The organism is Roseomonas genomospecies 6, from assembly GCF_008365375.1.
Classification (GTDB): Bacteria; Pseudomonadota; Alphaproteobacteria; order Azospirillales; family Azospirillaceae; genus Azospirillum.
In genome coordinates this window covers 57,132-507,620 of sequence record NZ_QOKW01000001.1, presented here as the reverse complement: position 1 = coordinate 507,620, position 450,489 = coordinate 57,132, and the positions used below count along the sequence as shown (strand labels likewise).

Annotated in this window: 414 protein-coding genes, 4 tRNA genes and 1 riboswitch (2 of these 419 running past the window's edge); of the genes, 222 read left to right on the top strand and 196 right to left on the bottom strand. The window is 68.9% G+C overall.

Translation table 11 applies throughout. The features are described from left to right. The 3 genes from DS843_RS02340 to DS843_RS02330 form a co-directional block, all read right to left on the bottom strand. A protein-coding gene (locus tag DS843_RS02340; RefSeq protein ID WP_286191890.1) for an ATP-binding response regulator crosses the window boundary here: on the bottom strand, positions 1-207 show its 5' end (the start). 1,074 nt of this gene lie to the left of the window's left edge; the window shows 207 of its 1,281 coding nt (coding positions 1-207); the start codon lies at positions 205-207; its stop codon lies off the left edge, out of view. Between the two features lie 168 nt (positions 208-375). Next, positions 376-825 (bottom strand): DNA polymerase III subunit chi, encoded by a 450-nt coding sequence (locus DS843_RS02335; protein ID WP_149467275.1) that lies wholly within the window; start codon positions 823-825, stop codon positions 376-378. Positions 826-892: 67 nt separating this feature from the next. Beyond that, positions 893-2,395, bottom strand: coding sequence for a leucyl aminopeptidase (locus tag DS843_RS02330; RefSeq protein ID WP_149467274.1), 1,503 nt, complete (start codon positions 2,393-2,395; stop codon positions 893-895). A 226-nt stretch (positions 2,396-2,621) separates the two neighbouring features. Between DS843_RS02330 and lptG the strand changes: the two genes are divergently transcribed. The 3 genes from lptG to pdxA all read left to right on the top strand — a co-directional run bounded on the left by lptG (position 2,622) and on the right by pdxA (position 6,303). Next, a complete protein-coding gene (gene lptG, locus DS843_RS02325; RefSeq protein WP_149467273.1) occupies positions 2,622-3,716 on the top strand; it encodes an LPS export ABC transporter permease LptG in 1,095 nt (364 codons plus the stop codon). Between the two features lie 116 nt (positions 3,717-3,832). Then, positions 3,833-5,269, top strand: coding sequence for a peptidylprolyl isomerase (locus DS843_RS02320; RefSeq protein ID WP_149467272.1), 1,437 nt, complete (start codon positions 3,833-3,835; stop codon positions 5,267-5,269). Then, on the top strand, positions 5,269-6,303 hold the full coding sequence (gene pdxA, locus DS843_RS02315) for a 4-hydroxythreonine-4-phosphate dehydrogenase PdxA (protein WP_149467271.1): 1,035 nt from the start codon (positions 5,269-5,271) through the stop codon (positions 6,301-6,303). The genes DS843_RS02320 and pdxA overlap by 1 nt, the downstream gene beginning before the upstream one ends. Before the next feature lie 3 nt (positions 6,304-6,306). Here pdxA and DS843_RS31685 read toward each other — a convergent pair whose 3' ends face one another. From DS843_RS31685 to DS843_RS02305, 3 genes are all read right to left on the bottom strand, one after another. Continuing rightward, positions 6,307-6,429, bottom strand: a complete 123-nt coding sequence (locus DS843_RS31685) for a hypothetical protein (RefSeq protein WP_286191889.1) — start codon at positions 6,427-6,429, stop codon at positions 6,307-6,309. 104 nt (positions 6,430-6,533) lie between these two features. Next, positions 6,534-6,920 carry a c-type cytochrome gene (locus DS843_RS02310; protein ID WP_149467270.1) on the bottom strand — a complete coding sequence of 129 codons (387 nt, stop codon included), beginning with the start codon at positions 6,918-6,920 and terminating at the stop codon, positions 6,534-6,536. Beyond that, on the bottom strand, positions 6,917-7,099 hold the full coding sequence (locus tag DS843_RS02305; protein ID WP_149467269.1) for a DUF3553 domain-containing protein: 183 nt from the start codon (positions 7,097-7,099) through the stop codon (positions 6,917-6,919). Before DS843_RS02305 ends, DS843_RS02310 begins: the two co-directional genes overlap by 4 nt. Before the next feature lie 244 nt (positions 7,100-7,343). Between DS843_RS02305 and DS843_RS02300 the strand changes: the two genes are divergently transcribed. The 6 genes from DS843_RS02300 to DS843_RS02275 all read left to right on the top strand — a co-directional run bounded on the left by DS843_RS02300 (position 7,344) and on the right by DS843_RS02275 (position 14,000). Then, complete coding sequence (locus tag DS843_RS02300; protein WP_149467268.1) at positions 7,344-7,988, top strand: histidine phosphotransferase family protein; 645 nt, start codon at positions 7,344-7,346, stop codon at positions 7,986-7,988. Positions 7,989-8,251: 263 nt separating this feature from the next. Then, complete coding sequence (locus DS843_RS02295) at positions 8,252-11,011, top strand: hybrid sensor histidine kinase/response regulator (RefSeq protein ID WP_149467267.1); 2,760 nt, start codon at positions 8,252-8,254, stop codon at positions 11,009-11,011. Next, complete coding sequence (locus DS843_RS02290; RefSeq protein WP_149467266.1) at positions 11,008-11,508, top strand: chemotaxis protein CheW; 501 nt, start codon at positions 11,008-11,010, stop codon at positions 11,506-11,508. The genes DS843_RS02295 and DS843_RS02290 overlap by 4 nt, the downstream gene beginning before the upstream one ends. Positions 11,509-11,556: 48 nt before the next feature. Next, positions 11,557-11,922 carry a response regulator gene (locus tag DS843_RS02285; RefSeq protein ID WP_149467265.1) on the top strand — a complete coding sequence of 122 codons (366 nt, stop codon included), beginning with the start codon at positions 11,557-11,559 and terminating at the stop codon, positions 11,920-11,922. Positions 11,923-11,976: 54 nt separating this feature from the next. Continuing rightward, positions 11,977-13,161 (top strand): protein-glutamate methylesterase/protein-glutamine glutaminase, encoded by a 1,185-nt coding sequence (locus DS843_RS02280; RefSeq protein ID WP_149467264.1) that lies wholly within the window; start codon positions 11,977-11,979, stop codon positions 13,159-13,161. Next, positions 13,158-14,000: a CheR family methyltransferase gene (locus tag DS843_RS02275; RefSeq protein WP_149467263.1), complete on the top strand. Its 843-nt coding sequence runs from the start codon at positions 13,158-13,160 to the stop codon at positions 13,998-14,000. The genes DS843_RS02280 and DS843_RS02275 overlap by 4 nt, the downstream gene beginning before the upstream one ends. A gap of 48 nt (positions 14,001-14,048) precedes the next feature. Here the strand turns inward: DS843_RS02275 and DS843_RS02270 are convergent, their stop codons facing one another. The 3 genes from DS843_RS02270 to DS843_RS02260 form a co-directional block, all read right to left on the bottom strand. Continuing rightward, entirely contained in the window at positions 14,049-16,547 is a 2,499-nt protein-coding gene (locus tag DS843_RS02270) for a sensor histidine kinase (protein WP_149467262.1), read from the bottom strand. A 7-nt stretch (positions 16,548-16,554) separates the two neighbouring features. Further along, complete coding sequence (locus DS843_RS02265) at positions 16,555-18,075, bottom strand: bifunctional metallophosphatase/5'-nucleotidase (RefSeq protein ID WP_149467261.1); 1,521 nt, start codon at positions 18,073-18,075, stop codon at positions 16,555-16,557. Between the two features lie 419 nt (positions 18,076-18,494). After that, the gene (locus DS843_RS02260) at positions 18,495-19,019 is read right to left on the bottom strand and encodes a TetR/AcrR family transcriptional regulator (RefSeq protein ID WP_286191888.1); all 525 of its coding nucleotides are present in this window, start codon (positions 19,017-19,019) and stop codon (positions 18,495-18,497) included. 148 nt (positions 19,020-19,167) lie between these two features. Here DS843_RS02260 and bdcA point away from each other — a divergent pair, with 148 nt between their 5' ends. Continuing rightward, positions 19,168-19,881 (top strand): SDR family oxidoreductase, encoded by a 714-nt coding sequence (gene bdcA, locus DS843_RS02255; RefSeq protein ID WP_149467259.1) that lies wholly within the window; start codon positions 19,168-19,170, stop codon positions 19,879-19,881. A gap of 9 nt (positions 19,882-19,890) precedes the next feature. On the opposite strand, the gene bluB is transcribed toward bdcA, so the two are convergent. Genes bluB through cobA form a run of 3 tightly spaced genes read right to left on the bottom strand, consistent with a single transcriptional unit; the run spans position 19,891 to position 22,707 of the window. Further along, positions 19,891-20,550 (bottom strand): 5,6-dimethylbenzimidazole synthase, encoded by a 660-nt coding sequence (gene bluB / locus DS843_RS02250; RefSeq protein ID WP_149467258.1) that lies wholly within the window; start codon positions 20,548-20,550, stop codon positions 19,891-19,893. Continuing rightward, complete coding sequence (locus tag DS843_RS02245) at positions 20,547-21,908, bottom strand: cobyrinic acid a,c-diamide synthase CobB (protein ID WP_149467257.1); 1,362 nt, start codon at positions 21,906-21,908, stop codon at positions 20,547-20,549. The genes bluB and DS843_RS02245 overlap by 4 nt, the downstream gene beginning before the upstream one ends. Then, complete coding sequence (gene cobA / locus DS843_RS02240; protein WP_149467256.1) at positions 21,901-22,707, bottom strand: uroporphyrinogen-III C-methyltransferase; 807 nt, start codon at positions 22,705-22,707, stop codon at positions 21,901-21,903. Before cobA ends, DS843_RS02245 begins: the two co-directional genes overlap by 8 nt. Between cobA and DS843_RS02235 the strand changes: the two genes are divergently transcribed. After that, the gene (locus DS843_RS02235) at positions 22,706-23,857 is read left to right on the top strand and encodes a cobalt-precorrin-5B (C(1))-methyltransferase (RefSeq protein WP_286191887.1); all 1,152 of its coding nucleotides are present in this window, start codon (positions 22,706-22,708) and stop codon (positions 23,855-23,857) included. The two genes, cobA and DS843_RS02235, sit on opposite strands and share 2 nt — an antisense overlap. 5 nt (positions 23,858-23,862) lie before the next feature. On the opposite strand, the gene cobM is transcribed toward DS843_RS02235, so the two are convergent. Genes cobM through cbiE form a run of 3 tightly spaced genes read right to left on the bottom strand, consistent with a single transcriptional unit; the run spans position 23,863 to position 26,266 of the window. Next, positions 23,863-24,624, bottom strand: a complete 762-nt coding sequence (cobM, locus tag DS843_RS02230; protein ID WP_149467255.1) for a precorrin-4 C(11)-methyltransferase — start codon at positions 24,622-24,624, stop codon at positions 23,863-23,865. Then, the gene (locus DS843_RS02225) at positions 24,621-25,025 is read right to left on the bottom strand and encodes a cobalamin biosynthesis protein (protein ID WP_149467254.1); all 405 of its coding nucleotides are present in this window, start codon (positions 25,023-25,025) and stop codon (positions 24,621-24,623) included. The genes cobM and DS843_RS02225 overlap by 4 nt, the downstream gene beginning before the upstream one ends. Before the next feature lie 2 nt (positions 25,026-25,027). Further along, positions 25,028-26,266, bottom strand: coding sequence for a precorrin-6y C5,15-methyltransferase (decarboxylating) subunit CbiE (gene cbiE, locus DS843_RS02220; protein ID WP_149467253.1), 1,239 nt, complete (start codon positions 26,264-26,266; stop codon positions 25,028-25,030). A 23-nt stretch (positions 26,267-26,289) separates the two neighbouring features. On the opposite strand from cbiE, the gene DS843_RS02215 reads away from it, so the two are divergent. Further along, complete coding sequence (locus DS843_RS02215; RefSeq protein ID WP_149467252.1) at positions 26,290-27,024, top strand: cobalt-precorrin-6A reductase; 735 nt, start codon at positions 26,290-26,292, stop codon at positions 27,022-27,024. Positions 27,025-27,140: 116 nt separating this feature from the next. Here the strand turns inward: DS843_RS02215 and cobJ are convergent, their stop codons facing one another. The 6 genes from cobJ to cobW all read right to left on the bottom strand — a co-directional run bounded on the left by cobJ (position 27,141) and on the right by cobW (position 35,384). Next, a complete protein-coding gene (gene cobJ, locus DS843_RS02210; RefSeq protein WP_149467251.1) occupies positions 27,141-27,920 on the bottom strand; it encodes a precorrin-3B C(17)-methyltransferase in 780 nt (259 codons plus the stop codon). Next, positions 27,917-28,660: a precorrin-2 C(20)-methyltransferase gene (locus DS843_RS02205; protein WP_149467250.1), complete on the bottom strand. Its 744-nt coding sequence runs from the start codon at positions 28,658-28,660 to the stop codon at positions 27,917-27,919. The genes cobJ and DS843_RS02205 overlap by 4 nt, the downstream gene beginning before the upstream one ends. Then, positions 28,657-29,334: a precorrin-8X methylmutase gene (locus DS843_RS02200; protein ID WP_149467249.1), complete on the bottom strand. Its 678-nt coding sequence runs from the start codon at positions 29,332-29,334 to the stop codon at positions 28,657-28,659. Before DS843_RS02200 ends, DS843_RS02205 begins: the two co-directional genes overlap by 4 nt. Next, the gene (gene cobG / locus DS843_RS02195) at positions 29,288-30,718 is read right to left on the bottom strand and encodes a precorrin-3B synthase (protein WP_149467248.1); all 1,431 of its coding nucleotides are present in this window, start codon (positions 30,716-30,718) and stop codon (positions 29,288-29,290) included. Before cobG ends, DS843_RS02200 begins: the two co-directional genes overlap by 47 nt. Continuing rightward, a complete protein-coding gene (gene cobN / locus DS843_RS02190) occupies positions 30,715-34,101 on the bottom strand; it encodes a cobaltochelatase subunit CobN (protein ID WP_149467247.1) in 3,387 nt (1,128 codons plus the stop codon). The genes cobG and cobN overlap by 4 nt, the downstream gene beginning before the upstream one ends. 224 nt (positions 34,102-34,325) lie before the next feature. Beyond that, a complete protein-coding gene (gene cobW / locus DS843_RS02185) occupies positions 34,326-35,384 on the bottom strand; it encodes a cobalamin biosynthesis protein CobW (protein WP_149467246.1) in 1,059 nt (352 codons plus the stop codon). A gap of 39 nt (positions 35,385-35,423) precedes the next feature. Further along, positions 35,424-35,639: riboswitch (cobalamin riboswitch) on the bottom strand. 454 nt (positions 35,640-36,093) lie between these two features. Between cobW and DS843_RS02180 the strand changes: the two genes are divergently transcribed. The 7 genes from DS843_RS02180 (at position 36,094) to DS843_RS02150 (ending at position 43,731) form a co-directional block, all read left to right on the top strand. Continuing rightward, positions 36,094-36,858, top strand: a complete 765-nt coding sequence (locus DS843_RS02180; protein WP_149467245.1) for an ABC transporter ATP-binding protein — start codon at positions 36,094-36,096, stop codon at positions 36,856-36,858. Continuing rightward, positions 36,851-37,573: an ABC transporter ATP-binding protein gene (locus DS843_RS02175; protein ID WP_149467244.1), complete on the top strand. Its 723-nt coding sequence runs from the start codon at positions 36,851-36,853 to the stop codon at positions 37,571-37,573. The genes DS843_RS02180 and DS843_RS02175 overlap by 8 nt, the downstream gene beginning before the upstream one ends. A gap of 39 nt (positions 37,574-37,612) precedes the next feature. Continuing rightward, the gene (locus DS843_RS02170) at positions 37,613-38,815 is read left to right on the top strand and encodes an ABC transporter substrate-binding protein (RefSeq protein ID WP_149467243.1); all 1,203 of its coding nucleotides are present in this window, start codon (positions 37,613-37,615) and stop codon (positions 38,813-38,815) included. Between the two features lie 153 nt (positions 38,816-38,968). After that, the gene (locus DS843_RS02165) at positions 38,969-39,856 is read left to right on the top strand and encodes a branched-chain amino acid ABC transporter permease (protein ID WP_149467242.1); all 888 of its coding nucleotides are present in this window, start codon (positions 38,969-38,971) and stop codon (positions 39,854-39,856) included. Positions 39,857-39,859: 3 nt separating this feature from the next. Then, positions 39,860-40,861: a branched-chain amino acid ABC transporter permease gene (locus tag DS843_RS02160; protein WP_149467241.1), complete on the top strand. Its 1,002-nt coding sequence runs from the start codon at positions 39,860-39,862 to the stop codon at positions 40,859-40,861. Between the two features lie 37 nt (positions 40,862-40,898). Then, the gene (locus DS843_RS02155; RefSeq protein WP_149467240.1) at positions 40,899-42,878 is read left to right on the top strand and encodes an acetoacetate--CoA ligase; all 1,980 of its coding nucleotides are present in this window, start codon (positions 40,899-40,901) and stop codon (positions 42,876-42,878) included. 67 nt (positions 42,879-42,945) lie between these two features. After that, the gene (locus DS843_RS02150) at positions 42,946-43,731 is read left to right on the top strand and encodes a 3-hydroxybutyrate dehydrogenase (protein WP_149467239.1); all 786 of its coding nucleotides are present in this window, start codon (positions 42,946-42,948) and stop codon (positions 43,729-43,731) included. A 228-nt stretch (positions 43,732-43,959) separates the two neighbouring features. Here DS843_RS02150 and DS843_RS02145 read toward each other — a convergent pair whose 3' ends face one another. After that, on the bottom strand, positions 43,960-44,661 hold the full coding sequence (locus DS843_RS02145) for a glutathione binding-like protein (RefSeq protein ID WP_149467238.1): 702 nt from the start codon (positions 44,659-44,661) through the stop codon (positions 43,960-43,962). 167 nt (positions 44,662-44,828) lie between these two features. Here DS843_RS02145 and DS843_RS31010 point away from each other — a divergent pair, with 167 nt between their 5' ends. After that, on the top strand, positions 44,829-45,002 hold the full coding sequence (locus tag DS843_RS31010; protein WP_167525160.1) for a hypothetical protein: 174 nt from the start codon (positions 44,829-44,831) through the stop codon (positions 45,000-45,002). 25 nt (positions 45,003-45,027) lie between these two features. Here DS843_RS31010 and DS843_RS02140 read toward each other — a convergent pair whose 3' ends face one another. After that, positions 45,028-45,246, bottom strand: a complete 219-nt coding sequence (locus DS843_RS02140) for a hypothetical protein (RefSeq protein ID WP_149467237.1) — start codon at positions 45,244-45,246, stop codon at positions 45,028-45,030. A gap of 215 nt (positions 45,247-45,461) precedes the next feature. Here DS843_RS02140 and DS843_RS02135 point away from each other — a divergent pair, with 215 nt between their 5' ends. Beyond that, complete coding sequence (locus tag DS843_RS02135) at positions 45,462-45,914, top strand: response regulator (protein WP_149467236.1); 453 nt, start codon at positions 45,462-45,464, stop codon at positions 45,912-45,914. 51 nt (positions 45,915-45,965) lie between these two features. Here DS843_RS02135 and DS843_RS31005 read toward each other — a convergent pair whose 3' ends face one another. The 12 genes from DS843_RS31005 to DS843_RS30995 all read right to left on the bottom strand — a co-directional run bounded on the left by DS843_RS31005 (position 45,966) and on the right by DS843_RS30995 (position 61,671). Continuing rightward, on the bottom strand, positions 45,966-46,127 hold the full coding sequence (locus tag DS843_RS31005) for a hypothetical protein (protein ID WP_167525159.1): 162 nt from the start codon (positions 46,125-46,127) through the stop codon (positions 45,966-45,968). Between the two features lie 177 nt (positions 46,128-46,304). Continuing rightward, positions 46,305-46,784 (bottom strand): cupin domain-containing protein, encoded by a 480-nt coding sequence (locus DS843_RS02130; RefSeq protein WP_149467235.1) that lies wholly within the window; start codon positions 46,782-46,784, stop codon positions 46,305-46,307. Between the two features lie 3 nt (positions 46,785-46,787). Beyond that, positions 46,788-49,556, bottom strand: a complete 2,769-nt coding sequence (gene treY, locus DS843_RS02125) for a malto-oligosyltrehalose synthase (RefSeq protein ID WP_149467234.1) — start codon at positions 49,554-49,556, stop codon at positions 46,788-46,790. A 129-nt stretch (positions 49,557-49,685) separates the two neighbouring features. Next, positions 49,686-55,355, bottom strand: a complete 5,670-nt coding sequence (gene treZ / locus DS843_RS02120) for a malto-oligosyltrehalose trehalohydrolase (RefSeq protein ID WP_149467233.1) — start codon at positions 55,353-55,355, stop codon at positions 49,686-49,688. Between the two features lie 80 nt (positions 55,356-55,435). Further along, entirely contained in the window at positions 55,436-55,750 is a 315-nt protein-coding gene (locus DS843_RS02115) for a hypothetical protein (RefSeq protein ID WP_040134427.1), read from the bottom strand. Between the two features lie 269 nt (positions 55,751-56,019). After that, positions 56,020-56,271 (bottom strand): hypothetical protein, encoded by a 252-nt coding sequence (locus tag DS843_RS02110; protein WP_149467232.1) that lies wholly within the window; start codon positions 56,269-56,271, stop codon positions 56,020-56,022. An 87-nt stretch (positions 56,272-56,358) separates the two neighbouring features. After that, a complete protein-coding gene (locus tag DS843_RS31000) occupies positions 56,359-56,514 on the bottom strand; it encodes a hypothetical protein (RefSeq protein ID WP_167525158.1) in 156 nt (51 codons plus the stop codon). Positions 56,515-56,579: 65 nt separating this feature from the next. Beyond that, complete coding sequence (locus DS843_RS02105; protein WP_149467231.1) at positions 56,580-57,758, bottom strand: NAD(P)/FAD-dependent oxidoreductase; 1,179 nt, start codon at positions 57,756-57,758, stop codon at positions 56,580-56,582. Positions 57,759-57,959: 201 nt separating this feature from the next. Continuing rightward, positions 57,960-58,035: transfer RNA gene (locus tag DS843_RS02100), tRNA-Ala, on the bottom strand. Between the two features lie 31 nt (positions 58,036-58,066). After that, positions 58,067-58,153: transfer RNA gene (locus DS843_RS02095), tRNA-Leu, on the bottom strand. A 312-nt stretch (positions 58,154-58,465) separates the two neighbouring features. Next, positions 58,466-61,312: a hybrid sensor histidine kinase/response regulator gene (locus tag DS843_RS02090; RefSeq protein WP_286191886.1), complete on the bottom strand. Its 2,847-nt coding sequence runs from the start codon at positions 61,310-61,312 to the stop codon at positions 58,466-58,468. Positions 61,313-61,530: 218 nt separating this feature from the next. Beyond that, positions 61,531-61,671: a hypothetical protein gene (locus DS843_RS30995; protein ID WP_167525157.1), complete on the bottom strand. Its 141-nt coding sequence runs from the start codon at positions 61,669-61,671 to the stop codon at positions 61,531-61,533. 200 nt (positions 61,672-61,871) lie between these two features. On the opposite strand from DS843_RS30995, the gene DS843_RS02085 reads away from it, so the two are divergent. Further along, positions 61,872-62,060 (top strand): hypothetical protein, encoded by a 189-nt coding sequence (locus DS843_RS02085; protein ID WP_149467229.1) that lies wholly within the window; start codon positions 61,872-61,874, stop codon positions 62,058-62,060. Between the two features lie 117 nt (positions 62,061-62,177). Then, on the top strand, positions 62,178-62,660 hold the full coding sequence (locus tag DS843_RS02080; protein ID WP_149467228.1) for a MarR family winged helix-turn-helix transcriptional regulator: 483 nt from the start codon (positions 62,178-62,180) through the stop codon (positions 62,658-62,660). 318 nt (positions 62,661-62,978) lie between these two features. On the opposite strand, the gene DS843_RS02075 is transcribed toward DS843_RS02080, so the two are convergent. Together DS843_RS02075 and DS843_RS02070 are read right to left on the bottom strand one after the other, a co-directional pair. Next, positions 62,979-63,377: a hypothetical protein gene (locus tag DS843_RS02075; RefSeq protein ID WP_149467227.1), complete on the bottom strand. Its 399-nt coding sequence runs from the start codon at positions 63,375-63,377 to the stop codon at positions 62,979-62,981. 133 nt (positions 63,378-63,510) lie between these two features. Further along, complete coding sequence (locus DS843_RS02070; RefSeq protein WP_149467226.1) at positions 63,511-65,079, bottom strand: L,D-transpeptidase family protein; 1,569 nt, start codon at positions 65,077-65,079, stop codon at positions 63,511-63,513. Between the two features lie 364 nt (positions 65,080-65,443). Here DS843_RS02070 and DS843_RS02060 point away from each other — a divergent pair, with 364 nt between their 5' ends. After that, entirely contained in the window at positions 65,444-66,547 is a 1,104-nt protein-coding gene (locus DS843_RS02060) for a D-alanyl-D-alanine carboxypeptidase family protein (protein WP_149467224.1), read from the top strand. A 10-nt stretch (positions 66,548-66,557) separates the two neighbouring features. Here the strand turns inward: DS843_RS02060 and DS843_RS02055 are convergent, their stop codons facing one another. Continuing rightward, positions 66,558-66,869: an Rdx family protein gene (locus DS843_RS02055; RefSeq protein WP_286191885.1), complete on the bottom strand. Its 312-nt coding sequence runs from the start codon at positions 66,867-66,869 to the stop codon at positions 66,558-66,560. Between the two features lie 196 nt (positions 66,870-67,065). Between DS843_RS02055 and DS843_RS02050 the strand changes: the two genes are divergently transcribed. The 3 genes from DS843_RS02050 (at position 67,066) to DS843_RS02040 (ending at position 70,416) form a co-directional block, all read left to right on the top strand. After that, on the top strand, positions 67,066-67,494 hold the full coding sequence (locus tag DS843_RS02050) for a hypothetical protein (RefSeq protein WP_149467222.1): 429 nt from the start codon (positions 67,066-67,068) through the stop codon (positions 67,492-67,494). Positions 67,495-67,615: 121 nt separating this feature from the next. After that, positions 67,616-68,635: an ABC transporter substrate-binding protein gene (locus DS843_RS02045; protein ID WP_149467221.1), complete on the top strand. Its 1,020-nt coding sequence runs from the start codon at positions 67,616-67,618 to the stop codon at positions 68,633-68,635. A gap of 53 nt (positions 68,636-68,688) precedes the next feature. After that, a complete protein-coding gene (locus DS843_RS02040) occupies positions 68,689-70,416 on the top strand; it encodes an ABC transporter permease (RefSeq protein WP_149467220.1) in 1,728 nt (575 codons plus the stop codon). A 22-nt stretch (positions 70,417-70,438) separates the two neighbouring features. On the opposite strand, the gene DS843_RS02035 is transcribed toward DS843_RS02040, so the two are convergent. Then, the gene (locus DS843_RS02035) at positions 70,439-71,521 is read right to left on the bottom strand and encodes an ABC transporter ATP-binding protein (RefSeq protein WP_149467219.1); all 1,083 of its coding nucleotides are present in this window, start codon (positions 71,519-71,521) and stop codon (positions 70,439-70,441) included. A 95-nt stretch (positions 71,522-71,616) separates the two neighbouring features. Between DS843_RS02035 and DS843_RS02030 the strand changes: the two genes are divergently transcribed. Further along, positions 71,617-72,738, top strand: coding sequence for an MBL fold metallo-hydrolase (locus DS843_RS02030; protein WP_149467218.1), 1,122 nt, complete (start codon positions 71,617-71,619; stop codon positions 72,736-72,738). Positions 72,739-72,875: 137 nt separating this feature from the next. Beyond that, positions 72,876-74,111 (top strand): YeeE/YedE family protein, encoded by a 1,236-nt coding sequence (locus DS843_RS02025; protein ID WP_149467217.1) that lies wholly within the window; start codon positions 72,876-72,878, stop codon positions 74,109-74,111. Between the two features lie 68 nt (positions 74,112-74,179). Here DS843_RS02025 and DS843_RS02020 read toward each other — a convergent pair whose 3' ends face one another. Both DS843_RS02020 and DS843_RS02015 read right to left on the bottom strand, forming a co-directional pair. Beyond that, positions 74,180-75,805: a calcium-binding protein gene (locus tag DS843_RS02020; RefSeq protein ID WP_149467216.1), complete on the bottom strand. Its 1,626-nt coding sequence runs from the start codon at positions 75,803-75,805 to the stop codon at positions 74,180-74,182. A 222-nt stretch (positions 75,806-76,027) separates the two neighbouring features. Then, on the bottom strand, positions 76,028-76,915 hold the full coding sequence (locus DS843_RS02015; protein WP_149467215.1) for a LysR family transcriptional regulator: 888 nt from the start codon (positions 76,913-76,915) through the stop codon (positions 76,028-76,030). 133 nt (positions 76,916-77,048) lie between these two features. Here DS843_RS02015 and DS843_RS02010 point away from each other — a divergent pair, with 133 nt between their 5' ends. From DS843_RS02010 to DS843_RS01985, 6 genes are all read left to right on the top strand, one after another. Then, positions 77,049-78,164 (top strand): S-(hydroxymethyl)glutathione dehydrogenase/class III alcohol dehydrogenase, encoded by a 1,116-nt coding sequence (locus DS843_RS02010; RefSeq protein ID WP_208852170.1) that lies wholly within the window; start codon positions 77,049-77,051, stop codon positions 78,162-78,164. Between the two features lie 7 nt (positions 78,165-78,171). Next, complete coding sequence (gene fghA / locus DS843_RS02005) at positions 78,172-79,035, top strand: S-formylglutathione hydrolase (RefSeq protein ID WP_149467213.1); 864 nt, start codon at positions 78,172-78,174, stop codon at positions 79,033-79,035. Positions 79,036-79,176: 141 nt separating this feature from the next. Next, complete coding sequence (locus DS843_RS02000) at positions 79,177-80,154, top strand: TAXI family TRAP transporter solute-binding subunit (RefSeq protein ID WP_286191884.1); 978 nt, start codon at positions 79,177-79,179, stop codon at positions 80,152-80,154. A gap of 170 nt (positions 80,155-80,324) precedes the next feature. Continuing rightward, entirely contained in the window at positions 80,325-82,400 is a 2,076-nt protein-coding gene (locus DS843_RS01995) for a TRAP transporter permease (RefSeq protein WP_149467211.1), read from the top strand. 51 nt (positions 82,401-82,451) lie between these two features. Beyond that, positions 82,452-83,465, top strand: a complete 1,014-nt coding sequence (dgcN, locus tag DS843_RS01990; RefSeq protein WP_149467210.1) for an N-acetyltransferase DgcN — start codon at positions 82,452-82,454, stop codon at positions 83,463-83,465. Positions 83,466-83,592: 127 nt separating this feature from the next. After that, entirely contained in the window at positions 83,593-84,021 is a 429-nt protein-coding gene (locus DS843_RS01985; protein WP_353618316.1) for an NUDIX hydrolase, read from the top strand. 66 nt (positions 84,022-84,087) lie between these two features. Here the strand turns inward: DS843_RS01985 and DS843_RS01980 are convergent, their stop codons facing one another. Then, positions 84,088-85,098 carry a C-terminal binding protein gene (locus DS843_RS01980; protein WP_149467208.1) on the bottom strand — a complete coding sequence of 337 codons (1,011 nt, stop codon included), beginning with the start codon at positions 85,096-85,098 and terminating at the stop codon, positions 84,088-84,090. A 361-nt stretch (positions 85,099-85,459) separates the two neighbouring features. Between DS843_RS01980 and DS843_RS01975 the strand changes: the two genes are divergently transcribed. After that, a tRNA-Leu gene (locus DS843_RS01975) sits at positions 85,460-85,546 on the top strand. Positions 85,547-85,646: 100 nt separating this feature from the next. On the opposite strand, the gene DS843_RS01970 is transcribed toward DS843_RS01975, so the two are convergent. The 3 genes from DS843_RS01970 to DS843_RS01955 all read right to left on the bottom strand — a co-directional run bounded on the left by DS843_RS01970 (position 85,647) and on the right by DS843_RS01955 (position 88,456). Further along, positions 85,647-87,809: a hypothetical protein gene (locus DS843_RS01970; RefSeq protein ID WP_286191883.1), complete on the bottom strand. Its 2,163-nt coding sequence runs from the start codon at positions 87,807-87,809 to the stop codon at positions 85,647-85,649. Positions 87,810-87,875: 66 nt separating this feature from the next. Then, a complete protein-coding gene (locus DS843_RS01960; protein ID WP_149467207.1) occupies positions 87,876-88,232 on the bottom strand; it encodes a hypothetical protein in 357 nt (118 codons plus the stop codon). Continuing rightward, complete coding sequence (locus tag DS843_RS01955; RefSeq protein ID WP_149467206.1) at positions 88,229-88,456, bottom strand: hypothetical protein; 228 nt, start codon at positions 88,454-88,456, stop codon at positions 88,229-88,231. The genes DS843_RS01960 and DS843_RS01955 overlap by 4 nt, the downstream gene beginning before the upstream one ends. Before the next feature lie 192 nt (positions 88,457-88,648). Between DS843_RS01955 and DS843_RS01950 the strand changes: the two genes are divergently transcribed. Together DS843_RS01950 and DS843_RS01945 are read left to right on the top strand one after the other, a co-directional pair. After that, a complete protein-coding gene (locus DS843_RS01950) occupies positions 88,649-88,867 on the top strand; it encodes a hypothetical protein (protein ID WP_286191882.1) in 219 nt (72 codons plus the stop codon). Between the two features lie 526 nt (positions 88,868-89,393). Continuing rightward, positions 89,394-92,042, top strand: coding sequence for a DUF3772 domain-containing protein (locus DS843_RS01945; RefSeq protein WP_286191894.1), 2,649 nt, complete (start codon positions 89,394-89,396; stop codon positions 92,040-92,042). A gap of 19 nt (positions 92,043-92,061) precedes the next feature. On the opposite strand, the gene DS843_RS01940 is transcribed toward DS843_RS01945, so the two are convergent. Further along, positions 92,062-92,307: a hypothetical protein gene (locus tag DS843_RS01940; RefSeq protein WP_149467204.1), complete on the bottom strand. Its 246-nt coding sequence runs from the start codon at positions 92,305-92,307 to the stop codon at positions 92,062-92,064. 336 nt (positions 92,308-92,643) lie between these two features. Then, positions 92,644-93,795 (bottom strand): MFS transporter, encoded by a 1,152-nt coding sequence (locus tag DS843_RS01935; protein ID WP_149467203.1) that lies wholly within the window; start codon positions 93,793-93,795, stop codon positions 92,644-92,646. Positions 93,796-94,001: 206 nt separating this feature from the next. On the opposite strand from DS843_RS01935, the gene DS843_RS01930 reads away from it, so the two are divergent. Together DS843_RS01930 and DS843_RS01925 are read left to right on the top strand one after the other, a co-directional pair. Continuing rightward, the gene (locus DS843_RS01930) at positions 94,002-94,613 is read left to right on the top strand and encodes a glutathione peroxidase (protein WP_149467202.1); all 612 of its coding nucleotides are present in this window, start codon (positions 94,002-94,004) and stop codon (positions 94,611-94,613) included. A 4-nt stretch (positions 94,614-94,617) separates the two neighbouring features. Further along, the gene (locus DS843_RS01925) at positions 94,618-95,091 is read left to right on the top strand and encodes a DUF3429 domain-containing protein (RefSeq protein ID WP_149467201.1); all 474 of its coding nucleotides are present in this window, start codon (positions 94,618-94,620) and stop codon (positions 95,089-95,091) included. On the opposite strand, the gene dusA is transcribed toward DS843_RS01925, so the two are convergent. Both dusA and hexR read right to left on the bottom strand, forming a co-directional pair. Beyond that, positions 95,072-96,061 (bottom strand): tRNA dihydrouridine(20/20a) synthase DusA, encoded by a 990-nt coding sequence (gene dusA / locus DS843_RS01920; protein WP_149467200.1) that lies wholly within the window; start codon positions 96,059-96,061, stop codon positions 95,072-95,074. The genes DS843_RS01925 and dusA overlap by 20 nt on opposite strands. 227 nt (positions 96,062-96,288) lie before the next feature. Next, entirely contained in the window at positions 96,289-97,173 is an 885-nt protein-coding gene (gene hexR, locus DS843_RS01915; protein ID WP_149467199.1) for a transcriptional regulator HexR, read from the bottom strand. Positions 97,174-97,593: 420 nt separating this feature from the next. Between hexR and DS843_RS01910 the strand changes: the two genes are divergently transcribed. The 3 genes from DS843_RS01910 to DS843_RS01900 are packed head-to-tail and all read left to right on the top strand — an operon-like array spanning position 97,594 to position 100,494. Beyond that, positions 97,594-98,133, top strand: a complete 540-nt coding sequence (locus DS843_RS01910) for a TRAP transporter small permease (RefSeq protein WP_149467198.1) — start codon at positions 97,594-97,596, stop codon at positions 98,131-98,133. A 34-nt stretch (positions 98,134-98,167) separates the two neighbouring features. After that, on the top strand, positions 98,168-99,448 hold the full coding sequence (locus DS843_RS01905) for a TRAP transporter large permease (protein ID WP_149467197.1): 1,281 nt from the start codon (positions 98,168-98,170) through the stop codon (positions 99,446-99,448). A 32-nt stretch (positions 99,449-99,480) separates the two neighbouring features. Beyond that, on the top strand, positions 99,481-100,494 hold the full coding sequence (locus tag DS843_RS01900; protein WP_149467196.1) for a TRAP transporter substrate-binding protein: 1,014 nt from the start codon (positions 99,481-99,483) through the stop codon (positions 100,492-100,494). Between the two features lie 166 nt (positions 100,495-100,660). On the opposite strand, the gene DS843_RS01895 is transcribed toward DS843_RS01900, so the two are convergent. Next, on the bottom strand, positions 100,661-101,920 hold the full coding sequence (locus DS843_RS01895) for a hypothetical protein (RefSeq protein ID WP_149467195.1): 1,260 nt from the start codon (positions 101,918-101,920) through the stop codon (positions 100,661-100,663). Positions 101,921-101,952: 32 nt separating this feature from the next. Then, positions 101,953-102,804 carry a fumarylacetoacetate hydrolase family protein gene (locus DS843_RS01890; RefSeq protein ID WP_149467194.1) on the bottom strand — a complete coding sequence of 284 codons (852 nt, stop codon included), beginning with the start codon at positions 102,802-102,804 and terminating at the stop codon, positions 101,953-101,955. Positions 102,805-102,959: 155 nt separating this feature from the next. Between DS843_RS01890 and DS843_RS01885 the strand changes: the two genes are divergently transcribed. The 5 genes from DS843_RS01885 (at position 102,960) to DS843_RS01865 (ending at position 111,872) form a co-directional block, all read left to right on the top strand. Then, on the top strand, positions 102,960-103,418 hold the full coding sequence (locus DS843_RS01885) for a hypothetical protein (RefSeq protein WP_149467193.1): 459 nt from the start codon (positions 102,960-102,962) through the stop codon (positions 103,416-103,418). Between the two features lie 105 nt (positions 103,419-103,523). Then, the gene (locus DS843_RS01880; protein ID WP_149467192.1) at positions 103,524-103,808 is read left to right on the top strand and encodes a hypothetical protein; all 285 of its coding nucleotides are present in this window, start codon (positions 103,524-103,526) and stop codon (positions 103,806-103,808) included. Positions 103,809-103,942: 134 nt separating this feature from the next. Then, on the top strand, positions 103,943-105,106 hold the full coding sequence (locus DS843_RS01875; RefSeq protein ID WP_149467191.1) for an aminotransferase: 1,164 nt from the start codon (positions 103,943-103,945) through the stop codon (positions 105,104-105,106). 110 nt (positions 105,107-105,216) lie between these two features. Then, a complete protein-coding gene (locus DS843_RS01870; RefSeq protein WP_286191881.1) occupies positions 105,217-106,878 on the top strand; it encodes a sensor histidine kinase in 1,662 nt (553 codons plus the stop codon). A gap of 149 nt (positions 106,879-107,027) precedes the next feature. Beyond that, a complete protein-coding gene (locus DS843_RS01865; RefSeq protein WP_149467190.1) occupies positions 107,028-111,872 on the top strand; it encodes an alpha-2-macroglobulin family protein in 4,845 nt (1,614 codons plus the stop codon). A gap of 85 nt (positions 111,873-111,957) precedes the next feature. Here the strand turns inward: DS843_RS01865 and DS843_RS01860 are convergent, their stop codons facing one another. Continuing rightward, a complete protein-coding gene (locus DS843_RS01860; protein ID WP_149467189.1) occupies positions 111,958-112,140 on the bottom strand; it encodes a hypothetical protein in 183 nt (60 codons plus the stop codon). A gap of 321 nt (positions 112,141-112,461) precedes the next feature. Here DS843_RS01860 and DS843_RS01855 point away from each other — a divergent pair, with 321 nt between their 5' ends. From DS843_RS01855 to DS843_RS01835, 5 genes are all read left to right on the top strand, one after another. Next, positions 112,462-112,947, top strand: coding sequence for a MerR family transcriptional regulator (locus tag DS843_RS01855; RefSeq protein ID WP_149467188.1), 486 nt, complete (start codon positions 112,462-112,464; stop codon positions 112,945-112,947). After that, positions 112,944-114,080: a thiolase family protein gene (locus DS843_RS01850; protein ID WP_149467187.1), complete on the top strand. Its 1,137-nt coding sequence runs from the start codon at positions 112,944-112,946 to the stop codon at positions 114,078-114,080. The genes DS843_RS01855 and DS843_RS01850 overlap by 4 nt, the downstream gene beginning before the upstream one ends. 27 nt (positions 114,081-114,107) lie before the next feature. Further along, positions 114,108-116,441 carry a 3-hydroxyacyl-CoA dehydrogenase/enoyl-CoA hydratase family protein gene (locus DS843_RS01845; protein ID WP_149467186.1) on the top strand — a complete coding sequence of 778 codons (2,334 nt, stop codon included), beginning with the start codon at positions 114,108-114,110 and terminating at the stop codon, positions 116,439-116,441. Between the two features lie 18 nt (positions 116,442-116,459). Then, positions 116,460-118,250 carry an acyl-CoA dehydrogenase C-terminal domain-containing protein gene (locus tag DS843_RS01840; protein ID WP_149467185.1) on the top strand — a complete coding sequence of 597 codons (1,791 nt, stop codon included), beginning with the start codon at positions 116,460-116,462 and terminating at the stop codon, positions 118,248-118,250. 447 nt (positions 118,251-118,697) lie between these two features. After that, positions 118,698-119,342, top strand: coding sequence for a response regulator (locus DS843_RS01835; protein WP_149467184.1), 645 nt, complete (start codon positions 118,698-118,700; stop codon positions 119,340-119,342). 82 nt (positions 119,343-119,424) lie between these two features. On the opposite strand, the gene DS843_RS01830 is transcribed toward DS843_RS01835, so the two are convergent. From DS843_RS01830 to DS843_RS01800, 7 genes are all read right to left on the bottom strand, one after another. Then, positions 119,425-119,859, bottom strand: coding sequence for a CBS domain-containing protein (locus tag DS843_RS01830; protein ID WP_149467183.1), 435 nt, complete (start codon positions 119,857-119,859; stop codon positions 119,425-119,427). Between the two features lie 163 nt (positions 119,860-120,022). Beyond that, positions 120,023-120,721 (bottom strand): OmpW/AlkL family protein, encoded by a 699-nt coding sequence (locus DS843_RS01825; RefSeq protein WP_149467182.1) that lies wholly within the window; start codon positions 120,719-120,721, stop codon positions 120,023-120,025. Positions 120,722-120,881: 160 nt separating this feature from the next. Then, positions 120,882-121,355 carry a hypothetical protein gene (locus tag DS843_RS01820; protein WP_149467181.1) on the bottom strand — a complete coding sequence of 158 codons (474 nt, stop codon included), beginning with the start codon at positions 121,353-121,355 and terminating at the stop codon, positions 120,882-120,884. 14 nt (positions 121,356-121,369) lie between these two features. Continuing rightward, entirely contained in the window at positions 121,370-122,530 is a 1,161-nt protein-coding gene (locus DS843_RS01815; protein ID WP_149467180.1) for an NAD(P)/FAD-dependent oxidoreductase, read from the bottom strand. A gap of 121 nt (positions 122,531-122,651) precedes the next feature. Then, entirely contained in the window at positions 122,652-126,113 is a 3,462-nt protein-coding gene (gene smc, locus DS843_RS01810; protein WP_149467179.1) for a chromosome segregation protein SMC, read from the bottom strand. A 25-nt stretch (positions 126,114-126,138) separates the two neighbouring features. Next, positions 126,139-126,822 carry a DsbA family protein gene (locus DS843_RS01805; RefSeq protein WP_286191880.1) on the bottom strand — a complete coding sequence of 228 codons (684 nt, stop codon included), beginning with the start codon at positions 126,820-126,822 and terminating at the stop codon, positions 126,139-126,141. Positions 126,823-126,945: 123 nt separating this feature from the next. Further along, the gene (locus DS843_RS01800) at positions 126,946-127,425 is read right to left on the bottom strand and encodes a DUF721 domain-containing protein (RefSeq protein ID WP_149467178.1); all 480 of its coding nucleotides are present in this window, start codon (positions 127,423-127,425) and stop codon (positions 126,946-126,948) included. 128 nt (positions 127,426-127,553) lie between these two features. Here DS843_RS01800 and mutY point away from each other — a divergent pair, with 128 nt between their 5' ends. The 3 genes from mutY to DS843_RS01785 all read left to right on the top strand — a co-directional run bounded on the left by mutY (position 127,554) and on the right by DS843_RS01785 (position 132,048). After that, positions 127,554-128,624, top strand: coding sequence for an A/G-specific adenine glycosylase (gene mutY / locus DS843_RS01795; protein WP_149467177.1), 1,071 nt, complete (start codon positions 127,554-127,556; stop codon positions 128,622-128,624). A 20-nt stretch (positions 128,625-128,644) separates the two neighbouring features. Continuing rightward, positions 128,645-129,397, top strand: a complete 753-nt coding sequence (locus DS843_RS01790) for a DUF1194 domain-containing protein (protein ID WP_149467176.1) — start codon at positions 128,645-128,647, stop codon at positions 129,395-129,397. A gap of 158 nt (positions 129,398-129,555) precedes the next feature. Further along, positions 129,556-132,048, top strand: a complete 2,493-nt coding sequence (locus DS843_RS01785) for a sensor histidine kinase (RefSeq protein WP_149467175.1) — start codon at positions 129,556-129,558, stop codon at positions 132,046-132,048. Positions 132,049-132,052: 4 nt separating this feature from the next. Here the strand turns inward: DS843_RS01785 and DS843_RS01780 are convergent, their stop codons facing one another. The 4 genes from DS843_RS01780 to DS843_RS01765 form a co-directional block, all read right to left on the bottom strand. Continuing rightward, positions 132,053-132,436, bottom strand: coding sequence for a dihydroneopterin aldolase (locus tag DS843_RS01780; protein WP_286191879.1), 384 nt, complete (start codon positions 132,434-132,436; stop codon positions 132,053-132,055). A 140-nt stretch (positions 132,437-132,576) separates the two neighbouring features. Then, positions 132,577-133,662, bottom strand: a complete 1,086-nt coding sequence (locus DS843_RS01775; protein WP_149467174.1) for a site-specific DNA-methyltransferase — start codon at positions 133,660-133,662, stop codon at positions 132,577-132,579. Between the two features lie 90 nt (positions 133,663-133,752). Further along, the gene (locus DS843_RS01770) at positions 133,753-134,427 is read right to left on the bottom strand and encodes a ribonuclease HII (protein WP_149467173.1); all 675 of its coding nucleotides are present in this window, start codon (positions 134,425-134,427) and stop codon (positions 133,753-133,755) included. Further along, complete coding sequence (locus DS843_RS01765; protein WP_286191878.1) at positions 134,424-135,203, bottom strand: cyclic nucleotide-binding domain-containing protein; 780 nt, start codon at positions 135,201-135,203, stop codon at positions 134,424-134,426. The genes DS843_RS01770 and DS843_RS01765 overlap by 4 nt, the downstream gene beginning before the upstream one ends. 153 nt (positions 135,204-135,356) lie before the next feature. Between DS843_RS01765 and DS843_RS01760 the strand changes: the two genes are divergently transcribed. Then, entirely contained in the window at positions 135,357-135,854 is a 498-nt protein-coding gene (locus DS843_RS01760) for a YchJ family protein (RefSeq protein ID WP_149467171.1), read from the top strand. 244 nt (positions 135,855-136,098) lie between these two features. Further along, positions 136,099-136,671: a cold-shock protein gene (locus DS843_RS01755; RefSeq protein ID WP_149467170.1), complete on the top strand. Its 573-nt coding sequence runs from the start codon at positions 136,099-136,101 to the stop codon at positions 136,669-136,671. 230 nt (positions 136,672-136,901) lie between these two features. Here DS843_RS01755 and DS843_RS01750 read toward each other — a convergent pair whose 3' ends face one another. The 10 genes from DS843_RS01750 to DS843_RS01705 all read right to left on the bottom strand — a co-directional run bounded on the left by DS843_RS01750 (position 136,902) and on the right by DS843_RS01705 (position 146,506). After that, positions 136,902-138,365, bottom strand: a complete 1,464-nt coding sequence (locus DS843_RS01750; RefSeq protein ID WP_149467169.1) for a S41 family peptidase — start codon at positions 138,363-138,365, stop codon at positions 136,902-136,904. Between the two features lie 318 nt (positions 138,366-138,683). Continuing rightward, positions 138,684-139,406 (bottom strand): sugar transferase, encoded by a 723-nt coding sequence (locus DS843_RS01745; RefSeq protein WP_149467168.1) that lies wholly within the window; start codon positions 139,404-139,406, stop codon positions 138,684-138,686. 173 nt (positions 139,407-139,579) lie between these two features. Beyond that, a complete protein-coding gene (hypE, locus tag DS843_RS01740) occupies positions 139,580-140,626 on the bottom strand; it encodes a hydrogenase expression/formation protein HypE (RefSeq protein WP_149467167.1) in 1,047 nt (348 codons plus the stop codon). Positions 140,627-140,640: 14 nt separating this feature from the next. Further along, positions 140,641-140,877, bottom strand: coding sequence for a HypC/HybG/HupF family hydrogenase formation chaperone (locus DS843_RS01735; RefSeq protein WP_149467166.1), 237 nt, complete (start codon positions 140,875-140,877; stop codon positions 140,641-140,643). After that, positions 140,850-143,123, bottom strand: coding sequence for a carbamoyltransferase HypF (gene hypF / locus DS843_RS01730; protein ID WP_149467165.1), 2,274 nt, complete (start codon positions 143,121-143,123; stop codon positions 140,850-140,852). Before hypF ends, DS843_RS01735 begins: the two co-directional genes overlap by 28 nt. After that, a complete protein-coding gene (hypB, locus tag DS843_RS01725; protein ID WP_149467164.1) occupies positions 143,120-144,028 on the bottom strand; it encodes a hydrogenase nickel incorporation protein HypB in 909 nt (302 codons plus the stop codon). Before hypB ends, hypF begins: the two co-directional genes overlap by 4 nt. Next, entirely contained in the window at positions 144,028-144,369 is a 342-nt protein-coding gene (gene hypA / locus DS843_RS01720) for a hydrogenase maturation nickel metallochaperone HypA (RefSeq protein WP_149467163.1), read from the bottom strand. The genes hypB and hypA overlap by 1 nt, the downstream gene beginning before the upstream one ends. A 3-nt stretch (positions 144,370-144,372) precedes the next feature. After that, positions 144,373-145,536: a nickel-dependent hydrogenase large subunit gene (locus DS843_RS01715; RefSeq protein ID WP_149467162.1), complete on the bottom strand. Its 1,164-nt coding sequence runs from the start codon at positions 145,534-145,536 to the stop codon at positions 144,373-144,375. Next, the gene (gene hybE / locus DS843_RS01710) at positions 145,533-146,237 is read right to left on the bottom strand and encodes a [NiFe]-hydrogenase assembly chaperone HybE (RefSeq protein ID WP_149467161.1); all 705 of its coding nucleotides are present in this window, start codon (positions 146,235-146,237) and stop codon (positions 145,533-145,535) included. The genes DS843_RS01715 and hybE overlap by 4 nt, the downstream gene beginning before the upstream one ends. Continuing rightward, complete coding sequence (locus DS843_RS01705; protein WP_149467160.1) at positions 146,234-146,506, bottom strand: HypC/HybG/HupF family hydrogenase formation chaperone; 273 nt, start codon at positions 146,504-146,506, stop codon at positions 146,234-146,236. Before DS843_RS01705 ends, hybE begins: the two co-directional genes overlap by 4 nt. A gap of 222 nt (positions 146,507-146,728) precedes the next feature. Here DS843_RS01705 and DS843_RS01700 point away from each other — a divergent pair, with 222 nt between their 5' ends. Further along, on the top strand, positions 146,729-147,331 hold the full coding sequence (locus DS843_RS01700) for a HupE/UreJ family protein (protein ID WP_149467159.1): 603 nt from the start codon (positions 146,729-146,731) through the stop codon (positions 147,329-147,331). A 199-nt stretch (positions 147,332-147,530) separates the two neighbouring features. Next, on the top strand, positions 147,531-148,538 hold the full coding sequence (locus tag DS843_RS01695) for an MBL fold metallo-hydrolase (RefSeq protein ID WP_149467158.1): 1,008 nt from the start codon (positions 147,531-147,533) through the stop codon (positions 148,536-148,538). A gap of 22 nt (positions 148,539-148,560) precedes the next feature. On the opposite strand, the gene DS843_RS01690 is transcribed toward DS843_RS01695, so the two are convergent. The 6 genes from DS843_RS01690 to DS843_RS01665 form a co-directional block, all read right to left on the bottom strand. After that, positions 148,561-149,040: a HyaD/HybD family hydrogenase maturation endopeptidase gene (locus DS843_RS01690; RefSeq protein ID WP_149467157.1), complete on the bottom strand. Its 480-nt coding sequence runs from the start codon at positions 149,038-149,040 to the stop codon at positions 148,561-148,563. Positions 149,041-149,147: 107 nt separating this feature from the next. Further along, the gene (locus DS843_RS01685; protein WP_149467156.1) at positions 149,148-150,851 is read right to left on the bottom strand and encodes a nickel-dependent hydrogenase large subunit; all 1,704 of its coding nucleotides are present in this window, start codon (positions 150,849-150,851) and stop codon (positions 149,148-149,150) included. Between the two features lie 18 nt (positions 150,852-150,869). After that, positions 150,870-152,024, bottom strand: a complete 1,155-nt coding sequence (hybB, locus tag DS843_RS01680) for a Ni/Fe-hydrogenase cytochrome b subunit (protein WP_149467155.1) — start codon at positions 152,022-152,024, stop codon at positions 150,870-150,872. A gap of 12 nt (positions 152,025-152,036) precedes the next feature. Beyond that, positions 152,037-153,107 (bottom strand): hydrogenase 2 operon protein HybA, encoded by a 1,071-nt coding sequence (hybA, locus tag DS843_RS01675; RefSeq protein ID WP_149467154.1) that lies wholly within the window; start codon positions 153,105-153,107, stop codon positions 152,037-152,039. Positions 153,108-153,116: 9 nt separating this feature from the next. Next, positions 153,117-154,280 (bottom strand): hydrogenase small subunit, encoded by a 1,164-nt coding sequence (locus DS843_RS01670; RefSeq protein WP_208852164.1) that lies wholly within the window; start codon positions 154,278-154,280, stop codon positions 153,117-153,119. A gap of 303 nt (positions 154,281-154,583) precedes the next feature. Further along, positions 154,584-156,275: a methyl-accepting chemotaxis protein gene (locus DS843_RS01665; protein ID WP_149467153.1), complete on the bottom strand. Its 1,692-nt coding sequence runs from the start codon at positions 156,273-156,275 to the stop codon at positions 154,584-154,586. A gap of 237 nt (positions 156,276-156,512) precedes the next feature. On the opposite strand from DS843_RS01665, the gene DS843_RS01660 reads away from it, so the two are divergent. The 4 genes from DS843_RS01660 (at position 156,513) to yddG (ending at position 160,400) form a co-directional block, all read left to right on the top strand. Then, the gene (locus DS843_RS01660) at positions 156,513-156,773 is read left to right on the top strand and encodes a hypothetical protein (RefSeq protein WP_149467152.1); all 261 of its coding nucleotides are present in this window, start codon (positions 156,513-156,515) and stop codon (positions 156,771-156,773) included. Between the two features lie 69 nt (positions 156,774-156,842). Next, positions 156,843-158,552 (top strand): adenine deaminase, encoded by a 1,710-nt coding sequence (gene ade, locus DS843_RS01655; protein ID WP_149467151.1) that lies wholly within the window; start codon positions 156,843-156,845, stop codon positions 158,550-158,552. 154 nt (positions 158,553-158,706) lie between these two features. After that, positions 158,707-159,420, top strand: a complete 714-nt coding sequence (locus tag DS843_RS01650) for a hypothetical protein (RefSeq protein WP_149467150.1) — start codon at positions 158,707-158,709, stop codon at positions 159,418-159,420. A gap of 62 nt (positions 159,421-159,482) precedes the next feature. Beyond that, complete coding sequence (yddG, locus tag DS843_RS01645; RefSeq protein ID WP_149467149.1) at positions 159,483-160,400, top strand: aromatic amino acid exporter YddG; 918 nt, start codon at positions 159,483-159,485, stop codon at positions 160,398-160,400. Between the two features lie 67 nt (positions 160,401-160,467). Here the strand turns inward: yddG and DS843_RS01640 are convergent, their stop codons facing one another. From DS843_RS01640 to gloB, 3 genes are read right to left on the bottom strand one after another with little or no spacing between them, the layout of a single operon-like run. After that, a complete protein-coding gene (locus tag DS843_RS01640; protein WP_149467148.1) occupies positions 160,468-160,899 on the bottom strand; it encodes a cupin domain-containing protein in 432 nt (143 codons plus the stop codon). Positions 160,900-160,912: 13 nt separating this feature from the next. Continuing rightward, positions 160,913-161,518, bottom strand: coding sequence for a glutathione S-transferase N-terminal domain-containing protein (locus tag DS843_RS01635; RefSeq protein ID WP_149467147.1), 606 nt, complete (start codon positions 161,516-161,518; stop codon positions 160,913-160,915). Between the two features lie 54 nt (positions 161,519-161,572). Continuing rightward, positions 161,573-162,334 (bottom strand): hydroxyacylglutathione hydrolase, encoded by a 762-nt coding sequence (gene gloB, locus DS843_RS01630; RefSeq protein ID WP_149467146.1) that lies wholly within the window; start codon positions 162,332-162,334, stop codon positions 161,573-161,575. Between the two features lie 69 nt (positions 162,335-162,403). Between gloB and DS843_RS01625 the strand changes: the two genes are divergently transcribed. Beyond that, on the top strand, positions 162,404-163,186 hold the full coding sequence (locus DS843_RS01625; RefSeq protein WP_149467145.1) for a class I SAM-dependent methyltransferase: 783 nt from the start codon (positions 162,404-162,406) through the stop codon (positions 163,184-163,186). A gap of 15 nt (positions 163,187-163,201) precedes the next feature. Here DS843_RS01625 and DS843_RS01620 read toward each other — a convergent pair whose 3' ends face one another. From DS843_RS01620 to metX, 3 genes are all read right to left on the bottom strand, one after another. After that, the gene (locus DS843_RS01620) at positions 163,202-163,786 is read right to left on the bottom strand and encodes a PRC-barrel domain-containing protein (protein ID WP_149467144.1); all 585 of its coding nucleotides are present in this window, start codon (positions 163,784-163,786) and stop codon (positions 163,202-163,204) included. Between the two features lie 214 nt (positions 163,787-164,000). Beyond that, the gene (gene metW / locus DS843_RS01615; protein WP_149467143.1) at positions 164,001-164,651 is read right to left on the bottom strand and encodes a methionine biosynthesis protein MetW; all 651 of its coding nucleotides are present in this window, start codon (positions 164,649-164,651) and stop codon (positions 164,001-164,003) included. Then, entirely contained in the window at positions 164,648-165,832 is a 1,185-nt protein-coding gene (gene metX, locus DS843_RS01610) for a homoserine O-acetyltransferase MetX (RefSeq protein WP_149467142.1), read from the bottom strand. Before metX ends, metW begins: the two co-directional genes overlap by 4 nt. A gap of 147 nt (positions 165,833-165,979) precedes the next feature. Here metX and DS843_RS01605 point away from each other — a divergent pair, with 147 nt between their 5' ends. Together DS843_RS01605 and hisC are read left to right on the top strand one after the other, a co-directional pair. After that, the gene (locus DS843_RS01605; protein ID WP_149467141.1) at positions 165,980-166,891 is read left to right on the top strand and encodes a chorismate mutase; all 912 of its coding nucleotides are present in this window, start codon (positions 165,980-165,982) and stop codon (positions 166,889-166,891) included. A 38-nt stretch (positions 166,892-166,929) separates the two neighbouring features. Then, positions 166,930-168,024, top strand: a complete 1,095-nt coding sequence (gene hisC, locus DS843_RS01600; RefSeq protein WP_149467140.1) for a histidinol-phosphate transaminase — start codon at positions 166,930-166,932, stop codon at positions 168,022-168,024. Between the two features lie 9 nt (positions 168,025-168,033). Here hisC and DS843_RS01595 read toward each other — a convergent pair whose 3' ends face one another. Both DS843_RS01595 and DS843_RS32010 read right to left on the bottom strand, forming a co-directional pair. After that, positions 168,034-168,348, bottom strand: coding sequence for a CcdB family protein (locus DS843_RS01595; RefSeq protein WP_149467139.1), 315 nt, complete (start codon positions 168,346-168,348; stop codon positions 168,034-168,036). 15 nt (positions 168,349-168,363) lie between these two features. Next, positions 168,364-168,540, bottom strand: a complete 177-nt coding sequence (locus DS843_RS32010) for a type II toxin-antitoxin system CcdA family antitoxin (RefSeq protein ID WP_149467138.1) — start codon at positions 168,538-168,540, stop codon at positions 168,364-168,366. A 180-nt stretch (positions 168,541-168,720) separates the two neighbouring features. Here DS843_RS32010 and DS843_RS01585 point away from each other — a divergent pair, with 180 nt between their 5' ends. Beyond that, positions 168,721-169,614 (top strand): prephenate/arogenate dehydrogenase family protein, encoded by an 894-nt coding sequence (locus DS843_RS01585; RefSeq protein ID WP_149467137.1) that lies wholly within the window; start codon positions 168,721-168,723, stop codon positions 169,612-169,614. 34 nt (positions 169,615-169,648) lie between these two features. Here DS843_RS01585 and DS843_RS01580 read toward each other — a convergent pair whose 3' ends face one another. Further along, positions 169,649-170,035 (bottom strand): hypothetical protein, encoded by a 387-nt coding sequence (locus DS843_RS01580; protein WP_149467136.1) that lies wholly within the window; start codon positions 170,033-170,035, stop codon positions 169,649-169,651. A 192-nt stretch (positions 170,036-170,227) separates the two neighbouring features. Between DS843_RS01580 and DS843_RS01575 the strand changes: the two genes are divergently transcribed. Next, positions 170,228-171,241: a sulfate ABC transporter substrate-binding protein gene (locus tag DS843_RS01575; RefSeq protein ID WP_149467135.1), complete on the top strand. Its 1,014-nt coding sequence runs from the start codon at positions 170,228-170,230 to the stop codon at positions 171,239-171,241. A gap of 45 nt (positions 171,242-171,286) precedes the next feature. Continuing rightward, positions 171,287-171,883 (top strand): helix-turn-helix domain-containing protein, encoded by a 597-nt coding sequence (locus tag DS843_RS01570; protein WP_149467134.1) that lies wholly within the window; start codon positions 171,287-171,289, stop codon positions 171,881-171,883. A 13-nt stretch (positions 171,884-171,896) separates the two neighbouring features. Here DS843_RS01570 and DS843_RS01565 read toward each other — a convergent pair whose 3' ends face one another. Continuing rightward, positions 171,897-172,856 carry a hydrogen peroxide-inducible genes activator gene (locus DS843_RS01565; protein ID WP_149467133.1) on the bottom strand — a complete coding sequence of 320 codons (960 nt, stop codon included), beginning with the start codon at positions 172,854-172,856 and terminating at the stop codon, positions 171,897-171,899. A gap of 222 nt (positions 172,857-173,078) precedes the next feature. On the opposite strand from DS843_RS01565, the gene ahpC reads away from it, so the two are divergent. Together ahpC and ahpF are read left to right on the top strand one after the other, a co-directional pair. Then, positions 173,079-173,642, top strand: a complete 564-nt coding sequence (gene ahpC / locus DS843_RS01560) for an alkyl hydroperoxide reductase subunit C (RefSeq protein WP_114857393.1) — start codon at positions 173,079-173,081, stop codon at positions 173,640-173,642. A 247-nt stretch (positions 173,643-173,889) separates the two neighbouring features. Beyond that, a complete protein-coding gene (gene ahpF / locus DS843_RS01555; protein ID WP_149467132.1) occupies positions 173,890-175,470 on the top strand; it encodes an alkyl hydroperoxide reductase subunit F in 1,581 nt (526 codons plus the stop codon). A 201-nt stretch (positions 175,471-175,671) separates the two neighbouring features. Here ahpF and DS843_RS01550 read toward each other — a convergent pair whose 3' ends face one another. From DS843_RS01550 to DS843_RS01535, 4 genes are all read right to left on the bottom strand, one after another. Beyond that, on the bottom strand, positions 175,672-177,285 hold the full coding sequence (locus DS843_RS01550) for a hypothetical protein (protein WP_149467131.1): 1,614 nt from the start codon (positions 177,283-177,285) through the stop codon (positions 175,672-175,674). A 215-nt stretch (positions 177,286-177,500) separates the two neighbouring features. After that, positions 177,501-178,154 (bottom strand): metal-dependent hydrolase, encoded by a 654-nt coding sequence (locus tag DS843_RS01545; protein WP_149467130.1) that lies wholly within the window; start codon positions 178,152-178,154, stop codon positions 177,501-177,503. A 214-nt stretch (positions 178,155-178,368) separates the two neighbouring features. Continuing rightward, a complete protein-coding gene (locus DS843_RS01540) occupies positions 178,369-178,788 on the bottom strand; it encodes a hypothetical protein (protein WP_149467129.1) in 420 nt (139 codons plus the stop codon). A gap of 41 nt (positions 178,789-178,829) precedes the next feature. Continuing rightward, positions 178,830-179,129, bottom strand: a complete 300-nt coding sequence (locus tag DS843_RS01535) for a cupin domain-containing protein (RefSeq protein ID WP_014198409.1) — start codon at positions 179,127-179,129, stop codon at positions 178,830-178,832. Positions 179,130-179,395: 266 nt separating this feature from the next. On the opposite strand from DS843_RS01535, the gene DS843_RS01530 reads away from it, so the two are divergent. Next, entirely contained in the window at positions 179,396-181,261 is a 1,866-nt protein-coding gene (locus tag DS843_RS01530; RefSeq protein ID WP_149467128.1) for a DEAD/DEAH box helicase, read from the top strand. A gap of 90 nt (positions 181,262-181,351) precedes the next feature. Then, the gene (locus DS843_RS01525; RefSeq protein ID WP_149467127.1) at positions 181,352-181,735 is read left to right on the top strand and encodes a response regulator; all 384 of its coding nucleotides are present in this window, start codon (positions 181,352-181,354) and stop codon (positions 181,733-181,735) included. 25 nt (positions 181,736-181,760) lie between these two features. Here the strand turns inward: DS843_RS01525 and plsY are convergent, their stop codons facing one another. Genes plsY through DS843_RS01495 form a run of 6 tightly spaced genes read right to left on the bottom strand, consistent with a single transcriptional unit; the run spans position 181,761 to position 186,526 of the window. Further along, the gene (gene plsY, locus DS843_RS01520; protein ID WP_286191877.1) at positions 181,761-182,354 is read right to left on the bottom strand and encodes a glycerol-3-phosphate 1-O-acyltransferase PlsY; all 594 of its coding nucleotides are present in this window, start codon (positions 182,352-182,354) and stop codon (positions 181,761-181,763) included. Positions 182,355-182,358: 4 nt separating this feature from the next. Next, the gene (locus DS843_RS01515) at positions 182,359-183,654 is read right to left on the bottom strand and encodes a dihydroorotase (protein WP_149467125.1); all 1,296 of its coding nucleotides are present in this window, start codon (positions 183,652-183,654) and stop codon (positions 182,359-182,361) included. Further along, positions 183,647-184,609: an aspartate carbamoyltransferase catalytic subunit gene (locus tag DS843_RS01510; protein WP_149467124.1), complete on the bottom strand. Its 963-nt coding sequence runs from the start codon at positions 184,607-184,609 to the stop codon at positions 183,647-183,649. Before DS843_RS01510 ends, DS843_RS01515 begins: the two co-directional genes overlap by 8 nt. A 56-nt stretch (positions 184,610-184,665) precedes the next feature. Beyond that, positions 184,666-185,172, bottom strand: a complete 507-nt coding sequence (locus tag DS843_RS01505) for a DUF6644 family protein (protein ID WP_149467123.1) — start codon at positions 185,170-185,172, stop codon at positions 184,666-184,668. A 13-nt stretch (positions 185,173-185,185) separates the two neighbouring features. Then, entirely contained in the window at positions 185,186-185,542 is a 357-nt protein-coding gene (locus tag DS843_RS01500; protein WP_149467122.1) for a DUF6152 family protein, read from the bottom strand. 18 nt (positions 185,543-185,560) lie between these two features. Next, positions 185,561-186,526 carry a transcriptional regulator GcvA gene (locus tag DS843_RS01495; protein WP_149467121.1) on the bottom strand — a complete coding sequence of 322 codons (966 nt, stop codon included), beginning with the start codon at positions 186,524-186,526 and terminating at the stop codon, positions 185,561-185,563. Positions 186,527-186,693: 167 nt separating this feature from the next. On the opposite strand from DS843_RS01495, the gene DS843_RS01490 reads away from it, so the two are divergent. Together DS843_RS01490 and DS843_RS01485 are read left to right on the top strand one after the other, a co-directional pair. Further along, positions 186,694-186,951 carry a DUF1127 domain-containing protein gene (locus DS843_RS01490; protein ID WP_149467120.1) on the top strand — a complete coding sequence of 86 codons (258 nt, stop codon included), beginning with the start codon at positions 186,694-186,696 and terminating at the stop codon, positions 186,949-186,951. Between the two features lie 36 nt (positions 186,952-186,987). Beyond that, a complete protein-coding gene (locus DS843_RS01485) occupies positions 186,988-187,404 on the top strand; it encodes a GFA family protein (RefSeq protein WP_149467119.1) in 417 nt (138 codons plus the stop codon). A 6-nt stretch (positions 187,405-187,410) separates the two neighbouring features. Here the strand turns inward: DS843_RS01485 and DS843_RS01480 are convergent, their stop codons facing one another. Beyond that, entirely contained in the window at positions 187,411-188,334 is a 924-nt protein-coding gene (locus DS843_RS01480; RefSeq protein WP_149467118.1) for an AEC family transporter, read from the bottom strand. Between the two features lie 10 nt (positions 188,335-188,344). Then, entirely contained in the window at positions 188,345-188,878 is a 534-nt protein-coding gene (ruvX, locus tag DS843_RS01475) for a Holliday junction resolvase RuvX (RefSeq protein ID WP_149467117.1), read from the bottom strand. A gap of 126 nt (positions 188,879-189,004) precedes the next feature. Between ruvX and DS843_RS01470 the strand changes: the two genes are divergently transcribed. From DS843_RS01470 to DS843_RS01450, 5 genes are all read left to right on the top strand, one after another. Then, the gene (locus DS843_RS01470) at positions 189,005-189,532 is read left to right on the top strand and encodes a GNAT family N-acetyltransferase (RefSeq protein ID WP_149467116.1); all 528 of its coding nucleotides are present in this window, start codon (positions 189,005-189,007) and stop codon (positions 189,530-189,532) included. A gap of 138 nt (positions 189,533-189,670) precedes the next feature. Beyond that, entirely contained in the window at positions 189,671-189,958 is a 288-nt protein-coding gene (gene gatC, locus DS843_RS01465) for an Asp-tRNA(Asn)/Glu-tRNA(Gln) amidotransferase subunit GatC (protein WP_149467115.1), read from the top strand. After that, entirely contained in the window at positions 189,958-191,439 is a 1,482-nt protein-coding gene (gene gatA / locus DS843_RS01460; RefSeq protein ID WP_149467114.1) for an Asp-tRNA(Asn)/Glu-tRNA(Gln) amidotransferase subunit GatA, read from the top strand. The genes gatC and gatA overlap by 1 nt, the downstream gene beginning before the upstream one ends. A 21-nt stretch (positions 191,440-191,460) precedes the next feature. Beyond that, positions 191,461-192,912 carry an Asp-tRNA(Asn)/Glu-tRNA(Gln) amidotransferase subunit GatB gene (gene gatB, locus DS843_RS01455; protein ID WP_149467113.1) on the top strand — a complete coding sequence of 484 codons (1,452 nt, stop codon included), beginning with the start codon at positions 191,461-191,463 and terminating at the stop codon, positions 192,910-192,912. A gap of 212 nt (positions 192,913-193,124) precedes the next feature. Further along, the gene (locus DS843_RS01450; RefSeq protein ID WP_149467112.1) at positions 193,125-195,260 is read left to right on the top strand and encodes a PAS domain S-box protein; all 2,136 of its coding nucleotides are present in this window, start codon (positions 193,125-193,127) and stop codon (positions 195,258-195,260) included. Positions 195,261-195,279: 19 nt separating this feature from the next. Here the strand turns inward: DS843_RS01450 and DS843_RS01445 are convergent, their stop codons facing one another. Beyond that, on the bottom strand, positions 195,280-195,513 hold the full coding sequence (locus DS843_RS01445) for a hypothetical protein (RefSeq protein WP_149467111.1): 234 nt from the start codon (positions 195,511-195,513) through the stop codon (positions 195,280-195,282). Between the two features lie 197 nt (positions 195,514-195,710). Between DS843_RS01445 and DS843_RS01440 the strand changes: the two genes are divergently transcribed. After that, positions 195,711-195,804, top strand: a tRNA-Ser gene (locus DS843_RS01440). A gap of 486 nt (positions 195,805-196,290) precedes the next feature. Continuing rightward, positions 196,291-197,709 carry a pyruvate kinase gene (pyk, locus tag DS843_RS01430; protein WP_149467109.1) on the top strand — a complete coding sequence of 473 codons (1,419 nt, stop codon included), beginning with the start codon at positions 196,291-196,293 and terminating at the stop codon, positions 197,707-197,709. A gap of 136 nt (positions 197,710-197,845) precedes the next feature. Here pyk and DS843_RS01425 read toward each other — a convergent pair whose 3' ends face one another. Beyond that, positions 197,846-199,861, bottom strand: coding sequence for an ELWxxDGT repeat protein (locus DS843_RS01425; protein WP_149467108.1), 2,016 nt, complete (start codon positions 199,859-199,861; stop codon positions 197,846-197,848). A 279-nt stretch (positions 199,862-200,140) separates the two neighbouring features. Next, positions 200,141-201,139, bottom strand: a complete 999-nt coding sequence (locus tag DS843_RS01420; RefSeq protein ID WP_149467107.1) for an aldo/keto reductase — start codon at positions 201,137-201,139, stop codon at positions 200,141-200,143. Positions 201,140-201,273: 134 nt separating this feature from the next. Here DS843_RS01420 and DS843_RS01415 point away from each other — a divergent pair, with 134 nt between their 5' ends. Then, on the top strand, positions 201,274-202,179 hold the full coding sequence (locus DS843_RS01415; RefSeq protein WP_149467106.1) for a LysR family transcriptional regulator: 906 nt from the start codon (positions 201,274-201,276) through the stop codon (positions 202,177-202,179). 4 nt (positions 202,180-202,183) lie between these two features. Here the strand turns inward: DS843_RS01415 and DS843_RS01410 are convergent, their stop codons facing one another. After that, on the bottom strand, positions 202,184-202,948 hold the full coding sequence (locus tag DS843_RS01410; protein ID WP_149467105.1) for a metallophosphoesterase family protein: 765 nt from the start codon (positions 202,946-202,948) through the stop codon (positions 202,184-202,186). Between the two features lie 186 nt (positions 202,949-203,134). Continuing rightward, positions 203,135-203,812 (bottom strand): hypothetical protein, encoded by a 678-nt coding sequence (locus tag DS843_RS01405; RefSeq protein WP_149467104.1) that lies wholly within the window; start codon positions 203,810-203,812, stop codon positions 203,135-203,137. A 205-nt stretch (positions 203,813-204,017) separates the two neighbouring features. On the opposite strand from DS843_RS01405, the gene DS843_RS01400 reads away from it, so the two are divergent. Further along, entirely contained in the window at positions 204,018-205,673 is a 1,656-nt protein-coding gene (locus DS843_RS01400) for a CorA family divalent cation transporter (protein ID WP_149467103.1), read from the top strand. Positions 205,674-205,854: 181 nt separating this feature from the next. Further along, the gene (locus DS843_RS01395) at positions 205,855-206,013 is read left to right on the top strand and encodes a DUF3309 family protein (RefSeq protein WP_149467102.1); all 159 of its coding nucleotides are present in this window, start codon (positions 205,855-205,857) and stop codon (positions 206,011-206,013) included. Between the two features lie 66 nt (positions 206,014-206,079). On the opposite strand, the gene DS843_RS01390 is transcribed toward DS843_RS01395, so the two are convergent. Then, positions 206,080-206,316: a hypothetical protein gene (locus DS843_RS01390; RefSeq protein WP_149467101.1), complete on the bottom strand. Its 237-nt coding sequence runs from the start codon at positions 206,314-206,316 to the stop codon at positions 206,080-206,082. Between the two features lie 198 nt (positions 206,317-206,514). On the opposite strand from DS843_RS01390, the gene DS843_RS01385 reads away from it, so the two are divergent. The 3 genes from DS843_RS01385 to DS843_RS01375 all read left to right on the top strand — a co-directional run bounded on the left by DS843_RS01385 (position 206,515) and on the right by DS843_RS01375 (position 208,763). Beyond that, the gene (locus tag DS843_RS01385) at positions 206,515-206,991 is read left to right on the top strand and encodes a CYTH domain-containing protein (protein ID WP_149467100.1); all 477 of its coding nucleotides are present in this window, start codon (positions 206,515-206,517) and stop codon (positions 206,989-206,991) included. Positions 206,992-207,105: 114 nt separating this feature from the next. Continuing rightward, complete coding sequence (locus DS843_RS01380) at positions 207,106-207,888, top strand: 3-hydroxybutyrate dehydrogenase (RefSeq protein WP_149467099.1); 783 nt, start codon at positions 207,106-207,108, stop codon at positions 207,886-207,888. A gap of 230 nt (positions 207,889-208,118) precedes the next feature. Continuing rightward, entirely contained in the window at positions 208,119-208,763 is a 645-nt protein-coding gene (locus DS843_RS01375; RefSeq protein WP_149467098.1) for a BON domain-containing protein, read from the top strand. Between the two features lie 55 nt (positions 208,764-208,818). Here DS843_RS01375 and DS843_RS01370 read toward each other — a convergent pair whose 3' ends face one another. Continuing rightward, positions 208,819-209,238 (bottom strand): bacteriohemerythrin, encoded by a 420-nt coding sequence (locus tag DS843_RS01370; protein ID WP_149467097.1) that lies wholly within the window; start codon positions 209,236-209,238, stop codon positions 208,819-208,821. 221 nt (positions 209,239-209,459) lie between these two features. Here DS843_RS01370 and DS843_RS01365 point away from each other — a divergent pair, with 221 nt between their 5' ends. After that, entirely contained in the window at positions 209,460-210,266 is an 807-nt protein-coding gene (locus DS843_RS01365) for a Fic family protein (protein WP_149467096.1), read from the top strand. A 12-nt stretch (positions 210,267-210,278) separates the two neighbouring features. On the opposite strand, the gene DS843_RS01360 is transcribed toward DS843_RS01365, so the two are convergent. After that, positions 210,279-211,964, bottom strand: coding sequence for a CocE/NonD family hydrolase (locus DS843_RS01360; RefSeq protein ID WP_149467095.1), 1,686 nt, complete (start codon positions 211,962-211,964; stop codon positions 210,279-210,281). A gap of 257 nt (positions 211,965-212,221) precedes the next feature. After that, positions 212,222-212,737: an adenine phosphoribosyltransferase gene (locus tag DS843_RS01355; RefSeq protein ID WP_149467311.1), complete on the bottom strand. Its 516-nt coding sequence runs from the start codon at positions 212,735-212,737 to the stop codon at positions 212,222-212,224. Between the two features lie 215 nt (positions 212,738-212,952). Between DS843_RS01355 and DS843_RS01350 the strand changes: the two genes are divergently transcribed. The 5 genes from DS843_RS01350 (at position 212,953) to DS843_RS01330 (ending at position 217,369) form a co-directional block, all read left to right on the top strand. Continuing rightward, the gene (locus tag DS843_RS01350) at positions 212,953-214,104 is read left to right on the top strand and encodes an MlaE family lipid ABC transporter permease subunit (protein WP_286191876.1); all 1,152 of its coding nucleotides are present in this window, start codon (positions 212,953-212,955) and stop codon (positions 214,102-214,104) included. A 6-nt stretch (positions 214,105-214,110) separates the two neighbouring features. Then, positions 214,111-214,905, top strand: coding sequence for an ABC transporter ATP-binding protein (locus tag DS843_RS01345; RefSeq protein ID WP_149467093.1), 795 nt, complete (start codon positions 214,111-214,113; stop codon positions 214,903-214,905). A 9-nt stretch (positions 214,906-214,914) separates the two neighbouring features. Beyond that, positions 214,915-215,874, top strand: a complete 960-nt coding sequence (locus tag DS843_RS01340; protein WP_149467092.1) for an MlaD family protein — start codon at positions 214,915-214,917, stop codon at positions 215,872-215,874. Continuing rightward, on the top strand, positions 215,871-216,527 hold the full coding sequence (locus tag DS843_RS01335; protein WP_149467091.1) for an ABC-type transport auxiliary lipoprotein family protein: 657 nt from the start codon (positions 215,871-215,873) through the stop codon (positions 216,525-216,527). The genes DS843_RS01340 and DS843_RS01335 overlap by 4 nt, the downstream gene beginning before the upstream one ends. 80 nt (positions 216,528-216,607) lie before the next feature. Then, complete coding sequence (locus DS843_RS01330) at positions 216,608-217,369, top strand: DUF6969 family protein (RefSeq protein WP_149467090.1); 762 nt, start codon at positions 216,608-216,610, stop codon at positions 217,367-217,369. A gap of 37 nt (positions 217,370-217,406) precedes the next feature. Here the strand turns inward: DS843_RS01330 and rpoH (DS843_RS01325) are convergent, their stop codons facing one another. After that, positions 217,407-218,309, bottom strand: a complete 903-nt coding sequence (gene rpoH / locus DS843_RS01325) for an RNA polymerase sigma factor RpoH (RefSeq protein ID WP_149467089.1) — start codon at positions 218,307-218,309, stop codon at positions 217,407-217,409. Positions 218,310-218,610: 301 nt separating this feature from the next. On the opposite strand from rpoH (DS843_RS01325), the gene DS843_RS01320 reads away from it, so the two are divergent. The 4 genes from DS843_RS01320 (at position 218,611) to pseG (ending at position 222,900) form a co-directional block, all read left to right on the top strand. Then, the gene (locus DS843_RS01320) at positions 218,611-220,020 is read left to right on the top strand and encodes a cytochrome ubiquinol oxidase subunit I (protein ID WP_149467088.1); all 1,410 of its coding nucleotides are present in this window, start codon (positions 218,611-218,613) and stop codon (positions 220,018-220,020) included. Positions 220,021-220,025: 5 nt separating this feature from the next. Continuing rightward, on the top strand, positions 220,026-221,033 hold the full coding sequence (cydB, locus tag DS843_RS01315) for a cytochrome d ubiquinol oxidase subunit II (protein WP_149467087.1): 1,008 nt from the start codon (positions 220,026-220,028) through the stop codon (positions 221,031-221,033). Positions 221,034-221,104: 71 nt separating this feature from the next. Then, positions 221,105-221,779: a hypothetical protein gene (locus DS843_RS01310; RefSeq protein ID WP_149467086.1), complete on the top strand. Its 675-nt coding sequence runs from the start codon at positions 221,105-221,107 to the stop codon at positions 221,777-221,779. Between the two features lie 17 nt (positions 221,780-221,796). Beyond that, entirely contained in the window at positions 221,797-222,900 is a 1,104-nt protein-coding gene (gene pseG / locus DS843_RS01305) for a UDP-2,4-diacetamido-2,4,6-trideoxy-beta-L-altropyranose hydrolase (RefSeq protein ID WP_149467085.1), read from the top strand. 99 nt (positions 222,901-222,999) lie between these two features. Here the strand turns inward: pseG and DS843_RS01300 are convergent, their stop codons facing one another. After that, complete coding sequence (locus DS843_RS01300) at positions 223,000-223,770, bottom strand: SDR family NAD(P)-dependent oxidoreductase (RefSeq protein WP_149467084.1); 771 nt, start codon at positions 223,768-223,770, stop codon at positions 223,000-223,002. 13 nt (positions 223,771-223,783) lie between these two features. Continuing rightward, positions 223,784-224,866: a 3-oxoacyl-ACP synthase III family protein gene (locus DS843_RS01295; RefSeq protein WP_149467083.1), complete on the bottom strand. Its 1,083-nt coding sequence runs from the start codon at positions 224,864-224,866 to the stop codon at positions 223,784-223,786. Between the two features lie 110 nt (positions 224,867-224,976). On the opposite strand from DS843_RS01295, the gene DS843_RS01290 reads away from it, so the two are divergent. From DS843_RS01290 to DS843_RS01205, 17 genes are all read left to right on the top strand, one after another. Continuing rightward, the gene (locus DS843_RS01290; protein ID WP_149467082.1) at positions 224,977-226,119 is read left to right on the top strand and encodes an aromatic ring-hydroxylating oxygenase subunit alpha; all 1,143 of its coding nucleotides are present in this window, start codon (positions 224,977-224,979) and stop codon (positions 226,117-226,119) included. Further along, entirely contained in the window at positions 226,116-226,874 is a 759-nt protein-coding gene (locus DS843_RS01285; protein ID WP_149467081.1) for an SDR family NAD(P)-dependent oxidoreductase, read from the top strand. Before DS843_RS01290 ends, DS843_RS01285 begins: the two co-directional genes overlap by 4 nt. Before the next feature lie 29 nt (positions 226,875-226,903). Continuing rightward, entirely contained in the window at positions 226,904-227,455 is a 552-nt protein-coding gene (locus DS843_RS01280) for a GNAT family N-acetyltransferase (protein WP_149467080.1), read from the top strand. Between the two features lie 164 nt (positions 227,456-227,619). Further along, a complete protein-coding gene (locus DS843_RS01275; RefSeq protein WP_247874214.1) occupies positions 227,620-228,327 on the top strand; it encodes a sugar phosphate nucleotidyltransferase in 708 nt (235 codons plus the stop codon). A 14-nt stretch (positions 228,328-228,341) separates the two neighbouring features. Continuing rightward, positions 228,342-230,288, top strand: a complete 1,947-nt coding sequence (locus DS843_RS01270) for a tetratricopeptide repeat protein (protein ID WP_149467079.1) — start codon at positions 228,342-228,344, stop codon at positions 230,286-230,288. Between the two features lie 65 nt (positions 230,289-230,353). Further along, positions 230,354-231,961, top strand: coding sequence for a glycosyltransferase (locus DS843_RS01265; RefSeq protein ID WP_149467078.1), 1,608 nt, complete (start codon positions 230,354-230,356; stop codon positions 231,959-231,961). 30 nt (positions 231,962-231,991) lie between these two features. Then, positions 231,992-233,041, top strand: coding sequence for a pseudaminic acid synthase (gene pseI / locus DS843_RS01260; protein ID WP_149467077.1), 1,050 nt, complete (start codon positions 231,992-231,994; stop codon positions 233,039-233,041). Continuing rightward, positions 233,041-233,817 (top strand): cytidylyltransferase domain-containing protein, encoded by a 777-nt coding sequence (locus DS843_RS01255; RefSeq protein ID WP_149467076.1) that lies wholly within the window; start codon positions 233,041-233,043, stop codon positions 233,815-233,817. Before pseI ends, DS843_RS01255 begins: the two co-directional genes overlap by 1 nt. 15 nt (positions 233,818-233,832) lie before the next feature. Beyond that, a complete protein-coding gene (locus DS843_RS01250; protein WP_149467075.1) occupies positions 233,833-234,066 on the top strand; it encodes an acyl carrier protein in 234 nt (77 codons plus the stop codon). Between the two features lie 7 nt (positions 234,067-234,073). Beyond that, a complete protein-coding gene (locus DS843_RS01245; protein WP_149467074.1) occupies positions 234,074-234,892 on the top strand; it encodes an alpha/beta fold hydrolase in 819 nt (272 codons plus the stop codon). After that, a complete protein-coding gene (locus tag DS843_RS01240; protein ID WP_149467073.1) occupies positions 234,889-235,152 on the top strand; it encodes an acyl carrier protein in 264 nt (87 codons plus the stop codon). The genes DS843_RS01245 and DS843_RS01240 overlap by 4 nt, the downstream gene beginning before the upstream one ends. Next, positions 235,149-236,366 carry an ANL family adenylate-forming protein gene (locus DS843_RS01235; RefSeq protein ID WP_149467072.1) on the top strand — a complete coding sequence of 406 codons (1,218 nt, stop codon included), beginning with the start codon at positions 235,149-235,151 and terminating at the stop codon, positions 236,364-236,366. The genes DS843_RS01240 and DS843_RS01235 overlap by 4 nt, the downstream gene beginning before the upstream one ends. Next, positions 236,363-237,094, top strand: coding sequence for an SDR family NAD(P)-dependent oxidoreductase (locus DS843_RS01230; RefSeq protein ID WP_149467071.1), 732 nt, complete (start codon positions 236,363-236,365; stop codon positions 237,092-237,094). The genes DS843_RS01235 and DS843_RS01230 overlap by 4 nt, the downstream gene beginning before the upstream one ends. 16 nt (positions 237,095-237,110) lie before the next feature. Next, positions 237,111-238,178: a 3-oxoacyl-ACP synthase III family protein gene (locus DS843_RS01225; protein WP_149467070.1), complete on the top strand. Its 1,068-nt coding sequence runs from the start codon at positions 237,111-237,113 to the stop codon at positions 238,176-238,178. 186 nt (positions 238,179-238,364) lie between these two features. Then, positions 238,365-240,230 carry a flagellin N-terminal helical domain-containing protein gene (locus DS843_RS01220; protein WP_149467069.1) on the top strand — a complete coding sequence of 622 codons (1,866 nt, stop codon included), beginning with the start codon at positions 238,365-238,367 and terminating at the stop codon, positions 240,228-240,230. 132 nt (positions 240,231-240,362) lie between these two features. Then, positions 240,363-240,791 carry a flagellar biosynthesis repressor FlbT gene (locus DS843_RS01215; protein WP_149467068.1) on the top strand — a complete coding sequence of 143 codons (429 nt, stop codon included), beginning with the start codon at positions 240,363-240,365 and terminating at the stop codon, positions 240,789-240,791. Further along, a complete protein-coding gene (locus DS843_RS01205) occupies positions 240,788-246,748 on the top strand; it encodes a tetratricopeptide repeat protein (protein WP_286191875.1) in 5,961 nt (1,986 codons plus the stop codon). The genes DS843_RS01215 and DS843_RS01205 overlap by 4 nt, the downstream gene beginning before the upstream one ends. A gap of 81 nt (positions 246,749-246,829) precedes the next feature. On the opposite strand, the gene DS843_RS01200 is transcribed toward DS843_RS01205, so the two are convergent. Further along, complete coding sequence (locus DS843_RS01200) at positions 246,830-247,012, bottom strand: YdcH family protein (RefSeq protein ID WP_149467067.1); 183 nt, start codon at positions 247,010-247,012, stop codon at positions 246,830-246,832. 225 nt (positions 247,013-247,237) lie between these two features. Then, complete coding sequence (locus DS843_RS01195; RefSeq protein ID WP_149467066.1) at positions 247,238-250,810, bottom strand: tetratricopeptide repeat protein; 3,573 nt, start codon at positions 250,808-250,810, stop codon at positions 247,238-247,240. Between the two features lie 132 nt (positions 250,811-250,942). Between DS843_RS01195 and DS843_RS01190 the strand changes: the two genes are divergently transcribed. Further along, positions 250,943-252,232: a tetratricopeptide repeat protein gene (locus DS843_RS01190; RefSeq protein WP_149467065.1), complete on the top strand. Its 1,290-nt coding sequence runs from the start codon at positions 250,943-250,945 to the stop codon at positions 252,230-252,232. 41 nt (positions 252,233-252,273) lie between these two features. Here the strand turns inward: DS843_RS01190 and DS843_RS01185 are convergent, their stop codons facing one another. The 3 genes from DS843_RS01185 to DS843_RS01175 all read right to left on the bottom strand — a co-directional run bounded on the left by DS843_RS01185 (position 252,274) and on the right by DS843_RS01175 (position 255,227). After that, positions 252,274-253,656: a hypothetical protein gene (locus DS843_RS01185; protein WP_149467064.1), complete on the bottom strand. Its 1,383-nt coding sequence runs from the start codon at positions 253,654-253,656 to the stop codon at positions 252,274-252,276. Positions 253,657-253,679: 23 nt separating this feature from the next. Further along, positions 253,680-254,264: a BON domain-containing protein gene (locus DS843_RS01180; protein WP_149467063.1), complete on the bottom strand. Its 585-nt coding sequence runs from the start codon at positions 254,262-254,264 to the stop codon at positions 253,680-253,682. A 165-nt stretch (positions 254,265-254,429) separates the two neighbouring features. After that, on the bottom strand, positions 254,430-255,227 hold the full coding sequence (locus DS843_RS01175; RefSeq protein WP_149467062.1) for an N-acetylmuramoyl-L-alanine amidase family protein: 798 nt from the start codon (positions 255,225-255,227) through the stop codon (positions 254,430-254,432). A 294-nt stretch (positions 255,228-255,521) separates the two neighbouring features. On the opposite strand from DS843_RS01175, the gene DS843_RS30990 reads away from it, so the two are divergent. Continuing rightward, positions 255,522-255,692: a hypothetical protein gene (locus DS843_RS30990; protein ID WP_167525156.1), complete on the top strand. Its 171-nt coding sequence runs from the start codon at positions 255,522-255,524 to the stop codon at positions 255,690-255,692. A 154-nt stretch (positions 255,693-255,846) separates the two neighbouring features. Here DS843_RS30990 and DS843_RS01170 read toward each other — a convergent pair whose 3' ends face one another. Then, complete coding sequence (locus DS843_RS01170; protein WP_149467061.1) at positions 255,847-256,233, bottom strand: hypothetical protein; 387 nt, start codon at positions 256,231-256,233, stop codon at positions 255,847-255,849. A 169-nt stretch (positions 256,234-256,402) separates the two neighbouring features. Here DS843_RS01170 and purU point away from each other — a divergent pair, with 169 nt between their 5' ends. Continuing rightward, complete coding sequence (purU, locus tag DS843_RS01165) at positions 256,403-257,269, top strand: formyltetrahydrofolate deformylase (protein ID WP_149467060.1); 867 nt, start codon at positions 256,403-256,405, stop codon at positions 257,267-257,269. A 36-nt stretch (positions 257,270-257,305) separates the two neighbouring features. Here the strand turns inward: purU and DS843_RS01160 are convergent, their stop codons facing one another. Beyond that, positions 257,306-258,100, bottom strand: coding sequence for a response regulator (locus DS843_RS01160; protein WP_149467059.1), 795 nt, complete (start codon positions 258,098-258,100; stop codon positions 257,306-257,308). 572 nt (positions 258,101-258,672) lie between these two features. Between DS843_RS01160 and DS843_RS01155 the strand changes: the two genes are divergently transcribed. The 4 genes from DS843_RS01155 (at position 258,673) to DS843_RS01140 (ending at position 261,986) form a co-directional block, all read left to right on the top strand. Beyond that, positions 258,673-259,221: a hypothetical protein gene (locus DS843_RS01155; protein ID WP_149467058.1), complete on the top strand. Its 549-nt coding sequence runs from the start codon at positions 258,673-258,675 to the stop codon at positions 259,219-259,221. A 175-nt stretch (positions 259,222-259,396) separates the two neighbouring features. Further along, positions 259,397-259,930 carry a MarR family winged helix-turn-helix transcriptional regulator gene (locus DS843_RS01150; RefSeq protein WP_149467057.1) on the top strand — a complete coding sequence of 178 codons (534 nt, stop codon included), beginning with the start codon at positions 259,397-259,399 and terminating at the stop codon, positions 259,928-259,930. After that, positions 259,927-261,564, top strand: a complete 1,638-nt coding sequence (locus DS843_RS01145) for an AMP-binding protein (RefSeq protein ID WP_149467056.1) — start codon at positions 259,927-259,929, stop codon at positions 261,562-261,564. Before DS843_RS01150 ends, DS843_RS01145 begins: the two co-directional genes overlap by 4 nt. Beyond that, the gene (locus DS843_RS01140) at positions 261,561-261,986 is read left to right on the top strand and encodes a GtrA family protein (RefSeq protein WP_286191874.1); all 426 of its coding nucleotides are present in this window, start codon (positions 261,561-261,563) and stop codon (positions 261,984-261,986) included. The genes DS843_RS01145 and DS843_RS01140 overlap by 4 nt, the downstream gene beginning before the upstream one ends. Before the next feature lie 8 nt (positions 261,987-261,994). Here the strand turns inward: DS843_RS01140 and DS843_RS01135 are convergent, their stop codons facing one another. Both DS843_RS01135 and DS843_RS01130 read right to left on the bottom strand, forming a co-directional pair. After that, the gene (locus DS843_RS01135; RefSeq protein WP_149467054.1) at positions 261,995-262,747 is read right to left on the bottom strand and encodes a class I SAM-dependent methyltransferase; all 753 of its coding nucleotides are present in this window, start codon (positions 262,745-262,747) and stop codon (positions 261,995-261,997) included. Positions 262,748-262,890: 143 nt separating this feature from the next. Then, the gene (locus tag DS843_RS01130) at positions 262,891-263,841 is read right to left on the bottom strand and encodes a ChbG/HpnK family deacetylase (protein ID WP_286191873.1); all 951 of its coding nucleotides are present in this window, start codon (positions 263,839-263,841) and stop codon (positions 262,891-262,893) included. Between DS843_RS01130 and hutI the strand changes: the two genes are divergently transcribed. Genes hutI through hutU form a run of 4 tightly spaced genes read left to right on the top strand, consistent with a single transcriptional unit; the run spans position 263,816 to position 267,474 of the window. Further along, entirely contained in the window at positions 263,816-265,030 is a 1,215-nt protein-coding gene (gene hutI / locus DS843_RS01125; RefSeq protein ID WP_149467053.1) for an imidazolonepropionase, read from the top strand. The two genes, DS843_RS01130 and hutI, sit on opposite strands and share 26 nt — an antisense overlap. Before the next feature lie 38 nt (positions 265,031-265,068). After that, the gene (locus tag DS843_RS01120) at positions 265,069-265,305 is read left to right on the top strand and encodes a FitA-like ribbon-helix-helix domain-containing protein (RefSeq protein ID WP_149467052.1); all 237 of its coding nucleotides are present in this window, start codon (positions 265,069-265,071) and stop codon (positions 265,303-265,305) included. Continuing rightward, on the top strand, positions 265,302-265,730 hold the full coding sequence (locus tag DS843_RS01115) for a type II toxin-antitoxin system VapC family toxin (RefSeq protein ID WP_149467051.1): 429 nt from the start codon (positions 265,302-265,304) through the stop codon (positions 265,728-265,730). Before DS843_RS01120 ends, DS843_RS01115 begins: the two co-directional genes overlap by 4 nt. Before the next feature lie 43 nt (positions 265,731-265,773). After that, a complete protein-coding gene (gene hutU, locus DS843_RS01110; protein WP_149467050.1) occupies positions 265,774-267,474 on the top strand; it encodes a urocanate hydratase in 1,701 nt (566 codons plus the stop codon). Here the strand turns inward: hutU and DS843_RS01105 are convergent. After that, positions 267,452-268,393 (bottom strand): DMT family transporter, encoded by a 942-nt coding sequence (locus DS843_RS01105; RefSeq protein WP_149467049.1) that lies wholly within the window; start codon positions 268,391-268,393, stop codon positions 267,452-267,454. The genes hutU and DS843_RS01105 overlap by 23 nt on opposite strands. Positions 268,394-268,577: 184 nt before the next feature. Between DS843_RS01105 and DS843_RS01095 the strand changes: the two genes are divergently transcribed. The 13 genes from DS843_RS01095 (at position 268,578) to DS843_RS01035 (ending at position 279,485) form a co-directional block, all read left to right on the top strand. Beyond that, on the top strand, positions 268,578-269,342 hold the full coding sequence (locus tag DS843_RS01095; RefSeq protein WP_149467048.1) for a class I SAM-dependent methyltransferase: 765 nt from the start codon (positions 268,578-268,580) through the stop codon (positions 269,340-269,342). Positions 269,343-269,373: 31 nt separating this feature from the next. Continuing rightward, positions 269,374-269,844 (top strand): GNAT family N-acetyltransferase, encoded by a 471-nt coding sequence (locus tag DS843_RS01090; protein ID WP_149467047.1) that lies wholly within the window; start codon positions 269,374-269,376, stop codon positions 269,842-269,844. A 139-nt stretch (positions 269,845-269,983) separates the two neighbouring features. Then, positions 269,984-271,585, top strand: a complete 1,602-nt coding sequence (locus tag DS843_RS01085; protein ID WP_149467046.1) for an ABC transporter substrate-binding protein — start codon at positions 269,984-269,986, stop codon at positions 271,583-271,585. A gap of 128 nt (positions 271,586-271,713) precedes the next feature. After that, positions 271,714-272,724 carry an ABC transporter permease subunit gene (locus DS843_RS01080; protein WP_149467045.1) on the top strand — a complete coding sequence of 337 codons (1,011 nt, stop codon included), beginning with the start codon at positions 271,714-271,716 and terminating at the stop codon, positions 272,722-272,724. A gap of 8 nt (positions 272,725-272,732) precedes the next feature. Beyond that, a complete protein-coding gene (locus DS843_RS01075) occupies positions 272,733-273,659 on the top strand; it encodes an ABC transporter permease subunit (RefSeq protein WP_149467044.1) in 927 nt (308 codons plus the stop codon). Positions 273,660-273,667: 8 nt separating this feature from the next. Then, entirely contained in the window at positions 273,668-274,657 is a 990-nt protein-coding gene (locus DS843_RS01070; protein ID WP_149467043.1) for an ABC transporter ATP-binding protein, read from the top strand. Beyond that, entirely contained in the window at positions 274,657-275,661 is a 1,005-nt protein-coding gene (locus DS843_RS01065; protein WP_149467042.1) for a peptide ABC transporter ATP-binding protein, read from the top strand. The genes DS843_RS01070 and DS843_RS01065 overlap by 1 nt, the downstream gene beginning before the upstream one ends. Before the next feature lie 127 nt (positions 275,662-275,788). Further along, entirely contained in the window at positions 275,789-276,199 is a 411-nt protein-coding gene (locus DS843_RS01060; protein WP_149467041.1) for a bacteriohemerythrin, read from the top strand. 180 nt (positions 276,200-276,379) lie between these two features. Then, on the top strand, positions 276,380-277,072 hold the full coding sequence (locus DS843_RS01055; protein ID WP_149467040.1) for a MotA/TolQ/ExbB proton channel family protein: 693 nt from the start codon (positions 276,380-276,382) through the stop codon (positions 277,070-277,072). Continuing rightward, positions 277,065-277,673: a hypothetical protein gene (locus DS843_RS01050; RefSeq protein ID WP_149467039.1), complete on the top strand. Its 609-nt coding sequence runs from the start codon at positions 277,065-277,067 to the stop codon at positions 277,671-277,673. The genes DS843_RS01055 and DS843_RS01050 overlap by 8 nt, the downstream gene beginning before the upstream one ends. 25 nt (positions 277,674-277,698) lie before the next feature. Continuing rightward, positions 277,699-278,235 (top strand): hypothetical protein, encoded by a 537-nt coding sequence (locus DS843_RS01045; protein ID WP_149467038.1) that lies wholly within the window; start codon positions 277,699-277,701, stop codon positions 278,233-278,235. A 97-nt stretch (positions 278,236-278,332) separates the two neighbouring features. After that, positions 278,333-278,821 carry a YajQ family cyclic di-GMP-binding protein gene (locus DS843_RS01040; RefSeq protein ID WP_149467037.1) on the top strand — a complete coding sequence of 163 codons (489 nt, stop codon included), beginning with the start codon at positions 278,333-278,335 and terminating at the stop codon, positions 278,819-278,821. Between the two features lie 208 nt (positions 278,822-279,029). Continuing rightward, positions 279,030-279,485 carry a hypothetical protein gene (locus DS843_RS01035; RefSeq protein WP_149467036.1) on the top strand — a complete coding sequence of 152 codons (456 nt, stop codon included), beginning with the start codon at positions 279,030-279,032 and terminating at the stop codon, positions 279,483-279,485. A gap of 15 nt (positions 279,486-279,500) precedes the next feature. Here the strand turns inward: DS843_RS01035 and DS843_RS01030 are convergent, their stop codons facing one another. After that, positions 279,501-280,508 (bottom strand): peptidoglycan DD-metalloendopeptidase family protein, encoded by a 1,008-nt coding sequence (locus DS843_RS01030; protein WP_149467035.1) that lies wholly within the window; start codon positions 280,506-280,508, stop codon positions 279,501-279,503. Between the two features lie 222 nt (positions 280,509-280,730). Here DS843_RS01030 and rpoH (DS843_RS01025) point away from each other — a divergent pair, with 222 nt between their 5' ends. Together rpoH (DS843_RS01025) and DS843_RS01020 are read left to right on the top strand one after the other, a co-directional pair. After that, positions 280,731-281,606: an RNA polymerase sigma factor RpoH gene (gene rpoH / locus DS843_RS01025; protein ID WP_149467034.1), complete on the top strand. Its 876-nt coding sequence runs from the start codon at positions 280,731-280,733 to the stop codon at positions 281,604-281,606. A gap of 271 nt (positions 281,607-281,877) precedes the next feature. Further along, positions 281,878-284,016, top strand: a complete 2,139-nt coding sequence (locus DS843_RS01020; protein WP_286191872.1) for a putative bifunctional diguanylate cyclase/phosphodiesterase — start codon at positions 281,878-281,880, stop codon at positions 284,014-284,016. A 24-nt stretch (positions 284,017-284,040) separates the two neighbouring features. Here DS843_RS01020 and DS843_RS01015 read toward each other — a convergent pair whose 3' ends face one another. Next, positions 284,041-285,930 (bottom strand): potassium/proton antiporter, encoded by a 1,890-nt coding sequence (locus DS843_RS01015; protein WP_149467033.1) that lies wholly within the window; start codon positions 285,928-285,930, stop codon positions 284,041-284,043. Between the two features lie 189 nt (positions 285,931-286,119). Here DS843_RS01015 and DS843_RS01010 point away from each other — a divergent pair, with 189 nt between their 5' ends. Both DS843_RS01010 and DS843_RS01005 read left to right on the top strand, forming a co-directional pair. Continuing rightward, the gene (locus DS843_RS01010) at positions 286,120-286,968 is read left to right on the top strand and encodes a porin (protein ID WP_149467032.1); all 849 of its coding nucleotides are present in this window, start codon (positions 286,120-286,122) and stop codon (positions 286,966-286,968) included. A 137-nt stretch (positions 286,969-287,105) separates the two neighbouring features. After that, positions 287,106-287,285 carry a hypothetical protein gene (locus DS843_RS01005; protein ID WP_149467031.1) on the top strand — a complete coding sequence of 60 codons (180 nt, stop codon included), beginning with the start codon at positions 287,106-287,108 and terminating at the stop codon, positions 287,283-287,285. A gap of 44 nt (positions 287,286-287,329) precedes the next feature. Here the strand turns inward: DS843_RS01005 and DS843_RS01000 are convergent, their stop codons facing one another. Further along, positions 287,330-288,355: a patatin-like phospholipase family protein gene (locus DS843_RS01000; RefSeq protein WP_149467030.1), complete on the bottom strand. Its 1,026-nt coding sequence runs from the start codon at positions 288,353-288,355 to the stop codon at positions 287,330-287,332. Positions 288,356-288,543: 188 nt separating this feature from the next. Here DS843_RS01000 and DS843_RS00995 point away from each other — a divergent pair, with 188 nt between their 5' ends. Continuing rightward, positions 288,544-290,337 (top strand): ABC transporter ATP-binding protein, encoded by a 1,794-nt coding sequence (locus tag DS843_RS00995; RefSeq protein WP_149467029.1) that lies wholly within the window; start codon positions 288,544-288,546, stop codon positions 290,335-290,337. A 57-nt stretch (positions 290,338-290,394) separates the two neighbouring features. Then, positions 290,395-292,173: a tetratricopeptide repeat protein gene (locus DS843_RS00990; protein WP_149467028.1), complete on the top strand. Its 1,779-nt coding sequence runs from the start codon at positions 290,395-290,397 to the stop codon at positions 292,171-292,173. A gap of 10 nt (positions 292,174-292,183) precedes the next feature. Here the strand turns inward: DS843_RS00990 and DS843_RS00985 are convergent, their stop codons facing one another. The 5 genes from DS843_RS00985 to DS843_RS00965 form a co-directional block, all read right to left on the bottom strand. After that, positions 292,184-292,909 carry a protein tyrosine phosphatase family protein gene (locus DS843_RS00985; protein ID WP_286191871.1) on the bottom strand — a complete coding sequence of 242 codons (726 nt, stop codon included), beginning with the start codon at positions 292,907-292,909 and terminating at the stop codon, positions 292,184-292,186. Positions 292,910-293,000: 91 nt separating this feature from the next. After that, on the bottom strand, positions 293,001-294,002 hold the full coding sequence (locus DS843_RS00980; protein WP_149467027.1) for a hypothetical protein: 1,002 nt from the start codon (positions 294,000-294,002) through the stop codon (positions 293,001-293,003). Between the two features lie 33 nt (positions 294,003-294,035). Next, positions 294,036-295,031, bottom strand: coding sequence for a hypothetical protein (locus DS843_RS00975; protein ID WP_149467026.1), 996 nt, complete (start codon positions 295,029-295,031; stop codon positions 294,036-294,038). A gap of 109 nt (positions 295,032-295,140) precedes the next feature. After that, positions 295,141-295,980, bottom strand: coding sequence for a 23S rRNA (adenine(2030)-N(6))-methyltransferase RlmJ (locus DS843_RS00970; protein ID WP_149467025.1), 840 nt, complete (start codon positions 295,978-295,980; stop codon positions 295,141-295,143). A 57-nt stretch (positions 295,981-296,037) separates the two neighbouring features. Then, positions 296,038-296,682 (bottom strand): transglycosylase SLT domain-containing protein, encoded by a 645-nt coding sequence (locus DS843_RS00965; RefSeq protein WP_286191870.1) that lies wholly within the window; start codon positions 296,680-296,682, stop codon positions 296,038-296,040. A 523-nt stretch (positions 296,683-297,205) separates the two neighbouring features. Between DS843_RS00965 and DS843_RS00955 the strand changes: the two genes are divergently transcribed. Next, the gene (locus tag DS843_RS00955) at positions 297,206-298,594 is read left to right on the top strand and encodes a tetratricopeptide repeat protein (RefSeq protein WP_149467023.1); all 1,389 of its coding nucleotides are present in this window, start codon (positions 297,206-297,208) and stop codon (positions 298,592-298,594) included. Here DS843_RS00955 and DS843_RS00950 read toward each other — a convergent pair. Then, positions 298,578-299,516: a LysR family transcriptional regulator gene (locus DS843_RS00950; protein WP_149467022.1), complete on the bottom strand. Its 939-nt coding sequence runs from the start codon at positions 299,514-299,516 to the stop codon at positions 298,578-298,580. The two genes, DS843_RS00955 and DS843_RS00950, sit on opposite strands and share 17 nt — an antisense overlap. Positions 299,517-299,648: 132 nt before the next feature. Here DS843_RS00950 and wrbA point away from each other — a divergent pair, with 132 nt between their 5' ends. Both wrbA and DS843_RS00940 read left to right on the top strand, forming a co-directional pair. Continuing rightward, positions 299,649-300,251, top strand: a complete 603-nt coding sequence (gene wrbA, locus DS843_RS00945; RefSeq protein ID WP_149467021.1) for an NAD(P)H:quinone oxidoreductase — start codon at positions 299,649-299,651, stop codon at positions 300,249-300,251. A 92-nt stretch (positions 300,252-300,343) separates the two neighbouring features. Beyond that, positions 300,344-301,291, top strand: a complete 948-nt coding sequence (locus DS843_RS00940) for a glutathione S-transferase family protein (protein WP_149467020.1) — start codon at positions 300,344-300,346, stop codon at positions 301,289-301,291. 7 nt (positions 301,292-301,298) lie between these two features. Here the strand turns inward: DS843_RS00940 and DS843_RS00935 are convergent, their stop codons facing one another. The 3 genes from DS843_RS00935 to DS843_RS00925 all read right to left on the bottom strand — a co-directional run bounded on the left by DS843_RS00935 (position 301,299) and on the right by DS843_RS00925 (position 302,624). Further along, a complete protein-coding gene (locus DS843_RS00935; RefSeq protein WP_149467019.1) occupies positions 301,299-301,679 on the bottom strand; it encodes a hypothetical protein in 381 nt (126 codons plus the stop codon). 98 nt (positions 301,680-301,777) lie between these two features. Then, the gene (locus DS843_RS00930) at positions 301,778-302,149 is read right to left on the bottom strand and encodes a response regulator (protein WP_286191869.1); all 372 of its coding nucleotides are present in this window, start codon (positions 302,147-302,149) and stop codon (positions 301,778-301,780) included. A 61-nt stretch (positions 302,150-302,210) separates the two neighbouring features. After that, positions 302,211-302,624 (bottom strand): Hpt domain-containing protein, encoded by a 414-nt coding sequence (locus DS843_RS00925; RefSeq protein ID WP_286191868.1) that lies wholly within the window; start codon positions 302,622-302,624, stop codon positions 302,211-302,213. 177 nt (positions 302,625-302,801) lie between these two features. Here DS843_RS00925 and DS843_RS00920 point away from each other — a divergent pair, with 177 nt between their 5' ends. Together DS843_RS00920 and DS843_RS00915 are read left to right on the top strand one after the other, a co-directional pair. Continuing rightward, complete coding sequence (locus tag DS843_RS00920; RefSeq protein ID WP_149467016.1) at positions 302,802-303,746, top strand: NAD(P)/FAD-dependent oxidoreductase; 945 nt, start codon at positions 302,802-302,804, stop codon at positions 303,744-303,746. 265 nt (positions 303,747-304,011) lie between these two features. Next, positions 304,012-304,275, top strand: coding sequence for a hypothetical protein (locus tag DS843_RS00915; protein WP_286191867.1), 264 nt, complete (start codon positions 304,012-304,014; stop codon positions 304,273-304,275). A 3-nt stretch (positions 304,276-304,278) separates the two neighbouring features. Here the strand turns inward: DS843_RS00915 and DS843_RS00910 are convergent, their stop codons facing one another. Further along, positions 304,279-304,677: a chaperone modulator CbpM gene (locus DS843_RS00910; RefSeq protein ID WP_286191866.1), complete on the bottom strand. Its 399-nt coding sequence runs from the start codon at positions 304,675-304,677 to the stop codon at positions 304,279-304,281. A gap of 1 nt (position 304,678) precedes the next feature. Next, positions 304,679-305,587, bottom strand: a complete 909-nt coding sequence (locus DS843_RS00905) for a DnaJ C-terminal domain-containing protein (RefSeq protein WP_149467015.1) — start codon at positions 305,585-305,587, stop codon at positions 304,679-304,681. A 250-nt stretch (positions 305,588-305,837) separates the two neighbouring features. Here DS843_RS00905 and DS843_RS00900 point away from each other — a divergent pair, with 250 nt between their 5' ends. From DS843_RS00900 to DS843_RS00845, 12 genes are all read left to right on the top strand, one after another. After that, a complete protein-coding gene (locus DS843_RS00900) occupies positions 305,838-306,842 on the top strand; it encodes a zinc metalloprotease HtpX (RefSeq protein ID WP_149467014.1) in 1,005 nt (334 codons plus the stop codon). Positions 306,843-306,999: 157 nt separating this feature from the next. After that, a complete protein-coding gene (locus DS843_RS00895; RefSeq protein WP_149467013.1) occupies positions 307,000-308,973 on the top strand; it encodes a PP2C family protein-serine/threonine phosphatase in 1,974 nt (657 codons plus the stop codon). Between the two features lie 205 nt (positions 308,974-309,178). Next, positions 309,179-309,754, top strand: a complete 576-nt coding sequence (locus tag DS843_RS00890) for a cytochrome b (protein ID WP_149467012.1) — start codon at positions 309,179-309,181, stop codon at positions 309,752-309,754. 214 nt (positions 309,755-309,968) lie between these two features. Next, a complete protein-coding gene (locus tag DS843_RS00885) occupies positions 309,969-311,804 on the top strand; it encodes an autotransporter domain-containing protein (RefSeq protein WP_167525155.1) in 1,836 nt (611 codons plus the stop codon). Positions 311,805-311,934: 130 nt separating this feature from the next. Then, positions 311,935-312,759, top strand: a complete 825-nt coding sequence (locus DS843_RS00880; protein ID WP_149467010.1) for a universal stress protein — start codon at positions 311,935-311,937, stop codon at positions 312,757-312,759. A 79-nt stretch (positions 312,760-312,838) separates the two neighbouring features. Further along, positions 312,839-313,075, top strand: coding sequence for a hypothetical protein (locus DS843_RS00875; protein WP_149467009.1), 237 nt, complete (start codon positions 312,839-312,841; stop codon positions 313,073-313,075). Between the two features lie 154 nt (positions 313,076-313,229). Further along, on the top strand, positions 313,230-313,424 hold the full coding sequence (locus DS843_RS00870) for a DUF2934 domain-containing protein (protein WP_149467008.1): 195 nt from the start codon (positions 313,230-313,232) through the stop codon (positions 313,422-313,424). 33 nt (positions 313,425-313,457) lie between these two features. Further along, on the top strand, positions 313,458-313,865 hold the full coding sequence (locus DS843_RS00865; protein WP_149467007.1) for an Hsp20/alpha crystallin family protein: 408 nt from the start codon (positions 313,458-313,460) through the stop codon (positions 313,863-313,865). Between the two features lie 11 nt (positions 313,866-313,876). Beyond that, positions 313,877-316,279 (top strand): endopeptidase La, encoded by a 2,403-nt coding sequence (lon, locus tag DS843_RS00860; RefSeq protein WP_167525154.1) that lies wholly within the window; start codon positions 313,877-313,879, stop codon positions 316,277-316,279. Between the two features lie 93 nt (positions 316,280-316,372). Further along, complete coding sequence (locus DS843_RS00855; RefSeq protein ID WP_149467005.1) at positions 316,373-317,221, top strand: DUF2076 domain-containing protein; 849 nt, start codon at positions 316,373-316,375, stop codon at positions 317,219-317,221. A 150-nt stretch (positions 317,222-317,371) separates the two neighbouring features. After that, the gene (locus DS843_RS00850; protein WP_149467004.1) at positions 317,372-317,911 is read left to right on the top strand and encodes a MarR family transcriptional regulator; all 540 of its coding nucleotides are present in this window, start codon (positions 317,372-317,374) and stop codon (positions 317,909-317,911) included. A 94-nt stretch (positions 317,912-318,005) separates the two neighbouring features. Then, positions 318,006-318,410: a NifB/NifX family molybdenum-iron cluster-binding protein gene (locus DS843_RS00845; protein WP_149467003.1), complete on the top strand. Its 405-nt coding sequence runs from the start codon at positions 318,006-318,008 to the stop codon at positions 318,408-318,410. 10 nt (positions 318,411-318,420) lie between these two features. On the opposite strand, the gene DS843_RS00840 is transcribed toward DS843_RS00845, so the two are convergent. Further along, on the bottom strand, positions 318,421-319,113 hold the full coding sequence (locus DS843_RS00840) for a sensor histidine kinase (RefSeq protein ID WP_149467002.1): 693 nt from the start codon (positions 319,111-319,113) through the stop codon (positions 318,421-318,423). Positions 319,114-319,371: 258 nt separating this feature from the next. On the opposite strand from DS843_RS00840, the gene DS843_RS00835 reads away from it, so the two are divergent. Then, positions 319,372-320,379, top strand: a complete 1,008-nt coding sequence (locus DS843_RS00835) for an esterase-like activity of phytase family protein (RefSeq protein WP_286191865.1) — start codon at positions 319,372-319,374, stop codon at positions 320,377-320,379. A gap of 58 nt (positions 320,380-320,437) precedes the next feature. Here DS843_RS00835 and DS843_RS00830 read toward each other — a convergent pair whose 3' ends face one another. Then, the gene (locus DS843_RS00830) at positions 320,438-321,025 is read right to left on the bottom strand and encodes a LabA-like NYN domain-containing protein (RefSeq protein ID WP_149467000.1); all 588 of its coding nucleotides are present in this window, start codon (positions 321,023-321,025) and stop codon (positions 320,438-320,440) included. 298 nt (positions 321,026-321,323) lie between these two features. On the opposite strand from DS843_RS00830, the gene rpoZ reads away from it, so the two are divergent. The 10 genes from rpoZ (at position 321,324) to DS843_RS00780 (ending at position 330,917) form a co-directional block, all read left to right on the top strand. Further along, a complete protein-coding gene (rpoZ, locus tag DS843_RS00825; RefSeq protein WP_149466999.1) occupies positions 321,324-321,770 on the top strand; it encodes a DNA-directed RNA polymerase subunit omega in 447 nt (148 codons plus the stop codon). Positions 321,771-321,881: 111 nt separating this feature from the next. Further along, on the top strand, positions 321,882-324,053 hold the full coding sequence (locus tag DS843_RS00820) for a RelA/SpoT family protein (RefSeq protein ID WP_149466998.1): 2,172 nt from the start codon (positions 321,882-321,884) through the stop codon (positions 324,051-324,053). A gap of 25 nt (positions 324,054-324,078) precedes the next feature. Then, the gene (locus DS843_RS00815) at positions 324,079-324,501 is read left to right on the top strand and encodes an HIT family protein (protein WP_149466997.1); all 423 of its coding nucleotides are present in this window, start codon (positions 324,079-324,081) and stop codon (positions 324,499-324,501) included. Between the two features lie 99 nt (positions 324,502-324,600). Then, positions 324,601-325,368 carry a pyridoxine 5'-phosphate synthase gene (locus DS843_RS00810; protein WP_149466996.1) on the top strand — a complete coding sequence of 256 codons (768 nt, stop codon included), beginning with the start codon at positions 324,601-324,603 and terminating at the stop codon, positions 325,366-325,368. Then, positions 325,365-325,820 carry a holo-ACP synthase gene (acpS, locus tag DS843_RS00805; RefSeq protein WP_149466995.1) on the top strand — a complete coding sequence of 152 codons (456 nt, stop codon included), beginning with the start codon at positions 325,365-325,367 and terminating at the stop codon, positions 325,818-325,820. Before DS843_RS00810 ends, acpS begins: the two co-directional genes overlap by 4 nt. Further along, on the top strand, positions 325,817-326,587 hold the full coding sequence (gene lepB / locus DS843_RS00800) for a signal peptidase I (RefSeq protein ID WP_149466994.1): 771 nt from the start codon (positions 325,817-325,819) through the stop codon (positions 326,585-326,587). Before acpS ends, lepB begins: the two co-directional genes overlap by 4 nt. A gap of 63 nt (positions 326,588-326,650) precedes the next feature. Further along, a complete protein-coding gene (gene rnc, locus DS843_RS00795; RefSeq protein ID WP_149466993.1) occupies positions 326,651-327,400 on the top strand; it encodes a ribonuclease III in 750 nt (249 codons plus the stop codon). 37 nt (positions 327,401-327,437) lie between these two features. Further along, positions 327,438-328,397, top strand: a complete 960-nt coding sequence (gene era, locus DS843_RS00790; protein ID WP_475849031.1) for a GTPase Era — start codon at positions 327,438-327,440, stop codon at positions 328,395-328,397. 79 nt (positions 328,398-328,476) lie between these two features. Continuing rightward, complete coding sequence (locus DS843_RS00785; RefSeq protein WP_149466991.1) at positions 328,477-329,892, top strand: YcjX family GTP-binding protein; 1,416 nt, start codon at positions 328,477-328,479, stop codon at positions 329,890-329,892. After that, a complete protein-coding gene (locus DS843_RS00780) occupies positions 329,889-330,917 on the top strand; it encodes a YcjF family protein (RefSeq protein ID WP_149466990.1) in 1,029 nt (342 codons plus the stop codon). The genes DS843_RS00785 and DS843_RS00780 overlap by 4 nt, the downstream gene beginning before the upstream one ends. 4 nt (positions 330,918-330,921) lie before the next feature. Here DS843_RS00780 and DS843_RS00775 read toward each other — a convergent pair whose 3' ends face one another. Next, the gene (locus tag DS843_RS00775; protein WP_149466989.1) at positions 330,922-332,406 is read right to left on the bottom strand and encodes a tetratricopeptide repeat protein; all 1,485 of its coding nucleotides are present in this window, start codon (positions 332,404-332,406) and stop codon (positions 330,922-330,924) included. A 222-nt stretch (positions 332,407-332,628) separates the two neighbouring features. Between DS843_RS00775 and DS843_RS00770 the strand changes: the two genes are divergently transcribed. Both DS843_RS00770 and DS843_RS30985 read left to right on the top strand, forming a co-directional pair. Beyond that, complete coding sequence (locus tag DS843_RS00770; RefSeq protein WP_149466988.1) at positions 332,629-333,195, top strand: hypothetical protein; 567 nt, start codon at positions 332,629-332,631, stop codon at positions 333,193-333,195. A gap of 40 nt (positions 333,196-333,235) precedes the next feature. Continuing rightward, positions 333,236-333,448, top strand: a complete 213-nt coding sequence (locus DS843_RS30985; RefSeq protein WP_167525153.1) for a hypothetical protein — start codon at positions 333,236-333,238, stop codon at positions 333,446-333,448. Between the two features lie 102 nt (positions 333,449-333,550). Here the strand turns inward: DS843_RS30985 and DS843_RS00760 are convergent, their stop codons facing one another. Then, positions 333,551-334,177 (bottom strand): ATP-dependent Clp protease proteolytic subunit, encoded by a 627-nt coding sequence (locus tag DS843_RS00760; RefSeq protein WP_149466986.1) that lies wholly within the window; start codon positions 334,175-334,177, stop codon positions 333,551-333,553. A gap of 260 nt (positions 334,178-334,437) precedes the next feature. Here DS843_RS00760 and DS843_RS00755 point away from each other — a divergent pair, with 260 nt between their 5' ends. Beyond that, positions 334,438-335,289: a glycosyltransferase family 2 protein gene (locus tag DS843_RS00755; protein ID WP_149466985.1), complete on the top strand. Its 852-nt coding sequence runs from the start codon at positions 334,438-334,440 to the stop codon at positions 335,287-335,289. Here DS843_RS00755 and DS843_RS00750 read toward each other — a convergent pair. Further along, positions 335,247-336,080 carry a phosphodiesterase gene (locus DS843_RS00750; protein ID WP_286191864.1) on the bottom strand — a complete coding sequence of 278 codons (834 nt, stop codon included), beginning with the start codon at positions 336,078-336,080 and terminating at the stop codon, positions 335,247-335,249. The genes DS843_RS00755 and DS843_RS00750 overlap by 43 nt on opposite strands. A 167-nt stretch (positions 336,081-336,247) precedes the next feature. On the opposite strand from DS843_RS00750, the gene DS843_RS31515 reads away from it, so the two are divergent. The 3 genes from DS843_RS31515 (at position 336,248) to DS843_RS00735 (ending at position 341,017) form a co-directional block, all read left to right on the top strand. Continuing rightward, entirely contained in the window at positions 336,248-336,613 is a 366-nt protein-coding gene (locus tag DS843_RS31515; protein ID WP_208852163.1) for a hypothetical protein, read from the top strand. A gap of 143 nt (positions 336,614-336,756) precedes the next feature. After that, positions 336,757-337,890 carry an efflux RND transporter periplasmic adaptor subunit gene (locus DS843_RS00740; protein WP_149466984.1) on the top strand — a complete coding sequence of 378 codons (1,134 nt, stop codon included), beginning with the start codon at positions 336,757-336,759 and terminating at the stop codon, positions 337,888-337,890. 4 nt (positions 337,891-337,894) lie between these two features. Next, entirely contained in the window at positions 337,895-341,017 is a 3,123-nt protein-coding gene (locus DS843_RS00735; protein ID WP_149466983.1) for an efflux RND transporter permease subunit, read from the top strand. A gap of 230 nt (positions 341,018-341,247) precedes the next feature. On the opposite strand, the gene DS843_RS00730 is transcribed toward DS843_RS00735, so the two are convergent. Together DS843_RS00730 and DS843_RS00725 are read right to left on the bottom strand one after the other, a co-directional pair. Then, complete coding sequence (locus DS843_RS00730) at positions 341,248-342,174, bottom strand: transglutaminase family protein (RefSeq protein WP_286191863.1); 927 nt, start codon at positions 342,172-342,174, stop codon at positions 341,248-341,250. Positions 342,175-342,202: 28 nt separating this feature from the next. After that, a complete protein-coding gene (locus tag DS843_RS00725; protein ID WP_286191862.1) occupies positions 342,203-344,797 on the bottom strand; it encodes a circularly permuted type 2 ATP-grasp protein in 2,595 nt (864 codons plus the stop codon). A 223-nt stretch (positions 344,798-345,020) separates the two neighbouring features. Here DS843_RS00725 and DS843_RS00720 point away from each other — a divergent pair, with 223 nt between their 5' ends. Continuing rightward, a complete protein-coding gene (locus DS843_RS00720; protein WP_149466981.1) occupies positions 345,021-346,010 on the top strand; it encodes a small ribosomal subunit Rsm22 family protein in 990 nt (329 codons plus the stop codon). 20 nt (positions 346,011-346,030) lie between these two features. Here the strand turns inward: DS843_RS00720 and DS843_RS00715 are convergent, their stop codons facing one another. Next, the gene (locus DS843_RS00715) at positions 346,031-347,149 is read right to left on the bottom strand and encodes a DNA topoisomerase IB (RefSeq protein WP_149466980.1); all 1,119 of its coding nucleotides are present in this window, start codon (positions 347,147-347,149) and stop codon (positions 346,031-346,033) included. Positions 347,150-347,280: 131 nt separating this feature from the next. Between DS843_RS00715 and DS843_RS00710 the strand changes: the two genes are divergently transcribed. From DS843_RS00710 to DS843_RS00700, 3 genes are all read left to right on the top strand, one after another. Beyond that, positions 347,281-347,586 carry a hypothetical protein gene (locus DS843_RS00710; protein ID WP_149466979.1) on the top strand — a complete coding sequence of 102 codons (306 nt, stop codon included), beginning with the start codon at positions 347,281-347,283 and terminating at the stop codon, positions 347,584-347,586. A 73-nt stretch (positions 347,587-347,659) separates the two neighbouring features. Further along, positions 347,660-349,285 (top strand): alpha-amylase family glycosyl hydrolase, encoded by a 1,626-nt coding sequence (locus tag DS843_RS00705; RefSeq protein ID WP_149466978.1) that lies wholly within the window; start codon positions 347,660-347,662, stop codon positions 349,283-349,285. Positions 349,286-349,452: 167 nt separating this feature from the next. Next, entirely contained in the window at positions 349,453-350,559 is a 1,107-nt protein-coding gene (locus DS843_RS00700; protein ID WP_149466977.1) for a TRAP transporter substrate-binding protein, read from the top strand. Positions 350,560-350,638: 79 nt separating this feature from the next. Here DS843_RS00700 and DS843_RS00695 read toward each other — a convergent pair whose 3' ends face one another. Next, entirely contained in the window at positions 350,639-351,259 is a 621-nt protein-coding gene (locus DS843_RS00695) for a glutathione S-transferase family protein (RefSeq protein WP_149466976.1), read from the bottom strand. A 202-nt stretch (positions 351,260-351,461) separates the two neighbouring features. Here DS843_RS00695 and DS843_RS00690 point away from each other — a divergent pair, with 202 nt between their 5' ends. The 3 genes from DS843_RS00690 (at position 351,462) to DS843_RS00680 (ending at position 354,365) form a co-directional block, all read left to right on the top strand. Next, entirely contained in the window at positions 351,462-353,270 is a 1,809-nt protein-coding gene (locus DS843_RS00690; RefSeq protein WP_149466975.1) for an extracellular solute-binding protein, read from the top strand. Positions 353,271-353,286: 16 nt separating this feature from the next. Next, positions 353,287-353,694 (top strand): response regulator, encoded by a 408-nt coding sequence (locus DS843_RS00685; RefSeq protein WP_149466974.1) that lies wholly within the window; start codon positions 353,287-353,289, stop codon positions 353,692-353,694. 218 nt (positions 353,695-353,912) lie between these two features. Continuing rightward, entirely contained in the window at positions 353,913-354,365 is a 453-nt protein-coding gene (locus tag DS843_RS00680; protein ID WP_149466973.1) for a hypothetical protein, read from the top strand. A gap of 39 nt (positions 354,366-354,404) precedes the next feature. Here the strand turns inward: DS843_RS00680 and DS843_RS00675 are convergent, their stop codons facing one another. The 3 genes from DS843_RS00675 to DS843_RS00665 all read right to left on the bottom strand — a co-directional run bounded on the left by DS843_RS00675 (position 354,405) and on the right by DS843_RS00665 (position 357,010). Next, positions 354,405-355,277, bottom strand: a complete 873-nt coding sequence (locus DS843_RS00675; protein WP_149466972.1) for a hypothetical protein — start codon at positions 355,275-355,277, stop codon at positions 354,405-354,407. 112 nt (positions 355,278-355,389) lie between these two features. Continuing rightward, positions 355,390-356,586 carry an E22 family MetX-like putative esterase gene (locus DS843_RS00670; protein WP_149466971.1) on the bottom strand — a complete coding sequence of 399 codons (1,197 nt, stop codon included), beginning with the start codon at positions 356,584-356,586 and terminating at the stop codon, positions 355,390-355,392. Between the two features lie 103 nt (positions 356,587-356,689). After that, positions 356,690-357,010, bottom strand: a complete 321-nt coding sequence (locus DS843_RS00665) for a heavy metal-binding domain-containing protein (protein WP_149165027.1) — start codon at positions 357,008-357,010, stop codon at positions 356,690-356,692. Between the two features lie 234 nt (positions 357,011-357,244). Here DS843_RS00665 and DS843_RS00660 point away from each other — a divergent pair, with 234 nt between their 5' ends. From DS843_RS00660 to DS843_RS00635, 6 genes are all read left to right on the top strand, one after another. Then, on the top strand, positions 357,245-357,880 hold the full coding sequence (locus tag DS843_RS00660; RefSeq protein ID WP_149466970.1) for an XRE family transcriptional regulator: 636 nt from the start codon (positions 357,245-357,247) through the stop codon (positions 357,878-357,880). A gap of 341 nt (positions 357,881-358,221) precedes the next feature. Then, positions 358,222-359,163: a YqaJ viral recombinase family protein gene (locus tag DS843_RS00655; RefSeq protein ID WP_149466969.1), complete on the top strand. Its 942-nt coding sequence runs from the start codon at positions 358,222-358,224 to the stop codon at positions 359,161-359,163. Between the two features lie 29 nt (positions 359,164-359,192). Next, entirely contained in the window at positions 359,193-359,984 is a 792-nt protein-coding gene (locus DS843_RS00650; protein ID WP_286191861.1) for a hypothetical protein, read from the top strand. A gap of 34 nt (positions 359,985-360,018) precedes the next feature. Then, complete coding sequence (locus DS843_RS00645) at positions 360,019-360,330, top strand: hypothetical protein (protein WP_286191860.1); 312 nt, start codon at positions 360,019-360,021, stop codon at positions 360,328-360,330. A gap of 21 nt (positions 360,331-360,351) precedes the next feature. Then, positions 360,352-360,672 (top strand): hypothetical protein, encoded by a 321-nt coding sequence (locus DS843_RS00640; RefSeq protein ID WP_149466967.1) that lies wholly within the window; start codon positions 360,352-360,354, stop codon positions 360,670-360,672. 103 nt (positions 360,673-360,775) lie between these two features. Further along, on the top strand, positions 360,776-361,411 hold the full coding sequence (locus DS843_RS00635; RefSeq protein WP_149466966.1) for a LysE family translocator: 636 nt from the start codon (positions 360,776-360,778) through the stop codon (positions 361,409-361,411). Positions 361,412-361,426: 15 nt separating this feature from the next. Here the strand turns inward: DS843_RS00635 and DS843_RS00630 are convergent, their stop codons facing one another. Together DS843_RS00630 and DS843_RS00625 are read right to left on the bottom strand one after the other, a co-directional pair. Beyond that, entirely contained in the window at positions 361,427-362,536 is a 1,110-nt protein-coding gene (locus tag DS843_RS00630) for a diguanylate cyclase domain-containing protein (RefSeq protein ID WP_149466965.1), read from the bottom strand. Positions 362,537-362,656: 120 nt separating this feature from the next. Next, the gene (locus DS843_RS00625; RefSeq protein WP_149466964.1) at positions 362,657-365,035 is read right to left on the bottom strand and encodes a Tex family protein; all 2,379 of its coding nucleotides are present in this window, start codon (positions 365,033-365,035) and stop codon (positions 362,657-362,659) included. A gap of 397 nt (positions 365,036-365,432) precedes the next feature. Between DS843_RS00625 and hyfB the strand changes: the two genes are divergently transcribed. Genes hyfB through DS843_RS00590 form a run of 6 tightly spaced genes read left to right on the top strand, consistent with a single transcriptional unit; the run spans position 365,433 to position 372,621 of the window. Next, entirely contained in the window at positions 365,433-367,466 is a 2,034-nt protein-coding gene (hyfB, locus tag DS843_RS00615; protein ID WP_149466962.1) for a hydrogenase 4 subunit B, read from the top strand. Then, positions 367,463-368,419, top strand: a complete 957-nt coding sequence (locus DS843_RS00610; protein ID WP_149466961.1) for a respiratory chain complex I subunit 1 family protein — start codon at positions 367,463-367,465, stop codon at positions 368,417-368,419. Before hyfB ends, DS843_RS00610 begins: the two co-directional genes overlap by 4 nt. 1 nt (position 368,420) lies before the next feature. Next, complete coding sequence (locus DS843_RS00605; protein ID WP_149466960.1) at positions 368,421-369,083, top strand: hydrogenase-4 component E; 663 nt, start codon at positions 368,421-368,423, stop codon at positions 369,081-369,083. Next, positions 369,080-370,537, top strand: coding sequence for a hydrogenase 4 subunit F (locus DS843_RS00600; protein ID WP_149466959.1), 1,458 nt, complete (start codon positions 369,080-369,082; stop codon positions 370,535-370,537). The genes DS843_RS00605 and DS843_RS00600 overlap by 4 nt, the downstream gene beginning before the upstream one ends. A gap of 10 nt (positions 370,538-370,547) precedes the next feature. Further along, the gene (locus DS843_RS00595; protein WP_149466958.1) at positions 370,548-372,089 is read left to right on the top strand and encodes a hydrogenase large subunit; all 1,542 of its coding nucleotides are present in this window, start codon (positions 370,548-370,550) and stop codon (positions 372,087-372,089) included. Positions 372,090-372,099: 10 nt separating this feature from the next. Then, positions 372,100-372,621 (top strand): NADH-quinone oxidoreductase subunit B family protein, encoded by a 522-nt coding sequence (locus DS843_RS00590; RefSeq protein WP_149466957.1) that lies wholly within the window; start codon positions 372,100-372,102, stop codon positions 372,619-372,621. A 218-nt stretch (positions 372,622-372,839) separates the two neighbouring features. On the opposite strand, the gene mazG is transcribed toward DS843_RS00590, so the two are convergent. The 17 genes from mazG to DS843_RS00505 all read right to left on the bottom strand — a co-directional run bounded on the left by mazG (position 372,840) and on the right by DS843_RS00505 (position 389,903). Next, a complete protein-coding gene (gene mazG, locus DS843_RS00585) occupies positions 372,840-373,649 on the bottom strand; it encodes a nucleoside triphosphate pyrophosphohydrolase (protein ID WP_149466956.1) in 810 nt (269 codons plus the stop codon). Between the two features lie 177 nt (positions 373,650-373,826). Next, positions 373,827-374,258 carry a hypothetical protein gene (locus DS843_RS00580; protein WP_286191859.1) on the bottom strand — a complete coding sequence of 144 codons (432 nt, stop codon included), beginning with the start codon at positions 374,256-374,258 and terminating at the stop codon, positions 373,827-373,829. A gap of 88 nt (positions 374,259-374,346) precedes the next feature. Beyond that, positions 374,347-374,697: a hypothetical protein gene (locus DS843_RS00575; RefSeq protein WP_208852162.1), complete on the bottom strand. Its 351-nt coding sequence runs from the start codon at positions 374,695-374,697 to the stop codon at positions 374,347-374,349. A 133-nt stretch (positions 374,698-374,830) separates the two neighbouring features. Next, complete coding sequence (locus DS843_RS00570) at positions 374,831-375,619, bottom strand: inositol monophosphatase family protein (RefSeq protein WP_286191858.1); 789 nt, start codon at positions 375,617-375,619, stop codon at positions 374,831-374,833. Between the two features lie 32 nt (positions 375,620-375,651). Continuing rightward, positions 375,652-376,182, bottom strand: a complete 531-nt coding sequence (locus tag DS843_RS00565; RefSeq protein WP_286191857.1) for a hypothetical protein — start codon at positions 376,180-376,182, stop codon at positions 375,652-375,654. Between the two features lie 102 nt (positions 376,183-376,284). Continuing rightward, the gene (locus DS843_RS00560; protein ID WP_149466954.1) at positions 376,285-376,569 is read right to left on the bottom strand and encodes a hypothetical protein; all 285 of its coding nucleotides are present in this window, start codon (positions 376,567-376,569) and stop codon (positions 376,285-376,287) included. Positions 376,570-376,740: 171 nt separating this feature from the next. Beyond that, the gene (gene hflX, locus DS843_RS00555) at positions 376,741-378,000 is read right to left on the bottom strand and encodes a GTPase HflX (RefSeq protein ID WP_149466953.1); all 1,260 of its coding nucleotides are present in this window, start codon (positions 377,998-378,000) and stop codon (positions 376,741-376,743) included. Positions 378,001-378,052: 52 nt separating this feature from the next. Continuing rightward, a complete protein-coding gene (gene hfq / locus DS843_RS00550; protein WP_035675971.1) occupies positions 378,053-378,301 on the bottom strand; it encodes an RNA chaperone Hfq in 249 nt (82 codons plus the stop codon). 93 nt (positions 378,302-378,394) lie between these two features. After that, positions 378,395-379,093, bottom strand: coding sequence for an HAD family hydrolase (locus DS843_RS00545; RefSeq protein WP_149466952.1), 699 nt, complete (start codon positions 379,091-379,093; stop codon positions 378,395-378,397). Continuing rightward, entirely contained in the window at positions 379,090-379,950 is an 861-nt protein-coding gene (locus tag DS843_RS00540; protein ID WP_149466951.1) for a D-amino-acid transaminase, read from the bottom strand. The genes DS843_RS00545 and DS843_RS00540 overlap by 4 nt, the downstream gene beginning before the upstream one ends. A gap of 42 nt (positions 379,951-379,992) precedes the next feature. Then, on the bottom strand, positions 379,993-381,369 hold the full coding sequence (gene trkA, locus DS843_RS00535; protein WP_149466950.1) for a Trk system potassium transporter TrkA: 1,377 nt from the start codon (positions 381,367-381,369) through the stop codon (positions 379,993-379,995). Positions 381,370-381,434: 65 nt separating this feature from the next. Then, positions 381,435-382,835: a nitrogen assimilation response regulator NtrX gene (ntrX, locus tag DS843_RS00530; protein WP_149466949.1), complete on the bottom strand. Its 1,401-nt coding sequence runs from the start codon at positions 382,833-382,835 to the stop codon at positions 381,435-381,437. Then, positions 382,825-385,146 carry a sensor histidine kinase NtrY-like gene (locus tag DS843_RS00525; protein WP_149466948.1) on the bottom strand — a complete coding sequence of 774 codons (2,322 nt, stop codon included), beginning with the start codon at positions 385,144-385,146 and terminating at the stop codon, positions 382,825-382,827. Before DS843_RS00525 ends, ntrX begins: the two co-directional genes overlap by 11 nt. A gap of 186 nt (positions 385,147-385,332) precedes the next feature. Next, positions 385,333-386,778, bottom strand: coding sequence for a nitrogen regulation protein NR(I) (ntrC, locus tag DS843_RS00520; protein WP_149466947.1), 1,446 nt, complete (start codon positions 386,776-386,778; stop codon positions 385,333-385,335). Continuing rightward, on the bottom strand, positions 386,775-387,977 hold the full coding sequence (locus DS843_RS00515) for a two-component system sensor histidine kinase NtrB (RefSeq protein WP_149466946.1): 1,203 nt from the start codon (positions 387,975-387,977) through the stop codon (positions 386,775-386,777). The genes ntrC and DS843_RS00515 overlap by 4 nt, the downstream gene beginning before the upstream one ends. Beyond that, entirely contained in the window at positions 387,977-388,963 is a 987-nt protein-coding gene (dusB, locus tag DS843_RS00510) for a tRNA dihydrouridine synthase DusB (protein WP_149466945.1), read from the bottom strand. The genes DS843_RS00515 and dusB overlap by 1 nt, the downstream gene beginning before the upstream one ends. Before the next feature lie 124 nt (positions 388,964-389,087). After that, positions 389,088-389,903, bottom strand: coding sequence for a cytochrome C assembly family protein (locus DS843_RS00505; RefSeq protein ID WP_149466944.1), 816 nt, complete (start codon positions 389,901-389,903; stop codon positions 389,088-389,090). Between the two features lie 200 nt (positions 389,904-390,103). On the opposite strand from DS843_RS00505, the gene DS843_RS00500 reads away from it, so the two are divergent. Next, positions 390,104-391,258: a bifunctional 2-C-methyl-D-erythritol 4-phosphate cytidylyltransferase/2-C-methyl-D-erythritol 2,4-cyclodiphosphate synthase gene (locus DS843_RS00500; protein WP_149466943.1), complete on the top strand. Its 1,155-nt coding sequence runs from the start codon at positions 390,104-390,106 to the stop codon at positions 391,256-391,258. A 174-nt stretch (positions 391,259-391,432) separates the two neighbouring features. Next, complete coding sequence (locus DS843_RS00495) at positions 391,433-391,936, top strand: CinA family protein (protein WP_149466942.1); 504 nt, start codon at positions 391,433-391,435, stop codon at positions 391,934-391,936. Here the strand turns inward: DS843_RS00495 and DS843_RS00490 are convergent. The 8 genes from DS843_RS00490 to DS843_RS00455 all read right to left on the bottom strand — a co-directional run bounded on the left by DS843_RS00490 (position 391,933) and on the right by DS843_RS00455 (position 400,014). Continuing rightward, positions 391,933-392,400, bottom strand: coding sequence for a type II toxin-antitoxin system RatA family toxin (locus DS843_RS00490; protein ID WP_149466941.1), 468 nt, complete (start codon positions 392,398-392,400; stop codon positions 391,933-391,935). The two genes, DS843_RS00495 and DS843_RS00490, sit on opposite strands and share 4 nt — an antisense overlap. Before the next feature lie 29 nt (positions 392,401-392,429). Then, positions 392,430-393,386, bottom strand: a complete 957-nt coding sequence (lipA, locus tag DS843_RS00485) for a lipoyl synthase (RefSeq protein WP_149466940.1) — start codon at positions 393,384-393,386, stop codon at positions 392,430-392,432. Between the two features lie 230 nt (positions 393,387-393,616). Next, positions 393,617-395,014, bottom strand: a complete 1,398-nt coding sequence (gene lpdA / locus DS843_RS00480; RefSeq protein WP_149466939.1) for a dihydrolipoyl dehydrogenase — start codon at positions 395,012-395,014, stop codon at positions 393,617-393,619. Positions 395,015-395,027: 13 nt separating this feature from the next. Further along, positions 395,028-396,368, bottom strand: a complete 1,341-nt coding sequence (locus DS843_RS00475; protein ID WP_149466938.1) for a pyruvate dehydrogenase complex dihydrolipoamide acetyltransferase — start codon at positions 396,366-396,368, stop codon at positions 395,028-395,030. A gap of 13 nt (positions 396,369-396,381) precedes the next feature. Continuing rightward, positions 396,382-397,779 carry a pyruvate dehydrogenase complex E1 component subunit beta gene (locus tag DS843_RS00470; protein WP_149466937.1) on the bottom strand — a complete coding sequence of 466 codons (1,398 nt, stop codon included), beginning with the start codon at positions 397,777-397,779 and terminating at the stop codon, positions 396,382-396,384. 78 nt (positions 397,780-397,857) lie between these two features. Next, a complete protein-coding gene (gene pdhA / locus DS843_RS00465; RefSeq protein WP_149467298.1) occupies positions 397,858-398,802 on the bottom strand; it encodes a pyruvate dehydrogenase (acetyl-transferring) E1 component subunit alpha in 945 nt (314 codons plus the stop codon). Between the two features lie 265 nt (positions 398,803-399,067). Beyond that, positions 399,068-399,439 carry an FtsB family cell division protein gene (locus DS843_RS00460; RefSeq protein ID WP_149466936.1) on the bottom strand — a complete coding sequence of 124 codons (372 nt, stop codon included), beginning with the start codon at positions 399,437-399,439 and terminating at the stop codon, positions 399,068-399,070. A 176-nt stretch (positions 399,440-399,615) separates the two neighbouring features. Further along, the gene (locus tag DS843_RS00455) at positions 399,616-400,014 is read right to left on the bottom strand and encodes an acyl-CoA thioesterase (protein WP_167525164.1); all 399 of its coding nucleotides are present in this window, start codon (positions 400,012-400,014) and stop codon (positions 399,616-399,618) included. A 168-nt stretch (positions 400,015-400,182) separates the two neighbouring features. On the opposite strand from DS843_RS00455, the gene parE reads away from it, so the two are divergent. From parE to DS843_RS00440, 3 genes are all read left to right on the top strand, one after another. Next, positions 400,183-402,171 carry a DNA topoisomerase IV subunit B gene (gene parE, locus DS843_RS00450; RefSeq protein ID WP_149466935.1) on the top strand — a complete coding sequence of 663 codons (1,989 nt, stop codon included), beginning with the start codon at positions 400,183-400,185 and terminating at the stop codon, positions 402,169-402,171. Positions 402,172-402,227: 56 nt separating this feature from the next. Further along, a complete protein-coding gene (locus DS843_RS00445; protein WP_149466934.1) occupies positions 402,228-402,992 on the top strand; it encodes a hypothetical protein in 765 nt (254 codons plus the stop codon). Positions 402,993-403,113: 121 nt separating this feature from the next. After that, positions 403,114-403,671 (top strand): hypothetical protein, encoded by a 558-nt coding sequence (locus DS843_RS00440; protein ID WP_149466933.1) that lies wholly within the window; start codon positions 403,114-403,116, stop codon positions 403,669-403,671. Positions 403,672-403,686: 15 nt separating this feature from the next. Here DS843_RS00440 and DS843_RS00435 read toward each other — a convergent pair whose 3' ends face one another. Next, the gene (locus DS843_RS00435) at positions 403,687-404,391 is read right to left on the bottom strand and encodes an alpha/beta fold hydrolase (protein WP_149466932.1); all 705 of its coding nucleotides are present in this window, start codon (positions 404,389-404,391) and stop codon (positions 403,687-403,689) included. 22 nt (positions 404,392-404,413) lie between these two features. Beyond that, positions 404,414-404,956: a hydrolase gene (locus DS843_RS00430; RefSeq protein ID WP_149466931.1), complete on the bottom strand. Its 543-nt coding sequence runs from the start codon at positions 404,954-404,956 to the stop codon at positions 404,414-404,416. Positions 404,957-405,356: 400 nt separating this feature from the next. Here DS843_RS00430 and DS843_RS00425 point away from each other — a divergent pair, with 400 nt between their 5' ends. The 4 genes from DS843_RS00425 to DS843_RS00410 all read left to right on the top strand — a co-directional run bounded on the left by DS843_RS00425 (position 405,357) and on the right by DS843_RS00410 (position 410,433). Further along, positions 405,357-406,793 (top strand): DEAD/DEAH box helicase, encoded by a 1,437-nt coding sequence (locus DS843_RS00425; RefSeq protein WP_475848921.1) that lies wholly within the window; start codon positions 405,357-405,359, stop codon positions 406,791-406,793. A 5-nt stretch (positions 406,794-406,798) separates the two neighbouring features. Next, entirely contained in the window at positions 406,799-407,041 is a 243-nt protein-coding gene (locus DS843_RS00420) for an Lrp/AsnC ligand binding domain-containing protein (RefSeq protein WP_149466929.1), read from the top strand. Between the two features lie 173 nt (positions 407,042-407,214). Continuing rightward, entirely contained in the window at positions 407,215-409,611 is a 2,397-nt protein-coding gene (locus DS843_RS00415; protein ID WP_149466928.1) for an LPS-assembly protein LptD, read from the top strand. A gap of 96 nt (positions 409,612-409,707) precedes the next feature. After that, entirely contained in the window at positions 409,708-410,433 is a 726-nt protein-coding gene (locus DS843_RS00410) for a hypothetical protein (protein WP_149466927.1), read from the top strand. Positions 410,434-410,439: 6 nt separating this feature from the next. On the opposite strand, the gene DS843_RS00405 is transcribed toward DS843_RS00410, so the two are convergent. The 4 genes from DS843_RS00405 to DS843_RS00390 are packed head-to-tail and all read right to left on the bottom strand — an operon-like array spanning position 410,440 to position 414,516. After that, complete coding sequence (locus tag DS843_RS00405) at positions 410,440-412,479, bottom strand: O-linked N-acetylglucosamine transferase, SPINDLY family protein (RefSeq protein ID WP_149466926.1); 2,040 nt, start codon at positions 412,477-412,479, stop codon at positions 410,440-410,442. Positions 412,480-412,493: 14 nt separating this feature from the next. After that, positions 412,494-412,829: a YdbL family probable chaperone protein gene (locus DS843_RS00400; RefSeq protein WP_149466925.1), complete on the bottom strand. Its 336-nt coding sequence runs from the start codon at positions 412,827-412,829 to the stop codon at positions 412,494-412,496. Next, positions 412,826-413,092 (bottom strand): YnbE family lipoprotein, encoded by a 267-nt coding sequence (locus tag DS843_RS00395; RefSeq protein ID WP_149466924.1) that lies wholly within the window; start codon positions 413,090-413,092, stop codon positions 412,826-412,828. Before DS843_RS00395 ends, DS843_RS00400 begins: the two co-directional genes overlap by 4 nt. Then, entirely contained in the window at positions 413,089-414,516 is a 1,428-nt protein-coding gene (locus DS843_RS00390) for an intermembrane phospholipid transport YdbH family protein (RefSeq protein ID WP_286191852.1), read from the bottom strand. Before DS843_RS00390 ends, DS843_RS00395 begins: the two co-directional genes overlap by 4 nt. Before the next feature lie 241 nt (positions 414,517-414,757). Here DS843_RS00390 and DS843_RS00385 point away from each other — a divergent pair, with 241 nt between their 5' ends. After that, entirely contained in the window at positions 414,758-415,285 is a 528-nt protein-coding gene (locus tag DS843_RS00385; protein WP_167525163.1) for a peptidylprolyl isomerase, read from the top strand. 87 nt (positions 415,286-415,372) lie between these two features. Here the strand turns inward: DS843_RS00385 and DS843_RS00380 are convergent, their stop codons facing one another. Continuing rightward, complete coding sequence (locus tag DS843_RS00380; RefSeq protein WP_149466921.1) at positions 415,373-418,030, bottom strand: serine/threonine-protein kinase; 2,658 nt, start codon at positions 418,028-418,030, stop codon at positions 415,373-415,375. A gap of 282 nt (positions 418,031-418,312) precedes the next feature. Here DS843_RS00380 and DS843_RS00375 point away from each other — a divergent pair, with 282 nt between their 5' ends. Then, positions 418,313-419,251, top strand: a complete 939-nt coding sequence (locus DS843_RS00375; RefSeq protein ID WP_149466920.1) for an aldose 1-epimerase — start codon at positions 418,313-418,315, stop codon at positions 419,249-419,251. Positions 419,252-419,259: 8 nt separating this feature from the next. On the opposite strand, the gene DS843_RS00370 is transcribed toward DS843_RS00375, so the two are convergent. Continuing rightward, a complete protein-coding gene (locus tag DS843_RS00370; RefSeq protein WP_149466919.1) occupies positions 419,260-420,057 on the bottom strand; it encodes a lysozyme inhibitor LprI family protein in 798 nt (265 codons plus the stop codon). 13 nt (positions 420,058-420,070) lie between these two features. Continuing rightward, positions 420,071-420,997: a hypothetical protein gene (locus DS843_RS00365; RefSeq protein ID WP_149466918.1), complete on the bottom strand. Its 927-nt coding sequence runs from the start codon at positions 420,995-420,997 to the stop codon at positions 420,071-420,073. A gap of 246 nt (positions 420,998-421,243) precedes the next feature. Here DS843_RS00365 and DS843_RS00360 point away from each other — a divergent pair, with 246 nt between their 5' ends. Then, complete coding sequence (locus tag DS843_RS00360) at positions 421,244-424,585, top strand: transglutaminase family protein (RefSeq protein ID WP_149466917.1); 3,342 nt, start codon at positions 421,244-421,246, stop codon at positions 424,583-424,585. 47 nt (positions 424,586-424,632) lie between these two features. On the opposite strand, the gene DS843_RS00355 is transcribed toward DS843_RS00360, so the two are convergent. Both DS843_RS00355 and DS843_RS00350 read right to left on the bottom strand, forming a co-directional pair. After that, positions 424,633-426,636, bottom strand: a complete 2,004-nt coding sequence (locus DS843_RS00355) for a methyl-accepting chemotaxis protein (RefSeq protein WP_286191851.1) — start codon at positions 426,634-426,636, stop codon at positions 424,633-424,635. A gap of 207 nt (positions 426,637-426,843) precedes the next feature. Further along, the gene (locus DS843_RS00350) at positions 426,844-427,911 is read right to left on the bottom strand and encodes a lytic transglycosylase domain-containing protein (protein WP_149466916.1); all 1,068 of its coding nucleotides are present in this window, start codon (positions 427,909-427,911) and stop codon (positions 426,844-426,846) included. Positions 427,912-428,242: 331 nt separating this feature from the next. On the opposite strand from DS843_RS00350, the gene DS843_RS00345 reads away from it, so the two are divergent. From DS843_RS00345 to DS843_RS00335, 3 genes are read left to right on the top strand one after another with little or no spacing between them, the layout of a single operon-like run. After that, on the top strand, positions 428,243-428,947 hold the full coding sequence (locus DS843_RS00345) for a TetR/AcrR family transcriptional regulator (protein ID WP_149466915.1): 705 nt from the start codon (positions 428,243-428,245) through the stop codon (positions 428,945-428,947). After that, positions 428,944-430,104, top strand: a complete 1,161-nt coding sequence (locus DS843_RS00340; RefSeq protein ID WP_149466914.1) for an efflux RND transporter periplasmic adaptor subunit — start codon at positions 428,944-428,946, stop codon at positions 430,102-430,104. The genes DS843_RS00345 and DS843_RS00340 overlap by 4 nt, the downstream gene beginning before the upstream one ends. Before the next feature lie 16 nt (positions 430,105-430,120). Beyond that, positions 430,121-433,252 (top strand): efflux RND transporter permease subunit, encoded by a 3,132-nt coding sequence (locus DS843_RS00335; RefSeq protein ID WP_149466913.1) that lies wholly within the window; start codon positions 430,121-430,123, stop codon positions 433,250-433,252. A 20-nt stretch (positions 433,253-433,272) separates the two neighbouring features. On the opposite strand, the gene DS843_RS00330 is transcribed toward DS843_RS00335, so the two are convergent. Next, the gene (locus DS843_RS00330) at positions 433,273-436,383 is read right to left on the bottom strand and encodes an efflux RND transporter permease subunit (protein WP_149466912.1); all 3,111 of its coding nucleotides are present in this window, start codon (positions 436,381-436,383) and stop codon (positions 433,273-433,275) included. Continuing rightward, the gene (locus DS843_RS00325; protein ID WP_286191849.1) at positions 436,380-437,564 is read right to left on the bottom strand and encodes an efflux RND transporter periplasmic adaptor subunit; all 1,185 of its coding nucleotides are present in this window, start codon (positions 437,562-437,564) and stop codon (positions 436,380-436,382) included. Before DS843_RS00325 ends, DS843_RS00330 begins: the two co-directional genes overlap by 4 nt. Before the next feature lie 163 nt (positions 437,565-437,727). Between DS843_RS00325 and DS843_RS00320 the strand changes: the two genes are divergently transcribed. The 8 genes from DS843_RS00320 to DS843_RS00285 all read left to right on the top strand — a co-directional run bounded on the left by DS843_RS00320 (position 437,728) and on the right by DS843_RS00285 (position 445,161). After that, positions 437,728-438,690: a LysR family transcriptional regulator gene (locus DS843_RS00320; RefSeq protein WP_149466910.1), complete on the top strand. Its 963-nt coding sequence runs from the start codon at positions 437,728-437,730 to the stop codon at positions 438,688-438,690. A 53-nt stretch (positions 438,691-438,743) separates the two neighbouring features. After that, entirely contained in the window at positions 438,744-439,598 is an 855-nt protein-coding gene (locus DS843_RS00315; RefSeq protein WP_286191848.1) for a putative hydro-lyase, read from the top strand. Positions 439,599-439,600: 2 nt separating this feature from the next. Beyond that, positions 439,601-440,587 (top strand): TRAP transporter substrate-binding protein, encoded by a 987-nt coding sequence (locus DS843_RS00310; RefSeq protein WP_149466908.1) that lies wholly within the window; start codon positions 439,601-439,603, stop codon positions 440,585-440,587. 151 nt (positions 440,588-440,738) lie between these two features. Continuing rightward, the gene (locus DS843_RS00305; RefSeq protein WP_149466907.1) at positions 440,739-441,248 is read left to right on the top strand and encodes a TRAP transporter small permease; all 510 of its coding nucleotides are present in this window, start codon (positions 440,739-440,741) and stop codon (positions 441,246-441,248) included. Positions 441,249-441,252: 4 nt separating this feature from the next. Further along, positions 441,253-442,554, top strand: coding sequence for a TRAP transporter large permease (locus tag DS843_RS00300; protein WP_149466906.1), 1,302 nt, complete (start codon positions 441,253-441,255; stop codon positions 442,552-442,554). A gap of 11 nt (positions 442,555-442,565) precedes the next feature. Next, positions 442,566-443,288 carry a 5-oxoprolinase subunit PxpB gene (pxpB, locus tag DS843_RS00295; RefSeq protein WP_149466905.1) on the top strand — a complete coding sequence of 241 codons (723 nt, stop codon included), beginning with the start codon at positions 442,566-442,568 and terminating at the stop codon, positions 443,286-443,288. Continuing rightward, positions 443,285-444,385, top strand: coding sequence for a 5-oxoprolinase subunit C family protein (locus tag DS843_RS00290; protein WP_149466904.1), 1,101 nt, complete (start codon positions 443,285-443,287; stop codon positions 444,383-444,385). The genes pxpB and DS843_RS00290 overlap by 4 nt, the downstream gene beginning before the upstream one ends. Beyond that, a complete protein-coding gene (locus DS843_RS00285) occupies positions 444,382-445,161 on the top strand; it encodes a LamB/YcsF family protein (RefSeq protein WP_149466903.1) in 780 nt (259 codons plus the stop codon). The genes DS843_RS00290 and DS843_RS00285 overlap by 4 nt, the downstream gene beginning before the upstream one ends. Positions 445,162-445,174: 13 nt before the next feature. Here DS843_RS00285 and DS843_RS00280 read toward each other — a convergent pair whose 3' ends face one another. From DS843_RS00280 to DS843_RS00250, 7 genes are all read right to left on the bottom strand, one after another. After that, complete coding sequence (locus DS843_RS00280) at positions 445,175-445,582, bottom strand: response regulator (protein WP_167525151.1); 408 nt, start codon at positions 445,580-445,582, stop codon at positions 445,175-445,177. Beyond that, complete coding sequence (locus DS843_RS00275) at positions 445,575-447,152, bottom strand: sensor histidine kinase (protein WP_149466902.1); 1,578 nt, start codon at positions 447,150-447,152, stop codon at positions 445,575-445,577. Before DS843_RS00275 ends, DS843_RS00280 begins: the two co-directional genes overlap by 8 nt. Before the next feature lie 202 nt (positions 447,153-447,354). Continuing rightward, positions 447,355-448,962, bottom strand: a complete 1,608-nt coding sequence (locus DS843_RS00270; RefSeq protein WP_094302480.1) for a peptide chain release factor 3 — start codon at positions 448,960-448,962, stop codon at positions 447,355-447,357. A gap of 186 nt (positions 448,963-449,148) precedes the next feature. Next, positions 449,149-449,382 carry a phage tail protein gene (locus tag DS843_RS00265; RefSeq protein WP_208852160.1) on the bottom strand — a complete coding sequence of 78 codons (234 nt, stop codon included), beginning with the start codon at positions 449,380-449,382 and terminating at the stop codon, positions 449,149-449,151. 68 nt (positions 449,383-449,450) lie between these two features. Then, the gene (locus DS843_RS00260; protein ID WP_149466900.1) at positions 449,451-449,708 is read right to left on the bottom strand and encodes a phage tail protein; all 258 of its coding nucleotides are present in this window, start codon (positions 449,706-449,708) and stop codon (positions 449,451-449,453) included. 80 nt (positions 449,709-449,788) lie between these two features. Beyond that, on the bottom strand, positions 449,789-450,058 hold the full coding sequence (locus DS843_RS00255) for a phage tail protein (RefSeq protein WP_167525150.1): 270 nt from the start codon (positions 450,056-450,058) through the stop codon (positions 449,789-449,791). A gap of 138 nt (positions 450,059-450,196) precedes the next feature. Next, a protein-coding gene (locus DS843_RS00250; protein ID WP_149466898.1) for an aspartate-semialdehyde dehydrogenase crosses the window boundary here: on the bottom strand, positions 450,197-450,489 show its final stretch. It continues 721 nt past the right edge of the window; the window shows 293 of its 1,014 coding nt (coding positions 722-1,014); its start codon lies off the right edge, out of view; its stop codon occupies positions 450,197-450,199.

Below are 450,489 nucleotides of genomic sequence, written 5' to 3'. Positions count from 1 at the left end.
CTCGCACAGAGCCGGAACCCGGCGGGGATCGGTCTCGCCCCGGACGGCGGTGTAGCCATCATGGGTCAGGATGTCGCAGAGCAGATCGACGTTCGACTGGTTGTCGTCCACGATCAGAATGGCGGCGTCCTTCACGTCCCGCGCGAGGATCGGATCGAGAGCGCTGCGGGTCATGGGGACGCCGTCAACACCCTTCGAACGCACCATGCCATTCCGACCTCCACCTGTACGCCGCCCAGCGGAATATTACGTGTTTTAGATTAACGCAGTGCACGGGAGCGCCGTCAAGGCCGGTGGAGACAAATGAATGCGGCACTCCGGCTGGTTAGCGGTATCATTTGGAATACTGGCGGAAGACGGTGGAGAGGGACGGGATTACGCGCGCTTTTCCCAGCCGCCGCGGTCGTTCTGCTGCCAATAGGTCAGCGCATGGCCGGCGGTCTTGCAGGCCTTCCAACGCTCCCGCGCGGCCAGAACCGCTTCCCCGTCGTTGCCGTCGAACAGGTCGCAGACGAGATCGAAGGACCCCATCGCCGCGCTGGTCACCCCGTCCACCTGGACCAGGACGGTGGCGCCGTTGGGGTTGTCCTCCTCGGCGGTCAGCCAGACGGGCTGGTCGGCGGCGAATCCGTCGCGGGCGCTGCCGTGCGGCAGGAAGGAGGACGGGTCGTAGGTCCACAAATGCTGATTGAGCGCGTCGACCCGCTCCGGCGAACCGGCCAGGACGACGGCGCGCCAGCCGCGCTCCAGAACCTTCTCCAGGATCTTCGGCAACGCCTGTTCGAGCGTGCGCCGCTGGAGGTGATAGAAACGGACCTCGGTCATGGCCTCTCATGGAATTTTCCCCTCTCCTTGAAGGAGAGGGGAAAAACGGCGCCCGCCGGACGGGGCCTTACTTGCCTTCGTGATAGCTCGCCACGAAGCGGTCGAGCAGGCGCACGCCGAAGGCGGTGCCGCCCTTCGGCACGGTGGCCGTGTCCTTCTTGGACCAGGCGACGCCCGCGATGTCGATGTGCGCCCAGGGCAGGTCGTTGACGAAGCGCTTCAGGAACTGCGCCCCGACGATGCTGCCGGCCCCGCGCCCCGACCCGACGTTCTTCATGTCGGCGATGTCGGAGTTGATGTCCTTGTCGTAGGCGTCGCCCATCGGCAGGCGCCACAGCGGCTCGCCCACCGTCTTGCCGGCGGCCAGCAGGTTCTCGGCCAGCCAGTCGTCGTTGGCGAACAGGCCGGCATGCTCGTGTCCCAGCGCGATGATGACCGCGCCGGTCAGGGTGGCGAGGTCCACCATCAGCCGCGGCTTGAAGGTCTCCTGCGCGTAGGTCAGGCAGTCGGCCAGGACGAGTCGGCCTTCGGCATCGGTGTTGATCACCTCGATGGTCTGGCCGGACAGCGAGGTCACCACGTCGCCGGGCCGCTGCGCGGTGCCGGACGGCATGTTCTCCACCAGACCGACGATGCCGACGGCGTTGACCTTCGCCTTGCGGGCGGCGAGCGCGCGCATGGTGCCGATGACCACCGCGGCCCCGCCCATGTCCCACTTCATGTCCTCCATCCCGGCGGCGGGCTTGATGGAGATGCCGCCGGTGTCGAAGGTCACGCCCTTGCCGATGAAGGCCAGCGGGCGGCGGTCCTCGGCGTCCGGGGCGCCGTCCCAGCGCATCACGACCACGCGCGGCTCGAAGGCGCTGCCCTGGGCCACGCCGATCAGGGCGCCCATGCCCAGCTTCTTCAGCTTCTTGAGATCCAGCACCTCGACCTGGAGGCCGACGTCGGCCAGATCCCGGCAGCGGTCGGCCAGGCTTTCCGGGTTCAGGACGTTGGCCGGCTCCGACACCAGATCGCGGGTGTAGGCCACGGACTCGGCCAGCGGCTCCAGCCGGACGTGGGCGCGCTTGGCGGCGTCGGGGTCGGGGGTCAGGACGATGACCTTCTTGAGGGAGGGCTTGGCCTCCTTCTTCTCGGTCGTCCGGTACTTGTCGAACCGGTAGGAGCGGAGCTGCGCGCCGAAGGCCAGCTCAGCCGCCGCCGCATCGGGCGCCACGGTGCCGCCGTCCGGCAGGTCGAGCAGGACGGAAACCTCCGTCTCGCCGGACTTGTCCAGGGCGGCGACGATGGCGCCGCCGACGGCCTGGAGGGTCGCGTCGGACAGTTCTTCCGCCTTGCCGGTGCCGACCAGAAGGACGCGGTCGAACTCGACCCCCGCGGGGGCGAGGATCGCCAGCGTCTCCTCCTTCTTGCCGGTGAAGCGGCTGGCCTTCATGGCGCGGGACAGCGTGCCGCCCGTCTTCTGGTCCAGATCCCGCCCCGCGGCGCCGAGCGCGCGGTCGGTGGCGACGGTGACGGCGACGGTGCCGGATTTGGGCAGCGCGGGCTTCGCAAAGGCGAACTTCATCGGCTCCTCTCGGGCTCCTCTCGGCAGGGAAAAACCGGCGCGGGGGCGCCGGGGCGGGTGGGATCGAACAGCGACCACTCTGGGATAAAGACCTTCCCGTGCGCCCTGTCAAGGCGCGGACCGGTTGTTTCCCGAGCCCGTCCGCAGTACATAGCCCCGGCACGCCGCGTTGGAAGCCCCCGGGGCGCCGCGTACCGCCCGTCGATCGGCCGGGGAGGCCGGAGCCATGTACTCATCCGCCACGCTGTCGCGCTACATCGGGCGCCAGTTCGTCACCTGGTTTCTGCTGCTGCTCGGCATCCTGCTGTCGATCATCCTGCTGCTCGACGTCGTGGAGCTGCTGCGCCGCGCCGGGACCAAGCCGGACATCACCTTCTGGCTGGTCCTCCGCATGGCGTTGCTGAAGCTGCCGGAGATCGGCCAGCAGATCTTTCCCTTCGTGATCCTGTTCAGCGGCATGTTCACCTTCTGGCGCCTGACCCGCAGTGCGGAGCTGGTGGTTGCCCGCGCGGTCGGCGTGTCGGCGTGGCAGTTCCTGACCCCGGTGCTGATCGCCGCCCTGATGATCGGCGCGGTGAAGGTGACGATGATCAACCCGGTCGGCGCCGTCTTCGTCGCGAAGTACAACCAACTCCAGGACCGCTACCTGAAACTGAAGTCGAGCAGCTTCGACGTGTCGCGCAGCGGCCTCTGGCTGCGCCAGCAGGAGGCGGGGGAGCAGTATTTCATCCACGCCGACGGGGTGAACCCGCTGACCTTCGAGATGTCGCAGGTGATCGTCCTGCGCTTCGACGGCGACATGACCTACATCGGGCGGGTGGACGCCCCCCGCGCCGTCCTGCGCGACCGGAAGTGGGAATTGCAGGATGCGACGATCAACCTCGGCAAGAAGGAATCGGAGACGGTCCCCACCTACGTCATCCCGACGGAGCTGAACCGGACCACCATCGAGGAGAGCTTCGCCTCGCCGGAAACCATTTCCTTCTGGGATCTGCCGCACTTCATCCGCACGCTGGAGACCACCGGTTTCCCCGCGGTGCGGCACCGGCTGCACTACCAGTCGCTGCTGTCGCAGCCGTTGCTCTACGTGTCGATGGTGCTGTTCGCCGCGGCCTTCTCGCTGCGGCTGCCGCGGCGCGGCGGCACCATGACGATGGTGTCCGGCGGCGTTCTGACCGGATTCGTGCTGTTCGTGATGACCGACGTGATCCGCACCTTCGGCATCTCCGAAACCATCCCGCTGGCCATGGCGGCCTGGAGCCCGGCCTGCGTCAGCGTGCTGCTGGGGACCGCGGCGCTGCTCCATCTGGAGGACGGCTGAACCCCGGCGCCCGGTCTTTCGACACAATTCCGTTCCAGGCTGCGGTCCACGATTCCGTTTACACGCGCCCGGGCGGGCCGTATTAAACGGCAACCACCTCTGGAGTCTGGAGCACCATGCAGAGTTTGCGAGCCGTCCGGTCTGCCTTCGCCGTGGCGACCGCCTGCGCCCTTCTTGCCGCCGGAGCGCCCGCCGCTGCCCAGACGCGCGCTCCGAACGCTCCGGCGGCGGGGACCCAAGGCCCGGCGGAACGCATCGCCGCCGTCGTGAACGACGAGGTCATCTCGCTGTCCGATGTGCACGCGCGAATCCGCCTCGCTCTGCTGAACGCCGGTGCCCAGGACAGCGCGGAGACGCGCCAGCGCCTGACCCCGCAGGTGCTCCGCCAGTTGATCGATGAGCGGCTCCAGTTGCAGGAGGCCAAGCGACTCGGTGTCTCGGTGCCGTCGAAGGAGATCGACGACGCCATCGGGCGCATCGCCGAGCAGAACCGCATGGGCCGGCCGCAGCTCGAAGCCCTGCTGAAGACCCAGAATGTTCCGCTCTCCACCCTGCGCGAGCAGGTGCGGGCGCTGCTGTCCTGGCAGCGGGTGATGCAGCGCCGCATCCGGCAGGAGGTGGTGATCGGCGACGAGGAGATCGACGCCGTGATGGAGCGAATCAGGGCCAACATCGGCAAGCCGGAATATCTGGTCGCCGAGATCTTCCTGGCCGTGGACAGCCCCGACCAGGACGAGGAGGTGCGCCGCAACGCCGACCGTCTGGTGGAGGAGGTGCGCCGCGGCGGCAACTTCGCCGCGCTGGCCCGTCAGTTCTCTCAGTCCGCCGGCGCCGCCTCGGGCGGCGACATGGGCTGGGTCCGCACGGGCGAGCTGAACGCGGAGCTGGACAAGACGCTGTCCACCATGCGCGCCGGCCAGCTTTCCGCGCCGGTCCGCACGGCGACGGGCTATCACATCCTGCTGGTGCGCGATCAGCGGCCCTTCGGCAGCACCGCCTCGACCGCGCCGCCGCCGGCCCCGCCGCCGCAGCCGCGGCCCCAGCCGAAGCCGGATCTGGCGAAGGCCAAGGTCAACATGAAGCAGATCGTCATCCCGGCCCCCTCGAAGGAGGAGCTGAAGGCGGTCCAGGCCCAGGCGGAGAAGCTGCGCAAGTCGATCAAGAGCTGCGCCGACTTCGATGAAAAGGCGAAGGCCATGGGCATCCCGGAATCGGGTGACATGGGCACGATGCGGGTGAAGGATCTGGCGCCGGGCCTCCAGCAGCTCGCCGTCGGCATCCCGCTGGGCCAGCCCAGCCCGGTGCTGATGAGCCCCGGCGGTGCCATCATCCTGATCGTCTGCAAGCGCGACGTGCCGATGATCGAGCCGCCCCCGGCGCCCGCGCCGCAGCCCGTGGCCGCTCCGGCCCCGCCGCCGATCGACCCGAAGGACATCAAGATGCCGCCGCGCGAGGAGATCGAGCGCGACCTCATCAACGAGCGCGCGGATCTGCTGGCTCGCCGTTACCTGCGCGACCTGCGCCGCACCGCCTTCGTGGAGATCCGCAACTGATGACCGCGACCGGCCTCCGGCCGCCGCTCGCCCTCACCATGGGCGAGCCGGCGGGGATCGGAGGAGAGATCGCCCTGAAGGCTTGGGCGACGGCTTCGGCGGCTGGCGCGGACGGCGCGGACGGCGCGGTGCCGCCCTTCGTCCTTCTGGACGATCCCGCCCGCCTGGAAGCGCTCGCCTCCCGGCTCGGCCTGCCGGTCCCCGTGAAGGCGGTCGGCAGCGCCGCCGAAGCTGCGGCGGTGTTCGGCACGGCCCTGCCGGTGCTGCCGCAGCCGCTGGCCGCGCCGGTGACGCCGGGCCGCCCCGACCCGGCCAACGGCGCGGCGGTGATCGCCAGCATCGACCGGGCCGTCGATCTGGTCCGCCGGGGGGAGGCGTCGGCGGTCGTCACCAACCCCATCCAGAAATCGGCGCTCTACGCCGCCGGCTTCCGCCATCCCGGACACACCGAATATCTGGCGCATTTGGCCGGTCTGGCGGACGAACCCGTGATGATGCTGGCCGCGCAGGATCTGCGCGTCGTGCCGGTGACCATCCATGTCTCGGTCCGCGACGCGGTGAACCTCGTGACTCGGGAGGCGATCCTGCACGCCGGGCGGGTCACGGCGGCGGCGTTGGTCCGTGACTTCGGCATTGCGCGGCCCCGTCTGGCCGTCGCCGCGCTGAATCCCCACGCGGGGGAGGGCGGCGCCATGGGGCGGGAGGAGATCGACATTATCGCCCCGGCGGTCGCCGACCTGCGGGCGGAGGGAATCGACGCGGTGGGGCCGCGGCCCGCCGACACGCTGTTCCACGCGGCGGCGCGCGGCGGCTATGACGCGGCGCTGTGCATGTACCACGATCAGGCGCTGATCCCGCTGAAGACCATCGACTTCGACACGGGGGTCAACATCACGTTGGGCCTGCCCTTCGTCCGCACTTCGCCGGACCACGGGACGGCGCTGGACATCGCCGGAACGGGCCGGGCCGGAGCGTCCAGCCTGATCGCCGCCCTGAAGACGGCGGAGGCCATGGCCGACCGCCGCCGCGCCTAACCCTCAGAGGCGGACCGAACTGCTGGAGAAGCGGGTGGCCGAGCTGTGGTCGATGGAGGTCAGCGCGACGGACGCGCCGGCGGCGATGACGATGGCGGCGACAAAGCCGAGCAGCATGGCTTTCATGGGGCGGGCGCTCCTGGAATCGATTTGAGGCTTGGCGCAACGGCGCCTTTTTCCAAGACCATAGGCGGGCCGGAGCGCGCTTTCAACCACACTCGCCGTCAGCCTCACGGCGCTGTCGCCTCCTTCAGATAGGCCACCAGATCCCGCCGGTCGGAGTCGCTGGCGATGGTCTGGATCGGCATCTTGCTGCCGGGGGTCATCACGTCCGGGCCGAGTTCGAACAGACGGGCCACCGCCGCCTCGTCCCAGACGATCCCGCTGCTCTTCAGGGCCGGGGAGTAGTGATAGCCCTCCACCGCCCCGGCGGGGCGCCCGAACAGCTTCCACAGCGTCGGGCCGGCGCGGTTGCCGCCGTCCGGAGTCAGCGTGTGGCAGAAGGCGCAGGCGCGGAAGAGGGTCTTCCCCCGCTCCGGATCGGGCGCGTCCCCGCCCAGCGCCGGGCCGCCGGCGGCCAGCACGAGGATGGAGGCCAGCAGCAGGCGTTCCCTCATGGCGCATCGTCCGGGTCGGTGACGGTCAAGGAGACCACCGACGTGTCGATGAGAAGCTTCCCCGCATTCTCGAAATTCACGGTGACGCGGTCGCCGATGGCGGACTGCACCTGCCCCAGACCCCAATCGGGTTGGGCGGGATGGCGCACCCAGGCGCCGGGAACCAGTGAATCGTCCATGCCGCGCCTCCTGCATCCATCGGATGTGGTTATCGCTTTCGCGGGATGACCGCGGAAAAGCGGCGGCATCCCCGTCCACGGAATGATACAAACGGACATCGCCGCCGGCCACTTCCGTGGAACACCGGCCCCTGGAACACCGGCATGCTACAGAATGCCGCCCGGCCAGGGGAAGTTCCCGCCGATGGGCATCGGCCGCCGGCCAGCCTTCTGACGGTCGGCCATCAACGATCTGGAGACCCCCGTGCCGCTGGACATCCGCGTGATCGAGCTTGTCGCTTCCCGCATCTGCCACGACCTCGTGAGCCCGGTGGGAGCGATCCGCAACGGGCTGGAACTGATCGAGGAGATGGAGGACGAGCCCGCCGGGGGCTTCCTCGGCGAGGCGGTGAAGCTGATCGAGCATTCGTCCGGACAGGCCGACCGGCGGCTGCGCGTCTTCCGGCTCGCCTATGGCTTGGCGGGGCGGGAGCAGAAGGGATTCGGCGACACCCGGTCCTCCGCGCAAGGGCTTCTGGAGGGCGGACGCACCACGCTGGACTGGCCGGCGGGGGTGCCGAACGACCAGATCGCCTTCAAGCGGGGCGCGCCGAAGGTGCTGCTGAACGTCATCATCCTGGCCGATGAGGCGCTGACCCACGGCGGAACCATCACCGTCGCTGCGGAGGGGGACGAGCAGACGGGCCGCTTCATCGTCACCGCCGCCGGGCGCCCCGGCGCGTTGAAGGACGACTCCGCGGCGGCGCTCGCCGGCACGGTGTCCGCCGACGACCTGACGCCGCGCAGCATCCACGCCTACATGACCGGGCGTTTCGCCGAGGATGACGGATACCGCGTCGCCGCCACCCCCGCCGGACCGGACCGGCTGGTTTTCACCGTGCAGTGGTGACCCTGTCCCTACGGGGGGGCGAGATCCGCGCATCGACGACGGCCTGTTCCGCCCTGCCTCGGCCATGGGTGCGGCGGTGCGGTGCAGCGGTGCAGTGCGACAACGGGACCTCGGGGGTGGTATCGAAGGAGGTAAGGTTCTCTTAATCAGTGTTTGACAGGCTCCCACCGTAGCTGGAAAGGCCCGTACCGGCGGCGTCGCGCACGCCGCCCTCCGGACGGCCGGCCGGAAACGGACATAATTGCGGGCGTGGGGATCGCGACATGGATGATCTGCTCTCCGAATTCCTGACGGAAACCAACGAGAACCTGTCGGTTCTCGACGTGGAACTTGTCCGTCTGGAGCAGAATCCCAACAATCCGGAACTGCTGTCGAACATCTTCCGTCTGGTGCACACCATCAAGGGCACCTGCGGCTTCCTCGGTCTGCCGCGCCTGGAAAAGGTCGCGCACGCCTCGGAAAACGTGTTGGGCAAGTTCCGCGACGGGGAACTGACCATCAATCCCGAAGCGGTCTCGCTGATCCTTCAGGCCCTGGACACCATCAAGAGCCTGCTGGCCGTTCTGGAGGCGACGGAGGCGGAGCCGCCGGGCGACGACCTGCCGCTGATCGAGCGCCTGAACCTGTGCGCCGAAGGCAAGCTGGGCGCCGCTCCGGCCAAGCCCGCTCCGACTCCGGAACCCCCGCCGGCCCCCGCGGTCGCCGCGGCGGAGGAGACTCCGGCCTCCTCCTCCGGGAACCTCACGCTGGAAGAGCTTGAGGCGATCTGGAACGCCACGCCCGGCCCGACCGGCACCGCGCTCGCCCCGGTCGCTCCGGAGCCGGCGGAGGAGCCCGCCCCCTCGCAGGATCTCGTGGTGCCGGACCCCGATCCGGTGCCCGCCGCCAAGGCGCCCGCTCCCGCCGCGGAGGCCGCCGCCGGCGGCGGTGCTGGCGGAGAGGCCGCGACGAAGGAATCGGCGGTCGCCGCGCAGACCATCCGCGTGAACGTCGATCTGCTCGAAAACCTGATGACCATGGTGTCCGAGCTGGTGCTGACCCGCAACCAGCTCCTCCAGATCCTGCGGTCGCAGAAGGAGAGCGAGTTCGCCGCCCCGCTGCAGCGCCTGAACCATGTGACGTCGGAGCTGCAGGAAGGCGTCATGAAGACGCGCATGCAGCCCATCGGCAACGCCTGGGCCAAGCTGCCGCGTCTGGTGCGCGATCTGGCGCACGAACTGGGCAAGAAGATCGACCTCCAGATGCTCGGCGCCGACACCGAGCTGGACCGTCAGGTGCTGGAGCTGATCAAGGACCCGCTGACGCACATGGTGCGCAACTCCGCCGACCACGGCCTGGAGGTGCCCGCCGACCGTCTGCGCTCGGGCAAGTCGGAGACCGGCCGCATCACGCTGAACGCCTATCACGAGGGCGGCCACATCATCATCGAGATCCAGGACGACGGCAAGGGCCTGGCGATCGACAAGATCAAGCAGAAGGCCATCCAGAACGGCATGGCCTCGGAAGGCGAGCTGGCGGCGATGTCCGACCAGCAGATCATCCAGTTCATCATGAAGCCGGGCTTCTCGACCGCGGCGAAGGTCACCAACGTGTCGGGCCGCGGCGTCGGCATGGACGTGGTGAAGACCAACATCGAGAAGATCGGCGGCACGATCGAGATCAAGTCCCAGCAGGGCAAGGGCTCGACCTTCGTCATCAAGATCCCGCTGACGCTGGCCATCGTCTCCGCCCTGATCGTGGAATGCGCCGGCGAGCGCTTCGCCATCCCGCAGATCAGCGTGGTCGAGCTGGTGCGCGCCGCCGCCGACAGCGAGCACACCATCGAGCGGCTGAAGGGAACGCCGGTCCTGCGCCTGCGCAACCGCCTGCTGCCGCTGGTCTCGCTGCAGGAGCTGCTGCGGCTCGACGACAAGGAAGGCGAGGAGAAGAAGACCGACGAGACCTTCATCGTGGTCACGCAGGTCGGCACCTACACCTTCGGCATCATGGTCGACCGCGTGTTCGACACCGAGGAAATCGTGGTGAAGCCGGTGGCGCCGATCCTGCGCCACATCGAGATGTTCTCGGGCAACACCATCCTCGGCGACGGCTCGGTCATCATGATCCTGGACCCGAACGGCATCGCGTCGGCCACCGGCGAGATGGCCATGGGCGAGACCATGTCCAAGGAGGCGACCTCCGTCCAGGCGACCCGCCAGGAGGACAAGATGGCGCTGCTGCTGTTCCGCGCCGGGGCCGGCGCGCCGAAGGCGGTGCCGCTGTCGCTGGTCGCCCGCCTGGAAGATGTGGACCTCGCCAGCGTCGAATCGTCCAACGGCATGCCGGTGGTCCAGTACCGCGGCAAGCTGATGCCGCTGGTGCCGATCGATCCGGGCTTCATGATGGGCCAGGAAGGCCGTCAGCCGGTGCTGGTCTTCGCCGACGGCGACCGTTCCATGGGCCTGATCGTGGACGAGATCGTGGACATCGTGGAGGAGCGTCTGGTGGTGCAGCTCACCGCCGACCGTCCGGGCCTGATGGGTTCGGCGATCATCGCCGGCAAGGCGACAGACGTGATCGACGCGGGCTTCTTCCTGACCCAGGCCTACAAGGACTGGTTCGGCTCGTCCTCGACCGATGCGTACGAGGAGGAGAAGGCGCTCCAGCGCGTTCTGCTGGTCGATGACAGCCCGTTCTTCCGCAACCTTCTGACCCCGCTGCTGTCGGTCGCCGGCTACGACGTCACCGCGGTGGAGAACGCCAACGAGGCGCTGGCGCTCTGCGAGGCGGGCGAGGACTTCGACGTCATCGTTTCCGACATCGAGATGCCGGGCATGAGCGGCTTCGACTTCGCCGAGGCGGTCCGCCAGGGCGGCACCCGCTGGAGCGCAACGCCGATGGTCGCCCTGTCCAGCCACGCCTCCCCGCGCGACCTCGACCGCGGCCGTCAGGCCGGGTTCACCGACTATGTCGCCAAGTTCGACCGTGACGCTCTGCTGTACGCGCTGCAGCAGACCCTGTCCGAGCAGAAAGGTGCCGCATGAGCAAGGCCAAGCTGCCCGCCACCACCAAGAAGTCCAAGGGCGACGAGATCACTTCCGGTGGCAGCCAGGACTATGTGACCATGACCATCGCCGACCAGTTGTTCGGCATCCCGGTCCTGCAGGTCCAGGACGTGCTGGGGCACCAGCGGATCACCCGCATCCCGCTGGCCCCGCCGGAGGTCGCCGGTTCGCTGAACCTGCGCGGGCGCATCGTCACCGCCATCGACGTGCGGCTGCGCTTGGGCCTGTCGTCGCGCCCGAAGGACAAGCCGGGCATGTCCATCGTGGTGGACCTGCGCGGCGAGCTGTACAGCCTGATGGTCGATTCGGTGGGCGAGGTGCTGAGCCTGTCCAACGACGACTTCGAGCGCAACCCGGCCACCCTCGACCCGCGTTGGCGCGAGGTGTCCACGGGCATCTATCGCCTGAACGGTCAGCTCATGGTGGTCCTGGACGTGCCGCGACTGCTGAATTTCACCAACATGGAAGCGGCCTGAGGCGAATCCCCGGTCGGTGTTCAAAGCGAAGCCTGAGGCCCGTTCACCATGAAATGTTGCCTGGTCGTCGACGACAGCCGCGTGGTCCGCAAGGTCGCGCGGAAGATCCTGGAAGAGCTGAACTTCGCCTGCACGGAGGCGGAGGACGGAAGGCAGGCCATGGAGGCCTGCGCGCAGAAGATGCCGGACGCCATCCTGCTGGACTGGAACATGCCGGTCATGACCGGTATCGAGTTCCTGCGCCGCCTGCGCAAGATGAGTGGGGGTGAGGTGCCCAAGGTGGTGTTCTGCACGACCGAGAACGACCTCGCCCACATCCAGGAGGCGCTGTCCGCCGGGGCGAACGAGTACATCATGAAGCCGTTCGACAGCGACATCATCCAGACCAAGTTCCAGCAGGTCGGTCTGCTGTGACGCGGGGTACTGCCGCGCCGCGCACCGTTGCGACCCTGAAAGGCTGATTGCGTCATGTCCGATCGTTTCGGCAGAAGCCCACCCGCCGCGCCCGCGGCCAATCCGGCCGGCACCGCCGGCGGCGATCCCGTGCGGGTGATGGTGGTCGATGACTCCGCCGTTATCCGCGGCCTTCTGACCCGTGCCCTGGAAGGCGACGCGGAAATCCGCGTGGTCGCTTCGGTCGGTGACGGACAGATGGCCGTCAACGCGCTGCAGCGCAACTCGCTCGACGTCATCGTGCTCGACATCGAGATGCCGGTGATGGACGGGCTGACCGCCATTCCGAAGCTGCTGGCCGTGGCACCGCAGGTGAAGATCATCATGGCCTCGACGCTGACCCTGCGCGGGGCCGACATCTCCATGCGCTGCCTGTCCGCGGGTGCGGCCGACTACATCCCCAAGCCGACCTCCACCCGCGAGATCGGCGGGGCGGACGCCTTCAAGCGCGAACTGGTGTCGAAGGTCAAGGCGCTGGGCGCCGCCGCGCGCCGCGCCGGGTCCCGCACCCGCGGGGAACTGCGCCCGCTGACCCCGGTGCCGTCCGCGCTGCTGAAGCGGGAGCCGCCTCCGGTCACGCTGCGCCCGGCCCCCGCCGTCGGAACCGCCAGCCAGATCAAGCCGGATGTGATCGCCATCGGCAGTTCCACGGGGGGCCCGCAGGCCCTTTTCGAGGTGCTGGCGCATCTTAAGGCCGGTGTCACCCAGCCGATCCTCATCACCCAGCACATGCCGGCGACCTTCACCACCATCCTGGCCGAGCACATCACCCGCCAGTGCGGGCTGAACGCGCAGGAGGCGAAGGACGGCGAGCCGATCGTGTCGGGACGCTGCTACATCGCGCCGGGCGACTTCCACATGCTGGTGACCCAGCGCGCGGGCGCCAACGTGATTTCGCTGACCAAGGACCCGCCGGAGAATTTCTGCCGTCCGGCGGTGGACCCGATGATGCGGTCCATCCTCCGCGCCTTCGGCGGACGCAAGATCCTGGCCTGCATCCTGACCGGCATGGGCCAGGACGGGCTGAAGGGCTGCACCGAGGTGGTGAACGCCGGCGGCACCCTTATCGCGCAGGACGAGGCGTCCAGCGTCGTGTGGGGCATGCCGGGGGCCGTCGCCCAGGCGGGCATCTGCTCCGCGGTGCTGCCTCTCAAGGAAATCGGTCCCTACATCCGCAAGTTCGCGTCGAGGGCAGCATGAGAGTCGAAGATTTCGACATGTTCTCCACGCTGCTCAAGCAGCGTTCCGGTCTGGTCCTGACCCGCGACAAGGCCTACCTGCTCGAATCCCGGCTGATGCCGGTGGCGCGCAAGTGGAACATGAAGGGGCTGGAGGAGTTGGCCGCCACCGTGCGGACGCGCAAGGACGAGGCCCTGCTGCGCGACATCACGGAGGCGATGACCACCAACGAGTCCTCCTTCTTCCGCGACCAGAAGCCCTTCGACCAGTTCAAGCAGATCGTCCTGCCGAAATTGCTGGAGGCGCGGTCGGCCAAGCGGTCCATCCGCATCTGGTCGGCGGCCTGCTCCTCGGGGCAGGAGGCCTACTCGCTCGCCATGCTGCTGAGCGAGGAATCGGCGAAGCTGGCCGGATGGCGGATCGAGATCGTCGGCACCGACATTTCCGCGGAAATGGTGGAGCGCTCCAAGTCCGGCATCTACACCCAGTTCGAGGTGCAGCGCGGCCTGCCCATCCAGATGCTGGTGAAGCATTTCAAACAGCAGGGCGACAAGTGGCAGATCAGCCAGCAGCTTCGCCAGATGGTCTCGTTCCGCGAGTACAACCTTCTGGGCGACCTGTCCGCACTGGGGCAGTTCGACATCGTGTTCTGCCGCAACGTGCTGATCTATTTCGACCAGCCGACCAAGACCAAGGTGCTGGAGGCCATCGCCCGCCAGATGCCGCAGGACGGCGTCCTCTATCTGGGCGGCGCGGAAACCGTGCTGGGCATCACCGACCGGTTCAAGCCGGTGGAAGGGCAGCGCGGCCTCTACAGCCTGGGCGGCTTCTCCACGGCCGGGCTGAGGGCGGCGATCTGACGGGTTCTACGGTTGGAAAATGATGGAACCGATCATTTTCCAACCCTATCACACCGTCTCCTTCCTTCCGATTCCGCCCACCGGAGCCGCCGTCGGCGTGACCCGCGGAAAGCGCAGGATGAAGCGGGTTCCTTCTCCGGGAGTGCTCTCGACCGCGATGGTGCCGCGCAGGGTACCGGTGACGAGGTTGTAGACGATGTGGAGCCCCAGCCCGCTGCCCCCGCTGCCGCGGCGGGTGGTGAAGAAGGGGTCGAAGATTTTCGGCAGGATGTCCGACGGAATGCCCAACCCGTCGTCCGCCACGGTCAGTTCGACCTGCTCCGGCGGCAGCAGGCGCGCGGTGATGGTCAGCCGGCCCGGATGGTGCGGCGTGAAGGCGTGGGTCACCGCGTTGATGATGAGGTTGGTCAGGATCTGCGACAGGGCGCCGGGATAGCCGTCCAGCTCCAGGGTCTCGGGGCTTTCCACGCCGATGTCGAGCCCGGCCATCTCCTTGTAGGCGGGCCGCAGGCTGCGCAGCAATTCGCCGATGTAGGTCTTCAGTTCGAACCGGCGGCGCTCGTCGCTCGACTGGTCCACGGCGACCATCTTGAAGCTCTGCACCAGATCGGCGGCGCGCGTGCTGTTGGACAGGATCAGCCGCGCCATCTCCCCGCCGTCGGCCAGGAAGCGCTGGAACTCCGATTTCTTGATGGAACCGGCGGCGAGCTGCCGGGTCAGATCCTCGAACTGGACGGCAAGCTGCGAGGCGCCGGTGATGGTGATGCCGATGGGCGTGTTGACCTCGTGCGCCACCCCGGCGACGAGCTGGCCGAGCGAGGCCATCTTCTCCGCCTGGATCAGGTTGGCCTGGGTTTCCTTCAGATCGCGCAAAGCCTGTTCCGCCGAATCGCGCGACCGGCGGAGCGCCGCCTCCGCCTCGACCTCGCGGGTCACGTCCACGACGATGGATTGGACGGCGGTTTCCCCCTTCCAGTCGATGCGGCGGCTCGTCAGTTCGACCCAGCGCTCCGCCCCGTCCAGACGGCGGGCGCGCAGGCGCCGCCGGTCGCTGGGCAGGCCGGTGGCGACGATGTGGCGGTAATTGTCCTCCACCAGGGGGCGGCTGTCCTCCGCGACGAAGTCGAGCACCGAACGCACCTGGAGCGTCCGGTCCAAGCTGCCGCCCAGCATCTGGAGAAAGGCGTCGTTGGCGTAGAGCGGCCGGAAGTCGCGGTGGATGATGATGCCTTGGATGGAACCCTCGACGAGGTCGCGGAAGCGCCGCTCGTTGTCGGCCAGATCCATCTGCCGCCGGTCGATCTCGTCGATGAAATAGCGGATGGAGGCGGCGATGTCGGTGATCTCGTCGTTGCCCTCCACCGGAACCGTGGCGTCGCTGCCGGACAGCCGGGCCAGCACCGCGCCGTTCAGCGCCACCAGCCGCGAGGTCAGGAAGCGCCGGAAGAACAGATGGACCAGGATGGCGAGCAGGATGGACGCGCCGCCCAGCACCATCACCATGCGCGAGCGTTCCTGGATCAGCGCCGCCAGATCGCCGGTGCGGTCCAGGGACTGGTCCTGGATGGCGTCGAACAGGGCCAGGGTGAAGCGGTCCACCGTTTCCACCAGGACGCGCGACTGGCCGGACAGCGCCTGGGCGCGGTTGCGCGCCTGAAGCCGTTCGGCGGAGCTGTCGAACAGCCCGTTCGGAGCCACCAGGATCGTGGCGAGGTCGGCCCGGATGCGCTCCATGGCGGAACCTCCGGGTCCGGGCGTGGCGGCGGCGATGCGGCCCAGTTCGGCAAGCGTGTGCTCCGCGTTGCGCCGCTCCATCCGCAGCCGGTTCAAATGGTCCGTCTGCATCGCCCCGGCGGCGCGCGCCATCAGGGCGCCCGTCCGCACCGCCCAGGCGCCCAGCGTTCCCGCCCCGCCGTGGGCCGTCGCGGGCTGCCCGGTGCCGGGCTCCGCCCCCGGCAGCCGCTCCAGCGCGTCGGCGAGCTGGGCCAGGGCGCGGATCGCCTCCGCCTGACGCCCGCCCGCCTCGATCTGCCGCCCGACCTCCGCGTTCAGGTCGGCCACCGTCGCCGCCAGGATCAGCAGGGTGGACTGGGCCTGCTCCAGAAGCCGTCCCTCGTCGCCTTCGCCTCGGTCGCCTTCGCCGCTCCGCTCGCCTTGCCGGTGAAGGTCCTGCATGCGGTCCACCAGCTTCCTCAGGAATTCCAATTCGCTGATGAGTTCGTCGTAGATGGCGCGGCGCTGCGGGGTGGTCGCCGCCCCCGCCAGGACGGGTAGCCGTGCGACCAGCTTTTGGAGCGAGCCGCGCAGTTCCGCGCTGGTGATGACCTTCGGCAGGCTGGTGGTGGACAGGGCCGACACCTCCCCCCGGAAAAGCTGGAAGGAGGACAGCGACACGACGCCGATCAGCAGGACCAGCATCGTCATGACGGTCAGGCCGATGGTGATGCGCTGGACGATGCCGGCGCGCGGGCGATGCCGCCGGGGCAGGGGGGTGGTGCCGGGACCGTCCGTTCGGTCGTTGGGAGGCGGCGTGGCCGTGGCGTCCATCTTGCGGTTACCGCCGGACCGTCAGGCGGCCGTCGAGCCGCGGCGCGAAGACGCCGGTGCGGGCGATCCGGCCGGCCAGGATGGTCGAGACGAAATCGGCGTCCCGGTCGTCCACCAGCCGCGGAGCGGTGGACAGCATCCCATAGCCGTCCCCGCCGTTGGCGAGGTAGCTGCCGGTCGCCAGCCGGAAGCGGGCGGTCGGCTCCACCGGTTTGCCGCCCACCGTCAGCGTCAGCACCCGCTGGCCGGGAGGCCGCGAGGCGTCGACGGCGACGCGGGCGTTCGACAGATGCGGGAAACGGCCCTGCAACTCCTCGATGCCGGAGAAGCCGAACTCCAGCGCGTCGCGCAATTGCTGGCCGGTGACCTCGATCAGGACGGCGGTGTCGTGGAAGGGAAATTCGGTCTGGATGTCCCGGCGTGTCCACACCGTGCCCGCCGCATAGGCGCGGTCGCCGCGGAAGGAGCCGCCGTTGATCAGCGCGACATCGGCCTCCATCGCCTCGCGCAGCGAGTCGGCGACGGTGTTGGCGAAGGCGTTCTCGCCGCCGCGCACCGCTTCGCGCCGGGTGTCGATGGGGGTCTCCAACCGGCCCACCTGCATGCCCAGCATGCTGTCCAGCCGCGCGCGGTACGCCTTGGCCCGCGCGTCCAGCGTGGCGTCGGGCGGAACGGCGGCGGTGTCGATGGCGCGCACGCCGCTGCTCCACACCGTGCTCGCGGCTCCGTCCTTCGTCACCCTCTCGGCGCTGACGTCCAGGGCCAGGACCCAGGCGGCCTGCGGCTCCACCGTCGCGTTCAGCGTCTTGCCGTCGTAATCCACGGCGACCACCCGCCCGCGGTCCTGGTAGAGCACGATGTCGGCGGCGCCGGAGGCGATCACGTCCCGATGGGTGCCGCCGGAATTGCCGGTCAGCGCCACCACCAGATCGGCGCCCGCGGTGCGCAGCTCCTTCGCCTTGCGGGCCAGTTCCGGTCCCGGCGGCAGGAAAGCGGTCCGCGGCGAGCGGGTGATCTCCCCCGTCCGGGCGGGCACGGCGGCCAGCACGCCGACACGCACCGGCCCGGCGTTCAGCATCGCATGATCCTCCAGCCCGTCCAGCGGCTTGCGGGTCTGGCGGTCCACCGCGTTGGTGGTGACGATGGGGAAGTTCGCTTCGAAGGCGCGGGTCATCAGCAGGTCGTCGCCGTGATGGAATTCCCGGTTCAGCGCCGCCATGGCGTCGATGCCGACGCCGTTCAGCAGGTCGATGACATGCGCCCCCTGGTCATAGAAGGACAGGACGGAGGGAGCCAGCGACTGCCCGCCGTGCAGGACCAGCACGGTGCCGCGCGCCGCGCGTTCCTGCCGGACGAGCGTGGCGAGCCGGGCGATGCCGCCGCGTCCCTGGGCGTCCTCCAACTCCGTCGTGCTGTGGGCGTAGAGGATGGTGAAGCGGAAGGGCTCCGCCCGCGCGGCTCCGCAAGCCAGAACCCCGAGCGCCAGCGCGATAACCGGGCGCAGCCAGACGCCCTTGCCGAATCCCATGCCGCCATTTCCCCATCCAGCGCCCCGCCGCGGCCAAGTCCGCCACGGGACGCACCGCGAAATCCGCGCGGGATTATGCGCGTTCATGCGGCGGCGGTGAAGCTGTCCCGAGGATGACAAATCGCCCCGTTTCGCGATAAGGGGCTGCCCCCCGCCGCAATGATCCGGAAAAGCACAAAGGCCTAAAAAAATTACAGGGAAATTGCGGCATATGCGGGTGCTGCACCGCACCTATGTCGCATTGGTAATACCAGTTCGGAAGGAGTGCCCCTATTCTCCGCCTGCCCATTCTCGGGGCGTTTCCTCCCTAGACTCAAGGCCGGAGCAACCGCTTCGGCCTTTTTTTCGCCCAAATCTCTGATCCGCGTTCCGGCCGGCGCCTCCCGGACACCGCAAGGTAAGGCGGCGGCCAGGAACCGTCAGGCGCCCGAAAACTCCCGGCGGAAGGCCCGGTCCACCATGGCGGCCACCGCTTCCAGCGCGGCCCTCTCCGCGCCGTCGCGGGCCGCCGCCGACATCCCCATCATCGTGACCGCCACCAGATCGGCCAGCGCGTCGGCGCGGTCCGGCGCCTCGGAGGCGATGAAGTCGCGGATCGCCTTGCGGCCTTCCCGCTTGAGCGCGTCGGCCAAGGCCCGCGCCTCCGGGTCGGCGCTGTTGCGCGCCCCGTCGAGCACGAGGCAGCCCGCCGTTCCACATTGGCCGGGGTAAAGCTCCGCCGCGAGCGCGAGCGTGCGGCCGATCACCTCGGCCACGCCGCCGCCCTCCGCCCGTGCCCGTTCGAAGACGTTGGCGTCCCCCGCCGCATAGCGCCGCAGCGCCCGTTCGAACAGCCCGGCCTTGCTGCCGAAGGCCGCGTAGAAGCTCGGCGGCTTGATGCCCAGCTCGGCCCCCAGCTCGGCCACGCCGACCGCGTCATAACCGCGGGCGTGGAACAGCCTCATCGCCGTTTCCACCGCTTCGTCCACATCGAAGGAACGCCGCCGACCGCGTGGCTCCGATCTTTTTGTAGCAGTCACTATAAAAATCCCTTGCGCAATGCTCTGCCCTGATTTTATATAGTGACCACTACATTAATTCAAGGAACCGGTCATGACCGACTTTACGGGCAAGAAGATTCTGGTGCTGGGTGGAAGCCGGGGCATCGGCAAGGCCATCGTCCAGCGCTTCGCGGCGGGCGGTGGGCGGGTCGCCTTCACCTACGCCGGATCGGCGGAGGCCGCCGCCGCGCTGGCCGCCGAAACCGGGGCGGAGGCGATCCGCACCGACAGCGCCGACCGCGACGCGCTGGTCGCCACGGTGGCCGGACGGGGCGCGCTGGACGTGCTGGTGGTCAACGCCGGGATCGGAATCATCGGCGATCCGCTGACCCTCGACCCCGACGCGGTGGACCGCATGATCGACGTCAACGTGCGCGCCCCCTATCACGCCGCGGTCGAGGCGGCGCGCCACATGACGGGACCGGGGCGCATCATCGTCATCGGGTCGGTCAACGGCGACCGGATGCCCTTCGCGGGCGGGGCGGCCTACGCGCTCACCAAATCGGCGGTCCAGGGCATGGTGCGCGGGCTGGCGCGCGACTTCGGCGATCGCGGGATTACCGTCAACGCCATCCAGCCGGGGCCGACCGACAGCGACATGAACCCCGCCGACGGCCCGATGGCCGAGGCCATGCGCGGCTTCATGGCCATCAAGCGCTACGCCCACGCCAGCGAAGTCGCCGAACTGACCGCCTTCATCGCCGGTCCGCACGGCGCGATGATCACCGGCTCGTTCCAGACCATCGACGGCGGCTTCGGGGCCTGACGGCGGCGTCTACGCCTTCCCGCCCCAACGGTCGCGGAAGACGAGGTCCTCCAGGGGAAGCCGGTTTCGCCAGCCGGCTTTCTCCAGTTCCGGCGTCTCGTGGAAGTGCGAGACGTAGCCGATGCACAGATAGGCCACGGGGACGATCCGCTCCGGAATGCCCAGCGCGTCGCGCAGCTTGTCCTCGTGCAGGATGCTGACCCAGCCGACGCCCAGCCCCTCCGCCCGCGCCGCCAGCCAGAGGTTCTGCACCGCGCAGACGCAGGAATAGAGGTCCATGGTCGGGATGTGCGTCCGCCCCAGCACCACCGGGCCGGAGCGCTCCCGGTCGCAGGTGATGCACAGGTTGACCGGCGCCTCCCGGATGCCCTCCAGCTTCAGGCGGCTGTAGAGCGCCTTGCGTTCTCCGGTGAAGAGGGCGGCGGCTTCCTTGTTGGCCTGGGAGAAGTCGGCGTGGACCTGCGCCTTCACCGTCGGGTCCTGGACGACGATGAAGTTCCAGGGCTGCATGAAGCCCACGGAGGGCGCGTGGTGCGCGGCGGTCAGAACGCGGGTCAGCACCTCCTCCGGGACCGGGTCGGGAGCGAACTGCCCGCGCACGTCGCGGCGGGAGAAGATCGCCTTGTAGAGCGCGTCCCGCTCCTCCGGCGTGAAGGCGTGATCGCTCATGAGTCCGCCGCGATCACATGGAAGAAGGAGGCGAAGACGCCGCCCCGCCGCCCGCCGAGGGGCCCGAGGTCGGACCCGTCCGCCGCCGTTGCGGTGACCAGAGGCTCGTCCGTTCCCCGGTCCAGGATCGAGGCGTAGTGGAACTCGTGCCCGCGCAGCGCCGTGCCCGCCCGGCCCAGCGGCGTGTCGGCCAGCAGGACGGCGCGGCGGTAGCCCAGATGCAGCTTCCGCTTCGCGAAGGAGGTTTGCACCCCCAGCAGCCCCAGCATCGGGTGGGTCGTGCCCGCCGCATCCTCCAGCGACTCGCCCAGCGCCATGTAACCGCCGCACTCGCCGTAGATCGCGCGCCCGAGGGCGGCGGCCCGGTGCATGCCCTCGCGGAAGCATCCGGCGGCGGCGAGGCGCCCGGCGTGCAGTTCCGGATAGCCGCCGGGCAGATAGACGGCGTCGGCGTCATCCGGCGGCGCCTCGTCCGCCAACGGAGAGAAGTGCATGATCTCCGCGCCCGCCGCGCGCCAGCCCTCCAACAGGTGCGGGTAGACGAATGTGAAGGCGGCGTCCCGCGCGATGGCGATGCGCTGGCCCAGCGGCGGAAGGGCGAGCGGCGGCAAAGCGGGTGCGAAGCGCCCCTCCGGCGCGCGGGACGGTGCGGCGAGCGCCGTCACCCGGTCGAGGTCGACATGCTGCGCGATGAAGCGGCCCAGAGCGGCCAGACGTTCCTGAAGGTCCGCCGTCTCCTCCGCCTGGATCAGGCCGAGATGGCGTTCGGGAAGGATCACGTCGGGGGTGCGGGGCAGGGAGCCGAGGACGGGAATGCCCAGCGCCTCGATGGCGCCGCCGGCCAGGGCGAGGTGGCGCGGGCTGGCGATGTTGTTCAGGATCACCCCGCCGATCCGCACATCCTCCCGGTAGGTGGCGAATCCCTTCACCAGGGCGGCGGCGGATTGCGACTGGCCCTTGGCGTTCACCACCAGGATCACCGGCCAGCCGGTGCGGGCGGCCAGTTCGGAGGTGGCTCCGGTGCCGGTCGCCCCGACGCCGGCCACCCCGTCGAACAGGCCCATCAGGGCCTCGCAGACCAGCAGGTCGGTGCCCTCCCCGGCGCGGCGGGCCAGCGAGTCCAGCAGGTCCGGCCCCATCGCCCAATTGTCGAGGTTGACGCTGGGCCGCCCGGTCGCCGCCTGATGGAAGGCCGGGTCGATGTAGTCCGGCCCCGCCTTCACCGCGCCGACGCGCAGGCCGCGCGCCTTCAGCGCCACCAGCAGCCCCAGCGTGACGGTGGTCTTGCCGGTGCCGGACGCCGGCGCCCCCACGATCAGCCCGCGCGGTGCCGCCTCAGCCGCTTCAGCCTCAGCCATGAATCGCCTCCTTCGGCAGCCATTCCAGAACGGGGCGCAGCCGCACCACCTCGCCGATCACGATGATGGCCGGCGGCTCCAGCCCGCTTGCCTCCAGATCGGCGACGCAGGTGCCGAGCGACGTGACCAGAACGCGCTGCCGCTCGGTCGTCGCGTCGGTCACCACCCCGACCGGCGTGTCGGCGGGCAACCCGCCCTCCATCAGCGCCGCGGCGATTCCGGGCAGACCCTTCCAGGCCATGTAGAGAATCAGCGGCGCGCCGGTCGCGGCCAGCGCCTTCCAGTCCGGCCCGCCCGCGCAAGAATGGCCGGTCGCCAGGATCACCGCCTGGTTGGCCGTGCGGTGGGTGGCCGGGATGCCGGCGTAGGCCGGGCCGGCGATGCCCGCCGTGATGCCGGGAATGATGCGGAAGGGGATGCCCTGCTCGGCCAGCGCCTGCGCCTCCTCCCCGCCGCGCCCGAAGACGAAGGGGTCGCCGCCCTTCAGCCGCAGCACGCGGTACCCCTCGCGCGCCAGCTCGATCAGGCGGTTGGTGATGTCGTCCTGATGCGCGGAGGGCCGCCCGCCGCGCTTTCCCGCGAACTCCAGCCTTGCCGAGGGTGCCGCCAGCGCCATGATCCGTTCACCGACCAGCGCGTCGTGGACGATCACGTCGGCTTGCCTTAGACCTTGCAGGGCCAGCAGGGTCAGCAGGCCGGGATCGCCGGGACCGGCCCCGGCCAGCCACACGCTGCCGGGCCGGAAGTCGGCCAGTTCCAGAGGAAGAGAAAGGGAGTCGGGCGACGGCTCTGCGGTCATGGACGAGCACTCAGCGACGGAAGACAGTGTGGAAGGCGGGGTGGAAGGCGGTGTGGAGCACGGCGACGGCAAGGCGCTGCGGCGGGGCTGGACGACGGGCACCTGCGCCACCGCCGCCGCGCGGGCGGCCTGCGGGGCGCTGTTCTCCGGCGACTTTCCCGACCCGGTTACGGTAACCCTGCCCGGCGGCCAGACGCCAGCCTTCGCGCTCGCCTGGGCGGAGCGCGGCGACGGTTGGGCGGCGGCGGGCGTGGTGAAGGACGCGGGCGACGACCCGGACGTCACCCACGGCGCGCTGATCCGCGCCCGCGTCAGCCGCGCCGAGCCCGGCCAAGGCGTCGTCTTCCGGGCGGGCGAGGGGGTGGGGACGGTGACCCGCCCCGGCCTGCCGGTCCCGGTCGGCGAGCCCGCCATCAACCCGGTGCCCCGCGCCATGATCCGCCGGGCGGTCGAGGAAGCCGCCGCGCTGTCCGGCGAGGCTCCCGATGTGGTGGTCGAAGTCTCCGTGGACAACGGGGAGGCGCTGGCCCGCCGCACCATGAACCCACGGCTGGGCATCCTCGGCGGCCTGTCGATCCTGGGGACGACGGGGATCGTCGTGCCCTATTCCTGCGCGGCCTGGATCGCCTCGATCCAGCGCGGCGTCGATGTGGCGCGGGCGGCGGGGCTGACGCATGTCGCGGCCTGCACCGGCGACACGTCGGAAAAGGCGGTCGTCGCGCGCTACGGCCTGCCCGAGCACGCGCTGCTCGACATGGGCGATTTCGCGGGCGGCACGCTGAAGTACCTGCGGCGCCACCCGATCCCGCGCCTGACCCTGTGCGGCGGCTTCGCCAAGTTCGGCAAGCTGGCGCGTGGTCTGCTCGATCTGCATTCCAAGCGCGGCAGCGTCGATCTCGACTGGCTGGCCGACCGCATGGCCGAGCTGGGCGCCGCCCCGAACCGCGTGGCCGAAGCCCGCACCGCCAACACCGCGGCGCATGTGCTGACCATCGCCAGGGAGTCGGGTCTGCCGCTGGCCGACCGCGTGGCGGTGCTGGCCCAGCGCACGGCGCTGGAGACGCTGGACGGCGCCCCCGTGGCGGTGGAGGTGCTGGTCACCGACCGCCAGGGCAACATCGTGGGCGCGTCCGGGTGGGCTGGACCCTAAACGCTTCACTCCCCCAGCCCCCGGTAGCGGCGCACATGAGACCCATCGTAGAGCGCGCTGCACCGGAAATCCTCCACCCCCAGCGCCGGGCCGACCAGGATCAGGGCGGTGCGCTCCATCGGCGAGTCCGCCACCTTGGCGGCGATGTCGGCCAGCGTGCCGCGCAGCACCCGTTCGTCGGGCCAGGTCGCCCGGTAGACCACCGCCGCCGGGCATTCCGCGCCGTAGAGTGGGGTCAGCCGCTCCGCCACCCGGTCGATGACGTGGATCGACAGGTGGATGGCCAGTGTGGCGCCCGACCGCCCCAGCACCTCCAGCGTCTCGTTGGCCGGCATGGCCGAGGCCCGACCCTCCGTCCGTGTCAGGATCAGCGTCTGGCTGACCTCCGGCAGGGTCAGTTCCCGCCCCAGCGCGGCGGATGCCGCCGCGAAGGCCGGCACGCCCGGCGTGATGTCGTAGGGGATGCCCAGTTCCCGCAGCGCCCGCGTCTGCTCGCCGAGCGCGCTGTAGACCGACAGGTCGCCGGAGTGCAGCCGCGCCACGTCCTGCCCGGCCTCGTGCGCCGCCTTGAACTCGGCGACGATCTGGTCGAGCGTCATGGGGGCGGTGTCCACGATCCTGGCACCCGGCGGAGCGTGGGCAATGATCTCCCTGGGCACCAGCGACCCGGCGTAGAGGCAGACCGGGCAGGACGCGATCAGGTCGCGCCCGCGCAGGGTCAACAAGTCGGGCGCGCCCGGTCCGGCGCCGATGAAATGCACGGTCATGCGGAAATGCCTTCGGAAATCGCAAGCGCGCAGGTGGCGCGCGGGGTGGAACGGCGCGGCAGCAGAAGGGCGGAGCCCGGCCCGGCGGCGGCCAGAGCGGCGGCCTCCGCGACCGAGGCGACGCCCACCGCCGCTTCGACGCGGGCGGAGCGGGTCCGTACCCGGTCCTGAACCGCCGCCAACGCCGAATCGTCAACAAATTGAAGGGGCAGGGCGAGCAGCCGCGCCGCCTCCGCCACGCCGGCCTCGTCCCGCTTGCGCATCGGGGCCGCCAATCGCACGGCGCGGCGCGCGGCCTCGTCCAGCGTGGCTTCCTCGAAGGCGGCGCGGACCAGCCGGGCGATCTCCTCACCGGAACAGCCCACCCGGCAACCGATGCCCGCCGCAATGATGCGATCCACCGTCACAACGGCTTCTCCGCCAGCCACAGCGTGACCGGCATCAGCGGGCGCCAGCCGGTGAAGCCGCCGATGGGGGCGGCGCGGCTGACGGCGATCTGCGACAACTGCCCGCCCAGCCGCTTGTACGTGGCGATCAGCATGGCCTCGCTTTCCAGAGTCACGGCGTTGGCAACGATCCGCCCGCCGGGCTTCAGCGCCGACCAGCAGGCGTCCAGCACGCCGTCGTTGGTCAGCCCGCCGCCGATGAACACGGCATCCGGCGCGGGAAGGCCGTTCAGAGCCTCCGGCGCCTTGCCGCGCACCAGCTCCAGGCCGGGAACGCCGAAGGCGGCGGCGTTGGCGGGGATGCGGGCGGCGCGGTCGGCCTTGTGTTCCACGGCGATGGCGCGGTTGGTCGGGTCGCTCAGCATCCATTCCACGCCGATGGAGCCGGAGCCGGCACCGACGTCCCACAGCAGTTCGCCGCGGCGCGGGGCCAGCCAGGACAGGGTGACGGCGCGGATTTCCCGCTTGGTGATCTGGCCGTCATGCTCGAACCAGTCGTCGGGCAGACCCGGCGTGCGGGGCAGGGCGCGGGCGCCGGGGGCGGCAATGCACTCCACCGCCAGCGTGTTCAGGTCGGCCACGCGCTCTTCGGACCAATCCTCCGCGCTGCCGGCGATGATGCGCTCACGCGGCCCGCCCATGGATTCCAGCGCCGTCATCCGCGACGGGCCGAAGCCGCGCGCCGTCAGCAGCGCCGCCAGCTTGGTCGGCGTCGTTCCGTCCCAGGACAGGATCAGCAGCCGCGCGCCCGGTTGCACATGCGGAATGACCAGCTCCAGCGGGCGGCCATGCACGGTCAGCGGAGTGCAATCCTGCAATGGCCAGCCCATGCGGGCGGCGGCAAGGCTGAAGGATGACGGAGCCGGAAGGATGGCAAATTCCTCGGCCGGAACGAGTTTCGACAGGGTGGCGCCGATGCCGTACCAGGACGGGTCGCCGCTCGCCAGCACGCAGACCCGCTGTCCGCGCCGTTCCAGCAGGGCGGGGTAGGCGTCCGACAGGGGGGAGGGCCAGGGCAGCCGCTCCTGTCCGGCTCTTTCCGGCACCAGCGCCAGATGGCGGGCGCCGCCGGCCAGCAGGGCAGCCCCCTCCACCAGCGCGCGGGCGGCGGGCGACAGACCGTCCCACCCGTCCTCGCCGATGCCGACGACGCTCAGCCAGCGCCCCGCTCCTGTGCTATTGGCTGTGCTGTTCATGGCGCACCCCAGGGAGGACAAGCATGAAGGCGCTGATTCTGGGCGGCACCACCGAGGCCACGGCGCTGGCCCGCCTGGTCGGCGGTCATCCGCGCATCGACGCGGCGGTGTCGCTGGCCGGCCGCACGAAGCAGCCGGTCCTGCCGCCCCTGCCGACCCGCATCGGCGGCTTCGGCGGGGTGGAGGGGCTGGCGGCGCATCTCGTGGTGGGCGGCATCCAGGCGGTGGTGGACGCCACGCATCCCTTCGCGGACCAGATTTCCGCCAACGCCGCGGCGGCCTGCGCGCGGGTGGGGGTGCCGTTGCTGGTGCTGACCCGCAAGCCCTGGGTGCCGGGCGAGGCCGACCGCTGGATTGGCGTGCCGGACATGGAGGCAGCCGCGAAAGCGCTGCGCCCCCTCGGCAAGAGCGTCTTCCTGACCATCGGTCGGCAGGAGGTGACGGCGTTCGAGGCGGTGCCGGACAAGCGCTACCTGATCCGCGCCGTCGATCCGCCGGAACCGGCGCCGAAGCTGCCGGACTACCGTCTGATCCTCGACCGCGGTCCCTTCACGCTGGAGGGGGAATGCGCCCTGCTGGAGGAGCATCGGGTGGACGTCGTCGTCAGCAAGAACAGCGGCGGCACGGCGACGGAAGCGAAGCTGGAGGCCGCACGCTGCCGGGGCATTCCCGTGGTGATGGTGGAGCGCCCGCCCGGCAACGGTGTGGCGGAGGTGCATGACGCGGCGGCGGCGTTGGCGTGGTTGGAGGGGGTGTAGAGGCTGTTGAGTCTGGCCCCCACCCAACCCTCCCCCACCTTCGGCGGGGGAGGGCTTTTCTCCTCCCCCCGCGAAGTGGGGGGAGGTCGGGAGGGGGGCCCGTTTCGACAACGCCCTCACCCCCGCACCGTATAGCTGCGCGGCGTGTAGACCCACGGCTGCGCACCGTCGCGCGGCACCAGCCGGGTGTGGGACGCGCCGATGATGACGCAGGTCCGCATGTCCGCCTGCGCCGCGTCCACGGCGCCCAGGGTCGTGACGGTCAGCGCCTCGTCGGGGCGCCCGACCGCCCGGGCGAGGATCACCGGCGTCTCAGCGGAGCGGAGATCGCGCAGCGCGTCGAAGGCGGCGCCGAGCTGCCAGGGGCGGGCGCGGCTGATCGGGTTGTAGAGCGCGATCACGAAATCCGCCTCCGCCGCCAGACGCAGGCGCTTCAGCACCACCTCCCACGGCTTCAGGTTGTCGGACAGCGAGATGGCGCAGAAATCATGGCCCAACGGGGCGCCGGCCCGCGCCGCCGCCGCCTGCATGGCGGAAATGCCGGGGTCGACCGACAGCGGCACGCGGTGCCACGCCGCGGGCGCTGCCGGATCGTCCAGCGCCTCGAACAGCGCGGCGGCCATGGCGAAAATTCCGGGGTCGCCACCGGACACCACCGCCACCCGGCGGCCCTCCGCCGCCAGTTGCAGGGCGTGGCGGGCGCGGTCCAGTTCCACCCGGTTGTCGGAGGCGTGGCGCACCTGTGGCCCCGGCGGCACGCGGTCCACATAGGGGAAATAGCCGACGAGGTCCGTCGCCTCCGCCAGATCGCGCCGGGCCTCCGGCGTCAGCCAATCCTCGGTGCCGGGGCCGAGACCCACCACCTTCAACCATCCGGCTTGAGGATCGGCGGTCATCGCCGCAGCCCTTCGCCGGGGATGACGATCTGCGAGAAGTAGGGGGCCGTCTCCGGCGCTTCGCGGAAGGGCATCACGCGCTGGTCCGCCATGCTCGCCCGCTCGACGTACCAGGCGCGGTCGGCCAGCCCGGCGGCTTCGACGGCGCGGCGGACCTTCGGCAAATTCTGGCCCAGCTTCATGATGACGGCGGCGTCGGCGTTGCGCAGCGCGCGCAGCAGCGCCTCCTCCCCCAGCGTGCCGGGGATGACCGACAGCACGTCGTCGCGCAGGGTCAGCGGGCGCGGCAGCAGCGAGGCGCTGCACATCATCGAGGTCACGCCCGGCACCACCTCCGTCGGGAAGCGCGAGGCCAGCCGCAGGAACAGATGCATGAAGCTGCCGTAGAAGAAGGCGTCGCCCTCGTTCAGCGCGGCGATGGAGCGCCCGGCGGCGAGATGCTCGGCCAGCCGCTCGGCGGACTCGTCGAAGAAGGCTTCGATCTGGCGGCCATAGTCGGGGTGGCTGGGCGGCAGCTCCACCGTCACCGGATAGACCATCGGCAGCTCGATGTGCTCCGCCGTGATGCAGCCGGCGGCGATGCGCCGGGCCTGACCGGAGGTGCCGCGCTTGCAGAAATAGGCGACCACCGGGCAGGCGCCGATGGTGCGCATGGCGCGGACGGTCATCAGGTCCGGATCGCCGGGGCCGACGCTGACGCCGTAGAGGGTGCCGGCGGGGATTTGGGATTCGTTGTTCATTCCACGTCGCTCGCCAGGGCGTTGACCGCCGCCGCCGCCATCGCGCTGCCGCCGCGCCGGCCCTTGATCGCCAGGAAGGGCATGCCGAAGGGCGCCTCGGCCAGCGCGTCCTTGCTTTCTGCCGCACCCACGAAGCCCACGGGGAAGCCCAGCACCGCCGCCGGCTTCGGCGCTCCGTCGCGGATCATCTCCAGCAGCTTGAACAGGGCGGTCGGCGCGTTGCCGATGGCGACGACGGAGCCGGCCAGCCGGGGCACCCACAGTTCCAACGCGGCGGCGGAGCGGGTGTTCTCGACCTGTTTGGCAAGCTCCGGCACCGCTGGGTCGCGCAGCGTGCAGACGACGGCGTTGTCCGCCGGCAGCCGCGCCCGCGTGATGCCGTGGGCGACCATCTCGCTGTCGCAGAGGATCGCCGCGCCGTTGCGCAGAGCCGCGCGCGCCGCCGTTCCAACGTCGGGGGAGAACATCAGGTCCCGCGCCGCGTCCACCATGCCGCAGGCGTGGATGACGCGCACCGCCACCGGCTTCAGATCGTCGGGGATGGCCGACAGGTCGGCCTCCGCCCGGATGGTGGCGAAGGACTGGCGGTAGATGGCCGCTCCATCGCGGATGTAGTCGTAAAGCGGCTCAGCGGACACGGGACAACTCCTCAGCAGAAAGATCAGCCACGGCATTCACGGCCTCGGACGGCGTCAGGCCGGACCGCCAGGGCGTGCCGCCGGGGGCGGCGTTCAGCGCGACGTCGTAGACGCCCTCCCGCGCGGTGAGCGTGACATCCGCCGCACCGGGATGGGCGCAGCCCTTCGCGCAGCCGGAGACATGCACCATCCGCACCGCCTCCAGCAAGCCTGCCGCGCGCTCCGCGATGGACAGGCCGTCCGCGTGGGTGTCGGTGGTGCCCACGTCGCAGCCGGTGACGCCGCTGCACGCCGTGATCTTCAGGCGGATGTCGTGGTGGTCCAGGATGCCGCCGAGGGCCTTCGCCGTGTCGGCGGCGTCTTCCTGCGGAGCGGCCAGCAGCAGGGCGCGCCAGGGGGTGATGCGGATCTCGTGGGTGAGGGCGGCCAGCGCTTCCAGCCGGTCGCAGTCGAGGCGGCCGAAGGGGAAAGCGACGCCCAGCCAGGAAGGGTGGGGGCAGGAGGGTTGGGGGCCGAGGAAGCGTCGGGTCGGCGGCGTTTGCCCCCACCCTGACCCTCCCCCGCTGGGCGGGGGAGGGAATGAGATTTGCGGGGGAGAAAGCTCCCTCCCCTGCCCAGCGGGGGAGGGAAGGGGCCCATGCGCAGCATGGGAAGGGTGGGGGCCGGTCAGCAGTTCCCCCACCCGCTCCCGCAACACCTCCATCCCCAGCGCCTTGACCAACCCGGCCATGCGCCGCGGCGGCTCGGCCAGCGTCTGGCGAAGCTCCAGAAAGGTCCGCGCCAGTGCCGCCGCAAGCTCCACCAGATCGTCAGGGCGGCAGTGCCCCAACACCACGGCCCTTTCGAAATCGCCCCCCAGCCCGACGCGGAACAGCGGCCCGTCCACCGCCCCTGCCACCGCCCCTGCCACGAAGCGCACGTCGGTGCTGCTGTCGAACAGGGTGGCCTGCCCGCCGCCATCGACCAGCCAGCCGAACTTCGGCGGCAGCCGGTGCAGCGCGCGGTCCGCCGCCAGCCGCGCGTCGAGCGCCAGGGCGTAGGGGCGTACGTCCAGCACCGCCGTCCCGTCCAGCCCGGCGGTGGGGGAGGTCAGCACGTTGCGCACCGCCTCGCTCTCCACATCATCGGAGACGTAGCCGAGCGCCCGAAGCTCCGCGATCAGCGCTTCCATGTCCGCCGCGGCGACGCCGCGCAGTTGCAGGTTGCCGCGGTGGCTGAGGTCCACCAGACCGTTGCCGTAGCGCCGCCCAAGCTCCGCGATCCGCGTCGCCGACGCGGCGGGAAGCACCCCCGCCGGGACGCGCACGCGGACCAGCAGCCCGTCGCCGACTTCCATGGGGGCCAGAACGCCGGGGCACATGCCGCGCCGGCGCGGCAAATTGCGGGGAAGGGCATTGCAGGGCTGGGTGATCGCGCTCATGCGGGCATCTCCTTGCGGCGGCGCAGATCGTCGCCCGTCGAATTGCGGCGTGGGTGCCAGAGGCCGCGCTCCAGCGCCTCGGTCAGCCGGTCCAGAATATGCCGGGCGGCGGCGGGATTGGACTGCGCCAGGAAGTCCCACACCCGCGGGTCGTCCACATAGGCGTCGTACAACTGGTCGAAATGGTGGGGCCGCACCGCCGTGGTGGTCGCGGCGAAGGCGAACAGCGTGTCCACGCTGGCCGCCAGTTCCCCGGCGCCGCGGTAGCCGTGGCGCATCATGCCCTCGATCCAGCGCGGGTTGGCGGCCCGCCCCCGCAGCACGCGGGCGATTTCCTCGCCCAGAGTGCGGATGGTCAGGCTTTCCGGCTCGGAACTGTCGAGGTGGTAGAGCGCCGGGTCGTTGTCGGTGAGCGCGGCGGCGGCGGAGAAGCCGCCCTCATACTGCATGAAGCCGTCGGTGGAGAGCACATCGTGCTCCCGCTGGTCCTGGTGGTGGACCAGCGCGTCGGCCCCGCCGATGCGGCGGCGGAACAGGGTGGGGAGAGGAACGCCCTCCAGCCCCTTGCCGTAGGCGTGGCAGCTTCCCTCCAGATAGGCGGCGCCGAAGTCGGCCCGCGCGGTCCAGTCGCCGCGCGCGATCATGCCGGGAAGCGCCGTTCCGTAGGCGCCGGGGGCCGCTCCGAAGACCCGCGCGCTGGCCCAGCGCTCCGCCTCCGCCGCCGGGGTGCCGCCGGTTTCCAACTCGGTGCGGTCGGCGCGGAATGCGGCGGCGACGGGGTTCACGTCCTCCGGCTCGTCCTCCGCCATCACGGCGCGGACGGCCTGGTCGAATAGGGCGATCTGCTGCGGGAACACGTCGCGGAACAGGCCGGAGATGCGCAGAGTCACGTCCACGCGCGGGCGGCCCAGCACCGACGCGGGCATCACCTCGAAGCCGGTGACCCGCCCGGAGCCGTTTTCCCACAGCGGGCGCACGCCGAGCAGCGCCATGGCCTGGGCCAACTCGTCGCCGCCGGTGCGCATGGCGGGCGTGCCCCAGCAATCCACCACCAGCCGCTTCGGCCAGTCGCCGTGGTCCTGAAGATAGCGGGTGATCAGCGCGTCCGCCGCCTGCCAGCCCAGCGTCCAGGCGGTCGGCGTCGGCACGCCGCGCGGGTCGAGCGCGTAGAGGTTCCGCCCGGTGGGCAGCGTGTCCGCCCGCCCCCGCGCCGGGGACCCGCCGGGGCCGGGCTTCACGAAGCGCCCGTCCAGACCGGCCAGCAGGGCGGTCATCTCCGCCTCGCCGCAAGCGTCCAGCGCCGGGGCGACGTCCTCCGCCGTGCCGAAGCGGGCGACGGCGGCGAGCAGGCGGGCGCGGCGCTCCGGCTCCGGCGTGGTGCCGAAGACGTGCAGCCCGTCGCGGATCTGCATCTCCTTGATGTCGCAGAGATGAGCGTCGAGGCGGCTGAGGATCGCGTCGGGGTCGTCGTCGGGCCGCAGGTTGCAGTCGGCGGCGACGCCGGAGGTCCAGGCCAGATCGAGGATGGTCTGCCGCAGCGTGCCCAGCCGCCGCGGGTCCAGCCCGGTCGCCATGGAATACTCGTCGATGGCCGTTTCGAGCGCGGCGAGGTCGCCGTGCAGCCCGGCCTCCACCGGCGGCGGGGTCAGGTGGCCGATCAGGACCGCGCCCAACCGGCGGCGCGCCTGCACGCCCTCGCCGGGGTTGTTGACGATGAAGGGGTAGAGGCAGGGCAGGGGGCCGGCGACGATCTCCGGCCAGCAGTCGGCGGACAGGGCCACGGCCTTGCCCGGCAGCCATTCCAGCGTCCCGTGCGCCCCCACCTGCACCAGCGCGTGGATGCCCAGGACATGGCGGAGCCAGAGGTGGAAGGCGTAATAGCCGTGGCTGGGCGGCGTCTCCGGGTCGTGGTGCTGCGCGGTGGTCAGCGGGCCATGGCCGCGGCTCGGCTGCACGGCGACGGTGGCGTTGCCGCAGGAGAGGACCGTGAAGCGGAAGACGGTGCTGTGGAACAGAGGGTCGTCCTGCTCGTCGCCCCAGCCTTCCGCGATGCGGGCGCGGACCTCGGCGGGGGCGAGGCGGCGGTAGTCCTCCAGGCTCAGCGCGGCGGTGGCCCCGCCGGTCAGCGCCTCCATCAGGGCGGCGGGGCTGGCGGGAAGCCCGTCCAGCGTGTAGCCCTCGGCGCGCAACCGCTCCAGGATGCTGACGACGCTCCCCGGGGTGTCGAGGCCCACCGCGTGGCCGATGCCGCCGCCCGGCCCCGGGTAGTCGGACAGCACCAGGGCGATTTTCCGTTCCGCCCGTGGGGTGGCGCCCAGCCGCACCCAGGCGGCGGCCAGATCGGCGGCGAAGGCCACCCGGTCGGGCACCGGGCGGATCAGCGTCGGGGCGAACTCCAGGTCGGGGTCCAGCGTCCCTTCCGCCTTGAAGGCGATGGCGCGCGTCAGGATGCGCCCGTCCATCTCCGGCAACACGACGTTCATGGCGAGGTCGGACGGCCCCATCCCTCGGGCGGAGCCGCGCCAGCCCTCTTCCGGCGTGGTGGACAGCACGGCCTGGAGCACGGGAGTGCCGTTGGCCTCCAGCGGGGAGCCGTCCTCGCGCGCTGCCGAGAATCCGGTCAGGTTCAGAACGACGGCGGCGTTCCGCGCGGTCAGGGTGGCGCGCATCCAGGCGGCGCAGTCCGGCTCCTTCAGGCTCGCCACGAACAGCGGCAGCGGGGCGAGGCCGCGCGCGGCCAGCGCATCGCACAGCGCATGCACCGGCTCCAGATCGCCGGCCAGCAGGTGGGAGCGGTAGAAGACGACCGGCGTGCATGGCCCAGCAACTTGGCGGGACCAGCCCTCGTAGACGCCGAAGCGCGGCACCGGCGCCGGCTCGCGCCAAGGGCGGTCCTGCCCGGCCAGCGTGGCGGCGTAAGCCAGCAGGTTGGCCATGTTCTCCGGCCCGCCCTCGGTGAAGCAGCGCCACAGCCGCTGCGCCGCCTCGGGCGGGACGGTGCCGTAGCCGTCCAGAGCGGGGTTCGGCTGCGCGCAACCCGGCAGCACGGCCAGCGCCACCCCGGACTCCCGGCAGGCGGCGGCCACATGGTCCAGACCGTAGCGCCAATAGCCCGCCCCGCCGAGCAGGCGCAGAATCACCAGTTTCGCCTTGCGGATCACGGACTCGACGTGGAGGTCCACCGACAGCGGGTGCCCGAGCCGCGCGAGGTTCGCCAGCCGCAGGGTGGGCAGGCGGTCGCGGTTGCGCGTCCAGCAGGCGGCGAGCGCGGTCAGGTCGCTGTCGGAGAAGGACAGGACGACGAGGTCCGCCGGTGTCTGCCCCAGATCCACGGCCTGGGGCCCGGCGTCGAGGTCTTCCTGGCGGGCGGCGAGAAGGTGCATGGGCTACAGCTTTGCAAACACGCCCTCTCCCGCCCCGGGAGAGGGTGGCGCCGAAGGCGCCTCTCGCGCTGGCAAAGCCAGCGCTGACGGCGGCAGGCGGATGCCTGTAGCATCCGCTGAGAGCCGGGTGAGGGTGCGGGCAAGGATCGGCGCGGCCTCCGCGTGCGACCCTCACCCTCCCGCGCTCCGCGCGGGGCCCTCCCTCTCCCGGGACGGGAGAGGGTTTAATTCAACGCCGCGGTCACGGCGTCGCGGTCCAGGCCGGTTTCGCCGATCACCACCAGACGGCTGCGGCGCGGCTCGTCGGGCTTCCAGAAACGGTCGAAATGGGTCTGGATGCGCGTTCCCACGCCCTGCACCAACAGGCGCATCGGCTTGCCCGGCACGTCGATGAAGCCCTTCAGGCGCAGCACGCCGTGCGCCGCGGCCACGCGCTCCAGCGTCTTCGCCAGGGCCGCCGGATCGGGCTGCGGGCCGAGTTCCACGACGAAACTGGTGAAGTCGTCGTGGTCGTGGCCCTCCTCCTCGTCGTGATGGCTGGGGCGGTTGGCGAGGTCGTCCTCGGCCCCGGCCCCGACGCCCAGAAGCACCACCGGATCGACCTTGCCGTTGCTGGCGCGCAGGATCTTGGCCTCGCGTCCGGTGCCGCCCTCCGCCATGGCGGCGCGGATCAGGTCCTCGACCTTCGCCAGATCGGCGGCCCCCACCAGATCGGTCTTGTTCACCACGATCAGGTCGGCGCAGAGGAGCTGGTCCTCGAACACTTCCTCCACCGGGGTCTCGTGATCGAGCTGCCCGGTGTCGGCGGCCTGGGCGGCCAGCGCAGCCGGGTCGGGGGCGAAGCGGCCCTCCGCCGCGGCGGCGGCGTCCACCACCGCGACCACCCCGTCCACCGTCACCCGCGTCTTGATCGCCGGCCAGTGGAAAGCCTGGACCAGCGGCTTCGGCAGGGCGAGGCCGCTCGTCTCGATGATGATGTGCTCCGGCGGCTGGGGGCGGGCCAGCAGCTTCTCGATGGCCGGGACGAAATCGTCGGCGACGGTGCAGCACAGGCAGCCGTTCGCCAGCTCGATCACGTCGTCCTCGGTGCAGGTCGGGTCGCCGCAGGCGCGCAGGATTTCGCCGTCAATCCCGACGTCCCCGAACTCGTTGATGATCAGCGCCAGACGGCGCCCGGCGGCCTGTTCCAGCAGGCTGCGGATCAGCGTCGTCTTCCCGGCGCCGAGAAAGCCGGTGATGACGGTGGCCGGGGTCTTCCCGGCGGTCAGCGGGCCGGTGGTCATGATGCGGTTTCCTTGTCTCCGCCACACCCGGCGGATTGGATGAATGTCGGTCCGGCGGCAGGTTTCCTGGCTCGCGGGTCGCCATCTCGCCTCCCGCCTTCCCGGCCTGTCGGCCCGTGGCATTTTCGGAGGCGGACTCGCCGCATACAGTTGCGGGGGCAGCCGCGGCGTTGGACCCCATCCGGGCCCGCACCGCATTCCCTATTATCCCCGCGCCTTCACGGCGGACGGGGCACCGTCGGACGCGCAGAATTGCAGGCGGTCTCCCGATTTGCAAGCGGCCATTTGGCGGCGAACGGCGTGAGCGATCCGGGCGGGCGGGGCGGACTTTTACCACAGAGACACAGAGGCACAGAGGGGTGCGGCCCCCTTGACACGGTGTCAGGGGTGGCAGGGCGCCCCGATCAATCTCTCCGTGTCTCCGTGTCTCCGTGTCTCTGTGGTTCGCCCGCTTGATGCGCCGCGCCCTTATCAAACCCGGGACACTCCGCCCATCCCGCCGTTGGTGTGTCGGAAGATCGATACAGCCTGTCTGGAATGCTGACACTCCGGACAGTGTGCGGTGCGTATGACTGCTTCTCATGAATGAAGCGATTTCAATGGCTTGTCCGATTGAGACCCAATTGGCACGCCGCATGCTTATGTCATCGCAATCAAAAACGCGGACCGGCAGACGACGCGGACGAACAGGGAGGGACAAGCGGCACCCATGGCCGACGACATCATTCTGGAAGCGCGCGGACTCTCGAAGGAGTTCAAGGGCTTCATCGCGGTGAAGGAGGTGAACCTCCAGGTCCGCCGCGGCACCATCCATGCGCTGATCGGCCCGAACGGGGCGGGCAAGAGCACGGTCTTCAACCTGCTGACCAAGTTTCTGACGCCGACGCGCGGCCAGATCCTCTACAAGGGGCGCGACATCACCGCCATGAAGCCCGCCGACGTGGCGCTGCTCGGCATGGTGCGGTCCTTCCAGATCTCCGCCGTCTTCCCGCACCTCAGCGTGCTGGAGAATGTCCGCGTCGCGCTCCAGCGCCCGCGCGGCACCAGCTTCCATTTCTGGAAGCCGGAGGCCAGCCTGCACGATCTGCACGACCGCGCCGAGGAACTGATCGAGGCGGTGAACCTCACCCCCTGGGCCGGCCACACCGCCGCGGAACTGCCCTACGGGCGCAAGCGCGCGCTGGAGATCGCCACCACGCTGGCGCTCGATCCGGAGGTGATGCTGCTGGACGAGCCGCTGGCCGGCATGGGCCACGAGGACATCGAGCGCACCGCCGCCCTCATCAAGCGCGTGTCCGCCGACCGCACCATCCTGATGGTGGAGCACAACCTGTCGGTCGTCGCCCATCTGTCGGACACGATCACCGTGCTCCGCCGCGGCGAGATCCTGGCGGAGGGCGCATACGACGTCGTATCGCGCGATCCGCAGGTCATGGAAGCCTACATGGGGACGGGTGAGGTGGGGCATGCCTGACGGTTCGACCGTGAAGACCGCCATGCTGGAGATCCGCGACCTCCAGGCCTTCTATGGCGAGAGCCATGTGCTGCACGGCGTCAACATCGACGTGCGCCAGGGCGAGGTGGTGACCCTGCTGGGCCGCAACGGCGCCGGCAAGACGACCACCATGCGCTCCATCATGGGCATCGTCGGCAAGCGCACCGGCTCGATCCGCTTCCAGGGCAAGGAGCTGATCGGGATGGCGCAGCACAGGATACCGCGGCTCGGCATCGGCTATGTGCCGGAGGAGCGCGGCATCTTCGCCTCGCTCAGCGTGGACGAGAACCTGATGCTGCCCCCGGTGGTGAAGCCCGGCGGCATGACGGTGCCGCAGATCTACGAGCTGTTCCCCAATCTCCATGGCCGCGGCACCACCCAGGGCACGCGCCTGTCGGGCGGCGAGCAGCAGATGCTGGCCATCGCGCGCATCCTGCGCACCGGCGCCGACCTGATCCTTCTCGACGAGCCGACCGAGGGCCTTGCCCCCGTCATCATCGAACAGATCGGCGTGGCCGTGCGCAAGCTGAAGCAGCGCGGCTTCACCATCGTGCTGGTGGAACAGAACTTCCGCTTCGCCGCCACCATCGCCGACCGCCATTACGTGATGGAGGAAGGCCATGTCGTGGACATGATCCCCAACGATCAGCTCGCCCAGAACATGGACAAACTGCACACCTATCTCGGCGTCTGATCCAATCACACCAAGAAATCCAATCGGAGGGAGTTCGAAATGCTCAAGACGTTGCTTTGCGGGACCGCGCTGCTGGCGCTGACCGCCGGCGCCGCGCACGCGCAGGTCTCCAACAACGTGATCAAGATCGGCGTCATGAACGACCGGTCCGGCATCTACGCCGACCTCGCCGGCGAAGGCTCGGCCATCGCCGCGCGTCTGGCGGCGGAGGAGTTCGGCGGCAAGATCGCGGGCGCGCCGATCGAGATCGTCGTCGCCGATCACCAGAACAAGGCCGACATCGCCGCCAACACGGCGCGCGAGTGGATCGACGCCGGCAACGTGGACGTCATCGCCGACGTGCCGAACTCCGCCGCCGCTCTGGCGGTTCAGGGCATCACCAAGGACAAGAAGCGCATCTTCCTGATGTCCGGTCCGGGTTCGACCGACCTCAGCGGCAAGTCCTGCAGCCCCTACGGCTTCCAGTGGACCTACGACAACTACGCCATGGCCGCCGGCACCGCCCGCGCGCTGGTCGAGCAGGGCAAGAAGAACTGGTTCTTCATCACCGCGGACTACGCCTTCGGCCATTCGCTGGAGGATGAAACCACGAAGATGGTCAAGCAGCTCGACGGCAAGGTCGCGGGCAACGTCCGCCATCCGCTGGGCACCGCCGACTTCTCGTCCTACCTGCTCCAGGCCCAGGCGTCGAAGGCCGACGTGATCGGCCTCGCCAACGCGGGCGGTGACGCCACCAACGCCGTCAAGCAGGCGTCGGAGTTCGGCATCACCCAGTCGGGCCAGAGCCTCGCCGGCCTGCTGCTGTTCATCAGCGACGTGAACGCGCTGGGCCTCCAGGCCGCCCAGGGCCTTCTGCTGACCACCGGTTTCTACTGGGACATGGACGAGCAGACCCGCGAGTGGACCAAGAAGTTCGAGGCCAAGGCCGGCCGCAAGCCGACCATGGTCCAGGCCGGCGTCTACTCCGCCGTCCGCCACTATCTGAAGGCGGTCGAGGCCGTGGGTGGCGACGATGCGGACAAGGTCGCCGCCAAGATGCGCGAGACCCCGGTGAACGACATGTTCGCCAAGAACGGCAAGATCGCCGCGAACGGCCGCATGTTCCACGACATGTATCTGGCCCAGGTGAAGACCCCGGCCGAGTCCAAGGCCGCCTGGGACTACTACAAGGTCGTGAAGACGATCCCCGCCGAGCAGGCGTTCCTGGACCCGGCCAAGAGCGGTTGTTCGCTGGTGAAGTAAGGTTCTGAGACGGGTCCCCACCCAACCCTCCCCCACTTCGCGGGGGAGGGCTAAGTCCCCTCCCTCACCGAAGGTGGGGGAGGGTTGGGGAAGGGGCCCACCCCAAGCACCCAAACAAAAAATCAAAAATCCGATACATAGGGAGGGACGGTCATGTTCGACTTGCTGGGGGTGCCGCCCCAGGTCCTGTTCGGCCAGCTTCTGCTCGGCCTTATCAACGGGTCCTTCTACGCGCTGCTCAGCCTTGGGCTGGCGGTCATCTTCGGCATGCTGAACGTCATCAACTTCGCCCACGGCGCGCTCTACATGATCGGCGCCTTCGTGGCGTGGCTGCTGCTGACCAAGCTCGGCCTCGGCTACTGGTGGGCGCTGGGTCTGTCGCCGCTGATCGTCGGGTTGCTGGGCGTGGTGCTGGAAAAGACCATGCTGTCGCGCCTCTACAAGCTCGACCATCTCTACGGCCTGCTGCTGACCTTCGGCCTCGCCCTCATCATGGAAGGCGCCTTCCGCCACTTCTACGGCGTGTCGGGCCAGCCCTACCCCATCCCGGACGCGCTGCGCGGCGGTCAGAATCTGGGCTTCATGTTCCTGCCCAACTACCGCGGCTGGGTCGTCGTCGCCTCGCTGATCGTCTGCTTCGGGACATGGTACGCCATCGAGCGGACGCGGCTCGGCGCCTATCTGCGCGCCGCGACGGAGAATCCGGTGCTGGTCCAGGCCTTCGGCATCAACGTGCCGGTGATGATCACCGCCACCTACGGCTTCGGCGTGGCTCTGGCCGGTCTGGCCGGGGTGCTGGCCGCGCCGATCTATCAGGTGTCGCCGCTGATGGGCACCAACCTGATCATCGTGGTCTTCGCGGTGGTGGTGATCGGCGGCATGGGGTCGATCCTGGGCGCCATCGTCACCGGCCTGGGGCTGGGGCTGCTGGAGGGCCTGACCAAGGTCTTCTACCCGGAGGCCTCCAACATCGTGGTGTTCGTCGTGATGGCGATCGTCCTTCTCATCAAGCCCGCGGGCCTCTTCGGACGGGAGCGCTGAGCCATGGCCACCCAAATCAAGACGGCCAACGTCAATACGGCCGATACCCAGACGACCACCATCGCGCTGCGCCGCCCGGGGCAGGACACCGCCCGGAACGCCGCGATCCTCGGCATCGGCCTGCTCATCGCGCTGGCGGCACCCTTCGTGCTGTACCCCGTCTTCGTGATGAAGGTGCTGTGCTTCGCGCTGTTCGCCTGCGCCTTCAACCTGCTGATCGGCTTCGCCGGACTGCTCAGCTTCGGCCACGCCGCCTTCTTCGGCGGGGCGGCCTACATCACCGCCCATTCCGCCAAGGTCTGGGGGCTGGGGCCGGAGGTCAGCATCCTGCTCGGCGCCGGCTTCTCCGCCCTGCTGGGTCTCGCCTTCGGGGCGCTGGCGATCCGGCGGCAGGGCATCTACTTCGCCATGATCACGCTGGCGCTGTCGCAGATGGTCTTCTTCATGGCGCTGCAGCTCAAGTTCACCGGCGGCGAGGACGGCATCCAGGCGGTGCCGCGCGGGCATCTGTTCGGGGTGATCGACCTCAACAATTCCCTGTCCATGTACTACTTCGTGCTGGCGGTGTTCCTGTTCGGCTTCGCGGTGGTCTGGCGGGCGGTCCATTCGCCCTTCGGCCAGGTGCTGAAGGCGATCCGCGAGAACGAACCGCGCGCCGTGTCGCTGGGCTACCGGACGGAGCGCTACAAGCTGCTGGCCTTCGTCCTGTCGGCGAGCCTCGCCGGGCTGGCGGGCGGAACCAAGGCGCTGGTCTTCCAGCTCGCCTCGCTGACCGACGTGACGTGGCAGATGTCGGGCGAGGTGGTGCTGATGACTCTGCTCGGCGGCATGGGCACGCTGCTCGGCCCGGTGGTGGGCGCGGCGGTCGTCGTCACGCTGGAAAGCTATCTGGCGGCCACCAGCATGCCGGTTCCGGTGGTGATCGGCGCGATCTTCGTGGTCTGCGTGCTGGTCTTCCGCCGCGGCATCGTGGGCGAGCTTCAGGCGCGGTTCAGCCGCCGGTAAGCCTGAACCATAAAAACGAAGAAACAGGATCAGCACGATGGACAAAACGCCCTCTGATCAACCGTCCCTGGAAACGCCACTCTGGACCCCGTCGGAGGCGCGCGTGGCGGCCTCCAACCTGACGGCCTTCCGGCAGGCCGCGAACGCCCGCTTCGGGCTGCGGCTGGACGATTACGACGCGCTCTACGACTGGTCGGTCGCCCGCAAGGAGGACTTCTGGCGCTTCCTGTGGGAGTGGGCCGGGCTGAAGGGCGATCTCGGCGCGGTGGCGCTGGCCGACGGCGACAGGATGCCCGGCGCCCAATGGTTCCCCGAAGCCCGCCTGAACTACGCCGAGAACCTGCTCGCCAACGCCCCCGAGGGCGAGGCCGTCGTCTTCTGGGCCGAGGACAAGGTCAAGCGCCGCTGGTCGGGCGCCGAGCTGACCGCCGAGGTCTCCCGCCTCCAGCAGGCGCTGAAAGCCGCCGGCGTCGGCAAGGGCGACCGCGTCGCCGCCGTCGTGCCCAACATGCCCGAGACGCTGGCCGCCATGCTCGCCACCGCCAGCCTCGGCGCCATCTGGTCCTCCTGCTCCCCCGACTTCGGCGTCCAGGGCATCACCGACCGCTTCGGCCAGATCGAGCCCACCGTCCTCTTCGCCCCCGACGCCTACTGGTACAACGGCAAGAGCCACGACATCCGGGCCAAGATCGCCCAGGTGCTGACCGAGCTGCCCACCGTCAAGGCCGCCGTCATCATCCCCTACGTCGACGAGACGCCCGACGTCTCGACCATCCGCGGCGGCGTCACCTGGACCGACTTCCTCGCCCCCTTCGCGGCGGCGGAGCCGAGCTTCGAGCGGGTGCCCTTCAACCACCCGCTGTTCATCCTCTTCTCCTCGGGCACCACCGGCAAGCCTAAGTGCATCGTCCACGGCACCGGCGGCACGCTGATCCAGCACGTCAAGGAACACCGCCTGCACAGCGACGTGAAGCCGGGCGACCGCGTCTTCTACTACACCACCTGCGGCTGGATGATGTGGAACTGGCTGGTCTCCGGGCTGGCCGCCGGGGCGACGCTGCTCTTGTACGACGGCTCGCCCTTCGCGCCGGACGGCACCATCCTGTTCGACTACGCCGACGCGGAGGGGATGACGCTGTTCGGCACCTCGGCCAAGTTCATCCAGCAGGCCGAGAAGTCGGGGCTGGAGCCGATGCGCACGCACAGCCTGTCCACGCTGCGGGCACTGGCCTCGACCGGCTCGCCGCTGATGCCGGAGAACTTCGAATACGTCTACCGCGCCATCAAGGCGGACGTGCATCTGGCCTCGATCAGCGGCGGCACGGACATCGTGAGCTGCTTCGTGCTGGGCAACCCGACCGCTCCGGTGTGGGCGGGCGAGCTTCAGACGGCGGGGCTCGGCATGGCGGTGGCGGCCTTCGACGACGCCGGCCACGCGGTCAGCGGGGAGAAGGGCGAGCTGGTCTGCACGCGGCCCTTCCCGAGCATGCCCGTGGGCTTCTGGGCCGACCCGGACGGGGCGAAGTACCGGGCGGCCTATTTCGAGCGCTTTCCCAATGTGTGGACGCACGGCGACTTCATCGAGCGGACGGCGCATGGCGGCTGGGTGATCTACGGGCGCTCCGACGCGGTGCTCAATCCCGGCGGGGTGCGCATCGGGACGGCGGAGATCTACCGGCAGGTGGAGCAGTTGCCGGAGATCCTGGAGGCGGTGTGCATCGGCCAGGAGTGGGACGGCGACGTGCGCGTCATCCTGTTCGTGGTGCTGCGCGAGGGGCTGACGCTCGACAAGGCTCTGGAGGACACGATCCGTAAGCGGATCAAGGAGAACTGCTCGCCGCGGCACGTTCCGGCGCGGATCGTGGCGGTCAAGGACATCCCGCGCACGCGCTCGGGCAAGATCACCGAACTGGCGGTGCGCGACGCGGTGCACGGGCGCCCGATCAAGAACACCGAGGCCCTGGCCAACCCCATGGCGCTCGACGAGTTCCGCGAGCGCCCGGAGCTGGAAGGCTGACCAGCGCCCAGCCCTCTCCCCGGAGGGGGGAGGGGACTTGAACCATCAAGACAACAGAGGATAAGCCATGACCTTGACTCAGAAGGTCGCGGTGGTCACCGGCTCGACCAGCGGGATCGGGTTGGGCATCGCGCGGGCTTTGGCTGGGGCCGGGGCGGACGTGGTGCTGAACGGCTTCGGCGAGGTGGGCGCCATCGAAGAGCTGCGTGCCGGTCTGGCCGCGGAGTTCGGGGTGCGCGTCGGCTATCACGGCGCCGACCTGTCGAAGCCCTCGGAGATCGCCGCGCTGATCGCCCACGCGGAGGAGACCTTCGGTTCCGTCGACGTGCTGGTGAACAACGCGGGCATCCAGCACGTCGCCCCGGTCGAGGACTTCCCGGCGGAGCGCTGGGACGCGGTGATCGCGCTCAACCTGTCGGCGGTCTTCCACGGCATCCACCACGCCCTGCCGGGCATGAAGCGGCGCGGCTGGGGGCGCATCCTCAACATCGCCTCGGTGCACGGCCATGTCGCGTCGGTCAACAAGGCGGCCTACGTCGCGGCCAAGCACGGCGTGGTCGGTCTGACCAAGACGGTGGCGCTGGAGACGGCGGGGACGGGCATCACCTGCAACGCCATCTGTCCGGGCTGGGTGCTGACCCCGCTGGTGCAGAAGCAGATCGACGCCATCGCCTCCTCCAAGAACATCCCGGAACCGCAGGCGCGGGCGGAACTTCTGGGCGCCAAGCAGCCCTCCGGCGCCTTCGTGACGCCGGACGAGCTGGGCGGGCTGGCGGTCTTCCTGTGCTCCGACTCGGCGGCGCAGATGACCGGCGCCAGCCTGCTGATGGACGGCGGCTGGACGGCGCAGTGATGGCTTCGTTGCACTCTCCCGCCCCGGGAGAGGGAGGGACCCGCCGCTTTGCGGCGGGAGGGTGAGGGTACAGCCAAGGATCAGCGCTTCAATCCTCGTACGACCCTCACCCGGCTCTCAGCGGATGCCAATGGCATCCGCCTGTCGCCGTCAGCGCTGGCTTTCAGCCAGCGTGAGAGGCGCCTCTGGCGCCACCCTCTCCCGGGGCGGGAGAGGGGACATTCATCATCACTTCTGAACGTTCGCCGCGGTCTGGCCGAACAGGATCTTCTTGCCCTCGTCGGTGACCGACGGGCGCTTGGCCAGTTCCGCGCCCTTCTCATAGGCGCGGACCGTCGCCGGGCGGGCCTGGATCGATTCGAACCAGCGCTTCAGCTCCGGGAAGTCGGCGAGGTTCTGGCGCTGCCGCTCGTGCGGGACGATCCAAGGGTAGCAGGCCATGTCGGCGATGGTGAGATCGTCCCCCGCGATGAAGGCCCGGCCCGCCAGACGCTTGTTCAGGACGCCGTAGAGGCGGTTGGTTTCCTTCACGTAGCGGTCGATGGCGTAGGGGATCTGTTCGGGCGCGTACTGCACGAAATGGTGGTTCTGCCCGGCCATCGGGCCAAGGCCCCCCACCTGCCAGAACAGCCACTCCAGAACGGTCTTGCGGCCCCGCGGGTCGGCGGGCAGGAATTTGCCGGTCTTTTCCGCCAGATAGGTCAGGATCGCGCCCGATTCGAAGACGGACACAGGCTCCCCGCCGTCCGCCGGGGCGTGGTCCACGATGGCCGGCATGCGGTTGTTCGGGGAGATCGCCAGGAAATCCGGCTTGAACTGGTCGCCGGCCGAGATGTCCACGGGATGGATGGTGTAGTCCAGCCCCGCTTCCTCCAGGAAGAGGGTGATCTTGTGCCCGTTGGGGGTCGGCCAGTAATGGAGGTCGATCATGGCGGTCCTTCCGGTTTGTCTCCGCCCCGAAAAGTGATGGAGCGCGCGGCGTCCGGCAACCCGCGCCACGCGCGCATCAGCCTTCCGGAAGGGGAGGGCGCGGGGCGCAACGCCGCGGCCCCCGGAATGTTGAAGACGGTGAACCGAAAACCGGAACGAGGACCGTCATGACCGACGACCGCAAGACCGACCCGCAGCCCGGCAAGGACGAGGGAATCGACGAGGCCCGCGAGGGTACCGTCAAGCCGGACCAGGGCGGCGAGGCCGAACTGACCGAGAAGGAAGAGCGCAAGCGCGGCGGCGCGAACAAGGCCACGCCGGGCCCCATCTACGACGTGTGAGGCCGGGACCTGCGAGGCCCGCCCGTCACGAGACGAGCGCCAGGGTGGGGTCGGGCGGTACCGGCATGGCGTCTTCCAGCGTCCGGGCCACCTCGTCCAGCGGGGCGGCGACCACCAGCGGTTCGGCACGTCCGGCAAAGGTGATCTCGGTCCGCTCCCCCTCGGTGCCGCGAAGGTACAGGACACCCGCGGCGTTGATCAGGACCGGCGCCCCGGCGCGGTCGGTGAATTCGATGAACTTCATGCAGGTCTCCCACGGAGGTTGCATCGGTCTCGGAATGCTCTAAACACGCAAAGCGGGCGGCGGGTTCGCCCCTCCCCAAGGCTCTGCCCGTTCGGTGCCCCGCCGCCTCGCTCCATTGCGCCGATTCCGCCCCTTGATTGATGCACCGCATCGACAAACATGGGCGCTTCGGGCCAAGCCGGCCCACAGCCGTCCGCCAACAAGGAACAGATGCCGTGAAGTTGCTCGTCGTCGAGGACGATCCGTTGATCGGGCCGGCCATCAAGGCCGTGCTGGAAAACGCCGGTTACACGGTCGTCGGCCCCCTGCGCGACGCCGCCAAGGCGACGCGGCTGGGCGTCCGGGAACAGCCGGATCTCGCGCTGGTGGACGTCTATCTGGCCGGTGGCGAGAATGGGCTGACGCTGGCACGCAAATTGTGGGAGGAGCACAACATCCCCTCCCTGCTCATCACCGGCTTCGATCATCGGGGGGAGGAGGCGCGCGATTTCGCGCTCGGTCTTCTGCGCAAGCCGGTGATGCCCGACGCGCTGGTCGACGCCGTCGGGGCGGTCGGCGAAATCCTGGCGGGGATGCGCCCCTCCTCCATCCCCCCGGCCCTGGAACTGTTCGGCCGGCCCGACCGCGCCTCCGCCACGGGACTCCAGGCCATGCGGCGGCAGGGCTGAGGCCCGAGACCCGCCCTGCCGTTTCCGCTTGCCGTCGTTATCGAAAGGCCGTCAGCGGTCCGGGGAGCTGTCCGGACCGCCCGGCACGGGGGTCTCTGCCGGCTGGGCGGAGTTCTGGGTGGCCGTGGTGGCGGCGGACTGGGTGTCCTGCGGCTTGGCGGCTTCGCCGCCGTTGCTGTGGTCCAGTTCGACCCATTGGCGATGATCGCTCATGCTTGTCTCCCGTCCGTCTGTGGTCGCGTCCCGTGGTGCAGAAATGAGTCCGATTGAGCGCCTCTCGTTGCTCCGGTCGGGCGCCTGTACTTCGGAATAACGCGTGGCGAAGGGATTCGATCAATCCCGACGGAAGAAATCGGATATTTTCCGAGGGTAGCCCTCCCGGAACCCGCTTCAGAAGCCGCCCTGAGCAAGGGTCGGCCCGCCCCGCCGCAACAGCCGCCGGGCCAGCGACAGCGGGGCGCGCAACAGCCGCCGGGCCATGGCGCCGGGGCCGACGGGCTTCTCGATCGCGTAGTATTTGCGGATCGTCTCGCGCACGTCCCAGATGCCGGTGAAGCCCCTGGGAATGACGAAGGCATCGCCCTGCCGGTGTTCCTGCGGCGCGCCGCCCTGGGGGGTGATGACCACCCGCCCGGCCAGCAGAACGCAGAATTCCTCATGCGGCCAGTCGGCCATGGCGATGGTTCCCGGCGTGCACTGCCAAAGCCCGCAGGCGAACCGCCCCCCGCCGCCGTCATACAGGTTCAGGAAGCTCTCTTGAGGCTCGCCGGACAGAACGGTCCCGAAGACCGCGGGCTTGGCGGGGGTGCTCCCGATCAGCCGCGGGTCGATGGGAACGAGGAGCCGGTGCTGTGGCGGGCTGCGGTCCATGCGTCACCCCTCCCGCACGAGAAGGGCGACGGGGAAGTCGCGGAAGAGGTCGGCGGCGGTCACCGCGTCCGCGGCCTCCAGCGTCCCGTCGGTCAGCGCGTTGCGCCAGCGCTGCCCGCGCGGCAGGGGGATGGAGGTATCGCCCCACTCCGGAACCTCGCCCAGCGCTCCCACGAGCCGCGGAGCGGCGACCACGACCGTGTCGTCGCCCAGCCGGCGGGCGAAGGCCACCACATGCTCCGCCCGTTCACCCGCCGCCTCCAGCGGGAGATACTCGCCCGTTGCGAACAGATCGGGGATGGCCGCCCGCAGGGCGAGCGCGCGCCTGGTCAGGGCCAGCTTCACCGCGCCGTCCTGCCAGCGGTTCAACAGGTGGCCGATCTCCGCGCTCTCCACCGTGTCCAGCAGGCGGCGGCGGGAGTCGTAATCCACCGGGCGCCGGTTGTCGGGATCGACGAGGCTGAAGTTCCACAGCTCGCAGCCCTGGTAGATGTCCGGAACGCCGGGGCTGGTCAGCTTCAGGAGCGTCTGGCTCAGCCCGTTGACCATGCCGATGCGGGCGATCCGCGCCTGGAAGGGCAGGAAGGCATCGAAGAAGGCCGTGCTGCGCGTCACGTCCAGCGCGTCGTGGACGAAGCTGGTCATGGCGCCTTCGTAGGCATCGTTGGGAGAGGCCCAGGTGGTGTGGACCTTGGCCTCGCGCATCGACTTCGTCATGGCGCCGACGAGGCGCTCCGCGAACTCCGTCATGGCCTGCGGGTCCAGGCTGGCGGAGTCCGCCCCCGTCAGCTCCGCCGGCCAGGCACCGACGAGGAGCTGGTAGAAGAGATATTCGTCGTTGCGGTCGGGCGGGGCGGTCCCCTCCACGTCTCCGCGGCGGGCGCGCAGCAGGCGGCTCCAGGTCTGGATCTGCCGCTCCCACTCCTCCGGCATCTCCGACAGGGCGTAGAGCCGGGCGCGGGTGTCCTCGCCGCGCTTGGTGTCGTGGGTGGTGCTGGCAAGCATGGCGTGCGGCCAGCGTGCGGCGCGCTCCGCGTTGGCGTGGTGGAAGCTGGCGGTGCTGACCCCGAAATGCTCGGGATGCCCGCCCACCTCGTTCAGGGCGGCCAGCCGGTTGTAGCGGTAGAAGGCGGTGTCCTCCAGCCCCTTGGCCATCACCGGGCCGCTGTACTGCTGGAAGCGCATGGCGAAGCGCAGAACCTGCTGCCGGCTGTAGCCGCTGCGCGGCTGGGCCACCAGATCGGTGGTCAGCAGCCTGTGCAGGAAATCATAGGCGGAGCCGTCGGTGTTCGGATCGGCCTTGCGCGCCTGGGTGATCGCCCAATCGATGCTCCGCCGGTCCAGATCGCTGACGCCGCGCCAGTCCACATAGGTGCGGTAGACGGGGAAGCGGGCGATGGTCTCCTTCAACGCCTGATGCAGGATGTTGGCGGTGAAGTCCGCGGTGCGCGGGTTGGCGCGGGCGATGCGCGACGCCTGCCGGGCCAGAACGTGAAGCTCGCTGGACATCTCGCTGTCCATGATGCGGATTTTGCTGGTCCGCACCACCTCGTCGAAGCTCTCGCGCCGCCCGGTGAAGTCGGCGTAGAGGCGGGTGAAATCCTCCTCGGCGCGGGGGTCCACGAACAGGCCGCCCATCAGGTTGGCGAACTCGTAGCCGGTGGTGCCGTCGATCGGCCAGTCCTCGCGCAGCCGCTCGTGGCGGGCCAGGATCTTCTCGACCACCAGATAGAAGGGCCGCTCCGTCGCCTGGACCAGCCGCTCGCAATAGCCCACGGGGTCGTAGAGGCCGTCGATGTGGTCGATGCGCAGCCCGTCCAGAGTGCCGTCGTCGATCAGTTTGAAGGCCAGACGGTGGGCCACGTCGAACAGCTCCCGCTCCTCCATGCGCAGGCCGGCGAGTTCGTTGATGTTGAAGAAGCGGCGGTAGTTGATGTCGTCCGCCGCCACCTTGAAATAGGCGGCGCGCCAGTTCTGGGCGGCGATCAGGTCGGTCAGGCGGCGCCAGCTTTCCGGCTCCCCCTCCTCGCCGCGGAAGCGCTTCAGCCGGCGCTCCATGGCCTCGGCCACGTCGGGCTTCTCGGAGACCAGCGCGGCCAGTTCGGCCTTCAGGGCGTTGGCGCGGCGGATTTGGTGGGGGCGCACCTGATCGAGATGGCGGAAGGCGTCGCCGATGCGCTCCAGGTCGGGGTGGTCGTCGCCCAGGATCGCGCCGTAGTCGGCGGGCCGCACCGGCAGCTTGTGGGTGCCGTAGGCCCAGACGGCGAAGCCGCCCGCCTCCGGGTCGAAGCGCAGCTCCAGCCCGCCGGATTCCAGAACGGCGCCGAACTGGTCGCCCAGCAGGGGCACCAGCACCTTGCCGTGCAGGTAGCGGCGGTCGGGTTCCCATTCGATGTCGAAATAGCCGGCGTAGGGGCTGTCCGGCCCCCATTCCAGAACGTCCAGCCACCAGCCGTTGTCGGACCCGCCGACACCCATGTGGTTCGGCACGAAATCGAGGATCTGGCCAAGCCCGTTGCGCTTCAGCGCCTCCACCATGCCGTGGAAGGACTCCTCGCTGCCCAGCTCCGGGTTCAGGGCGTTGTGGTCCACGATGTCGTAGCCGTGGGTGCTGCCGGGCCGCGCCTTCATGTAGGGCGAGGCGTAGAGGTGGCTTATTCCCAGCCGCGCCATGTAGTCGGCGATTCCGGCGGTGCGGTCGAAGCCGAACTCGGCGCGCAACTGCACGCGGTAGGTGGCCAGGGGTATCGGCTTTTCGGCGTCCGCCGCCATGGATTGGTCTCCTGGATCAGGAACTGCGTGAGGCCCTCTCCCGTCCCGGGAGAGGGAGGGACCCGCCGCGAAGCGGCGGGAGGGTGAGGGTGCCGGTGACGGTCAAAGGGCTGATCCTTGGCTGTACCCTCACCCGGCCGCTCCGCGGCCACCCTCTCCCGGGGCGGGCGAGGGGCGGGAGGCCACCGCCGCCGGGCGGGCGGCGGCCATGATGGCGGCGATGGCGCCGGCCTGCGGGCAGTCGGCCATGTCCTCCAGCCCGAGGCGCAGCTTGCGGCGCCAGTTGGGGTACTGATCCACCGTGCCCGGCAGGTTCACCTGCTCCAGCTCGCCGGTCAGGTCGTCCATCTGGACCATGGCGATGGCGGAGCCGGTGCGGGCCAGGAAGGCGTGCACCGCGTGGCCCAGCGCCTCGCTGTAGGGGCTGTCGGGGCCGAAGCTGGCGGGCAGCGGCAGGAAGGCGGCGGCCAGCGCCTCCAGAAGGCGGGCGCGTTCGGCCTTGCGGCGGTCGCGCTGGCGCTCGGCCTCGCCCGCCTCGGGGTACAGGCCGCGCTCCTCCTTCAGAGTGATGTCATGCCCCTCCCACCAGCCACGGAGCGTGGCGAGGTCGTGGCTACCCACCGTGGCGAGCGCCGCGTAGGGGTAGTCGTCGGGACCGCGGAATCCGCCATCCTCGGTCCATTCGAAGAACATCACCCGGTAACTCAGGACACCCGCCTCCGTCATGCGCTCCCGGAATCCCTCGGGCACCGTGCCCAAATCCTCGCCGACGACGAGGCAACGGTTGCGCTGGCTTTCCAGGGCCAGGATTCCGAGGAGGTCGTCCATCGGGTAGGCGACATAGGCCCCTTCGGAGGGCGGGTGCCCCTCCGGTATCCAATAGACGTGCTGGAGCGCCATGGCGTGGTCGATGCGCAGCGCCCCGGCGTGGCGCATGTTGGCGCGCAGAAGCTCGATGAAGCGGGCATAGCCGCCCTCGCGCAGCGCGTGGGGATGGAAGGGCGGCAGGCCCCAGTCCTGGCCGGCGGGGTTGAACAGGTCGGGCGGGGCGCCGACATGCGCCTTCGCCACCACCACATGCGGGTCGGCCCAGGTCTCCGCCCCGCCGCTGTCGGCCCCGACGGCGAGGTCGCGGAAGAAACCCACGGCCATGCCGCGCTCCCGCGCCCGCTCCGCCGCCGCCTGCAACTGGCCGTCGGCCAGCCATTGCAGCCAGACGAAGAAGTCGATGCGCTCGCGCCGCTCCTCCGCGAAGCGGCGGACGGCGGGGGAGGCGGCGTCCCGGAACTCCTCCGGCCACTGGCGCCAGTCGGGCCTGCCGTCCTTGGCGAAGCGCTCGCGCAGGGCCTGGAAGGTGCAGAAGCGGTCCAGCCCCTCGCCCAGATCGGCCCGGAAGGCGTCCAGCGCCCGCCGCCGCTCCGCGCTGCCGTCCTTCCGGAAATGGGCGAACAGCCGTTCTAGGATCGGCAGCTTCAGCGCCGCCACGGCGGCGTAATCGACCAGCGGGGCGGCCTCCGCCGCCTGAACGGCACGAATGAAATCGTCCGACGCGATCATGCCGCGGGCCTCGGCGCAGCCCATCAGTTCCGGCACCGCAAGAACGTCGATGTAGAGCGGGTTGAGGAACAGGCGGCTGGCCGGGGAATAGGGGCTGGCCTGTTCGGGCCGGTCGAGGAACAGGGCGTGCAGCGGGTTCAGCCCGACGATGCCCGCCCCGCGCGCCGCCGCCATCTCCGCCACGTTGACGAGGTCGCCGAAATCGCCGATCCCCCAATCTCCGGCGCAGCTCAGGGCGTAGAGCTGCACCGACAGGCCCCAGATCCGCTCGCCCATCTGGAGCGGGGCGGGCAGGTGGCAGGTGGCGGGTGCGGCGATCACCGTCGTCTCCAGGCCGGGGTGCTCCGCCCGCAGGCCCTCCACGTCCAGCCGCAGCCGGTGATAGCCGGGGGGCGCCGCCGCGCCGAGGTCGAGGCGCCGCACCTCGAAATTCTGCTCATCGGCACCCGCCTTGCGGACCAGCGGCAGGTCGCCGAAATCGGCCTCGCCGGTCCGGTCGCCCCCGTCTTCCAGCGCCAGGGTCCAGCGCAGGTTCCCGGTGCCTTCCGGCAGGGTGACGGTGACGGCGAAGGGCGGGCGGTCGACGCGCAGCACGGCCACGGGGGGCAGGGGGCGGGACAGTTCGCGCCGGTCCAACGCCTCCAGCGCCGTCGCCGGGTCGTCCGCGTCCACCTCCATGGCCGCCAGAAGCGCGCGGATGGTGCCCTCCGACGCCTGGACGGTCTCCCCCGACGCGCCGGTGTAGTGCGTCTCGATTCCCATCCGCTCGCCGAGCCGGTCGAGCGCCGTCGTCTCCTCGATGGTCCACAGGACGGACAGCGGCGCCAGGGCGTCACCGTCGAGACCGTCGCCTTCCGCCCAGAGGACGCGGCCCTTCGCCTCGCCCATGCCCTCCACGGGCGCGTCGGACAGGTTGGCGAACAGATGCAGCCGGCTGCCGTCGCCCAGCCGCCAGGACACGCGGATGCCCCGCCCGTCGATCACCTCGTGGGAGGCGGCACCGCCGGGCGCGTTCTCCAGCCGGGGCGCGATCTCCTTGCGGCGGACGGCCAGGATGCGGCGGTACCAGGCCAGCCACTCCCCGTGCTCGCCTTTGTCGCGGCCATCACAATCCAGCTTGTCCCAATCCAGCTTGGCCGACCGGAAGGTTTCGGGCGCGGTCGGGTCGGGGATGCGGTCGCGGGTCGCCGGGTCCTGGAATTCGGGGAACTTGGCGAACTCCTCCCGCCGGCCGTTGCGCACGGCCTCCGCCAACTCGTCGGCGAAGTCGCAGAAGAAGGGGAAGGGGCGGTCGGACGCCCATTCCTCGCCCATGAACAGCATCGGGATGCCCGGCCCCAGCAGATAGAGCGCGGTCGCCGCCCGCACCGCCTCCGTCCGGGAGAAGCGGGTGATCCGGTCCCCGAAGGCGCGGTTGCCGATCTGGTCGTGGTTCTGGATGAAGGTGACGAAGGCTGTGGGCGGCAGATGCGCCGACGGCTCCCCGCGCGCCCCGCCCCCGCGGTAGGAGGAGGCGTGCCCCTGGAAGGCGAAGCCCTCCGCCATGGCGCGGGCCAGCTTCACCGCGTCGTCCGCGTAGTCGGCGTAATAGCCGCTGGACTCGCCGGACGCCCAGACATGCAGGCAATGGTGCAGGTCGTCGTTCCACTGCGCGGTGTGCCAGCGCGGGTCGCCCTCCGGATGGCGCTCCAGCAGATGGGCTTCGTTCTCGTCGTTCTCCAGAACGAGATGGACGTGGCGGCGGCCCCGCACGGCGTCGTGAACGCGCTCCGCAAGCTCCTGAAGAAACAGCTTGTCGCTGTCGTCGAGGATGGCGTGGACCGCGTCGAAGCGCAGCCCGTCCATGTGGAACTCCTCGATCCAATAGAGCGTGTTGTGGATGAAGTAGTCGCGCACCGTGGCGTTGCGCGGCCCGTCCACGTTGATGGCGTCGCCCCAGGGCGTCTTGTGCCGGTCGGTGAAGAAGGCTTTGGCGTAGGCGTGGAGGTAGTTCCCGTCCGGGCCGAAATGGTTGTAGACGACGTCGAGGAAGACCATCAGCCCCTTGGCGTGGGCGGCGTCCACCAGCGCCTTCAGATCCTCCGGGCGGCCATAGGCGGCGTCCGGGGCGTAGGGCAGAACCCCGTCGTAGCCCCAGTTGCGCGAACCGGGAAAATCGGCCACCGGCAACAGCTCGATGGCGGTGACGCCCAGTTCCACGAGGTGGTCGAGCTTGTCGATGGCGGCGCGGAAGGTGCCTTCCTCGGTGAAGGTACCGATGTGAAGCTCGTAGAGCACCGTCTCGTGCCAGGGGCGCCCGGTCCAGGCGGCGTCGGACCAGCGGTAGACGGTGGGGTCGATCACCTCGCTCGGCCCGTGCACGTCCTCCGGCTGGTGGCGGGACGCCGGATCGGGCACGCGCAGCCCGTCGGGAAGCTCGAACCGGTAGCGGGTACCCGCCTGGGCCTGGGCGGTGGTCCATTCGAACCAGCCGTCGGCCCGCCGCACCATGGGCAGCAGGGCCTGGGTGTCCTCCAGCCACAGCGAGATCTGCTCGGTCCCCGGCGCCCACAGGGTGAAGCGGACGGAGCCGTCGGGCTGCACCTGCGCGCCGAAGGGCATGGCGTGGGCGCGGGCCTCGCCGAGGCGGGTGGCGCCGGGGGCGGCCAGCCCGACCGGGCCGGACGCGCGGTCGGCCACCTCCGGCCCGGCGTCGGCGCCCAGGATTCCGATGGCGCCGGCCAGCGGGATCGCCAGCCAATCGGGCCGGTTCGCCAACTCGTACCCGATCTCGTAGAACGCCTTTTCCAACAGGAAAAGTTTCAAGAGCTGCGTGGCCGTGGCGGGATCGGCGGGCCAGCCGGGGCAATCCCCGATGGCCTCGCGGTAGCCGGCGACGAAGGCGGACGCCGCCTCCCCCTCCCACCAGTTCAGCCAGGCGGTGCGCGCGCCGCGTGCCGCCTCGTCCAGATCCTCGGGCAACGCGGCCCGCGCCCCGGCGGCGGCGTAGGTGATGGAACGCAGCATCCCCGCCACGTCGCGCATGATGCAATGCTTGGCCCGCCGCTCCGCCAGCGGGCGCATCGGCTCGCCCTCGAAATCGACGATGAACAGGTCGTCCTTGCCGGCCAGCACCTGCCCCAGATGGAAGTCGCCGTGCAGGCGCATGGCGCAGAAGTCGCCGCGCGGCGGAGTCAGCGTGGTGATCTGGCGCATCACCGTGGCCTCGCTGTCGGCCAGGGAGGCGGCGTAGGGCGCGACGTCCGCGTTCAGCCGCGGGGCCGCCTCGCGCAACTGGCCAAGCACGCGGCGGGCGAGGGTGCGCACACCGTCCGCCCAACTCTTCAGCATGGCGGGCGTCACCGGTTCCGGCGTGAAGGCGTCGCCGCCGCCGGGGGTTGCGAGCGCCCGGTGCATCTCCGCCGTGCGGCGGCCCAGACGGCGCATGAAGGTCATCAGGGCGATGTCGTCCGACGTCTCGTCGTCGAAGCGTTCGACGCGCTCTGTGAGTATGGCGGTGACGTGGTTCCAGGCATCGCGTGCGTCGGGAACCAGTTCCTGGAGGATGCACAGGGTGGCGGCGTCCCCGTCGCCCGTGCGCTCCACCCAGCCCAGCAGGGCCGGGGTGTTGCGGAAGTTGGCGACCTCCGTCAGGAAGCGCCCGACCTCCAGCTCCGGATGAGTGCCGGATTCCAGCTTGCGCAGCCCCTTCAGGATCGCGGCGTCGCCGACGCGGACGGAGGTGTTGGATTGCTCCGCGCCCGTCCAGCGCAGCGGGGCGCCGCCGTCCAGCGCGCCCTTGACGGATTCGAACGCACGGCTGCGCCCGAAGCGCAGGCCGCCGCTCTCCCCGCCCTTGCGGATGCCGTCGAGCAGGGCGCGCACCACCTCCTCGTCGCCGTAGCCGTCGCGCAGAGCCCCGGCCCAGGGAAGCGCTCCGGGGCCGGCGATGGCGAAGGGGTCGGAATCGTCAGCCTTGCCGCCGCGGTCGAGCACGAGGGGAAGCTGGTAGAGCTGCGGCTCCCGCCCCGGCGGCTCCACCCGCAGCAGGCAGAGCTGCGCCGAACCGGAGGCGAGGGGAAGGGGCAGGGCATCGACGATGCGCACTTTGGGCGTGCCGGCGTCCTTGGCGGCGTACCAGCGCCGCCCGGTGAGGAAGCCGGGAAGCAGCTTGTCCTGAAGCAGGGACAGGGCCTCGCCCTCGATGGGGCCGGGAAAGGCGTTCGGGCCGAGAAAGGCATTTGGATTGGGCGCGGTCGGCAAGACACATCTCCCCTGTTGGGCGGCACGGCTCGCACAACAACGGGGGCGGTGCGGTGTTCCTCCCACCTAACCTTAGGTGGCTAACCGTCGGACATGCGCGGATGATGGGGCAGGCGGCCCAGCCGGCCGATCCGTTCGGCCAGTTGCAGCGCCTCCACCACATCGTCGAGCCGCCCGCACTGCATCAGCGTGTGCGCATGGGTGTTCAGCGCGGCGACCACCGCGCGTTCGTCGGACACGCCGTCGGCCGGGCGCCCCTCGCGGTCGAGGATGACCGCGCCGAGCGCGGCCAGCGCCTCCGCCGACAGATTCACGGCGTCGAGCATCGCCGCGTCGTCCTTTTCCGCGGCGTTCAGCACGGGTTCCAGCACCTCGGCGAGCAACCGGGGATTCATGAAGGCGGGCTCCTGACGGCGTCTGTGCGGTAAAACACTGCAGATGGCCCGTTGTGCCGCCGCCGCAAGCCGATGCCCCGTCACCTGAACGGGAGGTAGAGGGCGCTTACGTCCTTCAAAATCCCCTCTCCCCTCTGGGGAGAGGGTTAGGGTGAGGGGGTTGCGCGTGGCGGCACGTCCGGCAAAAGCGCATCCCCCTCACCGGCCCTTTGGGCCACCCTCTCCCCAGGGGGGAGAGGGCTAAGACTGAATTGGGAGGTAGAGGGCGCTTACGCCTCCAACACGGATTCGACCTCCGACAGGTCGCTCAGCCGGCGGGCCAGCTTGTCCGTGCATTGGATTTCCAGGATGCCGAAACCGGCGTTGGGGGCGATGGCGTGCAGGTCGCCGGCCATGCCGTTCTGGCTGGCGAAGCGCTTGACCCGATCCACCATGGCGTCGCGCTCGGGCCGGCCCGGACGCAGGCCGGGCAGGGGGCGGATGAACAGGACCTTGTAGCGTTTGAACATGGCATGGGCCATGGGAGGGGCACCCGGCCTGGTTGGAGAAGGACGCGCCTGGGGATGTGGCACGTCCTCCCCCGCCGGTGCAAGCCCCTCCGGCGTCGTTTACTTCTTCGGCGGCTCCACGTTCTCCGCACCCTTGCGGGTGCCGCCGAAGCGGTCGGCGCCCTTGGCGTCGGGGGCATCCGGCTTCTTGTGGTTGCCGGTGTTCTGCTGGTCGTCGGTGTGCTTGACGGTCTCTTCGGTGTGGGGCTGCTTCATCGCGGGGCCTCATGCTCCGTTCGGAAAGGTCACCCCATCAACCCGCCGGGCCGGCGCCCGTTCCCTCAGATCACATTCGTCTCCAGCAGGGGGCGGTTCTCCACCAATCGCTCATAGGCGAAGGCCGACAGGTTCAGACTGCGGTAGGCGCCGGTGGCGATCAGCTCCGCCAGCCCGCGCCCGGCGCCCGGCGCCTGCTGCAGCCCATGGCCGCTGAAGCCGTTGCAGAACAGGAAGTTGCGAAGCTCCGGGTGCGGCCCGATGACGGCGTTCTGGTCGATCTCGTTGTATTCGTAGAAACCGGCCCAGGCGTTGGTGACCTTGATCGCCTCGAAGGCGGGGACGCGCTCGGCCAGCGCCGGCCACATCGTCTCCTCGAACAGGTCGTGGTCCACCGTCAGGTCGTCGGTGTCCGGATCGCGGTCCGCGGGCGGCGGGGCGCCGCAGATGAACTGCTTGCCCTCGGGCCGGAACCACACGCCGGAGGGGTCGATGACCAGCGGGCAGCCGGGAAGCTCCTCGCGGCAGTCGAACACGAAGACGCAGCGCTTGCGCGCCGACACCGGCAGCTCCAGCCCGGCCATGGTCGCGACGCGGCGCGCCTGCGGCCCGGCGGCGTTGACCGCCACTCCGCAGGACAGCCGCCGCCCGTCGGCCAGCCGCACCGCCGCGACCTTGCCGTCGGCGGTCTCGATGCCCGCGACCTCCCCGGCGATCATGGCGACACCCAGCGCCTTGGCCTTGCGGCGGAAGGCCTGCATCAGGCTGTAGCCGTCGAACCACCCCTCACCCGACAGGCCCAGGGAGCCGAGCGCGATCCCCTCCACCGACAGCCAGGGGAAGCGGGCGGCCAGTTCCTCCGGCGCGAGCAGGGCGACATCGGCCCCGCAGGAAAGCTGGATGGCGTTGTTCCGGCGCAGGATATCCGCCCCGGCCCCGGTCGCCAGATAAAGATAGCCCGGCTCCCGCAGGCCCAGATCCACCGCGTCGCCGTCCACGGACAGATGCTCCGTCGCGTTGCGGATGAAGGACAGGCCGAACTGCGACAGGGCGATGTTGGCCGGGGTCGAGAACTGCTGCCGGATGGAGCTGGCCGAAAGCGCGGAGGAGGCGCGCTGGTAGGTCGGGTCCCGCTCCACCACCGCCACGCTTCCACCGAAACCGGGGTCGCTCGCCAGGAAATAGGCAACCGCGCAGCCCATCACACCGCCGCCGACGATCACGACGTCGTACCGATCCGTCATCAAACGCTCCCTGTCCCTTGCATGACCATTCCACCTCCAGGGGTGTGCAGGGGCCTGATCGGGCAAGCCCTTCTCCCCCGGTAGGAGACGGTCAGGATGAGGGGTGCGCGGCGGGGCCGCAAGTGCGAAGCGGTTCCATTCCGGATGCGTGCCGGCGGAAATGGAAAAGCCGGCAACCCGTCGGGGTTGCCGGCTTCATGATGGTGGAGCCAAGGAGGATCGAACTCCTGACCTCTACAATGCCATTGTAGCGCTCTCCCAGCTGAGCTATGGCCCCACTTTATGATCAGACCAACACCGAGAAGTGTTGGTGCGCTTGGAGGGACTCGAACCCCCACGGCCTTTCAGCCACTAGGACCTGAACCTAGCGCGTCTACCAATTCCGCCACAAGCGCATCGTCTGCTCTTTGTCCCGCATCCCTTGGGGTGACGCGGGAGCGCCGATATAGCCGGGCCTCGGGCGTAGCTCAAGCAGAATCGTCAGCGGCCATCATTTTTTCGGAGAGGGGCGCCGTTCCCCTCGGCGCACCCCGGACGCGCCACAGGCTACGACTTTCCCACTTTCGCGCAGGGTGGGCGCCGCTGCTACTCTGACTTTGCCCCAAGGGCGTGTGCCTCCCTGTTTTGCACCTCAAGGGCCCGCCGTTCATCCGGACGGCGGGCCGCTTTCTTTCCGGGTGCCGCGGACGTCCCGCGGGGATCAGACGCTACGCCTCCGTTCCGACGCTCTCCGCCGCCGCCGCCGCGCGCTTCGCCATGGACCGGTCCAGCACGCGCCGGAGCTGGCGTGGAGTCACGGGTTTGCGGACCACCTCCAGCCCGTGGGCGGCGGCGTCCGTCTCGCATTCCGGGCCGGCCTCCCCGGTCAGGATCATGGCCGGCACGTCCCACCCGGCCAGGGCGCGGATGGACAGCACCGCCTCCGTTCCCACGCGCCCCTCGCGCAGGCGGTAATCGACGAGCATCACGTCGGGCATGCGGCCATCCGCCTCGACCTTCGCCACCGCCTCGTCGGTGGAGCCGGCGATCAGCACCTCGTACCCCCATTCGCGGAACATGTCCTGAAGCCCCAGCAGGACGATGGCGTCGTCGTCCACCAGAAGGGCGCGCGGCGCCTCGGTCCCTCCGGTGAAGGGGGATTCGGTCATCGGCGGCGGGGGCGGCGGCGCTTCCACCGCGGCCAGGGGAACGGTGACGCCGAAGACGGAACCGCGGCCCGGCTGGGACCTCACCTCCACCGGATGGTCGAGGATCGACGACAGGCGCTGCACGATGGCGAGCCCCAACCCGAGACCGCGCGCCCGGTCCCGCTCCGGGTTGTTGATCTGGTGGAACTCCGCGAAGATGTTGGTCAACTGGTCCGGCGGGATGCCGATGCCGGTGTCGCTGATCTCGATCCGCGCCCGGTCCTCCTTCGTGCGGACGGCGATCTGCACCGCCCCGCGTTCCGTGTACTTGACGGCGTTCTCCAGAAGGTTGCGCACCATGCGGCCGAGCAGAACGCGGTCGCTGCGCACCGTCACCGACCGGTCCTGCACGATGCGGAAGGCCAGCTTCTTGCTTTCCAGGATCGGCGCGTAGGAGGCGGCGATCTCGTCCAGCAGCCCGTTCAGCGCGAAGGGCTCCACCCGCGGGTCGACGGCCCCGGCGTCCAGCCGCGACACGTCCAGCAGGCTGTCCAACAGCCCCTTCAGCGTGTCCAGGCCACGCTCCAGCATCTCCAGGCTGCGCTGGCCCTGCTCGTCGCGGATGAAGCGGTGCAGGATGCCGGTGAACAGGAACATGGACTGCATCGGCTGGCGCAGATCGTGGCTGGCCGCGGCGAGGAACTTCGACTTGGCGCGGTTGGCCTCGTCGGCCTCCTCCTTCGCCTGCTGGAGCGCGAGTTCCATCGCCTTGCGCTCCCCGACGTCGCGCAGCGTGCAGATCGCCAGGGTCACCCGCCCGTCGGCGTCGCGGACCGGGGTGGCGCTGACCGACAGGGTCATCGCGCTGCCGTCGGGGTGGGTGTAGGGCATGTCCTCCTGCTCCACCGTCTCGCCTTTCAGCAGGGCGCGGGAGAGCGGGCAGCGCCCCGCGCCGAAGCAGGCGCCCCCATCGCAGCCCTTCCGGTTGCCGCATTCGGAGCCGACGATGGGCGGCGGCGGGCCGCCGAGCAGGCGAAGCGCCGTGTCGTTGACCTTGACCACGCGCCCCGTCGGCGCCTCCGCGACCAGCAGGCCGGAGGGGAGATGGTCCAGCACCGCCTCCAGCAGGCTCCGCTCCGCCTCCAACTGCCGGGTGAGGAGCGTTCGCTCGTCCTCCAGCCGCCGGCGCTCCGTGGCGTCCCGGAAATAGAGGGCCAGCCCCTTGCGCGAGGGGAAGGCGCGGACGGCGAACCAGACGCCGCTGCGCGGCCCCCGGGTTTCGAACTCCACCGCCTCCCGGTTCTCCATGGCCTGTTGCAGGGTCCGCCCGGCGTCGCCGGCCATCAGTTCCGCGAAGGCCTCCCGCCCGTTCCGGCCCACGGCGCTTCCCGCGTCGGGCAGGAGCGCGCGCGCCCGTTCGTTGACGAAGACGATCCGCCAGGACCGGTCGAGTTCGGCCACGGCGTCCGTCGTGCTCTCCAGGACCGACGCCTTCTCGACCACGGTTTCCAGCATCCGTTCGCGCACGCGCAGGAACTGCCGCATGCCCCAGGCCGCCCCCAGGCAGGTCAGAAGGAGCACGCCGCCGAACAGGACCAGAGAGAAGCCCATGCTGTCCAGAACCGGGCGCATCGCCGCGTCGCGGTCGATTCCGATGGCGATCATCGACTCGCGGCTGCCGGTGTCCAGGGGGGCCGAGGCCACCATCCGCTCCACCCCGTCGAGGTCGAAGGAGGCCACCGACCGCGAGCCCCGCGCCTCCCGCATGGCCTGGAGCATGGGGGTGGGCAGGGGGCCGCCGATGGCCTCGGGCATCTCCGGCAGGCGCGCCACCGCGTTTCCCTGGCGGTCGGCGATCACCATCTCCATGCCCGCGGGAAGGGAGCGCCCGCCCAAATTCTCCTCCAGCCAGCGGGCGTCCAGGAGCACCGTCACCACGCCTCCCGCCTGGCCGCCGGGTTGGCCTCCCGCCGCGCCGTCCTCGGACGGATAGGCGAGCCGGAAGGGCAGGATCGGGCGGTTGTCGGAATAGCGCAGCCCATACTCGCCCGTGATCAGCGCGCCGGTGGCCAGCGCGTTCTGGAAGGTGCGGATGCCGCCGAGATCGACGCCCAGGGAGACCGGATCGGTCGCGCACCACACCCGGCCCTGCCGGTCGGCCACCTCCACCGACAGATAGGCCGGGTAGCGGGCGCGCAGCCGGTCCATGGTGTCCTGGCAGGCCGGCGACCCCGCCTGCGGCACACCGGATTCGACGATCGTCGCCAGCACCTGCCGCGCCTCCGCGGCGATGCGCTGCTGCTCGGCGTCCAACAGATCGAGAAGGCGAAGCGTTTCGTTCCGTACCTCGTTCTCCCGATCCTGGCGCAGGCTGTTCTGCGTCGTGAACTGAAGAGCGGCGAGCGGCACGACGGCGGCGACGAGCAAGAGAAACAGTCGCAGATAGTGGGGCATCGCCAAGGAAATTTGATGAGGGATGGCGGACTTCGTTGCTTCCGGGCGGGGCGAACCGTCACGGGAGGCGGCAAGCATGGGATCGCAGGCTGTGGATGTTCTTCAAACTCCACAGTTCGTTCATGCCACATGGGTCCCGAGATGCAACGATTAACGACCCGGTTAACTCCAATTCGTTCCGGAGCGGGAACTCAACGTCGCCCCAGGAAGAATCCGGCCAGCGCGCAGCACAGGGCGGTCACCACGACGCGCACCGGCGTCGGATCGTAGGACGCCACCGCCACCAGAAAAGCGAGGGCGGCCATCACCATCAACCCGCCGGTCGTACGCATGCGCGCCGCCTCTCTCAATGCTATTGATCCCGGCAAACAGGCGATCCCCGTTCTGCGTCACGGCGGGCGATGACGTAACCACTCCGGGCAACTCAGGGTCCCGTCTGCAACGGCAAATTTTGATGGCGCCGCTCGCATTCCCGTAATATTTCTCAGTTGTAATCATTGCCCACGCCACCGTCCTTCCGCACGAGCCGACCATGCCGTGGAGCCAAAGTCCTTCCTACCGGGCCATCACCGTGCTGCGCCGGCACAGCCGGGAATGCCGCGGCCTGGAAACGCGCGAGTATCTGGTCGCGGTGGAGCGCCGGATGGTCCAACTCATCGACCTGGAGGGGCGGGAGGGGCGCGTCGGGGCCGTGCCGCCGCTCGGTCGTGCGGCAGAATGACCCGGCTCCCGGTTATGTTTCAAGACCGAAACGTAGTAAGTCGCTCCTGAAACACAACCGACACAGATCGGTGCTAAAGGCCAACGTGTCGTTCATTGACGCGAGGCCGCTGGGTTCATGGTGCTCCCGACCGAAAGGGCCGGCAAAGACGCTGCCGACGGCAGGGAGGATTCCGACATCCCCCTTTGCACCGTACCCGCCGAATTCATCCACAGCCGCATCCGCCGCGTCCATCAGCGCGCCACGGCGATGCTGAGCGACGCCCTGGCCGAGTTCAACCTGACGCCGCCGCAATGGGCGACGCTGGCGGCGCTGCACCAGCACGGGCCGATGTCGCAGATCGACCTCGGCCGCAGCATCGCCATGGACCCGGCCACCATGCAGGGGGTGGTGGTGCGGTTGACCGACCGCGGTTACCTGCTGCGCAGCCCGGACAGCCTGGACCGCCGCCGCAACCTCGTCAGCCTTGCCGACAGCGGGCGCCGGGTGGTGGAGACGGCGGCTCCGGCCATCGCGCGGGCGGAGGCCGAACTGACCGGCGGCTTGTCCGCGGACGAACGGACCCGGCTGGCCGACCTGCTGGCCCGCCTGTGCAACTGAAGCCCGGCGACGCGACCGCGGGGTGTTTGGAACGGTGGGTGGGGCCAATGGTCCGGGTTAGCCCAAGTTATGCACATCGGCGTGAACGGTGGCCTTGACTCTCCGAATGTTGCTTTTTTGTTTTTCCAAACGCGCCGACACCCGTCCAACCCCCCAAAAGCCGTGCAATTTCGGCCTTTCCAAGGTGCCTGAAATTTGGGCAAAACGGTGAAGGCCGTGGATTCACGGCCATGCTCACAGGTTGCTCCCGGATTCGCTCACAGAGTTACCCACAGCTTCTGGGGATATCCCGATATTGCGGGTAGATTGAACCCTCCGTCAGCCGGCCACCCGCCACTGGCCGTCCGGGTCCAGGCAAGCCGTTCCGACGAGCGTCGCCGGGCGCCCTCCGACAATTCCGGGCATCTGGAAGTCGCGGCAATAGCGTCCTCCGGGGCCGAGATAGGTCGGTGAGGTCCGGGTGGCCAGCGGGGCTGCCGGGACGGGTTGGGGAACCGGCACATAGACCACCGGGGGCGGAGGCGGGGCGTAGAAGGGCGGCGGATAGCCGAACGCCAGCGGCAGCGTGACGCTGAAACCGAAGAAGCTTCCCCCATGCCAGCCGCCGGCCAGGGCCGGTGCCGGGACCAGCATCAGGGCCGCAACGAGCAGGGCGCACAGCCTGGCCGGAGCCGGCCAGAGAAATGCCGGGAAAGGGAGTGCCGGGAAGGGGATCATGGCGCACCTCCGCCGCGGCGCGGGAAGGGGCGCCGCCAGAAGAAAGATGGGTACGAAAAAAGGCGCCGTCGAGACGGCGCCTTTTCTGCGTTCGCGGCGACGGTTTCCCCGTGGACCGGCGTCAGGACCGGCGTCACATGGCCGTGCGGACGGCCTCCGCGCCGTTGCGCGTTCCGACGGCGCGGGCCGGGGTGGCCGAGGATTGGGCTGGCGCCGGGGCCTGCTGCGGGGCCGCCGCCGGGGTCGGGGGAACGGGTTTCGGCTCGACACGGCGGGGTGCCGAGACGGTTCCGGCGGCGGACGGCGCGGCCGGGGCCGCGGCGGACGGGGCCGGTGTGGTCGGCACGTCGTCGTAGATGCCCGGATGCACCCGCACGGTGCCGTCCGTCTCCACCGTGGACGTCCAGTAGACGAAGCGGACCGGCACGGCGTTGGGCAGGGAGACGGTCTTGGTCTTGCCGCTCTCCAACTGCCGCTCGATCGCCGCGGAATCGAGCTTGGCGGCGCGCAGCAGCGTTTCCGCCACCATCCGCGCGTCGGCCAGCCGAACGCAGCCGGAACTGGCGGCGCGCAGGTCGCGCTCGAACAGCCGGGGATCGTTGGTGCCGTGCAGGAAGATGCCGTCGCCGTTGGTCAGGTTGAAGCGGAAACGGCCGAGCGCGTTGTCGTCGCCCGGCTTCTGGACGATGCGGATGCGCTCCGGCGACACCTGCCACCAGTTGATGCTCTCCGGCACCACCTCCACCCCGTCCAGATAGACGACGGCGTCCTTGATGCCGGTGTTGCCCTTCTTGCGCAGGACCGGCAGCTTGTCCTCCACCAGAACGGTCGGCGGCACGGTCCAGGTGGGGTTGATCGTCACGCTGGTGACGCGGTCCTGCAGCAGGGGCGTCTGGCGCGACGGGCGGCCCACCACGGCGCGCATGGTGAAGTTCAGCTTGCCGCGTTCGATGTAGCTCACGGTCTGGCTGGGCAGGTTGACCAGCAGCACCGTGTCCGGAACCGACGCCTGGAAGGCGCGCATCGACGCCGTGGCGCCGCGCATCAGCTTGGCGGCTTCCTTCGGCGTGCGGTCCAGCGCCTGGCGCGTGACCTCGCCCACCTTGCCGTCCTGCATCAGCCCTTCGGAAAGCTGGAAGGCGCGGACCGCCGTTTCGAGAGTGTCGTCGAAGCTGTCCGTCCACTGGTCCTGGGACAGGAAGCCCAGTTCGATCAGCCGGGTGGACAGGCGGCCGACACGGTCGGCGGTGCGCGCCCGCACCTGGATGGTCAGGGCCGGCGGCGGGGGGAGAACCTCCACCACCGTGCCGGGCGTCGCGGACGGATCGGCCTGCGGCGCGGGTTCGGCGGGCGGGGTCACGACGATGGTGGGGGCCGTTCCGGCGGCGGGGGCCGTGCCTTCCGGCACATCGGACGGGCGCACCGGGCCGGGCGCCACGACGTCGACCATCCCGCCGTCGCCCTTCTTCAGGACGGAGCCGTACCCCACGCGGGTTTGCTGCACGCGGGGCATGCCCTCCAGTTCGGCGGCGCGCTGGTCGATTCGCGCGATCCAGGTTCCCACGACATCCCGGCCCGTGGACGTGCCCGTGGCGGTGGACGGCGCGGCCTGCACCGGCAGGGCGAGCAGCCCGGCGAGGAGGCACGCGGCCACCTTCGCCCCCAGGGCAGGCCGAGCGCAGGTGCGAATGGTCGTCAGCATAATCGAAGCATCCCACGCGGCGATGAACAGACGGCTAACGAAAGGCTCTGTCCATACGTGAGGTCGCACGGACGTCACGCGGGAACCAGCGCCCTTTCGGCATAAGACATCTGACGCCCGCGGCGGCGCCGCACAAGTGACATCGGGCAGATTGATGCTTCTGTGCCACAATGTGCACAGGGGCGTGGCTGCCGCGACACAGTCAAAAGGAGAGGGGGCACCGGAAGGCCTGAGCGGTCGATTGGTAAATGGCGGCGGGAGCGCGGGAACCGCAAAATCTCTCAAACCGCCGGAGATTCGACACATTTTTTGTTAACCGCTTTCAGGGTAGAGGAGGCGACCACCTCTCCATCCGGTCGCCATCATGCCGCGTTCGCCGTACGGTTTCGTCCTGCCGTTGCTCCTATCCCTGGCCGTCGCCACGCCCGTCGCCGTCAACCCTGCGGATGCCTTCGCCAAGGCCGCCCAGGAGACGGCGCGCAAGGACGCGCCCAAACCCGCCGCCAAGGTGGTCGCCAAGACGGTTGCCAAGCCCGCTCCCAAGGCGGCACCCAAGGTTGCGGCGAAGCCCGCCGCCGTCCACAAGCCCGTGGTCCGCAAGGCTGCCGCCCACCGGACGGCCAAGGCGCGGGGCCGCGCGGGCCGCATCGCCGCCGGGGCCGCCGTCGGCACCGCGGCGGGCGCCACCGTCTTCCGCCCGGTCCACGCCTATGTGCTGATGGACGCGCAGTCGGGCCGGGTCCTCGATTCGGAGAACGCCGACACGCCGACCTATCCGGCGTCGCTGACCAAGATGATGACCCTGCTCCTGACCTTCGAAGCGCTGGAGCGGGGCACGCTGCGGCTGGACCAGGAACTCCCGGTGTCGCGCCACGCCACCAACCAGAAGCCGTCGCGCCTGAACCTCGCCGTCGGCTCCACCATCCGGGTGGAGGACGCGATCCTGGCCCTGACCGTGAAGTCCGCCAACGACGTCGCCGTCGTCCTGGCGGAGGCGCTGGGCGGCAGCGAGGAGCGCTTCGCCGAGATGATGACGGACAAGGCGCAGGCGCTGGGCATGACCAGCACCACCTTCCGCAACGCCTCCGGCCTGCCGCACAAGGAGCAGCGCACCACGGCCCGCGACATGGCCCGCCTGTCGCGCGCCATCGTGGCCCGTCCGGCGCGGGAGTACGCCTATTTCTCGCGCACGCGCTTCGACTGGAACGGCACGGTGGTTCCCGGCCACAACCGGCTGCTGGGCCGGGTGGAGGGTTATGACGGCATCAAGACGGGCTTCATCAACCTCAGCGGCTTCAACCTCGCCGGCAGCGCCAGCCGCAACGGCCAGCGTCTGGTCGCCGTCGTTCTGGGCGGCACCACCGCCGCCGCCCGCGACCGCGAGGTCGCCGAACTGCTGGAGCGGGGCTTCGGCACCGGGCCGGCCAAGCAGACGGTGGCCGTCACCGACGTGAAGGCCGTCCGATAAGGCTTGCCCCTCATGGGTCCGCCGGCCGCTTGCGGTCGGCGTGGCCCAGGGGCTTCTCGGGGGCGATGCGGTCGCGCACCCGTTGCTTCAGTTCCGTGATGTCGGGAAAACGCCCCTCCTCCTTGCGCGACCAGACCACGGCGTCGCCGCTGCGCACGACGAAGATCCCGCCCGTGCCGGGAATCAGGGTGACCCCGCCCAGTTCGTCCTCGAAGGTGGTCAGAAGCTCCTGCGCCATCCAGGCGGCGCGCAGCATCCATCGGCACTGGCGGCAGTACTCGATTTGAAGATTGGGCCGGTCCGGGGCTTCGCTGCGGGTCACGTCCATGCTCCTGTGGAGTTCGGCGGCTGGGGTTCGCAGGCATATGTGCCGCCGTCCGGCGCGGCTTCCAACCCTTCGACGCCTTACTTTCGAAGTGGAAGCGCCGCCGGCATCCCCAGAGAGCGGTATCGCCAATGACGCTTTGCTTTGTGATGCCGTCCAGGGGTTTGCTGGGGACGGATCGTCGAGGTGGAGCATGCCGGCACAAACCGCCAAACGTCTGTGGAACGAGGAGACGGGTTGCGGCTTCTGCATGCGGTCGGACAGCGGCTCGCTGTGGTGCCGCGGGCTGTGCCGGGACATTTCCCTGGCCGAACTGGTCCAACGCGTGCGCGCCGTCCGCGATAATGCCGTGAGGCTGGAGCTTACGTCCTTGCTGGCGGCGTGTCCGGCGCGTCTGTTCGCCGTGCCGGACGATGCCGGCGCCCCTTCGGCCTGCGCCGCGCAACGCCGGAGCATGGCGGTGGAACGCATGGTCCACAGTCTGGGCCGCCTGCGCCGGAGCGCCTGCGCCATGGCCCGGTCCGCCGACCGGTTGGAAGCCACCCGGAACGCGCTGGACGCCACCGAGGACACGCTCGCCGCCGCCCGCCCCCTTTCCCAGGACCGCCCCGATCGGCTATGACGCTCGAAACCGCAGGAGACGCCGCCGTCACGCGGCTGTCATTGTTGTGGCGTAAACAAGGGCCTTCGCATACCGGAGAACTCCGGACCGGCGGAAACGACAAGAGAAGGGATCGGGAGACATGAAGGCCAAGCGCACACGGCTCGCCCTCATCGGCACCACACTCATAAGCGCCGTCGCGGGCGCGCTGCTGCTGGCCCTGCCGGCGCAGGCCGCCCCGGAGAAGCCGGCCGGCAAGCTGGTGCTCTACACTTCGCAGCTCGAAGCCGACGCGAAGCAGACGGTGGACGCCTTCAAGGCCAAGAACCCCGGCGTCGAGGTGGAATGGGTCCGCAGCGGCACGACGGAGCTGATGAACAAGCTCCGCGCGGAGATCGCCGCGGGCAGCCCGCAGGCCGACCTGCTGCTGATCGCCGACGCCGTGACCATGGAGTCGCTGAAGGCGGAGAAGCGCCTGCTGGCCTACAAGGACGCGCCGGTCCAGGGCTACCGCCCCGGCACGCACGATCCGGACGGCATGTGGTTCGGCACCAAGCTGATCACCACCGGCATCGCCTACAACACGGCGGCCCCGATGAAGCCGTCCTCCTGGCTCGATCTGCTGAAGCCGGAGGCCAAGGGCACCACCGTGATGCCCAGCCCGCTCTATTCCGGTGCCGCCGCCATCCATATGGCCGCCGTCAAGGAGCAGCCGGATCTGGGCATGGCCTTCTACGAGAAGCTCCAGGCCAACGGCACCACCGCGGCCAAGGGCAACGGCGGCATCCTGAAGTCGGTGGCCAGCGGCGAGAAGCTGTACGGCGTCATCGTCGACTATCTGCCGATCCGCGAGCAGGCCAAGGGCGCTCCCGTCGCCTTCGTCTTCCCCAAGGAGGGCGTCAGCGCGGTGACCGAGCCGGTCGCCATCCTGAACACCGCCAGGAACCCGGAGGCCGCGAAGGCCTTCATCGCCTTCCTGCTGAGCAAGGACGGGCAGGAGCTTGCCTCCCGCCAGGGCTTCCTTCCGGCGCTGCCGGGCGTGGCGGCGCCCGCCGGCTTCCCCGACCCGTCGCTCGTCACGCTGATGCCTTATGATCCGGCCAAGGCGCTGAAGGACGACGACGCCAACAAGAAGGCCTTCGCCGACCTGTTCGGCGGTTGAGCCCATCAGGCGGTTGAGCCCATCAGGCGGTTGAGCCCATCAGGCGGTTGAGAATGAGTCTTGCCACAGCGTCCGACCGGCGGCCTTTCCGGGCCGCCGGTCGTTTTTCCGTTTCCGGCGCGCCGCTGCTGTTCGCGCTGGCCGGGCTGATCGTCCTGCTGCCGATCCTGCGGCTGGTGTGGGAGGTCGCCGGGCCGATGGCCGCGGGCGACCTGACGGCGCTGACCCGTGTGCTGAATTCCCCCATGACATGGCGCGCCACGGGGAACAGCGTCGCCATCGCGGCGGGGGCGACGCTGGTCGCGGCGGCGCTGGGCGTGCCCTTCGCGCTGCTGTGCGGGCTGACCGACCTGAGGGCCAGGACGGCGCTGGCCTTCTGCCTGATCCTGCCGTTGATGATCCCGCCGCAGATCGTCGCCCTGTCCTGGATACACCTCGCCGGGTCCGGCAGCCCGCTGCTGAAGCCGCTGGGCCTCGCACCGGCGCCTGGCACGCCGAACCCCGTCTATTCCTCCGCCGGGATGATCCTGGTGATGGGGATCGAGCACGCGCCGCTGGTCTTCCTGGCGTTGCGCGCCGCCCTGCGCGCCGTGCCGCGCGATCTGGTGGAGGCGGCGCAGGCGGCAGGTGCCCGGCGCGGGCGGGTGCTGCGCACCATCGTCCTGCCGCTCAGCCTGCCGGGGCTGGCCGCCGGGCTGGCCCTGTCCTTCGTCGCGGCACTGGGCAATTTCGGGGTCCCGGCGCTGCTCGGCATCCCGGCGGGGATTCCGGTGCTGCCGACGCTGATCTACCGCCGTCTGGCGGGATTCGGCCCGTCCGTCCTGCCGGAGGTTGCGGTGCTGGCCGTGCTGATCGGTGCCATCGCGTGCGTCGGCATCGCCGCGCAAATGGCGCTCCAGGCGCGGGTGGACGCGCGGGTGATCGGCGGCTCGTCGCCCGCCGCGGTGCTGCGGCTGGGCCGGGCGCGGCGGCCGATGGAGATCCTCTGCTGGGTGGTGGTGGCGCTGATCCTGGCGGCGCCGCTGGCGGCGCTGGTCTCGACCAGCCTGATCCGGGTCTACGGCCTGCCGCTGGGGCCGGAGACGGCGACGCTGGCGCATTACGCGACGGTTCTGGGGCTGGATCAGGTGGGGCGGGCCTTCGCCAACTCCTTCGCCCTGTCGGGGGTGGCGGCGCTGCTGCTGACGCTGCTGGCGATCCCGCTGGCCCACGCCATGGCCGGGCCGGGGCGGGGCGGGCGGCTGGTCCGCGCGGTCGGCGTGCTGATCGAGCTGCCGCACGCGGTCCCGGGCGTGGTGCTGGCGATCGGCTGCATCCTGGCCTTCCTGAAGCCGTTGCCGCTGCTGGGGGTGAGCCTCTACGGCACGCTGGGCATCATCCTGGCGGCCTATCTGGCGCGCTTCCTGTCGCTGGCCCTGCGCCCCGCCCAGGCCGCCTGCGCCGCGCTGGACCCGGCGATGGAGGAGGCGGCGCGCGCCTGCGGCGCCGGTCCGCTGCGCCGCCTGCGCACCATCGTCGCCCCGCTGGTGGCGCCCGCGGCGGCGGCGGGCGGCGTGCTGGTGTTCCTGACGGCCTTCAACGAGCTGACCGTGTCGATCCTGCTTTGGTCGCAGGGGCGGGAGACGCTGGGCGTCGTCGTCTACGCGCTGGAGGAGGGCGGCAGCCCGACGCTCGCCGCCGCGCTGAGCGTGGTGACCATCGCGGTGGTGGTGGCGGTGCTGCTGGCGGTCGGCTGGCTGGGCCGGCGGCTGCCGGCGGGGATCATTCCGTGGCGGGGGTGAGGGGCCCGGCTCCCGAACGCCCTCACACCCCCTCCGGCACCACCCACCCGTCGCGGACCGCAAGGCGCAGGGCCTCGCCCGGTGCCACCTGGGCGTCACCCGTCACCCGCAGCGACAGCCGCACCCCCGGTGCGGCCAGCGGTTCGGCCTCCACCAGCACGAAGCCGCCCTTGTAGGCGGCGCGGACCACCGTCGCGGCGATGGGGCCGTCCGGGGCCGGCTCCAAATCTTCGGGCCGCAGGCAGACCAGAGCCGGGCCTTCCGGCTGGCCGGGGCGGCAGCGGACCAGGGCCTCCGCCCCGAACAGGCGCACGCGCACGCGCCCTTCGGCAGCCGGTCCGGCCACCATGCCGTCCACCACCGCGCCCTGGCCGACGAAGCCGGCGACCATGCGGGTCGCGGGCTCCCGGTAGAGCGTCCTTGGGGCCGCCACCTGGGCCAGCCGCCCGTGGTCCAGCACGGCGATGCGCGACGCCAGCGCCATCGCCTCCGCCTGATCGTGGGTGACATAGACCATGGTGGCGCCGGTCTTGGCGTGGAAATCCGCGAACTCCTCCTCCATCGCCGCGCGCAGATGCACGTCGAGGTTGGCGAGCGGCTCGTCCAGCAGCATCAGTTCCGGACTCATCACCAGACAGCGGGCCAGCGCCACGCGCTGCCGCTGGCCGCCCGACAACTCGGCGGGGTGGCGCGCGTCGAAACCGGCCAGACCCACCGTGTCGAGCGCGGCGCGAACCCTTTGTTCGCGCTCCATGCGGGGAACGCGGGCGGTTTCCAGCGGGTAGGCGACGTTGCCGGCCACCGTCATGTGCGGCCACAGCGCGTAGGACTGGAAGACGAGGCCGATCCGCCGCTCCTCCGGCGGGACATGGGTGCCGGGGCCGGACAGGGTGCGCCCGCCGACCGTGATGCGCCCGCCATCCAGCCGCTCGAACCCGGCGACCATGCGCAGAAGCGTGCTCTTCCCGCAGCCCGAGGGACCGAGCAGGGCCAGGAACTCCCCCGCCGCCACGTCGATGGTCACGCCGTCCACCGCGGGCGCGGACGTCCCGGCATAGTGGCGGGAAGCATCGTCGATCAGGAGGGCGGGCGTCTGAGTGGTCATGGCACCGGAAGTCGCGCTATTCAGGAAGGCGGCAGGGGATTGGCACAGTGCGGAACGGGGGCGTGATGTCAAGTGACGCTACGATGAAGGGGGCAATGACGGGCTCGATGACGGGGGCTACGGCGGGGGCTACGGTGGGGCGCGGACGCAAGGTCCGGCTGCGCGCCCTGTCGGGGATGGGCGACAAGGGACCGGCCTGCTTCCTGGCGATGGTCGGCGGGGCGCGGCTGCTGCTTGACCTGGGCGAAGGGCCGGACGCCGGGCGCCTGCCGCACCTGGACGCCGCCGGACGGGTGGACGCCATCCTGATCACCCACAGCCACGGCGACCATGCCGGCGCCCTGCGCCTGCGCCACCGGGTCGGCAGCCCGCCGGTCTACGCCACGCCGCTGGCCGCCCGCTTCCTGCCGCCGACGGTGGCGGCGCATCCGCTGCCGGTCCGCGGAACGGTGGAGATCCAGGGCGTGCCGGTGACCACCGGGCGGTCCGGCCACGCGCCGGGCGGCGTGTGGATTCACCTGGGAACGGAGGATGGCGGGCTGCTCTATATGGGCGACCATTCCGACGAATCGGCCCTGTTCCCCTTCGATCCGCCGCCGCCCGCGAGGCGCGTGATCCTGGACGCCTCCTACGGGCTGGACGACACCCCGCAGGCGGAGCGGCTGGGCGCGCTGGAGCCCTTCCTCCATGCAGGCGGCGCGCTGTTCCCGGTGGCGGCGGACGGGCGCGGGCCGGAAATGGCGCTGTGGGCGATGGATCACGGAATCGTCCCGGCCATCGACGAGGCCCACCGCGCCGCCATCGCCCTTCTGCTGGAGGAGGCCGACACCGCCCTGCTTCCCGGCGCGGAGGAACGGCTGCGCCGGCTGCTCGACCGCGCCAAGGAACCGGGCGACCCGCGCGACGTGACCTTCGCCGCCGGCCCCAACGCCACCAGCGGCACCGCCGCCGAGCTGGTGGAGCGTTGGGCCGGGCCGGGCGGGCCGGAAATCGTCTTTACCGGCTATCTCGCCGACGGCACGCCGTCACGGACGCTGGTCGATGCGGGCCGCGCGCGGTACCGGCGCTGGAACGTCCACCCGACGCTGCGCCAATTGACGGCGCTGGTGGCCGCCACGGGCGCTGAACTGGTGTTGCCCGCCTTCGGCGACATCCGGCACAGCGAGGGCTGGCGGGCCGCTTTCGCCCCGGCAAGCCTGGAGGGTCTGGACAACTGAGGTCCGGATCTACATCGCCGCACGCAAGGCAGGGATGCGCGAATCGGGGTTTCCTGTAGAACGCCGATCGTTATCTCATCTCATCCGATGGGAATTATCCTATATAACACTGTTTTTCCGTTAATTGGAGTGCCGGGATGACGGACACGACTCTGGGCCGGGCGGCGGGTTCGGCCACGCTTCTGCCGGGAATCGACTGGCGGGTTGTCGCCGTGGCGCTGCTCGCCCTGGTGGGCGGCGGGCTGTGGATCGGCGACGCCGTGTCGGGGCGGCAGGCGGCGCTCTATCTGGTGGGCGGTGCCATGGGCATCGTGCTGTACCACGCGCTGTTCGGCTTCACCTCCGCCTTCCGCGTCTTCATCGCGGACCGGCGCGGGGCGGGGCTGCGGGCGCAGATGGTCATGCTGGCCGTGGCCTGCGCGCTGTTCTTCCCAGTGCTGGCCGCCGGGACGCTGTTCGGCGCGCCGGTGAAGGGGCTGGTGTCGCCGGTCGGCCTGTCGGTGGTGGCCGGCGCCTTCCTGTTCGGCATCGGCATGCAGTTGGGCGGCGGCTGCGCCTCGGGCACGCTGTTCACGGTGGGCGGCGGCAGCACGCGCATGGTGGTCACGCTGGCCTTCTTCATCGTCGGCTCGGTGCTGGGTGCCTATCACCTGCCCTGGTGGCAGGCGCAATGGACCGCCGCTCCGGTATCGGTGGTCGCGGCCTGGGGCTGGCCGGTGGCTCTGGCCGTCAACCTCGCCATTTTCGCCGCCGTCTATGCCGGCACCCTCGCGCTGGAGAAGCGGCGCCACGGCCGCCTGATCGAGGGCGCCCCGGCGAAGACCGAAGGGCTGCGTCGCTTCCTGCGTGGTCCCTGGCCGCTGGTCTGGGGAGCGGTCGCTCTGGCTGTTCTTAACTTCGCGACGCTGGCGCTGGCCGGGCGCCCGTGGGGCATCACCTCGGCCTTCGCGCTGTGGGGCAGCAAGGGGTTGGCCGCGCTGGGCGTGGACGTCGCCTCCTGGCCCTTCTGGCAGGCGCCGGCCCAGGCCAAGGCGTTGCAGGACAGCGTGCTGGCCGACGTCACCTCGGTCATGGATTTCGGCATCATCCTGGGCGCGCTGCTGGCCGCCGGGCTGGCTGGCAAGTTCGCCCCGGTGCGGAAGCTGCCGTTGCGGTCGCTGGTGGCGGCGGTGGTCGGCGGGCTGCTACTCGGCTATGGGTCGCGCCTCGCCTATGGCTGCAACATCGGCGCCTATTTCAGCGGCATCGCGTCGGGCAGCCTGCACGGCTGGGTGTGGATCGTCGCGGCTCTGGCCGGCAATTGCCTGGGCACCGCCTTGCGCCCGTTCTTCGGCCTGGAGGTCGAGCGCACGCCGCGTCAAACCGCCTGCTGAGTGGGTCGTGGATAAGGAACCGGTGGGCCATCGAACGGACGGCCCACCGGCTTCAGATGCCGGAAACGCTACGATCCGTAGGGCACGACCACGAAGTCCGAGGCGGACAGCGGTGCTCCGTTGTTAACGAAGGCGATCAGGACGGCCGCGCCGGAGCCGTTGCCATCGGCGTCGTAGGACAGAGAGGCACGCATCGGGTCAAAGATGATGCGGTCATCCGCGTCGGTCGCCATGTCCAATGCGAAGATGTTCGGGTCCAGCGCTCCGCCTGGAAGTCCGAAGGTCCAACCTTCCAGTTCGATGCGATCCACCCCGCTTTCAAAGTCATCGAGTGAGTACGTTCCCCACTCGTAAAAGCCCAATCGGAAGGTGTCGGCACCGCTGCCACCGGACATGATGGCGTGGCCTTGCCCTCCGATGAGCGTGTCGTCACCGTCCCCACCGTAAAGAGCGTCATAGCCGCCACGGCCTTCCAACCTGTTGGCCGCCGCGTTTCCGGTCAGGACGTCGCTGTCGCTGGACCCGATGACATTCTCGATGCCGCAGAGACGATCGCCCTCCGCTTCGTTGCCGGTTCCGATTCCGGTGGAAAGATCGACGGTGACGCCACCGAAGATCGAATGGCTGTAATCCACCGTGTCGATGCCAGCCCCGCCGGCAAGCAGGTCGGCTCCATGGCTGCCTTGGAAGGTGTCGTTTCCGGTCCCGCCGCGCATCGTTTCGTTGCCGAACCAACCAATCAGCAGGTCGTCGCCGGACCCACCAACAAGCAAATCAGATCCAAAGCCGCTTTCGATGGTGTCATTTCCGGCTCCGCCGCGCAGCGTTTCGTCGCTGAACCCCCCAATCAGCCAGTCGTTTCCGCCGCCACCGTTGATCTCGGTCGCGCCAAAGGCGTTGCGGGCGTCGAACACGTCATCGCCGCCACCGCCAAAGACACGCTCGACCTGCCACAGCCCGAGGTCGACGTGCATGGCGTGGTCCCCTTGGAAGATGACGGTGTCGAAGCCGCCGCCGCCATCGACCGAATCCTCATTGCCGTTGACATGGAAGAGGTCGTCGCCGTCGTCACCCAGCAGAACGTCGGCGCCGGCCCCGCCGCTGAGCGTGTCGTTGCCGGAGCCACCCTGGAGTGTGTCGTCCCCGTCATCACCGAAAAGAAAGTCGTCTCCGGAGTCGCCCTGAAGAAGGTCGTCACCGGCCTCGCCGGTGAGCGTGTCGTCGCCGTCGTCACCCAGCAGAATGTCGGCGCCGGCCCCGCCGGAAAGCGAGTCGTTGCCGTTGTTGCCCTGAAGGTGATCGTCCCCTTCCTCCCCGCGCAGCGTGTCGTCGCCATGCCCGCCGCCGAGGGTGTCGTTGCCGGCACCACCGTTGATCTCGACGCTCCCGAAGGTCCAGATGGCCGTCAAGGCATCGTTTCCGGCACCGCCGAAGGCACGTTCGATCCCCGCGAAGCCGATATTCGCCGTGACTCCCTCGCTCCCAAGGACCACGACAGTGTCGTAGCCGTCATCTCCAAAGAAATTATGGTCCATCGCGTCGACGTATAGAAGATCGTCCCCTTCGTTTCCATAAATATAGTCGGCGCCATCCCCGCCGATCAACGTGTCGTTTCCCTCGAATCCGGTAATATCATCGTCTCCAGACGTACCTTCCAGAAGTTCGTCTCCGGAGGTTCCAAAGAGAGTCGCCATTATTTTTCTCCTGCTGAACAGCGTTTGGTGTCTGCATCCTCAGACATGCCAAGCCTGCAGCAATGCAGGGTGGAAATATGTGACGGCCATCACGCCGATATCGCGGATAGGCTGTGGCAGGTGGTCGCATATGAGTGGTGGGTGAGAGGTGAAGCGCACTTTAAAGATGCTGTTCCGTCGTCTTCCGGCCGGTGGAACCGCTCCGGCAGGCCATGCCGGGCGTCAGCGGTATTCGGGCCGCCGCGCCAAGCCTTCCTTCAGGTGCCGGATCAGCAACCGCACCTTGGGCGACAGGTGGCGTTGCGGCGGATAGACGGCCCAGACGGCGGTGTTGGGCGGGCGGTGGGCTTCCAGAAGGGAGACCAGCCGCCCCGCCGTCAGATGCTCCATCACATAATAATCGGGCAACTGGCACAGCCCGAACCCGCGTAGCGCCGCGTCCAGAACCGCCGTGCCGCTGTTGCAGCGCCAGCGCCCCTGGGGCCGGAACAGCCATTCCTGCCCACCCTCGTCCAGGGACCATGTGTCCGCCGTGCCGGTCAGGCACTCGTGCTCCGCCAGATCGGCCAGCGTGCGCGGCGTTCCGCGCCGCTCCAGGTAGGAGGGGGCGGCGCACAGATGCATCACCCGCGGTGCGATCCGCGTGGCGACGAGGCTGGAATCCATCAGCCGCCCCAGCCGCACGGCCAGATCCACTCCCTCATGCACCAAATCCAGCCGGCGGTTCGTCAGCTCGATCTCGACGCGGAGCTGGGGATGGCGCTCCAGGAAGCCGTTCACCAGCGGGACCACGAACCGCTCGCCGTAGGCCACGGCGCAGGTCAGGCGCAGCAGGCCCTTGGGCTCCGCCTGGAGGTCGCTGACGGCGAGCAGCGCCTCGTCCCGCTCCTCGATCAGGCGGCGGCAGTGGGCGAGCAGGGAGCGGCCCGCCTCGGTCAACGTCACGCTGCGGGTGGTGCGGTAGAACAGGCGGGCCTGCAGCCGGTCCTCCAGCCGCGCCACCTGCCGGCTGACCTGTGAGGAGGAGATGCGCAGCCGCTCCGCCGCGCGGGAGAAGCCGCCGCAGTCCGCGACCGCCACGAACTCGTCGATGCCATCCCACCGGCTCACCCGTCAAACCCCCGTTCCGGCTCGATTATCCCCATATGGCAACAATCCTCTCCAACATTGCAGCGTTGTCAACGCGCGCGGGATGCTAATTTCGAATCTTAAAGAAACGCGAACGCATGGAGACGGTGGGATGGTGAAGTCACGCGCGGCGGTGGCCTGGGAAGCGAAGCGCCCCCTGGAGATCGAAGAGGTCGAGGTCGCGGCGCCCAAGCAGGGCGAGGTTCTGGTGCGCATCGTCGCCACCGGCGTCTGCCACACCGACGCCTACACCCTGTCCGGCATGGATTCGGAAGGCGTGTTCCCGGCGATCCTGGGCCATGAGGGCGCCGGCATCGTGGAGGAGGTCGGGCCGGGCGTCACCTCCGTCCAGGTGGGCGACCATGTCATCCCGCTCTACACGCCGGAATGCGGGAAGTGCAAATTCTGCCTGTCCGGCAAGACCAACCTCTGCCAGGCGATCCGCGCCACCCAGGGCAAGGGCCTGATGCCGGACGGCACCACCCGCTTCACGGCGAAGGGGCAGCCGGTGTTCCATTACATGGGCACCTCCACCTTCTCCGAATACACGGTGCTTCCGGAAATCGCGGTGGCGAAGATCAACAAGGCCGCCCCGCTGGAGAAGGTCTGCCTGCTCGGCTGCGGCGTGACCACCGGCATGGGCGCGGTGCGCAACACCGCGAAGGTCGAGCCGGGTTCGACGGTCGCCATCTTCGGCTTGGGCGGCATCGGCCTGTCGGCGATCATCGGCGCCGTCATGGCGAAGGCATCGCGAATCATCGGCATCGACATCAACCCCGACAAGTTCGAGATCGCCAAGCAGCTCGGCGCGACGGACGTCGTGAATCCGCAGGACTACGACCGCCCCATCCAGGAAGTGCTGGTCGAGATGACAGACGGCGGCGTCGATTACAGCTTCGAATGCATCGGCAACGTGAAGGTGATGCGCGCGGCGCTGGAATGCTGCCACAAGGGCTGGGGCGAGTCGGTCATCATCGGTGTCGCCGGGGCGGGGGAGGAGATCAGCACCCGTCCGTTCCAGCTCGTCACCGGGCGCGTGTGGCGCGGCTCCGCCTTCGGCGGCGTGCGCGGGCGGTCGGAGCTGCCGGACTACGTGGAGCGCTACCTGAAGGGCGAGTTCGAACTGGACACCTTCATCACCCACACCATGGGGCTGGAGGACATCAACCACGCCTTCGACCTGATGCACGAGGGCAAGAGCATCCGGTCCGTCATCCTCTACAACCCGTGAGGACCGGATGGACCCGCAACTGACCCAGATCGCGGCGAACCGCTGTTTCGGCGGCTGGCACAAGCGCTTCCGGCACCGCTCCGCGGTGCTGGACTGCGACATGGTGTTCGCCGTCTATCTGCCGCCGCAGGCCGAAACGGGCGCCAAATCGGGCAAGGTGCCGGTGCTCTACTGGCTGTCCGGCCTGACCTGCACGGACGAGAACTTCATGCAGAAGGCCGGCGCCATGCGCATGGCGGCGGAACTCGGAATCGCCATCGTGGCGCCGGACACCAGCCCGCGCGGCCCCGACGTGCCCGGCGACCCGGACGGCGCCTGGGACTTCGGGCTGGGCGCCGGCTTCTACGTCAACGCGACGCGGGAGCCCTGGGCCAAGCACTACCGCATGCACGACTATGTGGTGCGGGAACTGCCGGAACTGGTGGAGGCGGAACTGCCGGTGACGGACCGGCGCTCCATCTCCGGCCATTCCATGGGCGGGCATGGCGCGCTCGTTTGCGCTTTGCGCAATCCGGGCCGCTACCGCGCCGTGTCGGCCTTCGCGCCGATCGGCAATCCGGCCAGCGTGCCCTGGGGCGAGAAGGCGTTCGAGCGCTTCTTCGGCACCGACTACGCGGCGTGGCTGGAGTGGGACAGTTGCGCCCTGCTGGGCCGCGCCACGGAGAAGCTGCCGATCCTGGTGGACCAGGGCGACGCCGACAGCTTCCTTGAGACGCAGTTGAAGCCGGAAAACCTGCAACGGGCGGCGGAGGCGGCGGGCCACCCGCTGACGCTGCGGCTTCAGCCGGGCTACGACCACAGCTATTTCTTCATCGCCAGCTTCATCGACGACCACCTGCGCCACCACGCGGCGGCTCTGCTGGAAGGCTGACGCCTCGCCTGCGCATACGGCCCATCCTGTCCCGGAATGGGCCGTATGCCCGGACGAGTCATCCATTCGTATCGACAAGCCTCCTACCCAAAGGCATGATTTCGTTACGACGCGAAATAATGGGAGGTTGTCGTGAATTTCATGTCCAAGACCCGCCGTCTGGCTTTCGCCGCCGTCGCGGGCGCGGTCGCCATCGGCGCCACCGTCGCCGTGGCGCAGACGCCGGCCTTCTTCCGCATCGGCACGGGCGGCACCGCCGGCACCTACTATCCGGTCGGCGGCCTGATCGCCAACGTCATCTCCGGCACCAACGGCGGCGTGCCCGGTCTGGTCGCCACCGCCGTGGCCTCCAACGGGTCCGTCGCGAACATCAACGCGATCAACGGCGGCTCGTCCGAGTCGGGCTTCTCGCAGTCGGACGTCGCCTATTGGGCCCACACCGGCACCGGCCTGTTCGAGGGCAAGGGCAAGGTGGAGGACCTGCGCGTCATCGCCACGCTCTATCCGGAGACGATCCATCTGGTCGCCCGCAAGGACGCCAACATCAAGTCGGTCGCCGACCTGAAGGGCAAGCGGGTGTCGCTGGACGAGCCGGGCTCGGGCACGCTGGTCGACGCGCGCATCGTCCTCGGCGCCTTCGGCCTGACCGAGAAGGACGTGAAGGCGGAGTATCTGAAGCCGGGTCCGGCGGGCGACCGCCTGCGCGACGGCGCGCTGGACGCCTACTTCTTCGTCGGCGGCTACCCGACCGGCGCCATTTCGGAACTCGCCACCTCCTCGGGCATCTCGCTGGTCCCGATCACCGGGCCGGAAATCGACAAGATGCTGGGCCAGTACCAGTTCTTCGCCAAGGACACGGTTCCGGCCAACACCTACAAGGACGTGCCGGAGACCCAGACCATCTCCGTCAACGCCCAGTGGCTGACCAGCGCCAAGCAGCCGGACGACCTCGTCTACAACATCGTCAAGACGCTCTACAACGAGAAGAGCCGCGCCGCGCTCGACGCCGGCCACGCCAAGGGCAAGCTGGTCACGCTGAAGAACGCGACCACGGGCCTGGGCATCCCGCTGCATCCGGGTGCGGAGAAGTTCTACAAGGAACAGGGCGTCCTGAAGTAAGGCGTCCCTGAAACACGATGCACCGGGCGGGGCCGTTCCGGCATGGCGCGGCCCCATCCCACCCCCGTCGTGGGGTCAATCCCTCCTTCCCGTCTCGGGTCGGAGGGTTTTCGGGTTTGAGGGGACGTGAAGCAAGCCCCCGGCCCCGCCCGATTCTATCTGGAGCATCCATGACCGAAATCCATCGCGATCCGCCGCCCGATCCCCGGCTGGACCCCGCGTCCATGGAACTCGACGAGGCCAAGGCGCGGGAACTGGAGGAGAAGTTCGACTCCGAGATCCGCTTCCGCCCACTGTCGCCGCTGGCGGGGCAACTGGTCGGCGGCCTGCTGATCGTGCTGTCGCTGTTCCACTACTACACCGCGGGATTCGGCCTTCTGGGAGAGATGGAGCACCGGGGCATCCATCTGGCCTTCGTGCTGGGCCTCGTCTTCCTCGTCTTCCCCTTCACCAGGAGCGGCTACGGCGAACCTGTGGCGGGCACGCCGCTGCGCCCGCTGGGCATCGGCCTCCAGGATTGGGCACTGGCCATCGGGGCGGTCGTCGCGGTGATGCATGTCCCGCTGATCCCGCTGGACGATCTGGCCTTCCGCGTCGGCAACCCGACCACCACGGACGTGATCCTGGGCGGCATCCTGATCGTCGTTCTGCTGGAGGCGACGCGCCGGTCGGTCGGCTGGCCGCTGCCGATCATCGCGTCGATCTTCATGGGCTACGCGATCTGGGGGCCGCAGATGCCGGGGCTGCTGAAGCATCCCGGCGCCTCGGTGTCGCAGCTCGTCGATCACCTCTACCTGACGACGCAGGGCATCTACGGCATCGCGCTGGGCGTCGTGGCGACCTACGTCTTCCATTTCGTGCTGTTCGGCGTCTTCGCCACGCGCATCGGGCTGGGGCAGCTCTTCCTCGACTGCGCGGCCTGGGTGGCCGGGCGCTACGCGGGCGGTCCCGCGAAGGTCGCCATCTTCGGGTCGGCGCTGTTCGGCATGATCTCCGGCTCCTCGGTCGCCAACACGGTCACGGTGGGCTCGCTGACCATCCCGGCGATGAAGCGGCTGGGCTACAAGCCGCATTTCGCCGCCGCGGTGGAATCCACGGCCTCCACCGGCGGGCAGATCACCCCGCCGATCATGGGCGCCGCGGCCTTCCTGATGATCGAGTTCCTGGGCCTGCCCTACACGACCATCATCCTGGCGGCCATCGTTCCAGCCTTCATGCATTTCTTCGGCGTGCTGGTGCAGGTGCATTTCGAGGCCAAGCGCAACGGCCTGCGCGGCCTGCGTCCGGACGAGATGCCGGACCTGAAGGAGGCCTTCCGCCGCGACTGGCCGACGGTGATCCCGCTGATCGTGCTGATCGGCATCCTGATCGCCGGCTACACGCCTTATCTGGCGGCCTTCTGGGGCATCACGCTGTGCATCGCGGTCGGCCTGCTGAACCCGCGCAAGCGCATGACCATCCGGGAGGTTCTGGACGGGCTGCGCGACGGCGCCAAATACGCGCTGGCGGTCGGCGCCGCCGCGGCGACGGTGGGCATCATCGTGGGCGTGGTCACCCTGACCGGCGTCGGCTTCAAGATCTCCTACATCGTCACCTCCACCGCCGGGGAAATAGCGGGGACGCTCGGCGCCGTCCTGCCGTCCTGGCTGGCCGACGTGAAGGGGCTGACGCTGCTGTTCACCCTCATCATGACCGGTATCGTCTGCATCCTGATGGGTTGCGGCATCCCGACCACGGCCAACTACATCATCATGGCGACCATCGCCGCCCCGGCGCTGGGCCTGCTGGGCGTGGCGCCGATCGTGGCGCATTTCTTCGTCTTCTATTACGGGGTGCTGGCCGACATCACGCCACCGGTGGCGCTGGCCGCCTACGCGGCGGCGGGCATGGCGGGGGCGGACCCGTTCAAGACCGGCAACACGGCCTTCCGGCTGGGTCTGGCGAAGGCGCTGGTGCCGTTCGTCTTCGTCTTCTCGCCGTCGCTGCTGCTGGTGGCGCCGGGCTTCACGTGGCCCGACTTCCTCATCGCCTTTTTCGGCTGCATCGTCGGCATCGTCTGCCTGGGCGCGACCCTGACCGGCTGGCTGCTGACCCACATGCGGACCTGGGAACGGGTGCTGCTGGGGCTGGCCGCCGTCCTTCTGGTCGCGCCGGAGCTGTATTCGTCGCTGCTGGGGCTGGCGCTGATCGTGCCCGTCCTGCTGCGCCAGATGACGGCCCGCCGCCTATCGCCTGAAACCGCCTGACGCCCGAAACCGCCTGACGGCACCAACCGGTCTTTTCGAGAGGACCCGTTCATGGACATTCCCCATCCCTATCTGATGTTCCTCGGCGACGTGCAGGACCAGCTCGGCGCCAAGACGGCGCAGGGCATCGTCGACTGGCGGCCCGAGTGGTGCCTGGGCCAGATCCGGCTGGAGGGCTGCAAGGCCGACCTCGGCATTCCCGACATGACCATCGCGGAAGCCGCGGGCCATGGCGCCCGCACGCTGGTGGTCGGCGTGGTGAACGCCGGAGGCGTCCTGCCGGAACACTGGACCAGCGCCATCGTCCAGGCCATCGAGGCCGGCATGGACGTGGCCAGCGGCCTGCACACCCGGCTGGAGAGCGTTCCCGCCATCGCGGAGGCCGCCGCGCGCCATGGCCGCCGGCTCTTCAACGTGCGCCATTCCGACCAGCGCTTCGCCACCGGCAAGGGGACCAAACGTCCGGGCCTGCGGCTGCTGACCGTCGGCACCGACTGCTCCGTCGGCAAGAAGTACACCGCGCTGGCTCTGGAGAAGGAGATGCGGGCGCGGGGCATGGACGCGGATTTCCGCGCCACCGGCCAGACCGGCGTCTTCATCTCCGGGCGCGGGGTCGCCATCGACGCCGTGGTGGCGGACTTCATCTCGGGTGCCGTGGAATGGATCGCCCCGGCGGCGGACCCGGCCCACTGGGACCTGATCGAAGGGCAGGGCTCGCTCTACCACCCGTCCTTCGCGGGCGTGTCGCTGGGGCTGCTGCACGGCGCCCAGCCCGACGCCTTCGTCGTATGCCACGAGCCGACGCGGACCACCATGCGCGGCGTGCAGCACCCGCTGCCGTCGATCCAGGAGGTGATCGACCTGACGGTCCGCTGCGGCCAACTGACCAACCCCGGCATCCGCCCGGTCGGCATCGCCATCAACACCAAGGCCTATGGCGAGGACGAGGCCCAGGCCTGCCTGGACGCGGCGGCGAAGGCCTACGGCCTTCCGGCCACGGACCCTATCCGGTTCGGCATAGCCAATATTGTTGATCGTTTGACGGAAGAATTTCCCACGGCGTGACGTTAATAGGAGATGATCATTGTAACGATGGGCGGCACGGACCACCGGCGCCCATCGTCACACAAGAGATCATCCCGCCATCCGGTTCAGCCGAGTTGGATCGCGGGCCCGGCTTTCCCACTTGGACATGATGAGCAACCGCACCCCCGCCACCCAATACGCCGCCCTTCCTTTTCGCCTTCGCAATGGCCGGCCGGAAGTCCTGCTGGTCACGTCGCGGGAAACCAGGCGGTGGATCATCCCCAAGGGGTGGGCGGAGGAGGGCGTGAAGCCGTCCGCCATGGCGGCGCGGGAGGCGTACGAGGAGGCCGGCGTGCGGGGCACCGTCGATCACCGGCCCTTCGGCAATTTCCGTTACATGAAGCGGCTGAGCGCCAACAAGTCGGTCCTGTGCGCCGTTACCGTCTTCCTTCTGGAGGTCGACGAGGTGCTGGACGACTGGCCCGAGAAGGGCCAGCGGGAGCGCCGCTGGCTCACCCCGTCCCAGGCCGCCCTGGCGGTGGGAGAAAGCGCGCTGGTCGAAATGCTCCTGCGGCTGGGCATTCCGCCGGATTGACCGGTTGTCCACCCAAACGGGTCAGGGCCAAACGGGTCAGGGCCAAACGGGTCAGGGCCAAACAACTCAGGGAAGAATGCGGTTGCGCAAAATCCCATCCTCCAGGAACAGGCGGGCGGTCTCGGCGGCGTTGCGCCGCATCTCGACGGCGGCCTCGTCGGAATGGAAGGCGTTGTGGGGCGTGACCACGAGACGGCCTTCCAGCCAGCTCTCCCGCTTGCGCCATGCGTCCAGCAAGGAATGCGGGGCCGGCGGTTCGCTCGGCAGGACGTCCGTGCCGACGGCGCCCAGACGCCCGCTGCGCAGCGCCTCCTCCAGCGGGTCCAGCCCGGCGAACATCTCGCCGCGCGCGGTGTTCACCAGAAGGGCGCCAGGCTTCAGCTTCGCCAGGAAATCCCGGTCGATCAGGCCGCGGGTCTCCGGCGTCAGCGGGCAGTGGAAGGTCACGATGTCGGACTCGGCCAGAAGCTCGTCCAGCCGGCGGACCCGGCGATAGCCGACCGCCTTCTCATGACCGGCGGGCTGCTGCGGGTCGTAGCCGAGGATGCGGTAGCCGAAGGGCTTCAGCCGGTTCACCACGGCGGTGCCGATCCGCCCCACGCCGACGACTCCCACCGTCGCCGCGCCGGAGCGCCGCAGCGGGGTCAGCGTGTTGGCCTGCCACGTCGTGCTGTAGGTGCGGGCGCGGGCGTCATGCTCCCACAACCGGCGCTGAAGGGAGAGCAGCAGGGAAACGGCGTGGTCGGCCACCTCCTCCGTCCCGTAATCCGGGTTGTTGCAGAAGGGGATGCCCGCGGCCTCCAGCGCCGCCACGTCGACCTTGTCATAGCCGACCCCGAACCGCACCACGACGCGGCAGCGGGGAAGCTTCGCCACCGTGGCCGGGCCGATGGGGGTGCTCCACACCAGCAGGGCGTCCAGCCGGGCGAGCCGCTCGGGGTCCAGGTCCGCTTCGCGCCGGGTGTCGAGGAAATCCACCTCGGCGAAACCGTCCAGAACCGCCGCCTCCAGATCCGGAGGGGGGATCATGTGGTCGGTGATGCCGACAACGTACGGCGCGCGCTTGCCCGTGGTCATTCTTCGGTCCGGCTCCTGGCGTTGGGGGCTTCATCCACGATGGTGGCGTGTCGTTCCGGTTATCCATTGCACGGGAACCCGCTTGCTGGAAAGCCGGCAGTTGAAGGAGGATTGCCGATGCGGGGCTACCGCGTTCGACAGGGGATCGAGACCGCTTGATTATCCGCGGGGAATGCGATAACAGGGCGCGGCGCGCAGGGATGCGCGCTTGGGCGGGCCGGTGCGGCCTGTTCGCGGCTTGCTCCCGACGGTGAGAAAGTTGTTGCATTCCGATGCGGCGCCGCGTAACGTCCTGCCTAGGAAATGTGAGTATATTCAATGGGTTGGACGTTCGCGCCCGGTCCATTCGGATGATGAAGTCGCGGTCGTGGCGGAATTGGTAGACGCGCAGCGTTGAGGTCGCTGTGGCAGAAATGCTGTGGAAGTTCGAGTCTTCTCGACCGCACCATCTTCCTCCGGCGGAACGCCGGACAGTGTTGAAAGCAGTTTCGAAAAGCGGGGCCTTCTCAGGCCCCTTTTTCATGCCCGCACGCAGCGGGGCCTTTCCCTCACTCCTCCAGCGTCCAATTCCCGGCGGTCCGGCAGGTGCGCAGCGGCGCGCCGGTATCCCGTCCGGCGGGCGTGGTCACGACATGGGTCAGCGCGAAGCACAGGCGCCCGCGCTCCTTCGGGTCGGCGATGCGGCCCGTCACGGTGATCCGCCCGGTGCGCAGCCCGTCGCCCGACGTCCAGTCCTGACCCGCCCTATTCTGACCCGCCCCATTCTGACCTACGGCGGCCCGGTCGGTGCCGAAGGCGGCCAGCGCCCCCAGGAAGGCCCCGGCGACCAAGGGCTGGTCGTCCCGGTTCATGCGCAGCCGGGTGGCGTTGCTCCAGCCCGGTCCGACCAGCAGTTCCGGGGTTCGGATGTCGACGGCCACCCGGTCGGCGGCGATGGCGACCGCGAGATCCAGCGGGTCCTCCGGCGCCACGCCCGGCGGCGTGTCCACCAGCCCGGTCAGACTGGCGAGCCCGGTCCGCGTGCCTTCGCCCATCTTGCCGTCGATGGCGCCGTCGTAGCGCCCCAGCCGGGCCAGCGCCCGCTGCGCGGCCATGACGCGCTCCTCCGGCGTCAGAACGCGCGGGGCGGGCAGGGGGGCGCGGCCCTGGGTGATGGCCTCCACGTCCAGCCGGTGGTTCAGCCGGCTGAAGCCCGGACCGCCGTTCCACAGCGTCAGCAGACCGAGATGGACCACCGCCGCGGCGGAGAGCAGGACGAGCGGCCAGGACCCCTGGTCCGGCGCGCGGACCGGTCCGCCGAATACGGCGCCCAGCGCGCCGCGCACCACCCCGCGGACCAGCGCCCACAGGGCGAGCCCCGCGGCGACGGGAACCCCGATGTCCCAGCCCAGCCGCAGCGGCAACGGCGCGGGCTGCTCCGCCGTCGCTCCGGTCAGCAGCGCCGGAGCGTCCACCCCGGCCACCAGCAGCAGGAGCAGAGCGAGCCCCCCCGCCGCGGCGATCCAGCTCCGCGCCACGGCGGTGCGGCTGGTCTCGGCGAAGCGTTCCGCCAGGACGGCGGCGGTTTCCATCACGAAGGCGCGGCTGACGCAGCCCTCATGGTCGGCCAGGATCGCAGCGGCGTCGGGCTCCCGCCCCTCCAGAACCGCTTCGGCGACCGACCGGGTCAGGCGATAGGCTCCGGCCAGGGCGAAGGCGTCCGCGGGCGGCAAGGCCCGGATGCGCGCCAGCACCGGGGCCAGCACCGTGTCGAGGAAGGGCGGCAGCGCGGCGGCCTCGGCGTCCGGCCCGACCGTTTCGATTTCGAACGGCACGCCGTCGCATTCGCAGGACAGCGCGACCACCGTCAGCGTGCCGCTGCGCTGGTGGAGAAGCTGCGTGCCGGAATGGCGGATCGTGGCGGGTGCGGGGTTGGCCAGCGCCGCGAAGCGGGCGAAGCCGGCCTCCTCCAGCGCCATCCGCACCGCCGCCGGGGCATCCGGGGGAGCGGTCAGGCTGCAGGACGGGTGGGCCGTCAGGCGGGGGTGGTGGATGTGGGTGAACTGCCCGACACCGCCGCAGGTCGTGCAGGCGACCACCCCGGCGCCCACGCAGACCGGGCAGCGGTGCTGGCCGCGCCCGCCGCACTCCGCGCATTCCGGCGCCTCGGCGGTGGGGGTGTGGGTGCATCGGGTCTTGCCGCCGCGGCAGCCCTCGCCGCCGCAGGCGCGCACCCCGCCGCCGTTGCAGTCGGTGCAGACCTCGTGCAGGTAGTAGGGGCCGCGCAGCGACGCCAGGGGCGGCAGGGGCTCCTCCGCCGCGGAGATCGCCTCGGCCCGCTCGTCCAGCGGGCCGAGCAGCGTGGCGAAGCGGTGGGCCGTCTCCAGCGAGGCCGCCTCGGCGTCCAGGTCGCGGGCCAGCGTCGCGTTCAGCTCGGCGGCGTTGCGGCAGTAGATGGCGAAGCGCACCATCTCCGCGCCCAGCCGGACCTCCACCTCCGTCGCCCAATCGATGGTCAGGGTCAGATGGGCGCCGACCATCACGTCGCGCTGCTGGGCCTGGAGAAGAGTCACGCCCTCCGGGGCCGGAACGTTGCCGGACGCGGCGTGGCGCAGCCGCCGGAGCAGGGCCGCCTGCGGAGCCGACGGCGGGGAGGCGGGCCGGCCCGGGCTGTTCCGGTCATACTCGTTCACGTCGAGTTCGGGCCGGTCGAAATCGAGGCTGTCGGGCATGGGGCGTGCGTGTCCGCGATCAGGGGCGCCGGCACAGGAAAAGGCCGCGGACGCCGGAACGGAAGGTCAGGCGGCGACGTCCGGCGCGGGGCCGCCGGCCTTGGGTGCCTTATCGTCATGCGCCGTCTCGTCGGGGGCCGTCTCGTCATGAGCCGTCTCGTCGGGCTCCCGGTCGTCCGGAGTCCCGTCCTCGGGGGTGTCGCCGACGTCCGCGGCCTCCGCCTCGGCGTTCGGGGGCGGCGCGTGGCGGACCCAGCGGCGGCCTTCCATGGCGAAGCCGTGGTCGCGGAACCACAGCCGCTCCGCCTCGTCGGCGGCGCGGAAGAGCACCAGGGTCCAACCGTCGCACACCTGCGTGCCGTCGCCGCCGTCGTCGGGCATCGCGTAGGGCTGGAGCGAATAGGGGAAGTCGTCGCGGGTCACAGCATACCCCCCGTATTGGAGCCGCCGGAGCCGGATGGGCGCGCCGATGCGGACGGGGGCTGGGATTCCTCCCCCTCGACCAGCTCCAGATCGCTTTCGGCGGCGTATTTGATGAGACGGCCATCGGCCAGACGGATGTCGTAGGTCGGCTCACCGGCAAGGGTCCGTGCGACGACGAGAGCGTCCTGCCCCGCATACCTCACCCGTGTTCCCAACCGCAGCATTCCGCCTCCGACCGTGTGTTGATCTTCGTCGCAGGCTAAGGATTCGTCCGGGGGCGTGCTGTGTCAAAAACAGGACGCCAAAGGAGCAGGGCTGTGCTTGCGGGGTTCTCCCCTTGCGGGGCTTGGTGCGCCGGGCCCTTTGCGCTGTTGATGATGCGAAAGGACAGGTGTGGTGCAGCGATGGAGGTGTTCATGCCCGCACAGCGCGACGACGGCAACCGGAAGCCGACCGTCATCGATCTGGTGACCGATCCCGAGAAGTTCGACCAATGGCAGCGCCAGAGGGAGCGGGACGAGGCGTCCTCGGATCGGGCCGGGGGCCAGGGCGGGGGCCGGGGCGGGGATGGGGAGCGTGACCGGAGCGGCGAACCGGATCGGAGCCGCCCGGACTCTCCCGCGGGCCGGGACTGACGGGCCGGAAACGCCCGGCCGGAACCGTTATCCGATCACTCGGCGGCTTCGCGGGGAACCTGCACGTCCAGCGGGATGCCCAGCGGAGCGCTGCAATGGAACTGCATCAACCGGCGTTCGACCCGGATCAGGTAGGCGCGTGCGTCCAGCCCCACGGGGCCGCGGCTGTGTTCGCGGACGAGCCTGATGGCACGACAGGCGTAACCGCATTCCGGGGTCGCAAACTGGCACAAGGGGATCACCCGCCCAACGGTCTCGGTCCCAAAGACTTACCTCTTTCGATAGGGGGAGTCGAGCTTTGGTTGCGACTCGCGCTCAATGTCACAACGTAACGTATGGTTGATTCGCCGGTCCGACTCTGCCCTCCCTCTCTCCCTCCGCCCCCATTTTCCGCCCTCGGCCCCGCTGTCACATCCTGGTGACACGGTGCGTCATACTTTTGCCGCGACGACGAAGAGTATAGGTATCCCTTTTCCCGCACCGCCGGGATCACAGCCTTTCGACAACGAAGAGATTTCGAACGGTGATGCAGATTTCCTCCGCCTTTCGCCGCCGGGTCGGCCAGTTGCTGATGGCCTGGATGCTGTGCAGCGCGCTCGCGGCGGGCGCGGTCGTTCCATCCGCCCTGGCGCAGAACGCCGCCCCGGCGACGGAAGCGGCGGCGGACTTCAAGACCCGGCTGCCGCAATGGCGGAATGCCTTGGAGAAGGCGGCCAACCGCATCGCCGGGGGCGATCTGGCGAACACCGAGTACGAGACGCTGCGCGCCGATCTCGCGAAGATCCAGCAGGAGGCGCGGGAAGCCGGGGCCGGTGCGGTCGCCGCACGGGACACCGCGCAGCGGATGCTGGACGCGCTGGGTCCGCCGCCGGCCCAGGGCGCCCCGCCGGAGGAGGCGGGAATCGCGGCGGAGCGCAAGCGCCTGTCCCAGACCATCGCGGAGGTCGAGGGGCGGACCAAGCAGACCGAGCTGATCGTCACCCGCGCCGACATCCTGCTGCGCACCGCCGCCGACCAGCGCATGACCCAGCTCACCGAGCAGATCGTCCGGCGCGGCCCCGTGCCGCTGCTTCCCGCCACCTGGGCCGCCCTGCCGGAGCAGGTGGCCTATGTGCAGGAGCGCATCGGGCGGGCCTTCGGCATCGTGATGGCGGACGTGGAGTGGCGCGATCGGCTGTATGGGCTGGGCGCGCTCGCCGCCATCCTGTTCCTGGTCGCCTGGCCGGTGCGCCGGGTGCTGCTGCGCCGCTACGGCCACCGGGCGCTGGAGGAGCGCCCCGGCTACCGCCAGCGCGTGGTGGCGATGGCGGTTGAGGCGCTGGCCCGTTGCCTTGTGCCGCTGGTGCCGATCCTGGTGCTGTCCGGCGCCCTGGTGGGGCTGCTGCGCGACGCGGCGGACGCCGGGCCGCTGACCGCGCTGATGGTGGGGGTATCCGGCGGCCTGACGGCCTTCTTCCTGGTGACCGGAGTCGCCCGCGCCACCCTGGCGCCCGACCATCCGTCCTGGCAGCTCGCCAACCTCGACCCGGACAGCGCGCGCCGTCTGGTCCGCCGCGTCCCGCTCGCCATGGTGGGGCTGGCGCTGGCCGGCACGGGCGTCGCCCTGGCGGAGGGCATGTTCACCCCGCCGGAGCTGCGATCGGTCGCCGGATTCGGCGCCATGGCGCTGATCGCCGTGTCGCTGCTGTTCCTGTTCCCCGACCATCTCTGGCTCGCCGCCCCGCCGTCGGAGGCGGATGCGACCGACGACTGCGGATGCCCGGACGATCCCGGGCCGGGCGCCGGACTGGACGTCACGCTGCCCCCGCCCGTCCCGGCATCCCCCGCCGACGAGGTGACGGAGGCGCCGCCGGCCCGACCGCGGGTCGTCGGGCTGCGGCTGCGCCTGCTGATCGGGGCGGTCGCGCTCGCCGCGCTGGCGGCCTCGGGCGCCGGCTATCTCGTGGGGGCGATCTACGCCTCGAAGCTGATGCTGACCACGCTCATCATCGGCGGGGTGCTGCTGGTGGCGCGCGGCGTCCTGCGCGAGCTTCTGTGCGTCCTGCTGGAGCGCGGCAGCGGGCAGGTGGCGGAGGTGCGCGACATCGTGATCGCCACCGACCGGGGCCGCCGGATGCTGGGGCAGGCCGGGCGGACGGTGATCGACGGGCTGCTGCTGACCGTGGCGGCCTTCTTCCTGCTGCCGCTGACCGGCATGACCCTGTCGGAGATGAAGGGGCTGGCCGACGGCTTCCTCAGCGGCGTCACGGTGGGCGGCGTGCGCATCGCGCCGGGCGACATCATGTCGGCTCTGATGGTGCTGGGCGTCGTCATCGCGGTGACGCGCTTCATCCAGCGCCAGCTCGACGAGCGCATCCTGGGCCGCGTCAACATGGACGACGGCGTGCGCAACTCCATCCGCATGGGCGTCGGCTATCTGGGCACCACCATGGCGGTGCTGATGTCGGTCGGCACGCTGGGCCTCGACCTGTCGAGCCTCGCCATGATCGCGTCGGCCCTGTCGGTGGGTATCGGCTTCGGCCTTCAGAACGTCGTCAGCAATTTCATCTCCGGCCTCATCATGCTGGTGGAACGGCCGGTGAAGGTGGGCGACTGGGTGGTCGTCAACGGGCTGGAGGGCACGGTGCGCCGCATCAGCGTGCGCGCGACGGAGATCCAGACCTTCCAGCGCGCCTCCGTCATCATCCCGAACTCGGAGTTCATCTCAAAGGCGGTGGTGAACTGGACGCTGAAGGACAAGACGACCCGCATCGAGATCAAGGTCCGCGTCACCTACGACACCGACGCGCGGCAGGTCTACGCGCTGCTGCTGAGGATCGGTTACGGCCATGCCCAGGTGCTGCGCAACCCGGAGCCGATCGTGATGTTCCGCGACTTCGGCCCGAGCGGCCCGGAGTTCGAGCTGCGCTGCTTCGTCGCCAACACCGAGCACATCATCCCGGTGCGCAACGAACTGCGCATGCGCATCCTGGAGCAGTTCCGCGAGCAGGGCATCCAGATGCCGTTCGACCAGCAGACGGTCCACATGCCGAAGGTGGAGGCGATGCTGGAGTCGCTCCTGGCCGAGCGCCACGCCCAGGGCAACGTGCCGGAGCTTCAGGTGGTGGCCGACGGGGGGAAGGTCGTGCCGCTGGCCGACACGCTCACCGAACGGGGGCCGCGCACGGCCACCTGACACGGGCATCTGACGGGACTCAGGGCTGCGGCTCCGCCGGTTTGCGGCGCCGCAGCGGGGTGACCTTGGGCGGGGCGTCGGACGGGGCATCGGGAGGAACCGGCAGGGGCTGCCACCCCGCGATGGCGCGCACGCAGCGCAGCGCCTCCGGGTTGTTGGCGAAGACCGGGAACAGCCGGCGCAGTTCCACCACGGCGGACCATTCCCCGCGTTCGTGGAACGCCTGGCGGATCGTTTCGGCTTCGGCTTCGCTGACGGTGAACATGGCGCCAGGGTGCCCCGCGGACCGGTGGCGCGCAAGATGTCTCGGCGCCGGGACCGCTGCTCTGCCGTGGCCCGCACGCCCTGTCAAGAAAAGTTGTTCACAGGCCGCTACATCCTTCGCTTGACTCCCGTTCCGTGCCGGGGCAGCCGCCGGACCAGGGCCGATAATGCGCCGACGGCACGGAAAATCCTTGATCGGTGCCGGTTTCCGATGTGCCCAAAATTCGGGCATTTCCGCCGGACCCCTTGAGGGCCCGCCTGTCCCTTCGGTTACCCCTCGATTCGCCAACAGAGTTATCCACAGAATCTGGGGATATCCGAAATATAGGAATATTCGTCAGGCGGGGCGGCGGATCAGGCGCACGGCCCCGACGCCCAGCAGCATCGTCAGGGCGCCGCCGAACAGGAACAGGGCGGGCAGGCCGACCTGATCGGCGACCGCCCCGTACATCACCGGTCCCAGGCCCTGCCCCAGGAAGAAGGACGAGGCGAAGAGGGCCAGCGCCGACCCGCGCGCCGTCACCGACAGCTCCGTCGCCTGGGTCTGCATGGTGTTGTGCAGCATGTAGAAGCCGAACCCGGCGACCAGGAACAGCCCCGACACCACCGGCCAGGGCACCGGCGCCAGCGTCGCCAGATAGGCGCCCCCGGCCAGCAGGCCGCCGGCCCCCATCATCCCCCATTGGCCGAGCGTCCCCAGCAGGCGCCGCACGACGAAACTGTACATGACCCCGCCCACCGCGAAGGCGGCCAGGGTGACGCCGGCCTCGAAGGCGCCCTCGGCCCCGTGGCGGGACAGCATGGGCGCCACGAAGGGGAAGACGCCGAAGATCAGCAGCCCTTCCGCCGCCACCGTCGCGAACACCCAGACCGATACTGGATTCGCCAGGACGGAGGCGTAGCGCGCCCGCGCGTCGGCCATGGACAGGGGGTGGCGCTCCTCCCGCTCGCTCCGCAGGACCAGGATGGCGGTCAGAGCGATAAGGCCGGTCACCGTCGCCGCCAGCGCGAAGACGGCGCGCCAGCCCGCCACCTCCGACAGGGCGCCGGCCACGGCGGAGCCGGACATCTGGCCCAGGATGACGGCCAGCAGGAAACGGCTGATGGCGAACTGCCGCTCCGTATAGACCACCCGGTCGCCGATCAGGGCCATGGAGGCCGGGATGATCCCACCGGCGAAGGCCCCGGCCAGCACCCGGGCGGCCAGCACGCCGGTATAGCCGGGCGCCACCGCCGACAGCGCCACCCCGATGGTCAGGATCACCAGCGACAGCCGCACCAGCCGCGTCTTGCCGATGGCGTCGCCGACCGGCCCCAGGATGAGCTGCATTGCCGCATAGGGCAGCGTGTAGGCGGAGGAGAGCAACGCCGCCTCGGCCACGCCGATGCCCAGGTCCGACGCCATGACGGTCAGCATCGGGTCGGTCGCCCGCAGCGAGAAGGCGCTCGCAAACCCGGCGAGGCCGAGCATCAGGATGAGAAGGCGCATGGGGGGCGTCGGCCGGTCTGTCTTCGGGGGGCGGGGGACACAACCCTAAAGCAGGCGCGCCCGCCCAACGCACGGCAACATGGCCATGGCACCCATGCGCGTGCACGGTCCGACGTCGATACGCGCGGCGGTGCATGATCCGACGCGCCTTGGCCGCCGTATACTTCAGCGCTGTACAGAACCGCGCCGCCGACTGGGAGACCCTCATGCCAACGATCCGCGATGCCGCCCAATCCGCCGCCGTGACACTGTCCGCCGTACTGATGCTGTCCGCAGCCGTGCCCGGTGCGGCGGCGGACAGCATCAGTACGGCGCCCGACACGCTCGACTGGGCTTCGCTGCCCCTGCCGGCCATCGACGGCGGCACGCTCGCGCCCGATGCCTTCCGGGGCAAGGCGGTGCTGGTGGTCAACACGGCGTCGCAATGCGGCTACACCGGCCAGTATGAGGGGCTGCAAAAGCTCTGGGCCGGACGGCGGGACCGCGGGCTGGTCGTCCTGGGGGTGCCGAGCAACGATTTCGGCGGGCAGGAGCCCGGCAGCAACGCCCAGGTCGCGTCCTTCTGCGAACTCAACTACGGCGTGGACTTTCCCCTGATGGAGAAGCAGTCCGTCACCGGACCGCAGGCCCATCCGCTCTACCGCTGGGCGGCGGCGGTCACCGGGCCGCAGGGCGTGCCGCGCTGGAACTTCCACAAGATCCTGATCGGCCGCGACGGGCGGCTGGTGGAATGGTTCGGCAGCCCGGTGACGCCGGAGTCCGCCACCTTGACCGCGGCGGTGGACAAGGCACTGGCCCAACCCGCGCCGGGGCCGTGAGCGCATGGACGCATTCTCCTCCGACGGACGCCGCGCCGCGGTCGTGCGCCTGCTGTCCTACGGCGGGCTGATCCCCTTCGTCGGCGGCACCGCGCTGGCCTGGATGGCGGAGGGCGCCGGGCAGGCCGCTCTGGTGCGGGCGGTGGTCGTCTACGCGGTGTCGATCCTGTCCTTCATCGGCGCCATCCACTGGGGCCGCATCCTCGCTGGGCAGGAGGAGGCGGGGCGGGACGGCGAGACGAGCGGGCCGGCGTGGCTGGTCTGGGGAGTAGCACCGTCGCTGCTGGGGTGGGGTGCCACCCTGCTGCCGTCCGGCCTGACGGTGCCGGCGCTGATCCTGTCCTTCCTCCTGGCCTGGGCGGTGGACCGCAGCGCGGCGGCGGACGGGCACTATCCCCGCTGGTTCGGCACGCTGCGGACCCGCCTGACCATCGTCGTGTGCCTGACGCTCGCCGCGCTCATCCCGCTTGCTGCATGACCGCTTCGCGGTGGGGCACCAGCGCGGCGGCCTTCAGCAGCACCTCCGGCCCGGCGCCGGGGAGATGGGCGTTCTCGCTGATGTGGCGGCGCCACGCGCGGGCGCCGGGTAGGCCCTGGAACAGCCCCAGCATGTGCCGGGTGATCGCCGACAGCGGCGCCCCCTGGCGCATCCGTTCCTCGGCGTAGGCCGCCATCGCCTCGACCACCGCGTAGCGGTCGGGGCCGGGCTCCCCGCCGAACAGGCGGCGGTCGGCGTCGGCCAGGATGTAGGGCGTCTCGTAGGCGGCGCGTCCGATCATCACGCTGTCCACCGCGGCTAGGTGCTCCTCCGCCTCGTCCAGCGTGCGGATGCCGCCGTTGATGGCGATGGTGAGATGCGGGTTCTCCCGCTTCAGCCGGTGCACGAGGTCGTGGCGCAGCGGCGGGATGTCCCGGTTCTCCTTGGGGCTGAGGCCTTTCAGCCAAGCCTTGCGGGCGTGCACGATGAAGTGGGTGCAGCCGGCGGCGGAGACGGTGCGGACGAAACGGTCCAGCGTCGGCCATTCCTCCATCTCGTCGATGGCGATGCGCGACTTCACGGTGACGGGGATGGACACCGCCTCGCGCATGGCGCCGACCAGCCGGGCCACCAGATCGGGTTCCGCCATCAGGCAGGCGCCGAAGCGGCCCGACTGCACGCGGTCGCTCGGGCAGCCGACGTTCAGGTTGACCTCGTCGTAGCCCCATTCCTCGGCGATGCGGGCGCAGGCCGCCAACTCCGCCGGGTCCGACCCGCCGAGTTGGAGCGCCACCGGATGCTCCGCCGCGTCGTAGCCCAGCAGCCGGTCGCGGTCGCCGTGCAGCACGGCGCCGGTGGTGACCATCTCGGTGTAGAGCAGCGTGTTCTTCGACAGCAGACGGTGGAAGGTCCGGCAATGCCGGTCCGTCCAGTCCATCATCGGTGCGACGCTGAGTGCAATGGCGGGCATGGGCGGGAACTGTCTGTGAATCGATAAAAGCGGCGCATCAATTGGACGAAGCGGGCTCGAATGGCAAGAGGGAGGAAAGTTGTTTTGTCGCCTTGGATGAATAACCCTCTCCCCCCTGGGGAGAGGGTGGCCCGAAGGGCCGGTGAGGGGGATGCGCATGACGGTACGTCCGCACAAGCGCAACCCCCTCACCCTAACCCTCTCCCCGGAGGGGAGAGGGGACAGCGTCACGCCCGCTGGCGGCTTCTGGCGGGCTTTCCGTGGGCGGAGCGGGTGCCGGAGAGCACGGCCTTGACCTTCGCCAGATGGTGCCGCGCCTCCGCGCCGAGCTTCAGCGCCACGCCGGTGGACAGCACGTCGATGATCGCCAGATGGACGAGGCGCGAGGCCATGGGCGTGTAGATCTCCGCGTCCTCCACCGGCGTGTGGCCGATGGCCACCGACGACACCGCGGCCAGCGGCGAGCCGGGGGCGGTGATCGCGATGACCGGGATGCCCAGGTCGCGGGCCATCTGGGCCAGCTCCGTCACCATGATGGTGCGCCCGGTGTTGGAGATCGCCAGCAGCACCCCGCGCGCGCCCAGATTGACCGACAGCATGCGGACCATCATCGGGTCGGCGCTGGCCTGGGCCGCCATGCCGAAGCGCATGAACTTGTGCGCCGCGTCCTCCGCCACCACCGCCGAAGCCCCGGTGCCGATGCACAGGATGCTGGAGGCGTCGGCCAGCAGCTCCACCGCGTGGGACACCGCACCCATGTCCAGCGCGCCCGCCGCATCGTTCAGCGCGGCGGCGGCGGATGAAAAGATTTTTCGCGCGACGGTCGGTGTCTCGTCGTCCGGCGCCACATCCTGGCTGACGAAGGGGGTGCCGCGGGCCTGCCCTTCGGCCAGACGCAGCTTGAAGTCCGGGAAACCGCCGCAGCCGATGCTCCGGCAGAAGCGGACGACCGTCGCCTCGCTGACCCCGGCGGCCTGGGCCAGCGTGGTGATGCTCTGCCCCAGGATCTTCTGCGGCTCGGCCAGCACCATCTCGGCGACCTGGGCTTCGGAACGCTTCAGATCCGGCAGGCGGCCGCGGATGTGATCGAGGATGTTCACCGGCTTGAGCATCGAATCGGACCGTCCATCCCTGTAAGCGGCGTCCCGCCTTGCGCGGTTTCCGGCGGCGGACCGTACCACCGCGGATTTGCGGGGGATAGGCTCGCCATGGCCGTTCGGCAAAGCCCGACTGGCCGCTCTGTTCGGTTTCTAAGCTATGCGGCGTGGGAAGGCTTGTGAAGATAATTTTCGTCGCCACGCGCTTTGGCTGGTGCGAATGACGCCGTTATGAAGAAAATCTTCTTCACTCGGTTGCGCGGGTGATCTATTTTCAGCCTCAGCAAGTCAAGGTCCCGGCAAGAGACCGTGTGGGAGGAGCCCCCGAACCGCCGCCCGGCCCCGTTGCCGGCGCGCCGCGCCGCCCGTGCCCCGCCCATGCCAACTCCGTGCCGCTAGCGTGAGCCCCGCCGCGAGGCAGGCCGAGGAGAGTGCATGAAGCGCGTCGTCGAGGCGCTGGAGATGGTCACCGAATGGATCATGGCCCTGATGCTGGCCATGATGGTGGCGCTGGTCTTCGGCAATGTGGTTCTCCGGTACGGTTTCAACAGCGGCATCGTCGCCGCCGAGGAGCTGGCCCGCCTGATGTTCGTCTGGGTGGTGTTCCTGGGCGCCACGCTGGCGCTGCGCCGCAACCAGCATCTCGGGCTGGACATTCTTCAGTCCCGCCTGCCCGCCCGCGTCCGACGGGCCTGCGCCGTGGTCAGCCACCTTCTGATGCTCTACGCGCTGTGGCTGTTCATCGAGGGAAGCTGGTTCCAGCTTCTGATCGGAATGGAAACCCGCTCCACGGTGCTCCGCTTCCCCATGGCCTTCTACGCCGCCGCCGGCTTCTTCCCGGCCATCGCCATGGCCCTGACGATCCTCGCCAACCTCTGGAAGATCCTGTCGGGCGACGCGACGGCGCACATTCCCGGCAACGGCGATATCGACGGCACCACCGCCCCGCAGGGCGGCGCCATCGCCGAGCACTGATTCCGTCCGGCCTTCTGAAAGCGGAGCCCGTTCCATGGCCCTTGCGGTCTTCCTCTCCTCGCTGTTCGGCCTGATGCTGCTCGGCATGCCCATCGCCTTCGCCCTGATGCTGACGGGCGTTGCGCTGATGGTGCATCTCGACTTCTTCGATGCCCAGCTCGTCGCCCAGAACATGCTGAGCGGCGCCGACAACTACCCGCTGATGGCGGTGCCCTTCTTCATCCTGGCCGGCGAGCTGATGAACGCCGGCGGCATCTCGCAGCGGATCATCAACCTCGCGGTCAGCTTCTTCGGGCACATCCGCGGCGGCCTGGGCTACGTGACCATCGGCGCGTCGGTGATGCTGGCCAGCCTGTCCGGCTCGGCCATCGCCGACACCGCCGCGCTGGCCACGCTTCTGATCCCGATGATGCGCGACAACGGCTATCCGGTGCCGCGCTCCGCCGGCCTGATCGCGTCGGGCGGCATCATCGCCCCGATCATCCCGCCCAGCATGCCTTTCATCATCTTCGGCGTGACCACGAACACCTCGATCAGCGGCCTGTTCATGGCCGGCATCGTGCCGGGCCTTCTGATGGGCGCCGGTCTGGTCATCACCTGGATGATCCTGGCCCGCGGCATGACCGTGAAGCTCCAGCCGAAGGCAAGCTGGAGGGAACGCCGGACCGCGCTGGTCGACGGCGCCTGGGCGTTGGCGCTTCCGGTCATCATCATCGGCGGCCTGCGCGGCGGCGTCTTCACCCCGACCGAGGCCGCGGTGGTCGCCGCCGTCTATTCGCTGTTCGTGGCGCTGTTCGTCTACCGGCAGGTGACGCTGAAGGATCTGGTGCCGCTGCTGGTCCAGGCGTCGCGCACCACCAGCGTGGTGATGTTCCTGTGCGCGGCGGCTCTGGTGTCGTCCTACATGGTGACGCTGGCCGACCTGCCGCAGCAAATGAACGAGATGCTGTCGCCGCTGCTCGAACACCCGAAGCTGCTGATGGTCGCCATCACGCTTCTGCTGCTGGCCGTGGGCATGGTGATGGACCTGACGCCGACGATCCTCGTGCTCGGCCCGGTGCTGACCCCGCTGGCCGCGGCGGCGGGCATCGACCCGACCTATTTCGGCGTGATGTTCGTCCTGACCGGCACGCTGGGCCTGATTAATCCGCCGGTCTGCACGGTGCTGAACGTGGTGTGCGGCGTCGCCCGCATCTCGCTGGAAAGCGCCACGCGCGGCATCTGGCCGTTCCTGCTGACCTACCTGCTTCTGCTCGGCCTGCTGATCGCCGTTCCGGAGATCGTCACGGCCCCGCTGAGCCTGCTCCGCCACTAACCACAACACGCTTTACAGGGAAGAACCGATCCATGAAGCTGCTCCGCTCCGTCCTTCTGGCGACCGGCCTCGCCGCCGCCATCCTCGCCCCCGTCGCCGCGTCCGCCCAGGACATCAAGCCGCGGCTGATCCGCTTCGGCTACGGCCTGTCGGAGAACAGCAACCAGGGCCGCGCCGTGAAGTTCTTCGTCGAGGAGATGTCCAAGCGCTCCGGCGGCAAGCTGAAGGTCAAGGGCTTCGCCGACGCCAGCCTGGGCAGCGACATCCAGATGCAGAACGCCCTGATCGGCGGCGCGCAGGAGATGATGGTCGGCTCGACCGCCACGCTGGTCGGCATCGTCAAGGACTTCGCCGTCTTCGATCTGCCCTTCCTGTTCAACAACGAGCAGGAGGCCGACGCCGTGTTCGACGGCCCGTTCGGCCAGAAGCTGGCGGCGAAGCTGAACGAGAAGGGCCTCGTCGGCCTCGTCTACTGGGAGAACGGCTTCCGCAACCTGACCAACAGCAAGCGCCCGGTCGAGAAGGTCGAGGACCTGAAGGGCATCAAGCTGCGCGTCATGCAGAACCCGGTCTACATCGACATGTTCAACAGCTTCGGCGCCAACGCCGTGCCGCTGTCCTTCTCCGAGCTGTTCACCGCCATGGAGACGGGCACCGTGGACGGCCAGGAGAACCCGGTCACCACCATCCAGTCCTCGAAGTTCTACGAGGTCCAGAAGTACCTGACCATTTCCAAGCACGTCTACAGCCCGTGGATCGTGCTGGCCTCCAAGCGCTGGTACGACGGCCTGTCCAACGATGAGCGCACGATCATCAACGAGGCCGCCGCCGCGTCGCGTGACTTCGAGCGCAAGGACAGCCGCGAGGCGTCGAAGCAGAGCATCGCCTATCTGAAGGACAAGGGGATGCAGATCAACGAGCTGAGCAACGCCGAGCTGGGCCGCATGCGCGAGATGGTCAAGCCCGCCATGGACAAGTTCGCCGCCGAGGGCGGCGCCGACCTGCTGAACGAGCTGCAGGCCGAGATCAACAAGGTTCGGAAGTAAGGGCTTTAACCTCCCTCTCCCGGGGCGGGAGAGGGAAGGGGCCCACGCGAAGCGTGGGAAGGGTGAGGGTGCTGCCAACGGATCAGTGCGTTGATCCTTGCCCGACCCTCACCCGCCCGCCTTTGGCGCCACCCTCTCCCGGGGCGGGAGAGGGGCTTTTCTTCCTTCACTTCACCCGCTCACCCGTGAACGGGTTCCAGCCCACGGCGGCCAGCGCCGTCCAGGCCGTCGCCGCCAGATGGGGGCGGCGGTAGTAGCGGAAGTCGTCGGTGGTGCTGTCCGGGCCGATGGCGAGGCCGGTGGTGATGCTGTCCTCGCGCGTCGCCCAGACATGACCGCCGCGGCTGACCTCCTTGCCGACCTCCGCCAGAAGGCGCCGCGCGTCCTCCGGGCGGTTCAGAACGCTGTAGACCAGCGCGGCCTGCGCCGTGCCTTCCACCCACATCCCGTCGCGGTCGTCGTTGAAGTCGAAACCGCCATCCACCCCGTGGGCCTTCTCCGCATAGGCGAGCGCCGCCCGCCATTCCTCCGGCGCGCCGCGCAGCAGAAGCGGCCAGAGTTGGGCGTCCAGCCCCGACGTGGCCCGGTTCACCGTCACCCCGTCCGGCGCCGTACCGGTGGGAAAGTGCCCGCCGCCGTCCACCCACATGCGGTCGAGGAAGCCGCGCGCCGCCTTTTCCGGCCCGGCCCAGTCCCCCGCCGCGCCGCTGCGCTCCAGCCAGCCGAACAGGGCGACGAGGTCGGTGTTGTGCTCCGTCGCCTTCCAGGTCAACGCCTGCGGCTTGTCGTCGAAGCCCTGGACCCCGCCGTTGAAGCCGCCCGGCCCGCGCGGGTCGGCGGTGTTCGCCACCACCCAACGGGCCAGCTCGGCGGCGCCGTTGCGGAACCGCTCCTCGCCCGTCGCCTCGCCCAGCGTCATCAGGGCCAGCCCCGCCCAGGCGACGTTGCCGGTGGCGGAGCCGACCTGATAGGCGTCCTCGAACCAGCGGTTCGCGGTGACGTCCCACCAGCCCATGGGGGGGATCGGCTTCTGGTTCTGGGCGCCCGCGCGGTAGGTGTTGCGCAGCCGCCCCTGGCGCCGCGCGCGGTCCAGCGTGGCTGCGGACAGCAGCGATTCGCCGATGCGCAGCGCCGGCTCCGTCTTGCCGCAGGCGACCAGCGCGATGACCGCCAGCGCGTTGTCGTAGGTGAAGGCGGCGTCGCGCAGCGGCAGTTCCGACGTCTGCCCGACGCCGAAGCTGCTGTCGTAGCTGCGCAGGAACACCGGGCCGGAGCCGGGGATCTCCGCGACCCGCGCCGCCAGCGTGCCGCAGGTCCTTCCGGCCAGCGCTGCGGTCCCGTCGTCGGCCAATGCGCCGCCGCTCGCCGCCAGGGTGCCGATGCCGACGGCGAGCAGCCACGCGGCCAGACGGCTCTTTCGCTTCATCGAGGACACTCCCATTCCGGTCGCGCCGCCGCTCAGTTGTCGAAGGCGCGGACGGACTGGCGCTGCTCGCCCAGCCCCTCGACGCCCAGACGCATGGTCTGGCCGGACTGCAGCCAGGGGTGGTTCGGCCCGCGCCCCAGCGCCACGCCCTGCGGCGTGCCGGTGGCGATGACGTCGCCCGGCAGAAGGGTCATGAAACGGCTGATGTAGGACACGATTTCGGCCACGCCGAAGATCATGTCGGCGGTCGTGCTGTCCTGCATGGGCTGGCCGTCGACCTCCAGCCACAGGCGCAGGGCCTGCGGGTCGGGCACCTCGTCGCGGGTGACCATCCAGGGGCCGATCGGGCAGAAGCTGTCGGCGCTCTTGCCCTTCACCCACTGGCCGGTGCTCTCGATCTGGAAGGCGCGCTCCGACACGTCGTTGAGGACGCAATAGCCGGCGATGTGGTCGAAGGCGTCGGCCTGATCGACGTAGCGGGCGGTGCGCCCGATGACGATGCCGAGTTCGACCTCCCAATCGAGCTTGGTGGCGCCCTTCGGCATCAGCACGGGATCGTTCGGGCCGCAGATGGAGGTCGTCGCCTTCATGAACAGCACCGGCTCCGCCGGTTCCGGCAGGCCGGACTCCGCGGCGTGGGCGCGGTAGTTCAGCCCGACGCAGACCACCTTGGACACGCCCGTCACGCAGGGGCCGAGCCGGGTCCCGTCCGGCACCTGGGCCAGCCGGTCGGTGTCGAGCGTCCGCAGATGCGCCAGCCCGTCCTCCGTCAGGGTGGCCGGACCGATGTCCGACACCACGCCCGACAGGTCGCGGATCACGCCGTTGCGGTCCAGAATGCCCGGACGCTCATGGCCCGGCGGGCCGAATCGAAGAAGTTTCATCAGGCCAAACCCTTCCCGTTCCCGAAGGTTGAGCCGCGCCTCTCCTCCGGTGAGTGCTGTCCGGTTCCGGCCGAAGCCGGAAAGGGGCTGTTCCGTCGCGGTCGGGTCTGGTGTACCCTTTTTACGCCCATGGGGAAACCAGACGGGAGGCGGATATGCCGGTGTGGCGCCGTTACCTCGTGAAGGAACCGACCGGGCGGCTGGTCGAATTGCCGAGCCGCCAGTACGACCGCGCCGACGACGGCACGGCGCCCATTCCCGACTACGCCGGGCGTTGCGTGGAACTGGTGTCGGCGGTGCTGGTCGGCAAGCAGGGCGGTCCCCCGACGGTGACCGAGGTCGCCTTCACCAAGCTGTATTTCGACCAGTCCGGATTCGTGGATTCCGCCAAGCGGGAGCGGATGATCCGCCTGATGCTGGAAAGCTGCGCCGACCGCCGGTGCCGGACGGTGGTCAAACGGCCCGACTGCACCGACTGCACGGCCCTGGCGGAGCGCGCCGACGCCGCCCGCAGCGAGTTGACGCGCGACTTCGAATGGGCCCCGGCTCCGGCGGAGGTCAGGGCGGCGCTGTTCGTGCTGGGGCCGCGCGCCGCGACCGTGCCGTTGCATTAACACCCCCTTTTTCCCGCCGGATCATCCGGAAGGTCACATCATTCGCCCTCTTTCCCCGCGGCCAAGCGCCCCCATATGGCTCCTGGCACAGGAGAAGGAGCCCCGATGCATCGCCGCGCCACCATCCGACGCCCGTCTCTGGCCCGTGCGAAGCAGCTTGCGCTGATCGGCACCGGGTGGAGCCTGATCGGCCTGGGCGCCCTGATGTCGCCTCTGCCGGGGCCGTTCGGCTTTCCGGTGGCTCTGGCCGGCGGAGTGATCCTGCTGCGCAATTCCGCGAGCGCCCGGCGCCTGTTCGTGCGGCTGAAGCGCCGCCATCCCCGGCTGCTGAGCCCCGTCGAGCGCATCCGTGTCAAGCTGCGCCGCCGCCGCAACGCCGCCGCCGTGTGATTGCCGCCGTGTGATTGCCGCCCAGTGATCGCCGCCATGTGGCCGCTGCCGTGTGACGGACCTGCGGACGGGGCGCTGGACAGCGCCTCCCCGCTGCGGCATTCCTGTCCGCATCGGTGGTCAGGAGGCTCAAGGTGAAGTCCGGCAACGCAATCCTGTCGAGCTACGGTACGACGATCTTCGAGGTGATGTCCCGCCTGTCGGAGGAGCACAAGGCGATCAACCTCGGCCAGGGGTTCCCCGACGAGCGCGGCCCCGCCGACGTGCTGGACGTGGCGGCCAAGGCCATTCTGGACGGGTGGAACCAGTACCCGTCGATGATGGGCACGCCGGAACTGCGGCAGGCGCTGGCCGCGCACGGCAAGCGCTTCTATGGGCTGGACATCGATTGGCGGACGGAGGTGATGGTGACCTCCGGCGCCACGGAGGCGCTGACCGCCAGCCTGCTCGGCCTGATCGATCCGGGCGACGAGGTGGTGCTCTTCCTGCCGATGTACGACAGTTACCTTCCCATCGTCCGGCTGGCCGGCGGCGTGCCGCGCTTCGTCAGCCTGAAGGCCCCGGACTGGAGCTTCACGCGGGCGGACCTGGAGGCGGTCTTCACGCCCAAGACCAAGCTCGTCCTCATCAACGATCCGCTGAACCCCGCCGCCAAGGTCTTCACCCGCGCGGAGCTGGAACTGCTGGCGGAGTTCGTCCAGCGCTTCGACGCCTTCGCCGTCTGCGACGAGGTGTATGAGCACATCGTCTTCGACGGGCGCCCGCACATCCCGTTGATGACTCTGCCGGGCATGCGCGACCGTTGCCTGAAGATCGGCTCCGCCGGAAAGACCTTCTCGCTGACCGGCTGGAAGGTCGGCTACGTCACCGGCGCGCCGCACCTGCTCCAGCCCGTCGCCAAGGCGCACCAGTACATCACCTTCACCACCCCGCCGAACCTCCAGGCGGCGGTCGCCTATGGGCTGAACAAGGACGACGCCTACTTCACCGGTCTGGCCGCCGGGCTCCAGGCCAAACGCGACCGGCTGGCCGACGGGCTGCGCGCCGTGGGGTTCGAGGTGCTGCCCTCCGCCGGCACCTATTTCGTGGTTGCCGACGTGTCGCCCTTCGGGTTCGAAGGCGACGACGAGGCTTTCTGCCGGCATCTGACCGCCGAGGCCGGCGTGACGGCCATTCCGGTCGGCGCCTTCTTCGTGCAGGACGCGCCGCGGAGCTTCATCCGCTTCTGCTTCTCCAAGAAGGACGAGATCCTCGACGGGGCGGTTGAGCGGCTGAAGGCCTATTTCGCGCGCCGCTGACTTGAGGCCGGTCGATATCAACGGGCGATGGAAAGGGTTGCCGACCGTTCCGGCCGCGTGGTATTCCATATGGTTTAGGGTCGATACCGGTTGGGCGCGGATGTCCGCGCATGCTCCGGTGGACCGCCGATGGAAAAGCCGGTATGCGCCTGCCGATCTCGTTCCGCTGGGGCGTGTTCGCCTTGTCCGCCGTGGCCGTCACTGTGGTCTGGGGTGTCTATGCGCAGGTCGCGCGCAGCGTCCTGGAGGTCCAGACGCAGGAGTCGGTGGCGAAGGCGGAGGTCATGGTCCGGGCCTTCGCCAAGAGCACCCACCGCGCGGTGCACGAGGTGGACATCACCCTGCGCTCCCTGGCGCTGGAATTCGAGGAGAACGGCCTGCCCGGCATCCGCCGCTTTCTCGACCAGATGCTGTACGACCCGACGCTGATCCATCACTTCACCGTTCTGGACGCGGACGGCACCGTTCTGTTCCGCAGCGAAGGGCCGGGAGGGGCGGCGAACCAGCGGGACGAGACGGCCTTCGCCTTCCATCAGGGCACGGGCCGCGACCTGATGCACATCGGCACCCCGTTCCCGGGGGCGACCAGCGGCGGGCCGCTTCTGCGCCTCAGCCGGCGGCTGTCGGAGGGGGGAGGCGGGTTCGCGGGGATCGTCGTCGCCAACATCGATCCCGACGTTCTGGGCGAGTTCTATCAGCAGGCCAACCTCGGGCCGCTGGGGGTGGCCACCCTGATCGGGCTGGACAAGGTGATCCGCGCACGGGGCGCCCGCCAGGATGCGGAGGCGGTCGGCCTCGCCATTCCCCATTCCCGTCTTTGGGAGGAATTGGGCCGGTCGCTCGGCGGCGTCTACTGGCAGAGGTCGAGAACCGACGGTGTCCTGCGCGCCCACGCCTACCGAATGGTGGAGAGTTACCCGCTGGTCGCGGCGGTCGGCGTCGCCGTGGAGGACATCGAGGCGGCGGTGGCCGACCTGCGGCGCACCCTGTTCGTGCTGGCGGCGATCCTGACCCTGTCCATCCTGCTGGTGACGCTGTTCCTTCTGGTGCAGCACCGCACGGCGGAGCGGCTGCGCGCCGCGCTGGCGCTGAACCGCAACTTCCTGGCCCGGGTCAGCCATGAGCTGCGCACGCCCCTGAACGCCATCATCGGCTTCTCCGAGGTCATCCGGGACCAGATGCTGGGGCCGCAGGCCGGCGGGCGCTACGCCGACTACGCCCGCGACATCCACGAATCGGGACGGCACCTGCTGGGGCTCATCAACGACATCATGGATCTGTCGCGGCTCCAGGCGGGGACGCTGCCCCTGAATCCGGAGCCGTTGGACGTCGCCCTCGTCGTGGAATGGGCGTTCCGCATGGTGTCTCCGCAGGCCGACGCCAAGGCCATCCGGCTGGACCTGAACGTCGAACCGGGAAGCCACAGCGTTTCGGCGGACGAGCGCGCCATGAAGCAGATGCTTCTGAACCTTCTGGCCAACGCCGTCACCTTCACGCCGAACGGGGGGCGCATCCTGGTGACGGTCAGCGTCGGGGCCGAGGGTGGATGCCGCGTGCGGGTGATGGACAACGGGATCGGCATGACGCCGGAACAGATCCATCAGGCCACCGTGCCTTTCGGCCAGCCCGAGGTTCATGTGTCCCAGCCGGGACAGGGCAGCGGGTTGGGGCTGTCCATCGTCAAGTCGCTGATGGAGGCCCACGGCGGGCGCCTGCACATCGACAGCCGTCCGGGCGAGGGCAGCCAGTTCACGCTGGATTTCGCCGCCTGATCCGTATCCGCCAGATTTTCCGGCTGGAGCCGCAAAGCCGTGGCGAAACCATGGGCGGTTCGGCATACTCCGCGCCGGTTTGCCGAAACCACAGTTACTCGCATGTGCCCGCGCGCCCCGCGCCGGGCGGCTGGTCCAGGGAAGATCGAATGTTGCGTGCAGTGGCGCGTGTCTGTGCCGTCCTCGTCGCGTCCTCAGCCCCCGTCATCGCCGCCGACGCGCCGCCCGAGCCGGTGCCCTTCGGCGTGTCCTCCGCCGAGGTGGCGGCGGAGCGCGACGTGCCGCAGGCCTGCTTCACCTTCACCGACCGGCTGGAGAAGTCGCGCGCGGTGAACTACCGCGATTACGTGGAGGTGAAGCCGGCGGGCGAGGGGGTGGTCTTCGACGGGACCGCCGTCGCCCGCGACCGCACGCTGTGCGTGGAGGGGCTGAAGCACGGGCAGAGCTACCGCATCACCCTGCGCGACGGGCTGCCGGGCAGCGACGGAAAGCGCCTGCCGAATCCGGACGCGCGCGACATCGACGTGCCGAACCGCAAGCCGGCTCTGGCCTTCCGCGGCGCGGGCTACATCCTGCCGCGCATCGGCGCGGACGGGCTGCCGCTGCGCTCCATCAACCTCGACCGGGCGAAGCTGCAGGTGTTGCGGATCAGCGACCGCAGTCTGGTGGAGAAAATCTATTTCGGCCGCGTCGGCCAGCAGATGTCCGACCACGAGGTGGGGGAAATCCTCGACCGCTCCGGCCAAGAGGTGTGGCGCGGGGAAATGGCGATCAGCAACAGCCGCAACCAGGCAGTGGTGACGCCCTTTCCGATCGACGCCGTCCTGGGCCGGCTGGAGCCCGGAGTCTACATCGCCGTCGCCAGCACCGAGGAGATCAAGCCCGGCGGCTGGGATCACAAGGCGACCCAGTGGTTCGTCGTCTCCGACCTGGGCCTGAACGCCATCACCGGGGAGGACGCGCTGGTCGTCTTCGCCCGCTCCGTGAAGTCCGCGGCGCCGGAGGCGGGGGTGGAACTGCGCCTGCTCGCCCGCAACAGCGTGGAACTCGGCAAGGCGCTGACCGGTCCGGACGGACTGGCGCGATTCGACCTCGCCGCCCTGCGCGCCGCCGGTCGGGAGCCGGCGCAGGCGCTGTTCGCCTACCGCGGGGCGGGGGATTTCGGCTTCCTCGACCTCGTCACGCCGACGCTCGCCAACGCGGCCCCGGCAGGCGGCCCTCAGGGCGGCCCCGCGGGCGCCGCCGTCGCCCCGGCGCGCCCGGCGCCCGGCCAGCCCGACGCCTTCCTCTACACGGAGCGCGGAATCTACCGCCCCGGCGAGACGGTGCATCTGGCGATGCTGCTGCGTGACGCCGACGCCAAGCCGGTCGCGGGCCGCCCCGTGACGCTGAAGATCCAGCGCCCGGACGGGTTCGAGGTGGACCGGCGCCCGCTGTCCGAATCCGGCGGCGGCAGCTTCGCCGCCCGCGTCGAAATTCCGGCCAACGCTCTGACCGGAACCTGGGCCGTCACCGCCCATGGCGAGCCGGAGGCCGGGGGCCAATCAAATGCAACGGGGCCGGGCGCGATGGGGCCGGTGCTGGGCCGCGCCGAATTCCTGGTCGAGGACTTCGTGCCGCCGCGTCTTGAGGTCGCGCTGGCCGCCGAGGCGGCGGAGCTTCCGGCGGACGGCAAGACGACCCTGACCATCGACGGGCATTTCCTCTACGGCGCTCCGGCGGCGGGCCTGCCGGGCGAGCTGGCGGTGACCCTGCGCGCCGCGGCCAATCCTTATCCGAACCTGCCCGGCTACCGCTTCGGCCTCGCCCAGGAGGAGGTGAAGCCGCAGCGGACGGACCTGTCCGGCTTCACCACCAACCGCAACGGGCAGGCCAAGGTCGACCTCGCCCTGCCCAAGGCGCCGGAGAGCACGAAGCCCGTGGAGGCGGTGGTCCGCGCCACGGTGCTCGACATCGGGGGCCGCTCGGTCAGCCGCGATCTGGTTCTGCCGGTGCGCCACCAGCCCTTCGCCGTCGGCATCCGTCCGCGCTTCGAGGGCGACGGCGTGCCGGAAGGCGCCACCGCCGGATTCGACGTGGTGGCGGTCGGGCCGGACGGCCAGCCGATGGACAAGGAGGACCTCTCCTACGAGCTGTTCGAGGAGGAGTACGACTACGCCTGGTTCGAGGCGAACGGGCGCTGGGACTACAAGGTCACGGTGCGCGACCAGCGGGTGACCGGCGGCACGCTCGCCGTCCAGGCGGCCAAGCCGGGAGCGGTGGAGGCTCCGGTGACCGCCGGGCGCTACCGCCTGGAGGTGTTCGATCCCAAGACCGGCGTGGCGAGCAGCCTGCGCTTCGCCGCCGGCTGGTGGATGACTCCGACGGCGGGCGAGCGTCCCGATCAGGTGGACGTGACGGTCATGCTGCCCGCCTACAAGGGCGGCGAGACGGCCTGGGTCTATGTGAAGCCGCCCTACGACAGCCAGGTGCTGATCGCCGTGGCCGACCGGAAGGTCCGTCAGGCGTCCACCCGGCGCATCGGCCCGGAGGGGGCCTTCCTGGAGATCCCCGTCGATCCGACCTGGACCGGCGGCGTCTATGTGCTGGCGACCGCATTCGGCGCGCCGGACGCCGCGGGCGGTCCGTCGAAGGGCATGGCGCGCCGCGCCGTCGGCCTGTCCTGGCTGGCGGTGGAGGGGGCCGAGCGGGCGCTGGACGTGCGCGTCGCCGCCCCGGCGCAAAGCGAACCCCGCCGCTCCATCACAGCGGAGGTGGTGGTCGAGGGCGTGCCGGAGGGCCAGCCGGCCTATGTGACGGTCGCCGCGGTGGACGACGCCGTGCTTCAGCTCACCGACCAGCATTCGCCGAACCCGATCGACCATTATCTGGGCAAGCGCCGCCTGGGGGTGGAACTGCGCGATTCCTTCGGGCGGCTGATCGACCCGGCGGTGCTGGACGCCACCCGCACGCGCCCCGGCGCCGCCCCGCGTCTGCGTCAGGTCGGAGTCACCGTTCCGCAGAAGTCGGAGCGGGTCGTCTCCCTGTTCTCCGGCGTTCTGACCGTGGGGCCGGACGGCAAGGTTTCCGTTCCGCTGGACATCCCCGACTTCCAGGGCCGGTTGCGCCTGATGGCCGTGGCCTGGAGCGGGGACAAGCTGGGCCACGCCGAGTCCTCCATTTTGGTCGCCGACCCGGTGCTGGCCGATCTGGGCCTGCCGCGCTTCCTGGCACCGGGGGACCGGGCGGTGGTTCCGGTGACCCTCGACAACGTCGCCGGTCCGGCGGGGGCCTACAGCATCTCCCTGATCGCCAGTGGCGCCGTCTCCCTCGGCGAGGGGACCATCGCCGTGCCGGACCTGGGCAAGGGCAAGCGCGCCTCCGCCGGGCGGGTCCTGACCGCCAACGGCGTGGGCATGGGCCACGTCGCGCTGGACGTGACCGGGCCGGACGGCCTGCGCATCACCCGCCGGTGGGACATCCCCGTGCGCCCCGCCGCTCCGCCGGTCATGCGCCGCAACAGCGCCATGCTGCCCCCGGACCGGGCCGTGGAGCTTCCCGCCGACCTGCTGAACGGCCTGCGTCCGGAAACCGCGACGGCGGCCCTGTCGCTGGGCAACCTGCCGGAACTCGACGTGCCCGGGCTGCTGACCGCGCTGGAGCGCGGCGGACCCGGCGGGCTGGAGATGACGGCCAGCCGCGCGCTCCCTCTGCTGTCGCTGGGCGACGTGGCGGTCGGGCTGGGCATCGCCTCGGACGAGCGGGTGAAGGCGCGGGTCCAGCGCGCGGTGGACCGCGTGCTGACCTTCCAGCGGACGGACGGCGCCTTCGCCGGCTGGTCGCCGAAGGGGGAGGCCGATTCCTGGCTGACCGCCTACGCGCTGGACTTCCTGGGCCGCGCCAAGGCCGCCGGCTACCGCGTGCCGGAGGTGCCCTACCGCAAGGGGCTGGACGGGCTGCGCGGTGCGCTCGACAACGCCTGGGTGGAGGCCGACGAGCAGCCGGCCCGCGCCTACGCGCTCTATGTGCTGGCCCGTGCCCGGATGATCGACGCCGGGGCGGTGCGCTACTTCCAGGAGACCTTCTGGGACAAGCTGCAGACCGATTTCGCCCGCGCCCAGGTCGCCACGGCCATCGCCGCTCTGGGCGACCGGGACCGCGCGGCGGAGGCGTTCGGGCGGCTGTCCGGCGCCCGCGTCGTGTCGGCCAGCCTGCGCGACTACGGCTCCTCCCTGCGTGACGAGGCCGGGGTGGTCGCCCTGATGGCCGAAAGCGGCGTGGTGGAGCGGGAGCGTCTGACCCAGGCGGCCGAACGCCTGACCAAGACCTACACCGCCGTCCGCACCACCGGCGTGCAGGAGCAGGCGTGGCTTCTCCAGGCGGCCAAGGCGTTGATCGACCGGGCGCCGCCGATGAAGATCGCGCAAGCGGATCAGGTGACCGAAGGGGCCAAGCCGCTCTTCCAGCGGATCGACCCGGCGGCCCCGCCCACCGTCCGCAACGCCGGGGGCGAGCCGCTGCGCCAGATCCTGTCCGTGTCCGGCATCGCCGACGCGGCGCCGGGGGCGGAGGAGCAGGGCATGACCATCACCCGCAACCTGTTCGACATGACGGGCCGCCCCGCCGATCCGGGCGCCGTGCGCCCCAACGACCGGCTGGTCGTGATCCTGGAGGGCAGCGCGTCCGATCCGGTGGACCGGCAGGTTCTGGTGTCCGACCCGCTGCCGGCGGGCTTCGAGATCGAGGCCGCCCGCTTCGCCGGGGCCGGCGCACCTCTGGGCGATCTGTCCTGGCTGGGCGAATTGACCGCACCGCGCGCCGTGGACTACCGCGACGACCGCTTCGTCGCGGCGCTCGACATGACGAAGCAGGCGCCGCGCTTCCGGCTGGTCTATCTGGTGCGCGCGGTGACGCCGGGCGACTACGCCCAGCCCGGCGCCACGGTGGAGGATCTCTACCGACCGCACCAGTCCGCCCGGACCGCCGCGTCGCGCCTGCGCGTCCTGCCGGAATGAACCATTGGCCGGAATGAGCAAACGGTCCGTCCCATCGCCCGCCGGGCGCGGGGGGACGGGGCGGCCGCCCTGAATTCCGATTCCGTCAGACGATCTTCTTGCCTTCGCCGTCGCGGTGGCGGGTGATGACCATCATGACGGCCACCACGACCGCGAAGAAGGCGGTCAGCGCCACATAGAACAGCAGCGCGACTCCGACCGTCATGGTGCCGATCAGCACCATGGCGAGTATCCATACGCCCAACGATACGATGGCGCGCGACGACATCGGCTGTCCCAACCCTGGTTGACGTAACTCCGGTTGTCCTGCCCTGTAACCGGCTGTTGCGCCCGGCCGTTTCCGGTCCGGCTTCGCCAGCGGTTTCTTTTGTTGAATGACAAGAGCCTGCCATAGCTGGGAGGGCGGACCGCCCGTGGCATCCTGTCACAGCGCGCCCGCGCCGCACCTCCGCCCGCTCCTCCGCCCGCGCCTCCGCCCGCTCTTCCGATGGACATTGGGTGGACCTCGGAGGCCCGCTTGACAGCAAGCAGTCACCGCCTTACCTTTACGTAAACGTCAACCAATGACGATCAAGGGAAGGGTGGGAGGATGCCGCAACCGGCACGGTCGATGGGGTGGGACGCGCGCGCCGACGCCGGGCAGGACTCCGGCCCGGACGGCGCCGGGCGCTGCTTCGCCATCGGCGAACTGGCCGACGAGTTCGGGCTGACCCACCGCACCATCCGCCATTACGAGGACGAGGGGTTGCTGTCGCCGATGCGCGACGGCACGGCCCGCGTCTACAGCCACCGCGACCGCGCGCGCCTCGCGCTGATCTGCCGGGGCAAGCGGCTGGGCTTCAGCCTCGCCGAGATCAAGGAATTCCTCACCCTCTACGATGCGGACGAGGCCCAGAAGGAGCAGATGCGTTTCATGCAGCGCATCGCCCGCCGCCGCATCGCCGACCTGGAACGGCAGCTTCAGGACGTCCAGCAGACGCTGGCCGAGCTGCGGATCATCGACACCCAGATCTCCGACCATTTCCGAGAGAACGGAATCACGGAGACGCAGACCACGGAGGACACGCAACCATGACCCCAGTCGTCATCGCCGGCTACGCCCGCTCTCCCTTCGCCTTCGCCAACAAGGGCGAGCTGGCGAGGGTCCGCCCCGACGACCTGTTGGCCCGCGTCGCCGCGGCGCTGGTCGAGCGCACGGGCGTCGATCCGCAGGACATCGAGGATGTCGTGGTCGGCTGCGCCTTCCCCGAGGGCGAGCAGGGCATGAACATCGCCCGCACCGTGTCCTTCCTGGCGAAGCTGCCGCTGACCGCCGCAGGCACCACGATCAACCGCTATTGCGGCTCCTCCATGCAGGCGATCCATCAGGCGGCGGGCGCCATCCAGATGGGGGCGGGCGAGGTCTTCCTGTGCGGCGGCATCGAATCGATGAGCCGCGTTCCGATGATGGGCTACAACCCGCTGCCCCATCCGGGCCTGAAGGACAGCTATCCGGAAGCCTACTGCTCCATGGGCATCACGGCGGAGAACGTCGCCCGCCGCTACCAGATTTCCCGCGCGGACCAGGAGGCCATGGCCGCGGACTCGCACGCCAAGGCCGCCGCGGCGCAGGAGTCCGGGCGCCTCGCGGATGAGATCGTCGCCATCCAGACCGCCGCCGGCAGCGTGGAGCGCGACGGCTGCATCCGCCCCGGCACCAGCGCGGAGACTCTGAGCGGGCTGAAGCCGGCCTTCATCGCCGAGGGTTCGGTCACCGCCGGCACCTCCTCCCCCCTGACGGACGGTGCCGCCGCGGTGCTGGTCACGACGGAAGCCTATGCGAAGGCCAACGGCCTGCCGATCCTCGCCCGCATCCGCTCCGTCGCGGTCGCCGGCTGCGCGCCGGAGGTGATGGGGCTGGGGCCCGTCCCGGCGGCCCAGAAGGCGCTGAAGCGCGCCGGACTGTCCATCCGGGACATCGACGTGATCGAGCTGAACGAGGCCTTCGCCGCCCAAGCGCTCGCCTGCATGCGCGACCTGGAGATCGACCCGGCCAGGGTGAACCTCGATGGCGGCGCCATCGCGCTGGGCCATCCGCTGGGCGCCACCGGTGCCCGCATCACCGGCAAGGCCGCGGCGTTGCTGAAGCGCGAGGGCAAGCAGTTCGCGCTGGCCACCCAGTGCATCGGCGGCGGCCAGGGCATCGCCACCATCCTGGAAGCGGTCTGACGGCGGCGGGACAGGGAGGCAAAAACCATGCAGATCAAACGCGCCGCCGTGATCGGCTCCGGCGTGATGGGCAGCGGCATCGCCGCCCATTTCGCGAACGCCGGCATCCCCGTCGTCCTGCTCGACATCCCCGCCAAGGATGGTGACGACCGCAGCGCCATAGCCAAGGGGGCCATTCAGAAGCTTCTGAAGGCCGACCCCGCGCCCTTCATGCACCCGAAGAACGCCAAGCTGGTGACTCCGGGCAATCTGGAGGACGACCTGAACCTGCTGGCCGAGGTGGACTGGATCGTCGAGGCCATCGTCGAGAATCCCGCGGTCAAGGCCGACCTCTACCGCCGCATCGACCCGGTGCGCAAGGAAGGCTCGGTGGTGTCGTCCAACACCTCGACCATCCCGCTGGGCGTGCTGGTGGACGGGCAGTCGGACGCCTTCAAGCGCGATTTCCTCATCACCCACTTCTTCAACCCGCCCCGCTACATGCGCCTTCTGGAGATCGTCGGCGGCGAGGCCACCCGGCCCGACGCTCTGGCCGCCGTGGCCGACTTCTGCGACCGCGGGCTAGGCAAGGGCGTGGTGCGCTGCAAGGACACGCCGGGCTTCATCGCCAACCGCATCGGCGTCTACTGGATTCAGACGGCCATCAACGCCGCCGTCGATCTGGGCCTGACGGTGGAGGAGGCCGACGCCATCGTGGGCCGCCCGATGGGCATCCCGAAGACCGGCGTGTTCGGTCTGGTCGATCTGGTCGGGCTCGACCTGATGCCGCACATCGCCAAGAGCCTGCTGGCCACCCTGCCGGACAACGACCCCTACCGCGCCGCCTTCCGCGAGCACCCCGTCATCACGACGATGATCGCGGAGGGATACACGGGCCGCAAGGGCAAGGGCGGCTTCTACCGTCTGAACCGTGACGGCGGCGGCAAGGTCAAGGAAGCCATCGACCTGACGACCGGCGCCTATCGCCGTTCCGACAAGCCGCGTCTGGAGAGCGTCTCCGCCGCCGGGCGCGACCTGCGGGCACTGGCCGAGTTCCCCGACAAGACCGGGCAATACGCCCGCCGGGTGCTGGCCCACACGCTGGCCTACGCCGCGTCGCTGGTGCCGGAGATCGCCGACAGCATCGTCGCGGTCGATGAGGGCATGCGGCTCGGCTACAACTGGAAGCAGGGACCGTTCGAACTGATCGACCGGCTGGGCACCGCTTGGTTCGCGGACCTCTGCCGCAGCGAGGGCATTCCCGTCCCGCCATTGGTCGAACAGGCCGCCGGGCGGCCCTTCTACCGGGTGGAGGATGGCAAGCTCCAGCATCTGACCACCGCCGGCCTCTACGACACGGTGGTGCGGCCCGACGGCGTGCTGCTGCTGTCCGACATCAAGCGGGCGTCGAAGCCGGTGTGGAAGAACGGCTCGGCCAGCCTGTGGGACATCGGCGACGGCGTGCTGTGCGTCGAGTTCACCAGCAAGATGAACGCGCTGGACGGCGACATCATGGCCGCCTACGGCAAGGCCATCAAGCTGATCGGCGATGGGAAGGGAGAGTGGAAAGCTCTCGTCATCCACAACGAGTCCGACAACTTCTCGGTCGGCGCCAACCTGGGCCTCGCCCTGTTCGCCCTGAACGTCGGACTGTGGCCGCAGATCGAGGAGCTGGTGGAGGGCGGGCAACGCGCCTACCGCGCCCTGAAACACGCGCCCTTCCCGGTGGTGTCGGCGCCCAGCGGTCTGGCGCTCGGCGGCGGCTGCGAGATCCTGCTGCATTCCGACCATGTGCAGGCCCATGCCGAGACCTACATGGGGCTGGTCGAGGTCGGCGTCGGGCTGATCCCCGCCTGGGGCGGCTGCACGGAGATGCTGGCCCGCCACGCCGCCAATCCCCGGACTCCGAAGGGGCCGATGCCGCCCATCGCCGGGGCCTTCGAGACCATCAGCCTCGCCAAGGTCGCCAAGTCGGCGGCGGAGGCCAAGGACCTGCTGTATCTGCGCGCGAGCGACGGCATCACCATGAACCGCGACCGCCTGCTGGCCGACGCCAAGGCCAAGGCGCTGGAACTGGCCGCGAACTACACCCCGCCGGAAAAGGCCACCTACACGCTGCCCGGCCCCAACGGGCGTGCCGCGCTGGAGCTGTTCCTGGAAGGCTTCGCGCTTCAGGGCAAGGCGACGCCGCACGACATGGTCGTCTGCGGGAAACTGGCCGAGGTACTGACCGGCGGGCCGAAGGCCGACGTCACCCAGCCGGTGACCGAGGACCAAATGCTGGCGCTGGAACGCCGGGCCTTCATGGAGCTGGTGCGGACCGAAGGCACGATCGACCGGGTGGAGCACATGCTGACCACCGGCAAGCCGCTGCGGAACTGATTGGGGGAGGACCAAAGAATGCCGATCTACAAGGCTCCGCTGGAGGATGTGCGCTTCGTCCTCGACGAGATCGTCGGGGCGGGCAAACTGGCCGAACTGCCGGGTTACGAGGACGCCACCCCCGACCTGATCGCCCAGGTCCTGGAGGAGGGCGCCAAGCTGTGCGAGGAGGTGCTGTTCCCGCTGAACCAGTCCGGCGACGGGGAGGGCTGTACGTTCGAGAATGGCGTCGTGCGCACGCCCAAGGGCTTCAAGGAAGCGTACGCCACCTACATCGAGGCGGGCTGGCAGGGCCTGTCCTGCGATCCGGCGTACGGCGGGCAGGGGCTGCCGAAGCTGGTGAACACGATGTTGGAGGAGTTCATCTGCTCCGCCAATCTCAGCTTCGGCATGTATCCCGGCCTGTCGTTGGGCGCTTACAACGCGCTCTTCACTTATGGGTCGGACGATTTGAAGCAGCGCTTCCTCGGGCGGCTGGTGGACGGCACCTGGGCGGGCACCATGTGCCTGACGGAGCCGCATTGCGGAACCGACCTGGGGCTGATCCGCACCAAGGCCGTCCCGCAGGAGGACGGCAGCCACAAGATCACCGGCACGAAGATCTTCATCTCCGCCGGCGAGCATGACCTGACCGAGAACATCCTGCACCTCGTGCTGGCGCGCCTGCCCGACGCGCCCGCCGGGACGCGCGGCATCAGCCTGTTCCTGGTGCCGAAGTTCCTGCCGAAGGAGGACGGGACGGTCGGCCCGCGCAACGGCGTTGCCTGCGGCTCCATCGAGCACAAGATGGGCATCAAGGCGTCGGCGACCTGCGTCATGAACTTCGAGGACGCCACCGGCTGGCTGGTCGGCGAGCCGCACAAGGGCATGCGGGCCATGTTCGTGATGATGAACGCGGCCCGGCTCGCCGTCGGCATCCAGGGGCTGGGGGTCGCCGAGGTCAGCTACCAGAACGCCGTGGCCTACGCGAGGGAACGGCTTCAGGGCCGTTCGCTGAAGGGGACCGCGCACCCCGACAAGCCCGCCGATCCGATCATCGTGCATCCCGACGTGCGGCGGAACCTGCTGACCGCTCGCGCCTACACGGAGGGCGCCCGCGCGCTCGGCGCGCTGGTCGGCTACAAGCTGGACGTGGCGGAGAAACACGCCGACGAGCGGACGCGCAAGGAAGCGGAGGAGTTCGTCCAACTCATGACGCCGATCGTCAAGGCGCTGTTCACCGACATCGGCTTCGAGTCGGCCAACATCGCGGTGCAGGTGCATGGCGGCCACGGCTTCATCTGGGAAACCGGCGTGGAGCAGTATGTCCGCGACGCCCGGATCTGCCAGATCTACGAAGGCACCAACGGCATCCAGGCGCTCGACCTCGTGGGACGCAAGCTGCCGCAGGACATGGGCCGGCTGTTGCGCCGCTTCTTCCATCCCGTGGGAGCCGAGATCGAGGCCGACATGGAGCGGGAGGATCTGGCCGAGTTCGTGCTGCCGCTCGCCAAGGCCTTCGCGAAGCTCCAGCAGGCGACCGCCGTCATTGCCCAGAAGGGGCTGAAGGACCCGGAGGAGGCCGGGGCGGCGGCCACCGACTATCTGCGGCTGTTCGGGCTGGTCGCGCTCGGCTGGATGTGGCTGAGGATGGTCAAGGCCGCCCAGGCGAAGCTGGCGGCGGGGGAGGGCAACGCCGCCTTCCTGGAGGCCAAGATCAGGACGGCCCGCTTCTACACGGCGAAGCTGTTGCCGCAGACGAACGCCCTGTTCATCACCATCATGGCCGGCGCCGGACCCCTGATGGAGATGGAGGAGGCCGCCTTCTGAGGGTCAGCCTTCCGGGAGCCTATGTCTTTGGGCCGGGGCCGGTGTATGATTCACCGGTTCCGGTCTTTTCGTTTCGAAAGATGCGAAGGATAGAAAGTACGAAAGTGATGTTTCCTTATCGTAAAATTCTTTTCGTCCAACGCGATTGTCTCCTCTTTCGTCATGGGAGCGAACCGGCAAACAGGCTATTGCTGTGCCGCAGCATTGCCATTGCTCAGAGGTGCCAATGTGACAAAGGTTAAATTCGGGTTGTCCGACCCCGCCGAATCGTGGTACATCTGATGTGACATTACCCTGCATAAGGACTTTCTATACCTTTTGGAATTGGGTCATATGATGCTTGAAAATGACCCGCATTTTTTCCGAAACTGAGGGTTGGAACACTGGCCTTGTGTCAGGGCTGTACGTTCGGACCATTGAAAGCACTGAGTACGGGGGCACCACCAGATGAAAATCCTGATCGGAGACGACCATGTGCTTTTCCGGGAGGGATTGCGCAGGCTGCTGGAGCAGCTCAAGGAAGGTGCCAGCTTTGAAGAAGCCAGCAACTTCGATGAGCTTCTGGAAAAGGCTGGCGGGGGCGAGAAATACGATCTCGTCCTGACCGATCTGCGCATGCCCGGTTGGCCGGGCTTCTCCGGCATTCAAGATCTGCGGGAAAAGCAGCCCGACTCCAAGGTCGTCGTCGTGTCCGCGTCCGAGGCGCATCACGATGTTCGTGACGCGCTGGAGCACGGCGCCGCAGGCTATATTCCGAAGTCGTCCAGCGTGAAGATCATGCTGAGCGCGCTGGATCTGATCTTCTCCGGCGGTGTCTATGTGCCGCCCACCGTGCTGCGTGAAACCGGGGAGGCCGAGGTGCGCGTCGGCGCCATCCCGCCCAGCGACCCGCAGCTCGACCACCTGCTGACCCAGCGTCAGCGGGAGGTTCTGGACCGCCTGCGCGAAGGCAAGTCGAACAAGCAGATCGCCCACGAACTCGGCCTGTCCGAGGGCACGGTGAAAATCCACATGACGGCGATCTTCAAGTCTCTGGGCGTGCGCAACCGCACCCAGGCCGCCATGGCCTTCCCGCAATCGCATTCCGCCTGATCGGCGTTTCCCGATCGGCGATCGACTGTTTCTCCGGCGGCGCCCGCGGTTCACCCCGCGGGCGCTGTCGTTTCGGGGACGGTCAGCCCATGCCGGCGACGTAGCCGCGCAGGGACTCGACCTCCAGTTCCGCGTCGTCCAACCGCGCCTTCACGATGTCGCCGATGCTGACCAGCCCGACGAGTTCGCCGTCCTCCAGGATCGGCAGGTGGCGGATTCGGCGTTGGGTCATGACACCCATGATCTGGGACACCGTGTCCGACGGGCGCCCGGTGACGAGGTCGCGGGTCATCAGCTCCGCGGCGGACCGCTCCAGCGCGGCGGCCCCGTCCGCGGCAACGGCGCGGACGATGTCACGCTCCGACAGGATTCCGGCGGGCAGGCCGTCTTCCTTCATCACCAGAACGGCGCCGATTTTGTGATGGGCGAGCTTCCGGGCGACCGAGTCGACCCGGTCGTCCGGATTGGCCGTGATGATGTCCGTGCCTTTTCTTTTCAAGACGGCGGCAATGTGCATGGTTGTGCTTCCTCCCGCGCGGATTCGCGAATGGGAATGCTCCCCCACCGCCGCCGGTCGTGGAAGGCGCGAAAAAGAACAGGCCGGATACCTCTTTCGAGGTACCCGGCCTGATTCCCGCGTCCTCGCAGGGCCTCCCGGCGGGAGGCCCCGGAGAAGCCGATTAGAAGCGGTAGCCGACGCCGATGCCGACCAGCCACGGGTCGATGCGGACATCCGAGGTGACCGGAACGCCGCTGACGTTGGCGGTGACGTCGGTCTTCAGGAAGATCTTCTTGACGTCCAGGTTCAGCGACCAGTTGCCGGTCAGGGCAACGTCGACACCAGCCTGCAGCGCCCAGCCGAAGCGGTTCTTGTAGTCGACGGTGTTGGTCGTGAAGTTGTCCGCGTTGGTCTTCCGGGCGGCGGTTTCGTCGTAGAACCAGGTGTAGTTGATGCCGGCGCCGACGTAGGGGCTGACGCGCTCCTTCGTGAAGAAGTGGTACTGGGCCGTCAGGGTCGGCGGCAGGAGCGACACCTTGCCCACGTCGATGTTGTTGCCGGTGATGAGCGAGCCGGAAACCTTGTGACGGGTGGTGCCGGCGATCAGCTCCAGCGCGATGTTGTCGGTGATGAAGTAGGAGACATCCAACTCGGGGATGTAATCGCTTTCGATGTTCACGCTGCCGATGTTGCTGCCGCCGAACGGACCACCGCCGATCAGGTCACCATCTTCCTGCGGAATGACGGCCAGCGCGCGCGCGCGCACCAGGATGTCGCCGGCGGACTTGCCCTTGAAATCCTGGGCCAGCGACGGGGTGGAAACGGCGGCGAGAGCCGTGGTCGCCAGCAGGGCGGCGGCGGCGCGCTTCAGGAAAGTCATGGGATTCGCTCCAGGGCAGAATTAGCTGATGTCGTTTCTTTGGCTTGATGCCTGGAGATGTATTACCAGAGTTTTTCTAGGGTTGCTATGCCACCTCAACCAAAACGTCATAGTGAGGCGGCTTTGCAACAGCGACGAGTTGTCGCATGGACTGGAACTCTTATTGCGCTGGGGCCATGGGGGTATGCGGGGACTGCGAAGGGATTTGCGTCAGGCAGTTCTGTATGATCGCGTAGCATTGGCCGAGTCGCGTTCCGCCGCTGGACGACCCCCCGTAGACGATGCGCTCCACCACTCCGCCGCGCAGGGTGAAGGTCGCCTCGCAGTCCACGCTTCTCACATCATAGCCGTAACCGCCCCAGGCGCCGTACGGATAGCCCCAATACCCGCCGTAGCCGCCCCAGGACGGGTAGGAATACAGCCGGTTGCTGCGGTAGGTGAAGAATTCCTGATCGCCGGCCGTGGCCTGCCGTTCCGGGACTCCGGCGCAGGACAGCAGGGTCTGTTTCGGCATGCCGATCAACGCGTTCTGCGCGATCATGGCCTGGTCCGCCGCGGGATTGGCGCACCCGCCGAGGATGCCGGCGCCGAGAAGAACCGCGCCGAAACCGAGTCCCTTCACCGTCCCTCTCATCGCCGCTCCTCCCGTCAGGGGCGCCGCAGGCGGGCCGGCGCCAGATCCTCCGCACGCACGCCCAGCGCGGCGACCTCCGCCGGCAGACCTCCGCCGGTCGCCAGAGCCGCCGCGGTGCGGCCCATGGCCGGCGCGGTCTGGATGCCGTAGCCGCCCTGGCCCGCCAGCCAGAAGAAGCCGTCCGCGGACTCGTCGTAACCCGCCACCATCACCTTGTCGGCGACGAAGCTGCGCAGACCCGCCCACTTGTGCGCAATACGACGAACGGAGAAGCGCACCGCCTGTTCCATGCGGTCGATGGCGATGGCAATGTCCAACTCCTCCGGTTGCACGTCGCAGGGCTCCACGGGCGTCTCGTCGGCGGGGGACAGCATCAGCCGGCCCGATTCCGGTTTCATGTAGAACTGTTCGTCCACGTCGATGACCATCGGCCAGCCGGCGATTCCCGCGCCGTCCGCCGGGCCGGGGAAGCCGGAGTCGGTAAAGACGGGATCGAAGGTGATGGCGGTGCGCCGTTTCGGCACCAGCCCGATGGGGCGCACCCCGGCCATCCCCGCCAGAACGTCCGCCCAGGCCCCCGCCGCGTTGACCAGCACCGGCGCGGCGAAGGTGCCCGCCGGGGTTGTGGCGATCCACAGCCCGTCGCGCCGCTCCAGCGCCTCCACCCCCGCGTCGGTCACCAGCCGCCCGCCGCGCGCCTTCAGCCCGCGCAAGTAACCGGTGTGGATGGCGTGGACGTCCATGTCCATGGCTTCCGGCTCCCACACCGCACCGTCCACGTAATCGGTCTTCAGGAAGGGCGCGCGGGCCAGCGCCTGGGCGCGGTCGAGGCGCTCGACCGAGGGAGTCAGGCGGCGGCCCTCGGCGAAATCGCGGTCCAGCGCCGCGGTCTGGTCGGCCCGCCCGATCAGCAACACGCCGCGTGGAGTCAGCAGCGGATGCTCCGAGAAGCCTTCGGGAGGATTGGTGTAGAAATCCCAGCTCGCCACCGTCAAGGCGCGGACCACCGGATGCCCGTAGGTCTGGGTGTAGAGCGCCGCCGACCGGCCCGTGGAGTGATAGCCGGGCTGGCTCTCCCGCTCCAGCACGGCGACGCTGCCGTGCGCCGCCAGTTCATAGGCCGCCGAGGCGCCGGCCATGCCGCCGCCGACGATCAGGAAATCCACCCGTTCCACTCTGCCTCTCCCTTTCCGATGCCTTCGTCGGCCCGGTTCTTCATCCGGGTCATCTTATGCGTTGGGAAGGGCTGAATGAAGCCGGGAAAGAGATGAGCCCGTGGTGCCGGAGCGCCGCCGCTCACGCCGCCCCGCGCAGTTCCTCCGCGCTTTGCAGGTCCACGCTGACCAGTTGCGACACGCCACGCTCGACCATGGTCACGCCGAACAGCCGGTCCACGCGGGCCATGGTAAGGCGGTGGTGGGTGATGATGAGGAAGCGGGTGTTGCCCTCCCGCGCGATGTCCTCCACCAGATCGCAGAAGCGGCCCACATTGGCCTCGTCCAGCGGGGCGTCCACCTCGTCCAGCACGCAGATCGGGGCGGGGTTGGACCGGAAGACGGCGAACAGGAGCGACAGAGCCGTCAAAGCCTGCTCGCCGCCGGACAGCAGGGACAGAACCTGAAGCTTCTTGCCCGGCGGGCTGGCGTAGATCTCGAGTCCGGCCTGGAGCGGGTCCTCGGCGTTGACCAGTTCCAGATGCGCCTTGCCGCCGCCGAACAGGCGAATGAACAGCTCCTGGAAATTGCGGTTCACCGTGTCGAACGAGGCGACCAGACGTTCCCGCGCCTCGCGGTTCAGGCTGGCGATGCCCTGGCGCAGGCGGGCGATGGCGCTGACCAGATCCTCGCGCTCCGTCTGGAGGGTGCCGATCTGCGTTTCCAACTCGGCGGCCTCGATCTCGGCGCGCAGGTTCACCGGCCCCATGTTCTCGCGCTCGCGGGTCAGCTTGTCGAGGCGCGATTCAACCACGGCCACGTCGGGCATCGGCTCATCGTCGGGCAGGTCGGCGGCGGCGCGGGTCTGCTCGGGCCGGCAGTTCAGCCGTTCGGCGATGCGCTCCGTCAGGGTCTGGCCGTTCTGGAGGGCGGCGGAGACGGCGGCCTCGGCGTGGGCGCGGGCCTCGCGGGCGTCGGCCAGACCGGATTCGGCCTGCTTCAGCGCTTTTTCCGTCTCGGCCAGCCGGTTTTCCGCCTCGGCCAGAGTGTCGGCGGCGCGCTTGCGGGCACGTTCGGACTCGCTGATCCGGCTGAGAAGGGCCTGACGGTCCGCCTCGATCGCCGCCGGGCGGCTCTGAAGCTGGGCGAGGTCCGATTCGGCGGCGGCGGCGCGCTGCTTCAACTCGGCCACGCGCCCGCCCGCCCCGGCGGAGCGGGTGCCCCAGGAGGAGACGTCCTGCTGGATCGCGGCCAGACGCTGGCGGCGGGATTGCGCCTCGCGGGTCAGGCGGTCCAGCGCGTTCTGCTTTTCGGACAGGACGGCGCGGTGCTCGGCCAGCGTGGCGCGGCGCTCGTTGACGGCCTCGCGGCCTTCGCGCGGATCGGGCAGGGCATCCAGAAGGTCCCGAGCCTCCTCCAGCGCCGCTTCGGCGTCCTGCCGGTCGGTCTCCAGCCGCGCGATGCCGTCCACCAGAGCCGCCAGCCTCGACGCGGCGGCGTCGGCCTCGCGCGCCAGCTTGGCGTGGCGGTCGCGGGCGGCGGTCACCCCGGCGAAGGCCTCGCGCACGGCGTCGCGGGCGCGGCGGTCGGCCTGGGCGGCTTCCTCAACGGCGCGCTTGGCCTCGTCCAGCGCATCGCGGGCGAGGTCCAGCCGTTCGTCGGCGAGGTCCAGTTCGCCGCGCAGTTCGTTCAGGCGGTTGCGCTGCTTCAGGCGGATGGCGGCGGCGGTCGGCGCGCCGGCCTGAACGGTCAGCCCGTCCCAGCGCCACGCCCCGCCGTCGCGGCTGACCAGGATCTGGCCGGGGGCGAGGCCGGCGGCCAGCGCGCCGCCCGCCGCGTCGTCCTCGACCACGCCGATCTGCGACAGGGCGCGGGCGGCGGCCTCCGGTCCCTGGACACGGTCGGCCAGCGGCTCGGCCCCGGCGGGCAGGGGGGCAGCGGCTGGGTAGGGCGGCAGGTGGCGCCAATGGACCGGGGCGGCCTCGTCCAGCGGGGCGGTCAGCGCGTCGCCCAGAGCCGCGGCCAAGGCGCCCTCATAGCCGGGGGCGACGGTCACCGCGTCCACCAGCGGCGGGAACAGGTCGCCCGCCCCGGCTGACAGAAGCTCGGCCAGGGCCTTTTCCTCCGCCTTCAGCTTGGCGCGGGCGGATTCGGCGGCTTGCAGCGCCTCTCGGGCGCGGGCCTGGGCGGGTTCGGCATCGGATTTGGCGCGTTCGGCCTGCTCGGCGGCCTCGCGGGCCTCCTCCAGCCTCTGCTCGGCCAGTTCGACGGCCAATTCGGATTCCGCCACGTCGGCGCGGGCGGCGATCTCGCGTTCCAGCGCGTCGCGCTGGGCCTGCTGCTCGGCGAGGCGCTTGGCGAGCCCGGATGCCCGCGTTTCGAAATCAGCGACCTGCCGCTGGGTGGCGGCGCGGCGGGCCTCGTCGGCGGCGGTCTGCTCGGTCAGCCGGGTCAACTCCCGGTCGAGCGCGTCCACCGCCTCCCGCGCATCGGCCAGCGCCTCGCGCGCGGCCTCCTCCAACATCTCCTCGTCGGCCTGGGCTTCCAGCAGGCGATCGCGTTCGGCCTCCAGACGGGCCAGCGCGTCCCCGGCGTCGGCGGCCAGAGCCTCCTCGCGGCCAAGGTCCCCGGCGATCTGCTGGAGGCGGGAGAGCAGGGCGCGCTGCTGCTCGGCGACGCGCTTCTCTTCGGCGTCGAGCTGTTCCCGGGCGATGACCAGCCGTTGCAGAGCGGCGGCGGAGGCCGCTTCCGCCTGACGTTTCTCCGGCAATCCCGCCGCGTCGTCGGTGCGGCGCGTGGTCAGTTGGGTGACCGCCAGCATCAGGTCGCGCACCGCGCCCTCGGCCTTGGCGAAGGCGCCGCGGGCGCGGGCCAGTTCGCCTTCATGGGCGATCCAGCGCAGATGCCAGAGCACCGCCTCGGCCTTGCGGATCTGTTCCGACAAGTTGCGGTAGCGGGCGGCCTGACGCGCCTGCTTCTTCAGGCTCTGAAGCTGGGTGTCCATGGCCCCGATCACGTCGTCGAGGCGCATGAGGTTGCTTTCCGCCGCCCTCAACCGCAGTTCCGCCTCGTGCCGGCGGGAGTGCAGGCCGGTGATGCCCGCCGCCTCCTCCAGCAGCATGCGGCGGTCCTGCGGCTTGGCGTTGATGATCTGTCCGACCTTGCCCTGGCTGACCAGCGCCGGGGAGTGGGCGCCAGACGCGTTGTCGGCGAACAGAAGCTGGACGTCGCGGGCGCGCACCAGCTTGCCGTTGATGCGGTAGTCGGACCCGTTCCCACGCTCGATCCGCCGGGTCACCTCCAGCTCGTCGTGCTCGTTGAAGCCGGCGGGGGCGGTGCGCGTACGGTTGTCGATGAGAAGGGCGACCTCGCCCAGATTGCGCGCCGGACGGTTGGCCGTTCCGCCGAAGATGACGTCGTCCATGTCGTCGCCGCGCATCTTCTTGGCGGAGGTTTCCCCCATCACCCAGCGCAGCGCCTCCACCAGATTCGACTTGCCGCAGCCGTTGGGGCCGACGATGCCGGTCATTCCCGGCTCGATCACCAGATCGGTGGCGTCGACGAACGACTTGAAGCCGGACAGGCGGAGGCGCGTGAACTGCACGGGATCGAAGCCTTCCGTCCGGCCCTTACTTCACCAGCTTGTCGATGGCGGCGGCGAAGGTCTCGAACGGCTGGGCGCCGCTGATGGTGGCCGCGCCCTCGTTGAGGACGAAGGTCGGGGTGGCCTCCACCTTGTACTTGTCCTGGCCGACCAGACGGCTTTGCAGGATGCCGTCGGCCAGCGCCTGGTTGTTCAGGCAGGCGTTGATGGTCTGCTCGCTCATGCCCGACAGCTTGCCGTACTGGGCCAGCGCCTTGGCCGGATCGGCGGCGCGGCTCCACTGGGCCTGGCTCTTGAACAGAACGTCCAGCAGCGGGTAGTAGCGCTCCGCCGGGGCGCAGCGGGCCAGCATGGAGGCGCGCAGTGCCGTCTGGTCGAAGGGGAAATCGCGGAAGATCAGCTTCGCCTTGCCGGTGTCGATGTAGGCTTCCTTGATCTTGGGCAGGATTTCCGTGTGGAAGGTGGCGCAGTGCGGGCAGGTCATCGACGAGTAGTCGAGGATCGTCACCGGCGCGTCGGGGTTGCCGAGCACGCGGTCTGCCAGCAGATCGGCGGTCGAGGGAGCCGGAGCCTGCGCGGTCTGAACCGGCCCTGTCTGAACCGGAAGAGTCTGCCCGTTCGAGGGCCGGGAGCCGGCGATGGCGAGCCCGATGATCAGCGTCATTCCGACCCCGATCAGGACGGCGATGCCCAAAAGGTTGCGGTTCACTTTGGCCTCATCCCTACCAGATGTTGATGGTATAACCGAAACGCCCCTTTTACGGCAAGAGTATGGCCCAGCCTGCGCCGGCCCTTCTCCCGAGCCTTGTCCCGAGGGGCGGGCGGACGACGCTCAGCGGCGCCGCGGCGCGGGGCGGGGGCGGGCCAGCAGCGACCGCCCGAATCGCTCCAGCGTGGCCCGCAATTCCTCGTCTTCGACGGTGGCGGCGGTGGTCATCACCGACAGCTCCTCGTCCATGGTCAGGTCGCGCGGGCGCACCGCCGGCTTCGGCATGGAGACGGGAGCGGCGTGGATCAGCTTGATCTTCGCCACAGCGCGGTAACCGAAGAAGCTGTTGATCCGCTCCACGATCTGCGGCTCCAGATGCTGAAGCTCCAGCGCGATGGCGCCCATGGCGCGGATGTGCAGGACGGCGTCCTCCCGCTTGCCGCGCGGGAAGCTCAGCTTGTCGGGGGCGGTGCGTAGGCTCAACTGATGGCCGACGATGGACGGCCAGTCGTTGATGAGCGAGCCGAAGGCCAGCCCGCGCTTGCCCAGCGCCTTGCCGGCCACCTCGGGGACGGTCTGACCGATTCGCCGCGGTCCGTTCATGAAGGGGCTTCCTGGTGATGGTCCGCGCACCCTAGCGCAAGCGGGCGGCCTTCCGCCAGCGCCCCCGGCATGGGGCTGAAACCGGTGCCCCTTTATCGGCCGCCATGTCCGTCCTATGTCTTGCGGCCATGACGACGCCTCTCCGCAATGCCCCCAAGGACGCCGCCCCACGGCTGCTCTCCTGGTACGATCACAACCGCCGCGACCTGCCCTGGCGGGCCAAGCCGGGGGAAGTGGCCGACCCCTACCGGGTCTGGCTGTCGGAGATCATGCTGCAACAGACCACCGTGCCCGCCGCGGCCCCCTATTTCCGCGCCTTCACGGAACGCTGGCCGACGGTGCGGGATCTGGCGGCGGCTCCGCTGGATGACGTGCTGGTGGCCTGGGCGGGGCTCGGCTACTACGCGCGGGCGCGCAACCTTCACAAATGCGCGCAGGCGGTGGTGGCGGAGCGGGGCGGGCGCTTTCCCGACAAGGAGGTGGCCCTGCTGGAGCTGCCGGGAGTCGGCGCCTACACCGCGGCGGCGATCGCGTCCATCGCCTTCGGCCGCAAGGCGACCGTGGTGGACGGCAATGTGGAGCGGGTGGTTTCCCGCGTCTTCGCGGTGGAGGAGCCGCTTCCCGGCGTGAAGCCGAAGCTGCGGGCGCTGGCCGCCATCCTGACGCCCGACGAGCGGCCCGGCGACTACGCCCAGGCGATGATGGACCTGGGCGCCACCGTCTGCACGCCGCGCAAGCCGAAATGCATGCTCTGCCCCTGGTCGGACTGGTGCGCCGCCCGTGCCGCCGGCATCCAGGAGCAGCTTCCCCGCAAGGCCGCCAAGGCGGACAAGCCGACCCGGCGCGGCGTCGCCTTCTGGTTGCTGAACCCGGACGGGGCCGTGCTGCTGCGCCGCCGGGCGGAGGACGGGCTGCTGGGCGGCATGACCGAGGTGCCCTCGACCCCCTGGGCGGGGCACGCCCCGACCGAGACGGAGGTCGCCGCGTCGGCGCCCCTGGATCTTCCCTGGCGCAGCCTGCCGGGCGTGGTCCGCCATACTTTCAGCCATTTTCACCTCGAACTTGGGGTGGTCGCGGCCAAGGCCGGCGACGGCTGGCGGAAGGCCGAGGGGGTGTGGGTTCCGGTGGACCGGCTGGGCGGGCAGGCCCTTCCCTCCGTCATGATGAAGGTGGTGCGCCACGCGCTGGCCCACGCATAGAGAACGATGGACGGAGCATCATGAGGCGGCGGACGATCCTGGCCCTGCCGGCCTTCCTGGCCGGTGCGTGGCTTGCCGGACCCCTGCGGGCGGAGCCGAAAGCGAAGACGAAACCGAGCCCATCCGCGCCCGCCGGACGCCGGGTGGCGCTGGAACTGGTTCTGGCCGTGGATGGATCGGCCTCGATCACCGACGGGGACCTGGAGTTCCAATTGCAGGGGCACGCGGCCGCCTTCCGCGACCCGGACGTGAGCGATGCGGTGACGGCGGGGGGCATGGCGGCGACGCTGGTCGTCTTCTCCGGACCGCGAAACCTGCGCGTCCTGGTGCCCTGGAGCGCCCTGACCAGCGCGGAGGAGGTGGCCGCCTTCGCCGAGCGGATCGACAAGGCGCCGCGCGGCTTCCAGGGGGACTCGACGGCGCTGGGAAACGCCATCGGGGAGTCGGCGAAGCTGTTCGCCGGCAACGGGTTCGACGCGCCGCGCAAGGTCATCGACATCGTGTCGAACGGCTTTTCCAACAGCGGCCCGGACCCGGCGGGCGCCCGGGACCGTGCCGAGCGGCAGGGAATCACCATCAACGCCCTGGCCATCCTGGACGAGTTCCCCTGGCTTGAAGAGTATTACCAGGAAAACGTCGTCGGCGGCGTGAACAGTTTCGTGAAGACGGCAATGGACCGGAGCAGCTTCGTCGAAGCGCTCCGGCAGAAGCTGATCCAGGAAATCGCCGCGCGCCCGGTGCCGCATTCGGTTATCGCAGCCGCCAATCTTTGACCTGCGGTGCTAAGCCGCTCCGGTTTTTGGAAAATCGCCTGGAGCAAGCACGCCGGATCGGGCTACTTTACCCTTGCGTGCGCAGAGAGGCGACCAAGCATCCAAAGGAGTGTCTCCGCGGATGGGGTGTGTCCCGCAAGGTGCGCCGGGACGGTGACATGGACGATCAGGGCCCCGTTGAGCCGGGAGACATCGCGGTAGCGGACATCGTGGCGGCGGCCGGCGCGGCGGTCGCCGTGAAAGCCGTGGCCGACGGCGCGACGTCCCGGCCCGCCGCGCCGGCGGTCTGCGAAGACGGCCGCAGGGGACGAAAGCCCCGTCTTCAGGCGGTGGCGATGATTCTGGCCGCTGTCGTCGTTCTGGTCCTGGGCACCCTGACGGCGGTCGTGGGGTCGGCCTTCGTCGGCATCGTGGACATCGCGGAGGAGGCGCGCAACGTCACCGTGCCGCGCATCGGCGCCCAGCACCGCGACGCCCTGACCGCCGCGCAGTTGAGCCGGTTGGCCGAAGTGATCCTGAACAGCCGCGACCGCACCCGCCGCGCCGCCGCCCTGGACGAGGTGGAGGCGCTGGCCAGCCGGTTCGCCCTGGTGGTCGAGGCCGGCGTTCTGGACAAGCTGGACCGCGCGTTGAACGCGGTGCGGCGCAGCAACCACCGCGCCGATCTGATCGATGCCCTGTCCGGCAGCATCCGCGAGCAGATGGCCGGGGTGGACGACGCGCTTTCGCTCGCCACCGCGCTGCTGGCGGAACCGGACAAGGCGGTGCAGGACTATGCCTTCCTCAGCAACCTGTACCATCTGCGCCGGCTTTACGGGCAGGCCGCGGCCACCGAAACGGCGGAGCAGCTCGCCATGGTGGACATCGAGATCCTCGGGCTGCTGCGCAACCAGCAGGCCCTGCTGGGCGGGCTGTCGGCCATGGGAAGAGGAGCGGGGACAGGTCCGGCCGCTCAGCCAAACCGGCTCGTCGCCATTCTGGACCGCTTCGCGGCGGCGCGGACGGTGACCGATCTGCACCGGGGACGCCTGACCGTGCTGGCCCAGGTGCGGCAGGACAGCGATCTGGCCTATCGCCAGTTGAAGACGCTGGCCGACAGCCTGAGCGGCGACGCCGCCGCCACCACTCTGGGCATGACCGACCGCATCGTCGCCGACGGCTGGCGCGGGCTGTGGACCGGGGTCGCGGGGATCGCCGCGGCCATAGTGCTTCTGGGCATCGTGACGGCCCTGCTGCGCCGCCATGTGGTGGCGCCGGTCCTGCGCGTCAGCGACACGCTGCAGGCCCTGCAGCGGGACCCGCGCCCGGTGACGCTGCCGCCTGCCTCGCTGGAGGAGTTCGACCGCATCGGCGAGGCGGTGGAGCGTTTCGCCGGAGCGTTGAGCGCGCTTCATGTGCAGACCGCGGCCTTGCGGGTGAGCGAGGGGCGGCTGAACACCATCCTGCAATCCTCGCCGTTTCCCATCGTCATCGCCCGGCGAGCCGACGGGCGCATCCTGTTCGCCAACGCCCCCACCGCCGACCTTCTGGAGATTTCCGGCCCCGCCCTGCTGGATCGCGCCGTGCCGGATTTCCTGGAGGATGGGATCGACTGGGGCGGCGTCGCCGGCGACGCGTTCCGCCGCGGGCGGCTGCCCGACCTCGAAACGCGGCTGAAGACCGCGGAAGGCCGTCCCTTCTGGGGTGTCCTGTCGGCCGTGGCGATGGATTACGACGGCGTGGAGTCGATGTTCGTGGCGCTGCACGACATCTCCGCCCGCAAATACGCCGAGAAGGCGCTGGTCGCCGCGAAGGAGGAGGCGGAACGCGCGCTGCGCGATCTTCAGCAGACGCAGAAGAGCCTTGTGCAGGCGGAGAAACTCGCCTCGCTGGGCGCGCTCGTGGCCGGGGTGGCGCACGAGATCAACACACCCGTCGGAATTGGCGTGACCGCCGCCAGCTACCTTTCGGAGCAGGCGCGCCAGTTCCGCGTCGCCGTCTCGGAAGGGGCCTTGCGCCGCCGCGACCTGGAGGAGTTCGTGGAGCGGATCGAGGAGGGATCGTCGATCATCCTCGGCAATCTCGACCGCGCCTGCACGCTGGTGCAGAGCTTCAAGCAGGTGGCCGTGGACCAGACGTCGGAAGCACGGCGCTCCTTCGAGCTGCGCAGCTATCTGGACGGGGTGCTGGGCAGCCTGGCCCCGCAACTGAAACGCACCAGCCACCGGGTGACCCTGGATTGCCCGGACGGGCTGGTCATGGACAGCTACCCGGGCGCGCTGTCCCAGGTCGTGTCGAATCTGGTCATCAACGCGCTGCTGCACGCCTTCCGGCCCGACGCGCCGGGCACCATCGCCATCGCCGTGCGCCCCGCCGGAGCGACCGCCGTCGTTCTGGACTTCACCGACGATGGCCGCGGCATTCCGCCGGAGCACATCGAGCGCATCTTCGAGCCCTTCTTCACCACGCGCCGCGCCGAAGGCGGCAGCGGGCTCGGCCTGCACATCGTCTACAACATCGTCACGGGAACGTTGGGCGGGCGCATCGCCGTGGCGTCGCAGCCGGGGGCCGGCTGCCGCTTCACCATCGATCTGCCGCTGGCCGCGGCGCCCTTGGCGCCGCCCGCCGTCACGGCGGGGCGCGTCGCGGTCCCCGTCGCGGAACCCGCTTGAAAGCTCAGGCCCGGGCGCGCTCGATCTCGACGCCGACGCTGGCGGCGTCCGGGAAGACGTCCAGCTTCTCCACCCGCACCTTGACGGCGGCGATCCGCTCGTCGGCGAGGCAGCGCTCGGCGATGCGCTCCGCCAGCGTCTCGATCAGGGTGACATGGCCCTGGCTGACCAGACCCTTCGCCACCGCCGCCATGTCCTCACCCGTGACGCCGGGGGCGGCGACCTCCAGGTCGAGGTTCAGACGGACGCGCTGCGGCTTGACCCGTTCGTGGGCATAGACGCCGATCAGTGAATCCATGACCAGATCGCGCACGAAACAACGGGTGGAAAGCGCCACCGGGGCCGAACGGGGTGCCGGAGCGGTGACTGTGGCGAAGAGCTTGTTCATGGCGCACACGCCTATCACGCCGCCCTTGTCCTGCCAAGGCATGCAGGTGTCCTGCCAAGACATGCAGGCGGCGGTAAATGGAAGGCTCCGATGCCGAACCCGCGGGTGCGGGGCGGCGCCCAGGGCCGCCCCGCGCCGGGTCAGGCGGTGGCTTCGGAACGGATGCGCTCGCGCAGCACGTCGATGGGGCGCAGGTCGCCGCCATCCTCATAGTGCCAGAAGGTCCAGCCGTTGCAGGCCGGCAGGCCGGCCATGGCCGCACCCACCTGATGGATGGAACCGCGATGCTCGCCACGCGGACCGGCCCCGATCAGCGTGCCGTCGGCGCGCACGCGGGCGACCACCCGGCGGCGCAGGTCGAACAGGGACGTGCCGGGGCGCAGCAGGCCGCGCTCCACCACCCAGCCGAAGGGAATGCGCGGGGCGGACCGCTTCGGCGGGGTGTCCAGAACGGCGGCGTCCGGCGCCTCCTCCACCGCGTCGATGCGGGCGGTGGCGGCCTTGGCGTAGGTCGGGTCGCGCTCCAGCCCGATCCAGTTGCGGCCCAGCCGCTTCGCCACCGCGCCCGTCGTGCCGGTGCCGAAGAAGGGGTCCAGCACCGTGTCGCCGGGGCGGGAAGAAGAGAGGATGACCCGGTAGAGAAGCGATTCCGGCTTCTGCGTGGGGTGGGCCTTGCGGCCGTCCTCGTCGCGCAGGCGCTCCGCGCCGTTGCAGATCGGCAGCAGCCAGTCGCTGCGCATCTGCAGATCGTCGTTCAGCGCCTTCATGGCGTCGTAATTGAAGCGGTAACGGGCGTCCTTCTCGCGCGAGGCCCAGATCATGGTCTCATGCGCGTTGGCGAAGCGCGTGCCGCGGAAATTCGGCATCGGGTTGGTCTTGCGCCACACGATGTCGTTCAGAATCCAGAAGCCCAGATTCTGCAGCGTGGCGCCGACACGGAAGATGTTGTGGTAGCTGCCGATCACCCACAACGATCCCTCGGGTTTCAGGATGCGGCGGGCGGCGGCGAGCCAGTCCCGCGTGAAGCGGTCGTAGGTCTCGAAATCCTCGAACTTGTCCCAGTCCTCTTCCACCCCGTCGACACGAGAATGGTTCGGGCGCAAGAGTTCGCCCCCCAGTTGGAGGTTATAGGGCGGATCGGCAAAGACAAGGTCCACCGATTCAGCCGGCATTTCATTCATGAGGGCGATGCAATCGCCCACGAGAATTTTGTTCAGGGGGAGCATTGACGAAACCAAAACAGCGAATCAGTCATCCGGACAATGATTCGCCGCCGAGTCGCCGTCAACTGATTTCTTGCGCCGGAGTCGCGTCGGTCAGCCGGCCCGTTCTTTTTGGGCGCGGACTGGTGCAAAAGTGACTCGGTGATGGGGGGTCACGCCGTGGCGGCGCAGCGCCTCCAGATGCTCCGGCGTCGGGTAGCCGGCGTTGCGGTCCCAGCCGTACTGCGGGTGGATTTCCGCCAGACGCAGCATCTCCCGGTCGCGCGCCACCTTGGCGACGATGGAGGCCGCGGCGATGGATTGGCTGCGCCCGTCGCCCTTCACAATGGCCTCCATCAGGCAGGCCAGGTCCGGCTTGAACTTCCCGTCGATCAGCGCGACGGCGGGCGGTTCGCCGGGCAGCGCCTCGTAGGCGCGCTTCATGGCCAGCAGGGTGGCCTTGTGGATGTTGATGGCGTCGATCTCCGCCGGGCTGGCCTCGGCCAAGGCGACCGCCAGGGCGTGGGCGCGGATTTCCGGTTCCAGAGCCTCGCGGGTGCGCAGGCTGAGCGCCTTGCTGTCGTTGATGGCGCGGGCCAGCGCGTCCGGCAGGCCGCCCGCCGGCAGAACCACGGCGGCGGCCACGACCGGACCGGCGAGCGGGCCTCGCCCCACCTCGTCGATGCCGCAGACCAGCCGCCCCTGGCCCAGGGCGGTTTCGAAGGACAGGTCGGGCCGGGAGACGGGAGATTTGCGCGGGGATTTGACGCGGGTGGCTCTGACGGTCATGGGAGGGCTTGTCTTGCGGATTCGGAGGAGGAGGGCAGCAGCAGCCGTCCGCCGGAAAGCTGCTCGATGTAGATGCGCGTCAGGGAGCGCAGGATGGGCGGCATCGTCTCGATGGCCTTGGCGAACTGATCCTTGCGGATGATTTCGCAGACCGTGGGCTCCAGCGCAACGACGGTCGCGGCGCGGGGACGGTTGGCGAGCAGGGCGAGTTCCCCGAAGATGCGTCCCGGCCCCAGCACGCCGAGTTCCGCGCCGTCGCGCCGGACGCTGACCGAGCCCGACTGAATCAGATAGGCCGCCGTCCCGGCATCACCCTGGCGGAAGAAACTGTGCCCCAGGCGGAACAGGCGCCGGTCCGTCACCGTGGCGAAGGAGTCGGTGGAGCGGATGCCGGCGCCCCCGTCCTGCCGTTCGGGCTGAGGCAGGCCGTAACTGCGGCGGATCGCGGCGACCAGGCTTTCCAGCAGATAGGCGGCCAAGGGCGGGCAGCGTCCGCGCAGCGCGCGGAAGGTGTCGCGCGACAGCACCACCGCCTCGACCGGCGTCAGGGCGCGCACCGTGGCGCTTCGCAGCCCGTCGTCCAGCAGCGCCATTTCCCCGACGATCGCGTTGGCCCCGACGGTGCCCAGGCGGCGGGGGCCGTCCGGGCCGTCCAGAAGCACCTCCAACTCGCCCGACTGGATCAGCCACGCGCAGTCGCCGGCCTCGCCCTGGCGGACCAGCAGGGTGTCCGCGGGAATGTGCCGCGTGGGGATCTCGGGTCCGCTGCTGGTCATCGCCGCTTCCATCCGTTCGGGCAGGCCGCCCGCGTTCCGCGCAGGGTAGCGCGAATGCAGGCCCCGATCAGGCGATTTATGGTCGCGGTGATGCTTGGCGGACGCCGCCGGCTGCGCTATGCATGGCGCCCTCAAATCGAGAGGCCGGAAGTCATGACCACCGCCACCACCACCGAATGCCCCTGCCGGTCCGGCAAGGCCCTGGACGCCTGCTGCGGCCCCTATCTGGACGGAACCGCGCCGGCCCCGACCGCCGAGGCGCTGATGCGGTCGCGCTACTCGGCTTTCGCCTGCGGGAAGATCGACTATCTCCAGGAGACGCTGCTGCCGGACACCCGCGAGGATTTCGACCGCAAGGAGATCGAGACCTGGGCGGCCAACAGCGTCTGGACCGGCCTCGAGGTCCGCGCCACCGAGGCCGGCGGGGTGGACGACGAGGAGGGCGTGGTGGAGTTCGTCGCCCACTTCACCATGAACGGCAAGCCGCAGAAGCATCACGAGACCAGCCGCTTCGCCAAGCGGGACGGTCGCTGGTTCTATGTGGACGGCACGCTGGGTGCCCGCCCGCGCAGCGGCCCCAAGGTCGGACGGAACGACCCCTGCCCCTGCGGCAGCGGCAAGAAGTACAAGAAGTGCTGCGGGGCGGCCTGAAGTCCCGTTCCTGACGGGCGGGTCCTCACGGACCGTGATTTGATGGGCGTTGCGCCGATTCTCGAGGCAATTGCGATATTTTTGGTCGCCCGGATGCCGCCGGGCGGCCGTCGGCCGGATTTTTGCCGAATCTTTCTTTCCGGCACGCGCGATCTCAATTGAAAAGCGCGGCGGAACGGATCATCTTCGGTAGGCCATGTCCCGCCGGTTGGGGCATGGCCTATCACGACAGATGAGACCACGTATGTTCGACCGTCCGCAGCGCAACAGCTTCCGCGCTCCCGAGATCACCCAGCGCAACATCCGCGCCACCGTCAAGTGGTTCAACGCGACGAAGGGCTTCGGCTTCGTCACGCCCGAAGACGGCTCGCCGGATGCCTTCCTGCATTCCACGGTTCTGCAGTTCTGCGGACACGACAGCCTGCCCGAAGGTGCCACCATCACCTGTGACATGTCCCGCGGCCCGAAGGGCCCGCAGGTCGCCACGATCCACGACGTCGACACCTCGACCGCCAGCGCCTCCCCGCGTCCGGCGGCGGCCCGTGCCCCGCGCGGCGACAGCTACGGCGGTGGCTACGGCGGCGGCGACAGCTACGGCGGCGGTGCCGAGGAGACGGTGGACGGCACCGTGAAGTGGTTCAACGTGTCCAAGGGCTTCGGCTTCATCGCCCCGTCCACGGGCGGCAAGGACATCTTCGTCCACATCCGCGCCCTGGAGCGTTCGGGCCTGGACGTGCTCGCCGACGGCGAGCAGGTGCGGGTGACCGTCCGCCAGGGCGTCAAGGGTCCGGAAGCGCAGCGCGTCGAAGTGGTCTGACGTCGAACAGCCAAGCGTGTGGGGGCGGGGCGGACCCAACCCCATGCGTCTGGCCGCGGAAGTAAGCACCATTTCCCCTACCGTCCCGGCCCGCCCATAGGGTCCGACGACGGTTGGTGGGCACAAAGAAAAAGCCCTCCGTTCACTGCGAACGGAGGGCTTTTTTTGTCCTGCTTCCGATCGGCCGCGCTGCCGTTGTCGTCGGCGCCCTTGTCGCTGTCGTCGGGCCGTCAGGGGCGACCGATCAGCGTTCCCATCAGGCGCGTGCGGATGGCGGCGACGGCGCAGTCCAGCGGGCGGTCGGAATCCGGCTTCGACGGGGCGGCGGCGACGTCCGGGCACAGATCCTCGATCCGCCACGCGCGCGGCGGCGGCGGCGGGGTGGCGTGCGGGTCGCAGGTCGCCGGGTCGGGGTGGGTTTCCTCGCTGTTGTCGTTGGCCGGCTTGATCTCCAGGTTCGGCGACACGCCGAAGCAATCGACCAGCCCGCCCGACGGCCGGAAATAGCGCGCGGTCGTCAGGCGGATGCCGATGTCGCCGGACAGCGAGGAGATGGTCTGGACCGACCCTTTGCCATAGCTGCGCGTTCCGAACAGCAGCGCCCGGCTGTGATCCTGAAGGGCGCCGGCCACGATTTCCGACGCCGAGGCCGAACCGCTGTTGACGAGCATCACGATGGGCAGCCCGGCCAGCAGGTCGCCCGGCGTGCCGGTGTAGCGGCGGTTCTCGTCCGGATCGCGCCCGCGCACCGACACGATGTCCACCGCCTCCAGGAACCGGTCGGCGACGTTCACCGCCTGATCGAGCAGCCCGCCGGGGTTGTTGCGCAGGTCCAGCACCGCCCCGGCCAGCCGCCCGTGCGCTTGCCGCCGCATGTCCTCGATCGCCTCGTCCAGCGCGTGGGAGGTCTGCTGGTTGAAGGCGGCGATGCGGATGTAGGCGACGTCGCCTTCCAACCGATACCGCACGGGCTGGATCTTCACGATGGCGCGGGTCAGCGACACGCGGAAAGGCGCGTCGGGGCCGCCGTTCGCAGCGCCGCCGCCGCCGCCGCCGCCGCCGTTGCGGCGCATGGTCAGGGCCACGGAGGTGCCCACCGGGCCGCGCATGCGGGCCACCGCGTCGCGCAGATTCATGCCCTTCACCTGCGCTTCGTCGATCTTGGCGATCAGGTCGCCGGTGCGCAGGCCGGCGCGGGCGGCGGGGGAGCCGTCGATGGGCGACACCACGCGGATCAGCCCGCTGTCCTCGTCCATCGTCACCTCGATTCCCAGCCCGCCGAACTCGCCCTGGGTCTGCTCCCGCATGTAGCGGAAATGCTCCGAATCGAGGAAGGCCGAATAGGGGTCGAGGGAGGTCAGCATCGCGTCCAGCGCCGCTTCCGTCATGGCGCGGTCGTTGGCCCCCGGCTCCTCCTTTTTCTTCTTCTGAAGCCCCGCGACGGCCTTTTCGACCAGCACCTGGGGGGTACCCGGCTTCACATGCTCCGCCAGGACGCGGCGCAGGACATCGGAGAAGAGCAGATAATTGCGGTCCGCCGGGGAGGGGAGGGTGGCGGTGCCCTTGGCCTTCGCGAATTCTTGCCGGTAATGGTCCAGCGCGATGCTGACGTCGGCGCGGGACGCGGGGGCGACCGCGCAAGCGGGTCCCATCGCGACCATCAGCAGCAACAGCGCCGCCAGCAGTTTCGCCATCCTGCGCCCCTCTCGACAGGCCGGCCCGGCCGGCGGAATCAAAGCCATCAACGCGACTGCAAGCCTTGTTGTACCAGGGGTTTCGCCTGCCGGACGCTCAAGGCCGGTGCGTATGTGCTTTCGAACGGCACGGCATGGCCTTCCGGCCGGTCCCTCCGGTCGTCGTTCCGCAACCTAGCACGTTGCCCAGGCAATCTCAAATCCTGCCCCCCTGGCGGTGCGGACCCTCGCGCTTCGAACAGGATAGGATATGTGTCTCCGTCCCCCGCGCCGCCATTCTCCGGGCGGGGGAGTGTGGCGGCGCGGGGATTCTACGCCTTAATAGGCACCTTTTCCGCTGAGCATCACGCCGACCGTGCGCAGCAGGATGCGGATGTCGCCCCACAGGCTCCAGCCCAGCAGATAGGCGGTGTCGAGCTGGACGCGCCGGCCATAATCCACGTCGTTGCGCCCGCTGACCTGCCACAGCCCGGTCAGCCCGGGGCGGCACCGCGTGTAGAAGGGGAAGCAGGCGTGGTAGCGCGCAACCTCCTCCTGCACGATGGGGCGCGGGCCGACCAGACTCATGTCGCCGGACAGCACGTTGAAGAGCTGCGGCAACTCGTCCAGGCTGGTGCGGCGCAGGAAGCGGCCCACCCAGGTGATGCGGGGATCGTTGCGCAGCTTGCGCGTGGATTCCCATTCGGTGCGGGCCTCCGCGTCGGATTCCATCAGCTTTTCGAAGACCTCGGGCGCGTTGACCACCATGGAGCGGAACTTCAGGCAGGTGAAGTCCCGCCCCTCCGCCCCGATGCGGCGATGCCCGAACACCGCGGGACCGCCGTCCAGCGTGATGAGAAGCCCGACGATCAGCATCAGCGGCCCGAACAACAGGATCAACCCGACCGCCCCCACGAGGTCGAAGGCCCGCTTCACCCGGTTGCGGTGCAGCGGCGCGGTGACCGGCAGACGCGCGACCAGCTCCGCGGCGGAGGCCGTGCCGGCAAGCGCGTCTGGCTCCAGCGGTGCAGTACCCAACTGGATGGACTGCGGAATACCCATTGATCCCCCGTACTGACAAATCGGCTGGCGGGAAAAAGACCGCCTTCCGGGGGAGGCAACGCCTGAGGCGCGTCCGGGGTCCCCCGGCGGGGCTGATCCGCCGCAGAACCATCGCGGTACGCCGGGCGGCGCCGGGCGGGCGAACGGGGTGCTCCGTCGGAAGCGGGCCGGATTCAGCAGATGCGGGGAAGCTGCTCGCCGGACAGCCAATCGACGATCCGCTTGCCGCCGAAGCGCGTCTCCATCTGCACGAAGCGGTGCGGGTCCTCCACAACCGTTCCGACGATGGCGGCGTCGGCGCCCAGCGGGTGGGCGCGCATCGCGGCCAGCAGGCGGTCCGCGTCCTCCGCCGCGCAGATGGCGATCAGCTTGCCTTCGTTGGCGACATAGAGCGGGTCGAGACCCAGAAGCTCGCACGCCGCGGCGACCTCCGCCCGCAGCGGGATGTCGGCCTCGCGCAGCAGCATGCCGACGCCGGACTGGTGGGCGATCTCGTTCAGCGTCGTCGCCAGACCGCCGCGGGTCGGGTCGCGCAGCGCATGCACGTCCGGCACCGCCGCCACCATGCCGGCGACCAGCCCGTGCAGCGCCGCGCTGTCCGACCGGATGTCCGTCTCGAAGCTGAGATTCTCGCGGGTGGACATGATGGCGACGCCGTGGTCGCCCATGGTGCCGCTGACCAGGATCGCGTCGCCGGGCCGCGCCCGCTCGCCGGATGGGGCGACTCCGGGCGGCACGACGCCGATGCCGGTGGTGGTGATGAACACGCCATCGCCCTTGCCGCGTTCCACCACCTTGGTGTCGCCGGTGACGATGGACACGCCGGCCTCCCGCGCCGCGTGGGCCATGCTGTCCACCAGCCGCTTCAGGTCGGCCAGCGGGAAACCTTCCTCCAGGATGAAGCCTGCTGTCAGATAAAGCGGCACCGCGCCGGCCATGGCGACATCGTTCACCGTGCCGTGCACCGCCAGCGACCCGATGTCGCCGCCGGGGAAGAACAGGGGCGAGACGACGAAGCCGTCGGTCGTCACGACCATGCGCCCGGCGGGCGGGTCGAAGGCCGCCTGATCGTTGCCCTGGTCGAGCAGCGGGTTGGCGAAGGCCGCCGCGAACAGCTCCCGCACCAGTTGGGCCATGGCCTTGCCGCCCGACCCGTGGCTCATGTCCACGGTGCCCCGGGCGAGGTCGAGTTTGCGGGTGAAGAGGCGGCGGTCGGTCATGGCGGGGTCCGGATTCAGGCGGCGTCGAAAGCGGGGAGGGTGCCGGTTTCGGCGAGCAGGGCCAGCGTGCGCTCCGCCTCCTCCGGGTCGAGCCTGGACAGGGCGTAGCCGACATGGACGATCACATAGTCGCCCACCGCCACTCCCTCGACCAGAGCCAGGGAACAGGCGACCCTCACCCCGCCCAGGCTGACGGTGGCGCGGTCGTCCTCCAGAAGATCGATCACGCGGGCAGGGACGGCGAGGCACATGGGGTCGGTCCTTCCTGAATCCGATGTTGAACGGCGACCCAGGCCTGCCCCAGGCTCAACCCGCCGTCGTTGGCCGGTGCCCGGCGCGGCAGCAGCGCCGTGACACCGCGCGCCGCGAATCCGGCGCTCAGCCCCTCCGCCAGGACGGCGTTCATCAGGCAGCCGCCCGACAGCGCGACGCGGTCCAGGCCGCGCGCCGCCAGCTCGGGCATCGCCCACTCCACCAGCGCCGCGGCCAGGGTGCCATGGAAACGGTCCGCCCCGTCCTGCGCATTGATCTGCAACAAACTTTCCAGCAGGGGGGTGAGGTCCAGCACGCCGCCGTCGATCCGCCAGCCGCCGTCGAGCACCGTGGGGCTGCGGACCAGCGATTCCAGAGCCATCGGCGCCTCCCCCTCGAAGCAAGAGGCGGCGCGCACGCCCAGCAGCCCACAGGCGGCATCGAACCAGCGCCCGCAGGAGCTGGTGGGCGGCGCGTTGACGCCCGCCTCGATCATCCGCCGCACGCCCTCCGCCGGACCGCAGGCACCAAAGCGCACTGCGATGTCCGCACCGCGCCCCATGCGGGCCAGCGCCGCCGCCCCCATGCGCCAGGGCTGGCGCGCCGCCACGTCGCCGCCCGGCTGGGCCAGCGGCGCCAGATGGCCGAGACGGGTGAAGCGCGCACCCTCCACCAGCAGCATCTCGCCGCCCCAGGACCCGCCGTCCGCCCCCAGCCCGAACCCGTCCAGCGCGAGGCCGAGCGCCGGTCCGTCCATGCCATGTTCGGCCAGGACGGCGGCGACGTGGGCGTGGTGATGCTGCACCGCCACGGTCGGCAGGCCGAGCGAGTCGGCGAAGCGGGTGCTTTGGAAATCGGGGTGCAGGTCGTGGGCGACGGCCACAGGCTCCACCGCCAGGATGCGGCGCAGATGCGCGACGGTCTCTTCCAGGAAATCCAGGGTCGCGGCGTTGTCCAGGTCGCCGATGTGCTGGCTGAGGAAGGCTTCGTCGCCGCGCGTCAGGCAGACCGTGGTCTTCAGATGCCCGCCCACCGCCAGGACCGGCGGACCGGCGCGCGGCAGGCGGATGGGCACCGGCACATGGCCTCGGCCCCGCCGCAGAAAGGCGGGTGCCCCGGCGACCACCCGCATCACGCTGTCGTCGGCGCGGATCAGGATGTCACGGTCGTGGTCCACGATCAGATCGGCGATGCCCGCCAGCCGCCGTTGCGCCTCCGCGTTGCCGATGGCGAGCGGCTCGCCGCCGGGGTTGGCGGAGGTCATGACCAGGGCGAGGTCCTGCGGCTGCTCCAGCCACGCCGTGCCCTCGGGGCGCCCCGCGGCCTCGTGGAACAGCAGATGATGGATCGGCGTGTAGGGCAGCATGACGCCCAGCCAGGCGAGGCCGGGGGCGATGGCGGTGGGGAGGGTTTGGGTGGGGGCCTCGCCCCCCCGCCGCAACAGCACCACTGGCCGTGCCACCCCCTCCAGCAGCGCCCGTTCCGCCGCGTCCACCGCCACGAAGCGCTCGGCGGAGGCCGCATTCGCGACCATCAGGGCGAAAGGCTTGCCGTTGCGCTGCTTACGCGCCCGCAACCGTTCCACCGCCGCCGCGTCGAAGGCGTTGCAGGCGAGATGAAAGCCTCCCAGCCCCTTGATCGCCACGATCCGACCGCCGCACAGCGCGGCCAGCACCTCTTCGATGGAATGGGACAGGCGCGGGCCGCAGGCCGGGCAGGCGGTCGGCTGGGCGTGGAACCGGCGTTCGGTCGGGTTGGCATACTCGGCGGCACAGTCCGGACACAGCGCAAACCCCGCCATGGCGGTCTGGGGCCGGTCGTAGGGCAGGGCGCGCGTGATGGTGAAGCGCGGCCCGCAATGGGTGCAGTTCAGGAAGGGATAGCGGTAGCGCCGGTCCTTGGGATCGAACAGTTCGGCCAGACAGGAGGGGCAGACCGCGGCGTCGGGAGCGATCCCGGTGGTGACCGCTCCGCCCCGCGACGCCAGGATGGAGAAACCGGTCTCGCCGGGGCGGGCGGATTGCTCTTCGGATTCAATCGCGTCGATCCGCGCCAGCGGCGGAGCCTCCGCCGCCAGCGCGGCCAGAAGGCGTGACGGTTCGGCCCCCTGCACCTCCGCCAGCACGCCGTCCCCGTCGTTCAGCACCCAGCCGGTCAGGGCGAAGCGGTGCGCCAGCCCATGGACGAAGGGCCGGAAGCCGACCCCCTGCACCTGCCCACGGACCCGGACTCGCAGCCGCTTCACCGCGCGGCGACCGCCTTCGCAAGCCCCTCTTCGATCCAGCCGTACCAGTCCTCCAGCCCTTGCCCGCCGGTGGCCGAGACCTCGATCACGCGCAGGGTGGGCTTCAATTGGCGGGCGTAGCCGATCATGCGCGCGACGTCGAAGGTCAGATGCGGCAGAAGGTCCACCTTGTTGACCAGCAGCAGATCGGCGCCGGCGAACATGGCCGGGTATTTCAGGGGCTTGTCCTCCCCTTCCGTCACCGACAGGACGACGACCTTGTGCGCCTCGCCCAGGTCGAAGCCGGCGGGGCAGACGAGGTTGCCGACATTCTCGATGAACAGGACGCTGCCATTCTCCACCGGCAGGCGCCCCACCGCCTGGGTGACCATCTGGGCGTCCAGGTGGCAGCCCTTGCCGGTGTTGACCTGGATGGCCGGGGTTCCGGTGGCGCGGATGCGGTCGGCGTCGAAGGAGGTCTGCTGATCACCCTCGATCACCGCCATGGGGAAGCGGCCCTTCAGGTCGGTCAGCGTGCGGGTCAGCAGAGTCGTCTTGCCCGAACCGGGGCTGGACATCAGGTTCAGGACGAACACGCCCTTCGCCGCGAACAATTGGCGGTTCACGGCGGCGAAGCTGTCGTTCTTGGCGAGGATGTCCTGTTCGATGGCGACCAGCCGGGTCTGCGACATCCCCGGCACCTCCGTCCCCGCCGGGCCGCGGCCGAGGTCGATGGTGCCGTGGTCGTGGTCATGCCCGTGGCCATGCGAGTGCCGGTAGACCTTGCCGTCCGGGCCGACATGCTCGTGGCTGTGGTCGTGATGATGATGGTCATGACCATACTGGTGGTGATGATGGTGATGGCCGTGCGCGTGGCCGGCTTCGATGTTCGTTTCGCCTTCGGCGCAACCGCAGACCGTGCACATCACTCCACCTCCAATTCCTTGACGCGCATTTCCTCGCCGCCGGTCACCACGAGCTGGTGGCCGCCGCAGTCGGGGCAGGGGTCCGACCGCTCGGGCAGTGGGACCGGCTTTTCGCAGGACAGGCAGAAGGCCTGCCCCGGCGGGCGTTCGATGTCCAGGACGGCCCCCTCCGCGATGGTGCCGCGGCTGACCGCGTCGAAGCCGAAGGCGATGGCCTCCGGCTCGACATGGGACAGGGCGCCGATGACCAGCCGCACCGTCTTCACCCGCGTGAAGCCTTGGGCCGCGGCCTGATCGCGGATCACGTCGATGATGCCCTGGCTGAGCGCCAGCTCGTGCATGGGTCAGTTCCCTTCCCGGATCGCGATGGAGGACGCCACGCAGGGGTCCAGCGCCATGACCAGCAGGCCAGCACGCTCCGACAGCGCAGCGTCCGCCGCCGCAGCGGCCAAACCCTGGGCCAGCGGCCCGTCGGCGGCGAAGTTCCATTCGGTCGGCGCCACGATGCGGGCATCGGCGATGCGGCCATCCTCCAGCCGCACCCAGTGGGCAAGGCGCCCGCGCGCCGTGTCCACCGCACCGCTTCCCTCGCCGTGGCGGGCGGTGCCCGTATCGGCGTCGGCATTCTCAAGGCGCTCCGCACAGGCCGTCATGCGGTCCGGCAAACCGGCCAACTCGACCAGCCGGGCGGCGACATGCGCGGCGAGACCGGAGCCGTGCGCGGCCAGCAGAGCGGCGACCAGCGGATGAGCGCTCTGGCGGGCCAGCGGGCCGGTGTGGGCCGGGGCACCGTCCTGGCGCGGAGTCTCCGCGAAGCCGGCATCGGCGGACAGCCGCTCGCCGAACCAGCTTGCGGGGTGAGCCTCCAGCGCGGGCACACAGCAGGCTCCGAACCCCGCCATGTCCGGCGCCAGGGCACGGCGCATCAGCCGGGCCGCAGGCGACTCGCCCCGGTCGGCCCAGCGCTCCAATTCCGCGGCATCGGTGGGCGCAGGACCGGCGAAGACGGTGCGCATCACCTCGTGACGCAGCGCCGCGACGGTGGCGGTCAGGGCCGCAGGGTCGGGCCGCAGGGAGCCGCCGCCCGGACGCAGCCCGTCGCGGGCCGGGTAGAGCGCCGGATGGATCGCGGCGGCGGCGGCGCGCAGCCCGGCCAGCGCCTTGGGTTGCGGCGCCTCGCCCAGCCTCGCGGGCCATTCCATCAGGGCTTGCCACGCGTGGTTCGCCGCGGTTTCCGCATCGGCCAGCAAGGCGCGGGCGGCGGCGTGTGGACGTCCGTCCAGCCCGAGCGCGCCCTCCAGGGCCTCCGCCGCGGCCAGCGATTGGGCGGTGCCGCACAGGCTGAACAGCAGCGGCACGAGGCGCATCGCCTCCTCCGGCGTCCGACCGCACAGCGCGCGGGCGGCGGCGGGGCGGCGGACCGCCACCGACACGGCGCGCACCCGCCCGCGCACGGTTTCCAGCCGCACCGAAACGGCCCCCTCCAAGCCGGCGCCCGCCACGCTCATCGGCGCCCACCCCCGAACAGGGAGCGGCGGGACACGGTGGGCCGGGACTGGGCGGGCTTCGGCGGCTCCGCGTCCTCCACGGGCCGATTCTCGGATTGCGGTTCCCGCATCAGGTGGTCGAGCGCCAGGACGGCGGCGGCGCGGGCGTCCTGCTGATCGGTGAAGACGTTCATGGCCGAGGCGAGCGGGATCACCGCCAGCGTACCCAGCACCCCCAGCCGCGCCGCCGTGAAGCGGTAGGCGCCGGAGGGCAGCGCCACCTCCGTCTTGTCGCCGTCGCGCAGGCCCGCCCACAGTGCCGGATCGCGCGGGATCAGGATCGCGTTCAGGAACCAGGGGGCGATGACGCAGCCGATCCAGCCCGGCCCATGGGGGCGGAAGCCGACCGCCTCCACCGACAGGGCGGCGTTGCAAATGGGAACGCCCACCATGTCGCGCTCCGCGATCAGGCGGTAGCTGGCGGTCAGCGCCGCGACGCGCGCCTCCATGGGATCGGCGCCCGGTGCCTCCGGGACGGTGAAGCCATGCTGCGCGCCGCCGCAGCCCGGACAGCGCCAATAGTCCGGCAGGCTGCCGAAGGGCGTGCCCGGCGGGACCTCCCGCCCCGGATCGCCCGCCGCGGGATCGTAGACCGCGCCGCAGGACCCGCAGGCGGGGCGGGCGTCGGCGGCGAAGCCTGCCTCGGGGCCGCCGGGGATCACGCCTCCACCTTTCCCGTCAGGTCGGCGAACAGGTGGTCCACATTCTCCCCCTTCGCGGCCAGAAGGATGGCGTCCAGCGCGCGGTTCAAAGGCTCCACCTCGTCCTCTTCCAGAGCGCGGACGGCGCGGTCGAGATGGACCAGCACCCAGCCGCCTTCCGGCACCTCCTCGATCAACATGACGTTGACGCGCCGTTCCTCCCCGCGGCCGGCGCAGCGCGCCGTGAAGCCGTCGGTCTCCAGAACCTGCATGGGAATGCCGAGACACATGCGCGCGCCCTCACGCGGGGAAGCCGGTCGTTGTGACCGCGGCATCTTGGCCGGGGGTTGAGTGCGCACATTGATATGCGTCAATCATGCGGTCCGGCGTAATTTCGTGACGCTCCGCCATTTTCAATCGAAACGGTTCTGCTAAAGTGGCGGACGCTTCGCGTGCGATGGGGTGGGGTCGGTCGCGCGCCGCTCAACGATACAAGCAGGGGTTCTTCACGGATGAAACGTTTTGCTTTCGCGTCGGCCACCGCGGCGGCGGTTTTGGCCGCGCTTCCCAACGCGGCGCTCGCCCACACCTTCGGCGCCCACGACGCCGGCTTCGTCCATGGTTTCCTGCACCCGGTCGGCGGCTGGGACCACCTGCTCGCGATGGTCGCCGTCGGCCTGTGGGCGGCGCAGCGCGGCGGTGCGGCCCTGTGGGCGCTGCCCGCAGCCTTCGTCGGCGCCATGATCGGCGGCGGCCTGCTGGGCATGGCCGGCATCGGCCTGCCGCAGGTCGAGTTGGGCATCGTTCTGTCCGTGGTCGCTTTGGGCGCCCTGATCGCCTTCCAGTCCCGCCTGCCGCTGCTGGCCTCGGCCGGTGTGGTCGCCCTGTTCGCCGTCTTCCACGGTCACGCCCATGGTGCCGAGATGCCGGAGGCGGCGGAGCCGCTGCTCTACGGCCTGGGCTTCGCCTTGGCAACGGCGCTTCTGCACGGCGCGGGCATCGGCGCGGCCCTGTCGCTGCGCCGTTTCGTCGAGGGCGGCAAGGGCGCGCTGGCGCTGCGCGGCACGGGCGCCGCGTTCGGTCTGGCCGGCGTGGCGCTGCTCGCGCTGGGCTGATCGAGGACACCCGATTCGGTACCGAAGGCCCGGCGGAGCGCTCCGCCGGGCCTTTTCCTTTCTCCGATGTCTGCGAATTCCGGTAATGAATTCAGTTGTTTGACGCGGAGCCCTCGGCACCCTTCCCCCGCGTGGCGCGGACGGCCATGCTGGGCGCCGACCGTCCTGAAGGGGAACCACGCCGATGACACCGCCGCCGATGACGCTGCCAACCTTCGCCACTCTGCGCAAAGCCCTGCTGGCTCTGGCCATTGCCGTTCCAACCGCTGCCGTCCTGGCCCCTGCGGCGCCCGTCCTGGCGGCGGATCTGCCGGGCCAGCAGCGGACCCAGGCGCCCGGCTTCTACCGCATGGCGCTCGGCGATTTCGAAGTCACGGCGCTGTACGACGGCTTCATCGACCTCGACCGCAAGATCCTCGGCGGCGCCAGCGCGGAGGACATCCAGAGCCTGCTGGCCCGCATGTTCCTGGACGAGACGCCGGGGGTGCAGACGGCGGTGAACGCCTATCTGGTGCACACCGGCAAGAATCTGGTTCTGGTGGACACGGGCACGGCCAAGGCGTTCGGCCCGGCGCTGGGCTTCATCGCCGACAACATCCGCGCCGCCGGCTACAACCCGGAGCAGATCGACACCGTCCTGCTGACCCACCTGCACCCGGACCACGCCAACGGCCTGCTCCGCCCGGACGGCGCCATGCTGTTCCCCAACGCCACCGTCCACGTTGCGAAGGCCGACGCCGATTTCTGGCTGAGCGAGGAGGTGGCGGCCAAGGCCCCGGCCGAGAACCAGCCCTTCTTCGCCATGGCCCGCGCCGCGGTCGCCCCGTATGCGGCGGCGGGGAAGCTGAAGCCCTACCAGTCCGGCGACAGCCTCGTGCCCGGTGTGGAAGCGGTGGCGGCCCACGGTCACACGCCGGGTCACAGCGGCTATCTCTTCACCTCGGGTGAGCAAAGCATCCTGGTGTGGGGCGACATCGTGCACAGCCACGCCGTGCAGTTCTCCCGTCCGGAGGTCGTCATCGAGTTCGACGCCGACAAGGCGCAGGCCATCGCCACCCGCAAGAAGATTTTCGCCGACGCCGCGGCGCAGAAGCTGTGGGTGGCCGGCGCGCATCTGCCCTTCCCCGGCATCGGTCATGTCCGGACGGAAGGGAAGGGCTATGCCTGGGTCCCGGTGGAGTTCGGTCCGATCCGCGCCGACCGCTAAGGACTGATGGTCACCGCTACGCTCAGCCCTTGGGCGTGGCGGTGACGCCGTGGCGGGCCAGTTCCTCCACGATCATGGTGACCATGCGCGGGATCACGGCCTCAATTTCCGGCGACATCATCAGGCCGGTGCCCAGCGCCATCGGCACGCAGCCGATCACCGTCACGCTTTCCGGCGCCTCGTCCTGAAGGCGCAGCGAGGCCAACAGGTCGCAGAGGCCGAGCTGGTGCGGCGACAGCTTGCCCTTGAAATAGGCCGGAACCTCGTCCCCGCGCAGCACGGTCAGGGTGGCGGGCGGCGCGCCGGTCTTCACCGCGTCCACCGCGATCAGATGCTTGTGGCTGGCGATCAGGTCCAGCATGTCCATGCCGCAGGTGCCGCCGTCCACCACGCTGACGTGATCGGGAACGCTCCAGGTGGCGTCGAACGCCTCCATGGCGCGCACGCCCACCCCTTCGTCCATCAGAAGGATGTTGCCGAGGCCGAGCACGAGGATGGACATGGGACGGAGACTCCGTTCGAAGGTTTTGAAACAGAAGGATGAAGCGCGACACGAAAAGCCCCTCTCCCGCGGGGAAGAGGGGCTTTCGGTGACGCTGGCTATGGTCGTCAGACGACCTTCACCTGATAATGCGACTTCGTTTCCGTGTCGGTCAGGTGCACGGCGCAGGCCAGACACGGGTCGAAGCTGTGCAGGGTGCGGATGATCTCCAGCGGCTGGTCGGCGACCGCCACCGGGTTGTCGAGCAGAGCCGCCTCGTAGGCCGAGATGTTCCCGTCCTCGTCGCGCGGGCCGGCGTTCCAGGTGGTCGGCACGACGGCCTGATAGTTCTTGATCTTGCCGTTCTCGATCACGACCCAATGCGAGAGCATGCCGCGCGGCGCCTCGTGGAAGCCGAAGCCGCGGATCTCGCCCTTCGGGAACACCGGCTTGTTGAAGGTCTTGGTGTCGCCCTTCGCGATGTTCTCCATCAGCAGCTTCCACTGGTTCTGCAACTCCTCGTGCAGAACCACGCAGCGCACCGCGCGGGCGGCGTGGCGCCCGATGGTGGAGTGCAGCGCGTCGACGCCCACCTTGCTGCCGAGATGGCCCGACACGGCGTCCAGCACCGCGTTGACCCAGAACTGCGTGCGCTGGTGGCCCGATGCGTACATCCCCAGCACGTTGGCCAGCGGGCCGACCTGGGCGCGCTTGTCGTAGAAGGTCGGCGACTTGATCCAGCTGTACTTGCCGTCGTCCTGCCAGTCGGTGAAGTTCGGGATCGTCTCGCCGTCGTAGGGGTGCAGGGGACCCTTGCCGCCCTGGTACCAGGAATGCTTCACGCTCTCCTTCACGCCCTTCTCGAAGTAAGGGTCGTGGAAGTCCTTGATCGGCGTGAACTTGGCGAGGTCGCCCCCGTCGATGTAGCCGGCGGGCAGGGCGAAGGTGGTGCCCTTGGTGTCCAGCGGCATGTCCGGGATGGACAGGTAGTTCACCACGCCGCGGCCATACTGCGTCCAGTCGGCGTAGAAGGCGCCGATGGCCGCCACGTCGGGGATGTAGACCTGGGTGATGAAGTCGCCCACCTCGTCGATCAGCTGCTTGATGTACATCAGCTTTTCAAGCGTCAGTGTGGACTGGCTGTCCATGTTGATCGGGTTGGTGACGCCGCCCACCGCCATGTTCTGGATGTGCGGGGTCTTGGAGCCCAGAATCGCCACCACTTTGTTCATGCGCCGCTGGTAGTCGAGCGCCTGGAGATAGTGAGCCGCCGCCATCAGGTTGGCTTCCGGCGTCAGCTTCATCGCCGGATGGCCCCAATAGCCCGAGCCGAAGATGCCGAGCTGGCCGGAATTGATGAAGGCCTGCAGCTTCTTCTGCGCGGTGGCGAACTCCTGCGTGCTGTTCCGCGGCCAGCCGGAGATCGACTGGGCCAGTTTGGCCGTCGCCGCCGGGTCGGCCTTCAGCGCGGACACGATGTCCACGAAGTCCAGCGCGGACAGGTGATAGAAGTGGACGATGTGATCGTGGACGTTGTGGGCGCCCTGGATCATGTTGCGGATGTATTGGGCGTTGAGCGGCACCTCCAGCTTCAGCGCGTTCTCCACCGCGCGGACGGAGGTGATGGCGTGCACCGTGGTGCAGACCCCGCAGATGCGCTGGGCGAAGACCCAGGCGTCGCGCGGGTCCTTGCCCTGAAGGATCAGTTCGATGCCGCGCCACATCTGGCCCGACGCCCAGGCCTTGGTGACCTTGCCGCCGTCCACTTCGCAATCGACCCGCAGGTGACCCTCGATGCGGGTGACCGGATCAACAACAACTCGCTGAGCCATAACGAAAGTCTCCTAAACTCAGCCGTGCTCGGGATGGACGGCGTGCATGACGGGCAGCTTCTTCACGAAGAGGAGATACAGCGCGATCTCCAGCGCGAAGACGCCGACGGTGACCATGATTTCCTTGACCGAAGGGAAGTAGTGCCAAGGACCGACCGCCGGCGTGAAGCCGATGAGATAGACGTTCAGGCGGTAGAGGATGCCCGCCACCAGAAGAAGCGAGGCCGACAGGAACAGGGCGCGCGAGCGGTTGCGGTTGGCCTTCGGGATCAGCAGCGCGAGACCGGCGATCATCAGCACCATCTCCGCCACGAACCAGCCGGACTGCGGGCCGCCGAAGATCTGGCCGAACTGGCCGCGAACGATCAGATCGACGAAGCGCAGGACTACGAACAGCGAGGCGACCGCAAGCATCAGTCCGGACAGCTTCGACAGCACCGGCGTTTCCATCGGGCGGCGGAAGTTCAGCGAGGCCATGACCGATTCCCACACCACGATGGCGAATCCCATCAGGATGGCGGTCAGCAGGAAGAAGACCGGCAGCATCTGCGACTGCCACAGCGGCGACAGCTTGTGCCCCACGATGACCATCATGGTGCCCAGCGAGGACTGGTGCATCGTCGGCAGCAGGACGCCCAGCGCGATGAAGACCCACAGCACCTTGTTCAGCTTGGCGCGCAGCCCCTCGATGCCGAAGCGCTCCAGGAAGGCCGGGGCGAACTCCACCACCAGAACAAGCGTGTAGGTCGCCACGCACAGGCCGACCTCCAGCATCACGGAGTTCGGCTGCGCGTACCAGGGCAGCATCATGTGGTAGAAGTTCCAGTAGCGGCCCAGATCGACCAGCACCGCCAGACCGGCGAGGCCGTAGCCGAACAGGCTGGCCAGCACCGCCGGACGGACCAGCGGGTGGTACTCGCCTCGGTTCAGGATGTAGCAGAGCAGCGCGATGACGTAGCCGGCGCAGCCGAAGGCCGAGCCGATCACCACGTCGATGGCCACCCAGATGCCCCAGGGATAGCCGTCGTTCAGGTTCGACGCTGCCCCCAGGCCTTGCGTGTAGCGCTGGAACAGGATGACGCCGGCGATGGCGACCAAGGCGGCGCAGATCAGGAAGGGAAGGGTGAGGACCCGGCCGCCGAGCGGCTGATGCTCATGAGCTTGCGAAGACATGGCGCGGCCCCCTCACTCGTCGGTGTGGTTCTTGGTGTTGCGGTGCGCCAGATAGGCGAGACCGGCGAACACCGTGGCGGGGGCGATCATGCCCGCGTAGAGCGTGTGCTGGATGCCTTCCGACAGGGTCGGATAGCCGTTCTCCGGCACGTTGGTGGGCAGGTTCAGCTTGTCGAACGGCACGGCGGACACCGCGAGGCATTGCGTGCCTCCCAGCTCCTTCTCGCCGTAGATGTGCGTCTGGTAGGCGGCCTCCACCAGCTTCTCATGGCCGTCGCGCGGGCCGCCCACCTTGCCGGCGATGTCGCCGCGCGGGAAATGCGCGTGTTCGCCCACCTTCAGCGCGGTGCGGCGCTTGGCCTCCGCCAGCAGGTCCTCCGTGCGGCCGAACAGCGTCGCCCCGGTCGGACAGACGTCGGCGCAGCCGGGAAGCTCGTTCTTGGCGAGCTGCTGCTTGCAGAGCTGGCACTTTTTGATTTCGCCGAAGGCGTCGTTGTAATCGTACTTCGGCACGCCGAACGGGCAGGACAGCACGCAGTAACGGCAGCCGATGCAGGCGCTCGGGTCGTGGTTGACGATGCCGGTCCTGGCGTCCTTGGTCATCGCCGACACCGGGCAGACCGACACGCAGGACGGATCGGCGCAATGCAGGCACTGGCGCTTGATGAAGGCGTGGCCGTTCTCCGCCGCGTCCTTGGTCGCTCCGGTGCCGTGGCTGTAGGCCTTGATGACGTTCAGGGTCTTGGCGGACAGCTCGACCGGGCTGTCGTAGATCGGCCTGTCGCCGCCCCCCGCGTTCCAGCCCTGCTGGGCCGGGCCGACGTCGGGCGGCATGTGGTTGACCTCCTTGCAGGCGGTCACGCAGGCCTTGCAGCCGATGCACAGCGTGCTGTCGTACAGCAGGCCGACCGCGTCCGGCGGCAGCGGCTTGGGCGGGCGCTGGAGGGCGTTGGCCTCCGGCGGGGCGGCGACGACCGTCGTGCAGGTCGCGGCGGCAGCGGCGGCGCTGCCCTTGACCGCGTTCCTCAGGAAGCCGCGCCGTGAGACCGATGTCTTGCTTTTCGACATCATGCTTTTCGACATGGCGTCACCTCACTCGGCGGCCGTGGAGGAGGAGTCGGCCTTCGCGTCCTGCTTGCCGAGCCGGCTGGTGATGACGGCGCCCGCGCCGACCGCCGCACCGGCGATGCCGGCGACCACCGCCGCGGCCCCGGCGGAGACGCCCTCGCCCTTGTCCACGGCGACCGCCGGATAGCTGTTCGGCGGCGCCACCGACTTCAGCGAGGCCAGCTCATGGATGCCCTTGGTGAAGCCGACGCCCTTCTCCGTGCAGCCGAAGCAGGGGTGGCCGGTGCCGACGGGCCAGGTGCCCTGTCCGACATCGTTGAAGCCGACCGACGGACAGTTCGCGTAGGTCTCCGGACCCTTGCAGCCCAGCTTGTAGAGGCAATAGCCCTGGCGGTGGCCGTAGTCGCCGAACTCCATGGCGAAGCGTCCGGCGTCGAAATGCGGGCGGCGTTCGCAGTTCTCGTGGATCAGGCGGCCATAGGCGAACTTCGGGCGCATTTTGTCGTCCAGCTCCGGCAGCTTGCCGAAGGCGACGAAATGCAGGACCAGCGACAGGAAATTGTAGGGGTTCGGCGGGCAACCGGGGACGGAGACGACCGGCTTGTCCTTGATGATCTCGTTCAGGCCGACCGCACCCGTCGGGTTGACGCCGGTGGACGGCCAGCCGCCCCAGGAGGAGCAGGACCCCATGGAGATGACGGCGGCCGCACCCTCGGCGCACTCCAGCACCGCTTCCCTGTAGGTCTTGCCGGCGACCATGCAGTAGACGCCCCCGTCCTTGGTCGGGATGGAGCCGTCGGTGACCATCAGGTACTTGCCCCAATTGTCCTTCATCGCCTGCTGCTTCCAGTTCTCGGCCTGGTGGCCGGAACCGGTCATCAGCGTCTCGTTGTAATCGAGCGAGATGGTGTCGAGGATCAGCGTTTCGAGCGACGGGTGGTGGGTGCGCAGCAGCGATTCGGTGCAGCCGGTGCAGGCCTGTCCGGACAGCCAGATCACCGTCGGGCGCGGGGCGGCCACGGCGGCGTTGGCGATCTTCACGCCGAAGGCGGGGGAGAGGCCCAGCGTGGCGGCCACGCCCGTGCAATAGGTCAGGAACTCCCGGCGGGACAGGCCGGCCAGCGCGCCTTCATACTCATCGAGATTGCCGATGTACTCGGCGTCGAGATCCACATGTCCGTCGGGCATGATTTCCCCCAAAGACCCTTTTGCATTGATCTGCTGGCCGCCCGCTTGCCGGACGCCGGATGCGCAGCACGCCACGACGCGCCGTGGCGGGACCACAGCGCGGCTTAATCCCTATTATTTATAGGGGTATTAGGGCGCGAAGCGCTCGCCGGCATTGCACCAGTTGTGGCGTGGGCGAGGCATTGATCTACATCAAACGGGCCATGAAGCCGGTAAGCATCGAACGCGGCGCGCGCATCAATCGAAAGGATGCGTCGGGAAAAGTCTCCTCCCCCAGGTGGAGGCGGGGGAGGAGGGAGGGGGTCAGACCGCCTTCATCTGGCGGGTGAAATCCTCGACATCGGTTTGCAGCGTGCGTGCGTGGACGGACAGTCCCTTGGCGGCGCCGAGCAGGCCGCCCGCGGCCTCGCCGGTGCGGTCGGCGGCCTGGGACACGCCGGAGATGGTGGAGGAGACCTCCTGCGTGCCGATGGCGGCCTCCTGCACGTTGCGGGCGATTTCCTGGGTGGCGGAGCCCTGCTGCTCCACCGCGGCGGCCACGTTGGTGCTGATGTCGCTGATCCGCTCGATGGTGCCGACGATGCCGCTGATGGCACCGACCGCCTGCTGGGTCTCGCTTTGGATCGCGACGATCTGGGCCGAGATCTCCTCGGTGGCGCGGGCGGTCTGGTTGGCGAGGCTCTTCACCTCCTGCGCCACGACGGCGAAGCCCTTGCCGGCTTCGCCCGCGCGGGCGGCCTCGATCGTCGCGTTCAGCGCAAGCAGATTGGTCTGGCTGGCGATCTCGGTGATGAGGTTGACGACCGCGCCGATCTTCTCCGCGGCTTGGGCGAGGCCCTGGATGGTGCTGTTGGTGCGCTGGGCCTCGTGCTCCGCCTCGCTGGCGATGCGGGCGGCCTCGCCGATGCGCTGGCTGATGGAGCCGATGGAAGCGGACAACTCCTCGGTCGCCGACGCGACGGTCTGGACGTTGCTCGTGGCCTGCTCCGCCGCCGCGGCGACGGTGGAACTGCGCCGCGAGGCGTCGGAGGCGGAATTGGACAGGCTTTCGGCGCTGTTGCGGATGTTGTCCGCCTCCCCGTTCAGGGTGCGGCACAGCCCCTCGATCTTCTGGGTGAAGCCGTGGGTCAGGGCCTCCAGCCGGTCCTGCCGACGACGGCGCACCTCGATCTCCTGGCGCTCCTGCTCCGCCAGATCGTTGGCACGCCGCAGCCCGTCGCGGAAGACCAGAACGGCGTTCGCCATGTCGCCGATCTCGTCGCCCTGGCCGGTGCCCGGCACCTCCGCCGTCGTGTTGCCGGCGGCGATGGTCTTCATCGTCGCGGTCATGCGGGCGATGGGGCGCGCGATCATGTCGCGGGCGACCAGGATGGCCAGCAGGATGCCGAAGGCCACGCCGCCGACGCCGACGCCGATCATCAGGGTGGTCCAGTGGCTGCGCGCCGACACCAGCTCGTCGTGCAATTTGTCGATCAACGCGCCCTGTTCCGTGTTGAGCTTCTGCAGGGCGGTGTTCAGGGCCTGACGGTTGCTGCGGTTGGCGTCGTTGTCGCCGTAGATGCGGCCCTCCGCCGCGCCCTTCTCGCGCGCGATGCGCACCAGCTCCGTGCGGAAGCGGATGAACTCATCCGTCTTCGCCGCCACCGGACCCAGTGAAGCCTGCCCGTCCGCCGGGGTGACGCGCTTCAGCGTGCCGAGCCGCTCGCCCAGAATGTTCAGGTTGTCCAACAGGGGTTTGCCGAATTTGTCGACCTCCGCCCGGTCGCGGGACATGTAGACGCCGCGCGAGTCCATGACGACGGCCAGAACGAGGCCGTTGATCTGCTCGCCCAGCACTTGCCGTTCCGACGCGAACTCAATGGCCTCGGACTTGATGGCCAGATCCTGCATGGCGGCCAGCCCGATCAGGCCGGTCACCGCTGCCACCACCGCCTGAAGCCCCACAAGAAGATAGACTTTCGGCCCGATTCTAAGGTTTTTAAGCGCTTTCAACATGCTTGGACGCCCCCGTTACGGCGGTCTTGTGCCGCCTCTGCGTGCAACGATAATGGGGTAGCCAGTCGTTTCCGAAGCGTTAAATCGCTCCATGACATGTTGCCGCGCGACCTTTGGACTGGGACTGGCCCAAGCGCCTATTGTTTTTTGAACAGATCAATTTCTTCGGGAATAAATGAGGACAAAAACGCGTTTACCGAGATAGAGGTGCAACGCTCCGGGATGGGGTGGTGGATCATGGGGTCCGCAAAAGCCATCGTCCGCAGATTTTTTCAATTCAGCATTGCCGTTGCCCTGCTGTTGCCGACGGCTTGCGGCGACGCCGGTTCGTCCGGGTGGGTGAGCTACGGCGTCGGCTATGGCTGTTGCGGGCCGGTGTACGCGCTGGGAGCGGGGCTTCCGGCCTACCGTCTGGAGCCCCGGTCCTATTGGAGCTACCCGGATTACCACGGCACCGCGCCGAGCGCCGGTCCGATCGCCGTGCCGGAGTCGCGGTGAAGCGGATTGAACGGCTTCGCTCCGCCATCCACCTAGAATGAAGTGGGACGGGCAGGACGAGGCGGAATCATGGCGGTCACCCGGGACGATCTGAAGAAGCGCATCGGTCAGGCCCTGGGCGAGACCAAGGCCGATCTGGTCATCAAGGACACCCGCTTCCTGAACGTCGTCACCGGCGAGATCGCCGCGGGCGACATCGCCCTGTGCGGCGACCGGATCGTCGGCACCTACGACTCCTATGAAGGCACCGAGGAGATCGACGGGCGCGGGCTGACGGTGGTTCCGGGCTTTATCGACACCCACGTCCATTGCGAATCCACCTGCGTCACGCCGCTGGAATTCGACCGCTGCGTCCTGCCGCGCGGCACCACCACGGCCATCTGCGACCCGCACGAGATCTGCAACGTGCTGGGGGAGAAGGGGCTGCGCTATTTCCTGGATTGCGCGGAAGGAACGGTGCTGGACCTGCGGGTGCAGCTCTCCTCCTGCGTTCCGGCGACGGAGCTTGAGACGTCCGGCGCGCGGCTGGAGGCGGCCGACCTGCTGCGCCACAAGGACCACCCGAAGGTGCTGGGGCTGGCGGAGTTCATGAACTTCCCCGGCGTCTTCCATAAGGTGGATGGGGTTCTGGACAAGCTGGCCGCCTTCGACGGGCGCCACATCGACGGCCACGCCCCGCTGCTCAGCGGGCGGGAACTGAACGCCTACCTCTCCTGCGGCATCCGCAACTGCCACGAGACGACCAGCGCGCCGGAGGCGATGGAGAAGCTGCGCAAGGGCATGCAGGTGCTGATCCGCGACGGGTCGGTGTCGAAGGACGTGCACGCGCTGGCCCCGGTGATCCAGCCGGAAACCTCGCCCTTCCTGGGCTTCTGCACCGACGACCGCAACCCCCTCGACATCGCCGAGGAGGGGCACATGGACCATCTGATCCGCAGCGCGATCCGGCTGGGCGCGCCGATGGCGCATGTCTACCGCGCGGCCACATGGTCGGCGGCGCGCGGCTTCGGCCTGTTCGACCGCGGGCTGGTGGCGCCCGGGCAGCGCGCCGACCTCGTGCTGCTGGACGATCTGGAGGATTGCGCGGTCAACCGGGTCATCCGCAACGGGCGGGTGGTGACCCCGGACATCTTCGCCAAACGTCCGGCGGTCAGCCCGGTCGGCCTGCGCTCCGTCAAGCTGCACCCGGTGACGGCGGAGGATTTCGCGGTGCCCGCCGCGGGCTCCGTCCAGTCGGTGATCGGCGTCCTGCCCGGCAAGATCATCACCGCCCATCTGCGGCTGGAGGTGCCGGCCAGGGATGGAAGGCTGGTGGCCGATCCCGACCGCGACATCCTGAAGATCTGCGTCTTCGCCCGTCACGGCACCAACCAGAATGTCGGACGCGGCTTCGCCAGCGGGTTTCATTTCCGGGAAGGCGCGCTGGCCTCCTCGGTCGGGCACGACAGCCACAACATCTGCGTGGTCGGCGCGTCGGACGAGGACATGGCCGTCGCCGTGAACCGCCTGATCGAGCTTCAGGGCGGATTCGTGGCGGTGCGCAACGGCGCGGTGGTGGGCGAACTGGCCCTTCCGCTGGCCGGGCTGATGAGCCTGGAGCCCTTCGAAACGGTGGAGCGCCATCTGCGCAGTCTGCGCGCCTCCGTGCGGGAGATGGGCTGCCCGCTGGCCGAGCCGTTCCTGCAACTGGCCTTCCTGCCGCTGCCGGTCATCCCGCATCTGAAGATCACCGACCGCGGTCTGGTGGACGTGGACAAGTTCGCGCTGGTGGACGCTTAGGACCGGCAGTTTCTGCCGGGCGGAAGGCGGAATTTACCGCCATGCCGGCTGGGTGAGTTCGTCAAGCCGTTGATAGCATTCGACTCCTCATTGGCCCGCCATCTGCATAGGGCTGACCGACAAACGCGAACGACGTCGGCCGGAGGGGCGTGCCATGGTTGGATTGAGCGACATCGGCAGCATGGCGCAGAGCCTTCAGTCGTCCATCGACGCGGCGATGAAGCGCGTCCAGGAACAGGCCAAGCAGGCGACCGACGCCAAGCCCGGCGGCAAGGTCCAGGAGTATGAGCAGACCGTCCGCAAATCGGCCCTGAACGCCGCGCCCTTCGCCACCAATGTCGGAACGCTGGTGAAGGACACCAGCCGCCTGAACGTGCTCAGCTCGCTGGCCCCCAACGATCCGGCGGACTTCTACAAATTCTCGGTCACGGCGCCGGGCGAGGCGACACTGGGCCGGGTCGGCGACGCGGGCGTGCGCGTCCAGCTCATGGACAAGCAGGGCAAGATCGTCGCCGACAGCAACAGCGAGGCCGGCTCCACCTACGACGCCTACAAGAAGTTCGAGGCGGGAACCCTGACGCTGGACCGTGGGGACTACACGCTGCGCGTTTCCCGCGACAAGGGCGTGGCGGCCAAGGAGGAGAAGAACTACGGCCTCCAGCTCCGCATGGGCGACTACAGCAAGGATTACGACACGGTCGCCAAGCAGCCGGTCAAGGGGGAGAACCCGCTTCAGACCACGCCGCAGCTTCAGCGGCTGACCGCCCTGCTGACCGGGGGAGGTTCCTCCGGGTCCGGTGCGCTGGGCATCCTGACGGGGGGCAGTGGCTACAGCGGGCGCGGGTCTTTGCTGAACGGGCTTTTCTGAGGCGCGGCGCCTCCGCCACCATGACGATTGCCCGCGCCCTGCCGGTGCGCTAAGGGTGCGGCATGACGACCGACTCCTTTCCGAATCCGGGCTCTTCGGCCTCCGTTCGCCGCGCCACCGCCATTGGTGGTCTGGCGATCCTGATGTGGTCCACGCTGGCGCTGCTGACGGCGCTGTCGGGGACCATTCCGCCGTTCCAGCTCGTGGCGATGTCCTTCGGGGTCGCCTTCGTCGTCGGGACGGCGGCGGGCGCGGCGCGGGGCAAGGACGTGATCGGCGTGCTGCGCCAGCCCTGGCCGGTCTGGCTGCTCGGGGTGGCGGGGCTGTTCGGTTATCACTTCTTCTACTTCCTGGCCTTCCGCCTCGCCCCCGGCGCGGCGGTGGAGGTCAATCTGCTGAACTATCTCTGGCCGCTGCTGATCGTGCTGTTCTCGGCCCTGCTGCCGGGCGAACGGCTGAAGCGCGGCCATGTGCTGGGCGCGCTGTGCGGACTGGCCGGGACGGTGCTGATCGTGACGGGCGGGGCGCGCGGCCTGTCGCTCGACGCCGGGGACACGCCGGGTTACCTGTCGGCCATGGCCGCGGCGGTGCTCTGGGCATCCTATTCGGTGCTGTCGCGCCGCTTCGGCGACGTGCCGACGGAGGCGGTCGGCGGCTTCTGCCTCGCCACGGCGGTGCTGGCCGGGCTGTCGCACCTGCTGTTCGAGACGACGGTGGCGCCGTCGGGCGGGGAATGGTTGGCGGTGCTCGCCATGGGGATCGGGCCGGTCGGGGCGGCCTTCTTCGTCTGGGACCACGGGGTGAAGCGCGGCGACATCCGGGCGCTGGGCGTGCTGTCCTACGCCACGCCGCTGACCTCCACGCTGCTGCTGATCCTGTTCGGGCAGGCGGCGGGGGGCTGGTCCGTGTGGGCGGCCTGCGCGCTCATCATGGGCGGCGCGGTGCTGGCCAGCCGCGACGTTCTGCGCGGCGACCGGTAGGGCGGTGGCGGGCGAGGGGGAGGGTTGGGTGGGGGCCCGACGCAACCACTCCCGACGCAACCACTTCTCACCCCGGCTCCCACCCCTCCGGCGCCATCTCGAATCCGGCAAATTCGAAAGCGGGAGAGACGGTGCAGCCCACCAGCACCCAGCCGTCCAGGGGCCGCGCCGCCTGCCACGCGTGCGCAGGGACGACTCCCTGTGGGCGCTGACCGCCGGGAAGATCCATGCCCAGAATCACCCGCTCCACCGAGCGACCATCCGTGGAGACGGACAGCTCCAGCGGGCCGCCCGCGTGCCAGTGCCACATCTCGACCGCGTCCACACGGTGCCAGTGCGAACGCTCGCCCGCGCGCAGCAGGAAGTGGATGCCGGTCTTCACCCCGCGCCCGCCGCCCGGCGGAACGTCCCGATAGGTCTCCACATAGTGGCCGCCTTCGGGGTGGGTCTGCATGCCCAGCATCGCGATGATGCGGTCGGGCGTCAGTGACTCGGCCATCGCGCCGTCCCCCTCACGCCGGAGGCGGCGCGGTGCGGCGGAAGCTGTCGAGGTCGGAGGCCGAGGCGAACCACGCCGCAAGCTCCGGACGGCCCACCCGCCAATCCTCGTGCCCGTAACGGAAGTCCAGATACCCCAGCGCCACCAGGATGGACAGCGTGCCGATGGTCAGCGTGTCGTCCAGGCCCGGAGCCTCCGCCTCCAGCACGTCGAGCGCGCGGGCGACGGCGCGGCGCTGCCGCTCCGCCCAGGAATCGGACCGCTCGCCGTCGGGCCGCTGCAATTCCAGGCGTCGCAGGATCGCAGCGTCGCAGATGCCGTCGGCCAGGGCCTGCTGGCGCAGCGCCGTCCAGCGCGCCGGGCCGGAGACCGGGAACAGGCGCGGGCCGTCGTGCAGCGTGTCCAGATACTCGGCGATCACCGGGCTGTCGTAGAGCGCCGTGCCATCGTCCAGGACCAGGGCCGGCACCTTGCCCAGGGGATTGTCCTGCGGCAGGTCGGTGTCCGGCGCCCAGGCGTTGGTCTGCTGCCTCTCGACCGCCGAATCCAGCCCGCATTCGATGACCACCATCGCGACCTTGCGGACATAGGGCGAGGTCGGGCTCCAGCGCAGCTTCATGAAAAACTCTCCTCCCGTTCGGTGGGCGTCAGGGTAATCCGGCGGCACCCATTCTTAAAAGCGATCCTTGCGGCCGCGGATCTCGGCGAAGACCGCGACCGGGTCGGCGCCGGCCATGCCAAGGGCGGCCTGAACCTCCGGCAAGTCGGCACGCAGGAAGGGATTGGTGGCCTTCTCGACGCCGATGGTGGTGGGGATGGTCGGCTCCCCCCGCTCGCGCAGGGCGGCGATCTCCGCCGCGCGGGACTTCAGGGCGGCGTTGTCCGGTTCCACCGTCACGGCGAAGCGGGCGTTGGACAGGGTGTATTCGTGGCCGCAATAGACGCGCGTGTCGTCCGGCAGGCCGCGCAGCGTCACCAGCGACGCCCACATCTGGGCCGGCGTGCCCTCGAACAGCCGCCCGCAGCCGAGAGCGAACAGCGTGTCGCCGCAGAACAGGGCCTTGGCCTCCGGAAACCAGAAGGCGATGTGGCCGGAGGTGTGGCCGGGGACGAAAAGCACATGCGCGGTGAGCGATCCGAACGAAATGGTCTCGCCATCGCCCAGACACGTCTCCATATCGGGTATGCGGGCCACGTCGGCGCGTGCGCCGATCACGTCGGCGCCGGTGCGCGCCTTCAGCGCGTGGTTGCCGCCGATGTGGTCGTTGTGATGGTGGGTGTTGAAGATGTGCGTCAGCGTCCAGTCGCGCCGATCCAGCTCCGCAAGCACCGGCTGCGCGTCGCCGGGGTCCACGACCCCCACGGCGCCGCTGGCCGGATCGCGAAGCAGGTAGATGTAGTTGTCGGCGAAAGCCGGAACCAGGTGGATCTCCATGGCCTGGGGGTCCCTCTCAGGTGAATGGCCCAAGTGAATGGCGGTTGAACCGAATCGTGATAGCCTCGGATGACCATGTACACCGATATCGTCGATCTCCGTGAATTCTACGAGTCCGGACTGGGGCAGGCGGCGCGGCGGATGATCCGCCGGCGAATCCGCACCATCTGGCCCGACCTGCGCGGTCAGATCGTGCTGGGAGTCGGCTACACGACGCCGTACCTCCAGCCCTTCCGCGACGAGGCGGAGCGGGTGTTCTCCATCATGCCGGCGACCCAGGGCGTGACCTTCTGGCCGCCGGGCGGGCCAGGGCTGGTTGCGCTGGGCGACGAGGCGGACCTGCCGCTGGCCGACATGTCGGTGGACCGCGTGCTGCTCGTCCACGGGCTGGAGGGAACGGAGCAGCTCCGCCCGATGATGCGGGAGATCTGGCGCGTCCTGGCGGGCGGCGGGCGGGTGCTGGCGGTCGTGCCGAACCGCCGCGGCCTGTGGGCGCGGGCCGACTGGACTCCCTTCGGGCACGGCTTCCCCTATTCGGCCTCTCAACTGAAGCAGGTTCTGCGCGACACCATGTTCGTGCCGGAGCGCACCGGCCACGCCCTGTTCCTGCCGCCGCTGCGCTCCCGCTTCCTGATGAAGACCGCCCCGGCCTGGGAAGAGGTGGGCGGGCGCTGGTTCAAGGCCTTCGCCGGGGTCACCATGATCGAGGCGTCCAAGCAGATCTTCGCCGGGGTGTCGCGCAAGACCCAGCAGCCTGCCAAGCGCCGCCTGATCGTCCCGCTTCCCGGCGGCGCTGCCCCGGCGCGCCGCCCGGCGGGGTCCGGCGCGTGGCGGGTGTCGGAGGAGCCGTGAGGCGCCTGAACCGCCCTACTGCGGCTGGCCCGTCACCGTCTTCACGCTCTCGTGGTAGGTGAATTCCGGCGCCCGCGAGAGTTCGGAGGCCGGGATGTCCAGAGTCGGAGGCGTGGAACCGCCGGCATCCGGTGAAGCGCCCGCGATGTCGGTGCGCAGCATGCTGACCGGAAGGGACCGCAGCGTTCCGCCCGCCCCGTCACCCTCCGCCGGGGCCAGCACGATCCGCTCCACCGAGGCGGCGCTGCCGTCCAGGGTGAAATCCTTGATGGAGCCGCCGGGCTGGCCGTCGCGGGTCCGCACCTCCTTGCCGATCAGGCTGCGCGCCTCCTCCGGGGTCAGCAGATGGGGAATCGCGGCGACGGAGGGGGCGGCGCGCTGCATCTCGTCGGACGGGGCGGCGCCGCCGAAGCCGCTGGGCACGGCGGCGGGCGGGGTGGTGGGCGTGTCGTCCGGGCGCGGCGCCGTCATCAGCGGGGGGCGGGCGGCGTCCCCGGAAGAGTTCGGCGCCGCCTGCGGAGCCGTCTGCGCCGATGCGGCGGCGGACAGCAGCAGGGCGGCGGCCGATGCGGCCAGGACGGACGAGGGGACGAGGCGCATGGTGCGAAGCTCCCGCTGAACGGTTGTTGAACGGACTTCGCCTATCAACAGCGCCAGCGGGGCAGGGGTTGCATGCCGGGATCGGGCAGGGCCGGCGGTCATGCCAACGGCACCTGAAGGCACCGTTGGCATGACCCTCTCGATCAATGCTAAAGCATTGATCTGCCGGGTTTCACGGCTGGAAAATAATGGAAGTGATCATTTTCCAGCCGTATCAGTCCCGGCGCAGCAGGAAGACGCCCTGCTCGCCCAGCAGGTTGGCGAGGCCGGAATGGGCGTGGCCGGTCACCCGGCCGGCGCGGTTCACGATCATGCAGCGCTCGATGCGGATGCCCATCTCCTCCGCCAGGACGACGAAGTCCTTGATCGTGCAGAGGTGGATGTTCGGGGTTTCCCACCACTGGTAGCCCAGCGTCTCCGTCACCGGCATGCGCCCGGTCATCAGAAGCTGCAGGCGGATTCGCCAGTAGCCGAAATTCGGCACCGACACGATGGCCCGGCGCCCGATGCGGGTCATGGTCTCCAGAACCGTCCGCGGCTCCCGCATGGCCTGGAGGGTCTGGCTGAGGATCACGTAATCGAAGGCGCCCGGCGGATAGTCCTTCAGGTCGGCTTCCGCGTCGCCCTGGATGACCGACAGGCCCTGCGCCACGCATTGGTGCACGCCGTCCATCGACAGCTCGATCCCGCGCCCGTCCACCCCCTTCCGGCGGGACAGGAATCCCAGCAGGGCGCCATCGCCGCAGCCGACGTCCAGCACGCGGCTTCCCGGTTCCACCATCTCCGCGATCAGCTTCAGGTCGGTGCGGATGCCGTTGGCGGAGGCGGTGCGGGCGGAGGGCGGGGTGTCGTCGGGGGGGCTCATGGTCCGGATGTCCGTGTCAGGCCGCGGTGCTCCGCGCAGCCTTCCAGGAAGCCGCGGATCACCTGATGGAATTCCGGCTCGTCCAGAAGGAAGGAGTCGTGGCCCTTGTCGGTCCGGATCTCCACGAAGCTGACGTTGGCGGCCACCGCGTTCAGCGCGTGGACGATGGCCCGCGATTCGGAGGTGGGGAACAGCCAGTCGCTGGAGAAGCTGGCCAGGCAGAAGCGCACCGGCGTGCCCTTGCCGTCCTTGCGGAAGGCGTTGGACAGCGTGCCGCCCCCGTAATCGGCGGCGAGGTCGAAATAGTCCATCGCCCGCGTGATGTAGAGGTACGAGTTGGCGTCGAACCGCTCCACGAAGGTGATGCCCTGGTGGCGCAGGTAGCTTTCCACCTGGAAATCGGCGTCGAAGCCGTAGGTGACGGTTTCCCGGTTCTGCAGGTTGCGCCCGAACTTGCGGTGCAGCGCCGGCTCCGACAGGTAGGTGATGTGCGCGGCCATGCGCGCCACCGCCAAACCGCGGTGCGGGCGCGTGCCCTCCAGCAGGTAGTTGCCGCCGGCCCAGTCCGGGTCGGCCATGATCGCCTGCCGCCCGACCTCGTGGAAGGCGATGTTCTGCGCCGAATGGCGGGCCGCCGTGGCAATGGGAACCGCGGTGAAGACGGATTCGGGATAGGCCACCGCCCATTGCAGCACCTGCATGCCGCCCATGGAGCCGCCGATCACGCAGAAGAGCTGCTCGATCCCCAGATGCCCCACCAGCAGTTTCTGCGCACGCACCATGTCGCCGATGGTGATGACGGGGAAGCCGAGGCCGTAGGGCTTGCCGGTCGCCGGGTCGGTCTCCTTCGGGCCGGTGGAGCCCATGCAGCCGCCGATCACGTTGGAGCAGATGACGAAGTAACGGTCGGTGTCCACCGGCTTGCCCGGCCCGACCAGCATCTCCCACCAGCCGGACTTGCCGGTCACCGGGTGGCGGTCCAGCACGTAATGGTCGCCGGTCAGGGCGTGGCAGATCAGGATGGCGTTCGACCGGTCGGCGTTCAGCCTGCCGTAGGTCTGGTAGGCGACCTGAAAGGGACCCAGCTCCGCACCGCTGTCCAGCCGCATGGGCCGGTCCGCCCCGAGCGTGACGCGGTGACCGGGCGGCGTCGCGGTTTCGGCGGGATACGGCGCGGACATGGCGGGTCGCGGGGCCTCCGGGAAAACGGGAGCGTATAGCTACGGAGCGGCGGTTGGGAGTGTCAACGTTTTCTTTGATTTTGTGGAGCTTGCGGACTACTACTAACCGGCTTTGGATTCGCTCTGGATTTGACGGTTTCCCGCCCCATGCCTCCGCCCAAGTCCCCGCTCGACGATCTGCGCCGCGAGATCGATCACATCGACGATACGATCCACGACCTGCTGATGCGGCGCGCGGCGGTGGTGGAGCGCGTCGGCGTCGTCAAAGGCCAGATGGAAGCCGCGGAGGGGGAGGTCAGCGGGAATCCCCAGTCTCCGATCTATCTGCGCCCGGCGCGCGAGGCCGTGATCCTGCGCCGCCTGATGGCGCGCCACGCCGGTTCCTTCCCGGCCATCGCCGTCGTCCGCATGTGGCGGGAGATGATCACCGCCTTCACCCGGCTCCAGGGTCCCTTCGCGGTCGCCGTCTACGCGCCGGAGGACCGCCGCGGATTCTGGGACGTGGCGCGCGACCATTTCGGCAGCGTCGTCCCGATGACCGCCGTCAACTCCCCCGCCGCCGCCATCCGCGCGGTGTCGGAGGGCACGGCGACCGTCGGCGTCGTTCCCTATCCGGCGGAGGACGACGCGGACCCCTGGTGGCGCTTCCTGGTGTCGTCCGACGCGCGCACGCCGCGCGTGGTCGCCCGCCTGCCCTTCGCCGGGCGCGGCAACGCCCGCGGCGAGGACCGCGACGCGCTGGCCATCGCTCTCGTGCCGCACGAGCCGACCGGCGACGACCGCACCCTCCTGGGGATCGAATTGGGGCACGACCTCAGCCGCGGACGGCTGAAGGACCATCTGGAGACGAGCGGCCTCGCCCCGACCTATTTCTGCACTTGGCACGCGCGCGATCCGGGCGGCCCGTCCATCCATCTGGTCGAGGTCGCCGACTTCGTCGATCACACCGACCCGCGCCTGTCCGCCTTCGCCGCCCGGCTGGGCGAGATTCCGGTGCGGATCAACATCGTGGGCGGCTACGCCGTCCCGCTCCATCTTTCCGCCTCATCTTTCCAATGACGCCCGCCCAATAACGCCCGCAAGGCCTGAGACCTGACATGACCCAGCCGAACGACGGCCCGGCGCCCCGCCCGGGGATTCTCGACATCGCCCCCTATGTAGGCGGTGAGCATGCGGGGCACATCCGCCTCGCCTCCAACGAAGGCGCGCTCGGCCCCAGCCCGCGCGCGATGGAGGCCTACAAGGCCGCCGCGGGCGAACTGCACCGCTATCCGGACGGCGGCTCCGCCAAGCTGCGCAAGGCCATCGCGGAGCGTTTCGGCCTGGACGCCGAGCGCGTGGTCTGCGGCGCCGGCTCCGACGAGCTGATCGCCCTACTGATCCGCGCCTATGCGGGGCCGGGGGACGAGGTGCTGTATTCGCAGCACGGCTTCCTGATGTACCCGATCGGCGCTAAGTCGGTCGGCGCCACGCCGGTCCAGGCGCCGGAGACGAACCTGACCACCGACGTGGATTCGCTGCTGGCCCACGTCACGCCGCGCACCCGTCTAGTCTTCGTCGCCAACCCGAACAACCCGACCGGCACCTACATCACCGCCGACGAGATGGCCCGCCTGCACGCCGGCCTTCCGCCCAACGTCATTCTGGTCATCGACGCGGCCTACGCCGAGTACATGAACCACAACGACTATTCGGCGGGGCAGGAACTGGTGGACCGCTTCCCCAACGTGGTGATGACCCGCACCTTCTCGAAGATCTTCGCGCTGGGCTCGGTCCGGCTGGGCTGGGCCTACTGCCCGGCGGGGATCGCCGACGTGCTGAACCGCGTGCGCGGCCCCTTCAACGTCTCCTCCGCGGCGCAGGTCGCCGGGGTGGCGGCGCTGGAGGACACGGAGTTCCTGGAGCGCTCGCGCAGCCACAACACCGAATGGCGGGAGTGGTTCGTCGAGCAGGTCCAGGGGCTGGGCCTGAAGACGCACCCCAGCGTGACGAACTTCGTGCTGGTGGACTTCGCCGGCCAGACCCCCGGCAAGGACGACGCCGAGGCCGCGCGCCTGTTCCTGAAGGGCCGCGGCATCCTGGTCCGCCAGATGCCGTCCTACGGCCTGCCGAGCTGCCTGCGCGTCACCATCGGCACGGAAGCCGAAATGCGCGAGGTGGTGCGGGCGCTGAAGGACTTCCTCGCGGCGTGATGCACGCGGCTAAACGCTGGTCAGCAGAAAGTCCAGCGCGGCGATGATGTCGTGACGATGCTCGGCGAGGTTGGCGACGACCTCGCCGAGATCGCGTTTGGACACACCGGCGATGGCGTTGGGCATCATCACGACCTCGACGCCGTCAACGGTGAAGGAAGGGTTGAGGCGGCGGATGGGAGGGCCAAGCGTGTCCTTGCGCCGCAATGGAACGACGGCGACCGGTTCCAGGTCTGCGAGCAAATCGCATTGAACGATCAGGACATAAGGCGTGCTCGCGCGGCTGCGCGGTGACGGGTTCCGCCTGATGTCGAACTGAGCCATGCGGTGAAGCGGTTCTTAAAAAGAGCGAAGGTCGTCCCCGAAGGCACCTTCGTCCTCGACCAGCCTGTTCTGATGGGCAATGGCCTTGGCGTTTTCCGCCAGCCATGCCGCATCGTCCGGACGGCGTCCGTGGATCGCGGTTTCCTTGCCGGCTGGGGCCGGGACGGGCTTTCTGGGAGGCAAAGCGCTCATCGGACGGTCCGCACCGAAGGTTGAGGGATGCCGGACGATCGTAGGGCGTGTCCCGGTTGCTGACAAGCATACGATGGTTTCAACGCGGCCCCACGGGCAAAGTTTCACTTGGTCGGCAAGCGGCTTGGTGCTTTATAGCGGGGCGTTCTGCAACCCTTCCGCAGCCGGTGCCTTGATATCATGAGCGAGACCGCCACTCCCCTGTTCGACCGTGTCGCCATCGTCGGCATCGGTCTGATCGGCTCCTCCCTGGCGCGGGCGCTCACGCATTATGGGGTGGCCCGGCAGGTCGTCTGCGCGGACCGCAGCCCCGAGCATTGCGCCAAGGCGATGGAACTGGGCATCGTGGAGCGGGCCACCACCGATCTGGCGGAAGCGCTCGAAGGGGCGGAACTGGTCGTCCTGGCAACCCCGGTCGGCGCCTTCGCCGAGGTGGGGGAGGCGCTCGGCCCGCTGCTGCGCCCCGGTATGATCGTGTCGGACGTCGGGTCGGTGAAGCAGGCGGTGCTGCGCGACGTCGGCCCGCACATTCCCGACGGCGTGCATCTGATCCCCGGCCATCCGGTCGCGGGCACCGAGCATTCTGGGCCGGAGGCCGGCTTCGCCACCCTGTTCCAGGGGCGCTGGTGCATCGTCACCCCGCCCCCCGGCGCCAACGAGGGCGCGGTGGAGAAGGTGGTGGAACTGTGGCGCCGAATCGGCTCGACGGTCGAGTTGATGGACGCCAACCACCATGACCGCGTGCTGGCCATCACCTCGCACCTGCCGCACCTGATCGCCTACACCATCGTCGGCACGGCGTCCGACCTGGAGGACGACACCAAGTCGGAGGTCATCAAGTTCTCCGCCGGCGGTTTCCGCGATTTCACCCGCATCGCCGCCAGCGATCCGGTGATGTGGCGCGACGTCTTCCTGAACAACCGCGAAGCGGTTCTGGAAATCCTCCAGCGCTTCACCGAGGATCTGACCGCGCTCCAGCGGGCCATCCGCTGGGGCGAGGGGCAGCAGTTGCAGGACCATTTCGCCAAGACCCGCGCCATCCGCCGCGGCATCATCGACGCCAAGCAGGCCTGAGACTCCAAACAGAACTGACCGGGATCAGAGGCTTTTACCGGACCCGACGCAACGTCATCAGACCGCCGGTCAGCGGGTCCTTCAGCCGTGCCGTGTCGGCGTCGATCAGTTCGATGGCAAGTGTCGGCCCGAAGCTTTCCGGAAGGACGGTGACGGTGTTGCCTGACACGGAATAACTCACCGGCTGTTCGAAACCCAGGCCGCGCATGCGCATGCTGGACCGGCGGAACTCGTAGGTTCCCAAGGCCATGCCCACACCCCCGACTCCGGCATCGGCGGTGCCCAGACCGATGGGCGCGATCAGCGTCCAGCGCCCGATCAAGGGGTTCCCAGGGTCGTAGGTTTCGCATCCCGCGAGAGCCAGAAGCGCCAAGGCGGTGGTCAGAAGCGGATGAGGTCGTTGGAAAAGCTTTGTCCGCATGGACCAACAACAGCGTGAACCGCGGTTCGGTCCGCATTCCTCTATTTCACATAACAAAATTGATAAATTTTAGCTTCAGTTTTATGAATCACACAACTCATTTCAAAAGGCGACTTGTTCAATAGGGATAGTTGATGTTCAATGCCCCTCACGGCCCACCGCCGCCAAACGCAAGCCTTGGGGAATCCGTTCATGCCGTTGCGCTTCAGCCAGTGCCTTGTCGCCGTGGGCGCGATTCTGGCCGCTTTGGCAACGGCCAGCGCGGCGGTCCGAGACACGGTTCTGAACGTCTCCTACGACCCGACGCGGGAACTGTACGAGGAGTTCAACCCGGCCTTCGCCCGCGCCTGGGCCGAGGTGGCTGGGGAGACGGTGGTCATCCGGCAATCGCACGGCGGGTCGGGGGCACAGGCGCGTTCGGTCATGGATGGGCTGGACGCCGACGTGGTCACCCTCGCGCTGCCCTATGACGTGGACGCCATCGCCGACGCCGGGCTGATCGGGAAGGACTGGCGCACGCGGCTGCCGGACAACAGCTCTCCCTACACCTCCACCGTCGTGTTCCTGGTCCGCAAGGGCAACCCGAAGCGGATCGGGGATTGGGAGGATCTGGTGAAGCCGGGGGTGGTGGTGGTGACCCCGAACCCGAAGACCTCGGGCGGCGCGCGCTGGAACTATCTCGCCGCCTGGGCCTACGGCCTGAAGGCGAACGGCGGCGACGAGGCCAAGGCGAAGGCGTTCGTCGGCGACCTGTTCCGGAACGTCCCGGTGATGGACGACGGCGCCCGCGCGGCTGTGGAGACCTTCACGCGCAAGGGCGTCGGCGACGTTCTTCTGGCTTGGGAAAGCGAAGCCTTCCGGGCGCTTCGGGACCCCGGCGGCGACCGGTTCGAGATCGTCGTGCCGTCCCTGTCCATCCTCACCGAACCGCCGGTCGCCGTGGTGGACAGCGTGGTGGACCGCAAGGGCACCCGCAAGGTGGCGGAGGCCTATGTGCAATATCTCTACACCCGCGAAGGGCAGGAAATCGCCGCCCGGAACTTCTACCGGCCCCGCCATCCCGAGCTGGCGCGGCAGTATGCCGGGCGCTTCTCCCCGGTGGCGCTGGTGACGGTGGACGAGACGTTCGGCGGCTGGCGCAAGGCGCAGGCGGCCCATTTCGCGGACGGCGCCCTGTTCGACCAGATTCGGCGGACGGCGCGCTGACCCCCGGGTGTCGGCAAGGATTCATGAACGGGAGGGCCAAGGACCATGAGCACGACATCGACCCCACGGACGACGGACGGCGAAGCCAACCCGTTGAACGGCGTGATCGCCGGGAACATCCGCAATTTCCGGCTCCGCCAGGGCCTGTCCATCGACGCGCTCGCCAAGCTGTCGGGCAACAGCCGCGCGGATTTGGCGGCCATCGAGGCGGGGCAGGGGCAATCCAGCATCGACATCCTGTGGACCATCGCCCGCGCGCTGGACGTGCCCTTCTCCAGCCTGCTCAGCAGCGGCGGCAGCGGCGGGACCACGGTGATCCGGCGGGATGATAGCCAGCCGCTCGCGTCGCGCGACGGGCGCTTCACCTCGCGGGCGCTGTTTCCCTTCCGCGGGGAACGGCAGGTGGAGTTCTACGAACTGCGCCTCGCCCCCGGCACCGACGAGCGGGCGGACGCCCACACCATCGGCACCGTGGAGAACATCCTGGTCGGGCGCGGCGCGGTGGAGATCGAAACCGGCGACGGCACCCACCGGCTGGAGGAGGGCGACACGATCCAGTTCGACGCCGACGCCCCCCACGCCTACCGCAACGTGGGCGAAGGCGAGGCGGTGCTGTATCTGGTCATGACCTACGTGTTCTAATTCCAAATCCGCGTCAGGCCGCGTCCCGCACGCCGGCGTCGTCCCCGTTGGCCGGCGCCTGCGGGCCGTTGTCGCGAGCCATCTCCGCCTTCAGGGCGGCGGCGAGCTGCCGGAAGGTCTCCTTGCGTCCGGAGGTGCGGCGCCAGACCAGACCGATTCGGCGGTAGGGCCGTTCCCCGCCCAGGGGGCGGACCACAACATCCAGACCGCGAAGAATCCCCGAGTCGAGTGCCATCTGCGGCAGCAGGGTCACCCCAAGCCCATTGGCGACCATCTGGACGAGCGTGTGCAGGCTCGTCCCTTGGAACGTGGCGCTTTGCCGCGCCCCCTCCATGGAGCAGGCGGCCAGCGCGTGGTCGCGCAGGCAATGCCCGTCCTCCAGCAGAAGCAGGTCCTCCAGCGTCACGTCGGACGGGCGGGGGGCCGTGACCCGGCTCAGCCGGTGGTCGGGGGTGCAGACCACCGAAAACCGGTCTTCGGCGAGGTCGATGGACTCGACGTCGCCGGAGGGGTAGGGCAGCGCCAGGATGGCCGCGTCCAGTTCCCCCGAGTCCAGCCGGTCGAGCAGCCGGGCGGTCTGGTCCTCCCGCAGGAACAGCTTCAGCTTGGGGAAGGATTCCCGCAAGGCCGGCATCACGCGGGGGATCAGGAACGGCCCGATGGTCGGGATCACGCCCAGATGGAGCGGCCCTGACATCGGGTCCTCCACGGACCGGGCCATGTCCACCAACTCCTCCGCCCCCTTCAGAACCGTGCGGGCGCGGTCGGCGATCTCCCGTCCCAGCGGGGTCGGCAGAACGGTCCGCCGCGTGCGCTCCAGCAGCGGGGCGCCCAGCAGGTTTTCCAGTTCCTGGATGCCGGCGCTGAGGGTGGATTGGCTGACGAGGCACGCCTCCGCCGCCTTGCCGAAGTGGCAGCGGTCGACGACGGCGACGAGGTAGTGGAGTTGGCGCAGGGTGGGCAGGGGCTTCATGCACCGCACAATAATCGGTTTTATCGATCAAAGCGATTGGTATTTTTCGCTTCCATCGCTGATCCATTGCCCCTACCTTCCCTGGTGTCAAGCGACCAACGAGGGGGGAGCAGACTTCCGGCAGGGATGCCGCGGCACGGGTAGCCCCAACGGGACCCGGCGCCATGCGGGCAGGACACCGGAAAGACGCTTGCTCCAATCATTCAGACTGATGGAGAAATCATGTCCTTGATCAACACCGAGATTAAGCCGTTCAAGGCGACCGCTTTCAAGGGCGGCAAGTTCATCGACGTCAGCGACGCCGACCTGAAGGGCAAGTGGTCGGTGGTGTTCTTCTACCCGGCGGACTTCACCTTCGTGTGCCCGACCGAGCTGGAAGACCTGGCCGATAACTACAGCGAGTTCCAGAAGCTCGGCGTTGAGATCTACAGCGTTTCGACCGACACCCACTTCTGCCACAAGGCCTGGCACGACACCTCGCCGGCCATCGGCAAGATCGCCTACACCATGGTCGGCGACCCGACCGGCACGATCTGCCGCAACTTCGAGATCCTGATCGAGGAGAAGGGCCTCGCCGACCGCGGCACCTTCGTCGTCGACCCGGACGGCAAGATCCAGATCGTCGAGATCACCGCCGGCGGCATCGGCCGCGACGCCCGCGAGCTGCTCCGCAAGGTGAAGGCCGCCCAGTACGTCGCTTCGCACCCGGGCGAGGTCTGCCCGGCCAAGTGGGAAGAGGGTGAGAAGACCCTGGCCCCGTCGCTCGACCTCGTCGGCAAGATCTAAGCCTCTCCGGCAAGATCATCTGGGAACCGCCGGCCGCAACCGCGGCCGGACGGTTCGGCCGCGGTCACGCTGGCCGCGGCGCCACGGCTTCGGGCCCGGATCGATTCCGGGCCCGGATCACGAGTGGCCTTCATCCGTTCACCAAACTCTGCCGTTCACCAAACTCTGCTCAACGAAATTCTGCTGCCCGGACCCGCCCTGGCGCCACCGGGCTCGCTTCGAAAAACCACTTTCGGGAGCCCTCGCCGTGTTGGATAGCAACGTCAAAGGCCAGCTCAAGGCCTATTTCGACAAGATCACGCAGCCCATCGAACTGGCCGCCTCCCTGGACGACGGCGCGAAGTCGCAAGAGATGCTGGCTCTGCTGCAGGACATCGCGTCCCTGTCGGACAAGATCACCCTCGTCCGCACCGACGACGACGCGCGCAAGCCCTCCTTCGCGATCACGCGCACCGGCACCGACATCGGCGTCCGCTTCGCCGGTCTGCCGATGGGCCACGAATTCAATTCCCTCATCCTCGCCCTGCTGCAGGTCGGCGGCCACCCCTCCAAGGAATCGGCGGAGGTCATCGAGCAGGTGAAGGCGCTGGAGGGTGAGTACCGGTTCGAGACCTATTTCTCGCTGTCCTGCCAGAACTGCCCCGACGTGGTGCAGGCCCTGAACCTGATGAGCGTTCTGAACCCGCGGATCAAGCATGTCGCCATCGACGGCGCGCTGTTCCAGCAGGAGGTCGAATCGCGCAAGATCATGGCCGTGCCGTCCATCTTCCTGAACGGCGAGCCGTTCGGCCAGGGCCGCATGGGGCTGGAGCAGATCCTCGCCAAGATCGACACCGGCGCCGCCGCGCGCGATGCGGAGAAGATCAAGGCCAAGGACGCCTTCGACGTGCTGGTGATCGGCGGCGGCCCGGCTGGCGCCGCAGCGGCGATCTACGCGGCGCGCAAGGGCATCCGCACGGGCGTCGCGGCGGAGCGGTTCGGCGGTCAGGTGCTGGACACCATGGCCATCGAGAACTTCATCTCCGTCTCCCACACCGAGGGGCCGAAGCTGGCAGCGGCGCTGGAGCATCACGTCAAGGAGTATGAGGTCGACGTGATGAACCTCCAGCGGGCGGAGAAGCTGATCCCCGCCGAAGGGCCGGGCGGCCTGATCGAGGTCCAACTTGCAAACGGCGCCTCGCTGAAGTCGAAGACGGTGATCCTGTCCACCGGCGCCCGCTGGCGCCAGATGGGCGTCCCCGGCGAGGAGGAGTACCGGAACAAGGGCGTGGCCTATTGCCCCCACTGCGACGGCCCGCTGTTCAAGGGCAAGCGCGTGGCGGTGATCGGCGGCGGCAACTCCGGCGTGGAAGCGGCCATCGACCTCGCCGGCATCGTCGCCGAGGTGACCCTGATCGAGTTCGACAGCCAGCTCCGCGCCGACGAGGTGCTCCAGCGCAAGCTGCGCAGCCTGCCCAACGTGCGCATCATCACCTCCGGCCTGACGACCGAGGTGCATGGCGACGGCACGAAGGTGACCGGTCTCAGCTACAAGAACCGCAACACCGGCGAGGTGCACCGCATCGACCTGGAAGGCATCTTCGTGCAGATCGGCCTCGTCCCCAACACTGAATGGCTGAAGGGTTCGGTGGCGCTGAGCCCGCGTGGCGAGATCGAGGTGGACGCCCGCGGCCAGACCTCCGTCCCCGGCGTGTTCGCGGCGGGCGACGCGACGACGGTGCCCTACAAGCAGATCATCATCGCCATGGGCGAGGGGTCGAAAGCCGCCCTGTCGGCCTTCGATTACCTGATCCGCATGGCGCCGGTGGAGGCCGTGGCCGCGGCGTAAGGCGCCAGGTCGTCGCGTAGGGCCCCCACCCAAACCCTCCCCCGCTTTCGCAGGGGAGGGCTTTTTCTCTTTCCCCTGCGAAGCGGGGGGAGGTCGGGAGGGGGCGTGCCCGACCACTTCTCAAAGCAGACCCGACAGCACCTTGTAGCGTGATCGGGAAATCGCGCACACGCACGCCGGTCGCGTGATGGCGGCGCGCGGTTACTTCTTGGCGGCGCCGGGGATGCCCGACTTCTCCGCGGCGTCCAGCAGGGTGACGACCTCCGGCGCGACCCACCAGCGGCAGCGCTTCCGCTCGTCGCTCGACACGGCGATCACGCGGTCGATCAGGCGGGTCTCGCAGGCGTCAAACGTCCTCTGCTGCCTCAAGGCCGCTTCGATCACCCCGGCCAGGGCGATGTCGAGCGCCGTGATCTCGATGGGGAAGCTCAGCATCTCGGCCAGATCGGCAAGCTGCCCCAGCGTCTTCAGCCCGTCGGCGGACCCCGTGGAGGCGAGGCGGCGGAACACCCCGGCGACGTGCGTGCCCTCATCGGCCCGCCACGGCTTGCCGGACGACACGATGCCGCGCCGCCCCAACTGCGCCTGGAACTCGTTGACGAAGCGCACGCGCTCCATCAGCGGGTCCAGCACGCTGTGCATGGTCAGCGCCTCGATCCGCCGGGCCAGAACGGGGGCGAGATCCTCGTGCACCGCGTTGCTCAGTTCACGGAACGCCTGATGGACCAGATTGCGCTCGCGGTCGGTGGTGTCCAGTTCCTGCGCGTGGACGACGTCGTACCAGGCGAGGAAATGCTGCAACTGGAAGGATGGATGATCCTGGTCGTCCACCGCGTCGGCCACCAGCAGCCCGGGCTTGCTGAGGAAGCTGCCGGTCAGCGTGGTCTTCAGCCTCTCCGCCGCCACCAGAAGGCGCCCGACGATCGCGTCCTTCACCACGGCGATGGGAAAGGTCTCGTACAGGCGGGATGCCAGTTTGGGGTCGTCGCGGCGGTGCAGGCCGGCGACCGCGAACATGGCCGCCCCGTCGCGCGTGCAGTCGCCGCGCCGCGCCATGTCCAGCGCCAGACGCACCGGATCGCCGTGCAGCAGCGACGGCAGGGATTGTCCCGCCCAGGCGGGCGCCGCCTGAAGGACGGTCTCCATCCGCTCCAGATCCGCGCGGGAGACGCCTTCGCGCTGGCGGACGCCGTGGCGTTTCAACACCTGCGCGCGGAAGCCGGACACCTCGGCCAGGAATGCGGTCGCTTCGGCGGGAGCGGCACGCAGGCGGCTCAGAACGGCGAGGCTGCGCTGCCGCAACTCCTCCGCCCAGCTCTGCGCCTCGGCGGAGGCGAAGATCTCGTTCAGCGGCTGTTCCTTGGCGAGCCGGGACACCGTGTCCTGAACGTGGCTGACCTGCGGTTCAAGGCGGGGAGCCAGGGCGAACCACCACGCGCTGACATCCGCCAGATGCAGGGCGCCGGCCAGCCGCACGTCGCTTGTCAGGATGGCGTCGTCGCGCAGGATCAGCGCGTCGAACAGGCCCGTCCAGACCCGGCGCGCGTGCTCGGACCGGCGGCCGTTCAGCATGGTGACCAGCATCCGGGCGACCGGCTCGGACATATCGTCCAGATAGCCGTCGCGGATCATCTTGTAGAGCTGGAGCTTCTGGCCGTGGTCCAGGGGGGCCAGCACGTCGGACACGCGCTTCAGGCTGTTGTCCCGCCCGCCGGGCAGATCGGGCAGGGCCAGATGCACCGGCATCGGCGCCGCCGCATCGGGCGGAATGCCTTCGACAGCCTGCGTCTCTTTCGACATCCGGATCTTTGCCATGGTCGGACCCATCCGCGCGAAGCGTGTGGAAATTCAATCCAAGATCGATTGGATCTGGTCCTCACAATCTCCATAAAAAGCCTAACGAATCGCTAAGCGGTGACAATTGCCTGCTTTTCATCTTGTTTGTGGCGGAACGTGACGGGTTTGACACAGCAAGGACTGAGCCAATCCATTGACCGTAACATTTATCACACAACCCAAAGGTTGACGGATCAGCCTTTCAGCGGGCGGTTCCGTCCGGGTTCGACGGGCTTGCGGGCCGGGATCGGGGGAGCGCTGCGTTCCCGGCCTTCCTCCCCAAGGAAGCCCTGTGCCGCGACGATGGCGGAGCGCCACGGACGGTCCATCGCCATCAGGCTGTCGAAGGGCGGACGCTCGAAGGGAAGGCCCGGCCAGGAACTGGAAAACAGGCCGGAGATCATCCAGCCGGCCAGCAGCGTGACCGCCAACTGTTCCGAGAAGCCGCCGGTCTTCAGGATGGGAAGCGCGAAGTTCCGCCGCCGCTTGATCGGCCAGAGCAGCGGCAGCCCCGCCGGAGTCAGCAAATCCCCCGCCAAGTGGGTGAGGTAACCGACCAGGAAGGGCAGGATCAGGTGCGAGTAGTCCGCGTATTCGTGCAGAACCCACAGGCAACCGGCGATGGCGAGCGTGGAGTGGGTGATGCCGCGATGCCCGAAGATCGCGGAGATCACGTTGGACAGGGGCCGCATCAACTGGCCCAGGGTCGATTTGGGATGGTCGATGTCCGGTGCCAGCGAGCCGATCACCGCCGCGCCGAAGGCCACCGCGTCGAAGGGCAGGCCGAATCGCGCCGATGCGTAGAACCACGCCGCCCCGCCGACGATCATGTGGGAGGACGCCATCATGGGCGGTCACCGCAAAGCAAGCGATGCGGCACAGGGCGTGTGAACGCGCAAAGGCTGTGCCTGGATGACGGCCACTCTGTCGGATGCTCCCGGATTCCTGGTTCCTAACATTAGGACGGAAGTCGCGACCGCACAATCCCGGCGTAATCAAGAGGGATTCCGAAATGACATGGCGCCCATGCGTTCACGCCGGACCCCGGCAGAAGGGGCAGCGTCAGCCCGCCGGACCGCGGGTGCAGGTTGCGCCGATGGCGCGTAGGGCGTTGCGCACGCGCCCCACGCTCTCGCGGTCGGGCAGGCTGTACCATGTGATGGTCAGCGCGACCGGTGCCGCGCGTCGCAGGTGATGGACGTCGCCGGGCGCCGCCTCGACGACGCGGCCCTGGCGCCCGACAAACCAGCGCCAGCGCTGGCCGTCGCCGTCGGCCAGCGACTGCCAGACTTCGCGGGAATCCCGGTAATAGGCCCCGCCCCCCGCATCCGCCGGGTCGGCGTAGAGGTAGAGCGGGTTTTCCGGCGACAGGGACAGCAGAAGATGCTGGACGGACCGCGGTCCGCCGGTGCGGATGACGGCATCGGGAAGCGGCTCGTCGCCGTCCTGGCCATAGTCGAACATGGTGGAACCGCGGTGCATCGCTCGGTTGTGCTGAGCCTTGGCGGGTTGCGCCTTGACGATCAGCCGGGCTGGAGGAACTCGACCTCGACGAAGACGATGTCGCTGTCCCCGTCGTTGATGACGTTGTGGCTGACCCCGGCCTTGCGGAAGTAGGAGCGGCCCGGCTCCAGCGGGAACTGGCGGGCGTTGCCGTCCGGATCGACGATGGTGAAGGCGCCCGCCGTCACCGGCACGATCACATAGTCGTAGCCGTGCACATGGGCGCCGGTCTCGGCCCCCGGCACAAGGCGCCATTCGGTGACGCGGGTGCGCTCGTTCTCGACATGCTGGGTGGAAACCGCCTGCGGACGGGTGCTCATCTCCGTTGCCCTCTTGCCTTTGTTCTTGGAACAATTCGTGTACCACGAAGCCACGCCCGCGCCCAGACGGAAGCGCTACGGGCGGTTTTCCTCCGGGCTCCCGCCGGACTCCTTTGGCGAATGCCCCCCTCTTTCGAGAGTCGTCTACCTCCGATTGAATCCGTGACCCGGCGACTCCCCGCACCTTAGGCTTGCCCGTCCGTAGCGCGGAAACCATCGGGGAGGGGCGACAGGCCGGCATGCCACCGTTGAGGAGACACCAGACCATGGTCGCCGGCATCGCCGGGGCCATCGCGCAACGGCAGACGGACGTCCGGGACGTTCTGGCCGCGGTGACGCCGGGCGGGGGGAAGTCGCTGCTACCGGTCATCATGGGGGCGGCGCTGATGCGCGCCGGGCTGATCGACCGCATCTGCTGGATCGTGCCGCGCGACAGCCTGCGCCGGCAGGCGGAGGAGGCCTTCGCCGATCCGCGCTGGCGGGAAGTTCTGGGGCACGGCATCGCGCTGCGGGCGGCGGAGAACGGGCGCGATCCCTGCCGCGGGCTTCAGGGCTACGTCACCACCTATCAGGCCGTCGCGGCGGCTCCCGACCTGCATCTCCAGGAGTTCCGGCGCCACCGCTATCTGCTGGCGGTGGACGAACTGCACCATCTGCCCGCCGTGTCCGACACCGGCACCGTCACGGCGGCGTCGGACGAAACCGCCTGGAGCCGGTCCATCCTGCCGCTCATGGAATGCGCCGCCGTCCGGCTGCTGATGAGCGGCACGCTGGAGCGGGCGGACGGGCGTCCCATCCTGTGGCTGCCCTACCGCGCCCCGCAAGGCACCCGGCGGGTGCGGGAGATCGACTTCAAGGCGCCGGGCTGGGCCATCGTCGGTTATTCCCGCCGGCAGGCCCTGGCCGAGAAGGCCATCCTGCCGGTGACCTTCGGCGCGATGGACGGCTCCGCCACATGGCTGGACGCGGAGCGGACGACGCGCAGCGTCGAGGCGCTGTCCCGCGCCGGGGAGAACACGCGCGACGCCCTGTTCACGGCGCTGCGCACCGGCTTCGCCCAGGCCATGCTGCGCGAGGCCTACCGCTCCTGCCGCGAGCACCGGGCGAAGCGGCGGGCGGCGGGGAACGGTCCGGATGGCGCGGGGCATGACGGCGCCGGGCTGGGCAAGCTTCTGGTGATCGCTCCGGACCAGGAAACGGCGCGCAACTATCTGGACACGCTGCGCGGCTGGATGCCCGGCGCGCAGGCGGCGCGCATGGCGCAGATCGCCATTTCCGAACGGCGCGACGCGCAGGAGGTGGTGGCCGCCTTCCGCCTGCGCCCGGAGCCCGCCGTGCTGGTGTCCGTCGCCATGGCCTATGAGGGGCTGGACGCGCCGGCCATCTCGCACGTCGCCTGCCTCACGCACATCCGCTCCCGCCCCTGGCTGGAGCAGGCCATCGCGCGGGCCACCCGCGTGGACCCGCATGCCGGCGCCTACGAACAGCAGCGGGCGCTGATCTACCACCCGTCCGACGCGCTGTTCGAACGCTTCCGCCAGATGGTGGAGACCCAGCAGGGCACGCGGGCGATGGTGAAGGCCCGACGCCAGCACGAACTGCCCTTCGACCGGACGGTGGAAGCGGAACCGGAGATCATCCCGCTGGAATCCAACGCGACGGCCCTGCGCTTCGCCGTCGTGGCCCCCGGCCCGGACTTCGGCAGCCCGCCATCGGCCCGCGAGACTCCGTCCCGCGAGACGGCTGGACAGCCGGCGGAGCGCGCACCCCGCACCCCCAGCGTGGTGGAGCACCATCTTCGCCAGCGCATCGGCCAGATCGTGGCCGCCCAGGTGATCGAGGACCAGGACAACAACCTCGTCGCCGAAGGGCCGGTCAGCTACCACACCTACAACGCCGTGCTGAAGCGCTGCATGAACAAGGCGCGGTCGGAGATGACCCTGTCGGAACTGGAGTCCGCCATCGGCTGGCTGGAGCGCAACCGCATCTCCGATCATCTGCACCTGATCGCCGACGACCCGCAATATCGCTGGTCCAGCCGCCGCAAGGCGCGCGGCGCGGGCTCGGTCACCGCCTTCTCAAAGCCGGAACGTCGAGGGCAGCCCCCTGGCACGGTGAAGCCGGCGTCCTAGATAAGGTTGTCCGTCACACTTTTTTGCAGCAGCGAAGAGGCCTGCATTCGTGGAGAGTGGCGGCCCGTCCGCTGCCTGTGGAGGTTCCCGGTGCGTTTCGCGAGGCCGCTCAAGATCCTTCTCGTGGAGGATGATTCGCTGACCGCGATGGCGATGGCCCGCATGCTGGAAATGGCCCGCTGCACGGTCACCACCGTGACGGACGGGGAGGCCGGGCTGAGCGCCCTGGCCGAAGGTTCCTTCGACGCCGTCGTCACCGATCTGGTGATGCCCCGGCTGGGCGGCGAGCAGATGATCCGTCGCCTGCGCCTCGACTGGCCCGATCTGCCCATCGTCGTGCTGTCCGCCTCCCCGCCCGCGGAGGGACGGTTCGGGTTGCAGGATGGGGGCCGTGGACCGCTGGTGATCCTGAAGAAACCCGTCCTGGCCGGGGAGTTGCTGACGGCGATGGAAGAGGTGTTTCCGCAGGCTTGAGGGGAGGGGGAAAAGCGCCGGTTCTTCAGGCCTTCTTCTTGCCGGCGCCGATCTTTGGCTCCTCGCCCTTCAGCAGGCGTCTGATGTTCGCGGCGTGGCGGATGTAGACCAGCCCGGCGATGAACAGGCAGAGCCCCGCCACCAGCGGCCCGCCGAAGAACCAGCCGAAGACCGGGCTGAGGCCCAGGGCGGTCAGGGCGGACAACGACGAAATCTTGAACAGGAAGGCCGTCGCCAGCCACGTCGCGCAGGCGATCACGCCGACCGGCCAGGACACGGCAAGCAGGACGCCGAGCGCGGTCGCGACGCCCTTGCCGCCCTTGAAGCCCAGCCAGACCGGGAAGCTGTGGCCCAGCATGGCGCCGCCCGCGGCGAGGACCGCCGCTTCCGGCCCCGCCCAGGCCTGGGCCAACAGGGCGGCGATGGCGCCCTTGCCGCTGTCCAGGATCAGGGTGGCGGCGGCCAGCGGCTTGTTGCCGGTGCGCAGCACGTTGGTGGCGCCGATGTTGCCGGACCCGATCTGGCGGATGTCGCCCAGACCGGCCAGCCGGGTCAGCACCAGCCCGAAGGGGATCGAGCCCAGCAGATAGCCGAGCAGCGCCGAGACGAGAAGAGTCACCGCGTCAGCCCTCGAACTGCCAGACGGTGCGCCCGTCCACCACGGTGCGCAGCGGGCGGCCCTGGACGGGGCGGTCCTCGAAGGGGCTGTTCTTCGACTTCGACTTGAAGGCCGCGACATCCACCTTCCACGGCACCTCCAGATCGAAGGCGATGAGGTCGGCGGGCGCCCCCTTGGCGATGCGGCCCAGCGGCAAGCCCAGGATCTCCGCCGGCTTCACGGTCACGCAGGCCAGCGCCTTCAGCAGCGGCATGGCGCCCTTGTGCACCAGCTCCAGCGTCAGGGGGAACAGCGTCTCCAGCCCGATCACGCCGCAGGCGGCCTGGGCGAAGGGCAGGCGCTTCTGGTCCTGGTCCTGCGGCGTGTGGTCGGAGGCGATGGCGTCGATGGTGCCGTCGGCCAGACCTTCCACGATGGCGCGCCGGTCCATCTCGCCGCGCAGCGGCGGGGAGACCTTGGCGAAGGTGCGGTAGTCGCCGACGTCCGTCTCGGTCAGGGCGAAGTAGTGCGGGGCGGTGTCGCAGGTGACCTTCAGCCCGCGCGCCTTGGCGCGGCGGATCAGGTCCACCGACTCGCCCGTGGAGATGTGGGCGAAGTGCAGGCGACCGCCGGACAGTTCCAGCAGGCGCAGGTCGCGTTCGATCATGATGATCTCGGCCTCCCGCGGGATGCCGACGAGGCCGAGGCGGGTGGCCCGCTCGCCCGAATTCATCATGCCGCCGCTGGCGAGGCTCGGCTCCTCCGGATGCTGCACGATCAGCTTGTCGAAGGTGCGGGCGTAGCTGAGCGCGCGGCGCATCGCCTTGGCGCTGGCGATGGCCTTGGTGCCGTCGGTGAAGGCCACGGCACCGGCGCGGGACAGCAGGCCCATCTCGGTGATCTCGTTGCCGTCCGTCCCGCGGGTGGCGGCGGCGTAGGCGAAGACCTTGACCAGACGCACCTCGCGCGCACGGCGGGCGATGAACTCCAGACTCGCCACCTCGTCCGTCACCGGGTCGGTGTTGGGCAGAAGGACCACGGCGGTGATGCCGCCGGCCACCGCGGCGCGGGACGCGCTCTTTATGGTGTCCTTTTCCTCCTCGCCCGGCTCGCCGATCAGGACGCGCATGTCGACGAGGCCGGGGGCGAGGCATTGGCCCTGGAGGTCCACCACCTCGATCCCTTCCGGCACGCCGTCGCTGAATAGGGAGGGGCCGAAATCGGCGATCTTCGCGCCTTCGGTCAGCAGGTCGCCCCGCTGGTCCAGGCCGCTGGCGGGGTCGAGCAGGCGGGCGTTGCGGTAGGCGACGCGATTAGACATTGGAACCCCGGCGTTCGCGGGTGAGAAGATCAAGAACGGCCATGCGGACGGCCACGCCCAGTTCCACCTGATCGAGGATCATGGAGCGCTTGAGGTCGTCGGCGACCTCCGAATCGATCTCGACGCCGCGGTTCATCGGGCCGGGGTGCATCACCACCGCGTGCGGCTTCGCCACCGACAGCTTCTCGTAGTCGAGGCCGTAGAAGTAGAAGTATTCGCGGGTCGAGGGGATGTACTGGCCGCTCATCCGCTCCGTCTGGAGGCGCAGCATCATCACCACGTCGGCGTCCTTCAGGCCGGTCGCCATGGAGTGGTGGATCTCCACCCCCAGACGGTCGATCTGCGACGGGATCAGGGTCGGCGGCGCGACGACGCGGACGCGGGCGCCCATGGCGTTCAGCAGATGGATGTTGGAGCGCGCGACGCGGCTGTGCAGGATGTCGCCGCAGATCGCGACGATCAGCCCGTCCAGGCTTCCCAGCCGGCGGCGGATGGCCAGCGCGTCAAGAAGACCCTGCGTCGGGTGCTCGTGGTGGCCGTCGCCCGCGTTGATGACCGAGCAGTTGACCTTGTCGGCCAGCAGCTTCACCGCCCCCGAATCGGCGTGGCGGACGACCAGCGCGTCGAGGTGCATGGCGTTCAGCGTCATCGCCGTGTCGATCAGCGTCTCGCCCTTCTTCACCGAGCTGCCGTCCGACGACATGTTGATGACGTCGGCGCCGAGCCGCTTGCCGGCCAGCTCGAAGCTGGTGCGGGTGCGGGTCGAGTTCTCGAAGAAGAGGTTGACGAGCGTCCGCCCGTCGAGGAGCGACGACTTCTTCGAAGGCTGGCGGTTCTGCTCGACATAGCCGTCGGCGAGGTCGAGGATGGTGGTGATCTCGCCAGCCGTCAGCCCCTCGATGCCAAGGAGGTGGCGGTGCGGGAAAACCGTCGTGGAATGGGGCGATCCGGTCATGGGCCGGGACTATAGGAGCGGCGCGAAACGCCCGCAAGCGCGCCCTATGGCTTTCATCACACGTAGGCGATGAGCCGCCCGCAGGCCAGAACCGCGACCCACAGCGCGAGCGAGGCCGCGCCCGCGAAACGGGCGCCCGCCGGTGGCCGGTCCGACAGGCTCCAGTCCGCCATCCGCCGTCCGGCGAGGCCGTGGAAGGCCAGGATGTTCAGCAAGGCCAGCCCGATCAGGCCCAGCTTCGCCAGGAAGGCCGGGTTGCGGGCCAGCGCCGTCGCTTCCGTGATGAAGAGGAGGACTCCGGTGGGGATCGCCAGCGCGAATCCGGCGACCGCGACCGGCAGGAGCAGCCGCGACAGCGCGTCCGCCGGCAGCAGCGGCGCCCGCACCCCCATCAGCCGCAGGTCGAAGGCCAGGATCGACCCGACCAGAAGCGCGAATCCGAGGATGTGCGCGATCTCGACCAGCGGGTAGAGCCACAGCGACTGGCGCAGCGACTCGCCGAGCCCGGACGTTTCCAGCGCGACGAGCCAGCCGGGGCCGGTTGGGCCGAGATCGTGGTCCATGAAACGGGGGCCGTCAGCGCAGCTCGATGGTCTTGTCAGCGGCGGTGATCCGCTCCGCCCGCATCTCCGTCGGGTCCGCCTTGGCAGGATAGCCGACCACCGTCACCGTCTGGCCGGCCTTGATCGTGTCGGCGGGCAGGCCGCGCGCGTTCATGCGGCTGGGCGGGGCGAGCACGACGTGCCAGACCTTGCCGTCGGCCTGAAGGTTCAGCATGGCGTGCGGGTTGTCTGAGGCGATCTGCTGCACGGTCCCGGTCAGAGTCAGCACCTGCCCGGAGTCATAGCCGCCCCAACCGTGGTGAGCGGCGGCGGGCAGGGCGAAGGTCGCGGAGAAAAGGGCGGCGAGGGCGAATGGGCGTGCGGTGATCATGGCGCAACCTTTCCCCGTTCATGTGTCTGGGCGGGCGTCTGGGGAAGAGGTTGTGACGGACTCGGCCACGGACAAGGCCCGGCTGTGGCCGGCTGCCGGATCGGCGGCGGCCTCCTCGAACAGCCAGTCGCGGAACGCCTTCACCTTCGGGCGCGAGAAGTAATGGGGCGGGGCGGCGACGTAATAGGCGTAGTTGCCGGGCAGATGGACGTCGAACAGCCGCACCAGCCGCCCGGAGGCGACGTCGTCCGCCACCAGCACGCCGCGCGCCAGAGCCACGCCGCCGCCCTCCGCCGCGACCTGGAGCAGCAGCGCCGAATCGTCGAAGCGCGGGCCGCGGGCATGGTCCAGCCCCTCGACGCCCGCGGCCTCGCCCCAGGTGCCCCAGGTGATGAAATAGTCGTCGTGGAGCAGCGTGTGGTGGCGCAGATCCTCCGGGCGGAGCAAGGGGCGGGGACCGTTCAGGAGGGAGGGGCTGCACACCGGGTAGATGTCTTCGGTCATCAGCCGCTCGCAGCGCAGGCCGGGCCAGTTGCCGGCGCCGAAGCGGATGCCGATGTCCACGTCCTGCTGCGTGAAATCCACGAGCTGCGGGGTGGTGTGCAGACGCACCTCCAACTCCGGATGGCGGGATTGGAAGCGGCCCAGCCGCATGACCAGCCACTTCGCGGCGAAGCTGGGCATGGTGGAGATGGTCAGCGTGCCGGACCCGTCCATGCGGAACAGACGCTCCGTCGCGTGTGACAGCGTGTCGAGGGCGTCGCGCACCGGCGGCAGATAGGCTTGCCCGGTCTCGGTCAGGATCAGCGCGCGGTTCATCCGGCGGAACAGCGGCATGCCCAGCCATTCCTCCAACCCCTTGATCTGGTGGCTGACGGCGGCCTGGGTGACGTGAAGCTCCTCCGCCGCCCTGGTGAAGGACAGGTGGCGGGCGGCGGATTCGAAGGCGCGCAGGGCGTTCAGCGGCGGCAGGCGGCGGGACAAGCGAAGCCTCCGGGAAACGGTCTTCGGATTAGTTTTCCTAATCCAAACTATGAGAAAGCGTCGTTTGTGCGCAAGGACCGGGTGGCCCATCCTCCAGCCACGGAACACAGTTCGGAACGTCGGGCGACAGGCCCCGGCGGCAACCGGAAACAAGAGGAGACGCAGTCATGGCCCGGAGCATGAATAGCGGCATGAACGGCAGCATGAACACCGGTACGGACCTGCACGCGCGGTCCGGCCAAGGGATCGCCAGTCATGGGATGGGTGGCGCGCTGGTCGCCCTGTTCGATATGGTGGCGACCTGGAACGAGCGGCGGCGCCAGCGGCGCGCGTTGGAGGCTTTGCCCGATCATCTGTTGCAGGATATCGGCCTGTCCCGCGCCGACGCGGTGAACGAGGCCGACAAGCCCTTCTGGAGGGGCTGACCGAACCCTGGCGGCGAAACGGACGGGAGCGGACCAATGAGCGACGGCGGAATTCTGAAGGGCGGTTGCCTGTGCGGCGCCGTGCGGTACGAGGCGGCCGAGCGGCCCATGGGGGTGGTGAATTGCCACTGCGGCCAATGCCGCCGCTTCCACGGCCATTTCGGCGCCTACATCACCGTGCCCGACGGCACGGCGGCGGTGTCCGATCCGGAGGGAGCGCTGTCCTGGTACCGCTCCTCGGCCAAGGCCCGGCGGGGGTTCTGTTCGCGCTGCGGCTCGTCGCTGTTCTGGAAGGGTGACGAGGCCGACGCGCTGGACATCGCCGCCGGCAGTCTCGACCAGCCGACCGGCCTCGCCACGCTGCGGCACATTCATGTGGCGGACAAGGCGGACTATTACGTCATCGATGACGGGTTGGAGGCGTTCCCCCAGGGCGCTCCGGAACCGCCCTGACCACGCCTATCCCGCCAGCGCCAGGACGAGGGGAAGCGTCAGCGCGGACAGCAGGGTCTGCACCGTGATGATCCCGGCCATCAGCCCGTGGTCGCCCCCCATCTGGCGGGCCAGCGCGTAGGAACTGGCGGAGCAGGGCAGGGCGTTGAACAGGACCGCCACGGTCAGCATCGGCCCGCCGAGCCCCAGAGCCAGCCCCGCCGCGGCGGTCAGGCCGGGGACCAGCAGCAGCTTGAAGGCGGCGGACAGGGCCACCCCCAACCCGGCCCCGCGCGCCGCCCCGATGTCGAGCCCGGCGCCCACCGACAGCAGACCCATCGGCAGGGCGGCCCGCGCCAGGATGGCGACGATGTCGCCCAGCACGGGAACCTGCCCCAGCCCACCCGCGTTCATCGCCGCTCCCAGGGCGACGGCGACGATGATCGGGTTGCGGACGATCCCGCCAACCATCGCGCCGGCACCGGCACCGGTGCTTCCGGCGCCGCGTCCGTAGCGCACCATGGCCGGGACGCAGAGCAGGTTGACCAGCGGCACCACCACGGCGATCCCCACGGCGGTCATGGTCAGCCCCTCCGCGCCGTAGAGGGCGCTGGCGGCTGCCAGGCCGACATAGGTGTTGGGGCGCATCACCCCCTGGAAGACGGAACTGAAGGCCGGTCCATCCAGCCCGATGGGGCGGCGCAGGCCCAGGATCAGGACCGCCGCGGCGAGGACCCCGGCGGCCATCGCCGCGCCCATCGGCAGAGCGGCGATGCGTCCCAGATCGGCGCGGGCCAGTTCGTTCACGATCAGGCAGGGAAAGAACAGGAAATAGGTCATCCGGTCGATGCCCGCCCAGAGCGGATCGGCGACCAGACCGCCGCGCCGCAGACCCTGTCCGAACAGGATCAGCAGGAAGATCGGCGCCAACGCGCCGGCGAAGGCCGCCATGGCGGGACGGTCAATCCTCGTCCGCGTCGCGTTCGTCCCGCTCCGCCCGCTCCCGCTCCATCCGCCGGATGTGGGCCAGAGCGTCCAGCGCGCCCTGCAGGATGTAGGCGGCGGCCATCTTGTCCACGACCTCATCGCGGCGTTTGCGGGTCATGTCGGCCTCGCCGATCATGAAACGCTCCACGGCGGAGGTGGACAGCCGCTCGTCCCAGAAGGCGATCTCGGCGTCCCAGCCCAGCAGGTCGGGCCGCTCCATCAGATTCTTGGCGAAGGCGCGGGTGGAATCGGCGCGCGGCCCCTCCGACCCGTCCATGTTCAGCGGCAGCCCGATCACCAGCCCGCCGATGCCGTAATCGCGCAGCGTCCGCGACAGCTCGCGCGCGTCCTGGGTGAACTTCGTGCGTTTCAGCGTGCCGATGGGCGAGGCGACGACGAGGTTCGGGTCGGACACGGCCATGCCGACGGTCTTGGTGCCGACGTCGAGGCCCAGCAGGCGCTGGCCCCGGCCCAGACGGGCGGCCAGTTCGGGAAGCGTATGGATCATGCCGCGAACCATAGAAGCCGCGAGACCGGACGGCAAGCCCGCCGGGCGGCGGCGATCGGCGCGATGTCGCTTGAGTTGTTTACCGGGATATTTATTCTAGCGCGAATGTTTTTGGAGCCTCCCGCGATGACCTGCCCGTCTCCCGCCTCCCTCAGCCACCGTCTCCTGGTTGATGCGGATATCCCGCTGATCTGCCGTTTTCCCCGCGACCGGGATGAGTTGTACTTCCAGTTCCCGCGCGCGGTCTGGCCGCTGACGGCGGAACAGGTGCGGGATGTCGTGGCCATCCGCCGCGATCCCACGGTGGTGCTGAGCGATGGGGAGGTGGTCGGCTTCGCGACCTTCGCGACCTTCGAGGAAGGGCGCAGCGCCAGCCTCGGCAACGTCAGCGTGGCGCCCTGGGCGCGCCGCACGGGCGTGGCGAAGCATCTGATGCGCGTGATGATGAACCGTGCCTTCGCCCATCACGGCCTGCCGGAATTGCTGCTGCGCTGCTTCAACACCAACACGCCGGCGCTTCTTCTTTATGCCTCGCTGGGCTTCACCCCGGTCGCCATCGAGGAGCGGACGACTCCCTGGGGCGATCGGATCGCCCTGTTCACCCTGCGCATCGACCGCGCGCGCTGGGAGGCGGAGGGCCACGCCGAGGGGTGACGGCGCGCCTGGAGCCCGACATCCGGCGGCCCACATCCGGCGGTGGAAAGGTGCAGAACCCGGAATCATTGCGGTGACGGAATTCGGGTGATAGCTTCCAAGCCGTTTTTCCAGACGTTTCGGAAGAGAGTGGAAGGCATGTCGCTCGACAAGGCCACCGTGGCCAAGATCGCGCATCTGGCCCGCATCAAGGTGCCGGACGATGAACTGGATCACCTGGCGGGTGAGCTGAGCCAAATCCTGACCTTCGTCGAACAGTTGGGCGAGGTGGACACGAAGGACGTGCCGCCGATGACCAGCGTGGCCGCGCAGACGCTGCGCCGCCGCAAGGACGAGGTGACCGACGGCGGTTACCGCGAGGCCGTCCTCTCCAACGGCCCGGAGACGGCCGAAGGCTTCTACGTCGTTCCGAAGGTGGTCGAGTGATGAGCGGTCTTACGCATCTGACCATGGCGGCGGCCCTCGACGGCCTTGCCAAGAAGGAATTCACCGCGGTCGAACTGACCGAGGCCCACGTCAAGGCGGTGGAGACGATCCGCCCCCTGAACGCCTTCATCACCGAGACGCCGGAACAGGCGCTGGCGATGGCCAAGGCGTCGGACGCCCGCCGCGCGAAGGGCGAGGCCGGACCGATGGAGGGCCTGCCCATCGCGGTGAAGGACCTGTTCTGCACCAAGGGCGTGCCGACCACCGCGGCCAGCCACATCCTGGACGGCTTCAAGCCGGAGTATGAGTCCACCGTCACGTCCAACCTGTGGCGCGACGGCGCCGTCATGCTGGGCAAGGTGAACCTGGACGAGTTCGCCATGGGCTCGGCCAACATCACCTCCCACCACGGCAACGTGGTCAGCCCGTGGAGCCCGGGCGAGGTCGGCAACTGGTCGCGCCAGCTCGTCCCCGGCGGCTCGTCGGGCGGTTCCGCCGCGGCGGTGGCCGCTCGCGCCGCGCTGGGCGCCACCGGCACGGACACCGGCGGCTCCATCCGCCAGCCCGCCGCCTTCACCGGCATCGTCGGGATCAAGCCGACCTACGGGCGCTGCTCACGCTGGGGCGTGGTCGCCTTCGCCTCCTCGCTGGATCAGGCTGGGCCGATGACCCGCACGGTCGAGGACGCGGCGATCATGCTGCGCTCGATGTGCGGCTTCGACCCGAAGGACTCGACCTCGGTCGACATGGCGGTGCCGGACTTCCGCGCCGCCCTGACCGGCGACATCCGCGGCCTGAAGGTCGGCATTCCGAAGGAATACCGGGTGGAGGGCATGCCCGCCGAGATCGCCGCGATCTGGGACCAGGGCATCGAATGGCTGAAGGCGGCCGGCGCCGAGCCGGTGGAGATCAGCCTGCCGCACACCAAATACGCGCTGGCCACCTATTACATTGTCGCGCCGGCCGAGGCGTCGTCCAACCTCGCGCGCTACGACGGCCTGCGCTACGGCCTGCGGGTCGAGGGCGCGAGCCTGAAGGACATGTACGAGAACACCCGCGGCGCCGGCTTCGGCAAGGAGGTCCGCCGCCGCATCCTGATCGGCACCTACGTGCTGTCGGCGGGCTACTACGACGCCTACTACAACAAGGCCCGTCAGGTGCGCACGCGCATCAAGTGGGACTTCGACGAGGCGTTCAAGCAGTGCGACGTCATCCTGACGCCGACCGCGCCGAGCACCGCCTTCGCCATCGGCGAGAAGATGGACGACCCGATCCAGATGTACCTGAACGACGTGTTCACGGTCCCGGCCTCGCTGGCCGGCCTGCCGGGCATGTCGGTTCCGGCGGGCGTCGGGTCGGACGGGCTGCCGCTGGGGCTCCAGCTTCTGGGCCGGCCCTTCGATGAGGAGACCGTGCTGCGCGTCGGTCAGGTCATCGAGAAAGCCGCCGCCGTCACCGCCACCCCGCCGTTCATGGCCTGAGCCGGACGAGAGAAGAGACCGATGTCGTACATTCAGGGCGAAACGGGCGATTGGGAAATCGTGATCGGGCTGGAGGTCCACGCCCAGGTCATCTCGAACGCCAAGCTGTTCTCCGGCGCCGCCACCGCCTTCGGCGCGGAGCCGAACAGCCAGGTCAGCTTCGTCGACGCCGCCTTTCCCGGCATGCTGCCCGTCATCAACGAGCATTGCATCGAGCAGGCGGTGCGCACCGGCCTGGGCCTGAAGGCGCAGATCAACCTGCACTCGGTGTTCGACCGCAAGAACTACTTCTACGCCGACCTGCCGCAGGGCTATCAGATCAGCCAGTATCTGCAGCCCATCGTCGGCAAGGGCGAGATCGTTCTGGACCTGCCGGACGGCTCCTCCCGCACGGTCGGCGTCACGCGCCTGCATCTGGAGCAGGACGCCGGCAAGTCGCTGCACGACCAGCATCCCGCCAAGACCTATATCGACCTGAACCGCTCCGGCGTGGCGTTGATGGAGATCGTGTCGGAGCCGGACATGCGGACCGCGGAGGAGGCCGGCGCCTATGTGCGCAAGCTGCGCTCCATCCTGCGCTACCTGGGCACCTGCGACGGCAACATGGAGGAAGGCTCCATGCGCTGCGACGTGAACGTGTCGGTGCGCAAGCCGGGCGCGCCCTTCGGCACGCGCTGCGAGATCAAGAACGTCAACTCGATCCGCTTCGTCATGCAGGCGATCGAGTATGAGGCGCGCCGCCAGATCGAAATCCTGGAGGACGGCGGCAAGATCGACCAGGAGACGCGTCTGTGGGACACGACCAAGTTCGTGACCCGCTCCATGCGCTCCAAGGAGGAGGCGCACGACTACCGCTACTTCCCCGATCCGGACCTGCTCCCGCTGGAGTTGGACCCGGAGTGGGTCGAGGACATCAAGCGCACCCTGCCGGAGCTTCCGGACGACAAGAAGGCCCGCTTCATCGGCGAGTACAAGCTGTCGCCCTACGACGCCAACGTGCTCGTCTCCGAAAAGGCCCGCGCGGACTTCTTCGAGGCGGTCGCCAAGGGCCGCGATCCGAAGCTGGCCGCCAACTGGGTCACCGGCGAGCTGTTCGGCTATCTGAACAAGGCCGGCAAGGAGATCGAGGAGAGCCCGGTGTCCGCCGAGAATCTCGGTGGACTCATCGACCTGATCGCCGACAACACCATCTCCGGCCGAATCGCCAAGGAGGTGTTCGAGGCGATGTTCGAAACCGGCGAGAAAGCCGCGGACATCGTCGAGAAGAAGGGCCTGCGTCAGGTCACCGACACCGGTGCCATCGAGTCCTCCATCGATTCGGTGCTGGCCGCCAACGCCGACAAGGTGGCGGAGTTCCGGTCGGGCAAGGACAAGCTGTTCGGCTTCTTCGTGGGTCAGGTCATGAAGGCGACCCAGGGCAAGGCCAACCCGGCCCTGGTCAACGACATCCTGACCAAGAAGCTGAAGGGCTGATACGGGCGGCGCCTGAAGGCTTCGCCCGCATCACCCTGTCAATCAATGCTGTCGCGTTGATCCGTCGGGTCTGACCGTGGCGGATGATGAAAGTCATCATCCGCCACGGTGTGAGGCGAACCGGTCATGCCGCCGCACCCTGCGGCGGTGCGGCGACATAACCGTTGATTTTGTTCTCCCGCCGGTTTCAAGTGGGGTCGGCGGGAGGCCCTATGATTGCAGATTCGCTGACGGTGGCGCTGCTTGCGCTGTTCGCCGGTCTTCTGGCCGGATTTCTCGCCGGCCTGCTGGCGGCGCGGCGCATGGGGCGGCGGCGTCCTGCGGACGCTGCTTCGCCCGCCACCGGTTTCGGCACCCCTTCTCCCGGTGCGACCGAAGAGCGGCTGCGATCCATTCTGGACACCGCCCCCATCGGCGTGCTCATCAACACGCGCGAAGGGGACAACCTCTACCACAGCCCCAGCGCCGCCACCTGTTTCAAGGTCAGCGGGGAACAGCTTCAGCGCGACGGCATGTGGCCGCTCTATCGTGACCCGCAGGAGCGCCGAGCGGCCATCGACCGCCTTTATGCCGATGGTGTCTTCGCCGGGCAGGAGGTGCTGCTGCGCCGCGGCGACGGCGAGAACTGCATGGGCTCGCTGAGTTCGACGGTCATCGACTTCGAAGGGCGCCGCTGCCACATCAGTTGGTTTTATGATCTGACGGAGCAGAAGAAGGCCGACGCCGTCCGCCGCGATCTGGCCGACCGGCTGGAAATGGCTCTGGACGCCACCGGGGCCGCGGTCTGGGACTCCGACATCCTGCGGGGAACCTGCTGGTGGTCGGACAGCTTTCCGCGGATGCTGGGCTATGCGGAGCCGCCGGACATGCTCGCCGATTTCTGGGAACGGCGCCTGCATCCCGACGACCGCGAGCGCGTGCTGACCACCATCGACGCCCATCTGCGTGGCGAGACGGACGCCTACGCGTACGATTACCGGCTGCGCCGGGCGGATGGCGGCTGGATGTGGATCGCCGCCCAGGGGCGGGCGATCCGCGACGCCGCCGGCCAGGCCGTCCGCTACGTCGGCATCATGACCGACATCACCGAACGCCGCCGACAGGAGGAGGAGGTCCGTGCCGGCAAGGAGCGGCTTCTGCGAATCCTGGAGGCCAGCCCCATCGCCGTGAACATCACACGCCGCGACGGCCTTCTGGTGTTCTGCAACACGCAGTCGGAGATCATCCTCGGCCGGTCGCGCGACGACCTGCTGCCGATGCCCGCCGAGGTGTTGTACGCCGATCCGGCGGACCGTCTCGCCCTGATCGAACGGTTCGAGAGGGAGGGACCCTTTCGCGACGCGGAGGTGCGGTTCCGCAAGCCAGACGGAACGGTGATCTGGGTGCTCTCCAGTTGGGGCGAGATCGAGATGGACGGCGAGCCCGCGCTGTTGACGTGGCTCTACGACATCAACGACCGCAAGGCTGCGGAAGCCGCCATGGCCGCCGCCCGCGACGAAGCGGAGCGGGCGCTGGCCGAACTGCGCGCCGCGCAGGAAAGCCTGATCCAGGCGGAGGCCATGGCCTCGCTGGGCCAACTGGTCGCCGGGGTGGCGCACGAGATCAACACCCCCATCGGCATCGGCCTGACCGCCGCCAGCCACATCGCCGAGCAGGCCCGCGATCTGCGCGCCCGTTTCGATTCCGGCACGCTGAAGAAGACCGTCCTGGCCGAGTATCTGGAGACGGTGACGGAGGCCGCGCGCCTGCTGGTGTCCAACATGAACCGGGCGGCGGCGCTGGTGCAGAGCTTCAAGCAGGTGGCGGTGGACCAGACCTCCGGCGAGCGGCGTTCCTTCGACCTGCGGACTTACATCGACGAGGTGCTGTTCTCGCTCCGGCCGCGGCTGAAGCGCACTCTGGTCTCGGTCGAGGTGGACTGTCCGGATAGGTTGGAAATGGACAGCTTCCCCGGCGCGCTGAGTCAGGTGCTGACCAATCTCGTCATCAACGCGCTGATTCACGCCTATGGCGACGACCAGCGGGGAACCATCCGGATCGCGGCGCGCCCGGACGGCGGGGACCATGTGGTCATCGACTTTTCCGACGACGGGTCCGGCATTCCCGAGGACCATCTGCCGAAGGTGTTCGAGCCCTTTTTCACGACCAAGCGTGGGGAGGGCGGCTCGGGCCTTGGCCTGCACATCGTGCACAGCACGGTGACGGGCGTGCTGGGCGGTACGGTGGCGGTGCGGTCGGTGACCGGGCAGGGCACCGTTTTCACGCTGCGCCTTCCGCGTCGCATCGCGCGGGAGGCGGCTCAGCCGGCGGCGTTGCCGCCGCAGCCGAGTCCGGTGGCGGCGGTCTGACGGGCGGCGGAGCCCGGCGTCAGGCGTGCAGGTCCTGGAACTGCAAATGCTTGGGCCGGCGCCCACGGCGCTTGGGCGCCGCGAAGGCGGCCATCGCCCCGTTCTCGCCACGAAGTTCGGCGTTCAGTTCCTGAACGCAGCGCAGCAGCAGTTCCTTCTCCCGCATGTCTTCGCGGTCGGTGACCTCCAGGCAGCTCAGCTTGATCTCGACCAGATCGATCAGCGTTTCGGCGCAGCGACGTGACAGGCTCATGGCGTCCCCCCGACCAAAGATTGCTATCGCGTTCCGTTGACAAGCTAACCCCAATTCTCTAAAAAATACCTAAAATTTTATATAGATTTCATTGTTTTCGAGTTCCCTCACATTTTTGATGAGTAAGCGTTGACAGGCCCCATCCGGACCGTTAGAACGCACCCACGCCAGCGGCGCCACAGAGCGCCGACCCGGCAGGAGGGGTGGCCGAGAGGCTGAAGGCGGCGGTTTGCTAAACCGTTATAGGGGCTCAAACCCCTATCGTGGGTTCGAATCCCATCCCCTCCGCCACTTCCCCTCGCAGCTCCCAAAGCGTTGACTTTCCTCATTTTATGACCGCACCCAACGGCCTCGGTCGTGCACGTTGGTGATACATGGCATCACACGCGAGTGCAGCGCGTGGTCGCCAAGAGCCCTTGGCGGGTCGGCATGGTCATGCGCCCTGCGATGTCGGATTTTATGGTGAGACACGGCCCAAGTCCGCGTCCGGAGGCCGAATCCGCCGCGGCCAGTCGCCCGGTGCACATGATAGCCGCCTTGCATGACCGTTCGATGACGATTCGATGATGAGTGATTGGGCGGGCGCGCCGGGGGCTTCGGACCGGTAGGGTCGGTAAAGCCACAGTCTCTTCAATAATGTATCCGCCGCGGTTGTCAGCGGGCCGGTGCTCACCAATGTGTTCGGCATCCTGGCGGTTTCACGGCCGCCCGGTTCCCAACCGGCATGCCTGCCGTCCGACACTCCACAAAGGAGGCGGCCCGAGAGGCCGAAATTATATGCGTCGTCACCGCCGCGCGAAGATCGTTGCCACGGTCGGCCCCGCCAGCAACACGCCCGAGATGCTGAAGCGGCTGTTCCTGGCCGGCGTCGATACCTTCCGCCTGAATTTCAGCCATGGAACGCACGAGGACCATGCCAAGGTCCATGCCGCCATCCGCGCCCTGGAGGCCGAGATGGGCCGTCCCATCGGCATTCTTCAGGACCTTCAGGGACCGAAGATCCGCGTCGGCACCATCCGTGACGGCAAACTCACCGTCGCCTCCGGCGAGACGATCCGGTTCGTCCTGTCCGGCGCCGATGGCGACCGGAACGCGATCCCGCTGCCTCATCCGGAAATCTTCGCCGCGGTGTTGCCGGGCCACAATCTGCTGATCGACGACGGGCGCGTGCGCGTCACCGTCACCGGGATGGGCGACGACTTCATCGACGCCAAGGTGGTGATCGGAGGAACCATCTCCAACCGCAAGGGCGTCAACCTGCCCGAAACGGTGTTGGAACTGTCGCCGCTGACCGCGAAGGACCGCATCGACCTCGCCTTCGGTCTGGAACTGGGCGTCGATTGGGTGGCCATGTCCTTCGTGCAGAAGCCGGCGGACCTGCTGGAAGCCCGCGGGCTGATCGGCGACCGGGCCGGGCTGATGGCGAAGATCGAGAAGCCGGCGGCGCTGGAGCGGATCGACGACATCATCCGCCTGTCGGATTCCATCATGGTCGCCCGCGGCGATCTGGGCGTGGAAATTCCGCATGAGGAGGTTCCGGGCCGCCAGAAGGAGCTGGTCCGGGCTTGCCGTCTGGCCGTGAAGCCGGTGATCGTGGCGACGCAGATGCTGGATTCCATGGTCAACGCCCCGACCCCGACGCGGGCCGAGGCGTCGGACGTGGCGACCGCCATCTACGACGGCGCAGACGCCGTGATGCTGTCGGCGGAATCGGCCAGCGGCGCCTTCCCGGTGGAAGCGGTGGAGATGATGGACCGCATCATCCGCAGCACGGAGCAGCACAAGCTCTACCGCTCCATCATCGACGCCTCCGACCCCGGCGAGGAGCAGACCGCCCCGCACGCGGTCGCCGCCGCCGCCGCCGATCTGGCGGAGGTGATCCACGCTTCCGCCATCGTCGCCTACACCTCCAGCGGCACGACGGCGGCGCGCATCGCCCGGCGGCGCCCGGCGGTGCCGATCCTGGCGATCACCCCGCACCCCGCGGTGTCGCGCCGCCTGTCGCTTCTGTGGGGCGCCCACAGCGTCCTGTCCGCCGACGTCCACACCTATGAGGAGATGGTGGAGCGGGCGCTGGGCTTCGCCCGGGAAGAAGGTTTCGCGAAGCCGAACGATCAGATGGTCGTGGTGGCCGGCATTCCGTTCGCCCAGGCGGGAACCACCAACAACCTGCGCGTGGTGCAGGTGGAAGGGTAAGGGGCCGCACCAGATCGATGGAGGGGTGGCGCGGAGCCCGGCGGGAGCCATCCTCCTCGGGGTGGTCCTGGACGCCACCCCGCAGCGGTGATGGTCGCCGTCGCCGGTCGCCATGGTCAGTCTTGAAGGCCGCCCCTCATGGCATCGGGTCGATGACCGTAAAGCGGAGGTCCTGCGCCATCGCGTCAAGGACGAGGATGCTGTCTCCGCTTCCAAGGTCGATGTGCACGCTGCTCCCCCGTTCGCTGACGTGTTCCGTCCGCCATGCCGCGGTGCCGATGTCCCGCTCGAACCCCTTCAGGATGATGACGTCCAGCAGCGGGTCGAAGGCCGTCAGCACGTCGGCTCCGCTGCCGGGGGCAAAGAAGAACTGGTCGCTCTCGCCGTCCCGCTCGGCAATCAGCACGTCATCGCCGGCGCCGCCATCGACGATGTCGCGCCCCTTTCCCGGGATAAGGATGTCACGCCCGGACATGCCGTAGAGACGATCGTCGCCGTCCGCCCCATCGATGACGTCCGCGCCGGCACCGCCATTCAACCGATCGTCCCCGGCTCCGGCCAGGATGCGGTCGTCGCCGGCCAAGCCGTGAATCCGGTCCGCGCCATCCCCGCCCAACAGCGTGTCGTCGCCTTCAGACCCCCGGTGGATGCCGTCCGGCGCTGCGATGACGCCGAGCAGCTTGGCCGTATGGTCCCAGTAATCGTTCCCCATTCCAGGGGGTAGCTCGGCGAGCACGACGGTGCCGTCCGCGGTGCCGTCGGACAGGAAGAACCGATCGGTGTTGGCGAAGTGGTCGCGATCGAATCCCAGCATGCGGCCATCGAGGTCCCCAAGCAGTTTGTCGCCGAACGCTCCCCCCGCTGTATCCCGCACCTGCCGGGTGCCTTCCGGCGTGCCGTCGGTCACCCACAGCCCGCCGGGATCGGTTCCGTTTCCGTCCGTCAGAAAGAAGGCCCGGTCACCGGCGATCTCGATGTCCTGGTACATCCAATCGTTTCGGTGGAGTTCGGCGGTTCCCTCCGGTGTGCCGTCGGTCGCCATGAGGCGCTGGGAGCCCGACCAGTGGTTCTCGTCCAGGAAAAGCAGGCGGCTTCCTTCATCGGACGCCCCCTGATCGAGCCATCCGAGCGGGTTGGCGAGTTCCTGGCCGGGGAGAAAGCTTACCGTGCCGGTGGCCTCGTCCAGAACGCCGATCCGCGAGGCGGAACCTTGTTCGACCCGATAGGTGTCCATATCGCTTGAGAACACCACCTGGCCGTCGCGCACGCCGACGATCCGCACGAGGTCCCATCCCTGGGTCGTCAGGTCGCCAAGATACCGCGTGCCATCGGGCGTGCCGTCGGTGACCCAGAAGGTCGAATGCCGGACGGCGGTCGGCCACTCCATGCTTCCGGTCCAGTCGATCACATTGGTGACCGACGCCACGATCCCCTCGGGCGTGGCGGCATAGCGGACAGCCCCGCCGCCGGGGACGAGGTCCGTGAAGGCCGTCGCGGTGCCGTCGGGGTTGGCGACCGTGAGTTTGGAGGGCCATGACGCCGAACCCTCGTGGAAAGCCAGCCTTCCGTCACTCATGCCGACCAGCGTGATGCCGTAGGACCAAGGGGGAAGCGGTTCCATCTCATGGAAGAGGCGGGTTCCTGCGGCGGTGCCGTCGGAACTCCAAATCCCGTCCTGGGCGGCGCCGTCCGCGTGCAGGTAAATCCGGCCATGGGCGGCGGTCAGCGCCGAGGGGGAGGAGCCCTGGCTTCCCGGCATCAGATCGGCGACCATCCGGGTGCCCGCCGCGGTCCCGTCGCTCACCCACAATTCACGGCCATGAACGCCGTCCTCCGCGGTGAAGAACAAGCGGTCGCCGACCACGGTCAGATCGTCCGGAGCGCCGGATACGGCGCCGACCGCGACGTCGAACAGCCGGGTTCCGCCACTGGTGCCGTCCGTGACCCAGAGTTCGCGGCCGTGCAGGCCGTCGTCCGCGGTGAAGAAGATTTTGCCGCCCGCGACGACCGCGTCCTGGGGAGCGCTTCCCTGCTCGCCCGGCCGGATGTCGGCGAGGAGGTGCGTCCCCGATGCGGTGCCGTCGGTGATCCAGGGTTCCGTACCCGTGCCCTGCATCGTGGCTGTGAAAACTGCGATCTTCGTCTGTGCCATGCCCCCTCCAATCGGATGAAGCATTGACCTGAAGATTGAAAGCTATGGAATGACAATTCTGCGTCAAATCTCTCTCTGGAAAGTCAAATAATTCCAGATGTACTGGATTGTGATTTTATTTCTATTTTCAACGCTTAAATCTGTTGTGTCGTTTTGAAGTCGGAATGGCGCGCGCTGGTGTGGAGTGTCTCGTGTTGTGCATTGTGTTTTCTCCCATAGCCCTCGCCCCGGAGGCTATGGGAGCAAACGCAAGTCCGCGTCATTCTCCCGCGGGCGGGATCACTTCCTGTGGTTTTCGCTGTCCATATGGGCGAGCTGGGCCGCCGGGTAGCGCTCGCCCGCCGCGGCGCCCGGCGGCAGGGCTTCGGCCAACTGCGCCAGATCCTCCGCCGACAGGGCGAGGTCCAGCGCACCCAGCGCCTCGGCAAGGCGGTCACGACGGCGGGCGCCGACCAGCGGGACGATGTCCCGGCCCTGCGCCGCCACCCAGGCGATGGCGACCTGAGCGACCGAACCGCCGATGCGCCCGGCGATCTCCCGCAGACGCTCCACCAGCGCCAGATTCGCGTCCAGATTGGCTCCCTGGAAGCGCGGGCTGTGGCTGCGGAAATCCTGCCCCGTCCGGTCCTTGCTCCAATGGCCGCTGATCAGGCCGCGCGACAGCACGCCATAGGCTGTGACTCCGATGCCAAGCTCCCGGCAGGTGGGAAGGATGGCGTCTTCTATCCCGCGGGAGATCAGCGAGTACTCGATTTGAAGGTCGCTGACCGGATGCACCGCGGCGGCGCGGCGGATCGTCTCGGGGCCGACCTCCGACAGGCCGATGTGGCGGATGTGGCCGGCCTTCACCATGTCGGCCATGGCCCCGACCGTGTCCTCGATGGGAACGCTCGGGTCGAGCCGCGCCGGGCGGTAGATGTCGATGTGGTCCACCCCCAGCCGGCGCAGCGAGTAGGTCAGGAAGTTCTTCACCGCCGCCGGGCGGGAGTCGTAGCCGTTCCAGCCCATTTCGGGGTCGCGCAGGGCGCCGAACTTCACGCTGATCAGCAGATTGTCCCGGTCGCGCCCGCGCAGGGCGTCGCGGATCAGCAACTCGTTGTGTCCCATGCCGTAGAAGTCGCCCGTGTCGAGCAGCGTGATTCCGGCGTCGAGCGCTGCGTGGATCGTGGCGATGCTCTCCTCCCGGTCGGCGGGGCCGTAGAAGTCCGACATGCCCATGCAGCCGAGACCGATGGCCGAGCTGACGGGGCCGGTGGCCCCGAGCGTGCGCTGTTTCATGCTTTCCATCCTCTCCGTCTCTCGCGGCGCCGTCTCAGCGCCGCCTTGTCCCGGATGATGACCCGGCTTCATTGATCCGATAAGCTGGACAATGCCGAACGGACTGTTCGCCCACATGAACAATGGGGCCGGGAATGGACGACACCGACCTGCGCGACCTGCAAGCCTTCGCCGCCGTCGCCCGCCACCGCAGCTTCCGCCGCGCCGCGCTGGAGCAGCGGGTGTCCGTCTCCAGCCTCAGCCAGCGGATGCGGGAGCTGGAGGAGCATCTCGGCGTCCGCCTGCTGAACCGCACGACCCGCAGCGTTGCCCCGACGGAGGCCGGGGAGCAGCTTCTTCGCCGGCTGGAACCGGCGCTCGGCGAGGTGGCCGGCGCCCTGTCGGACCTGCGGGAGCGGCAGGGACGCCCGGCGGGGCGGCTGCGCATCAACGCGCCGGCCCCGGCGGTCGATCTGGTGCTGGCCCCGATGGTCGCGCCCTTCCTGACGCGCTTCCCGGACGTGGAGCTGGAAATCACCGTGGACATCGCCCTGATCGACATCGTGGCGCAGGGCTACGACGCGGGCGTGCGCTATGAGGAACATCTGGCTCAGGACATGATCGCGGTGCCGCTCGGCCCGCCGCAGCGCTTCGTGCTGTGCGCGGCGCCCTCCGTGCTGGAGCGCTTCGGCGTGCCGGAGCGGCCCGAGGACCTGCTGGGCAAGCCGACCGTCTCCACCGTCTACGCCAGCGGCGCGCATCCGCCCTGGGAGTTCGAGAAGGATGGGCGCATCGTGCGAATCCAGCCCGGCGGCCCCTTCCACGCGGGTCATACCGGCATCCAGCTTCGGGCGGCGCTGGACGGGCTGGGATTTCTGATGACCTTCGACGGGTATGTGCGGGACCACATCGCCGCCGGCCGCCTCGTCGCGGTTCTGGAGGAGTGGAGCCAGAGCTTTCCCGGCCCCTTCCTCTACTATCCATCGCGCCGCCAGCCCCCGGCATCCCTGCGGGCCTTCCTGGAGTTCCTGAAGGACTGGCGCCGGCAGTCCATGCCGTAGAAGGTCACACGGTGCAGAGGAAGCGGCGGTCCCCGCCCTCCAGCACCAGGGCGGTCAGGCGGTTGGAGGCGTAGGCGCCGGTGTCGATGCCGATGCGGTTGAAGCGGATTTCCGGCTGCTCGGCGATGGTGTGACCGTGCACCACGACCTTCCCATGGTCCAGATGGGAGGTCAGGAATTCCCGGCGTATCCACATCAGATCCTCGTCCCGCTGGCGGTGCAGCGGCAGGCCGGGGCGGATGCCGGCATGGACGAACAGGTAGTCGCCGATGGCGATGCTGGAACGCAGCCCCGCCAGGAAGGACCGGTGATGCGCGGGAAGCGCCGCGGCGAAGCGCTGGCGCGCCTCGGCCACATGCTCCGGCGGAGCATCCTCGGCGGGGGCCGGAACGCCGTAGCTGGCCAGCGTCGCCCGCCCGCCATACTCCAGCCAGTCCGCTCCGGCCTCCGGCTTGTCGATGAAGTCCAGCATCGCGGCTTCGTGGTTGCCGCGCAGATGGATGGCGCCGAAGCCGGGGAGGGGGGTTCCGGACAGCCGTTCGATCACCATCGCGGAATCCGGACCGCGGTCCACGTAATCGCCCAGGAAGACCAGATATTTGACGAGATCGGCACCGCTGGCCGCGTCGCGTTCGATCTGCCACAGCATCTGATCCAGCAGATCGAGGCGCCCGTGGATGTCGCCCACCGCGTAGACGCGCACGCCCCGCGGCACATGGCTCGCGGCGGGTTCCGGGTCCGACCACAGTTTGCGCGCAAAGCCGAACACGCTCCGCTCTCCTCCATCCTCGGTGGGTGGGTCCTGCGTTGACAGGATGGGGATGACGGCGCGCGCTCTCAAGCCGGACTCCCGCTTTGCCCGGACCGCCTCCACCGTTTCATCCGCAGGGGCTTACTTCCGCCGGTAAGGCGGGCTGTCGTCAAGCGGGCGGAGTGGTTAATCCGGATGGCGCCGTCAGGAGCCGGGCATGGCCCGGTCGAGCGCCTCCAGAAGGCTCCCCAAGTGGAGATCCACGGTCCGCCGGTCCAATCGCGGCCAGTGATAGACCTGGGTCGCGCTGTTCGCCTGCCTCTGGAACTCCAGCCGCACAGGCCGGCCCGAACGCATCAGCGGCAGCAGACGCTCCATGGGACCGCAGGTCAGGCCGATGCGCCGCGGCTCCTTGATCGTGGCGAAGCGTTTCAGCATCTCCGGCCCGGAGTCGTCTTCGGCGATGGCGCCCTCGGCCACCAGGGTCAGGAAGCGGGTGAATTCCGGCGGACCGGCCTCCGGAACGGCGCCGGGCTGCGGTCCCTCGTCCAGCGCGCCGGCAAGGTCGGAAAGCTGCCGCGGCGTGTAGAAGCGTTGCGGCGGCATTCCTTCCACCGTCAGGGTCACGGGGCGGGCAACCGCGATGGGTTCGTCGAAGACGATGTGCAGCGTGGTGCAGGAGGCGTCGCGCACCGCGCTGACGCTCAACTCGGCCAAGCCGCCCCGGTTGTCGGCGAAGGGCTGGACGGCGGACACGGTGCAGCGCTGCCCGGCGCCCTCCCCGGAGCAGACCACGTCGGAGAAGGGGGCTTCCATGGCCGGAACCGGGGCTGCGGCCCCCAGCCCGGCCAACATCAGGAGCAGCCCGATCCGGCGCGTCATCGGCACGTTCCCTCCTCCGGCGAGTGGTCTGAACAGAGGGGGACGCTACCAGGGCCGGGCTTTCGTCCTGGTTAATGGCAGGAACGACGGGGACGGCGAAAAAGCCCGGCAATCGTACCCCGGCAATCGTACCTTGGTGAAGCGTCTGCGCCGATCCGGTCTCTGCTACCATGTGGGAAAAGAAGGACAAGGGGAGAGAGGCGCCATGGCCGAGAGCCCGATCCGCGTGCGGCGGTTCCGCGAAATCCTGCTGTGGCCGGTGCAGTTGATGCCCTTGAAAGCGGGCGCGCAGGTCCAGAACCATTGGGAATGGCTGGGCGGTCCGGACTGTCCCTGGCAGGAGGTGGCGGACGAATTCACCCAGGACCCCAACGAGTTCAGCGAGCGCCATTACAGCGAGTTCGTGTCCTTCCTGCCCTATGTGCAGCGCTTCCTCTATGGCGAGGGCGAGTCGCGCGACCAGAGGCCCGGCTATGGCGGTTCCCCCATCCGCGTCTTCCGGCGGCGCGACGTGGCGGCGCTGACGGTGACCCTGCGGCGGGGGCAGGAACCGCTGCGCTTCGCGATCGCCCATGTCGATCTGCATTTCTTTCACGACGTGGATGTGGCGATCCTCGTGGTGGAGATGTTCGCCGCGGACCTGCCGCTGGACCGCGTGCAGGACACGCTGTTCCGGCTGGGCCGCACCTATCCGCCCGCCTGGGAACCGGACGGCAGCGCTGCGCAATGCCCGCACCGGGTGGAATGGCTCGGTGCCGACGGCGCCGTGCTCGCCGTCTCCGACTACGAGCGGAAGGCGGAGTATCTGTCCTTCGTGGGCCGCCACCGGGCGCCGCGCATCGCCGCCCATTGGTCGTTCCTTCTGCGTCCCCTGGTGCATCATCACTCGGAGGAAACCGGGCTGCTGCGCTACCGGCAGCTCGAGTATCAGCGGATGCCGGCCATGGCTTATCTCGCGCTGGACGAGCCGGAACGGCTGGAGCGAACGGACTGGGTGCGGCTGGGCTTCGCCACGTCACCGGGGCCGGGCGACGCCATGCCATTCGCGCCCGCCTTTCTGGAAGGGTTCGAACGGCGCTACTGCTACGACCGCTATTGGGACCCGCAGGCGCCGGGCGCCTGGACGCGCAGCCGCATCCTGTGCTGCGGCCATTCGCTGGTCATGGTGGGGCCGGAGGGCGACGCCTTCTACACCGGCGCGGAGACCGGTCTGCTGGGCCAGTTCCGGCACCAGTATTTCCTGCTCGGGCTGGTGGTGCATTTCCACCGGGCCGCGCTGGTGATGCTGTCGGACCGGTTGGTGCTGGCGGTCAGCCAGCTCGACATCGGGAATGTGGAGTCGGTCAAGCGGTTCAAGCGTGACATCCGGCAGGTGTTCGAGATCTTCCTGCGCTTCACCCACCGCTACTGGTTCCACGAACTGTCGATCCAGGGGCCGCTGCGCGACCTGTTCCGCCTGTGGGCCGGGCATCTGGGCACCGACCGCCTCTATGCCGAGGTGCGGGACGAGGTTCAGGACATGTCCGACTATCTGGACAGCGACGGGTTGCGGCGGCAGGCCAACACGGTGCTTCGCCTGACCGTGGTGACGGTGGTCAGCACCATCGGGACGCTGGTGACCGGCTTCCTGGGCATGAACCTGCTCGGCATGGCGGAGGACCCCCTGCCGGTGCGGTTTCTGTTCTTCCTGGCCGTTCTGCTGGCGACGGTCGGGCTGATCGCCTTCAGCGTGATGCGGTCCAAGCGTCTGGCCGATTTCCTGGAGGCCCTGTCGGACGAACGGCTGCCGGGACGGAGCAAGCTGGCGCTGCTGGCGAAGGTGTGGGAGCGCCCGTCCCGCCGTGCCGGCCCGCCGTCGTGATCGGGCGGGCGGCAGAAGAATCCGCGTCTGGAAAGAATCCGCGTCTGGAAAACAACCGGAAGGGTAGGGCGCCCTTTCCCCGAACGGTGGTCCCGGGGCGCCAAAGAACAGGCGCTGAACAGGAACAAGGCGGTCAAGCTCGCGTTCTGTTCAGCGAAAGCTCCACATTTGGGAGGGCGCCATGAGCCTCGGCACCATTCTGCTCATCATTTTGATTCTCGTTCTAATCGGCGCGGTTCCGGCATGGCCGCACAGCCGCGGTTGGGGTTACGGCCCCAGCGGTATCCTGGGCGTCCTGCTGCTGATCCTGATCGTTCTTCTGCTGATGGGCCGCATCTGACGGGCCGTCCATCGCGGGACGCCGGTGCGCGGGCGCCGTTCCCGTTCCGCCACCGGCCCTTGGGCATCATGCCCGGGTGCCGCGGCCGGGACGGGAACGGCGCCCGTTCCGCATGACGAACATCAGCCAGCCCACCGGCCCGAGAATCAGCACCATCACCACCCATCCGGCCCGCGGGCCGAAGGGGCAGCGCGTGCCGGGCGGGGGACGCCATGGGCCGCCACGCCGCGACAGCATCACATGCAGCAGGGGCGCGCCGTAGAGCGCGAACAGGATCAGCCAGGGTGTCAGTTCTTGTGCCATGGCGGCATCCTACCCCAGAACGGGTGGCCGCTCCCACCACGGAGCCGCGGAGGTGACGTTGCGCACCCTTGTCCGACGACCGGTTCAAATGGTAATACCGCAAAGCAGGAATGGACTTCATGCGTATGACGCATGATTGCGGCGCAGCATGAGGGCGAATATCCTCACCGGCGTCCGATATGCCGAAAGGCCGGTATCATGGCGGTTGAGATCGAGCGGCGGTTTCTGGTCAGGAAGGACATCCGTTCCCTGTGCCGAAACGGCGTTTCCATCGTCCAGGGCTACATGCCCTCCGACGACGGAGAAACGGTTCGGGTCCGGGTCGCCGGTCCGGACGCCACTCTGACCGTGAAGGGACCCCGGCGCGGCCTTTGCCGGGAGGAGGTCGAACACCCGCTTCCCCTCGGTCTCGCCTTGGACCTGCTGCGTCACAGTTGCCGGAGCGGGCTGATCGAGAAGACCCGCTATCTCGTCCATCATCACGGTCTCTGCTGGGAGATCGACGTGTTCGGAGGTGAGAACGCCGGTCTGGTGATCGCCGAGGTCGAACTGTCCCATCCCGAGCAGCTCGTTCCGCTTCCCGACTGGGTGGGGGCGGAAGTCACACACCGGGCGGCCTACAGCAATTCAGCCCTGTCCCGAACCCCGATCCGCCGCTGGGTCAGCGCCGCCTAATTATATTCTTGCGCTGCTTCTCGTGATTCCGCAATAAATGGCAATGCCGATGCATCCCCCGCGGGTGCGCGTGCAGGGATATGCCACGGGATTTCGAAGGGGAGCGGAGCGATCATGCTGAAGGGCAAAACCGCCATCGTCACCGGCTCGACCAGCGGGATCGGGCTCGGCATCGCGCGGGCTCTGGCCGGGGCCGGGGCGGATGTGATGCTGAACGGATTCGGCGAGGCGTCGGCCATCGAAACGCTGCGCGCCGGTCTGGCCGAAGAGTTCGGCGTGCGCGCCGGCTATCACGGTGCCGACCTGTCCAAGCCCGCGGAAATCGCCGATCTGGTCGCGACGACCGCGGACCGCCTCGGCGCGGTCGACATTCTGGTGAACAACGCCGGCATCCAGCACGTCGCCCCGGTCGAGGAGTTTCCGGCGGAGCGCTGGGACGCGGTGATCGCCGTCAACCTCTCCGCCGTTTTCCACGGCATTCATCATGCGCTCCCCGAGATGAAGCGGCGGGGCTGGGGGCGCATTCTGAACGTCGCCTCGGCGCATGGGCTGGTCGCCTCGGTCAACAAGTCGGCCTATGTGGCGGCCAAGCACGGAGTCGTCGGGCTGACCAAGGCGGTGGCGCTGGAAACCGCGGGGACGGGCGTCACCTGCAACGCCATCTGTCCGGGCTGGGTGCTGACCCCGCTGGTGCAGAAGCAGATCGACGCGCTGTCCGCCGACAGGAACATCCCGGAACCGCAGGCCAAGGCCGAACTGCTGGGCGCCAAGCAGCCCTCCGGTGAATTCGTGACGCCGGAGCAGTTGGGCGGGCTGGCGGTCTTCCTGTGCTCCGACTCGGCGGCGCAGATGACCGGCGCCAGCCTGACGATGGATGGCGGTTGGACGGCGCAGTAGGGCACCGGTTCCGTTCGGAAGGCAAGACCGCGGCAAAAAAAGCGGCCCCGGTCCGAAGAGGAACCGGGGCCGAGTGTGCGTGGATGACTGCGGGCGGTGCAGCAATCCGCATGCCAGACGCTGTGGAGTCTCCGGCGCTTCGCCGAATGGGGAACGCCGCCCGACGCCGTGCTGTTGAAAAAGGGCCGTCCGGAGGGGCGGCGGGCAACGGCGAACGGGAGTCTGGCACGATGGCTCAGCACGAGAACCGCTGGAAGGACGAGACCCGCAATGTGGACGGGGACGAGCGTCGGGAGGCCCGCGACCGCGGCGACTTTGGGCGCGGCGCCTACGGCGCAGGCGGTTATCCCGGAAGTGACTACGAAAGCGGCGGCTACGGCGACCGCGATCCGAGCCGCCGTTGGGGGAGCGACTGGGGCCATGCCGAGCGCGGCCGGCACGGCAACGACCATTTGCAGGGCGACCGCATGCGTGCCGAGCACCATCGCGACGAGCCCATCGGCTTGGCGAGCGAGCGCAACTTCTGGGAGCAGGCGGGCGACGAGATCGCATCCTGGTTCGGCAACGACGACGCCGAACGCCGCCGGGAGGACGATGAAATGCGCGCCCGGCACCGGGGCCGCGGCCCGCGGGGCTACACCCGGTCGGACGACCGAATCCGTGACGACCTCAACGACCGGCTGACCGAAGACCCCTATGTCGACGCCACCGACATCACGGTCTCCGTGGCCGGTGGGGAGGTCACCCTGGACGGCACGGTGGACCACCGCAAGGCGAAGCGCCGCGCCGAAGATCTGGCTGAATCCGTTTCCGGCGTCCGCCACGTCCAGAACAACCTGCGCGTTCGCCAGCAAAGCGGCTCGATGGCTTATTGAGGGGAACGGCGCAACGGCCCTCGCCCCGGTGGGGTGGGGGCTTCCGCGCGCCCGCTCAGTGTGCGGTCGCGCCGCCGTCTTCCGCCATGAAGGGGCTGTATTGCTTGTCCACCGACTGGATGTGCTCGATGAACCATTCCTTCAGAAGCAGGATCAGGTCGATGCGCAGCATCATCTCGTTGCTGTCGTCGTCGTCGAGGCACAGCTTCTGCACTTCGTCGATGAAATAGCGGTGCGCGGCCCGGTGGGCGTCGAGGGCGGGATAGCCCTGCTGCTCCATCAGCGCTTCCTCCCGCGCGAAATGCACGGTTGTGTATTCCCGCAAGCCCCCCAGCAGACCGGACAGGCTGGCGCGGTCCTTCTCCGCGATTCCGGCCTCCAGAAGCCCGTTGAACATGTCGAGCAATTTCCTGTGGTCGTCGTCGAGAACTTCGACGCCGACGCTCATCGATTTATCCCAGGCAACATGTTGCATCGGATCAATCCTTCCAGAGGGCCGGATCACGCGAATATAACGGGCGCGGAAATCTTGTATTGCGATGTTAAAACCGGCAACCCTGGAGGCACAAGCGGCAAAAAACCGCAGGCCATAGGTTGCAGTGCACCACGCTGAGCTTGCGGACCGGGCAAGGATGTGCTTTCCCGCGCGCCGTACAGGCATTATGAAAATGCAAGGGATCTGCGGAGTTCGGGACAATGGCGCTGCTGGACGATATTCTGGAAAAAAAGCGGGTTCTGGACGACGCCCGTCCCCTGCCGATGACGGTGGTCCGTGATCTGGCGGACCGCTTCGAACGCGGCCTGACCGGCGCCTGCCTCATGGTCGAAGGGGCGGACCTGTCGCCGGAGGACGTGCGCATGGTGCTGGACCGCGGCACGGTGCTGCGCAGCCGCCCGGCGGAGCCGCAGCGCCTCGTGCTCAACCACCGCGCGGCGCTGGAACTGATGGCCCGCCTATCCTTCCAGGGCGGCGGCGTGGTGACGGAGCGCACCATCGCGGCCTTCCACGGCGTGCTCTACCAGGGGATCGACACGAACGCCGGGCGCTACCGCGAGGGCGCGCTGAAGGACGATGCCGGCGCCTCGCCCGACCCGGCCAAGGTGCGGGTGTCCATGTCGGCCCTGTCGGGCTGGCTGCGCCGGACGGAGCCGGGGCCGGAGGCCGCCTTCGAGGCGCATCACCGGCTGATGAGCGTCCGGCCCTTCTTCCAGGGCAACGCCGCGACCGCGCTGTTGCTGTGCAATCTGATCCTGAACCGCGCCGGCTTCCCGCCGGTGGTGGTGACGGAGGAGGACCGCGACATGTACGCCGCGATGGTGGAGCGCGCCTGGTCGCTGGGCGACAAGACGCCCTTCCGCGACCTGATGATGCGCCTGCTCGACCGCAGCCTGAACCTGTGCCTGCGCAGCACCGCCCGCGCCGTCCGCGATTTCGAGCATGCGGACGAGGACGAGCACGGCCATGACGGCGACCACGACGAAGGCTACGTCATCCGCCCGTGAGCGGGGCCGGGATCAGCCTCCGCCCGGCAGCAGAAGGCGCGACGGGCGGGCGCCGCCGCCGTGGATCAGCAAGGTGATCGGCTGCGCGTCCACCAGCCGGGTCTCGCCCGGCTCCGCCCCCGTTCCCGGATTGATGGGATAGGCCGGGAAACAGGACCCGGCGAGGCTGAGCCGAAGCGCGCTTCCGGTGGGCAGCGTCGCGCAGAGGGCGCGCAAGGCCACAGGCAGGGGACGTTGCTCGCCGCCCGGCTCCACCCGCGCATGGCCCTGGGTCAGCGGCAGGACGCGCCCGTCCGGCAGAACGGCGGACAGGACGGCGCTGATGTCGAAGGATGGGGCATCCGCCTCCACCCAGACCTCCAAGACGGCCGGTCCGGACAGCGTCAGCGGCGCCGTGAGCGGAGCCGTGTCGTAGACCGCCACGTCGGGGCGGGCGTCAACGGCGGCGCGATCGCGGGGGCCGGCATCCGGCACGGCGTGACCTCCCACCGTGGGAACAGGGTTGCGCGGGTCATGGACCAGAACGTCGAGGAACTCCTCCTCCGGCGCGCCGTCGCGCAGGCTGCCGCCGCCACGCCGCTTGGCGAGGCCGTCGCTGGACAGATGCAGGGGATGCGCCGGGGGCGGCAGGGCCGGCAGGTCGCGCCAGCGATGTTCCAGAACGTCGAACAGCCGAATCGGGCCGCCACGCTCCGCCCCGTTCATCTCCCCCTTCAAAAAGCGCTCGAACCAGCCGAGCTGCAGGGCATCGAAGGAGGGAACGTCGTACGGTGCCGGGCCGCCCGTCCCCAACAAAGTCCCCGCAGGGGCCACCGCGCCATGACGGTCCCAGGGGCCGACCAGCAGGCGGACGGTGCCGCCGTCGCCGGACAGGGCCTCGTGGGCCTCCAGCGTGCCGGTCAGGCGCGGGTCGTACCAGCCGCCGATATGAAGGACCGCGACGTCCCCCGCGCCGCCTGACAGGGCGCGGCGCGGCGACAGGTCGTCCCAGCTTCCGCCCGGACCGGGCGTGGTCAGCCAGTCGTCGTAATGGCAATGGCGGGCGTAGTCGCGCAGCACCCGCGGGCGCGAGGGAATCTCGTCGTCCAGAGGCAGGACGCGCGTCGCCTCCAGAAGCGCGCGGTAGGCCGCACCATCCTCCAACCGGCGGGCGGACTCCGCCGCGCAGTGCAGAGCCCAGCCCATGGCGTCGGCCAGCCGGAACGCGCCGCCCTCCGTCGCCCAGTCGGTGAAGACGTCCCATCCGGCCAGCGCCGGAACCACGGCGCGCAGCGCGGCGGGTCGCTCGGCCAAAGCCAGAAGCTGCGCCATCCCGGCGTAGCCGCTGCCGTACATACCGACCGTGCCGTTGGAGCCGGGCAGGGAGGCTGCCCAGGCCACCGCGTCGGCACCGTCCTCCCGCTCCGCCTCGAAGGGACGGAAACGGCCTTCCGACGTGCCGCGCCCGCGCACGTCCTGCACCACGACCACATAGCCGCGGGCCGCGTACCAGCGCGGGTGCGCGTAATGGCTGGTCATCGCCGTGCGCCGCCCGCAGGCGAGCCGCAGCAGCAGGACGGGCCAGGGACCGACCGCATCGGGACGGTACACGTCCGCATCCAGCCGCAAGCCGTCGCGCGTCCGCATGGACACGGTTTCGGGAGGCCGGACGGACAGAAGGGGCGCCTGTTCGAGAATCACCGGGGCCATATGGGTCATGGAACACCGTGCCGAGCAACAGTGACCGGAGACTCACGCAAACCCTATGCCACGCCGTGCGGAAGCTTCCGGCATTTCCCTCTCCCGCCCCGGGAGAGGGAAGGGGCCCGCGCAAAGCGCGGGAAGGGTGAGGGTGCCGGCAAGGATCAGCGTATGATCCTCGATCGACCCTCACCCGGCGCCTGCGGCGCCACCCTCTCCCGGGGCGGGAGAGGGAAGCTCAAATGATGGGCATTCGCCCTTTCAAAAGGCGCTCTTTACGAATCGTACGCCATCAGCGAGACGCTGGGCACGTCCAGCTTGTCCCGGCCGTTGAGGAAGGTCAGTTCCACGAGGAAGGCGGCGGCGCGGACGTCGGCGCCGACGCGGCGCAACAGGTTGATCGCCGCGACCATGGTGCCGCCGGTCGCCAGCAGGTCGTCCAGGACCACCACGCGCTGGCCGGGCTTCACGGCGTCGGCCTGAACCTCGATCGTGTCGGTGCCATATTCCAGGTCGTAGGAGTGGGCCACCTTGTCGCCCGGCAGCTTGCCGTGCTTGCGCACCATGATGAAGCCGGTGCCGAGCGCCAGGGCCAGCGGCGCGGCGATCAGGAAGCCGCGGGACTCGATGCCCACCAGAAGGTCGGGCTTGTGCGGGCGCAGCGCCTCGGCCAACTGGTCCACCGCTTCCTTCCACGCCTCGGCGTGAGCCAGCAGGGGGGAGATGTCGTAGAAGAGGATGCCGGGCTTGGGGAAGTCGGCGATGCCGCGGATGTGGTTCTTCAGATCGATGGCGTTCGGCATGGTGAAAAGGTTCCTGTGCAACGGCGGCGCCATACTATCGGGCCGGCTGGCCGGGTGCAAACCACCCGGGCGGCAAACCACCGTTGTGCGGCTGATTTTCCCTGGCTTGAGGTTGACCATCGGGGTGGCTTGCGGCCAAGTTCCTCTGAACAAGCACGAACATCGCCGCAAGGCGGAACGGTATGGGAAGGGCAGGACGGGGCATGGCGCGCGAAAGGGCGTGGTTGGAATCGTCGCGCGCCGGCGACGGGGAATGGAGGCTGACGGCCCTGGGACACTGGGACCTGAAGGCCGCCGGCTCCCTGTCGGGCGCTCTGGACCGCTTCACTCTGGACGGGGGCGCCCTGGACGGGGACGGCGCGGTCAGCCTCGACCTGTCGCGGCTGGACGCCATGGACACGGTGGGCGCCTATCTGCTGTCCGCCCTGTCCGACCGGCTGAAGGCGGCGGGCCACGCGGTCGATCTGGCCGCCGTCCGACCCGAGCACGCGGCCCTGTTCGACGCCGTGCGCGAGGTCGGCCCAGCGCCGGTGGAGCGGGAGGAAAAGCCCCATCCCATCCTCGACATGCTGGAGCGCACCGGGCGCACCGCCGTGGAGGGCTTGCGCGAGGGACGGGACCTTCTGTCCTTCCTCGGCCTCATCACCATCACCTTCGGGCGGCTTCTGCTGAACCCGCGGCGGCTGCGCTTCCGCGCGGTGATGTTCCACATCGAGCAGACGGGTCTGAACGCCCTGCCGATCCTGGGGCTGCTGTCCTTCCTGATCGGCGTGGTGCTGGCCTTCCAGGGGGCGGACCAGCTCCGGCGCTTCGGGGCGGAGCTGTTCGTGGTCAACCTGCTGGGCGTGTCCATCCTGCGCGAGATCGGCATCCTGATGACCGCCATCATCGTGGCGGGGCGCTCCGGCTCCGCCTTCACGGCGCAGATCGGCACCATGAAGGTGAACCAGGAGGTGGACGCCATCAGCACGCTGGGTCTGGACGTGGTGGAGCTTCTGGTGGTGCCGCGCGCACTGGCCCTGATGATCACCCTGCCGTTGCTGGCCTTCTACGCCGACATCATGGGGCTGTTCGGCGGTGCCGTGATGAGCTACGCGACGCTGGACATCACCTTCGGGCAGTTCATCCGGCAGCTTCACGGCGCCGTCACCCTGCCGCATTTCCTGGTCGGGCTGGTGAAGGCGCCGGTCTTCGCGCTGGTGATCGCCCTGGTCGGCTGCTACGAGGGGCTGAAGGTCTCCGGCAGCGCCGAGAGCGTGGGCACGCTCACGACGAAATCGGTCGTGGAGTCCATCTTCCTGGTGATCGTGCTGGACGCGGTGTTCTCCGTCCTGTTCTCCTTCCTCAGGCTGTGAGGGGCCGTGGCGCCATTTGACGACATTTCGACGGATGCGCAGGACGCGGTGATCCGCGTGCGCGGGCTGGTCACGCGCTTCGGCCCGCAGGTGGTCCATGACGGTCTCGATCTCGACGTGCGGCGGGGGGAGGTGCTGGGCGTGGTCGGCGGGTCCGGCACCGGCAAGTCGGTCCTGCTGAAGGAGATTCTGGGCCTGATCCGCCCCGCCGATGGCCGGATCGAGCTTCTGGGCCGCGACACCGCCGATCTTCCGGAGGCGGAGCGGGTGGCGCTCCAGGCGCGCACCGGCGTGCTGTTCCAGAACGGCGCGCTGTTCAGCTCCATGACCGTGGCGCAGAACGTCATGGTGCCGCTGCGGGAGCACACCGACCTGTCCGCGGCGCTGGCGGCGGAGATCGCGCGGGTGAAGATCGCCATGTCCGGCCTGCCGCCCAACGCCGGGGCGAAGTTCCCGTCGGAGTTGTCGGGCGGCATGATCAAGCGCGCCGGGCTCGCCCGCGCGCTGGCGCTCGACCCCGACATCCTGTTCCTGGACGAACCGACCGCCGGTCTGGACCCCATCGGCGCCGCCGCCTTCGACCAGTTGATCCGCAACCTTCAGCGCAGCCTGGGGTTGACCGTCTTCATGGTCACCCACGATCTGGACAGCCTGACATCCATCTGCGACCGCATCGCCGTCCTGGTGGACAAGAAGATCAAAGTCGGCACGCTGGAGGAGCATCTCCGGGACCCGCATCCCTGGATTCACGACTATTTCCACGGACCGCGCGGCCGCGCCGCGCGCCATGCAGAAAGCTGACCGGACGCCATGGAAACCCGCACCAGCTACATCCTCGTGGGCAGCTTCGTGTTGGCCTTGCTGGCCGGACTGTTCGTCTTCACCGTCTGGGTCGCCAAGATCCAGTTGGAGGAGACGCGCCAGCCCTATTACATCTACTTCACGGGCTCGGTGACCGGCCTTCAGGAGGGCAGCCCGGTCCGCTACCGCGGCATCCCCGTGGGAACGGCGACCGACATCCGCCTGGACCCCAACGACGTCAGCCGCGTGCGCGTGCGGATCGAGGTGCAGGAAGGCACGCCGATCAAGACCGACTCCATCGCCTCGCTGGAGGTGCAGGGAATCACCGGCGGCGCCTATGTCCAGATTTCCGGCGGCACGGAGATGAGCGAGCTTCTGCGCACGGCGCATGACGGCGGCATCCCGGTCATCCCCTCGCGCCCCTCCTCCCTGACGGTGTTCGTGGACGCCGCCCCGCAACTCCTGAACCGCACGCTGGACCTGACCAACCGGGTGGCGGACCTGCTGACCCCGCAGAACCAGGCAGCCATCGCGGAGATCCTGGCCAACACCCGCACGCTGACCGCCGAACTGGCCAGCGCCAGCCAGGGGCTGGATGGCACGCTCGCCCAGGCCAACCGGACGCTCCAGGGGTTCGAGACGGTCGGGCCGCAACTCGGCGAAACCATGGAGCAGGCGCAGCGCACGCTGGCCGCGGTGGAAAGCGGCACCAAGACCCTGACGGGCGACCTGCACACGCTGGCCGGATCGCTGAACAAGACCGCCAACCAGCTCAACACCATGATCGGGGAGAACCGCGGCCCGCTGCGCGACTTCACCGGCACCGGGCTGTATGACCTGACCTTGCTGATCTCGCAGTTGCGCGACCTGTCGGGGCAATTGTCCCGCGTCGTCACGCGGATCGAGAACGACCCGTCGAACTTCCTGTTCGGCGGAACCCGCCAGGGCGTGGAGGTGCGTGGACGATGAGAAGCCGTTGGAAGACGACGACAGGAGCGGCGCTGCTGGCGCTCGGCCTGAGCGGATTGACCGCCTGCGCGGCGCTGAACCCCACCGCACCCAGCCTCTACACGCTGACCCCGGGAAGGGTGGCGGAATCCGGACTGCCGCGCGTGACCTGGCAATTGCTGGTGGAGCCTCCGGCGGCCAGCGCCGGGATCGACACGCCGCGCATCGCGGTCACCCGCTCCGCCACCGCGCTCGACTATTTCGCCGGGGTGTCCTGGGCCGACCGGGCGCCGGCCATGGTGCAGGGGCTGATCGTCCAGTCCTTCGAGGACAGCCGGCGGATCGTCTCGGTCGGGCGGGATTCCGCGGGCCTGCGCTCCGACTTCGTTCTGAAGACGGAACTGCGCGATTTCCAGGCGGAGTTCACCGGGAACAACGAGGCCGTGCCGGATCAGGTGCGGGTGCGGCTGTCCGCCAAGCTGGTCGCCATGCCCAGCCGGGCCATCGAGGCGAGCGAGACCTTCGACGCCGTGGTTCCGGTGCGCGGGTCCGACTTCACCGACGTGATCGCCGCCTTCAACACGGCGCTGGGGCAGGTGCAGGGCGCGCTGGTGGACTGGACGCTGGTCCGCGGCAACGCCGTGTTCCGGTCCGGTGCGGGCCGTTCCGGCTGAGGAAAGCGCTTGCCATGCGGTCAAAGCCTCATACGTAATAGGGATCAAGGACCGGCAGGGGCAACGGGGCAGAGCATCCGATGATGGAGCTTTCGGAGCTTTCGCGCGACGAATTGCAGGCGATGTCCGAGGCCGCGCGGGAGGTCCGGCTGTGCCAGCGCGTGCTCGCCAAGACCGGCGACACGGTCGTGGGGGAGCTTCTGCGCGGGCACGGCACGCTCTACGAATGGCGGCACTACCCGCCGGGCGACGTCTACGACGCCGAATACCACGCCCAGTACTACTACCACTGCCACCCCGAGGACGAGCGCCCGGACGGCGAGCACGGGCATTTCCATACCTTCCTGCGCCCGCTGGGCATGCCGCCGGGAATGGCGCCGGTTCCGCTGAGGGATTACGAGGAGCCGGACAACCCCAACGACGCCCTGTCCCATCTGGTGGGGATCGCCATGGACGTGGCGGGCCAGCCGGTGCGCCTGTTCACGACGAACCGCTGGGTGACGGGGGAGACGTGGTACGCGGCGGAGGACGTGATCCGCATGCTCGACGGCTTCACCGTCGATCACGCCCGCCCGTCCTGGCCGGCGAACCGCTGGATCAGCGCGATGGTGCGGCTGTTCCGGCCCCAGATCCACAGCCTGCTGCAGGAGCGCGACCGGACGGTCGCCGCCTGGGCCGACCGTCATCCGGATGGCTGGGTCTACGAGGACCGGTCGCTGGAGGTGACATCGCAGGTTCTGATTTCGGTCGAGGATCAGATCGCCGCCGTGGATCAGGCGCTGCGCGGGGTGCGGCGGCGGTCTTCCGTGCTGCCGGAACCGCCCCGCTTCGCCACGCCTTAGAAATCAACCCTCTCCCGCCCCGGGAGAGGGTTTTTCCTCACATCGGCAGCAGCGCCTTGCCCGAGGTTCCCGGAATCTGCCGGGCCTGGGCCATCACGGCCTTCTGGACCTTTTCGAAGGCGCGCACCTCAAGCTGGCGCACGCGTTCGCGCGAGACGCGGAAGTGCTGGCTCAACTCCTCCAGCGTCAGCGGTTCCTCGCGCAGGCGGCGGGCCACCAGGATCTGGCGCTCGCGGTCGTCCAGCACACCCAGCCCCAGCTTCAGGAACTGCTGGCGGCGCTTGCGCTCCTCCGCACCGGCCAGGACGGTTTCCTGGTCGGGACGCTCGTCGGCCAACAGGTCCAGCCATTCACTGTCGCCATCCTCGGCCAGGGTGGCGTTCAGCGAACGGTCGGTGCCCAGCCGACGGTTCATCTCGATCACGTCGGCCTTGGAAACGTCCAGCTCCGTCGCGATGCTCTCCACCGCCTCCGGCGACAGGTCGCCGCCAAGGGTGGTGCCGTTCTCGGCGTCGTGCAACTGGGCCTTCAGGCGGCGCAGGCTGAAGAACAGCTTCTTCTGGGCCGCGGTGGTGCCGATCTTCACCAGCGACCAGTTGTGCAGCACATATTCCTGGATCGCCGCCCTGATCCACCAGGAGGCGTAGGTGGCGAAGCGGAAGCCCTTGTCGGGGTCGAACTTCTGCGCCGCCTGCATGACGCCGACGTTGCCTTCGGCGATCAGGTCCGACAGCGGCAGCCCGTAGCCCTGATAGCCGCGGGCCATCTTGAAAACCAGCCGCAGGTGACTGCCGATCAGCTTGTCCAGGGCGCGGCGGTCCTGCCGCTCCCGCCAGCGGATGGCGAGGTCGCGTTCCTGATCGGGGGTGAGGTAGTCGTACTTGCGGGATTCTTTCAGAAAGAGGGTGAGGGGTTCGCCAGAAACTGCCAGTTCCGTCAAAGAGCTTCTCCTGATTCCGGCATCCTCGGGAAACACCCTGCAAAGGGCCGATGAGCCCCGGCCCGGCTGGCCGGCGGGGCCATCGGAGCGGGGTGGGATCGGCTGTGGCCCAGGGCCGGCCGTAAATGTGCGGATGTCGGCAAGAGCTTAGAAATAAGCGACCGCGGGCGCGGTTCAAGGGGGTGGGGGAAAGAAAGTATCCGCAGCCGGAAAATGGGAACTCCCCGGAACGGCCTGCGTTGGGGGTCGGGTCGGGTCGGTCCAGTCCGGCCCGGGTGACCGCCAACGGAGGACCGCGGCCATGGACCTCGATCCGCTGCTTCTGTCGCGAATACAGTTCGCCTTCGTCATTTCCTTTCACATTCTTTTTCCCTCCTTCACGGTCGGGCTGGCCTGCTGGATCGCGGTTCTGGAAGCGCGGTGGCTGATGACCGGCAGGGCGCTGTACCGCAGCCTGTCGGAATTCTGGACGCGGATCTTCGCCATCTCCTTCGGTATGGGCGTGGTGTCCGGCATCGTCATGACCTACCAGTTCGGCACGAACTGGAGCCGCTGGTCCGACATCGTGGGCAATGTGCTGGGTCCGCTGATCCAGTACGAGGTGGTGACCGCCTTCTTCCTGGAGGCCGCCTTCCTCGGCATCCTGCTGTTCGGGCGGGACCGCGTGCCGCGGGGCATCCATTTCATGGCGGCGGTTCTGGTGGCGTTCGGGACGGTGCTGTCCTCCTTCTGGATTTTGTCGGCGAACAGTTGGATGCACACCCCGGCGGGGGCGGAACTGCGGGACGGGCGGTTCTTCGTCACCGACTGGTGGGCGGTGGTGTTCAACCCCTCCTTCCCCTACCGGCTGGCCCACATGCTGACGGCGATGTTCCTGACCACCGGGTTCGTGGTGGCGGGCATCAGCGCCTTCTATCTGCTCCGCAACCGCTTTCTGGAGCACGCGCGGGTGGGGCTCAGCATGTCGCTGGCGCTCATCACCGTCCTGGCGCCTTTGCAGATCTTCCTCGGCGACCTGCACGGGCTGAACACGCTGGAGCACCAGCCGGCCAAGATCGCCGCCATGGAGGGCCATTGGGAAGGTGGGGCGCGGGCGCCGCTGATCCTGTTCGCCATCCCCGACAACGAGGCCGAGACCAACCACGCGGAAATCGCCATCCCTGCATTGTCCAGCCTGATCCTGACGCACGAGTGGGACGGCGTGGTTCCCGGCCTGAAGCAATTCCCCGTCGACGAGCGCCCCAATCCGGAAATCCTGTTCTGGACCTTCCGAATCATGGTGGCGATCGGCATGGTCATGCTGACGGTGGCGCTGATCCATCTGGTGCAGCGGGTGCGGGGCAGGCTCTACAGCCCGAACTGGTTCCACAGGGTGCTGATCGCCTGCATGCCGATGGGCTTCGTCGCCATCCTGGCCGGTTGGTTCACCACGGAAATCGGACGCCAGCCCTGGGTGGTCCAGGGTCTGATCCGCACGGCGGACGCGGTCACGCCGGCCCTGACCGGCGAGGCGGCGCTGACATCGCTGCTCGTCTTCGTCGTGGTCTACACGGTCATCTACGGGGCGGGGACCTACTACCTGTTCCGGCTGCTGACCATCGGCCCGGCGCCGCTTCTGGACGAGGATCTGGAAATCCCGGTGGTTGCGCAGGGCCACCAGCCGAAGCGGCCCATGTCGGTGCCCGGCGAATCCATCGAACCCGCGGAGTGACATCCATGGAAGGCAGTCTGCTCACCCTCGCCTGGGTCGCCATCGTCGGCTTCGCGGTGTTCATGTATGTGCTGATGGACGGCTTCGACCTGGGAATCGGCATCCTCTACCCCTTCGCTCCCAGCGAGGAGGCGCGGGATGTCATGATGAGTTCCGTGGCGCCGATCTGGGACTTCAACGAGACGTGGCTGATCCTGGGCGGGGCGGGGCTGTTCGCGGCCTTTCCCATCGCCTACGCCATCGTTCTTCCGGCCATGTACCTGCCGCTGCTGCTGATGCTGATCGCGCTGATCTTCCGCGGCGTGGCTTTCGAGTTCCGGTTCAAGGCGCGGAGCAGCCGCCATCTTTGGAACAAGGCGTTCTTCATGGGATCGCTGCTCGCCACCTTCGCACAGGGGGTGGTTCTGGGCTCCTTCATCCAGGGGATCAAGGTGGAGGGGCGGAACTTCGCCGGGACCATGCTGGATTGGCTGACCCCCTTCAGCTTGTTCTGCGGGTTGGCGCTGATCGCCGGCTACGCGCTGCTGGGAAGCACATGGCTGATCTGGCGGACCATCGGCATCCTGCAGGACTGGTGCTTCCGCGTGGCGCGCCGGCTGCTGATCCTCGTGCTGGTGATGGTCGCCGTGGTCAGCCTGTGGACGCCCTTCCTGGATGCGGACATCGCCGCGCGCTGGTTCTCGGTCCCCAACATCCTGCTGCTGTCGCCGGTGCCGCTGATGCTGGGCTTCCTGGCCTTCGGCCTGTGGCGCGCGCTGGACGAGGGGCGGGAGGTGCTGCCCTTCGTCTTCGCGATGGGGCTGTTCGCCCTGTCCTATCTGGGGCTGGCCATCAGCCTGTGGCCGGTGCTGATCCCGCCGGGGATCACGGTGTGGCAGGCGGCGGCCCCGCCGGAGACGCAGGTGTTCCTGCTGATCGGCATGGCCTTCCTGATTCCGACGATCCTGTTCTACACGGCCTACAGTTACTGGGTCTTCCGCGGCAAGGTGACGGGAGCCTTCGGTTATCATTGATTGCGGCTGCCATTGAGCGCCCGCCCATCCCTGGCGTACAACAGCCGACCTCATTCGATGGAGACCGCGCCATGACCCCAGCCACCGCCCCGGACATCAGCTTCGCCGAAGTGATGCTGCGCAAGGGCGCGGAGCTGTTGCAGGGCACCGTTCCGGACGACTCGGCGGAGGAGGCGGTGAACATCATGGCCCGTCGGCTCGCCATCGCCGCGACGGTGGACGCGCCTTTGGTCGTCCACGCCGAGGGCGGCGGGCGGCCCGAGATGTTCGAGGAGGCCATGCGGCTCGCCGGAGTCTCCGCCGGGGAGCGCGCCGCCGCCCTGGCCGAGGCCCGGCAGGCGGAACGCGCCGTGGTGTTCGAGTTTGACGGCACCGGCCCGCTGACCGGCAACCGCGTGGTCGCCGCCGTCCTGCGCCCGGAGGACCGGCCGGACCTTCTGGAAGCCTACATCGCCATCGGCCGTCTGCGCGACGGGGCCGCCCAGATGACCGTCGCCCCGGCGACCCTGCGCCTCGACGCCCGCGCGCTGGGGGAAACCCTGGCGCTGATCGGCCCGGCGGCGCAGCAGAGTGTGAACGCCGCCAACGCCGCCATGGCCCACGCGGCGGGCATCTCCGCCCTGCCGGGGCACGAGCTGGACAGCCTGCCGGGGGCTTTGGTCGCTTTGTATTGGCACGCCTTCTGCCTGTCCTCCGCCCGCACGCGGCTGCGGCCCACCGGGCCGGACGCGCCGACCCTGCATTGAGCGCGGAGATCAAACCCGTGAGGGTGCTGTTCCGCGCCGATGCCGGTGCGTTCATCGGAGCCGGGCACGTCATGCGCTGCCTTGCGCTGGCCGAAGCGGTGCAGGAACTGGGCGGCGAAGCCAGTTTTGCCGCGGCGAGCCTGCCGCCGGCCCTGGAGGAGCGCCTGCGCTCGGCGGGCATCGCCGTTTACCGGATCGGCGCGGACCCCGGCAGCGCCGCCGATCTCGCCGCGACCCGCGCCGTTGCGGAGGAGGCCGCCGTGTCCGCCGTCGTGCTGGACGGCTATGGTTTCGGTGAGCGCTGGCGGGCCGGGCTGGCGGAGACGGGGTTGCCGGTGCTCGCCTTCGACGACGTCGGGACGGGGGAACCGATTCACGCCGGGCTGATCGTCAACGCCGCGCCGGATGCCGGGCGATTGCCCTACAGGATCGGGAATCCGGACGCCCGGCTGCTGCTCGGCCCCGCCTACGCCCCGCTGCGGCGGGAGGTGCGGGAGGCCGCGGCGGCGCCCAAGCCGCCGCTTGAGGAGCGCCGCAGCCTGCTGGTGACCTTCGGCGGCTCCGACCCGCTGGGGCTGACGGCCCCGGTGATCGAATGCCTCGCTCCGAAGCTGCCGCCCGGTGTCCGGCTGGACGTGGCGGTCGGCGGCGCGGTCCAGGACGCGGGAGCGGTGGAGGCCGTGGCAGGGCGTTTCAAGGACAGCGTGCGGATGCATCGCGACACGCCGCGCATGGGGCATTTGATGGCGCAGGCCGGGCTGGCCGTCTCGGCGGCGGGCACCACGACCGGCGAGCTGGCCGCCGTCGGCACGCCCGCCGTCCTCGTCACCATCGCCGACAACCAGTTGGAAGCCGCCCGCCAGTCGGAGGCTCTGGGTTGGTGCGCCCTGGTGGCGGGGCAGACGGATGGCGCGGCTGAGCGGATCGCGGCCATGGCACTTGACCTCTGGGCCGATCCGGCGCGGCGGCGGGTCATGGCGGGCAAGCTCGCCGGGATTGTCGATGGCCAGGGCGCCGTGCGCATCGCGCGGGCGCTGTTGGAGGCGGCAACAATCGCAGATGAATACCCCTCTCCCGCCCCGGGAGAGGGAAGGGGCCCGCGCCATGCGCGGGAAGGGTGAGGGTGCCCGCAAGGATCAGGCTGTGATCCTCGCACGACCCTCACCCGGCGCCTGCGGCGCCACCCTCTCCCGGGGCGGGAGAGGGGAAGCAGGCCACGGTCATCCCGCGGTGAAGCCGCCGTCCACCGGAAGCACGGTCCCGGTCACCCAGCGCCCGCTGTCGGCCAGCAGATAGGCCACCGCGTCGGCCACGTCCTGCGGCGCGCCGTAGCCCAGCGGGTGGGCGGCGGCGAGTGCGGCGTTCTGTTCCGCCGGCAGCATGGCGAACTGCTTCTCCGCCTTGGCGCCAAGAACCACCGCCGGGGCCACCACGTTTACGCGGATTCGCCTGTCCGCCAGTTCCAGCGCCAGCGACTGCGCCACCGATACCAGCGCCGCCTTGCTCGCGGCGTAGAGCGAGCGGCCCTTCTGCCCCTTCAGCCCGGCGACCGAGCCGACATAGACGATGGACCCGCCGCCGGAGGCGAAGACACCCTTCTGGTGGAAGCCGCGCGCCAGCATCAGCGACGCCCCGACGTTCAGCGTGAAATAGCGGTCGAACTGCGCCCGGTTGATCTGCCGCAGCACCGAATAGCCCTGCTCCGACGCGGAATGGACCAGCCCGGCGAAGGGGCCGCTGGATTCCGTGAGCCCCTTCATCCAGCCGGGGATGGCGTCCAGGTCGGTCAGGTCGAAGGGGGCAACGGCGTGGCGGTCCGGTCCGTCCAGCAGCGCGCGGGTGGCCTCCAGCGCGTCGGCGCGGCGGCCCACCAGAGTCAGGGAGGCGCCCAGCCCGGCCAGGGTCCGGCAGATCTCCCGTCCGATGTCGCTGTCGGCGGAGGCCCCGGTCACCAGCAGGCGCCGTCCCGTGAGGTCGAGCGGGTTGCGCACGGTCCGGCGGCCCCTACAGGGTCAGCAAGGGAAAATCGTCGGGAATCTCCTGCACCTCCGGGGCCGGGATCGGCCCGACGTCGGCGACCACGGCGCCCCAGGACCAGCCGACGCCGAAGCCGGCCAGCAGCATCTTGCGCGTTCCGGTGGACAGCGCCTCGCCCAGCCGGTGGCTGACCGCCAGCGGGATGGAGGCCGAACTGGTGTTGCCGAAATCGTGCATGTCCACGACGAACTTTTCCGGCGGGAATTTGGTCTTCTTGCGCAGATGCTCCAGCATGAAGGCGTTGGCCTGGTGCATCACGCAGAGGTCGATGTCCTCCACCCCCACGCCCGCGAACTCCAGCGTCTCGCGGACCAGCGGCGGCACGGCGCGCAGCGTGAAGGCGAAGATTTCCGCCCCGTTCAGCGACAGGCGCGAGTCGGTGAACATCTGCTCCTGCTTTTCCGCCGGCCAGGGCTCGCGGTCCGGCACCAGCGAGTTGCGGCGCCCGCCGGCCTTGACCCAGATGTTCCTGGCCCCGCCGCCGTCCGTGCCGACGACGACATGGATCGGCGTTGCCCCCTCCGCGACCTCCAGCGCCACGGCGCCGCCCGCGTCGCCGAACAGCGGCAGGGTTGAACGGTCCCCCGGCACGAGATGGCGCGAGCTGGTGTCGCCGCACAGCACGATCGCCCGCCGCCCCGTCGATCCGCCGAGCAGCCGCCCGGCCATCCACAGCCCGTAGACGAAGCCGGAGCAGCCCAGATTGACGTCGAAACAGGCGGCGCCCGTCGCCAGCCCCAGCCGCTTCTGCATGACGCAGGAGGTCGCCGGCACGTTGTAGTCCGCGTCCTGCGACACGAAGACCAGCACATCCACGCTGGCCGGGTCCCAGCCGAGCTGCGCCAGCAGCCCTTCCGCCGCCGCCACGCACATGTCCGACGCGCAGATGTGGGGCGGGGCGATGCGGCGCTCGTACACGCCGGTGGTGGCGAACAGCTTCTCCGCCTCCTCCGCCGTGAAGAGGGAATGGTCTTCCATGAAGGAATGACGATGCGGCGGCACGGCGGCACGGAACCCCGCGATGCGCACGCCCTCGATGATGGCCTTCACCGGATGCTTCCTCCCACCGACGCCCGTCCTGGACTTGGACGAATTCGGAGACTATTAACCGAAGGAACGTTAGGGTCGAGTGATTAACGAACCGATAAATGGGATCAGCCATGGATGACCGGGTTCCGCAAAGCCGGCTTTCACCCCCGCCCGACATGGTGATCCCGCCGCAGCGTTATTCCGGTGACGCCAATCACGCCGAAGAGGCGGCGCGGGTCTTCCGCCGCTGTTGGATGTTCGTTGGATTTACGGATGACCTGCGCAACGACAACGATTTCATCACCGCGGACATCGCCGGCACCTCGGTTCTGGTGCAGAACTTCGGCGGCGACTTGCGGGCCTTTCACAACGTCTGCACGCACCGCTATTCGCTGATCCATCTGCGGCCCTGCGGCAACGGCAAGCCGGTCTGCCCCTATCACGGCTGGGTCTTCAACCGCGACGGCGTTCCGGTGGGCATTCCCGGCAACCGCGAGCATTTCGGCTTGGACGAGGCCGCCAAGAAGCGCCTCGCCCTGCCGCGCTTCGAGGTGGCGGTGCGGGGCCGCTTCGTCTTCGTCCGGCTGGAACCGGTTGGGGCTGGGCTGGCCGGGCTGGGGCTTGACGAGCAGTTGGGCGCCTATGGCGCCGTCCTCGACCATCTGTCGGAGATGTTCACCGACCGCATCGACGAGGGCGTGCTGCCCTGGAACGCCAACTGGAAGGCGGCGTTGGAAACCGCCCTGGAGGTCTACCACGTCGATGCCACCCACCCGGAAACCTTCAAGAGCTACGTCAAGAAGGTGTGGATCTGCTCCTACGAGGGCGAGCATTCGCGGGGCGTGAGCCAGCTTTCCGACGGTTCGGCGCGCTGGTGGGACGGGGTGATCCAGAAGATGGGGCTGCCGCGCAGCGACCGGCTGGAGAGCTACGACCACTATCTGATCTTCCCCAACCTCGCCATCGGCGTCTCCCACGGCGCGCTGATGAGCGTGCAGACCTACGACCCCGTCGGTCCCGACCGCTGCGAGCTGCATTACCGCCTGTTCCTGGGCGAAACCACCAAGCCGCAGACCAAGGGCGGGGCCGCCCGCAAGGCGGTGGAGGCCAACGTCTCCGGCTTCAACCGCACCATTCTGGGCGAGGACCAGCGCGTGGCCGAAGCGGCGCACAAAGGGCTGAAGCAGGTGCAGGCCCCGGCCATCCTCGGCTCCTGCGAGGAGCGGATCGCCGCCTTCCACCGGGCGTGGCTCGCCCGCATGGCCGCCGAATGAGTCCGCTGGTCGATCTCACCGGACGGCACGTTCTGGTCACCGGCGCGTCCGCCGGGATCGGGCGGGCGACGGCGCTGCTGGCCGCACAACTCGGCGCGCGGGTGACGCTCAACGGGCGCGACGCGGGGCGGCTGGGCGAGACGCTGGCGTCGTTGCCGGGGCAGGGGCACCGGGTGGCCGCCTTCGACCTGTCGGAGTGCGACGCCATACCCGGCTGGGTCAAGGCGCAGGCGGAGGCCGGCGGCCCCATCGCCGGGCTGGCCCACTGCGCCGGGGTGCAGATCGGCAAGCCGGTGCGCGGCGTGGACCGGGCCTTCTTCGACGGTATCCTGCACGCCAATCTGCTGAGCGCGCTCGCCCTGGCCCGCGGCCTTCGGCAGAAGGGCTGCCACGCAGAACCCGCCGCCCTGGTGCTGGTGTCCTCCGTCGCGGCGGAGATCGGGCAGCCGGGCAACGTGGTCTATTCGGCGGCCAAGGGCGGACTGGTCTCGGCCACCCGCGGTCTGGCCATGGAGTTCCTGCGCGACGGCATCCGCGTCAATTGCGTCGCCCCGGCGATGGTCGAGACGGAAATGATGGAGCGCTTCCGCCGCACCACCACGGCGGACCAGTTCGAGGCCATCCGCGCCGCCCACCCCATGGGGTTCGGCAGGCCGGAGGATGTGGCCTCGGCCATCGCCTTCCTGCTGTCGGATGCCAGCGGCTGGATCAACGGGGTGATGCTGCCGGTGGACGGCGGCTATCTGGCCAAATGACGCCGCGTTTGCTCGAAGGGTAAGGGGTCATGTTCCGCTTCCGCCGTCCGACGACCGACGATGCCGAGATGCTGCTGCGCTGGCGCACCGAGCCGTCGATCACCCGTTTCATGTTTACCGATCTGGAAAACCCGGACGTGGAGCGGCAGCGCGCGTGGCTGGCCGCGATGAACGCCCGCACGGACTTCCGCCATTTCATCATCGAGCATGAGGGGCGCCCGATCGGCTATCTCTCCTATTACGACATCGACCGGGTGCATCGGCGCTGCTCCTCCGGTTCCTACATCGTGGAGGAGAAGGACCGGCGGAAGCTCGCCGGGTTCCTGCACTGCTTCATCATGGATTACTGCTTCTACGGCTTGGGGATGAACAAGCTCTTCAACTATTTCATGGAGGGCAACGATGGGGTCATCCGCATTCAGAAGGTTGTGAAGGCGCGGGAGGTCGGGGTGCTGCGGCAACATGTCCACAAATATGGCCGTTTCCACGACGTCTTTGTGTTCGAGACGCTGCGAAGCGATTGGGAGGGGCACCCCCACATCTTTTCGCGCGAAACCACGCTGGCGGCCTTCGCGGAATAGGCCATGCGGCAGGGGACTTACGTTGGGCGGTCGGCCAGGAAAGTTCGCCGTCACCCCCACCGAATGTTTGACCAATCCACCGCCGACGCGGTATGCGGCGGGTGTTGGGACGGCGCCTATGCGCCGAGAGCATGAGGGGAAGCACGGTGCGGCCTGAGGAAGCCTTGACGGACATCGACGTCACGCTGCTTGCCGGCGGTCTCGGCTCGCGCATGCGGGGCGTCTCGGGCGATACGCCCAAGGTGCTGGCGCCCATCGCGGGCCGCGCCTTTCTCGGACATCTGCTGGACCATCTGGCGGCCTACGGCGCGCGCCGGGTGGTGCTGTGCCTGGGCCATCTCGCCGACCGGGTGACGGCATGGCTGGCGCAGGGCGACACCAACCGGTCGCTGGACGTCGTCTGCCAGATCGAGCCGAGCCAGATGGGCTCCGCCGCGGCGCTCGCCTACATCCGCAAGGACCTGAAGGCCGGCACCGTCCTGGTGATGAGCGGCGACACCTTCCTGGACGCCGACCTGCGCGCCTTCGTCGCCTCGCACCGCCTGTCGGGGGCGGAGGCGTCGGTCCTGTGCGTGGAGGTGGAGGACGCCGCCCGCTTCGGTCGGGTGGAGGTCGGGCCGGACAGCCGGGTCCGCCAATTCCTGGACAAGGCGCCGGGGCGGGGCGTCATCAACGCTGGGGTCTATCTCTTCTCCGCCGCCTTCCTCGACCGCATCGCGGCCTCCGGCGCCAGTTCGTTGACCCGCGACGTGCTTCACAAAATGCCGCCGGGCACGCTGCACGGCCACATCGCCAAGGCCCGCTTCATCGACATGGGCACGCCGGAAAGCCTGGCGGTCGCCGCCAGCGTGATCGGCGGCCGCGAGACCTGAGCGGAGCGGGCGCCGTGGCGACGCTGGACGAGGCGCTGGCCATCGCGCTCGATCTCCACACCGCCGGGCGGACGGAGGAGGCCGAGACCCTGTACGGGCGCATCCTCGACGCCGTGCCGGACGAGCCGAACGCCCTTCACCTCTACGGCCTTCTCTGCGCCCAGAGCGGGCGGCTGGAGCAGGCCGCCGGACTGCTGGTCAAGGCGGTGGCGCTGCGCCCCGGTCTGGCCGAATACCGCGCCAACCTCGCCATGCTGCATCAGGCCCGCGGCAACCCCGCGGCGGCGGCGGACGAATACCGGGCCGCCCTGGCGCTCTGCCCCGATTCGGCGGCGCTGGCCTTCCCGCTGGCCGGAACGGCGCGGCAGGCGGGAGACGGCGGGCTTGCCATGGCGGCCTATCGCCGCACCACCCTCATCCAGCCCGACCTCGCCGAACCCCTGGCCCAGGCCGGAATCCTGCTGCGCCGCGAGGGGCGGACGGAGGAGGCGGTCGCCGCCTTGCGCCGCGCCGTCCGTCTGCGCCCCGATCATGGGGAGGCGTGGCACCATCTCGGTGTCGCGCTTCAACGGCTGAAGGAACCGGAGGCGGTGGCGGCGCTGGACCACGCCGCGGCCCTGCTGCCCGAGGATGCGACCGTCCGGCTGAATCTGGGCCGCGCCCGCTTCGAGGCGGACCGCCGGGACAGTGCCGTCCTGGCCCTGCGGAGCGCGCTGGCGCTCGACCCGGCGAACGACGGCGCGCTTGAGCTTTTGGCCGCCGCCCTGCGCGACGCGGGCCGGGAGGGCGAGGCCGTGACGGTTCTTCGCCGTTTCCTCAGGCTGCGCCCGGATTCGCCGAACGGCTGGCACGCCCTGTCCCTGTCCGAACCGGGCGCCTTGCGCTCGCTTCAGCGTGCGTTGGCCCTCCGGCCGGATCACCGCAACGCGCTCGGCGCTCTGGCGAACCGGCTGCGCGACCGGCGGGAGGTTGCCGCGTCGTTGCGCCTGCACGACCGGGCCGTCGGCCTCCAGCCGGCCAACGCCGAAGCACGCTGGAACCGCTCCCTGACGCGGCTGCTGGCCGGCGACCTGCCCGGCGGCTGGGAGGATTACGAGGCGCGCTGGGGCGTGGCCGACTTCCCGACGAAGCCGCGCGGCCTGCCGCAGCCGCTGTGGTCCGGTCAGGACATCACCGGGCAAACCATTCTTCTGCACGAGGAGCAGGGGCGCGGCGACGCCATCCAGTTCGTCCGCTACGCACCGCTGGTCGCTGCCCGCGGTGCCCGCGTTCTGCTGGAGGTGGGGGCGGATCTGGTTTCCCTGTTCCGTAGCCTGCCGGGAGTGGAAAGGGTCGTCGCGCGCGGCGAGCCATTGCCCGCCTTCGATTGGCAATGCCCGTTGCTGAGCCTTCCGCGGGCCTTCGGCACCCGGTTGGAGAGCATTCCCTCCGCCCCCTACCTGTCCGCGGGCCCGGCGCGCGCCGCGGCGTGGCGGGACCGGCTGGCCGGCGACGGCCTCAGGGTCGGCTTGGTCTGGGCCGGCAACCCGCATTTCGCCGGCGACCGGGAGCGGTCTCCGGGGCTGGCGGCGCTGGCCCCGCTTCTGGACGTGCCGGGCTGCCGCTTCTTCGGCCTGCAACTCGGCCCTGGTCATGACGAGTTGGCGCGGCGGGCGATGCCCCCGTCCTTCACCGATCTGGCGCCGGAAATCCGGGACTTCGCCGACACCGCGGCGGTCATGGCGTCGCTGGATCTGGTGGTGTCCTCCTGCACGGCGCCCGCCCATCTGGCCGGAGCGCTGGGTGTCCCGCTGTGGGTGCTGCTGTCCCACGTTCCGGACTGGCGCTGGCTGCTCGACCGCCCCGACAGCCCCTGGTACCCGTCCGCCCGCCTGTTCCGCCAGCCCCGCCCCGGCGACTGGGCCGCGGTGGCGGCGGAGGCCGCGGCGGCGCTGACGGCGCGTGTGGCGGTGCATTCGTGAAACCTTAACCACGCCGGGGCTATCAGGAGGCGATGCGCGCATCGGGCGCCGGTTGGGGGAACAGCATGTCCGACATCGCCGGGGAACAGGCCGCCACGCTGAAAGCCCTTCTGGCCGAGCGCCAGTTCAACGCCGACCGGCTCAACGCCCTGACCGCCCACTGCGAGCGTTTGCGCCGCGACCTGGACCTGGACGCCCGCCTGACCATTGCCGAGGACCTGCGCCGCAACCCGCCGACCGGAGATACGGTGCTGTTCCAGTCGGTCCTGTTCCAGTTGACCGGCGATCTCTACCACTACGAGCGGATTCTGCATTATCTGCTGCTGGGAGGGGAGCGGGTCGGGCCGGAGCTGATGCACTACACCTACTGGTGCATGGCGCGGCAGCTCTTCCTGGCCGCGTCGGCGCCGGAGAAGCTGGGTGCCTTCGGCCCCTGCGACCTGTTCCGCTTCTATGAGGAGCTGGTGCGGGCGGTGGCGGGGCGCTGGGGAGTCGTTCCGCCGCGGCGGGCGCCGCATGACGGGCCGATCCGCCGGGTGGCCGTGCTGACCAACCAATTCACCAACGACCAGCACCAGCCCTCGCGCGACTGCTTCGACTACGCCAGCCGGCTTCAGGACGACTTCGGGCTCGATGTCGCGATCATCAATTGCAACACCATGCCGTTGCGGGCCGAGAACCTGTTCGTCCCGCCGATGATCGCGGAACTGGTCGCGGATTACGAGGGCGTCTTCGCGCTGAAGATGTTCGGGCGGCAGGTGAAGATGGCGTCCTTCACCAGCCGCGCCTTCTCGAAGGACAAGCTCTCCACCATCGTCGGCGCCATCGACGGGTACGACCCGGACCTGCTGGTGACCTTCGGCGGGGCCAATGTGGTGGGCGACCTGTTCGCGGTGACCGACGCGCGGCCCGTGGTCTGCCTGCCGACCACCTCCGGCATGACCGTCTCGCTGGCCCATCTGGTGCTGGGCTACGAGGAGGGGAACCACACCGACACCATGCCGGCGCTCTACCGCGGCCCCTTCGCGCGGCGCTTCCGGCCCTTCACGCTGGGCTTCTCGCCGCCGCCCACGGCGGGGGACGCGGGCGATTTCGGGCTGGGCGACGCGGCCTTCGTCTTCGCCGTGGTCGGCACCCGCCTGGATTTCGAGGTGACGGCGGAGTTCCTCGCGCTGGCCGATTCGATCCTCGACCGCTGCCCCGGCGCGGCGATCGTCTTCGCGGGGCAGGTGGACCAATTGCCAGCCCGCCTGAAGGCGACGCGCAACGGCGCGCGCATGCGCAGCCTGGGCCATCTGACGGACATCCGCGCTTTCTACCGGCGCTGCCACGCCTACCTCAACCCGTCCCGCCAGGGCGGCGGCGGCAGCGCCGCCTACGCCATCGCGGAAGGGCTGCCGGTGGTCACGCTGGCCTGGGGCGACGTGGCGAGCGTGGCGGGGGCGGGAATCCCCGTGCCGGACGCCGCCGCCTATGTGGAGCGCGCCGCCGGCCTCTTCGCCGACCCCGCGCTGCGGGAGCGGCAGGCGGAGCTGTCGCGCCTCCGCTTCCGCACCGTTGGCGACCGCCACCGCTGCACCGAACGGCTGCTGGCCTATGGCGAGGAGGCGCGGGACCTTCTGCGGGCTGCGTCACAAAAGCAAGACCCGTCAGCGGCTTCCGTGGCAGAGTGACCCCGACCATCACAGCGAGACCGCCATCCCGTGCCGCGCGACGTCATCATCAACGGCCGCCCCATCGGCCCCGGCCACCCGCCCTATATCATCGCCGAGATGTCGGGCAATCACAGGGGCGACCTGAACCGGGCGCTGGCCCTGGTGGACGCCGCCAGGGAGGCCGGCGCCGACGCGGTGAAGCTCCAGACCTACACCGCCGACACGCTCACCATCGACCATGACGGGCCGGGTTTCCTGCTGGAGGGCGGGCTGTGGAAGGGCCGCACCCTGCACGACCTCTACCGCGAGGCGCACACCCCCTGGGAGTGGCACGGGCCGCTGTTCGAGCGCGCCCGCGCCATCGGGCTGACCGTCTTCAGCTCCCCCTTCGACGACACGGCGGTGGAACTGCTGGAGCGGCTGGACGCGCCGGCCTTCAAGATCGCCTCCTTCGAGTTGAACGACCTGCCGCTGATCCGCCGGGCCGCCCGGTCGGGCAAGCCGCTGATCCTCTCCACCGGCCTCGCCACGCTGGGCGAAATCGCGGAAGCGGTGGAGGCTGCGGGCGACGCGCCGCTCGTCCTGCTCCATTGCGTCAGCGGCTACCCGACGCCGCCCGAAGACTGCAACCTGCACACCATTCCCCATCTGGCGCAGGCGTTCGGCGTCGATGTCGGCCTGTCCGACCACACCCACGGCGTGGCGGTGCCGGTCGCGGCGGCGGCGCTGGGGGCGGTGGTGATCGAGAAGCACTTCACCCTGTCCCGCGCCGACGGCGGGGTGGACAGCGCCTTTTCCCTGGAGCCGGCGGAATTCAAGGCGATGGCCGAGTCCGTCCGCACCGCCTGGGCGGCTCTGGGCCGCGTCCATTACGGGGTGAAGCCGAGCGAGGCGGGCGGGCGCGACTACCGCCGTTCCCTCTACGTCACCGCCGACGTGGCGGCGGGCGAGGCGCTGAGCACCGCCAACGTCCGCTCCATCCGCCCCGGCTTCGGCCTGGAACCGAAGCGGCTGCCTGCCGTGCTGGGCCGCCGCGCCGCCCGCGCGCTGCGGCGCGGGGAACCGCTGCGCTGGGACATGCTGGCCCCGGAGGACTGATGAAGACCGCTCCCAACACCAAGCCGCGCGTCGTCTGCATCTCGCAGGCCCGCATGACCTCCACCCGCCTGCCCGGCAAGGTGCTGATGGCGGCGGCGGGCCAACCGCTGCTGGCGCATCATCTGGGCCGTCTGGCGCGCTGCCGGACGCTGGACGGGCTGGTGCTGGCGACCACGGTGAACGGGACCGACGATCCGGTGGCGGAATTGGCCGCGGCGATGGGCGTGACGGTCTTCCGGGGCGGCGAGCACGATGTTCTGGCGCGCTTCGCCGGGGCCGCCGCCATGGCCGAGGCGGATGTGGTGGTGCGGGTCACCGCCGACTGCCCGCTGATCGACCCGGCGCTGGTGGACCGGCTGGTGGCGGAATTCCTGGGGGCGGCGCCCGCGCTGGACTATCTCAGCCTCGACGTCACCCGCTTTCCGCGCGGGCTGGACGCGGAGATATTCACCCGCGCCGCCCTGGACGAGGCCGCCGCGAACGCCGCCGACCCGGCAGAGCGCGAGCATGTGACCGCCCACCTCTACCGCCGCCCGGAGCGGTTCCGCATCGGCGCCCCGCTGGCTCCGCCCCCCCCGGCGCCGGAGGACGGCACCGTCCTGGGGCAGCGCTGGTGCGTGGACGAGGCCGCCGACCTGGAGCTGGTCCGCCGCATGCTGGGCGCCCTTCTTCCCGAAAATCCGGGCTTCGGCTGGCAGGATTGTTGCAAAGTCCTGCGCCAGCACCCTGAATGGGCCGACTTGAACGGCAGCGTGCGTCAGAACACGCTCCACTGAATTGGAGACACCACCATGGACCGCAAGGAATTCCTGCTCGCGCTCGACGAAATGCTGGAGCTGGACGACGGCACCCTGACCGGGGCGGAAGAACTCGAATCGATCGACGCCTGGGATTCGCTGGCCGTCATCAGCTTCATCGCCCTGGTCGACGAGAGGCTGGGCCACGTCGTGGAGGGCGAGAAGCTCGTCAAGGCGAAGACGGTCGAGGATCTTCTGGGTCTGGCCGGCATCGCCGTCGCCGCCTGACCGTCCGGTGAGCGCGAGCGCCGCCCGGTCGCCGCGGCGTGGACAGGCCGACATCGAGGGCGGTCCCGCCGCCTATCTCTCGCTGGGGCAGGGCGGCGTTCCGGCGCTGCTGCTGCATGGCTTCGCCGGAGATTCGCTGACCTGGCAGTTCAACGCCGCTCCGCTGGCCGTCGGGCGCCGGGTGCTGGCGGTCGATCTGCCGGGGCACGGCGCCTCGACCCTGGAAGTCGGGGACGGGAAGGTCGGGGCTTTCGCGCCGTGGCTTCTGCGCCTGCTGGACGCGCTGGAGATTCCGCGGGTCCACGCGGTCGGCCATTCCATGGGCGGCTGCGTCGCGCTGGAACTGGCGCGGCTGGCGCCGGAACGGGTGGCGAGCCTGTCGCTGATCGCCAGCGCCGGCCTCGGCCCCGACTTCGACCTGGAGTTCCTGCGGCGGGTCACGGCTCTGGAGACGGCGGAGGAGGGGCGGGACTGCGCCGCACGCCTGTTCGCCCGGCCCTTCCTGCTGGCGGGCCGCGTGGGCGAGGTGATGCACGCACAGGCCGCCGACCCCAAACGCCGCGCGGCCCTGGAGCGGATCGTCGCCGGCTCCTTCGCGGAGGCGCACCGGTCGCCCGCTCCGGTGGACTGGTCGGCCTTCCGCATGCCGATCCAGCTTCTGTGGGGGCGGGAGGACCGCATCATCCCCGTGCCGGCCGCCGACCGGCTGCCGCCGGGGGCGCCGCTTCATCTCTTCGACAAGGCTGGGCACTTGCCGCATAGTGAGGCGGCAACCCCCGTCACGGCCATCCTCCGCGACTTCCTTTCCGCATGCGATTCCCCATGACCGATTCCATTCTCGCGCTGATCGCCGAAGAGCTTGCCCGCATCGCCGCCGACAAGGGGGAGACCCTGCCGGCGCTGGGACCCGACACGCGCTTCCTGGGCGGGGATCTGCCGATCGACTCCCTCGACCTCGCCACCCTGCTGGTGGTGCTGGAGCAGCGCACCGGCCAGGACCCCTTCCGCGCCGGGTTCGTCCAGTTCAACACGGTCGGGGAGCTTGCGGCGCTCTATCGCCCCGGCGTGACCGCCGCGTCCGCATGAGCCTGCCGCCGCCGCCCCCCTGGCTGCATCCCGGCACCCGCCTGATCGAGGCGGAGCGCACGTTCCGCTGGCCGGACATCGCCGCGCAGGCCGATGCCTTCGCGGCATCGTTCCGGGAATCGGGCGGGCGGGCGGTGTTGCCGCCACAGGGCGTGCCGGCGGTGGTCGCGGCCCTGGTCGCCGCGGAGCGAGCCGGGATCGAACTGCTGCTGTCGCGCCGTGGGGCTGTCCCGGTCGAGACGGCACCGAAGGCGGGCTTCGCGGTTCTTCTGGAAACCTCCGGCACCACGGGCGCGCCGAAGCTGATACGGCACGATTTTCAGAGGCTGCGCGGGCGGCTGCGCGGCGCCGACGATCCGGACGCGCTCTGGCTGCTGGCTTATGAGCCGGCGGCCTTCGCCGGGCTTCAGGTGATCCTGACGGCGCTGGCGGCGGGGGCGACCCTGCTGTCCGCTCCCGGCGCCGGGGCGGCGGAACTGGCGCGCCTCGCCCTGCGGCACGGGATCACCCACATCAGCGCGACTCCCAGCTTCTGGCGCGCATTCCTGCTGGCGCTGGACGGGGAGGCGCCGCCACTGGCCGCCGTCACGCTGGGCGGGGAGGTGGCGGACCAGCCGCTTCTCGACCGGCTGGCGGAGCGCTTCCCGGACGCGAAGCGGCGGCACATCTACGCCTCGACGGAGGCCGGCGCCCTGTTCGCGGTGGGCGACGGGCGGGCCGGCTTTCCCGCCGCATGGCTGGACGGCGGCGTCGATGGGGTGGGGCTGCGTGTCCGTGACGGCGTGCTGGAGGTGAACAGCCCCCGCGCGATGCTCGGCCATCAGATCGGGCATGAGATCGCCCATGAGGGCGGCTGGCTGTCCACCGGCGACGTGGTGGAGGTGCGTGGCGACCGCGTGCTGTTCGCCGGGCGGCTCGACGGGCGGGTGAATGTCGGCGGGGTCAAGGTCTCTCCGGAGGCGGTGGAGCAGGTTCTGCTGGATGTGCCGGGCGTGCGGGATGCGCTGGTTCAGGCGGCGGCGAACCCCGTCACTGGCCACATCCTGACCGCCCTGGTGGTCCCGGCGCCGGGGGTGGAGGAGACCGCCCTGCGCGCCGCGATCCGCGCCGCCGTGGCGGACCTGCCGCCCGCCGCGCGCCCCCGTCTGGTGACCATGACCGATAGCATCGCCCTGGGGGCGGCGGGCAAGAAGACGCGGAAGGGAACGGCATGAACGGCAAGCGGCACGTCATCGTCACCGGCGGCAGCCGCGGGCTGGGATTGGGCATCGTGGAGTCGCTGCTGGCCGACGGCTACCGCGTGTCCACCTGCAGCCGCCATCCGGGCGAGGCGCTGGAGCGGCTGGCCGGGCCGGATCTGTTCTGGCGGCCCTGCCGGATCGGCGACGGGGAGGAGGTGCGGGCCTTCGTGGACGCCGCGCTGGACTGGGGCGGCGCGTCGCCGTTGTGGGGGCTGGTGAACAACGCCGGCATCGCGCGCGAAGGGGTGCTGGCGACCTTCCCGGAGATCGACGTGGAGGAGGTCGTCCAGGTCAACCTGACCGGCGCCATCCAAGTGGCCCGCGCCTTCCTGCGCGCGAAGCTGGTGAAGCGGGGGCCGGGGCGGATCGTCAACATCTCCTCGATCATTGGGCAGCGGGGCTACACCGGGCTGTCCGCCTATTCGGCGTCGAAGGCCGGGCTGGACGGGCTGACCCGCGCGCTGGCGCGCGAGGTCGGGCGGCTCCAGGTCACCGTCAACTCGGTCGCACCCGGCTACCTCGCCACCGAGATGTCCGGCACTCTGGCCGAGGGGCAGCGCGACCAGATCGTGCGGCGCACGCCGCTCGGCCGGCTGGGCGAGGTGGCCGACGTGGTGCCGGTGGTCCGTTTCCTGCTGGGCGACGGGGCGGGCTTCGTGACCGGCCAGACCATCGTCGTGGACGGCGGCATCACCGGCTGACGGAAGGAGACGCCCCATGGTGGCCAGCGTGATCGAGGGCGTCGGCCTGTCGGGAATCGTCGCCTGCGTGCCGGAACGGCGCGAGACGGTGGAGGATCTGGCCGCCCGCTTCGGCGAGGACGCCGCCCGCCGGATCGCCAAGGCGACCGGCATCGAGGCGCGCCACCTCGTCTCCCCTCACCAATGCACGTCCGATTTGGGGGAGGCGGCGGCGCGGCGCCTGCTGGACCGGCTGGGTTGGGCGGCGGACAGCGTCGATCTGCTGGTCATGGTCACGCAGACCCACGACCACATATTACCGGCGTCGGGCTATCTGCTGCACCGCCGGCTGGGGCTGGGCAAGGGAGCGGCGGTGCTGGACCTGACGCTCGGCTGCTCCGGCTACGTCCACGGCCTGTGGACAGCATCGGCGATGCTCAAGGCGGCGGGCGGCAAGCGGGCGCTGCTGATCGCCGGGGACACCACCTCCCGCGTGCTCGACCCCGACGACCGCGCCGTGGCGCCCCTGTTCGGCGACGCCGCCACGGCCACGGCGCTGGTGGCGGAGGAGGGGGCGGCCCCCATGGCCTTCGCGCTGGGCAGCGACGGCGCCGGCGCTCCCTACCTCGCCGTGCCCGGCGGCGGCCTGCGGCGGCCCGGCGAGCCGGCGCACCTGTTCATGGACGGCACCCAGGTCTTCGCCTTCACCCTGCGCGAGGTGCCGGGCAACATCCGCGCCGCGCTGGAGCTTGCCGGCTGGACGATGGAGGCGGTGGACCGCCTCGTCCTGCATCAGGCGAACGCCCAGATGATCCGGCATCTGGCCCAGAAACTCGGCGCCGCGCCCGATCGGACGGTGGTCGGGCTGGCCGGATTCGGCAACACCAGTTCGGCCTCCATCCCCCTGGCGCTGGCCTCGGAACTGGAAGGGCCGTTGCGCGACGGTCCGCTGCGCCTTCTGCTTTCGGGTTTCGGCGTCGGGTGGTCCTGGGGCAGCGTGGCGCTGACCGCCGGTCCACTCGCCGTCTGCGAGGTGATGACGCTTTCCGCAAGCCCGGCAGAATCTGCCGGTCCGGATGCGCAACCGGCAAAGGGTGCCGGGTGACCGGCAATTTCTGCCGACCGACCGGCAAGAATTGCCGGGTCTTGTTTTCCCCGGGGCAGGAATTTCCCCGCCCCACGGCAATTTCGATCTGGCCCGTTTTTTGCCTACCGGTAGCCCGAGGGAATTAGTCCCTCTCCGTGCGCGCAAGGCCGCACGGAATGACATCCTCCAAAAGGAGTGACTTCCATGGCTGCCAGCGACATCTCCCTCTCTTCGTCGATGCGTACGAACCTGCTCCAGTTGCAGGGCGTCCAGGACTCGATCGCGAAGAAGCAGAACATTCTTGCCACCGGCAACAAGATCAACACGGCCCTCGACGGCCCGACCTCGTTCTTCGCGGCGAAGGGTCTGACCCAGCGTGCGGGCGACCTGACCGCGCTGAAGGACACGATGGGTCAGGCCATCAGCACCATCAAGGCCGCCGACAAGGGCTTGACCTCGATCGACGACATGATCGAGCAGGCTCGCGGTCTGACCACCGCCGCCTATTCCGCTCTGGGCACCGACGCCGGCTCCGTCGCCACGCGCAAGTCGCTGGCCTCGCAGTTCAACGCGCTGAAGGATCAGATCGACAAGCTGGCCGGCGACTCCAACTACGGCGGCAAGAACCTGCTGGCCGGCAACGGCCTGCGCATGGACTCCACCAGCGCGTCGCGTCAGGCCGTCAACACCATCCAGGGCATCGAGAACGCCCGCGTCACCAACGTGGTGTCCCCGGACACCTACACGGTGCGCGTCAAGGGCGACGGCTCCATCGAGGGTGCGGCCGGCGACATCAACAGCGCCGAAATGGCCCACGGCCTGGTCGGCCTGAAGCTGTCCGGCACGATGGCGACCTCGTCCGGCAGCTTCTCCGACGTGCAGATCGAAGTCCGCGGCGCCGCGGGCCGCGAGCGGTCCTTCATCGTCACCGACGGCAACGAGTCGCGCACCGTCACCTACTTCGACAACAGCCAGACCATCGCCGCCAACACCACGACGGCAGCGAAGACGGGCTCGGCGCAGGTCACCCAGGTGGCTCTGGGCGGCACGGTCGAAGCCGGCGACAGCTTCACCATCACGGTCGAAGACCAGACCTTCACCTACACCGCCACCTCCGGTGACGTCGCGGTCGGTCAGAACGCCCGCGCCAACGTCGCCTCGCAGCTCCAGGCCTCGATCTCCAACGCCCTGAACAGCGGTGGCCGCCTCAGCGGCAAGGACGTCCAGACGGTGTCGGTCAACGCCACCGGCACGATCACCCTGTCCGGTGCGACAACGACCAACGCCGCCCGCGAGATGACCGTCAAGGCCAGCGCCGAGAACGCCCTGACCAAGCGCATCTCCGAGAGCTTCGCGTCGGGCACGGTCGTGTCCTTCACGGTGGACCGCAAGCTGCTGGAGCAGGCCTCCAACGGCGGCAACGGCATCTCGACCATCGAGAAGAAGGTCGACATCCAGATCCAGGTCAGCAACCTGAGCGGCTCCACGACGACCCGCGACGGCATGGCCAACCGTGGTGAGGGCAAGCTTTCGAACGGCGAGAACGCCTTCGCGTTCGACACCGGCACGGTGCGCTTCAACGTCGACCAGAAGACCATCAAGCAGGCGGCCTCGGCCAACTCGGCGGCCAACCTGGTGACGGTGCAGGTGACCGACGCCAACACCTCGAACGATCTGTCGGTGCAGCTCAACGAGCGCAACACCAACTCGATCACGGTGAAGGCCCAGAACCTGACCACCAGCGGCCAGGGCCTGCGTCTGGACTACGCGCAGAACGACTGGACCGACCGCGCCGACATCGACAAGGCGGTGGCCAGCATCGACTACGCCAAGCAGACGCTGCGGTCGTCGTCGCAGACGCTGTCCACCAACCTGAACGTCATCACCACCCGTGAGAACTTCACCAAGGAGTTCAGCGACGTGCTGACGGAAGGCGCGAGCAAGCTGACGCTGGCCGACCAGAACGAGGAAGGCGCCAACCTGCTGATGCTGCAGACCCGTCAGCAGCTCGGCACCATCGCCCTCTCGCTGGCCAACCAGTCGCAGCAGTCGATCCTGCGTCTGTTCTAAGCCTGAGACTTCGGGTAGGATCACGCCCGGCGGGCGGCGGCGCGAGCCGCCGCCCGTTCTATTTGGTGCGGCGCCTACCGGACTGCGCTTTCCGCTTCCGCGCGCTGCCGAGACAAGGACCGGGTCCGTTTCATGCCTCTGAAGTTCGTTCTCCGCCCCAACGAAAAGGTCATCATCAACGGTGCGGTCATCGGGGCCGGCGACCGTCCCGGCTCGTTCTTTCTGTACAACACCGCCAACTTCCTCCGCGGTCGTGAAGTGCTGAAGGAAGAGCAGATCGATTGCATCGAGAAGAAGCTCTATTTCGTCATTCAGCTCGTCTATATCTTCCCCGAAGATTCGGTGCTCAACCTGCAGCGCTTCGCCTCGATCATGGCCGAAACGCGCGAGGCCCGTCCCGATTGCCGCGACGACCTTGAAGAGATCGAACGGCTGGTGGAAGCGCGCAACTACTATCGTGCGTTGAAAATCTGCCGGAAGATGTTCAAGGGCGGCTCCGATGCTTCGTCCGGCGCCGGCGAAGGCGCGGCAGACGGTCCGGCAACCGATCCGGCACCGTGACCGACACGGAGTTTCGGGACCGCGAAGGCCGTTCCACGGACGCGCTTCTGACCGACGCCGTCGCCCTCCACCGGGCGGGAAATCCGGACGAGGCGCAACGGCTCTATCGGCGCATCCTGGCCGCCGACCCGGCCCACGCCGATGCCCGTCACCTGTCCGGCATCGCCGCCTACCAGACCGGACATGCCGATCTGGCGATGGCGCGTTTCCGGGCGACCCTGGCCGCCGATCCATCCTTCGCCCCGGCCTACAACAGCTTGGGCAATCTCCTGGCCGACCGGAACCGTCCGGACGACGCGGCCCGCGCCTACCGCCGCGCCATCGCCCTTCAGGACGGCTATGCGGAGGCCTTCGGCAATCTCGGCCTTCTCCTTCAGGCGCAGGAGCGGATCGACGAGGCCATGACGGCCTATGGCGAGGCTCTGCGCTTCGATCCCGGACGCACCGCGATCCGCTTCAATCTGGCCGTTCTGCATCGGCGCCGGGGGCATCTGGACGAAGCCGCGCTCGGTTTTTACCGGGTGGTGCAGGCGCAGCCGGGTCATGCCGAGGCATGGCGCAGTCTGGCGCTCGTGCTGCGCGCCTTGAACCACTCCGACGCGGAGCCGTGCCTGCGCCGCGCGCTGTCCGACGACCCGACCGATTGCGAGGTGGCGCGCGAACTGGGCGCGCTTCTGAACGAGCGGGGTGAGTTCGGCGAGGCGGTGGCGGTTCTCACCCCGGCGGCGGATGCCGGGCCGGCGCGGGACGCGCGGCTTCTGTTCCATCTGGGCAGCGCGCTGCAAGGGGATGGACGGCTTGAGGACGCGGTTCCCCGCTACCGGCAGGCGCTGTCCCTGGACCCTCTGGTGGCAGGGGCGTGGAACAATCTGGGCGTGGCGCTGCTCGATCTCGGCGACCACGCCGCCGCCGTGGCCGCGCTGCGGATGTGCCTCGCGCTGCGCCCGGCCGACGCGGTGGCCTTCAACAATATGGGCACCGGCCATGACGGCGTGAATCAGCCGGAGGTGGCCGCCTGCGTCTTCCGGCGTGCCCTGACCATCCGGCCCGATTACGGCAAGGCGCTGAACAACCTCGGCAATTCCCGCAAGGCCGCGCGCCGGACGGATGCCGCTGCCGCGCTGTACCGCCGGGCGCTGATCGCCCAGCCCGACTATCCCGACAGCTACACCAACCTCGGCAACGTCCTTCAGGAACGGGACGACTGGCCGGGGGCGCTGCGCCTGCACGAGCGCGCGGTTCGTTTGGCGCCGCGCAGCCCCATCGCTCTCACCGCCGTCGGGCTGGCCCTTCATATGCTGGGACGGACCGGAGAGGCCGAGGCCATGCATCGGCGCGCGCTGTCCGTCGACGCCCGCCATGCGGAAGCCCATGCCAATCTCGGCATGCTGCACTGGCAGTCGATGCGCGTGGACGAGGCGGAGGAAGCCCTGCGCCGCGCCTTGGACATCGATCCGTCGCTGGCCGCGGCGCGGCTGAACTTCGCCCTGGTCAGCCTTGCCAAAGGCAATCTGCGGGAGGGTTGGGACGCCTATCGGGACCGGTTCCGCGCCAAGGATTATCGGGAACGCAGCATCGCGGCGCCGCTCTGGCGGGACTCTTCCGAACCCGTCGGACGCTTGCTGGTCTGGCGGGAGCAGGGGGTGGGGGACGAGCTGATGTTCGCCTCCTGCTATCCCGCTCTGGAGGAGCGGGTGGCGGCGGGTCGGATCGGGCAGGTGATCCTGGAGTGCGACCGCCGGCTGGTCGGCCTGTTCGCCCGGTCCTTCCCCTGGGCCACCGTCCGGGCGGAAAGTGCCGCTCCCGACGGGACCGAAACGCTGGTTCCGCCGGATTGCGACGCCCAGATCGCAGCCGGCGCTCTTCCGCGCCTGCTGCGTGCGGACCTGGCAAGCTTTCCGGCGCAGCCCTGGCTGGTGCCCGATCCCGCCCGCCTCACTCTCTGGCGGGACCGGCTGGCCGCTCTGGGACCGGGGCTGAAGGTCGGAATCGCGTGGCGCAGCCAATTGATGACGACCGAACGCCGGGGCGCCTACATCACGCTGGACGCCTTCGCTCCTCTCTTCGCTCTGCCGGGTGTGGTCTTCGTCAATCTGCAATACGGCGAATGCGCGGCGGAGATCGCAGCGGCGGAGGCACGCTTCGGCGTGACCATCCACGGTTGGGACGATCTGAACCTGAAGGACGATTTCGAAGGGGCCACCGCGTTGACCGCCTCACTCGACCTCGTCATCGCGCCCGCCGTCTCGTCCGGCGAACTGGCCGGGGCCGTGGGTGTGCCGGCTTGGCGGATCGGCAGCCGCGACTGGACCCAGCTCGGCACCGCTGTGCGCCCCTGGTTTCCGACGATGCGCCTGTTCCAGCCGCGGCCCGGCGAGACGTTGGACGGCGTCATGACGCGCCTTGCCCGCAGCTTGCGTCAGTTGCTTCCATCGGCGGAGGCCGCGACGCACGGCCCGCCAAAGGACGTCGCGCCGCTGTTGGCCGACGCCATTGCCCGTTACCGCTCCGGGGAGATGGGGGAGGCGGAGGCGCTCTGCCGGTCGGTCCTGGACGCCGTGCCCGAACATTCCGTGGCCCTGCACCTCCTGGGCGTCCTTCGGCTTCGCGCGGGCGATGCCGTGAAGGCGGAGGCCGTCCTGATGCGTGCGGTGAAGGCCGATCCCGGCAACGCCGCCGCCCACGCGGCCCTGGCCGATGCCTGTCAGGCGATGGAGCGGCATGACGCCGCCCTGGCGGCGCAGCGCAACGCCGTGCTGCTCTGCCCGGACATGGCGGAGCATTGGCTCAACCGCACCGCGCTTCTGCGGGCACGGGGCGACGGCGGCGAGGCGGAAGCCTGTGCGCGGCGCGCCCTGCGGATTCGTCCGTCGCTCGGGCTGGCGCACACCCATCTGGGGCATCTGCTCGCCGACCGCGAGGATCGGGCGGGGGCGGAGCGGAGCCACCGGCGGGCGCTCGCCCTGGCGCCATCGGGGGTGGATGCGCTGGTGAGTCTCGGTGCGCTCCGCCTGACGGCCGACCGGCCCGCGGAGGCGGAGCGGCTTCTTCGGCGCGCCACCGCGACCGCGCCGGACGAGGCCGCCGCCTGGAGCCACCTTGGCAGCGCTCTCGACCGGCTGGGCCGTATTGACGAAGCACTCGCCTGCCACCGGCGCGCTGTCGACCGGGCGCCGGACGGGGCGGAGGCGCAGGCGAACCTTGCCATGCATTGGGCGCGGCGGCAGCGCCCGGCCGAGGCCATCGCCGCATATCGCCAAGCCATCCAGGCCGATCCGGCGCTTCCGACGGCCCATTACAACCTGTCGCTTCTGCTTCTGGAGCAGGGGGATCTGCGGTCCGGATGGGCGGAACACGAATGGCGGTTCGGCACGCCCCAGTTCCGTGGGCAGGAGCGTCGCCTTGCCGCGAGGGCGTGGCGCGGTGAGAACATCGCCGCCGCTCGCCTGCTGGTCTGGCGGGAGCAGGGTGTTGGCGATGAAATCCTCTTCGCGTCCTGCTATCCCGACCTGCTGCGCCGCGCCGGGCATGTGGTGATCGAATGCGACCGCCGCCTGGTCTCGCTCTTCGCGCGCTCCTTTCCCGGCGCCACGGTGCGCGCGCCAACGGTGGAGACGCGCGACGTGGACGTGCAGATCGCCGCCGCGTCCCTTCCACGGCTTCTGCGGACGGATCTGCGGCGGTTTCCCGACCGGCCCTGGCTGGTGCCCGACCCCGCCCGGCTGGACCGCTGGCGGGATCGGGTGGCCGCGCTCGGGCCGGGGTTGAAGGTCGGGATCGCGTGGCGCAGCCAATCGATGGAGGGGGAGCGCAAGGCCGCCTACGTCACGCTGGACGCCTTCGCTCCGCTCTTCGCGCTGCCGGGTGTGACCTTCGTCAACCTGCAATACGGGGAGTGCGCGGCGGAGATCGCGGGGGCGGAAAAACGCTTCGGCGTGGCCATCCACCGCTGGGACGATCTGGACCTGAAGGACGATTTCGAGGCCGCGGCGGCGCTGACGGCAAACCTGGACCTCGTCATCACGCCTGCGGTCTCGTCGGGCGAACTGGCAGGGGCGCTGGGCGTGCCGGTGTGGAAGTGCGGCCACCGCGACTGGACGCAACTCGGAACCGGCGCCCGTCCCTGGTTCCCGACGATGCGCCTGTTCCAGCCGCGCCCCGGCGAGGAACTGGACGCCGCCGTGGGGCGGATGGCCGCGGCCCTTCGCCGGCTCATGCCCGTGGACGGCGGTCCGCCACCCGCCACACCGGACAATCCCGACACCTTGCTGGAGACCGCCGCCGCCCATCACCGCGAAGGGCGGCTGACCGAAGCGGCTCCCCTTTACGAGCGTGCGTTGAAGGCGCAGGCGGACCACCCGGTCGCGCTCCATCTGTCGGGGCTTCTGGCGCACCAGACCGGCGATTCCGCCGGGGGCGCGCAACGCATCGCCCGCGCCCTGGACAGGATGCCCGCCTACGGCGCCGCCCAGTCGAGTCTGGGGACCGTCCTGCTGGCGCTGGGGCGGGCAGCGGAGGCGGTGCGCTGGTTCCGGCTGGCGCTCGCCCTGCAACCCGCGGCGGCGGGGACCCTGACCAATCTTGGAAACGCGCTGGAGGAGGTGCAGGACCTGCCCGCCGCCGCCGCCGCGCACCGCCGGGCGACCCTGGCCGAGCCGTCGCTGGCCGTGGCGCACGACAACTGGGGCGCCGTGCTGACTCGGCTGGGCGCGCTGGATGCGGCGGAGGCGTGCCATCGCCATGCCCTGCGGCTGGCCCCGGACCGGGAAGACGGCTGGCTGAATCTGGGGGTGGCGTTGCGCCGGGCCGGACGGCTGGACGGGGCGCGGCAGGCGCTGGCCCGCGCGCTCGCTCTTGCGCCGGGACTGGGAGACGCGTCGGCCAATCTGGGCCGCCTGCTGCGCGACCGGGGCGAGGATGTCGCGGCGGAGCGCTGGTGCCGGCGCGCCCTGGTTGTCGAGCCGGATCACGCGGCCGCAGCCTTCAACCTGGGGCTTCTGCAATTGGCCCGCGGCGATCTGGCGGCGGGCTGGGCCGGCTACGACGCCCGCTTCCGCGCGCGGGAGCTGTCCGGCGCCGCCCGGTCCCTGCCGGTTCCCGCCTGGGAGGGGGAGGACCCGTCCGGCCTGCGCCTGCTGGTTTGGGCGGAGCAGGGGATCGGCGACGAGATCCTGTTCGCCGGTTGCCTGGACGAACTGATCGACCGGGCCGGCGCCGTGGTGGTGGAGTGCGACCGGCGGCTGGTGCCCCTGTTCGCCCGGTCCTTTCCGCGCGCGGAGTGCCGCCCGGCCCCGCCGGACCCGGCGGCGCCCTGCACCGGCATCGACCGGCACGTCGCCATGGGATCGCTGCCGCGCCGGCTGAGGCCGCGTCTGGACGCCTTTCCACCTCACCCGTCCTTCCTGGTTCCGGACCCGCAACGGGCCGCCCTGTGGCGCGGGCGGGTGGACGCGCTCGGTTCCGGCCTCAAGGTAGGGATCGCGTGGCGCAGCGGGCTGATGACGGCGGAGCGCCGCGGCGCCTATGCGCCGCTCGCCGATTGGGGACCGGTGTTCGCGGTGCCGGGGGTTCGCATCGTCACCCTTCAGTATGGGGATTGCGCCGCCGAGATCGCGGAGGCGGAGCGCCGGTTCGGCGTGCCCATCCACCGTTGGGACGATCTGGACCTGAAGGACGATCTGGAGGGCGTGGCGGCCCTGATGTCGGCGCTCGACCTCGTCGTCACGCCGGCCAGCTCGGTCGGGGAACTGGCGGCGGCGCTGGGGGTGCCGGTCTGGCGGTTCGGACCGCGCGGGGATTGGACGGCGCTCGGCACCGGGACGCGGCCCTGGTTTCCGGCGATGGCGCTCATCCCGGCCCCGCCGGGTCAGCCTGCGTCCGGCGCCCTGCCGACGATCGCTCGCCGTCTGCGCGCTCTTCGGTCGGGCTCAGCTCCGGTCGCCGTGGGGACGGAATAACGGCGAGGGCCGAATAAAGAAAGCCGGAGGCGAACCGTCGCCGCCCCCGGCTTTTCGAATTGGGATCGATCCGGAAGGGTGTTAATTCACCCTGCGACTGGTTCTGGCCAAGCGATCAATTTCTTCCTTGAGATGCAATTTCTCAAGCTTCATGCGCTTGATGGCACTTTCGTCGGGCCACGAACGCTTCTCCTCGTCGAGGATGGCGCGGTCGAGACGCAGGTGCTTTTCCTGCAAGGAAGATAGGCGAGCATCAGTGTGCATGGGCTGCTCTCCGTCAGATCGAACCGGCTCCTGCCAAGTCCGGCAGGCCGGAAACCATAGTGTTCACCCATCCGTGCCGCCAAACAACCCTAAACTTTTGTCCTAGTACTCCAAAGACGGGGTGTGACCGCCCCTTATGATAGCGGATAGGACAATACGCCGCATAGGTCCGCTTCATGCCGTTCGTTGCAGGAATAGGCCGCAGGGTTGCGCTTTCTTGCGAGGTCATACCCGTTCGGGCATAGGGGCTTTCCCTCCCGTCCGGGACAGAATCCTTGCGACTCGGCGGAGAATGTCGGCGGAGGTTTCCCCTGCGCGGAGCGGTATCAGACGTTGGGACGGGAACCAAGGACGTGTCCCAGTGCCCATCCAGGTCCAGTCCCGCCCGCCGAGACGCCAGACCGGCACCCCCAGCGCGCCGGCCAGTTCCCCGGCGGCGGTGGCCGGCAGGATGACGAGGTCCAACGCCGACATCAGGGCCGCCACGCCCTCAAGATCGTTCTTCAGGTCCAGATCGTCCCAGCGGTGGACCCGGCGGACGCCGCCCCGCTCGATGGAGGCCAATTCGGCGGCGCAGTCGCCGTATTGCAGGTTGACGGCGTGAATGCCCGGCACATCCAGCAGCGGCAGCCAGTCCGTGATGCGGGTGTAGGCGCCTTCGCGATGCGCCGTGACGATCTGGCTGCGCCAGCCGATGCCCACCTTCAGGCCAGGGCCAAGCGCGTCCACCCGCGCGCGCCACAGGGCGGCCCGTTGCGGGTCGGGGGTCAGGAAGGCCGGGCGGGCGGGAAAGCGGTCCAGCCGGTCGCGCCGCAGGGCCGGAAGGGAGCCGGCGGCGATCTGCACATCGCAATCCGGCGGATCGAAGCGCTCCCGCCCCTCGGCGGTGACGGATTCCGCCCGCACCGTCGCCCAGGGGAAGGCGCGGGCGTAGAGGGGCACCAGGCGCGGGTCGCATTCCAGCACCACCGGACCGCCGCAGCCCTCCAGGTCGCCGAAGACGGACGCGAACATGATCTCGTCGCCCAGCCCCTGTTCCGGCCAGACCAGCAGGCGGCGCCCCTCCAGAGGCTCGCCGTTCCAGACGGGCAAGGGGATGCGGCGCGCCCGCTGAAGCTGGCGCGCGGAGAAACGCCGCTCGTAGCCGGCCCAGCCGGTGGCGAGGTCGCCGTCCGCCAGCGCCAGCAACCCGACGTTCCAGGCGGCGAGCGCCAGACCGGGGTCCACCCGCAACGCGCGTTCGAGGAAGCGCCGGCTGAGGCCCGGCCGGTCGTCCATCTTGGCGAGGGTGCCCAGATTGTTCAGCGTGTCGGCGGTGTCCGGGCGCAGGGTCAAGGCGCGCCGGTAATGGGCCGCGGCCTCCGCGAAGCGTCCCTCCACCTCGCAAGCGTGGCCGAGGTTGGTGTGGGATGCCGGGTTGGCCGGGGCGAGACGGATGGAGCGGCGATGCCACCGCTTCGCCACCGCCACGCGGTCGGGCTGGTGCATGCCCAGCCCCATATGGGTCATCGCCTCCGGAAAATCCGGGCGAAGGACCATGGCGCGGCGGAAGCAGGCCAGCGCCCGGTCCGGACGGTCCAGCGCCTGCTGCACGAGGCCCAGATGATTCCAGGCCGTCGGGAAGTCCGGGTCGAGCCGCAGCGCCTCCGTGATGTGGCGTTCCGCCTCCGCGTGCCGGCCCGTCTGATGCTGGACCAGCCCCAGAAGGTGCAGCGCGTCGCTGTGGCGCGGCGCAAGGTCGAGGACCACGCGGTAGGCCGACACGGCGTCGTCCAGCCGGCCCGTTCGGTGAAGGGCGATGGCTTCGGTCAGCAACGCTTCCGGATCGCTGGCGGGCGGCGGCGGTGAAGGAGGGGAGGTGGGCGCGGGGGCGGGCCGCATCGCGGTGAGGCAGCGGGCGATGCGCGTCAGGACGTTGTCGAAGGTTTCGCCGGAGAATGGCTGGAAGAGGCGCATCGACGGGAACCAGGGGCGCACGCCGGTTCCGAGTTGCGTCCAGTCGCGGTGCCCGAACCGCCAGACCGGCACCCCCAGCGCTCCCGCCAGTTCGCCCGCCGACATGGCTGGGGTGATGACGAGGTCCAGGTTGGCGGTCAGGGCCGCCGCGGCCTCGAAATCGTCCTTCAGGTCCAGATCGTCCCAGCGGTGGATGGTCACGCCGAAGCGCGCCTCCGCCGCCGCGATCTCCGCTTCGCACGCGCCGTATTGCAGGTTGACGAAGACCACACCCGGCAGCGCGAACAGGGCTCCCCACTGGTCCAGGGTGGTGTAGGCGGCCTTGCGCTCCGGCGTCATGAGCTGGCTGCGCCAACCGATCCCGACCTTCAGCCCCGGCCCCAGAGCGGCCAGCCGGTCCCGCCACAGGGCGGCGCGGGTCGGGTCGGGCTTCAGCCAGGGTTCGAACTGGTCGAAACCGTCCAGCGTCCCGCGCAGCAGGTGGGGCAGGGTGCCCGCCGGCGCTTGGACGTCGAAATCCGGCGGCTCCACCGTTTCCCGCCCTTCGGCGTCGATGGTCTCCGCCCGCACCGTCGCGCGCGGGAAGGAACGGGCGAAGAGCCCGACCAGCCGCGGATCGGTCTCGATGATCACCGGCCCGCCGCCCCAGGCGATCACGTCGCCGTAACAGGAGGCGAACATGATCTCGTCCCCGATGCCCTGCTCCCGCCAGATCATCAGCCGGCGCTTGCGCAGCCCTTCGCCCTGCCACAGGGGGGCGCCGATCCGGCGGTTCGGCAGGACCTGTCCCGCGGCGAAGCGCTGTTGGTAGCCCTTCCAGCCGCGCTCCGTCTGGCCGTGCAGAAGGGCGATGAGGGCGAGGTTGTAGCTGGCGGTGGCAAGGTCCGGGCTGTGGGCCAGCGCCTCCTCGTAGCAGGCCTCCGCCTTGGCGAGCTGCCCCTGCGCCTGAAGCGCGTTGCCGAGGTTGTAGATGGCCTCGACGGAGTGTGGGTTTTGGCTCAACACCTTGCGGAAGCACTGCTCGGCCTGGGCGGCGCGGCCCAGCTTCTGCAGCACGCTGCCCAGATTGTTCAGCGTCATCGGGTTGTCGGGCGCGCGCTTCAGCGCTTCGCGGTAGGCGATCTCCGCGCTCTCGTAGGCTTCCTTCCGTTGCAGGACGGCGCCCAGATTGTAATGGGCCTTGGGGTCGTCGGGCCGCAGCCGCAGCACGGCGCGGGCCTGGGCCAACGCCTCGTCCAGCCGTCCGGCGGCGGTCAGCGCGTCGCTGAGGTTGGTGTGGGCCTCGACCATCGCGGGGGCGAGGCGCGCGGCACGGGCGAAGGCCGTCACGGAATCGGCGAGGCGGTTCTGGGCGCGCAGGGCGTTGCCCAGATTGTACCAGGCCTTGGCGTAGCCCGGCTGAAGCTCCACCGCCGCGGTGAAGGCCAGCGCGGCGAGCCCCGGCAGATCCTGCGCCTGAAAGGCGTTGCCCAGATTGTAGCGCGGCTGGGCCGACAGCGGGTTCAGGGCGGCGGCCATGCGGTGGGCCTCCGCCGCTTCGGCGTGGCGATCCAGGGCGGCGAGCGCGCTACCCAGATTGTCGTGGTAATCGGCGACTCCGCCGGCAAGCCGGATGGCCTCCCGGATCAGCTCCACGGCGGGGCCGGGATGGTCGACCTGGAGCGCCAGCACGCCCAGAAGATGCAGCGCGTCGGGATGCTCCGGGTCCGCCGCCAGAACGGCACGGTAATCCTTCTCCGCCTCCGCCAGCCGGCCCGCCCGATGGTGGGCGACGGCGTGGCCAAGCCGGTCGGCGATGTCTTCCGGCGTCATCGGCGATTCCTGTTCCGGGTGGTGTGCCATGGGTTTCGCCTTGTCCGTTTGCCGGGGCCGTTTGCCGGGGCCGTGTATCGGTCCGTCGCCGGAAGGGAGTGCCATGTTCTCCCGTTCCCGGTAAAGATGCTGTTAGTTCATTTTCCTATCAGGAGCCGTTCCGTGACCGAGCCGAGCGATCCGCCCCGTTCCCCGTCGCCGCGTCCGGGCCTTCTCGCCCGCGGCGGTGGGCGGCTGGGCGGCTTTGCCGCTCAGGCGGTGCGCCTGTACGCGGAGGCCAACACCTTGGCGACGGACGGGCTGGCCATGGAGGCGGAGGCCGCGTACCGCCGCACGCTGGCGTTGAACCCGCGCTTCGCGGAAGCGCACAACAACCTCGGCAACGTGCTGCGCGCCCAGGGCCGCGCGGAGGAGGCGGTGGCCGCCTATCGGGAAGCGCTGGCCTGCGGGCTGGACCATCCGCTGGTCCATTACAATCTGGCCTCGGCCCTGAAGGCGGCGGGCGATGCGGTGCCGGCGGAGCGGCACTTCCACCGGGCGCTGGCGGAGGAGCCGGCCTATGCGGAGGCGTTCAACAACCTCGCCAACCTGCTGCGCGACGGGGAGCGGCTGACCGAGTCCGCGACGGCCTACCGCCGCGCGCTGGCCCTGCGCCCTGATTGGGACGAGGCGCATGACAACCTGTCCGGCGCCCTTTACCTGCTGCACGAGGAAGGCCGGCGTGAGGAGGCCGCGCGCTTCGCCCGGTTGTGGCTGCGCGATCATCCGGACCATCCCGTGGCCCGCCACATCGGCGCCGCCATCGCCGGGCTGGCGACCGGGGACCGGGCCTCCGACGCCTATATCCGGCAGGTGTTCGACCTGTTCGCCGGGGAGTTCGACGACAAGCTGGTGGGCGAACTGGGCTACCGGGCGCCCGCCCTGCTCGCCGAGGCGGTCGCCGGGGCGGGGATCGCGGCGGACGGAAGCCTGGAGGTGCTGGACGCCGGCTGCGGCACCGGTCTTTGCGGTCCCCTGCTGCGCGGCTTCGCCTGCCGGCTGGAGGGGGTGGATTTGTCCCCCGGCATGCTGGAGCGCGCCGCCGCCCGCGGCCTCTACGACGCGCTGGAGGCGGCGGAGTTGGGGGCCTTCCTGACGGGCCGCCCGGGGGCCTTCGACCTGATCGTGGCCGCCGATGTGCTCTGCTATTTCGGCGCGCTGAACGGGGTGCTGGGGCAGGCCGCCGCGGCGCTGCGCCCGGGCGGGCGGCTGGCCTTCACGGTGGAGCGGCTGGAGGAGGGTGGGGCGCCCTGCCGGGTCGGCCCGCACGGACGCTACGCCCACGCGGAACGTCATGTGCGGGATTGCCTGACCGCGGCGGGACTGACCGTTCTGCGCATCGCCCACGACACCCTGCGCCACGAAAGCGGGGAGCCGGTGGCGGGGCTGGTGGTGCTGGCGGCGCGTTCCTGAGCGACGCGCCCGATCAGCCGGGCCCGATCAATCAAGCCCGATCAATCAAGCATCGGCAGGCCGGTCTCGATCCGCACGAGGGCGGCGAGCAGCGGGGCGCCGATGTCGCGCCGGACGAAATTGCTCGCCCGGTCCGCGGCATTGAGCGAACCCTGGAAGCTCTTGCGCCAGCGGTCGTCGCCGTACATCACCTTCTCCGCCTTGGCCTTCTGGGCGAGCAGGCCGGGGCGGCGGCCGGCGGATTCATCCACCAGACGGGTCAACCGCTTCATCAGCTCGTTGGCGCTGGTCGGGTCGCCGCGCTTCAGCGCCGCCTCGATCAGCTCGGCCAGGGCTTCGCCCCGGATGTCCAGGTCCTGCACCTGCTCGGCGTAGGACAGCGCCACGGAGGCGTCGGAGCGGCGGGCGATCCGGCCCAGAACCGCCGGGATGGTCCAGGGATTCTCGTCCTGCACGGTGCGCAGCAGGCCGAGCGCCAGATTGGTGTCGCCCAGATCCGCCGCGGCGACGGCCAGTTCCGGCGGGCAGCAGTCGGTCTTGGTCTCGCGGAACTTGGAGAACTGCGTCTCCACCGTGTTCAGGAACAGGGTGCGGGCCGCTCCCTCCTTGCCGGCGCGCAGCAGCGTCTGGGCGACCAGCCCCAGTTCCCAACCGCAGTTGCGGGCGGTGGCGTAGGCCTTGGCCTCCTCGGCGAGTTGGCCGGCCAGCGCCATGTCGCCGCGCCACGACGCCGCCTTCGCGATGTCGGCGAGGTTGTAGATGCGGGTCGAGCATTCCGGGATCTGCCGGGTGATGTCGAGCGCGAGCTGGCTCTGCCCCATCAGGGCGAGCGCGCGGGCGACGAACAGGTCCTGCCCGGCCCCGTCGGACGCGGCGCCGCGCCGCACCGCGCTGACGAAGGGGGCGATGATCTCCTTCGCCCGCGCGCCGTCGCCGATGGTGTTGTAGGCCACGGCCAGCGACAGCCAGTCCCAGCGGGCGGCGGTGATCGGCGTCTCCACCGGGGGCAGCATCTCCGCCACCCGGTGCAGGAAGCAGAGCGAGGTCATCGGCTCGTTGCAGACCAGCGAGCGGATGCGCGAGCGGAACTCGAAGAAGTCGAAATCGCCGACGAACTGGTTGGTGACCAGTTGGACGGCCAGCGCGCTGTCCGGATACTTCACGACGATTTCGTTCAGCAGCCGGTCGGCTTCCTTCAGGAAGCGGCTTTCCTCGGCGATGTCGTAGGTGTTGTCCGCCTGCCGGATCGCCTGCATCGCCTGGACGAACAGGCGGTTGGCCGGCCCCTGGTCGGGCTGGGGCTGCTGCGCCGCCGCCGGGGTGCCGGTCCCTCCCGCCGCCACGGTGAAGACCGCCAGCGCCATGAGCAGACTCATGGCGGCGGAGGCGGCAAGGCGGCGGACGAAGGCGGGCAGGATGGCCATGGCGGTGCGGAGACCCTGGTGCGCTAGAGGACGCGGGCGTAGTTGACGACGCGCTGGACGTTGGGAAGCGTGCGGGCGTGCTCGATCACGCGGTCGAGCTCGCCCTGGTGGGTGGCCAGACCCATGAGATAGACGACGCCGTTGACGGTATCGATGCTGAAATTCTGGCTGTGGATCTGAGAATCGAAGGTCAGCTTCGTGCGAAGTTGCGTCGTGATCCAGGTGTCGCGGGCGCTGTCCATGATGCCCGAGTCCGTGTCCACCTGGATCTCGTTGATCACTTCCTTGACGCCCTCCACCTGCCAGCACAGGCGCACGGCGTCCAGCCGCATCTGGGCGTCGGCGGCGCGCCCCGTCAGCAGCACCCGGCCCTGATCCACCGTCAGGCCGATGCGGCTGTGAAGGTCCATCGAATGCTGGAACCACAGATGGTTGATCTGGGCCTTGATCTGGGTGTCCGACGCGAAGCCCGACAGGCCGCGGTGCTCGCTGGCGGCGATGGCGGCGGTGCCCCCGGCGGCGCCCAGCACCACCGGCGCGCAGCCAGACGCGAGGCCCGCGACAGCGGCCATTCCGACCAGCGCCAAAAGGCGGCCAAACCCCGACACGCTCTGCCTCCGATCCCCGGCCCGCCGAAGGAACGGGCGGGCGGAAAAAGTCATGCCGCAGGTGCGTTGGCAATGGGTAATCTTGGGAGTGCTGTGCTTCATCGTCGTTTTGTTCCGGGGTGATGCACGAATGTTTCACTCGCTGCAGGCGCGAAGGAAACCGGCTCAGGCAAATGGCGCGCGCGTCACCAATCCGGCGATTTCGCGCGCCAGAACGCGCGCGATCTTCTGCCGCGCCTTGGGGTCGCGCAGGAGGGCCTCGTCCTTCGGATTCGACAGGAAGCCGGTTTCCAGCAGGACGGACGGAACGTCCGGCGCCTTCAGCACCGCGAAGTTGGCCGACCGCATCGGGTTGTCCAGCAGAAGCATGTCCTTCCCCGCACCCTTCACGATGGAATGCCGGGCCACCAGGGCGGCGTGCCGGGTGTGGCGCGCCGTCAGATCCAGCAGGATTTCCTTCACCGCCTTCTTGGCGTCCTTCAGGTCGGGGCCGCCGAGGCGGTCCACGGCGTTCTCCTTGCGGGCCAGCGCCGCGGCGAAGGAGTCGGAACTTTTTTCGGACAATGTGTAGGCGGACAGGCCGCGGGCCTCGCGGTTGGGCGCGCTGTCGGCGTGGATGGACACGAACAGGTCGGCACGCGCCTCCCGCGCGGCGTCCACGCGCTCGCCCAGCGACAGGAAGCGGTCGCCGTCGCGGGTCAGCCGCACGCCCAGCCGGTGCTGCCGGGTGAGCAGCCGCGCCAACTCCTGCGCGATGTGCAGGGTGATGTCCTTCTCCAGCGTGCCGCGCGCGCCGACGGCACCGGGGTCGATGCCGCCATGGCCGGGATCGACCACCACCATGCGCGGCCGAGGCGCCGGGCGGGTCTTGGTCTGTGCCCCGGCTTCAGCCGGGAACAGCATGGCGCCGGCCCCGGCGAGGGGGACGGTCAGCGCCAGTTGAAGGAGACGTCTGCGTTCCATTCGCCCCTGATTCCGCAAGGGTTTGGGGCCGCCGAAACCAAAAGTCCTAAGCGCGATCGGAAAGGCGGCGTCCGGCCCCGAGGAGGCCTGAGGTTCGAGCCCAAAGGGTGAGCGTTAACCAATGGGGACGCGCAAAAGGGTTGTCAAGGTTGGTCGGGCCAGCTCCGCCAATTGTCGCCGGGGGACCCTCCTGGGGGTGCGTTTCGACCTATGAGGAATCGACCCTTTTCAAGAATTCCTTGATGATGGAGGCCGAAAGCGCTAAAATTTTAGAAATAAGCTCGGGAGGTGGCGATGTTGAGGAACGCCTTGTTCAACATCATCCGGCAGGAGCAGCGCGAAGTCGAAGACGAACTCGAAAAGGAAGAGCGCAGCACGACTCCCAACGTCGGCCGTCTGGTCGCGCTGAAGCGCGAGGTTACCGACTTGCGGCGTGAGCTGGAGCATTTCCGCGACGTCAGATAATACGAATACGAACTGTTCCGCGCATCCGGCCCCTTTCCCACAATGGCGGGAAAGGGGTTTTCTGTACGCGCTGTTCCGTTACCCCGTGAACGAGCCGGCCGGAGGCAGCCGATGATTCCGTGAGGGGGGAGCTTCCCTCTATCCCAGCTTCCCTCTATCCCAACTTCACGTATCCCCGCTCGATCACCCGCTCCGCCGCTTCGAAGACAGCCAGCATCTCCTCGTAGGCGTGGCGGACGCGGGCCAGTTCCTCGATGGCGGCGGCGTTGGGGTGCCGCTGTTCCGATATCTTGAGTCCGGCGCGCAGATAGTCGGCGCGCAGTTCCGCCACCCGGACGGCCATGCGCAGGAAGGAGGTCTGGTCGAGGTTGGGAAGCTCGCGTCCCATCACCTCGCAATTCGCCTCCAGGATCGCCGCCTCCATGTTCTCCAGGAAGTGCATGATCCGGTGCCGCGAGGTGCTTTCCGCCGCTTCCGGCGTCAGCAGCTTGTCAACCTTGCCCTTGGCGTATTCGCCGACGATCTTCCCGCTTCTGCCCATGGCTTGCCCCTCCGATCGGCCCAATGCCGAAACGGCTCATTGTCGCATGGGAATCCTTACCAATTGCTGCCGGAAGGGCGATCCCGCATTCCCACATTTCACGATGCATTCCGCGGATGACCGTGCTAGGGAATTCGCCCTCGATTCCAGGCCGCAACGGTAGGCGCGCATGTCCGGCAACGGTTCCGAATACATCCTCACCATCTCGTGTCCCGATACGGTGGGCATCGTCTACGCCGTTTCGGGTTTCCTGGCCGAGCGGTCGTGCAACATCATCGACAGCGCGCAGTTCGGCGATCGAGGGACCAATCTGTTCTTCCTGCGCGTCCATTTCTCCGCCGCGCCGTCCGGACCCTCGCAGACGGAGCTTGAGGCGGCCTTCGCCGAGCAGGTGGCCGAACGGTTCGGCATGACCTGGAAACTGCACGACGCCGGACGGCGCCAGCGGGTGCTGATCATGGTGTCGAAGTTCGGGCATTGCCTGAACGACCTGCTGTACCGCTACCGCACCGGCTATCTGCCGATCGAGATCCCGGCCATCGTCTCCAACCACCGCGACTTCTACCAGCTCGCGGCGTGGCACAACATTCCCTTCCACCATCTGCCGTTGACCAGCGACACCAAGGCCCAGCAGGAGGCCCGTCTGCTGGAGATCGCGGAGCAGGAGAAGGTCGATCTGGTCGTGCTCGCCCGTTACATGCAGGTGCTGTCCCCGGCCCTGTGCGAGCGGATGGCGGGGCGGATCATCAACATCCACCACTCCTTCCTTCCCAGCTTCAAGGGCGCCAAGCCCTACCACCAGGCCCACGCCCGCGGCGTGAAGCTGATCGGCGCGACGGCCCACTACGTCACCTCGAACCTGGACGAGGGGCCGATCATCGAGCAGGAGGCGGAGCGCGTCGACCACACGATGACGCCCGACGACCTGGTGGCCATCGGGCGGGACATCGAGAACATCGTTCTGGCTCGGGCGGTCCGCTATCACGTCGAACACCGCGTCCTTCTGAACGGCGGGCGCACGGTCGTGTTCAAGTAGCGGGGGCTTTCCCCCGCCAGGGTCAGTGCCCCCGGGTCAGTGCTTCAGGGCGAGCGAGACTTCCTCGGGGTGGGGGGTGAAGACGGCGCGGGTGATCGCCTGTTCGATCTGTTCGCGGGTGAAGGGCTTGGGGATCACCGGCCCCAGATGCTCCAACCCCTGCTTGGCCAGTTCGTTGGGGAAGGCGGTGACGAAGATCACCGGCAGGAAGCGCTGGCGGCGAAGCTCCCGCGCCACTTCGATCCCGTTGTCGCCCTCGGCCAGACGGATGTCCATCAGCGCCAGCGTCGGGGAGTGGCGGGAGGCCAGCGTCAGCGCCTGGTCCATCGTGGCGGCGTTGCCGCAGACGGTGTGGCCCATGCCGCGGACCGTCTCCGCCAGATCGAAGGCGATGATGGCGTCGTCCTCGACGATCAGGATCGTCGCCGTCAGCTTGGAGCGCACCCGTTCGCGGGCGTAGTTCAGCCGTTCCACGGCGTCTTCCGGCGCGATGCCCAGCACGGCGGCGGCGTCGGCCAGCGGCAGATCCTCGAGATTGACGAGAAGGTAGAGCCGGCGGTCCATCTCCTCCAAGCTGTGCAGGGCCGCCTCCACCGGGTGGGCGCCGGGTTCTCCGGCGCGGGCACCGGAGCTGTCCTGCAATTGATTCAGGTGCCGGTACAGCGAACCCCGTGACAGGTCAATGGACGCCGACCCGCCCGGTCCGTCCAGATACCATTCCAGTGTGCGCGTCACCAGGGCATCCCCCTGCGTCGGCGTGCCGGTCAAAGCCCGGGCGTATCGCCGCAGATAAGGCAGATGTTCCATCAGGTGGCGGGTGTTCTGATCCATGTCTTTCCCCGTACTCCCAGCCAGAGCGGACCGCCGGGGCGCTGGCTTGCCCGCCGCGTTTCCCGGTTTTGCCGAAAGTTCCCGTCCGATCCCTTACAAAGTTAATTTCATATGGCGCAGTTCGCGCCGTTTCGGGAGAGACGACGAAAGGCTTATTCGGGATAGCTTGAACGGATTAAGTTCCATCGCCGGTCGGGTGGGGCCGCAACCCCCCCGTTCGCGCCGCCGTTCGGTCTGCTGCATATGCGAGGGATGGTGGAACAATCGGTATCGGCGAGATGTTGGGAGTGCCAATGGTGTGATTCCTCCCTGAACCGCCAGTCACTGCCGCCGCAGCGCCTGTTCCCACCGGGAACGCGCCGGCGGCGTTTTTTTTGCCCGGCGGTGTATTTTTGCAATGCATCGGAGAAAAAAAGTGCTCGTGGGCTTGCGCGGGGATTAGTGCGATATTACTGACTGTCCCCGGCGTCGCGCACCGGTGGCGGATCGGTCTCGCGGCCGTCCGGCACCGCCTTGCCAGACCCGTGCACGTCGAACCGCGTATGCCAGAGTCGCGCATGCCAGAGCCGCGTATGACCGAACCCGACTTCGACCCGCCGGACTTCGATTCCGCGGTGACCGACGGCATTCCGCCGGACGAACTGGCGGACTTCCACGCGTGGCGGCAGCGCGTGGTCGGCACCAACATCTCCGACAAGACCTTGCTGGCGACCGATTATCTCAATCACTTCAACGAAATCGTGATGCTGATCGAGATGATCCCCGACATGCCGGACATGCTGGAGGAATGCCTGATCTGGCAGCCCAAGAGCTATCCGGAGCATTTCAGCGACAGCGGCTTCTCCGACAAGGAACTGGCCATCGAGGCGTATGGCCACGTCCCGGCCAAGTTCAAGCGCCCCTTCGAAGACACCATTTCCCAGGCGCATCAGGTGGTTCGCCACACGTTGGAACGCGTTTCCGCCGACATCCATGACGGAGCGACCGACAAGCTGCGGCAGGATTGCCAGACCTCCGTCGCCATGATCCACCGCATCATCCAGGTCGCCAACGGCATCATCCACGGCACCGCCCACGTCATGGAACAGGCGGAAATCGACCTTTATCTGAGCGCCGGGTAGGCCGCGCGCGTCCACGCGCGGAAGCGCCCGGTCCCTGCGCAAATGACTATTGCTTGTGCACCAAGCATTCCTTCCTTGCATGGCTCAAAGGCCGAGCGTCACACTACAGTAAGTCTTCGAACGAAGAGGAGGCGGCGCTGCGGCGGATGCCTCCCACCGGGAGTGGAGACAGACCGTGAAGGGACCCGCCACCGCATCGGCCGATTCATCGGTCGAGGCGCAGGGGGACGTGTCGGTCGATGTGGAGGCAGCGGCCGACCTTGCCGCCTCCCCGGAGATGCGCCTCTGGTTGCGTCTTTCGGCGTGCGCCGTTCTGATCGGCGCCCGGATGCGCAGCCGTTTGCGCGATGAGTTCAGCACCACCCAGCCGCGTTTCGACCTGTTGTGCCTGCTCGACCGCCAGCCGGAGGGGCTGACCATGGGCGAGTTGTCGAAGCGCATGATGGTCACCAACGGAAACATCACCGGCATTGTAGAACGGCTGACGAAGGACGGGCTGGTCACGCGCGCGGCGGCGTCGAACGACCGGCGCATGCAGTTCGTCCGGATCACTCCCGAAGGCAGCGCCCTGGCGCAGGCCATCACGGCGGCGCAACGCCGCTGGCTGGCCGAACTGACGGCGGAGATGCCTCACGGCGACGTGGTTCAACTGATGGGGCTTTTGGGAAAGCTCAAGAAAACGGTGCGTGGCGGAGGCGTCAGGGGATGATTCGGTCCGGTCATATCGACAGCTTCACCCGCGACCGGCTGCCGCCGCCGGAGCAGATGCCCGATTTCTCCTACGACCGGCCCGAACTCACTTATCCCGAACGGCTGAACGCCGCCGCGGCCCTGCTGGACGTCTGGCGGGAGCGCGGCTGGGACGAGCGGCCATGCGTCATCGGAAACGACGACGTGTGGAGTTATGGCCGGTTCCGCGACACGGTGGACCGCATCGCGCGGGTCCTGACGGAGCGGTTCGGGATCGTGCCGGGCAACCGGGTGCTGGTGCGCGGGACCAACACGCCGATGCTGGCCGCCTGCTGGCTGGCGGTGCTGAAGGCCGGGGCCGTGGTGGTGCCGACCATGCCCCTGCTGCGCGCGGCGGAACTGGACAGCATCATCGAGCGCGCCGCCGTCTCGCTGGCCCTGTGCGACGCGCGATTCGTGAAGGATTTGGGCGCGGCGGCGGAAGCAAAGGGCGGGCGGATGCCCGTCGCGACCTTCAACGGCGGCGATCTGGAGGCGTGGCTGGAGGGGACGCCGCCGGGCTTCGACGCGGCGGACACCGCTGCCGACGATGTGGCGCTGATCGCCTTCACCTCCGGCACCACGGGCAAGCCGAAGGCGACCGCGCATTTCCACCGCGACCTTCTGGCCGTGGCCGACCTGTCGCCGCAATCTCTGCTGAAGACCAGCGGCGACGACGTGTTCTGCGGCACCCCCTCGCTCGCCTTCGCCTACGGGCAGGGGGGGATGCTGCTGTTCCCGCTGCGGGTCGGAGCCGCGGTGGTGCTGCTGGACCGGGCCACGCCGGAACGGCTTCTGGAGGTGACGGCCCGGCACAAGGCGACGGTGATGTTCACCGTGCCGACCGTCTACCGCGCCATGACCGCGCGCATCGAGGAGAACCCGGCGCTGGCGGAAGGGCTGCGCACGCTGCGCGCCTGCGTCTCGGCGGGGGAGCCGCTGCCGGCCACCACGCTGGAAGGTTGGCAGGCGGTGACGGGGATGGAGATCCTGGACAGCTTCGGCACCACGGAGATGCTGAACGCCGTCCTGCATTCCCCGCCCGGCGCCGTCCGGCCCGGCGCCACGGGCAAGGTGGTTCCGGGTTACGAGGCCCGTGTGGTGGACGACAGCCTGACCCCGCTGCCGCCCGGCCAGATCGGGCGGCTGGCCGTGCGCGGCCCGACCGGCTGCATCTATCTGGACGACCCGCGCCAGGAGAATTACGTGCAGGGCGGCTGGAACCTGACCGGTGACGCCTTCCGCATGGATGAGGACGGCTATTTCTGGTATCACGCCCGGACCGACGACCTGATCGTCTCCGCCGGCTACAAGATTTCCGGCCTGGAGGTGGAGGACGTCCTGCTTCGCCACGAGGCGGTGGAGGAATGCGCGGTCATCGCCGCACCCGACCCGTTGCGCGGCTCCATCCCCAAGGCCTTCATCGTCACCCGCGACGGCGTGCGGCCCAGCGACGATCTGGCGGAACGGCTGCAATGCTACGTCAAGGACCGGATCGCCCCCTACAAGTACCCGCGCGCGGTGGAGTTCCTGGACCAGTTGCCGCGGACGGAAACGGGCAAGATCCAGCGCTACAAGCTCCGGCAGAGGGAATGGGTGGACGGCGAGGATTGACGCCGGAACCGGCGGACCGCCGAACGGCGCATGCCCCCCTGGTGCAGTTCCTGCTGTTCGTCGTGGTCGGCTGCGCGGCGGCGGTCGGCCACTACGGCGTTCTGATCGCCCTGTCGGAACTGGCGTCGGCTCCGCCGGTGCTGGCCTCGGCGGCGGGGTTCATCGTTGGCGGCGTCATCAGCTACCTGCTGAACTACGGCCACGTCTTCCGCAGCGAGCAGGAGCACCTGCCCACCGCCACCAAGTTCGTGGCCGTCGCGGCGGTCGGGCTGTGCCTGAACAGCGCGATCATGTGGGGGCTGGCGCAGCGGCTGGGCCTGCATTACCTGCCGGCCCAGCTCACCGCGACGGCGCTGGTGATGCTGTGGAGCTTCGGCGCGAACCGCTTTTGGACCTTCAACGCCGGATCACCCGCCCGCTGAGCGCTCTCCTACTGAGCGTGGGAACGGGCGATGAAGGAGTGGCGGTGCGGGGTCGGTCCGATGTTCTTCGGCAGCCGTTCGGCCCGCAGCCCGGCGGCGGACAGCCGCGATTCCAGGTCCGCGGGCGTGTAGGTGGAAAACCCGGACTCGCGCCGGATGCGGCGGTAGTCGGACAGCGCCATCCGCCCCAGCCCCATCAGGGCGGCCATCAGGAAACCATGCCGCCGCGCCATGCCGAGCTGGCTGGCGATGTCGCGCAGCATCGGCGTGTCGGGGTCGACCACATCGGCGATCAGGACGCGCCCCTCCGCACCGACCAGACCGCGCCAGAGCCGGAGGACGCCGTCCAGCTCCTCCCGCGGGATGTACTGGAGGACGGAGACGGCCAGCACCAGATCGATGCTGCCCGCTGGAAGGGCGGCGAGGTCGTCGTCGTCCAGAACCCGGATTCCCGGATGGCCGGACAGCCGCTCGCGCAGGCGTTGCCGCACGGCCGGGGCGGCGTCGTAGAGCCAGACGTTCCGGCAGCGCTTCGCCATGGCCTCCGCCGCCAGCGCGTCGCCGCACCCGAAATCCAGGACGGTCCCCCCCTCCGGAAGATGGGCTTCGATGTCACTTTGCAGGCAGGCGAAGTGTGCCTCGAGATTGCGCTGATTCGCGTAGATGGCGTTGGGCCGGTTCCAGAAATCCACCCAGCCGCCAGCCCCCTGACCGCCCGGCGGCCCGGACGGCATCCCGCCCGAAATCCCGTTGTCGTGCATTCCCGCATCCCCTCATGTGGGTCGATTCTTGTCGAGGGGATGTTGTTCGTCGTCCCTCCGGATGGAAGAGCCCCCTCGTTCCGACCCTATGTGTACCATCGTAGGGACGAACCGTCGGAAGGGTCAAGAATGACCGCTGGAACTCATGCCGCCGGAAAGTCGGCGAAGCGGGCGAGGCGGATGTTCCGCTCGGCGAGCAGGGCGGCGAAGGCCGGACTTTTCAGATAATCGTGTTCCACCTTGCGCTGGTCCACCAGAGGGTCGGCGCGGCGCAGGGCCTCGTCAGGGATGCCGGGATGCACCATCACCAGCAGGCGCCCGGTGGGGCGGTCCAGGAAGCGCGCCATCAGATCGGGGAAGGGCCGGCGTCCGGAGAAATCGTAGACCCCGGCGAAGCGGTCGTTGGCCGGAATGCCTCGCGCCCGCGCCAGCCGCGCCAGACCGCCGCCCAGCCCGCCGATCAGCAGGGTCTTCGGAACGGCCACGCCACGCCGCAGGACCGCGGCGACCGGCTCCGCGCACAGGCGGACATAGGCGCCGGGCAGGGCCGCCAGGGCGTCCGCCACCGCCTCGCGCACGGTGGGAAGCTGGTGGACGTGCTGGTGCCCGTCGATGTAGGCCGGCGGGCCGCCCCAGGCGGCGGCGAAGGCGTCGATCTGACGGGCCAGTTCCTCCCGGATCTCCTGGGGGGCGAGCCCCCCGGTGTAGGCCAGCTTCATCAGCGTGCCCAGCGGCGGCAGCTTTCCGCCGGGGGCCAGCTTCGGCAGGGAACCCAGCGGCGTCTGGTCGGTCAGGGTGAAATGCAGCCCGACGTCGGCCTTTTCGGACAGCGCCTTCAACGGCGCCGCTCCCTCCGCCCAATAAGGGCAGAGCGTCATGGCCGAGATCGCCGTCAGGCGCCCGGCGGCGATGAGATCGCGGATGGCCTCGTTGACGCCCGGCGACAGACCGTAGTCATCGGCGCAGAGCAGGACCGGATGCGCCGAGCGCAGGGATGGGGAGGTGTCGGTGATTGGCATGGCGATGTAAGGTGGGGCGGACAGCGGCGCGAAGCCGGGGAGGGGGATGATGGAGTGGGACAGCCTGTGGTTCAACGGTCATGCGGCCACCATGGCGCCGATGGGCAATGTTCGGGATGCGGTGATCGCCGTGAAGGACGGCCGGATCGCCTGGATCGGCGCCGCCAGGGACAGGCCCGCGGGATGCGCCGCGGAAGAGCATGATCTGGGCGGACGCTGGGTCACCCCCGGCCTGATCGACTGCCACACCCATCTGGTCTTCGGCGGCAACCGCGCCCGCGAGTTCGAGATGCGGCTGGAGGGTGCGACCTACGAGGAGATCGCCCGCGCCGGCGGCGGCATCGCCTCGACCGTCGCCGCCACCCGTGCCGCCGACGAGGACAGCCTGATCGCGAGCGCCGCCGTCCGCCTGCGCCGGCTGCTGGACGAGGGCGTGACGGTGGTGGAGGTGAAGTCCGGCTACGGCCTCGACCTCGCCACGGAGCGGCGGATGCTGCGCGCGGCGCGGGCGCTTGGCGAGCGCTTCCCCGTGACGGTGCGGACGACCGGTCTCGCCGCCCACGCCCTGCCGCCGGAATTCGCCGGACGGGCCGACGACTACATCGCGCTGGTCTGCGAGGAGATGCTGCCCGCCCTGGCGGCGGACGGGCTGCTGGACGCCGTGGATGCCTTCTGCGAGCGGATCGCCTTCTCGCCGGAGCAGACGGCCCGCGTGTTCGACACCGCGCAACGGCTGGGTCTGCCGGTGAAGCTGCACGCCGACCAACTCTCGGACGGCGGCGGGGCGGCGCTGGCCGCCCGCTACAAGGCGCTGTCCGCCGACCATGTGGAGCACACGGGCGAGGAGGGCGCGCGGGCGATGGCCGCGGCGGGGACGGTCGCCGTGCTGCTGCCCGGCGCCTTCTACATGCTGCGCGAGACCAAGCTGCCGCCCATCGAGCTGTTCCGGCGCCACGGCGTGCCGATGGCGGTGTCCACCGACTGCAACCCCGGAACCTCGCCCGCCGTGTCGCTTCTGTTGATGCTGAACATGGCCTGCACCCTGTTCCGCCTGACCCCGCAGGAAGCGCTGGCCGGAGTCACCCGCAACGCTGCCCAGGCTTTGGGCATGGCCGGCACCCACGGCACGCTGGAACCCGGCAAGGCCGCCGATCTGGCCGTGTGGGACGTCGGCGACCCGGCGGAGCTGTGCTACTGGCTCGGAGCCAACCCCTGCGCGGTGATGGTGCGGAGCGGGCGGCTGGTGAAAAGGCTCCAAGGGTAGACTATCATCGGGACGACGCGGACGGAGGTGACTTGGCCATGGGCGAGATCACGCTGAAGATCGAAGAGGACGTGCTCGACCGCTTGAAGATGCGGGCGAGCATCGCTGGGCGGTCCATTGAGGAAGAAATCGGAAAGATCGTCGAGGATGCCGCGGCGGAAGCCCCGCCCGACCGCCGGGCGCTCGCGGAGGAATTCCGGCGCATCCGTGCAATGACCCCACCCGATGCTTCGATCGACATCGCCGCCATCATCCGTGAGGACCGGGAGCGATGACGTTCGTGGTGGATGCCAGCGTCGCGGTGCTGTGGGGCATTCGAGACCCGATGGCGGAAACGGCGGAAGCCCTTCTTCTCTCACCCAGATTCTTGATCGCCCCGGATTTCATTCTGATCGAGGTCGCCAACGCTGTCTGGAAAATGGCACGGCGTGGTGACATTCCAGGGGATCAGGCCGAGAGCTTCGTTAACAGGCTTCCCCATGCCCTGTCCGAACTGGTGCCGCCAACCGTCCTGTGGTCACAGGCGTTCGGCATCGCCCGTCGCCTTGATCACCCGGTGTATGATTGCGCCTATCTCGCACTTGCCGAATTGCGAGGCGCGCCGCTCGTCACACTGGACAAGCGCCTGCACGCCCGCACGCGCTCCACCCCTTGGGAGACGTTGACCGTCCTCCTGGGCAGCGGCACTGTTCCCGCCTGAAAACAACAAGCCCACCAAGCAAAATACGAGAGGGACGAGTCACATGACCGACACCAACGCGCCGGTCGGGCAGCCGGCCAACCGCCGAGTCATCCGGGCGCCGCACGGCACGGAGCTGTCCGCCAAATCGTGGCTGACCGAGGCGCCGCTGCGCATGCTGATGAACAACCTCGACCCCGACGTCGCGGAGAATCCGGACGAGCTTGTGGTGTATGGCGGCATCGGGCGGGCGGCGCGGAATTGGGACTGCTTCGACGCCATCGTGGCGACGCTGAAGACCCTGAACGAGGACGAAACGCTGCTGGTCCAGTCGGGAAAGCCGGTCGGCGTCTTCCGCACCCACGCCGACGCGCCGCGCGTGCTGATCGCCAACTCCAACCTCGTGCCGCACTGGGCGACCTGGGACCATTTCTGGGAGTTGGATGCCAAGGGCCTCATGATGTACGGCCAGATGACCGCCGGGTCCTGGATCTACATCGGCAGCCAGGGCATCGTGCAGGGCACCTACGAGACCTTCGTCGAGGTCGGGCGGCGGCATTACGGCGGAGACCTCAAGGGGCGTTGGATTCTGACCGGCGGGTTGGGCGGCATGGGCGGTGCGCAGCCCCTGGCCGCCACCATGGCCGGGGCGTCCATGCTGGCCGTGGAATGCTCCGCCCGCAGCATCGAACGGCGGCTTGAGACCAAGTATCTCGACCGCTCCGCCACCAGCCTGGACGAGGCCATGGCGATCCTCTGGGAGGCCAAGGCCGCCGGCAAGGCGGTGTCGGTCGGCCTGCTCGGCAACGCGGCGGAGGTGTTCCCGGAACTGGTGCGCCGCGCCAAGGCCGACCCGCGCTTCCGCCCCGACGCGGTCACCGACCAGACCAGCGCCCACGACCCGCTGAACGGCTATCTCCCCGCCGGCTGGACGATGGAGGAGGCGGAGACGAAGCGCCGCACCGACCCGGCGGCGGTGGTCGCGGCGGCCAAGGCGTCGATGGCGACGCACGTCCGCGCCATGCTGGACTTCCACGCCATGGGCGTGCCGACGCTGGATTACGGCAACAACATCCGGCAGGTCGCCAAGGACGAGGGGGTGGCGGACGCCTTCGCCTTCCCCGGCTTCGTTCCGGCCTACATCCGCCCGCTGTTCTGCCGTGGCATCGGCCCCTTCCGCTGGGCCGCCCTGTCCGGCGATCCGGAGGACATCTTCCGCACCGACGTCAAGGTGAAGGAGCTGATCCCCGACAACCCGCACCTGCACAATTGGCTGGACATGGCGCGGGAGCGCATCCGCTTCCAGGGACTGCCGGCGCGCATCTGCTGGGTGGGGCTGGGCGACCGGGCGCGGCTCGGCCTCGCCTTCAACGAGATGGTGGCGAAGGGCGAACTGAAGGCCCCCATCGTCATCGGGCGTGACCATCTGGACAGCGGCTCCGTCGCCAGCCCGAACCGCGAGACGGAGGGGATGATCGACGGGTCGGACGCGGTATCCGACTGGCCGCTGCTGAACGCGCTGCTGAACTGCGCATCGGGGGCGACCTGGGTGTCGCTGCACCATGGCGGCGGCGTCGGCATGGGCTTCAGCCAGCACGCCGGCATGGTCATCGTCGCCGACGGGACGGACGCCGCGGCGAAGCGGCTGGAGCGGGTGCTGACCAATGACCCGGGCACCGGCGTGATGCGCCACGCCGACGCCGGCTACGACATCGCCAAGGACTGCGCGAAGGAGCAGGGGCTCAGGCTTCCGATGATCGGCTGACCGGCTTGGCGGGGGCGGCGCGCGGCGGCAGGGTCGCCAGCGCCACCCCCGGCAGCACCAGCAGCACGCCCAGCAGGTGGAACATCTGCAACCGCTCGCCCAGCAGCGCCCAGGCCGCCACCGCCGCCCACAGCGGCATGACATAGAGCGAGGTGCCGGCCCGCGCCGGACCCATCAGGTTGATCGTCTTCTGGTAGGTTAGAAAGGCCAGGACGGAGGCGAACAGCGCCACCCCGGCGATGCGGATGGCGGCCTCTCCGCTCAGCGGGACGGGGCGCAGGGCCAGCGTCTCCCACGCGTAGAAGGGAGCCAGGACGATGGCCCCGGCCAAGGCGTTCGCCGCGAACATGGTCACCACCGGCAGCGAACTGCGCGTCTGGCGCAGCAGCACCGTGTAGACCGCCCAGGCCGCCGACCCCACCAGGATCAGAAGATCGCCCGCGTTGAAGGACAGATGCAGCAGCGCCTGCGCGTCGCCGCGGGTCAGGATCACCAGCACGCCAGCCATCGCGACGGCGATTCCCACAGCCTGCCGCGGCGTGACCTTCTCGCGCAGCCACAGGGCGGCGATCATCAGGATGATGACCGGGCTGGTGGCGTAGATCAGCGCGGCGTTGGTCGCGCTGGTGCGCTCCAGTCCCATGTAGACGACGGCGCCGCAGATTCCCTGCGCCAGCGCGCCCAGCAGAAGGAAGCGCTTCCAGGACGCGCGCAGAACGTGGCGGTGCTGGATCAGACCGGGCAGGGCCAGCGGCAGGATGATGAGGAAGGCCAGCACCCAGCGCCAGAAGGCCAGCCCGACCGGCGGCACGATGGAGGCCGCGGCCCGCCCGATCACCACGTTGGACGCGAAGAAGGCCGAGGAGAGAAGGTAAAGGCCGTAGGCCATCAGGGCGGCGTTGCGCGGCTGGTTGTCCATGGGGCGTCCGGGCGTGTCGGTGGGCGTCTTACGGAGCCTGCGGCCCCAGCAGCGTCTTCAGCTTGTAGTCGGATCGTCCGGCGGGGCACAACGTCACTTGTTCGTAGATCAGCGTCCCACCCTGGGGATGGGTGAGCGGCGGGCGCCCCGTGCCATAATGCGGGGCAGAAGGAGAGCCATCGCCATGACCAACAGCCACCACGGCGTCGTCGCCGAACAGTACGGCCAGCGTGCCGACGCCTATGTGACCAGCGCGGTCCACGCCTCCGGCGCCGATTTGGACCAGATCGAGGACACGCTGCGTGGGAAGAACGCTGCCCGCGTGCTGGATCTCGGCTGCGGCGGCGGTCATGTCGCCTACCGCGCCGCCCCTCACGCCGCCGAGGTGGTCGCCGTGGACGTCACCGCCCAGATGCTGGAGGCGGTGGCCCGCAACGCAGCGGAGCGCGGCCTGACCAACATCGTCACCACCCAGACCCCCGCCGAGCGGCTGCCCTTCGCGGACGGTCATTTCGACGTGGTGCTGAGCCGCTTCAGCGCGCATCACTGGCTGAACGCCGAGGCCGGCCTGCGCGAGGCGCGGCGGGTGCTGGCCCCCGGCGGGCGGGCGGTGTTCGTGGACATCGTGGCGCCGGGGCATCCGCTGCTCGACACCCATCTCCAGGCGGTGGAATTGCTGCGCGACACCTCGCACGTCCGCGATTACAGCGCGGCGGAGTGGCTGGCCGCCCTGTCCCGCTCCGGCTTCGCCGTGACCGGCCTGACGCCGCGCCGCCTGCGCATGGACTTCGCCGTCTGGACCGCCCGCACCTCCACCCCCGACCTGCGCTCCCAGGCCATCCGTGCTTTGCAGGATCTGGCTTCCGACGAGGTGCGCCGCCACTTCGCCATTGAGGAGGACGGCAGCTTTCTCCTGGACAGCCTGACCATCGAGGCGGAGGCTTGTTGACCATAAGATGGGGTAATGGGGAGGACCGGTCATGACCGACGTTCGTGTGCGCAGGGCCGGACTCGCCGACGCGGGGACGGTCGCCACGCTCGTGGCGGCGCTGCTGTCCGAACTCTCCGCCGGGCAGAACGACACGCCGCGGGCCGTCATGCTGGCCGTCGCGGAGTCGCTGCTGAGCGGCGACGGCGTGTCCTGCACCGTCTTCCTGGCCGAGGATCGGGCGGGCCGCGCGGCCGGCGTGGCGACCTTGTCGGAGGGGGCCTGCATCTCCGCCCTCGGCCGGTTCGGGACCATCCGGGAACTGTACGTGACGCCGGAGTCGCGCTCCGCCGGGGTGGGGCGGGCGCTGATCCGGGCCGTTCTGGACCATGGCCGCCGCCACGGCTGGACGCGGGTGGAGGTCGGCGCGCCGTCTGCCACGGAATGGCCGGATTCCTTGCGTTTCTATAAGCGCGAGGGCTTCACGGAGATCGGGCCGCGCCTGAAGTTCCGGCTGGGCTGACGCTTGCCATAGACCTTGCGTGATGCCATCCGGTTGCGTGTTGACAGACGATTCGGCCACGAGCCAAATGAACGGCACATCACAGGCCGACCGGAGAGAACCGGCGGCCCTTTCGACCGAACACGGGAGGTTGTTAGGAATGAAGCGCATCCTGCTGGGTGCCGGGCTTGGCGTTGCCGCCACCTTGGCGCTTGCTGCGCCGGCCCAGGCCGCCAAGACCCTCGTCTATTGCTCCGAGGGCAGCCCCGAAAACTTCAACCCGATGGTCAACACGACCGGAACGAGCTTCGACGTCTCGCTGCCCGTGTACAACAATCTCGTGCAGTTCGAGCGCGGCGGCACCAAGGTCGTCCCCGGCCTCGCCGAGAAGTGGGAGGTGTCGGAAGACGGGCTGACCTACACGTTCCACCTCCGCAAGGGCGCGAAGTGGCACAGCAACAACGACTTCAAGCCGACCCGCGACGCCAACGCGGACGACGTTCTGTGGTCGTTCAACCGTCAGTGGAAGAAGGATCATCCCTTCCACAAGGTGTCCGGCGGCGCCTACGACTACTTCAACGACATGGCGATGCCGGACCTGCTGAAGTCGATCGAGAAGGTCGACGACCACACGGTCAAGTTCACGCTGAACAAGGTCGAGGCGCCCTTCATCGCCAACCTCGCGATGCCCTTCGCGGCCATCCAGTCCGCCGAGTATGCCGACGCTCTTCAGAAGAAGAACCAGATCGACAAGATCGATCAGGCCCCGATCGGCACCGGCCCGTTCCAGTTCGTCGCCTATCAGAAGGACGCGGTCATCCGCTACAAGGCGTTCGACCAGTATTGGGGCGGCAAGGCGCCGCTCGACAACCTCGTCTTCGCCATCACCCCCGACGCCGCGGTCCGCTACGCCAAGCTGAAGGCGGGCGAGTGCCACGTCGTGCCGTACCCGAACCCGGCCGATCTGGAGGCGATGAAGAAGGACACTTCCATCACGCTGATGGAGCAGGAGGGCCTGAACGTCGGCTATCTGGCCTTCAACGTCACCAAGAAGCCCTTCGACGACGTGCGCGTCCGCCGCGCGCTGAACATGGCCATCGACAAGAAGGCCGTGGTCGATGCGGTGTACCAGGGCGCCGGCGTGCCGGCGAAGAACCCGATCCCGCCGACCATGTGGTCGTACAACAAGGAGATCGAGGACTACCCCTACGATCCGGAGCGCGCGAAGAAGCTGCTGGCCGAGGCCGGCTTCCCGAACGGCTTCGAGACCGACCTGTGGGCCATGCCGGTGCAGCGCCCCTACAACCCCAACGCCAAGCGCATGGCCGAGATGATGCAGGCGGACCTCGCCAAGGTCGGCATCAAGGCCAAGGTCGTGCAGTACGAGTGGGGCGAGTACCGCAAGCGCCTCCAGGCCGGCGAGCACCAGATGGGCATGCTGGGCTGGACGGGCGACAACGGCGACCCGGACAACTTCCTGCACGTCCTGCTGGGCTGCGAGGCCGCGCGTCCGGGCGGGTCGAACATCGCCAAGTGGTGCTACAAGGAGTTCGACGACCTCGTCCTCCAGGCCAAGCGCACCACCGACACCGCCGCCCGCACCAAGTTGTACGAGCAGGCGCAGGTCATCTTCAAGGAAGAGGCCCCGTGGCTGACCGTCGCGCACTCGGTCGTGCACATGGCGCTGAGCAAGAATGTGGTCGATTACAAGATGGACCCGTTCGGCATCCATCGTTTCTACGGCGTCGATTTGAAACAATAATATCGGCGTAGTAAACGGCTTTACAAAGTGGTGGCCGGGGCATTAAACCCCCGGCTTCCCTTTGCGGACGCAGAGGAAAAGGGGGGCGCATGCCCCCTGCTTTCGTTTCGAGCCCCGGTGACGATCCGATGCTACGCTTCATCCTGACGCGGGTGAGCCTGGTGATTCCGACCTTTCTCGGCGTCACCTTCCTGACCTTTCTTCTGATCCGCCTTGTCCCCGGCGACCCCATCGAGGTCCGCGTGGGCGAGCGCGGCATCCCCCCCGAACGGCTTCTCGAACTGCGGCGCGAGCTGGGGCTGGACCAGCCCCTGTGGCAGCAGTTCTTCGACTACATCGGCGGGGTCCTCCAGGGCGACCTCGGCACGTCGCTGGTGACGCGCAACTCGGTCCTCAGCGAATTCCTGACGCTGTTCCCGGCGACGCTGGAACTGGCCGCGCTCGCCATGCTGTTCGCGACGGTGGTCGGCCTGCCCGCGGGCATCATCGCGGCGGTCCGGCGCGGCTCGATCTTCGACCACGGCGTGATGGGCATCAGCCTGACCGGCTATTCGATGCCGATCTTCTGGTGGGGCCTGCTTCTGATCCTGTTCTTCTCGGTCGGGCTCGGCTGGACGCCGGTGTCCGGACGGCTGGACCTGCTCTATTACGTGGAGCCGGTGACCGGCTTCATGCTGATCGACACGCTGATGGCCGGCGAATACGGGGCCTTCTGGTCGGCGCTGCACCACCTCGTTCTGCCGATGATCGTCCTGGGCACCGTTCCGCTGGCCGTCGTGGCGCGCATGACGCGCTCCGCCATGCTGGAGGTGCTGGGCGAGGACTACATCCGCACCGCGAAGGCCAAGGGTCTGGCGGGCAAACGGGTGATCGGCATGCACGCCCTGCGCAACGCGCTGATCCCCGTGGTGACCGTGATCGGGCTTCAGGTGGGCACGCTGCTGGGCGGCGCGATCCTGACCGAAACCATCTTCTCCTGGCCCGGCGTGGGCAAGTGGCTGATCGAGAGCATCAACCGCCGCGACTATCCGGCGCTCCAGGGCGGGGTGCTGCTGATCGCGACGACGGTGATGACCGTGAATCTGCTGGTGGACGTTCTCTACGGCGTCCTGAACCCCCGCATCCGCCATTCGCGGTGAGGTGAGCCATGACGACTCCTACGACGACGGGCCTTCCGGAAACCCTTCCGGCCGCTTCTCCGCCGGTTTCCCAGCCGCCGCACCCGCTGGTCGAGTTCTGGTACCATTTCCGGCAGAACAAGGGGGCCATGGCCGGGCTGGCCGTGATCCTGGTGATCGCCCTGGTGGCGTTGTTCGCCGACGTGGTGGCGCCGCACGATCCCAACATCCAGTACCGCGACGCCATCCTGGTGCCGCCGGTCTGGCAGGAGGGCGGGCGCTGGGCCTTCCTTCTGGGCACCGACGACATCGGGCGCGACATGCTGTCCCGCCTGATCTTCGGGGCGCGGCTGTCGATGATGATCGGTCTGATCGTCGTGACGCTGTCGCTGGCGGTCGGGCTGGCGCTGGGCATGATCGCCGGCTTCTTCGGCGGCGTCACCGACGCGCTGGTGATGCGCTTCATGGACATCCTGCTGTCGCTGCCCAGCCTTCTGCTGGCCGTGGTGGTGGCGGCGATCCTGGGGCCGGGGCTGGTGAACGCCATGCTGGCCGTGTCCATCGTGGTGATCCCGCACTACGCCCGCCTGACCCGCGCCGCCGTGATGGCGGAGACGAACAAGGACTACGTGATCGCGTCGCGCGTCGCCGGGGCCGGGCCGCTGCGGCTGATGCTGGTGGTGATCCTGCCCAACTGCGTGGCGCCGCTGATCGTCCAGGCGACGCTCGGCTTCTCCACGGCGATCCTGGACGCGGCGGCCCTGGGCTTCCTCGGCCTGGGCGCGCAGCCGCCGACTCCGGAGTGGGGCACCATGCTGGCCTCCTCCCTCCAGTTCCTCCAGCGCGCCCCCTGGGTCGTCACCTGGCCCGGCGTGGCCATCCTGGTGACGGTGCTGGCCTTCAACCTGCTGGGCGACGGGCTGCGCGACGCGCTCGACCCCAAGCTGAAACGCTGATGCCTGCCATGCCTCTTCTCGACATCAAGAACCTGTCCGTCGAGTTCACCACCCGCGCCGGCACCTTCCGCGCGGTGGACGGGATCGACCTCACCGTGGACGAGGGCGAGGTGGTGGGCATCGTCGGCGAGTCCGGGTCCGGCAAGTCCGTGACCTCGCTCGCCGTGATGGGCCTGCTCGGCTCCAACGGCACGGTGGTCGCCGACCGCATGACCTTCGGCGGCAAGGACCTGCTGGCGATGAGCCCGTCGCAGCGCCGGAAGATCACCGGCAAGGACGTGGCCATGGTCTTCCAGGAGCCGATGACCAGCCTGAATCCCTGCTTCACCGTCGGCTTCCAGATCATGGAGACGCTGAAGGTGCATGAGGGGCTGTCCGGCAAGGCGCTGCGCAACCGCGCCATCGAACTGCTGGAGCAGGTCGGCATCCCGGCCCCGGAAAGCCGCCTGTCGGCCTTCCCGCACCAGCTTTCCGGCGGCATGAACCAGCGCGTGATGATCGCCATCGCCATCGCCTGCAACCCGCGCCTGCTGGTGGCGGACGAGCCGACGACGGCGCTGGACGTGACCATCCAGAAGCAGATTCTCGACCTGCTGGTCCGCCTCCAGAAGGAGCGGGGCATGGCGCTGATCCTCATCACCCACGACATGGGCGTGGTGGCGGAGACGGCGCAGCGGGTGGTCGTCATGTACGCCGGGCAGGTGGCCGAGACTCGCCCGGTGGACGCCCTGTTCAAGGCGCCGCGCCACCCCTACACCGGCGCGCTGCTCGACGCGCTTCCCGAACGGGCGCTGGGCAAGCGCCGGCTGCCGACCATTCCCGGCGTGGTGCCGGGCATCGGCGACCGTCCGGAGGGTTGCCTGTTCAACCCGCGCTGCCGCTTCGCCACCGACCGCTGCCGCATCGAGCGGCCCGCCCTGTTCGACGTGGACGCCGGCAAGGCGCGCTGCTTCTACCCGCTCGCCGATGCTCCGGTGGGCGCCGGGGAGGTTCTGTGATGTCCGATATCCTCACCGAGGTCATGCCGGCCACCGGGCCGGTGGTTCTGGAAGCCATCCATCTGCGCAAGCACTACGCGGTGAAGCGCAGCGCCTTCAAGCCGGCGGCCACCGTCAAGGCGCTCGACGGCGTGTCCTTCCAGCTCGAAGCCGGTAAGACGCTGGCCGTGGTCGGCGAGTCCGGCTGCGGCAAGTCCACGCTGGCCCGCTCCGTCACCATGATCGAGCCGCCCTCGTCCGGCCAGCTTCTCTACGACGGGCGCGACGTGGTCGGGCGCACCGCGTCGGAGATGAAGGAACTGCGGCGCACCGTCCAGATGGTGTTCCAGAACCCCTACGGATCGCTGAACCCGCGCAAGACGGTGGGCTCCATCCTGTCGGAACCGTTGGTCATCAACACCCCGATGGGCAAGCAGGAGCGGCGGGAACGGGCCGTCGCCATGATGGCGAAGGTCGGCCTGCGCCCCGATCAGGTGGACCGCTACCCGCACATGTTCTCCGGCGGCCAGCGCCAGCGCATCGCCATCGCGCGCGCGCTGATGCTGAACCCGCGGGTGGTCGTGGCGGATGAGCCGGTGTCGGCGCTCGACGTGTCCATCCAGGCGCAGGTGCTCAACCTGATGATGGATCTTCAGGAGGAACTGAACCTCGCCTACCTGTTCATCTCCCATGACCTTAGCGTGGTGCGGCACATCGCCGACGCGGTCATGGTGATGTATCTGGGCCGTCCGGTGGAGCACGGTCCGAAGGACACGGTCTTCACCCGCCCGCGCCACCCCTACACCCGCATCCTTCTGGCGGCCACGCCGCGGGTGAACCCGGCGCTGCGGGCGGAGCGGGTCGTGCCGAAGGGCGAATTGCCTTCGCCCCTGAACCCGCCGCCGGGTTGCCCCTTCCACAAGCGCTGCCCCTACGCCACCGAACGCTGCGCGGCGGAGGTGCCCGCGCTTCGCCCGGTGGACGGGCGGCTGGTGGCCTGCCACTTCGCCGAGGAGATGGCGTAACGCGGCCATTTGGCCGCGGACTGCCGGACGTTGAACCGTTGGGAGGAAAGGGATACCCTTGCGCCGGCCGTGGTTATTGCCCACGCCGCTGGGGGAACCGAAGTCCGGCAGAAGGGGAAATGGCGCTATGCCGCTGATGGTGTGGAACGACAAGCTGAGCGTCGGAATCGCGCAGTTCGACGAGGAGCACAAGCAACTGGTCGCCCTGGTCAACGACCTGTTCGACGCCGTCCAGGCGGGGCGCAGCAAGGAGGCGCTGGGCGGCATCCTCGACAGTCTCGTGGCCTACACCAAATCGCATTTCACCAACGAGGAGGAGCATTTCGCCCGCCTCGGCTATCCGGACCTCGACGCCCACAAGGCGGAGCACGACGCCCTGGCCAGCCAAGTGCTGGAGGTGCAGCGGAAATACCATGCCGGCGCCACCGCCACGCTCAGCATGGAGGTCATGAACTTCCTGAAGAACTGGCTTATCAAGCACATCCAGGGCACCGACCGGAAATACGGCCCCTTCCTGAGGAGCCACGGGCTGGCCTGACCGGCTTCCATTCACCTTCCGGGAGAAGCCGGAGGAGGGGATTGCCTGTCCGAAAGTTCCGGGATGACCGCCTCGACCCGTCGTCAGGCCGCGGGAACTCTTGGCCCAGGTCGGGGTTCATTGGCAGACGGATGAATCCTTTTTGCCTCCGTCATCGCGCAAATCCCGGAAGGTGCGCCGATGAACCAGTGGCTTTTGTGGAGCCGTTTCGCCGCCATCAATCTGTTCGGGGCGGCGGGCCTCGCGCTGGCATGGCTGAACGGTTGGGTGGACACCATCGTTCAGGCCGACAGCAGCCGGATCTGCATCCTGATCTTTCTGCTGTTCCTGGCCGGCCTCGCCGCCGTCGCGTGGCGGATCGAAAAGGTCACGTCGGAGCTGGATCACGTCGAGCGCGGTCAGGGCGGGCGGCTGGACGCCTTCCGTCAGGCCATCGTCCGGTCCGGCAGCGCGAACGCCACGCGGGCGCTGGAACTGCGCCTGTTCGGGCGGATCATCTTCATCCGTCAGATCGGCAACGCCCTGGTGATGCTGGGGCTGATCGGCACGGTGGTCGGATTCGTGGAGGCTCTGAAGGGCGTGGACCCCGCGCAGGCGTCGGACGCCGGGGCCATCGGCGGCATGGTCGGCGGGATGATCCACGGCATGGGAATCGCGCTCTACACCACCCTGGTGGGGTCGGTGCTCAGCCTGTGGCTGACGGCCAACTACCAGCTTCTGGCGACGGGCACGGCGAATCTGGCCGCCGCCCTGATCGACGCCGCCCACGGAGTCGATCCCGAAGGCGGAACCGGCGCACCGAACCGCTCCACGCTTCCGATGACAGGGGAGGCCGGCCTGAGCCGCCCAGCCCCGGGAAGCGCTCATGTATGATCCCTGGCACGAAGGCGACGACACCGGGACGGTGTTCCGCGACATGATCACGCTGGCGCTTGCCGGCTTCATCTGCATGGTCCTGCTGCTGCTGCCCCATGTGAATCCGAAGGGGAAGGAGGGAACCGGGAAATCGTCGGAAGACCCGCCGGGGAACGTCATCATCGAAGCCCGCTGGGACGACAAGCTGCGCAGCGACGTGGATCTGTGGGTCCAGGCGCCGGGCGACGTGCCGGTGGGCTATTCGAACAAGTCCGGGCTGATCTTCAACCTTCTGCGCGACGATCTGGGCGCCTACGCCGATCCGACCGAAGTGAATTTCGAGACCTCCTATTCCCGCGGGATTCCGCCGGGGGAATACACGGTCAATGTGCATATGTTCCGCAATCTTGAGAACGTCTTCCCAATCTGGGTCAGGGTGGTCGCCCGCGTCAAGGCGGAGCATGAATCGGGGGCCGCCACCATCGCCGCCACACGCGTCCGGCTGGACCACGAAGGTCAGGAGATCACCGCCTTCCGCTTCACCCTGACGGAACGGGGGGAGTTGGTGCAGGGTTCCCTGAACGCCGTGTTCAAGCCGTTGCGCGCCGCCAAGAACTGACCCGCCGGATCGAGAGAGCGCCATCATGGAAAGCCTGACCGTCCTTTTCGGCTTCTTTGCGATCGTCACGCTGCTGCTCGTCCTGTCGGCCCTGCGCTGGGCGCGCCACCGGATGGCGCGCGCGCTGATCCTGCTGCTGTTCGCGCTGATGCTGCCGGCCGCCTATGCGGCGCCGGCGACCCTGCTGGGGAGGGCGAAGCCGGTCACGCTGGAATGGATGGGCGCCAACGTCCCCGAGGCGAAGGTGCTGAGCGCCACCATGATCGAGAACGAGGCGATCTACCTGACCCTGATGTGGGATCAGGCGCCGAACCTCTACCGCCTGCCGTGGGACCGCCGCATGGCGGAGCAGCTCCAGGAAGCCCAGAGGGAGGCCCAGCGCAACGGCACCAACCCGATGATGCGCCTTCCCTTCGAACGGTCCTGGGACGACCGGGAGCCGCGGTTCTACGCGCAGCCGCAGCCCAAGATGCCGGAAAAGCCCTATGAGAACGCGCCGGGCAACGGCGGGCCGGGCGGCAACCCGGGAATCGAGTTCCAGCATCCCGGCCAGCCGACCTGACGCTCTTGATGACGAATTCGGCGCACCCCCCTTGAAGGCGGGGTGCGGCCTCGTCTACGGTTCCGGCACTTCCGTCCGCCTGAGCAAAGAGGGCTTCATGCCGTCCTTCGACATTGTGTCCAAGACCGACATCCACGAAATCGACAACGCGCTGAATGGCATGCGCCGCGAGATCGAGACCCGTTTCGACTTCAAGGGGTCGCGCTGCACCGTGGAGCGCACCGAGAACGACATCGTCCTGCTGGCCGACGATGCCCCCAAGCTCGAACAGATGCAGGAGTTGCTGCGGGTCTATGTGACGCGCCGCAAGCTCGACGCGGGCGCCCTGGATTATTCCAACAAGCCGGAACGCGCCGCGGGCGACGCGCTGCGCCAGGTCGTCACCGTCAAGCAGGGCATCGCCCAGGATCTCGGCAAGACCATCGTCAAGGCGATCAAGGACAGCAAGATGAAGGTCCAGGTCTCCATCCAGGGCGATGAACTGCGCGTCACCGGCAAGAAGCGCGACGACCTGCAGGACGCCATCGCCGTGGTGCGCGGGCTGAAGATCGAGCAGCCCCTGCAGTATGTGAACTTCCGCGATTGAGAGAGCCGCACCGGTCGGTTTTTGCCGGGCGGCGGGTTATTTTTGCCGGGTGAGGGGAAAAATCTGCCGGGTGCGCGGAACGCCATCACGCGCCGCATCCCGGCTTTCCCATTCATCCGGTCCCTTCATCCGGCGGTGGCCCGGCCCTTGCTTGCCATGATGCGGTAGCCGAACGCCCCAGGGTTAACGCCGCAAGGGTCCACGCGCCATGTCGATACCGGCCAACGCCGACGCTTCCCAACTGATGCGCATCCGGGCCGAAGAGCTTCTGGAGCGCAAAGGCACGGGCGCGCCCAGGCAGGCGGGGGAACTCGCCGGCCAGTTCGCCGCGATGCTGGAGCAGTTGAACGGAGTCGGCGGCGGCGAGGGCGGCGATGGGCTGATGGCCTCCGCCGCGGTTGGGCCGGTCACGGGAAGCTCCGCCATCGCCCATCGGCTCGGAATCGGTGCCGTCAGCGTCTTCGCGCAGAGCGGGGCGGACGAGGCGTCCGGCGGCCATGCCTATGAAGGGCAGCCCCCCGACCTGCCGGCGCCCGACGCGCAGGAGGCCATGCAGGTGGTGCAGAGCGCGCTCCGGGCCGAAAGCGCGCCGAACTTCCGCTGGCTGACCACGCTGCTGACCCAAGGGGTTCCCGACGGCATGACGCCGGGGGCGACGTCGTAACCGGCATCCGCGGCCTCAGCGGACCTCCAGCCGGCGTTCGAGCGTGACGACCGTCTCGCCGCCGCGGGTCAGAGTCACGATCCCCCGATAAGGTCCTGGGGGCCAGCCTGCCGCCGGGCGCTTCAGCCCCTGATAGGCGAACCAGGCGGCCTTGTCCCCCGCAATCGCCTTGCTGTTGTCGAACAGGGTCCGGCCCTGGCCGTCCAGGATGCGGATGCGCTGGGTGTCCCCGTCGCGGACGCCCATGATGTCCGACCACAGAACCAGCAGGGGCGAGGCCGCGGTCAGCGCTTCCTTGGCGAAGTCGCCGCGGCGGGCCGGCTCGGCCTCCGGAACGCGGGTGGCGAAGCCGGCGCCGAGGCCCGCGGTCGGGCGGTAGGCCAGCGCCTTTGCCGTGGCGGCGTTCCACAGGGGCGTCACGGACTGGCCGCAGGCGGTGACGGGCTGCTGGCCGACGAAGGGGTCCACCGCCGTGCCGTTGTGGCGCACGCCGAAATGCAGATGGGGGAATTCGGTCAGCCCCGACAGGCCGATCTCGCCCAGCCGCTGCCCGGCCTCGACCCGCTGGCCGGGGGTGACCGCGACGCTGCCGCGCTTCATGTGCAGGTAGGCGGTCTGCCAGCCGTCGCCGTGGTCGATGATGACGGCGTTGCCGCCGCCGACCTTGTCCACCGTGTCGCGCCCGATGACGTTGACGTTCACGTCCTCCATGCCGTCGCGCACCCGCAGAACGGTGCCGGCGGCGGCGGCCAGAACGGCGACGCCCTTGTCCATGGCCGTGTAATCGGGCAGGCGGAAGTCCGTGCCGTCGTGGCCGTCGTAGCTCAACCGCCCGCAGGCGTGGTCCCGCCAGCCGGGACCGGGGTCCTCATCGACGTAGTTCTGCACGAAGCAGGTCTCCCCAACCCGGCAATCCACCGGCAGGCCAAAGGCGGGCGCCTCCGCCGCCGCGGAGCGGGAGCCTGCCGGCAGACCCGTGGTGGCGATTGCGAACAGAAGTGTTGCGAAGGCGGCGCGGATCATGCGGGCGACCGTCTGATGGGGGTTCGGGTGCGCCGGAACAGGGTGCGGCAAGGCCGGCCCCGATGCAACCGCTCCAATCCAAACCGAAAGCCTGTCATCGTCCACACGGCGTTGACTTGCCGCAGCCCCCGCGTAAACTATGGATGCCTTCACGGTGAAGGTACCGGTCGCCCAAGACGGGGGCCGGTGGATTGGGTCATATCGCTTGCCTGAGGATGTGACATGAGCACCGCAGTTGCGCTGAGCGCGCCGTTTTCCGGCGAGTCGCTGTCCCGTTACGTCGAGCAGGTCCACCGCTTCCCCGTGCTGGGCGCGGAGGAGGAGTATGTGCTCGCCACCGCCTGGCGCCAGCATGGCGACATGGACGCCGCCCGCAAACTGGTGACCAGCCATTTGCGTCTGGTCGTCAAGATCGCCACCGGCTTCCGCGGCTACGGCCTGCCGATGACCGACCTGATCGGCGAGGGGAACATCGGCCTGATGACCGCCGTCCGCAAATTCGAGCCGGACCGCGGCTTCCGCCTGTCCACCTACGCGATGTGGTGGATCAAGGCCTCCATCCAGGAATACATCCTGCGCTCCTGGAGCCTCGTGAAGCTGGGCACCACCGGCGCGCAGAAGAAGCTGTTCTTCGGCCTGTCCCGCCTGAAGCGCAAGCTGGGCGAGTTCGGCAACGGCGACCTGAAGCCGGAAAGCGTCACCCGGATCGCCCGGGAACTGGAGGTGCCGGAGAGCGACGTGGTGGCCGTGAACCGCCGCTTCGTCCAGCCGGTCGCCTCGCTGAACGCGCCGCTCTCCGCCGGGGAGGGCACCGCCGAGATGCAGGACTTCCTGCCCGACGAGCGCCCGAACGCCGAGGACGCCCTTCTGGAGCGCGACGAGGCGGCGCACCGCAGCGCCATGCTGCGGGAGGCGATGGAGGTGCTGAAGGACCGCGAGCGCGAGATCCTGACCGCCCGCCGCCTGAATCCGTCGCCGAAGACGCTGGAGGATCTGGCCGCCGTCTACGGCGTCAGCCGCGAACGCGTCCGCCAGATCGAGGAGCGCGCCTTCCAGAAGCTTTCCCAGCGCGCGCGGGAACTGGCCGCGGCGGCGTGAGCCGGGGGCGTCTTGCCTCCGGTTGCGCCAGGGTGTATATCGAAAGGTGTAGACCCTGGTCGAGCGCGCTCTCCGCCGACAACGTTTCGTTCAGGGGAAACAAGACGGCGCATCCCAGCTTCAGATTGTGAAGTCGGGGTGAGGGGACCGCGACAAATGTTGTGAATTCGCCGCAATTTGTTGGAAAACGGGCCGCGAGCCGTCATAATGACAACTTAATTCAGTGCTCCCCGGAACTGCGCTTCGGGGGCCATGGTGGACGGGTGCGGTGTTGTCCAACGAGTCTTCGGCAGAGAATCAGGGCTACGGCGGCCTGTCCGCACCGGAAATGCCGCGCACACCGGCGTTCCTCGCGTCGCTGGCCGAAAGCCTTCTGAACCGGGCCTCCCTTGCGCTGGTCTATGCCGACGCCGGGGGGCGCTGCCTCTTCGCCAACGCGACCTTCGCCGCCGCCCTGAACACAACGCCCGAAGCCCTGGCGGGGCGGACGCTCGACGCGTTCGATCATCCCCTGGCGCGCGCCGTGGCGCAGGCGCTGGAGCGGGCGGCGCAGACCGGCGAGTCCGCCCCCGTCGATGGCGAGTTCGAACGGTCGGGTGGCGGGCGCGGCGTGCTGACCGGCTGCGTCCTGCCCCATCGCACGGGCGACTCCGCCGCCGAGGGCTTCCTCGGCCTGTTCCAGGACGTGACCGACCCCGCCCGTGTCGCCGACTTCGTCCTGCGCCGCGACCCCTTCGTGACGACCCTGCTCGACGCGGCGGTGGACGGCGTGGTGGTGGCGGACCGCAAGGGCATCATCCGCACGGTCAACCGTTCCTGCCGCGACCTGTTCGGCTATGACGAGGAGGAACTGATCGGGCGGAACGTCTCCGTCCTGATGCCGCCTCCCTTCTCCCGCGACCATGACAAGTACATCAGCTCCTATCTGGAGACGGACCGCGCCAAGATCATCGGCATCGGGCGCGACGCGCTGGGCCGGCGCAAGGACGGCGCGGTGTTCCCGATCCACCTCAGCGTGGGCGAGGCCCGGCTGGCGCGCGAGGTCGTGTTCGTCGGCATCATCCGCGACATCTCGGAACGTCTGGCGGCGGAGCAGCGGGCGACCTACCTTGCCCGGCACGACCCGCTGACCGGAGTTCTGACCCGCACCGCCTTCCTGGAGGAGTGCGAGGCCGTGCTCGCGGCCCCCTTCCCCGGCCAGGAGGGCGGGCTGTTCGCCCTCTACGCGCTCGATGTGGACCAGTTCAGCGACATCAACGAGGCGTTCGGCTTCCATGTGGGCGACGCGGCGCTGAAGGCGATGGTCAGCCGGGTGACGGAGGTGCTTCCGCAGCAGACCTACGTCTGCCGCATCGCCGCCGACGAGTTCGCCGCCCTGTCCCGCGTGGAAAGCGCGGAGCAGGCGGAGACGCTGGCCGACCTTCTGCACGACCGGCTGACCGCCTCCATCTACGCCGACCGCCATTGGGTCCGGCTGCGGCTGTCCATCGGCGCCGCGGTGCAGGACACTGACATCCGGACGCTGGAGGAACTGAACGCCAAGGCCAAGCTGGCGCTTCAGGCGGCACAGCACAACGGCGGCAATTCGGTCTGCTTCTACACCCCGGAAATGGCCGCGGCGGCGACCCGGCGCATGTTCCTGACCATGCATCTCGCCCACGCCATCGAGCGGAACGAGCTGCACATGGCCTACCAGCCCATCGTCGAGGCCCGGTCCGGGCGGATCGTGGGGGCGGAGGCGCTGCTGCGCTGGAACCAGCACACGCTGGGGCCGGTCTCCCCCGGCGAATTCATTCCGGTGGCGGAGGAAAGCGGCCTGATCGTTCCCATCACCGATTGGGTGCTGAGCACGGTCGTGGAGCAGATGGCCGTATGGGAGCGGGCGGGCACCCTGCCGGATCAGGTCTTCATCAACATCTCCGGCCCCCAGTTCCTGCGCGGCAATCTCAGCGCCCGCCTGGAGGAACTGCTGGGCCAGCACCCGGCGCTGCGGGGGCGGCTGGGGCTGGAGATCACCGAGCAGGCGGCGGTGCGCGACCTGAAGACCGCCGTGCAGACCCTGACGGAACTGGAAGCCATCAGCGTGCAGGTGGCCATCGACGATTTCGGGTCGGGCTATTCCTCGCTCAGCTACGTGCAGCAGCTTCCGGTGTCGAAGCTGAAGATCGACCGCGCCTTCATGGTGGACATCCCCGACAATCTGAAGAACGGGGCGCTGGTCCGCGCGGCGGTCGGCATGGCGCACGGCCTCGGCCTCGTCACGGTGGCCGAAGGGGTGGAGACGGTGGAGCAGCGGGATTTCCTGGTTTCCATCGGCTGCGACCTGCTCCAGGGCTACCTGTTCGGCCGCCCGGTGGCCCCCGACGCCTTCGCGGCGATGGTCCGCGACCAGCAGCCCGCCATGGCTTGACGGTCCGGAGTGGCCGGAGGGGAGTTATCCCTCCAGCCGTTCCGGCTCCCTTCCGGACACCAGCGGCGCGTCCGCCGTGTGGACGGGCAGGCGTTCCCGGCGGGTTTCCCGGCGCTGCCAGCGGCGGAAGGACCGCTTCGACCACCAGGACACGATCTTCTGCCACAGCCGCGTCGGACGCTGGAACAGGGGCACGCGGGCCTTGTCCATCGCCGACGGCTCCAGCGCCAGACCGACGGAGGTGATCTGGCCGTCCTGCATGTCGCGGACGATCAACTCCACGCCGCCCATGCGCATCCGGTCGCCCAACTCGCAAGAACTGCCGAACTCGTTGCGCAGCAGGTCGCGCAGGGACCGCTTGGCGTTGGCCAGCGAAAGCGGCAGGCCGTACATCTCCGCGATCTGCTCCACCGTCGCGTCGGGGCTCAGCACGAGGTCGCCGTAGAACTCGCGGTCGTCCTGGTCCAGCGGGCGGCTCTCGGCGAACAGCTTGTCGATCAGCGGCAACTGGGCGGGCGGGGTGAAGAGATAGACCATGTCCCCGGCCTGGAGCGTCCGCGCCTTGTGCAGAGGCACCACGCCCCCCTCCCGGATGACCAGCGATGGCCGGGCGAAGCGCGGCATGCGCTGCCCGCGGGCGGCGGGGCTCTTGGGGTGGACGGTGTAGGCGACCATCTCCTGGTCGGCCTCGCCGGGCAGTTCCAGCTCGAACCGTTCGACCGGGCCGCGCCGCGGCGGCACGATCAGCTTCAGCCAGCGCGCCATGGGGCCGATGGTCCAGCCCTGCACCACCAGCGACACGATCACCACCAGGAAGGCGGTGTTGAAGATCACCTGTCCGCCCGGCAGCCCGCCCAGGATCGGGACCAGCGCCAGCAGCATCGACACCGCCCCGCGCAGCCCGACCCAGGCCATGAAGGTCGTCTCGTTGGCCGAGAAGCGGAAGGGCAGCAGGCACAGCCACACCGCCAGCGGGCGCGCCAGCAGGATCAGCAGGGCGGCCAGCGCCAGGGCGGGCAGGGCGATCGACCCGAAATCGTGCGGGGTGGCGAACAGGCCCAGCATCACGAACATCACGATCTGGCTGAGCCAGGTCAGGCCCGAATGGAACTGCCGCAGGCCCAGCGCCCCGCGCAGCTTCACGTTGCCGGCCACCAGACCGGCGGCGTAGACGGCCAGGAAGCCGCTGCCCCCAAGCTCGTTGGTGCCGGCGAAGAGAAACAGCGCGAAGGCCAGAGTCACCACCGGGTTCAATCCGGGGTCGAGGCGGGCCTTGTTGATGAAGGCGGCCAACCCCGCACCGCCCAGGATGCCCAGAACGGTTCCGCCCACGATCTGCATCAGGAGGAAGCCGGCAAGCTCCAGCGGCGTCCCCCAGCCGTGCAGCGCCGCCTCCACCAGCATGACGGTCAGAAGGATCGCCATGGGATCGTTGCTGCCGGATTCGATCTCCAGCGCCGAGCGCACGCGGTCGCGGATGGTGATGCCGCCGACCCGCAGCAGGAAGAAGACCGCCGCGGCGTCGGTCGAACTGACCACCGCCCCGACCAGCAGGGATTCGATCCAGGGCAGCCCCAGCAGGAAATGCGCGGCAACCCCGATGACGCCGGACGTGACGGCGACGCCGAAGGTCGCGAGGCTGAGCGCCGGCCACGCCGCGGCGCGGTAGCTGGACAGCTTGGTGTCCAGTCCGCTTTCGAAGAGAATCACGGCAAGCGCGATGGAGCCGATCAGGAACGCGCTGTCCGCGTCGTTGAAGCTGATCCCGCCAACCCCGTCCACACCGGCCACCAACCCGACGCCCAGAAAGATCAACAGCAGCGGCGTGCCGATCCTCAGCGCCAGATAGCTGGTCAGGATGCTGACGATCAGCAGGGACGATCCGATCAGGATGATGGTGCTCGCCGTCTCCATTGTCCTCGCCAAGGTAGGGAAATGCCGCGTCCGGGCTTCATCCGATTTTGGCAATTCTTGGGCGCCAGTGCAACGCAGCAGCCATAATTGTCCAATGTTCATAAAATAATACAGAAATGTCTCCCGCAATGCAGCATTGCGGCGGGCTACAATCCTTTCGGGTTAATGCAATGGGCGAGGGGACATTTCATGGTTCGTGCACGGCGTATTCCGGCGATTCCCCTCGCGGCGCTGACGCTTGTCCTGTCGTCCGCGGCGGCGGCCGGGTCCCTGCCCGATTATGACCGGCCCGATCTCGACCGCACGGCGGCGGGCGGCGGTGCGGCGTCCATCCGGTTCGACAAGAAGGCGATCGACCTCGGCGGCTGGGGTGCCCTGGAGGTCGGGCAGACGGAAAGCGCGTCGCGCCGGATGGTGGCGACCACGCCGGTGCGGGACCAATGGTTCTCCGATCCCGTCTTCATGAACGACGGCGCCTTCGGTGGACCGGACGCGCGGGCAACCTATTATTCGCCGAGGCTGCACGGATTCAACATCGGCCTGGGCTATACCCCTGTCCGCACGGAGTTGGGGGCCGCCGATCCGCTCGCCCGCCATGTGGTGGAAGGCGTGGTCCGGCACGACGGCCGGATGGGCAAGGCCCGGCTGCGCATCACCGCGGGGGCGGGCAGGGCCGCCACCGCCAAGGATCGCGGCACGCCCCGCAAGTCCTGGGTGGTCGGCGGCCAGGTGGCTCTTCCCGGCGTGACGGTCGGCGCCGGCTACCGGGAGCAGATTCCCGACGACGGCTCGGCCCGCCGGACGCTCAACCTCGGCTTCACCCTCGACCAGGGAACGCCGGTGCGGGGGTGGAGCGTCATGGGCCGTCTGGCCCACACCCAGGTCGGCGGCGAGGCTTTGCAGGAGGTCTGGTCCACGGGGTTGCGTTTTCGCATGACGCCGAAGATCAGTCTCTCCGCCGATCTCGGCACCATGACCTACGGCGGCGACCCATCCGACAGCACCATGCTGCGCGTCGGCACCCGCGTGCTGTTCTAGAAGGGCTTATCAGGGGCGCGGCAGCCGATCCAAGACCTATCCAGAGGTGGTTTCCCGACGGAATCGCGGTGTCGTGGAAGCAATTTGCAGTTTCGCGTGTTTACAGAAGCGAGAAACACCACAAGGAGGGTTTGGACATGTCTCGTTTGCGCCTGATCGGGTCCGCCATTGCGCTGTTGACGCTCGCGGCCTGTTCGACCGGCGGCGTGGTGGGTGGCACGGCTGGCGCCGCGGGCGGTTACGCGGTGGACGGCAAGCGCGGTGCCATCATCGGTGGCCTGGGCGGCGCCGCCCTGGGCACGGCTCTGGACAACTGACCCCTTGGACAACTGACCAGAAGGGGCGGACCCGCCGCGGTGGCCTAGAAGCCCCGCGGCGGTTCGCGCGATCCGTTGCCGAAGACGGCGAGCGCGTCGTGCAGATCGGGCAGGGCGCGCTCGACCGCCGCTTCCCCCTCGCGGATGCAATCGTCCGCCCGGTCGAACTCCGACAGGCCGATGTGGCCGAGCCGGGGCGTGATGTGCACGTCGGGCGGCTCGCCCGCCAGACGGGACCGCGCGATGCGGTCGGTGACGATGCCCAGCGAGGAGACCATGACGCCGAACAGGCTCGGCCCCTCGTAATCGCGCCGGAAGATGCGGCGGCTCAAGGCCCCGATGGGCACCCGGAACCCCGCACGCGGCTTGGCCTCCTCCTCCGGCGGTCCGTCCTCGATCAGCTTCAGAAGATCGAACCCCGCCGCGGTCGGCACGGCGGCGCCGGGGCGCCGCGCCTTCCCCAGAATGTCGGCGGAGAGATTCACGGCGATCACCATCTGGGCGCCCAAGGCCCGGCAGGCCGACACCGGCACCGGATTGACCAGGGCGCCATCGACCATCCAGCGCCCCTCGAACCGGACCGGCGGGAAGACCCCCGGCAGGGAGAAGGAAGCGCGCAGGGCGTCGACCAGCGGGCCATTGCGTATCCACACCTCGTGCCCGGTGACCAGATCGGTGGCGATGGCGGCGAAGGGGGCGGGAAGCTCCTCGACCAGGACGTCGCCCAGATGGTGGCGCATTTCCGCGACCAGCCGTTCCCCGCCGATCAGCCCGCCGCCCTGGCGCAGCCGCAGGTCCAGATAGCCGACGATCTTCATCCGGGTCAGGCTGCGCGTCCATTCCTCCAGCGCGTCGAGCCGTCCGGCGAGATGGACCCCGCCGACCAGAGCCCCCACCGAGCTTCCGCAGACGATGTCCGCCTCGATCCCATAGCGCTTCAGCGCCCGCAGCACGCCGATGTGCGCCCAGCCGCGCGCCACCCCGGCGCCGAGCGCCAGACCGATGCGGGGCCTGTGATGCCGGCCCTGTCCGTTCCCGTGGTCCTGGCCGTTTCCGCCGTCCGCCGCCATGGCGCCTCCTTTGCACATGGTGAAGCGCGTTCCTGCCCATACTGTGCCGCCCCACCGGTTAAGGAAGCTTGATCGGGCCGGGCCCCATCGACAAGGTTGGTCGGCAAGGTTGGTTGAACAGGGCCGGGTGGACAAGCACCGGCGCCATCGGCTAAGCCATCGCGATTGCGCTACAGGAAGATCGGCACGTGAGCAAGAAGAGCGGAGAACGGCTGCGCCTGGACGCGGCGACGGAGCGGCTGGTGTTGCGCATGCTGCGGGAATGGGTCCGCCCCTACACCGGCAAGCTGATGCTGTCCTTCCTGCTGATGGCCGTGGTGGCGGCGGCGACCGGCGCCTATCCGCTGCTGATCGACCGGGCCTACTCGATGTTCTCCGAGCAGGACCGGACCATGCTGCTGGTCATCCCGGTCCTGATCGTCGCGGTCACGGCGATCAAGGCGCTGTCCATGTATTCGCAGACGGTGGTGACCACCGACATCGTGCAGCGGATCATCAGCGACGTGCGCCTGTCGATGTTCGACCATCTGCTGAAATCCGACACGGCGCAGCTTCACGCGGCCCCCACGGGGACGATGACCTCCCGCTTCATCAGCGACGTGGACCTGATCCGCAACGCCCTGTCGCGGACCCTGACCGGGCTGGTGCGCGACATCCTGACGGTGATCGCCCTGGTCGGGTCGATGTTCTATCTGGATTGGGTTCTGTCGCTGATCGTCTTCCTGATCTACCCCATCGCCGCCATTCCCATCGTGAACATCGGCAAGCGGCTGCGCCGCGTGTCACGCGACACCCAGGCGCAGATGGGCGACATGACCGCGCTGCTGACGGAAAGTCTGGCCGGCGCCCGCATGGTGAAGACCTATTGCCTGGAGGATTACGAGCGCGCCCGCGCCGCCCGCGCCTTCGAGGACAATTTCGCCCTGACCATGAAGGCGACCCGCGCCCGCTCGCGCATCGACCCGATGATGGAGGTGCTGGGCGGCGCCGCCGTGGCCGGGGTGATCGCCTTCGCGGGCTACCGCATGGCGTCGGGCGAGGGCTCGGTCGGCGCCTTTTCCGGCTTCGTCGGCGCGCTTCTGATGGCGGCGCAGCCGGTGCGGGCCATCGGCACGCTGAACGCCGTGCTTCAGGAGGGTCTGGCCGCCGCCCAGCGCATTTTCGAGCTGGTGGACGAGAAGCCGACCATCACCGAGCAGCCCGGAGCCAAGCCCCTGGCGGTGGAGCGCGCCGCCGTCAGCCTGCGCGGTGTCCGCTTCGCCTACGAAGAGGGGACGGAGACGCTGAAGGGCATCGACCTGGAGGTTCCGGCGGGGACCACGGTGGCTCTCGTCGGGCGCAGCGGGGCCGGCAAGTCCACCGTGTTCAACCTGATTCCGCGCCTTTACGACGCGACGGGCGGGCAGGTGCTGATCGACGGGCAGGACGTGCGGTCGGTGACGCTGGGCAGCCTGCGCGGCGTGATCTCGCTGGTCAGCCAGGACACGGTGCTGTTCAACGACACGGTGCGCGCCAACATCGCCTTCGGGCGGCTGGACGCACCCTTCGACGACATCGTGGCCGCCGCGAAGGCCGCCGCCGCGCACGACTTCGTCGCGCGGCTTCCGGAAGGCTACGACACGGTGATCGGCGACCGCGGCGTGAAGCTGTCGGGCGGCGAGCGCCAGCGCCTCGCGCTCGCCCGCGCCTTCCTGAAGGACGCGCCGATCCTGCTGCTGGACGAGGCGACGAGCGCGCTGGACAGCGAATCCGAGCGGCTGGTGCAGGGCGCCTTGGAGCGGCTGACGAAGGGCCGCACGACTCTGGTCATCGCCCACCGGCTCGCCACCGTGCGCAACGCCGACCGGATCGTGGTCATGGACGGCGGGCGCATCGTGGAACAGGGTGCGCACGACGCCCTGATCGCGCAGAACGGCACCTACGCCCGCCTGTGCAAGCTCCAGTTCGGGGAGGACGGGGAGGCGGCGCTGCTGGCTCCCTAGCCCAAATTCGAGTCCCGCGGTTGGCTGCCCGCGCAATCCGCGTTATGGTCGCGCATCATGGACAATCCCCTCGACGCCGCCATACGCCTGCACAAATCCGGCAACCACGCGGACGCCGAACCGCTCTATCGAGCTGTCCTGGATCGCGAACCGCAGAATCGCGGCGCGCTTCAGATGCTCGCGATGCTTCTGGTGCAGACCGGCCGCGCCGGCGAGGCGGTTTCCCATTTCCGACTGGTCGCCCGGCTCGATCCCAACGGGGTCGGCGGCTACAGCAACCTCGCCGCAGCCCTGCGCATGGCGGGACAGGGGGAGGCCGCCGCCGCTTGCCTGCAGCGCGCCTTGTCCCTCGACCCGGCGCATGCGGCCTCCTGGTTCAATCTCGGCAATGGGCTGAAGCAGCAGGAGAAGGCCGCGGGGGCGGCGCGAAGTTACGGGCGCGCCCTGAGGCTGGAACCCGGCCATGGCGGGGCGGCGGCCAATCTGGACAGCCTGCGGGGCCAGTGGGGAAAGCGGCTGGACGAGGCGGAGCGGCTGTCCGCGGCGGCGCGCCATCCGGCGGCGGACGCCTCGGCCCACGCGGCCGCGGCGGAGGCATTGGAGGCGGTTGGGGACAGCGCGGCGGCGGAATCGGCAGCCCGCGCCGCTCTGGACCGTGACGACCGCAATTACCGGGCCAACCGGTCGTTGGCGCGCCTGCTGCTGGATCGCAGCGGGGCGATGGATGTCCAGAATGGAAAGCCCTTCGAGGTCGATCCGTTGCTGGTGGAGGAAGCGATCCGCGCGTTGCGCCGGGCCGTCACCATCCGCCCGGACGATGACGAAGCCGACTGGCTGCGCGTCGCCGCGGTGGCGACGCTGGTGCAGGTTGGCGTGGCGTCCGACGCGGTGCTGTGCGATGGGGCGAAGGCCGCCTGGATACGCCTGCGGCGCCACCCCAAGGACACGGTGGCGGCCTCCGTCATCGGCTTCCACGTCTACCGCCGGGACCGGCTCGTCCTCGCGTCCTGGCTGAGCCGACGCTTCCGGCGGCGCTTCACCGCGGCGGAGGTTGCGCGCGAGCACGAGTTGGGCCTCTGGAGCATGCTGCGCGCCGATGACGCCTTCCTCCGTGCCCTGCCGCCGGTCGAAGCGGTGCTGGAGCGCATGGCGCCCTTGGAGCCGCGTTTCGAGCCGCAGGAGAGCGCCTCCGGCAAGGCGGCGGTCTTCCTCTGCTGCGACGACGTCTATTTCCGCCGTTTCGCCCCGGCGCTGCTGGAGTCGCTGGCGGAGCGGATGACGGGCGCCACGGTCGTCGTCCATGTGGTCGCGCCATCGGCGGAGACGGAGCAGGCATTGGCCCGCTGGCGGGAAGACGGGCGGTTGGCGGTGGGATACTCCGTCGAATGGCCGGACATGACCGGGTGGACCGACATCAAGCGCATCACCTACTACGCCTCCGCCCGCTTCATCCGCGCTTTGCAATGGATGCGCCGTCTGGACCGCCCGCTCATGGTGATCGACACCGACGCCTGGATCACCGGAGATTTGCAGGCTCTCCAGGCGGAGATGGCCGGGTACGACGTGGGCCTTCTGCTCGACGGGCGGCGCCGCGGCCCGTCCCGGGAGATTCCGGTCGGCTTCACCTTCTACGCGAACACGCCCGGCGGCGACCGCTTCCTGTCGCTGGTCGGCTCCTACATCGGGCATTTCCTGGCGGGGGCGGAGGTCTATTGGATGCTGGACCAGATGGCCCATTACGCGGTGCTCGACTGGCTGAACCGGAACGAGCCGATCCGGGTGCGCCGCTTCGACTTCGTGACCTTCCCCTATTGCCACTTCGTCGGGGCGAAGTGACACGCTGCGGTCACTCCCGCCCCAGCACCCGGTCGACCACCGTGTCGGCCCATTCGCGGGAGCGGAAGCTGGCCTTGGCCTCCACCGGGTCGTAGACGCGCTCCACCCACTCCCAGAAGGGGGTGGGGCGCTTCTCGTTGTAGGCGGCGTAGAGGTCGAAGAAATAGTCGAGGATGCCGGTCTTCGCCTGTTTGAAGTGGCCGTATTTCCAGTGGAGCTGCCTGGTCGCACGCTCCAGCGGCGCGCCCTCGTGGATGAAGAGGTAGAGGGCCGACATGAAGCCGGCGCGGTCCGCCCCTGACTTGCAGTGCATCAGCGCCGGATACTGCATGGTGGCGAACAGGTCGCGCGCCTTCAGCAGCGTCTCCTTCTTCGGCATGTCGCGGGAGTTGACGGGGAAGTCCACCAGCGTCAGCCCCGCCGCCCGGCAGGCCTCGGCCTCCAGGATGTAGGAGGCGCAGTCGCGGCTGCCGCGCAGGTTCAGGATGGTCTTCACCCCGCGCCGCGCCGCCTCCCGGATGTGCGAGGGGGAGGGCTGGCTCGCCCGGAACATGTTGGGGGAGATGCGATAGGTGTTCGAATAGATCAGCCGGAAGCAGGCGTGGTCGATGAACACGCTCTCGAAATGGCCCAGCGCCCGTTGCAGCGGGGAGATCATGCGCCCGCGCGCCCGCTTGATGCCATCGGCCAGCGCGGTGGTCGTGTAACGGCGCAACATCTTCCTGGTGGTGGCCACGCAGAACTCTCCCATTCGACAAGGCCGCCAACATAGGCACACTTCCCGTGGCGTCAAGACCGCCGCGACGCGGGGCAGTGCGGCGGTTTGGTCAGCCGGCGCGCTCGACGCGCTCGTAGATGCCGTAACGCGCGGCCACCGACAGCACGATTTCCATGTACAGGTTGATCAGGCCGTTGGCGTAGAAGGCCGGACAGCCGGTGTAATGGCGCTCTCCCGGCTGGGCGGTCGGCTCGATCAGGTCGGGGTTCAGGACGATCATGCCGCCCGGCGCCTCCGCGTCGTAGACGAAGGCCGTCTGGTGCCGGGGCAGGGGATGGATGGCCTGATGGTCGTCGGCCTCGATGTGCCCGGCACCCATGAACTGGCACAGCATGCCCAGGCTGCCCATGGCGAGCGGAAGCACCTGCTTCAGGCTGCGGCGGGACAGGTCGTCGTACTCCGCCGGCGTCAGGCCGGGTTTCAGCATCGGCGCGGATTCGCACAGGTTCCAGCAGACGTGGAGCGCCGTGTGGCTGCCGGTCTTGGTGATCGACAGCATGTCGTAGCCGGACGGCGCGTGCAGGACCGACGCCTCCAGCGTGCCGGCGAGCACGAAGCCGGCGGCGGCCAGCGGGGTGATGGCGCCCTCCGCCCGGCAGCGCTCCTCCTCCAGCGTCACCTTGATCGCCCAATCCTTGATGATGGCGTCCAGCAGGTGGCACACGCTGTCGCGCAGGAAGCCGATCAGCGTCTCCGCCGGGGCGGCGTCCAGCCCGGCGGTGTCGGCGATGTCCAGCCCGTGCGGGGAATCCGGCGGGTTGCACAGCAGCAGATGGCCCTCGGCGTCCAGCGGCATCCGGTTGGTGATGTGGTTGCGCAGGTCTTCATAGAGAAAGGCCAGCAGCGTGTTGATCGCCACCTTCTCGTAATCCTCCTTGCGCGTGTCCGCATGGGCCGGGCAGTGGCCGGCGAGGGACTGAAGCTCCTCCGCGAAGAGGTAGTTCGGGTCCTCCGCGATGCGGTGCAGGATCGGCGCGAGGTTGATCCGGGTCATCCCGGCTTTCTCATGCGCGGCGAGATAGGTCAGGGCGAAATCGTTGGAGCGAGCCATGGCGGGGAAACGTCTGTCTGTGGAAAAGGACGGTCAGCGGTCGCGAAGCCGGTCGTAGACGCCGTAATCCATGGCGATGCTGGCCACGATGTCGAGATACAGCTTGATGAAGCCCGGCGTGTAGAAGGCCGGACAGCCGGTGTAGTGCCGCTCCTCCGGCTTGGCGAAGCGGGTGATCGGCTCCGGGTTCAGGCACATCAGCCCGGCCTCGTCCAGGACGAAGGCCGTCTGGTCCTTGGGCAGCAGATGGATGGCGAGCCCGTCGTGGGGCTCGATCCCCGATGTTTCCATGTAATGGACCAGCATGCCCAGACTGGCCATGGACAGCGGCACCACCTGCTTCAGGCTGCGCCGCACGAGGTCGTCGTAAGCCGCCGCCTCCAGCGCCGGCTTCAGCAGGGGGGCGGCCTCCACCATGGCCCAGCAGATGTGGATGGCGGTGTGGCTGCCGGTCTTGGTGATCGACAGCATGTCGTAGCCGGCACGCTGGTAGAGGGGCGAGTCCTCCAGCGTCATGCGCAATATGAAGGTGGCGGCGGCGGCGGCGGAGATCTCGCCGGAGCCCTGGGCGCGGTAATGCTCCTCCTCCGTCAGCAGGTCGGCGGCCCACCCGGTGATGAGGCCGTCCAGCAGATGGCAGGTGGCGTCGCGCAGGACCGAGCCCATGACGTCCAGCGGAGCCGCCGCCATGGCCGCGCGGTCGGCGGGGTCGAGGCCGTGGGGGGAGCGCGGCGGAATCGGCAGCATGACCTGCCCGCGCTCGTCCAGCGGCAGCTTCGACGCCACATGGTCGCGCAGCCGTTCGAACAGATAGGCCAGCAGCGTGTTGACCGTCACCTTGTCCGCGTCGTCGGCGTTGGGCGCCGCGTGCATGGGGCACTGGCCGCCGCCCCGCCGCAGATCCTCGCTGAACAGGAAGGCGGGGTCCTTCTGGATGGTCTGGAGGATGTGCGCGACCGACACGCGCTCCAGCCCCGCGTCGGCGTGGGCCTTGGCGAACGCGCTGGCGAAATCGTTGGAACGGGACATCGTGGCCTTGCCGGAACGGGTTAGTCCCAATCACCCTATGGCGAGTGGAAGGCCCGTGCAACGGCAACCTCTGTGACCGCTTGCCGCTTTCCCGTTGAAATGTGCGGTTTTAAGCCTCCGGAACCAGCCAGTCGACCGTCCAGCCGCCCCCGGTTGAGGGCAGGGCGGCGTGCAGCGCCGGCAGCATGGCGCGCAGCGTGTCGTCCAGCATCCAAGGCGGGTTGACGATCAGAAGCCCGGACCCGTTCAACCGCGTGTGCGTGTCCTCCGGGTGCCAGGTCAGCTCGACGGTCAGGATCTTGCGGATGCCGGTGTTCTCCACCGCCTCCTGAAAGCGCCAGACGGCGGGGCGTTCCTTGATCGGGTACCACAGGGCGTAGATGCCGGTGGACCAGCGCCGGTGCGCGGCCTTCAGCCCCTCGGCCATGCGGGCGAACTCGTCCGGCTGCTCGAAGGGCGGGTCGATCAGGACGAGGCCGCGCTTCTCTCGCGGCGGCAGATGGGCCTTCATCGCCTGATAGGCGTCGGATTTATAGGTGGAGACCTGCCGGTCCCCGGCGAATTCCGCCTTCAGGGTCTGCCAGTCGTCGGGGTGAAGCTCGTTGAGGAGCAGCCGGTCATGGTCGCGCAGCAGCGCCCGCGCCAGCCGCGGCGATCCCGGATACCAGCGCAGTAGCCCATCGGGGTTGAGGGCGGCCACCGCGTCCAGATAGGGCTGAAGCGCCGGGTGCGGCGCCGGTCGGCCGAACAGCCGCCCGATTCCCTCCTGGAACTCCAGAGTCTTGCGCGCCGGTTCGGAGTCCAGGTCGTAGCGCCCGATGCCGGCGTGGGCGTCGAGCACGCAGAAGGGCGCCGGCTTGGCGCGCAGGTGATCGAGGATCAGCGCCAGCACGGCGTGCTTCATCACATCGGCGGGGTTGCCGGCGTGGAAAATGTGACGGTAGTTCATGGTGCAGGGATTTAGCCCAACATCGCGGGCGGCGCCATCCCCTGCGAGCGCCCCTGGTCAGTCGAGAGACGCAACCTGCTGGGCGTTGCGGAAGGTGCGGCGGGTGCTGGGCGCGATGCTGGCGGGTTCGGAGTCGCCGCAGCGGGCGGATTCCAGCAGCTTGGCGCTCTTCGCGTCGAGTTCGTTCAGGTGCTGCCAGATCTTGCAGATGTAGTTCTGCGCCTGACGGGTGGAGCCGCCATTGTAGCGGGCGACGGCGGTCTTCCAGCTTCCCTGTTCGCCATGGAGGCGGAGCAGAAGGCGGCCGGCGTAGTGGACGTTCTCGCGGGGATCGACGATGCGCTCCACCGGCTGGAACTCGCCGCGGTGGGTGGCGAGGGAAATCTGCATGCAGCCGACATAGACGTTCTGCCGAAGCTGACCGCGCTTGTCGCGCAGATGCCGGGCGGCGTCGTTGGCGTTGCGGGCGTAGACCGGGCGACCCTCGACGCTCATCGCGAAGGGGGTCGGGGCGCCGTCCTGGCCGCTCTCCACCAGGGCGATGGCGACCAGAAGGCCGGAGGGGATGTTGAACTTGCGCTCCGCCTCGACGGCGTGGGAGACGCAACTGCTGTCCTGGGCGGCGGCGGGCTTGGCGACGAGGATCGGGGCGGCGGCTAATCCCAGTGCAAGAGCGATCCAGCCGCCAAGCGTGCGTCGCACGCGCTGAGTTCGATCCTGCATATCCTCGGTCCCCTCGTTCGTTGCCGGTGTTCATCCGGCTTCGTTTTGGCCCCCCGCGCGGGGCCGTCATCACCGGTCACCGAGTCGCTTACGGTGACCGCCTCCTACCCAGAAGTTCAGCGCCCACCATCGGGCGCCGAAGCCACACTTCCAAAAATTTTATACAGCGTCAATCAATTTGCTGCCCGGTAATACCACGCCTTTCGATCGTCCGATGTCACAGGGCAGGGGGCGGAGCCCTCTCCATGTCATGACCGTGGCCATTAAGGCGCTGATTCCGAAGAGATTTGAAAAACCGAAAGGGGAGGGTTGCGCATAGGGTGCGCCGGGCCTCCCATTCAGCCTAATGCGACGGTCTGACGCTCGTTTAGGGCGCGCATGACCTTTTTCGGAAGCCACTTGCGCGCGCCCCAAAGCTGGTGCAGTAGACGATGTCGTCTCATGTCGCCCGGAGTCCCGGGGCGGGGTTGGCGGCAGCGCATCTTCCCATAGCGAAGTGATCGTGGATCGCGATTCAACGGCTTACGCCGACCGTGAAGGGGCGGAACCCCTCGTCCAACCCGGAGACGTTCCGGGCATCTTCTTCCAGACCGGCTACGACCGCCTCTACGCCGCCGACGCGGCGGGGGCCAGACGTGCCTTCCGTCTCGCCTGCGCCGCCGACCCGGCGTCGGCGGAGGCCTGGGGCGCCCTGGCCGACAGCGCGCGGGAGACGGGGGAACCAGCCGAATCCCTGTCCGCCTGCGGGCGCGCGGTGGCGCTGGACCCCGGCGCGTGGTCCTGGCGCACGGTCCTGGCCGAGGCGCTGCGGGCCGCGGGCCGGTTGGACGAGGCGGTGGCCGCCGGGCGGACCCTGGTGGCGGAGCGTCCGGATTCCGCCGCGGCCCGGCTTGGCCTCGCCCGTGCTCTGGCCGCGGCGGGCCAGCGGGACGCCGCGCTGGAGGAATACCACGAGGCCGTGGCCCTGCGCCCCGGCGACCTGGAGGCCGTGCTCGAACTGGCCGCCCTGCTCGTGGAGACGGGCGACGCCCTGGGCGCGGTCGAACGGCTCCAGCCGCTGACCCGCCGGGACCCGGAGGACGCGGACCTGCACGCCGCCATCGGGCGGGCCTGGATCGCCTTGCAGGAGCCGGAGAAGGCCCTGACGGCGCTGCGCCGCGCCAACGGGCTGGACCCGGACGGGCGGCTCGGCTGCGCGGCGCTGATCGCGGCGCTGGAAAGCGGTGCGGGGGAGGAGTTGTCGGCGGCCCCATTGTCGGCAGCCTATGTGCGCGCCCTGTTCGATCGCTACGCCGACCGCTTCGACCAGGATCTGGTGGGCAAGCTGGGCTATTCCGCGCCGGGCCTGCTGCGCGGGGCGATGGACCGGCTGGGTCCGGCGTCGGGGTTGCGGGTGCTGGACCTCGGCTGCGGGACGGGGCTGGCCGGGGAGGTGTTCCGCCCGCTGGCCGTGCATCTCGCCGGGGTCGATCTGGCCCCGCGCATGGTCGAGAAGGCCCGTGCCCGCAACCTGTACGACACGCTGTCGGTGGGTGACGTGGTCGCGGCGGTGGCGGCGGCGCCCGGCGCCTGGGACCTGCTGGTCGCCGCGGACGTGCTGGTCTACATCGGCAACCTCACCGCCCTGTTCGAGGGGGCCGCGAGCGCCCTGCGGCCGGGCGGGCGGTTCGCCGCGACGGTGGAGCGGCTGGACGGCGAGGCGGCGGGCGGCGGCTACGCGCTCGGCCCGTCGCGGCGCTATGCCCACGCCGAGTCCTATCTGCGTGCGACGGCGGCGGCGGCCGGGCTGGAGGTGTTGCTTTTGGAACCCTGCTCTCCTCGCCGGGAGAAGGGCGTGGGCGTGCCGGGCCTGCTCTTCATTCTGGAGAAGCCCGTCACGCCTCCGTCTTGAACGGCTTCAGGCTCAGAAGGGCGCAGTCCCAATAGGGGCGCGGGCCGAAACGCTCGGCCAGGAAATCCACGAAGACGCGGACCTTCGGGGACAGGTGCCGGTTCTGCGGATAGACCGCGAAAACGTTCGATTCTCCCGTGTAATAGTCCAACAGCAGGCACTGGAGCTGCCCCTTCGACAGCGCCTCCCCGCACAGGAAGGTGGGCAGCACGATGATGCCGACGCCCGCAATGGCGGCCTCGCGCAGCAGGTCGCCGTTGTTGGTGCGCAGCGAGCCGGAGACGCGGACCGACCGCATGGCCTCCCCGATGCGGAACTGCCACTGCTCGGCGGTCGGAATGTTGGTGTAGATCAGGCAGTTGTGGTTGGACAGCTCATCCGGAGTCCGGGGCGTTCCGTGCTTCTCCAGATAGGCGGGGCTGGCGCAGACCACCTGACGGTTCGGCGCCAGCCGCTTGGCGATCAGCGAGCTGTCGCGCAGCCGCCCGATGCGCACCGCCAGATCGTAGCCCTCGTCGATCAGGTCCACGTAGCGGTCGTTCAGGTCCATCTCGATCTCGATGGACGGGTAGCGTTCCAGGAACTCCGCCACCGCCTTCGCCAGATGCAGCAGCCCGAAGGAGACCGGAGCGTTGACCTTCAGCCGCCCGCGCGGGGCCGCGTGCAGATCGGCGACGGCCTGCTCCGCCTCCTCCAGGTCCGCGATGATCCGGGTGCAGCGCTCGTAATAGGCCTGCCCGACCTCGGTCAGGCTCAGCTTGCGCGTGGTTCGGTTCAGCAGCCGAGCGCCCAGCCGGTTCTCCAGCTCCGCGATGCGGCGGGAAACCACGGACTTGGACAGGTTCAGGCGCTCCGCCGCGCTGGTGAAGCTCTTGGTGTCCACGACCTTGATAAAGGCCATCATATCGTCGAGGCGATCCATTTCATTGTTCTACACCCGGGAACAATGAAGTTCCAGCGCCCTGGATTTGCTGGCGCGCGGCAACGCGCTATCTCAGTGGGACACCGACGCCATCGGGGGCGCGGCCACAACCACAGCGAGGGGAGTCGAGACATGGCGAAAGTCCTGGTGCTCTACTACAGCAGCTACGGTCACATCTCCACCATGGCCCAGGCGATGGCGGAGGGCGCGCGCTCCGTTCCGGGCACCGAGGTGACGGTCAAGCGCGTGCCGGAGCTGGTCCCGGAAGAGGTTCGGAAGAAGGGGAACTTCAAGGAAGAGCCGCACATCCCCATCGCCCAGCCGAACGAACTCGCCGAATACGACGCCATCATCCTGGGCGTGCCGACCCGCTACGGCAACATGCCGGGCCAGATGAAGAACTTCCTCGATCAGACGGGTGGCCTGTGGGTGAAGGGCGCCCTGGTCGGCAAGGTGGGCGCCGCCTTCACCTCGTCCGGGACGCAGCATGGCGGGCAGGAGAGTACCATCCTCAGCACCCACATCGTGCTTCTGCACCACGGCATGGTGATCGTCGGGCTGCCCTACAGCTTCCAGGGCCAATCGGGCGTGGACGAGGTGATGGGCAACAGCCCCTACGGCGCCAGCACCATCGCGGGCGGCGACGGCTCCCGTCAGCCGAGCGCCGTGGAACTGGACGGCGCCCGCTACCAGGGGCGGCACGTCGCGGAGATCGCCAAGAAGCTGCATGGCTAAGCTGCACGGTTGACGGTGACGCGCTCCTCTCCCGCCGTCCGGGCGGGAGAGGGCGCCGGGAAGAGGGCAGCGGTAAGAGGGGAGTTCAGGATATGGGTCTGCTGATCGACGGCCGCTGGCAGGACCAGTGGTACGACACCAAGAACACCGGCGGTGCTTTCGTCCGTCCGGAAACCCGGTTCCGGAATTGGGTGAAGGCCGACGGTTCCACCCCCTTCCAGCCGGAGGCCGGACGCTACCACCTGTTCGTGTCGCTGGCCTGCCCCTGGGCGCACCGCACCCTGATCGTCCGCAAGCTGAAGGGGCTTGAGGACGCCATCGGAGTCACGGTGGTCGATCCCCTGATGCGGGAGGAGGGCTGGACCTTCCCCGAACCCGATCCGGTCACCGGCTCCACGCGCCTGTACGAGGTCTACACCAAGGCCGATCCCGCCTACACGGGCCGTGTCACCGTCCCGGTCCTGTGGGACCGGAAGACCGGGACCATCGTGAACAACGAGTCCGCGGAGATCATCCGCATGCTGAACCGGGAGTTCGACGCCATCGGCGACGCCTCGCTGGATTTCTACCCGGCGGAACTGGCGGAGGAGATCGACCGAATCAACGCCTTCGTCTACGACCGCGTCAACAACGGGGTCTACAAGGCCGGTTTCGCGACCAGCCAGGAGAAATACGAGCAGGCGTTCGACGCCCTCTTCGCGGCGCTGGACGAGTTGGATGAGCGGCTGGCCGGGCAACGCTATCTGCTTGGGGACAAGCCAACCGAGGCCGATTGGCGCCTGTTCACCACTCTGGTGCGCTTCGACGCCGTCTATGTCGGCCACTTCAAGTGCAACCTGCGCCGAATCGCCGACTATCCGAACCTGTCCGGCTATCTGCGGGACCTCTATCAGGTTCCCGGCGTGGCGGAGACGGTCGATTTCCACCACATCAAGCGGCACTATTACGCCAGCCACACCATGATCAACCCGACGGGCATCGTGCCGAAGGGGCCGGCGCTGGATCTGGACGCGCCGCACGGGCGGGAAAGGCTGGCGTAACGGGGCCTCAGGGCTTGAAGCAGCGGGCCAAGTCCTGCTCCTGCCCGATCATCTCGCACAGGAAACCGTTGGAGAACTTGAAGCGGAACGGCCCGGTCTTGCGCACGCTGACCATGGTCTGGCCGGAGGGATTCTTGAAAGCCACCCAGGCCGAGGAATCGAAATGGGTGGTGATCCCGTTGCTCAGCCGCACGCGGCCCTGGTTGTCCTTGAGAACCTGCACGCCGGTGTTGAAGGCCATCACTCCGTTCGGCGACTCGGACGCCACGGCGAGGCCGTTCGTGCAATTCACCCCCTCCGGCTGCACCGCCACGCATTCATAGGGGCGCGGCTGCGACGCGGTGAGCACCATGGCGTAGATCGCCACTTCCAGAACGTTCATCGGCATGCGGAAACTCCCGGCGGTCCGCACAAGGGTGCCGTCAAGCACCGTGTACAGGGTAATTCCGCCGTGGTTACGAAAAGTATAATGTCGCGGTCAAGGTTCTAATCTTTGGCGGACAGCGCTTTTTCCAACTTCTCGCGCAGGCCGAACGGCGTCAGCGGCTTCACCAGATAGCCGGTGGCCCCGGACCGCAGGGCCGACAGCACCACGTCCGATCCGTCGTGCTTGGTCAGCATGATGACCGGCGCCCGCCCGCCCAGCGCCTCCAGAAAGGCGAGGCCGCCCATCGGCGCCATGTCCACGTCGCAGAAGATCGCGTCGAAATCGACCCGGTCGCAGCGGGCCAGCGCCTCCGCCCCGTCGGCGGCCTCGATCACCGTGCCGACGCCGAGTTGCCGCAGCAGGCGCACCGATGCGCTGCGGGTCACCACCTCGTCCTCGACGACCATCACCGTGCAGGAACCGAGCGACACGGCCACTCCCGCGCTTCGCCAATTGGATTACCTCAGCATGGTATATCAGTGCGAAGAAAACTCAAATGCGTGCGATGAGAATTTTCACGTCCGCGAGCGCGCGGTCCAGCGCCGCGGCGTCCCGGCGCGCCACCGCCATGTCGCCGCGCAACGCCGCCTCCTCCACCGAGGCGAAGAGACCGGCGACCCGCCCGGCCCCGGCGGTGCGGGCAGCCCCCGCCGCCGAATGGGCGGCCATCCGCGCGCCGTCCAGGTCCCCGGCGGCCAGACGCTCCTTCAGACGCCGGGACAACTCGTCGGCGTTCTCCAGGAACAGGGCGTAGAGCATGGAGACGGTGGGGCCGAAGCCGCCGAAATTGCGCAGCATCGGCTCCACGTCGAGGATGTCCCGGTCGAAAAGAACGGATTCGGGCGGACGCGGCTCGGCACGGTTGGCCAGAGGCTTGAACTGGGGCTGCAACTGGGGCTGGGGCACGGCACGGCTCCCGGCAGGACACGGCATGGCCGTACTGTGCGTATGGTAATTCAACCCGGTCAATCATCGTAGGGCGCGACGAATGGACGCTTCGGCGCCGCAACATCCGGCGACGGAACCGGGTGGCGCGCCGTCTGTTCCTCCAACTCCGTCAAAGACGCGTGGAACGCCCGACCGATGACCGACGCACCCGAACCGCAGGGCGACGCTCTTCAACCCCTGGACACCCTGATCGTCGGCGGTGGTCCCGCGGGGCTGACCGCGGCCATCTATCTGGCGCGCTTCCGGCGCCGATTCGTGGTGGTGGATGCTGGGAAAAGCCGGGCATCCTGGATACCCCTGTCCCACAATCACGCCGGTTTCCCGGACGGGGTGACCGGCGACGACCTGCTGGCCCGCATGCGTGCCCAGGCGGAGCGTTACGGCACCCGGATCGTCCCCGGAACGGTGTCGTCGGTGGAGCGGACCGAGGGGGGATACCGCGTGCGGACGGACGATGGGCGGGAGTTCCGCGCCCGCACCGTGTTGGCCGCGACCGGCGTGATCGACCGGGAACCGCAACTTCCCAACCTCTATCAAGCCGTGCAGCGGGGGCTGATCCGCCATTGCCCGGTCTGCGACGGGTTCGAGGTGACCGGCCACCGCATCGGAGTCATCGGCCATGGCACCGGCGCGCTGGGGGAGGCGCTGTTCCTGCGCACATGGTCCCGCGACATCACCCTTCTGACCCTGGGCGAGCCGATGAAGCTGGAGGAGGCGGAGGAGCGCCGCATGGCCGACGCCGGCATCCGCGCGGTGGAGGACCCGGTGGTGGAGGTCCACACCGAATCCGGGCGGATCGCCGCCCTGACCACGGCGTCGGGCGAGCGACTGACCTTCGACACGCTCTACTCCGCCCTGGGCTGCCATCCCCGCACGGAGCCGGTGAAGGGGCTGGGGGTGCGCATCGGGCCGGACGGGCGGCTGGTCACCGACGGGCACCAGCAGACGGGGATCGAGGGACTCTACGCCGCCGGCGACATCGTGGAAGGGCTGAACCAGATCTCGGTCGCCATGGGACAGGCCGCGATCGCCGCCTCCGCCATCCACCGCCGGCTCCTGCTGGAGGACGGGGACCTGTAGCGCCCCTGTCCGGTGCTGTTGGGGCTATGCCGCCGGTCAAAATGTCGCATTTGATGTTAATCAGCGGTAATACCAGGCGAAGGGCTTGAGCTACGCCGTTGGTTTGATGGGATTCCCGGAAAGGTCATAAAGGGTTATGCCTTTCGGGATCGGCCGGGCGTTTACACCTGATTAAGATTTTGGGCCGTAGGAGTCTCGCCATCGCGAAAGGCGGTCGTGCGGCGGGGTGTGGCCCGGTGCACAGCGGGAAGGGCGGAGGAACGGCATGATGCCGCCATCGGACAACCCGGCCAGCCGCCAGCCCGGTCAGCTTGCCAGAACGAACGGAACCTGCTTCATGGCCCAATCCGTGACCCGTGCGCTTCAAGCCATCAAACGCCACAACGCCAAGCCGGAACAGATCGACCACGCCATTCTCAGCGCCATCAACGTGACGCTGTGTCTCCTGTCCGGCGGCAACGACCGCGTGGCGGAAGGTTTCAACCAGGATGTGGCGCTGAGCGGACGGGGTTTCGGCGTCCAGGGCTGACCGTCACTCGTCCCGTTCCTCCCGCCTTCTCAATTCGTCCTGAAGGAGATAGCGGGCTTCCGGCGGCAGATCGCCGATGGCTTCGGCCAGAACCCGCAGGCGCCGCCGCAGCGCGTAGACGGTGTCCAGCAGGGACAGCACGACCGGCATCGCCTCGTCGTCGAGCGCCAGATCCTCCCGCAGATCGCAGATCAGTTCCAGCCGGGCCACGTCGGCCTCGCTGAAGACGAAGCTGTTTCCCTCGTGCCGCGGCCTCAGCCAGTGCCGCTCCACCCACACCGTCAGTTCGGCGGAAGAGACGCGCCGGCAGGCGGCCAGCACCTCCTCGATCCTTCGTCCGCCGTCCTGCTGGCCCACGTTCCGCTGGCCCATGTCCTGCTGGCCCATGTCCTGCTGGCCCATATCACGCGGCCTCCATGTCCCGCCTGGGGTTGTGGTCGGTCTTCCACTCCCGGACGAACGCTTCCAACGCCGGGTCGGGCGCGTCGGGCAGGGCGATACGCAGAGTCACATACTGGTCGCCGCGCGCCCCGTTCGCTCCGGGAAGACCCTTGCCCTTCAACCGCAGGCGCGTGCCGTTGTTCGCCCCCTTCGGAACGGTCAGCATCACCGGCCCGTCGATGGTCGGGACGCGCACCTTGCCGCCCAGCACCGCTTCGGCCAGCGTCACCGGCAGGTCGAGCTGCACGTCGTCCCCGTCGCGCCGGAACCAGGGGTGGGGGGAGACCGTCACGGTGACGAGCGCGTCGCCGGGCGGCCCGCCGTTGGTTCCGGGCAGGCCCTGGCCCTTCAGGCGGATGGTGCCGCCGTCCTCCAGTCCCGCGGGCAGGTCGATGTCCAGCGTCCGCCCGTCCGGCATGGTGACGCGGCGCTTGCCGCCCTTCGCCGCGGCCAGGAAATCCACGGTGAGCGCCATGCCGAGGTTGCCGCCCTTCATGGGCACGGCACCGCCACGGGCGAATCCGCGTCCGCCGAACAGGTCGGCGAAGATGTGCTCCAGATCGTCTGAGGCGAACCCTTCCGCATGGGCGTAGCGGGCGCCCGCCGGGCCTTCGGCGAAGTCGCGGTAATATTGGCGCTGCGGCCGCTCCTGGCCGGAGGCGTCGATTTCGCCGCGGTCGAAACGGGCGCGCTTGTCCGGGTCGGACAGCAGGCTGTAGGCCGCGCTGATGTCCTTGAAGCGCTGTTCCGCCTCCGCCTTTCCGGGGTTGAGGTCGGGGTGATGCTTCTTGGCCAGCTTCCGGTAGGCCTTCCGGATCTCGTCGTCGGAAGCGGTAGGGGAAACGCCTAAAATCTCGTAAGGATTGCTCATGGCGATGACCGTAATCGGAAATCGGGGGCCAGCGGCAAAGGGTTGAGCACGTTCGACGTGTATGTGTTCAACGCCCGCCGGCAAATCAAGAGGGCCTCCCTTCTGCTCCGCGCACGGCGCCTGTGCTTGCGGTCGGGGTGACGAGGGGGGAGGCTGCACCAATATATCGCCGTGCCGGACTTGGTTCCGCCGGAATCGATTCCGGTCGAGTGTTTCCGAAGGGAGAGGATGAGGGAGGAAGCGCCCCGTGATGCCCCACACGCATCGGTCCCTTATGCCCACAGACCGGGCGGTCGCCGAGTTGCGGCGGCGCCACAAGACCGCGAACGTCCTGCATTCCCTGCTCCTGCTCGGCGGCATGGTGCTTCTTCTGGCCTTGTGCGGCTTCATCCTGGCGGGGGTGGAGGGGGTGCTGTGGGCGCTGCTGGGCGGCGGCATCAGCCTGCTGTTCAGCCCGCGCCTGTCGCCGCGGATGGTGCTGGGCATGTTCGGCGCCCGCCGCCTGTCCCATGCGGAGGCCCCGGTCCTGTTCGACGCGCTGGCCGCCATCGCCCGGCGGGCGGAGTTGCCCGCGGTGCCGGAGCTGTGGTACGTGACCAGCCCGGCGCTGAACGCCTTTGCCGTGGGCAACCGCCGCCAGTCGGCCATCGCGGTCACCGACGGGCTTTTGCGCGCTCTCAGCCTGCGCGAACTGGCCGGCGTTCTGGCGCACGAGATCAGCCATGTGCGCAACAACGACCTGACCGTGATGGGGCTGGCCGACACGGTGACCAGCCTGACGCGGCTGATGTCCGTCTTCGGCATGGCCTTGCTGATTCTCAACCTGCCCCTGCTGATGATGCGGCAGGAGGGGGTTCCCTGGCTTCTGGTGCTGCTGCTTATCGCCGCACCCTGGATCGGCGTGCTGCTGCAACTCGCCCTGTCGCGGACGCGGGAGTTCGACGCCGATCTGGACGCCGCCCACCTGACCGGCGATCCGGAGGGCGTGGCGTCGGCGCTCGCCCGGATCGAGCGGCTTCAGCACGGCCCCTGGGAGGGGCTGCGCTTTCCGGGCCGCCGCCGCGCCCAGAACATCCCGTCCCTGCTGCGCACCCACCCGGAAACGGAGGAGCGGGTGCGCCGCCTGATGCAGCTTCGCACCCCGCCGCCGGTCCTGCCGGGGCTGGACGCCTACGCCCTGCACGCTCCGCCGCACCTCGCCATGCCGGCGGCGCTGCGGCGCCCGCGCTACCGGATCGGCGGCTACTGGTACTGAAGGTCACGGGCCGGGCGTCCGCCTCTCCTGGACTCAGGGTGCGCGGCTGGGTAGAACCGGCTGGCGCCATCGGGCACCTCCTCCACATCCCAAGCTGATTTTGGGCAGGAGGCGAGGCCCGCGGCGGTCGGTTGGCTACAGAAGGCGGGTCCCCTCCATGACCTTTCAAGGGCGTTTGATCCTGCTGATCTCCGGGCTGGTGACGCTGGCGGTGGCGGCGGTCACGGTGCTGCTGGCCTGGACGACCCATTCGGCGATCCAGTCGCGGGTGGAGGCGGACGGCCGCATGGCGGCGACCCTGCTGGCCCGCAACGCGACCCTGGCGCGCGAGGTCCCGCGCGACGTGGAAGCGCTGCTGGGCGACCGGTTGCTGTCGGAGGCGACGCTCGCCGCCCACCTCGTCGCGGTGATGGAAGCGGGCAAGGCGCCGATCAGGACGGTGACCGACCGGCTGAAGTCCGTGGCGGAGAGCGGCGGTCCGGACGAAATCTGGGTCACCGACAACCGCGGACGCGCCTATCTGCACAACATTCCCGGTCCCGACATCACCTTCGGCCCCGACCCCAAGGCGCAGCCGCGCCAGGCTCCCTATTACGGGCTGCTGAACCGCGCGCCGGAGAAGGTGGTGACCGACGCCGCCACCGAAGGCGGAAAGCTGATGAAATTCGCCGGCGTGGCCGGCGTGGACAAGCCGCGCATCGTCCAGGTCGGCGCCGACGTGCGCAGGCTGGGCGACATCGCCCGCAAGGCCGGCGTGGACGGGCTGATGGCCGCCCTGCTGGCCGGCGGCACGGTGGAGGGCGCGTGGCTGCTGGAGCGCGACGGGCGTCTTGCCGCCCACGCCACCGGCCCCAGCGCCGGACCCCTGTCGGAGCAGGCCGTGGAAGCGGCGAAGGCCGCCGCGGCGGCAGGCGAGACGGGCGTCCTGCACGAGGGCGGCCGCTTGACTGCCTTCGCCCCGGTGCCGGCGGTGGCCGGGCAAGGGGCGGGCATCGCGGTGGTGCGCCTGCCGGCGGAGGACCTGTCGTCGGTGGTCGGGCGCCATGTGAAGATCGGTGTGCTGATCGGGGCGCTGGTCCTGGCGCTGGGCGTTTACGGCGCGGTCCGCTTCGCCCGCAGCCAGATGGCGCCGATCGAGCGGCTGGGCGAGGCCGTGGCCGCGGTGGAGGCCGGACGCTTCAACCCCTTCACCCTGAACGAGGCGATGGAGCGCAACGACGAGATGGGCCGCCTCGCCCGCGTCTTCCGCAGCATGGCGCTGGAGGCGTCGTACCGCGAGGAGACTCTCGACGCCCAGCTCCTGATGCGCACGGCGGAGCTGGAGACCAGCACCGAAAAGCTGACCGCCGCCGAGAACCTGATCGAGGAGGAGCAGCGCGCCGCCCGCGATGTGCAGGCGAACCTCCTGCCGCAGCAGCTTCCCGCCGGGCGCGACAGCCAGTTCTTCGGCCTTCTGGTCCCCGGCCCGGCGGTCAGCGGCGACTTCTACGACGTGATCGAGCTGGACGAGCGCTATTGCCTGCTGGTGGTGGCCGGTGTGTCCGGCTGCGGCGTGCCGGCGGCCTTCCTGATGCTTCTGGTGCGCGGCGCGATCCGCGAGGCGGCCGCCCGCTCCGGCATCACCCCCGCCGCCATCCTGGCCGCGGCGAACGACCGGCTGTGCGGGCAGAGCCCCTTCGACGGCTTCGCCACCGCCTTCGTCGCGCTCTACGACCGGGAGACCGGGATGCTCAGCCATTCCAGCGCCGGCAACCGCGCCCCCTGCCGCATCCAGGCCGACGGCACCGTTCTGGCGCTGGCCGACGCGGGCGGCCCGGCGCTGGGCGTGCGCAAGGGCGTTCCCTATGGCGAGGCGGTGACCCGGCTGGAGCAGGACGACACGCTGTTCCTGTGCACCGAGGGTGTTTTGCGGGCGGTGAACGCCGCGCGCGAACCTTTCGGGGAGGAGCGTTTGGCGGCCATGCTGCACCAGGGCCGCGGCCTGTCGGCGCGCGACCGCTCCGAACTGCTCCTGCGCGCGGTGGAGGCCCATGTGGGGCCGGGCGGGCAGACCGGCGACATCGTGTGCCTGACCGTCCGCCGCCTGCTGCCCGCCGCCGAACTGGCCCCGGAGTCCGAAGCGGCGGTGTGATGCCCCGCGGCGGGTTCGGTCATCGGTAACGTTCCAGCCTGATGGAGGTGACCCGGCTGCCACGCCGGGGCCTCCTTGCGGCCATGACGCGGACCCGCCCCGCGCGCACCATCTGTGTGCCGGGTCCCGCCGTTCAGCTTCGGTTCAGTCGCCCCCGGACAGGATCGGCAGGACTTGCCCGTTTCGCCGATGAGGGGGACTTCCGATGTCCAACACCTTGACCGAGGTTGCCGCGCCGCCGCCCGTGAAGACCCGCCACGACGGGGTCACGATGTTCCTGCATTGGAGCGTCGCCCTGCTGATCCTCGTGGCCTTCGCCATCGCCCAGGGGCGCGGGCTGGTGCCCCGCGGGCCGGAGCGGACCGCGCTGATGGACCTTCACCGGTCGATCGGCGTCCTGGTGCTGGCTCTGGTCGCGCTGCGCATGGTCTGGCGCGCCGTCAGCCCGCCGCCGCCCATGCCCGCCGGCACCGCGCCGCTGCTTCTGCTGGCCGCGAAGGCCGGGCATCTGGCGCTCTACGCCCTGATGGCCGCCGTTCCGCTGGCCGGCGTGCTGATGACCCAGGCCCACGGCCATCCCGTGACCGTTTTCGGCCTGTTCGCCGTGCCGACGCTGATCGGGGAAAGCCATGCCGTCGGCGATGTCCTGGAGAAGCTGCACGAGCTTCTCGGCACCGCGATCATCCTGCTCGCCGGGCTGCACGCCGTGGCGGCGCTGGTCCACCAATATGTTCTGAAGGACGGCACCCTCAGCCGCATGTTGCCTTGGGTAAAACGCTGAGAGGAAAGGAGCGGGCGGCGTCCGCATCGGAAAGCCAAGGGGCGCCGCCCGCCGAGTGATGAGGTCCTGCCTCCTCCATGGGACAGACCCATGCCTGGGTCCCCCATGGTCGGATGAACCCGTACAAGCGGCATCCCTTCCCGGCGCAATGGCGGTAACGCCCCCCGATCGGCGCCCCATCCCTGTTTTCCCGATGCGCATCGGGGGAGGGATCATGGCAGCGGTCAGAGCGATGAAGGGATTGGCGGTGGGGGCCGTGCTGATGGCCTCCGCACCCGCCGGGGCGGTGCCGTTCGACCGGGTGTTCGTCTTCGGCGACAGCCTGTCCGACACGGGCCGCGTCTACGAGCTGACGCGCGGCGGCATCCCGCAGAGCCCGCCCTATTACGACGGACGCTTCTCCAACGGCCCCGTCTGGGTGGAGCGGCTGGCCCCGCTGATCGGCGGCCAGCCCGACCAGAAGACCAACTTCGCCTACGGCGGCGCCGAGACCGGTACCCTGTCCCAGACCGGCGTTCCCGGCATCCAGGGGCAGGTGGGGCAATTCCTGATCAGCCGTCCCGGCGGAGCGGGCGGCGGGCTGTTCGCGGTCTGGGCGGGCGGCAACGACTACTTCAACCGCGTCTCCGCCGGGTCGGACCCCTCCGGCCTCGTCAACCAGACGGTCGGCAACATCGTCACAACGGTGGAGCGGCTGGCGGCGCTGGGCGGGAAGACCTTCCTGGTGCCGAACCTGCCGGACCTCGGCACGGTCCCGGACACCCGGAATTCCGACCGCGCCGCCCTGCTGAACGCGGTCACCGCCTCCCACAACACGCTGTTGGCGCAGGCCATGGCCGACGTGGAGCAGCGGTTGGGGGTCACGGTCGTGGTGGCGGACGTGAACGCGCTGTACCGCGCGGTGGCGGCCAACCCGACGGCCTACGGCTTCACCAACACCCTGACGCCCTGCCTGTCGGACAACAGCCCGACCGGCGCCTGCGCGACCGAGGCGCAGGCCGACCAGAGCGTCTATTGGGACGAGATCCACCCGACCCGCGCCGCCCATCTGCTGATCGCGCAATACATGCAGGGCGCCCTGCTGGCCCTGAACGACGCGGCGGAGACGGTGGCGATGCAGCCGGAACTGGCCTTCGAGGCGACGCGGAGCTGGCACCGCGCCCTGCTCGGCTCCATCGCCGGCCCCGCCGCCACGCGGGTGGAGGCGCCGCTTGGCTCCGGGGAACTGACCGCCTTCCTGATCGGCGACGCCTCCTGGGGCCGTCTGGGCGGCACGGCGGAGCGGCAGGGCTTCCGTTTCAACACCCAGTCGGGCGGCGTGGGCGCGGAGCTGCCGGTCGGTCCGGCTTCCCGCGTCGGACTGTCGGTCGGCGGATCGCGCGGCCACGCGAAGCTGGACGAGGGGGCGGGCTCGCTGGACATGACCAGCACCATCATCGGCCTGCACGCGGTGACCGAGGCGCGGGGCTTCCTGCTGGCCGTGGCGGGCAGCGTGTCCTTCGACCGCTACGGCGACATCGACCGGACGACGGGATTCGCCCCGTTCCCCACCGCGTCCGCCGAGACGGACGGGCGCACCTACGCCTTCTCGGTGGCCGGAGGCTACACGGCGCTGCTCGGGCCGGTGGCGCTGGGGCCGCGGCTGGGCCTGCGCTACATCCACACGCGCATCGACGGCTATCAGGAGAGCGGCGCCGGGCTGCTGTCGCTGGGGGTCGAGCGGCAGAGCGCCGAGTCGCTGGAGAGCAGCGTGGGTGCGGAAGCCTTCACCATCGTGGAGATCGGGCGGGCGGTGCTTCAGCCCAGCCTGGGCATCGCCTGGGAACACCAGTTCGCCGAGGATTCACGCACCGTCACCGTCCGCCTGCCCGGCGGGGGCGCCAACAGCGTCAGCCCCGGGGGCGACGCGCGCGATTCGCTGGTGATCGGCGCCGGATTGTCCGCCCAGCTCTGGCAGTCGGTCAGCGGCGCGGTCGGCTACCGCGGCGAACTCTCCGGCGCGGACGGCCACAACCACGCCTTCACCGCCCGCTTGCGGATGCGCTTCTGACGGAGCGCCGCCACCATCCTTCCGGACGGCTTTTTCCTGCTGGCGTTGCGCCGCCGCAAGAGGAACAATCAGAGCCGGAGCGGAGCCCTGGCGGCACGCCCGTCCGAAGAAGAAGAACGGGAGGAACTCTATGGCCTACAAGCACATCCTCGTGCATCTCGATTCCGGCCCCCAGGTGGAAGCCCGCCTTGACGCGGCCATCGCGCTGGCGAAGGGCAGCGGCGCCTTCCTGCGCGGCCTGTTCGCCCAGCCGGACCGCAGCGCCACCAGCATCATCGCCCGCCGTTCCAGCGACCATCTGGAGCAGGCCGCCGCCCGCAGCGAGGCGATGTTCCGCGACAAGCTCCAGGCATCCGGCCTGCAGGGCCAGTGGCACGGCCTGACCCACGGCGAGCACAACCACGTCATCCGCGAGGTCATCATCTGGTCGCGCTTCGCCGACCTGACGGTGCTGGGCCAGTTCGACCGGACCGCCGGAGACGGCGTGGCGCCGGAGGAGCTGAACGAGCAGGTGGTGCTGAATTCGGGCCGCCCGGTGCTGGTGCTGCCCTTCGCCGGCAGCGTTCCGGTGATCGGCAGGCGAGTCGCCGTCGCCTGGAACGCCGAGCGCGAGGCCGCCCGCGCCCTGGCCGACGCCATGCCCTTCCTTCAGACCGCCGATGAGGTGACCGTCATCACCGTGCTGACCCACGCTGCCGGGTCCGGCGGGGCGGAGCCGCAACGCATCGGGGTGCTGGACCATCTGGCGCTTCACGGCGTGAAAGCGGAGCAGACGCACTTCACCGTCTCGGACATCGGCGCCATGGACGCCCTTCTGGCCCGCAGCGCGGACGCCGGGGCCGACCTTCTGGTGATGGGCGCGCACGGCCATTACGGCTTCCCCTTCCTGCACCGGGGCGGCGGGACGCGCCATGTCCTGCGCACCTGCCCGGTGCCGCTGCTGCTGTCGCACTGACGGCGGGAGCGGCGGGCTTTCCGCGGCGCTGCCGGGCGGCCATGTAGAGAGGCTGACCCGGCCCCGCTGGAGAGCGCGCATGCCCTGGCTCCGCCTGTTCCTGATCGCCTGCCCCGTCCTCGTCCTCGTGGCGCTTCTCGCCGCCTGGGCGGCGACGGGGTTCGACCTGTTCGGCCTCAGCCTGCCGGGCCTGCTCGCCCTCGTCGGCGGGGCCGTGCTGACCAGCGCCGTCGCCATCGGCTTGATGGCGCTGGTCTTCCTCAGCAACCGCAGCGGCCATGACGAGGATGTCGGCCGCCCGGACCCGCCGGAGTGATCAAAACCACCGGCCAGAACTTCCGATGAATGTCCGCAAGGTCGGCGGAACGCCTGCGACTCCCCACCGTTGCTAAGGCGACGAATGAGCCCCGGCTCTTGCGGCCAGATGGACTGTGTCCGCTGTCGGGGCGGAAAGGAGGGGGAACGCCGCGATGGATGAGCACCGCATCCGCCACCGAGCCTACGAGATCTGGGAGCGGGAAGGGCGCCCGGAAGGCCGCCGCGCCGAGCATTGGGATCGCGCTTGCCGCGAACTTGAGGAGGAGGAGGAGCGGGCCAAGCAAAACGCCCCCGAGACCGGCGGCACACCTGCCCACGCGCCCGCGGATTCCGGCGCCGGCATCTGACGTTCACCACGCCCGTTGCTCCAAGGAGATCCCATGCCGCCCCGCCGCGATCCCGCTTCCTTCATGTGGTCGGAAGCCGTCGAACTTCTGGACCGCGCCGAGCGGCTGCACCGCCAGTTCTTCCGCCCGGCCCCGCCCGGCCCCCGCCGCGCCTGCTGGACTCCGCCCATCGACGTCTACGAGACGGAGGACGCCGTGACCATGGTGGTGGCCCTTCCCGGCGTCGGCGCCGACCAGCTTCACGTCGCCATCGAGGACGGCGTTCTGGTGGTCGCCGGGGAGCGGACGCTGCCGCTGGGCTGCGACGGGATCATCCACCGGCTTGAGATTCCCCATGGCCGCTTCGAGCGGCGGATCGAGCTGCCCGCCGGGGCTTTCCGCATGGGACGGCGCGAGCTGTCCGCGGGCTGCCTCGTGCTGACGCTCGACAAGATGGGATGAAGGACACCCGAATGACTGACGAGCACGCCGCCGAAGCCACGCCCAATCCCCGGACGCCGCCGGACTCCGGGCTGCCGGAGGATGTGATCCCGGTGATCCCCGTGCGGAATCTGGTGCAGTTTCCGGGGGTGGTGCTGCCGGTGACGGTCGGTCGGGCGCGCTCGGTCGCCGCCGCTCAGGAGGCGGCCCGCACCGAGCGCCCGGTCGGCATCCTGCTCCAGCGTGACGAGGCGGTGGAGGAGCCGACCGGCGCCGACATGCACCGCGTCGGGACCACCGCCAGCATTCTCCGCTACGTCACCACGCCCGATGGTTCGCACCATCTGGTGTGCCAGGGCCAGCAGAGATTCCGCATCGTCGAATGGGTGCCGGGCCATCCCTTCATGGCCGCCCGCGTGGAGATGGTGGAGGAGAGCGACACCGCCACGCCGGAGGTCATGGCCCGCTTCCTCAACCTTCGGAACGAGGCGGTGGAGGCGCTGCAACTGCTGCCCCAGGCGCCGCAGGAGCTTCTGGCCGCCGTGCAGGCCATCGAAAGCCCCGGCGAACTGGCCGACATGACCGCCAGCTACATGGACCTGAAGCCCGCCGAGAAGCAGGAGGTGCTGGAGACCGTCGAGCTTCCGGAGCGGCTGGACAAGGTGGGCGGCCTGCTGGCTCGGCGGATCGAGGTGCTGCGCCTGTCCCGCGACCTCCGCGAGCGCACCCGCGAGGCGATGGACGAGCGCCAGCGGGAGTATCTGCTGCGCGAGCAGCTCCGCGCCATCCAGAAGGAATTGGGGGAGGCCGACGAGGGCCGTCAGGCCGAGATCGGGGAGCTTCAGGACGCCATCGCCAAGGCCGGCATGCCGCCGGACGTGCGGGAGCACGCCGAGAAGGAGCTGCGCCGGCTGGAACGCATGCCGGAGGCGGCGGCGGAATACTCGATGGTCCGCAGCTATCTGGACTGGCTGATCGAGATGCCGTGGGACCGCCGGTCTGAATCGCGCATCGACATCGCCGAGGCGCGCCGCATCCTGGACGAGGACCATTACGGGCTGGAGAAGGTCAAGCGCCGCATCCTGGAATTCCTGGCGGTGCGCAAGCTGAACCCGGAAGGGCGCAGCCCCATCCTGTGCTTCGTCGGGCCGCCGGGGGTTGGCAAGACCTCGCTCGGCCAGAGCATCGCGCGGGCGACCGGGCGGGCCTTCGCCCGCGTCTCGCTGGGCGGCGTCCATGACGAGAGCGAGATCCGCGGCCACCGCCGCACCTATGTCGGGGCGCTGCCCGGCAACATCGTGCAGGCCATCCGCAAGGCCGGAACGCGTGACTGCGTGCTGATGCTGGACGAGATGGACAAGCTGGGCCAGGGCTTCCACGGCGACCCGTCCGCCGCCCTGCTGGAGGTTCTGGACCCGGAGCAGAACGCGACCTTCCGCGACCATTACCTGGGCGTGCCCTTCGACCTGTCGAAGGTGATGTTCATCGCCACCGCCAACATGCTGGACACCATCCCCGGCCCGTTGCGCGACCGCATGGAGGTGATCGAGCTGTCCGGCTACACCGAGGACGAGAAGCTGGAGATCGCCAAGCGCTACCTGATGGCGCGCCAGCGCGTGGCCAACGGGCTGAAGCCGGACCAGTTGGACCTTCCCGACGACACGCTGCGGACGATCATCCGCGACTACACGCGGGAGGCCGGGAACCGCAATCTGGAACGGCTGATCGGCGCGGTCGGGCGCCACGCCGCCGTGCGCATCGCCGAGGGCGAGGTGGAGCGGCTGCGGGTGGAGCCGGCGGACCTGACGGCGATCCTGGGGCCTCCGCGGTTCGAGAACGACGTGGCGATGCGCACCAGCGTGCCGGGCGTGGCGACCGGCCTCGCCTGGACGCCGGTCGGCGGCGACATCCTGTTCATCGAGGCCAGCCGCTTCCCCGGCTCGGGCCGGCTGATCCTGACCGGCCAGTTGGGCGAGGTGATGAAGGAAAGCGCGCAGGCGGCGCTGAGCCTCGTCAAATCGCGGGTGAAGGACCTCGGCCTCGACCCGGAGGGGCTGGACCGGTTCGACATCCACATCCACGTTCCGGCGGGCGCCATTCCGAAGGACGGGCCGTCCGCCGGGGTGGCGATCTTCACCGCTCTGGTGTCGCTCCTGTCCGGGCGCTGCATCCGCTCCGACACGGCGATGACCGGGGAGATCAGCCTGCGCGGGCTGGTTCTGCCGGTCGGTGGCATCCGGGAGAAGGTGGTGGCGGCCCAGCGCGCCGGGTTGAAGACGGTCATGCTGCCCGCCCGCAACCGCAAGGATTTCGACGACATCCCCGCGGCGGTGCGCGAGCGGCTGAGCTTCGTCTGGCTGGAGCGGGTGGACGACGCCGTCCGTGCCGCCCTGGTCCCGGAGGCCGCCCCGGCGGCGGAGCGCAAGGCCGGATGATGGATTCGAAGGAGCGCGCCTCTTGCGCAGCGGGGGTGGGGTGAGCCACATGTTGGGCGCGCCCGCAGGGAGCGCGCACAGGAGACGACCACCATGATGCCCGAGGAACGCACCCTCCTTTCCGATCTCTTCACGCATCTGCGCGAGGCGGAATCCCAGCCCCGCGACCCGGAGGCCGAGCGCTTCATCCAGCAGATGATCCAGGGCCAGCCCGCCGCCCCCTACTACATGGCGCAGGCCGTTCTGGTGCAGCAGCAGGCGCTGACCGCCGCCCAGCAGCGCATCGAGGATCTGGAGCGGCAGGTGAAGGAGGCGCAGGCCCGCGCCCAGCAGACCCAGCAGCAGCCCTCCGGCGGGGGCGGCAGCTTCCTGTCCAACGCGCTGGGGCGCAGCCCTTGGATCGGCGGAGGGAACCGCCCGGCGGAGCAGCCTCCCGCTCCGGTTCCCCAGGGAAGCCCTCAGGGTCCGGCGTACAACCCGATGCAGCCGCCCGCCGGCCCGTCGCGCAGCCCGTGGGGGGCCGCGCCGCAACCCGGACTTGGCCGGCCCGGAGTCGGGCAACCCGGAGTCGGGCAACCCGGAGTTGGTCAGCCCGGCTATCCGCCGCAACCCGGCTTCGGGCCGCAGGCCAACGCGCCGCGCGGCGGCGGGTTTTTGAGGGGTGCTGCCCAGACCGCGGCCGGCGTGGCCGGCGGCGTGCTGGCCGCCAGCGCCATCTCCTCGCTGCTCGGCAATTCGTCGGGGCCGTTCGGCGGCGGCGACGCTGCGCAGACGGCCAGCCACGAGGATGCCGGGGCCGGGGCCGGGGCCGGGGCCGGGGCCGACCACGCCGCCGCGGACCAGGGTTTCCCGCCGGAGGACAGCAACCTCCAGACCGTCGATTACCAGAGCGACGATTCGTTCTTCGATGACGGCGGCGGCAGCGACGAAAGCTGGATCTGACCGATCGCCGAGGGCGCGCGAAGCCGTCGAACCGGCCCGGCGCGCCCTCGGCCCGTCATCACAGTTAATATAAATTAAACAGTTAGGTCCCTACGGTGCGTCGGGTAAGGAAGGCTACGACTCCCCCGCCCCCACGCAGAACCGAGGCCCATGACGACGCTCGTCCAGCCCCAGCCGACCGAAGACGCCGCGCCCAAGGACAGCGAGCGCAAGGACAAGGCGTCCGCCACCCAGATGTATCATGAGGTGGCGCGCATCATCGAACGGATGCACCGCCGCTTCCTCGACGTTCTGCGAATCGAACTGGCCCGCATCAGCATCGACGACATCAGCCCGGTGCAGGTCATGATGCTGCTGAACATCTCCAACGGGGAAATCAGCGTGCGCGACCTGATCGAGCGTGGCTATTACCTCGGCTCCAACGCCTCCTACAACCTGAAGCAACTGGTGGACAGCGGCTATGTCGACCGCTCCGCCTCGCCGCGGGACAAGCGGGCGGCCCGGCTGAAGCTGTCGGCGAAAGGGCTGGAGCTGTGCGAGCGGCTGCGCCACATGGCGTCGGTCCATTCCGAAGGGCTGATCCGCACCGACGGCGACAGCCAGGATTTCGAGGTCACCTACCGCACGCTGCGCCGGCTGGAGCGCAAGTGGACGGACGTCATCCGCTCCGACGAAACGGAAATCCTGTAACGCGCATTGACCTCCCTCAGTGTGCGCGGCGGTAGTCCGTGCCACCCTGGCTCCGCTGAACCGTCAGGGGCTGAGCCTTCAGGGAGTGTGTGGGATGAAGTTCGCCGTCGGCACCCAGGATTTCCGCAGCATCGCCACCCACGGCGGCCGCACCCGCCGGTTCCTGGTCTTCGAGGCCGACGCGGGCAGCGACCCCGTCGAGGTGAAGCGGATCGAGCTGGCGGAGGACGAGGTGCTCCATCTCGCCGGCGACGGGCGCCCGCATCCCATCGACGAGGTGCGGGTGGTCATCACCGGTGCCTCCGGCCAGGGCTTCATCAACCACATGAAGCGTCGCGGCATCGAACCGGTGACCACGCTCGAGACCGACCCGGTGCAGGCGATCCGCGACTGGTTCGCCGGCACCGTCAAGGCGGCCCCGCTGCCCGAGCACCCGCACGAGCACCACGACCAGGGACCGGACGAGGCGCCTCACGAGTGCCACAAGGCCCCGGCCTGAGGCGGCGCGTCTAGACCGGAAAGGACACGCTGGCCGTCGTGCCGGCGGCGTCGCTGTCCGTGTTCAGCGTGTCGCCCAACTGGGCGGCCAGAGCTTCCGCCAGCATCAGCCCGTCCTCCGCCGTCGTGTCGAAGCCGGCGGGCAGGGCGCGCCCGTTGTCCTCCACGATCAGGCGGGCGCGCCCATTGTTCTCCTGCGTCACCGACACGCGAATCCAGCCCTGCTCCGGATAGGCGTGGTGCAGGCTGTTGGTGATGAGTTCGGCGGTGATGAGGCCCAGCGGCATCGCCTCGTACAGGCCGATCTGGATGGGATCGCTCTTCACCTCGATGGGCACGTTGGCGAGACCGCCGGGCGTGCCGTGCTTCACCGCGTCGGCCAGGGCCTCGATGTAGCGGCCCAGATTCACATGGGTGCCGGTGCCCGATTCGTGGAGCTGGCGGTAGAGGATCGCCAGAGCCTCGATGCGGACCAGGGTCTGTTCGTAGGCGGCGCGGGCGTCCGGGTCGCGAATGCGGCCCGTCTGCAGCTTCAGCAGGCTGATGACGAGCTGAAGGCTGTTCTTGGCCCGGTGCTGAAGCTCGCGCAGTTCGGCCTCCAGTTCCCGGATGCGTTCCGAGACTGGGTCCTCCGGCGCCCCCGGACCGGTGGCGGGGCGATCAGCAGGCAGGGCGACCGGCTGGAACCGGAGGGGATTGAGCATCACGCGATTCTCGGCTGAGGCGGGGCAATGTTTTACTTAGGTACAGAACAATTTATGCGCTTGAACCCACTCCCGGATTGGTTCTGAGGAAGTAACCCGCTGCGCATATCCACTTCGTTCGTTCACGTTCGGACGGAGGGGCAGGGCCTATGAGCCCTCAGTGGGAAGAGGCAGGATGCGGGGCAGGAGGGGCACGCCGGAAAAAGCGTTCCCCTGGGAGCCCCGCCGTGCTTGATTGGCGCCATGCGTTTGAGATCCTTGGCAATTCCCCTTTGCGCCCTGCTGGCGGTGGCCGGCGGCTGCGCCGCGGTGGCCGGCAATGACGGGCCGTCCGCCTCCTCCATTCCGGTCGCGCTGACCCCGGATCGCCCCGCCCCGGCGGAGGTCGGTGCCCTGCGGTTCCGCGGTGCGCTGCATCTGCCCGACGGGGCCGGTGTCGGGGGCTTGTCCGGCCTCTGGGTCAGCGACTCGGGCGACCGCTTCGTCGCCGTCGCCGACAACGGCAAGAGCGTGACGGGACGGCTGACCTATGACGCGCAAGGGCAACTGGCCGGCGCGGGGGACTACGCCGTCCGCCCCCTTCCCATCGACAAGGACCCGGATTACCGGGGACGGCGCAACGACTCGGAAGACCTCGCCCGCCTGCCCGACGGCGGCTGGCTGGTCCCGTTCGAGCGCAACCACCGCATCCTGCGCTATGGCGGCACCAACCGGCCGGAGGGAACGCCGCAGCGGCTTCCCACTCCGCCGGGGTTGGAGAACGCCTCGTCAAACGGCGGAGTCGAGGCGCTGGCCGTGCTGCCGGACGGGCGCATCCTGGCCATCGAGGAGGGAGACGACGACGGCGTGCGGGAACGCCGCGTCTGGATCGCTTCCGCCGACCTGAAGACCCGTGCCGATTGGCAGCCCCTGACCTATCGGTCGGCGCCGCGCTTCCGCCCCACGGCGGCGGCGGCCCTACCGGACGGCGGCGTTCTGGTGCTGGAACGGCGGGTGACGCTGTTGGGCGGCTGGGGTGCGCGCATCGTTCATGTGCCGGCGGAGTCTCTGCGCGGCGGCGCCACGATGGACGGTGTCGAACTGGCGCGGCTGGAACCGCCGCTGCGGGTCGACAATTTCGAGGGAATGGCGGTGCGTCCCGGGGCGGACGGTGACACGCTGGTCTACATCGTTTCCGACGACAACCGCAGCCCGCTCCAGCGGACCTATCTGATGATGTTCGCGATTCCGGCCGGGGCGCTGAAGGCGACCGTCGCGGGGCGCTGACCGGACGCGCGCCCCGCGGTAGGAAGACGGCCGGAAGAAGGCGGCCAGAAGAAGGCGGTCAGAAATTGCTGCCGTACATCCCGCCCTGACTGGGCATCTCCGTCGTACCGGCGGGACCGCCGGTGTTCGCCATCGGGTCGCGGTGATGATGGACGCGCGCGATGCTGGGGGCGAGGTCCTGAAGCTCGATGAAGTTGTCGGCCTGACGGCGCAGCTCGTCCGCGACCATCGGCGGCTGGGAGCGCACGGTGCTTATGACGCTGACGCGCACGCCCTTGCGCTGCACCGCCTCCACCAGCCGGCGGAAGTCGCCGTCGCCGGAGAACAGCAGGATGTGGTCCACCCGCTCCGCCATCTCCATCACGTCGATGGCCAGCTCTATGTCCATGTTGCCCTTGATCTTGCGCCGGCCCGAGGCGTCCGTGAACTCCTTGGTCGGCTTGGTCACCATGGTGTAACCGTTGTAGTCCAGCCAGTCGACCAGCGGACGGATCGGCGAATATTCCTGATCCTCGACCAGCGCGGTGTAATAGAAGGCGCGCACCAGCCGTCCTTCGGAGGCGAAACCGTCGCGAAGACGCTTGTAGTCGATATCGAAGCCCAGCGACCGGGCGGCTGCGTACAAATTGGCGCCGTCGATGAACATCGCCAGCCGCTCTTCCTTGTAAAACAGCTTTGTAACATCTTTGGGCAAAGTCGTATTCCGATCCAACTCCGTAATCCTTCCACGATGGATTGAATTATATGTCAGGCATACGCGAAATTGCGATTCACCAGATAAGTAAAGTAGGGATTCATCTACGCGCGAGCAAGGGGGAGCGCAGGTGCCGGGCGGCCGCGGGCGGGGTAAGGCGGGCGCGTCCGGCCCAGGCTCGAAGCGCTTGCGCAGGCGCGAACGCATCAATATATTCGGTTGCCTTCGTAGATCCCGGAGTTGGTTTGGTATGGCCCGCGTAACCGTCGAAGATTGCGTCCTCAAGGTTCCGAACCGGTTTGAACTGGTGATGATGGCGGCCCAGCGCGCGCGTGAGATCGCGTCCGGTGCCCCGCTGTCGATCGACCGCGACAACGACAAGAATCCCGTCGTTGCCCTGCGCGAGATCGCCGATGAGACGGTGCTGCTGGAGCATCTGAAGAACGCCCTGATCAAGGGCCACCAGAAGCATGTCGAACCGGACGAGCCGGAAGAGGAGATCGTCGAGCTGATGGCCGGCGAGCACGACTGGGCCGCCCGCGGCGACACGTCGCTGGAGGACGAGGACGGGATGAGCGAGGCGGAGGAGGTCGGCGAAGGCGACGACCTGCTGTCCGACATGGAGAGCGACCCGGCCGCTGCCTTCGGCATGACCGAAGACGACGTCGTCGGTCGCGATGCCGACGGGGATCTCTGACGCTGACCTTCCGCGACCGGGGTCGGGGTCGGGGGCCGGCAGGCCCCCTTTCCGTCTACGAAACAACCGTTTTCGAAACTTCATGGCGCACGCTGCGCCGGGTCGGGTGGCATGATCCGGCAATATGAGCTTGTCGAGCGCGTCAAGGCGTACGACCCCTCGGCGGACGAGGAGTTGCTCAACCGCGCCTACGTCTTTTCCATGAAGGCGCACGGCTCGCAGACGCGCGCCTCGGGCGATCCCTATTTCCTCCACCCGCTGGAAGTCGCCGGCATCCTGACCCAGCTCAAGTTGGACGCCGGGACCATCGCGACGGCGCTGCTTCACGACACGGTCGAAGACACGGTCGCGACGCTGGAGGACATCGAAAAACATTTCGGCAAGGAGATCGCCCGGCTGGTCGACGGCGTGACCAAGCTGTCGCGCCTGGAACTGCACAGCGAGCAGGCCAAGCAGGCCGAGAATTTCCGCAAGCTGGTGCTGGCCATGTCGGAGGACATCCGCGTCCTTCTGGTCAAGCTGGCCGACCGGCTGCACAACATGCGCACGCTGTTCCACCTGAAGAATCCGGACAAGCGCAAGCGCATCGCCCGCGAAACGATCGAGATCTACGCGCCGCTCGCCGAACGCATCGGCATGCATCAGGTCAAGGACGAGCTGGAGGATCTCTCCTTCGCGGAGCTGAATCCGGACGCCCGCGACAGCATCCTGGCCCAGCTTTCCCGCCTGCGTTCCGAAGGGGAGAACCGCGTCCAGCGGATCATCCAGGAACTGCGCAGCACGCTGGCGGAGGAGGGGCTTCCCGACGCCGCGGTCACCGGGCGCGAGAAGACCGCCTATTCGATCTGGCGCAAGCTCCAGCGCAAGAACGTCAGCTTCGAGCAGCTCTCCGACATCATGGCCTTCCGGATCATGGTGGAGACGGTGCCCGAATGCTATCAGGCGCTGGGCGTGATCCATGCCCATTACCCGGTCGTGCCGGGGCGCTTCAAGGACTACATCTCGACCCCCAAGCCCAACGGCTACCGGTCGCTGCACACCGGCGTCATCGGCCCGGAGCGCAACCGGATCGAGGTGCAGATCCGCACCCGCGACATGCACGAGATCTGCGAACTCGGCGTCGCCGCCCACTGGGCCTACAAGCAGGGGGAACAGCGAACCCAGCAGGGGCGCGAGTACCGCTGGCTGCGCGAGCTTCTGGACATCCTGGAACACGCCCAGAAGCCCGAGGAGTTCCTGGAGCACACCAAGCTGGAGCTGTTCCAGGATCAGGTGTTCTGCTTCACGCCGAAGGGCGACCTGATCGCGCTGCCGCGCGGGGCGACTCCGGTGGACTTCGCCTACGCCGTCCATTCGGAGGTCGGCGACCATTGCGTCGGCGCCAAGATCAACGGGCGGATGCTGCCGCTGCGCACGCAGCTCCAGAACGGCGATCAGGTCGACATCATCACCTCGAAAGCCCAGTCCCCGGTACCGGGCTGGGAGCGCTTCGTCGTCACCGGCAAGGCGCGGGCGCGCATCCGCAAGTTCCTGCGCACGCAGCAGCGCACCCAATACATCGAACTGGGCCGCGCCATCCTGCAGCGCCAGTTCAAGTCGGAAGGTTACGAGTTCTCCGAAAAGGCGCTGGAAGGCGTCATCAAGATCTTCCAGCAGCCGAGCGCCGACGACCTGCTGGCCAGCGTCGGCTCCGGCCTGCATTCGGGCCGCGAGGTCTTCCACGCCGTCTTCCCCGGCCATAAGCCGCAGGTGGCGACTCCGAAGGAAGGCGACGACAAGAACCTCATCACGGTGCCGAAGCCCAAGCCGAAGGCGAAGGGCAACAACGCGCCGCTGCCGATCCGCGGCCTGATCCCCGGCATGGCGGTCCATTACGCCCGTTGCTGCCACCCGCTGCCGGGCGACCGCATCGTCGGCATCGTCACCACCGGCAAGGGCGTGACCATCCACACCATCGACTGCGAGACGCTGGAGAGCTTCCACGAGTCGCCGGAACGCTGGATCGACGTCGCCTGGGACATCGGGCCGGACAGCCCGGAGGAGCATGTCGGGCGCATTTCGCTGGTGGTCAACAACGAGCCGGGATCGCTCGGCACGCTGTCCACGGTCATCGGCAAGAACGGCGGCAACATCACGAACCTGAAGATCACCAGCCGCAACACCGACTTCTTCGAGCTGCTGATCGACATCGACGTGAAGGACGCCAAGCATCTGACCAACATCATGGCGGCCCTGCGCGCCACCCCCGCCATCAACGCGGTGGAGCGGGCGCGGGGGCGGTGACGCCCGCTGGGAGAGCGAGGGAAGCATGTCCACCCCCACCATCTTCAGCCGCCTGATCGCCGGGGAACTGCCCTGTGCCAAGGTCTATGAGGACTCTCAGACCTTCGCCTTCATGGACGCCGGGCAGGTCAACCCCGGCCATGTGCTGGTCGCGTTGAAGCGCCCGGCGCCGACCATCCTGGACGTGACGGAGGACGAGGCGGCGGCCCTGTTCCGCACCGTCCACAAGGTCGCCCGCGCCGTCCAGGCGGCCTTCTCGCCGGAGGGAATCACGCTGCTCCAGGCCAACAAGCCGGCGGGCTGGCAGACCGTTCCGCACATCCACATCCATGTGGTGCCGCGCTACGAGAAGGATGGCGCCGATCTCGTCTGGCCGCGCCACAACCCGCCCATCGAGGAGTTGAAGGCGCTCGCCGCGCGGATCGCCGCGCATCACGTCGTCGAATGACGGCGTGACGCGACGCCGCACCGCCGCTATATAGCAGGGATCGCCGGTGCCCGCCGGAAGCGTGATGCGGGACCGGCGCGACACCGGAGTTTCGAGCCTATGCCCCGTCCTTTGCGCCTTGGCGTGAACATCGACCATGTGGCGACCGTCCGCAACGCGCGGGGCGGGCGTCACCCCGATCCCGTGCGCGCGGCGAAGCTCGCCGCCGAGGCCGGGGCCGACGGCATCACCGCTCACCTGCGCGAAGACCGCCGCCACATCGTCGATTCCGACATCGACCGGCTGATGGCGGAGATCCGGCTGCCGCTGAATCTGGAAATGGCGGCGACGGACGAGATGCTGGGAATCGCGCTGCGCCACAAGCCGCACGCCTGCTGCCTCGTCCCGGAAAAGCGGACGGAGGTCACCACCGAAGGCGGGCTGGACGTCACCGGACAGATGGAAAATCTGAAGCGCTTCGTGGGCGGCCTCGGCGCGGCGGGCATCCGCGTCTCCCTGTTCATCGATCCGGACCCTGTGCAGCTCGACGCGGCGAAGGCGCTGGGCGCTCCTGTGGTGGAACTGCACACCGGCGCCTATTGCGACGCGCCCGCCGGGGCGGAGCGCGCGGCGGAGCTGGAGCGGATCGTCCGGGCGGCTGCCCACGCCGAGGCCATCGGCCTGGAATGCCACGCCGGCCATGGGCTGAATTACGAGACGGTCGGAGCGGTCGCCGCGATCCCGACCATCGTGGAGCTGAACATCGGCCATTTCCTGATCGGTGAGGCGATCTTCGTCGGGCTGGGCAACACGATCCAGCGCATGCGCGCCGTGATGAAGGACGCCCGCGCCGCTGTTGAAGATCGTGGGGCTGGGGGCGCTTCATGATCCTCGGCATCGGGAACGACCTGATCGACATCCGCCGCATCGAACAGTCGCTGGACCGTTTCGGGGACCGCTTCATCGCCCGCGTCTTCACCGACGTGGAGCGCGCCAAGTCGGAACGCCGCGCCGGGGCCGCCGGAAAGCACAGCGCGCGGGCCGCCACCTACGCCAAGCGCTTCGCCGCCAAGGAGGCCTGCTCCAAGGCGCTGGGCACCGGCTTCCGCGACGGCGTGTTCTGGCGCGACATGGGGGTGGTGAACCTGCCCTCCGGCCAGCCGACCATGCGCCTGACCGGCGGGGCTCTGGACCGGCTGAAGGCCATCACCCCGGCGGGCATGCAGGCGCGCATCCATGTGACGCTGACCGACGAGTATCCGATGGCCGAAGCCTTCGTCATCATCAGCGCCGAACCTGCCGATACCTCCATCACCAGCTCCACGGCTTCCCCCGCATGACCATGAACAAAGAGACCGCCTTGACCGGCAAAACCAAAGAGACAGGCGGCTTTGCCGAGACGGTGAAGACGGTCTTCTACGCGGTCATCATCGCCTTCGGCGTGCGGACCTTCGCGTTCGAGCCCTTCAACATCCCGTCCGGGTCGATGATCCCGACGCTGCTGATCGGCGATTATCTGTTCGTGTCCAAGTTCTCCTACGGATACAGCAAATACACGGTCGGTTTCGGCCTGCCGCTGTTCGAGGGCCGCATCCTGGGCCACACGCCGGAACGCGGCGACGTCGCCGTCTTCAAGCTGCCGCGCGACAACAAGACCGACTACATCAAGCGCGTGGTCGGCCTGCCGGGCGACACCATCCAGGTGACCGGCGGCGTCCTGCACATCAACGGCCAGCCGGTCAAGCGCGAGCGGATCGAGGATTACGTGTCCCGCGACGCGCTGGGCCGCGAGGTGCGCATCGCTCAGTATGTCGAAACGCTTCCGGGCGGGCGCAGCCACCGCATCATCGAGGAGACGGACAACGGTCCGCTCGACAACACCCCCGCTTTCAAGGTGCCGGCCAACCACCTGTTCATGATGGGCGACAACCGCGACAACTCGCTGGACAGCCGCGTCCCGTCGCAGGTGGGTTATGTCCCGATGGAAAATCTGGTCGGACGCGCCGAATTCCTGTTCTTCTCGCTGGAGGACGGAACGCGCTTCTTCGAGGTGTGGCGCTGGCCGGTTGACCTGCGGTTCAGCCGCCTGTTCAGCGCGGTGAAGTGAGCCTTGTAAAGCCTATTGGGGCGCGGAGAGTTTATTGTGAGCGCTGAAGAACGGGGGACCCCCATGGCGTCCGATTCGGACGTGAGCGCCGATTCCGCCGACCTCGCGGAACTGGCCGCGGCGATCGGCCATCGCTTTTCCGATCCGCAGCGGTTGGCCGACGCGGTGACCCATCCCAGCCTGATGGGGCTGGAGCGCAACGCCCGCGGCGGGCGGCCCGAGCAGGGGCCGGGGCTGGCCTACGAGCGGCTGGAGTTCCTGGGTGACCGGGTGCTCGGCCTCGTCGTCGCGGAATGGCTGCTGGAACGCTTTCCCGACGAGCGCGAAGGCGCTCTCGCCAAGCGGCACGTCTCGCTGGTCCGGCGGGAAGCGCTGAGCCGAGTCGCGGACACGCTCCGGCTGGGGCGCTACCTGCGCCTGTCTCCGTCGGAAGCGCAGGGCGGCGGTCGCAACAACCGCACCATCCTGGCCGACGCCTGCGAGGCGGTGATCGGGGCGCTCTACCTGGACGGCGGGATGGACAAGGCGCGGGCCTTCATCCGCTCCGGCTGGGCCGGGCTGATCGACCGGGCGGAACCGCCGCCGCTGGATTCCAAGACGGCGTTGCAGGAATGGGCGCAGGGCAACGGGCGGCCCCTTCCCACCTATGAACTGATCGAACAGAGCGGCCCGGCGCACGAGCCGGAGTTCCGCATCGCGGTCCGGCTGAAGGGCATGGAGCCGGTGACGGCCACCGGCCCGTCCAAGCGGGTCGCCGAACGGAAAGCGGCCAGCGCCTTGCTGCGCCAATTGGGAGTGCAGGTCGATGACTGACGGCCGCGACAAGATCGAAGACGAAGAGTTCGAAGCGATGGAAGACGGTACGGAAGACGGCCCGGAAGACGGTGTGGAGGAGGGCGGCTACGTTCCCGAGAACCCCCGCTGCGGCTTCGTCGCCCTGGTCGGTGCGCCGAACGCCGGAAAATCCACCCTGCTGAACGCGATGGTCGGCTCCAAGGTGTCGATCGTCAGTTCCAAGGTGCAGACGACCCGCACGCGCGTCCTGGGCATCACCATCGCCGGCGACAGCCAGATCATCTTCGTGGACACCCCCGGCATCTTCAAGCCGAAGCGCCGGCTGGACCGCGCCATGGTGGCGGCGGCCTGGCAGGGGGCGGAGGACGCGGATCTGGTCGGCCTGCTGTTCGACGTGTCGCGCCGCGGCATCGACGAGGACACGCGCCGCATCATCGCCCGCCTGAAGGAGCAGGGGCGCAAGGCCATCCTGATCCTGAACAAGATCGACCTCGTGCCGCGGGAAAAGCTGCTGGGCCTTGCCGACAGCTTCAACCAGGAAGGCATCTTCTCCGACATCTTCATGCTGTCCGCCTCCACCGGCGACGGGGTGGAGCATCTGCGCGGCTTCCTGGCCGCCCGCATGCCGGAAGGCCCCTGGCACTATCCGGAGGACCAGATCTCCGACATGCCGATGCGACTCCTGGCGGCGGAGATCACCCGCGAGAAGCTGTTCCAGCAGCTTCACCAGGAACTCCCCTACGCCGCGACGGTCGAGACGGAGCAGTGGGAGGAGTTCGAGAACGGGTCGGTCAAGATCTCCCAGGTCGTGTTCGTCCAGCGCGACAGCCAGAAGGCCATCGTGCTCGGCAAGCAGGGCAGCCGCATCAAGGCGCTGGGGCAGGCCGCCCGGACGGAATTGGAAGAGATGCTGGAACGCCGCGTCCATTTGCTGCTGTTCGTGAAGGTGCGCGAGGACTGGGAAAACGATCCGGAGCGCTACGAGGCCTGGAACCTCGACTTCGGCGCGTCCTAAAGCGCCGGTCAGGGTATAGGCGTGGGCATGCGGTCTCCCATATAGAAGGGCGATCGTTCCTTCCACTGACCGGCTGACCGTGCGCGTTCCCATCATCAACGACCTGTACGACGCCGGCTCGCGCCTGTTGGGGCGGGCCGGCGATCTCGTTTCCGGTGGCATCCTGGAACAGGACGTCCGTCTCGGCGTCACCGGGCTGCGGCGGGCCGGCAAGACCGTCTTCGTCACCTCGCTGGTGGACAACCTGCTGAAGGCCGGACGGCTGCCCTTCCTGGACGTCGTGTCCTCCGGGCGCTTCCAGGCGTCGCGCCTGCGTCCCCAGCCCGACGCCCAGGTCCCCCGATTCGAGGTGGAGCAGCGGCTGGCCGAGCTGACCGGTCCGGCGCCACATTGGCCGACGGAAACGCGGGGCATCAGCCAGCTCCGCCTGTCCATGCGCTACCGCCCGAACGCGGTGCTGAAGCGCACGGTGCAGCCGGTCGCCACGCTGAATCTCGACATCGTGGACTATCCCGGCGAATGGCTGCTCGACCTGCCGCTGCTCCACCAGTCCTTCGCGGAATGGAGCGCGCTGACCCTGGAACTGGCCGGGCGGGCGCCGCGCGACGAATTGTCCGTGTCCTGGCGCGGCTGGCTCGCCACCATCGACACGGCGGCCCCGGCGGAGGAGGAGCAGGCGCGGCGCGGGGCGGCACTGTTCACCGATTATCTGCACGCCTGCCGCCGCTCCGACAATCTGCTGAGCCTGATCCAGCCGGGCCGCTTCGTCGAGCCGGGCGACATGGCGAACGCGCCGCTGCTGACCTTCTGCCCGCTGCCGGGGGAGCGCCCGCGCGTCCGCGGCAGCCTGTGGGCGCTGATGGAGGACCGGTACGAAGCGTACAAGTCCAAAGTCGTCCGCCGTTTCTTTGCCGAGCATTTCGCCCGGCTCGACCGCCAGATCGTCCTGATCGACGTGCTGGGGGCGCTGAACTCCGGCCCGGCGGGCATGGCGGACATGAAGCGCGCCCTGGAATTGAGCCTGGAGCCCTTCCGCCACGGGTCCAGCAGTTGGCTGGACTGGCTGCTGGGCCGGAAGATCGACCGCGTGCTGTTCGCCGCGACCAAGGCCGACCATGTGGCCTCGCACCAGCACAACAGCCTGCGCCATCTGCTGGACCGGCTGGTCTCCGACGCCCGCGCCGGCATCCGGTTCGAAGGGGCGCAGGTGGAGACCATGGCCATCGCCGCCCTGAAGTCCACGGAAACGGTGGTCACCGAGCATGAGGGGCGACAACTGCGCTGCGTGCGCGGCGTTCCTCTCGGGCGCGACCGCCCGACCGTGCTGTTCCCCGGCGAGATTCCGGAGGATGCCGACTTCCCGCCGGGGCAAGAGCGGCCTTACAACTTCATGGCCTTCCAGCCGCCCGCCGACCTCGCCCGCGAGGCGCGCGGCCTGCCACACATCCGGCTGGATCAGGCCATGCAGTTCCTGCTGGGGGATTATCTGGAATGAGCGAGCGCACGCGCGACCGCCAGTGGGTCCCGCCGATGGAGTTGGACCCCGCCCGCGCCGCCCCCGTCCCCGCGGCGGAGGAGGAGGCGATCATCGCCGGCCCCCTGGCGGGTTCGGCGGCGGAGCGCCTGCCCGCCCTGCTGGCGGAGGACCGTCCGAGACGCCGTTGGGGGCGCTGGCTTGCCGGGTCGGTCGCGGCCCTGGTGCTGATCGCGCTGGGCTTCGACACCTGGGACCTGTTCAGCCGCGCCTTCGCCACCAGCGCCGCGCTGGGCGTTCTGGTGGCCGCCGCCGTGACGGTGGCGGGCGGGGCGGCTCTGGCGATGCTTCTGCGCGAGTTCCGCGCGCTGCGCCGCCTGCGCAAGATCGAGGAGTTGCGCGGCGAGGCCGGGCGCCTGTCCGCGGAGATCGTGACGGAGGCCGGGGAGCCGGGCCACGCCGAGCGCTTCGCCGGATCGCTGACCCGCCTCTATGACGGGCGCGCCGATCTGGCGCCCGCGCTGGAGCGGGTGCGCGACCATGTGACCGACGCCCACGACGACGCCGAAATCCTGCGGCTTCTGGACCGCGAAGTGATGGCGCCGCTCGACCGGCGTGCCTACCAGACCGTCCTGCGCGCGTCGCGCGACACGGCGGTGGCGACGGCGCTCAGCCCGGCGGCGGTCGTGGACCTCGCCGTCGTGCTGTGGCGGAACCTGAAGCTGGTGCGGGAGATCGCGGCGCTCTACGGGGCGCGGCCCGGCTATGTGGGATCGCTGCGGCTGCTGCGGCGGATGCTCGCCAACCTCGCGGTGGCCGGGGTGGCGGAGAGCGCCCACCATGTGGCGGTGGAGGCGCTGGGCGGCTCCATCGCCGCAGCCATCTCCACCCGCATGGGGCAGGGCGTCATCAACGGTCTGCTGACCGCGCGGATCGGGCTGACGGCCATGCATCTGTGCCGCCCCATCGCCTTCGGTCCGGACAACCGCCCCAGCATGGGCCAGATCCGCAAGGAGCTGCTGTCCCTGCCGAAGCAGGTGCTTTAGCCGCTCACACCTTCGGGAAGGGCCGACCGTGCCGGGGATGGGCGCGGTCGTGGATCAGGGCGCGGTCACGGATCATCGGCCAGACGATGCGGCGCAGGAACCGGTGGTCCCTCAGCCGGTCCGTCTCGGCGGCGGCGTGGCGCTCGGCAAGGGGCAGCAGGTCGGGGAGCAGCCCGGCGACGCCGCCCCAATGGCCGCCCGCCATCACCTCCGTGTGCAGCACCCCATCGCGCATGACGTGGAAGGGCAGGCCGGAGGCGATCCAGGCATCGACCGCCGCCTTCCCGTCCGCGGTCGGCGGACCGTCCCAGTCGCGGCAGAGGAAGCGCAGCACCTCCGGATCGTCCGCGGCGGCCAGGCGCCAGTAGGGACCGCCCGCCGACACGTCGCCCCCAACCGCCACGAGGGCCGCCCCGGCTGCCGCCAGTTCGGCCAGCCGCTCCGCCGGGACGGAAGCATCGTGATGCACCCGGAGAACCCAACCCGGATAGAGCGCCGCCGTCTGCCGAAGCACGTCCGCCAGATCCTGGGCACCGGTCGGCAGGCCGCTCCACAGGCTGAAGGCAATGACGTTGCGGTGACGCCGCCCGGCTTCGCGCGGTTGGCCGGGCAGCGGAGGCAGCGCCGGAGCGGTCTCCACCGCCGTGCGGTCCTTCAGGTCCAACGCCTGCTCGCCCCAGAAGGCCGCCTCCGTCTCGCGCCCCAAAAGGGCCAGAGCGACGACCAGCCGGTCGATGGCGTCGAGATGCCGGGGGTCCAGCCGGGCGGCCTGTTCCAGCGCGCGGACGGACTCCGCCAGCCGATCCACCACACCCAGCGCGACGCCCAGATTGAAGGCGGCGGACGGAAAGTCCGGCGTGATGGCCAGCGCGTTGCGGTAGGCGGCGGTGGAATCCTCCCGCAGCCCCATCGCGAACAGGGCGTTTCCGTACAGAAAGGCGATGTCGGCATCCAACGGCAGCAGTTCCGCCGCACGGGCCAGAGGGGGGAGGGATTCGACGCCGCGCCCCTGTTCCACAAGGATGCGACCCTGCTCGTGAAGCAAGGCCCCCAGCCGTTCGACCGCAATGGCGAGGGTGGGCGTGGAGGCGACGGCGCGCTCCAGGGCGGCGATGGCCCCGTCCGACTTGCCCAGACCGCGCAGCGCGTTCGCCATGTCGGTCCAGGCTTCCGCGAAATCGGGCTGCAACGCCACGGCGCGGCGATAGTCCGCCACCGCCGCCGACGGATCGCCGGCGGACCGGCGGATGTTGCCGCTGTTGGCGTGCATGTCCGCCGCCTCGGGCCGCTGGGCGATGGCGCGGGCGATCAACTGCAGGCCCAACGCCTGCTCCCCCACCTGCCCGGCGAGAACTCCCAGGAAATGCAGCGCGTCCGGCTGGTCCGGTTCCACATCCAGGATGCGGTGGTAGAGCTGCTGGGCCTCGGCCAGACGGCCGGCCAGATGGTGGTCAAGGGCGAGCGTCAACGCTTCCGCGATCGTAGCCATGCGCACAGGCTTAAGCACACCGGCGTCTCTCCGCAAGCGCCGCGGCTGTGAGAAGGGTGGGGATCGGCACCGACGGTCCTTCGATGCGAACCTTTGGTGCCGGAATCAGCCTATGAGGTTTCGTCCTTTGGCATAGCCGGAAAAAGGGTGAACAAACCCTTTACAATGCACGAGAGCGGCTGCAGTATGACTGCGGGATTGTCCAGTCATCGGTGTAATGTCATGAACGTGGCCACAGCCACCGCAGCGGCCGTGAAGCCGTTGACCGTCATGACGGCCCGCAACAGCGACGCTGTTGAGCCAGGGGCCGGCACCGGGACTTCGTCCGCAAAGGACCCGGCCACCGCGCAGACCGACCCTCTCTCCGGACGCTACACCAAGACCGCTTACCGCTTCGACGCGGAAGCCTCGCGGCTGGTGCTTCTGTTCCGCAATCCGGAGGACGGGGCGACCCTCGACCAGATTCCGACCGAAGCGGCGTTGCGGCAGTACCGCGAGGCGCAGAAGGACCGGAAGAGCGGCAAGGCATCGCTGGAACTGGTGGTTGGCGGTTCGGACGGGCAGGACCAGCAGAAGGGCGCCGGCCAGAGCGGCGCTCATCCGGGAGCCGCCGCCACGCATCGCGGAACGTCGGGCCAGACGGGGACCGTGACGGGCCGCACCGGCGTGTCCCAAGGCTCTTCCGCGCCTCCCCCTTCGGTGGTAGTCTCGACCCCGATGACGACCCGGGCCGCACCCGCCGCCTCGCCGGGCGCCGCGTCGGGGGCCGGGATCAACATGGTCATCTGATCCGCGCGCACAGCGGTCCGATTTCTGAAGGCATTCTCCGATGGCCCTCGATATTTCCTCCTCGACTCTCGGTGCCGCGATCGGGCTGCGGCAGGCGCAGGGGCAGGTCGATTTCGGCGTGAAAGCGCTCAGCCAAACCGCGCAGCAGCAGGATCAGGCCGTCGCCACGCTGCTTCAGGGCGGTTCCATCGGGTCCTCGCCCGGCGGCAACGTCACGGCCACCCGCGGGCAGAATCTCAACATCGTCGTGTAAGCCGCCGATCCGTTCGGTCGGCCGCGGCGGCGCAAGCCGTGTGGCAAGCATAAAAAAAGCCCCTCTCGGTTGAGAGGGGCTTTGTGCGTTCCGACGGTCCGCTTACTTCAGCTCGTCGAAGGACTCGATGATGTGGCTGACGATCCCGTATTCGCGGGCTTCATCGGCCAGCATCCAATAGTTCCGGTCGGTGTCCTTGGCCACCTTCTCGACCGACTGGCCGGTCTCGCGCGCGATGATGCGGTTCAGGCGCTCGCGCATGCGGATGATTTCCTTCGCCTCGATGGCGATGTCCGTCGCCCGCCCGCCGGTGCCGCCCAGCGGCTGGTGGATCAGGAAACGGGTGTTCGGAAGGCAGAAACGGTCTTCCTTCTTCGCGGCCAGGAAGATGTGGCAGCCGGCGCTGGCGACCCAGCCGGTGCCCAGCATCTTCACGCGCGGCTTCACGAAGCGGATCATGTCGTGGATGGTGTCGCCCGCCTCGACGTGGCCGCCGGGGGAGTTCACCACGACGGTGATGTCGTCGTCGCTCTCATGGGCCAGCGCCAGCAGTTGAGCCGATACGGCCTGGGCCAGTTTCATGTCGATCTGGCCGAAGATCAGCACGGTGCGCGCCTTGAACAGGTTCGTCTGCACGGCAGCGAACGGCGGCGGGGCGCTTTCCTTCGACTTCTCGTCCGGCTCCTGCTCGGGTTCGTCGTCGAAGCGGGTGTATCCGTCTTGCGCCATCGTTTTTGAACTCCCTGACGTCGGCGTGTCTACCGGGGGGCTTTTGGCTTGCGGGGCTTGGGATGTCGGATGGGGACCGAACCACGCCACTCGGTTCTCCACATAGCCCGTATCGGTTCCATGTTCAACGGGCCGCGACGCCAAAACCCTCCCCGAGCCTTCATAGCGACGCTCTGGCTAACCGCAAAGGCGTGGCTGGGCGCTTGCGTACCCTCGTGGAGGAGCGGCACACTGGACCCGGCACAATCGGGAGGTGGTCCATGGAGGGGCGCGGCGTCTCGGTCATCATTCCGGCCTACCGGGCGCAGGACACCGTCGCCCGCGCCGTGTCCAGCCTTCTGGCGCAGAGCTTTCCCCATTGGGAGGCGGTGGTGGTCAGCGACGACGGCGCCGATTACCGCGCGGTTCTGGAGGCCCAGGGCATCGCCGATCCGCGCCTGACCTTCACCGGAACGGGCCGCGTCGGCTCCGGCGCTCCGGCGGCGCGGAACGCCGGGCTGCGGGCGGCGCGCATGCCGCTGATCGCCCCGCTCGACGCCGACGACCGGTTCGAGCCCGACCGGCTGGCCCGGCTCGCCCCGCTGGCGGCGGAGCAGGGGGCGGCGGCGGACAATGTGGCGGTGGTGCGCGACGGCGACGGGTCTCCGCTTTCCACCCTCTTCCCGCCCGGCGCCGGAGTCGCCGTGCTGGACGCCGCGGCCTTTTTGGAAACCTCCATCCCGATGTTCTTCGTGGTCCGCCGCGATGCCGTTCCGGGATGGGAGGAGTGTGTCGATTTCTGCGACGACGTGGTCTTCAACGTCCAGGTCCTGGACCGGGTGGGGCGCCTGCCGCTGGTGCTGGAGCCGCTCTACGAATACCGGCAGCGCGAGGGATCGATCACCTGTTCCGCCGACAGCGGGACCCGGGCGGACCATTGTTACCGTCATGTGCTGGGGCGGCTGGCCGGCGACGGGCTGAGGATCGCCGACGACTCGCTGCGGCTCCGCTTCGCCGCGGCCCTGGAGGCCAAGCGCGCCCTGAACGCCGCCTACATGGCCGCGCACGCGGCCGGGCGCTGCACCAATTTTCAGGAGTTCCTGGCCTTGCGGGAAAACTCCCTGGCCGGATAGCCGCCGATCACGCTCAGATGCGTCACCACCGCGCCGTCCGGGCGGAACAGGTGCAGGGCGAGCGCAGAGGGTTCCTCCGTCCAGCGGTAGGGCGGCTCCGGCGCCAGATCCAGCGCGATCTGATAGGCGATGGAGGGAGCGACATAGCCGTGCGCACCGTTCCAGGCGACCGCCGTCTGGCGGTGGGTGTGGCCGCACAGGACGGCCTTTACGTTCGGATTGCTGCGCACCAGCCGTCCCAGTTCCTCCGCCCCCTCCCGGCAGCGCAGCGTGTCCAGGAAGGCCAACCCGGTGTCGAAGGGCGGGTGGTGCAACGCCAGAACCGTGGGCCGTCCCGGCTGCTCGGCCAGACGCTCCGCCAGCCAGGACAGACGGTCGGCGCACAGGCCGCCCACCGCCTGTCCGGGAACCACCGAGTCGAGCACCAGGATGCGGACCGGGAACTCCTCCACCGCGTAATGGATGAAGGCGCCCTCCGTGGGCATCCAGCCGGTTCCGGAGAAGCAGCGGCGCAGCTCTTCACGGTCGTCGTGGTTTCCCGCCACCACGCGGAAGGGAACGGCGAGCGGCTCCAGCAGGGCGGACAGCGCCTCGTACTCGCCGGGCTTCGGCCCGTTGACGAGGTCGCCAGTGATGAGCAGGAGGTCGGGGCGCGGAGTCATCGCGTTCAGATGAGCCACGGCGGCGGCCAGCCGGGCGTTCGTGTCGTAATCGGTCGCGGGGGCGGTGCCGGGGGCCGTCACATGCAGGTCGGACATCTGGGCGATCAGCATCGGGTGGGCGATCAGCATCGGGCACCCCTTTGGGAACGAGGGTCGGCGGGCCAAGGATTGTCACATCGCCGATTTTCCCGACTTCTTCAAGATTCCAAGCGGTGCAAAACTTCCTTTACGCTTCTGTGACAGCCTGGATTCACCCGCAGAACCATACCCTTGCCACCAATGCATCGGATCAGGGAATGAGCGCGTCCACCTCCTGCCTGCTCGCACGGCTGACGGCGTCCGGGAAGTTCTGGCTGAAGCGCGCCCGCATCGAATCCTCCGATCTGGGGGACGGCATGCCGCATCCCGGCGCGGATGGCACGCTGCTCGCCGATCTTCGCATCGAAGGCGATCGGATTCGCGCGGTTCTACCTGCGGGTGAGGCGCCTTGCTGCGCGCCGGGCCTTTGCCTGGACGGCGGGCCGGTTCGCCCGCGCGGCGCCTGCCGTGGCGTGGCCGCTGGGCAACCCGCTGATTTGACTGTGTTTCTTCCCGATGGCCTTCGGCTGGACATTGAAAAGGGGCGGGTGATGCCGCCCGATCCGCCGCCCTCCGGCGCCTGATTTCGTGCAACCGTCTCGACTCCGGAACTGAACTGAACGATATAGTTCAGTTTACCGACCGACGATTGAGGCGGGCCGGTTGACACGAAACGCCCCGCGCGCGCCTCCTGCGCGCCGACGGGCCTGTGCGGGTTTCCGTATCCATGCGCCACACGCTTCGCATCGTCGCCCTTCTGGTCCTGGTCGCTCTCGGCGGCGGCGCCTATTGGTACTTCGTCAAGCAGGGCGGAACCATCAACACGCTGCTCGCCGGCAAGGTTCCGGCCCCCGGCGGAGCCTCCGCCGCCGGCCCGGCGGCGGGCGGACCGCCGGGCGGTGCGCCGCCGATGCCGGTGGAAGCCTCGCCGGTCAAGACCGGCACCGTGTCGCGTCAGGTCACCGCGGTCGGCTCGCTGCTGTCGAGCGAATCGGTGGTGATCCGGCCCGAGGTGGCCGGCAAGGTGTCGGAGATCGCCTTCCAGGAAGGGCAGGCGGTGAAGAAGGGATCGGTGCTGATCCGCCTGGACGACTCCATCGCCCGCGCCACGCTGGCCCAGGCGCAGGCGAGCATCGCCTTCTCCCGCGCCGAACTGTCCCGTGCGGAGGAGCTGTACCGCCAGCGCACCGGCCCGGCCCGCAACCGCGAGCAGGCGCTCGCCAAGCTCCAGGCCGACGAGGCGGCGGTGCAGCTCGCCAAGGCGCAGTTGGAGAAGCTGACCCTGACGGCCCCCTTCGACGGCGTTCTGGGCCTGCGCAAGGTGTCGATCGGCGACGTGGTGGCCGCCGGCAAGGACATCGTGAACCTGGAGGCCATCGACACCCTGAAGCTCGATTTCCGGGTGCCGGAGCTGTATCTGCCGACCGTCCGCACCGGGCAGACCCTGAAGGTCGCCGTGGACTCCTTCGGCGGGCGGACCTTCGACGGCACGGTCTACGCCATCGATCCGCTGGTGGACGTGAACGGGCGCGCGGTGGTGATCCGCGCCCGCGTGCCCAACAGCGACGGCACGCTGCGCCCCGGCCTGTTCGCGCGCGTGACCCTGACGCTGGACCAGACCCCGAACGCCGTTCTGGTGCCGGAACAGGCGGTCAGCGCCTTCGGCAATCGCCAGTTCGTCTTCAAGGTGGTCGAGGGCAAGGCGGTTCAGACCACCGTCACTCTGGGCGAGCGCCGCAACGCCGAGGTGGAGATCACCGCGGGCCTTCAGCCCGGCGACGTGGTGGTGACCGCCGGACAGTTGAAGATCCGCGACGGTGCCCCGGTGACGGTCATCAACAACAAGCCGGCGGGGAGCTGAACACATGGTCCTCTCCGACATCTCCATCCGCCGGCCCGTCCTGGCGACGGTGATGAGCCTCGCGATCATGCTGATCGGCATCGTGTCGTACCAGCGCCTGTCGGTGCGCGAGTACCCGAAGATCGACGAGCCCGTGGTCACGGTGGAAACCACCTACAAGGGCGCGTCCGCCGAGATCATCGAAAGCCAGGTCACCCAGATTCTGGAGGACTCGCTGTCGGGCATCGAGGGCATCGACGTGATGTCCTCCATCAGCCGCGCGGAGAAGAGCCAGATCACCCTGCGCTTCCGGCTGGACCGCAACGTGGACACGGCGGCCAGCGACGTGCGCGACCGCGTGGGCCGCGTGCGCGCCCAGCTTCCCAACGAGATCGACGAGCCGGTCATCGCGAAGGTGGAGGCCGACGCGCAGCCGATCATCTATCTGGCCTTCTCCTCCGACCGCCATTCGCCGCTGGACGTGACGGACTTCGCCGACCGCTACGTCAAGGACCGTCTGCAGAACCTGCCCGGCGTGGCCCAGGTGCGAATCTTCGGTGAGCGGCGCTTCGCCATGCGCCTGTGGCTGGACCCGCAGCGCATGGCCGCCTACCGCGTCACCCCGCAGGACGTGGAGAACGCGCTGCGCAAGCAGAACGTCGAAATCCCGGCGGGCCGCGTGGAAAGCAAGGCGCGGGAGTTCACCGTCGTCTCCGAAACCGACTTGCGCACGCCGGAGGAGTTCGACCGCATCATCCTGCGCGACGAGGGCGGCTATCTCGTCCGTCTGAAGGACGTGGGCCGGGCCGAACTGGGCGCGCGGGACGAGCGCGTCAGCGCCCGCTTCAACGGGCGCGGCGCCGTCGCCATCGGCGTGGTGAAACAGTCCACCGCCAACCCGCTCGACGTGTCCAAGGCGGTGAACGACGCGCTGCCGAAGATCCGCGGCGCCCTGCCGGAGGGCATGGGGGTGGATGTCGGCTACGACAGTTCCGTCTTCATCGCCAAGTCCATCGACGCGGTGTTCAGCACGATCTTCGAGGCCATCGTGCTGGTGGTCCTGGTCATCTTCGTGTTCCTGCGCAGCTTCCGCGCCACGCTGGTGCCGCTGGTGACCATCCCGGTGTCGCTGGTCGGCAGCTTCGCGCTGATGTACGCCTTCGGCTTCTCGGTCAACACACTGACACTACTGTCCATGGTGCTGGCCATCGGCCTCGTCGTGGACGACGCCATCGTGATGCTGGAGAACATCTACCGCCACATCGAGGAAGGCGTTCCACCCTTCCAGGCGGCCTTGCAGGGATCGCGGGAGATCGGCTTCGCGGTCATCGCGATGACCATCACCCTGGCCGCGGTCTACGCGCCCATCGGCTTCATGACCGGGCGCACGGGCCGCCTTTTCTCCGAATTCGCCCTGACGCTGGCGGGGGCGGTGATCGTGTCGGGATTCGTCGCCCTGACCCTGTCGCCGATGATGTGCTCCAAGCTGCTGAAGCACCAGACGAAGCACAACGCGCTCTACAACGCCATCGAACGGCTGCTGAACGGGCTGACCAACGGCTACCGGTCGCTGCTGCGCCTGTCGCTGAAGGCGCGTCCGCTGGTGCTGCTGGTCGGCGCGGTGGTGGCGGGGCTCAGCTACACGCTGTTCGCCGGGCTGAAGTCGGAGCTGGCGCCGGTGGAGGACCGCGGCACCATCGTCGGCATCGCCATCGCGCCGGAAGGCTCGACGCTCGACTACACGGAAAGCTACGCCAAGCGGATGGAGGACCTGTTCCGCCAGATCCCCATCGTCGAGAAGTTCTTCGTCGTGGTCGGCTTCCCCGTCGTGAACCAGGGCATCTCCTTCGTCCGCCTGATCGACTGGGACGAGCGCGACGTGAAGCAGCAGGCGATCACCGCCCAGCTCTTCCCCAAGATGTTCGGCATCCCCGGCATCCTGGCCTTCGTCACCAACCCGCCGTCGCTGGGCCAGAGCCCGGTGGACAAGCCGATCAATTTCGTCATCCAAAGCTCGCTGCCCTACAACGAGCTTCAGACGATGGTGGACCGGCTGATGGCGGAGGCGCGGAAGTTCCCCGGCCTGACCAACCTCGACACCGACCTGAAGCTGAACAAGCCGGAACTGCGCATCACCATCGACCGCGACAAGGCCGCGGATCTGGGCGTGGATGTGGAAACGGTGGGCCGTACGCTGGAAACGCTGCTGGGCGGGCGGCAGGTCACCCGCTTCAAGAAGGAAGGCAAGCAGTACGACGTGGTGGTGCAGGTGGGCGACGTGGACCGCCGCAACCCGGACGACATCGCCTCCATCTACGTCCGCGGCACCCCGACCGCGGCGGCGGAAGCCGGCGTCGCCACCAGCACCGGGGCGATGATCTCGCTCGCCAACCTCGTCCACATCGAGGAGCGGGTGGCGCCCAAGGAGCTGAACCACTTCAACAAGCTGCGCTCCGTCACCATCACCGCCACGCTGGCGCCGGGCACCTCGCTGGGCGAGGCGCTGGGCTATCTCCAGGAGGCGGCGAACCGGGTGCTTCCGCCCACCGCCCAGACCGACTATGCGGGGCAGAGCCGCGAATTCCGGGAATCGGCGACGGGGCTGTACTTCGTCTTCGTGCTGGCGCTGGCCTTCATCTATCTGGTGCTGGCCGCCCAATTCGAGAGCTTCATCGACCCCTTCGTCATCATGCTGACGGTGCCGCTGTCGATGACCGGCGCGCTGGCGGCCCTGCACTTCACGGGCGCGACGATGAACGTCTACAGCCAGATCGGTCTGGTGACGCTCGTCGGCCTTATCACCAAGCACGGCATCCTGATCGTGGAGTTCGCCAACCAGCTCCAGCGCGAGGGGGTGAACATCCGCAAGGCGGTGGAGGACGCCGCCGTGCTGCGCCTGCGCCCGATCCTGATGACGACGGGCGCCATGGTGCTGGGCGCCGTTCCGCTCGCCAACGCCCATGGGGCGGGCGCGGAGAGCCGTCAGGCCATCGGTGCGGTGATCGTCGGCGGCATGCTGCTGGGCACCTTCCTGACGCTGTTCGTCGTGCCGACGGTCTACAGCTACATCGCCAAGAAGAAGCCCCTTCCGACGGTGGATGACTCTGCCAGCCACCCCACGGGCGCGCACCCGCAGCCGGCGGAGTGACCGGCGGGGCGTGAAAAGCAACGTGATTGGAGGGTGGTTGCGTTGGGCCCCCTCCCTAACCCTCCCCCGCTAACGCAGGGGAGGGGACTGCCGCCGCTTCGCTGAGGGCACCCTCCCCTGCGAAAGCTCTCGCGCAAACCAAAGGTTTGCGCTGACGCGGCAGGCGGACCTTCGGTCCGCCGAGAGCGGGGAAGGGCCGGGGTGGGGGCAATGCGAGGGGCTGTTTCCTGTCAGGGGAGGGAGGGCGCCCCGTTTTCCTCCAGGGGCTCCACATCGACGCTGACGGACAAAGCATGGCCCGCAGCGCCCATCAGCACGCCGCGGGCGGGGCTGACGTCGTCGTAATCGCGGCCCCAGGCGATGGTGATGAAGTCCTGGTCGGCGCGGCGCGCGTTGGTCGGGCAGACATCCACCCAGCCGGTCTCGGCGCCGCACCAGACAGAGGCCCAGGCGTGGCTGACGTCGGCGCCGATCAGGCGCGGGCGGCCCGGCGGGGGCAGGGTGCGCAGATAGCCGGAGACGTAGCGGGCGGGCAGTCCCATCGCCCGCACGCAGCCCACCACGATGTGGGCGAAGTCCTGGCAGACGCCACGGCGGTGCCGCATCACCTCGGCCAGAGGGGTCGCGATCGTCGTGGCGGTGGGGTCGAAGATGAAATCCCGGTGGATGCGGTGCATCAGGTCCAGTGCCGCCTCCGCCGCCGGGCGGCCGGGCGTGAAGGATTGCGCGGCGTAGTCCTGGAGCGTCGGGCTGGCCGACACCAGCGTGCTGTCGAAGCGGTACTGGACCACCTCCGCCCCGTCCTCCGGCCCGGTCAGGCTGCCCAGCGAGTCCCGCACGCTCTCCCAGGACGGGGTGGCGGCGGCGTCGAGCGGCGGCGGGGGACCGACCTCCACCTCGCTCTCCGCCGTGATGTCCAATTGCCGGTGCGGCTCCTGCATCTCGACGTAGGTGACGGTGTTGCCGAAATAATCGGTGTGGGCGGCCTGCACCGCGGGGTTCGGCAGGATGGTCAGGGTGCTGTGGTGGACACGCTGGCGCGGGTGGGGGCGGGCCGTCAGGTGCAGAAGATGGTGCGACACCGACACGTCCTCGCCATAGTCGTAGCGGGTCGTGTGGCGCACGCGGAAACGCACGCCGAAACGGTCACGATTCACGGCCTCGCCGGCCACGGTCGGGAGGAGGTCAGGCCGGTCGGGCAAAGGCATGGCTGAAATAGGCGTGGGTCAGGAGGTTGGAGATCTCGGGCAGCGACAAGGCGAGCGAGTCGAGCAGAGTGTGCAGGGCGGTGCCCGATCCCAGCGCGTCCGGCGCGCGCAGGGAGGAGCGGGCGGCGCGGAGGATCGACCGGGCCGAGGCCGCCGTGTCGCCCGGCAGCGCCTGCGATCCGCCGGGCAGGGCGGCGACGTGCCGTTCCAGCGCCGCCAACTGGAAATCCAGCGCGCGCGGATTCGATTCGTCGGCCAGAAGCAGTTCCAGCACGGGCCGACGCCGCACGCTGGTCAGGTAGCGGGACCGGTAGGTCATCACGCTTTCCCCAAGCTCCAGCAGGACGCTCAGCGTCGCCACCTGCACCGGCTCGTCTTGCCGTTCGAGCGCGTGGACCTGGATGCCGCGCATCACCGAAATGATGTGGAGCGCCCGCTCGATCCGCCGCCCGATGTCGAGGAAGCGCCAGCCCTGGCCGCGCGTCATGCTTTCCTGCTCCAGCCCGGCGATGGCGGCCAGACAGGTCATCAGGTCGTCCAGCCGCAGCAGCATGGCCGCGGCGTCCAGCTTGTGCACCGGGGGCTGGCTCTGCCGCTCCAGCATGGTGACCACCCGCCACATGTCGAGCGACAGGCGGTCGCGCACCGAATAGGCGGTGCGGTGCACCCGCTGCACCTGGGCGCGCAGGCTGTTGGGATGGTCCGGGTCCACGACGGAGGTGTAGAGCGCCGCCCGCAGCGCCCGCCCGCCGCCGAGCGCCGTGACGCGCGTCAGGTCCCAGGGGATCATGCCCTCCCAGGCCATCAGGTGGAGCAGCGGGCGAAGCTGCAACGACGCGCCCGGCACGTTGCCGTCGGTCAGGCGGGAATGGGTCGAGCGGAGAAGCCGGACCGTTCCCTCCGACCGTTCCGCGTAGCGGCCCAGCCAGTAAAGGCTGTCGGCCACCCGGCTGGGCAGGTCGGCGGAGGCCGCCTTCGGCACCGGCTGCGGCTCCTGGACCGGCTGCGGGCGCGCCGGGGTCGGGGTGGCCTCCGCCCGGCGCCCGGACAAGATCCAGGTGTCCTTGCTGCCGCCACCCCGCTGCATGGAGACGACCAGCTTGCCGGATTCGGTGGACACGCGGGTCAGGCCGCCGGGCATGACGGTGTAGCTTCCGTCCGGACGGGCGCAGAGGAAGACGCGCAGCACCAGCGGGCGCGGCTGGAGCCGCCCGCCCTGCCAGACCGGCGCGGTGGACAGCGCCAGCCGCTCCTGCGCGACGTAGCACCAGGGGCGGGCGTTGATCCGCTCCACCAGGGCGGCGCGCTCCGCCGCGGACAGGTCGGCGCCGAAGATCGGCTCGAAGGACAGGGAGGGGAAGGCCGGCTTCACCACCAGCCCGTCGAGATGCTCGATGACGTAGGCGCGCTCGTCGTCGTTGCCGCACCACCACACGGCCACGCCGGGCATCTTCAGCTCCTCGCCCAGCATATGGCGGCAGAGCATGGGCAGCGACGGCTTGACCGCCATGGACTCCAGGAAGCCGGAGCCGAGCGAGTTGGCCACGACCACGTTCCCGGCGCGCACCGCCTCGATCAGCCCAGCGACGCCCAGCGAACTGTCGGCGCGCAACTCCAGCGGGTCCGCGAAGTCGGCGTCCAGGCGGCGCAGGATCACGTCCACCGGCTCCAGCCCCGACAGGGTCTTCAGAAAGACCTGCCGGTCGCGCACGGTCAGGTCGCCGCCTTCCACCAGCGTGATGCCGAGGTAGCGGGCCAGATAGACGTGCTCGAAATAGGTCTCGTTGTAGGGGCCGGGGGTCAGCAGAACGATGCGCGGCTGGTCGCGGCGCGGGCTCAGCGACAGAAGCGTTTCCTTGTACGCCTCGAAGAAGGGCGACAGATGCTCGACCTGGCAATGGCGGAAACTGTCCGGCAGGACCTTCGCCAGCACCGCCCGGTTCTCCAGCGCGTAGCCGCTGCCGCTCGGCGCCTGGGTACGGTCGGACAGCACCCACCAGCGCCCGTCCGGCGCGCGGGCGAGGTCCGCGGCGTAGAAATGCAGGTGGATGCCGTTCGGCACCGGGATGCCGTGCACGGCGCGGCGGAAACCGGGATCGGCGTGGATGACCGCAGGCGACAGCCGCCCGCTGCGCGTCAGGGTCTGCGGGCCGTAGATGTCGGCGAGAACGGCGTTCAGCAGAGTGGCGCGCTGGATCAGGCCGGATTCGACCGCCTTCCACTCGTGGGCGGGAATCAACAGCGGCACCATGTCGAGCGGCCAGGGCCGCTCCATCCCCTTGGGATCGCCGTAGATGTTGTAGGTGACGCCGTTCTGGTGCAGCAGGCGCCGCGCCTCTTCCCACCGCTCGGCCATCAGCTCCGGGTCGAGGGGACCCAGCGTTCCCATGAAGGTCTGCCAGTGCGGGCGCAGGCGGCCCTGCCCGGTGACCATCTCGTCATAGACCTGACCGCGGCCATAGCCGATGGCGTCGGCCTCGCCGAACAGCGATCCCTGGAGGAACGGCACCGGACGCAGCCCCGGCTGGGCCGGCGTGCTCGGGTCAAGAAAGGGGGAGTCGCGCTCGGACAAGGTCTGGATCGTATGTTCACGGCTGTGCAATGCGCTGGGAGTGTGAACGCCCGGTCCCGCCGATGCAAGCGGCGCATCGGCGCCCTCGTCCCGACTTTCCCGCGGGAGGGGAAAGGAACGGGGATTGCGTGCCTCGAAACCCATTCATTGTCCATTCCTGCGAAGGGGGGCGGCGTGCTAACAGGCGTGGAGACGACGACCACCCCTGCTCCTTTCCGGACCCATGGAACTTCCCCCTTCGCTCCGCCATGCGGTGGATCGTGCGCTGGACGGCATCGCCCTGTCCGACCTCAAGCGCGCGGCGGACCGCCTGTCCAAACGCTACCGGGCGGAGGTGCGGGACGGGCGCTTTCACCTGTCGGACGATCTGGCGGCGCGGGCCTATCTCGCCACCCGCCTGCCGGCCACCTTCGCCGCCGTCCGCTCCGGCATGGAGGCGGTGGCGGAAGCGCTTCCCGGCTTCGCCCCGGTCACCGCGCTGGACGTCGGTGCGGGGCCGGGAACGGCGCTGTGGGCGGCCTCCGATTGCTGGGCCAGCCTGGACGACGCCCTGCTGATCGAGGGCAGCCCGGCCATCCGCGCCGTGGGGGAAACACTGTCGCGCGAGGCCGCACCGGCGCGGATCGAATGGCGGGCCGGGGACGCGGCGGGCGACCTGCCGGGTCTGGCCCCGCGCGATCTGGTGACTCTGGCCTATGTGCTGGACGAACTGGCGGAACCGGCGCGCGACCGGCTGGTGGACCGGCTGTGGGACCTCACCGCCGGGGCGCTGCTGATCGTGGAGCCCGGCACACCCGCCGGCTGGGCGCGGATCGTCCGGGCACGGGACCGTCTGGTTGCCGCGGGCGCCCATCTGATCGCCCCCTGCGTCCACAGCCTGACCTGCCCGCTGGCCGCGCCGGACTGGTGCCATTTCTCCCGCCGGGTCGCCCGGTCCCGCCTGCACCGTCAGGCCAAGGGGGCGGAGGTGCCGTGGGAGGACGAGAAATTCGTCTACATCGCCGCCTCCCGCCAGCCCGGCGCGCATCCCGACGCCCGCATCATCGCGCCGCCCTGGAACGCCGGGAACGGGCGCATCGGCTTCAAGCTGTGCAGCGGCGACGGCACGCGGACGGAACGGATTCTGGGCAAGCGGGACGGCGCCGCCTTCAAGACCGCCCGGCGGCTGGATTGGGGCGACGGCCTGGCCCTTCCGGCCCCGCCAAACGCCTGAGGCCCGCTGCCTGACCGTCCCTACGCCGCGCGCCTCCGCCGGTTCTCGCCGGCGCGCGACCGGCGTTCGCGCTCCAGTCGCTCGCGCAGGAAGGCCAGAACGGCGACCTCCTCCGCCTCCAGTTCGGGAAGCTCTTCGCGCAACTCGGTCTCGACCTCCCGCTTCAGCGAGTCCAGCAGGTTGCCCTCCAGATAGGCGCCCAGGATCTCGGGATGGACGTAGCTCTTGCGGCAGACGCTGGCGGTGTTGCCGAGGCGGGCGGCCACCTGCTCGATGGCTTGGGTGACGTTGCGCTTGGCCTTGGTGGCGCTGTCGAAACTCTCGAACTCCCGCAGCGCCATCGCCGCCAGGACGGTTCCGGCCCAGGTGCGGAAGTCCTTGGCCGTGAAGTCCTGCCCGGTGACGGCGCGAAGATACTCGTTCACGTCGCCGGAACTCACGGCGTGGCGCTGCCCGTCGCGGTCCATGTACTGGAACAGCTCGTCCCCCGGCACGTCGCGGCAGGCGCGGACGACGCGGGCGAGGCGGCGGTCCTTCAGCGCGACGTTCCATTCCTTCCCCGACTTGCCCTTGAAGGTGAAGCGGATGTCCGCCCCCTCGACGTCGGCGTGGTCGTCGCGCAGGGTGGTCAGGCCGTAGCTGCGGTTCTCCCGCGCGTAGGTTTCGTTGCCGACGCGGATCAGCGTGGTTTCCAGCAGGCGGACCACCGCGGCCAGCACCTTTTCCCGCGGCAGGCCGCGGCGCGCCAGATCCGCGTCCACCTGACGGCGGATGGCGGGCAGCGCGCGGCAGAAGTCCAGCATCCGCCCGAACTTCGTGCCCTCCCGCATCTCGGTCCAGCGGGGGTGGTAGCGGTACTGCTTGCGCCCGCGCGTGTCGCGGCCCGTGGCCTGCAAATGGCCGTCCGGGTCCGGGCAGATCCAGACGCCCCGATAGGCCGGAGGAATCGCCAGCCTGCGGATGCGCTCCAGCGTGTCGTCTTCGGTCACCCGCGCGCCGTCGGGCCACAGATAGTAGAAGCCCTTGCCGGCGCGGCGGCGGCGGATGCCCGGCTCGTCGTCGCAAACATAGAGCAGGCCGGCGCAGGCCGCGGCTTCCTCCGCCTCCGTGCGGGGATCGGTGACGGTCGGTCCATCCATGGCTGCATCCCCATAGGTTGCCTGCGGAGAAACATCGGCCCGGCGTTTTGGTTGCATGGTTGCGGCGGGCCTGCCATTCGGCGACCATGGCCCCGACCTCGAATCCCGCCGGCACCGAAGGGAAAAGGACGATGGAAGAGACCAAGCTGACCGCCGCCCTGCCGAATCTGGACATCCAGGTCCTGCACCGGGACGACCCGGAGCGCGGGGCCGAGACGATCGCCATACAGATCACCGCCACCCCTTCCTTCGACGCGCTGCGCGGCATGATGGGACCGGCGCTGCTGGCCTCGGCCAACCCGATGCTCAACTCGGCCTTCGCCGGCGCGAACCCGATGCTGGCCCTGTGGGCGGCGCCGATGCGGATGTGGACGGACGCCGTGCGGCAGGCCTGGGCGCCCTGGCTGCGGCTGACTCCGCCGAGGCGGGAGCCGTGACCAAGTTCGGGCGGTAACCGATCGTTAGGGGTATGGGCTGACCCTTTCCACGAGTCTCTTGTGGAGGGTCCTCATGTCCCAGGCGTCTTCCTGGCTGCGCGGTGCGGCGCTGTACCAGATCTACCCGCTCAGCTTCCTCGACCGGAACGGCGACGGATGGGGCGACCTGGACGGCGTTCTGGAAGGGATCGGCCATGTGGCGTCGCTTGGCGTCCAGGGGGTGTGGATCAGCCCCTTCTACCCGTCGCCGCAGAAGGATTTCGGCTACGACATCAGCGATCACCGGGCGGTCGATCCGCGGATGGGCCGGCTGGAGACGGTGGACCGCATCATCGAGGCGGCGCACGGCCACGGGCTGAAGGTGATCCTCGATCTGGTCTGCGGCCACACGTCGGACGCTCATCCCTGGTTCACGGCCAGCCGCCGGTCGCGCGCCGGGGAGTTCGCGGACCGGTATGTGTGGGCCGACCCGCGGCCGGACGGCACGCCGCCCAACAATTGGCTGTCGGTGTTCGGCGGCCCCGCCTGGACCTGGGAGCCGCGGCGGCGCCAGTATTATCTGCACCATTTCCTGTCCAGCCAGCCCGCGCTGAACCTGCACGACGAGGCGGCGTTGCAGGCCCTGGAGGACACGGCGGCCTTCTGGCTGGAGCGCGGCGTGGACGGATTCCGCATCGACGCGGTGGATTTCTTCGCCCACGATCCGCAACTCCGCTCCAATCCCGCGGCGGCCTGGACCGCGGCGGAACCGCCGGCCAAGCTGTTCGCCCTGCAACAGCATCTGTACGACATGATGCACCCCGCCATTCACACCGTGCTGGGCCGGTTGCGCGCGGTGGTGGACCGCTATCCGGACCGGGTGCTTCTGGGCGAGTTGTCGAGCCAGCCGGGGGCGGGCCGGCGCATCGCCTCCTACTGCGGGCCGCACGGGCTGCACGCCGCCTACACCCTGTCGTTGGCGAAGCACCCCTTCACCGCCGGGAACTTCGCCGGGGCGCTGACCGGCACGCCGTGGCCCGAGGCGATCTGCTGGAGCTTCTCCAACCACGACGTGGAGCGCGCCGCCAGCCGCTGGCTGCCGCCCGGTGCCGATCCGGAGCGCTTCAACGCCCTGCTGGCCGCCCTGTTCGCCGCCCTGCCGGGCACCGTCTGCCTCTATCAGGGAGAGGAACTGGCGCTGCCCAACGCGGTGCTGGCGCAGGAGGATCTGCGCGATCCCTTCGGCATCGCCTATTGGCCGGACTTCCAGGGGCGCGACGGCAGCCGCACGCCGATGCCCTGGCGGGCCGGCGCCGCCAACGCCGGCTTCTCCAGCGCCGCCGAGACGTGGCTGCCGCTGGCCCCGCCGCACCACGCCATGGCCGTGGACCAGCAGGAGCGGCGCCCCGGCAGCCCGCTGCACGTCTGGCGGGAGGCCATGCGCCTGCGCAGCCGCCATCCGGCCCTGAGGCTGGGCAGGGTCGACGCCGTGGAGGACAGCGGCAGCGTGCTGGCCTTCGAGCGGGCGGCGGACGGCGAAGAGTTGCTGGCCGTCTTCAACCTTGCCGACCAGCCGGCGGAATACGCGCTGAAACGCAAGCCTCCGATGGTGGCGCTGGACCTGCCGTGCCCGCCGGGAGCGCCGGTTCCCGAGGTCACCGCGGACGGGCGGACGCTGGTCCTGCCGCCGCTCTCCGCCTTTCTGGGACGGCGCGGCTGACGCGCAAGCCTAATCCTTAGGGCCAGGGTAGACCTGTCATGCGCATTTGTGCGATGAATCGGAACGAAAACGCTGCTTTGTTACGCTCGTGAAAATTCCCTCGCAACAAGTGGTCCGGTGGGCTGCTTGAATCGAAAAGGGAAGGCCGAGTCCATGGGAGAAGAATCGTGAAAAGACGTGCGTTTCTGAAGTCGGCGGGTGCGGGCGCTGCGGCCGCGGGTGCGGGGCTGGCGGTGTCCGGTGTGGCCGCGCCGGCCATTGCGCAGTCGCAGCCGGACATCCAGTGGCGCTTGGCGTCGAGCTTCCCGAAGAGCACCGACATCCTGTTCGGCGCCTCGGAACTGATCGCCCGCCGCGTCGCCGAGAGCACGGACGGCAAGTTCCAGATCCGCGCCTTCCCGGGCGGCGAGCTGGTGCCCGGCCTCCAGGTGCTCGACGCCGTGCAGAACGGTTCGGTCCAGTGCGGCCACACCTGCGGCTACTACTATGTCGGCAAGGACCCGACCTTCGCCTTCGACACGGCCATTCCGTTCGGCCCGAACGCGCGCCAGACCACCGCCTGGTTCCAGGCCGGCGGCCTGGACCTGATGCGCGCCTTCATGAAGAACCACAACGTCATCCAGTTCCCGGCGGGCAACACCGGCGCCCAGATGGGCGGCTGGTACCGCAAGGAAATCAAGACCGCCGCCGATTTCCAAGGGCTGAAGATCCGCATCGCCGGCATCACCGGCCAGATCATGGCGAAGATGGGCGCCACCCCGACCCAGATCGCCGGCGCGGACGTCTATCCGGCGCTGGAGAAGGGCACCATTGACGCGACCGAGTTCGTCGGCCCCTACGACGACGAGCGGCTGGGCTTCCATCAGGTCGCCAAGTACTACTACTATCCGGGCTGGTGGGAAGGCGGGCCGAACGTCTCGCTCTACGTCAACCTGCAGGAATGGGAGAAGCTGCCCAAGTCCTACCAGTCGATCCTGACGGCGGCCTGCGCCGAGGCGAACACCTACATGATCGCCCGCTATGACGCCGAAAACGCCAAGGCGCTGAAGCGTCTGGTCGCCAAGGGCACCATCCTGCGCGCCTACCCGCGCGACCTGATGGAGCAGGCCCACAAGATCGCCTTCGACCTGTACGACGAACTGGCGAAGACCAACCCGAACTTCAAGACCATCTACGAGAGCTGGAAGCCGTTCGTGGACGAGGCCCAGCTCTGGTTCCGCGTCGCCGAGCTGCCCTACGACAGCTTCATGGCGTCCGCCGGCAGCAAGAAGTAAGCGTTTCGGGAAGTAAGCGTTCCGGTTCGAAGAAAGGCCCCCATCCGTTCCGCGGGTGGGGGCCTTTTCCTTTCGGACGTCAGCCGACGTCCCGCTGCGGCATCAGCTCCATCTGGCGCTTGGCGCCGGGCTGGGCCAGCATGCGGGCGTGCCACGCCTGGACATTGGGGTAGGTGGCGATGTCGATGTTCGACTCGTCCACCAGGTCGATCCAGGGGAAGGCGAAGATGTCGGCGATGGTGACCCGCTCGCCCTCGATGAAGGTCCGGCCCGCCAGATGACGGTCGAACTGGGCGAGCCCGCTGGCCGCCGCCGCGTCGATCCAGGGCAGGGCGTTGGGATCGCCGTTGAACTTGCGCACCGCGCGGGCGCGCTGGACCGGCAGCAGGACGTCCGCCAGCCAGGACAGCCACTCGGCCAGCTTCACCGTCTCGCGCTCGTCCCGTCCGCCGAACTGGCCGGTCTTCTCGGCGAGGTAGGTCAGGATCACTCCCGATTCGGAAATGCTCAGGTCGCCGTGGACCAGGGTCGGCACCCGCCCGAAGCGGTTGATGGCGAGATAGTCGGCCGACTTCTGCTGGCCGCCGCGCAGGTCGACATGGCGGTAGGCGAAGGGCACCCCGGCCATCGACAGGAACAGCACCACGCGGGTGGCGGGTTGCGAATTGAAATTGCCGTAAACGGTGAATTCGGCGGACACGGTTGAAACTCCCTCCTCGTTGATCGCGCTCAATGGCGCGGATTGCCGAAAACCATGACGGCAAGCCCGCCGGGACACCAGAGCAAATCGCGGGTCGGCAAGGGGGTTTCGTACCCCTGCCACCATCCCACATGTTATCAGACGCAGCTTATCAGACGCAGGCCGGGGCCGGAGGCGTCGGGGACAACGAAGGGGGCGGGGCATGCGCCGTGTGGCCGTTGGAGTGTTGATCGGGCTGATGGCCGCCATGACCGGACCGGCGGGAGCGCAGCCGCGCCACGGCATGGCCCTCTACGGCGAGCCGAAATACGGGCCGGATTTCCGGCATTTCGATTACGTCAATCCGAACGCGCCGAAGGGCGGGAAGGTGACGCTCCAGGCCATCGGGTCGTTCGACACGTTGAACCCCTTCACGCTGCGCGGCGTTCCGGCGGCGGGGGCCACGCTGATCTACGACACGCTGATGAGCGGCTCGGCGGACGAGCCCTTCACCGAATACGGCCTGCTCGCCGAAAGCGTGGAGATGCCGGAGGACCGTTCCGCGATCACCTTCACCCTGCGCACCGGCGCCCGGTGGCACGACGGCAAGCCGGTCACCGCCGAGGACGTGGTCTTCTCCTTCAACATTTTGACGGAAAGCCATCCCTTTTATCGCAGCTATTACGGCGCCGTGGACAAGGTGGAGGCGGAGGGGGAGCGCCGCGTCCGCTTCACCTTCAAACCGGGCGACAACCGTGAGCTTCCGATGATCGTCGGACAGTTACCGGTGCTTCCCAAACATTACTGGGAGGGCAAGGACTTCCAGGCGACCACGCTGGACCCGCCGTTGGGCAGCGGTCCCTACCGCATCGCCGCCTTCGATCCGGGCCGCAGCATCACCTATGAACGGGTCGCGGACTATTGGGGCACGGATCTGCCGGTGAATGTCGGGCGGAACAATTTCGGCACGATGGTCTACGAGTATTACCGGGACACCAGCGTCGCCCTTCAGGCCTTCCGTGGCGGGCTCTACGATTTCCGCCAGGAGAACGTGGCCAAGACCTGGGCCACCGGCTACGACTTCGACGCCGTGCGCGACGGCAGGGTGGTGAAGGAGGAGATCCCGAACGAGGTGCCGGCGGGCATGCAGGGCTTCGTCTTCAACACGCGCCGCCCCGTCTTCGCGAACCCACAGGTGCGCTGGGCCATCGCCCACGCCTTCGACTTCGAATGGACCAACCAGACTCTGTTCTACGGCGCCTACAAGCGCACCGAGAGCTACTTCGAGAACTCGCCGCTCCAGTCCCGCGATTTGCCGAAGGGGCGCGAACTGGAAATTCTGGAGCCGCTGCGCGGAAAAATCCCGGCCGAGGTGTTCGAGAAGCCCTATCACCCGCCCAGCACCGACGGCCAGAACGGGCTGCGCCGCAACCTTCTGGAAGCCAAGCGGCTGCTGGACGAGGCCGGGACGGAGGTGCGCAACGGGGTGCGGGTCGATAACGCGACCGGCAAGCCGCTGGAGTTCGAAATTCTCCTGGACAGCCCGACCTTCGAACGGGTGACCCTACCCTTCATCGAGAATCTGAAGCGTCTGGGCATCCGGGCCGGCATCCGCACGGTGGACACGACCCAGTACGAGAACCGCACCCGCGACTTCGATTTCGACATGGTGGTCCATGTCTGGCCGCAGTCCCTGTCGCCGGGGAACGAACAGACCGGCTATTGGGGTTCGGCCTTCGCCGACCGCCCGGGCAGCCAGAATCTGGCCGGCGTCCGCAGCGAGGCGGTGGATCATCTGATCGGGGAGATCGTCCGCGCCAACAGCCAGGAGGATCTGAAGGCCGCCGTCTCCGCGCTCGACCGCGTGCTGCTGTGGAGCCATTACGTGGTGCCGCATTGGTACTCCGGCGTCTACCGCGTCGCCTATTGGAACCGGTTGAAGCGTCCGGAAACCCTGCCGCCCTATTCCCTCTCCTTCGATTCCTGGTGGCTGTCGGACGCCTCGTCCGCCGGGGCCGGCAAGGCGCCGTGACGGGAAGGACGGACCCATGACCACGCACCCGCCGGACAAGGCGCGGACCATTCTCGTCGTCGATGACAACGCGCTGATGCGCAAGCTGCTCGTCCGTTGCCTGGAGGAAGGCGGTCATCGCGTCGTGGAGACGGACAACCCGCGGGGCGTGCCGGATCTGATGCGCGGGCTGAGGCCCGATCTGGTCATCATGGACGTGGTCATGCCAAGCCTGTCCGGCGTCGAACTGGTCCGGCTGATCCGCGCCGACCGCGACTTGGCGCGAACCCTGGTGGTCGCGGTGACCAACCTGTCGACCCCCACGGACATGCGGCGCTTTTCCGACGCCGGCTTCGACGGGCATGTGCCGAAGCCCATCCGTCCGAAGGACTTCCTGTCGACGATCACCCGCTATCTGGAGGGCGAGGGGGAGAGGATACGGTAATGCTTTGGGTACAGCGCCTTATGATGGTTTCATGAGTTTCCACATGAAGGTTATGACCGGTCTATCGGCTGATAAGGCGCTTTAGAAAAGCCGTTCAGAGATTTGATTTTAAAGAAGTGATTGCGCCTTTCTGGAGCCATTGAGGGGTTAAGCGCTCCTCCCCGACAGGCAGTCCGTGCTATGCTTCCGGCACCGTTGCCGTTTCAGCCGCCCGCGCCATGAGAGCCCTCGCCGCCGTTCCGCTGGTCATGATCCTGCTTGCCGTGCCCGCGGCGGCGGACCCGATGCGGGTGGAGCGGACCGAACCCGACCATCTGCGCGCCCTGAACCGTCCCTCCATCCCCAAGGAGGTCATACCGCCCCGCGCCCGCTTCGTGCGGAGCCAGGCGGTCTACAACCTGCCGAACGGGCTGAGCGGGCTGGCACGATACGACGCGGCGTTGTCGCGCCTCTGCCAGCGCGGCGCCTTCGGGCAGGAGTTGGATGGCTTCTATTGGGCGCGGACGCCGGACAAACGCTATGGCGTCGCCTTCTCCGGCGGGGCGAACCTGTCGGACCCTCAGAACCGGCGCAAGACCGGTCAGGTGTATTTCTTCGACGGCCAGGACAGCCGTTGCGAGGTCCATGTCGGCGATCAGGCGAGGCTGATGCCGCATTATGTGGGGCCGTGAGCGGGTCCCGCCCGGCGCTCACCGGGCGGGACGGAACGGTCAGGGCGACGTCGCCGGCTGCTGCGCGTAGGGAACGTTCGCGTTCACCCGTGCGACCGCGAAATAGGCGCCGTTGCCCGCGGTCGAGATGACCGGGTCCTTCACGTTGAACTGGAAGCTGTTGATGGCACCGGTGCTGTCGGCGCCGAACAGGATGAAGCCCGGACCGACGCCGCTGGTCGCCGTCTTCGTCCCTGTGGCGGTGGTGGTCGTCGTCGTCCGCGCGTTGGGAAACTGCGAGTAGAGGCTGATCTGGGCCTGGGCGTTGGCGGCCACGGCGGTGGGCAGATCCGACGGGCTGTAGTGCGTCACGGTCGAGGAGTCGAGCACGAGGACGAAGGCGCCGCCGTTGCCGTCGCTGACCGGCGCTCCCATCACGACCATGGCGTGTCCGGTATCGCCGGTCGCGGTCGCGCTGTAGTTGGCCGCGCAATAGCCGTCCAGGCACCAGGCCAGAATGTCGCCCGGCTGGATGTCCGTCAGCTTCGTGACCGGGGTGAAGTAGGCGTTGGGAGCGGTCAGGCTGGCGAAATAGCGCTGATAGACGTCGGCGCGGGGAAAGGGCTTGTTCGCCTCGCCCGGAACGTTGGTCTGGTAGCCCTGGACGGCGGCGTACGCCTCCGGGAAGTTACGCAGGTTGTAGGACACCCAGCCGGAACAGTCGGTCGTGATGTCGAGCTTGCCGCTGCTCAGCGTGGACACCACCGCGCCGGTCGTGCTGTCCACATAGGCGTAGCTGGTCTGGCCGACCGTCATGGCCGTGTTGCTGGTCTGCCAAGCCAGCGTCTGCGAGGGAAAGCTCTGCGCGGACGCCGGAAGGGCAGTGACGGCCAGAACGGCCAAAATCGATGCGGCGAATGCGAACTTCTTCATGTCGGAACCCATGTCTTGGCCCGCCGTGCGGGACGATAGGGCGACAGGGTTGCCGAGATAATCGCGCCGATCAACGTTGCGATGCAATTGACTGCATACGCAACCACTTCTGTTACTTGGCCATGAACGCGGAAATGGTGTCCCCGGCCTTGGCGATGTTGGCGATGCCGTCCAGGTGGCCGAGGCTGGTGGTGATCGCGTCGGTTGCGGTCACGGCGACACCTTGCTTCTCCAGCCGCTCCTTCAGCGGGCGCATGGCCCGTTCCGGCGGGAAGACGAGGTCGTCGGCGGACGGGATGAGCAGGACCGGCGCCTTGATCTTCGCCAGACCCTCGTCCAGCGACCCGCCGCCGCCGACTAGGAAGGTCTGGTTGGCCTTCACCAGATACAGGAAGTGATTGGCGTCGCTGACCGCGGCGCGGGCCGCCGCCGCCTTGTCCAGCCAGGACTCGATGGCGTACTGGTTGGTCATGCTGGCGGCGGGGTCCTTGCCTTCTTCCGCCCAGCCGCGCCCGAAGGTGGCGTCGGCCCACTTCCAGTGGCGGGCGTGCAGGGTGACCAGTTTCAGCGCCTCGGTCAGCCCGGCCTTCGGCTCCGCCTTGCCGTAATAGTCGCCGCCCTGCCAATTCGGATCGACGCGGATGGGGGCGGCCCACAGGTTCAGCCAACCGATCAGGAAGGGATCGGCCTCGGCCCCGCCGATCACCGCGACGACGCGCTTGACCATCTCCGGATAGGAGGCGCCCCATTCCAGCGCCTGGAGCGATCCCATGGAACCGCCCATCACCGCGTGCAGGGATTTTACATTAAGACTGTCCAGCAACGCCTTCTGGACATTGACGAAATCGCGGATGGTGACGACCGGGAAGCTCATGCCGTAGGGCTTGCCGGTGTCGGGGTTGACGCTGGCCGGGCCAGTGGTGACGACGGTCGGGTCCTTCGGCGACAGGTTCACAAGCGTGTCGGAGCTGATGATGAAATACTTGTCGGTGTCCAACGGCTTGCCCGGCCCGATGATGGAATCCCAATAGCCGGGGGCCGGGTCCTCCATCTTGTACCGTCCGGCGGCGTGGCTGTTGCCGCTGAAGAAATGGGTGACGAGGATGACGTTGTCCTTGGCGTCGTTCAGCGTGCCGTAGCTTTCCCAGCCGATTCGGACGTTCTTGATCGTGCCGCCGCCCACCGTGGTGTAGGACGGCATCTCGAACACCTTCTTCTCCACCAAGCCGTCGAAGGCCAGGGTCGGCGCCGTGCAGAGCAGCCCGGCGGCCAGCATCAGGCCGCCGAGCCGTTTCGCCAGAGAACGCATGTCGTCCCTCCCGATCCTATTGTCCTTTTCGATCCGGGGAGGGAGTGTAAGGGGGTGCACCCGCCCGTCCAGGCGGGCAATCGGCCTAAACGATTGGTGGAACTCAGCCCAGCCGGACGGCGGTTCCGTTGATGGACACCATGAGCATGCCGTTCTCCTTGCCCAGCACCTCGTAATCGATGTCCACCCCCACGATGGCATCCGCCCCCAGGGCCCGCGCCGATTCCTGAAGGTCGGCGAAGGCGGCCTCGCGGGCGTCGCGCAGCGCGTTCTGGTAGCCACCGGCCCGCCCGCCGACGATGTCGCGGATTCCGGAGAACAGGTCGCGGAACATGTTCACGCCCAGGATCGCCTCGCCCGCGACCATGCCCAGATACTGGGTGATACGGCGGCCTTCGACGGTATCGGTGCTGGTGACGATCATTGCTTCCTCCGGATGTGGTTTGGCGCCCTCCAGATGGCGGCGCGTCCTACCGGTCACAATAGGGCCGGTCGCATTAGGGGAGGAAAGGGCAAAGGCGGGGAGGAGGGGAGTCCGACAAGATACTGCGAAATCGCAGCGCATCCTCGGCGAAATTGCGACGTAAGCGAAGAAACCTTGCACGTTCCTTCAACGTTCTCTCTTATAGGGCGCGCTTTCGGGGGGGAGGACGGCGGCATGGATGACACGCGGCGGGCGATCCTGCGCTGGATGACCGGCGTGATGGAGGCCCGGGGCTGGAGCGCCGGGGCCTGGGCGCGGCTGGCCGAGGTCACGCCGACCAACATCACGCGCTTCCTGCGCGATCCGGCGCGGGGCAGCGTTCCCAGCGCGGAAACCCTGGGACGGCTGGCGCGCGTTGCCGGGGCCGAGCCGCGCTTTCTGGACGAAACCGCCTACCCGCCCGTGGCACGGGTGCCGCTGCTGTCGGTGGAGCAGGTCCGCGCCTTTCTGGAACTGGGCCGGCGGGCGGGCGAAGCCTTCATCGCCGGCGCCTTGCGCGGCGGGGCGCGTGGAATCGCGCTGGACCGCCCGGCCTCGCGCCGCGCCTTCGCGCTGACCATCGCCTCCACCAGCCTGAACGCCGCGGGCGTCCTGCCGGACGATTGCGTGGTGCTGGAACCGCTCGACGTTCTGGCGCCGCAGGCGGGGGATGTGGTTGTGACGGTCGGGGATGGAACGGTCTGCGGCTACCGCTTCTTCCCGCCGCATCTGCTGCCGGTCAGCACCGACCCCGGTTGCCGCCCCACACCCATCGAGCGCGCCAATGTCGCCGGAGTGGCGGTCCACATCACGCGCTGCCTGCGCGCCTGATCGCGCGTATTTGGCGGGAATCCGCAAGAAAAGAAGCGGATTTCCACGGCGAAATTCTTTTCCGCCGCCCCCTTTGACCATGCGAATCGATGACCATCTGTTCCGAGTCGGCGCGATTCGGTCACAGCGCAACCGCGGCCGCGCGCGATTCTGCTTAGTTTTTTGAAAAGCTTCGAAGATTCGATCTTACGGCCAAGCCGTAGGTTCTCTTTTTGTTCTTGAATCCTGCATGTTCGCAGCCCATATTCACGCTACGGATTATGGTTAACGCCCGAGTTGCTGCGAAGACGCATCGGGCATGGTCCGAAGACGCACGGAAACGGCTGGGGGCCGGCAGGGGAATGGCGATTACGGACGCGCAGCGCGCCGCGCGGGCAGGGCGCATCGGGTCTTCCGACGCCACCCGCATCATGGCGGGCGACTGGCTGTCTCTGTGGCGCGAGAAGACCGGGCGTGCGGCACCCGCCGACCTGGATCTCGTCGCCGCGGTGCAAATCGGCATCGCGACCGAGCATCTGCACCCCCGCTTCGTGGAAAAGGCCACCGGCCTGCCCTGCGTGCCGGCGGAGCGGACCTGGGTCCATCCGGAGCATGGCTGGATGGTCGCCCATCCCGATTTCCTGGCCTGGGAGGACGCGGCGTCCGGCGGCGCACCGGACACTCTGGTGGAGGCGAAATTCACCGGCGGGTTCCAGAGCGATGCGGAACTGGCCCAGCGCTACCACTGGCAGCTCCAGCACCAGCTCGTGGTCACCGGTCTGGACCGCGCCATGCTGTCCATCCTCCGCCCCACCGGCCACGCGCTTCTGCGGGTCCAGCGACGAGAGGAGGACTGCGGACGGTTGATGGAGACGCTGGAGGCCTTCTGGTGGCACGTCGCCAACGATGTGGAACCCGGCGACCCTCTGCCCGCGGAGGCGCCGGCCTACGAGACGCGCCGGGTGGTGGACATGGCCCGGCACAACCGCTTCGCCGCCCTGGCGGCGGAACTGGTGGACCGCCGCGCCGCCGCGCTCGCCGTTCGCGAGGCGGAGGCCGCGTTGAAGGCGCTGATGCCCGCCGACGCGCGGATCGCCTTCGTGACGGGGGAGGAGCCGGGCCGCGGCCTGTACCTCGCCCGCGACCGCGAGGGGCGGTTGTCGCTTCGCTACGGCGCGCCGCCCCGGCGGGCGCTGGATGCCGCCGAACCGTGGGAACCGGCCACGGCCTATCCGTCCCCTGACCCGAGCCTGGACGCTGTTCTCAGCGGCGGCTGGGGTGAGGGGAGAGACGAACGCTACTGACCAAGGGGAATCCGACGACCATGGGACGCATGAGCAAGACCGACACCGTCGCCGAAACCGAGAAGACCGTCAGCACGGCCGATCCGACGATCGCGGCTTCGCAGGCGAACGGGAAGGCGGGCGCCCTGGACCACATGCATCTGTGGAACCAGTTGAAGCGGACGGACCCGAAGGCGACCAAGCCCTTCACCCGCTCCGGCGGCTTCCGCGGCACGCAGATCGACCCGACCTGGCGCCTGATGATGATGACCGAGGTCTTCGGCCCGGTCGGCAAGGGCTGGGGCTACGAGCAGATGGATTGGACCATCGCGGAACGCATGGTCTTCATCTGCGCCCGCGTCTGGTACATCGACCCGGAAACCGGTGAGAAGTGCTGGACCGGCCCGCAGTGGGGCGGCACGGAGATGGTTCGCCGCCGCAACGGCATCGAGGCGCCCGACGACGAGTGCTTCAAGATGTCGATGACGGACGCCGTGGGCAAATGCCTCGTCCAGCTCGGCCTCGCCGCCGACGTCCACATGGGCCAGTTCGACGACAGCAAGTACCGGGAGGAGTCGGAAGCGTTCTACGCCGCCAAGGCCAACCCGGACCTGCAACCGGCATCCATCGCCGCCTTCGAGGAGGAGATCCGCAAGCGCCTGGGGGCCTGCCTGGATCTCGACGATCTGGAGGAACTGTGGCGGACCGGCGCCGGTACGCGCATGCGCGAGATCGGCACGGTGGACCGCACGGCCCAGCACCGCATCACCAGCCTGTTCGCCCAGAAGAAGGCTGAAATCCTGAAACGCGACGAAGAGGGCGGCGATCTGGAGGCCGCCTGAGCCACGCCCGCGGCGTGGGAAGGGAGACGCCCCGATGACACCAGCTAGCACCGCCACCGAACGCTCCCCCAGCGGCCTGTTCCGCATGAGCGCCTGGGAAGGCGAGATGGAGCGCAGCTACCCCCAGCTTCCGCGCTGGTATTGGAACGAGGCGGAACGCCGGAAGCAGTACGCCCGTTGGGTCGAGGCGGAAGCGGAATCGCTGGCCATGCGGCTGGCGGGGCTGCTCCGCCCCGACACCCCGGCGGACGCCGCGGGTCCGGCCCGCGCTCTGGTGGAATCGCTGGCCCGCGACATCGAATGGGCCCGGAGCCTGGAAGAACGCCTGCTTCGCAACGCCGCCTGATTGGAAAAGGAAAACCACGCCATGACGATCGAAGAGGTCCAGACCCGGCTGCGCGCGGCTCACGCCCGTATCGGGCATGAGGGCCGCTTCGCCCTGACCCTGACCCTGAACGGGACCGAGGACGGCTACATCACCCACTGGTTCCGCCCCGATCCGCACGCGTTCGAGGATTGCCGGGCGGTCGGCTCCGGCACCATCGCCGAATGCCTCGCGGCCCTCGACCGCTATGTGGAAACCTACCGGCGCCAGCCGACGCCGGAGGAGGTCGGGCGGACACTCGGGTTGCCGGAGATTCCTCCGCGCGCCCATCGCGGCGCCAGCTTTCTGATGGCCGCGGAATAGCGCGGATCAGACAGTATGACCGGGCCCTGCGGCCATCTGGCCCGCTGACAGTTGGTTCCTCCACCCCTAAGCTGCGGCTTTCCCAACCGGCGGAGCCGCGGCCATGGATGGGTCCCTACTCGCCTTCTTGAGCATCCTCGGCGCCCTGGCCATCGGCGCGGCCAGTCCCGGACCGAGTTTCGTCCTGGTGGCGCGCACCTCCATCGCCGTGTCGCGCCGGGCCGGGCTTGCCACCGCCCTCGGCATGGGTGTGGGGGGCGTGGCCTTCGCCGCCCTCGCCCTGCTCGGGCTTCATGCGCTGTTGGCACAGGTCGGATGGCTCTATCTCGCGCTGAAGATCGCGGGCGGGCTCTACCTTGTCCATCTGGCGGTGCGCATCTGGCGGGGAGCGTCGGAGCCGATCCACGTTCCGGACGGAGCGGTTGCGACCGACGGCGCGCTGCGCTCCTTCTGGATCGGTCTGGCGACGCAGATCAGCAACCCGAAGACGGCCATCGTCTACGGCAGCATCTTCGCCGCCCTTCTGCCGGACTCCCCGCCGGCCTGGACTCTGCTGGCCCTGCCGCCTGCCGTGTTCCTCATCGAAACGGGCTGGTACGCCATCGTCGCCGTGGCCTTCTCCGCGGGCCGCCCGCGCGCAGCCTATCTGCGGTCGAAGCTGTGGATCGACCGGCTGGCGGCTTCCGTCATCGGGGCGCTGGGGATTCGTCTGGTGATCGAGGCGGCGAAGCCGTCCTGATTCCACTGCCGCCGGTCAGGCGGTGCCCAGCTCCAACCGGTTCTTGCCCAGGCGCTTGGCGCGGTACATGGCCTGATCGGCAACGCGCAGCAGCATGTCGGCGTCGGTGCCGTCACCCGGATAGAGCGCCACGCCGACGCTGGCCGACACCGACAGGTCGAGGCCGGGCAGGGGATGGTCGATGGCGGCGACGATCTTCTCGGCCACGCCGCGGGCGCTTCCCGGGGAGATCTCGCCTTCCAGCAGAACGGCGAATTCGTCGCCGCCCATGCGGGCGGTGGTGTCGCTGTTGCGCAGGATTCCCGACAGGCGCTGGGCGATGGTCACCAGCACCTCGTCCCCCCTGTGGTGGCCGTGGGTGTCGTTGACCTCCTTGAACCCGTCGAGGTCGAGAAAGAGCAGGGCGAAGCTTCTGTTCTCCCGCTTGGCGCGGGCGATGGCCTGCTCCAGCCGGTCCTCGAAACGGATGCGGTTGCACAGGCCGGTCAGCGCGTCGTGCCCGGCGAGGTAGCGCAGCCGCTCCTCCATATGGTGCTGGACCGTGGTGTTGCGGGCGATTCCCTCCACCCCGATGGGACGCCCGGCCGGGTCGCGGCGGATGTAGGCGTTGGCGGAAATCCAGAAGGTGCTGCCGTCCTGCCGCCGCATCAGCACGCGGTAGTCGCGCACCTCCCCGCCCGCTTCCTCCAGCGCCGCGATGAACTTGGCGCGCCCGTCCTCCTCCACGTAATGGTCGGCGATGCGGGTGCCGATCACGGTCTGCGGCGTCAGCCCGAACTCCCGCGCGAACTGGGGGGAGGCCATGCTGATCCGCCCGTCCAGGTTGGTGCGGAAGAAGGCGTCGGGCAGCTTCTCGATGATCGAGCGGAGGTCGGCCTCCGATTGGGCCAGCCGCTCCAGCGTGGAGCGCAAGGCGTCTTCCGACCGGGCGCGGCGCTGGAATTCCCGGCGCAGGAAGAACAGCAGGACCAGAGCGGTGAAAAGGACGAAGACCACGCCCTTCACGTTCTGGACCAGCACCGCCTCACCCAGCCCGGCGGCCTCCAGAACGCGGTCGGACCCCACCACCCACGCGATGGCGAGGCCCGAGTAAAGGCCGACGATTCGGGTTGCCGAAGAGAGCATGAGGGGCGTGTGCGGTTAGGGTCGATCCACACTAACCTCTGGCTCGTTAACCGTCCACGGCGCAGGGGGCGGGAAGTGGGGCAATCTCATGTCAATTGCCCCTCCTGTGCCGGACAGCGTTCAGCGCTTCTTGCCGGCCTGCGCCCGCGCAAAGGCTTCGGCGAAGGCGTTGTTGATGGGTTCCGGCGCCTTGGCAGGCTTAGGGGCGGGCTTCGGAGCCGCCGCCTTCCCGGGACCGGCGGTCTTGCCGGGCGGCGGACCGCGGCGATCATCCCCACGCGGGCCATCCCCACGCTGGCCATCGCCGCGTCCCTGGCCCCTCTCCGGGCGCGGTGCGGCGTCGGTCAGGCGCATGGTCAGGCCGATGCGCTTGCGGGGGATGTCCACCTCCAGCACCTTGACCTTCACGATGTCGCCGGCCTTCACGACCGTGTGCGGGTCCTTCACGAAGCTGGTGGAGAGCTGCGAGATGTGGACCAGACCGTCCTGGTGCACGCCGATGTCCACGAAGGCGCCGAACGCGGTGACGTTGGTGACCACCCCTTCCAGAACCATGCCGGGCTGGAGATCCTTCAATTCCTCCACGCCCTCCTGGAAGGTGGCGGTCTTGAATTCGGGGCGGGGGTCGCGGCCCGGCTTCTCAAGCTCCTTCAGGATGTCCTCCACGGTCGGCACGCCGAACCGCTCGTCGGTGAAGTCCTCGGCGTTCAGGCCGCGCAGGAAACGGGCGTCGCCGATGACGCTTCCGAGGTCCTTGCCGGTCTTCTTGAGGATGCGCTCGACCAGCGGATAGGCTTCGGGGTGGACGGCGGAGGTGTCCAGCGGGTTGTCGCCCTCGCGGATGCGCAGGAAGCCGGCGGCCTGCTCGAAGGTCTTCGGGCCGAGGCGCGCCACGTCGAGCAACTGCTTGCGCGAGCGGAAGGCGCCGTTGCGGTCGCGATGCTCCACGATGTTGCGGGCGATGGTCTCGTTCAGGCCGGAGACGCGGGTCAGCAGCGGGACGGACGCCGTGTTCAGGTCCACGCCCACGGCGTTCACGCAGTCCTCCACCACCGCGTCCAGCGAGCGGGCGAGCTTTCCGGAGGAAACATCGTGCTGGTACTGGCCGACGCCGATGGACTTCGGCTCGATCTTCACCAGCTCGGCCAGCGGGTCCTGAAGGCGGCGGGCGATGGAGACGGCGCCGCGCAGGCTGACGTCCAGCTTCGGGAATTCCGCCGCGGCGGTTTCCGAGGCGGAATAGACCGACGCGCCGGCCTCGCTGACCACCAGCTTGGTCAGTTTCAGCTCCGGGTGCCGCTTGAACAGGTCGGCGACCAGCTTGTCCGTCTCGCGGCTGGCCGTGCCGTTGCCGATGGAGATCAGCTCCGCCTTGTGGCGCACCGCCAGGGCGGCGATGGTGGCGATGGAGCCGTCCCAGTCGTTCTTCGGCTGGTGCGGGTAGACGGTGGCGGTGTCCACCAGCTTGCCCGTGGCGTCCACCACGGCGACCTTCACGCCGGTGCGGATGCCGGGGTCGAGGCCGATCGTCGTGCGCGGGCCGGCGGGGGCGGCCAGCAGCAGGTCGTGCAGGTTGCGGGCGAAGACGCGGATGGCCTCGTCCTCCGCGCGCTCCCGCAGGTCGCCCATCAGGTCGGTTTCGACATGGGGGCCGATCTTCAGCTTCCAGGTCCAGCGCACCACGTCGGACAGCCACTTGTCGGCGGCGCGGCCTTGGTCGCGGATGCCGGTATGCGCGGCGATGGTGCGCTCCGCCGGGTGGGGCTGGCCTTCCTCGACCGGCAGATCCAGGCGGATGTCCAGAACGCCTTGCGCCCGGCCGCGGAACAGCGCCAGCGCCCGGTGCGAGGGCACCTTCGCCCAGGGTTCGTCGAACTCGAAGTAATCGGAGAACTTGGCGCCCTCCGCCCGCTTCTCCTCGATCACCTTGGAGGTCACCACGCCCTTGTCGGCCATGGAGGCGCGCAGCCGGCCGACCAGTTCGGCATCCTCGCCGAAGCGCTCCACCAGGATGTGGCGGGCGCCGTCGAGCGCGGCCTTGACGTCGGCGACGCCCTTGTCGGCGCCGACGAAGGCGGCGGCTTCCGCGTCGGGCTGGCGGGACGGATCGGCCAGCAACCGGTCGGCCAGAGGCTCCAGCCCCGCCTCGCGGGCGATCTGCGCCTTGGTGCGGCGCTTCGGCTTGAAGGGCAGGTAGAGGTCTTCCAGGCGCGTCTTGGTGTCGGCCTGACGGATCTGAAGCTCAAGCTCCGGCGTTAGCTTGTCCTGCTCCCGGACGGAGGAGAGGATGGCCTCCCGCCGGTCTTCGAGTTCCCGCAGGTAGGACAGCCGCTCTTCCAGCGTGCGCAACTGCGTGTCGTCGAGCCCGCCCGTGGCCTCCTTGCGGTAACGGGCGATGAAGGGAACGGTCGATCCTTCGTCGAGCAGCTTGATGGCCGAGGCGACCTGGGATTCGCGGACCGAAAGCTCGTCGGCGATGCGTTGGCTGATGGACGGCATGGAGAACCGGTGACTGGTGGAAGGGAAGGGGGCTTCGTATAACGCGAAGCGGGCCTTTCGGGCCAGTGCCGATCTGGGAGAGGGATGCGTGCGGAGTCGGGGCGAAGGGGTGCGAGTCGCGCGCTCCACCGCTGCAAAAAAGTATAGTTAAAGAGAAAGGCGGCGTCATTTACGCCGCGTTAACCATAATGGGGCTACATCTTCCCCTGCAACTTGGTTGCGTTTCCTCCCGAACAGACTTCGGCGGCTCCCGATTTCAGGAGCCGCCTTTTTTCTGTGCGCGTGGCGCCCAAAGCACGCGCACCCCCGAGATGAACACGACAGAGTTTTTCCCCTTGCGTTCGTTGGGGGAAACATCCTTACTGATTGTGGGTCTAATCCAGACGGATTCGCAACCTTGGGACTGGTCGTTTCGGCAATCGCCTTTTTGTTCGCGGTGGCCGTCGCGGGGGCCGCGGCGAAGCGGCTGCCGCAGGCGTCCACGGTCGTCTACGGCGGAACGGCCGGAGCCTGCGCGCTGGTGGCGCTGTGGGCGGCGGTCCGGCTCGCCGAAGGCGGGCCCGACGCGTCTCTGGTCCTGCCGGTCGGGCTGCCCTGGATTCAGGCCCATCTGCGCGCCGACGCCCTGTCCGCCGTCTTCCTGATCGTCGTCAATCTGGGCGGCATCACCGCCAGCCTGTTCGGCTGGGGGTACGAGCGGGCGCATCACGATTCCCATGCCGGGTCGCAGGATGGTCCGGTCCTGCCGCTCTACCCGCTGTTCCTGGCGGGCATGAACATGGTTCTGATCGCCGCCGACGCCTTCACCTTCCTTCTGTCCTGGGAGTTCATGTCGCTGGCCTCCTGGCTGCTGGTGCTGTCCACCCACCGGGAGGCGGAGACGCCGAAAGCCGCACGCCTCTACATCGTCATGGCCAGCTTCGGGACGGCCTGCCTGCTGCTGGCCTTCGGGGTTTTGGCGACGGTGCACGGCGACTACAGCTTCGCCGCCATCCGCGCCCAGGCGCCGGGGGCCGGGGCCGCGGCGCTGGTCGTGGTGCTGATCCTGTTGGGGGCGGGGTCGAAGGCCGGGCTGGTGCCGCTGCATGTCTGGCTGCCGCTGGCCCATCCGGCCGCACCCAGCCATGTGTCGGCCCTGATGTCCGGCGTGATGACCAAGGTCGCCGTCTACGCGATGATCCGCGTCCTGTTCGACCTGCTGGGCGAGCCGGAATGGTGGTGGGGCGGGGTGACCATGGGCTTCGGCGCGCTGACCGCCGTGATGGGCGTGCTCTACGCGCTGATGCAGGACGACGTGAAGCGGCTGCTGGCCTATTCGACGGTGGAGAACATCGGGGCCATCGTCATCGCTCTGGGGCTGGCGCTGGTCTTCAAGGCCGCGCACACGCCGGTGATCGCGGCGCTCGCCCTGGCGGCGGCGCTGCTGCATGTGGTCAACCATTCCCTGTTCAAGAGCCTGCTGTTCTTCGCGGCGGGCGCCATGCTGACCGCCACGGGGTCGCGCGACCTGAACCGGCTGGGCGGGCTGATCCACCGGATGCCGACCACCGCCGTTCTGGCCCTGATCGGCGCCGCGGCGATCTCGGCGCTGCCGCCGCTGAATGGCTTCGTCGGGGAATGGCTGCTGTTCCAGGCCATCCTGAACGCTCCGGCCCTGTCGGAATGGTCGCTGAAGATCGAGATCGCCGTGGTCGGGGCGGCACTGGCGCTCGCCACCGCTCTGGCCGCCGCCTGTTTCGTGCGTCTCTACGGCATCGCCTTCCTCGGGCGCCCGCGCTCCCGCGCCGCCGGAGAGGCGGTGGAGGTCGGGCGGGCGATGCGGCTGGGCATGGCGGTTCCCGCGGTGCTCTGCGTCGTTCTCGGCGTGCTTCCGACCCCGCTGATCCGCCTGTTCGAGCCGGCGCTGCGCCTGCTGGTGGAGGCCGGGCCGTTCGACGGGCGCGCCTACCAGCCCTGGTTCTGGCTGGCCCCGACCTCGGCCATCGGCAATTCCTACAACGGTCTCATCATGCTGGTGGTGATCGGGTTGCTGTCGGTGGTTCTGGTTCTGGGCATCCACCGCAAGGCGAGCGACCGGGTGCGCTGGTCGATTCCCTGGGGCTGCGGCTTCGACGGGCCGGACCCGGCGGCGGTCACGCAATACACGGCCTCCAGCTTCGGCCAGCCGATCCGCCGCGCCTTCGGCAGCACGGTGTTCCGCGCCCGCGACCATGTGGACATGCCGGCGCCGGGCGACACGCGCCCCGCCCGCCTGTCGGTGAGTTGGACCGATCCGGCCTGGGTCGCCGTCGTCGTGCCGCTGTCCCGCGTCGTGGACTGGCTGGCCGACCGGGCCAACCGGCTGCAGTTCATGACCATCCGCCGCTATTTGACGCTGATGTTCCTGGCGCTGGTCGTCCTGCTGGTGATGGTGGCGGTGTCGCAACGATGACCATCCTGCTCGCCACCCTCTATCAGATCCTCCAGATGCTGCTGGTGCTGGCCCTGGCGCCGCTGCTGACCGGCTGGGTGCGGCTGGTGAAGGCGCGGCTGGTCGGGCGGCGGGGGCCGTCCGTGGTCCAGCCTTACCGCGACCTGCTGCGGCTTCTGCGCAAGGAGGTGGTTCTGGCCCGCAACGCCTCCTGGCTGTTCCGCACCGTGCCCTACATCATGTTCACGGCGATCTGGCTGGCGGCGGGGCTGGTCCCGGTCTTCACCACGCAACTGGCGCTCGCCCCCACGGCGGACCTGATCGCGCTGATCGCTCTGCTGGGCTCCGCGCGCTTCTTCCTGGCGCTCGCCGGGATGGACACGGGCACGAGCTTCGGCGGGATCGGGTCCTCGCGCGAGATGATGATCGCGGCGCTCGCCGAGCCGGCGATGCTGATGATCGTCTTTTCGGTGGCGATCCTGGTGCGCAGCACCTCGCTGGCCGAGATCGCCGATTTCATGGTGTCGGGCGGGGTGGGGCTTCGCATCTCCCTGGCCCTGGCGCTGATCGCGCTGGTGATGGTGGCGATCGCCGAGAACGCCCGCATCCCCGTCGACAACCCGGCCACGCATCTGGAGCTGACCATGGTGCACGAGGCCATGGTGCTGGAATATTCCGGCCGCCATCTCGCCCTGGTCGAGGCGGCGAGCATGCTCAAGCTGCTGCTCTACATGGCGCTGATCGCCTGCGTCTTCGCGCCCTGGGGCATGGCGACCGCCGGGTCCGGCGTGGGCGCGGCGCTGGGGGGGCTGCTGGTCTTCGTGGCGAAGCTGGCCGTCGGCGGGACGCTGCTGGCGCTGTTCGAGACCTCCATCGCCAAGATGCGGGTCTTCCGGGTCGGCGAATTCCTGGGCGGCGCCCTGCTGCTGAGCCTGCTGGGCGCCATCTTCCTCTACGTGTCGCGGGGGGTGTGAGGTGAGCGACCTGGGTTATGACGCCGCGCACATGCTGGGGGCCGTGGTCCTGCTGATGAGCTTCGCTCTGCTCTACCAGCGGCGGCTGTTCTCCCTCCTGAACGTCTTCGCGCTCCAGGCCCTGGCGCTGACCGCGACGGCGGCGTGGCAGGCCTATGCGCACGGGGAGCCGCACCTCTACATCACCGCCCTGCTGACCCTGGTCCTGAAGGCCATCCTGATCCCGGTGGCGCTGCACCGCATCGTCGTGAAGATGAAGATCCACCGCACCATCGAGCCGGCGCTGGGCATCGGGCTGACCATGGTGGCGGGCGTGTCGCTGGTCACCCTGTCGATCCTGCTGGTGCTGCCGGTGACGGAGGACGCGAGCGCCCTGACCCGCGAGAATCTGGCGCTGTCCCTGTCGGTCGTCCTGCTCGGCCTGCTGATGATGATCTCCCGGCGCAACGCGGTCAGTCAGGTGGTCGGCTTCATGTCCATCGAGAACGGCCTGATCCTGGCGGCGGTCGGGGTGGCCGGCATGCCGCTGGTGGTGGAGATGTCGGTGGCTTTCTCCGTCATGGTGGCCTTCATCATCTTCGGCATCTTCCTGTTCCACATCCGCGAGCGGTTCGACACGCTCGACATGCAGAAGATCGAGAGTTTCCGGGGGGAAAGCGATTGAGCGCCATCGCCGTCATCGTCGCCACCCCCCTGATCGGCGCCGCCGTCCTCGCCCTGGTGCCCGGCCACCGGCTGGGGGCACGGCTGAACATCGGCTTCTCCGCCGTCACGCTGCTGGCGTCCCTGGTCCTGTTCGGGCTGGAGCCGTCGAGCAACGCGCTGTTCGTGGTGGACGCCTTCAACATCTATCTGATCGCGCTCACCGCCTTCGTCGGCCTGACCACCAGCGTCTTTTCCGCCGGCTACATCGCGCACGAGATCGCGGCGCGGAAGCTGGACGAGCGGAACCTGCGATTCTACCACGCCATGTATCAGGCCTTCATGTTCACCATGCTGCTGGCCTTGTCGGCCAACAACCTGGGTGTCATGTGGGTGGCGGTGGAGGGGGCGACCCTGACCACCGTCCTGATGGTCAGCCTGTACCGCACCGCGGCCAGCATCGAGGCGGCGTGGAAGTACTTCATCCTGTGCGGTGTCGGAATCGCGCTCGCCCTGTTCGGCACCATCCTGATGTACATGGCCGCCCAGCCGGTGATGGGGCCGGGCATGGCGGCGATGACCTGGACGGAGCTGATGGGCCATGTCGCGAAGATCAGCCCGGCGATCCTGAACCTGGCCTTCGTGTTCCTTCTGATCGGCTACGGCACCAAGGTCGGGCTGGCGCCGCTGCACGCCTGGCTGCCGGACGCCCATGCGGAGGGGCCGACGCCGATTTCCGCCGTGCTGTCGGGGCTGCTGCTGAACGTGGCGCTCTACGCCGTGCTGCGCTTCAAGATGCTGTTGGCGGCGAACGGCGAGGCCATCGCGCCGGGGCCGCTGATGATCGCCATGGGGCTGGCCTCGCTGCTGCTGGCCGGGCTGATGCTTTACCGGCGGCGCGACGTGAAGCGCTTCTTCGCCTACAGCTCCATCGAGCATATGGGCATCATCACCTTCGCCTTCGGCATGGGCGGGCCGCTCGCCAATTTCGCCGGGCTGCTGCACATGGCGATGCACAGCCTGACCAAGTCGGCCATCTTCTACGCGGTCGGCCACGCGGTGCAGGTGACAGGGACGCAGCGGATCGACCGGATCACCGGCCTGACGGTCAGCCATCCGGCGCTCGGCTGGGGCCTGCTGGCCGGGGTGGTGGCCATCGCCGGACTGCCGCCGTTCGGCGTCTTCATGAGCGAATTCCTTCTGGTCACCAGCACCTTCGCGCGGGAACCGCTGCTGGCCCTGCCGCTGGTGCTGGGCATCCTGGTCGCGTTCGGAGCGCTGGTGCTGCGGGTCCAGCAATTGTGCTTCGGGGCGCCCGGAACGGTGGAGGGCAGCGGCGCTCCGGTGGCGTCGGTGCCGGTAAAAGGCACCTTGGTTCCGCTCTACGCGCATCTGGCGCTGGTGCTGGTGGCGGGCGTCTGGCTGCCGGGGCCGCTGGTCGCGTGGTTCCAGACCGTCGCGGCGCTGCTGGGGTAGGGGAGACGGCATGTACGGGGAAGAACCGCTGTTCGGCCTGTTGAACCGCATCGGCACGCCGGTCGAGGGCCACCGCCCATGGCCGCGCTACCGCCTGGGGCGGGATGGCTGGCTGCGCCTGATCGAGGAATTGAAGGGCAACGGCTGGAGTCTGCTCGGCCTGTGGGGGGAGCCGAAGGCGGTTCACGCCGCCTTCCGCGAGGATCTGTCCGGCGACGTCGCGGTGGTCAGCCTCGACTGCCCGCAAGGCCGTTTTCCCAGCCTGAGCGCCGTGCGTCCCGCCGCCAACCGGCTGGAGCGCGCCGCCCACGACCTCCATGGCCTGACGGCGGAGCGGACGACCGACCCGCGCCCCTGGCTGGATCACGACGCCTGGGGAATCCGCCGCCCCCTGTCGGAGCAGCCGGCGGCCCCCGCGCCCAACCCCGGCCCTTACACCTTCCTGCCGGTGGAGGGCGACGGGCTGCACCAGATTCCGGTCGGCCCCGTGCATGCCGGCATCATCGAGCCCGGCCATTTCCGCTTCACCGCCAACGGCGAGACGGTCGTCCGGCTGGAGGAGCGGCTCGGTTACGTCCACCGTGGCGTGGAAGAACTGATGCAGGGCAAACCGGTGGCGGAGGCGGCGAAGCTGGCCGCCCGCATCTCCGGCGACGCGACGGTGGCGCACAGCCTCGCCTTCGCCCGCGCTGTGGAGGCGGCGCTGGGCATCGAGGTGCCCGCGCGGGCGGTGTGGCTGCGCGCCCTGATGGCGGAGCTTGAGCGGATCGCCAACCATCTGGGCGACGTCGGGGCCATCTGCAACGACGCCGCCTTCGCCTTCATGCTCGCCCAGACCAGCCAGTTGCGGGAGCGGGTGCTGCGCACGGCGGACTCCTGTTTCGGGCACCGGCTGATGATGGACCGTGTGATCCCCGGCGGCGTCTCGACCGACCTGCCGGAGCGTGGCGCGGGCCTGCTGCTGGAACTGGTGGCGGAACTGCGGCGGCGCTTCCCCCCGCTGGTCGCCATCTACGACGAGAAGGCATCCTTGCAGGACCGCACGGTCGGCACGGGGTTCGTGTCCGCCGAACTGGTTGCCCGCTTCGGCGCCGGGGGGCATGTCGGACGCGCCTCCGGCCGCGGTCAGGACGCCCGCCGCAGCCCTGGCTACGCCCCCTACGACGCGTTGGCCTTCGTGGTGCCGGTGCTGACCGAGGGCGACGTGAACGCCCGCGTCTGGGTCCGCATCCGCGAGGTAGAGCAGTCATTGTCCCTGATCGAGCAGATCGTCGCCCGCCTGCCGGCCATTTCGCGCGGCCTGGACCATCCCTCGGTCCCGGTCGAAAGCGGGCGGGGCGGGGAGGGCATGGCCCTGGTGGAGTCCTTCCGGGGCGAGATCATGACCTGGGTGCGGGTGGACGGGGAGGGCATCGTCACCCGCTGCCATCCCCGCGATCCATCCTGGTTCCAGTGGCCGTTGCTGGAGGCGGCCATCGAGGGCAACATCGTGGCCGACTTCCCGCTGTGCAACAAGTCGTTCAACTGTTCCTACGCAGGGCACGACCTGTAGGAGGCCGCCGATGCTGAAGCATATCCTGACCTCCCTGACCGGCGGTCCGGTCACCGAACCGGCCCCGGCGCCTTCCGACCGCGCCCTGGCCGAACTGGCCGGAAAGCTGGATATGGCCGCGAAGGCGCGGCTGGGGCGCAGCCTGTCGATCCGCGAGGTCGATGCCGGGTCCTGCAACGGGTGCGAGCTGGAAATCCACGCGCTGAACAACCCGATCTACGACCTGGAACGGTTCGGCATCCGCTTCGTCGCCTCGCCGCGGCACGCCGACGTGCTTCTGGTCACCGGCCCGGTCGCCCGCAACATGCGCGAGGCCCTGGTCCGCACCTGGGACGCCACGCCCGACCCGAAATGGGTGGTCGCCTGCGGGGACTGCGCCGTCGGCGGCGGCCTGTTCACGGGCGGCTATGCTTGCGTCGGGCCGGTGGAGGAGGTGCTGCCGGTGGACCTGCGCATTCCCGGCTGTCCGCCCCGCCCGGCGGACCTTTTGGCCGGCCTTTTGGCCCTGCTGGAAACCAGCGCCGGGCGGTAACAAGCCGTTCGAAGCCTGCCTGGACCGCGGCGCAGATCACAGCCTGCAATGAATGCAGATAATTTCTCCCAGGGAGACTGTTGCTCCGTGTGAAACAATGCAGCAGCGATCAACGCCAAGTCCACGCAACTCAAGAGGATGCAGGAGGGCGAGCGTCAAATGGATGTTTAGAATCTTTAACGAACTCGTGCAAAGCGCCCCAAAACGCCGCTCCCTCTTCAGGACTCGCCTCGTTCCTCGCGCTTGGCCTGCTGCCAGAAGGCTTCCATTTCCTCCAGCGTCGCGTCCTTGGGCGTGCGCCCCTGGTCGGCCAAAAGGGCCTCGATGCGGTGGAAACGGCGCTCGAACTTGGCATTGGCGCCGCGAAGAGCCGATTCCGGCTCTACCTTCAGGCGGCGGGCAAGGTTGACGAGCGCGAAGAGAAGGTCACCCATCTCGTCGGCCACACGCTCCGGGGCGGAACCGTTGTCCATCTCGTGCCGGAGTTCGCGAACCTCTTCCTCGATCTTGTCCAGGATGTCCCGCGCATCGGTCCAGTCGAAACCGACGCGGGCGGCGCGGTTCTGGAGCTTCAGGGCGCGGGTGAGGGCGGGCAGGCCGGCGATCACGCCTTCCAGGGCGGACGGGGCGCGGCCTTCCTCGGCGGCCTTCGCCGCGCGTTCGGCGGCCTTGTGTTCCTCCCAGCGCGAGGTCTGCAGATCGGCGCTGTTCACTTCGTCGGTACCGAAGACATGCGGATGCCTGCGGATCATCTTGTCGGCAATGACGCCCGCGACCTCGTCGAAGTCGAACAGATTCTCCTCGCGGGCCATCTGGCTGTAATAGACCACCTGGAAGAGCAGGTCGCCCAGTTCCTCGCGCAGCGCCGGCATGTCGCCTTTCTCGATGGCGTCGGCCACCTCGTAGGCTTCCTCGATCGTGTGCGGCGCGATGGTGGCGTAAGTCTGCTCCAGATCCCAAGGGCAACCGCCGTTCGGGTCGCGCAGGCGGGCCATGACGTCGATCAGGCGGTCAATGTTGCGGGCCATGTGAATTTCATCTTCGGCTGCGGACGGATCAGGGAGGGGACCTTAGCCGACCCATCCGGCGGAAGAAAGGACGCATGCGACAGCCAGTTCGCGTAAATCATATAAGCAAGATTATGGAAAATGTATGCTGTGGGACGGAGGAGGGGCCGGCCCCTCTCTCCACCGTTCCTCGGTCCCTCAACCTCCACGGAATCCCGTCAGAAGCTCCGCGGGCGGTTCTGGAGGAAAATCGGCGCTGCGTGCCGCCTGCAACACCTTCGCCACGAAGGACCGGTAAGGATCGCTCGGCTCCTTCGGAGCGTTTACCGCTTCCATCGGACCGCCGTAGGCCGTGTCGTTTTGAACGAACGCTCCATACTCGGCGCTGTCCAGCAAAGGCGACAGAAAAATCGAATGAGTGGTCTTGTCCGGCTCTCCGACATGGCGTTTGGACGGCATCAGGGAGAAGTTTCCGTCGGCATCCGGCATCGACAGGATCATCACCCCGTGCGCCACAGCCTCCTTGTCCCTTGCGTTCTGCCGCGCATCGTTGTCGAAGGCGCTTCGCGGGTACACGCTCTCGATGCTCGAAGGATCATGGACGTTGGCCGTTTGCATCAGGTCATCCACCGTTGTTGCACCGATCCAACAGGCTCCGGCAAAGGTGGGTTCCAACGGCAGGGTCCGAACATTCGCAAGAGATCGAAAAAAACTGAAGTCAGTAACGCTGCCCCGACTCCCCCTTCGCCATGGTTTCGACAGTCGCTGACAAGGATCGGGGGGACTGAGGGCCAGGTTGTGAACCGGTTTGTGCTTGCATGGCCGGCCTTGCCTTGCGGCGCTGCGGCGGCGCCACGCTGAGGACCGGTTCGGGTTCGCCCTCCAACCCGCGGTCCAATCCATGGTCCAGCGCGACTTCCGGCGCCGCGGCATCGGTAGCGCACCGCGCCGATCCGGTGGACATCTCCCGCTCACCCGACGGCGGACACTCGGCAAACCTGTCCGCGCAGGCCGTTGGCACCAGCAATGACGCCGCCAACAGCACGCGCTTCAGGGCAATGGCCTTCATGGTCGGACGCTCCGCAAGGCTCACGGCGGCCGTTTCCGGCACCTTCGGCACTATAAGGCCGCCGTGCTCTGGGAGTTCCCGCCGAATCCGGTCCCCGCCGGGGACGTGCGCGGTAGTCCGGTGCGTCCCCGCCTTAACCGAACAGATGCCGGTGCATCGCCTCCCAACTCGCACGGTCGGGGGTCAGCATCACCCCACCGTTCAGGGCCGTCGGTCGATAAGGCGTGCCGTCGAACAGCGCGCTGTAGCCCCCGGCCTCCTCGTGCAGCAGAACACCCGCGGCGTGGTCCCAGGGCATCAGCCGGTGATAGAGGGAGAAATGGGCCTTGCCCTCCAGCAGGCGGAGATATTCCTGCGCTGCGCTGGCGAGGCAGACCCGCGGGCCGAGCGACCGGCCACGCTCGTCCAATTGACGCCCCAGCTCTTCCGAGCAGAATCGCGTGGAGAGCGCCCCGGTCATTTCCGGCAGCGGCACCGCCGGAGCGACGCGCACGCGCGCACCGTTCAGGTAGGCGCCCTGCCCCTTCACCGCCGTCGCGGTACGCCCGTCGCAGGGATCGTAGATCCAGCCGGCCACCGTCTCGCCGCGGCAGGCCAGGGCCACGATCACCGCGAAGAGCGGACGTCCGTTCGCGAAGTTCAGGGTGCCGTCGATGGGATCGATGATCCAGACCGGGGCGTCGCCATGGATACGGTCCAACAGGGTTTCGTCGGCGGACACCGCCTCCTCCCCCACCACCGTGCTGCCCGGAAGCAGGTCCATCAGGCGTGGCGTCAGGGCGCGTTCACCGGCTTCGTCCGCCAGGGTCACGAGGTCCGCCGGCCCGGTCTTCTCGCGGATACCGGCGTTCGCCAGATCGCGGAAATAGGGCAGGATCTCGGTCTCCGCGACATCGCGGATCAGCGCGGAAACGCGGTCCACGTCGGGGATCGGGCAGGGAATCGGAAAATCTGTCACGGTTTCGGTGCCGCTTTGTTGGATCGGGGGTCGAGTCTCAGAACGGTTCCGCCATCCTTCGGCGGGTCCGGCAGCATGACTTTGCCGTCCAAACCGCTGTCTTTCAATGCCTTGACCAATGCGTCATAGGTGGCTTGATCTGCCGTCGGGTTCGGGGCGGGCGGGGTGCCGGTGAGCGGGCCGGGCTCCGGCGGCTTGCGCGGCGCGTTCGGGTCGGGTGGGGATTGCGGCACGTCGCGCGCCTCCCGCGTCTCCTCCTTCGGTGGCGGCGGCGGTGGACGCCACAGGCGGAAGCAGTCGGTGAAGGTGGACTCCTTGCAGGCCTTCAGAAGTTCCTTCGGGTCCGGAGCCACGACCAGAGGGCTGAACGGCGCTGGCGGGAACTCCGCCGGTTCCGGCGGCAAGGGATCTTCGGGGGCGACCGGCGGTTCCTCCACGAATCCCGGTGGCAGCACCGGCTCGGCGGCGGCCGTGACGCCCGCGATGGCCAGAACAGCCAGGGGCAAAAGAACGGTCAGAACGCGCAAGGGATTCCGGCAAAGAAAAGAAGAGCGGGCTGAGCATCCATTATGGCGCCCTGCCCGCCTTATAGCCACGGACAAATCCGCGTCCCGGCACGCCTGCGCCGGTCAGGAGCGCGGCAGGCTGTCGCTGGGGGTGGAATGCAGCGTCCAGGCGGCCAACTCGGACCGCAGGGCGGCGATCTTGCTGCTTTCGGTAGGGTTGGTTTCCTTGCGCCAAGCGTCGCTGATGATTTCCAGAAGACGGGCGCGACCAGCGGGATCGCGCGACAACTCCTGGATGCGCAGCACCGCGGCACCGGGCGACAACTGCTCCTGACGGGCGACCAGAGTCACCTGATCGGCCAGGAAGGCGGTGATCGAAAAGTGTGTTGGATCGGTCTGCAAACGCATAGGCGGGCCTCCTCCCGGGGATACCCATCGGTCCCCGATCTCAGATATCGGGAGCGCGTTGGGAAAAGGCTACACCTCGGACGTCGTAGACCGGATCTGAAATCGGACGCGTCATGTCGTCGCATGTGTACGAACGAATTATGACGCGCCCGATGCCGTTATGGCCAAAGTTCAGCCGTGCACGAAGCGTTTCTCGTAACGGGCCAGATCCGCCGGGTCGATGGCCACCTGGATGTGGGCTTGGGCCTCGTCGTCCTGCCGGTCCAGCACCTCCCCTTTGGCATAGAGCCAGGCGAGCGCCGCCCCGTCGCCCAACGCGACGGACAGGTCCACGACGTGGCGGTGGGCGTTCATCCGCTGGTCGAGCAGCCGGTCGAGGTCGGCGATCCCCATTCCCGACAGGGCGGAGACCGCGACGGCGCGCGGGTTGCGGGCCGTTTGGGCCAGGATCGCCTCGCGGGACTCCTCGTCCAGCGCGTCGATCTTGTTCAGCACCTCGATCACGCGGTCGTCGGCGTCCGGGTCGATGCCCATGTCGCGCATGACCTCGTGCACATCGGCCTTCTGGGCGTCGCTGTCCTGGTGGGCGACGTCGCGGACGTGCAGGATGATGTCGGCGGCGTCCACCTCCTCCAGCGTGGCGCGGAAGGCGGCGACGAGACCGTGCGGCAGGTCGGAGATGAAGCCCACCGTGTCCGACAGGATCACCTTGCGCCCGGACGGCAGGGTCACCTGACGCATCGTCGGGTCCAGCGTGGCGAACAGCAGGTCCTTGGCGAAGACGTCGGCGTTGGCCAGCCGGTTGAACAGGGTGGATTTGCCGGCGTTGGTGTAACCGACCAGAGCCACCACCGGGTACGGCACCTTGGCGCGCGCCTTGCGGTGCAGGCCGCGGGTGCGCCGGACGTCCTCCAGCTCCTTCTTGATCTTGACGATGCGGTCGCCGATCAGGCGCCGGTCCATTTCAAGCTGGGATTCGCCGGGACCACCGAGGAAGCCGAAGCCGCCGCGCTGGCGCTCCAGGTGGGTCCAGGAGCGGACGAGGCGCGATTTCTGATAGGTCAGTGCGGCCAGCTCGACCTGGAGCATGCCTTCGCGCGTCCGGGCGCGGGCGCCGAAGATTTCCAGGATCAGGCCGGTGCGGTCGATGACCTTGACCTTCAGCGCCTTTTCCAGATTGCGCTGCTGCACCGGGGACAAGGCATGGTCGAGGATGACGAGGGACGCCTCCGTCTCCTCCACGAGCTGGGCGAAATGCTCCACCGTCCCCGACCCCAGCAGGATCGAGGGCTGCGGGCGGTTGACCCGCGCGCATTCGGCGTGCACGACCTCCAGATCGATGGCGCGGGCAAGGCCTACCGCCTCGTCCAGACAGGATTCGGGATGGCGCAGGACCCCGTCCGCCTCAGCGCGGAGGACGGGGTGGACCACGATGGCGCGGCCGGAGGCATCAGGCGTCCGGCCGTTGCCATTGGTCGGAAGATCAGACGTTTTCACCTTCCTTGGGCGGCTCGAAAAGTTGAATCGGATGAGCGGGCATCACGGTGGAGATGGCATGCTTGTAGACGAGCTGCGAATGCGCATCGCGCCTCAGAAGTACCGAGAAGTTGTCGAACCAGGTGATGATTCCCTGAAGTTTCACGCCGTTCACGAGAAAAACGGTCACGGGAGTCTTGTTCTTACGGACGTGATTGAGGAACACGTCCTGCACATTTTGGCTTTTTTCAGACATTTATGTCGCCCCCTTCTTCAGTGTTTTTGGGGCCTCTTGTTGGAAGCCCGCCCCCTGCAGCGATAAGGTCATGGTTGGTCGCAACCGTCTCGACTACTGGTCATCCGATATGGTGTCACCACCGCTGCCCACCAAGCCGCACAATGCGTGGCATGTGTCGTACCGGTGCGCCGGAGGGAACCGGGTGAAGCCGCTCCCCTCGCCCGCCCCTATTAGCACCGGCACCATTCCCGCGCCATGGGCACATTCCATGTCGATATCCGCATCCCCGACGAACCAGACGTCCGGTCCGGGCGATAGGTTCGCCGGTTCCAGCGCCATCAGCACCGGGGCGCCGTGAGGCTTGTCGTATTCCGCGTCCTGGGCGCCCACCAGCCGGCCGAAATAGCCGCTCCAGCCCAGCGCCTCCGCCTCCGCGCGCAGGAAGCGGCCCGTCTTGTTCGACACCACCGCCTGATAGATCCCGCGCTCCGCAAAGCCGCGCAGCAGGGATTCGGCACCCGGCAGGGGTTGCAGATGCTCCAGGTGATGCTCTTCGAAATAGGCGTAGAAGAGGTCGCGGGCGTCGGTCCAGCGCTCGCCGAAGATGCGGGGGAAGCTGTCGCGGAGCGACTGCTTGATGCGCGCCCGCGCCTCCTCCTCCGTCCATGGCGGATGGCCGAAGGTGACCAGCGCGTGGTTCAGCGCGGCGCGCACCGTGCCCCAATTGTCCACCAGCGTGTTGTCCCAATCGTAGAGGACGGCGCGCGGCAGCACGGGCAGACGGTCGATGACGGCGGCGGGATCGCTCAAGACGCCCTCCTGGCCACATAGTCCAGATAGGCTTGCCGAAGCGTCATCGCGACCGGCCCCGGCTTGCCCTCGCCCACCGGCTTCCCGTCGATCCGGGTTACCGGAAGCGCGAAGGTGCCGGCGGAGGAGACGAACGCCTCGCGGGCGGCGAGCGCCTCCTCCAGCGTGAAGCTGCGCTCCTCCACCGGAATGCCGCGCTCGCGGGCCAGCCGCAGAAGCGACAGGCGGGTGATGCCGTTCAGGATCTTCTCCGACGGGGCACGGGTGACCAGCGTGCCGTCCCGGGTGACGATCCAGGCGTTGGAGGAGGACCCCTCCGTCACCGTGCCGTCCGGATCGATCAGCCACGCCTCGTAGGCGCCGGCTTCCGCGGCCTGCTGCTTGGCCAGCACGGGCGCCAGGAGCCCGACCGTCTTGATGTCGCGACGGCCCCAGCGGATGTCGGGAACCGTCACGACGGCCACGCCCTTCTCAAGTTGTTCGGGCTTGGCGAAGGCGGTGACGCGCTTGACCGTCATCACCAGCGTCGGGGAGGCGTGGGCGGGAAACCTGAAGTCGCGCGGAGCGACGCCGCGGGTGACCTGGATGTAGAGCGAGCCGTTGACGACGCCGTTCCGCCGGACCAGCTCACGCGCGACCATCGTCACGACGCGCGGGGCCGCCGGCCAATCCATGCGCAGCTCCGACAGGCTGCGGCCCAGACGCTCCATATGCCCCTCCAGGTCCGCGAAGCGCCCGTCGAGGAGGGTGACCACCTCATAGACGCCGTCGGCGAACTGAAAGCCGCGGTCTTCCACATGAACCGTCGCCTGCCGGTGCGGCAGGTAGCGGCCGTTGACGTATGCCCATTGAGCCATGGATGTTCTTTTGGTTGGTAGCCAAAACGATACGGGAGACGATCAGAAAAATTCAAGCCGCACGGCGAACATCTTCTCCACCTTCTTCACTTGGCCGGCTGTGGCGAGGATGATGACGCGGTCCTTCGGGCGGATCACCGTGTTGGGGCGCGGGATGATGACCTCGTCCCCGCGCACGATGGCCCCCACGATGACGCCGGAGGGCAGCTTCACCTCGCGCAGCGGCGTGTTCACCACCGCGGAGGTTTCCAGCGCCTCCGCCTCCAGCACTTCGGCGAAGCCGTCGCGCAGGCTGTGCACCGCGCGGATACGGCCCCGTCGGACGTGCTGAAGGATGTTCGACACCGTGATGGCGCGCGGGCTGACCACCGCGTCGATCCCCAGCGGCGACACCAGCGACGTGTAGGACGCCTTGTTGATCAGCGTGATGGCGCGCTTGGCCCCATGCCGTTTGGCGAGCAGGGAGGACAGGATGTTGCCTTCGTCGTCGTTGGTCACGGCGACCACCGTTTCGGTGGCGCGGACGTTGGCCTCCTCCAGAATCTCCGGGTCCAGCCCGTCGCCATGAAGCACCATGGTGCGCGACAGGCGCTGGGCCACGAACTGGGCGCGGGTGCGGTTCATCTCGATGATGCGGGCACTGACTTGGGGGTATTTCGCCTCCAGCTCCTCCGCGAGACAGAGGCCGATGTTGCCGCCACCCAGGATGATGATCCGGCGGGCCTCCACCTCCTCATGGCCGAAGGCCGACATCGCGCGGTCCAGATGGCGATTGTCGCAGGCGAAATAGACCTCGTCGCCCGGAAGCATCTGGTCGTCGCCGCCGGGGATGAAGGAGCGGTCGTTGCGGATGATCGCCACCACCTCCAGCCCCAGGTCGGGGAACAGGTCGGTCAATTGGCGCAACGGCGTGTGCAGCACCGGGCAGCTTTCCGTGCACAGCACGCCGACCACGCGGACCTTGCCGTCGGCCAGCGGGATCATGTCGAAGGCCCCCGGCACCTGAAGCCGGCGGGCGATGGCCCGCGCCACCGCGATCTCCGGCGAGATGATGACGTCGATCGGCATGTGGTCGCGGCTGAACAGGTCCGCCCAGATCGGCTTCAGATAGCTCTGGTTGCGCACGCGCGCGATTTTGGTCGGCACGTTGAAGAGGGCGTGCGCGACCTCGCAGGCGACCATGTTGATCTCGTCGATCTGGGTGACCGCGATGATCATGTCGGTTTCGCCCGCTCCCGCCGCCTCCAGCACGTCGGGGTGGGACGCGTGGCCGACCATGGCCTGGACATCCAGCGTGTCGCTGATCCGCTGGATGAGTTCCGGCGAATGGTCGATCACGGTGACGTTGTTGCCTTCGGACGCCAGATAGCGCGCGATGTTCGAGCCGACCTGCCCGGCTCCGCAAACGATGACCTTCACGGCCTTGCTACCCTTCCCTGCCCGCCTGCACGATCACCAAGCCCCCTCGCTGCCGGAGGAGAGCATCAGTCAACGAACAGCTTGCCCTTTTCGTTGCCGTGCACGCCGAGCGATTTCAGTTTGCGGTGCAGGGCGGAACGCTCCATCCCCACGAAGGAGGCGGTGCGGGAGATGTTGCCGCCGAAACGGGTCACCTGGGCAAGCAGGTATTCGCGCTCGAACACCTCGCGGGCTTCGCGGAGCGGCAGGCCCATAATCTCGCCGCCCTTGTCCCATTTCAGGACGGTCGGGGTGATGGCGCCGATTTCCGGTGGAAGCTGGTCGGCGCGAATCGCTTCCTTGGGGTCGCCCTGGGCCATGATGAGCAGCCAGTCGACCACGTTGCGGAGCTGGCGCACGTTGCCCGGCCAGTCGTAGGCCTGGAGTGCCGCCATGGCGTCCTCCCCGAACTCGCGCGCCGGCAGGCCGGCCGCCTCGGCGGAGCGCTGCATGAAGTGACGGGCCAGGAACGGGATGTCCTCGCGCCGTTCGGCGAGCGAGGGCACCCGGATCGGCACGACCGCCAGACGGTAGAACAGATCCTGCCGGAAGCGGCCCTGCTCGATCTCCGCCTGGAGGTCGCGGTTGGAGGTGGCGACCACGCGCACGTCCACCTCGACCCGCTGGCCGCCGCCGACCCGCTCGAACACCTGCTCTTGCAAGGCGCGGACGATCTTCCCCTGGGTTTCCAGAGGCATGTCGGCCACTTCGTCCAACAGCAGCGTGCCGCCGTGCGCCTGCTCGAAGGTGCCGATCTTGCGCCCGGAACCGTCCACCCCGGCCTCGGTCCCGAACAGCTCCATCTCCAGCCGGTCGGGACGCATGGTCGCGCAGTTCAGCCCGACGAAGGGACCGCCGTTGCGGCGCGACCGCGCGTGGATCAGGCGGGCCACCACCTCCTTGCCGGAGCCGGCGGGGCCGGTGATGAGGACGCGGCTGCCGGTCGGCGCCACCTTCTCGATGTTCTGGCGGACATGGTTGACCGCGGTGGACCGCCCGATCAGCTCCACGTCGCCGCCGGCCCGCAGCTTCAGCTCCTCGTTCTCGCGCTTCAGCCGGGCGGCTTCGATGGCGCGGTCGACCATCAGCAGCAGCCGGTCGGCCTTGAAGGGCTTCTCGATGAAGTCGTAGGCGCCGATCTTGATCGCCGACACGGCGGTTTCGATGTTGCCGTGGCCCGAGATCATGATGACCGGCAGGTTCCGGTGATCGCGCATGAGCTGTTCGAGAATCTGCAACCCGTCCAGCCGGCTGCCCTGGAGCCAGATGTCGAGGACCACGAGGCTGGGCCGCCGCGCGGCGACCTGGGCGAACGCCTGATCGGCGTCTGCGGCCTCGCGCGTCTTCATGCCTTCGTCGTTCAGGATGCCGGCGATCAGCATCCGGATGTCCGCTTCGTCGTCGACGATCAGAATGTCATGCGCCATGGGCTGCGTGCCTCTTCTCTCCGCCGGTCTCCGCCGGCGTGCCAACGCCGCCGGGGGCTTCGCCCGCGGCTATGCCGGTGGTGGTGGACGTGTTGGGGATGACCAGACCGACGCGCGCCCCGCCGCTCTCGCGGTCCTCCAGGGTCAGCACGCCGCCATGGTCCTCCATGATCTTCTTGACGATGGCGAGCCCCAGCCCCGTGCCCTTGGCGCGGGTCGTCACATAGGGCTCGGTCAGCCGGTCGCGTTCCTCGGTCGGCAGGCCCTTGCCGTTGTCCTCCACGATCATGGCGATGCGCTCGGCGTCGGCCTGGATGCGGATAGAGACGTGGCCGGGCGGCAACTCCGCGCCGTCCGTGGCGGGCGGGCGCCCCTCGATGGCGTCCGCGGCGTTCTGCAGGAGGTTGGTCAGAGCCTGGCTGATCTGGCGGCTGTCGCAGGGAACGGTCAGCGGCCCCGGCGGAAGCTCCATCTCGAACTTGATCTTCCCGGCGTGCGCGCTGGATTGCAGGAACACCGCCTGCCGCACGAGATCGTTCAGGTTGCAGGGCTTCATCACCGGCTGCGGCATGCGCGCGAAGGCCGAGAATTCGTCCACCATGCGCCGGATGTCGTCCACCTGCCGGACGATGGTGTCCGTGCACATGGTGAAGACCTCGGTGTCGCTGGTGATCTCCTTCAGGTACTTGCGGCGCAGGCGTTCCGCGGAAAGCTGGATCGGGGTCAGCGGATTCTTGATCTCGTGGGCGATGCGGCGCGCCACGTCGGCCCAAGCGGCCTTGCGCTGCGCCGACACCAGCTCCGTGATGTCGTCGAAGGTGACGACATAGCCGCGGATTTCCCCGCTGCCCCGCCCTTCGGTGGAGATGCGGACCAGCAGCGTCAACGGAGTCGTGCCGGGACGGCGGATCTGGATTTGGTCCTGCACCACCCGGCCGGGGCGGCCCGGGGCGTGGGCCAGAAGCTCGCCCATTTCCGGCGACAGGTCCGCCAGCTTCACCCCGATCATGCTCTCCGCGTCGTCAACCCCCAGCAGGCGCGCTGCCGAGAAATTGGGCAGAGTGATCCGCCCCTCCGCGTTCAGACCGATCACGCCCGCCGACACGCCGCCCAGCACCGTCTCCGTGAATCGGCGGCGCTCGTCGATCAGCCGGTTGGCGGACAGAAGCTCGTGCCGCTGGCTTTCGATCTCCGTCGTCATGCGGTTGAAGGCGCGCGACAGCAGGCCCAGCTCGTCCTCGCCCGGCGGTTCGGTCACGCGGACGGTGAGGTCGCCGGCGCGCACCCGCTCCGCGGCGCCGATCAGCGCGCTGATGGGCCGCGCCAGCCGCGTGGCGAAGATCAGGCCGGCCCACACCGCCGCCAGAAGCAGCAGGAGCGCCACCACGAGGAAGATCAGGGTGAAGGTGATCTGAAGGCTGCCGCGCTGGCTTTCCAGCGCCCCGAACTCCCTCACAGCCCCCTCCGCCGAGGCCATGTGCGAGAGCACGCGCGGCTCCACCATGCGCCCGACATAGAGGTAGGTGTCGGCGAAGCGGTCCAGCCGGACCAGGGCGCGCACCCGGTCGTCGTTCTCGCTGACGATCATCGCCACTTCGCCGTGGCGGGCGGTGGCGAGCTTGTCGTCGGGGATCGGGTCGAACTCCAGCGCGAAGGTGTAGCCGGAGCGCGCGACGATGGCTCCGGTCGTCCCGTTGAAGACGATGGCCTCCGACAGGGCGCGCAGCATCGCCTGGGTGGCGACCACCTGTTCGAACCGCTCCGGATCGCTGGCGAGGCGCGCCGCCTCCTGGTTCAGGTCGTTCGCCATGGCGAGCGCGTCGGCGCGGATGTTCTGCTGGTGCTCGTGCAGATAGGCGCTGGCGACCGCCAGGGACTCGTTCACCGCCGTGCGCACCCGCTCGCTGAACCAGGACTGCACGCCGACGTAGAAGAAGACCGTGGAGAAGATGGCCATGATGATGGCCGGCGCGATGGCGAGCAGGCTGAACACCGCCACCAGCCGCACATGCATCTGCGACCCCGCGAGGCCGCGCCGCCGCCCGATCCACAGATAGACGATGCGCCGGGCGATCAGCACGCCGAGCAGCAGCAGCAGCGCGAGATCGAGGGTCAGCAGAAGCGTGACCGTGCGCGGGTTGGTCTCCCCGAAGGGGGCGCTTTCCGTCAGCGCCGTGTAGGTCGCGAAGCCCGCTGCCAGGGCTGCCAGCGACAGCGCGAAGGCAAGCCGCTTCGCCAACCCGACACGGGTTGCCCAGCGAAGGAACTGCTGCCAAAGCGGCGTGGCGGTCTCAGGGGGTGTGGGCGACATCAATCCGGCAACCAGTCTGTTGCCAGAATGATACACGAGCTGTTGCCGCCCTGCCAAGCGGCAACCCCTCTGCCTTTCGAATAGGCCTTACGGACCACCGCCAAAGGCGGAGGTCCCGGGGGCCTGTCGCAAAAAGGGCACTCTGTGGGAATGGTGCGACGCCGGGCCCGGCCACCCGGCGCCGGATCACTTCAGCCCGCGCACCACCTGGATGTCGAGGTCGCGGATCTTCTTGCGCAAGGTGTTGCGGTTGAGGCCGAGAAGCTGCGCCGCCTTGATCTGGTTGCCCCGCGTCGCCGAGAGGCTGAGCGAGATCAGGGGGCGCTCCACCTCGCGCAGCACCCGGTCGTACAGACCGTTGGACGGCATGCCGTCCTTGTGCGCGGCGAAATAGTCCTTCAGGTGCCGCTCCACGGCGGCCGACAGGCCCTCGCCCTGGGGCTCCTCGACAGGCTGGGCGACGGGGGTGGTGTCGGCAAGCTCCGCCTCCACGACGTCCAGGCCGATGACCTCCTGCGAATAGAGCGCGGCGAGGCGGCGGACGAGGTTCTCCAACTCGCGCACGTTGCCGGGCCAGCGGTAACGCTTCAACCGGTCCATGGCGGGCTGGTCGATGCTCTTCACCGGCAGCCCCTGGGCGGAGCACTGGTGCAGGAAATGGCGGACCAGAAGCGGCACGTCCTCCGTACGCTCGCGCAGCGGCGGCAGGCGGATGGGGACGACGCAGAGGCGGTAGAACAGGTCTTCGCGGAACAGGCCCTGTCGGATCAGCGTGCGCAGGTCGCGGTGGGTCGCGGCGACGATGCGTACGTCCGTCTTGATGGGCGCACGCCCGCCGACGGTGGTGTACTCGCCCTCCTGAAGCACGCGCAGCAGGCGGGTCTGCGCCTCCAGCGGCATGTCGCCGATCTCGTCCAGGAAGAGCGTACCGCCCTGCGCCTGCTCGAAACGACCCGTGGAGCGGTTGGTGGCGCCGGTGAACGCCCCCTTCTCGTGGCCGAACAGCTCGGATTCGATCAGTTCGCGCGGGATGGCCGCCATGTTGATGGCGACGAAGGGGCCGTTGCGGCGCTTGCCGTAATCGTGCAGCGCGCGGGCCACCAGTTCCTTGCCGGTGCCCGACTCGCCGGTGATCGTCACCGTCAGGTCGGTGCCCATCAAACGGGCAAGGACGCGGTAGATCTCCTGCATGGCCGGCGACCGGCCGATCAGGGGAAGCTGCTCGTCCGACTCCCCGGCGTCGGCGGGAAGCGCCGCCGGCGGCGTGTTGGAGTTCAGCGCCCGCTCGACGACGGAGACCAGCTCCTTCAGGTCGAAGGGCTTCGGCAGATACTCGAAGGCGCCGCGCTCCGCCGCCTTCACCGCCGTGATCAGCGTGTTCTGCGCGCTCATCACGATGATGCGCAGGTCGGGCCGGATCTTCTTGATCCGCGGGATCAGGTCCAGTCCGTTCTCGTCCGGCATCACCACGTCGGTGATGATGAGGTCGCCCTGCCCGTCCGCCACCCAGCGCCAGAGCGTGGAGGCGTTGCCGGTGGTGCGCACCTCGTGGCCGAGACGCGCGAGCGCCTGGGTAAGCACGGTGCGGATGGCGCGGTCGTCGTCCGCGACCAGAATCGTGGCTGCACTCATCCGACGGTCCCTCGGACGCCTCTGGCCGGTGCAGGATCGCCGCTCATCTGCGCTTCATCGTACATGGGTAGCGAGACCTTGAAGACGGTGCGGCGCGGCTGGCTGTCAAATTCGATGACGCCGCCGTGGTCGCCGACAATTTTCGCTACCAATGCAAGTCCAAGGCCAGTTCCGTTGACCTTCGTCGTGATGAACGCATCGAACAGGTTGGACCGCAGATCCTCGGGTATGCCTTCCCCATTATCCTGAACGGACACCGCCAAAGGCAGGTGCAGGCGGGTGTCCCCGCCCGGCAGGGCCATGCGCACCCCATGCTGATAAGATGTGCTGAGGATGATCTCGCCGCCCGGATCGGAGGCAGCTTCTGCCGCATTTTTAATCAGGTTGAGGAAAATCTGGATGAGCTGGTCGCGGTTCCCATAGACCGGCGGCAGGGATGGGTCATACCGCTCGACGAATCGGATGTTCCGGGCGAAGCCGCTCTGGGCCACCTTGCGGACATGCTCCAGAACGGTGTGGATGTTCACCGCGCTGCGCTCCAGCGGGCGCTGGTCGGAGAAGACCTCCATCCGGTTGACCAGAGCCACGATGCGGTCGGCCTCGTCGCAGATCAGCCGGGTCAGCACCCGGTCGGACTCGCTGCAATTCTCCTCCAGAAGCTGCGCCGCGCCGCGGATGCCCGACAGCGGGTTCTTCACCTCGTGCCCCAGCATCGACGCCATGGCGGTGACCGAGCGGGCGGCGTTGCGGTGGGTCAGCGAATTGTCGATCTTGCGCGCCAGGGTGCGCTCGTTGACCGTGACCAGCACATGGTCGGCGGGCTCGCCCAGCGCGGTGACCCGCACGGTGACGTGGTGCGGGCCGATGCGCGGCGTGTCGATGACGACGCCTTCCTGCGAGGCGCGGTGCCGGCCCTGCTGCACCTGCTCGATCAACTGGCTGACCGGGCTGTTGGGCGGCAGCAGTTCGGCCAGCGGCATGCCTTCCATCATGGCGGCGGACAGGCCGAAGAACTCCTGCGCCTCCAGATTCACGTAGCGGATGTCCCCGCCCCCATCGACCACCAGCACCGGGTCCGGCAGCGCGTTCAGCACCACGGACGGATCGATGCAACTGCGGACCGGACGATAGGAGGAAGACGGTGCCGGAGACCGCGGCGGGCGGCGGGACAACGGAGCAGCAGCGGATGTACGGGCCATCAGGCGGCCATCCTTTCGATCGCCGGGGCGTAGAAGTCGCGGATGAATCCGCGGACTCGGTCGGGATCGGACATGCGGTTGACCTCCGACCGGAATTCGGCGGAGCCGCGCAGGCCCGTGGAGTACCAGGAGACATGCTTGCGGGCGACTCGCAGCCCGCCCTCCAGGCCGTAATGGGACAGCATGGCGTCGTAATGCTCCAGAAGCGTGTCGAGCTGCTCGTGAAGCGGCGGGTCGGGCAGCCGTTCGCCGGTGCGCAGATAGTGCATCACCTGGGCGGGGAACCAGGGGCGCCCATAGCTGCCGCGACCGATCATCACCCCGTCGGCGCCGGACTCGGCGAGCGCGCGGTCCACGTCGTCGAAGGACGCGATGTCGCCGTTGACGACCACCGGGATCGACACCGCCTCCTTCACGGAGCGGATGAAGGCCCAATCGGCGGTGCCGTTGTAGAACTGGTTGCGGGTGCGGCCGTGCACGGTGACCAGCTTGATCCCGCACTCTTCCGCGATGCGGGCGAGCCGGGGGGCGTTCAGGCTGGTCTCGTCCCAGCCCTTGCGCATCTTCAGCGTCACGGGAATGGAAACGGCCTTCACCGTGGCCTCCAGGATGCGGGCGGCGAGCGCCTCGTCCCGCATCAGGGAGGAGCCGGCATGGCCATTGACCACCTTCTTCACCGGGCAGCCGAAGTTGATGTCGACGATGGCCGCTCCGCGGTCCTCGTTCAGCTTCGCGGCCTCGGCCATCACGTCGGGCTCGCAGCCGGCGAGCTGGACGGCCATGGGGAACTGCTCCGGCTCGCATTCGACCATGCGCAGCGTCTGGCGGTTCTCGCGGATCATCGCCTGGCTCGCGACCATTTCGGACACGACCAGCCCGCAGCCAGACCTTTTCACCAGCCGCCGGAACGGCAGGTCGGTGACGCCGGACATAGGGGCGAGGATCACCGGACCCTCAAGCGAGATGGTGCCGATTTGGATGGCCATGTTCACCTGCCCACTTGATGGGCATATCAGCTATTTGATGAGAATTTGTGCACGTTAGCACAGCGTTTCGGCATGTTGCAAGCGCGCAGCCCGGGTGCGCCGCGGTGGCTGCCATGCGCCTGGGCTAGCCCAGCAGGACGTCGGTGACGAACTTCACGCCCGGATAGGCGAGCGTCAGCAGCAGATAGGCGATCAGCACGAGACGCGCCGCCATGCGTCCGCGCACCCCGGTGCGGGCGTGGGCCAGCAGCAACCCGCCAATGACGACGAAGCTGGAGACCGACAGCAAAGTCTTGTGATCGGCGCGCAGCAGAACGCCGTTTTCGTAAAAGAGCACCGCCATTCCCGTGGCGAGGCCGATGCCGAGAACCGTTTCCGACGCGGCGAGCAGATGGAGCTGCAACCGCTCGCTTTCCGCCACCGGGGGCAGGAAACGGGTCAGCGGCGTGGGGCGTTTCGACTTCAGCGCCCGTTCCTGAAGGAAGGCGGCGAGCGACGCCACGGCGGCCATGGTCAGCAGCGCATAGGTGATGACCGACATGGCAATGTGCAGATCGATCCAAATGCTCGGCGCCCCGCCGCGCAGGACCGGCGCCGGAGCCTGCTGGGCCAGGGTCGCGAAGGCGCCGACCGCCAGCAGATAGGGCAGCAGCAGCGGCGACAGCCTCCAGGCCGACCGCGTCAGCGCGCTCAACCCCATGAACAGCAGCATGCAGGCCGCGATGGTTATCCACAGCGCGGTCGACAGGCCGGTGTGCCAGCGTCCCGCCACCTGGGTCAGCGCCCAGGCTGCCGGACCCGCGAAGCCCAGCGCCAAGGCGCCCCAGAAATAGGCGGACCGCCCGTCCGCCCCCTGCCCCGCGATCCGGCGGTAGGGATAGATGGACGCCGGCAAAAGCGCCATCAGCGCGGTCAGGCTGTAGACGATGTTCTGCGACATGCGGCGGACCCGTGCCCTTCCCTCTGCGGAAACCCAAAGTCGCTGATGATCAAGTCGTCGCTGCTCAAGTCTCTGAGGCTCTTGGCGGAACGCCGGTGACCGGCTAGGCTCCGGTGCGTCCGGCCGCGCCATGACGTAAGCGTCACGCGGACGGCCCGTCAAGCGCGGATACCATAGCCCAAACGGCACGGAAACGTCCCATGTCTTCCTGTATCGCGCTGATCGTCGCCGCCGGAAGCGGCCAGCGGTTCGGCGCCGAGCAGCCCAAGCAGTATCTCGATCTGGCCGGCAAGCCCGTGCTGCGCCACACCGTGGAGGCCTTTCTGCGCCACCCCAAGGTGAGCGCGGTGCGCGTCGTCATCAATCCCGCCTTCCGCGATCTCTATGATGCGGCGGTCGCGGGGCTGGACCTGCCCGAACCGGTGGCGGGCGGCGCCTCCCGCCAGGATTCCGTGCGCAACGGGCTGGAGGCGCTGGCCGACTCGGCGCCGGACCGGGTGCTGATCCACGACGCGGCGCGCCCGCTGATCGACGCGGCCACCATCGACGCGGTGGTCGCGGCGCTGGACAGCCATCCGGCGGCGCTGGCCGCCGTCCCGGTCGCCGACACGCTGAAGCGCGGCGAAGCCGGGCTGGTGACCGGCACGGTGGACCGCAGCGGCCTGTGGCGCGCCCAGACCCCGCAGGGCTTCCGTTTTCCCGAGATCCTGGCCGCGCATCGTGACGCCGCCGGGCTGGAGCTGACCGATGACGCGGCGGTCGCCGAGCGGGCCGGCCTGCCGGTCGCGCTGGTGCCCGCCAGGGAGGAGAATTTCAAGGTGACCACCCCCGACGACCTGACCCGCGCCGCCCGTGCGCTCGATGACGCGCTGTCGGACATCCGGACCGGCACGGGCTTCGACGTGCACCGCTTCGCCGAGGGCGACCACGTCACGCTCTGCGGCGTGCGGGTGCCGCACAGCCACGCGCTGGACGGCCATTCGGACGCCGACGTCGGGCTGCACGCCCTGACCGACGCCATCCTGGGCGCGCTCTGCGCCGGGGACATCGGCAGCCATTTCCCGCCCAGCGACCCGCAATGGCGCGGCGCCGACAGCGCGCTGTTCCTGAAACACGCGGCGGAATTGGTGACGGCGCGCGGCGGGCGGATCGCCCATGTGGACGTGACGATCATCTGCGAGCGCCCGAAGGTCGGCCCGCACCGTGAGGCGATGACCGCCCGCGTTGCCGAGATTCTGGGCATGCCGGCGGACCGGGTCAGCGTGAAGGCGACGACGACCGAGCGGCTAGGCTTCACCGGACGCGGCGAAGGCATCGCGGCGCAGGCGGTGGCGACCGTCCGGCTTCCGGGATAATGATAACCCTCTCCCGCCCCGGGAGAGGGAGGGACCCGCCGCGCTGCGGCGGGAGGGTGAGGGTGCCGGCAAGAATCAGTGCCTCGATCCTCGAACGACCCTCACCCGGCCCTGCGGGCCACCCTCTCCCGGGGCGGGAGAGGGGCTGGTTCTGACACGACGAAAGGGACCCGCATGTTTCCCGATCACATCCGCGAACTCGCCGCCAAACTGCTCGCGGAGTATGCGTCGGCCGGCTACACGGTGGCGACCGCCGAGTCCTGCACGGGCGGCCTGATCGCGGGGGCGCTGACGGATATCGCGGGGTCGTCCAAGGTCGTGGACCGGGGCTTCGTCACCTACTCCAACGTCGCCAAGTCCGAGATGCTCGGCGTTCCGCCCAGCCTGATCTACGCCCACGGCGCGGTCAGCGCGGAGGTGGCGGTGGCCATGGCCGTGGGCGCCCTGGCGAAGTCGAAGGCGGATGTGACGGTGGCGGTCACCGGGGTCGCCGGCCCCGGCGGCGGCACGCCGGAAAAGCCGGTCGGGCGCGTCTACATCGCTACGGCGGTCCGGCGCGGAGCCGCCAAGCACAAGGAATACACCTTCCCCGGCGGTCGCGAGGAGGTGCGCCTCGCGACCGTTCAGACCGCTCTGGAGCGGCTGCGGGCCGCAAGGCCCGAAACCGCTATCCGCTAGGCGGTCCGCGCCGTGGCCGGGCGAACGGCGCCGTTGCCGTAGAGCTGCGCGGCTCGGGTCTCGAAGGCCTGGACCATGCGGCGCACGGCTTCGTTGAACAGCACGCCCATGATCTTCTGCAGCATCTTCGAGCGGAACTCGAAATCCACGTAGAAATCCACGCAGACGCCGCCCTCGTGCGGGGTGAAGATCCAGTGGTTGTTCAAGTACTGGAACGGCCCTTCGGTGTACTGGACGTTGATCCGCCGGTTCTCTTCGTCCAGTTCCACGCGGGAGGTGAAGCGCTCCCGCACCATCTTGAAGCCGATCACGAGGTCCGCGTACATCACGTTGCCCTCGCGGCGGCGGATGCGGGCGGCGAGGCACCAGGGCAGGAACTCCGGGTACTTCTCCACGTCGGCGACCAGCCGGTACATCTGCTCCGGCGTGTAGGGAAGAACCTTCTTTTCCGCGTGCGTCGGCATACCCGCTCCGTTTCTCTTTCGGCTGCCTCTCAGCCCGCTGCTGCCGCGAGCTTGCGGAGGCGAGCCTCCCGCAGCATCGCGAAGTCCGCCCCCGCGTGATAGCTGGAGCGGGTCAGCGGCGTCGAGGCCACCATCAGGAAACCCTTGCCGCGGCCAAGTGTTGCGTAGCTCTGGAATTCTTCCGGAGTCACGAACCGGTCCACCGCCGCGTGCTTGGGCGTCGGCTGGAGGTACTGGCCGATCGTCATGAAGTCAACATCGGCGGCGCGCAGGTCGTCCATCACCTGCCCGACCTCCTCGCGCGTCTCGCCCAGGCCGACCATGATTCCGGACTTGGTGAACATGGACGGGTCAAGCTCCTTCACCCGCGCCAGCAGTTGCAGCGAGGTGAAGTAGCGCGCGCCCGGACGGATCGTCGGGTAGAGGCGCGGCGCGGTTTCCAGATTGTGGTTGAAGACGTCCGGCTTCGCCTCCACCACCACTTCCACCGCACCCTTCTTCTTCTGGAAGTCGGGGGTCAGGATTTCGATGGTGGTGTCCGGGGACGCGGCGCGGATGGCGCGGATGGTGCGGGCGAAATGCTCCGCCCCGCCGTCCTCCAGATCGTCGCGGTCGACCGAGGTGACGACGACGTGGCTCAGCTTCAACTGGGCAACCGCCTCCGCCACATTGTCCGGCTCATGCGGGTCGAGCTGGTCGGGGCGCCCGGTCCCCACGTTGCAGAAGGCGCAGCCGCGGGTGCAGATGGCGCCCAGGATCATGAAGGTCGCGTGCTTGTGCTTCCAGCATTCCCCGATGTTGGGGCAGGCAGCCTCCTCGCACACGGTGTTGAGCTTGAGCCCGCGCATCAGGTTGCGGGTCTCGTTGTACTCCTGGCTGGTCGGCGCCTTGACGCGAATCCAGCCGGGCTTGCGCTGGATCGGGTTGTCGGGCTTGTGGGCCTTTTCGGGATGGCGAAGCTTCTCGGGCTGATCGGCCACGGTCATGATCTGAAATGCTCCCACGGGCTGCCCGGCGGCAGCGCCGATTCTGAACGGTAACGCGCCCGCCTCGGCGCACAGGGCCGGCGGACGCGGTTCCGCCGGATAGGCCGGAATGACCGACCGGTCAAGTCTGTTTATCGGTCAGCGCACATCGACGCCGCCGAAATGACGACGTGCGCCTCCCTCTCCCCATAGGGAAGAGGGAGGAAGCGACCGTCGGTCAGACACGCCACTTAGAAGTGGATGGCCCGGCCATAGGCATCAAGAACCGACTCGTGCATCATTTCCGACAGGGTCGGATGCGGGAACACCGTCTGCATCAGCTCCTGCTCGGTGGTCTCCATCGTCTTGGCGACCGTGTAGCCCTGGATCAGCTCCGTCACCTCGGCGCCGACCATGTGGGCACCCAGCAGTTCGCCGGTCTTGGCGTCGAACACGGTCTTCACCATGCCGTCCGCCTCGCCCAGCGCGATGGCCTTGCCGTTGCCGATGAAGGGGAAGCGTCCGACGCGGACCTCGTAGCCCGCCTCCTTCGCCTTCTTCTCGGTCAGGCCGACCGACGCGATCTGCGGGTGCGAGTAGGTGCAGCCCGGGATGTTGCGGACGTCCAGCGCGTGCGGGTGCTTGCCGGCGATGTGTTCGACGGCGATGACGCCCTCGTGGCTGGCCTTGTGGGCGAGCCAGGGAGCCCCCGTCACGTCGCCGATGGCGTAGACGCCCGGCTCGTCGGTCTGGCAGTTGGCGTTGGTCTTGATGTGGCCGCGGTCGGTCTGGACCTTGGTGTTCTCCAGGCCCAGATTCTCCGTGTTCGGCGTGATGCCGACGGCGAGGATCACGCGGTCGACCGTGATGTCCTCGGTCTTGCCGTTGGCTTCCACCGCCACCGTCACGCTGTCGGCCCCCTTGCGCAGGTTGCCGGCCTTGCCGTTGGTGATGATGCGCATGCCCTGCTTTTCGAACTGCTTGCGGGCGAAGGCCGAGATTTCCTCGTCCTCGACCGGCAGGATGCGGTCCATCACCTCGACCACCGTCACCTTGGCGCCCAGCTCGTTGTAGAAGCTGGCGAACTCGATGCCGATGGCGCCGGAGCCGATGACCAGCAGCGACTTCGGCGTCGTGTTCGGGGTCATCGCCTTGCGGTAGGTCCAGACGAGGTTTCCGTCGTCCTCCAGACCCGGCAGGGTGCGGGCGCGGGCGCCCGTGGCGATGATGATGTTCTTCGCCCCGAAGGTGCCGACCGGCGCGCCGCCCTTGGTCACGGCCACCTGCCCCTTGCCGAGCAGCTTGGCCTCGCCCTCGATGACGGCGACCTTGTTCTTCTTCAGCAGGTGCTTGACGCCGCCGTTGAGCTGGCCCGCCACCTTGCGGGACCGCTGGACGACCTTGTCCAGGTCGAAGGACGGGTTCTGGATGACCAGCCCGTAATCCGCGGCGTGCTTGGCGTTGCGCAGCACCTCGGCGGAGCGCAGGAGCGCCTTGGTCGGGATGCAGCCCCAATTGAGGCAGATGCCGCCGAGATTCTCACGCTCCACCACCGCGGTGCTGAGGCCGAGCTGGGCGGCGCGGATCGCCGCCACATAACCGCCCGGGCCGCCGCCGATGACGATGAGGTCGTAGTTCATGTCAGCCATGGTCCGCGTCCCCTTACAGCAGCATGCTCAGCGGGTCCTCGATCAGCTTCTTGAAAGCCGCGAGGAATTCCGCACCCTGCGCGCCGTCGGCGACGCGGTGGTCCACGGTGACCGAGACGGTCATCACGGTGGCGATGGCGAGCGCGCCGTTCTTCACGACCGGACGCTGCTCACCGGCGCCGACCGCCATGATGCAGGCCTGCGGCGGGTTGATGATCGCCGCGAACTCCCGGATGCCGTACATGCCGAGGTTGGAGATCGAGAAGGTGCCGCCCTGGAACTCTTCCGGCTTCAGCTTGCCGTCGCGGGCGCGCTCCGCCAGACCCTTCATCTCGTTGGAGATCTCGGCCAGCCCCTTGGTCTCCGCCTTCTTGACGATGGGCGTGATGAGGCCGGTCGGGGTCGCCACGGCGACCGAGATGTCGACGTGGTCGTAACGCAGGATGGCCTCGTCGGACCAGGCGGCGTTGATGTTCGGGAACTTCTTCAGCGTCAGCGCGGCGGCGCGGATGATGAAGTCGTTCACCGACAGTTTGTAGTCCTTCGACCGGGCGTTCAGGTCGGTGCGGACCTTCAGCAGCGCGTCCAACTCGCAGTCGATGGCCAGGAAGTAATCCGGCACCGTCTGCTGCACCTCGGTCAGACGACGGGAGATCGTCTTGCGCATGGAGCTGTTCGGCTGCGCCTTGTAGCGCATGCCCAGCTTGTCCGACAGGTCCTTGGCGTCGATGCCCGCGGACTTGGGCGCCGGAGCGGCGGCGGCCGGAGCAGCCGCCGGGGCCGGAGCCGTGACGGGAGCCGGGGCGGCGGCCTGCGGAGCGGCCTTGGCGGTGCCGCCGGCCTTGGCGGCCTCGACGTCGGCCTTGACGATGCGGCCGTTCGGGCCGGAGCCCTTGACGGCCTTCAGGTCGAGACCGGCCTGCTCCGCCAGACGGCGGGCCAGCGGGCTGGCGAACACGCGGCCACCGCCATGGGCGGCGGGAGCGGCAGCCTGCGGCGCCGGAGCGGAAGCCGTCGGAGCCGGAGCCGGGGCAGCGGCGGGAGCCGGAGCCGCCGCCGGGGCGGGAGCGGCAGCAGGGGCGGCGGCCTTGTCCAGCGCGCCTTCGTCCTCGCCGTCCTCCAGCAGCACGGCGATCGGGGTGTTCACCGCGACGCCCTGCGTGCCGGCCTGGACGAGGATCTTGCCGAGACGGCCTTCGTCCGCCGCCTCGACCTCCATGGTGGCCTTGTCGGTTTCGATCTCGGCGATCACGTCGCCGGACTTCACCGCGTCGCCTTCCTTCTTCAGCCACTTGGCGAGGTTGCCCTCGGTCATGGTCGGAGAGAGGGCGGGCATGAGAATCTGGATGGTCATTCGCTCGCCCTCCTTACTTGCGGTAACAGGCCTTCTTCGCCGCTTCCGCGATGCGGTCGGGCGAAGGAAGGACGAGCTTTTCCAGGTTCGCCGCATACGGCATCGGCACGTCGAGGCCGGTCACGCGGATCACCGGGGCGTCCAGATAGTCGAAGGCCTGCTCCATCATCAGGGCCGACAGCTCGGCGCCGATGCCGCAGGTCGGCCAGGCCTCCTCGACGGTGACGAGGCGGTTGGTCTTCTTGACGGAATTGACGATGGTCTCGGTGTCGAGCGGACGGATCGTGCGCAGGTCGATGACTTCGGCGCTGATGCCTTCCTTCTCCAGCATCTCAGCGGCGGCGAGCGCGTAGCTGACCATCAGCGAATGGGCGGTGATGGTCACGTCCGTGCCGGCGCGGCGGATCTTGGCGCGGCCGATCGGAACGATGAAATCCTCGCTCTCCGGCACCTCGAAGGACTGGCCGTAGAGGATCTCGTTCTCAAGGAAGATGACCGGGTTCGGATCGCGGATGGCCGACTTCAGCAGGCCCTTGAAGTCCGACGCGCTGTAGGGCGCGACGACCTTCAGGCCGGGCACGCTGGCGTACCAGGGGGTGAAGTCCTGGCTGTGCTGCGCGGCGACGCGGGCGGCCGCGCCGTTCGGGCCGCGGAACACGATGGGGCAACCCATCTGGCCGCCGGACATGTAGAGCGTCTTGGCGGCGGAGTTCACGATGTGGTCGATGGCCTGCATCGCGAAGTTGAAGGTCATGAACTCGACGATCGGGCGCAGGCCGCGGAAGGCCGCGCCGACGCCCAGGCCGGCGAAGCCGATCTCGGTGATCGGCGTGTCGATGACGCGGTCGGCGCCGAATTCCTGCAGCAGGCCCTGCGACACCTTGTAGGCGCCCTGGTACTGCGCGACCTCCTCGCCCATCAGGAAGACGGTCGGGTCGCGGCGCATCTCCTCCGCCATGGCGTCGCGCAGCGCTTCGCGGACGGTCTTCTTCACCGTCTTGTCGAAGAACTTGTCCTCGTCGGAGGCCGGCGGGGCGGCGGCGGGTCCGCTGGCCGGACCGACCGGCAGGGTCGCCGGGGCGTGGGCGCCCGTGTCCTTCACCACCGGCTCGGCGGTGACCTTCGGGGCCGGCGTCGGGGACCCGGACACGGCGTCGGTCACGTTCTCGCCGTCGGCCAGGATCACGGCGATGGGGGTGTTCACGGCAACGTTCTCGGTGCCCTCGGCGACCAGGATCTTGCCGATGCGGCCTTCGTCCACCGCCTCGACCTCCATGGTCGCCTTGTCGGTCTCGATCTCGGCGAGCACGTCGCCGGACCGGACCTCGTCACCTTCCTTCTTGACCCACTTCGCCAGCTTGCCCTCGGTCATGGTGGGCGACAGCGCCGGCATCAGCACTTCGATCGGCATTCCTCAACCTCCGGCGGCGCGGGTTCGCCGGGAGGCGAAGCCTCCGGCCCTCGGCGCCGCTCCTGCTTATCGTTGTCGTCAGGCTTCGATCAGGACGTCGGTCCACAGCTCCGCCGGATCGGGCTCGGGGCTCTGCTGCGAGAACTCCGCAGCCTCGGTCACCACGGCCTTGACCTCGCGGTCGATCTCCTTGAGCTGGTCCTCGGTCACGTAACCGCCTTCCAGCAGGACCCGCTTCAGGTTGTCGATCGGATCGGACTCGCTCCGCATCTTCTCGACCTCCTCCTTTGTCCGGTACTTGGCCGGGTCGGACATCGAGTGGCCGCGGTAGCGGTAGGTCTTCATCTCCAGGATGACCGGACCATTGCCGGCGCGGATGTACTCCACCCACTTGTCGGCGGCCTCGCGGACCTCAAGGACGTCCATGCCGTTGACCTGATGGCCGGGAATGCCGTACGCCGCGCCGCGCTGGTGCAACTCGCCCGCCGAGGCGCGCTCCTGCGAGGTGCCCATGGCGTACTTGTTGTTCTCGATCACGTAGAGCACCGGCAGCTTCCACAGCGCCGCCATGTTGAAGCTCTCGTAAACCTGGCCCTGGTTGATCGCGCCGTCGCCGCAATAGACGGCGGCGAGGCCGTCGTCCTTGTTGTACTTGTGGGAGAAGGCCAGCCCGGTGCCCAGCGGCACCTGCGCGCCGACGATGCCGTGGCCGCCGTAGAAGTTCTTCTCGCGGCTGAACATGTGCATCGAGCCGCCCTTGCCCTTGGAGTAGCCTCCGCGGCGACCGGTCAGCTCGGCCATCACACCCTTCGGGTCCATGCCGCAGGCCAGCATGTGGCCGTGATCGCGGTAGCTGGTGATGACGTCGTCGTTGTCCTTCAGAGCGGCCTGGATGCCGACCACAACGGCCTCCTGGCCGATGTAGAGGTGGCAGAATCCGCCGATGAGGCCCATGCCGTAGAGCTGGCCCGCCTTCTCCTCGAAGCGGCGGATCAGCAGCATTTCACGGTAGAACGTGATCATTTCCTCGACCGAAGCGGCCTGCTTCGGCGCGGATTCAGTCTGCGCCTTCGGACGGCGTCGTGACGCGGCCATGTTTCCTCCCCAGGATTTATGCAGCGACGGCAAGCGAACAGCCAGGGCTGCAACACGTTACGAGGGTACATCCCCCTCGCACCGGAAGCGGATGCGGGGCGCACAGTACACGACAAGCGCGTTCGACGCAAATATCTGTTTTTAAACGCGAAATTCGGCGTTAACCGAGCTTCGGTTAATTCACTGATATGGCCTACTTCTCAGCGCTAGCATCGCCCTCCTCCCGGATCGGCGGGAGAGCGATTATGACGTCGCGGACCCCGGAAAGGTTCAACATCGTGCGCGCACGCTCGTCCAGCATGTCGCGGTCCAGGTGGTCGCTGCGCATCAGTTGCGCGCGCCGGTCCATCCGCTCGCGCTCGGCCTTCACCTGATCCAGCACGGCTTCCGCCGTGGCGATCTCCGCCTTCAGGTGGTTCATGGCGAGCAGCCCACGGTCTCCCTGGACGGCGTAATAGACGAAGTAGGCAACGACGCAGGAGCCGATGGCCGGCCCGATGGCCTGGCGAAGGGCGCTTTTCGCGGCGCGTTTCAGCGAGTCGGTGAGGTTCTGGAGCATGGTCATGGCGCCATGATGGAATCACACGCGATTCTTTCGGTCAAACGGAAAAGAAGCAATCCGAAAGAATTCACGGGGCCATGCTCTTTGCGCCACCGAGTAATGAACGGCCTACACCCCCGACGAACGGCTTATCGCGCAACCTTCGAAAGAAGGCCGCCGGAACAAGGCGGCGCGCGGCGTCACTCCGGCGGGACCTCGCGCGGGCGGCGGTCCTCGCCGATGGCGACATAGGTGAAGACGCCCTCCGTCACCTTGATCGCCTCTCCCGTGCCGCGCTGGCGGCGCACCCAGGTTTCGACACGGATGCGGATGGAGGTGCGGCCGACCTTCTCGACATCGGCGAAGCAGCTCACCTCGTCGCCGACATAGACCGGCTTGTGGAAGGTCATCGCCTCGATCCCCACCGTCGCCACGCGCCCGCCGGCACGGCGCAGGGCGGCCACCCCGCCGGCCAGATCCATCTGCGCCAGGAGCCAGCCGCCGAAGATGTCGCCGTTGGGGTTGGTGTCCGCCGGCATGGCGATGGTGCGCAGGGCCGGGCCGCGGTCCATGTCCGGCAGGGCCGGGCCGCGATCCATGTCCGGTTGAGCCGTCCGCTCCTGCGCGGGCGTGGCGTCGCTCATGCTTCCTCCCTCCCTCGTTCTTTCCGGGGTCGAAAAACCGCATCACAAAATATGGTGCGGAGGGTATATAGAGGCCACCGCATGCGCTTGCGCAGCCCTGACGAAATTCCTATAACTGGGGCCATGAGCGATCTTTTCGAGAACACGGCGCGCAAGGCCGAGACCTATTCCGCCCAGGATATCGAGGTTCTGGAAGGGCTTGAGCCCGTCCGCCGGCGCCCCGGCATGTACATCGGCGGCACCGACGACCGGGCGCTGCACCATCTGGTGGCCGAGGTTCTGGACAACGCCATGGATGAGGCGGTGGCCGGCCACGCCAGCCGCATCGACCTGGAACTGACCGCCGACGGCACGGTGGTGGTGCGCGACAACGGGCGTGGCATCCCGATCGACGACCACCCAAAATACCCCGGCAAGTCCGCGCTGGAGGTCATCCTCACCACCCTGCATTCGGGCGGCAAGTTCTCCAACAAGGTCTACCAGACCTCGGGCGGCCTGCACGGCGTGGGCCTGTCGGTGGTGAACGCCCTGTCGGACCGGCTGACGGTGGAGGTGGCGCGCGAACGCCAGCTCTACGTGCAGCATTACAGCCGCGGCCTGCCCCAGGGACCGCTCACCCGCCAGGGCGCGGCCAATCGCCGCGGGACGACCATCCGTTTCCACGCCGACCCCGAGATCTTCGGAGAGGCCGCTCATTTCGAACCGCACCGGCTGTACCGACTGGCCCGTTCCAAGGCGTATCTCTACCGGGGCGTGGAGATCCGCTGGAGCTGCGACCCGGCGCTGCTGTCGCCGGAGTCCACCACCCCGGCGCAGGAGACGCTGCATTTCCCCGGCGGCCTGCTCGATTACCTGAACGCCGCCCTGAAGGAGCGCCGGACGCTGACCCGGCTGCCCTTCTCCGGCGCATTGGACTTCCCGAACCAGCAGGGCCGGGTGGAATGGGCCATCGCCTGGCCGGAGGATGACGAGGGCTTCTCGCACACCTATTGCAACACCGTGCCCACCCCGCAGGGCGGCACGCACGAGGCGGGCCTGCGCGCCGCCCTGATCCGCGGCCTGAAGGGCTATGGCGAGCTGACCAGCAACAAGCGCGCCGCCCAGGTCACCGCGGACGACGTGGTGGGCGACGCCTGCATCCTGCTGTCGGTCTTCATCCGCGAACCGCACTTCCAGGGCCAGACCAAGGAGAAGCTGGTGACGGCGGAAGCCCACCGGCTGGTCGAGGCCGCGATCAAGGATCACTTCGACCACTGGCTGTCCGGCGACCCGTCCTCCTCCAAGGCCCTTCTGGAGCGCCTGATCGAGAAGGCGGAGGAGCGTGCCAAGCGCAAGCAGTCCAAGGAACTGGGGCGCAAGTCCGCGACCCGCCGCCTGCGCCTGCCCGGCAAGCTGGCCGACTGCTCCCGCAATTCGCCGGAAGGGACCGAGATCTTCCTGGTCGAGGGCGATTCGGCGGGCGGCTCCGCCAAGCAGGCGCGCAACCGCGAGACCCAGGCCATCCTGCCGCTGCGCGGCAAGATCCTGAACGTCGCCTCCGCTTCCGCCGACAAGATGAAGGCGAACCAGGAGCTGAACGACCTCACCCAGGCGCTGGGCTGCGGGGTGGGCAAGGACTTCTCCAGCGACAAGCTGCGCTACGAGCGGGTCATCATCATGACCGACGCCGACGTGGACGGCGCGCACATCGCCTCGCTGCTGATGACCTTCTTCTACCGGGAGATGGGCGGGCTGATCCAGAATGGGCATCTGTATCTGGCCCTGCCGCCGCTCTACCGCATCAGCCACGGCGCCAAGTCCGTCTACGCCCGCGACGACGCGCACAAGGACCAGCTCATGAACAAGATGTTCAAGGGCAAGAAGGTGGAGATCAGCCGCTTCAAGGGCTTGGGCGAGATGATGCCGGCCCAGCTCCGCGACACCACCATGGACCCGGCCAAGCGCACGCTGCTGCGCGTCGTCGTGCCGAACGCCGCCGATCCGGAACAGGCGGAGGACGTGAAGGCCACCAAGTCCCGCGTGGAGGAGCTGATGGGCCGCCGTCCGGAGCTGCGGTTCCAGTTCATCCAGGAGAACGCGAAGTTCGTCCGGGTCGACGACATCGACGTGTAGCCCGCGCCGGTGTAGGGTCTCCGGCGTGCAAACAATCGCCTGGGAGCCACCGAAGGATGACCGCGACGCCGACCCTGTTCCAGACGGATCTCTTCCGCCCCGCCTATCGCCCGTGGCGGGGCGACCGTTGGGAGCTTCTGCTGGCGCCAATGGTGCTCTGCAAGGGGTACTGGAGCGGCGCGACGCTGGTCACCGACATGGCCGGGCTCATCCGTCATGACGAGGACAAGCCGCGGACCTGGATGTCCGTCACGCCCATGGAGGTCGAAAGCCAGGAGATCGGTTGCCGCTTCGCCACCGGCCATACGCTCGTGATGGGGTTGGGCATGGGCTGGGCGGTCGCCAACACCGCCCTGCGGCCCGAGGTGACCCGCGTCACCGTCGTGGAGTTCGACCCCGAGGTGATCGCCGTGAACGCCGCCATGGACGTTCTGGGGCAGCTTCCCCCCGAGGTTGCCGCCAAGGTGACGGTCATCCAGGGCGACGCCTTGAGCTATGTCCCCGGCGAGCCGGTGGACCTGCTGATGCCCGACATCTGGCAGCCGTTGTACGGTGACGGGCGGCTGGAGCAGGTTCGCCGCATGTGGGCGAACACGCGCGCCACCCGCGTCTATTACTGGGGCCAGGAGATGGACATCGCCCACCGCGCCCGTGAGTTGGGCCTGGCTCTGGACGGTCCGACCGTCGCCCGCATCGTGGAGGAGATGGGCCTGCCACTGGTCGGCCCCGCCGAGGTCCCCAACTATCCGGAACTGATCGAGCGCGCCGCCCGGAACTGGCTGCGCACCGACTGGACTCCGCCGGGATACGCGGCGGACTGACCGCTGGGTCGTCCAGGGGCGGGCCGTCCGTGAGAACCGGCTCTTCCGGGGCATGGGCTTGCCGGTGGCGCGCGGGCTCCCCATGATCGTTTTCCCGACGATCACTCAGCCCAGGCGAGCCATGACCCTTCCGACCCGCGCCGCCGCCCTTGCCCTCTGCGTCGCGGCGGCGGCCTGCACCAACGAACGTGTGGTGGCCGACCTGCCCGTCCCCGCCTACAGCTTGAGCGAGGTCTCCTACGCCGCTTCGAACCGCGATCTGCGCGTGGTGATCCACGGCAACCCGTTCGGGATGGACCCGCAGGCGTTCGGGCCGCTGGTGACCGCCAACATGCAGAACCGCATTTCCGGCGTGCGCACCAACTTCACCACGACGCCGAACGCGACGGCGCGGCCCGATTACCGCGTGGTCCTGGCCTTCAACCCCGCCGAGACGACCCTGAACTCCTACCTGTGCAGCGGCCAGCCGCTGCGCACCAGCCCGCCCGGCGGCCCCATCGTCGTCCAGGGCGCCTTCTGCCGCGGCGGCGGCCCGCTGTCGTCCGCCACCGGCTGGCTCGACCGCCCGCAGGGGCCGAACGACCCGGACTTTCGGTCGCTCATCAGCGACATGACCTTCGCCCTTTTTCCGGCCCGCCGCGCCGATCTGGACGGCTGCGGCGGGGGTCCTGACTGCTGAGGCGGGCGAGAAGGCTCAGGCGTAGAGGAGCCACTCCCGCAGCAAGGCGGTGACCGCCTGCGGCCGTTCCATGGCTGACAGGTGGCCGCAATCCTCGACGAGAACGAGGCGGGCGCCGGGAATCCCTCCGGCGATCTCCTCATGCACCTCCGGGGGTGTGATGGCGTCCTGCCGCCCGCACAGCACCAGGGTCGGGCAGGCGATGGCCCCCAGCCCGGGGCGGCTGTCCGGGCGGTTCATGATGGCCGTCTGCTGGCGGGCATAGCCGTCCGGCCCGACACGTTGCGCCTGCGCCTGCACCGATTCGACCAGAGCGGCGTCGCCGGTGCGGTCGGGATGGACGAGGCGCGGCAGGCCGGCGGCCACCACCTGCCGCAACCGCCCCTGCCCCACCAGACGCACGGCGTCCTGGCGGGTGGCCGTCTGCTCCGGCGTGTCGGGGCGGGCGCTGGTGTCCAGCAGGGCCAGTTTCGCCACGCGCTCCGGCGCCTGCCGCAGGATCTCGAAGGCGACGTAACCGCCCATCGACAGACCGGTGAGCGCGAAACGCGGCGGCGCCTGCGCCAGGACCGCGGCGGCCAGGGCGGCCATGGAGTCCTGGCCGGTCAGGTCGCCGACGCTCGGTTCCGCCACATCGGCCAGATGGCGGGTCTGATGCTCCCACAGCGCGCCGTCCAGCGGCATGCCGGGCAGCAGGATCAGGGGAATCCGGTCGCTCATCCCAATTCCTTTCGCTTTCCGGTCAGCGGATCAGGTCCAGCACCGCCTTGAAGGGCGGGATGTCGGACCGTTCCATCCATTCGAACAGAACCATCTCCGTGCTGACGATGGTCGCCCCGGCGGCGCGCATGCGGGCGATGCCGAGTTCCGCGTTGGCGGGAACGCGCGACGACACGGCGTCGGCCACCAGCACAACGTCGAAGCCCAGCCCGACCAGAGACAGCGCCGTCTGCATCACGCAGACATGGGCCTCCGACCCGCACAGCACGATCTGCCGCCGGCCCAGCCGCTCAAGCCGTTCCAGGAAGGCCGGCTCCCGCGCGGCGGAGAAGGTGATCTTCTCCACAACACCGTCCGGCGGCAGCAGGGCGCGCAGGGACGCGGCGGTCGGACCGAGGCCCTTGGGATACTGTTCCGTGGCGAAGGCCGGCACGCCGAGCAGGGCGGCGGCCTTCAGCAGCGTGGCGGCGTTGCGCTCCACCCGCGCGGACTCGGCGATGGCCGGCATCAGTTTTTCCTGGATATCGACCACCACCAGGACGGAGCGTTCGGAGGAAAGAAGCATCGGGGGTTGCCTTTTTTCTTTGTGCGGTGCTTGCCGGTATGAGAGCCGTCGGATGCCGATTACCCGCCGGCAATGCCGGATTTCCCGCGGTTTGCGCGGTCTTTTCACAGCCTAGCCGAGCGGGGGCGGTCCGCCAAGCGGCCCTTCCGGACCGACGCGATGCACGATTCCATCACAAGGTCTATTGACAGCGCCCTTTGACTTCATATTCTGCCGCACCATCTAATCGTCGGGCCGCATCGGCGGCACGATTTTCGCACTCCAGACAGAAACAGGTTGGATGCTCTTTTCGGAAATTGGGCTTGGACCTGACGTCCTGCGGGCAATCGAGGACAAAGGTTACACCCAGCCGACGCCAATTCAGGAACAGGCAATTCCCTGGGTCCTGCAAGGCCGCGACGTGCTCGGCTGCGCGCAAACCGGCACCGGGAAGACGGCCAGCTTCACCCTGCCGATGATCGACATCCTGGCTTCGGGCCGGGCTCGGGCGCGCATGCCCCGGTCGCTCATCCTGGAACCGACGCGCGAGCTGGCGGCGCAGGTCGCCGAAAGCTTCGAGACCTACGGCAAGCACCACAAGCTCAGCATGGCGCTCCTGATCGGCGGCGAGACCTTCACCGAGCAGGTGAAGCGGCTGGACCGTGGGGTGGACGTGCTGATCGCGACGCCGGGCCGCCTGATCGACCTGTTCGAGCGCGGCAACATCATGCTCAACGACATCAAGGTCTTCGTCATCGACGAGGCGGACCGGATGCTCGACATGGGCTTCATCCCGGACATCGAACGGATCGTCAGCAAGCTGCCGAAGCTGCGCCAGACGCTGTTCTTCTCCGCCACCATGCCGCCGGAAATCCGACGTCTGGCCGACGCCTTCCTGTCGAACCCGAAGGAGGTGACCGTCGCCCCGCCCGCCTCCCCGTCGGAGACGGTGACCCAGGCCATGGTCCTGGTGCAGGAGGAGGACAAGCGCAAGGCGCTGCGCCACCTGCTGCGCACCGAGGACGTGAAGAACGCCTTCATCTTCTGCAACCGGAAGCGCGACGTCGCCATCCTGCAGAAGTCGCTGGAGAGCCACGGCTTCAACGCCGGCGCCCTGCATGGCGACATGGTGCAGTCGAAGCGGACGGAGACGCTGGAGGCCTTCAAGAAGGGCGAGATCACGCTGCTCGTCTGCTCCGACGTGGCGGCGCGCGGCCTGGACGTGCAGGGTCTCAGCCATGTCTTCAACTTCGACGTTCCGATCAGCGCGGAAGACTATGTGCACCGCATCGGACGCACGGGCCGGGCGGGCCGCATGGGCCGCGCCTTTACGATCGCCAGCCCGCTGGACGGCAAGCAGGTCGCCGCGATCGGCCGTCTCATCAAGCGGGAGATTCCGTTGATCGCCATCGATGGCCTCGAGTCGGCCGAGTTCCTCAGCGAGGACGAGGCGCGCCGTGGCCGCAGCCGTGGCCGGGGCAAGGACAAGGAGCGCGGCGACCGGTCGCCGCGGGAGCGCGCCGAACGCGAGGAGCGTCAACCGCGTGAAGAGCGTCAGGCTCGCGAGGAACGCCAACCGCGTGAGGAGCGCCAGCCGCGCGAGGAGCGTCCGGTTCGCGAGGACCGGCAGCCCCGTGAGGAGCGCCAGCCGCGCGAATCGCTGGCCGCCGCCGAGAGCCGCCGGCAGGAACCCCGCCGGGATCGGGATCGGGATCGCGACCGCCGTCGTCGCCGCGACGAGGACGAGGACGACACACCCGTGATCGGCTTCGGCGACCATATGCCGGCCTTCATGCTGCGGTCCGCGCGGCGCCCGGCCCCCGTGGAGCCCGCCGAGCAATCCCACCAGGAAGGTTGACCGCCATGCAGACCATCTTCGTCATGGTCAAGTGCGAGCTGGGCAAAGCCTATCAGGTGGCCGATCAGGCCGTTCAAGACATCGAGCAGGTGTCGGAGGTGCACTCCATCTCCGGCCAGTACGACCTGCTGATGAAGTGCTATCTGCCCCAGGATCTGGACATCGGCCGATTCGTGACCGAGAACATCCAGACCCTGGCCGGGGTGCGCGACACCTTCACCCTGATCGCCTACAAGGCCTTCGCCTAGGGGCCGGACGGGCACAGGAAAAGGCCTTCGAAGGCTTCGGAAAAGGGGACCTCCGCCCGGCGCGGACGGTCCCCTTTTCCATGTCTCCCATCGCCGGCAACAGACATCGGACATTTCGCGAGAATCGCCGCGAAACCGTTGACTTGGCCGGTTGGTTACCTCAAACGTTCGGCATGTCCCAGCTCCCGTCCCGACATGCCCGGCGCGCCCGCGCCTCCAGCCCGAAGACGCACCGCCCGCAGGACCGCCGGTCGCTTGTCCTGCGGTCCGGCATCGTCGCCCTGATGGCCGCCTGCGGCGTCGTCCTGGCCGATCTGGCAGGCGCGCAGCAGCCCCAACCGCCGGCCACCGGGCCGGACCAGGGCGGACGGCTCGAAGTCGTCGTTCCGACGCCGGCACAGCCCGATGGAAGGCCCGCCGACGGGAAGCCTCAGGAGCCCCCGGTCCTTCTGGGAGCCGATGCGGTCACCTTCGACGAGGCGAACAGCCTCGTCACAGCATCGGGCAACGTGGAGCTGTCGCAGGGCGCGCGGACCGTCCATGCCGACACCATCACCTACAACCAGAAGACCAAGGTGGTCATCGCCTCCGGCAACGTCCGTCTGGTCGAGCCGTCGGGCGACATTCTGTTCTCCAACTACGCGGAACTGACGGACGACATGCGCGACGCGTTCGTCGAGAACGTCCGCATGCTGATGACCGACAACAGCCGCATGGCCGGCACCGAGGGCGAAAGGCGCGGCGGGCGGCTGATCCGCCTGAACCGCGCCGTCTACAGCCCTTGCGAACTCTGCCAGACCGACCCGACCCGCGCGCCCGTATGGCAGATCCGCGCCGCCCGTGTGGTGCAGGACAACGAGGATCACGAGGTCCGCTACCGCGATGCCGTCATGGAGATGTTCGGCGTCCCGTTCTTCTACACGCCCTACCTCTCTCATCCCGATCCCACGGTGGACCGGCGCTCGGGCTTCCTGACGCCCAGCTTCCGGAACAACTCCGAGCTCGGTTTCGGTGTCATCTCCCACTACTACTGGGACATCGCCCCGGACCAGGATGCCACCATCGACGTCGGCGGCTATACGAATCAGGGCCTGTTCCTGGGCGGCCAATACCGCAAGCGATTCGAGAAGGGTCGCCTCCAGCTCGACGGCTCCGTGGCGCAAGGTGAGATTCCCAACGGCACGCTGAAGGGCGCTGACGACAAACGCTGGCGCGGCCACGCCTTCGCCAGCGGCCTGTTCGACATCGACGAGACGTGGCGCTGGGGTTTCAACCTGAAGCGGGCCAGCGACGAACTGTATCTGCGCCGCTACTTCAACATCCGCGATGAGGTGCTGACCAGCCGCGCCTTCGTCGAAGGGTTCAACGGACGCAATTACGCGTCAGTCACCGCCTACAGCTTCCAGGATCTGCGCTGGGGCAACCCGGTGCAGGAGCCCTACGTGCTGCCGGAAGCGCGCTACAACGCGCTGGGCGAACCGGGCAGCCTGATGGGCGGGCGCTGGTCGCTGGACAGCAGCCTGCTGGCCATCGCACGCCCGGGCAGCGGCGGCCCCGACACGCAGCGGCTGGCCGTGGAGCCCGGCTGGCAGCGCGACATCTATTCCAACATGGGTTTCGTGACGACGCTCGACGCCAGCGTCCTGCTGGCCGGCTACACGGCCCAGCGGTTCGACCCCATCGACCCCGCCGGCACCGGCGACGACAGCGTCCAACGCCTGCGCTTCTTCCCGCAGGCCACGGCCACCGTCCGCTACCCCTTCGTGCGCTATGGTGAGAGCAGCTTCCAGACCATCGAGCCGATCGGGCAGCTCAGCCTGTCGCCGCGGGTGGACAACGATCCGGCCTTTCCGAACGAGGACAGCCTCGACGTCGAATTCGACGAGGTCAATCTGCTGATGCCCAACCGCTTCACCGGAATCGACCGGTTGGACGGCGGTGCGCGCGCCACCTATGGCCTGCGCTCCACCTATCAGGGCTACAAGACCGGTTCGGCGAGCCTGTTCCTCGGCCAGAGCTTCCGCGCCGCCGACACGCAGAATTTCCGCGGTGGGTCGGGCCTCGACAAGAAGACTTCGGACTATGTGGGCCGCCTGGATCTGCGCCCGGCGGACTGGCTGGACGTGAACTACGGCTTCCGCATCGATCACGACACGCTGAAGCCGCGCCGGCATTCGGTCAACGCCTCAGCCGGTGTGCCGTTGCTGCGCCTGTTCAGCACCTACACCTATGTGGACCAGACCGAGAATCCCTATGTCGTGGAGCGGAACGAGGTGGAGCAGGCGAGCCTGACCCTTGCGTCGCAGTTTTCGACGCACTGGTCGGCCAGCATCTCCCATTCCCAGGCCTTCCGCCCCGACGCCGGACCGCGCTCCAGCGCGGGCGTGCTGCGCTATCAGGACGAATGCCTGATCTTCGAAGCCATTGCCCAACGCGACTACACGACAATCCAGAACGGCGAGGAGGAAGGGAACACGATCTTCTTCCGCTTCGTGTTCAAGAACGTCGGCGAGTTCCGCACACCGGGCATCAGCGCCGGTTTCCTCGGCCCGTCGGGAGCCAGCAACTGATCTGGGGCGGCTTTTTCTGCCAAGGTCAAGGGGTTGCATCGGACGGCCGATCTGGGTAGCCATAGCACCCTCTTCTTCCGTTCGGATTTTCTGCACATGGCCTTGGGACGCTACGACTACGAACGCCGCTATCGCCGCCGCTTCTGGGCGGGGTTCGCGAAGTTCGGTCTGTTCGCCGCCGTTCTCCTCGGTGTCGGTCTGTTCGCCTACCAGATGGGCATCGAGCAGTTGAAGGGCCGCGACGTGACGTTGCGGGAGGAGATTTCCACCCTGTCGCGCCAGAAGGCGGAGTTGGAGTTGCTCGCCAGCCAGATGCAGCACGCCGCCCGCACGGCGGAGGCCCGCGCGGCGGAGTTGGAGGGCAGGCTCCAGCGCGAGGTTCCCTCCGGCGATCTGGCGCGCCTGAACGGTCTGGTGGCGGAGCGGCTGAAGGGGGGAATGGACCCCAACCGCCTCGCCTTCGTGATCTCCCAAGTGCAGGCCGTGCGCACATGCCAGCCGGCGGAAAGCAAGCGATTCGCCCTGGCGACCCCGCTCCTGAAGTCGGGCAACCGCACCGTCAGCTTCAACAACGGAGCGGTGACGGTCAGCGGCGAGGGGCAATCGTCGCGCAACGCCCAGGGAAACGCCGAGAGCTGGTTCGACCCGGCGCAGCCGGTGACCATCAAAGTCATCGGCATGGGCGGCAAGGAGTCGGTCGCCAAGGGCGTGCTGCCGCTTCACCACACGATGGTGCTGGACAACACCGAGTACCGCTTCACCTTCGCGCCCGGCGCCCGGTCCTTCGTGGACGTGACCGCCGACCGCTGCCCCTTCCCCTGATCGCCCTTACCGATCCTCGTCCGGAACGGTGAAGGCATGCGGCGGCTGCCCCGCCGCATGGATGCCCCACATCGTCGCGTAGGCGCGTTCCAGGGCGCGGGCGAAGCGGTCGGTGTCGAATAGCGGCGCGTGGTCCCGCTCCGCCGCGAGGCGCGCCTTCAGACGGGCACGCCCGCCCGGATCGCGGGCCAGCCGCAGGGCCGCGGCCTCATAATCGGCGAGCGAGCGGACCGCCAGTTCAGGCAGGCCGGCGGCGCGCAGCAGGCTCGCCCCCACGCGGGACGCGAAGCCCTCCGCCGGCACGGTCAGCACCGGCAGACCCGCCCACAGCGCGTCGCTGGCCGTGGTGTGGGCGCCGACCGGCGTGGTGTCCAGGAACAGGTCGGCCAGACGGTAACGCGCCAGATGCTCCGCCGGGGGAAGCTGGGGAGCGAAGACCAGCCGGTCTGGCGCCACGCCGCGATGGGCGGCTTCCCGCCGCAGGTTGGCACCGGCCTCCGGATGGCTGTCCAGCAGCCAGAGCACGCTGTCCGGCTCGGCGCTCAGCAGGCGGCACCACAGGTCGAACAGGGCCGGCGTGATCTTGTAGGCGGCGTTGAAGCAGCAGAAGACCACACCACCCTCCGGCAGGCCGCAGGCCGCGCGGGTGGGGGCGGGGCCGATGGGGCGACGGCGGTCGTTGGGCTGGTAGCACAGCGGAAGCTGCGCGATCCGCTCCGCATAGAAGGGCTGCCGGTCGAGCGGCGTGACCAGCGGGTCACCGATCACGTAGTCGATGAAGCCGGCCCCCATCGTCCCCGGATAGCCCAGCCATTGCGCCTGCACGGGGGCCGGCCGGTGGGCGGCGATCTCCGGGCGGGCGTGCTGGGTGTATCCCTTCAGGTCCACCAGAATATCCACCGCGTCCTCCCGAATGCGCGCGGCGGCAGCGGGGTGGGACTGCGCGGACAGGTCCACGAACCGGTCGAAGGCGGCGCGCAGACGGTGCCGCATCGGTCCTCCGTCGTCGGGACCATAGCTGTAGCCGATGACCTCCACCCGGCCCCGGTCGTGGCGCTCGATCAGTTCCGCGATCAGGGCGGCGGTGGCGTGCTCGTGATAGTCGGCGGACAGATAGCCGATGCGCAGGCGGTCGCGCGGCCCACTGTCGCGACGGATCGGCAGGGGAGCGACGCCCTGGGTCCGCCAGTCCGAATAGCGGCGGGCACAGGCCAACTCCGCCGCCGGGCCGGCGCCCTCGCCGAGGAAGATCCAGGGGTGGACCTGCCGGGTGGCTCCATTGCGCACCAGGGCGGTCAGCTCCGCCGAGCGCTCCGCCAGCCCGTCCCAGCGGCAGAGATGGCGCATTTGCTGAACGAGTTGCGCGAGAATCCCGCCGGCATCGGATAGGCCGAGCGCCAGGGCGCGCTCGAATGACGGCAGGCTGTCCGCGACGCGCCCCGCCTCTTTCAACGCCAGTCCCAGGTTCGCGTGGGCCTCCGCCAGATCGGGGCGCAGGGCCAGGGCGTTGCGGTAGCAGGCCGCGGCCATCCCCCCCCGCTCCTGTCCCTGCCCTGGCCCCTGCCCTGGCCCCTGGACCACCGCGCCGAGGTTGAGCCAGCCGGGCACCAGCGTGGGGTCGAGCGAAACGGCCCGGCGCAGCACCGCCTCCGCCGCCTCCAGCCGCCCCAGCGCGCGGAGCAGGACGCCCTGGTTGCAGGGTGCCGGAGCGAAGCGCGGCATCAGCCTTGCGGCCTCGCCATAGGCGTCCGCCGCCTCCGCGTGGCGGCCCAGAGCCTGGAGCGTCAGTCCAAGATTGAAATGGTTGCCGCCGAAATCCGGCAGCCAGGACAGGGCGGCGCGGTGATGCGCCTCGGCCTCCGCCGCCCGCCCCTGCCGTCGCAACGCCTCGCCGAAGGCGGACCGGACCACCGCCTCCTCCGGCGTGCCGGGCTCGCCCAGCGCGTCGAGCGCGCCGAACAGCCCGGCCAGGGCCGCGGAATCGCCCGGCGCGGCGGCGCGGGCCGCACGGCACTCCCGGAGCCGGGCGCGGAGGTCGGCGGTCATGCCCGCCTACGGGGCTACTTGCGGACCCAGCGCCCGCCGGAAAGCACATACTGGCCGGCGGGAGTCCGCTCGATCAGTTGCTTCCCGGCAAGGGCCTGGACTTGATCCACCGAGGTGCCGTTGCTCCCCGCGATCTCTCGGTAGCGGGCGAGGCGCTGGGCGTTGACCTGCTCGGCCAGTTGGGCCGCGGAGGCCGGCGCGCCGGGGACCGCTCCGACCAGCCCGTCCGGCCGCTCGCCGATCTGCCCGGCGGCCTTGGCGGCCCCCAGAGCATCCTGGGCCGGCGCCGGAGCGGGAGACGACAGGGCGAGCGCCAGGACCAGCCCGGCGGCGGCGAACATGCGCTTCATGGCTTCTTCCCTCCCTTCGCGGCGCCCGAGGCGTCCCGGGCCGGCGGCAGACCGAACAGGGCCGGGTCGTCCGCGATGGCCTTTTCCAGGTCGCGTTCGACCTTCACCCGGACCTCCTGCTCGATCCGGATGTTCAGGTTGATCTCGATGGGCTTGTCGGGCGCCTCGACCTTGACGGTCGGCGTGCAGGCCCCCAATCCGGCGATCATCGCAGTGGTCAGGGCGGCGGTCAGAACGCGCCGGCTTTGAACCGTGTGTCTCATGGATTCTTTCGTTGGAACTCCGTCATGCGGTCGCGCACCGTCTCGGGAATGCGGTAGGTTTCCAGGCTCTGCCGCAGAATCCGGTCGAGCGCGCCGCTCACCTTAAGATTAAGCGCGACCGGATAGCCATCGTAGAATGACGGGTTGGACCCGCGTATGGCGATGCCGACCGCCAGTTCTCCGCCGGCCTCCCCTTCCACGGTGGCGCTCAGCGTGTCGTAGCGGAAGTCGGTCAGCGCGCCCATCAGAAGGGCGGTCGGGCTGCCCGCCTCCCCCGCCAGGAAGCCCGGAGGATTCTCGGGGTCGTAGCGCAGACTGCCGGGACCGTCGGCCTCCAGCAGCCCGCCGTCCAGGTGAACGGAGTCGGCGCCGATGCGCACGGGCAGGCTGCCGCTGACCGTTCCGCTGGCCTCCAGCCCGTCCACCGCGACCATCGCCAGCATGGGGCCGAGATGAACGCCCTCCGCCCGAAGCGTCACCGTCCCGCGCGGCGCCGCCGGATCGATGGTGAATGGCTCCGCCCGCAGCACCCCACCGGCCCAGCGCCATTCGGCGCGCTCCACGCTCAACCGGCCCTTCGCCCCATAGCCGAAGCGCAGCGTGCCGTCGGTCAGCGGCAGCCCGACGTCCAGCAGCTTCACCGCCAGCGTCTGGCCGGGCGCGACCACCGGCGGGAAGAGGTTGGGAAGCGAGAGCACGCCGTTGATCCCGCTGGCCGACACCGGCCCGAATTGCCCGGCCACATCGGCCAGAAGCAGATCGCCCTGCGCCGACAGCGCCGCCCCGTCCCAGGTCAGGCGGGCCTTGACTGTCAGGGTCCCAACCGTCTCCGCGATGGTGCCGGCGCCGGTCCAGTGGGTCAGAACCGGCAATCCCTTGGCCGGCGCGGTCAGCGTCGCCTGCCCGCGGTGGAGCGCCCCGTCGCGGGTCATGGTCAGGCGCAGCGTCCCCTCCGCCGTTCCCCGCGGAGTCGCCAGGGCCACGGCGGTTTGTCCGAACTGGATGGTGTCGATGGGAATGGGGACGGCTCCTTCCCCCTGCGTTTCACGCTTGCCGCCCGCGGTGGTGGAGCCGGTCAAGGGATAGCCGGCGAGGCGCAGGCCGCCGTCCTTGGCCACGTCCAGCCGGAGGCGGGCGTCCGCGATGTCCAGCCGGGCGATTCGCCCCTCCAGCAAGGTCTCCAGCGGGTGAAGGACGGTCAGGGTTCCGCCGACCGCCCCGCCCCGGTCCAGCCGCAGCGTGGCGCGGGTCCGCTCCGCGGACAGTTCCGTCACGGCGACGGCGGCGTCCGGGAACCCGGCGCGGCGCAGCGCCTGGGTGGCGGCGGCCCCGGCCAGATCGGTCCGGTGCAGGAACAGCAGGGCGAGCGCGCCGCCCAGCAGCATCATCTGCACCAGCACCAGCCATCGTCTCAGCCGCCGCATGCTTTGCCGCCGCACGCCTCGTCCCCCTCGTCGGTTCCCTTCGGGCATGAACACCCGCAGGGCACTGTATCGTCCACGGCGGGCCGGGCGCGACCGTTCAGACCTGCGACAATGATCGGACGGCCGCCGAAGACGGCACCCCCGCAGCGCGTCTTTGCATCCGCGCCGGTTTCCCCTATGGTCGCCTCCGCGGAATCGGCACATCGGAGAGTTTCGCATGTTGCGGTGGACGCGCATTCTCATGGCGGCACTGTTCGCCACTTTCTTTTTCGCACAGGGGGAGGCCAAGGCCTTGGATCTGGAAAACACCCTCTATCTCGACCTCAAGGACGGCCGCGTGGTCATCGAACTGCGCCCCGACCTGGCACCGAACCACGTCGCCCGCATCAAGGAGCTGACCCGTCAGGGCTTCTACAACGGCGTGGTGTTCCACCGCGTGATCGACGGCTTCATGGCCCAGACCGGCGACCCGACCGGCACCGGCACCGGCGGTTCCGGCAAGAAGCTGAAGGCGGAGTTCAGCAGCGAGCCGCACGTCCGCGGCACGCTGTCGATGGCCCGCACGCCGGACCCGGACAGCGCCGACAGCCAGTTCTTCATCTGCTTCGCCCCGGCCCCGTTCCTGGACAAGCAGTACACCGTCTGGGGCAAGGTCGTCGAAGGCATGGAATTCGTCGACAAGATCAAGAAGGGCAGCCAGTCCCGCAACGGCCAGGTCAGCGATCCGGACAAGATCGTCAAGATGCAGGTCGCCGCGGACGCCAAGTAAGAGGCGGCGCCGCTTCGGCGATCGGGGGCGGCGAACCGCGCGCCGCCCCTTTTCTGTTTCAGCGTCTCTGTTCAGCCATCCGGGCCGTCACGGCCCGTTCAGCGTCCCGGTCAGCGCCACCAGGAGATCACGCATGCTGCGTGGCCGCTCCTGCCAGCGCATGGACAGGCCGCTCAACAGCACCTTCTCGAATCCCGGTGCCACCGTGGCGCCGCTTTCGGCCAGACGCGGCACCCGGTCGCTCATGAAACGGCTGGTGGCGTCGGGCGGCGTCTTGCCGGTCAGGGCGTAATAGGCCGTGGCGCACAGCGCGTAGACGTCGGTCCAGGGCCCCTGCTTTCCGTCCGGCGCGTATTGTTCGGGCGGCGCGTAACCCGGCTTCAGGATCACCGTGAGGTCGGCGCCCATGCCGGCCGCGTGGCGGGCGGCGCCGAAATCCAGCAGCTTCCGGTCGCCGCCGCTGGTCAGGAAGATGTTGTCCGGGCTGATGTCGCGATGGACCAGTCCCTGTTCATGCACGGCGTGCAGCGCCTTCATGATCGGCGACAGCAGGGACAGCGTCTTGCGCGCATCGATCCTCCCGCCGCTTTCGACCACATGCCGCTTCAGGGTTCGTCCGTCCAGAAGCTCCATGACGATGTAGGCGGTCCCGTTCTCCCCGAAGAAGTCCTGGACGCTGACGACCTCCTTCACTTCCCGCAGGCGGGCGAGCATCCGCGCCTCCTCCAGGAACTTCGCCAGCCCGGTGGAGAAGCTGAGCGCATGCTCGTCGGAGAAAGGGACGACGCCGGGCGATCCGGTGGCGCGGGACACCAGATTGGCCGGATAGAACTCCTTCACCGCGACCTTGACCTGAAGCCGCTCGTCCCAACCGAGATAGGTGGCCCCGAAGCCTCCCTGCCCCAGGACGCGCCCCACGAGATAGCGGCTGAGCAGCCGCGTTCCCGGCAGCAAATGGACGCCGCTGCGGTTCTGGACGCGGACCGGATAGCCGCACTCCCGGCAGACCTCGCGCGGCGCCTTCGGAACGAAACAGCCGGGGCACAGGGCGGAGGGGGATGGCCTTGGCACCGTCACCGTCACCGCGGCCGTGCTCACCGGAAGGGCCGGTTTTCGAACGGCGGGAGCCGGGACGGTGGGCAGCGCCGTCGCCCCGCAAGGCTCATAGGTGAATGCCGGGGTGGATGCCGGCCCCGGCTGCACGTCCTGTGGCAGCGTCTTCGCCGACGTCAGTGGCATCTGGCGGAGCCGATCCAGAAGCTCGTAGAGGCGCCGGACCTCCGCCTGGGCGATGTCGTCGCCCTGGGCGGCGGCCAGCTCGGCCTGGAACTGCGGCTGGCGCGCGGTGTCGAGAATGTGCTGGCGCAGGATCGACAGCGCGCCGTCGTCGCTCACCAGACCGGAGCAGGCCAGTTCCGCCAGACGGATGGTGCGGCGGCGCGGCAGGGGCTCGATCTGGCGCAGCCGCTGGATGAGGCGGCCCCGCCGGGCGAACTCGTCAACCACGGAGGCCGCGCGGGCCGCGATCCGCTCCCGCTCGTCCTCCCGCAGGCCCGAAAGGCGGATGGCCTCCACCGCCCCGGTCAGGGATCGCCGCAGCAGCGCCGTGTCCGGCGTTTGGAGAACCATATTCTCAACCAGCAGCTCGTTCTTCAGCGCGGCGTCCAGTGCGTCCACGATCTCGCCGATGTGCCGCTCGGCAGCGGGTACGGCGGAGACGGCCGCCAGATAGTGGATACGGCAGATCAGATCCGGCTGGGTCTCACTGAGCCCCACGATGGAACGGCGGTAGGCGGTCGCCCCGCCCTGCTCCAGGCGGCGGGAGTAACGGACGGTCAGCGCGTCGGCCATGGCGGCCCCGCCGGTCAGCCCCGCCGGGGTTAGCAGATGGCCGATCAGCATCCGCAGCAGGTCGGCTTCCTGCTCCGCCGTGCCGCGCCCGAGCGGCTGCGGTGCGCGGAGCTGGCGCCGGATGCGTTCCAGCACCAGATCGCGGGCGGCGGGCAGGCGGCCCTGCCGGAACAGGCCGTTCAGAACGCCCAGCCGGTTCGGCCCGAAGGCCTCCATCGGCACCCGCCCGAACAGCAGGTCGCACAGCGCCACCAGAGGCGATCCGCCGGCCGGCGTGCTTCCAAGAAGCTCCTGGGTCGCAGCGGGCGAGGCCAGCAGATCGCCGATCACCTCGTCCAGCGCGGCGGACAGCGCGTCCTCCCGCTCCGCCGGGAAAAGCTGGATCAGCGCGTCGAGCTTGGACGTCCAGGTCCGGCATTCCTCCAACTCCAGGCAGACCGCCGCGCGCAGGTCGAACGCGGCGTCCCCGGTCGGCGACCGGCCCGGCGGGGCGCGCAGGATGGAGTCGATCAGGGCACGCCCGCGCGGCAGCCCGGTGAAGGCGAGTTGGACCGCGCGGGCCTTCGCGGAGGTTTCGGCCACGGCGTTGTCCAGCGCGCGGCGGCGGGCCTTCGCCTCCTGCCCCGGAAGGCGGGCCTGCACCGTCGCGACCTTGCCCAGGGCGGACTCCACCAACGTGGTCTTCGCCAGAAGCGCCTTCAGGTGCCGGTTGTTGTGGATCAGTTCCGTCGGGGTCAGCACGAGGCCGTCGAGATGCTGGCGCAGGGCGATGCCGACGACCATCCGGGCCGGACCGCCGTGATGATCGGCAAGCGTCTGGCAAAGCACCGCCTCGTCGAGTGTGCCGGTTGAACCGGATGATCCTGCGGTGGCGGGCGTCCTGGAAGCGGGCATTGACACGGGCGGCCTATGGTCGGGATCGGCGCGGCGGCTGACGACAGGGACGGTCTGTCATTATCCATGCCTTCCGGTAAACAGCCGGTATACGCGGGCCGGAACGGCTGAACGCTTCGGTTGCGCAGCCCACCGGGGCTGTTTGCGCAAAGGTGGAGCAAGGGGCCTTGCGGCGTACTCTTCGGCCCACTTTTGCGCGTGGCGCCGCCCTTCCCTTCCCCTGCCGGCTGTGCGATACCCGAACCGACACCGGCGCCCAACCACCGCCGGCAGGAGGCGTGGATGGAGCAGGTCGAGTTGGAACGGGGAATCGGCGCCGAGCCCTTCGTATTGCACCGCGACGCCGGGACCGGTTCCCTTGAATGCACCCTGTGCCCACAGCGCGGCGGCGGTGTGGCCCGGCTCGCCTGGCACGGCCCGAACGGCGCGGTCGACCTGCTGCGTCCGGCTTCCGATTGGGCGCTGCATCATGGGTCGGCCATCGACATGGGCTGCTTTCCGCTGGTGCCCTTCTCCAACCGCATCGCCGGGGGGCAATTCACCTTCGACGGGCGGCGGACGCAGCTTCCCCTGGACGGGGACGGCAACCCGCACGCCATCCACGGCCATGGCTGGCGCTCCGCCTGGACGGTGGAGGACGCGAGCGAAGCGGCTCTGCGCATGGTCTACCGGCACACCCCCGGCGGTTGGCCCTGGCGCTACCGCGCGACGCAGACCGTGGTGCTGGAGGAGGACGGATTCAGCCTGACCCTTTCCCTCGTCAACGAGGACGACCGGCCCATGCCCGCCGGGATCGGGCTTCACCCCTACTTTCCGAAGCCGCCGGGCACACGCCTGACCGCCCGGGTTGCCAGCGTCTGGCTGAACGGCCCGACCATCCTTCCGGCGGAGCGCGCCGCGGTGCCGCCCCGCTGGGCCTTCGCGGACGGAATCGTCATGGACCGGACGGTGCTGGACAACGGCTTCACCGGTTGGGATGGGCAGGCGGCGCTGGACTGGCCGACGCTCGGCCTGCGGCTGTCGATCGAGGCGGAGGGGCCGTTCGGCCATCTCATCGTCTACGCCCCGCCCGACGAGGATTATCTGTGCGTCGAGCCGGCGTCCCACATGACCGACGCGATCAACCGCCCGGAGGAGCCGGACGCCGGCCTGCGCCGCCTCGAACCGGGGGAGGCGTTGAGCGGTACCCTGCGGCTGCGGCCGGAGCCGCTCCCCCGGTAGGGCGCCGGTTACCGGCAGCGCACGAAGGCGGCGCCGAAGGCCGGCTGCTCCAGCGTCAGGAACAGGCGGTCCAGCCGCGGCGCCTCGGCGGCGTCGAGGCGGAGCGTTCCCGCCGAAAGACCTTCCTCCCCGCCGAAGGACAGCCCCTCCGCCAGATCGCCCTCGCCGGGAGCCAGGGGGCCTTCCAGCGGCAGACCGGGAATGCGCGGGTCGTGCAGACCGAAGGCGCCGTCGCCGGTGATCTCCAGATAGGAACTGCGGCAATCGTCGATGGGCGTGCGGGTGGCCGGGTCGGCCTTGGCCCAGCGCCCGGTCAGGTCCGGCAACCCCGCTGCCCGCTTCGCCGGGGACGGCTTCGCTTGGACGGCGGCCGGGCGCGGCGGGGCGGAGGCCGTAACCGTCAGCGGCTCGTCGGCCACCGGGGCGCGGCGGGCGGCCAGTTCGGCATCCAGCGTCGTCCTGCGCTCCGCCATCTGGCGCGCCAGACAGGCGGCGCGGTCCTTGCTCTTCTTCGGATCGGCCAGATCGGCCTCCGCGACGGGGCAGGCGGCATCCCGCCGCTGAACCCACGCGCGCTGGCCGGCGGCCACGGCCTCGGACCCGGCCTTCCCGGCCTCTTCGGTCAAAGCCTGAAGCGCCGAGTCGAGTTGCGTGGAGGCGGCGGCGAGCGATGCGTCCCGGCAGAGCAGTTGGGCGACCGGCGCCTCCCCGGCGCAGTCCGCAGGCTTGGCGGTCTCCCCGCTGGTGTCCGCCGCCATGGCCGTGCCGGCCATCAGCATCCCCGCCAGAAGAATCGTTGCCCGCATCGCACAAAATCCCTTACGCCGGAAACGCTTCCAGAACGGCCTTCACCTGCCGCTGGAAATCCTGGTCGCTGCGATAGCGCGTCAGGACCGTCTTGTCACGCTGAACGAGGAAAAAGATGTCCTCCCGGCTGGGCAGGGAGCGCGGGTTGGGCTTGTCCATCAACTCGCCGTTCCAGCCCATGCGCGCCATGAAATAGGCGGCGCGGGAATTCAGCATGAACAGCTTGTTGTCCGGAGCCAGCTTCTCCCGGCGTAGCAGGGCGTAGAAATAGTAATTCCGCCCATGGAAATAATTGGTGTAGATCGCCTGCAGGGCGGCGAAACGCTCGTCGGGGCTGGTGAACTTCTTGATTTGCCGTTCGAGCTTGAATCCGGCGTAGAAATACTCCCGCGCCTCGTTCTCGAAGGAGAAGGCGGAGCCGCGCACCTGCGCCATCTGCTCCCCGTATTTGCGCAGGACGCGGCCCATCAGCAGCTCGAGGAAACGCCGCTCCGCCGCGAGGTTGTCCGGGGTCTGGAGAATCAGTTCGAACACATGGCGGAGATGATAGGGGTGCCGGACCACGATGACCGGGACGCCGGACGTCCGCCGCTGCTCCGCTCCCCGCCGCTCGCCCAGAAGGGTCGCCGACGGCGATACCGAGGCGACGACGGAGGATATGGTGTCCTGGAGTTTCCAGCGCAGCTTCACCTGCGCGGACTGCTTACCGAGGTTGAACCGCGCCAGACGGCGTTGCAGACGGCTGCGCCATGTTTCCTTCGGCGCCTTGTGGGTCGGCAGGTTGCCGATGACCAACGGGTTGCCGAGCACGTCCGACGGCGGCGGCAAGGGATTGAAGTTGAAATACTTTCCGGTGACGACGCCGCGCGTGGCGCCGCCGGGCGCGCCATCGCCCGCCGGGGAACCGCCACTCAAGGACAGGCCCGCCAGCATCGTCATCTCCGGTTACACACTCCGCCCACGCGATTCCCATCCGGTGGACAGGGATATGTCTTTATAGGGCGGACGGGGCGCCGATGAAAGAAGCAACCGGTCCAATATGCACTTGCATGTTTTTTGTGCAACCTTATCGTGCCGCGCCCGCGAAGGCGCTCTGGTCCGCGCGAACTCTTCGATGGTACTATGCCCTTCCGTGCGGCGCAGCGCCGCGGCGGACCGGCCAGCGCAGCAAACGGGTGGAACTTCATGGCGATCCACGTCGCTCTCAACCATAAGACCGTCTACCGTTACGACCGTCTGGTCAATCTGGGGCCACAGATCGTCCGGCTTCGCCCGGCCCCCCACTGTCGCACGCCGATCCTCAGCTATTCGCTGCGCGTCACCCCGAAGCATCATTTCCTGAACTGGCAGCAGGACCCGCAGTCCAACTATCAGGCCCGCTTCGTCTTTCCCGAGAAGACCCGCGAGTTCGTGGTGGAGGTCGATCTCGTCGCGGAGATCGCGGCGATCAACCCCTTCGACTTCTTCCTGGAGGAGAAGGCCCAGACCATCCCCTTCACCTACGAACCCTGGCTGGAGCGCGAACTGCGCCCCTATCTGGAGGTGGAGGCGCCGGGACCGCTGCTGGCCGACTACATGACCGGCATCCCGCGGGAGCCGATGGCCTCCATCAATTTCCTGGTGGACATCAACCAGCGTCTGCAGAAGGACATCGGCTACGTCATCCGCCTGGAACCGGGCATCCAGACCTGCGAGGAAACGCTTGGCAAGCGCACCGGCTCCTGCCGCGATTCGGCGTGGCTTCTGGTGCAGATCCTGCGCAACCTGGGTCTGGCCGCGCGCTTCGTCTCCGGCTATCTGATCCAGTTGACCGCCGACCAGAAGGCGCTGGACGGCCCGTCGGGGCCGGAGGCCGACTTCACCGACCTGCACGCCTGGACCGAGGTGTTCCTGCCCGGCGCCGGCTGGGTCGGGCTGGACCCCACCTCCGGCCTGCTGGCGGGCGAGGGGCACATTCCGCTGGCCTGCACGCCCGACGCCTCCTCCGCCGCCCCCATCTCGGGCCTCGTGGACGAGTGCGAGGTGGAGTTCGGGCACGAGATGTCGGTCACCCGCATCTATGAGGCGCCGCGCGTCACCAAGCCCTACACCCCGCACCAATGGGCCAACATCGAGGCGCTGGGCCACCGCGTCGACGAGGAACTGATCTCCGGCGACGTGCGCCTGACCATGGGCGGCGAGCCGACCTTCGTGTCCATCGACGACATGGACGGGGCGGAGTGGAACACCACGGCGCTCGGACCCAACAAGCGCAAGCTGGCCGCCGACCTCGTGCACCGGCTGGCCAACCGCTTCGCGCCGGGCGGGCTGCTGCATTTCGGCCAGGGCAAGTGGTATCCGGGCGAATCGCTGCCGCGCTGGGCCATGACCGTCTACTGGCGCCGCGACGGCGAGGCGCTGTGGGCCAACGGCGACCTGCTGGCGCGCGAGGACACCGACTACGGCCACACGGCGGAGGACGCCGGGGCCTTCCTGGTCACGCTGGCGAAGAAGCTGGGGCTGGACCCGGCGCTGGTTCTCGCCGCCTACGAGGACCCGTGGCACTATCTGCGCCGCGAATCGCTTCTGCCGGTCAACGTCGATCCGCTGGACAGCAAGCTGGAGGACAAGGAGGAGCGCGCCCGCCTCGCCCGCGTCTTCGCACGCGGCCTGAACGAGCCGGTCGGCTTCGCCCTGCCGATCAACCGCAAGATGACCCAGCAGGGGCCGGTGTGGCTGTCCAGCGCGTGGCCGCTGCGCCAGGAACGGCTTCTGCTGATGCCGGGCGACAGCCCGGTCGGCTACCGCCTGCCTCTGGGCTCCCTGCCCTGGGTGGCCCCGCAGGATTATCCCTACTCCTGGGAGACCGACCCGTTCGAGGAACGCGCCCCGCTGCCGCCCAACCGGGTGCCGCAGCGCCAGCGCGCCCAGCGCGAGGAGGCGGGCCGCCAGGACGCCGACCGGAGGGAGCACGTTCAGCGCGCCATGGCCGAAGTGCGCAGCGAGATGCCGGACCACGGCAAATCCGCCTGGTGGGTGGTCCGCACCGCCCTGACCTGCGAGGCGCGCAACGGGCGAATCCACCTCTTCATGCCGCCGATGAACACGCTGGAAGACTATCTGGCGATGCTGGCGGAGATCGAGGCGACGGCGCTCGAATTGGACATGCCGGTGGTGATCGAAGGCTACCAGCCGCCGAAGGACCCGCGCCTGAACTCGCTGGCGGTCACCCCCGACCCCGGCGTGATCGAAGTGAACATCCACCCCTCCCACAATTGGGACGAGCTGGTCCGCAACACGCTGGAGCTTTACGAGGACGCCCGCCAGTCGCGGCTGGGTGCCGAGAAATTCATGATCGACGGGCGGCACTGCGGCACCGGCGGCGGCAACCATGTGGTGATGGGCGGCGCCACGGCGGCGGACAGCCCCTTCCTGCGGCGGCCCGACCTGCTGCGCAGCCTGATCACCTTCTGGCAGAACCACCCGTCCCTGTCCTACGCCTTCTCCGGCCTGTTCATCGGCCCGACCAGCCAGGCGCCGCGCATCGACGAGGCGCGCGACGACGCGCTCTATGAGCTGGAGATCGCCTTCAACCAGATCGACAAGGCCGCCGCCACGGGCGATTGCCCGCCCTGGATGGTGGACCGCGTGCTGCGCAACCTGCTGACCGACGTGCAGGGAAACACGCACCGGGCCGAATTCTGCATCGACAAGCTCTATTCCCCGGACAGCTCCACCGGGCGGCTCGGGCTGGTCGAGTTCCGCGCCTTCGAGATGCCGCCCCACGCGGAGATGAGCCTGACCCAGCAGCTTCTGCTGCGCGCCCTGGTCGCGCGCTTCTGGAAGGCCCCTTACAAGGGCAAGCTGGTGCGCTGGGGGACGGAGCTTCACGACCGCTTCATGCTGCCCTACTTCGTGCAGCAGGATCTGGCCGACGTCATCGCCGACCTGCGCGACCACGGCTATCCCATCGAGGAGCGCTGGTTCGACCCGCACATGAACTTCCGCTTCCCGGTCTACGGCCACGTCAACCAGCGCGGAATCTCGCTGGAGCTGCGCATGGCGCTGGAGCCCTGGCACGTCCTGGGGGAGGAGCCGGGCGGCGGCGGCACGGTGCGCTATGTCGACAGCTCGGTCGAGCGGGTGCAGGTCCGGGTCACCGGCCTGACCGACGCGCGCTACGCCATCACCTGCAACGGGCGTCGCGTTCCGCTGATCCCCACGGGGACAGAGGGCGAGTTCGTGGCCGGCGTCCGGTACCGGGCATGGCAACCGCCGTCCTGCCTGCACCCGACGATCCCGGTGCACACCCCGCTGGTCTTCGACATCCTGGACCTGTGGGCGGGCCGCTCCATCGGGGGCTGCACCTACCACGTCATGCATCCGGGCGGACGCAACTACGACACCTTCCCGGTCAACGCCAACGAGGCGGAGGGGCGGCGTCTGGCGCGCTTCTTCCCCTTCGGCCACACCCCCGGCCCGATGGACGCCCCGGCGGAGGAGCGCAACCCGCAATTCCCCATGACGCTGGACCTGCGGCGGGGATGACGGGCCGGACCAAAGCGATTTGGATCTGAAGCGAACGAGCGTTCGCTTTAGGCCCGCACCTGCCGCAGGAAGTCATTGACCGCTCCGTTCAGGGTCCCGGCCATCTCCGACAGGCGGTCGGCGGCCCCCATCATGGCATCGGCGGAGCGGCCGGTGTCCACGGCCACCCGGCTGACGTCCCCGATGTTGGACGACACGTCGGTGTTCATGCACTCGACCATCCGGACGTTGTGCGTAATCTCCGACGTGGCCTGACGCTGCTGCTCCACCGCCGCGGCGATGCCGGTCACGCTCTCGCCGATGACGGCGATGGTGGAGCCGATGCGGGCGATGGCGTCCACCACCTCCAGTGTGGATTGCTGGATTCCCTGCACGAGGGAGGCGATCTCCTCCGTCGAGGCGGCGGTCTGGGAGGCGAGCGCCTTCACCTCGTTGGCGACGACGGCGAATCCCTTGCCGGCGTCGCCGGCCCGCGCCGCCTCGATGCTGGCGTTGAGCGCCAGGAGGTTCGTCTGCTGGGCGATGGCGGTGATGATGGCGACCACCTCGCCGATCTTCTGGGCGGAATCGGACAGGCCCTTGGTCAGGCTGTCGGCGCGCATGGATTCGGCCACGGCGTCCTCCGCCACGTCGCGGGACTGGGCGATCTGCTGCCCGATCCCGTCGATGGAGGCGGAGAGCTGCTCGCTGGCCGAGGCGACGGCGCCGACGTTGCTGGTCGCGTTGCCGGCGGCGTCCGCGGCGGCGCGGGTGCGCTGCGCGGTGTCCGACGCCATGCCGGCCAAGGCGCGGGCGGAATTGGTGACCTCCCCCGCCGCCACGGTCAGCGATCCGGCCACGGCCTGCACGGTGCGCTCCAGCCCGTCCGCCAACCCGTTCATCAGGGCGCGGCGCTCCTCCTCGGCGCGGCGTTCCTGATCGCGCCGGGTCTCCTCCGCGCGCTGCCGGGCCTCCAGGGCTTCGCGGAAGGCGTGGACGGCGCCGTGGATGTCGGCGATCTCCCGCAGGGGCGAGGGGCGCAGAGGCACCGCGCTTTCCCCGTGGGTCAGCGCCTGGAGCGCCCGGCTGGCGTCCCGGACCGGCTGCATGATGAAGCGGTAGCCGAGCAACATGTTGATGCCGCCGATCAGACCGATCGCGGCGAAGGCCCCCAGCGCAATCAGAGTCAGCCGGTCGAGCACCGAAGTCAGCGCCGCCGCACCCTCCTGGCTGCGCGCGGTCACCGCGTCGGAGGCCGCGTTCATCCGCTGCACCAGCCCGTCGACCAGCGTCCGGACCTCCTGGTTGTGGGCGTGGGCATCGGTGGTCAGGCGCAGCGTTTCGGTGCGCTGAGCGAAGGTCTCGTCGAGCGCCGCGAAGGCGGCGATGTCGTCGGCGACGCTTTCGAACTCGTCGGAAGCCGGCAGATGCCGGCGCAGGTCCATCGCCTTCGCCATATGCTCGCGGAACTGGCGCAGGTCGTTGCCGACCGCCGGCGGGTAGAGCTGGGACGGCAGGCGGGTCAGCAGGAACTTGGCGTCGCGGATGGTGGAGAAGAGCGTGGCGAGCCCCTGCTCGTCCGCCGGCTGCGCCGCCGCGCGCATGGCGATGGACAGGCCGCGGGCGATGTCGCCGGACAGGCCTTCCGCGCGGCTGATGTTGAAGCCGAACTTCTTGTCCAGCGCCTCCACCCGTGCGCCGATGGCCGCCGCCTCGCGGCTGGCCGCCACGGCCCTGGCAACGGTGTCCGCGATCTCCGGCGCGGCGTTGGCGGACATGCGGGCGGCGTGGGCGTCCAGACCGGTCAGCGCCTCGGCCCGGGTGGCCTCGTCGGTTCCGGCGATCACCGCCTCGCCCAGCTTGGCGAGCCGTTCGGCCTCAAGCGCGACGCGCTGGTTCTCGGCGACCCGCTGCGCCAACTCGGCGTTGCCGTCGGCGATGCGCGTCGCCTCCATGGCCGTCATGCCGCCGAACACCGCCAGCGCGGCCACGACGACCCCGGCAATCAGACAATCCACCACCACGACCTGAAAGGTCGAGCGCTTGGCCCCTTCACCCCTAACGGACGCCATCTCCGCCCCCATCCCCAGCGTTCTTCCCACGAGCCATGATCCGCCAGGGGCCGCGGCACGGCTCCACCAACGGTTTATTAGTGTACCTATATGCTCGGGAATTCGAGGGGGCGGCTATTGTGGAAAACCGAAGACGGCGCCCGACCGTCCGGTGGGCACCGCCTCTGGCTGCGACAGGTGCTTCGAAGATGGGGCGGAAGACCCGCCTTACAGGCCGGCGTCGGTGCCCCCGGCCAGGGCGACGCAGACACGGTCCCGGCCTTCCAGGCTGCCGCAGCCGCCGCTGCGCTGCGACACGAAGCGGATGACGACCCGCTCGCCCTTGCCGACCGTGTTGGGGGGCAGCATGGCCTCGGCGACCAGGGTTTCCACCGTGCGGGACGGTGCCCGACCGCTCTTCGCCGCCATATCCTTGGGGGCGTTCCGGTCGGTGGCGGGGACGAACTCCACGGGTGGGCGGGCATCGCCGCGGCCGGAGGGCTCCACCACCAGCGGGGCGGGGCGGGGCTCCAGGGCGGCGACGGCGATCGGCGCCGGAGCGGCCGGCGTGGCCGGAACGGGCGCCACCGGCTCGGGAACCACCGCGGCCACGACTGGAGCCGGTGCGGGGGCCTGGATCGCTGGTTTGGCCGTCGGCGTCGGGGCGGTGACGGGAACGACGGCGACCTCGATCGCGCTGGCCCCCGCCGCCTGCGACGGCTCGCGCGGGGCCGATCCGCGCAGCGTCGGCGTCAGAGCGGCGATGTACATCCGCGTTTCCCGCGGCAGCCTCTGCTTGCCCGCCAGATGCGAGGCGTAGCAGGCCGGGCCGCAGTTGTAGGCGGCGAGAAAGCCCGGTGCGCCGAACAGGTCGTACATTTCCCGCAGATAGGCGGTTCCGGCCAGGATGTTGTCGCGCGGGTCGGACGGATCGGACCCCAGCCCATACTGGGTGCGCATCATGTCGTAGGTGCCGGGCATCACCTGCATCAGGCCGATGGCTCCGGCATGGCTGGTGATGGTGCGTCCGTTCACCACCGCACGCCCGCCGCTTTCGCGCATCATCACGGCCCGTATCCACTTCTCCGGAACGTCGAACCGTTCCGACGCCTCCCGGATGTGGGGGACCCAGCGGCCCAGGGGGTCGTTCGGATCGATGGGCACCACGGCCACCTCCGGAGCCTTGACGGCGATGTCCGCCGTCTCCGGAGCGTTCGAGGCGCAACCTGCCAAGCCGAGGGCGAGAATCAGGGCGGCACCGGCGGCGCGGGCCGCGGTGAAGTCGTGATAAGCCACGAGGTGGGGTCCGTGCTTGTTGCACAAAGATCGAAAGCGTTACCCTCTCTTTGCGATGTAATGGTGGCGGCTGTCAAGCAACAAGGCGGGTGTAATGTCCTGATTTTACGGCCTTTCCCTTTTTCATATCCGGTTGGAATGGTTTTCATGCAAATGCTGTTCATCCGGATTTGCCCCTTTTCTGCCCCATTCCCATCTTTGGCGGAAGGAGCGAGAGACCCATTTCGGTCACGCTCAAAACTTGTGGCCCGATTGCCGCAGCTCCCTCAACCGCTTGACTTTTCAGAGGCGGCTCCATATTGAATGAACATTCATTTATAGCCGCACCCCGATGTCCGACAGCTCCGCCCATACCCCCTCCCGCCGGTCCCGGCGCAAGGAGGCCCGCCCCGCCGAGGTGATCGAAGCCGCGCGCGACCTGTTCATCTCGCGCGGATTTGCCGCAACCAAGCTGGAGCATGTCGCCCGCAAGGCCGGCGTCAGCGTCGGGCTGCCCTACCTCTATTTCGAGAACAAGGAGGGGCTGTTCAAAGCGGTCGTGCGGGAATCCATCCTGCCCCAGTTCCAGATGGGCGAGGATCTCCTCGACAACTTCACCGGCAGCAGCGAGGAGTTCCTGCGCATCCTGGCCCACGGCTTCTGGGAGATGGAGCAGAGCCCCAACGCCGGCCTTTCGAAACTGGTCATCGCCGAGGCGCAGAACTTCCCCGATCTCGCCCGCTTCTACATGGACGAGGTGGTGCTGCGGGGGCGGCGCTTCTTCGCGCGCATCCTGCGCCGCGGCATCGAGCGCGGGGAGTTCCGGCCCATGGACGCGGACCAGATGGCCCGCGTGATCGCCGCGCCGCTCAGCATGCTGTCTCTGTGGAACCACTCGCTGCGCCCCTTCGAGCCGGACCCTGCCGCGGCCTCCGCCGAATCCTACCTCGACGCCTATCTCGACCTCGTCCTCAACGGGCTGAGAGCCGCACACAAAGACCACCAGCCCAGCGACCACCAGCCCAGCGACCACCCGCCCAAGGACCACCAGCAATGACCGACGCCGTCCGTTCCGATGGTCCCGCCGCCAAGCCCCGGCGGCGCCTGCTGCTGCCCCTTCTCATCGTCGGTGCGCTGGCGGCGGGCGGTGCCGCCTGGAAGACGATGGGTCAAAGCGGCGCCGTGCCCCCGGCGGCGGCCAGCCTGCCCCCGGCGGAGCGGGCGGTGGAGCTTTCGCCCATGGAGGTGACCCGCATGGCGCCGCGCCGCCTGACCGAGCTGGTGCGGCTCAGCGGCTCCGTGAAGCCGATGGAGCAGTCCTTGGTGAAGTCGGAAGTCGCCGCCCGGCTGGTCGAGGTGCCGGTGCGCGAAGGGCAGGCCGTGCGGAAGGGAGAGGTGCTGGCCCGCTTCGATCCGGTGGAGCTTCGGGCGAGGCTGGACGAGAAGCTGAGCAATCTGGAAGGCGCCAAGGCGCAGCTCGTCCTGGCGGAGAAGACCCGCGCCAAGAATTTGGCGCTGCGCCAGAAGGACATCGTGTCCGAAACCAACATGGATCAGGCGCAGAGCACCTTCCGTTTCCAGCAGGCCGCCGTCTCGGCGCTGGAGGCGCAGGTGGAACTCGCCCGCAAGGCGCTGCGCGACGCGGTGGTGGTCAGCCCCATCGACGGCATCGTGGCGGAACGCGCGGTCAACCCCGGCGAGACTCTGGCGGTCAACACCAAAATGTTCTCCGTCGTCGATCTCAGCCGCGTCGAGGTGGAGGCGACGGTGCCCGCCGACGATGTGGCCCGGCTGAAGCCCGGCCAGACCGTGCGGCTTCGGGTGGAGGGCTTCGGCGAGCGGGAATTCGTCGGCCGGATCGCCCGCATCAACCCGATGGCCCGCGCCGGCACCCGCGCCATTCCCGTCTACATCGTCCTCGACAACGCCGACGGGGCCTTGCGCGGCGGCATGTTCGCCGCGGGCGACGCGGTGGTGGACGAGGCGGAAGGTGCCATCGCCCTGCCCCCCGCCGCCGTTCGCAACGGCACGGAGGGGGCCTTCGTCCTGATCGTCTCCGGCGACCGGGTGGAGCGCCGCAAGGTCGAGGTGCTGGGCACCTGGGGGCGTGGCGATCTCGTTCAGGTGCGCGGGCTGGCCGAGGGCGATCTCGTGGTGACCGCCCCCCTGCCCGGCCTGACCGCCGGGCGGACCGTCAGAGTCATGAGTTCGTAAGGGAACGGGCCGCGCCATGCCGATCACCCGCATCAGCGTCGACAACCCCGTCTTCGCCACCATGATGATGGTGGCGCTGATGGTGCTGGGCCTGTTCTCCTACAACCGGCTGGGCGTTGACCAGTTTCCGGACGTGGATTTCCCCTTGGTCGTCGTCTCCACCGAATATCCCGGCGCCAGCCCGGAATCGGTCGAGACGGACGTCACCCGCCCTATCGAGGACGCGGTCAACACCATCGCCGGCATCAAGACGCTGACCTCCCGCTCCTATGAGAGCCGGTCGGTGGTGATCGCGGAATTCGACCTGAAGACCGCCTCCGCCCAGGCGCTGCAGGACGTGCGCGAGAAGGTGTCCGCCCTGCGCCCGGCCTTCCGGGACGAGGTGAAGGACCCGCAGATCACCCGCTTCAACCCGGACGACCAGCCCATCCTGTCCCTTGCGGTCAAGTCGGACATCCGCGGCTTGCGCGACCTGACCACCATGGCCGACCAGATCGTCCTGAAGCGCCTGCAGAACGTGCGCGGGGTCGGCCGGGCGACCATCGCGGGCGGGGTGAAGCGGCAGGTCCAGGTGCGGCTGCGGCCCGAACGGCTGGAGGCTCTGGGGGTCGGCGTCGATCAGGTCATCAAGGCCATCCGCGACGAGAATCAGGACATTCCAGCCGGCACCGTGTCCGGCAACGGGGCGGAGCGCGTCGTCCAGGTGGACGGGCGCGTCGTCAACCCGCGGGAGCTTCTGGACCTCATCGTCGCCCGCCGCGGCGGGGAGCCGGTGCGGCTGCGGCAGGTGGCCGAGGTGCTGGACGGGCAGGAGGAGCAGGACTCCGTGGCCATGTTCAACGGACAGCCGGCGCTGGCCGTCGATGTGGTGAAGATCCAGGGTTCCAACACGGTGGAGGTGGCGCGCGGCCTCTACAAGGCGCTGGACGAGTTGCGGCGCGACGGCTCGCTGCCGTCCGACGTCGCCTTGGAGGTGGTGCGCGACACCTCGCGCGGGATCACCAACTCCCTCAACAACGTGCAGCGGACGCTGGTGGAAGGCGGGCTGCTGACCATCGGCATCGTCATGATCTTCCTGGGGTCCTGGCGCAGCACGGTCATCACGGCCCTGACCCTGCCGGTGGCGGTGATGGGTACCTTCGGCGTGCTGGCGGCCTTCGGCTTCACGCTGAACACGATGACCCTGATGGCTCTGTCGCTCGCCATCGGCATCCTGATCGACGACGCCATCGTGGTGCGCGAGAACATCATGCGCCATCTGGGCAAGGGCCAGGGGCACCGGCAGGCGGCGCTGGACGGCACCAAGGAGATCGGGCTCGCCGTTCTGGCGACCACGTTGACCATCGTGGCGGTGTTCCTGCCCGTGGCCTTCATGGGCGGCATCATCGGGCGTTTCTTCCTGCAATTCGGCATCACGGTGTCCGCCGCGGTGCTGATCTCGCTCTTCGTGTCCTTCACTCTGGACCCCATGCTGTCCAGCCTGTGGTACGACCCGGCGGCCCACGGGCGGCACGGGCGCGGCATCTTCGGGCGCTTCGCGGAAGGGTTCCAGCGCGCCTTCGACGCCCTGGGGGACGTCTATGGGCGGCTGCTCCGCCGGGCGCTGCGCCGCCGCTGGCTGGTTCTGCTGCTTGCGCTGGGCATCTTCGTCGGCAGCTTCTTCCTGGTGCCGAGGATCGGCGTCGAGTTCGTCCCCGCCGCCGACCTTGGGGAATCCATCGTCGATGTGGAAACGCCGGTCGGTTCGTCCCTCGACTACACGGCGGCCAAGCTGCGGCAGGTGGAGGCGGCGATCCGCGAGTTCCCGGAGGTCGCCTACACCTATTCGACGGTGAACACGGGCGCGTCGGTCGGCAAGAACCGGGGCAGCGTCTATGTCCGGTTGAAGCCGATCGACCAGCGCACCCGCTCCCCCAACACGCTGGCCCCGCCGTTGCGCGAGCGGCTGTCGGCGATTCCCGGCGTCCAGATCGGCATCGGCATTCCCGGCGTCGGCGGCGTGCAGAAGCAGATTCAGGTGTCCGTCCAAGGCCGCGACATCGCGGAGCTGGACCGCATCGGCAAGCAGGTGACCGCCGCCATGGCTGACATCCGCGGCTTCGTGGACGTGGACGTCAGCCTGAAAGCCGCCAAGCCCACCCTGTCCGTGCGGCTGGAGCGCGATCTGGCGAGCGACCTGGGCGTCGGCACGGCGCAGGTGGCGAACACGCTGCGCCCCCTCTTCGCGGGTGACAAGGTGTCCACATGGAAGGCGCCGGACGGCGAGACCTACGACGTGCTCGTCCGCCTGCCGGAGGGCGACCGGGTGGGCCGCGCCGATCTCGACCGCATTTATCTGAGCAGCACGAATGGCCCCGATGACGCCCCGCGCATGGTGCCGCTGTCCCAGGTCAGCCGGGTGGAGACGACGCTCGGCGCCTCTCAGATCAACCGGCGCGACCTGTCGCGCGAGGTGAACGTGCAGGCCAACGTCCAGGGGCGCCCGGCGGGCGACGCCGGCAAGGAGCTTCAGGCAGCCATCGCCGAGATCAAGCTGCCGCCCGGCTACCGCATCGTCTTCGGCGGCTCGACCAAGGACATCGCGGAGACCACCGGCTACGCCACGCAGGCGCTTCTGCTGGCGGTGATCCTGATCTACCTGATCCTGGCGTCCCAGTTCGGCAGCTTCCTCCAGCCCATCGCCATCATGATGTCGCTGCCGCTGTCGCTGATCGGGGTGTTCCTGGGACTTCTGGTCGCCGGCTCCACCTTGAACATCTTCAGCGCCATCGGCTTCATCATGCTGATGGGGCTGGTGACCAAGAACGCCATCCTGCTGGTGGACTTCGCCAACCAGGCCCGCGCCCGCGGGGCGGACCTGCGCGACGCGGTGGTGGAGGCCGGAATCATCCGCCTGCGGCCCATCGTCATGACGACCATGGCGATGATCTTCGGCATGATCCCGCTGGCGCTCGGCATCGGCGAGGGCGCGCAGCAGCGGGCACCCATGGCCCACGCGGTGATCGGCGGCCTCATCAGCTCCACGCTCCTGACGCTTCTGGTGGTGCCGGTGATCCTCACCTACCTCGACGCGCTGTCCAGCCGCTTCAAGCGCTGGTTCGCCCACAAGGACCCCGACGCCGTGGCTCACGGCACGGCGGCGGAGTAAGGGGAGTAAGGCTTGTCCCCTTATTCCGCCGGGTGCGGGGCGTCGGCGGCTCCGCCGCGGCGCCTCCACAGACGGGCGACGGCGTTTCCGGCGTCCTCCATGTAGAGATACAGAACCGGCGTGATGTAGAGCGTCAGGATCTGCGACACGCACAGGCCGCCGACCACGGCGAGGCCCAGCGGCTGGCGAAGCTCCGCGGCGGCGCCGTGGGCGACGGCGATGGGCAGGGTGCCCATGATCGCCGCCATCGTCGTCATCATGATCGGGCGGAAGCGCAGAAGGCAGGCCTGCTCGATCGCCTCGCGCGGGGTCATGCCCTGGTTGCGCTGCGCGTCGATGGCGAAGTCGATCATCATGATCGCGTTCTTCTTCACGATGCCGATCAGCATCAGGATGCCGATGATCGCGATGACGCTCAGCTCCTGCCCGAACACCATCAGCGTCGCCAGCGCCCCGATGGCCGCCGAGGGCAGGCCGGACAGAATCGTCAGCGGGTGGATGAAACTCTCGTACAGCACGCCGAGCACGATGTAGATCACCAGCACCGCGGCGAGCAGAAGAAGCCCCTGGCTCTTCTGGGCGTCCTCGAACACCTGGGCGGTGCCGGCGAAGCCGGTGGTGATGCCCGGCGGCAGGGCCATCTCCACCTCCGCCCGCCGGATGGTGTCCACCGCCTCGCCCAGCGAATGGCCCGGCGCCACGTTGAAGGACAGGGTGACCGCCGGAAGCTGCCCCTGATGGTTGACCGTCAGCGGCCCGGCGGTGCGCCGCACGCTGGCGAAGGCGTCGAGCGGCACCAGCTTGCCGGAACTGGAGCGCACGTAGATGCGCGACAGGGCGTTGTCGTCCTGCTGGTACTTCGGCGCCAGCTCGATCAGCACCTGATAATCGTTGGTGGCGGTGTAGATCGTCGAGACCTGCCGCTGGCCGAAGGCGCTGTAGAGGGTGGAGCGCACCTGATCGACGCCGATGCCCAGTGTGGCGGCCTTCTCCCGGTCCACATGCACGTAGGCCTGTGGGCTGTTGAGCTGGAGGTCGCTGGTCACGTCCTGAAGGATCGGGATGTCGCGCAGCGCCCGCTCCAGCCGTCCGGACCACAGGTACAGATCCTCCGGGTTCAGACCCTGGATCGTGTACTGGAACTCGTTCTTGGACGACCGCCCTCCGATGCGCAGGTTCTGAACCGGCTGCATGTAGACGGCCAGACCGGGAATGCCCGACAACTGGCGGCGGAGTTGCTGGATCACCTCGCCCGCCGGGGGGCGCTCGCTGCGCGGCTTCAGCACGACGAACATGCGGCCGGTGTTGACCGAATTGCCGCCGATGGCGACCGCCGAGGTCATGTCCGCCACCGCCGGGTGCGCCCGGACGATCCGCGCCGCCTCCTGCTGCCGCTCGGCCATGGCGGGGAAGGAGATGTCGGGGGCGGCCTCCGTCGACACGGTGATCTGGCCGATGTCCTCCGTCGGGAAGAAGCCCTTGGGAATCGCCTGGAACAGCAGGGCGGAACCGACCACCGTGGCGATCATCACGAGCCCCATCACCGGGCGGTGCCTCAGCGCCAGCCGCAGCGTCACGGCATAGCCGCGGTGCATCGCGCTGAACCCGCCCTCCAGGACGCGCCCGAACCAGCCCTCCTTGGCGCCATGCGTTTCGCGCGTCAGCAGGCGGGAGCACATCATCGGCGTCAGCGTCAGGGCAACGAAGGCCGACGCGCCGATCGACATGGTCACCACCAGCGCGAAGGAGTGGAAGACGCGCCCGACGACCCCGCCCATCAGCAGGATCGGGATGAAGACCGCCACCAGCGACACGGTGATGGAGATGATGGTGAAGCCGATCTCCCGAGAACCCTTGATGGCGGCCTCGAAGGGCTGCATTCCCTCTTCGACGTAGCGGACGATGTTCTCCATCATCACGATGGCGTCGTCCACGACGAGCCCGACCGCCAGCGTCAGCGCCATCAGCGAGATGTTGTCGATGGAGAAGCCCATCAGATGCATCCCGCCCGCTGTCGCGATCAGCGAGATCGGAACGGTCACAGCCGGAATCATCGTGGCCGTCAGGCGGCGCAGGAACAGGAAGATGACCAGCACGACCAGCGCGATGATCAGGCCCAACGTGAACTGCACGTCCTCCACTGCCTCGCGGATCGAGGTGGAGCGGTCGTTCACCACCTCCACCTTCGCGCTGGGGGGAAGCTGCGCGCGGAAGGTGGGCAGCAGGTCGCGCACCCGGTCCACCACGTCCACGGTGTTGGCGTCGGGCTGGCGCTGGACGGCCATGACGATGGCGCGGGTGCCGTTGTGCCAGCTCGCCGTCCGGGCGTTCTCCACGCTGTCCAGAACGTTCGCCACGTCGCCCAACCGGACCGGCGCGCCGTTGCGGTAGGCGACGATCAGGCCGCGGAAGGCCTCGGCGTCGGGAAGCTGAGGGTTGGCGGCCAGCACGAGCTGCTGGCGGGCGCCGGACAGCGTGCCGACCGGGGTGTTGGCGTTGGCGGCGGCGAGCGCCTTCTGAAGCTCGTCGATGCCGATGCCGCGGACGGCCAGCGCGTTGGGGTCCACCTGGACACGCACCGCATATTTCTGCGCGCCGTAGATCTGCACCTGGGCCACGCCCGGCAGGGTCGCGACCTTCGGCTGGACGGAGGTTTCCGCGAAGTCGTTCAGCGCGGACAGCGTCAGCGTCGGCGAGGAGAGCGCCAGCATCAGCACCGGCTGATCCGCCGGGTTCACCTTGCGGTAGCTGGGCGCCGTGGTCATCTCCGCCGGCAGGCGGCGCTGGGTGCGGGCGATGGCCGACTGCACGTCCTGCGCGGCGGCGTCGATGTCGCGCTCCAGCACGAACTGGATGGTGATGGAGGTGTTGCCGAGGCTCGACGTCGAGGTGATCGTGTCGATGCCGGCGATGGTGGAGAACTCCCGCTCCAACGGGCTGGCGACGGAGGCCGCCATGGTTTCCGGGCTGGCGCCGGGCAGCGTGGCGGAGACGTTGATGACCGGAAAATCCACCCGCGGCAGCGCCGCGACCGGCAACTGGCGGTAGGCCGCGAGGCCGCCCAGCACCAGCGCCGCCGTCAGCAGGATGGTCATCACCGGACGGCGGATGCACAGCTCCGACAGGGTCATGACGCGCCTCCGGTGATCGGAGTCCTGCCGTTGGCGCCGCTCCTCTCCCCGTTCCTGGCCGCCGCGACCTTGGCGCCGGGATACAGGCGGGACTGGCCGTCCACCACCACGCGCTCGCCGGCCTGAAGCCCCTCGGCGATGACCGCGAGGCCGTCCTGGCTGCGCGAAACGGCGACGTTGCGGATTTCAACCGTGTCGTCCGGCTTCACCACATAGACGAAACGGCCCTGTTGGCCGGTCTGCACCGATTCCTCGGGCAGGGTCAGGGCCTGCGGCTCGACCCGCAGGGTCAGAACCACGTCCACGAACTGGCCCGGCCACAGCCGGGTGTCGGCGTTGGGAAACTGGCCCTTCACCAGAATCGTGCCGGTCTGCTGGTCGACCTGGCTGTCCACGAAGTTCAGGACCCCCTCGGCGGGCGGGACGGAGGCGTTGGGAATGCCGGCGGTCACCGGCAGCTTGCCCGTCTCCATCGCCTCGCGGATCGTCGGAAGGTGGCGCTCCGGCACGTTGAAGGCGACGGTGATGGGGCGAAGCTGTGTCAGCGTCACCAGCGGCGTGGCGTCCGCCGCCCGCACCATGGTGCCGGGCTTGGCGTTCACGGCGCCGGTGCGCCCGTTCATGGGGGCGGCGATGCGGGTGAAGCTGAGGGAGACCTTCGCCGCCTCGATGGCGGCCTGCCCGGCCTTCACCGTGGCTTCCAGCGCATCGGCGGCGGCCACCGCGGCGTCGTACTGCTGGCGGGCCACGGTGTTGGAGCGGACGAGTTGCTCGTAGCGCTTCACGTCGCCGCGCGCCTTGTCCAGATTGGCCCGGTCGCGCTCCAGATTGGCCTGCGCCTGACGGAGCTGCGCCTCCAACGCGCGGGAGTCGAGGGTGAACAGCAGGTCTCCCGCCTTCACCTCCTGCCCTTCGGTGAAGTGGACCGTCTCGACGACCGAATCGACGCGCGCCTTGATGGCGATGGCCGCCACCGGCTGGACCGATCCGATGGTGCTGAGCCGCTCCGGCACCGCGCGCCTCTCGACCGTCTGGATGACCACCGGGAGAGCGCGCGGTCCCGCCGGTGCGGCGGCCTTCGCCGTCTGCGCGTCGCCACCACCCGCCCGGCTCGTGTACCAGTAGCCGCCGGTGCCCAGCGCAGCCAGCAGAAGCGCGATCAGCGCGAAACGTTTCGTCACGACGAACTCCCGGTAGGGCGGCCCGGTCTGGCCGGGGCGAACCATCCTGTCATAAGGCAATGTGGCGCATTATCGCAGGAGGCGGTTTGCAGGTTAATGTCCATCCTACAGCCATTTGGTAACAGACTGTAACAACGGGTATAGGCGGCGGGGCGATTCGGCGATGCTGGACCTGAAGAATTTGGAAGCGTTCGTTTGGATCGCCCGATTGGGCGGATTCCGCGCCGCCGCTGGGCGGCTGAACACCACGCAACCGGCCATCTCCGCCCGGATCGCCCAATTGGAAAAGGAGCTGGGCGTCCAGCTCTTCAACCGGGGAACACGGCGGGTCACCCTGACGCTGAAAGGCATGGAGCTTCTGGACCATGCGGAGCGGATGCTGACTCTTCAGGCCGAGCTGGTGCACGCGGTGGCCGAATCGACGACGCTGCGCGGGCTGATCCGTCTGGGTGTCGCCGAAACCATCGTACACACATGGCTGAGCCGCCTGATCGAGCGGCTTCACAACCGCTTCCCCCTGGTCAGCCTGGAGATCGAGGTCGACACCTCCATCCATCTGCGCAATGGCCTCCTGGCGCACGAGATCGACATCGCCTTCATGCTGGGGCCGGTGGCCGAGCCGGACATGCGCAACGAGGCGCTGAGCAGCTACCCCATGGCCTGGGTGGCCAGCCCGTCGCTGGACCTGCCCGCCGGGCGGCTGGGGCTGGCGGACCTCGCGCGCTACCCGGTCATCACCTTCTCCCGCCAGACCAAGCCGTCCGTCGCCATCCAGCAGATGTTCAAGCGTCCCGGCCTGCCGCCACTGCGCTTCTACGGGAACAGCTCGCTCGCCAGCATCGTGCGGATGACCCTGGACGGCATCGGCATCAGCGCCATCCCGCCCGCGGTGATCGAGCGCGAGCTGGCCGAAGGGTTGCTTCGCCTGATCCCGGCGGACGATCCCCTGCCGGATCTGGACTTCACCATCTGTCACCCCATCGGCAGCGACAACCCTTTGGTGCCCATCGTCGCCGACATGGCGCTGGAGATCGTGCGGGCGCAACGGCATGATGGAGCATCCGATAAAGTCCGTTTATCGCAAACGATCCAAAATGAAAATTTGACGGATAGGACGGAAGCGTGAACCCTTAGAGGCGAAACAATATGGTCACAAAGGTTTTGCGCACGATGCAGTCCGTGACCCGAAGCGCTATCCTGCCGCCCGCTGCTCCGTCCGCGGCCCTGCTGGCCCGTCTGGCGATCCGCCGGGGCGAGCATCGCGGCCCGACCGCCGGGCTGGCGCCGGGCCATGTGCAGGCGAATCTCGCCATCGTCCCCGCCGACGTGGCCCCGGCCTTCGAGCGCTTCTGCCGGTCCAATCCCGTCCCCTGTCCGCTGCTCGCCGTGTCGAAGCCGGGCGATCACCGGTTTCCGGAGCTTGGCGCGGATCTGGACCTGCGCACCGACTTCCCGCGCTACCGCGTCTACCGCCACGGCCTTCTGGCGGAGGAGCCGGGGGACCTGTTGTCCCTCTGGCGGGACGATCTGGTGGCCTTCGCCATCGGCTGCTCCTTTTCCTTCGAGGAGGCGCTGCTCGCCGCCGGCCTGCCGGTCCGCCACATCGAGCGCGGCTGCAACGTGCCGATGTACGTGACCGACCGGAACTGCGTGCCCGCCCCGCCCTTCGCCGGGCGCATGGTGGTGTCGATGCGCCCGATGACGCCCGCCCAGGCGGAGCGCGCCGCCGCGGTGACCGGGCGCTACGCCGCCGTCCACGGCGCGCCGGTCCACATCGGCAACCCGGCGGCGCTGGGCATCCGCGATCTCTCGACGCCCGATTTCGGCGACGCCGTTCCCCTCGCCCCCGGCGAGCTGCCCGTCTTCTGGGCCTGCGGCGTCACCCCGCAGGTGGCGCTCGCCGCCGCCCGCCTGCCTTTCGCCATCGCCCACAGCCCCGGCCATATGCTGGTCACCGACCGGCTGAACGCCGAGCTGGAGGGTGTTTCCGCATCGGTCGCACATCTCTTAGGTCAAGAACAGGGAGCTTCATAAACATGACCGCGATCACCCTGCGTACCCGCCTCGCCGCCGCCGCCTTCGGGCTCGGCCTCTGCGCCACCCCGGTCGCGGCCTTCGCCGAGACCTGGGACATGCCGACCCCCTACCCCGACACGAACCTGCACACCATCACGGTGCGCCAGTTCGCCGAGGACGTGAAGGCGGCCACCAACGGCAAGATCCAGATCACCGTCCATTCCAACGGCTCTCTGGTCAAGCATCCGGAGATCAAGCGCGCCGTCCAGTCCGGTCAGGCCCAGCTCGGCGAGGTGCTCATCAGCTCCTGGGCGAACGAGGACCCGCTCTACGGCCTCGATTCGGTGCCCTTCCTGGCGACCGACTTCGCCGCCTCGAAGAAGCTCTACGAGGTGTCCAAGCCCTATCTGGAAAAGAAGCTGGAGCGTCAGCGCCTGAAGCTCCTCTACTCGATTCCGTGGCCGCCGCAGGGCCTCTACGTGAAGCAGGAGATCGCCTCCGTCGCCGACCTGAAGGGGCAGAAGTTCCGCGCCTACAACCCGGCCACCACCCGCATCGCCGAACTGGCCGGCGCCGTGCCCACCAAGATCGAGGCCGCGGAAGTCTCCCAGGCCTTCGGCACCGGCATCGTCACCGCCATGATGACCTCCGCCGCCACCGGCGTCGACAGCAAGGCGTGGGACTTCGTGAACGTCTATTACGACGTGCAGGCCTGGCTGCCGCGCAACATGGTGTTCGTCAGCGCCGAGGTCTGGAAGGGCCTGGACGACGCTACGAAGAAGGCTGTCGAGCAGGCCGCCGCCAAGGCCGAGGCCAAGGGCTGGGCCGAGTGGGAGAAGAAGACGGCGGAGCTGAACAAGACGCTGGCCGACAACGGCATGAAGGTGCTGACCCCGTCCCCGGCGATCAGGGACGGCCTCGCCGGCATCGGCAAGACCATGACCGAGGAATGGACGAAGGCCGCCGGCGCCGACGGCGAGGCGATCATCTCGGCGTTCCGGAAGTAAGCGGCGACTTGCCCCCTCCCCGGCCCTCCCCCGCTCCGCGGTGGAGGGAGTTTAGTCCCCTCCCTCGCCGAAGGCGGGGGAGGGTTAGGGAGGGGGCAACACGCCCTCCCAACAAGAACAACACCCCGCCCTACCCGGAGATGGTCGCGCCATGCGCACCGCATTGTCCTTCCTTTACCGTGCCGCCGAGATTCTGGGCGCGGTGTTCCTGGTGCTGATCGCCGTGCTGATCGTGTCCCAGGTGTTCGCCCGGCTGGCCGGACGCATGGTGCCGGGGGCCGACGAGCTGGCCGGCTACTGCATGGCCGCCTCGTTCTTCCTCATGCTGGGTCCGGCGCTGCGCCGGGGCGCGCACATCCGCGTCGGCGTCCTGGTGGACCGGCTGCACGGCGCCCCCCGCCGCGCGCTGGAGACGCTCTGCCTCGCCTTCGCCACCGCGCTCAGCGGCTATTTCGCGTGGTTCTGGCTGCGCATGACCTACGACTCCTACGATTTCGGCGATCTGGGACAGGGCGTGCTGCCGATCCCCCTGTGGATTCCCCAGGCTGCCATGGCGGTCGGGCTGATCATCCTGGTGGTGGCCCTGCTTGACGACCTGCTGGCGGTGATCCAGGGCCGCCAAGCCTCCTACCAGAACGCCGAAATGCAGAGCGAGGGCTGACCCGATGGACCAGACGACCGCATCAATCGTCGTCGTGGTGACGATGCTCCTGATGCTGGGGACCGGCATCTGGGTGGCGCTGGCGCTGGCCGGCGTCGGCTTCGTGGCCATGGCCCTGTTCACCACGCGCCCCATCGGCATGGTGATGGCGACCAACATCTGGGGCGCCAGCACGAGCTGGACCCTGACCGCCCTGCCTCTGTTCATCTGGATGGGAGAGATCCTGTTCCGGACGCGCATCTCGTCGGACATGTTCAAGGGGCTGGCCCCATGGACGGGCTGGCTGCCGGGGCGGCTGATGCACGTCAACATCGTCGGCTGCACGATCTTCGCCGCCGTCTCCGGCTCCTCCGCCGCGACCGCCGCCACCATCGGGCGCATGACCATCCCGGAGCTGACGAGGCGCGGCTACGACCCGATGATGATCGTCGGCACGCTGGCCGGTGCGGGCACGCTGGGCCTGCTGATCCCGCCGTCGATCATCATGATCGTCTACGGCGTTGCGGCGGACGTGTCGATCGCCCGGCTGTTCATCGCGGGCGTCATTCCGGGCATCGTCCTGACCGGGCTGTTCATGGCCTATGTGGGCGGCTGGTCGCTTCTGAATCCCAACCGCGTGCCGCCGCGCGAGGCACGCCAGAGCCTTATGGAGAAGATCCGCGACACCGGAGCGCTGATCCCCGTGATGCTGCTGATCCTGGCGGTCCTCGGCTCCATTTACGCGGGCATCGCCACGCCGACGGAGGCCGCGGGAATCGGCGTCCTGGGCTCGCTCATCCTGGCTCTGGTGACCGGAACGATGAGCTGGGCGACCTTCCGCGACAGCGTCCTGGGGGCGGCCCACACCTCCTGCATGATCGGCTTCATCCTGGCCGGCGCCGCTTTTCTGACCGTCGCCATGGGCTACACCGGCATTCCCCGCCTGCTGGCGGAGTGGATCACCTCCATGCAGTTGTCCACCGCGGCGTTGCTGGTCGTGCTGACGCTGTTCTTCATCGTGATGGGCTGCTTCCTGGACGGCATCTCCATGGTGGTGCTGACGACCTCCGTCATCCTGCCGATGGTGCAGAACGCCGGCATCGACCTGCTGTGGTTCGGCATCTACATCATCATCGTGGTGGAGATGGCGCAGATCACGCCGCCGGTCGGCTTCAACCTGTTCGTCCTGCAATCCATGACGGGCCGGAGCATCTTCGCCGTCGCCAAGGCCAGCCTGCCCTTCTTCCTGCTGATGGCCGTCATGGTCGCCCTGCTTTGGCTCTTTCCGGGCATGGTGACGTGGCTGCCCTCGCTGATGATCGGGTGAGGAGCGGCATCATGGACGTCCGCTTCACGACGGCGGGAGACACCGCCTTCAACGTGGAGTTCGGGGAGGGCATCGACCGCCCGACCAACGCCCGCGTCATGGCTCTGCACGCCCGGCTGAAGGCCGCCGCCGTGCCGGGGCTGGTCGAGACGGTGCCGACCTTCCGCTCTCTCCAGGTCGTCTACGACCCGGCGGCGACCAGCCGCCGGGAGATCCAGGCCGCCGTCGAGGCGGAGCTGGCCCATGCCGGGGAAGCGGCGGCGGCGGGGACGCTGTGGCGCCTGCCCGTCTGTTACGACCCCGATCTCGGGCCGGATTTGGCGGAGCTGTCCGCCGCGCTGGGCCTGACGGCGGAGCGGCTGATCGCGCTGCACGGATCGACGGAGTATTTCGTCTACATGCTGGGCTTCATGCCGGGCTTCGCCTACATGGGCGACCTGCCGCCGGAGTTGGAGAAGCCCCGGCGGAGCGAGCCGCGCGTCCGCGTGCCCGCGGGGTCCGTCGCGACCGCCGGGCGGCTGACCACCGTCTATCCGTGGGAGAGTCCCGGAGGCTGGCACCTGATCGGGCGCTGCCCGGTGCCGCTCTATGATGGCGCCCGCCCCTCCCCCGTCCTGCTGGGAGCGGGCGACCGGGTGCGGTTCGAGGCGGTGGACCGCCCCCGCTTCGACGCGCTGGCCGCCGAGGCCGCGGCGGGGCGATTCGACCCCGACTCGCTGAGGGCCGCGCCATGACCGCGCCCTGTCTGACCGCGCCCTGTCTGACCGTCGTCCGGCCGGGGCTGTTCGCGACCATCCAGGATCTGGGCCGCACCGGCTATCAGGAACTCGGCATGCCGGTGGCCGGCGCGCTCGACCCCATCGGTCTGCGCCTCGCCAACGCCCTCGTCGGAAACCCGGAGGGCACGGCGGGTGTGGAGATCGCCCTGCTCGGCCCGGCCCTGAAGGTGGAGGCGGACGGCGTGCGCATCGCAATCGCTGGCCCCATGGCGCTGAGCCTGGAGCGCGAGGGACAGCCTCCGGCTCCGCTCGAACCCTACCGCAGCCACACGCTGGCCTGCGGCGACGTGCTGAAGCTGGGCGCCGTCACCGGGGCGGCGGTCGCCTATCTGGCGGTGTCCGGCGGATTCGCGCTGGAACCCTTCCTGGGCAGCCTGTCCACCTATGTGCGCGCCGGCATCGGGCCGCTCGGCGGCAAGCCGCTGGGCGACGGGACGCGCCTGCCGCTCCACCGCGACGAGGCGCCGACGGGAGCCGACGTGGAACTGCCGGAGCCCCCGGATTATGGCGGCGGGCCGGTGCGGGTGGTGCTCGGCCCGCAGGAGGACCGCTTCACGGCGGAGGCGGTGGAGACCTTCCTGTCCGCCACCTACCGCGTCGGCAAGGACGCCGACCGCATGGGGCTGCGGCTGGAGGGTCCGACGCTCACCCACCGGGGCTCCGCCGACATCCCGTCGGATGGGCTGGTCACCGGTTCCATCCAGGTGCCGGGCAATGGGCAGCCGATTCTGCTTCTGAACGACCATCAGACAGCGGGCGGTTACGCCAAGATCGCCACGGTGATCTCCGCCGACCTGCCCCGCGTCGGGCGGCTGAGCCCCGGCGGCACCCTGACCTTCCGGGCCGTCACGGTGGAGGAGGCGGAGGCCATCCGGCGGCGCCAGGAACAGACCGTCGCCGCCTGGGTCCGCGCCATCCGCCCGGTCCGCCCGGCGGGCGGCGTCGATCTGGAGGCGCTCTATTCGGAAAACCTCGTGTCCGGGGTCGTCGACATCGTCAACGGGAACGGCGACGTGCTGAACCAAGAGAACATGTGCGGGAGGGCACCATGACCATCACCGTGAACCTGAACGCCGATCTGGGCGAGGGTTTCGGCGCCTACGACATCGGCGACGACGACTCCATGCTGGGCATCGTCGCCTCCGCCAACATCGCCTGCGGCTTCCACGCCGGCGACCCGCTGGTGATGACGCGCACCGTGAGGAATGCCGTGGCGAAGGGCGTCAGCCTCGGCGCCCACCCCTCCTATCCCGACCTTCAGGGCTTCGGCCGCCGCCCGCTGCGCCTGTCGGCGGCGGAGGTGGAGGCGATGGTCGCCTATCAGATCGGCGCGCTGATGGGCATCGCGGCGGGCTGCGGCGGCCGGGTGACCCATGTGAAGCCCCATGGCGCGCTGAACAACATGGCGGCGGTGGACAACGCGCTCGCCATGGCGATCGGGCGGGCGATCAAGGGCCTCGATCCGTCCCTGATCTACCTCGCCACCGCCGGCTCGGAAATGGCGCGGGCCGGACGCGCGCTGGGCCTTCCCACGGCGGAGGAGGTCTTCGCCGACCGCGCCTACGACGACAACGGCAACCTCGTGCCCCGCGGCCAGCCGGGCGCGATGATCCACGATCCGGATCTGGCCGCCGCCAACGTGCTGCGCATGCTCGAAGAGGGCGTGATCCTGTCGGTCACCGGAAAGCGCATCCCCTGCACCGTCCATTCCGTCTGCGTTCACGGCGACGAGCCGAGCGCCGTCGCCATGGCCGGCAAGCTGCGCCGGACGCTGGAGGGCAAGGGCGTGCGGATCGTCCCCCTGCCGGAGATGCGGGACCGGTTCTGAAACGCGGCGGCGGTCACGCCGGCCGAAGCTTGGACGCCTGGACGAGGCCGGTGAGCGTATGGAGGATCTCCTGCGGGCTCACCGGCTTGCGCAGCACCGCCAGGGGCTGCCAGCGGTCGGACGTGATGTCGTCCTCTCCCCCTTCCATGGACAGGTATCCGGTCATCACCAGGATCGGAAGCCGGGAGTCCCGCATCCGAAGCTCGCGGATCAGGGCGCGGCCATCCATCCGCGGCATGCGCAGGTCGGTGATGACGAGGTCCGCCGGATCGGCGCTGTAGCGCTCCAGCCCCTCCTGCCCATCCTGGGCCAGGGTCACGCGGAATCCCTTGCGGGACAGAAAATCCTCCAAGGCCATGGCGGCCAAGGCTTCGTCCTCGGCCACCAGAACATGCAACGGAGCGGGATCGGGGTCAGGCATGAGCGCGCTCCACGTCCTGAACGGAAGGTTTCGACACAGGGACGGTGATGGTGAAGCGGACGCCTTGGCCTCCGCTTTCGTGAGTGACGTTCGACGCCTCGATCCGTCCCCCCATGGCATCGACGATGCCGTGGGCGATGGACAGGCCGAGGCCGGTCCCCTTCCCGACCTCCTTGGTCGTGAAGAAGGGGTCGAAGATGCGCGGCAGGATGTCCGGGTCGATGCCGCCGCCGTCGTCCGTAATGGTTACGACGGCCCGCCCCGCGGTCATGTCGCAGCGCATGCTCACCGCGATCCGCCCGGCGGCGGGCGAGCCATCGGGGTCGGCGCGCCATTCCAGTATGGCGTCGCGCGCGTTCGACAGCAGGTTGACGATCACCTGTTCCAGTTGCAGCGGACGCCCGCGCGTGACGCAGTCCATGGCGGGGATGTCGCTGACGACCTCGACATTCTCCAGCGCGAATTGGTTGGCAACCAGTTCGACGGCGGAGCGGACGCTGGCCGCGGGGTCGAAGCGCTGGGTCGCGCCGTCGCGCCGGCTGAAGGTGCGCATATGGTCGATGATGCGGCCCATGCGCTCGGCCTGCTCCGACACGATGGTGAGCACCTTGTCCAGACGGGTGGTGTCGGCGTCACCGTCGCGCAGGCGCGACAGGGCGTTCTCGGCCCAGATGCGGATGATGTTCAGGGGCTGGCTCATCTCATGCGCCATGCCGGCGGCGAGCGTGCCCAGGGTCGCCAGCTTGGACGCCTGGACCAGCTCTTCCTGAAGCTTCTTGCGGTCGGTGATGTCGCGGGAGCTGCCCAGGATCTGGACCACCCGCCCGTCCTCGCCGCGCACCGGCACCAGAACGGTGTGCCAGGTGCGGCGCCCGACGGGGAGTTCCAGGGTTTCCTCGTAATCGATCGGTCCGCCCGCGGCGACGCAGGCGCCGTAGCGTTCGATCACCGCGTCGGCCGTTTCCGGCGGAACGGCGTCACGGACCAGCCGCCCACGGATGGTCTCCGGATCGATTCCCGTCGCCCGCGCATGGGCGGGGTTGAGGGTGTCGTAAACGAAATTCCCGTCCGGCAGCACCGTGACGACGAACAGCCCCTCCGCCAGATTGTTGAAGAAGCTGGCGTAGCGCAGTTCCGCCTGCCGCCGGGTTTCGATCTCGCGATGAAGCGCCGCGTTGGCCGCAGCGAGTTGCCCTGTGCTGGGCACGGCGAGCGCCTTGGGCATCTGCACCCACAACGCGACAGCGGTCAGGACCGACACCAGCGCGGTGATCCCCTTGACGATGCCTTCCACGGCGTAGTCGGGGTACCAGAGCGTCCACAGGCCAAAAAAATGGGTCGTCCCGCAGGCCAGGATGAAGGCGGCGAACAGCCAGACGATCCAACTGAAGGCGACATCGCGGCGCTTGCGCACGAAGTACAGAAGCGCGACCGGTATCGAGTAATAGGATAAGCCGGTCAGCGCATCCGATACGATGTGCAGGGTCAGGATTTCCGGACGCCAGAACAGGCACACGCCGTGAGGCAAGTACTCGCTGGTGTCGAAGAAGGATTCCGCGCCACCGAACATGTTGCCCCTCTTGTTTCAGCCGCTTTTCCATAACTAGCATAGTCGAAAGCGGCGCCGCGCATCCCGCTCCGGCGCTACACCTTGCGGCACCCCACCGCGGAGGCTTCAGAAGCAGACGCTACTCGAAACGATCCGGTGGGGCAACACGCGGAACGCGATGCCGGGCAAAGGCAAACGCGCTCCGCAAGCCTTTGCGAGAGCTTTACGCGGCGGTGTGCACCTTTCGGTTTTGCTCACGGGTCTTCAGGAAGCGCAGGGCCGGGAAATCCTCCTGCGTCCGGTTCAGGTGCCAGGCGTTGCGGGCCAGGAACACCAGCGCCCCGTCATGGTCCTCCGCCGCCGCGGAGCGGTTGAGGTCCAGGAATTTCTTGAGCTGGTCCTCGTCGTCCGTCTCGATCCAGCGGGCGGCATCCACGCCGGCCCCTTCGAAGCGGGCGGCGAGGCCGTATTCCGCCTCGATCCGGGCGGCCAGCACCTCGAACTGAAGCTGGCCGACCACGCCGACCACCCAATCCGCTCCGGTCAGCGGCTTGAACACCTGGGAGGCGCCCTCCTCCGCGAAATGCTCCAGCGCCTTGCGCAGGTGCTTCACGCGCATCGGGTCTTCCAGCCGGACGCGCTGAAGCAGTTCCGGCGCGAAGCTCGGCACGCCGGTGAAGCGCAGGTCCTCGCCCTCGGTCAGCGTATCGCCGATGCGAAGGCTGCCGTGGTTGGGGATGCCCATGATGTCGCCGGGCCACGCCTCTTCCGCCAGTTCGCGGTCGCGGGCCAGGAACAGCACGGCGTTGTTCACCGCCATCAGCTTGCCCGAACGGACATGCTTCAGCTTCGCCCCGCGCTTGAACTTGCCGGAGCAGATGCGCACGAAGGCGATGCGGTCGCGGTGGTTCGGGTCCATGTTGGCCTGGACCTTGAACACGAAGCCGCTGAACTTCCCCTCGTCCGGCTGCACGGACCGCTGTTCCGCCGGCTGCGGGCGCGGCGGCGGGGCGTTCTCGGCCAAGCCCTGAAGAAGCTCCCGCACGCCGAAGTTGTTGATCGCCGACCCGAAATAGATCGGCGTCAGGTGACCGGCGCGGTAGGCCTCCAGGTCGAAGGGCGGCATCAGCCCGCGGGCCATCTCCACTTCCTCGCGCAGCTTGGCCACCGCGTGGGCGGGCAGAAGCTCGTCGAGGCGCGGGTCGTCCAGGCCGTTGCACTCGATGCCGTCGTCGATCTCGTCGCCCTTGGTGCGGTCCATCAGGATCAGGCGGTCGCGGATCAGGTCGTAGCAGCCCAGGAAATCGCGGCCCATGCCGATGGGCCAACTCGCCGGGGTGACCTCCAGCGCCAGCGAGCTTTCGATCTCGGAAATGAGGTCGAAGGGATCGCGCGCCTCGCGGTCCATCTTGTTGCAGAAGGTCACGATGGGCACGTCGCGCAGGCGGCAGACCTCGAACAGCTTCAGGGTCTGGCTTTCGATGCCCTTCGCGCCGTCGATCACCATGACGGCGCTGTCAACCGCGGTCAGCGTCCGGTAGGTGTCCTCCGAGAAGTCCTCGTGGCCCGGCGTGTCCAGCAGGTTGAAGGTGCGCCCCTCGTAATCGAAGGTCATGACGGAGGCGGTCACGGAGATGCCGCGCTCGCGCTCCACCTTCATCCAGTCCGACTTGGCGCGGCGCTGCTCGCCGCGGGCCTTCACGGCGCCGGCCATCTGGATGGCGCCGCCGAACAGCAGCAGCTTTTCCGTCAAAGTCGTCTTACCGGCGTCGGGGTGCGCAATGATCGCAAATGTCCGTCGCCGGGAAACGGCGTCCAACAACTCGGACATGCCCCACCCCGTACCTGTGCAACGATTCCAAAAGAGGAAACGCGCGGAACCGGTTCCGCGCGCGCCATTACATAGCAGCGCGCGGCGTCGGTTTCCAGGGACTTGAGGCAGACGTTCTTGCCGCCTGCGCTACCCAAGTGCCGTCAGCGACGCGGAGTGGTCGCTTGCAGTCATTACAGCTTGCAGTTACCGCGCCGCCCATTCGGTAGAACCGCCGGTGTCGGCGAAGATGCAATATCGGGCGCTCGGACCCGGTTGCTTGCTCCGCAGATCGGGCAGGGCAAAGTTGTCCTTGCCGTCGCCGCCATAGGTGGTTCCCAAAACCTGGAACAACGCTTCGTACGTCTTTACATCAAGCTTTCGTCCGTCGCATGGCAACCATCCACTTGGAGCGAACTCAAGCGCGAACAGCTTGACCATTCCCATCAACTCATGCATCGACCGGACCTCATCAAAAGGACGTGAAGGCTGGAAAACTTTCTTGAATATTACCGATCGCGCACCGGATAATAACCGTTGACGCAGATGAAATACCCCATGCCCTTTACCGGTTCTGTTCCCCTAAGGTCGGGAATTTTGAACGATCGATATTTATCATCCTCTGGCTTTGAACCCAAGGCGACGAACAGCGCCTGATGTTCATAGAGAGAAACTGACCGGCCATCGCAAGGAAGCCACCCAATCGGCGCATAGTTGAACGCAAAGAGCTTAATGGCCCCAAGATATTCAACGATGATTGGTTCCATGCCCTGTTCCCTCCACGATATTTCAGCAAGAAATCAGCGTCGCGGCCTTTTTCTTCAAGGCTAAAAATACGAAGCAAGCACTACCTTGAACGCTCCGGAAATTCTCCGAGAACGCAAATATAGTACCGCAATTCTTCCGCAGGCTCCTTGCCACGCAAGTCGGGCAAGGCAAAGCTTTTTTCACTATCATCGCCATATGCGTTCCTGATCACGGACCAGAGCACCACGTACTTGTCCTTAACAAGCATCCGGCCATCACAGGGCATCCAAGTTCGCAGGTCGATGCCCTTGGTGAAAAGCGAGACCGTTCCAACAAATTCTGCGTAATCCAGCCCGTCGAATTCGCTCATTGCCGTCCATTCCCATCGCTGCATCGGGCGCCAGCAATCGTTGCAGCACTTCCAGCGCGCGAGCAAGAAAAAACCGACGCAGCCGAGGGGCGGCCGCGTCGGTCATTCTTTCAACCCACTTTAAGGTCGACGGTACGGTTACAGCGCCAGTTCGGCGATCTGCACGGCGTTCAGCGCCGCACCCTTCAGGAGCTGGTCGCCGCAGACGAACAGGTCCAGACCATGGTCACCGAAGATCAGGCTGGTGCGGATGCGGCCCACCTCGACGTCGAACTGGCCGGTGGCGTTCAGCGGCATCGGGTAGACGCCGTCGGCCGGCACGTCCTTCACCACCACGCCCGGCGCGTCGGCCAGAACGGCGCGGGCGGCGTCCGGGGTGACCGGAGACAGCGTCTCGACCGTGATCGCCTCGGAATGGGCGCGGTAGGTCG

Excerpts from the sequence above, each read along its gene's own strand:
- DS843_RS01290 (WP_149467082.1), top strand. The coding sequence starts at position 224,977 with ATGGATGACCGGGTTCCGCAAAGCCGGCTTTCACCCCCGCCCGACATG.
- DS843_RS00460 (WP_149466936.1), bottom strand. The coding sequence starts at position 399,439 with ATGACCATGCTCCAGAACCTCACCGACTCGCTGAAACGCGCCGCGAAA.
- DS843_RS31685 (WP_286191889.1), bottom strand. The coding sequence starts at position 6,429 with ATGAAAGCCATGCTGCTCGGCTTTGTCGCCGCCATCGTCATCGCCGCC.
- DS843_RS01980 (WP_149467208.1), bottom strand. The coding sequence starts at position 85,098 with ATGACCACGGGCAAGCGCGCGCCGTACGTTGTCGGCATCACCGACCAC.
- DS843_RS00855 (WP_149467005.1), top strand. The coding sequence starts at position 316,373 with ATGATGCCCGAGGAACGCACCCTCCTTTCCGATCTCTTCACGCATCTG.
- metX (WP_149467142.1), bottom strand. The coding sequence starts at position 165,832 with ATGTCCGCGCCGTATCCCGCCGAAACCGCGACGCCGCCCGGTCACCGC.
- DS843_RS01420 (WP_149467107.1), bottom strand. The coding sequence starts at position 201,139 with ATGAAACAGCGCACGCTCGGGGCCACCGGCCCCGTCAGCTCGGCCATC.
- cobM (WP_149467255.1), bottom strand. The coding sequence starts at position 24,624 with ATGACCGTGCATTTCATCGGCGCCGGACCGGGCGCGCCCGACTTGTTG.
- DS843_RS01995 (WP_149467211.1), top strand. The coding sequence starts at position 80,325 with ATGACCGAAATCCATCGCGATCCGCCGCCCGATCCCCGGCTGGACCCC.
- DS843_RS00720 (WP_149466981.1), top strand. The coding sequence starts at position 345,021 with ATGGAACTTCCCCCTTCGCTCCGCCATGCGGTGGATCGTGCGCTGGAC.
- DS843_RS01755 (WP_149467170.1), top strand. The coding sequence starts at position 136,099 with ATGTTCGACCGTCCGCAGCGCAACAGCTTCCGCGCTCCCGAGATCACC.
- DS843_RS01365 (WP_149467096.1), top strand. The coding sequence starts at position 209,460 with ATGGCGCTGCTGGACGATATTCTGGAAAAAAAGCGGGTTCTGGACGAC.
- DS843_RS00635 (WP_149466966.1), top strand. The coding sequence starts at position 360,776 with ATGGATGGGTCCCTACTCGCCTTCTTGAGCATCCTCGGCGCCCTGGCC.
- DS843_RS01845 (WP_149467186.1), top strand. The coding sequence starts at position 114,108 with ATGCAGATCAAACGCGCCGCCGTGATCGGCTCCGGCGTGATGGGCAGC.
- lpdA (WP_149466939.1), bottom strand. The coding sequence starts at position 395,014 with ATGGCTGACATGAACTACGACCTCATCGTCATCGGCGGCGGCCCGGGC.
- DS843_RS01490 (WP_149467120.1), top strand. The coding sequence starts at position 186,694 with ATGGCCCGGAGCATGAATAGCGGCATGAACGGCAGCATGAACACCGGT.
- DS843_RS01035 (WP_149467036.1), top strand. The coding sequence starts at position 279,030 with ATGTCGATACCGGCCAACGCCGACGCTTCCCAACTGATGCGCATCCGG.
- DS843_RS01780 (WP_286191879.1), bottom strand. The coding sequence starts at position 132,436 with ATGAACAAGCTCTTCGCCACAGTCACCGCTCCGGCACCCCGTTCGGCC.
- treY (WP_149467234.1), bottom strand. The coding sequence starts at position 49,556 with ATGGCGGCGGACGCCGAAAAGCCGATACCCCTGGCCACCTACCGCGTG.
- DS843_RS01575 (WP_149467135.1), top strand. The coding sequence starts at position 170,228 with ATGCCGTTGCGCTTCAGCCAGTGCCTTGTCGCCGTGGGCGCGATTCTG.
- DS843_RS00940 (WP_149467020.1), top strand. The coding sequence starts at position 300,344 with ATGGGTCTGCTGATCGACGGCCGCTGGCAGGACCAGTGGTACGACACC.
- gloB (WP_149467146.1), bottom strand. The coding sequence starts at position 162,334 with ATGGAGATCCACCTGGTTCCGGCTTTCGCCGACAACTACATCTACCTG.
- DS843_RS02155 (WP_149467240.1), top strand. The coding sequence starts at position 40,899 with ATGGACAAAACGCCCTCTGATCAACCGTCCCTGGAAACGCCACTCTGG.
- ntrX (WP_149466949.1), bottom strand. The coding sequence starts at position 382,835 with ATGGCGCATGACATTCTGATCGTCGACGACGAAGCGGACATCCGGATG.
- DS843_RS00920 (WP_149467016.1), top strand. The coding sequence starts at position 302,802 with ATGACCGACGCACCCGAACCGCAGGGCGACGCTCTTCAACCCCTGGAC.
- DS843_RS02270 (WP_149467262.1), bottom strand. The coding sequence starts at position 16,547 with ATGGACGCCACGGCCACGCCGCCTCCCAACGACCGAACGGACGGTCCC.
- DS843_RS01120 (WP_149467052.1), top strand. The coding sequence starts at position 265,069 with ATGGGCGAGATCACGCTGAAGATCGAAGAGGACGTGCTCGACCGCTTG.
- DS843_RS00505 (WP_149466944.1), bottom strand. The coding sequence starts at position 389,903 with ATGTCGCAGAACATCGTCTACAGCCTGACCGCGCTGATGGCGCTTTTG.
- DS843_RS01395 (WP_149467102.1), top strand. The coding sequence starts at position 205,855 with ATGAGCCTCGGCACCATTCTGCTCATCATTTTGATTCTCGTTCTAATC.
- DS843_RS01930 (WP_149467202.1), top strand. The coding sequence starts at position 94,002 with ATGCCAACGATCCGCGATGCCGCCCAATCCGCCGCCGTGACACTGTCC.
- DS843_RS00490 (WP_149466941.1), bottom strand. The coding sequence starts at position 392,400 with ATGCCGACGCACGCGGAAAAGAAGGTTCTTCCCTACACGCCGGAGCAG.
- DS843_RS02110 (WP_149467232.1), bottom strand. The coding sequence starts at position 56,271 with ATGGCCCATGCCATGTTCAAACGCTACAAGGTCCTGTTCATCCGCCCC.
- DS843_RS01285 (WP_149467081.1), top strand. The coding sequence starts at position 226,116 with ATGAGTCCGCTGGTCGATCTCACCGGACGGCACGTTCTGGTCACCGGC.
- DS843_RS00820 (WP_149466998.1), top strand. The coding sequence starts at position 321,882 with ATGATCCGGCAATATGAGCTTGTCGAGCGCGTCAAGGCGTACGACCCC.
- DS843_RS01380 (WP_149467099.1), top strand. The coding sequence starts at position 207,106 with ATGCTGAAGGGCAAAACCGCCATCGTCACCGGCTCGACCAGCGGGATC.
- DS843_RS30985 (WP_167525153.1), top strand. The coding sequence starts at position 333,236 with ATGGCCCTCGATATTTCCTCCTCGACTCTCGGTGCCGCGATCGGGCTG.
- DS843_RS00320 (WP_149466910.1), top strand. The coding sequence starts at position 437,728 with ATGCTGGACCTGAAGAATTTGGAAGCGTTCGTTTGGATCGCCCGATTG.
- wrbA (WP_149467021.1), top strand. The coding sequence starts at position 299,649 with ATGGCGAAAGTCCTGGTGCTCTACTACAGCAGCTACGGTCACATCTCC.
- DS843_RS01075 (WP_149467044.1), top strand. The coding sequence starts at position 272,733 with ATGACGACTCCTACGACGACGGGCCTTCCGGAAACCCTTCCGGCCGCT.
- DS843_RS00430 (WP_149466931.1), bottom strand. The coding sequence starts at position 404,956 with ATGCTTCTTTCCTCCGAACGCTCCGTCCTGGTGGTGGTCGATATCCAG.
- DS843_RS01735 (WP_149467166.1), bottom strand. The coding sequence starts at position 140,877 with ATGTGCCTCGCCGTCCCTGCCCGCGTGATCGATCTTCTGGAGGACGAC.
- DS843_RS00665 (WP_149165027.1), bottom strand. The coding sequence starts at position 357,010 with ATGATCGTCACCAGCACCGATACCGTCGAAGGCCGCCGTATCACCCAG.
- DS843_RS01690 (WP_149467157.1), bottom strand. The coding sequence starts at position 149,040 with ATGTCCATCCTCGTGCTCGGCCTCGGCAACATCCTTCTGATGGACGAA.
- acpS (WP_149466995.1), top strand. The coding sequence starts at position 325,365 with ATGATCCTCGGCATCGGGAACGACCTGATCGACATCCGCCGCATCGAA.
- DS843_RS02180 (WP_149467245.1), top strand. The coding sequence starts at position 36,094 with ATGGCCGACGACATCATTCTGGAAGCGCGCGGACTCTCGAAGGAGTTC.
- ahpC (WP_114857393.1), top strand. The coding sequence starts at position 173,079 with ATGTCCTTGATCAACACCGAGATTAAGCCGTTCAAGGCGACCGCTTTC.
- DS843_RS00610 (WP_149466961.1), top strand. The coding sequence starts at position 367,463 with ATGACCATCCTGCTCGCCACCCTCTATCAGATCCTCCAGATGCTGCTG.
- DS843_RS00640 (WP_149466967.1), top strand. The coding sequence starts at position 360,352 with ATGACGATCGAAGAGGTCCAGACCCGGCTGCGCGCGGCTCACGCCCGT.
- cobN (WP_149467247.1), bottom strand. The coding sequence starts at position 34,101 with ATGCACCTTCTCGCCGCCCGCCAGGAAGACCTCGACGCCGGGCCCCAG.
- DS843_RS01790 (WP_149467176.1), top strand. The coding sequence starts at position 128,645 with ATGAGGCGGCGGACGATCCTGGCCCTGCCGGCCTTCCTGGCCGGTGCG.
- DS843_RS00900 (WP_149467014.1), top strand. The coding sequence starts at position 305,838 with ATGCCCCACACGCATCGGTCCCTTATGCCCACAGACCGGGCGGTCGCC.
- DS843_RS01385 (WP_149467100.1), top strand. The coding sequence starts at position 206,515 with ATGGCGGTTGAGATCGAGCGGCGGTTTCTGGTCAGGAAGGACATCCGT.
- DS843_RS00380 (WP_149466921.1), bottom strand. The coding sequence starts at position 418,030 with ATGCCCGCTTCCAGGACGCCCGCCACCGCAGGATCATCCGGTTCAACC.
- DS843_RS00885 (WP_167525155.1), top strand. The coding sequence starts at position 309,969 with ATGGCAGCGGTCAGAGCGATGAAGGGATTGGCGGTGGGGGCCGTGCTG.
- DS843_RS01585 (WP_149467137.1), top strand. The coding sequence starts at position 168,721 with ATGAGCGAGACCGCCACTCCCCTGTTCGACCGTGTCGCCATCGTCGGC.
- DS843_RS01715 (WP_149467162.1), bottom strand. The coding sequence starts at position 145,536 with ATGAGCGTGGCGGGCGCCGGCTTGGAGGGGGCCGTTTCGGTGCGGCTG.
- DS843_RS01195 (WP_149467066.1), bottom strand. The coding sequence starts at position 250,810 with ATGGCACACCACCCGGAACAGGAATCGCCGATGACGCCGGAAGACATC.
- DS843_RS01595 (WP_149467139.1), bottom strand. The coding sequence starts at position 168,348 with ATGGCTCAGTTCGACATCAGGCGGAACCCGTCACCGCGCAGCCGCGCG.
- DS843_RS00280 (WP_167525151.1), bottom strand. The coding sequence starts at position 445,582 with ATGCCTGACCCCGATCCCGCTCCGTTGCATGTTCTGGTGGCCGAGGAC.
- DS843_RS00970 (WP_149467025.1), bottom strand. The coding sequence starts at position 295,980 with ATGAACTACCGTCACATTTTCCACGCCGGCAACCCCGCCGATGTGATG.
- DS843_RS00775 (WP_149466989.1), bottom strand. The coding sequence starts at position 332,406 with ATGGCTACGATCGCGGAAGCGTTGACGCTCGCCCTTGACCACCATCTG.
- DS843_RS00370 (WP_149466919.1), bottom strand. The coding sequence starts at position 420,057 with ATGCGGGCAACGATTCTTCTGGCGGGGATGCTGATGGCCGGCACGGCC.
- DS843_RS00285 (WP_149466903.1), top strand. The coding sequence starts at position 444,382 with ATGACCATCACCGTGAACCTGAACGCCGATCTGGGCGAGGGTTTCGGC.
- DS843_RS01500 (WP_149467122.1), bottom strand. The coding sequence starts at position 185,542 with ATGATCACCGCACGCCCATTCGCCCTCGCCGCCCTTTTCTCCGCGACC.
- DS843_RS00650 (WP_286191861.1), top strand. The coding sequence starts at position 359,193 with ATGAGCAAGACCGACACCGTCGCCGAAACCGAGAAGACCGTCAGCACG.
- DS843_RS01175 (WP_149467062.1), bottom strand. The coding sequence starts at position 255,227 with ATGGAACGCAGACGTCTCCTTCAACTGGCGCTGACCGTCCCCCTCGCC.
- DS843_RS01660 (WP_149467152.1), top strand. The coding sequence starts at position 156,513 with ATGGGGTCCGCAAAAGCCATCGTCCGCAGATTTTTTCAATTCAGCATT.
- DS843_RS01775 (WP_149467174.1), bottom strand. The coding sequence starts at position 133,662 with ATGCTCCCCCTGAACAAAATTCTCGTGGGCGATTGCATCGCCCTCATG.
- DS843_RS00440 (WP_149466933.1), top strand. The coding sequence starts at position 403,114 with ATGACCCTTCCGACCCGCGCCGCCGCCCTTGCCCTCTGCGTCGCGGCG.
- DS843_RS01535 (WP_014198409.1), bottom strand. The coding sequence starts at position 179,129 with ATGAGCACCCGTCCGCAGGCGGTTTCCACCCAGCATGTCGAGAACGAG.
- cobG (WP_149467248.1), bottom strand. The coding sequence starts at position 30,718 with ATGAGCGCGATCACCCAGCCCTGCAATGCCCTTCCCCGCAATTTGCCG.
- DS843_RS02115 (WP_040134427.1), bottom strand. The coding sequence starts at position 55,750 with ATGAATCCCCGGTTGCTCGCCGAGGTGCTGGAACCCGTGCTGAACGCC.
- DS843_RS00590 (WP_149466957.1), top strand. The coding sequence starts at position 372,100 with ATGCTGAAGCATATCCTGACCTCCCTGACCGGCGGTCCGGTCACCGAA.
- DS843_RS31005 (WP_167525159.1), bottom strand. The coding sequence starts at position 46,127 with ATGAGCGATCATCGCCAATGGGTCGAACTGGACCACAGCAACGGCGGC.
- lptG (WP_149467273.1), top strand. The coding sequence starts at position 2,622 with ATGTACTCATCCGCCACGCTGTCGCGCTACATCGGGCGCCAGTTCGTC.
- DS843_RS00975 (WP_149467026.1), bottom strand. The coding sequence starts at position 295,031 with ATGTCCCGTTCCAACGATTTCGCCAGCGCGTTCGCCAAGGCCCACGCC.
- DS843_RS01330 (WP_149467090.1), top strand. The coding sequence starts at position 216,608 with ATGATGGAGCTTTCGGAGCTTTCGCGCGACGAATTGCAGGCGATGTCC.
- DS843_RS01005 (WP_149467031.1), top strand. The coding sequence starts at position 287,106 with ATGTCTCGTTTGCGCCTGATCGGGTCCGCCATTGCGCTGTTGACGCTC.
- DS843_RS01850 (WP_149467187.1), top strand. The coding sequence starts at position 112,944 with ATGACCCCAGTCGTCATCGCCGGCTACGCCCGCTCTCCCTTCGCCTTC.
- DS843_RS01665 (WP_149467153.1), bottom strand. The coding sequence starts at position 156,275 with ATGTTGAAAGCGCTTAAAAACCTTAGAATCGGGCCGAAAGTCTATCTT.
- DS843_RS01040 (WP_149467037.1), top strand. The coding sequence starts at position 278,333 with ATGCCGTCCTTCGACATTGTGTCCAAGACCGACATCCACGAAATCGAC.
- DS843_RS01045 (WP_149467038.1), top strand. The coding sequence starts at position 277,699 with ATGGAAAGCCTGACCGTCCTTTTCGGCTTCTTTGCGATCGTCACGCTG.
- DS843_RS01170 (WP_149467061.1), bottom strand. The coding sequence starts at position 256,233 with ATGGGCAGAAGCGGGAAGATCGTCGGCGAATACGCCAAGGGCAAGGTT.
- DS843_RS02200 (WP_149467249.1), bottom strand. The coding sequence starts at position 29,334 with ATGCCGTGGCTGATCTTTCTGCTGAGGAGTTGTCCCGTGTCCGCTGAG.
- DS843_RS02020 (WP_149467216.1), bottom strand. The coding sequence starts at position 75,805 with ATGGCGACTCTCTTTGGAACCTCCGGAGACGAACTTCTGGAAGGTACG.
- DS843_RS01900 (WP_149467196.1), top strand. The coding sequence starts at position 99,481 with ATGAAGCTGCTCCGCTCCGTCCTTCTGGCGACCGGCCTCGCCGCCGCC.
- DS843_RS00845 (WP_149467003.1), top strand. The coding sequence starts at position 318,006 with ATGAAGTTCGCCGTCGGCACCCAGGATTTCCGCAGCATCGCCACCCAC.
- DS843_RS01870 (WP_286191881.1), top strand. The coding sequence starts at position 105,217 with ATGCTCCGGTGGACCGCCGATGGAAAAGCCGGTATGCGCCTGCCGATC.
- DS843_RS01405 (WP_149467104.1), bottom strand. The coding sequence starts at position 203,812 with ATGACGCGCCGGATCGGGCTGCTCCTGATGTTGGCCGGGCTGGGGGCC.
- DS843_RS00265 (WP_208852160.1), bottom strand. The coding sequence starts at position 449,382 with ATGGTCAAGCTGTTCGCGCTTGAGTTCGCTCCAAGTGGATGGTTGCCA.
- DS843_RS01060 (WP_149467041.1), top strand. The coding sequence starts at position 275,789 with ATGCCGCTGATGGTGTGGAACGACAAGCTGAGCGTCGGAATCGCGCAG.
- lepB (WP_149466994.1), top strand. The coding sequence starts at position 325,817 with ATGACCATGAACAAAGAGACCGCCTTGACCGGCAAAACCAAAGAGACA.
- DS843_RS01955 (WP_149467206.1), bottom strand. The coding sequence starts at position 88,456 with ATGCTGCGGTTGGGAACACGGGTGAGGTATGCGGGGCAGGACGCTCTC.
- DS843_RS02085 (WP_149467229.1), top strand. The coding sequence starts at position 61,872 with ATGCCGTGGAGCCAAAGTCCTTCCTACCGGGCCATCACCGTGCTGCGC.
- DS843_RS00310 (WP_149466908.1), top strand. The coding sequence starts at position 439,601 with ATGACCGCGATCACCCTGCGTACCCGCCTCGCCGCCGCCGCCTTCGGG.
- DS843_RS02320 (WP_149467272.1), top strand. The coding sequence starts at position 3,833 with ATGCAGAGTTTGCGAGCCGTCCGGTCTGCCTTCGCCGTGGCGACCGCC.
- DS843_RS01015 (WP_149467033.1), bottom strand. The coding sequence starts at position 285,930 with ATGGAGACGGCGAGCACCATCATCCTGATCGGATCGTCCCTGCTGATC.
- DS843_RS01835 (WP_149467184.1), top strand. The coding sequence starts at position 118,698 with ATGAAAATCCTGATCGGAGACGACCATGTGCTTTTCCGGGAGGGATTG.
- DS843_RS00990 (WP_149467028.1), top strand. The coding sequence starts at position 290,395 with ATGGACAATCCCCTCGACGCCGCCATACGCCTGCACAAATCCGGCAAC.
- DS843_RS01750 (WP_149467169.1), bottom strand. The coding sequence starts at position 138,365 with ATGGCGAAACTGCTGGCGGCGCTGTTGCTGCTGATGGTCGCGATGGGA.
- DS843_RS00935 (WP_149467019.1), bottom strand. The coding sequence starts at position 301,679 with ATGCCGATGAACGTTCTGGAAGTGGCGATCTACGCCATGGTGCTCACC.
- DS843_RS02245 (WP_149467257.1), bottom strand. The coding sequence starts at position 21,908 with ATGGCTGAGGCTGAAGCGGCTGAGGCGGCACCGCGCGGGCTGATCGTG.
- DS843_RS01215 (WP_149467068.1), top strand. The coding sequence starts at position 240,363 with ATGCCTCTGAAGTTCGTTCTCCGCCCCAACGAAAAGGTCATCATCAAC.
- DS843_RS31000 (WP_167525158.1), bottom strand. The coding sequence starts at position 56,514 with ATGAAGCAGCCCCACACCGAAGAGACCGTCAAGCACACCGACGACCAG.
- DS843_RS00500 (WP_149466943.1), top strand. The coding sequence starts at position 390,104 with ATGTCTTCCTGTATCGCGCTGATCGTCGCCGCCGGAAGCGGCCAGCGG.
- hfq (WP_035675971.1), bottom strand. The coding sequence starts at position 378,301 with ATGTCTGAAAAAAGCCAAAATGTGCAGGACGTGTTCCTCAATCACGTC.
- DS843_RS01415 (WP_149467106.1), top strand. The coding sequence starts at position 201,274 with ATGGACGACACCGACCTGCGCGACCTGCAAGCCTTCGCCGCCGTCGCC.
- DS843_RS02335 (WP_149467275.1), bottom strand. The coding sequence starts at position 825 with ATGACCGAGGTCCGTTTCTATCACCTCCAGCGGCGCACGCTCGAACAG.
- DS843_RS01085 (WP_149467046.1), top strand. The coding sequence starts at position 269,984 with ATGAAGCGCATCCTGCTGGGTGCCGGGCTTGGCGTTGCCGCCACCTTG.
- DS843_RS00950 (WP_149467022.1), bottom strand. The coding sequence starts at position 299,516 with ATGGATCGCCTCGACGATATGATGGCCTTTATCAAGGTCGTGGACACC.
- bluB (WP_149467258.1), bottom strand. The coding sequence starts at position 20,550 with ATGAGCGATCACGCCTTCACGCCGGAGGAGCGGGACGCGCTCTACAAG.
- DS843_RS01375 (WP_149467098.1), top strand. The coding sequence starts at position 208,119 with ATGGCTCAGCACGAGAACCGCTGGAAGGACGAGACCCGCAATGTGGAC.
- hutU (WP_149467050.1), top strand. The coding sequence starts at position 265,774 with ATGACCGACACCAACGCGCCGGTCGGGCAGCCGGCCAACCGCCGAGTC.
- DS843_RS01310 (WP_149467086.1), top strand. The coding sequence starts at position 221,105 with ATGACCCCAGCCACCGCCCCGGACATCAGCTTCGCCGAAGTGATGCTG.
- DS843_RS00270 (WP_094302480.1), bottom strand. The coding sequence starts at position 448,962 with ATGTCCGAGTTGTTGGACGCCGTTTCCCGGCGACGGACATTTGCGATC.
- DS843_RS01485 (WP_149467119.1), top strand. The coding sequence starts at position 186,988 with ATGAGCGACGGCGGAATTCTGAAGGGCGGTTGCCTGTGCGGCGCCGTG.
- DS843_RS02215 (WP_149467252.1), top strand. The coding sequence starts at position 26,290 with ATGAAGGCGCTGATTCTGGGCGGCACCACCGAGGCCACGGCGCTGGCC.
- DS843_RS01280 (WP_149467080.1), top strand. The coding sequence starts at position 226,904 with ATGTTCCGCTTCCGCCGTCCGACGACCGACGATGCCGAGATGCTGCTG.
- DS843_RS01265 (WP_149467078.1), top strand. The coding sequence starts at position 230,354 with ATGTCCGACATCGCCGGGGAACAGGCCGCCACGCTGAAAGCCCTTCTG.
- DS843_RS02165 (WP_149467242.1), top strand. The coding sequence starts at position 38,969 with ATGTTCGACTTGCTGGGGGTGCCGCCCCAGGTCCTGTTCGGCCAGCTT.
- DS843_RS01530 (WP_149467128.1), top strand. The coding sequence starts at position 179,396 with ATGGTCGCCGGCATCGCCGGGGCCATCGCGCAACGGCAGACGGACGTC.
- DS843_RS01220 (WP_149467069.1), top strand. The coding sequence starts at position 238,365 with ATGGCTGCCAGCGACATCTCCCTCTCTTCGTCGATGCGTACGAACCTG.
- DS843_RS00515 (WP_149466946.1), bottom strand. The coding sequence starts at position 387,977 with ATGGCCCGTACATCCGCTGCTGCTCCGTTGTCCCGCCGCCCGCCGCGG.
- DS843_RS01770 (WP_149467173.1), bottom strand. The coding sequence starts at position 134,427 with ATGACCGTCAGAGCCACCCGCGTCAAATCCCCGCGCAAATCTCCCGTC.
- DS843_RS02260 (WP_286191888.1), bottom strand. The coding sequence starts at position 19,019 with ATGAGGCTGTTCCACGCCCGCGGTTATGACGCGGTCGGCGTGGCCGAG.
- mutY (WP_149467177.1), top strand. The coding sequence starts at position 127,554 with ATGACGACGCCTCTCCGCAATGCCCCCAAGGACGCCGCCCCACGGCTG.
- DS843_RS00395 (WP_149466924.1), bottom strand. The coding sequence starts at position 413,092 with ATGAGACACACGGTTCAAAGCCGGCGCGTTCTGACCGCCGCCCTGACC.
- DS843_RS01855 (WP_149467188.1), top strand. The coding sequence starts at position 112,462 with ATGCCGCAACCGGCACGGTCGATGGGGTGGGACGCGCGCGCCGACGCC.
- DS843_RS01480 (WP_149467118.1), bottom strand. The coding sequence starts at position 188,334 with ATGGCGGCCTTCGCCGGCGCGTTGGCGCCGATCTTCCTGCTGATCCTG.
- DS843_RS02040 (WP_149467220.1), top strand. The coding sequence starts at position 68,689 with ATGAGTCTTGCCACAGCGTCCGACCGGCGGCCTTTCCGGGCCGCCGGT.
- DS843_RS01620 (WP_149467144.1), bottom strand. The coding sequence starts at position 163,786 with ATGCGCCTCGTCCCCTCGTCCGTCCTGGCCGCATCGGCCGCCGCCCTG.
- DS843_RS01945 (WP_286191894.1), top strand. The coding sequence starts at position 89,394 with ATGCAGATTTCCTCCGCCTTTCGCCGCCGGGTCGGCCAGTTGCTGATG.
- DS843_RS30995 (WP_167525157.1), bottom strand. The coding sequence starts at position 61,671 with ATGCGTACGACCGGCGGGTTGATGGTGATGGCCGCCCTCGCTTTTCTG.
- gatB (WP_149467113.1), top strand. The coding sequence starts at position 191,461 with ATGTCGTACATTCAGGGCGAAACGGGCGATTGGGAAATCGTGATCGGG.
- DS843_RS01235 (WP_149467072.1), top strand. The coding sequence starts at position 235,149 with ATGAGCCTGCCGCCGCCGCCCCCCTGGCTGCATCCCGGCACCCGCCTG.
- hybB (WP_149467155.1), bottom strand. The coding sequence starts at position 152,024 with ATGTCTTCGCAAGCTCATGAGCATCAGCCGCTCGGCGGCCGGGTCCTC.
- DS843_RS01230 (WP_149467071.1), top strand. The coding sequence starts at position 236,363 with ATGAACGGCAAGCGGCACGTCATCGTCACCGGCGGCAGCCGCGGGCTG.
- DS843_RS01605 (WP_149467141.1), top strand. The coding sequence starts at position 165,980 with ATGCCTCCGCCCAAGTCCCCGCTCGACGATCTGCGCCGCGAGATCGAT.
- DS843_RS00470 (WP_149466937.1), bottom strand. The coding sequence starts at position 397,779 with ATGCCGATCGAAGTGCTGATGCCGGCGCTGTCGCCCACCATGACCGAG.
- DS843_RS02285 (WP_149467265.1), top strand. The coding sequence starts at position 11,557 with ATGAAATGTTGCCTGGTCGTCGACGACAGCCGCGTGGTCCGCAAGGTC.
- DS843_RS00850 (WP_149467004.1), top strand. The coding sequence starts at position 317,372 with ATGACGACGCTCGTCCAGCCCCAGCCGACCGAAGACGCCGCGCCCAAG.
- pdxA (WP_149467271.1), top strand. The coding sequence starts at position 5,269 with ATGACCGCGACCGGCCTCCGGCCGCCGCTCGCCCTCACCATGGGCGAG.
- DS843_RS01390 (WP_149467101.1), bottom strand. The coding sequence starts at position 206,316 with ATGGCACAAGAACTGACACCCTGGCTGATCCTGTTCGCGCTCTACGGC.
- DS843_RS01550 (WP_149467131.1), bottom strand. The coding sequence starts at position 177,285 with ATGGCAAAGATCCGGATGTCGAAAGAGACGCAGGCTGTCGAAGGCATT.
- DS843_RS01200 (WP_149467067.1), bottom strand. The coding sequence starts at position 247,012 with ATGCACACTGATGCTCGCCTATCTTCCTTGCAGGAAAAGCACCTGCGT.
- DS843_RS00575 (WP_208852162.1), bottom strand. The coding sequence starts at position 374,697 with ATGAAGGCCATTGCCCTGAAGCGCGTGCTGTTGGCGGCGTCATTGCTG.
- DS843_RS02080 (WP_149467228.1), top strand. The coding sequence starts at position 62,178 with ATGGTGCTCCCGACCGAAAGGGCCGGCAAAGACGCTGCCGACGGCAGG.
- DS843_RS00910 (WP_286191866.1), bottom strand. The coding sequence starts at position 304,677 with ATGGGCCAGCAGGACATGGGCCAGCAGGACATGGGCCAGCGGAACGTG.
- cbiE (WP_149467253.1), bottom strand. The coding sequence starts at position 26,266 with ATGAACAGCACAGCCAATAGCACAGGAGCGGGGCGCTGGCTGAGCGTC.
- DS843_RS01320 (WP_149467088.1), top strand. The coding sequence starts at position 218,611 with ATGGACCTCGATCCGCTGCTTCTGTCGCGAATACAGTTCGCCTTCGTC.
- DS843_RS01225 (WP_149467070.1), top strand. The coding sequence starts at position 237,111 with ATGGTGGCCAGCGTGATCGAGGGCGTCGGCCTGTCGGGAATCGTCGCC.
- bdcA (WP_149467259.1), top strand. The coding sequence starts at position 19,168 with ATGACCGACTTTACGGGCAAGAAGATTCTGGTGCTGGGTGGAAGCCGG.
- DS843_RS00875 (WP_149467009.1), top strand. The coding sequence starts at position 312,839 with ATGCCCTGGCTCCGCCTGTTCCTGATCGCCTGCCCCGTCCTCGTCCTC.
- DS843_RS01650 (WP_149467150.1), top strand. The coding sequence starts at position 158,707 with ATGGTTGGATTGAGCGACATCGGCAGCATGGCGCAGAGCCTTCAGTCG.
- DS843_RS01640 (WP_149467148.1), bottom strand. The coding sequence starts at position 160,899 with ATGGCCGAGTCACTGACGCCCGACCGCATCATCGCGATGCTGGGCATG.
- pyk (WP_149467109.1), top strand. The coding sequence starts at position 196,291 with ATGCGTCGTCACCGCCGCGCGAAGATCGTTGCCACGGTCGGCCCCGCC.
- DS843_RS00680 (WP_149466973.1), top strand. The coding sequence starts at position 353,913 with ATGAGAGCCCTCGCCGCCGTTCCGCTGGTCATGATCCTGCTTGCCGTG.
- DS843_RS01360 (WP_149467095.1), bottom strand. The coding sequence starts at position 211,964 with ATGACCCATATGGCCCCGGTGATTCTCGAACAGGCGCCCCTTCTGTCC.
- DS843_RS01470 (WP_149467116.1), top strand. The coding sequence starts at position 189,005 with ATGACCTGCCCGTCTCCCGCCTCCCTCAGCCACCGTCTCCTGGTTGAT.
- cobW (WP_149467246.1), bottom strand. The coding sequence starts at position 35,384 with ATGACCACCGGCCCGCTGACCGCCGGGAAGACCCCGGCCACCGTCATC.
- DS843_RS02170 (WP_149467243.1), top strand. The coding sequence starts at position 37,613 with ATGCTCAAGACGTTGCTTTGCGGGACCGCGCTGCTGGCGCTGACCGCC.
- DS843_RS01935 (WP_149467203.1), bottom strand. The coding sequence starts at position 93,795 with ATGCGCCTTCTCATCCTGATGCTCGGCCTCGCCGGGTTTGCGAGCGCC.
- DS843_RS00290 (WP_149466904.1), top strand. The coding sequence starts at position 443,285 with ATGACCGCGCCCTGTCTGACCGCGCCCTGTCTGACCGTCGTCCGGCCG.
- DS843_RS00375 (WP_149466920.1), top strand. The coding sequence starts at position 418,313 with ATGGAGCAGGTCGAGTTGGAACGGGGAATCGGCGCCGAGCCCTTCGTA.
- DS843_RS01765 (WP_286191878.1), bottom strand. The coding sequence starts at position 135,203 with ATGACCAGCAGCGGACCCGAGATCCCCACGCGGCACATTCCCGCGGAC.
- DS843_RS01400 (WP_149467103.1), top strand. The coding sequence starts at position 204,018 with ATGGCCGAGAGCCCGATCCGCGTGCGGCGGTTCCGCGAAATCCTGCTG.
- DS843_RS00275 (WP_149466902.1), bottom strand. The coding sequence starts at position 447,152 with ATGTTCGGTGGCGCGGAATCCTTCTTCGACACCAGCGAGTACTTGCCT.
- DS843_RS00255 (WP_167525150.1), bottom strand. The coding sequence starts at position 450,058 with ATGAGCGAATTCGACGGGCTGGATTACGCAGAATTTGTTGGAACGGTC.
- dusA (WP_149467200.1), bottom strand. The coding sequence starts at position 96,061 with ATGCCCGCCATTGCACTCAGCGTCGCACCGATGATGGACTGGACGGAC.
- DS843_RS00300 (WP_149466906.1), top strand. The coding sequence starts at position 441,253 with ATGGACCAGACGACCGCATCAATCGTCGTCGTGGTGACGATGCTCCTG.
- DS843_RS00340 (WP_149466914.1), top strand. The coding sequence starts at position 428,944 with ATGACCGACGCCGTCCGTTCCGATGGTCCCGCCGCCAAGCCCCGGCGG.
- DS843_RS00685 (WP_149466974.1), top strand. The coding sequence starts at position 353,287 with ATGACCACGCACCCGCCGGACAAGGCGCGGACCATTCTCGTCGTCGAT.
- DS843_RS00815 (WP_149466997.1), top strand. The coding sequence starts at position 324,079 with ATGTCCACCCCCACCATCTTCAGCCGCCTGATCGCCGGGGAACTGCCC.
- DS843_RS00420 (WP_149466929.1), top strand. The coding sequence starts at position 406,799 with ATGCAGACCATCTTCGTCATGGTCAAGTGCGAGCTGGGCAAAGCCTAT.
- DS843_RS02140 (WP_149467237.1), bottom strand. The coding sequence starts at position 45,246 with ATGAAGTTCATCGAATTCACCGACCGCGCCGGGGCGCCGGTCCTGATC.
- DS843_RS00385 (WP_167525163.1), top strand. The coding sequence starts at position 414,758 with ATGGCGGCACTGTTCGCCACTTTCTTTTTCGCACAGGGGGAGGCCAAG.
- DS843_RS01515 (WP_149467125.1), bottom strand. The coding sequence starts at position 183,654 with ATGTCTAATCGCGTCGCCTACCGCAACGCCCGCCTGCTCGACCCCGCC.
- DS843_RS00750 (WP_286191864.1), bottom strand. The coding sequence starts at position 336,080 with ATGCTGATCGCCCACCCGATGCTGATCGCCCAGATGTCCGACCTGCAT.
- fghA (WP_149467213.1), top strand. The coding sequence starts at position 78,172 with ATGGACCCGCAACTGACCCAGATCGCGGCGAACCGCTGTTTCGGCGGC.
- DS843_RS01055 (WP_149467040.1), top strand. The coding sequence starts at position 276,380 with ATGAACCAGTGGCTTTTGTGGAGCCGTTTCGCCGCCATCAATCTGTTC.
- DS843_RS00905 (WP_149467015.1), bottom strand. The coding sequence starts at position 305,587 with ATGAGCAATCCTTACGAGATTTTAGGCGTTTCCCCTACCGCTTCCGAC.
- DS843_RS01065 (WP_149467042.1), top strand. The coding sequence starts at position 274,657 with ATGTCCGATATCCTCACCGAGGTCATGCCGGCCACCGGGCCGGTGGTT.
- DS843_RS00360 (WP_149466917.1), top strand. The coding sequence starts at position 421,244 with ATGGCGATCCACGTCGCTCTCAACCATAAGACCGTCTACCGTTACGAC.
- DS843_RS00655 (WP_149466969.1), top strand. The coding sequence starts at position 358,222 with ATGGCGATTACGGACGCGCAGCGCGCCGCGCGGGCAGGGCGCATCGGG.
- DS843_RS01505 (WP_149467123.1), bottom strand. The coding sequence starts at position 185,172 with ATGGACCACGATCTCGGCCCAACCGGCCCCGGCTGGCTCGTCGCGCTG.
- DS843_RS00755 (WP_149466985.1), top strand. The coding sequence starts at position 334,438 with ATGGAGGGGCGCGGCGTCTCGGTCATCATTCCGGCCTACCGGGCGCAG.
- DS843_RS00865 (WP_149467007.1), top strand. The coding sequence starts at position 313,458 with ATGCCGCCCCGCCGCGATCCCGCTTCCTTCATGTGGTCGGAAGCCGTC.
- DS843_RS00660 (WP_149466970.1), top strand. The coding sequence starts at position 357,245 with ATGGATGACACGCGGCGGGCGATCCTGCGCTGGATGACCGGCGTGATG.
- DS843_RS01425 (WP_149467108.1), bottom strand. The coding sequence starts at position 199,861 with ATGGCACAGACGAAGATCGCAGTTTTCACAGCCACGATGCAGGGCACG.
- DS843_RS00595 (WP_149466958.1), top strand. The coding sequence starts at position 370,548 with ATGTACGGGGAAGAACCGCTGTTCGGCCTGTTGAACCGCATCGGCACG.
- ade (WP_149467151.1), top strand. The coding sequence starts at position 156,843 with ATGGCGGTCACCCGGGACGATCTGAAGAAGCGCATCGGTCAGGCCCTG.
- DS843_RS00870 (WP_149467008.1), top strand. The coding sequence starts at position 313,230 with ATGGATGAGCACCGCATCCGCCACCGAGCCTACGAGATCTGGGAGCGG.
- DS843_RS00735 (WP_149466983.1), top strand. The coding sequence starts at position 337,895 with ATGGTCCTCTCCGACATCTCCATCCGCCGGCCCGTCCTGGCGACGGTG.
- DS843_RS01050 (WP_149467039.1), top strand. The coding sequence starts at position 277,065 with ATGTATGATCCCTGGCACGAAGGCGACGACACCGGGACGGTGTTCCGC.
- DS843_RS30990 (WP_167525156.1), top strand. The coding sequence starts at position 255,522 with ATGTTGAGGAACGCCTTGTTCAACATCATCCGGCAGGAGCAGCGCGAA.
- DS843_RS00625 (WP_149466964.1), bottom strand. The coding sequence starts at position 365,035 with ATGCCGTCCATCAGCCAACGCATCGCCGACGAGCTTTCGGTCCGCGAA.
- cobJ (WP_149467251.1), bottom strand. The coding sequence starts at position 27,920 with ATGACCGCCGATCCTCAAGCCGGATGGTTGAAGGTGGTGGGTCTCGGC.
- DS843_RS01340 (WP_149467092.1), top strand. The coding sequence starts at position 214,915 with ATGGAAACCCGCACCAGCTACATCCTCGTGGGCAGCTTCGTGTTGGCC.
- DS843_RS01950 (WP_286191882.1), top strand. The coding sequence starts at position 88,649 with ATGCCCGCACAGCGCGACGACGGCAACCGGAAGCCGACCGTCATCGAT.
- hisC (WP_149467140.1), top strand. The coding sequence starts at position 166,930 with ATGACCCAGCCGAACGACGGCCCGGCGCCCCGCCCGGGGATTCTCGAC.
- DS843_RS01445 (WP_149467111.1), bottom strand. The coding sequence starts at position 195,513 with ATGAGCCTGTCACGTCGCTGCGCCGAAACGCTGATCGATCTGGTCGAG.
- DS843_RS01145 (WP_149467056.1), top strand. The coding sequence starts at position 259,927 with ATGATTCGGTCCGGTCATATCGACAGCTTCACCCGCGACCGGCTGCCG.
- DS843_RS00495 (WP_149466942.1), top strand. The coding sequence starts at position 391,433 with ATGTTTCCCGATCACATCCGCGAACTCGCCGCCAAACTGCTCGCGGAG.
- DS843_RS00670 (WP_149466971.1), bottom strand. The coding sequence starts at position 356,586 with ATGCGTTCTCTGGCGAAACGGCTCGGCGGCCTGATGCTGGCCGCCGGG.
- DS843_RS00770 (WP_149466988.1), top strand. The coding sequence starts at position 332,629 with ATGAACGTGGCCACAGCCACCGCAGCGGCCGTGAAGCCGTTGACCGTC.
- DS843_RS01540 (WP_149467129.1), bottom strand. The coding sequence starts at position 178,788 with ATGCACCGCGGTTCCACCATGTTCGACTATGGCCAGGACGGCGACGAG.
- DS843_RS00415 (WP_149466928.1), top strand. The coding sequence starts at position 407,215 with ATGTCCCAGCTCCCGTCCCGACATGCCCGGCGCGCCCGCGCCTCCAGC.
- DS843_RS00455 (WP_167525164.1), bottom strand. The coding sequence starts at position 400,014 with ATGGATCGCGGCCCGGCCCTGCCGGACATGGACCGCGGCCCGGCCCTG.
- DS843_RS02310 (WP_149467270.1), bottom strand. The coding sequence starts at position 6,920 with ATGAGGGAACGCCTGCTGCTGGCCTCCATCCTCGTGCTGGCCGCCGGC.
- DS843_RS02280 (WP_149467264.1), top strand. The coding sequence starts at position 11,977 with ATGTCCGATCGTTTCGGCAGAAGCCCACCCGCCGCGCCCGCGGCCAAT.
- DS843_RS01135 (WP_149467054.1), bottom strand. The coding sequence starts at position 262,747 with ATGCACGACAACGGGATTTCGGGCGGGATGCCGTCCGGGCCGCCGGGC.
- DS843_RS00405 (WP_149466926.1), bottom strand. The coding sequence starts at position 412,479 with ATGACCGCCGACCTCCGCGCCCGGCTCCGGGAGTGCCGTGCGGCCCGC.
- DS843_RS02290 (WP_149467266.1), top strand. The coding sequence starts at position 11,008 with ATGAGCAAGGCCAAGCTGCCCGCCACCACCAAGAAGTCCAAGGGCGAC.
- DS843_RS00630 (WP_149466965.1), bottom strand. The coding sequence starts at position 362,536 with ATGCTCTCTTCGGCAACCCGAATCGTCGGCCTTTACTCGGGCCTCGCC.
- DS843_RS01155 (WP_149467058.1), top strand. The coding sequence starts at position 258,673 with ATGACCGAACCCGACTTCGACCCGCCGGACTTCGATTCCGCGGTGACC.
- era (WP_475849031.1), top strand. The coding sequence starts at position 327,438 with ATGGAAGACGGTACGGAAGACGGCCCGGAAGACGGTGTGGAGGAGGGC.
- DS843_RS01890 (WP_149467194.1), bottom strand. The coding sequence starts at position 102,804 with ATGAAACTTCTTCGATTCGGCCCGCCGGGCCATGAGCGTCCGGGCATT.
- DS843_RS02160 (WP_149467241.1), top strand. The coding sequence starts at position 39,860 with ATGGCCACCCAAATCAAGACGGCCAACGTCAATACGGCCGATACCCAG.
- yddG (WP_149467149.1), top strand. The coding sequence starts at position 159,483 with ATGACGACCGACTCCTTTCCGAATCCGGGCTCTTCGGCCTCCGTTCGC.
- DS843_RS01185 (WP_149467064.1), bottom strand. The coding sequence starts at position 253,656 with ATGGCCATCCTGCCCGCCTTCGTCCGCCGCCTTGCCGCCTCCGCCGCC.
- DS843_RS00890 (WP_149467012.1), top strand. The coding sequence starts at position 309,179 with ATGTCCAACACCTTGACCGAGGTTGCCGCGCCGCCGCCCGTGAAGACC.
- DS843_RS01825 (WP_149467182.1), bottom strand. The coding sequence starts at position 120,721 with ATGACTTTCCTGAAGCGCGCCGCCGCCGCCCTGCTGGCGACCACGGCT.
- cobA (WP_149467256.1), bottom strand. The coding sequence starts at position 22,707 with ATGACCGCAGAGCCGTCGCCCGACTCCCTTTCTCTTCCTCTGGAACTG.
- DS843_RS01970 (WP_286191883.1), bottom strand. The coding sequence starts at position 87,809 with ATGCCCGACAGCCTCGATTTCGACCGGCCCGAACTCGACGTGAACGAG.
- DS843_RS01820 (WP_149467181.1), bottom strand. The coding sequence starts at position 121,355 with ATGAGAGGGACGGTGAAGGGACTCGGTTTCGGCGCGGTTCTTCTCGGC.
- DS843_RS00810 (WP_149466996.1), top strand. The coding sequence starts at position 324,601 with ATGCCCCGTCCTTTGCGCCTTGGCGTGAACATCGACCATGTGGCGACC.
- DS843_RS01885 (WP_149467193.1), top strand. The coding sequence starts at position 102,960 with ATGCCGGTGTGGCGCCGTTACCTCGTGAAGGAACCGACCGGGCGGCTG.
- DS843_RS01785 (WP_149467175.1), top strand. The coding sequence starts at position 129,556 with ATGGACGATCAGGGCCCCGTTGAGCCGGGAGACATCGCGGTAGCGGAC.
- DS843_RS00780 (WP_149466990.1), top strand. The coding sequence starts at position 329,889 with ATGAGCGAGCGCACGCGCGACCGCCAGTGGGTCCCGCCGATGGAGTTG.
- DS843_RS00705 (WP_149466978.1), top strand. The coding sequence starts at position 347,660 with ATGTCCCAGGCGTCTTCCTGGCTGCGCGGTGCGGCGCTGTACCAGATC.
- purU (WP_149467060.1), top strand. The coding sequence starts at position 256,403 with ATGTCCGGCAACGGTTCCGAATACATCCTCACCATCTCGTGTCCCGAT.
- DS843_RS00260 (WP_149466900.1), bottom strand. The coding sequence starts at position 449,708 with ATGGAACCAATCATCGTTGAATATCTTGGGGCCATTAAGCTCTTTGCG.
- DS843_RS00400 (WP_149466925.1), bottom strand. The coding sequence starts at position 412,829 with ATGAAGCGCATGTTCGCCGCCGCCGGGCTGGTCCTGGCGCTCGCCCTG.
- DS843_RS01670 (WP_208852164.1), bottom strand. The coding sequence starts at position 154,280 with ATGCCCGACGGACATGTGGATCTCGACGCCGAGTACATCGGCAATCTC.
- DS843_RS01240 (WP_149467073.1), top strand. The coding sequence starts at position 234,889 with ATGACCGATTCCATTCTCGCGCTGATCGCCGAAGAGCTTGCCCGCATC.
- DS843_RS01895 (WP_149467195.1), bottom strand. The coding sequence starts at position 101,920 with ATGAAGCGAAAGAGCCGTCTGGCCGCGTGGCTGCTCGCCGTCGGCATC.
- DS843_RS01090 (WP_149467047.1), top strand. The coding sequence starts at position 269,374 with ATGACCGACGTTCGTGTGCGCAGGGCCGGACTCGCCGACGCGGGGACG.
- DS843_RS01250 (WP_149467075.1), top strand. The coding sequence starts at position 233,833 with ATGGACCGCAAGGAATTCCTGCTCGCGCTCGACGAAATGCTGGAGCTG.
- DS843_RS02030 (WP_149467218.1), top strand. The coding sequence starts at position 71,617 with ATGACGGGCTCGATGACGGGGGCTACGGCGGGGGCTACGGTGGGGCGC.
- DS843_RS01760 (WP_149467171.1), top strand. The coding sequence starts at position 135,357 with ATGACCACCGCCACCACCACCGAATGCCCCTGCCGGTCCGGCAAGGCC.
- DS843_RS01370 (WP_149467097.1), bottom strand. The coding sequence starts at position 209,238 with ATGCAACATGTTGCCTGGGATAAATCGATGAGCGTCGGCGTCGAAGTT.
- DS843_RS00690 (WP_149466975.1), top strand. The coding sequence starts at position 351,462 with ATGCGCCGTGTGGCCGTTGGAGTGTTGATCGGGCTGATGGCCGCCATG.
- DS843_RS01160 (WP_149467059.1), bottom strand. The coding sequence starts at position 258,100 with ATGGATCAGAACACCCGCCACCTGATGGAACATCTGCCTTATCTGCGG.
- gatA (WP_149467114.1), top strand. The coding sequence starts at position 189,958 with ATGAGCGGTCTTACGCATCTGACCATGGCGGCGGCCCTCGACGGCCTT.
- DS843_RS02205 (WP_149467250.1), bottom strand. The coding sequence starts at position 28,660 with ATGAACAACGAATCCCAAATCCCCGCCGGCACCCTCTACGGCGTCAGC.
- DS843_RS02000 (WP_286191884.1), top strand. The coding sequence starts at position 79,177 with ATGTCCAAGACCCGCCGTCTGGCTTTCGCCGCCGTCGCGGGCGCGGTC.
- mazG (WP_149466956.1), bottom strand. The coding sequence starts at position 373,649 with ATGGCCCGCAACATTGACCGCCTGATCGACGTCATGGCCCGCCTGCGC.
- DS843_RS01335 (WP_149467091.1), top strand. The coding sequence starts at position 215,871 with ATGAGAAGCCGTTGGAAGACGACGACAGGAGCGGCGCTGCTGGCGCTC.
- DS843_RS01255 (WP_149467076.1), top strand. The coding sequence starts at position 233,041 with ATGAAGACCGCTCCCAACACCAAGCCGCGCGTCGTCTGCATCTCGCAG.
- ntrC (WP_149466947.1), bottom strand. The coding sequence starts at position 386,778 with ATGAGTGCAGCCACGATTCTGGTCGCGGACGACGACCGCGCCATCCGC.
- DS843_RS01450 (WP_149467112.1), top strand. The coding sequence starts at position 193,125 with ATGATTGCAGATTCGCTGACGGTGGCGCTGCTTGCGCTGTTCGCCGGT.
- DS843_RS01580 (WP_149467136.1), bottom strand. The coding sequence starts at position 170,035 with ATGCGGACAAAGCTTTTCCAACGACCTCATCCGCTTCTGACCACCGCC.
- hutI (WP_149467053.1), top strand. The coding sequence starts at position 263,816 with ATGGAGTGGGACAGCCTGTGGTTCAACGGTCATGCGGCCACCATGGCG.
- DS843_RS01685 (WP_149467156.1), bottom strand. The coding sequence starts at position 150,851 with ATGGCTCAGCGAGTTGTTGTTGATCCGGTCACCCGCATCGAGGGTCAC.
- DS843_RS02025 (WP_149467217.1), top strand. The coding sequence starts at position 72,876 with ATGACGGACACGACTCTGGGCCGGGCGGCGGGTTCGGCCACGCTTCTG.
- DS843_RS02295 (WP_149467267.1), top strand. The coding sequence starts at position 8,252 with ATGGATGATCTGCTCTCCGAATTCCTGACGGAAACCAACGAGAACCTG.
- hybA (WP_149467154.1), bottom strand. The coding sequence starts at position 153,107 with ATGTCGAAAAGCATGATGTCGAAAAGCAAGACATCGGTCTCACGGCGC.
- pxpB (WP_149466905.1), top strand. The coding sequence starts at position 442,566 with ATGGACGTCCGCTTCACGACGGCGGGAGACACCGCCTTCAACGTGGAG.
- DS843_RS00435 (WP_149466932.1), bottom strand. The coding sequence starts at position 404,391 with ATGAGCGACCGGATTCCCCTGATCCTGCTGCCCGGCATGCCGCTGGAC.
- DS843_RS00330 (WP_149466912.1), bottom strand. The coding sequence starts at position 436,383 with ATGACCCTGTCGGAGCTGTGCATCCGCCGTCCGGTGATGACCATCCTG.
- DS843_RS00345 (WP_149466915.1), top strand. The coding sequence starts at position 428,243 with ATGTCCGACAGCTCCGCCCATACCCCCTCCCGCCGGTCCCGGCGCAAG.
- DS843_RS00980 (WP_149467027.1), bottom strand. The coding sequence starts at position 294,002 with ATGGCTCGCTCCAACGATTTCGCCCTGACCTATCTCGCCGCGCATGAG.
- DS843_RS00410 (WP_149466927.1), top strand. The coding sequence starts at position 409,708 with ATGGCCTTGGGACGCTACGACTACGAACGCCGCTATCGCCGCCGCTTC.
- DS843_RS02050 (WP_149467222.1), top strand. The coding sequence starts at position 67,066 with ATGCCGGCACAAACCGCCAAACGTCTGTGGAACGAGGAGACGGGTTGC.
- DS843_RS02265 (WP_149467261.1), bottom strand. The coding sequence starts at position 18,075 with ATGGGATTCGGCAAGGGCGTCTGGCTGCGCCCGGTTATCGCGCTGGCG.
- DS843_RS01700 (WP_149467159.1), top strand. The coding sequence starts at position 146,729 with ATGAAACGTTTTGCTTTCGCGTCGGCCACCGCGGCGGCGGTTTTGGCC.
- lipA (WP_149466940.1), bottom strand. The coding sequence starts at position 393,386 with ATGACCGTGGCCGATCAGCCCGAGAAGCTTCGCCATCCCGAAAAGGCC.
- DS843_RS01625 (WP_149467145.1), top strand. The coding sequence starts at position 162,404 with ATGACCATGTACACCGATATCGTCGATCTCCGTGAATTCTACGAGTCC.
- DS843_RS01510 (WP_149467124.1), bottom strand. The coding sequence starts at position 184,609 with ATGACCGGATCGCCCCATTCCACGACGGTTTTCCCGCACCGCCACCTC.
- DS843_RS02060 (WP_149467224.1), top strand. The coding sequence starts at position 65,444 with ATGCCGCGTTCGCCGTACGGTTTCGTCCTGCCGTTGCTCCTATCCCTG.
- DS843_RS01105 (WP_149467049.1), bottom strand. The coding sequence starts at position 268,393 with ATGGACAACCAGCCGCGCAACGCCGCCCTGATGGCCTACGGCCTTTAC.
- DS843_RS00915 (WP_286191867.1), top strand. The coding sequence starts at position 304,012 with ATGATGCCGCCATCGGACAACCCGGCCAGCCGCCAGCCCGGTCAGCTT.
- ruvX (WP_149467117.1), bottom strand. The coding sequence starts at position 188,878 with ATGATCCATACGCTTCCCGAACTGGCCGCCCGTCTGGGCCGGGGCCAG.
- DS843_RS02305 (WP_149467269.1), bottom strand. The coding sequence starts at position 7,099 with ATGGACGATTCACTGGTTCCCGGCGCCTGGGTGCGCCATCCCGCCCAA.
- DS843_RS02035 (WP_149467219.1), bottom strand. The coding sequence starts at position 71,521 with ATGACCACTCAGACGCCCGCCCTCCTGATCGACGATGCTTCCCGCCAC.
- DS843_RS01095 (WP_149467048.1), top strand. The coding sequence starts at position 268,578 with ATGACCAACAGCCACCACGGCGTCGTCGCCGAACAGTACGGCCAGCGT.
- DS843_RS01985 (WP_353618316.1), top strand. The coding sequence starts at position 83,593 with ATGATGAGCAACCGCACCCCCGCCACCCAATACGCCGCCCTTCCTTTT.
- lon (WP_167525154.1), top strand. The coding sequence starts at position 313,877 with ATGACTGACGAGCACGCCGCCGAAGCCACGCCCAATCCCCGGACGCCG.
- DS843_RS01880 (WP_149467192.1), top strand. The coding sequence starts at position 103,524 with ATGCATCGCCGCGCCACCATCCGACGCCCGTCTCTGGCCCGTGCGAAG.
- DS843_RS01030 (WP_149467035.1), bottom strand. The coding sequence starts at position 280,508 with ATGATCCGCGCCGCCTTCGCAACACTTCTGTTCGCAATCGCCACCACG.
- DS843_RS01570 (WP_149467134.1), top strand. The coding sequence starts at position 171,287 with ATGAGCACGACATCGACCCCACGGACGACGGACGGCGAAGCCAACCCG.
- DS843_RS00760 (WP_149466986.1), bottom strand. The coding sequence starts at position 334,177 with ATGGCGCAAGACGGATACACCCGCTTCGACGACGAACCCGAGCAGGAG.
- DS843_RS00390 (WP_286191852.1), bottom strand. The coding sequence starts at position 414,516 with ATGCGGCGGCTGAGACGATGGCTGGTGCTGGTGCAGATGATGCTGCTG.
- DS843_RS01865 (WP_149467190.1), top strand. The coding sequence starts at position 107,028 with ATGTTGCGTGCAGTGGCGCGTGTCTGTGCCGTCCTCGTCGCGTCCTCA.
- DS843_RS01940 (WP_149467204.1), bottom strand. The coding sequence starts at position 92,307 with ATGTTCACCGTCAGCGAAGCCGAAGCCGAAACGATCCGCCAGGCGTTC.
- pdhA (WP_149467298.1), bottom strand. The coding sequence starts at position 398,802 with ATGATCACGTTCTACCGTGAAATGCTGCTGATCCGCCGCTTCGAGGAG.
- DS843_RS01000 (WP_149467030.1), bottom strand. The coding sequence starts at position 288,355 with ATGGCGGCGGACGGCGGAAACGGCCAGGACCACGGGAACGGACAGGGC.
- DS843_RS00525 (WP_149466948.1), bottom strand. The coding sequence starts at position 385,146 with ATGTCGCCCACACCCCCTGAGACCGCCACGCCGCTTTGGCAGCAGTTC.
- DS843_RS01745 (WP_149467168.1), bottom strand. The coding sequence starts at position 139,406 with ATGGGTATTCCGCAGTCCATCCAGTTGGGTACTGCACCGCTGGAGCCA.
- DS843_RS00365 (WP_149466918.1), bottom strand. The coding sequence starts at position 420,997 with ATGACGATGCTGGCGGGCCTGTCCTTGAGTGGCGGTTCCCCGGCGGGC.
- dgcN (WP_149467210.1), top strand. The coding sequence starts at position 82,452 with ATGGACATTCCCCATCCCTATCTGATGTTCCTCGGCGACGTGCAGGAC.
- DS843_RS00305 (WP_149466907.1), top strand. The coding sequence starts at position 440,739 with ATGCGCACCGCATTGTCCTTCCTTTACCGTGCCGCCGAGATTCTGGGC.
- hexR (WP_149467199.1), bottom strand. The coding sequence starts at position 97,173 with ATGCTCAAGCCGGTGAACATCCTCGATCACATCCGCGGCCGCCTGCCG.
- DS843_RS02175 (WP_149467244.1), top strand. The coding sequence starts at position 36,851 with ATGCCTGACGGTTCGACCGTGAAGACCGCCATGCTGGAGATCCGCGAC.
- DS843_RS01545 (WP_149467130.1), bottom strand. The coding sequence starts at position 178,154 with ATGATGGCGTCCTCCCACATGATCGTCGGCGGGGCGGCGTGGTTCTAC.
- DS843_RS00880 (WP_149467010.1), top strand. The coding sequence starts at position 311,935 with ATGGCCTACAAGCACATCCTCGTGCATCTCGATTCCGGCCCCCAGGTG.
- DS843_RS00740 (WP_149466984.1), top strand. The coding sequence starts at position 336,757 with ATGCGCCACACGCTTCGCATCGTCGCCCTTCTGGTCCTGGTCGCTCTC.
- DS843_RS01925 (WP_149467201.1), top strand. The coding sequence starts at position 94,618 with ATGGACGCATTCTCCTCCGACGGACGCCGCGCCGCGGTCGTGCGCCTG.
- DS843_RS01565 (WP_149467133.1), bottom strand. The coding sequence starts at position 172,856 with ATGAAGCCCCTGCCCACCCTGCGCCAACTCCACTACCTCGTCGCCGTC.
- DS843_RS02070 (WP_149467226.1), bottom strand. The coding sequence starts at position 65,079 with ATGCTGACGACCATTCGCACCTGCGCTCGGCCTGCCCTGGGGGCGAAG.
- DS843_RS02330 (WP_149467274.1), bottom strand. The coding sequence starts at position 2,395 with ATGAAGTTCGCCTTTGCGAAGCCCGCGCTGCCCAAATCCGGCACCGTC.
- hypB (WP_149467164.1), bottom strand. The coding sequence starts at position 144,028 with ATGTGCACGGTCTGCGGTTGCGCCGAAGGCGAAACGAACATCGAAGCC.
- DS843_RS00475 (WP_149466938.1), bottom strand. The coding sequence starts at position 396,368 with ATGACCATCCAGATTCTCATGCCCGCCCTCTCTCCGACCATGACCGAG.
- DS843_RS00445 (WP_149466934.1), top strand. The coding sequence starts at position 402,228 with ATGACCGCGACGCCGACCCTGTTCCAGACGGATCTCTTCCGCCCCGCC.
- DS843_RS02150 (WP_149467239.1), top strand. The coding sequence starts at position 42,946 with ATGACCTTGACTCAGAAGGTCGCGGTGGTCACCGGCTCGACCAGCGGG.
- DS843_RS01910 (WP_149467198.1), top strand. The coding sequence starts at position 97,594 with ATGAAGCGCGTCGTCGAGGCGCTGGAGATGGTCACCGAATGGATCATG.
- DS843_RS00560 (WP_149466954.1), bottom strand. The coding sequence starts at position 376,569 with ATGCGTTTGCAGACCGATCCAACACACTTTTCGATCACCGCCTTCCTG.
- DS843_RS01070 (WP_149467043.1), top strand. The coding sequence starts at position 273,668 with ATGCCTCTTCTCGACATCAAGAACCTGTCCGTCGAGTTCACCACCCGC.
- DS843_RS01080 (WP_149467045.1), top strand. The coding sequence starts at position 271,714 with ATGCTACGCTTCATCCTGACGCGGGTGAGCCTGGTGATTCCGACCTTT.
- DS843_RS01695 (WP_149467158.1), top strand. The coding sequence starts at position 147,531 with ATGACGCTGCCAACCTTCGCCACTCTGCGCAAAGCCCTGCTGGCTCTG.
- DS843_RS32010 (WP_149467138.1), bottom strand. The coding sequence starts at position 168,540 with ATGAGCGCTTTGCCTCCCAGAAAGCCCGTCCCGGCCCCAGCCGGCAAG.
- hypE (WP_149467167.1), bottom strand. The coding sequence starts at position 140,626 with ATGACCGACCGCCGCCTCTTCACCCGCAAACTCGACCTCGCCCGGGGC.
- rpoZ (WP_149466999.1), top strand. The coding sequence starts at position 321,324 with ATGGCCCGCGTAACCGTCGAAGATTGCGTCCTCAAGGTTCCGAACCGG.
- DS843_RS01830 (WP_149467183.1), bottom strand. The coding sequence starts at position 119,859 with ATGCACATTGCCGCCGTCTTGAAAAGAAAAGGCACGGACATCATCACG.
- DS843_RS01115 (WP_149467051.1), top strand. The coding sequence starts at position 265,302 with ATGACGTTCGTGGTGGATGCCAGCGTCGCGGTGCTGTGGGGCATTCGA.
- DS843_RS00675 (WP_149466972.1), bottom strand. The coding sequence starts at position 355,277 with ATGAAGAAGTTCGCATTCGCCGCATCGATTTTGGCCGTTCTGGCCGTC.
- rnc (WP_149466993.1), top strand. The coding sequence starts at position 326,651 with ATGGCGTCCGATTCGGACGTGAGCGCCGATTCCGCCGACCTCGCGGAA.
- metW (WP_149467143.1), bottom strand. The coding sequence starts at position 164,651 with ATGAGCCCCCCCGACGACACCCCGCCCTCCGCCCGCACCGCCTCCGCC.
- DS843_RS01010 (WP_149467032.1), top strand. The coding sequence starts at position 286,120 with ATGGTTCGTGCACGGCGTATTCCGGCGATTCCCCTCGCGGCGCTGACG.
- parE (WP_149466935.1), top strand. The coding sequence starts at position 400,183 with ATGAGCGATCTTTTCGAGAACACGGCGCGCAAGGCCGAGACCTATTCC.
- DS843_RS02045 (WP_149467221.1), top strand. The coding sequence starts at position 67,616 with ATGAAGGCCAAGCGCACACGGCTCGCCCTCATCGGCACCACACTCATA.
- DS843_RS01350 (WP_286191876.1), top strand. The coding sequence starts at position 212,953 with ATGGCGCGCGAAAGGGCGTGGTTGGAATCGTCGCGCGCCGGCGACGGG.
- DS843_RS00895 (WP_149467013.1), top strand. The coding sequence starts at position 307,000 with ATGACCTTTCAAGGGCGTTTGATCCTGCTGATCTCCGGGCTGGTGACG.
- DS843_RS02075 (WP_149467227.1), bottom strand. The coding sequence starts at position 63,377 with ATGATCCCCTTCCCGGCACTCCCTTTCCCGGCATTTCTCTGGCCGGCT.
- DS843_RS00645 (WP_286191860.1), top strand. The coding sequence starts at position 360,019 with ATGACACCAGCTAGCACCGCCACCGAACGCTCCCCCAGCGGCCTGTTC.
- DS843_RS01905 (WP_149467197.1), top strand. The coding sequence starts at position 98,168 with ATGGCCCTTGCGGTCTTCCTCTCCTCGCTGTTCGGCCTGATGCTGCTC.
- rpoH (WP_149467034.1), top strand. The coding sequence starts at position 280,731 with ATGAGCACCGCAGTTGCGCTGAGCGCGCCGTTTTCCGGCGAGTCGCTG.
- DS843_RS01840 (WP_149467185.1), top strand. The coding sequence starts at position 116,460 with ATGCCGATCTACAAGGCTCCGCTGGAGGATGTGCGCTTCGTCCTCGAC.
- cydB (WP_149467087.1), top strand. The coding sequence starts at position 220,026 with ATGGAAGGCAGTCTGCTCACCCTCGCCTGGGTCGCCATCGTCGGCTTC.
- DS843_RS02235 (WP_286191887.1), top strand. The coding sequence starts at position 22,706 with ATGGACGAGCACTCAGCGACGGAAGACAGTGTGGAAGGCGGGGTGGAA.
- DS843_RS02275 (WP_149467263.1), top strand. The coding sequence starts at position 13,158 with ATGAGAGTCGAAGATTTCGACATGTTCTCCACGCTGCTCAAGCAGCGT.
- DS843_RS00830 (WP_149467000.1), bottom strand. The coding sequence starts at position 321,025 with ATGTTCATCGACGGCGCCAATTTGTACGCAGCCGCCCGGTCGCTGGGC.
- DS843_RS02145 (WP_149467238.1), bottom strand. The coding sequence starts at position 44,661 with ATGATCGACCTCCATTACTGGCCGACCCCCAACGGGCACAAGATCACC.
- DS843_RS00355 (WP_286191851.1), bottom strand. The coding sequence starts at position 426,636 with ATGGCGTCCGTTAGGGGTGAAGGGGCCAAGCGCTCGACCTTTCAGGTC.
- DS843_RS00715 (WP_149466980.1), bottom strand. The coding sequence starts at position 347,149 with ATGGATGGACCGACCGTCACCGATCCCCGCACGGAGGCGGAGGAAGCC.
- DS843_RS01860 (WP_149467189.1), bottom strand. The coding sequence starts at position 112,140 with ATGTCGTCGCGCGCCATCGTATCGTTGGGCGTATGGATACTCGCCATG.
- dusB (WP_149466945.1), bottom strand. The coding sequence starts at position 388,963 with ATGGCCATCCAAATCGGCACCATCTCGCTTGAGGGTCCGGTGATCCTC.
- gatC (WP_149467115.1), top strand. The coding sequence starts at position 189,671 with ATGTCGCTCGACAAGGCCACCGTGGCCAAGATCGCGCATCTGGCCCGC.
- DS843_RS01705 (WP_149467160.1), bottom strand. The coding sequence starts at position 146,506 with ATGTGTCTCGGCATTCCCATGCAGGTTCTGGAGACCGACGGCTTCACG.
- DS843_RS00840 (WP_149467002.1), bottom strand. The coding sequence starts at position 319,113 with ATGCTCAATCCCCTCCGGTTCCAGCCGGTCGCCCTGCCTGCTGATCGC.
- DS843_RS01800 (WP_149467178.1), bottom strand. The coding sequence starts at position 127,425 with ATGAACGGACCGCGGCGAATCGGTCAGACCGTCCCCGAGGTGGCCGGC.
- DS843_RS31515 (WP_208852163.1), top strand. The coding sequence starts at position 336,248 with ATGAGCGCGTCCACCTCCTGCCTGCTCGCACGGCTGACGGCGTCCGGG.
- DS843_RS02105 (WP_149467231.1), bottom strand. The coding sequence starts at position 57,758 with ATGACGGATCGGTACGACGTCGTGATCGTCGGCGGCGGTGTGATGGGC.
- DS843_RS31010 (WP_167525160.1), top strand. The coding sequence starts at position 44,829 with ATGACCGACGACCGCAAGACCGACCCGCAGCCCGGCAAGGACGAGGGA.
- DS843_RS00710 (WP_149466979.1), top strand. The coding sequence starts at position 347,281 with ATGGAAGAGACCAAGCTGACCGCCGCCCTGCCGAATCTGGACATCCAG.
- DS843_RS01635 (WP_149467147.1), bottom strand. The coding sequence starts at position 161,518 with ATGAAGCTGCGCTGGAGCCCGACCTCGCCCTATGTCCGCAAGGTCGCG.
- DS843_RS00335 (WP_149466913.1), top strand. The coding sequence starts at position 430,121 with ATGCCGATCACCCGCATCAGCGTCGACAACCCCGTCTTCGCCACCATG.
- DS843_RS00540 (WP_149466951.1), bottom strand. The coding sequence starts at position 379,950 with ATGGCTCAATGGGCATACGTCAACGGCCGCTACCTGCCGCACCGGCAG.
- DS843_RS02130 (WP_149467235.1), bottom strand. The coding sequence starts at position 46,784 with ATGGACCGCAGCCCGCCACAGCACCGGCTCCTCGTTCCCATCGACCCG.
- hypA (WP_149467163.1), bottom strand. The coding sequence starts at position 144,369 with ATGCACGAGCTGGCGCTCAGCCAGGGCATCATCGACGTGATCCGCGAT.